Below are 461,373 nucleotides of genomic sequence, written 5' to 3'. Positions count from 1 at the left end.
CTGGTGCTGCTGAACTATTTCGGTGAAGGACGCCAAGAGGCCTGCGGCAACTGCGATATTTGTCTCGATCCGCCGAAGCGCTATGACGGGCTGGTAGACGCGCAAAAAGCGCTCTCCTGCGTATACCGCGTTGGGCAGCGCTTTGGTTTAGGGTATATCGTTGAGGTGCTGCGCGGGGCGAATAACCAGCGTATCCGCGACTTCGGCCATGACAAACTGCCGGTTTACGGTATTGGTAAAGAGAAATCGCAGGAACATTGGGTTAGCGTGCTGCGCCAATTGATTCATCTGGGCTTGCTGAACCAGAACATCACAATGCATTCTGCGGTACAGCTTACCGAATCTGCGCGTCCGGTACTGCGGGGAGAAATGCCGCTACAGCTGGCCGTGCCGCGTGTAATTAACCTGAAACCCCGCGCCAATCAAAAATCGTACGGTGGAAATTACGACCGCAAGCTGTTTGCCAAATTGCGCAAACTGCGTAAATCCATCGCGGATGAAGACAATATCCCGCCTTACGTGGTGTTCAGCGATGCCACGCTGCTGGAGATGGCCGAAATGATGCCGATCACCGCAGGTGAACTGCTGAATATCAACGGGGTTGGACACCGTAAACTCGAACGTTTCGGTGCGCCTTTCATGAACATGATTCGCGATCATGTCGATAATAATGATGACGAGTGATGCTCGTCTTGTCTGACTGCATTTAAAAAACAGGAAAACCAACATGCTGATGCTATTTATGACGGTGGCGCTGGTGCATTTCATTGCGCTGATGAGTCCAGGGCCGGATTTCTTTTTCGTTTCACAAACGGCGGCCAGCCGTTCCCGCCGTGAAGCGATGATGGGCGTGTTAGGTATTTCGCTGGGCGTTATGGTTTGGGCGGCTATCGCGTTGCTGGGGCTGCATCTGCTGTTGCAAAAAATGGCTTGGCTGCATACGGCAGTTACCGTCGGCGGCGGGCTGTACCTGTGCTGGATGGGCTGGCAGATGCTGCGCTCCGCACGAAATAAAGCACAGTTAGAAACCACGCAGGAAACGGCGGTGGTGCTGCCTCAGCGCGGTAAAACCTTCATGCGTGGATTATTGACGAATCTGGCTAATCCGAAGGCGCTGATCTATTTCGGCAGCGTGTTCTCGCTGTTTGTTGGCGACAGCATCGGCAGCGGCGCGCGTTGGGGCTTGTTCGCGCTGATCTCGGTTGAAACGCTGATCTGGTTCAGCCTAGTCGCGATGGTTTTTGCCCTACCGGCAATGCGTCGTGGCTATCAGCGTCTGGCTAAATGGGTGGATGGCGTGGCGGGCGTGTTGTTTACTGGGTTCGGCCTGCACCTGATTTTCTCTCGCTAACCTTTCCCTCTGAACGATAGGCGTGCGCCGCTAGCCGATACGGCGCACTGCCTTCATCAGGCCTTTCTCGCCGTGGCGAGTAACGCGCCGACCAGCACGAACAGCGATCCGAATATCCGGTTGAGTGTCTTCATCTGTCGTGGGCCTTTCAGCCACCCGGCGATACGCGTGGCTAGCGTGGCGTAGCCAATCATCACGATGATATCGACCACAACGGTGGTGACGCCCAATACCAGATACTGTGCGGCCTGCGGCTGGTGGGGGATAATGAATTGCGGGAACAGCGCCGCCAGAAACACGATGCTTTTCGGGTTGGTCAGATTCACCAGCACCGCACGTTTAAAGAGCCTGCGACGCGGCATAGCGCTGGCGATCGCCTGAAGGTCAAGTGCGCCTGCGGCGCGCCACTGCTGAATTCCCAGCCAAATCAGATACGCCGCGCCCAGCCATTTCAGTACATCGAAAGCCAGTACAGATTGGTTAAGCAACGCGCCTAGCCCAATGCCGACCAACACGATATGAATCGCTAGCCCGACCTGTAAACCACAGATCGAGGCCGCCGCACCGCGATAGCCGTGGCTAATTCCGGTGCTCATGGTGTTGATGGCACCAGAGCCGGGCGACAGGCTGAGAATAAGCGTTGTGAGTAAGTAGGTTAACCACCAGTCCAATGTCATGAAGCATGCCCCTGAATCACGTTCTGTATTACGAGAGTCTGTCTGTTTTTTATGTCACAATACGCTTGTGCTCCACTGCTTGTCATTTTCTTCCGCTAGCTTTTTTTCCCGCGTCACCGGAGGGTGTGATGATTCAACGCCACAATACGTTGTTTACGTCGGAACGGTTAACGCCCGAATGGTTAACCTCGAACCTGTTAACGCGAGAAGCGCAGTTTGCCGCTTTTGCGACCGGAGAATTACTGGATTTCTGGCGTCAGCGCGAAGAGGGCGAATTCTCTGGCGTAGACGATGTGCCGATCCGGTTCGTTCGCTTTACTGCGCCGCAGCACGACAAAATTGTCGTTGTCTTTTCAGGCCGTATCGAAAGCTATGTCAAATATAGCGAAGTGGCTTACGATCTCTTTCATAGCGGCTATGATGTGCTCATCATGGATCACCGTGGGCAAGGGCGGTCGGGGCGAGTATTGCAAGACGGCCACCGTGGACACGTGCTGCGCTTTAGTGACTATGTCGATGATGCCGAAATGCTGTGTCAGCAGCATATTGGCTCGAAACACTATACCCGCCGGTTTGCCTTGGCGCATTCAATGGGTGGGGCGATTCTGGCGCAGCTTTTGATCCGCCAACCTGAAACGTTTGATGCCGTGGCGCTGTGCGCGCCGATGTTTGGTATTCGTTTGCCGCTTCCTCACTGTGTTGCTGGCTGGATCGTCGATTGGGCGGAGCGTCGCCCAGCAATACGTGATTACTACGCTATCGGCACTGGGCAATGGCGTCCTTTGCCTTACCGGATGAATGTGCTGACGCACAGCCGTGAACGCTACCAGCGCGGTATTCGCTTTTATGCGGATTCACCGGATTTACGCATCGGCGGCCCCACCTATCATTGGGTGCGAGAGGCGATACTGGCGGGGAAACAGCTACTGGCTCAGGCCAGCGCCGTCACCACGCCGCTTCTGCTGTTACAGGCGGGAGAAGAGCGCGTGGTGGATAACCGCAGCCAGAATGCGTTTTGTCAGGCACTGGCACAAAGCGGTAACGCCAATTCAAACGGTGTTTTGCAGGTTATCCACGGTGCGCGGCATGAAATTCTCTTTGAAACGGATAACCTCCGCGCTCAGGCATTTGCGCTGATTCTGGCGCACTTTGCGCGTTATCATTAATTTTAGCCTGCTGGCAGGCCGTTCAACGGACGCTGCCAGCAACTTCGTTAATTTTTTTGCGGCGGGTGCCGCCGCAACACACCAGAAGTGAGATCTCATCGCTATGTACCATGTCGTTGCTTCCGATTTAGATGGCACACTGCTGTCACCTGACCACTCGCTGTCCCCCTATGCTAAAGAAACCCTCAGGCTGCTGACGGAAAAAGGGATTCACTTTGTGTTCGCTACCGGACGGCATCACATGGATGTCGCGCAGATCCGCGATAACCTCGGCATCAGCGCGTTTATGATTACCTCGAATGGTGCGCGTGTGCACAACTCGCAGGGCGAGCTGATTTTCAGCCACAATCTGGATCAGGACATTGCCCGCGACCTTTACAGCGTCGTACACAATAACCCCGATATGCTGACGCACGTTTACCGCGATGATGAGTGGTTTATGAACCGTCCGCGTGCGGAAGAAGAACGTTTCTTCAAAGAGTCGATCTTTAAATACAAGCTGTTCGAGCCTGCCCTGCTCGAAACCGATGGCGTCAGCAAAGTGTTCTTTACCTGCGATTCCCATGAACAGCTGTTGCCGCTGGAAGAAGCGATCAACGCGCGCTGGGGTGACCGCGTCAACGTAAGCTTTTCGACGCTGACCTGTCTGGAAGTGATGGCGGGCGGCGTGTCTAAAGGCCATGCGTTGGAGCAGGTGGCGAAGATTATCGGCTTCTCGCTCAAAGAGTGCGTGGCGTTTGGTGATGGTATGAACGACTACGAAATGCTGTCGATGGCCGGAAAAGGCTGCGTGATGCAGAACGCACATCAGCGCCTGAAAGATATGCTGCCAGATCGCGAAGTGATTGGCTCTAATGCGGACAGCGCCGTGCCGAATTACCTGCGTGAACTGTTTCTGAAATAATCGATGTGTTATCGAGCCAACGCATCATCGGGCACACCGTGCCCGATGGGAAAGCTGAGCCTCAGCGATTGTTTAAGGATCGAGATACCGAGGGCGACCACGGTGCGAGGCATCCCTGCGGGAGCCTCATCATCGTGTTTCCCTCTAAATCCATGCTTAAGCGACCAGTATTAGCGCTTCAGCGCGGTTTTTTCAGGAAATCGACCGCTTTGTCGGGAAAGTCGGTGAACAGGCCGTCAACATCCGCCTGATAGTAGAGGATGTCGTAGAGCCGCCCGATATCGTTGGCGTACGCCGGTAGCCTGTCGGCTCTTGCCGTAAACGGGTGTACCTGAAGTTTATGCCGGTGGGCTTCTTTCACCATGTCGGTAAAGGTGATGTGGTCAGGTGTCGAACCTTTCTGGACGAGCATGTGATAGTCCGGGCCGATACCGTCGGCATAGGTCGCAATTTGCTGCATAGCGCCGGGCTTTTGCATCCAGTCGTAGTGGTAATTCACCCACGTTCCATCGGCCTGCTTCTCGTAGGTTTCATGCCAGTCGGTATAGGCAATCAGTTGAATCAGGTTCAGATCCATCTTCATCTGCGGCTGCAATTCGGTTTTGATGCGCTTTAGCTCGGCAACATCAAACGATTGCAGGAAGACCTTATCGCTTTTTTTCGTATAGCCATACTGCTTCAACACGGCCAGCGTTTCGCGCGCGATGTCTTTCCCTTCCTGATGGTGAAACCACGGCGCTTTGATTTCGGGGTAGAGGCCGATGTTCTTGCCGGTTGAGTGGTTCAGCCCCTGAATAAATTCAATTTCTTCCTGAAAGGTATGAATACGGAAGTCGGATTTCCACATCGGAAAACGGTTTGGGTAGCTCTGTACCTGCTTGCCGTCTTTGATGTCGAACCCTTCGGTAAATTTCAGTGACTTGATTTCTTTCAGCGTGAAATCGATGGCGTAAAAGCGTCCATCTTTGCGGGCGCGCTGCGGAAAGCGTTCGGCCACGTCGGTCACGCGATCCAGATAGTGGTCGTGCAGGACAATGAGCGCGTTATCTTTGGTGAGCACCAGATCTTGCTCCAGATAATCGGCACCCTGAGCGTAAGCCATCGCTTTCGCCGGAAGCGTATGCTCGGGCAGATAGCCGCTGGCACCGCGGTGGGCAATAACGATTTTGTCGGTTGATGAAGCGGAAGCACTAAAGGAAACGGAGAGCGCGAGGGCGGAGAGTAGGGATGTTACGGTAACGTTCATGCGATCAAACCTCTTTCTGTTGAGAGAAAGGCGGCGTCATCAGGACGCCGCCAGAGGGATGCTGACAAGAGCGGGTTAGGCGCGATTGGCTAACTCTGCTTTATGCTTTTTCTCATTCAGCATAACAACAACCAGCAGAAGTACAGCCAGAATGCTGCCGCCGATCATGACTATGAAACCGCCGTCCCAACCGAAGAAGTCAACGGTGTAGCCGACGATGGCGCTGGCGGCAACGGAGCCACCGAGGTAGCCGAACAGGCCGGTGAAGCCCGCGGCTGTACCCGCTGCTTTTTTCGGTGCCAGTTCCAGTGCATGCAGACCAATCAGCATGACCGGGCCGTAAATCAGGAAGCCGATGACGATCATACAGGCCATGTCCACACCCGGGTTACCGGCTGGGTTCATCCAGTAAACGATAGTTGCTATTGTCACCAGCGTCATGAAGAACACGCCTGTTGCACCACGGTTACCTTTGAAGACCTTGTCGGACATCCAGCCGCACAGCAGCGTGCCCGGAATACCTGCATATTCGTAGAAGAAATAGGCCCAGGAAGACTTATCCAGTGCGAAGTGTTTAACTTCCTTCAGGTAGGTCGGTGACCAGTCGAGGATACCGTAACGCAGCAGGTAAACGAAGACGTTGGCGATCGCGATGTACCACAGCAGTTTGTTGGGGAAAACGTACTGCATGAAGATCTGCTTAGCCGTCAGTTCTTCTTCCGCTTTTTCATTGTAATCAACCGGATAATCGTTTTTGTACTCTTCAATCGGTGGCAGACCACAGGATTGCGGCGTGTCACGCATCAGTGCAAAAGCGATCATGGCAATCAGAATGGCGGCGAAGGCCGGCATATAGAGTGCTGCTTTCCAGTCGTTGAACCAGGCCATACCCAGCAGGAACAGCAGAGGAGGAATACCACCGCCGACGTTGTGAGCACAGTTCCATACGGACACGATGCCACCACGTTCTTTCTGCGACCACCAGTGAACCATCGTACGTCCGCACGGCGGCCAACCCATACCCTGGAACCATCCGCACAGGAACAGCAGGACGAACATAATCGCAATGCTGGACGTTGCCCACGGCACGAAACCCATGAACAGCATGACCGCACCTGACAGAATCAGACCCGCAGGCAGGAACACGCGTGGGTTAGAACGGTCGGATATGGACCCCATGATAAATTTGGAGAATCCGTAGGCAATAGAGATACCCGACAGCGCAAAACCAAGATCGCCGCGTGAGAAGCCCTGGTCAATCAGATAAGGCATGGCGAGTGCGAAGTTTTTACGCACCAGATAGTAGGCGGCGTAGCCAAAAAATATCCCCATGAAAATCTGCCAGCGCAGGCGGCGATAGAGCGGATCAACGTGTTCTTGCGACACGCGCGGCTGGTGGGCTGCGGGCCTAAAAATACTCAGCATAGATATCTCCAATGCGAAAAAAAACGATAGCTTTTTTGTTCTATTACGAACGTTATTGTAAGGGGGTAGCGTGCAAATGAGTGTGATTCATGGCGCTAATGTTACAATTTTATGAAACTGTGACGATTTTTGCGCTCATGTTAACAGAATAGGAAAATTCCACAGTGTGGTTTTGGTGACATAAATCACACTTATTGTTTTTAAATCCCGTTTTATTTTCGTTTAGTGTTCGATTTTGCTCTTTATCAAACATTAACCCTTCTTTCTGTGTCCCAATAGCAACATGTATACCCTCCGCCTGAAGTGAGAGCAGAATGAAAAACATGGTGAACTGGCGTGAAACTGACGTGGTTGTCATCGGCGGTGGTGTGACGGGAGCGGGTACAGTACGAGACTGTGCCCTGCGCGGACTGCGCTGCCTGCTGCTTGAACGTTATGACATTGCGACCGGGGCGACCGGGCGTAATCACGGTTTATTACACAGCGGCGCCCGTTATGCGGTAACCGATGGCGAGTCTGCCCGCGAATGTATTGAAGAAAACCAGATTCTCCGGCGGATTGCTCGCCACTGTATTGAGCCTACCGACGGTCTGTTTATCACCTTGCCAGAAGACGATCTCGGCTGGCAGGCGCAGTTTATTACCGCCTGCCAGCAGGCTGGGATTCACGCTCAGGCGTTGGATCCGCAGGAAGCGCTACGGCTGGAACCGGCGGCAAACCCGACCCTGATTGGCGCGGTGCGTGTGCCGGATGGCTCCGTCGATCCCTTTCGCCTGACGGCGGCCAACATGATTGATGCCTGCGAGCACGGCGCGGAAGTGCTGACTTATCATGAGGTTATCGGGCTGATTCGTCAGGGCGACCGTATTACCGGCGTGCGCGTTTTCGACCATAAAAAAGGTGTAGAAACAGAAATCTATGCACAGGTGGTGGTCAATGCGGGCGGTATTTGGGGGCAACACATTGCGGAATATGCCGATCTGCGCGTGCGTATGTTTCCGGCAAAAGGCGCGTTGTTGATTCTAGGACACCGCATCAACAACATGGTGATCAACCGCTGTCGTAAGCCGGCGGATGCCGACATTTTGGTGCCGGGCGATACCATTTCGCTGATTGGCACCACCTCAACCCACATCGATTACGATCAAATCGACAACATGCTCGTGACGCCTGCTGAGGTGGAAACGCTGATGCGGGAAGGTTCGATGCTGGCGCCGACATTGGCGAGTACGCGCATTCTACGCGCCTATGCGGGCGTCCGGCCGTTGGTTGCCAGCGATAGCGACCCCAGCGGACGTAGCGTGAGCCGCGGCATTGTGCTGCTCGACCATGCCATCCGCGACGGGCTGGAAGGATTTATTACCATCACCGGCGGCAAGCTGATGACCTACCGCCTGATGGCGGAATGGGTGACTGACGCCATCTGCAAAAAGCTGGGTCATGACGTGACCTGCTCGACGGCACAGACGCCGCTGCCCGGTTCTGAATCGCTGGAGGAAGTGAAATCTGCCCCTCACGCCCTGTCTGCTTATCCTGTGGCAAAACCGTTATCTGCGCCGCTGCGCGGTTCGGCGATTTATCGTCACGGTGAACGTGCCGGGCGAATGCTGTCCGGTGAGCGTCTGGATCGCAGTCTGGTGTGCGAATGTGAGGCCGTGACGGCGGGGGAAGTGCGCTACGCCGTGGAGTCATTGCAGGTAAATAACCTGATTGATTTACGTCGGCGCACCCGCGTGGGGATGGGCACCTGTCAGGGTGAGCTGTGCGCCTGCCGTGCGGCGGGTCTGCTGTGCCGTCTGGGCACTGCGACGCCGGAGCAGTCGCTCACGCAGCTCAGCCAGTTTTTGAACGAACGCTGGAAAGGCATTCGCCCGATTGCGTGGGGCAATGCGCTGCGCGAAAGCGAGTTTACGAGTTGGATTTATCAGGGATTGTGCGGCCTGACGGCCAGCGACAGTCAGGAGGATCGTCATGCGCTATGACGTTGTGATTATCGGTGGCGGACTGGCGGGATTGACCTGCGGCATTCGCTTAGCGGAGCAGGGAAAACGCTGTGCGATTGTCAGCGCGGGGCAGAATGCGCTGCATTTTTCTTCCGGTGCGCTGGATTTACTTTCCCATCTCCCTGACGGACAGCCCGTGAGCCAGCCGCTCAATGCGCTGGATGAGTTGGCGCGTCAGGCTCCTCATCATCCTTATTCCCGTATGGGCGCGACGGCAGTGGCGGCCCTGTTGCCACAAGTTGAGGCGCTGCTGGAACGCAGCAATATCACCCTGCAAGGCAATCATCACCAGAACCACTGGCGCATGACGCCGCTAGGTAAGTTTCGTTCATGCTGGCTGAGCCCGGTCGATGGCGTAACGCGTGGTCTGCCGGATGCCCGCTTTGGCGACAATCCGCTGATTGCGGGTATCGAAGGCTTTCTGGATTTTCAGTCCCGTATTGTGGCCGGCACGCTTCAGGCGCAGGGGATTGCGGCACGCAGTGATGAACTCAAGCTGCCCGTGCTGGATCGGCTACGCCAGAACCCCAGCGAATTCCGCGCGGTAAATATCGCCCGCGTGCTGGATCGGCCGGAAAACCGCTCGGCGCTGGTAGAAGAGCTGTCGCTTCTGGCTAACGGTAACGATGCCATCATCATGCCTGCGTGTCTGGGATTGGACAGCCCTGAAATCATCAATGAACTCGCTGATGCGTTAGGTAAACCGGTGCTGCTGTTACCGACATTACCGCCGTCAGTACTCGGCTTACGCCTGCATCAGGCGCTGTCGCAGCGTTTTCGCCAACTGGGTGGCATGGTGATGCCGGGCGATCGCGCGGTGCGTGCCTCGCTGTCGCCGCAGGAGATTGCGATCCATAGCCTCCATCACCGTGATATTCCGCTGCGGGCGAAGCATGCGGTGCTGGCGAGCGGTAGCTTCTTTAGCAACGGGCTGGTGACGCAGTTCGATCGAGTGACCGAACCGGTCTTTGGGCTGGACGTGCGGTTTGCCGATCAGCGCGAGGGCTGGAGCCAGCAGGATGTGTTTGCGCCGCAGCCTTATCTGCAATTTGGTGCGATTGTCGATGAACGTCTGCATCCGCGCATTGAGGGCGAAACGGTCAATAATCTGTACGCGATTGGTGCGGTGCTGGAAGGCTTCGACCCTATTGTGCAGGGATGTGGAGCGGGGGTGTCCTTGCTCAGCGCACTTCATGTTGCCGAACAAATTTTGAATGAGGGCAACCCATGAGCCTGCTTAGCGATAACAGTTTTGAAGATTGCATCAAGTGTACGGTCTGTACTACGTACTGTCCGGTGTCGCGTGTGAACCCACTTTATCCCGGCCCGAAACAGGCTGGGCCGGACGGCGAACGCCTGCGGCGTAAAGATCCGGCGCTGTATGATGATGCGCTGAAATACTGCACCAACTGCAAACGTTGTGAAGTCGCGTGCCCGTCGGATGTCAAAATTGGCGATATTATTCAGCGCGCAAAGGGGACGCACAGCACCCACAAGCCGACATTGCGCGATGCGATTCTGAGTCATACCGACTTCATGGGGTCAATTGCTACACCGTTTGCGCCGTTGGTGAATACGGCTACTAGCCTGAAACCGGTGCGCCAACTGCTGGATAAGGCGTTGAAAATCGACCATCGTCGCCAGTTGCCGACATACTCGTTCGGCACCTTCCGGCGCTGGTATCGCCAACAGGCGGCAAAACAGCAGGCCTATGATGAGCAGATCGCTTACTTCCACGGCTGCTATGTGAACTACAACCATCCACAGCTAGGTAAAGATCTGGTTCAGGTCTTTAACGCGATGGGTATTGGCGTCCAGTTGCTGAATAAAGAGAAATGCTGCGGCGTGCCGCTGATCGCCAATGGTTTTCACGACAAGGCCAGAAAGCAGGCGCACGCGAATATCAAATCGCTGGATGAGGCGATTAATCAGAAATCTCTGCCAGTGGTCGCGACGTCATCCAGTTGTACGTTCACGCTGCGGGACGAGTATCCACATCTGCTGGGCGTGGATAACGGTCACGTGCGCGATGGTGTCGAACTGGTGACACGTCAGCTCTACCGCTTGCTGGAAGAAGAAGGGCGAACGCTGCCGCTGGGTAAATTGCCGCTGCGGGTGGCGTATCACACGCCTTGCCATCTGGAACGAATGGGCTGGACGGCGTATACCCTGGCGCTGCTGCAACGCATCCCCGGTCTTGAGCTGGTGATGTTGGATTCCCAGTGCTGCGGCATTGCGGGTACCTACGGCTTCAAGAAAGAGAATTACGCCACGTCGCAAGGTATTGGCGCACCGCTGTTTCAGCAGATTGAAGAGAGCGGAGTCGATATCGTGGTGACGGACTGCGAAACCTGTAAATGGCAGATTGAGATGTCGACCAGCAAAAAGTGTGAACACCCGATCACCCTGCTGGCAAGGGCATTAGCGCAGCCAGAGTAGCAAACAGAAGGGGAGCAAAACGGGCTGTTCCGCAGTCCGTATTGAGAATAAGAATTTATCGCAAAAAGCACTTTACAATTGCGAATGATAATGATTATTATTGCTGTGCGTTCTGGGGAACGATGTCATGCGCCTGTGTTAGTTATTGATGGTGTTCACGACGATCCGGCTTCCCTGTGAAGGCACGACATTGCTCACATTGCTTCCAGTATTATTTAGCCAGCTCGGGTGCTGGCTTTTTTTTTTGCCTATCGAACGCTCCCAGATAACCCTACTTTGATCGCCTGAAATATTCCGTAGTGATAAATCATTCTCTGGTGTTTAACCGATACATCGTGCGGGCTATCTTCTTGTCGAACGATTATTGGCGCTACCGCTCTGGAAAAATGGCCCGGTATCGTTTCGCCATAGAAATCAATCGACGAAAAGGAAACCGTTTATGGATAGCTTCTTGAGTAAGAAAAAGAGTACATTTTTCTTAATAATGACGTTGCTGAGTCTGTTTTTGTGCGGGCTGAAAGTTAGCCATGCAGCAACCAATGATAAAGCGTTCCTGCACCCGGGTATGCTGTATACGCAGGCCGATCTGGAGCGAATGAAGGCGGGAGTTGATAACAAGCAGGAGCCTTGGTATACGGATTGGCAGCTATTGCAATCCCACTATTTGGCGAGCTCTACGTATTCGGTCACACCAAAAGCGGTGGTATACCGAAACGATCCTACGAATGGCAATGTGGGAAACGGCGAGTTACAGAACAGTGCATCTGCGGCATTGTCGCTGGCGATTGAATGGGCGATGACAAAGAACCCCATCTATTCTAATGCGGCGATAAAAATACTTAACGGCTGGTCCACGACATTAACGGAAATTAAAGGTCACGACGCACAACTTGCTGCCAGCCTTTATGGGTATAAATTGCTTAATGCAGCTGAAATTCTGCGTTACACCGGAAGTGGTTGGACGTCTGCTGATATTACGCAATTTAGTAAAATGATGATGGATGTATTTTACCCATTAACCCGTACCTATGGTCAGGTTAATGGCGGCTGGGCTAATGGCAATTGGGACGCCGCCGACACGGTATTTAATCTGAGTTTAGGCGTATGGCTGAACGATTCTGAAATATACAATAATGCCGTAAATTATTTTAAACAGGGCGAGGGAAATGGCTCTGTTATCCATTATGTACAAAATGAAAGTGGCCAATTGCAGGAGAGTGGTCGCGATCAGGCGCATGCACAGGGTGGATTAGGGTTATTAGTCATGGCTGCACAGATTGGCTATAACCAACGCCACTATCATGTAAGTGGTGCCGATATGGTGAGCTACCCGAATAATAGCTATCCACTTGTTAAGGCTGCTGAATATACCGCGAAATACAATCTGGGATATACGGTTCCCTATACGCCGATTCCTGGCAAAGGTTATACGCTTGCGGATATGGGAAAAGGACGCGCCTGGATATCGGGGTTAACGATTTCTCCGCGCTTTCGCGGAGAGTTCAGGCCAATATATCGGGGGATTTTCAGTTTATTTACCGCTGCTGGCGTGTCTGATACTAAGCTGTCTTACACGAAAGACGTCATCAGCCGCATGCCGATAGGCAAATTCTATTTTGATCATCCTTCGTATGAAGGGCTTATTAATGCCACGGAAGCTTCCGCCTCAAGCCCTATGTCTATCGTCCTGCAATCTGTCAGCAAATCGAGAAATCAGGATAATACCGGGACGCTGGCCACGGTTACCGGCGAATCAACGCCCATTATCGTCAATGGGGTCAATCCGTCTGTAACCAGCGGGATTCAGGCGATTCACCTGACGCAAAATAGATTCGCTTTTCGTTCGATACAGACCGGAAAATATATTTCTGTCTCCGCAGAAGGGCATTTATTGGCATCTGCCAGCAATGTGACCGACAGCGAATCCTTTATTTATACCGATTCTGGCAATGGTAATGGGACGCTGTTGGCTCTGTCTACTCGTCGCTATGTCGTTATGGATCCTGATACCTATCAAATTTCAGCGACCGGAACAGGCGTTAATAATGATAACGGTCGGTGGACCATGTTATATCCAAATCCGATAGAGTTAGGTGTTGTTAAGTAATCACTGAATACGGAGCCGGAGCTAACCTCCGGTTCCTTCATTTCTCAACGCGGCATCCTGTTCTGATTTTTCGAACAGAGCGATGAGTTTTTTGCGCTATCTTATTTACCACCGCCCGTTACACTTTCCTTATCAAAAACGCGGGAGGAAATAACATGATCTATTTACGTCAAGCGCAAGATCGCGGACATGCGAATCACGGCTGGCTCGACAGCTGGCACACATTCTCATTTGCCGATTATTACGATCCTGATTTCATGGGATTTTCGGCACTGCGCGTGATTAATGAAGACTATATCGAAGGCGGTCAGGGCTTTGGCACGCATCCGCATAAAGATATGGAAATTCTGACCTATGTGTTGTCCGGTGCGGTTGAACATCAGGACAGCATGGGAAATAAAGAGCAGGTGCCAGCGGGCGAATTCCAGATTATGAGCGCGGGAACGGGTATTCGTCATTCTGAATACAACGCCAGCAAGGACGAGCAACTGCACCTGTATCAAATCTGGATTATCCCAGAAAAAACCGGCCTGACGCCGCGCTACGAGCAGAAGCGCTTTGATGTGCTGCAAGGGCGTCAACTGGTGCTGTCTCCGGATGCGCGTGAAGGCTCGCTGAAGGTCTTTCAGGACATGACGCTGTGGCGCTGGGCGCTGAAAGCGCAGGAGCAATCGGTGTATCAGATTCAGGCTGACCGTCGCGTCTGGGTTCAGGTGGTGCGCGGTACGGTAGAGATTAACGGCCAGAAAGCGGAAACCAGCGATGCGTTTGCCGTGTGGGATGAAACGGCGATCTCCGTACACGCCAGCGAGGACAGCGAAATTCTGCTGTTTGATCTGCCGCCAGTATAATGACGAGTGAGAAAAGTGAAGAAGCTCGCGTAGGAAAAGACGCGGGCTTTTTATTTGTCACTGCCTGACGTCACCATTCAGATTCTGCCTCTTTGCCTTTACTTTCTTTATGCTTTTTTTGTTAGACTTAGCTTACTGTTTTTCAGGCATTTTAGTCGACGATGAAGAAAAAAAGACCCGTTCTCCAGGACGTTGCTGACCGCGTTGGGATTACCAAAATGACGGTAAGCCGTTATTTGCGTAATCCCGCTCAGGTGTCCGCCGCGTTGCAGGAAAAGATCGCTATTGCATTGGATGAGCTGGGCTATATCCCCAATCTCGCGCCGAATATGCTCGCCAGCTCCACCAGCCGGGCGATTGGTGTGCTGCTGCCGTCATTAACCAATCAGGTTTTCGCCGAAGTATTGCGCGGGATTGAACGCACGGCGGAAGCGCACGGCTACCAGACCATGCTGGCGCACTATGGCTATCATCCTGACAGAGAAGAACAGCGTCTGACTTCACTGCTGTCGTATCACATCGATGGGCTTATTCTCGCCGAACGTACCCACACGCCGCGCACGCGCCAGATGCTGGACGTTGCCGGCATCCCGGTAGTCGAGTTGATGGATTCTGTCTCCCCCTGTCTGGATATGGCTGTCGGGTTTGATAACGTAGAAGCCGCGCGGCAGATGACGCTACGTATGGTCGCGTTGGGGCATCGTCATATCGTCTATCTCGGCGCGCGGCAGGATGAGCGTACGATTATGCGCTGCCGAGGCTATGAGCAAGCGATGTGGGAAAGTGAGCTCAAGAGTTATTGCGTGATGAGCGAGCGGGCGTCTTCCTATTCGCTTGGTGGCGAACTGCTGCGGCAGACGCAGGCGGAATACCCGCAGGTCGATAGCGTATTTTGCACCAATGACGACTTAGCCGTCGGTGCGATGTTCGAATGCCAGCGGCAGGGGCTGCGCGTGCCGGATGACATTGGCGTAGCGGGTTTCCACGGGCACGACATTGGTCAGGCGATGGTGCCGAAGCTGGCTAGTGTACTGACGCCGCGTGAACACATGGGGCGCGTCGGCACCGAACAACTGCTGGCTCGTCTGCGGGGCGAGCCAGTCGCACAGGATAGGATCGATGTTGGCTTTACCGTGCTGGACGGTGAAAGCCTCTAAGCGGCGGCGTTAGCCTGCCGCACGCAGTGCTTCAACGCAGCGCTGTACGACGTCCTCTCGGGTGCCGTCAATATCGACTTTCAGGACATCCGGCTCATCGCTGCCCGGTTCTTCCAGCGCATCGAACTGGCTTTTCAGTAGATCTGTCGGCATGAAGTGGCCTGCTCTGGCTTTGTGACGCTCCAGAACCAGCTCAAAGCTGCCTTTCAAATAGATAAACACCATCTTTTCGTTCCCTTCGCGCAGGCGGTCGCGGTAACGCTTTTTCAGTGCGGAACAGACGATGATGCCCGTCTCGTTTTTGTGCGCCAGGCTGTAGGCAACGTCGCTGAGTCGCTCCAGCCACGGTGCGCGGTCGTCGTCATTCAACGGTGTACCACTGGCCATTTTCTGGATATTTGCGCGCGGATGCAGATCGTCGCCGTCAATAAATTTTGCCTGAATGGCGCGGCCAAGTTCAGCGCCAACTGAGGATTTTCCACTGCCTGATACGCCCATCAGAATAATGCTTCGACCTGACATAATTTGATCTCTATCTCAAAATGTAAATTAAATGGTGTTTGATAGTTCCTGATTTTAACATGTTACCCGTATCATGTTACCGGTATCAAATGATGATGTGATACACCTCACAAACAATTAGCCAACCCAGACCGAGTGCCCTAAAGAGATTATTAACGATGACAGAAATCACCTCCGCCTATAGCGCCAGTGTGTTGTTGACCATTGCCGCTGGTGCAGTCGCACTGTTACTGGTGCTGATTATGCGCTTTAAAATCCATGCGTTCCTCGCGCTGACGCTGGTCAGTTTGGTCACCGCGCTGGTAACGAAAACGCCGTACGAAAAGATAGTCCCGACACTGCTGAGCGGTTTCGGTAGCACGCTGGCATCTGTTGCGCTGCTGGTGGGGTTGGGAGCCATGATTGGCCGACTGCTGGAGGTGACCGGGGGGGCTAATGTCTTAGCAGATACCCTGATCAATAAATTTGGTGAACACCGTGCGCCTTTTGCGCTGGGTGTTGCTTCCCTGCTGTTCGGCTTCCCGATCTTTTTTGATGCCGGTCTGGTCGTGATGCTGCCGATTATTTTCAGCGTGGCGAAGCGTTTTGGCGGTTCGACATTAAAATATGCTTTCCCTGCTGCGGGTGCATTTGCGGCAATGCATGCGCTGGTTCCACCCCATCCCGGTCCGGTTGCTGCCAGTGAACTGTTAGGTGCCAACATCGGGTTACTGGTGATCATCGGTACGATCATTGCCCTACCAACCTGGTATTTCGGCGGCTATCTCTATGGCCTGTACGCGGGGAAAAAGTTCGATATCAAGCTGCCTTCCAGCTTCCTCTCTGCGGTTGAAACCGATTCTACGGTTGAACCGCCACGTTTTGCCGTGGTACTGAGCATTCTGCTGCTGCCACTGGTGTTGATCTTCCTTGATACGGGGCTGAATACGCTGACGGTCATGGGGATGGTGAGTGGCGATAATGGCGTAGTACAGTTCTTGCGTATGTTGGGGAAAACGCCGGTTGCGCTATTGATTACGGTGTTCTTTGCGCTGATGGTTTTTAGCGGTCGCAAGAGCGGCTCACATCTTGAAAAAATTTGTGACGGGGCGTTAGGTCCGATTTGTGCCATTATTTTGGTAACGGGTGCAGGTGGGATGTTCGGTGGCGTTCTGCGTTCCAGCGGCATTGGTAATGCGCTGTCAGGCGCACTGGCGGATACGGGAATGCCCGTCATTGTTGCCGCATTTGTGGTATCGATGGCACTTCGCGTAGCGCAGGGGTCTGCCACTGTAGCGCTGACAACCACGGCTGCCTTGATGGCACCAATGGTGGCGGCGACGCCTGGCCTCAGCCAGTTCGATCTGTGCTTTATCGTGGTGGCGATTGCGGGTGGTGCAACCGTGCTGTCGCATGTGAATGACTCGGGTTTCTGGTTGGTCAGTCGTTTCCTCGAAATGGATGAGAAAACGACCCTGAAAACCTGGACGGTGATGGAAACGCTGCTCGGCACCATCGCGTTCCTGATAGCGTTGGTGGGGAGTATTCTCCTCTAATGTTTTTAACCCCCCTTCCTTGTGGAGGGGGCTTTTAGTCACATTTTTTATGCCGACTAAGAGATGGTTTCGTGCGCGATAATGTCGTTATTTTCATGCTACTTCGTAGCACGCGCCCGACATGGGGCGGCTCAAACGCCGCTCGCCCCATGACCCCAGGCTTCTGGCTAAATTATGCCGCTACGCGGTGCCATCGGCGTTCATGACCACCTTTCGAGCCGACGGTGACGCGCTCCCAGCGCGGCACCGTCTTTCGCGGCGTCCCTGCCGCTCACTCGGTGGTCATGCCCACCGCTGCATAATTTTTACGCCGGATAACGTCAACCCCATAATAATTTGCGCATTTATGTATAAGATACAGGGGCCACGATGACGTTATAACTTCATATAAGCCCGCACGCCGTCGAGGAACATCTGCGTCGATAGCATCACCAGAATTAACCCCATCAATTTCTCCAACGCACTCACGCCTTTCTCACCCAGCAAACGCAAGAACACATCGGACATCAACAGGATGATGAAAGAGATCGTCCAGGCGATAAACAGTGCCAGCGTCAGGTGGGGTAACTGATTGGGATACTGGTGGGAAAGCAGCATTAGCGCCGCGAGAATCGACGGCCCCGCGACCAGCGGAATCGCCATTGGCACCAAAAACGGCTCTTCTCCGGCTGGCAGACCGCTGCTATTGCCTTCCTGCGAAGGGAAAATCATACGAATCGCGATGAGGAACAGTACGATACCGCCGGAAATCGACACGGTTTCGGTGCGCAGATTCAGGAACGCCAGAATGTGTTCACCGGCGAACAGAAAAATCAGCATCAGTCCGAGCGCGATCAGCATTTCACGGATCAGCACCACACGTCGGCGTTTAGGGTCGAGGTGTTTAAGTACGGACATGAAAATCGGCAGGTTGCCGAGTGGATCCATAATGAGCAACAGCAGCACTGTTGCGGAGATCATTTCTGTCATTTTGGTTTTTTACTCCCGAAACCTTGTTTCCTGACCTGGGCCATCTTTACGGGCTGACCAACATTGTTATCCTGTGCCAGGTTGATGATATTAGAATGACTGCTGAAAATTGCCGTACTATCGAATAAATTCACTTGCGACTTTATGTACATTTTGTAAGGTTGAATGACACGATTATTTACAGGTTTACGACACGACGCGCGCGACCTCTGCGGGAGATCACCGAGCCAGCAATCACTAAGCGCTATCGACGTTAGCCAGAATTCTTTTTGTTACCCCCAAAGCAGGACAGTTACCATGAAAAATGTTGGTTTTATTGGCTGGCGCGGTATGGTCGGCTCGGTTCTCATGCAGCGCATGGTGGAAGAACGCGACTTTGATGTGATTCACCCAGTATTCTTTTCGACTTCTCAGCACGGCGACGCGGCTCCGGCGCTGGGCGGTCATAAAGGTGTGTTGCAGGATGCTTATAATATCGAAGCCCTGCGCGCGCTGGACATCATCATTACCTGTCAGGGCGGCGATTATACCAATGAAGTTTACCCAAAGCTGCGTGAAAGTGGCTGGCAGGGTTACTGGATTGACGCGGCATCCTCACTGCGTATGAAAGACGACGCGATTATTATTCTGGATCCGGTGAACCACGGGGTGATTCAACAGGGTCTGGATAAAGGCATCAAAACCTTTGCCGGCGGTAACTGTACCGTCAGCCTGATGCTGATGTCATTGGGCGGCCTGTTTGCTAACAATCTGGTGGAGTGGGTTTCTGCTGCGACGTATCAAGCGGCTTCTGGCGGCGGTGCGCGTCACATGCGTGAACTGCTGGCACAGATGGGTGCGTTGCACGGTGAAGTGGCGAAAGAGCTACAGGATCCGGCTTCTGCGATTCTGGATATCGAACGCAAAGTGACAGCGCTGACCCGTAGCGGCTCACTGCCGACTGATAACTTCGGTGTGCCATTGGCGGGAAGCCTGATTCCGTGGATCGACAAGCAACTGGATAACGGCCAGAGCCGCGAAGAGTGGAAAGGTCAGGCGGAAACCAACAAGATTCTGAGCACCAGCAGCGTCATTCCTGTTGACGGTCTCTGCGTGCGCGTCGGCGCACTGCGCTGCCACAGCCAGGCGTTCACCATCAAACTGAAAAAAGACGTGGCGCTGCCAGAAATCGAACAACTGCTGGCAACCCACAACGACTGGGTGAAAGTGGTGCCGAACGATCGTGACATCACCATGCGTGAGCTGACCCCTGCTGCGGTAACGGGCACGCTTTCCACGCCAGTGGGTCGTCTGCGTAAGCTGAACATGGGGCCGGAATACCTGTCCGCCTTCACGGTTGGCGATCAGCTGCTGTGGGGAGCCGCTGAACCGCTGCGCCGTATGCTGCGCATCCTGCTGTAGTTATCTTGCTATAGTCCTCCTGCTTTTCTGGCGCAACATCGGTTGGTGTTGCGTCAGTTTCTACGTGTATTTCTTCACTCGTATGTCTTCGGGTATTTCAGAACGGCCAGCGTACAAGCGGATTGCCGTATGACGGGTATCACTCACTGTGACTTTCAGCAAAGAACCAGACCTCTTTGTTGCAGACACTGGTTTAGCTGATCCACTTTATCTTTAGCCGTCGTGGTGCAGATAAAACGTGGATTTTCATGCAAATAGATGTCGCCGTTCTGAAGTAATCCAACTTCAAGCAACTGCAATTCGGCTTGTTGTAGCTGTTGCTGTAACACCGGCAGGTAAAAACCGGATGCGTCGTAAAAGAATTCTTCAGGCGTGATGTCTCCGATTGGAAAACCTTGTTCGTCAAACAAACTGTCTATAGATAACGCGATCCCGGCTTGCTTAATAGGGATTAACGCCTCCAGAGCCCGAAGATCGAATTCTTTCCATTCGATATAACAAAGAAAATCTTCCCCCAATAAATCATCCAGCCAATAGATCTGTGCATATTCGCCATGCGACTCATCCAAGGCTGGCGTAATGATATCCTGTGCCGAAAATCCGGGCACTGCCTGTTCAAATGCGGCATAAAGTGCGGTGTTGGTCATAACCATTCCTTGTAGTAGTAATGCTTACTTTTCTCAGCGTCACGCTACACTATCCAGCTTTTCCAATACCTGACGGGGTGAGATTAGCGGGACGCGTACTTCTACCCGAGTGAATTTATCCGCTTCGCTGACTACCGTGATGCCATAGCGGTTGCCGTAGCGTGCTTTGATACGGCGGTCGACCAGATTCATGCCTAGCCCATCGCCACCGCTGCGGGGCTGGTAGGTGCCAGCGTTATCTTCCACTGACAGCTCCAGCGTGTTGGCGTGCAGGCGTCCGCTGATGTGGATGTGCCCGCTTTCAATCATCTGTGAAATACCGTGCTTAATCGCATTTTCGACAATCGGTTGCAGGGAAAACGCGGGTAATCGCGCCTCACGCAGCGTTTCCGGCAGCGAAATCTCTACCGTCAGGTGATCGGCAAAGCGCGCTTTTTCGATTTCGAGATAGGCATTAACGTGCTCCAGCTCGTCATTGAGTGACACTTCATCGTTGCTGCGTTTGAGGTTTTTACGGAAAAACGTCGACAGAGACAGCACCAGTTGGCGAGCGTGATCGGGGTTGCGGCGTATCACGGCGGACAGTGTATTGAGTGCGTTAAACAGGAAATGCGGATTGACCTGCGCGTGCAGCAGTTTGATTTCCGACTGAGCCAGCAGCTGTTTCTGCTGTTCAAAGCGACCCGTTAGAATCTGTGCGGAAAGCAGGTGGGCAATCCCTTCCCCTAGCGTACGGTTAATGCTGGAAAATAGCTTATTCTTGGGCTCATAAAGCTTGATCGTGCCGACAACGCGCTGATCTTCGCCACGCAGTGGGATCACCAGCGTGGAACCGAGTTTGCAGTGTGATGAAACCGAACAGGTATAAGACACCTCGTTGCCGTCGGCGTACACCACCTGATTGTTGTCTATCGCCCGGCGCGTGTGTGATGACGTGATAGGCGCGCCGACGTTGTGGTGGTCGTCGCCGAGCCCGATGAAGGCCAGTAGTTTGTCGCGATCGGTAATGGCTACGGCCCCCACGCCCAACTCTTCATACAAAATACGGGCAACGCGCATACTGTTTTGTGGGTTAAACCCCTGACGCAGTGCCCCTTCGGCGCGGGCGGCGATTTGCAATGCCTTGGCGGAAAACGCGGAGGTGTATTTTTCAAAAATAGCGCGTCTGTCGAGCAGGATGCGCATGAACATGGCGGCACCGATGGTGTTGGTGATCATCATCGGTAAGGCGATATCTCGAACCAGTTCAACGGCGTTATCAAACGGACGGGCGACCAGCAGGATAATCGCCATTTGCAGTATCTCCGCAACCAGCGCGGTCAGGCCGACAACGAGGGGCTGAAACAGCAAATCGATGCGGTTGCGGCGTGCCAGATAGCGGTGTAACAGCCCGCCGAGTAAGCCTTCGGCAATCGTCGACAGCATACAGGCCAGCGCGGTCATTCCGCCCATCGAATAACGGTGTAATCCGCCCGTTAATCCGACGAGAAAACCGACGGAAGGGCCGCCTAGCATGCCGCCGAGCACGGCACCCGTCGCGCGGGTATTGGCAATAGAATCGTCTATATGCAGGCCGAAATAGGTTCCCATAATGCAAAACACGGAAAAAACCAGATAGCAGACCAGCTTGTGCGGCAGGCGGATGGTAACCTGCATCAGCGGGATAAAAAGCGGTGTTTTACTGAGCAAATAGGCGATAACCAGATAAACACACATTTGCTGTAACAGGGAAAGAATCAGATCAATCTGGCTAACCATGGACGGGGTCTCATCATACACAATCCACCAAATTGTACTGCTTTTTGCTAGCGGACGAATCGATCTTTAAACAAAAGATGCTAATTATCCCGTGTCATAACTTATTCATATAAATATAAACGGAAAAACTTCATCAGTTCTCTGATATTTCTCCGTTCTTTGACTACGCTGAATTAGGGGGTGTAGTTCAAGAACTCTTTCATAGTATTCATTATTTTTACACGTCGTCGTTATTCATTAGCAAGCTAATAACCCGTTATTTTTATTGGTTTTTTGTTAGAAATAAGTAACGGGAGAATATAAACGCAACGTAATGCGATTTTTATATTGCTTATTTATGTAATTCAAATGGTTAATCAGAGGATGGATACCATGTCAGCGTTTTCTGAGGCGATTAATTCACTTATTTCTGGGCACTATGCCGACCCGTTTTCGCTGTTAGGTATGCATCATTCCTCCAAAGGTCTTGAAGTTCGGGCGCTGTTGCCGGATGCGCAGGCAGTCTGGGTTGTGGATGCCAGCAATGGACGAAGAATCGTCGAGCTGGATCGTGTAGACGAACGCGGTTTTTTTTGTGGCCTGGTGCCACGCCGGAAGCAGGTTTTTCACTATCAATTAGCCGTGACCTGGGGTGACGAAACCTGGGTAATTGAAGATCCTTACCGTTTTGGCCCGCTGTTGCAGGATATGGATATTTGGCTTTTGGCTGAAGGCACCCATCTGCGACCTTACGAGCGACTAGGCGCACATCTGGAAACGCTGGACGGTGTTGAAGGCACGCGCTTTGCCGTCTGGGCACCGAATGCGCAGCGCGTTTCAGTGGTGGGGCAGTTCAACTTCTGGGATGGCCGACGTCACCCGATGCGACTGCGGCAGGAAAACGGCATTTGGGAACTGTTTCTGCCCGATGTGAAAGCGGGGCAGCTCTACAAATATGAAATGATCGACAGCCACGGCAGCGTTCGACTGAAGGCCGATCCGTATGCGTTTGAAGCGCAGATGCGCCCGGATACCGCGTCGCTGATTACACCGCTGCCTGAGAAAGTCCCGACCAGCGACGCCCGGCGTGAGGCGAACAGTCTGCGTTCACCGATCTCCATTTATGAAGTTCACTTGGGTTCCTGGCGGCGGCATACGGATAACAATTTCTGGCTGAGCTATCAGGAACTGGCGAATCAACTGATTGATTATGTTCAGTACATGGGCTTCACGCACGTTGAGTTGATGCCGATTAACGAACATCCGTTCGATGGCAGCTGGGGTTATCAACCGTTGGGGCTGTATGCGCCAACCCGCCGTTTCGGCACGGCGTCGGAGTTCCGAGCCTTTGTTGATGCGCTCCATGACGCAGGTATTAACGTCCTGTTGGACTGGGTACCGGGGCATTTTCCCGGCGACGAATACGGTTTGGCACAGTTTGACGGCACCGCGTTGTATGAATACGCCGATCCGCGCGAAGGCTATCATCAGGACTGGAACACGCTGATTTATAACTATGGCCGCCATGAGGTGCGTAACTATCTGGCGGGCAATGCGCTGTTCTGGATGGAGCGCTATGGCATCGACGGGCTGCGGGTAGACGCCGTGGCTTCCATGATTTACCGCGACTACAGCCGCAGCGAAGGCGAATGGGTGCCGAACCATTATGGCGGTAAAGAGAATCTCGAAGCTATCGCGTTTCTGCGCTACACCACCCACATGCTGGGTCATGCCGCACCGGCGGCGATCACGCTTGCTGAAGAGTCCACCGATTATCCGGGCGTCACGCTGCCGCCGGACTGCAACGGTTTAGGATTTCACTACAAGTGGAATATGGGCTGGATGCACGACACGCTGACCTATATGCAGCTCGATCCGGTTCACCGCAAATACCATCACGATCTGCTGACATTCGGCATGTTGTACGCCTATAGCGAGAACTTCGTGCTGCCGCTGTCTCACGATGAAGTGGTGCACGGTAAGCACTCGCTGCTGGATCGCATGCCCGGCGATGTCTGGCAGAAGTTTGCCAATTTACGTGCTTATTACGGCTTTATGTGGGCGTATCCCGGTAAGAAGTTGCTGTTTATGGGCGGTGAATTTGCGCAAGGGCGTGAGTGGAACCACGATGCCAGTCTGGACTGGCATCTGTTGGATGAGCCGGAAGGTTGGCACCGTGGCGTGCAGACGCTGGTGCGCGATCTCAACCACTACTATCGCCAACAGCCGTCGCTGTATCAACTGGATTTTCAACCGCAGGGCTTTGAATGGCTGGTGGTGGACGACCGGGAAAACTCAGTCTTTGCCTTTGCCCGGCGTGATGAGCAAGGCAATGAAGTGCTGGTAGTCAGCAACTTTACGCCAGTTCCGCGCTATGGATACCGCATTGGCATCAACCAGCCTGGCGGCTGGCGAGAAGCGATCAACACCGATTCTGTCCACTACAACGGTAGCGATTTGGGCAATGTCGGGACGATTTACAGCGAGGAGCACGGCAGCCACCAGCGCCAGCATTCTCTGGTGCTGACCCTTCCGCCGCTTGCCACGCTGTACTTGGTGAAGGAGGCGTAAATGGCGGAATTGCAGACGGGCAAGCCGACGCCGCTGGGGGCCAGTTTTGACGGGCAGGGCGTGAATTTCGCCCTGTTTTCGACGGATGCCGAGCGGGTTGAGCTGTGCGTGTTTGATGAACGTCAGCAAGAACAACGCATTGAGCTGACGGCACGCAGCGGCGATATCTGGCATGGCTATCTCCCCGATGCACAGCCGGGGCTACGCTACGGTTTTCGGGTCGATGGGCCGTTCGAGCCTTCACAGGGTTTGCGCTTCAATCCGCATAAGCTGCTGTTGGATCCGTGCGCACGCCAGCTTGATGGCTGGGTGGTGGATGACGCTTGCCTGCAAGGTGGGATTGACCAACGGGATGAACGCGATAGTGCTGCCATCATGGCGAAGTGCGTGGTTACGGCTGAGGATTACAACTGGCAGGATGACCAACATCCGCAAACGCCCTGGAATCAGACGGTGATCTATGAGGCGCATGTACGCGGGCTGACGCAGTTACACCCCGATATTCCTGAAGACATTCGCGGTAGCTATGCGGCGTTAGGCCATCCGGTGATGATTGACTATCTGACGTCGCTGGGCGTGACGGCGCTGGAGTTGCTCCCGGTGCAGCAGCATGCCGATGAACCCCGACTTCAACAGTTGGGGCTGCGTAACTACTGGGGCTATAACGTGCTGCTGCCGTTTGCCGTCGATAACAGCCTGGCGGCGGGTGACGACGCGCTGAATGAATTTCGGGATGCGGTGAAAGCGCTGCATCACGCGGGTATCGAGGTCATTCTGGATGTGGTGTTCAACCACAGCGCCGAGCTGGACGTCGAAGGGCCTACGCTGTGCCAGCGCGGCATCGACAACCGCAGTTATTACTGGCTGGGTGACAACGGCGAATACCCTAACTGGACTGGCTGCGGCAATGTGCTGCGCCTGAATCATCCGGCGGTAATTGATTGGGTGATGGACTGCCTACGCTTTTGGCGCGAGGTCTGTCACGTTGACGGTTTTCGCTTCGATCTGGCAACGGTGCTGGGGCGTACCCCAGATTTTACCGCCGCCGCGCCGCTGCTGTCCGCCATGAAAAATGATAGCCGCTTACAGGGCTGCAAGCTGATCGCCGAACCGTGGGACATCGGGCATGGCGGTTATCAGCTCGGTCAGTTCCCGACGCCGTTTGCCGAGTGGAGTGACCGCTACCGTGACGACATGCGCCGCTTTTGGCTGCATGGTGATATTTCTCTCGGCGCATTTGCCCGTCGCTTTGCCGCCTCCAGCGACATCTTCCAGCAGCGCGACCGCCTACCTTACGCCTCCATCAATAAGCTGACTGCTCATGACGGCTTTACGCTGCGCGATCTGGTGAGTTTCAACCACAAGCACAATGACGCTAACGGCGAGGACAACCGCGACGGCACAGGCAGCAATTTCAGTAATAACCACGGCACGGAAGGGCTGGAAGCGGACGACGACATCCTTCAGCGCCGACTGGCCAGCCAGAAGGCGCTGCTGACGACACTGATTCTGTCGCAGGGAACGCCAATGCTGCTGGCTGGTGATGAACTGGGGCACAGCCAGCAGGGCAACAACAACGCTTACTGTCAGGATAACGAATTGACCTGGCTACATTGGGAAAACGCGAATAGCGCACTGCGCGAATTTGTCGCCGGATTGATCCAGTTACGCCGCACGATTCCGGCATTACAGCAGGAAACGTGGTGGCAAGAAGGAGATGGCGCGGTGCAGTGGCTGAACCGAGAAGGACAGCCTTTGACGCCGCAACAGTGGGAGCAGGGGGAGCATCAGCTACAGATTTTACTTTCCGGTCGTTGGCTCGTGTTGTTTAACGCCAGCTTGCATGCCGGTGCGTTCATTTTGCCAGAAGGCCACTGGCAGGTTTCACCGCCGTTTGATGAGACGAATCCGCCTGAGGGTGGAATGTGGCACGGACAAGCGCAGGCGGTAGGCGTCTTGATAAAACAAACTGCCTAAGCGCAAGCCATTAAAAGAATAATCAGGAGATAGCCATGGTGAATAACGACAAGCATGACCCTCTGATGTTGGCAAGGCAGCTCCCTTTGAAATCCGTGGCATTAATTTTGGCCGGAGGCCGTGGAACACGACTGAAAGGGCTGACGGCATTGCGTGCCAAGCCTGCCGTCCATTTTGGCGGCAAATTTCGCATCATTGATTTCGCGCTCTCTAACTGCCTGAATTCCGGTATCCGCCGTATTGGCGTGATTACGCAATATCAGTCGCATACGCTGGTGCAGCACATTCAGCGCGGCTGGTCATTTCTGAATGCGGAAATGAACGAATTTGTCGATTTGCTTCCTGCTCAGCAGCGCCATTCTACCGATCACTGGTATCGGGGAACGGCGGACGCGGTTTGTCAGAATCTCGACATTATTCGGCGCTACCGTGCGGAGTATGTGGTGATCCTCGCGGGCGATCACATCTACAAGATGGACTACTCACGTATGCTGATCGATCACGTGGAGAAGGGGGCAGAATGTACGGTCGCCTGCTTGCCCGTACCGCTGGAAGAAGCCAGCGCCTTTGGCGTTATGAGCGTGGATAAGCAGAGTCGCATCCTCGATTTTGCCGAAAAACCGGATAACCCGACGCCAATGCCGGATAACCCCGATATGGCGCTCGCGAGCATGGGGATCTATGTTTTTAATGCGGACTATCTTTATCAACTGCTGGAAGCGGACCGTAATGCGCCGGACTCTGCCCACGACTTTGGACAAGATTTGATCCCGAAAATTGTCTCGCAGCGCTTGGCCTGGGCGCATCCTTTCAACTTGTCATGCGTCACGTCGGGTGAGGATGAGCACCACTATTGGCGGGACGTCGGCACGCTGGAAGCCTACTGGCGTGCCAATCTCGATCTGGCGTCAGTAACGCCGGAACTCGATGTCTACGATCAGGACTGGCCGATTCGTTCCGCGATTGAATCGCTGCCGCCCGCCAAATTTGTGCAGGACCGTTCCGGCAGTCACGGCATGACGATGAACTCGCTGGTATCCGGGGGCTGCATCGTCTCCGGTTCTGTTGTCACGCATTCCGTGCTGTTCCCGCGCGTGCGGGTGAATTCGTTTTGCAGTATCGATTCGACGGTGATCCTGCCGGACGTCAACGTGGGGCGCTCCTGTCGTTTACGCCGTTGTGTGATCGATCGCGCCTGCCAACTGCCCGAAGGCACGGTGATTGGTGAAAACGCGGAAGAGGATAGCCGCCGTTTTTACCGTTCGGAAGAGGGGATCGTGCTGGTCACACGAGCGATGTTGGAAAAGCTGTAAATACCATCGGAACAAAACGGGAGTGATAATGCGGGTCTTACATGTTTGTTCAGAGCTATTTCCATTATTGAAAACCGGTGGACTGGCGGATGTGGCGGGGGCGTTACCCGGCGCGCAGATTGCGGCGGGGATGGATGTTCGCGTCATCCTGCCTGCCTTCCCCGACCTGAAAAAAGGCATCGCCAATCTACAGGTTGTGCGTGAGCTGGATACTTTCGCCGGGCACGTGACCTTGCTGTTCGGCCATTTTAACGGCGTCGGTATTTATTTGATTGATGTGCCCGATCTCTATGAACGTGCGGGCAGCCCTTATCACGACCCAGCGCTTTACGCTTATGCCGATAACTATCTGCGGTTTGCGCTGCTCGGGTGGGTGGGATGCGAAATGGCGTGCGGGCTGGATCACTATTGGCGGCCTGATATTGTGCATGCACATGACTGGCACGCGGGGCTGACCTGCGCCTATCTGGCGGCACGCCACCGTCCGGCAAAATCGGTCTTTACCGTTCACAACCTGGCCTATCAGGGGCTGTTTGATGCCCGACATATGGCGAATCTCCACTTGCCGAGCGACTTCTTTCAGGTCTACGGGTTGGAGTTTTACGGCCAAATTTCCTACCTCAAGGCGGGATTGTACTACGCTGACCATATTACGACCGTGAGCCCAACCTACGCGCACGAGATTACGCTGCCAGCTTATGGCTACGGCATGGAGGGCTTGCTGAAAACGCGCGAAGAAGAAGGACGGCTGTCCGGTATCCTCAATGGCGTAGACGAAACGATTTGGAATCCGGCGCACGACCCTTTACTCACTAATCATTACAGCCGTGATGCGCTGGCAAACAAAGCCGAAAACAAGCGACATCTGCAAACAGCGATGGGCCTGAAGGTCGACGAAAAGGCGCCGGTTTTCGCTATCGTCAGCCGCCTGACTAATCAGAAAGGGCTCGATATCGCGCTAAGCGCAGTGCCAGATTTACTGGAACAGGGTGGGCAACTGGTGGTGTTGGGCGCAGGGGATGCTGATTTGCAGGAAGGTTTTCTAGCCGCTGCGGCTGAATATCACGGTCAGGTTGGGGTACAGATTGGCTACCACGAGTCCTTCTCGCACCGCATTATTGGCGGTGCAGATGTCATCATGGTGCCGAGCCGATTTGAGCCTTGTGGGCTAACGCAGCTCTACGGCCTGAAATATGGCACGTTGCCGCTGGTGCGTCGAACCGGCGGGCTGGCAGATACGGTATCAGACTGTTCGCTGGAGAATCTGGCGGATGGTCTGGCAAGCGGATTTGTATTTAATGATTGCAGTGTGGGATCGCTATCCCGCGCGATTCGTCGTGTGTTTGTGTTGTGGTCTCGGCCTACGCTATGGCGCTATGTACAGCGTCAGGCAATGGCGATGGACTTTGGTTGGCAGGTTTCTGCTCAGGCTTATGGTGCGCTATATCAACGCTTGTATACCCACTAGGTTTCCTGCTGCGCGTCATCCTCGTGCAATCTGAAAACGACAGGGTAGGGTAACACTCACTTGGGAATGAATATTATGAACTCTCCGTTTATCTATACTTCGCCAACGATCAGTGTGGAAGCGCTGAAACACTCTATTGCTTACAAGCTCATGTTTACTGTAGGGAAAGATCCCTCGATTGCGAATAAACATGACTGGCTGAACGCCACGCTGCTGGCCGTGCGTGACCGGATGGTGGAACGCTGGCTACGTTCGAATCGGGCACAGCTTTCTCAAGATGTGCGGCAGGTGTATTACCTGTCGATGGAGTTTTTGCTGGGGCGGACGCTGTCGAATGCGCTGCTGGCGATGGGATTGTATGAAGATATTAAGGCCGCGCTGGATGGTATGGGGCTGGAACTGGACGATCTGCTACAGGAAGAAAATGACCCCGGCTTAGGGAACGGCGGCTTGGGACGTCTGGCCGCCTGTTTCCTGGATTCGCTGGCGACGATGGCGCTGCCGGGGCGTGGCTACGGTATTCGCTACGAATACGGTATGTTCAAACAGAATATTGTTAACGGCAGGCAGGCGGAATCGCCGGACTACTGGTTGGAATACGGTAATGCATGGGAATTCCCACGTCATAGTACGCGTTACAAAGTGCGCTTCGGCGGCCGAATCCAGCAGGAAGGCAGCAAAATGCGCTGGCTGGAAACGGAAGAAGTTATCGCGTGCGCCTATGACCAAATCATTCCCGGTTTTGATACGGACGCCACCAATACACTGCGTCTGTGGGGGGCGCAGGCCAGTAACGAAATCAATCTGGGTAAATTCAATCAGGGCGACTATTTTGCGGCAGTCGAAGATAAAAACCACTCGGAAAACGTGTCGCGCGTGCTGTATCCCGATGATTCCACCTACTCAGGCCGCGAGCTGCGCCTGCGTCAGGAATACTTTCTGGTTTCCGCGACGGTGCAGGACATTCTCAACCGCCACTGGATGATGCATAAGACCTACGCCAATTTGGCGGAAAAATTTGCCATCCACCTGAACGATACTCACCCGGTGCTGGCCATCCCAGAGCTGATGCGCTTGCTAATCGATGAGCATAAATTCAAGTGGATAGAGGCGTGGACGGTGGTGAGGAAGGTCTTCTCCTACACCAACCACACGCTGATGCAGGAAGCGCTGGAAACCTGGCCCGTCGATATGCTGGGTAAAATCCTACCGCGCCATCTGCAATTGATTTTTGAAATTAACGAACATTTTCTGGAGTACGTTCAGAAAGAAGTCCCCGATGATAACGAACTGCTGGCGCGAGTCTCTATCATTGATGAAAACAACGGGCGTAAAGTGCGGATGGCGTGGCTGGCTGTGGTCGCCAGCCATAAGGTCAACGGCGTATCGGAGCTGCATTCGGATCTGATGGTGCAGTCTCTGTTTGCCGATTTCGCCCGCCTCTTCCCTAATCGGTTTTGTAACAAGACCAACGGCGTGACGCCACGGCGTTGGCTGGCGCTGGCCAACCCGTCGCTCTCCAAGCTTCTGGATGACACCATTGGGCAGACCTGGCGTACCGATCTGAGCCAGTTGAGCGAACTGAAACAGCACATCGATTATCCGGCATTTGTGCAGAAAATCAGCAAGGTGAAGCTGAAGAACAAAGTGCGCTTAGCGAACTATATGGCGGAAAACCTGAATATTGTGGTTAACCCGGAATCGCTGTTTGATGTGCAGATTAAGCGTATTCACGAATACAAGCGCCAACTGCTGAACGTGTTGCACGTCATCACACTCTATAACCGCATTAAGGATGACCCCGAGGTCGAGCGTGTGCCGCGTGTCGTCATTTTTGCGGGCAAGGCTGCGTCAGCCTATTACATGGCGAAGCACATTATTAACTTGATCAACGACGTCGCGAAGGTGATCAACAACGATCCGACCCTGCACGATCGACTGAAAGTGGTCTTCATCCCGAACTATAGCGTGAGTCTGGCACAGCTGATCATTCCAGCGGCGGATCTCTCTGAACAGATCTCGCTGGCGGGGACGGAAGCATCCGGAACCAGTAATATGAAGTTTGCCCTGAACGGTGCACTGACGATTGGCACGCTGGATGGGGCGAATGTTGAAATGCTGGAACATATTGGTGAAGAGAATATGTTTATCTTCGGCAACACGGCCGATCAGGTCGAAGCGCTACGCCAGAACGGTTATAACCCACGGCAATATTACGATCAGGACGAAGAATTACACCGCGTGCTGACGCAAATCACCACGGGCGTTTTCAACCCTGATGATAGCCGACGCTACAGCGATCTGTTTGATTCACTGGTGAATTTTGGCGATTACTACCAGCTACTGGCGGACTATCGCAGCTATGTGGATACGCAAGATCGGGTTGATGAACTGTATGCGAAAAAGGACGAATGGGCGCGCTGTGCCGTCCAGAATATTGCCAACATGGGCTATTTCTCGTCTGACCGCACCATCGGCGAATATGCAGAAGATATCTGGAATATCAAACCGATACGGTTGTGATTGCGCATTGATGATATGAAAAAGCGCCGTAGGCAAAAACCTACGGCGCTTTTGTGTTTGCACTAAAAGGCGCTTGTGATAACCGCTGATTAACCCGCTTTTGCCATCTGCTGTTTGCGGTAGCTTGCCAGCCAGTCGCTGATGCGTTGTTTCTGGGCGTCATCGAAGCGCATACCCAGTTTGGTGCGACGCCAGATAACGTCGTCTAACGCGACGGCCCATTCTTTCTCGACCAGATAGCGCAGTTCCGCTTCGTACAGGTCATGACCGAAATCTTCACCCAGGTCGCTGAGGCCTTTCACGTTTGCCAGAATCAGTTCGCTGTTTGAACCGTAGGTGCGGCTGTAACGGCGTGTCAGTGATTCAGGCAGATTGAAGCGGCGACGTAGCGCGGCGGCGTAGTCATCACGCGTGCCAGCAATATCGCCACCCGGTAATACTGCACCTTTCGTCCAGGCTTTACCCGCTTGCGGGTAGTATTTGTGCAGCTTATCCAGCGCGTGTTCTGCCAACTTACGGTATGTCGTCAGCTTGCCGCCAAATACGGAAAGCAGTGGAGCCTGGCCGTTATCATCATCGACTGACAGCGTGTAGTCACGGGTAATCGCCTGCGGAGAATCGGACTCGTCATCACACAGTGGACGCACGCCAGAGTAAGTCCAGACGATGTCGTCACGCGTAAGTTGCTGTTTGAAATGGTCGTTATACACATCCAACAGGTAACCGACTTCGTTATCATCGATCTTCACATCGTGCGGATTGCCTTTGTACTCCACGTCGGTCGTGCCGATGATTGAGTAGTCATCCTGCCACGGGATCACGAACACAATACGGTGATCTTTGTTTTGCAGAATGTACGCCTGCGGCTGGTTATGGACTTTTGGCACCACGATGTGGCTGCCTTTGATCAAACGGATGCCGTAAGGCGATTTCAGCTGTAGGCCGTCATCAAAGAATTCTTTCACCCACGGACCCGTGGCATTCACCAGACCTTTGGCGCGCCAGGTGAAAGTTTCGCCGGTCAGCGAATCAACCGCATCCACAATCCACACGCCTTGCTCACGGCGAGCGCGGGTGACTTTGGTGCGGGTACGGACTTCACCTCCGCGTTTTGTCACTTCCTGCGCGTTTAACACCACCAGACGCGCATCGTCCACCCAGCAGTCAGAGTATTCAAAGCCCTGTTTCAGCTCAGGCTTAAGCACAGAGTCTGCGCCGAATTTCAGGCCTTTACTGGCAGGCAGGCTGACGCGTTTGCCAATGTTGTCGTACATGAATAGGCCGATACGAATCATCCAGGCCGGACGCAGGTGCGGCTGATGGGGCAAACGAAAGCGCATGGGGAAAATAATGTGCGGAGCCATTTTCAGCAGCGTTTCGCGCTCGGACAGTGCTTCGCTGACCAAACGAAACTCATAGTGCTCAAGGTAACGCAGGCCGCCGTGAATCAGCTTGGAACTGGCGGAGGACGTGGCACAGGCAAGATCCTGCGCTTCCAACAACAGGACTGATAACCCTCGCCCAGCTGCATCTGCGGCGATGCCTGCACCGTTAATTCCGCCGCCGATAACGATGAGATCTTTGGTTTCCACGTTTCTTCCTCCACCCTCGAATAAATCAAAATGTTCGTTTTCGAGCATTATGATAATCGAAAACAAACAAATCAGCCAATGGTTAACCAAATAAAAACATTTATGCGTGACGAACCTAACAATATGATGCTAATTGTCACATTAAAAGAAGGGATATTGGGCTGGAATGGTGCTGTTTTGTCGTCACTCTCCACATTAGCGAAGCACTGTTTTTATGAATAACCTTATAATCATATAGGTTTTATGCCGCTGAAGGCGGGTTACAATGACGCCTCGGGTTGCCATGACGTCAGTGGTTACTAACATCCTGTCCATTATTAACAAGGTTGTCACTTTCGATGGAACAATTTGAAGCTATCAGTATTGAGCAAGCCCATTCCCGCTGGCAGGAAGGGGGCGTTGTCGTTGATATTCGCGATCCACAGAGCTTTGCCACAGCCCATGTCCCTGACGCGACGCACCTGACAAACGAGACGCTGTCTGACTTTGTGCGCGGCGCTGACCTCGAAGCACCGGTCATGGTGATTTGCTACCACGGCATTAGCAGCCGCAATGCCGCACAGTACCTGATTAGCCTAGGGTTTGATTCGGTGTACAGTATCGATGGCGGCTTTGAAGCTTGGCAAAATCGCTACCCGCAGGATGTGCAGCCAGCCGTATGAGAGGTGAGGGCTTCGTAAACACGAAACCCTCACAGCAATAACTTAAGCACTATCCGAAAGATCGCAAAGATTCTCTGTTTATGGCTATGGCGTCAGCGCCTTAGTGATCTTTTCAAAGTCCTCAAATGAGCAGAATCCTTCCTCGTTGGCAGGACAAGCATTGAGCGCTAGCGTGACGCGCTGCGGCGGGGTGGCGCGGTTAAGCGGTGCCAGCGAAGCGAGCTGCTCGGTAGACTGGTACACATACTCGACTTTCAGCAGTTCCTTGTTATGAAGGCTGTCGCGCCAGCGCTGGAACACGACTTTGCCGCCTATCGGCGTGGTTTCTAATTGATGTGGCAGGTGATATGGCTTCACGCCCAACGCAGAGAACAGCGATGCGACGTTTGAGTCATGGCCGACTAAAAACGTGAATTTGGGTTGCTGTGTGCCAAACGATCCCGCGAGTGCGCCGACCAGATTGGCAGAGACAGCTTTGGCCACAACCGGTGCGCTAAACACTACGCTGTTGTAGTACTCCTTAATCGACACCAAATCGGCAAGCTGCTTCTCATCTTTAATGCGCCCCCAGCCGATCTTGTTAATCGGTGTCCCCTCGTAGTACTGCAAGATAAAAGCATCGGCAATGGCGGTACCCGTTCTCAGTGGGCCAACCACGCTAGGCTCTTTTCCTGCTTCAATCTGCACGTTTGTTTCCTGTGCCATCAGGTCGCACTGTTTATCCTGTTTGCAGTTAGCTGAATCTGTATAACGAATAATCTCTGCCATCTGCTGATACACAGGTTTCAATCGCTCATTGAGCCCTTTTACCCCGCCAGCGCCTGCTTTTTGGTTGATCGAATCGATGGCCTGCTGCTTAAACGTCGCGCTGTTGTCGCGGATGATCGGGTTAAAGGTGGCATCCATTGTGCCCAGTTTTTCTTTGTGTAACACCGGCACCAGACACCCGGGGAATGCTCCCGCTGAGAAATATTGTGCGGTAGCGATAGTGCGTTGCAGGCTGTTGGCATAGAACGAGACGTCTTTCTCTGTGGGGCAGGTGTCGGCAGCCAGCAGGTGGTTATCCACCAACCATTCGCTAAAATAGTGACCGAAGTAGGCCTCCAACACGCCGCCGCGAGTGGTCAGGTAACTGCTGGGCGTATCCCACTGCGGCCAGGCGTCAGGTGTGACCTTGCCGAGTGCGCTGCTTGGGCTGGCTAACGGCGCGCGCAACCCGTGGCGGCTAAACACGACAACCTGTTCGAGCGTATAACCCTCTTTGGCAACGGCCTGGAAAGAGAGGGTGGCTGGCAATAGTAAAGGGAGGCAAAACAGCGCTTTTCGTTGTAAAGACATGGTCATGCTCCTGGTCAGTGAATGGCACGTATAGTGAATGCGTAGAAGGACACGATTTCACATCATGCTTTTTTTTTGTGAACCGAAAAATATTTTGTGACGGAAATGTGACGATTGACTGACTTCACCGAAATAGCACTGCCTATTCAATAGTCCTGCCTATTCAGTAGAATCTTTATTATCATGTACCTAACTCAACCTACTCACTGGCGCTTCCCGCTATGATGACTCGCGTTATTGCTCTCTCCAACCCGCGTCTGGCTCAGGCATTTGTTGATTACATGCGTACACAGCAGGTCCATCTGGAAATGCGGCCTCAGGGGCATGAAGCTGAACTGTGGCTGGAGGATGAAACTCAACTGAGCAAGGTTCAGGAAGCGCTGGACGTTTTTCTGCTCGACCCGACAAACCCGCGCTATTTGGCGGCCAGTTGGCAAACGGGAACGGTGGATACCGGTATTCAATACCCGCGTTATTCTTACTTGCAAACGCTGAAACAGAAGGCAGGTCCACTGACGCTATCCCTGATGGTCGTGACAATTGCGGTGTTCATCCTGATGCAGATTTCGGGCTATGAGAGCGTGATGGTATGGCTGGCGTTCCCGGCTGAGGGGCAACAGGTCGAGGTGTGGCGCTGGTTCAGTCATGTTTTGCTGCACTTTTCCCTGCTGCACATTTTGTTCAATCTCATGTGGTGGTGGTATCTGGGCGGCCCGGTTGAAAAAGTGCTGGGGACCGGAAAATTGCTGGTCATCACGCTGGTTTCCGCGCTGGTTAGCGGCTGGGCGCAGTCCTGGTTTAGCGGCACCCATTTTGGTGGCCTGTCTGGCGTGGTTTATGCCCTGATGGGTTATGTCTGGCTGCGAGGGGAACGAGAGCCTGACGGTTATTTATCCATGCCACGCAGTCTGATGGCTTTCGCTTTACTGTGGCTGATCGCCGGATATTTCGATATTTTAGGCATGTCGATTGCGAATGCGGCGCATGTAGCTGGACTGGTTGTCGGGCTATTGATGGCCTTTTGGGACACGTATAATAAAACAAACCCCCGGTAAATCGGGGCGTCTTAGGGGATAAATGTGAAGCAGACACAACGGCATGACGCCATTATTGAACTGGTGCGCCAGCAGGGCTATGTCAGTACTGAAGAGCTCGTGGAGCATTTTGCGGTGAGCCCGCAGACCATTCGTCGCGATCTGAACGAGCTGGCCGAGCAGAATAAAATCCATCGCCATCACGGCGGTGCGGCGTTGCCGTCCAGCTCGGTTAACACGGCCTATCATGACCGTAAAATGATGTGGTCGGATGAAAAAGCGCGCATTGCCCGTCGGGTTGCGAGCCAGATTCCAGACGGTGCCACCTTGTTTATCGATATCGGTACCACGCCCGAAGCCGTGGCCTATGCGCTGATGCAGCATAAGGATCTGCGCGTCGTCACCAATAACCTGAACGTGGCAACGCTGCTGACGGCAAAAGAGGATTTCCGCCTGATTTTGGCTGGTGGCGAAGTGCGTACCCGTGATGGCGGTATCATGGGGGAGGCGACGCTGGATTTTATCTCTCAGTTCCGTCTGGATTTCGGTATTTTGGGCATCAGTGGTATTGACATGGATGGGTCATTACTGGAGTTTGATTACCATGAAGTGCGCACAAAACGGGCGATTATTGAAAACTCTCGCTGCGTCATGCTGGTGACGGACCATTCCAAGTTTGGTCGTAATGCGATGGTGAATTTGGGCAACATGGATTTGATCGACTATCTTTTTACCGATCAGTCACCACCGCCCAGCGTACTGAAAATCATTGAACAACATAAGGTACAGTTGGAGTTGTGTTGAACCCGATGTGCCTTTTCCATGATGGACAAAGGAGGAGGCACGATGTCAGATTCTTCAAGAAAGTCGGGTTCTGCAACGCGATCAGAATCGTCAAAAGTATCAGAATCGCCAAAACGTTCAGCGGCTGCAAAAAAACCAGATGCGTTAACGCAGCCCGTTTCCTCCGCCCATCCCGTCATCGCCTTTGATGCATCAGAATTTACCGCTGCGCTGCGCCGCCAACAGCGGCTCGGTGGCGTGGCCTCGCTTAACGCGATGACGCCAGTGCAGTGCTGGCGTGCTGTCAGCCTTGCGCTGTCTGAACAGTTGCTGATGCACTCCGCCTCTTCAACGTCTCCTACAGCCAATACCCATACGCCTCAGCGCCATGTGAACTACCTGTCGATGGAATTTCTGCCCGGTCGTTTGACGGGCAACAACCTGCTGAATCTGGGCTGGTATGACGCAGTAGCCGCCGTGCTGGCCGAGCAAGGGCTGAACCTGAGTGATATTCTGGAGCAGGAAACCGATCCGGGGTTAGGCAATGGTGGGTTAGGTCGGCTGGCGTCCTGCTTTCTGGATTCAATGGCGACGGTGGGGCAGCCCGCAACGGGTTACGGCCTCAACTACCAGTATGGCCTGTTTCGTCAGCATTTTGCGCAGGAAAAACAGCAGGAAACGGCCGATGACTGGCAGCGCGATACCTATCCGTGGTTTTTACCTCGAGCGGAACTGGCGGTGGATGTCGGGTTTGGTGGGCGTCTGCAACCCCAAACTGACGGAACCCTGCGCTGGTTACCGGATACCGTTTTCAGAGGTGAAGCCTGTGACCTGCCGGTGATTGGCTATCACAACGGCGCTGCGCAGCCGCTGCGTTTGTGGCGTGCGACGCATCGCGATCCGTTTGATTTGACGCTATTCAACGAAGGGCACTATCTGCGTGCGGCACAGGCGGGGATTTCCGCCTCCAGCCTGACCAGCGTGCTGTATCCGAATGACAATCACGCGGCGGGCAAACGCCTGCGCCTGATGCAACAGTATTTCCACTGCGCCTGCTCGGTGGCAGACATTTTGCGTCGTCATCTTAACGCGGGGCGCGCGCTGTCCACGCTGCCGGATTATGAAGTCATCCAGCTTAATGACACCCACCCGACGTTGGCGATCCCTGAACTGATGCGTCTGCTGCTGGATGAGCACCAGATACCGTGGGATGAAGCCTGGTCGATAACCGGACGCACCTTTGCCTATACCAACCACACGCTGATGCCGGAAGCGCTTGAGCGCTGGGACGAACGACTGTTTAGCCGCCTGCTTCCTCGTCATCTGTCCATCATTCGGCAAATTGATACGCAGTTTAAGGCGCAGGTTGAGCAGAAATGGCCAGGCGATCGGCAGGTATGGGCGAAGCTCGCGATTCGCCATCAGCGCCAGATTCGCATGGCAAACCTGTGCGTCGTCAGTTGCTTTGCGGTCAACGGCGTGGCGGCGCTGCACTCGGAACTGGTTGTGAAAGATCTGTTCCCGGAATACCACCAGCTGTGGCCGACCAAATTCCATAATGTCACCAACGGTATTACGCCACGCCGCTGGCTAAAACAGTGTAACCCGGCGCTGTCCGCGCTGATCGACGACACGCTGCCTATGCCGTGGGTGAATGATCTGCCTGCGCTGCAAGGGCTGGAACCCTATGCTAACGATGCTGGCTTTCGTGAGCGCTATCGACAAATCAAGGCCGATAATAAAACGCAGTTGGCGGCCTATCTTCGCCAGCAGTACGACATTGTCATTGATCCGCAGGCGCTGTTTGATGTGCAAATCAAGCGATTGCATGAGTACAAACGCCAGCATTTGAATCTGCTTCATATCCTCACGCTATATCGTCAATTGCGTGACAATCCGCATCTGGATATAGTGCCGCACGTCTTTTTGTTCGGTGCCAAAGCGGCACCGGGCTATGTATTAGCGAAAAACATCATTTATGCCATTAACCGGGTCGCTGCGGTCATTAATCAGGATCGTCGCGTTAACGATCGCCTGAGGGTGATCTTCCCGTCGGACTATCGCGTCTCGCTGGCTGAAAGGATGATTCCTGCTGCGGATGTCTCTGAGCAAATTTCGACGGCAGGTAAAGAAGCGTCCGGCACGGGCAATATGAAGCTGGCGCTGAACGGCGCGCTGACTGTCGGCACGCTGGACGGGGCGAATGTAGAAATGGCGCAGCAGGTCGGTGAAGACAATCTGTTCATTTTCGGTCACACCGTCGAACAGGTAAAGGCACTACAGATGCAGGGCTATGATCCGTCTGATTACCTCGTCGTGACGCCGCTGCTACGTGAAGTACTGAACGAGCTAGCGAGCGGTGCGTTCAGTCAGGGGGATAAACACGCGTTTGCTCCGCTGTTGGATAGCCTGCTGAAGCTGGGCGATCCCTATATGTTAATGGCCGATTTTGCACCGTATTGTGAGGTGCAGCAGCGTGTTGATGCGCTTTACCGTGAGCCGGATGAATGGACGCGCCGCTGTGTGCTGAATACTGCCAGAATGGGGATGTTCAGTTCAGACCGGGCGATTCATGATTACCAGACGCGTATTTGGCAGGCGCATCGTTAGGAAAAGGAGAGGGTGTTCAAGGTGGATAAACTGGCAAGCCAACAGACAGGCATCGCGGAAAGCTACACCGATGCGTATGGCAAAGAGCACATGGTTGCAGCCGCAATCAGAAACCAGATTCAGGCAATGATGGACGTTTCTGATAGCGGTAATGCACCCTTGCCGCCCGTTCGTGTCTTTTTGCAAGGCCGGGATGCGGTCATCGAGCTTGCTGGTCACGGTGAATTCCTCTGGACGCTGATGTATGAAAATGGCGGTCAAATTCAAGGACAGATCACAGGTGGTTCAACGCTGGCTCTGCCAGGTGTGCTGCCGTTGGGTTACCACTACCTGACGTTGACGCAAGCCGACCAGCGCTGGAGCTGCCGGATTATTGTCGCGCCGCCCCGCTGCTATGAACCCGAAGCCTTACTACAGGGTAAACGCTGGTGGGGCGTTACCGTCCAGCTTTACACCTTGCGCTCGCAGAATAACTGGGGCGTAGGGGATTTTGGCGATCTGCGCCAACTGGTGGAACAGATTGCCCGGCGCGGCGGTGCCTTTGTAGGGTTGAACCCGCTGCATTCTCTGTACCCCGCGCTGCCAGAGGCCGCGAGCCCTTACAGCCCTTCCTCCCGGCACTGGCTGAACATTATTTATATCGATGTGAATCGGATCGATGATTTCCAGCAAAGTAGTGAGGCGCAGGAATGGTGGCACCATGAGGATACGCAAAGCGCGGTTTCTGCGCTGCGGGCAGGGCGCTGGGTCGATTATGAACCGGTGACGTCGCTTAAGCTGACCGCTTTGCGGCTGGCTTTCCGCTACTTTATGACGCGCAGCGCGCTGGATCCGCGCATTAGCGCCTTTCGCCAGTTTGTCGTTAGCGGCGGGCAGAGCCTGCAACTTCAGGCGACGTTTGATGCGCTGCAGGCTTACCTGAAAAAACAGGGTGAGAATTACGCGGACTGGCACCAATGGCCTGCCAGTTATCATGATGTACACAGTGAAACCGTGAAATCATTCCGCCGTGAAAACAGCGAGGAAATTACGTTCTACAGTTGGCTGCAATGGGTGGCGCATGAGCAACTGGCGGAGTGCTACGCGCACAGTAAACAGCTTGGTCTGCCACTCGGTCTGTATCGCGATTTAGCCGTTGGCGTTGCACAGGGTGGTGCGGAAACTTGGGATGAACGGCAGCTCTATTGCCTTGATGCCTCTATCGGTGCACCGCCGGATCCGCTCGGGCCGCAGGGACAAGATTGGCAGCTTGCGCCGATGAACCCCACCATGCTGCAACTGCGTGGCTATCAACCGTTTATCGACGTACTGCGCAGCAACATGGCGCATTGTGGTGCGCTGCGTATCGATCATGTGATGGCGCTCTTGCGCCTGTGGTGGATACCCAAGGCGGAATCGGCGGGCAATGGGGCTTACGTGCATTATCCGGTCGACGATCTGCTGGCCGTGCTGGCGCTGGAAAGTCAGCGTCATCGCTGCCTGATTATCGGCGAGGATTTAGGCACGGTGCCGCCGGAAATTATCAGTAAGCTACATGACTACGGTATTTATTCTTACAAGGTGCTGTTCTTTGAAAAGGACGACGAGAACCACTTCCGCGCACCGGAGGATTACCCGCGTCAGGCAATGACAACCATTACCACTCACGATCTCCCGACGTTGCGCGGCTACTGGCAGACCGTGGATTTATCGCTGGGGCGAGAACTAGGGCTGTATCCAGAAGAGGTGTTGTTGCAGGAGCAGATGCATCAACGTGAGAAAGCAAAGCAGGGGCTGCTCAACGCGTTGCACGAGTTCGGGCTATTGCCGCAACGTGTTGGTCGCAACTCGGCGCTGACAACAATGGGGGCACCGCTAAGCCGTGGTGTTCATCGCTATGTCGCCGATAGCGCAAGCGCGCTGGTCGGGTTTCAATTGGAAGACTGGCTGGACATGGCTACACCAGTCAATGTACCGGGCACCAACCGTGAATATCCCAACTGGCGGCGCAAGCTCACGCGTCCGCTGGAGTCGATCTTCGCTGATCGCTGTCTGGAACGATTAGTTCGGGATGTGGATTTGCGTCGCGGTGCGCCGATGAAAGAACAGAAAGCGTAACAACCGCACGAATGCCAACCCTCCCGAAGTGGGGAGGATTGGCAGAATAAATCAGCAGGGGGAAATGAGACGCAGGAAACTTAATAGTACGAGTGAAACTTAATAATAAGAGTGCTCGCCGCGCTGGTGTTCGGTGAGATCTCTCACGCCTTTCAGCTCAGGGAAGGTTTGCAGCAGCTCTTTCTCAATCCCTTCTTTCAGCGTGACGTCAACCATAGAACAGCCGTTACAGCCGCCGCCAAATTGCAGAATCGCCAGACCATCGTCGGTAATTTCCATCAGCGTGACACGGCCGCCGTGGCCAGCCAGCTGTGGGTTGATCTGCGATTGCAGCACATACTCCACTCGCTCCATCAACGGGGCGCTGTCGTCCACTTTACGCATTTTGGCGTTCGGCGCTTTCAGCGTGAGCTGAGAACCTAGCTGGTCGGTTACGAAGTCGATTTCAGCGTCTTCCAAATAAGGCGCGCTGAGTTCGTCCACGTAAGCGGAAATCTTTTCAAACTTCAGTACGGTATCGCTGGCTTCTACGGCATCCGGCGGGCAATACGACACGCCACATTCGGCGTTTGGCGTACCTGGATTGATAACAAATACGCGAATCTGTGTGCCTTCTTCCTGTTTTGCCAACAGTTTCAGGAAATGCTCCTGAGCAGCATCGGTAATACGGATCATAATAGTAAGCTCGATAGTTGACTGCACTTATCGGTTATAATACGCCCATCCTCCCCCCGACTACAAGGTTCGGCATAAACACCAGACCTGAACGCCCGCTGCACCTTGAGCCAGCAGCAGCCTGCTGATTTCGGCTGCGGTGCTACCCGTCGTGACTACATCATCCAGTAAAACCACCTGTTGCCCAGACAGCGAGACATCACAGGAAAATGCACCCCGCAGGTTTCGCCGCCGCGCGCTGGCGCTGAGTGTTTGCTGTAGCGGCGTGCGCCGAGTGCGCTGCAATTCGTGTGGCTCGTAAGTACAGTTCAGCCAGCGAGCGAGAGGTCGAGCGAGCAGCTCGGTCTGGTTGAAGCCACGCCGCCACTGGCGGTTGCGGTGCAGGGGAACGGTAAACAGGCGATCGGGGCGGAACAGGGGAACGTGTCCGGTGAGCTTTCGTTCGCGGTAGGTCATCTGCCAGCGCAATAACAGCTGTCGGGCGAGTACCGCTGCCAGTTCGGTTTTACCGTGAAATTTGAAATGCTTCAGCAGCGTGTTGAACGGTGGCGCGTAGTCGCTGATAAAGGCCATCGATTGCCAGGGCGGCGGGTTCTGTAGACAGCGTCCGCACTGATGCGTTGTGTCGGCTGAGGGCAAACCACAGCGCGGGCAGCAGAGGGGCAAGCGGGGCAAATGGCGCTGACAGTACGAGCAAATACCCTGCTGACTGTGATGAAGCGGCAATAAGCATAGCCAGCAGCGTGCGGAGATGGTTAACATTGTTTTCCTTAAAGATCGTTTTCCCTAAATACGGTTTTCCCTGAAATATATTGACCCCATGCAAGCGTGAAGGGGGTCCCTGAGAAAGGAAGATAACTGATGGCAGCGTTGTATTGGCAGACCGAAGGCGCAGGAAATACGAATCTTGTGTTGCTGCACGGATGGGGACTGAATGCGCAGGTATGGCAAAGCATTATTGCGCGACTCGCTCCGCATTTTCGTCTGCATCGGGTCGATCTGCCGGGCTATGGCAGAAGTCAGGGATTTGGGCCGATGTCGCTGAGCGACATGGCGGACTGCGTGCTGATGCAGGCTCCGGAACGTGCCGTCTGGCTGGGGTGGTCGCTGGGCGGACTGGTTGCCAGCCAGATTGCGTTGAGCGCCCCTGCTCGGGTGGAAAAGCTGATTACCGTGGCGTCATCGCCCTGTTTCAGCGCACAGGACGGCTGGCCGGGAATCAAGCCAGACGTCTTGCAGGGGTTTCAACAGCAGCTCAGTGAAGATTTCCAGCGTACGGTCGAACGGTTTCTGGCGCTGCAAACACTGGGAACGGAAAGCGCACGGCAGGATGCCCGACTGTTAAAAAGTGTGGTGCTGGAACAACCGATGCCGTCAGTCGAGGTATTAAACGGCGGGCTGGCCATTTTGCGTGAAGCGGATTTACGCCAGCCGTTAGCCGACTTAGCCGTGCCATTCCTGCGGCTCTATGGTGCCTTGGATGGGCTAGTGCCGCGTAAGGTTGCCGGATTGCTGGATGATCAGTGGTTGGACTCAACCTCGGTCGTCATTCCAAAGGCCGCGCATGCACCGTTTATCTCGCATCCTGATGCTTTTACCGAGCAGGTGATCGCGTTTGCTCAGGCGTAGCCGACGATAATTTACATTTTCTCCTCAATTTCTCCACGATTTAGCTGACGTCGGCAGTTAAGGTAACTTGGCACCCTGTGCGCAGGGTTTTCTCTGGGTTGAATTCTGATCGATTATAAGTAGGCTGTTCGTGAAGCAGCCGCGTCAAAATAGGGCTGAGGAGTGTAGGAGAGATGGCGAACTTTTTTGTCGACCGTCCCATTTTTGCGTGGGTGCTGGCTATCCTTCTCAGCCTGTGCGGTATGTTGGCCATCAAGTCATTGCCGCTGGAACAGTATCCCGATCTGGCACCGCCCAGCGTGCGGATCACGGCGAGCTACCCCGGTGCATCGGCGCAGACGCTGGAAAATACCGTTACACAGGTTATCGAACAGAGCATGACCGGGCTGGATAACCTGATGTACATGTCCTCGGACAGCAGCAACACCGGCCAGTCCCGAATTATGCTGACCTTCGAGGCAGGCACCGATCCCGATGAAGCGCGCCAGCAGGTGCAAAACCAGCTTCAGTCGGCAACTCGCAAGCTGCCGCAGGAAGTCCAGCAGCAGGGCGTCACCGTCAGTAAAACCGGCGATACCAATATCCTGATGGTCGCGTTTGTCTCTACCGATGGCAGTATGGACAAACAGGACATCGCCGATTACGTCGCAACCAATATTCAGGAGCCGATCAGCCGCATTAGCGGAGTGGGCGAGGTCGATTCCTATGGATCGCAGTATGCGATGCGCATCTGGCTGGATCCGGCCAAACTGATGGATTATGCACTGACGACCAGCGACGTAGTGCGGGCTATCGAATCGCAGAACAGTCAGGTCTCGGTAGGGCAGGTTGGCGGCGTGCCGTCGGTGGATAATCAGGCGCTGAATGCCACGATCAACGCGCAATCGCTATTAGAGACACCGCAGCAGTTTCGCGATATCACGCTGCGTGTCAACCAAGACGGCTCTGCCGTGACGTTAGCCAATGTCGCGGAAGTCGAGCTTGGTGCAGAACGCTACGATTTTCTCAGCCGCTTCAACGGTCAGGCCGCCTCCGGTCTGGGGGTGAAGCTGGCGTCCGGTGCGAATGAGCTGGAAACCGATAAGCGCGTCAGAGAGCGTATCGAGGAGCTGTCGCAATACTTCCCACACGGACTGGAAGCCAAAATTGCCTTCGAAACCTCCCCCTTTGTAAAAGCTTCAATTACCGATGTGGTGAAAACCCTGTTTGAAGCGGTGCTGCTGGTCTTTCTGGTGATGTACCTGTTTTTGCAGAATTTCCGCGCCACCCTGATTCCCACGATTGCGGTGCCAGTGGTGTTGCTCGGCACGTTTGCCGTGCTGTATGCCTTCGGCTTTAGCCTGAACACCCTGACGATGTTCGCGATGGTGCTGGCGATTGGCCTGCTGGTTGACGATGCCATTGTGGTGGTGGAAAACGTAGAGCGAGTGATGAGCGAGGAAGGGCTCTCGCCACGGGACGCGACGCGAAAGTCGATGGGGCAGGTGCAAGGGGCGCTGGTCGGGATCGCGCTGGTGCTGTCTGCCGTGTTTGTGCCAATGGCCTTCTTTGGTGGCACCACGGGAGCGATCTACCGCCAGTTCTCCATCACGATTGTGACCTCAATGATCCTATCGGTGCTGGTGGCGATGACGCTGACGCCTGCGCTGTGTGCGACGCTGCTCAAACCGCTCGCCAAGGGCCAACACCATGGCCGTAAAGGATTCTTCGGCTGGTTTAACCAGAGCTTTACCCGCACGTCGCTGAAGTATGAACGTGGCGTCGGCAAGATATTAATCAGCAGCGGACGCTGGCTGCTGCTTTATATGGGCATCATCGGGATTATGGCCTTTCTGTTTTTCCGGCTGCCGACCTCGTTTTTGCCGCAGGAAGATCGGGGCGTGTTCACGACACAAGTACAGCTCCCACCGGGCTCGACGCAGCAGCAGACCTTACAGGTGGTCAACAAGGTCGAGCAGTACTATCTCACGCAGGAAAAAGACACCGTGACGTCTGTGTTTTCCACCATCGGCTCGGGGCCGGGTGGAAATGGGCAGAACGTCGCGCGGCTGTTTGTGCGCCTTAAAGACTGGAATGAACGCACGACGCCGGAGAGCAGCTCGTTTGCTGTGATCGAACGCGCGACCAAAGCCTTTCGCAAGATTCAGGAAGCGCGGGTGTTCGCCAGCAGCCCGCCATCGATTAACGGGCTGGGGAGTGCCGCGGGTTTCGGTATGCAGCTACAGGATCGCGGTGGGCTGGGGCACGACGCACTGATGGCGGCGCGGGATCGGTTGTTAAGTATGGCCGACAGTAATCCTGAGCTGACGCGTGTGCGTCACAATGGTCTGGACGACAGCTCGCAACTGCGGATTCATATCGATCAGCGCAAAGCGCAGGCGCTGGGCGTGTCGGTGGATGACATTAACAGCACGCTGAAAACGGGCTGGGGATCGACCTATGTGAATGACTTCCTTGACCGTGGTCGTGTGAAAAAAGTTTACGTTCAGGCGGCGGCGACGTTCCGTATGCTGCCGGACGACGTCAGTAAATGGTATGTGCGCAACAACAGCGGCGGAATGGTGCCGTTCAGCGCCTTTGCGCAAACCGTCTGGGAAACCGGATCGCCGCGCCTTGAGCGTTACAACGGTTATTCCTCGCTGGAGATTGTTGGCGAGGCGACGCCGGGCGTCAGTACCGGTACGGCGATGAATATTATGGAATCGCTGGTGGGGCAACTGCCGGAAGGCTTTGGATTGCAATGGACGGGCATGTCGTTGCAGGAGCGGTTGAGCGGGGCGCAGGCACCGGCGCTGTATGCCATTTCGCTGCTGGTGGTGTTCCTGTGTCTGGCCGCGCTGTATGAAAGCTGGACGGTGCCGTTCTCCGTCATGCTGGTGGTGCCGATGGGCGTGCTGGGGGCGCTGGTGGCAACCTGGGCACGCGGTCTGGAAAACGATGTCTATTTTCAGGTTGGGCTACTGACGGTGGTCGGGCTATCAGCGAAGAACGCCATCCTGATCGTGGAATTCGCCAACGAAATGAACCAGAAAGGGAAGGATCTGGTTGAGGCCACGCTGGAGGCCTCCCGCCAGCGACTGCGGCCGATATTGATGACGTCACTGGCGTTTATTTTCGGCGTCCTACCAATGGCGACCAGCAGCGGCGCGGGCTCAGCCAGTCAGCATGCGGTGGGGACGGGCGTGATCGGTGGCATGCTAGCCGCGACCTTCCTTGCCATCTTCTTCGTGCCGCTGTTCTTTGTCGTCGTGCGCCGCCGCTTTCCGCCGAAGGAGAAGGCATGATGGAGCTATAGTGGTTGCCTTCGTCATTAATAAAGACGAGTAATGCACTTGTCTGACTACTCTCTTAACGGTGCGTGGTCAGACAACAATTTTATCGTCTGTGTGTGATGCAATTAACCTGGAACTGGCGAGTACATTCATTACAGCGTGCTACCAAATAAATAGGTGTGAAATTATTTATTCAATATTTCATACTCATGATAATTAAATATGCGACTGCTAAGTAAAAGCAGTAATGATATTATCTTTGATCTTTAAAATATTTTATGATAGAAATTTATTTAGGATGTATTAACTTTCAATGGAATGAATAGGAGTAGTAAATGGCTAGTATTATCTATTTAAAAATTAACGGTGAGAGACAAGGCCTCATATCGGCAGGCGCATCCTCGGTAGATTCGATTGGTAATAAATATCAATCAGGGCATGAGGATGAAATTTTCATATATGAGTTAATGAATCAATTTACGCGACTGGAAAATGTATCTCTTCATCCTGTTGATATAAGAAAACCAATAGATAAATCCACACCGCTTTTAGCTCAGGCTTTGAATGATAAAGAAAAATTAAATTGCGAATTTTTATTGTATAGAACGTCATCCTTGGGTGGGCATGAAGTTTTTTTTAAAATATCTTTAAAAGATGCGATTGTTAACGATATTCGTTATTTTTATCCCCACTCATTGACGGATAATGATGGTCAACCTCAGGAAAATGTATCATTTAAATTTTCATCAATAACATTGGAGCATGTTATTGCTCGTACGAGTAGTTATATGCTATGGAGTGATTCAATTTATTGATTTTTAGAAATCCAAGGACGGATAAAGTAAATGAGTAAGCGATCAGAAATATTGGATGTCAATCAGGTAATATCAGCGAAGTATGGTATCATTTACACCGAAATATTAGGTTGGGTAGACTTGGGGCATGCATCAGGTGATGACATCAGGAGTGTTTTGTCTCAAATGGAATTAGGTGAAAGTAAGCTCGATAAGTTTTATCATATTCGTTATGAACAAAACATGTTTGTTAAACGAAAGCTGGCAGGTACTGCTAAGTACAGTCTTTGGAAAATACGCCGAGGACGCTTACTATCTGAACGCCATAGTATCGCTCTTGCTATGATGATGAGAACGGGCATAGCATTTGAAGGAATGCAAGATAGTTGGCCTTTTAGCTGGGCTACAGACAGTGGCTTTAGTGGAGAAGACCTCGTGTCTGATTTGCTTGGGTTTTATCGAGCAATCCATGGTAAAAATTATCTTTCTGACTTAAAACCTGTTAGCAAGAGTGAGTCAATTAAACGATGGGATTATTATGGCGCTGTTGGCAACTTTAAGAATAAAGGGTTTAGGCCTTTGTTGTTTCCTGATCCATCAAAATCACCAAACGCAAGGCCTTATATAGGTGAATTACCCAGTTTTATGAAATCAGTGAAGCCATATTCAAATTTCGATTCTGGTGATGTCGTAATTGTAAATGACAGTGATTTTGGAGTATATTTAAACAATAAGAGGGTCTATGGGGATTAATAAGGGTATTGTTTTTTTTTTGCTTTTATGGCGATGGCAATATGTGCATTAATTAAACTAATGACTATTGATAGTCTTTCTTATACAAAGGAAAATTGGTTTTATGACCATTTCTTCTCAATGGAAGTTATAAGGGAGGCTCCCCTTGTCTCTCAGAATTATTACATAACCTATTCAGCCCATGATGGCAACAAACCTGAGGCAAATATAATATTTTTTATGGGGACAGTTGACCAATTAAAATTGGAAAGCTATTTAATAGCTAAAGGATTTATTCCTGAAAATATTGATGCTAATACTATCCTCTGGCGTTCGCTGTCTTATAGTGAATATGACGTTTATCTTAGTGTCTACCCTGATAAAAAAGAAATTATTATGGCGGCAGTCGCTCTTGATTAGGGGAAATATAACGACAGTGCTAGTTTTTGCTTTTATCCCCGTCATACTTGAAGTTGTCGGTTCTCTGAGTTTTCCTGCTTACCCTATATTCTAAATAATTTAAGTTACGCGATGGCGACCAGCAGCGGTGCAGGCTCAGCCAGCCAGCATGCGGTGGGGACGGGCGTGATCGGTGGCATGCTAGCCGCGACCTTCCTTGCCATCTTCTTCGTGCCGCTGTTCTTTGTCGTCGTGCGCCGCCGCTTTCCGTTAAAGGAAAGAGCGGAGTAGGTTAGATATAAGTGAAATAATTTATGGTGAAATTCATCAAACTGTAAAAAAAGATAACTACGTTATGTCCTGCTAAATGACGCAACCAAGGACATAACAATGAAAGCTCGCTGGTTACTGCCTTTACTGGTTTCTGCTGCTTTACCGGGGATGGTGAAGGCTCAGGCTATTTATCCCATTGACCGCGCCACCATGCTAGCAGGCGGAAAATTCGATTTTAAAGTCGAGTTTGATGAAGTACTTAAGCCAGAAGATATCCGTATTCTGATCAACGGCAAGGATTACCAGCAGGTGCTGGGCAAAACGGCATCGTTTGTTGAGCGTGAAGACGGCGGCAACGCATCCACGATCTGGCTGCGCGACGTGAACTTGCCGGAAGCAGGCAAGTATGTGGTCGAGGCGGAAGCCAAAGGCAAAAAGACGCAGGTGAACTGGGACGTTTATTCGGCGTCCGGTACGCGTAAAGCCAAAAACGTCATTCTGTTCATCGGCGATGGCCTGTCCGTTGCGCACCGTACTGGCGCACGCATCCTGTCCAAAGGGGTGACGGAAGGGAAAGCCGACGGTCGTCTGGCAATTGATGACCTGCAATATATGGCGTTTGCCGGTACATCCAGTACCGACTCTATCGCGGCCGACAGCGCCAACACCATGAGCGCCTACATGACCGGTCACAAATCCGGTGTGAACGCACTGGGTGTGTACGTCAGCCGTAGCAAAAATTCACTGGAACACCCGAAGCAGGAAACGCTGGGTGAACTGCTGACCCGTTCTACCAAGATGTCTGTCGGCGTCGTCAGCGATGCTGAACTTCAGGACGCCACACCAGCGGCAGTTGTCTCTCATACTCGCCGTCGCGCGGATAAAGCCGAAATCGTCGAGATGTTCTACAACGTGCAGCCTACCGTCATGCTGGGCGGCGGTTCTGCTTACTTCCTGCCAAAAAGCACGCCGGGTTCTAAGCGTAAAGACGAAACCAACTACGTTGAGAAATTCCAGCAGGCGGGTTATTCACTGGTTACCGACGCAGATTCACTGAAGAAAAACGCGGCGCAGGCTACCAAGCTGCTGGGGCTGTTCCACACTGGCAACATGGATGGCGTAATCGATCGTCGTTTCCTGAAAAATGACGTCGCCAAGAAATTCCCGAACCAGCCTGACCTGACGGACATGACGCAGGCGGCGCTGGATGTGCTGTCCAAAAACCAAGACGGCTTCTTCCTGATGGTGGAATCTGCACTGATCGACAAAGCGTCTCACCCATTGGATTGGGAACGCGCCTTTACTAACACCATCATGCTGGATCAGTCTGTCGCGATCGCCAAGAAATTCGCCGAGAAAAACCCGGATACGATGATTATCGTGACGGGCGACCATACGCACGGCCTGTCCATCATCGGCACGGTAGATGACAACAAACCGGGCACTGAGATGCGTGAGAAGGTCGGCGTGTATGAAGATGCGGGCTACCCGAACTATAAGGATGCCAATAAAGACGGCTATCCGGATGACCTGAACGTTTCTAAACGTCTGGCCGTGTTCTTCAACAACTTCCCTGACTATTACGAGACGTTCCGTCCGAAGCTGGATGGCCAGTTCGTTCCTGCTATCAAGAACGAAAAAGATGAATACGTTGCCAACAAAGCCTACGAGAAAGTGCAGGGTGCGGTATTCCGCGAAGGGATTCTGCCACGTTCTTCCGATACGGGCGTTCATGCCGTTGACGATATGGTGATTCAGGCGAGTGGCCCCGGTGCAGAGCGTATCCGTGGTTACATGGAAAACACCGATCTGTTCCGGGTGATTGTTGATGCACTGGCGGTGAAACCGCAGGACAAAAAGTAACCCTACGACGCTATGAATAATGCGAAATGTAGCAAAGCGGGGGCAACCCCGCTTTTATTCTCTTGGTTGCGTGCGGTGCTGGTGCTCCTTCTTCTTAGTGGCATCACCCCGGTAAACGCCGCGCAGTCTGAACTCTCCTTCGATAAGCTGTACGCCTCTTACGGCGTGCTGGGTCTGGAGTTCTCCAATGACGTCAAAGCGCTCTCCGGTAAACGGGTCAAGATGCGTGGCTTTATGGCACCGCCGCTCAAGGCGGAGTCACAATTCTTTGTCTTAACCAAAATGCCGATGGCGCTGTGCCCCTTCTGTTCGTCTGATGCGGACTGGCCTGAAGATATCCTCGTCGTTTACCTCGCCAAACGTCAGACCTTCGTACAGAACAACACCATGATTGAGGTGGAAGGCGTGCTGGAACACGGATCGTGGACCGACCCTGAAACGGGTTTTGTCAGCCTGCTGCGACTGCGTGAAGCCACGTTCGATACCCTTTAGGAGCGCCGATGGCTGAGTTATTGATTCAACACCTGAGTGTGACCTTCCCCGATACGTCCGAGGCGGTGCTGGATATTCCCGCGCTGTCTATTCGTTCTGGCGAGCGGGTCGCGGTGATGGGGCCTTCCGGCTCCGGTAAGACCACGCTGGTGAATGCCATCACCGGGATGGATCACAGCGGAACGGGCTGTGTGCAGTGGGAAAAGCAGGATATCTGGCAGATGAACGAAGCGGAACGCGACCGCTGGCGGGCACAACACATCGGGCTGGTGATGCAGGACTTCCATCTTTTTCCCGGACTGAGTGCGATAGAGAACGTCTTACTGCCCGCGCAGTTTCACCACTGGCGGATCCCTGCGGCGCTCAGGCAGCGGGCGGCAGATCTGCTGGCGCAGGTCGGGCTGGATACCGCGAAACGTCCGATTGAAGTGCTATCACGCGGCGAGAAGCAGCGGGTTGCCGTCGCGAGAGCCTTGCTCAGCAAACCAGACATCATCGTCGCCGATGAACCCACGGCCAGTCTGGATGCGCAGAGCGGTGAGCAGATTGCCGATCTGCTGGTGACGCTGGCGCGCGATAGCCGGGCGACGCTTATCGCTATTACGCACGATGCGCGTCTGGCATCACAGATGTCGCGCCGTATTCAACTGGAAAAAGGACGCCTCGTGGCGGACACGCAGTATCGGGAGGATCGCGCATGATTCCTTGGCGTCTTATCTGGGTCGACTGGCGTCGGCTCTGGCCGGGTGTGCTGGTCGTGGTGTTGCTGATCGCGACGGCGACAGCGTTAAGTATTTCGGTGAGTTTGCAGGAAAGAGCGCTGCGTATGGGCAGCGCCAAAGCGGCTGACCGTTTCGATCTGGTGATCGGCGCGCCGGGGAGTGAAACCCAACTGGTACTGTCGTCCGTGTTCCTGCAACCGTCGGCGCTGACGCTGATTCCTGCGCAGGTGTTGACCGATCTGGAGAAGAACCCGCTGGTCGCCTGGGCCGCACCGGTTGCGTTTGGTGATTTCTATCAGGGGATGCCGATTGTCGGCACCACACCGCCACTGGTCACGGATAACGGTAAGCGACAACTTACCGCCGGACGTGTGTTCAACGACGGCTTTGAAGCCGTGGTGGGGGCGCAAACGGGGCTGACGGTTGGGAGTACATTTAGCCCTATTCATGGTCAGGTGGGTACGGAAGGGGCGCACGCGCACGATGACGTCACCTACACCGTAGTCGGTGTTTTGCCTGCTGACGGCAGCGCGTGGGATAAAGCGATTCTGGTACCAGTGAACGCGGTGTGGCGAGTACACGGTATCCATCCACCGCATGGTGCGGACGATGATCACGACCATAATGAGCATGCCGATCATGATCATGGCGCACATGAGCATGAGGGGGAACATGATCATGAGAGTGAACATGACGGCCATGCGCATGATGAAACTGAGCATGCCGATGAGCATCACAACGACGCTCATCCAGCGGAAGGCGCGGAAAGTGATGATCATCATGCTGCTGTCGCTCAGCCGGTAACGGCTCCACACGATGACGAGCACGGCGAAGCAGAAGCTCACGGGCACGCGCATCAGGCTGGTTTGCCCGCGATTGTCGTTAAACCAAAAACGATCGTTGGCGCTTATCAACTGCGTTCGCTGTACCGCAGCAACACGACGCTGGCGGTGTTCCCCGGAGAAGTGCTGGTGAAGCTTTACTCGATGCTGGGCGATATTCGTGAACTACTGACCTATATCTCGCTGGGTACGCAGGGGTTAGTCGGTGTTGCGGTGGCGATGGTGGCGGTTATCCATCTGCGGCAGCGGCAGAAACAGATTGGCGCACTCCGTGCCTTTGGCGCGCCGCGCTACGGCATTTTCACGCTGATTTGGAGCGGGTTGATGTCGCTGGTGAGCGTCGGCGTGCTGCTGGGCGTCGGGCTGGGTTATCTTGCTGCCCGTGCGATTGCGGTGGTCATGAGCGAGAAAAGCGGCTTCGTCCTGCCAGTGACGCTGGAATGGGAGGATATCCACTTCGTCCTGCTCCTGTTGCTGGTTGCCGCCGTGGTTCTCACCATCCCCGCGATGCTGTCTTACCGCCAATCTCCTGCTACGGCGCTGCGTGGCGAGTAAGTCTCTACGAGCCGTATTGGCATCGGGCGTGTGATTTCTGCGCCCGGTGCTGTCCTTCGGTATCTTACCAAGGCGACATAAAAAAACAGGGTGAACATCGTTCACCCTGCTGCATTTTACTCTCTTGGCGTGATGCCAGAGGGGATTAGCGTAAATCCAACATCGCGATATGGTCCATATCGTCAAACGTCAGGTTTTCGCCGATCATGCCCCAGATAAAGGCATAGTTTTTGGTGCCGACACCGGTGTGAATCGACCAGCTAGGGGAGATCACCGCCTGTTCGTTATGCATCACCAGATGGCGCGTTTCATGCGGTTCACCCATCATATGGAAAACAATGGTGTCTTCCGCCATATCAAAATAGAAGTACACTTCCATTCTGCGCTCATGGGTATGCGTCGGCATGGAATTCCAGTTGCTGCCTTCCGCCAGACGCGTTAATCCCATACTCAGTTGGCAGGTTTCCACCACTTCCGGCACCAGATATTTGCAAATCGTCCGCTTGTTACAGGTTTTGACATCGCCCAGCGGTGCTTTGATCGCATCGTCTTGCGTAATGATACGTGTCGGGAAAACGGCATGCGCTGGTGCGCTGTTATAATACAGTTTCGCTGGCTTGGCGCTGTCCAGACTGCTGAACGCTAAGGCTTTGGCTCCCTTTCCGACATAGAGCGCTTCCTCATTGCCAACCTCGTAGCTTGTACCGTCGATGACAATTTTTGCCGGGCCGCCGATATTGATAAGCCCCAGCTCGCGACGCTCAAGAAAATAGTTCACGCCAAATTGTTTGCCGATGCCATCATCAAACGTTATCTCGCCGTCCACCGGCATGATCCCGCCCACCACAATACGGTCGATGTGGCTGTAGGTCATGGTGTATTGGTTTGGCGTAAATATCTGCTCAATAAGAAATTTCTTTCTCAGCTCAGTGGTATCAAGCGTTTTCGCATGTTCACTGTGTACACTTTGTCGTACGTCCATTTTGCTACCTTCTTATGCGGTTTTAGGTGAAAAGCGTTTTGCCCATACTGCCGTAAGGATGGGCACCAGTACTGATGTCACGATCACACTGGTGGCGACTAACGCTGTTGCCTGTTGAGCGACCGGAGCGAATTCCGGAGCCATATTCGCGATCAACAGGGGAGTGGCGACGGCGGCACCGGCGCTGCTGGATGCGGCTACGCCTGCGGTGCCATTACCACCGCCGATAAATTTATCTGCCAGAATCAACGGGATGCCTGTAACAACAATCACCAACAGGCCGAGGAAGAGTCCTGCGAAGCCCGTCTGGAGGATCACTGATAAATTAATGGTGTTACCTAACGCAAAGGCGAAGAAAGGAATCAGCGTTTGTACTGAATTACCGAACAGCTTTCTCAAGTCCGGGTCCAGGTTGCCCAGTACAAAACCAATCAGGAAAGGCAGTACGGCACCGACAAATAACTGAGGTTCAAAGGTCGCGATACCGCTGGCACCCAGAATGACCATAGTCATCAACGGACCGGATTCCAGAGACATCAGTACGAAGGCACCGGCTTCTTCTTTCGAACCGTATTGGTTCATCAATGCAGCGTACAAACCGCCGTTAGTCATGTCCATTGCTGCGACCAGCGCCAGCACGGAGATCCCAGCCAGCATCCCGTTTTGGATGCCGTCACCCGGCAAGAATGTGCCAGCGATCAGCGCCACAACCCAGGCGGTGGCGATTTTGGTGACCACCAGAACGCCTGATTTTCTCAGCATCGTTCCCGTTGCTTTAAATTCAATGGATGCGCCCATGCAGAAAAACCATACCGCCAGAATAGGGATAGTGCCAGTAATCAGGCCGTTACTGAAGGAACCTAAGTATTTCCCAGCCCCTGGCGTAAAGGTATTACATAGCGCGCCCAAAAAGAGCGGCACTAGCATTAATCCCCCAGGGATTTTATCAATAGCTTGTTTTATTTTCATAAAAGACCTCATTAAAAGATAAAAGCATGTTCAGCCCGCTTTCAGTGAAAGCAGATAGAGTATTGGTATTTAGTAATAAATAGGGGGGAGTAAAACCCAAGGGGTTATTACCCGATTTCATTAACTAGTGAAGATGGTTGTCCCCATTATAAAATTGATAATTAATATTATTTGTTGTTTTGATATTTATGGCCATTCCCCTATTTTTAGTTATAGGTGGCCTTCCCGTAACACTTGATTAGCGTTTACAGGTATTTATGTCGTGAAATATTCGTCATGCTGATTTTTTCATGACTGTATTCACAAATTAAAATTTACTCTGGTTATTTTCGATAAATATATTATCTACTATCAATATTCCGACTGTTAATATGCGCGGTAATCGCTTTACTGGTTTTAATCAGGCTTGCCAGATGTTTTTCTTTTTTTCCATTAGCATATTGCGACTGCATACCGTTAACGCCGATAGCGGCGATGACTTCACCATTTTGGTTAAAGATCGGCGCAGCCATGCAGCAGATCTCTTCTATATCTTCGCCGTCGTCTATTGCCCAACCCTGTTCCTTGACGATTTTAAGATGTTGTAGGAAATCTTCTTTGTTGGTAATCGTCCGGGGCGTCAAATACTCAAAGGTGCAATCGGCAATCAATGATTCAATTCTTTCCTGGGGCAGCCAGGCGACGAGCACTTTCCCCAGAGACATACGGTTAAATACAATTTTCTTACCTTCCCAGGATGTTTTTACGATGGCCTTGGGAGATTCCACTTTACTCAGGAAGAAACCGTTATCGCCATCCATAATACCAAGATGGCAGGTCAACTCTGTCTCTTTGACTAATTCATGCATAAAGTTAATCGTGTCTTTACGCAGATCAATATTCTTTATTACCAAACCGCCAAGCTCAAACAGTCTTAACCCTAAAACATAACGACCGTCAGCGCGCTGACGTAACAATTGCGTCACCACCAGCACTTCCAGTAGATGATGTACGCTGCTTTTGGGGATAGACAAATCAGTGCAAATCTCAGTGAAGCTGGCTTCGTCATGTTTGGCGATATAGTCAATAATCATCACTAAACGGACGGCTGCCGGCGCTTTACTGTGTTCGAGCTGTTGGAATATATTCATGATGTTCTATATATAAAACTATGGTTTCCTATATAGAACAATAATAACGCAACGGTAATTTATTTACCTAGATGTAGATCACAAAACAATTGTGAAGTGGTTGAATATTTCAATATAAATAAAACGCAGTTTTATTAGGGAAACAGAATAGCGATATTTTGGCAGGAAAGATGCCTGACCTGATGAAAACGAGGTCAGGCATCTTTTAAATAATAGTGAGGGCTGCGTTAACGCTTTTTAAAGGCGGCGGCTAGGGCGTCGCCCATCGCGCTGTTGCCTGCGGCAGGGGCGCTAGCGGGACGAGGACGTGATTTACCGGCTGGCTGACGCGATGACGTATTGCTATCGCCACGCGCATTGCCACCGCCACGGCGTGATGCGGTGTCGCCTGGCTGCTCATCAAGGCGCATGGTCAGCGCGATACGCTTACGTTGCAGATCCACTTCCATCACTTTCACTTTGACGATATCGCCTGCTTTTACGACCTTGTGCGGATCGTCGACGAAATGGTCGGCCAGTGACGAAATGTGTACTAAGCCATCCTGATGGACGCCGATATCCACAAACGCGCCAAAGTTGGTGACGTTGGTGACTGCGCCTTCCAGAATCATGCCCGGCAGCAGATCGTTTAAGGTTTCCACCCCGTCGGCGAAGCTGGCGGTTTTGAACTCAGGGCGCGGATCGCGACCCGGTTTTTCCAGCTCTTTGATGATATCGGTCACTGTTGGTACGCCGAAACGCTCGTCGGTGAAATCTGAGGGTTTCAGGTTACGCAGCGCGTTGGGATTCCCCATCAATTCCTGCAACGCCTGTTCCGTCGCGGCCAGAATACGCTCCACAATCGGATAGGCTTCCGGGTGAACGGTAGAGGCATCTAGTGGGTTATTGCCGTGGTTGATGCGCAGGAAGCCTGCACACTGTTCAAAGGCTTTTGGCCCCAGACGGCTGACTTTCAGCAGCTGTTCGCGGTTATGGAAGCGGCCATTCTCATCACGCCAGGTCACAATATTCTGCGCCATCATGCGCGTCAGCCCGGCGACACGCGTTAACAGCGCCACGGATGCGGTGTTCAGATCAACGCCGACGGCGTTTACGCAGTCTTCGACCACCGCATCCAGCTTCTTCGCCAGCAGGCTTTGGCTTACGTCATGCTGATACTGACCCACGCCGATAGATTTCGGATCGATCTTCACCAGTTCCGCCAGCGGATCCTGCAAACGACGGGCGATAGACACCGCACCGCGCAGCGAGACATCCAGATCGGGGAATTCCAGCGCGGCCAGCTCGGACGCGGAGTACACCGACGCGCCCGCTTCGCTGACGATCACTTTCTGTGCTTTGATATCCGGGAACTGCTTCTGCGTGTCGAGGAAGAAACGCTCGGTTTCACGTGAGGCGGTGCCGTTGCCAATTGCCACCAGCTCAACCTGATATTTGAGGCACAGTGCGGCGATGATTGGTGCTGATTTGGCTGCCTGACCGGTATGCGGATAAATCGTGTCGGTCGCGACTAGCTTGCCGGTAGCATCCACTACCGCCACTTTTACGCCAGTACGCAGGCCGGGATCGAGACCCATCGTGGCGCGCATGCCCGCCGGAGCGGCCATCAGCAGGTCGTGCATGTTGCGGGCGAAAACGTTGATCGCTTCGTCTTCGGCCTTTTCACGCACGCTGCCCATCAGTTCGGTTTCAAGGTGCAGCAGCACTTTAATGCGCCACGTCCAGCTAATGACGGCGCGTCGCCAGCTGTCTGCTGCGGCATTCCCTAAACGCAGGTTCAGGTGGTCGATAATAATCTGTTCGCAGTAGCTCTCGCGCGGCGCTTCTTCGTGCTGCGGATCGGCGTTCAACGCCAGTTGCAGCACACCTTCGTTACGGCCACGAAACATCGCCAGCGCGCGGTGTGAAGGCACCTGAGCAATCGGCTCGTGATGATCAAAATAGTCACGGAACTTCGCGCCTTCTTCCTCTTTCCCTTCCACGACGCGGGAAACCAGATGGGCGTTCTTCCACAGATAGTTACGCACTTTTGCCAGCAGCGTGGCGTCTTCGGCAAAGCGTTCCATCAGAATGTAACGTGCGCCGTCCAGCGCGGCTTTCACGTCCGCGACGCCTTTCTCGACATCGACATAAGCCTGTGCCGTCAGCTCCGGCTCCTGGCTCGGGTCTTGCCATAGGCTATCGGCCAGTGGTTCCAAACCGGCTTCAATCGCGATTTGTCCACGCGTGCGGCGTTTAGGTTTGTACGGCAGGTAGAGGTCTTCCAGCTCGGTTTTGCTCAGCGTACCTTTTATGGCGGTAGCGAGCTGCGCGGTTAACTTTCCCTGATCGTCGATGGATTTCAGAATAGTCTGGCGTCGGTCTTCCAGTTCACGCAGGTAACCGAGGCGTGTTTCGAGCTGGCGCAGTTGGGTGTCATCCAGCCCGCCGGTCACTTCTTTACGGTAACGGGCGATAAAAGGGACGGTGTTTCCTTCGTCCAGCAGGCGGACTGCCGCGTCTACCTGCTCCGTACGCGCCTGCAATTCGCTGGCGATAATGTGGCTTAATGAATCATTCATGGGTCTGATATCAATCGTCATCAAGTGAATTAAATAAGTGGGGACAGTTATACGGATTGAGCGTGCAAAATGCCAGCCGCTGCCGTCTGGAAAACGCGGATGATCTCGCGTTGTTCAGTGCAACAAAATTTACCTACATCAATATTCCGTCAGATTCTTGCAACCCACTCACGATTTTAGCGTATGACATACGTTGGCTTTATGCCGTTGTAAATCGAGTATTACTTTACATGAGTGCCGCACGGGATGACCTATCCAGAAGCCCGTGAGAGCGGACGGGAACAACATCATTATTCGGGCAGGAGAACGGTTCATGACAGTCAGAACGTCCACGTTGACGGCAGAAGGGCAGGCGGATATCACGCTGGATATGCGCTCCGGCGTACTGGGGAAAACGGCGGTGGATATTCGTCCACTCGGTGAACACGGGCTGTGCAGTTATGACCCCGGTTTTGCCAATACGGCAGGATGCGAGTCGGCGATTACCTATATTGATGCGGTGAATAGCGTGCTGCTGCATCGGGGCTTCCCTGTCGAACAACTCGCTGAGCAGTGTGACTTTACTGAAGTCTGTTACATCCTGCTGCATGGCGAAGCGCCTTCGGCGGAAGCGTATGCGAAATTTGCCGACAACATCACTCGCCACACGCTGGTTCATGAGCAAATTACCCGGATGTTCAGCGGCTTTCGTCGCGATTCCCACCCGATGGCGCTGATGTGCGCGGTGGTGGGCGCGCTGGCCGCGTTCTATCACGATGTCTTGGATATCCATAACGCGGAACACCGTGAGCTAGCGGCGGTGCGACTGCTGTCGAAAATGCCGACGCTGGCGGCGATGTGCTACAAATATTCCATCGAACAACCGTCCGTGTACCCCCGTAATTCGCTTTCCTATACGGGCAACTTCCTGCACATGCTGTTTTCGATTCCGGCGGAGAAATATGAAGTGAATCCGGTGCTGGAACGGGCGATGAACCGCATCCTGATTTTGCATGCCGACCATGGTCAGTGTCCGTCTACGATGGCGGTAAGAGCATCGGGTTCTTCCGGTGCGAACCCGTTTGCCTGCATTGCGGCTGGGCTGGCATCGATGTGGGGGCCGTTACACGGTGGGGCGAACGAGGCCTGTATGCGCATGCTGGAAGAAATTAAAACGGTCGACCGCGTTCCTGAATTTGTACGACGGGCGAAAGACCGCTGCGATTCATTCCGCCTGATGGGATTCGGTAACTCAATCTACCAGCATTTCGATCCACGCGCGGCGATTCTGCGCAAAACCTGTTATGAAGTGCTCAATGAACTTGGCACGGAAGACAGCCTGTTGCAGGTAGCGATGGAGCTGGAACATATCGCCATGACCGATGCCTATTTTCTGGAGAATAAACTCTACCCGAGCGTCGATTTCTATACCTCGGTCATTCTCAAAGCGATGGGGCTGCCGTCGTCGATGTTTACGGTTATCTCTACTGTCGGCAGAACGATCGGCTGGATTGCGCATTGGGATGAGATGCATAAGCAGGAAGACATCAGCATCTACCGTCCACGCCAGATTTATACCGGGCAGCCGCGTCGGGACTATATTTCTCAAAAAGTGTAAGTTTCTAAAAAACCATTTGGTTTCCTAAAAATGAACTTTCTCAAGGGAAAAACTGACGTGATTGTCACCATGATGCCGATATCGGGCATCATGGTGAGTGTGGACAGGGAAAGGCGCTAGAATTTTTCCCAGTTATCCTGTGCGTTGCCGACCGGTGCGAGCGCTAAACGAGTCGGTTGGGCTTTTTTCGCCATCGGCGCTGGGCGGGTTGCAGGTGTGCCGCGCAGGTGGAAATGGTTCATGAGCGTCACCAGATGAGATGACTGTTCGCGCAGGCTGGTTGCCGCATTCGCGGACTCTTCTACCAGCGTGGCGTTCTGCTGGGTGACCTGATCGAGCTGGTTCACGGCATCATGAATTTGCGAAATACCGGACTCCTGTTCCTGCGTGGTCGTCCCGATCTCACTGATTAAATCTGCCACGCTGCGCGCCTGACGTACCAGCTCATCAATGGTGCTGCCGGTGTCTTCAACCAGACGATTCCCCGCTTCAACTTTTTCGACGCTGGTGTTGATCAATACCGCGATCTCTTTCGCGGCGGAGGCGGAACGCTGTGCCAGTGAACGCACTTCTCCAGCCACCACGGCGAAGCCGCGACCTTGCTCACCCGCGCGTGCCGCTTCGACCGCCGCATTCAGCGCCAGAATGTTAGTCTGGAAGGCGATGCCATCAATGACGCTGATGATATCGCGGATTTTGTGTGAGCTGTCGGAGATCTCTTTCATCGTAATGACCATGTCGCCGATCGCCTCACCGCCCTTGGTCGCCGTTTCGCTGGCTTGGCTGGCAAGTTGAGTGACGCTGCGCACGGTATGCGCATTCTGACGAATTGCCTGACTCATCTGTTCCATTGAGGCGGCCGTTTGTTGCAGGCTGGCAGCTTGCTCTTCCGTACGCTGGCTCAGGTTTTCACTGCCCGCGGCGATTTGGCTAGAACCGGACGCAATGGCTTCGCTGCTTTGCCGCACTTGTTCGACGATATCGCCCAGGTTATGACTCATGTGACGCATGGTCGCTAGCAGGCTGCTATGGTCGTTCGGCTTGATGTTGATATCGACAGCCAGATCGCCATCGGCCACTTGCCGGGCAATGTGGGTGGCGTAGAGCGGTTCTCCCCCCAGTTGGTTTTTCAGCGTGCGGGTAATCAACCAGGCCACGACCGCAGCCATGGCCGCGGCGGCAAGTGCGAGAATCAACATGATGACGCTGCCGGACTGCGCACCATGCTGCGCGTGGCTGACAATCTCGTTGGTATCCTGCTGCTGCGAGGCCATCATCGCATCCAGCACGTTGAACAGCGCGTTTTGCGCGGTCTGCATCTCATTGAGAATAATGGTATTACCCTGTAGGCGCTGCTGCGGATCGGTGGATTGCACCAGCTCCATGGCTTTTAGAAAGGCCGCAAGGTACGGCGGGCGCGTGTCCTGAAACTGCTTCAGCAGCGCGCGGGTGCCTTCGGTATCCAGCTGTTGCCCTAATTTTTTCAGGTTGGCGGTGTTGCGAGCGATTTGCTCGTCGACGAACTGCTTTTCCTGCTTGATTTGCGCAGGGTTGGTGCTGATCGCAATGTTGCGGATCAGACGAGCATTAGCGTCAAAACCGGCTTTAACTTCCTGAATCAATAACATATTCGCTAACGTGGTACCGGAAAGCCGGTTGATGTCGTTACCCAGCCCAACCAGTTGGAGCCGTCCGAAGAATGCCACCATCAGACTGATGATGATAACCAGAGAAAATCCCATACCCAGCATCTTGCCGAGTTTGATTCTGTTCAGCATATTCATAAACATCCTTAATTTTTTGACATGCTATGAAGGCATAACGGAGGGGGCTTGCTATCGTAATCGATGCAAGTAATGACAAGGCGTTATAGCTATTTTTCGCATTTTCGGGATACATCGTTAACTCCCGCGTTCAAAAACATATCGATAAGAATATCTTTAATATCGGCAGGAAAAGCGTTCAGTTGATCACGTAAATTACGGCAAGTGGGATTTCGTATGAAATGTGTGATCTGAGAGACAAAATGTGTGCGGGTATGGTGTTGATGAATAGAAGTGTGGTGCGTTAACCCCTTTAGAGGCTAACGCACCGATCGATCAAGAAACGCTATCGCTGGTAAAAGGGGCGATATAGCGCTGATAGCGTGATGCTTTCAACTGCTTCAGATCGACGAGCACCAGACCGTCGATGCAGTTGTTGAAATCGGGATCGATGCCAAAGTCGATAAACCGCACGCCTCCCGGCTCACACAGTTCCGAATACTGCTTGTAGAGCGTGGGGATCGCACACCCCATGTTGCTGAGCATGCTTTTCAACCGCGTGAGATCCTGCTGGTAGTCTGTTCCCTCAAACTGTTTCAGCACGTCAGGCAGCGAGGCCGGATAAGGGCGGCGCGACGTTGCCAGCGGCTGATCGGGCGTGAAATGCAGACGATAAAACGCAACCAGCAAGTCGCGCGCATGCGGCGGCAAGGTGCCGGACAGCGACACCGGGCCGAACAGGTAGCGGTGTTCCGGATAACGCGCCAGATAGGCACCAATACCCAACCAGAGATAATCCAGTCCGCGTTTACCCCAGTATTTGGGCTGAATAAAGCTGCGTCCCAGCTCAATGCCTGATGCCAGTATCGGATCCATTTCGTCGCCGTACTGGAACAGGCTGTGGCTGTAGAGGCCACTTTTCCCTTTCTCTGCGATCAGACTTGCCGTTGAGACAAAGCGATAGGCACCGACAATCTCCAGTTCACGGTCATCCCACAGGATCAGGTGCAGATAGTCATCGTCATAGCTGTCCAGATCGCGGCGTTGGCCGGACCCTTCGCCCACCGCGCGGAAGGCGATTTCGCGCAGGCGCCCGAGTTCACGCAGCAGCGGCACGTAATCTTCTTCACCGCGTCGATAGAGATAGACAATCTTGCCATCCGGTGTGGTACCCAGCGTTTCACACTCAGACAGCGCGCGCTTCAGCAGCACGCGGTCTTCGGCCAGCGCAATGGGTTTTTCACCGGCAAAACAGCCGGGTTTTCCTTGTCCTAACCGATAAACGTGACGCCGGAAACGGGCCGCCAGATCGTTGGCGTTCCACTCGCCCTGACTCCAGGACGTATAGGGAATTCTGGCACCGATGCGTAGTTTGAGGGTTTGGTCGCGCTGGCCGAACATTTCTCTCACCAGCAGGAGGGTGGACAGCGGGCGATAAACCATGGAGGAGAGATAGAACAGCGCGCTGTTGCGTCCGCCGATATGAATCGGGACGACGGGCGCGCGGGCTTTGCTCGCCATGCGGATAAAACCATTATGCCAGTGACCGTCGCGAATACCCTGCAGGCTGACGCGTGAAACCTCACCCGCTGGGAAGACGATGATCGCGCCGTCGCCTTCCAAATGTTGCTGGATGGCGTTGACCTGTTGGCGTTTGGTACGGTTATTGAAGTTATCGACGGAAAAAAACAGATTTTTGAGCGGGGCGACATAAGAGAGTAGCTGGCTGGCGACGATGCGGACATCGGGCCTGACGCTGGCGACGGTGCGGAGTAGCGCCAGACCGTCCAGTGAGCCAATGGGGTGGTTGGCAACCAACACCACCGGCCCCTGACTGGGGATATTTTCTAAATCCCCTTCGACCATTTCACAATTGAAGTTGAAGTAATCAAGAATCTGTTCGACCAGATCCAATCCTTTCAAATGCGGGTAACGCCGCGCAAATTGCTGCATTTCATTTTCAAATAGCAGAGAACGCAAAACCGTTTTCTGCCAGGGTGGCGTATGGCGATGCGGGACAAGATCTTGCAGAATGGCGTCTAAGCTAAACATAAATCGTTCTCCGTAGCTCTCCGTGGCTAAAAGTACGGGATAGAAATGACATATTTATGTCTGTCGATAGATTATTAGCCAAAACTGTAAATCTGTGTAATGAACGCGCGATTTTTTGCGTGTGTGGATAGTGAAGAACGTGGTACGCGCTAAGCGCCTAACGGGGTTAACGACTTGAAAACCAATCTGATTACCCGCGAGGGGTATGACAAACTGCGGGCAGAGCATGATCATCTCTGGAATGTAAAGCGCCCGGAAATTACCAAAATTGTCTCCTGGGCGGCCAGCTTGGGGGATCGCTCAGAAAATGCGGACTACACCTATAACAAGCGTTTATTGCGCCAGATCGACAGGCGTGTGCGCTACCTGAGAAAATGCCTGACGGAATTGAAAATCGTTGATTATTCGCCGCAGCAGGATGGCAGCGTATTTTTTGGTGCTTGGGTTGAGATCGAGAATGAACAAGGTGATGTGAAGCGCTTGCGGATTGTCGGCCCGGACGAGATCTACGGCGGCAATAAAGACTATATTTCGATCGATTCCCCTATGGCGCGCGCCATGCTGAAAAAAGCGGTTGATGAGGAATTCACCGTGAACACACCAGACGGCCCGCGTGAGTGGTTCGTCAATTCGATTGATTACGTTAAGCAATAAGCAGCCCGGTAGCGACGCGTAGGGGAAGCGCGACCGGGCAAACACATTTTTATTGAGGAAACACATCCCTCTTTTGCGAGCTATCGGCGCAATGGGTTTAGTCATCTACATTTTTTGCCCGCAATAGCTGCCTAGCCTGCTCAATGACGGGTAAATCCACCATCTCGCCGTTTATCTGGAAAGCGTAGCTGTGTTCGGCCGCTTTTAGAACCTGCTTTGCCCAATCTATTTTGCTGCGATCTGTCGCGAATGCCTGCTGAACGGCCTCGATCTGCGAGGGATGAATGCAAAGCTTGGCTGAGAAACCGAGCGAGCGTGCATGTAGTGCATCGGCTAACACCCGGTCGTGATGCGTGAAGTCAGGATTGACGCAATCTATTGGCGGCGGCAAGTCGGCCAGTCTGGAAGCTAATACAATGCGGCTTCTGGCATACAGCAAGGCATGCAGGGATTGATCGCAATGCATATCGAGCGAGAAATCTAATGAGCCAAATGCCACCCTTTCTACCCCTGCGGCACAAATCTCTTCCGCATGATGCAATCCCCGCGCGGTTTCAATAATCGCAATAATATTAACCTCTTCCACTCTATTGCGATTTATCATTTCTCGTGCTTCATGCAGCATTTTTGCGGATTCTATTTTAGGTAAAACAATTTCCCATATCGTTGTTTTATGTTTGGATGACGCGCTATTTATTAATTTATCCTTATTATTGATTTTATTCATAAACTCGATGTCTTTACTGAATTCCACCGAACCAAATTTATTTAAACGTATATATCTTTTGCAATTTATTTCAGAGACGGGAGTGTCATTTTCATACCACTGGATAATATTTTCTCTGGCCTGCTCTTTTTCATCAGGATGAACAGCATCTTCCAGATCAAATATCACGGCATCGGCTCCACAGCAGACGGCGTGTTGAAAGCGATGAGGCGCATTTCCAGGCACGAAGAGATAGGTCTTAGCGTGTTCCATGCTGTTCTCCTTTACTTATTACATTGATTAAAAATAACTTTATTAAAATGTAACTCATTAGTTGCGAATAAGAATGATACCTATTTACATTGGCGTTAGTAGTATGCTAGCTTTCAATTCATTATTTTTCAATCTCTCTATCACGACATTTTTATTAATTTTCGGGGCGTGTTAACCCGAGCTTTAATGACACCATTTTATACGTTACTGCAATCGGTTTTTACTTGTTTTATCGGTGTGAGGAGTGGTTATGAATATCAAGGCTGACGATGTTAAATGCAGGGATATACATCAGGATGTAGATGGTTTTCTTTCTGATTATTCAAATAAAAACGCGCTAAGGCGATTGATTCGCTGTTTTTTTGCGGAAGGAATTTTGAATAAAAATGACCTGATATTTATTAAGGGTAACTCCCGGGAAGCAACGCTGACGTTGCAGGGTGGCAAAGGTATATTGAAATTTGATGATATTTCCCCATCACCGGCAAACACGTATATTAATAATGGGAATATTTATCATATTAATGCAGAGGGCGCGTCTTTTCCCGTCACTAGCCACGAGCGATTGATTGATTTACTTCGCGATAGTTTTGATTTCCATCCTGAAGACAGCGGCATTAACGGCCTGAAACAAGATGTCGGTAACAGCATCCGTAATGATACCAACGCTCGGCGCTATCGGTGCCAGTGGCGTGCTGAGGTGGCTGATGCCATGCAGCAGGATGGGCAGAGCGCTTTCACGCCGTGGCTGCGTCGGCAGTTAAGCATTCGCGATGCTGCCATGTTCCTCGATCAGTGGGGATCGCTGGAAGGCCACCCTTACTACCCGACCTGGAAATCCCGCCCCGGCCTGAGTGATGAAGATGTCCAGCAACTGTCACCCGAATTCAACGCCCGCGTGCCTTTGCGTATTACCGCGCTGCGCCGCGATATGGCGTATGTGGAATGCATGCCGCACGTTGATGATTTTCACCCGTGGTTTGCTCAGGCATTTCCTGCGCTCTGGCTGGACTGGAAGCAGCGCCTGAATCAGCAAGGGCTGGATGAGACACAGTGGCTCCCGCTGCCCATCCATAGCTGGCATCTGGAAAACTGGGTGAAATCCCACTACGCGGATGAGATCGCCGAAGGGATTCTACTCACCGACGGCCCGGATCTCATCACGCTACCGGGGATGTCGTTCCGTACCGTTTTACCCGTTGAGCCTCCTTCTTCCCCCTTCATCAAGTTGCCTGTCGCTATCTGGATGACCAGCGAAATGCGGAGCCTACAGGCGAAATCGATCCAGATGGGGCCACGCATTAGCACCATCATCGACGCGATTCTGGCGCAGGAAGGTGGGTTCGAACAGCGGCTGGCATTTTTCCGCGAAGAAGCCGCGTTCCACTATAAGCACGCGGTTCATCAGGATGATGCGCCGGGTAAGCATCTCTCTGTCGTCTTCCGCGATGCCCGCGTTTATGAACGTACCAATGGCGCGCTGCCCGTGACCGTCGCGACGCTGTTTACGGCGCTGCCTCACCGCGACCAGCCGCTGTTCACCGAGCTGGTAACGCTGTCCGGGCTTGGCGCAGAGGCGTGGTTCCGTCAATACGTTCGCTCGGTTACCCGCCCTGTCATCGCTATCTATCTGCTGTACGGCATTGGGCTGGAAGCGCATCAGCAGAACAGCCAGATCCTCTTTTCGCCCGAAGGCGTCGCGCAGGGGCTATTAATCCGCGATTTCGGTGACGGGCGCACCTACGCGCCGCTGCTGCGTCAGCGCGGCCATCATCTGCAACCCTACGTCTGGCCCGGCATCCTGCCCACGGTCTTTGAAGATGACATCGAACCCGTGAGGATGTTTGTCATCGATGCCTGTTTTGTCAGCCACCTGCACGAACTGGCGCTGGCGCTGAGTGCGGCATACGGCTTTGCCGATGCGCGGCTGTGGCAGGTGATGAAAGAAGAAACGGCCGCAGCGTTTGATGCGGTGAAGTCGCGCGTTGATGGCGAGCTGTGGCAGACCGAACGCGACATGTTTCTGACCCAGCCCTGGTATACGCGTTCGCTGCTGCGGATGCACATTCAGGAATATCGCGACTACCGAATTCAGCACGGCCTGAGCAACCCCTTCCTTACGGAAGGGGAGGAAACTCGCGTCGAGCCGTGATGTATGGCGATGCTCCTGCCTTACAGGCTGAAAAACGGGAGCATCTTTTTCACTCCTCATTTTGAGATGGATAACTTTGTTGATGAACGCCAGGAAGAACTTCACTCCACCTACTGGGAAGACTCGTTTTCCTATTCCCTCCGTGTTGGCCGTCGTCGTAACGGCTGTGCTAGGCGGCATCGCGATACCCGCGCAGGCTGCAACGGGCGAGCGCGATGATTCCACGATCGTGGTGGAAGCCAAAGACGCGGAAGCCGTGCAGGGACTGGTCGCGGGCGGCATGTCGGCGCGGTCATCCAGCACCGGGCTGCTGGGCAAAAAGGACGTTATGGATACGCCGTTTAACGTCAGCAACATGACCTCATCGTTTATTGAAAATAAACAGGCCCAGACGCTAGGGCAGGTGGTCGCGCATGACGCCTCGGTGCGGGTGAGCAGTTCTCAGGGCGGTCTGCTGGATTCTTACTACATCCGTGGTTTTCCGCTCAATGAAGGAAACCTGAGTGACATCGCCATGAACGGCGTCTACGGTGTCGCGCCTAACTATCAACTGATGACCGACTACATCGAGCGGGTAGAAGTGCTGAAAGGACCATCGGCGCTGTTGTATGGGCTGTCGCCTAACAGCAGCGTGGGGGGGGTGATTAATGCCGTCACCAAACGTCCGACTACCGTAGGCAATCTGACCCGTCTCACCACCAGCTGGCAGTCTGATTCCCAACTCACACAGCATGCGGATATCTCCCGCGTCTATGCGCTGGACAATAATAATCTGCTCGGTGTGCGTTTTAACGGTAATTACGGCTACGGCGACACGGTGTGGGATGGCAGCGACAAACGTACACAGGTCGGCTCACTTGGGCTGGATTTCTCGTCAGAACGCTTCCGCGCCACGTTGGATCTCATCACTCAACATCTGAAAACGCGTGCGCCGTCGCGCCCTTATTCGTTTGCCGCTGGTGTGACCGTGCCCGACGCGCCGGATGGCAACACTAACATTTCCCAGCCGTGGGGATTCTGGCATTCCAAAGACCAGTCGGTGCTGCTGCATACCGAATACGATCTGGCGGATAACGTCACCTGGTTTACCGATCTGGGTGGTTCCAGCGCACACGTGAGCCGCTTGTCAGAGCAGGTGCCGCAGGTCACGAATAATAATGGCGATGTGAGTTCCGCTGTGGGCAATTATCGCTTTACCACCAGCCGCTACACGCTGGCGACCGGTATTCGCGCGGATGTGGAAACCGGCTCGGTGACGCACAAGCTGTCGGCACAGACCAGCTACTATCGCGATCGTCAGGCGACCGGTATCGGCAATGGAACCGCGATTAACTCGAATATTTACAATCCGGTTTCTTCACCTGCACAGAATGTCGCTGCTCCTGCAACCATTAGCAAACGCTCTTCCACCGCGCTATCGGGTATCGCGCTGGCGGATACGCTCGGCTTCTGGAACGATGTGCTGCAAGTGACGGGTGGGCTGCGTTATCAGCAGATCAAGTCGGATAACTTTGTTCCCGGCAATAGTGCGCCATCATCGTCCTACGACAAAAATGCGATAACGCCGATGGCGGGTGTCGTGGTTAAGCCCTGGCAGCACGTCTCACTCTATGCCAACTACATTGAGGGGCTGAGCAAAGGGGATATTGCGCCTGCGAATGCGAGCAATGCGGGGCAGGTATTGTCGCCGTATAAGAGCAAACAGTACGAGGCCGGCGTGAAAGTGGACGCGCTGGGGACGATCTCCACGCTGAGCGTGTTCCAGATCACCAAGCCGAGCGGCGCGCTGGTTAACGGCACGTTTGTTGATGCCAACGAGCAGCGCAATCGGGGTATCGAGCTGGATGTCGTCGGTTCACCGCTGGAGGATCTGCGTCTGACCGGTGGCGTGATGCTGCTGGATGCCGAGTTGACCAAAAGCGTGACGCCGGGGGCACAGGGCAAGCGCGCGCCGGGCACGTCGCGTTTTCAGGCTAACGCTGGCGTAGAATATGATCTGCCGTTCCTGCGCGATCTGACGCTCAACGCCAACGTCACCCATAACGGGAAGCAGAACGTCAATACCATCAATACCCAATCTATTCCTTCCTGGACCACCGTTGATTTCGGCGCGCGTTACAAGACACGAATCTCTAACGCACCCACCACGTTCCGTGCCGATGTGCTTAACGCTTTTGACCGCAACTACTGGTCTGGCGTGACGTCGTTCAGCACGGTATCGCAAGGAACGCCGCGGACGTTGATGCTGTCCGTCGCGGTTGATTTCTAAGGATAGGCATTTTTCAGGAACCGAACGTTAAGGAGATAGCGATGAGCAACCTGTTTAGCTTTGCCGCAGTGTCTTCCCTCCCTGTCGCGCAGGCCCACTGGCCTGAGAGACTGACGCCTTGTCTGGATAGTGAGATTGAGCGGTTTATTTTCAACTCGCCGCAAAGGCTGTCATGGCTGGTTGAGCAGTATGGGTCGCCGCTGAATATTGTCTGGCCGCACACCGTGGCCAACAATATTGCGGCATTGCGAACGGTGTTGCAGCGTCACGATGTGGACTGCCGCCTGTACTACGGCGCAAAGGTGAATAAATCACCGGGGCTGGTACAGGCGGCGGTTAACGCGGGCGTTGGTGTGGATGTTTCCAGCTTACAGGAGCTGAAAGATGCGCTGCGGGCAGGCTGCGACGGCGCGCGGCTGTGCGCCACCGGCCCGGCCAAAACGCGCGAGTTTCTAATGGAACTGGTTCATCACCGCGCGCTTATCGTGCTGGATTCGCCGGAAGAGTTCGATGAGGTGCTCGCGCTGGCAGATTTACTGCGCGTGACGGAGCCGGTGCGAATTCTACTGCGCTATCGCCCGTCTTTCGCACAAAACAGTCGGTTTGGCATGCTGGCCGATGAGGTCGCGCTCTGCCTGGAGGTGTTGAGTACCCGGCAGGATGCGTTCCATCTGGAAGGTTTCCATTTCCATCTGGGCGGCTATGAGCCCGATACTCGCGTAGCCGCATTGTCTGAGGTGTTGCCATTACTGGATCGGGCGCGGTCAAAGGGATTGCAGCCCGCTATTATTGATATCGGTGGGGGATTGCCGATTCAATATCTTTCGGCTTCACGCTATCAGGATTATTTAGCGAAGCAGAATGAGGCGGATTATCGCCACGGTCAGGTGCCAACCTCGTTTTATCCGTACGGCGGTGAGCGCTCGGCTGCTGACTATCTTGACGCCTTCCTATCAGCTTCAATCGGGCAGAGCCGTGTAGCGGACGTACTAAAACAGTACGGCCTGATGCTGGCGATTGAGCCGGGGCGCAGTCTGGCCGACCAAAGTGCGATTACCGTGTTTCGCGTCACGCGCACGCGCCGCCAGCCGGATGGCAACCATGTCGTGTTTGTCGAAGGCAGCAGCTTCAGCGCGTGTGAAACCTGGTTTAACTCTGAGTTTTTGATTGATCCTCTGCATGTTTTTTCCGTCAAAAAAGACACACGTCCGACGCCGGGTAAAGCCTGGATCGCCGGACACAGCTGTCTGGACGACGATGTCATTACGAACCGATTGATTCATTTTCGAACCGTGCCGCAGCCCGGCGATTTACTGATTTACGCGAATACGGCGGGATACCAGATGGACCTGCTGGAAAACGCGTTTCATCGGCATCCGCTGCCTGCGCGCCTGTGCGCGTTCAAAGGTAAGAAAGGTGAGCTGATTTTTTCCAGTGATAACTGAATGGAGCAGAACCATGATCCTGAATAAAGTAACTGATTTGATTGGTAATACACCGGTTATACAAATTCCTGTCCCTTATGGGGATACGCGTTTGTTTTTAAAAGTGGAGAAGAATAACCCCGGCGGCAGCATGAAGGATCGCATGGCGCGAAACATGATTGTCGCCGGACTGAAGTCAGGGAAAATCCGCCCCGGCGGCACGATTGTCGAGTCATCATCAGGGAATACCGGTATCGGGCTGGCGCTGGCGTCGATTGAATACGGCCTGCGCTTTATCGCCGTGGTCGATCATCATGCGGCGCAGGACAAAATTGCCATCATGCGCGCGCTCGGCGCGGAAATTCGCTACGTTTCCGGCGACTACGGCGAAGATGAGGTGGCGGTCGTGGAACGCCAGCGCATGGCAGCACAGCTGGCGCAGGAAATACCCGGAGCGGTGTTTATGAACCAATCGGATAACGCGGCGAATGCGGGCGGCTATGCCGATTTTGTCCGCGAGCTGTTTAGCCAGATTGGCAAGATCGACGCGTTTGTCGGCTGCGTGGGCACCGGCGGATCGATGACCGGCATTTCACATGGCCTGAAAGTCCATAATCCGGATATCACGACCATTGCGGTTGAACCGGTTGGTTCTATCGTCTTCGGTCACCCCGGTAAACCTTATTATCAGTCCGGCACCGGAACACCCGCGGGGGATACCGTGGGGCTGGTGCTGGATTACAGCTGCATCGACTGTGGTGAGCAGGTATCGGATACGCAGGCATTTGAAACGGCACGCTATATCGCACGGCACTACGGTCTGCTGGTCGGCGGTTCGACGGGCGGGGTGATCTATAAAGCGCTGGAGCTGATCTATCAGGATCGTATCGGCGGCAACGTGGTACTGGCGATTGCCGACGGCGGTGAGAAGTACCTGCACACGGTGTTTAACGAAGAGTGGCTAGCGGCGCGTAATCTGATAGATAGCAGCGTGTGGCACGATCTGGATCGCTGGTTGGGCAACGCGATTTCTCTGGAGCAGGCAAGCTAAGGAGTTAACGATGACCGAAACGCTAAGCGGGCAGCCGCTTAACGTGGTGATTTGCGGGGCCGGCAAGACCGGCCATCTCGCCACGGTACTGTTTAAACAACTACCGGACGTCAAGGTGACGTTACTGGGCAGTCATCCTCGTCTGCCGGAAGCCTATCAGCAGCACGGTAAACGGCTACACGCGCTGCTGCCGGATGGCGAGACGCTGACGGCCACGCCGGACTGTGTGACCTGCGACCCGGCGGAAGCTTGCCGCGATGCGGATGTCGTTATCATCACCGTTCCCGCCAATTTCCGCGCCGACCTCCTGGCGCGGATCGTTCCCCATTTACCCAGCGATAAACCAGTTTATGTCGGCGCGATCCCCGGTTTTTGCGGTTTTGACTGGCTGGCTGAACGTGAGCTGGTCGCTCGCCCAAACGCGGTGATTTGGGGAATGAAGGACGTCGCGCACATTGCGTTTGATTTGCTGCCGGGCCAGTCGATCAAAATGGGCGGCGAAAAGGCCACGCTGTATGTCGCCACGCATCGGCGCGAAACGGCTGCGAGCCAGCAGGCGCTGATGGTGCTGCTGCAACGGCTCTATTCCGCGCCAGTGATGCTATTGCCGGATTATCTGGAGATCACGCTGACGCCGGGTAACCCGATTATGCACAGTGCGGTGATTTATGGCCTGATTGGCCCCTACGGTCAATGGCATGCCAGACCGTTCTCGCAGCCGCTATGCTGGTGGAATGATTGCCCGGAACTCGGCGCCTATTATCTGGAGCGCATGGACGAAGAGAACCAGCAACTGTGTGCGGCGCTGGAGAAGCGGCTTGGCGTGCGGCTGGATTCCGTGCTGCCGCTCAAGCAGGAGATTATCGATGCCTATGGCGATCAGATTGCCGATGCGCACACGATGCTCTCCGTGCTGCGCACCAATCAGGCTTACCACGGTATCGGCCTGCCGCTGCGAAAATATGATGTTGGTGGGTATGTGTTTGATATGCAACACCGTGTGTTTCAGGAGGATATCGCCTACGGCTTGAGCCTGCTGGTGACGATTGCGGAGAATCTGGCCGTTAGCGTGCCATACATTGAGGAAGTCTACCGATGGTGCAGCGATTACATGGGCGTGTCTACGCAGGATCGCCCCGACTATTTCCCGCCGCACTGGCTGACTGATGAGATGGGTTGACGTGATGACCGTAGCGGGAATGAGGGCGGGTGACGCCGTGGAATCAGAAGGAGCTGACGCATGCGCTTGAGCGGTCAGGTGGCGTTCATCATCCACTTTATGTTTGTCGTACAGCTGGTCGCGATGGGGGCGATGGAGATGAGCGGGCCGTTTTGGCCGCTGCATCTGGAAAGTATGTCGTCCGGCGCGGAACTGAGCATCGCGGGAATCGCCGTGTATGTCGGGCCGATGCTGGGCATTATGCTGACCAGCGCCTTCTGGGGACGGATGGGCGACCGACTGGGCAACAAAGCCATGATGATCCGCGCGCTGTTTGGGCTGGCGTTAACCCAGCTCGGGCTGGCATGGGCAAACGATATCTGGACGATAGTCGCGCTGCGTTTTATTCAGGGGCCTGTGCGGGCTATATCGCGCCCGCGCAGGCTTACGGTGTTGTGGTAGTCAGTCCGTTACAGCGCACGCGGCTGTTCGCCTGGCTTCAGGTCTCCACCAACGTGGGATCGCTGCTGGGGGCGATTGTCGGCGGGCTGATTCTCGATTACCTGAATTTCTTCTGGATCAACCTGAGTGCGGCGATCCTGTGCGCGCTGTGTGGTCTCACCGTAGCGCTATTTTTGCCGCATGTTGCCCCCGAGGCTTCTGCTGCTCCGCCTGCGGACGCGCAGGCGAAAGACATTCCCCGCAGACGGCTTTGGGCGCTGTCGCCGATTCCCGGTTTGCTGCTGATTTCCGGCCTGTTGCTGACCAGCCGTATGATCCCGCAAACGCCGTTTTCCCTCTATATGGACGGCGTCTTTCAGGTGGATAAGTGGATTATCGGGCTGTGTTATGGCTTGCAGGCGACTGGCGTGATTGTCTCTGCGTCGCTGTGGGCGCGCTATTTTGAAAACCTTTCACTGTCGCAGACGCTGAGCCGTCTGTGTGTGGTGATGCTGGCCTGCACCATCGTGACATTGACGGTTGCCACGATCCTGAATATTGCGATTTTCATCCCGCTTTATTTCCTGTGGGGCGTGCTGCTGGGAGCAACGACACCGGTTCTGATGGCGCTGATTTCCCGCGCGGCTGGAGCCGGGCAGCAGGGCTACATACTCGGCGTGGCGCAAAGCGTCAGCCAGTTTGCCTCGATTCTGGGCATTTCTCTGGGCGGATTAGTTCTCTACTCCCCCGGACTACGTTCGCTGTTCTTCTGCGTTGGCGCAGCTTATCTGGTGACTTTCCTGGTCTCGTTGATGCTGTTACGACGTTTGCGGATACAGGCGGAAAAACATGACTCTCTCTCGACGAAGGGAAATATCGAAAATGTGTAATCGTTGGATGCGGCAACATTGCCGTCGGTTATTGCTGAGTGCGCTGTTGATGGTTGGCCTGTCGCCGCTGGCGGGGCAGGCCGAACAAATTGCGCAAACCTCAACCGTCATCAAGGATGTGTTGGGGCGCGAAGTGAGAGTCAACACGCCGGTGCAGCGCGTCATGCTGGGAGAGGGACGTCAGCTTTATCTGGTCGCGATGCTCGATCGCGAAGATCCGGCGAAAAGGATTGTCGCCTGGCGGCGCGATCTGATTCAGTCCGATCCGGCAACGTGGCACCAGTATCGCGATCGTTTTCCTCAACTGACGAAAATCCCGACGTTTGACGGTACGGAAAAGGGTACGTTTGACGTGGAGCAGGCGGTGTCGCTGAAGCCGGACGTCATTATTATGAACATTGAGACGCAGCGGGCGATTGTTGATGCAGGTTATGACCGGATACTGGACAGTGTCGGCATTCCGATTGTGTATGTCGATTTTCGCTATCACCCGCTGGAAAACACCGTGCCGACCATGCGCCTGTTCGGCAAGTTGTTTAATCAGGAAGCGCGTGCCGAAGCCTTTCTCGCATTCCGCGAGGCGCAGCTAAAACGCGTTTCCGACGTACTGGAAGCGAAAAAGCCGCGCTCACCGCGCGTGTTCATTGAGCGGCTGGGGGGGTATACCGATGAATGCTGCCTGACGTTCGGCCCAGATAACTTCGGTAAATTCGTGCAACTGGCCGGTGGCGATAACGTCGCGGCGAAAAATGCGCCGAGCACCTTTATGCAGATGCACCCTGAACAGGTGATCGTGGAAAACCCGGAAATTGTGGTGATCACCAGCGGCAACTTTGAGGCCTTCGTGCCCGGCGGACGCTGGATTGGTCTGGGGCCGGGGCAGGATATGACTGAAGGGCGCAAGCGTCTCGAATGGTTTCTGGGGCGTCCCGCCTACACCAACAGCATCGCCAAGCAGAAACGCGCATTTCATGCCATCTGGCATCAGTTTTACAACGGCCCGTATGATTTTATCGCCATTCAGCAACTGGCTGAGTGGTTCCACCCAGACTTATTCCGCGATCTCAACGCGGATGGCACCTTCCGCCAGCTTCATCAGCAGTTTTTGCCAGTTGATTACCAGCCGGGCTATTTCGTCAGTCTTGCGCAGTAAGTCACTCACAGTCGGCTCCGGTGCACTAGCCGGAGCTATATGAGATTGTTTACGTCAGGAGGTAGAGCGTGTTTGAAAGTATGACCTACCAGATTGCTCTTACGCCCGTGCAGTTCCTGCTTCCCTCTGAAAATGTCGACATGTCGAACGTAGAATGTCTGATGGAGAATATTTGCCGCTGTGGCTGCTGGACGACGCCAATACCGATAGAAAAAGAGACGGGGATTATTATGGACGGCAATCACCGGTTACGCGCGGCCACCGAACTGGGGTTAAAGTATATCCCTTGTGCGCTGCTCGACTATGACGATCCCCGCGTATCCGTTTATCATTGGAAGACCGGACAGCCTTTTTGCAAGAGTCTAATTATGAAGACGATTGTGGCGGAAAAGAGCCTGTTTCCCTACAAGACCACGCGCCATTTTTTCCAGCCCGCGCTGCCGTCAGTACGTGTTGTGCTGGATGAGCTTATGCGCTAATCACTCTGATGCGTTAGCCACTTCACGTTGTCGCTCTGAATTCAGGCGGCAACGTCCTCTCTCTTCGCTTTTCTCCTGCTTTTGCTGCTACCGCGTCTTTTTATTGGCGGCGGCGTTACTATAATCTTCATAAACGACAGTCTTCGCTAACCGCAATCGCCATTAATCGCTGATTATTTTATGCCTGACTGCACAGGAAATGATTGATTATACGAATTTTAATATGCTTTGTAACAATTTTGCCTAGAATGTATACCAGAAACGACTGTCAGTAATTCGTATGTTTCTGAACAATAGCAGCGTCGGCGCTATTACGCCTTTGGAGAAAGAGAATGCAAGAGAACTATAAAATTCTGGTTGTAGATGACGACATGCGTTTGCGGGCGTTGTTAGAGCGTTATCTGACCGAGCAGGGTTTTCAGGTACGTAGCGTAGCCAATGCTGAACAGATGGACCGTTTACTGACCCGTGAATCTTTTCACCTTATGGTGCTGGATTTGATGCTGCCGGGCGAGGATGGGCTGTCCATCTGCCGTCGCTTGCGTAGCCAGAGCAACCCAATGCCGATCATTATGGTGACGGCGAAAGGGGAAGAAGTGGATCGTATCGTCGGACTGGAAATCGGCGCGGACGACTATATTCCTAAACCTTTCAACCCGCGTGAACTGCTGGCTCGCATCCGTGCGGTGTTGCGTCGTCAGGCGAATGAACTGCCAGGTGCGCCGTCGCAGGAAGAAGCCATTATCGCGTTTGGCAAATTCAAGCTGAATCTGGGTACGCGCGAAATGTTCCGCGATGATGAACCGATGCCATTAACCAGCGGCGAGTTTGCCGTGCTTAAGGCGCTGGTGAGCCACCCGCGTGAACCGTTGTCTCGTGATAAGTTGATGAATCTGGCCCGTGGTCGTGAATACAGCGCGATGGAGCGTTCCATCGACGTACAAATTTCTCGTCTGCGCCGCATGGTGGAAGAGGATCCGGCGCATCCGCGCTATATCCAGACCGTGTGGGGCCTTGGCTACGTGTTTGTCCCGGACGGCAGTAAGGCATGATGCAATGGCGCTTTTCTCCGCGTAGCTCATTTGCACGGACGTTGCTACTGATTGTCACGTTGTTGTTTGTCAGTTTGGTCACCACCTATCTGGTGGTGCTCAACTTCGCTATTCTGCCGAGTTTGCAGCAGTTTAATAAGGTGCTGGCATACGAAGTAAGAATGCTGATGACGGACAGTCTGCAATTGGAAGATGGCACCACGCTTGAGGTGCCGCCAGCGTTCCGGCGTGAGATTTACCGCGAATTGGGTATATCGCTGTACACCAATGCAGCGGCGGAAGAAAGCGGCCTGCGTTGGGCCCAGCACTACAAGTTTTTGAGTGAGCAGATGGCGCAGCAACTGGGCGGCCCGACGGATGTACGGGTTGAGGTCAGCAAGAATACGCCGGTGGTGTGGCTGAAAACCTGGCTGTCACCGGATATCTGGGTGCGTGTTCCCCTCACTGAAATTCATCAGGGCGATTTCTCGCCGCTCTTCCGCTATACGCTGGCGATAATGCTGCTGGTGATTGGCGGCGCGTGGCTATTTATTCGGGTGCAGAACCGACCCTTGGTTGAGCTGGAGCATGCGGCTTTGCAGGTCGGGAAGGGCATTATTCCCCCGCCGCTGCGTGAATATGGTGCCTCCGAAGTGCGTTCCGTGACGCGCGCCTTTAACCAGATGGCTTCCGGCGTGAAGCTGCTGGCCGATGACCGCACGCTGTTAATGGCGGGTGTCAGCCACGACCTGCGTACGCCGCTGACGCGAATCCGTCTGGCGACCGAAATGATGGGTAAGGAAGATGACTATCTGGCGGAGTCGATCAATAAGGACATTGAAGAGTGTAATGCGATTATTGAGCAGTTCCTCGACTACCTGCGTACCGGTCAGGAAATGCAGACGGAAGTGGCCGACCTGAACGCCATTATGGGCGAAGTGGTAGCATCGGAAAGCGGTTATGAACGCCAGATCGACAGTGAATTTGCTACCGGCGAGCTGCTGGTGCGTATCAGTTCGCTTTCGATCAAACGTGCGGCGTTGAATCTGGTCGTGAATGCGGCGCGTTACGGGAACGGCTGGATAAAAGTCAGTACCGGACGTGAGCTACAGCGCGTCTGGTTTCAGGTAGAAGATGACGGAGAAGGCATCGCGCCCGATCAGTTGAAGCACTTGTTCCAACCTTTTGTTCGCGGCGACAGCGCGCGAACCACCAGCGGTACAGGGCTGGGGCTGGCGATTGTGCAGCGTATTATCGATGCGCACAATGGCGTGCTGGATGTCGGCAGCAGCGAACGCGGTGGGTTCTGCGTCCGCGCGTATCTGCCGCTGCTCTCGGACGTCGCAGTAGCGGATACGGGAGCTGCGAAAGAGTCATAAGTATGTTGGGTAGCACTGGTATTAAAGCTGTTCAGATATGAATAAAAGAAAGGCGCGTAATCCGCGCCTTTTTCGTTATGGACTCTTTTCAGTGTTTACCGCTTCGGCCCTGCTTTCACCAGCGCTGCGCCTGCCGGAGCATCGGTGTATTTATCGAAGTTGGTGATAAAGCGTTGTGCCAAGTCGTCCGCTTTTTCCTGCCATTGTTCGACGCTCGCGTAGGTATCGCGTGGGTCGAGAATGTCAGGATTGACGCCAGGCAGCGAGGTTGGGATTGCCAAGTCGAAGACAGGCAGCGTCTGCATTTCTGCATCATCAATACTGCCGTTCAGAATGGCGTCAATAATCCCGCGTGTATCCTTAATCGAGATACGTTTGCCGCTGCCGTTCCAGCCGGTGTTCACCAGATAGGCCTGTGCGCCAGCCGCCTTCATGCGTTTCACCAGCACTTCAGCGTACTGCGTCGGGTGCAGCATCAAGAATGCCGCGCCAAAGCAGGCGGAGAAGGTCGGCGTGGGTTCCGTCACGCCGCGCTCGGTTCCCGCTAGCTTGGCGGTAAAGCCGGACAGGAAGTGATACTGCGTCTGATCGGACGTCAGGCGGGAAACCGGTGGCAACACGCCGAACGCGTCCGCCGTCAGGAAGATCACTTTCGTGGCATGGCCCGCTTTAGAGACCGGTTTAACGATGTTATGAATGTGGTAGATCGGGTAAGAGACGCGGGTGTTCTCGGTTTTGGAACCGTCGTTGAAGTCCACTGTGCCGTCTGCCAGCACGGTAACGTTCTCCAGCAGCGCATCGCGTTTGATGGCGCCAAAGATATCCGGCTCTGCTTCCTTAGACAGCTTGATGGTTTTGGCATAGCAGCCGCCTTCAAAGTTGAAGACGCCGTCGTCGTCCCAGCCGTGCTCGTCATCACCAATCAGCTGGCGTTTCGGATCGGTGGACAGCGTGGTTTTACCCGTACCGGATAGGCCGAAGAAGACCGCCACATCGCCTTTTTCGCCGACGTTTGCCGAGCAGTGCATCGAGGCGATGCCTTTCAACGGCAGCAGGTAGTTCATGATGGAGAACATCCCTTTCTTCATTTCGCCGCCGTACCAGGTGCCGCCAATCAACTGGATGCGCTCTGTCAGGTTGAACGCAACAAAGTTCTCAGAGTTCAGCCCCTGTTCCTGCCAGTTCGGGTTGGTGCATTTTGCGCCGTTCATCACGATGAAATCCGGCTCAAAGCCTTCCAGTTCTTCATCGCTCGGGCGGATAAACATGTTTTTGACGAAATGCGCCTGCCAGGCCACTTCCGTCACGAAACGTACGCTGAGGCGGCTGTCTGGGTTGGCACCGCAGAAGGCATCGATGATGAACAACCGCTTGCCGGACAACTGTGTGGTGACGAGTTGCTTCAGGTGTGTCCAGGTTTCCTGACTCAACGGGTGGTTATCGTTCTTACCTTTGCCTTGATCGGACCACCATACGCTGTCACGGGTCACGCCATCGCGCACGATGTATTTGTCTTTCGGGGAACGGCCGGTAAAGATGCCGGTATCGACGGCTACCGCACCCAGTTGGGTTTCGATGCCGCGTTCATAGCCTTGTAGGGTAGGAGAGAGTTCTTCTTTAAAAAGCAGTTCATAGCTGGGATTGTAGACAATATCGCGGACATCATGGATTCCATAAGCAGCCAGGGCTTGCGGTGTAATACCGTTGATCTGCATGTTGCTACTCCTCAAGTTATCGTTGTACTACTAAACATTGTAGGGAGTGAGCTTATTTTAACCGCGATAACAATCATAAAATTAAATAAATTCATTAATAACTTTGCTTATTTAGGGGGAGGGGAAATCACCACTGCGGTTTAATGGCGTGAGAATAAGCAAAATAAAACGGGTACTTTCGTACCCGTTAGAAAAATTAATGCAACAGATTCCCTGATGAATCTTGCCGGATCGCGCGGATGTCCAGCGAATTAAACAGGTAGTGCGTACCGCAATAATCACAGTGCATATCGATTTCACCGTCCTGCTCGATCATTTCATTCACGTCCTGATCGGACAGCGTCATTAATGCATCTGCGCAACGATCGCGCGAACAGTGACAGCGGAACTCGACGTCCTGCGGCTCATATACGGTTACCTCTTCCTGATGGTAAAGGCGGTACAGCACCTCGGTGGCGGGCAGGGTAAACAGCTCGTCAGCTTTGACCGTCGTGGTGAGCTGGGCCAGATGATCAAAATCATTACGATCGGTATCCTGGGCGGGCAATACCTGTAGCAGCATGCCAGCGGCGGCCTGCTTGCCCTCGTGCTGTCCGGTACGGATAAACAACCGTGTTGGCAACTGCTCGGACTGCTGGAAATAGCTCTCCAGACATTCGGCAACGGTTTCACCTTCTAAACCGACGACGCCTTGATAACGCTCACCGTCAGTCGGCGTAATGGTAATGACCAGATAGCCATTGCCAACCATCTCTTTCAGCGAGCTCCCCGGTGCGATATCCCCTTGCAGACGGGCAACGCCGCGCATCTGCTGCTGGTGATTACCGTTAATCACCGCCAGTTTCAGTGGGCCATCGCCCTGAAGCTGAACGGTAATATCGCCGCTGAATTTCAGCGTGGCCGTCAACAGGCTGGTGGCAACCAGCATTTCGCCTAGCAGAGTTTGTACCGCCGCTGGGTAGTCGTGGTTGGTCAAAATACGTTGATACGTCTCGTTAACTGTCACCAACTCGCCACGAACGGCATAATTTTCAAACAGATAACGATGTAGTTGGTCGTGAGCCATAATGTTTTCTCGTCTTAGTACGGCGAATGAGTAATGCGGCGATCGCTGGGTCTTCTCTGAAGGGCGGAGTGCTATTCCTGATCGCTGTATTTAAATTTAATCAGATCGCGTCGCTCTTTTTTATCAGGGCGGCGATCGGGGTGTGGCATCGTCAGCGCATTCATTTTCCGCGCCTGCGCTAGCTTTTCTCGTTTCTCAATGCTTGCAGCCGTTTCCTGATACAGCGCCTGCGCCTCTGTCGCGCTTCTGCGCTGGCCGCTGACGGCTAAAATGACCACGGTGCGTTCATCATTGCCCTGACGCAGTTTGATCTCGGCATTCAGTTCGACCTGTTTGCTCGGCTTACCGCGTTGCCCGTTATAGTGCACTTTGCCGCCGTCGATCATCTCGCGAGCCATCGCCCGGGTTTTATAGAAACGGGCAGCCCAAAGCCATTTGTCCAGACGAACGGCGTCGTCGGCTTGCTCGGTAGCTTTCATCATCAATCCCCCTGATTACCCTGCATTAACGGAGTGACGCAGGGCTGGTAGCAGCGCAAGGTAGTCGTTCATTGACGGATGTTGCAGGAATGCCTTTTCCTGCTGGCCGGAATCGGGATTACGTACACCCAGACAGTAATGAATGCCGAATGTTTTCGCGGCATCCAGAATCGGTTCGCTGTCATCCACGAATAACGTTCTGGCGGGGTCGAAGCCGGTCTGCTGCTGTACGGCCTGCCACAAGCGCTGATTCTCTTTCGGATACCCATAAGTATGGGTGGAAAGTAATAAATCAAGGTGCTGATCCAGCCCCGTGTGTTCGATTTTTACCGCCAGACTGTGTGGATGGGCGTTGGTCAGCAGAATTGTCTCTTTACCGCATTCGCGCAGCGTTGCTAAAAACGGCGTAGTGTCATCGCGCAATCGGGCTCGCGTGCCAATATCCGTCGTCATTTGATAGATATCCAGATCGAGACGTTCTGACCAGTAATCGAAACAGTACCAGTTTAGCGTGTGCTGAACGGCCCGGTACTCCTGCTCGATAAGCTGGTGCGCCTGTTCAAGGCTGATGCGACGTTTTTCACTGAGCGACTGCGGCACCAGTTGAAGCCAGAAATAGCTGTCAAACGCCAGATCGAGCAGCGTGCCATCCATATCCAGTATCACGGTGTCGATGTCATGCCAGTTAACGTGGGGATTCATAGCGACTCCAAATGTCGCGCCGTGCTATAGGGATGAGGCAGCAGAAGACGCGCAATGCAATAGTGACAAGAGTGACGGGAAACTGATTCCGCTAGGTTAGCATAACCGAAGAGCAGGCACGATGCCGTTAGCGGGGGAGCATAGGGCGATTATCTGGGAACGAATTCGTCATCATATTGAACCGTGAGGCGTAATAGTGCTGAATATCGGTCACTCGCTTCTGGCTTTTACGCATTTTAATGCCGGTCAGAACCGCATTAACGATAAACGTCGCGGAAAAGAGCAGTAGTAGCAGACACGTGCCGAGATAGCGCCAGACGGTAATGACGTCGGGTTCGCTGTGCAGGCTGATGTGCTGGGTCCCGTTGGCATCGGTATTAAGCTGCGTGATGACGCCCGTGGCATTAAACGGCGTATGCAACAGCATCGCGGACAGCCGCTGGAGTTCCTGCCACTGATCCGATGGACGATATTCATTCAGCGGCATCGGCGGGAGCGGGTGGCTAACGAATTGTCGGCCTTCGTCGCTGCGAATCAGGAACCCACCCGGCGGCGGGCTGTTCAGTGAATCTGCCGCGTTATTGATTTCCTGATAGAAGAATTGATCGGTAGAACTGTTGACCAATGACTCCAGCGTGTCTGCGCTGACGGCGGGCAGCACCACATTCATGCCTTTCAGCGTGCCGGAAGTGGCGTCTTTTACCAGTGTATTCCAGTTCTTGACGTCGCTCAGGTTCATCAGCGCATTTTTCAGGCGGGAGCAATCGTTTTCCTGCCTGCACAAATCTTGTGTTCTCAGGACAACTTCAGCGAAATTTTTCATCAGAATCAACCCTGACTTCTGGATCGTAGACGCTAATTGAGAGTTAACCTGACCTTCTTTGTCCGCTTGCGGGTGGAGTTGGCTATTGACGGATTTCAGCAAGGCAGAGGCTTTTTCAATCGTCTCGGATTCCGGTAATGGCAGCGGCGCGGCTTTATTCCAGTAAATAGCGGAACAGTCGAAAGGGCTGAACGCATAGGGCGACGGTGCGGAGACGGGATGAATACCTGCGGGCACATAGCACATGCCGTTGCCACGGACAGCCAGTGTGTCGCCAATGCGGAGCTGAGCAGTTTCCAGATCGCTGACTTGCGTGACCTGAATTCGCTGTGCGCCCTGAAGCCAGGCCAGGCTGAGCTTGAGCGGCAGTTCAAGCGGCACGTTAGTGACGAGCAAAATCAGGCTGAGCAGTGAACCAGTGGCCAGCAGAAGATTCCTGCTCCAGCGTTGTAGCGGGAAATGTTTCACTTCATCATGCAGCGAAAGGTGCTCTCCCTGACGGATCACCTGTCGGTTGAGATAGATATCGACATCTGTTTTTCGCCCGAGATCCTGCGTGATGTAGGGCTGCCAGTGCGGTGGGTAAATCAGATCGATATTACCGAGCGAGATATTGCCGAGCGGCCCCTGATTGGATTCGCCAAACAGACCCAAGCCTTGCGGCGTGCCGTGAAGGCAGTGCACATCGCGCAGTTCCTGAGCGGACGGCGATCGGAAAAGCTGCCACAGGCTCCAGCCTGCTAATAGTGCTGCGGTACCGATCAGCCAAGGGAGCAGGGCGATAGGACTATTGAGGCTAATGAATAACAGTAGAAAAGACACGCAGAGCACGGCCGTTTCCTTCAAGCCCCCAGTGTGGTGCATGGCGTGTTCTTCACGCGTTTCCTTACGGATGGTGACCAGTTCGGCATGCTCACTGCCTTCCTGACGGATGGAGGCATTCGGGACCGGGACTTCGCTCGGCAGGGGGGCGAGTGGACGATCGTCGAGACACTCGGTTAGCGAGTGTCCATTCAAGGAAATGACCAGCGGGATCGAGCGCGTCTTAATCAGTTCGACGGTGTTATTTTCGGTAATGAACGGTTCCCAACTGGGCGGCAGATGGATTTCTTGTGTATCAATATAGTAGCGCCACTTATTCTGAGCATCAGTGCTCAGGCCGTAGCGCGTAATCGTATGGGTGATGGGGTAAACCCGATTACTTTGCAGGGAACGCGGTAGTTTGGGCTGCGCATTAGGGGTATCAAGTGGCGTGGTTTGCTGACTATTTTCCTGAGCCAGATAACGCTCAATGGCGATCCGTTCATCTTCAGTTAACCGTCGTGGAAGCGATTGCGAAACGGGTAACGGAGGAGCGGATAAGAAACGGTGGCGGATACGGTAGGCCACAAGACCTCCGACAACGATCAGACAGGCAAGCAATATCGCCAATAGGGTAAATATTGTGCTCATGTCATCTCCATTCCAAAACGCGATGCTCCTTGTTTTCGTCTGAGTTTAACAAAATTATACAATCGATGATAACCCGTATGGCATTGTTTTCTTAGATTAATAACGTAATTGTGAGCAGAGTTAATCGCATAAGGCGATGATAGTAACAAGCAAAAAACCTCTCTTAAATGAGGATATTCCTATTTTTTTTAAGTTATTGACTTTTTCTGGTGGTTTCTCATACAGAATGTATTCTTCATGTTGCCCACACGTAAATTCATCGTCACGATAGTTGCAGCGAAGGTGACTGTTAACGCACAATGTGAACAGAATCAAAAAGAATATTTACGATCTCTTCTTATTCAACAGCATGCTATGTTCAGGTTGCGATAAACGCAGTTTCTCATGCACGTTGGGCTAAGGTGCCGTTCTGGTCGTAACTCTCTGGGGGCATCAATGAGTCATAACCTGAAAAAACCTAAAATCCTCAAGGTGGAAACGATAGCGCGCTCGCGCTTGTTCAATGTGGAATCCGTCGATCTTGAATTTAGTAACGGGGTACGTCGGGTTTATGAACGGATGCGTTCAAGCGGCCGACAGGCTGTGATGGTTGTCCCGATCATTGATGATGAACTGCTGCTGATCCGTGAATACGCCGTCGGCATTGAGGAATATGAACTGGGCTTTCCCAAAGGGCTGATCGATCCCGGTGAAACGGTCTTTGAAGCCGCTAACCGCGAACTGATGGAAGAAGTCGGCTTTGGCGCAGAAAAGCTGGAATTACTGGCGACCTTAACGATGGCGCCCTCCTATTTTTCCAGCACGATGAATATCGTGGTGGCTCGTGGGCTGTATCCGCAGAGCCTGGAAGGCGATGAGCCGGAACCGATGCCACAAGTTCGCTGGCCGGTAGATAACATGATGTCGCTGCTGCAAGAGCCTGATTTCCGTGAAGCACGTAACGTCAGTGCGCTGTTTCTGGCCCACGACTGGCTGCGTCGTACACCCCGTTAATATTTAATAAACCAACCTGTTTTTAATAAACTAACATAGCAAGAAAGAAGGCGCAGTTTCCCGCGCCTTCTTTGCTTTGTCTGATGCTATCGAACGCTGGCTAGAATAATTCTTCGCTTTGTCCGTTATCCATCAGCGTGGTGCCGACTTCATGCACTTCGTATTCTTTCGGCTGCGTTCCATCAATGAAGTATTCGGAACGGCTGTTCCCGCCACCGTTAGACAGCTTGCCGCTGCTGCGGTCAATGACCACACTGACGATGCCTGGCGGCGGCGTCAACGGTTGTTCTGGTACGCCATCCAGCGCGGCTTTCATGAAATCATCCCACGCAGGTTGCGCTGATTTCGCACCGCCTTCATAGCCGGAGATCTGATCTTTGATGACGCCAGATGCGCTGCTGGCACCCAGATCGCGACGGTGATCGTCGAAGCCAATCCAGACCGACGTCACCAGATTCGGGCCATAGCCGGAGAACCAGGCGTCTTTGGAACTGTTCGTTGTACCGGTTTTACCGCCGATATCACGACGTTTCAACTCACGACCCGCGCGCCAACCCGTCCCCATCCAGCCCGGTTCGCCAAAGACGTTGCTGTTCAGCGCGTCTTTAATCAGGAACGCTAACGGCGTGTTGATCACGTGCGGTGCATAAGGTTGTGCGGCGTTTTGCTGTGCGGCCTCTGGTGTGACGGGCTCCAACTCGGGCTGCGGCAAGCCTAACGGTGGTGCTTCGTTTGATGTGGCAACGTCTTCAACGTTAGTGGTCGCTAACACTGGAGAACGCGGTGTTTCACCGTAGACCAGCGGTAGATTACAGGTATCGCAGACCACTTTCGGCGTAGCGGTAAATACCGTGCCGCCTGCCTCGCTCTCTATCTTACTGATCAGATAGGGATCGACCAGATAGCCGCCGTTTGCCATGACGGCATAGCCACGTACGACCTGTAGCGGCGTAAACGAGGCGGCACCCAGCGCCAGCGATTCAGTATGGACGATATTCTGCGCTGGGAAACCGAAGCGTTGCAGGTAATCCGCCGCATAGTCCACGCCCATCGCACGCATGGCACGTACCATTACCACGTTTTTGGATTGACCCAGCCCCTGACGCAAACGGATCGGACCATCATAGGTTGCCGGGGAGTTTTTCGGCCTCCAGTCAGATCCTGCACCAGCATCCCAACGGGTGATCGGGACGTCGTTCAGAATCGTTGCCAGCGTTAAACCTTTGTCCATCGCAGCGGTGTACAGGAAAGGTTTGATATTGGAACCAATCTGACGCAATGCCTGCGTTGCACGGTTGAATTTGCTTTGGTTGAAGTCAAAACCGCCAACCAGTGCTTCTATCGCACCGTTTTTCGGGTTAAGCGAGACAATCGCAGAGTTGACGTCCGGCACCTGTGCCAACCACCAATCATCGTTCACTTTACGTACCCAGACCTGCTGGCCTGCCTGTACCACGTCCGTGACGCGTTTCGGCGTAGGCCCTTGCTGCGTATCGGAACGGTATGCGCGTGCCCAGCGCATACCCGCCATCGGCAGGGCAATATTGCTGCCGTCAGAGAGGATCGCAATCGCGTTGTCCGCCGTGGTGCTGGTGACGATGGCCGGAGAGAGCGGGCCGTAGACCGGCAACGCTTTCAGGGCGGCAATCATCTTCGCCTGATCCCAGACCCCTTCGCCTACTTTCCATAGCACTTTGCTTGGGCCGCGGTAACCGTGGCGCATGTCATAGGCGAGGATGTTATTACGCAGCGCATCCTGTGCGGCGGTTTGCAATTTTTTGGTGACCGTCGTGTAGACCTTATAACCGTCGTTATAAGCATCTTCGCCGTAGCGTTTGATCATCTCCTGTCGTGCCATTTCTGCGACATACGGTGCAGAGAACGAAATATCCGGAGCGTGGTAATTCGCGACCAGCTTTTCGTTACGTGCCGCATTGTATTGCGACTGCGTGATGTAGTTTTCATCCTTCATACGCGCAAGGACGACGTTGCGACGGGCAACAGCACGGTCGTAGGAATAGAGCGGGTTAAACGTCGATGGCGCCTTCGGCAGACCGGCGATCATCGCCATTTCGCTCAGCGTCAGCTGGTCAACAGGTCGGCCAAAGTAAACCTGTGCCGACGCGCCAACGCCATAGGCGCGATAGCCGAGATAAATCTTGTTCAGATAGAGCTCAAGGATTTCATCTTTGGTTAGCAACTGCTCAATACGAATAGCCAGAAACACTTCCTTGATCTTACGAATCAGAGTGCGCTCTGGGCTCAGGAAGAAGTTCCTGGCGAGCTGTTGCGTAATGGTACTCGCCCCTTGAGAGGCATGACCCGATGTGAGCGCGATGGATGCGGCACGGATGATCCCGACGGGATCGACACCGTGGTGATCATAGAAGCGGCTATCTTCGGTCGCGATAAAAGCGTGTACCAATTCAGGGGGAATCTGGTCCAGCTTGAGCGGGATACGGCGCTTTTCACCAAACTGAGCGATCAGTTCGCCATCGGCACTGTAGACCTGCATAGGCGTTTGCAGCCGAACGTCTTTCAGCGTGGCGACATCGGGCAGTTGGGGTTCGATATAACGGTACAAACCATATATCGAGGCAGCTCCCAGCAGAATGCAAGAGACTGCAAGGATGAATAGATACTTTACGAACTTCACCTGGGATTTTCCATTCAGTAGCGTTTGGACAGTTTATAAACAATCGGGCGCTAGTATAAAGGTAAGCCAGCACTGTGGATATGTTTATTGGATAAGGAAATCGGGTTGAACATGGCTTATCACATCTGGCAGGTTGGAGTAGATATACAAAACGGCTTCATGCGCGCGCTGGCGGTTCAACGCCGCCGCGATGGCTGGCAGCTTCGTCATTGGTGGCAATATCCACTACCAGACGATACGTTGCGCTCGGGTAGTCTACACCATACTGAGGCGCTTTGTGAGGCCTTGCGAACATGGCGTCGTTTACTGCCCGGACACATTTCGCTACGGGTGGGGTTCCCTGCTCAGTTGATTTTACAGCAGCATTTACCGCTGCCTGACCGTCGTCTACAGGAGCCAGAGCGTAGCCTCTACATCGAAACCATGGCGGCGCGTAAGCTACCGATCAGCAGCGAATCGCTGGCGATAGACTATCGGGAAGACCCGCAGAGGCAGGGGGCGCTGCTGGTGACCGCCGCACGCCGACAGGAGATCGATAAATGGCTGGCATGCCTGAATAACGCAGGGTTGCGCCCTGATGTGCTTGAGATCTCAACCTGTGCGCTTCGAGTGATGGCGCAGCGAGCTGGGCTTGACGCTAACCGTCTGTTGCTGCATCGCCTGTTGGATGGCTGGCTGTGGGTCTCTCCGTTGAACCATGCCTTTCACTCAGGCGTGATACACCTTGATGAGCTGAATGACGAAACGGATATCTTATCGGTTGTAAGCACTCGCTATCAGCATGATGTCGATGAAATAGCCTATTACTCTAGCGTCTCGCCTGATTTACCCAGCCAGCAGACCGATGTATTACAGACGTGGTCGCCGTTAACGGTGTTTAATCACATGCAGCCGCCTCTGCCGAGTTTCCCTTCGGCTTATGCGATCGCGGGTGGGTTGGCATTGCGTCCTGAGGATGCCTGACTATGTTGCTGATTAATCTTTTACCCTGGCGCAAAACCCAGATGCGCCAGCGGGCACGTCGTTGGTTAGGGCTGCTGTGGCTACAGACGGGGTTGATGCTATGCCTTATCGCCGCGAGCTATCTGTTTTGGCAGCACAGACAGCAACGTGCGCAGGATGAACTCAATGTAGCGCTGACCCAGCAACAGCAACTGACGGTGCTGTATCAGCAAACGCATCAGGCGCGGGAAACACTACGCCGCTATCAGGCGCAAGAACGCGCTGAGGTGAGAGTCCAGCATGACAATCGTCGTAACCTCCACTTGCTCGATCAGCTTGCTGGCATGATGCCCGCGCGTCTGTGGCTGACGGAAATCGCCGACCGCGGCTCGCATCTGCTGCTTTCCGGCGTGAGTGAAAACTATCACGACATCGTTACGCTACAGCACGTGTTATTACGCCATGCTTCCGTCGAACGCGTACAACTGCTGCAGACGTCCCGAGAGCGCGGTGTGAATACTGGGCTGCGCTTTTCCTTTCAGGCCAATTGGCGCGATACAGACACTTCCTTGCAGGAGGAAGGTCATGATTAATCAAACGATTTTGACGGACGCCGTGCTGAATCGACCTGGGCTAGTGAATAAACCGCTCTGGCAGCAGTTGGCGTTTCAATTGGCGTTTGTCGCCGCTGCCGGGTTGCTATCTGGCTGGTTCCTCATCGGTGAAGTACGTAGGGCCGTGATTGGCATAGAAAAGCAAACCGTTCAGGCGCGTCTGGATAGACAGGACGTCCAGCAAAAGCTCGATGCGATGCCGTTACTGTCGGTGCTACGCGAGCAATTAGCGGAGAAAACCGCGCAAAACGATCCCTTTCAGCCTGACAGGCTGGCACAGCTTATCGTCGAGCCTCTGTCGCAGGCAGGGGCTTCGCTTCTATCCTGGCAGCCTGCTCCGCCTCACGCGGGGGCATCTCATCAGGAACGTTGGCAATTGGCATTTAGCGCGAATTACACGGGCGTGTTGCAGGTGCTTCGTGCGCTGGCGGGGTTACCTTATGTACTGCGAATAACGCAACTGACCGTAAAGCCTGATGCCGTTCCAACGGAGTCGTCGTCAGAAATACCACGGTTACAGGTTGAGCTGTCGCTAATCAGGCCAGAGGCGGTGCCATGAGCCATATCTCGATCCGTATCGCCTTGATGTTGCTCTTCGTGTCCCATAGCGTGCAGGCAGAAACGCTCGCAGAACGCATCGACCCTTTTCAGCCTCTGGCTACTGCGCGCTGTCTGCCCTCCGTGATATTGCCACCGTGGCAGCTAAAAGGCGTGATTGGCTCTGGCGATCGCTGGATTGGTTGGCTAGCGCAGCCGGAGGTCGGTTGGATCAAGCTGGCAAGTGGAGAAACGATTCCCCCGGGGTACTGGCTAGTCAGCCATTTGGATCAATCAGGGGCCAAACTTGTCCCGACAGCGCGTGAGGCAGGCTGTGATGGCCTGCCAGATAGCCTGCTGCTGGTTTCTCCGTTTATCACTAAGCCTGCGGAATAGGTGAGGTTTGTCTGGCTACACGTATTTTGAACGTAATTTTTGGACAACCGTTCGTTGAAAACAATGTTGATAACAGCGTAGTTGATAACAGCGTATCTCGATAACAAGGAAGGTTATGAATATGAAGATGTTATGTCGAGTGGCGGCGTGGAGCGGGTTGCTTCTTCTCGCCGCGCCGTTTCAGGCCAGTGCGGAAAGTTCGGTATCGATGGCGTTTGAAGACTCACCGATACCTCGGGTGTTACAGGCGTTAGCCGATCACCAGCAGCTCAATGTGGTGATCGCTCCGGGCGTGACGGGGAATCTTAGCCTGAGGCTGGCAGATATTCCCTGGCAGCAGGCACTGGATATTGTTTTACGCATGGGGAAGCTCAGCGTCGAGCGTAACGGCAACGTGCTGATGGTTTTCCCTGCCGACCACCTTGAGTCCTTGCAGAAGGAACGAGACGACCGTGTAGCTGAGCAGGCGCAGAAATTGCCGCTGCATAACCTTTCTGTGGCGTTACAGTATGCTGATGCAACGGAAGTAGCGGCCAGTGTTCTGGCTCAACGTGGGACGCTGCTGTCTACACGTGGCAGCGTAACTGTGGATAAACGGACGAATACTTTATTGATTCGCGATACGGAAGAGGCTCTGGCACAGCTCGAACCGTGGGTGAAGGCGCTCGATTTACCGCTAGCTCAGGTGCAACTGGCGGCACATATCGTCACTATCAGCAGCGAGCACCTGCAGGCGCTGGGCGTGAACTGGGGGCTGGGAGAAGGGGACGCGGCGAACAAGGCGCTCAGGCTGAATAATTTTAACGTTGGCCTGCCTGTGGATACGTCAGCGATCAATGCCGGGTTCCATTTGGCGCGGCTGAATGGCCGCTTGCTGGATCTGGAGTTAATGGCGCTGGAACAGGAAAGTCAGGTCGAGATTATCGCCAGCCCTCGCTTGTTTACTGCGCACCAGCAGACTGCCAGTATTAAACAAGGCACGGAAATTCCGTATCAGGTTTCCAGCGGTGCCAGCGGATCGACGTCTATCGAGTTCAAAGAAGCGGTATTAGGGATGGAGGTTACGCCGGACATTTTGCGTGCCGGGCGGATTACGCTGAACCTGAAAATTAGCCAAAACATGCCGGGGCAGACGATCAAACAGGGCGATAATGGTGAAGCACTAGCGATCGACAAGCAGGAAATCCAAACCCAGGTGACGGTCGCTGATGGAGAAACTATCGTTTTAGGCGGCATTTTCCAGCAGCAAAAAAAGAACAGCGACAGACAGGTGCCACTATTGGGCGAGGTTCCCGTATTTGGTCATCTGTTCAGAAACCATACTCAGCAGCATACACGACGAGAATTGGTCATTTTCATTACGCCGACGCTGATACCCGCGCCATCGTGAGTAAACCCAGGCGGGCTCTGATGTCATACGGTGTTTTTTTTTTCGGATTAGGCGCAATATTTTGTCACGTTCGTCGCTTATGAGTTTGACGCTGCGGCGGATTTAGCTTACAAGGGTTAGCGAATTGAGCACTGAAGTGTTGTTCCACCGAAAATGTCGATAAAACATACTACATTGACCACCTGTGGTCGGTGTGACATTTTATTCGGTTGCCAAACTACCCTGAGTCTTGAGATAATTTTTTGTCTGATTCTCGCACTATCGCTCATGAGGTTTCAGTTTAGGTCCCGCCGCTGGGTTGATTGGCGGGGCGGGTTATCATTAACGAATTGTCTTAGTAATACCAAAAAACATGGCAGAGAAACGCAATATCTTTCTGGTTGGGCCTATGGGTGCCGGCAAAAGCACTATTGGCCGGCAGTTAGCTCAACAACTCAATATGGAGTTTTTTGACTCCGATCAAGAAATTGAGCGACGCACTGGGGCTGATGTGGGCTGGGTATTCGATGTGGAAGGCGAAGAAGGCTTCCGCGATCGTGAAGAGAAAGTCATTAATGAATTGACGGAAAAGCAAGGCATCGTACTGGCGACAGGCGGTGGCTCAGTCAAATCACGTGAGACGCGCAATCGTCTTTCCGCGCGCGGCGTTGTCGTTTATTTGGAAACGACAATCGAGAAACAGCTTGCCCGCACGCAGCGTGACAAGAAGCGTCCGTTACTTCAGGTTGAAACCCCTCCACGTGAAGTATTGGAAGCGTTGGCGAAAGAGCGGAACCCGCTTTATGAAGAAATCGCTGACGTGACCATTCGGACTGACGAGCAAAGTGCCAAGGTCGTTGCTAACCAGATTATCAATATGCTGGAAAGTAACTAAGAGCATACCTTATCCGCATTGAGCGGATCCTGAACGGGTTGTTTAACGCGCATGGAAAGAATTACCGTAACACTAGGGGAACGTAGTTACCCCATTACGATAGCCGCTGGATTATTTGATGATTCGGCTTCTTTTATGCCGTTGAAAGCGGGGGAGCAGGCCATGCTGGTGACGAACCAGACGTTGGCTCCTCTGTACCTTGACCGCGTTCGTGGTGTGTTGGAAAACAGTGGCGTGCATGTCGATCAGGTTATCTTACCTGACGGCGAGCAGCACAAATCGCTGGCCGTATTGGATCAGGTTTTTACCGCGCTGTTGGCGAAACCGCATGGTCGTGATACGACGATTGTTGCCTTGGGTGGCGGTGTCATCGGCGATTTAGCCGGTTTTGCCGCGGCCAGTTATCAGCGTGGCGTCCGGTTTATCCAGGTGCCGACAACGCTGTTATCGCAGGTAGATTCTTCCGTCGGTGGTAAAACCGCTGTCAATCACCCATTGGGTAAAAACATGATCGGGGCGTTCTACCAGCCCGTATCGGTTGTGATCGATCTGGACTGCCTGAAATCTTTACCGGCACGGGAATTGTCATCTGGGCTGGCGGAAGTCATCAAGTACGGCATTATTCTGGATCGCGATTTCTTTCTTTGGCTCGAAGAAAACATTGAAGCCGTGCGTGCGCTACAGCATGACGCGCTGGCTTACTGCATTCGTCGCTGCTGCGAGATTAAAGCGGCGGTGGTTGCAGCAGACGAACGTGAAAGCGGTATGCGTGCGTTGCTCAACTTGGGCCATACTTACGGGCATGCCATTGAAGCAGAAATGGGCTACGGTAACTGGCTTCACGGCGAAGCGGTTGCGGCAGGCATGGTGATGGCTGCGCATACGGCACGTCGCCTTGGGCAGTTCTCCGTTGAGGATGTCGAGCGAGTCAAGTCTCTGCTGATTCGCGCTGGCTTACCAGTAAACGGCCCAGCGCAAATGACACCTGAATCCTATCTTCCTCATATGATGCGTGACAAGAAAGTGCTGGCGGGTGAGTTACGCTTGGTGCTGCCAACGGCGATTGGTCAATCAGAAGTTCGTGGCGGCGTCGCGCATGACATGGTGTTGGCTTCGATAGCTGATTGTCTTGCCTGATGCGTAATGCTATCGGGTTATGAGAGACAATCCGTTATGAAAGACGATCAGTTATGAAAGATAAGTATTAACGACAGACACGCCCTGATGGGTTATGGTTAATAAAATACAATGCGTTACGATTCAATGATTCGCCTTGGCGACCGCGTGGCGAATTCGAGCTTTTTAGTGGGGAGATGTTAAATGGATGAGTTCAAGCCGGAAGATGAGCTGAAGCCTGATACCAGTGACCGTCGACCTACTCGTCAACAGAAAAGCAGCAACTTCGCGGTACCTAAGATCGCGCTTTCCAGACAGCACCTGATGATTGGCATCGGGATTGTGGTGCTGGTGTTGCTGATCGTGGGTATTGGATCGGCTTTGCAGGCACCTTCTCAGCCACAAACGCCACAGGCGCAGAATCAAGCGAGTGGCGAGCGAAATATCGATCTCTCTTCCTCGTCCTCCATGACCCAGAGCACGCAGCCTTCCTCACCGAGTGAAAGCCCTGCGGCCGTTTCCGGCGAGGCCAGTCATGGCCAAATGCCAGGGCAGACGTCTTCTCAAACGCCGACGTCGCCTCAGACCTTGAGCGCTCCACCGATTTCCGGTACGCCGACGGATGCACAGATTCAACCGCCAGTGGCAGGCCAGCAGCGTATCGAGCTGCCGGGCAATATCACTGATGCGCTGTCGCAACAGCAAGGGCGCGTGAGCGAATTCTCTCAGGGTGCGGCAGGAAATTCGACGCTGCCAACGGCACCTGCGACGGTTGCTCCGGCGGGAAAAACGCCTGCGGCCTCATCTGCTAAAAATACGCACAACGCGACGCCTGCACACGCTAGCAACGCGAAGCCTGCTGCGAACAGCGCGCCAAAAGCGCCAGTAGCAAGCAAACCCGCCGCTAACGCAAAAGCGGCTCCTGCAGCGGCCGGGCAGAACGTCTCCGTACAGAATGCGCCTGCGAGCAGTTTTACGCTGCAACTGAGCAGCGCGTCACGCTCGGATACGCTGAAAGCCTATGCAAAACAACATAATCTCGCCCATTCGTGGGTGTATGAAACGAAACGAGACGGAAAATCCTGGTATGTGTTAGTGACCGGAGTCTATGCTTCTTCTGCGGAAGCGAAACAGGCAATTGCCACGTTGCCCGCAGAGGTACAAGCGAAAAAACCATGGGTTAAGCCGATCCGCCAGGTGAAGCAGGACTTGAATAAGTAACACCAATTTTAGCCCTGATGTGCTGTCTGACACAGAGTACAATCCGTGGCTCTGAAACGTATGAGTAACTAACGACGGCATGAAGAAGAACCGCGCTTTTTTAAAATGGGCTGGTGGTAAATATCCGCTGGTAGAAGAAATTCGTCGCTATTTACCCGCAGGAGACTGTCTTATTGAGCCCTTTGTTGGCGCGGGTTCCGTGTTTCTGAATACGGAATACGATCGCTACATACTGGCTGATATTAATAGCGACCTGATTAATCTCTACAATATTGTTAAATCGAATGCAGATGAGTTTGTTACCGACGCCCGTAAACTTTTTACGGATGAGGTCAACACGTCAGAGACATTTTATCTGCTGCGTGACGAATTTAACCTTTGCAGCGATGCCTATCGGCGCGCGCTGCTGTTCCTCTATTTGAATCGCCACTGCTATAACGGCCTGTGCCGTTACAACATGCGCGGTGAATTCAATGTTCCTTTCGGGCGCTACAAGAAGCCCTATTTTCCTGAAGAAGAAATTCGCTGGTTCGCCTTCAAAGCGCAAAATGCCATTTTCGTCTGTGAGCATTATCAGGACACGTTGGAAAAAGCAGAGAAGGGATCGGTCATTTATTGCGATCCGCCTTATGCGCCGCTGTCTGCGACCGCGAATTTTACGGCCTACCACACCAATAATTTCAGCCGTGCCGACCAGCAGAGTTTGGCGCAATTGGCACGTCGTTTGTCAGTAGAAAGCAAGATTCCGGTGCTGATTTCCAATCATGACACGGTGCTGACCCGTGAGTGGTATCAGGAAGCGGTGCTGTATGTTGTTAAAGCGCGCAGAACGATTAGCCGTAATATTTTAGGGCGTAGTAAAGTAAACGAGTTATTAGCCCTATATCGGTAATACCGTTTGGGGTAAACAGAGCGCGGTGAATCGGTTAATGCCGCCTGAGAGGCGTCATTAGCCGGGAAGAGGTTACCCGCAGGCATTCAGACTTTATCGTTTGGAGAAATGAATGAAACCGTTTTTAATCGCGCCGTCCATTTTGTCGGCTGATTTTGCCCGTCTTGGTGAAGATACCGCTAACGTATTGGCTGCCGGGGCTGATGTGGTCCATTTTGATGTCATGGATAACCACTATGTGCCAAATTTGACGATTGGCCCACTGGTTCTGAAATCCCTGCGCGATTACGGCATTACCGCGCCGATTGACGTTCACCTGATGGTGAAACCGGTTGATCGTATCATCCCGGATTTCGCCAATGCGGGTGCCAGTTTCATTACCTTTCATCCCGAAGCCACGGATCATCTCGATCGTTCATTGCAGTTGATCAAAGATCACGGCTGCAAAGCTGGGCTGGTGTTTAATCCGGCGACGCCACTAAGTTATCTCGATTACGTTATGGATAAGCTGGATATCATTCTGCTGATGTCAGTTAACCCTGGATTTGGCGGGCAGTCCTTTATTCCCAGCACGCTGGATAAGCTGCGTCAGGTTCGTCGCTTGATCGACGACAGCGGTTACGACATTCGACTGGAAGTCGATGGCGGCGTAAAAGTAGAAAATATCGGCGCGATTGCTGAAGCGGGCGCGGATATGTTTGTGGCGGGATCGGCTATTTTTGGTCATCCAGATTACCGTGCCGTCATTGATCAAATGCGTAATGAAATTTCAAGGACGAAACATGACTGAATTTACCGCGATTCGCGGGTTGGCTTTTGATTTGGATGGGACGCTGATTCACAGCGCACCGGGTCTGGCAGCGGCGATCGATCAGGCCTTAGTGGCGCAGTCGTTGCCTGCTGCGGGCGAAGCCCGTGTTGCCACCTGGATTGGTAACGGTGCGGATGTGATGGTGGAACGGGCGCTGCGCTGGGCTGGCGTTGAGCCAACTGCTGCACGCTTGCAGGAAACCCGCGAGCGGTTCGATAGCTATTATGCGCAGACGGTGGATAGCGGCAGCACGCTGTTCCCGCAGGTAAAAGAGACGCTGGCGCAGTTAGCGCAGCAGGGCGTTCCGATGGCGGTGGTGACTAATAAACCCACGCCGTTCGTTGCGCCGTTGCTGGCAGGATTAGGGATCGGCGACTATTTCTCGCTGATCATCGGTGGCGATGACGTTATTGTGAAAAAGCCGCATCCTGCGCCGCTCTATCTGGTACTCGGTAAGCTGGGGCTGCGTGCCAGCGAACTTCTGTTCGTCGGCGATTCCCGCAATGATATTCAGGCGGCACAGGCGGCGAGCTGTCGTAGTGTCGGCATGACGTATGGTTACAACTATGGTGAAGCGATCGAGCTGAGTCAGCCGGATGTCGTTCTGGATCGTTTTGCCGATATTTTGCCCCTGATCGGGCATTCTTCTTCACACAATCAGGAACCCTTAGTATGAGCAAGCCCATTGTATTTAGCGGTGCGCAGCCGTCTGGTGAATTGACCATTGGTAACTACATGGGGGCGTTACGTCAGTGGGTCAACATGCAGGACGATTATGACTGCATCTATTGCATTGTGGATTTGCATGCCATCACGGTACGTCAGGATCCGCAGGCGCTGAGAAAAGCGACGCTGGATACGCTGGCACTGTATCTGGCCTGTGGCATCGATCCGAAAAAGAGTACCATTTTTGTTCAGTCGCACGTGCCTGAGCACAGCCAACTGAGCTGGATACTGAACTGCTACGCGTATTTCGGCGAACTGAGCCGCATGACGCAGTTCAAGGATAAATCCGCGCGTTACGAAGAGAACATCAACGCCGGTCTGTTTAGTTATCCCGTGCTGATGGCGGCGGATATCCTGCTATACCAAACGAATCAGGTGCCGGTGGGTGAAGATCAGAAACAGCATTTGGAACTGAGCCGTGACGTCGGTCAGCGCTTCAACAGCCTGTATGGCGACATTTTCAAAGTGCCAGAGCCGTTCATTCCGAAATCGGGTGCCCGCGTGATGTCGCTGCTAGAACCGACCAAGAAGATGTCCAAGTCTGACGATAACCGCAATAACGTTATCGGGCTGCTGGAAGATCCGAAAGCGGTGGTGAAGAAGATCAAACGCGCGATGACGGATTCCGACGAGCCACCCGTCGTTCGTTATGACGTGGCGAATAAAGCGGGGGTATCCAACCTGTTGGATATTCTGTCTGGCGTCACGGGAAAAAGCATCCCAGAGCTGGAGCAGGAATTTAACGGCCAGATGTATGGTCACCTGAAAGGCGCGGTGGCGGATGCCGTATCCGGTATGCTGTCTGAGCTGCAAGAGCGTTATCATCGCTACCGTAACGATGAGGCGTTCCTGCAACAGATCATGCGTGAAGGGGCTGACAAAGCCAGCGCTCGCGCACAGGAAACGCTGAAGAAAGTCTACGATGCTATCGGTTTTGTTGGCCGTCCGTAAGTCTTAATTGCCGTCAGGAGGCTCTCTCCTGACGGTTTCCTGCTACTACTTATCTATCCCTTCGAATCCGCTATCTTATCCTTGTGGGATAGGCGGAAACACGTCGTCTGGAATCGGGTTCTCAAACGGTGTCTGCTGCAATCTTTCCTGATGGTCGGCTTTCGCCTGTGCAATCAGTTCGGGCGTGACCAGCAGATCGATAGCCAGTGAGGCCATCGCTTTCGCCGCGTACTCCGTGCCCTTGTGTGCGGCACCGGTTTTCCCCTGTGCGACCAGCTGCCACGAATGCGCCGGTGTGCCGATGGCATAGGTGGCGCTGCGAATCTGCACGGTCGGCACAACCCAACTGACCGTTCCCACGTCGGTAGAGCCGATGAAGGCGTCATTCGGGCTATACAGCGGATAAATTCCGTCATGCAGCGTTAAGCCCGGCTGTGGTTTAACGCCGAAACGTGCGTAGGATTCGGCAATGTCTTCGGCGCTCAGCGCGGTCTGGAACATCGCTGCCATTTTGCGGTCTTCGTCATCGAACGGTATCGGGCCGAGCGCCAGCAGATGTTCGTGCATACGCGCTTCCAGCGGCGGGTTTGCCAGCAGATTGGCATCGCCGCTAATCACTTCGCTGCTGACTTCGGTTTCTGTCATCAGCGCCGCGCCTTCGGCAATTTTCTTCACGCGTTTGACCAACTGGTGCAGTTCCGGCAACTGACGTGCCCGTACGAGGTAACGCACGGTGGCGTTGGCCTGAACGACGTTCGGCGCGTGGCCGCCGCTGTCGGTAATCGCATAGTGGATGCGGGCAGAGGACGGCATGTGCTCGCGCATGTAATTCACGCCAACGTTCATGAGTTCTACGGCATCCAGCGCGCTGCGTCCCAGATGTGGGCTGCTGGCGGCATGAGCCGCACGACCTTTGAAGTAAAAATTCAGTTCGTTACAGGCCAGCGATACTGGGCTGTTGACGCCAGTGAAGGTCGCTGGGTGCCAGCAGAGGGCGATATCGACATCGCTAAAAACGCCTTCCTTGACCATAAAGCCTTTGGACGATCCGCCTTCTTCCGCAGGGCAACCGTAAAAGCGTACGGTTCCAGCCAGTGCGTGCTTTTGCAGATAATCTTTCACTGCCGTCGCCGCCTGTAGCGCTGCGGTGCCGAGCAGATTATGTCCGCAACCGTGGCCGTTGCCACCGTTTTCCAGCGGCTTTGGCTCAGCGACATTCGCCTGCTGGCTCAGGCCCGGCAGCGCATCGTATTCACCCAGAATGGCGATAATCGGCAGACCTTCGCCGAATTCTCCCAGCAGCGCGGTCGGCATGTCGGCGATGCCTTTCGTCAGGCGGAAGCCTTCTGCTTTCAGGACGGCTTCGTGCTGTGCCGCCGAACGATGCTCTTCGTAGTTCAGCTCCGGCGTATCCCAGATGCCGTCGCTCAGCGTACAGAACTGCTGCCGCTTAGCGGCAATCAGATCGCAGATCTCTTCCACGTTCTGGCGATTAACGGCCGGCAGCGTTCCTTCAGTGTGTGTTGCATTCATGCGTGGTGTGCTCGTTTGATTTCTTTGATGGCATTGGCGAGGGGCGTGTCACAGCCAGTCAGCCATGACACGCGACTTAGCAATTGGGTAACGCTTAGAGCGGCGTGGTGTCCATGCCGAACCATTTTTCGCTCAGCTGTCTGATGGTACCGTCTTGTTTAGCTTGATCGATTGCCTTGTCGAACATAGCTTTCAGCTCAGGATCGCTTTTACGCAGGCCAACGGAAGAACCGCTGCCCAGAATGCCGCCGATGAACTGTGGCCCTGGCATCACGATGTTGTCATTGCCCGGTTTGTCCGTTGTGCTTTTCAGGTAAGGCGCGGAAGCGATGACCAGATCCACACGGCCTGCTTTCAGATCCAGATCGTGTTCCTGTGTGGTTTTATATTCGCGTACTTTCATCACGCCTTTCATATATTTATCCAAAAAGGCGCTGGCGATAGAGGCGGATTGTACGCCAATAGTTTTGCCTTCCAGCAGCGGTTTCAGCTTCTCAACCTCTGCCAGTGCTTTTGCTTCATCGGCGGGCTCAATGGAGAAACGTACGCCCGCATCTGGGAAATCTTTGGCGAGTGAGCTGGATTTTAGCACGGCGAAAGTCTGCCCTGACTGCGTGTACGGCTGGCTGAAATCAATCACTTCACGGCGTTTTGCCGTGGCGGACATACCTGCGATGATTGCATCATATTTACCCGCGTTTAGCGCAGGAATAGCGCTGGCGAAGGGTTGAACCATGATCTCACATTTCACCTGCATGTTGTTACACAGCACTTTGTACAGCTCGATCTCCATACCATCCAGCGTACCGTCTGGTTTGGTGAAGTTATACGGGTGGTAAGCGCCTTCGGTCGCGATGCGGACGGTCGTCCATTTTTTCTCTTCTGCTGAGGCAGTGAATGAGGCAGCCAGCGTTCCTGCCATACACAGCGAGCAGGCGAGCAGTGTGAGTTTTGATTTTATCATGGTGGTTTCTCCCGGCGTTTTATATCGTTATATTTTGTTTATTTCCCACCACTGTAACGAGAGTGGTGGGGTTGTGTTTACCAACTGGCAATAAATTGCCGGAAGCGAGCCGACTGGCTGGCAGTGAAAACGTGCTCCGGCGTTCCCTGTTCTTCAATTTCCCCCTGATGGAGGAAGACGATGCGGTTGGAGACTTCGCGGGCAAAATCCATTTCGTGAGTCACGACCAGCATGGTCATCCCTTCGTCCGCCAGCGTGCGCATGACGCGCAGTACTTCACCGACCAACTCTGGGTCGAGCGCGGAGGTCGGTTCATCAAACAGCATCACTTTCGGTTCCATCGCGAGCGCGCGGGCAATCGCGGCGCGCTGTTGCTGACCACCGGACAAATGTGCGGGATAGTAGTGACGCTTATCTGCCAGACCGACTTTCTCTAACAGCTGTTCGGCGTGTTCCACGCACTGCGCCTGTGGACGCTTTAAGACGTGCACGGGCGCTTCGATGATGTTTTCCAGCACGGTCTTGTGTGACCAGAGGTTAAAATTCTGGAACACCATGCCCAACTGAGTGCGAATTCTGTCGATCTGTTTGAGGTTCGACGGGCGGTTCTGCCCTTTGCGGTTCGGCTTCATTTCAATGGCTTCTCCGCCGACGATAATCTCGCCCTGATCGGGAAGCTCAAGCAGGTTGCTACAGCGCAGCAGCGTTGATTTACCTGAACCGGACGATCCCAGAATTGAGATGACTTCCCCCTGATTGGCCTCAATCGAAATCCCTTTCAGGACGTCCAGAGAGCCGAAGCTTTTATGAATGTTGCGCAGGCTAATGGCGGGTGTCGTCATTGCAGATCTCCCAATTTCTTAATTTTTTTCGCTGCCGGTTGCGCACCCGGCGCACGGAGATGAGGGGTAAGCGTAAATTCTATCCACATCAATAGACGTGTCAGAATAAGGTTAATAAACAGATAAATAGCACCGGCGACCAGGAAAACTTCGAGCGCTCGGTAGGTTTCCGCGATGAGGCGTGCGGCGATCCCAGTGATTTCCATCAGCGTGATGATGGAAGCCAGCGAGGTCGACTTGACCATCGAAATCAGTTCGTTGCCGTAAGCGGGAAGCGCCTGACGGATTGCCAGCGGAAAAACGATACGCTTGAAAATCATGAACGACGGCATGCCGCAGGCGCGTGCCGATTCGATCCGGCCAACCGGAACGGACTGCAATCCGCCACGAATAATTTCGCTGGCATAGGCACCGGTACACAGGCTGAGCGACAGCAGGGCGCACCAGTGTGGCTCCCGCAGGAATGGCCAAAGCATACTTTCCCGAACCCAAGGAAATTGCCCCAGCCCGTAGTAAATCAGGAACAGCTGAACCAGCAGCGGCGTACCGCGGAAAAACAGCACGTAGGTCCGTGCAATGGAGCGCAGGACGGCAAAGGATGACAACTGCATCAACGCCAAGCCCAGCGCTAGAAAGAAGCCCAGAAAGACGGAGCTGACCGCCAGTTGCAGGGTTAACGGAATACCGGGAATAATCTCCAGAAACGTTTCGTACAGAAAAGGAAAATCCATCAGCGTTTCACACCCCGGGAATAATGAGACTCAGCACGGCGCATAATCCAGCCGGAACAGATTGAGATAGCCAGATACAGCAGCGCGGCCGCCATGAAGAAATCAAACGGTTTGCCGGTAGAGCCTGCGCCAGTTTGCGCCTGCGTCAATAGTTCAGCGACGCCGGTAACGGAAACCAACGCGGAGGTTTTCAGCACCAACTGCCACACGTTGCCGAGTGGGGGGATCGCGTGGCGCAGCAGGAGCGGTATGATGATGCGGCGCAGGCGCAGTAGCGTTGGCATACCGCAGGCTTTGGCGGCCTCAATTTCCCCTTTGGACACGGCGTAGAAGGCACCACGGTAGACTTCCGTCTGCTGTGCGCCGGAGGAAATGCCGACGGCGATTACCCCTGCGAGGAAGCCGGGAAAGCCAAAGAACTCATTGCTGCCAAACAGTTTGGCGAGCAGGGTTAACGCAGAGCTGCCGCCGAAATACAGCAGGTAGATGATGAGTAGATCGGGGACGCCACGGATAAGCGTCGTGTAGCCATCAGCCAGATAGCGCACGGGGCGATTGCCGCAAATTTTGGACCAGGCACCGATCGTGCCGATCACCGCTCCCAGCAGGAAGCCGCCGATCGCCAGTGCGAGCGTCATTCCTGCCCCAATCAGTAATAATTTCCCCCAGCCATGTTCACCAAAACTGATGAGCTGCCAGAAAGTAACGTCTTCCACAAGTGACTCCAAACTGCTTGCTTATTGTTCTGCTAAACAGAACTGTTTTTGTGATGAGAGGACTACATACTCCGTTCAAGAACGGGAGTAGAAATACGTAATGACGCGATGTATCACCCTTCGATATGGACTTATTCGATGAGGCACTCATTTCGATAACCGCGATGGCTTGACGATGAAATCGGTTCGATAGGAACGATTCAGAGGTCGTGCCGCGAATCTATTAGAAAACTAAGCAATAGTCGGGCCACGTTTTACGTAAACGATTATTGATTATTTATTCATATAGTCTGCTTATTAATGGGTTTTGTTTTAGTCAAAATAAGGCAGATGTGGCCTGCGGTAAAGCATTAAAGTGACATTTTGTAAGGGAGTACGTTCAAAATAGTGCATTGTTATGCTATCTGGCGGGGCATTGCATTATGATGGTGCAATAACCGCTATCCGGCAGAGCGGATAGCGGGTGAGTAGAGCGATAGGGAGAGGATTATGCTGTCTGGTCAGAGAACCAGCTCAATTTTTCCCGCAGCCCGACAACGTTGCCGATGATGATCAAACTCGGGCTGCTGGCCTGCTGCGCTAATTCGCTCAGTTGGGAGAGCTGTCCACTCAGAACGCGCTGTTTGGTTGAGGTGCCGTTTTCGATAATCGCGACAGGCACGGTTTCCGGTAACTGCTGTTCGATGAGCTTACTTTGAATGTGCTCAGCCTGCTGAAGGCCCATGTAAAACACCAGCGTCTGTTTTTCCGCTGCGAGGCTGGACCAGTCCAGATCGGTGTCGTGTTTGACGTGTCCGGTGATCAGCCTGACGCCCTGCGAGTGATCGCGATGGGTGAGCGGGATTCCGCTGTAGGCTGAACAGCCTGATGCGGCGGTAATACCGGGTACGACGGAGAATGGTACGCCCGCCTGTTGCAGGTGTTCCAACTCTTCGGCACCACGGCCGAAGATAAAGGGATCGCCGCCTTTCAGCCTGACGACACGGTGGCCCGCTCGCGCTTTTTCTTCCAGCAACTGATTGATTTGATCCTGAGGAACACTGTGATAGCCAGAGGCTTTGCCGACGAAGATTCGCTCGGCGTCACGGCGTGACAGATTGAGAATCTCTTTCGATACCAGTCGATCGTAAACGACGATGTCGGCCTGCTGGAGATGCTGTAGCCCTTTCAACGTCAGTAATCCTGCGTCGCCTGGCCCAGCGCCGACCAGCGTCACCTCACCCCGGTCATCGAGCGGCGCGGAGAAAAGCAGTTCCGTCAGTTGTTTAACGCTCTGGCTATTGTCATTGGCCAGCGCCTGCGCCAGCCGATCGTGCACGAAAAGCTTTTCCCAGAAGCGACGGCGTGCGCTCATATTACGGAATCGGCTTTTAACCCTGCTGCGCAATGCGCCTGCGTATGTCGCCAACTTACCGAGATTTTGCGGCAGAATACTTTCCAGCTTTTCCCGCAGTAGCCGAGCCAATACCGGTGCGGCACCGCCAGAAGACACCGCGACCATCAGCGGTGAACGGTCAATGATCGACGGCATAATGAAGCTGGCGCGTTCTGGAGAATCAACCACGTTGCAGAAAATCCGGCGCTCGCTGGCGCTGGCATAGACATGGTTATTGACGTCCTGATCGTCGGTGGCGGCAATCACCAGCCATACCTCATCCAGTAACGTGGGATCGAAGGTGCCGTGTACCAGCGTTAGTTGAGCATCCTGCTCCCACGCCAGAAATTGATCGTTAAAATCGAGCGCATTGACGGTAATCACTGCGCCAGCATCCAGCAATAGCCGGGCTTTGCGCTCGGCTATTTCACCACCTCCTACCAACAGACAGGGTTTATCGTGCAACTGACAGAATATTGGTAGGTAATCCATGTAACGCCTCTTGAAAACTCAGATTGTGGTGTGTCCTGCGCTGTACGCAGGACACTGCCCATTAGGGCTAGGGTAATGGTTGGCTATTATCAACCGCTACGTCACTGTCTGCGATGGATATTTGCACATTACCGTTTGTTACCTGAGTATCATAAGCTGCAACAGAATAGGCTCCATCCTCCAGACAGAAGCCATCATAAAGGCGGAAATGCTGTTTTTTCAACGGGCTTGCCACCCAAAGATCGTCCTGATGCTCGCCGACTATCCCACGGCTTAACACGCTAGCCTGTGCGAAAGGGTCGATATTACTGATGGCGTAAACCTGCTCATCGTTACGTGGGCGGAAAACGGCGATCTGTTGCTGCTCGACGAGCGCACAAACGCCAGTGCCGGGCAGGATGTCGTCTAACTTACATACAGTAGTCCACTGGCTCATGCGCTTTCCCCTTCCCGTTCAATCTGTTTCACCGGAATGCGCTCGGCAGGGCGCGCCGGACGGTGTTGTTGACGTTCACTCACCATTTGCACATTCGGGTCACGGTCAGGGCTGTTAATGAAGTGGGCAAAGCGTTTCTGTGCTTCTGGATCTTCCAGCGTCGCCTGCCATTCGCAGATATAGCCTTCTCGCAGCCGTACGATATCGGCTTCAAGCTGATCGTTAATGCCCAGTTTGTCTTTCACTATCACATTGCGCAGATAGTCGATGCCGCCTTCGAGGTTATCCAGCCAGACGGACGTGCGCTGGAGCTTATCTGCCGTACGGATGTAGAACATCATGAAGCGATCCAGATAGCGGACTAAAGTCTCGCGGTCTAAGTCAGCTTCCAGCAGATCGGCGTGGCGTGGCTTCATCCCGCCGTTACCACATACATAGAGGTTCCAGCCTTTTTCGGTGGCGATAATCCCCACGTCTTTACCCTGTGCTTCTGCACATTCCCGCGTACAGCCGGAGACGCCAAACTTCATTTTGTGCGGCGTGCGGATACCTTTGTAGCGGTTTTCCAGTTCTACACCAAAGCCCACGCTGTCGCCGACGCCAAAGCGGCACCAGGTGCTGCCGACGCAGGTTTTTGCCATACGTAACGCCTTGGCGTAAGCGTGGCCGGTTTCAAATCCGGCTTCGATGAGCTGAGCCCACACGTCAGGCAGATCGTCTTTCTGTACGCCAAATAGCGCCATGCGCTGAGAGCCGGTCATTTTGGTGTACAGGTTGTATTGCTTCGCGATGCGACCAATGGCGATCAGGCCATCCGGCGTGATTTCCCCGCCTGCGGAACGTGGGATCACGGAGTAGGTGCCGTCTTTCTGGATATTGCCGAGGAAGTTATCGTTGGAATCTTGCAACGGCGTGTGCTGCGGTTTGAGCACGTACTCGTTCCAGCAGGAAGCCAGCAGGGAGGCTACGGTCGGTTTGCAGACCTCACAGCCGTAGCCTGAACCGTGTTTCTCCAGCAGTTGATCGAACGTTTTGATTTTTTCGATTTGGATGAGGTGATACAGCTCTTGACGCGAATAGGCGAAGTGTTCACACAGGTGATTATTGACTTCGATCCCCTGTTTGCTGAGTTCCGCGTTTAGCACCTGCGTAAGCAGCGGGATACAGCCGCCACAGCCCGTACCGGCTTTGGTGGTTTCCTTAAGCGCCGCGACGGTATGACAGCCGCCGTTAATCGCTTTAATGATGTCGCCTTTAGACACGTCGAAACAGGAGCAGATTTGCGCACTTTCTGGCAGCGCATCGACACCCAGCGTCGGTTTCGCACTGCCAGCGGATGCAGGAAGAATCAGTGCTTCAGGAGAATCCGGCAGCGGAATCTTGTTCAGCATGAATTGCAGCAGGTTGCCGTAATCCCGCGTGTCGCCGACCAATACGGCCCCGAGCAGCGTTTTATTGTCGGCGCTGACGATCAGACGTTTGTAGGTTTCTTTATTTTCATCCAGCCACATGTAGCTGCGAGAGCCCGGCGTATGGCCGTGTGCGTCGCCAATCCCGCCGACATCGACGCCCATCAGCTTGAGCTTGGCGCTCATGTCGGCACCCTGGAATCGGTTTTCATGCCCTAACAGGTGGTCGACGGCAACCTGCGCCATCTTGTAGCCGGGGGCGACCAGCCCAAATGGCCGGCCATGCCAGGCGGCACATTCGCCGATAGCGTAGACGTCCGGATCGGAGGTTTGGCACCAGTCGTTGATCGTGATACCGCCGCGTGGGCCGATTTCTAGTGCACACTGGCGCGCCAGTTTGTCCTGCGCGCGGATACCGGTAGAGAACACGATAAAGTCGACTTCCAGCGTGCTGCCATCGGCAAATATCATCGTCTTGCGGTTTTCCAGACCGGAGTGCTGAATGGCCTGCGTATTCTTGCTGGTGTGCACTCGCACACCCATGTTTTCAATCTTGCGTTGCAGCAGGGCGCCGCCCTGTGCATCCAGCTGTTCGGCCATGAGCACCGGGGCGAACTCGATGACGTGCGTTTCCACGCCAAGGTGTTTCAGCGCGCCAGCGGCTTCCAGACCTAGTAGACCCCCGCCGATCACCGCGCCGCGTTTGCTGCGGCGTGCGCAGTTTTCGATGGCGTTCAGGTCTTCAATCGTGCGGTACACGAAACAGTCTTGCCCGTTTGAGCCTTTAATGGCAGGGATCCACGGATAAGAGCCGGTGGCCATAATTAACTTGTCGTAATACACGGTACGGCCGGAATTGGAGTGAATGGCTTTTTCACTACGGTTGATGGTGATGGCGCGTTCACCGAGTAGGACGTTAACGCCATTTTTTTCGTAGTAGCCTTCGCGTACTAAAGAAAGCTCTTCTACCGTGTGGTGAGCGAAGTAAGAAGAGAGGTGGACACGATCGTAGGCGACGCGGGGTTCTTCACAAAAAACGGTAATATCGTAGGTGGACGTTGGGGCCTTATCCAGCAACTCTTCGATAAAACGGTGGCCAACCATCCCGTTACCGATAACAGCGAGTCTGACTTTGTTCATTTTTGCCTCAAAATTGCTTCTTCTGAGGTTACCTTATCGCTCCACCGTGGGCGCTTATTGATGTACATCAAATTGTCTTTTATATACTACTTTATGAGTATCTCGCTGATTTTACTTATTTTTTATTAAGCCTTGGTTTTTGTTGGGGTTTTAGCGACTGACCAAAATGAGATCTATAGCACGCTTTTGGTCAGAAGCCGATTGGTTAGCGGCCAATCTGCTATCAGAGTAATCGTCCCTCTCGTCAATCATTCACGTTCCTGAGCGTTTAAAAATAAAACTAAGGGATTATCCATCTTTTTAGTAAGGATATGAAATTTTCTGGTGATAATGCTCACAGGTTTGTGTGCAATTGCACAGTTATCGACGACATAATTTCGTCATATGGAAGAAATTGCCTAATGACTAACGGCGTCACAACCTTAATAATTGAAAATAAAACAGCATTTTTTTTTAATTAGTACGCTATTTCTTTTTTGTGACATTGATCGACTTATGAGGCCGTACCAGAAAAATAGCGGTGCTTTTTATCGACAGGACCAACACAGTTAGTGAAGTTATTCTTTAATTATTTATGTGGTTTACATTCATCATCGTGTACATGAGTTGTGTTAAACATCAAGGCAGGTAACAACGTGAAAATAGAATCAATTGATGTCACCGTCTTCACTTATCCCACACGCCGGGTTTCCGACAGTGCGGGTCATTCACACCCGGGAGCCGAGAATCAGGCCAAGATGGCGCTGTTAACCATCACGGCAGATGACGGTCAAAAAGGTTACGCTTTCGCTCCGCCGGAAGTGATTCGTCCTCATATCGTTAATGCTTTCTTCCGTAAAGTGCTGATCGGGCAGAACCCGTTCGATCGTGAGCGCCTGTGGCAGGATCTGGTGCACTGGCAACGCGGTAGCGCCAACCAACTGACCGACCGTGCGCTGTCGATTGTGGAATCCGCACTGTGGGATCTGCAAGGTCGCGTGCTGAATATGCCAGTGCATAAACTGCTCGGCGGCTATCGTGAAAAAGTCCCCGCTTACGGTAGTACCATGTGTGGTGATGAGCTAGAAGGTGGCTTATCTACGCCAGAGGAATACGGCCAGTTCGCAGAAAAGCTGGTGCAGCGCGGCTATAAAGCCATCAAGTTGCATACCTGGATGCCGCCAGTGTCATTCGCGCCTAGCCCGAAGATTGACGTACAAGCCTGTGCGGCAGTACGTGAAGCGGTCGGCCCAGATATCTGTCTGATGCTGGATGGTTACCACTGGTACAGCCGTAGCGATGCGCTGTACATCGGCCGTGAACTGCAAAAGCTCGATTTCACCTGGTTTGAAGAGCCGATGGAAGAACAGAGTATGGCGTCTTACAGCTGGTTGACCAAGAGTCTGGATATCGATGTCATCGGGCCGGAAAGTCTGTCAGGCAAATACTTCAGCCGTGCTGACTGGGTTAAAGAAGGCGCATGCGACATTTTACGCGCGGGCGTGCAAGGCGTGGGCGGTCTCTGGCCGTGTATGAAGGTCGCGAGCCTGGCAGAATCCTTCGGTATGGACTGCGAAGTTCACGGTAACGGTGCGCCAAACCTCAACGTCGTTGGGGCGATCAAAAACTGTCGCTGGTATGAGCGCGGGCTACTGCATCCTTTCCTCGATTATGACGAACCTGCTGCGTATCTGAATTCGATTGTCGATCCGATGGACAACGAGGGCTTTGTGCATCTGCCGCAACGTCCGGGGCTGGGAGAAGATATTAATTTTGACTGGATTGAGGAGCATACCCTAAGTAAAGAATAACGTTTTGTTCTATACGAATAGTTTTGTTCGATCTGAAAGATAGCCTTACCTAAAAAATAAAAAGTTGTCGTCTTCCATGCTCCCACACCTGGAGAATAATGATGAAAGCACGCGCAATACTCCGTACCCTGTTGTTAGGTTCACTCTGCATGGCCGCAACGCCGGCCATTCTATCGGCAAAAACCCCTGACGATCAGCTGATCGTAGGGATGAACATGAACAATATGCTCTCACTCGATCCGGCTGCCATGACCGGTAACGAAGTGGTGGGCATTATCGTCAACCTCTATGACTCGCTGGTGGTGCTGGATCCCGCCAATCTGAGTAACATCCTGCCTTCTCTGGCGAAAAGCTGGAGCGTCAATGATGCGGGCAACGTCATTACCTTCAATCTGGTGGATAACGCCAAGTTCCATTCCGGTAACCCCGTGACGGCGCAAGACTTTGCCTGGTCGATGAAGCGTCTGCTTAACCTCAACATGGCACAGGCCACGACGTGGAAATCCTACGGTTTCACTGCGGAAAACGTGGAGAAAATGATCCGCGCCAAAGACGCACACACCGTTGAAATCGAATTGCCAAAACCGAACGATCCAAAACTGGTGCTCTACTCGCTGGCGACGCTGGGTAGCGGCTCGGTGCTGGACAGCAAAACGGTTATACAGCATGAGAAAAACGGCGACTGGGGCAACGGCTGGCTGACTACGAACGAAGCGGGTTCCGGCCCGTTCAAGCTGGACGTGTGGCAGGCGAAAGACGTGCTGCGCATCAGCAAGGTTGAGAACAACTGGCAGGGCGACGCGAAAATGCGCCGCGTGATTTTCCGTCACATGACCGAGTCACAGGCGCTGCGCCTGATGATTGAAAAAGGCGACATTGATGTTGCCTCTGGGATGTCGGTGCCGGATATCAATGCATTGAAACAAGATAAAGACGTTGTGGTTGATGAGGTGAAAAAAGGCACGCTGTACTACGTTGCAATGAGCCTGAAAAATGAATACTTCGCTAAACCGAAAGTACGCGAAGCGGTTCGTTACCTGATTGATTACGATGGCGTCAATAAGACGGTAATGCCTGGCTATGGTTTCTATCATCAGCGCCCTATCCAGAAAGGGATGGATGCGACGTTGCCGGATCCTGGCTACAAGCTAGATGTGCCACGCGCCAAGGCGCTGCTGGCCGAAGCGGGCTACCCGAATGGGTTTGAAACCACGCTGCGTGTCCTGTCCGATCAGCCGTTCCTGAATTTAGCGACGTCGGTACAGTCCACGCTGGCACAGGCGGGCATCAAAGCCAAAATCATCTCCGGCACCGGTAATCAGGTTTACGGCGCGATGCGCGATCGTAACTTCGATATGCTGGTCGGCCGCGGCGGTGGCGGCGTCGATCCGCATCCTCACTCCAGCCTGCGTTCTGTTGTCTATAACCCAGATAACAGCGACGAAGCTAAACTGACCAACTTCCAAGGCTGGCGCACCTCTTTCTTCGACAAGCCTCTGAACGACATGATCGATCAGGCGCTGTTGGAGAAAGATCCTCAGAAACAGAAGCAGATGTATATCAACGTGCAGAATCGCTATGAAGAACTGTTCCCGGCCATCATTCCGGTGTCGCAGATGATCGATTCTGTGGTGTTGCGTAAGGACGTGAAAGGCTATGTGCCGCATCCGTCTTCTACGACGCATCTGCGTGAGGTGTATAAGCAGCGCTAGTGTCCACACGTTAAACCGGATGATTAGTCGATACGTTCCCGGCTAATCATCCCGATCAGATACGTTAAAAAGAGATGACCGCGTGAGTGGTGATTTGCTGTCGCCGCTCACCGGGATATCAGGAGAAAGAACATGGTTTTCTCTGATTGGATCAAGCCGGGTGGAGTACTGCGTCGTTTGGCAAAACGTCTGTTTCAGGTCGTCGTCACGCTGTTCGGATTATTAATCCTGACCTTCGTGATTGGCCGCGTGATGCCAATCGACCCCGTCCTGGCTATTGTCGGACAGGATGCCGACCAAAGTACCTATCAACAGGTTTACCAACAGCTGGGGTTGGATAAGCCGCTGTATGTGCAGTTCTTTATTTACTTCAATTCACTGATGCATGGGGATTTGGGCAATGCACTCCTGACCGGGCGACCTGTCATGGATGACATTATCCGTGTTTTCCCTGCCACCATCGAGCTTGCCACTATGGCGATTATCGTGGGTGCCGGTCTGGGCGTGCCACTCGGTGTGCTGGCTGCGGCGCGACGCGGTAAGTGGGCGGATTATGTGGTGCGTTTTATCAGTCTGGCCGGTTATTCCACGCCAATATTTTGGGTCGGGATGATGGGGCTGCTGGTGTTCTATGCCTGGCTGAACTGGGTTGGCGGTGCCGGACGGGTTGATATGGCCTACGACGGTCTGGTGGAGAACCGTACCGGTCTGCTGCTGGTAGATTCGCTACTGGCGGGCGAGTGGGATGTGTTCCGCAGCGCGCTGAACCATCTGGTGTTGCCTGCCACGATTCTTGGTTTCCACTCGCTGGCCTACATCAGCCGCATGACGCGCAGCTTCATGCTGGCGCAGCTTTCGCAGGAATACATTATTACCGCGCGAGTGAAAGGGCTGTCTGAGTTCCGTGTTGTCTGGGCGCACGCGTTTCGCAATATTCTGGTTCAGCTTCTGACGGTGGTGGCGCTGGCGTATGGCTCGCTGCTGGAAGGCGCGGTACTGATCGAAACGGTCTTCTCATGGCCGGGCTTTGGTTCCTATCTGACAGGCAGTCTGCTGCTGGGGGATATGAACGCGGTTATGGGATGTGTGCTGCTGGTCGGGTTGATCTTCGTGACGCTTAACCTGCTGTCGGACATGTTGTATCAAATCTTTGATCCGAGGACGAACGCATGAATATTTCCTCTGAGCCGCCTGTCAGCCGCGAATCGATAATGCGGACACCGCCGGAAAAACGTGTGAGCCGCCTGCGGCTACGCGGCGCGCGAATCGGCGGGTTTCTCTTGACGATGATGCGCAATCCGCTGACCGCGATTGGTTCTGCGATTGTGCTGATGTTGATGCTGGTCGCTATATTCGCCCCGTGGATCGCCACGCACGATCCGCTGGTACAGGACTTGGCTAATGCGTTACAGGCTCCGAGTGCGGCGCATTACTTTGGCACCGATGAGTTTGGACGCGATGTGTTTAGTCGTCTGGTCTATGGTTCACGCATCACGCTGTATATCGTGGCGCTGGTGTCGGTCACCGTTGGGCCTATCGGGCTGGCGCTGGGCGTGGTGGCTGGGTATTACGGCGGCATCGTCGATACCATCCTGATGCGTATCACCGATATCTTCATTTCGTTCCCTAGCCTGGTGTTGGCGCTGGCATTCGTTGCGGCGCTTGGCCCGGGTCTGGAGCATGTGGTGATTGCGATTACGCTGACGGCCTGGCCGCCGATTGCCCGTCTGGCAAGGGCGGAGACGCTGTCGCTGCGTCACGCGGACTTTGTGTCTGCCGTGAAGCTGCAAGGCGCATCCTCTATCCGCATCCTGCTGCACCACATTGTGCCGCTGTGTCTGCCGTCGGTGATTATTCGTATCACCATGAATATGGCGGGCATCATTCTGACAGCGGCGGGTTTGGGCTTTCTGGGGTTGGGGGCACAGCCGCCCGATCCTGAATGGGGCGCGATGATCTCTGCGGGTCGTCGTTACATGATGGAGTGCTGGTGGTTAGTAACTATTCCGGGGCTGGCGATTTTGATTAACAGCCTAGCGTTCAACTTCCTTGGAGACGGCCTACGTGACATCCTCGATCCCAGAACTGAATAAGTCTTCTCAACGTGTGCCGGGAAGCTCGCCCCTGATGGAAGTGGAAAATCTGCGGGTAAGCTTCGTGAACCGTGGCGCTGTGACGGATGCCGTGCGCGGCGTCTCCTTTACGCTGGGCTGTGAAAAGCTGGCCATTGTCGGCGAATCCGGCTCCGGTAAATCGACGGTTGGCCGAGCGCTGTTGCAACTGCATCCGCACAGCGCGCGGATTACGGCGGATAAACTGCGCTTCGGCGATACCGATCTGCTGAAAGCGGATGAGGCGCGGATGCGTCAGATTCGCGGCAAGCGCATCTCCATGATTATGCAGGATCCAAAATATTCGCTGAACCCAGTGGTGTGCGTTGGCGATCAGATTGCCGAAGCCTATCTGGCGCACCATCGGGTGTCGCACCGCGATGCGAAGGAAAAGGTCATGGCGATGCTAGACGTAGTGCGTATTCGCCAGCCAGAGCGCGTATACAATCTGTACCCTCATGAGATCTCGGGCGGACAGGGGCAGCGCATCATGATTGCGATGATGCTGATTACTGAACCCGAAATCGTGATTGCCGATGAACCGACCTCCGCACTGGATGTGTCCGTGCGACTGCAAGTGCTAGCGATGCTGGACGATCTGGTCAGCGAGCGCGGTCTGGGGCTGATTTTCATCAGCCACGATATCAATCTGGTACGTAGCTTCTGCGATCGGGTGTTGGTGATGTATGCCGGACGCGTCGTGGAATCCATTGCCGCCGCCGATCTGGACAACGCGCAGCATCCGTACACGCGTGGGCTGCTGAATTCGCTGCCGGATATCGACCATCGTCGTCCGCGTTTACCGGTGATGAATCGTGATCCAGCCTGGATCAATGGATAAAGGGGATAATCATGGCAACTGAAGCAATGAGTCAGCGTAAGCCGATGATCGAAGTGAATAACCTGAATCTCTCTTTTGGGCAAGGTAGCACGGCGAATCAGGTATTGTACGATGTGAACCTTACCGTCAACGACGGCGATATCTTTGGTCTGGTCGGGGAATCGGGCTCCGGTAAAACCACAGTGCTGAAATGTCTGGCCGGGCTTTTTAATCATTGGGAAGGCTCGCTGCATATTGACGGGAAGAAACTGGCACACCGAATCGATCAGGCGCGTTGTCGCCGGGTGCAGATGGTGTTTCAGGATCCGTACGGATCGCTGCATCCTCGTCATACGGTAGAGTCGATTCTGGAAGAGCCGCTGTCGATCCACCGCTTTGACGATCGTGACGATCGTATCGACACCTTGCTGGAGAAGGTGGGGCTGGGAACGCAATTCCGCCGCCGTTATCCGCATCAGCTTTCGGGTGGGCAGCGTCAGCGTGTGGCAATTGCCCGAGCGCTGATTCTGGAGCCGAGAGTTCTGCTGCTGGATGAGCCGACGTCGGCGCTGGATGTGTCGGTACAGGCGGAAATTCTCAATCTGCTAACGGAGTTGCAACAGCAGGAAAAGCTGACCTACCTGATGGTGACGCATGACTTGGGCGTGATTTCCCACCTGTGCCATAAAGTGGCGGTGATGCAATACGGTAAGATACTGGAAACGTTGGAGACCGATGACCTGACCAGCGATATGCCGAAGGATGCCTATACTTCCATGCTGGTGGACGCCAGCCGTCAGTACAGCCGCGATCTGGCGGTGCGTTCGGAGCGCATGGGCTAGGTACGTATGGACTTGTCGCGCTGCGAGATAATCATCATTATGAGGGCCGAGTAATCGGCCTTTTTTTATCTTGGGCACAGGTTTTTGCTCACAGTGGGTTACGAACAGACTTTTATACGTAAAAAAAGGTAAATGGGTAGCGTTGAAGAGTGCGGATACTTACAATCATTACGCTTTCTGTAGTCGGCCTCTTCAAAAAGGAATTCTCATGTTCAAACGTACTCTGGTTGCTGCGGCAGCCCTTATTTCACTGACGGCATTTTCTCCCGCTTTTGCGGCTTCCGACACCACCACGCGTGTGTTGCTGACGACGTCCGCGGGCAATATCGAACTGTCTTTAGATAATCAAAAGGCACCGGTTTCGGTAAAAAATTTCGTCGAGTACGTTAACAACGGTTTTTATAACGGGACGACATTTCACCGTGTGATCCCTGGTTTTATGGTGCAGGGTGGCGGCTTTTCTGGCGAAATGAGCCAAAAAGCGACGAACGCGCCGATCAAAAATGAAGCCGATAACGGTTTACGTAACCAGCGCGGCACGATCGCCATGGCGCGCACATCTGACAAAGACAGTGCGACCAGCCAGTTCTTTATCAACGTTGCCGATAATGCCTTCCTCGATCACGGCCAGCGTGATTTTGGTTACGCGGTGTTCGGTAAAGTGGTGAAGGGAATGGAAGTTGTAGATAAGATCTCCCAGGTGCCGACGAAAAATGTTGGGCCTTACCAGAATGTGCCGACCACGCCAGTCGTGATTCAGTCTGCGAAAGTGCTGCCCGGATTGACAAAATAGGTAAGCAAAGAACCGAGAATACGACAAAGGCCACTAATGTGGCCTTTTAGCATTTTACTCTGCTATTCCATTACCGCCGTTTTATTCCAGCGCGTTGGCCATCTGCTGTAGCCAGGCATCTACGCCAGTGCTCGGTACGTTCAACTGACGGTAGGTCGCTGTTGCAACGGGATAGCCGCCGACGTCTTCCTGGCTGTTCACGAAGCCACCTTTCCGCTGTTTGAAGTTCTCCACGATACGTTTATCGACGGCATCACGATCTTTAGGGCGTGCGCCTGCGCTTTGCAGTACCCGATTGGTGACGGTGCTGGCGGGTAATGCCGTTAAGCCTGCAGGCCAAATAGGGGACACTTTGAGTAAATTTATCCCGCTGCCTGACGTTTGCGGTGCGGCTTTGCCATTGGCATCGTACGCGAGATTATCTGACATCCAGACATCGCCGGAGCTATTGCTTCCTACCAGTCCTAAACCTGCTTTGGTATTCGCGCCGTAGTGCATCACGTTACCCGCAACGGAGACGCGTGGGCTGGCGGGCATGGTTTTCCCTTCCCACTCTCCTTTTACTCCGCCGACACGAACGCCCCAAATACCGGGGTTGTAGATCAGGTTATTGACCATGACGCCTGTAGAACCTGCTTTAAACCAGGCATTGCGCTCGTTGTTGTGCGCATACAGGCTGCCCACGATGGATACGTCGGTCACGTTATCGTGAACCAGCGTCCCCATCGAGTGAATACCTTTGGTGTGAGCCGAATCGTATAGGCCTTCAGCAACGATATTATTTGAAAGCGTGATACGGTGTGCGGTGCCCTGCGGTCCGTCATAGCGTGGGCCGGAAATAGACAGGTTTTCGTCCGTACCCCAGGCGAAACTAGAGTGGTCGATCACGACGTTGTAGGCATCTTTGCCGTTGATGGAAACATCGCGTTCAAAGCCGCTTTTTTTACCCGTACCGGCATCGCCGATGCGGAAACGAATATGCTGCATCAGCACATCATGTGTGCTGATCCCCATTCCGCCGCGAATGATGGTGATACCGGGAGAGGGAGCGGTCTGGCCGGCAATGGTGACAAACGGTTCTGATAACCGAAGGTCACTTTTATTCAGGTCGATAATGCCGCCAACCTCAAAAACGATAATGCGCGGACCTTTGGCAGCCAGCGCTTCCCTGAGTGAACCAGCTCCAGAAGAGGCTAGCGTGGTGACGCGAATAATGCGTCCACCGCTGCCTGCTACGGTATCCGCTCCGAATCCTTTCAACTCTGGTGCAGCCGGTGTGGCGGCGCTCGCCATCGGTATGCCAACACTAAACACGAAGCCGGTGCTGAACAGTGCGGCGAACAGAAGAGAACGTTTCATTTCATTTCCTTGAATATTAACGATAAAAATGAGCGAGCCCTTAGGGCTCGCTCAAGTGCGGCCCGAACGATAAACCGACGGGCGTTAAGCTCGCTTGCAGACTCCTGTTAGCACAGGACAATGAGGGTCGGAGCCTGAAGTCCGCTTATTTACCTTTCATGCTTTACACATCGCAACTAGTTGCAATTTGCTGCCGTCAGCACCGCAAGATTTTTGTTCACGCCAGCATAGTTCGCCAGTTTGTCCTTCACGCACTGTGCCGAAACCGGAGAGTAGCTGTAAGGAACAGAAGCGAATGTGCCAGTACTTTTCCAGTCTTCCGCATTCACGTAGGGCTTGGAATCTTTATCCCAGGTGATGTTGTATTTAGCGAAATCAGCCGGGCTCATGACGTTGTTATTACGCAGCTCCCAGGTACCGAAGTTGGAACCGTCGTAACGTGAGGTCACCGGGTTTTTCGCATTCTCGAACCAGTTACGTTCGATCAGCGCAATCCCTTTCTGACGCACGTTCAGGCCAGAACTGGTGATGCCAGTATACAGGTTGTTGTACGCGTGAACCTGGCCGCCACGTTGCAGCGGGAGGCGAGCGTTAACGTCGTCGTAAATATTGTGATGATAAGTCAGGTCACGGCCCGTATCGCTGCTGCTGAAGCCGCTCAGGCCGACCTTTTTGATGCCGTGAATGTAGTTGTACGAAATGGTCACGTTGGTTGACGCTTTTTTGATATCAATCGCGGATTCAAATGTCGTGTCACCGTCTTTTGTACCTGCGCATTCAAAATTTTTCGCGAAGATTTCGTTGTGGTCAATCCAGACGTTCGGCGTGTTATCGATACGAATGGCATCACCATCCTGCGCGCCGCCCGGCATGTAACCAAAACGCATGTTACGTATGACGATATCGGATGATTTTGTCAGCCAGATCCCGAAGTTGGCGGACGATCCATTGGTTCCGATGATGGTAATCCCTTTGGTGAATTCTTTGATTTCTACACCTCGGGCATCCTTACTCCACTGGCCGCAGATGTTGGCCTCAGCGGCTTTGATCAGCGCGTCTTCATTACCGTTATAGGTGATGACAAGCGGGTAAGCGCCACCTTTCACTTTCTTGCCATTGGAATCCAGCTTCGCGGCTTCGATGATATCAATAATATCTTGCATGGAGCGCGCTGTTTTTTTCACGGCACCGGCAACGTCACCACCGTCAGTGGTGGCATAACCCCCGTATTTGCCGCCATCGTTGGTTGGGCCGCAAGCAATAACAGCCCAGCGGCTGCAGAAGGCAGTAGGTATTTCATTAAGGTACTCTCCTTGGAATTGAATTTTTGTTTGGGTATTAATGTTCCACATAACCCAGATTATATTATTTTGGTGTTTCAATAAAAATGAAATCAAGGTTTATTGAAAACCAAGATAAGTCTTACCATAAAAGAAAAATAATTCAATATTTAGGTATTAAATATATCTCATGAATAATGATGGAAACATCAATGCTTAATAAGTATCTATTTTAAATGGTAATATTTTTTTCATTTTTTCTAAAATAAGGATATTGATGATTTTTATGAAAAATAAAATTACATTTCGTTTTATGCCACTGTCATAGGCGCGATTTGATAAAGGTAATAACTGTGAGCGACATCAATAAATAAGTAAAATTCCCTCATTGGGATGGTGGTGTCAGAAATATTTGATACCGATCAAATTATCAATTAATTATGTGTTGATGAATGACTATTATTTTAATTATTTAATCATTAATTAAATGATGGTTTTCTTTCTTAGTAAATACAGCTATTTATTTTTAATAATATAATTAGTGCGCTATTTAATTGGTGCTTATTTTAGAATACATATCCATGCTCGTGCCTGAGTTTCCATAAAAAATGAGCGAGCTCTAAGAGCCCGCTCTGGTATAACCCTGTCTCAGTATGAAGAGTCACGGCCGTGGGATATTCAGGCTTATCGTTTCCTGTCTTGATACGACGGAGAAAGCCTCACCACGTTTATTTGCAGTTAGCTGCTGTCAGTACTGCCAGATTTTTTCCTACACCAGCATAGTTTGCCAGTTTATCCTTCACACACTGTGCAGAAACCGGGGTGTACTTATAGGAGATGGAAGGGAACTTACCAGTACTCTTCCAGTTATCCGCATTGATGTGAGGAGAGGAAGGTTTGCCCCAGGTGATTTTGTATTTAGCAAAATCAGATGGGCTGGTAATGTTGTTGTTACGGAGTTCCCAAGTACCGAAGTTGGAACTGTCGTTACGTGCTGTCACTGGGTTGAGCGCATTTTCGAACCAGTTGCTTTCAATCAGCGCGATTCCTTTCTGACGCACGTTAAAGCCTGAACCGGTGATGCCGTCATACAGGTTGTTGTACGCGTGAACCAGACCACCACGCTGTAATGGCAGGCGTGAGTTAACATCACGGTAGATATTGTGATGATAAGTCAGGTTACGACCCGTATCCGTATTGCTTGCACCGCTCAGGCCAACTTTCTTGATGCCATGAATATAGTTGTAGGATACCGTGACGTTAGTTGACCCTTTTTTGATATCGACAGCCGATTCAAAGGTGGTGTCATTGTCTGGCGTACCTTTACACTCAAAGTTCTTGGCAAAGATCTCGTTGTGGTCGATCCAGACGTTCGGGGAGTTATCGATACGAATGGCATCGCCGTCTTGCGCGCCGCCTGGCATATAGCCAAAGCGCATATTACGTACCACAACGTTAGAAGAGTTCACAATCCAGACACCGAAGTTGGCGGATGAGCCATTGGTGCCCTGGATAGTAATGCCTTTGGTGAACTCTTTGATTTGTACGCCGCGAGCGTCCTTACTCCACTGGCCGCAAATATTCTTTTCAGCCGCTTTGATTAATGAGTCTTCATTACCGCTATAGGTGATGATGAGCGGGTAAGCACCGCCTTTGACTTTCTTGCCTTTTGAATCCACTTGCGCGGCTTCAATAATATCCACAATTTCTTTCATAGAACGTGCCGTTTTTTTCACGGCACCGGACACTTCTCCACCATCCGTAGTGGCATAGCCGCCCGTATTTGCGGCCATTGCGGGTTGAGCCGCGAGTAATAGCAATCCAGCGGCTGCCGTAGGCAATAGGTATTTCATTATCACTGTCTCCTTGGAATAGAATTTTCATGGGCATTTATCGATCCCTATGCCCGATGTAACAGGTAAAAATTTTTCAACAAAAATGAATTTCAATTTTGGTGAAAAACCAAGGGAAGTGTGGTCAAAAAATAAGATCAGTTCAAGGGTGAAATGTTAAATGTATTAGGGGTGAAACATTTTGTAATACTGATGATTGGATAACTCTGATTTTATAGGAAACAATTTTCTTTTAAAGTAACCGTAAATCATGATGTTATTTTTTTAGTGGATAATAAATGTAATCAAGTTTCTTTATTGATTAGTTTTTAAATCGTTATTTTTCTTGTGACGATCGCTATCGTCAACGTAAGAAACTACCTTAAGTAAAAATATACTATCACAGACATGTTCAATATTTTTCGAGTGATGAGTTAATTTTATCGTGAATTTTAGTTTGTTAAGAAATAATTATTATTAATCGCTATATGGTGTTTCTTTACGTGATAAAAGAAGAATAGACCTCATTGTTCGTAGCGGCTTATTGGCTAAATTATCATTAGCACGACGTCTATTTTCATGGCGGTCACGCTGACAATCTTGCTCGGGACTCTCAAAAATGAGCGAGGCCGAAGCACTCGCTCAGAAAGCACCCGGCGCAGAATGAATGCGTCGGGCTTAACGCGTTTATTTACAGTTAGCTGCTGTCAGTACCGCCAGGTTTTTACCTACGCCGGCATAGCTTGCCAGTTTATCCTTCACGCACTGTGCAGAAACTGGAGAGTAGCTATATGGGACGGCTGGGAATTTACCGGTGCTCTTCCAGTCATCCGCATTGATGTGCGGTGTGGATGGTTTACCCCACGTGATTTTGTATTTAGCAAAATCAGATGGGCTGGTAATGTTGTTGTTACGGAGTTCCCAAGTACCGAAGTTGGAATCGTCATTACGTGCGGTCACTGGGTTGAGTGCATTTTCGAACCAGTTACTTTCGATCAGTGCGATCCCTTTCTGACGTACGTTAAAGCCTGAACTTTTGATACCGTCATACAGGTTGTTATAAGCATGCACTTTACCACCACGTTGCAGTGGCAGACGTGAGTTAACATCGCTGTAAATATTGTGGTGGTAAGTCAGGTCGCGACCCGTATCCGTATTGCTTGAACCGCTCAATCCCACTTTTTTCACGCCATGGATATAGTTGTAGGATACCGTGACGTTGGTGGCGCCTTTTTTAATATCGACAGCCGATTCAAAAGTGGTGTCGTTGTCTGGTGTACCAGCACATTCGAAGTTCTTGGCGAAGATCTCGTTGTGATCGATCCAGACGTTTGGCGAGTTATCAATACGGATGGCATCGCCATCTTTTGCGCCGCCCGGCATATAGCCGAAGCGCATGTTACGCACGACAACGTTGGAAGAGTTAACCATCCAGATGCCGAAGTTAGCGGAAGAACCGTTGGTTCCGAGGATGGTGATCCCTTTGGTGAACTCTTTGATTTCCACACCGCGCGGATCTTTGCTCCACTGGCCGCAGATGTTAGCTTCGGCGGCTTTGATTAACGCATCTTCATTACCGTTGTAGGTAATAACGAGCGGGTAGGCCCCACCTTTGACCGCTTTACCGCTTGAGTCCTTTTTCGCAGCCTCAATGATATCGACGATCTCTTGCAGAGAACGCGCCGTTTTTTTCACAGCACCAGAAACGTCGCCGCCGTCAGTGGTGGCATAACCCCCCGTATTTGCCGCCATTGTCGGTTGGGCCGCGAGCAGCAACAGCCCAGCGGCTGCAGAAGGCAGTAGGTATTTCATTATGTACTCTCCTTGACATAGAATTTTTTGGGTATTGATCACTACACACCCTGTGTAATTTAAAAAGGCTGTTTCAACAAAAATGAAATTAAGGTTTGTCTATAAAGCCGTTCTAAGTGTTAACAGAAAAAATAAACAATACAAGATGGGGCGTTAAATATATTAATTAAATAACAGAGGACAGTTGAGAGGATTTGTGTTCATTACTTTTAAATAGAAACCAATTTCCATTTAAATCATTTAAATTCATTGTGTTATGTTTTTTAATCTTTGTCGTTTCAATCTGGATTCTTTATTTTTTATCCATTTTATATGCGTGGTTTATTCGCTTTCTGAGCGATTGTGATCGCTATCAAAAAATATCACTTTAGAGATAACCTCCTTAGTTTTTCTTCCTTTTAAAAAAACTGAATTAATTCATAGGAGGTTTTTGTTTATTATTTTTTTTGTTAAAAATAATTTCAATGTAATCGTTTACTCTGAATTGTGATAATAAATAAGGCCTATTAATAAAGATGTTTCCTGATGAAATAAATGATTTGTGATCGATAAAATTATTATCATGCTAATTTCTTAAACGAAGAGAGCGACCCCTTTGTCTTTGATGGTGACGAGGGCGGGTACCTGACGCGGATTTCATGTATGTTAGTACGGCTTTTCCGACTAACAGTGCAATGACTATGCTGCTAATTATCGATAACTACGACTCCTTTACCTACAACCTTTACCAATACTTTTGTGAGCTTGGCGCACAGGTCGTGGTGAAGCGTAATGATGAACTGACGCTACGAGAGATTGAGCAACTTGCGCCTGAGCGATTGGTCATTTCACCTGGCCCTTGTACGCCGGATGAGGCGGGCATTTCGCTAGCTGCTATCCGTCACTTTGCCGATAAACTGCCTATTCTGGGCGTGTGTCTTGGCCATCAGGCGATGGGGCAGGCGTTCGGCGCGCGTGTGGTGCGAGCACGGCAGGTCATGCACGGGAAAACCTCAACGATTGCGCATAGCGATACGGGGGTTTTCGCGGGGCTGGCTCACCCTTTGACGGTCACCCGCTATCATTCACTCATTATTGATGCCGCATCACTGCCTGATTGCTTTGAGATCACGGCTTGGAGCGAACATGAAGGCAAGCGTGATGAGATTATGGGGATTCGCCATCGCGCATTGCCGTTGGAAGGGGTGCAATTTCACCCAGAGAGCATTCTTAGCCAGCAAGGGCATCAGCTTTTGGATAATTTCCTTAAAATTTAGCCATATAGAAAGTTATTCTCTTCAGTAGCTGATTTAATATTGCCTGGAATTGATTTTTTATGCATATTTATTGACTATATTTTCATTTCGACATGATGGACAGCAGAGTGAGGCAGCAAATGGTAGCAGAGCAGAAAGCAGTGACACGGGATACTCACGATAAAGTGATTTTGCCGGTTTATGCACCCGCGAAGTTTGTACCTGTGAAAGGTAAAGGGAGCCGCGTCTGGGATCAGGAAGGCCGCGAGTATATCGATTTCTCCGGCGGTATTGCGGTCACGGCGTTGGGCCACTGCCATCCTGCATTGGTGAACGCGTTGCAGCAGCAGGGTGAAAAGCTGTGGCACACCAGCAATATTTTCACTAATGAGCCTGCGCTACGCCTCGCCAGCAAATTGATTGATGCCACTTTTGCCGACCGCGTGTTCTTTGTTAACTCCGGCGCTGAGGCTAACGAAGCCGCCTTTAAGCTGGCGCGTCACTATGCGGTTAAACGCCATAGTCCGTATAAAACCAAGATCATCGCCTTCTACAATGCGTTCCATGGCCGGACGCTGTTCACCGTCTCGGTTGGCGGACAGCCTAAATATGCTGATGGTTTCGGGCCTAAACCTGCGGACATTGTCCATGTTCCCTTCAACGATCTGGCTGCGGTGAAAGCAGTGATGGACGATCACACCTGTGCGGTCGTGCTGGAGCCGATTCAGGGCGAGGGTGGAATTACGCCTGCGACGCCTGAGTTTTTACAAGGCGTGCGCGATCTGTGCGATCAGCACAAGGCGCTGCTGGTATTTGATGAAGTGCAGAGCGGGATGGGGCGTACCGGTAAATTATTCAGCTACATGCATTACGGTATTACGCCGGATATTCTCACAACGGCTAAAGCATTGGGCGGCGGGTTCCCGATTAGTGCGATGCTGACGACGGAAGAGATCGCATCGGCCATGACGGTTGGGGTACACGGCACCACCTATGGCGGCAACCCGTTGGCCTGTGCGGTGGCGGAAGCCGCGCTGGATATCATTAACACGCCGGACGTGTTGTCAGGCGTGGCGGATCGTCACGATCGCTTTGTCAGTGAGCTTGAGAAAATCAATCAGCAGTACGGTGTATTCGAACAGGTTCGCGGTATGGGGCTGCTGCTGGGTGCAGAACTGAAACCGCAATGGCACGGTCGCGCGGGCGAGTTCCTGGCTGCCGCAACGGCCCAGGGGCTTATGGTACTGATGGCTGGGCCTAACGTGATCCGCTTTGTACCGTCTTTGATCATTGATGAAGACGATATTGCGCAGGGGATGGCGAAGTTCGCCAAAGCCGTCGCGCAGGTCGTTAACACAGCAAACTGATTACGCTCCCAAAAGCGCAGTGATAAAAAAACGTAGAGAACGTTTTTCAACGTCGCTTGCGACGGCCCGTAAGGGTGGCGGCAGGGATGGCACGGCATAAAAAAAGCGTGAGGCCGAGGCTTCACGCTTTTTTATTGGTAGGGTACCGCGACAGGGGTTTAGCGAGTGCCGTAAACGACAATCGTTTTACCGTGTGCAGAGATCAGGTTCTGGTCTTCTAACATTTTCAGAATGCGGCCCACGGTTTCACGCGAGCAGCCAACGATTTGCCCAATTTCCTGACGGGTAATTTTAATTTGCATGCCATCTGGATGCGTCATGGCATCAGGTTGTTTGGCCAGGTTGAGTAGGGTTTGGGCAATACGGCCGGTTACATCAAGGAAGGCGAGGTTGCCGACTTTCTCAGAGGTAACCTGAAGTCTGCTTGCCATTTGCGCAGACAGACGCATGAGAATATCTGGGTTAACCTGGATGAGCTGGCGGAATTTTTTATAGGAAATTTCAGCCACTTCACAGGCGGTTTTTGCCCGAACCCAGGCACTGCGTTCCTGACCTTCTTCAAACAGGCCGAGCTCGCCGATAAAATCGCCCTGATTGAGGTAGGAGAGGATCATTTCCTTGCCTTCTTCATCTTTGATTAGCACTGCGACAGAGCCTTTCACGATGTAGTAAAGTGTTTCTGCTTTTTCACCTTGGTGAATCAGTGTGCTCTTCGATGGATACTTGTGAATATGACAATGGGAAAGGAACCATTCGAGAGTTGGGTCTGTTTGCGGTTTGCCGAGAACCATTCGCTATCATCCTCTGTTGTAATTCACTGCGCAAATTACAGGGGTCAGAGTTCCCTGTACGGCGTGTTTAACTGCTAAAAAATAAAATTCAGTCTAGGCAGAATGACGTCAGGGAATATACTGGAACCACTGTACCCTTGATTTTCCGGTTGCTGCCTTGCCGCATCGTAAACGTGGCTGGGTATATCTGGCCACGTAATCATCTTCTTCGTTTCTGGGTTTGTCCAGAAAAGGTCTATTCTATTTTCGTTTTAACACAGCTTTAAGGATGTGTCTTGTGTTGTCTCGCTTCAGCATGACAAAGCTCTGATTAACGCTGATTTTTGTACAGTAACGATATAAATTTTCAAAAAAATTTTAGTGGAGAGGCATCATGCAGGCTCGGGTAAAATGGGTTGAAGGCTTAACGTTTTTGGGCGAATCCGCATCAGGGCATCAGATATTGATGGACGGCAATTCTGGCGATAAAGCGCCCAGTCCGATGGAAATGGTATTGATGTCCGTAGGAGGATGCAGCGCGATTGACGTGGTGTCGATTCTGCAAAAAGGTCGCAACGATGTGGCGGATTGTGAGGTGAAATTAACGTCAGAGCGTCGGTCTGACGCGCCGCGTTTATTTACCCACATCAATCTGCATTTTATCGTGACGGGAAAAGGATTGACTGACAAAGCTGTCGAGCGAGCTGTCGCCCTGTCGGCGGAAAAGTACTGTTCTGTGGCACTGATGCTGGGCAAAGCCGTTGAGGTGACGCATAGCCACGAAGTTAGGGTGCTGGCTTAATCTCTCTCTGGGCACGACACTACCGTGCCCGGTTTCGCTTATTCGATCGTTTTCCCTTCGATTAACCGCTGCACCAGTGGCGCCATAATCAATTCCATCGCCAAGCCCATCTTCCCGCCGGGAACGACTAGCGTGTTGATATGGGAGATAAACGACCCCTGCAACATGGCGAGCAGATAGGGATAATCAATATTATCCAATCCCTGAAAGTGAATCACGACGAAGCTTTCGTCCAGTGAGGGAATCGACTTGGCGGCGAACGGGTTGGAGGTGTCCACGGTAGGCACGCGCTGGAAGTTGATGTGTGTGCGAGAAAACTGTGGCGTGATATAGGTGATGTAGTCTTCCATCGAGCGAACGACGGAATCCATCACCGCTTCACGCGAGTGGCCGCGCTCATTAACGTCACGAATCAGCTTTTGAATCCATTCCAGATTGACGATTGGCACTACGCCGACGAGCAAATCGACATGCTGTGCCACGTCGTTTTGCTCGGTGACTATGCCACCGTGCAGCCCTTCATAGAACAGGATATCGGTGGGTTCCGGCATCGGCTCCCACGGCGTGAATGTCCCAGGAACCTGATTATAGGGAATTGCTTCATCGTAGGTATGCAGATATTTACGCGTCTGGCCGCGCCCGTGCAGGCCATAGTCGATAAACGACTGTTCCAGCAGGCTGAAATCATTCGCTTCTGGGCCGAAATAGCTGATGTGGCGTCCTGAATCACGCGCTTTACGAATCGCCATATCCATTTCCGGGCGGGTATAGCGGTGAAAGCTATCGCCTTCCAACTGGGCTGCACGCAGATCAAACTGCTGGAAAATCTTACGGAAGGCCAGACTGGTTGTTGTGGTTCCCGCTCCGCTGGAGCCGGTAACCGCAATAATCGGATGCTGATGTGACATAAGGCGCGTGACTCCGTGATCGCGAGGTTCGCATAGACTGGAGGCCTGCGCGTATCCTCAAAAAAGACGTAATTAGTTATCATTGTTAGCATGTTTGGCGCGTTCTTTCACGACTTTTGCCATGCTCAATAAGGGGCATGTCCTCCGGCATTGAGCTGGTTGCGGGGCATGATATTGAGGGTTTCATGTAACTCAGACCACACCAACACCACCTCGCCAGATTGGAGCTGGCTGCGGATATCTTCCACTTTCTGCGCCAGCGATCGCTCCTGTTCGCCGTAATCGGTGCCTTCCCGCAGGACGAAAGATTCGATGATGCTATCCAGTGTTTCTGGATCGAGCTGTTGCCAGGGAATAATCACGCTATTCCTCCTGAATGAAAAGTTCCTGAATAAGAGGTTCCTGAAGAAAAAGAATTAGTGGCATGGTCCAAAAATGGGCTAAGCCAATTGGGAATGCGCTGTTCCAGCCACATTTCCGGTTTCATCAACGTTCCTCCGACGAAGCCGACATGCCCACCATGTTCCGTCAGTTGATATTCAATATTAGACGGTAACTGCGACAGATCGGGAATCACCTCAGACGTCATGAAGGGATCGTCCTTTGCATGGATAATGAGCAGCGGTTTACGAATCTGAGGCAACAGCGGCAGGGCGCTACAGCGTCGATAGTAGTCGGCCGCATCGTGGAAGCCGTGGATACGTGAGGTAATGACGTCATCAAACTCTCGCAACTGGCGGATTCGCTTCAACTGCGGCAACTGAATCGGCAGTGTATCTGGATAAGCCGCCAGCTTGCGACCGGCGTTTTGCTTCAGCAGACGCAGCAGGTAGTGCTGATAGACGCGAGAGAAGCCTTGTTCCATCCTGCGGCTACAGGGTTCGAGCATCAAGGGGGCGGAAACAATGACGGCCGCGGACAGGGAGCAGGCTTCGCCTTGCTGAGCGAGCAGGTAGGCCAGCATGTTACCGCCGAGAGAAACGCCGATAGCGGCGGTAGGCGCATTGCCCAGTGTCTCCTGCATCCAGTGCAGAAAATAGCTGGCATCACCGGTTTCGCCGGAATGATAGATACGCTTCATCCGATTGGGCTTACCGCTGCATCCGCGAAAATGCATGATGACAGCCAGCCAGCCGCGCTGCTTACAGGCATGCAACAGGCCGTGAGCGTAAGGGCTGTGAAAGCTGCCTTCCAGCCCGTGAAACAGCACCACGCGCGGTTTGTGCCGCGCCTGTTCAGGCGCTTCGCTCCACGCCAGATCGACGAAATCGCCGTCCGGTAATTCGAGCGCTTGCCAGACTGGCAAGAACTTCGCGTGACGGCGAATCAGGCGCGGCAATAGCGTTTGCAGATGTGGGTTACGAGCGCCGCTTAGCGGACGGAAATGGTCATGCATAAAGGATATGAAAATCTTGTTGTCGGCTCTTGTACGATCAATATCACACTGTTAGCTTCAATGCTGCCAGTTGGTACGATATTTGGGTCAGGAGCGCCCACAAATAATGGAACTGAGTTTATTTCTCTCGATGTTGGGTTTTTTGTGGGTGGCGGCCATCACACCGGGGCCGAACAATATGCTGTTGACTACCTCGGGCGCGAATTTTGGCTTTATGCGTTCACTGTGGCTGATGGTCGGCATCATGCTGGGCATGCAGAGTATTTTACTGCTGGTGGCATTCGGTGTCGGTGGGTTGATTCTGATCTATCCTTCGCTGCATTTTATCCTGAAAGTCCTCGGTAGCGCCTATCTGCTCTGGCTGGCGTGGAAAATTGCCACGGCGGCTTATGAACGGCTGGAAACGTCCGCTGCGCCGTCCCAGCCGATCCGATTTTATCAAGGGTGGTTGCTGCAATTCCTGAACCCGAAAGCGTGGCTCATGGCGCTGGGCGCGGTTGCCAGCTTTAGTCTGGCGGGGGAAGGCTATAACCAGTCCGTGATCGCGATAAGCATCGGGATTGTGCTGGTCAATCTGGTGTCCGGCGTCATTTGGCTCGGATTTGGCACGATGATTGGACGACTGCTGCGCAGTAAGAAAGCGTGGATTATCTTTAATGTGTCAATGGGACTGCTGACCGCCGCTTGCGTGCTGTTGATTTGGCATTAAGGCTGATTTGGCTCAGATGAAGTAGCGAGCGGTTTTCCGCTCGCTACTTAGGAACCACACTATCAGCAGAATATCATCAGTAGTATTTACTTATAACCGTCTGTTTTTAAGAGGTTATTAACCAGATTAAGTTCAGTGTCGAAATCCAACGTATCGTTCTCCAGCAGCCGTGCATGTTGCTGTTGAAAGGCGGAACCCAGCGCTTTCAGCGCGGTAATATTCTTCAGCAGAAAATCGTCCGATTTGCCGTGTTTCTCTAATTGGGTGGAAAGCCTGACAAACTCACCCGCGACTTTTTCTACGGCAGGAAGGTAGCGATTAAGAAACGCCGTGCCGGGCTCCACATCCTTGGGATCTTCCTTCATACACGTGACAATAAGCTGTGCGTACTCGACGATAATTTTCAGTTCTTCGAGCAGTGCGTTGGGGAGCTGCTGTGGGGTTTGCAACTGGGCAATACGACTTTCAAACGTAACCACTTCCTGAACGGGCGGTGTGATGACGGAAGAGGAAGGCTGTGGCGATTTTGGTGTGAGTACAGCAACCTGTGCCTTTGGCTGGTTTTTCGTTGTTTTGAAAAGCGTTTTTCCCCGGTAATGGCATATGACGCCCCACATCACACAGACGACGAACGCCGCATTATAGAAGGGGTGTTCACCAAACCGATGTACACTGGTATAGCCCATAAGGATGACAAAAACTAAAAGACTTTGGCACAAGGTACCAACGCGAAGATGAGAAATCTCGGTGAGAAATTTAATGATCCACCATGCTGCGGCAACCCACCCCAAAACGAATAGGGCATCTTGCGTAATGAACCAAATGATACCTGTTAGAAGTGGCCAAATCATATCAACCTGGCGCTGGGTAATGGCGTACCACAGTAAAATTAAACTGAAAGTAGTCACCATTAAAACATTTCCTTGAACGTTTTCATCTGCCATGAGGTCTGGATAGAATTTATCTAGAAACCCTATACTGATGATCGCACCGACGATCAAAACAATGCAGCCGAAGGCGTAGATCTTAAATAGCGTCAGGCAAAGACGCCCTAATTTCTTTTGCCATCCCTCATTTTGAGGGGAAGATGCGTTTTGCATATTCAACGAAGACCACTTATCAAAACGAAATTATTTATGCAGAACGCTGCTGCATCGCGTGTTGTTGGTTCGCAGCAATCTCGGCCAGACGCGTTCTTAGCTCCGTTTCCATCGTGCCCAGTTCTTTCTCTACATCAGCCCGACGGGTTCTGGCGTCATTCGCAATCGTGACGGTTTCTTCGATGGTGTTCAGGAGGCGGCTTTGCACCTCGCGTAAGGTTTCGATGTCCACAATCGAGCGTTCGACTTCCCGTGCGGTTTCAACAGTGCCGAGCTGGAGCATTTCTGCATTTCTTCTCAGCATGGCATTGGTGGTATCAGAGACTTCTTTTTGCAGTTTTGCCGATTTGCGCTGTGAATGCAGCGTTATCGCCATCACGATTTGGCTCTTCCACAACGGAATTGTGGAGAGAATGCTGCTCTGAATTTTCTCGGCGAGCGACTGGCTATTACTTTGCATCAAACGAATTTGAGGCGCAGTTTGGATCGCGATGGTGCGGGACATCATCAGATCGTGCAGGCGTCTTTCAAAGCGCTGTATGTTGCTCACTAAATCACGCACGTACTGCATATCCATCGGGTCGTTGGTTCGCTGTGCTTTTTCCTGTGCGGCGGTTAGATCACCAGACTGAATCGCTGCCAATTTCTGTTTGCCGGCAATGATATGCAGCGTGATTTGTTGAAAATACTCGCGGTTGCGTATGAAGAGCTGTTCCAGCGTGGAGATATTGCGCAAGAGCTCCATCATGGCGCTTTCGAGTTTTTTAGAAACGGTATCAACCTGCTGTGCCAGCGTTTGATATTCCAGCAGCGTACGCTGGATGGTGCTGAACAGTTTTCCTATCAATGGGAATGAGGCGAGGAAGCTTTGCTTAGTGTCAAAAACGGTGAGATCGACCGACTTTACCTTCATCAGCAGGTCTGTCAGCTGTTCACCAATCACGCCCGCATCTTTTACTCTGACTTCCTGCATTAAGGATTCTGAAAAACGCGAAATATTGCCCATGGTGTTTGCTGCGTAAGAGATGGACAGCATAGGGTCGGTAATATCAATTTTATTGATCAGCACCGATACTTCGCTTTTCTCCTGCTCGCTAAGCTGCGACAGGTTGAGTTCAGATAACGCATCGCTTGCTGTCGTGGTGACGGCGTTGTTGCCAGAAGCGGTGAACGTAGCAGAAAGGGAATCCTTAGAAACAGACGGCGTATTTTCCATCATAAATGTTGTCCTTGGCTTATTGTTCGGCCGTTTTATGCCTGACGGCCTTCAATCTCAGTGAATAGGTAAGTGTGTAGAAATCAGTAGATTAATCACCAAATATTACCTTGGGGAAATATTGCACTCAATGCGCTTTATCATCACTTGTTGAGATAATGTCGTGAGAGGGAAAGAAAAAAGTGGGAAAGCGAGCGGGGAGACACCCGCTCGGGTGGGTAAATGCAATTTACTCGCTCTGCATCATCTGCTCTAGCTGTTCCTGCGCGTCCAGCCAGGACATTTCCGTTTCTTCCAGCTCGATTTTGACTTTGGTTTGTTGTTGCAGGCAGTCGGTGAGCTCGGCTTTGCGGCTGATGTCATAGATGGCGCTGTCCGCCAGTCGGGCTTCCAGCGCTGCCAGCGTTTCCCCCAGCTTTTCCATTTGCTGCTCAAGCTTGGTTATCTGTTTGCGCAGCGGCTGCGTTTGCGTTCTCAACTCGGCTTCGCGGCGTTTCTGATCTTTTCTGCCCTGCGCACTGTTGGCGATATTTTCTTTTGGTGTTTCATCGGCCGCATTTTCCTGACGTTGCAGGCCGACCAGCCACTGTTGGTAGTCTTCCAAATCGCCGTCGAACGGTTCTACTTTCTGGTCGTGTACCAGATAGAGATCGTCCGTAGTAGAACGGATCAGGTGTCGATCGTGCGAGACGACAACCAGTGCACCTTCAAAATCGATTAACGCTTCGGTCAACGCCTGACGCATATCCAGATCGAGGTGGTTGGTTGGTTCGTCGAGCAGCAGGAGGTTCGGGCGTTGCCAGACGATCAGCGCCAGCACCAGACGGGCCTTTTCGCCGCCGGAGAAGCGCTCGGTGATCTCCGTGACTTTGTCGCCCTGAAAACCGAAGCCGCCAAGGTAGTCACGCAGCTGCTGCTCTGTTTCCCGCTCTGCCAGACGTACCAGATGCTGCAAGGGCGATTCGTCCGCACGTAGAAACTCTAACTGATGCTGAGCGAAATAGCCGAGCCTCACGCCTTTCGCCAGCCCGATTTCCCCTTTCAGTGGGGCAAGTGTGCCAGCAAGCAGCTTGATCAGCGTAGATTTACCCGCGCCGTTATGGCCGAGGAGCCCAATGCGGGAACCCGGCACTAAATTAAGTTTGATCGATTCCAGAATTAGCTTGTCGTTATAGCCTGCGCTGACCTTTTCCATCTTCATCAGTGGATTGGGCAGCGACTCCGGGGCGCGAAAACTGAAGCGGAAAGGGTTATCAACATGCGCCGGTGCAATCATCTCCATGCGTTCCAGCATTTTTATCCGGCTTTGCGCCTGCTTGGCTTTGGTCGCCTGCGCGCGGAAGCGGTCAATGTAGTGTTGCAGGTGCGCGACACGCTCCTGCTGGTGCTCATAGAGCGATTGCTGCTGTGCGAGGCGAGTGGCGCGCTGGCGTTCAAACGAAGAATAGTTACCGGTGTACTCGTTGAGCGACTGCTGTTCGATGTGCAGAATCTTGGTCACGACCGGATCGAGGAAATCGCGGTCGTGCGAGATCAGGACCAGCGTGCCGGCGTAGTTTTTCAGCCACTTTTCCAGCCAGATAACCGCATCCAGATCGAGGTGGTTGGTCGGTTCATCCAGCAACAGCAGATCTGAACGACAGATCAGCGCCTGTGCCAGATTCAAACGCATCCGCCAGCCGCCGGAAAAGGCGCTGACGGGCTGTTGTAGCTGTGACTGAGAAAATCCTAGCCCATTGAGCAGGCTTGATGCTCTGGCCTGAATCGTCCAGGCTTGGATGGCATCCAGCTTGCCGTGCAGCGTGGCAATCGCATTACCGTCGTTCTCTTCGTTGGCGGTCTGCAACGCGGCTTCCAGTTGGCGAAACTCGCGGTCGCCGTCAATCACGTAGTCCAGCGCGGGTTTGTCCAACGCAGGCGTTTCCTGATTAACCCACGCCAGTGACCAGTTTTGCGGGAATGTTGCGCTGCCGCCGTCGGCACTGATTTCACCTTTCAGTAATGACAGCAGTGTAGATTTACCACAGCCGTTCTTGCCAACCAGACCCACTTTCTGGCCGGGATTAACCGTTGCTGTCGCGTTGTCGATCAGAACGCGTACACCACGTCGAATTTGCAGCGAAGAGAAAACAATCATAAAGCGCCGTATGTTCAGAGTATGTTAAATTGTGGACATATCAGGACACGCGGTGTCCTGTTTTTAGTCGTTGCGCTGCATGGTAACGGAAAACGATTATTATGACGACGCTTTGGAGGGGAATGATGTCGCAGCCACCGAAGATTTTGCTGCTGTATGCCCATCCGGAACCACAGGACTCGGTAGCAAACCGGATCTTATTGCAACCGGCTCAGCAGTTGGCGAATGTAACCGTGCACGATCTTTACGCACACTATCCTGATTTTTTTATCGATATTCATCACGAACAACAGCTGCTGCGTGAGCATCAGATCATTGTTTTCCAACATCCGTTTTATACCTACAGCTGTCCGGCTTTGTTGAAAGAGTGGCTAGATAGGGTGTTATCCCGCGGTTTTGCCAATGGGATCGGCGGTAATGCGCTGGCGGGGAAATACTGGCGTTCGGTGATTACGACCGGTGAGCCGGAAGATGCTTACCATCCCAACGGGAACAATCGCTACCCGATGGAAGATTTGCTACGCCCGTTTGAGCTGACGGCGGCAATGTGCCGTATGCATTGGATGCACCCCATGATTGTTTACTGGGCGCGTCGGTTACAGCCCGATGTGTTGTCGAGTCAAGCCAGAGCTTACGGTGAATGGCTATCCTCCCCTTTACCTGAAGAGGAACGCTAGTATGGAGAGTTCTGCGCTACTGACCGCCAGCGTCTTATTTTTGTTTGTGGCGGTAGTAGCCGTACCGATCGCTGCCCGATTAGGGATTGGTGCCGTATTGGGCTATTTGATCGCTGGGATTGCCATTGGCCCCTGGGGGCTCGGCTTTATTCGCGATGTGGAAGCCATCCTGCATTTCTCGGAGCTGGGCGTCGTTTTCCTGATGTTCATCATCGGGCTGGAGTTGAATCCCTCCAAGCTCTGGACGCTGCGTCGCTCGATCTTTGGCGTGGGGGCCGCGCAGGTCGGCCTGAGTGCGCTGATTTTAGGCGGAGCCTTGTATCTGACGGACTTCTCGTGGCAGTCCGCGCTGATCGGCGGCGTGGGGCTGGCGATGTCGTCAACGGCCATGGCGCTGCAACTGATGCGCGAAAAGGGCATGAACCGCAATGAATCGGGGCAATTAGGTTTCTCCGTTCTGCTGTTTCAGGATTTGGCGGTTATCCCTGCGTTAGCGCTGATTCCGATTCTGGCTGGTGTGCAGGGTGATTTCGGCGATTGGGAACGGATTGGTCTTAAGGTCGCCGCGTTTCTCGGCATGTTAATCGGCGGCCGCTATTTGGTGCGCCCGCTGTTCCGTTTTATTGCGGCATCCGGCGTGCGTGAAGTGTTCACCGCCGCCGCGCTTTTGCTGGTGCTCGGCTCTGCGCTGTTTATGGAAGCATTAGGGCTTTCCATGGCGTTAGGCACCTTTATCGCTGGTATTCTGCTGGCGGAAAGTGAGTATCGGCATGAACTGGAAATCGCTATTGAGCCGTTCAAAGGTTTGCTGCTTGGCCTGTTCTTTATCTCTGTAGGCATGGCGCTGAATCTCGGGATTCTCTACACCCACATCGTGAAGATTATGTTTGCGGTATTGGTGCTGGTGGCGGTGAAAGCGGCTGTTTTATACTTTCTGGCGCGGATTAACCGAATGCGCCGCTCCGAGCGCTTGCAGTTTGCCGGGGTGCTGAGTCAGGGCGGCGAGTTCGCTTTCGTCCTGTTTTCCGCTGCGGCTTCATTCAACGTATTGAAAGGTGAGCAATTGCCGCTGTTGTTGGTGACGGTGACGCTATCAATGATGACGACGCCGCTGCTGATGCAGTTAATCGACCGCATTCTGGTGCGTCGTTATAACGTGCAGGATGTACCGGATGAGAAGCCCTATGTCGAGGATGACGAACCGCAGGTGATCGTGGTGGGCTTCGGGCGTTTCGGGCAGGTGATTGGCCGCTTATTAATGGCGAACAAAATGCGGATTACCGTTCTGGAGCGTGATATCAGCGCCGTGAGCTTGATGCGCAGTTATGGTTATAAGGTTTATTATGGAGATGCCACGGAGCTGGAACTGCTGCGCTCGGCGGGTGCGGATAAAGCGCGCTCCATTGTGATCACCTGTAATGCGCCGGAAGATACGATGGAGATTGTGCATCTCTGTCAGCAACACTTTCCAAATCTGGAGATTCTGGCGCGGGCTCGCGGGCGTGTTGAAGCTCATGAACTGTTACAGACAGGCGTAAAACATTTCTCGCGCGAAACCTTTTCCAGCGCGCTGGAGCTAGGGCGGAAAACGCTGGTGACGGTGGGCATGCACCCACATCAGGCGATGCGTGCACAACAGCATTTCCGCCGTCTGGATATGCGCATGCTGCGTGAGCTGATGCCGCAATTGACGGGGGATGTCGCGCAAATCTCCCGTGTCAAAGAGGCACGCCGTGAGCTAGAGGATATTTTCCAACGGGAAATGCTGCGCGAGCGCCGTCGGCCTAGTGTGTGGGATGAAGACGACGAGTAAGAACCTATTCTCTAGGCTATTTTACTTGCCATTTTGAACCTGGGCAGTGCTCGAAATCCTCACGTACTACGTGTACGCTCCGGTTTCTGCGCGCTGTCCGAGTCCAAACTGTCTGCGCCAATAACGACTAGTAGAATAGGTTCTAGATTCCAGGTTCTAGGTTTTAGAACGGCGATAAATTGGAGTTATCATGCGTAAACGCTTTATTGCAGGGGCCGTGTGCCCGACGTGTCAGGCTCAGGATACGCTGGCGGTTGGACGAGAGGATGATGTCGAGGTTGTGGTGTGTGTGAAGTGCGGATATCGCCAGAGCCAGGCAGATGAGCCCACGACGGCACCCGCCCCACAGGCTAACGAGATTATTGGGATCTTTCGGCCAGAATGAAGGATGAGAGCCTAAGATGGCATTGTCATCAACCGTTGACGTTTTTTGATTCCGGACGGTACATAGGGACATTTTTCAGCTACAATTTGCGCCAGTTTGATTTCCAACGGTAGGAGATATCATGAAAGTAGCAAAAGATCTGGTGGTCAGCCTGGCCTATCAGGTACGTACAGAAGACGGTGTATTGGTTGATGAGTCTCCGGTGAGCGCGCCGTTGGACTATCTGCATGGTCACGGTTCCCTGATTTCTGGTTTGGAAAAAGCCTTGGAAGGCCGTGAAGCTGGCGCGAAGTTTGATGTGAACATTGGTTCCAGCGACGCTTACGGCAACTACGATGAAAATCTGGTTCAGCGCGTACCGAAAGATGTCTTTATGGGCGTTGACGAGCTGCAGGTTGGTATGCGTTTCCTGGCTGAGACCGATCAGGGTCCAGTACCCGTTGAAATCACCGAAGTTGAAGACGACCACGTTGTTGTCGACGGCAACCACATGCTGGCAGGTCAAAACCTGAGCTTCAACGTTGAAGTTGTTGCTATCCGCGAAGCGACGGAAGAAGAGCTGGCGCACGGTCACGTTCACGGCGAACACGATCATGAACACGGCGACGGCTGCTGTGGCGGTCATGGCCATGATCACGACCACGATCACGGTCACCAGCACGGTAAAGGCGGCTGCGGCGGCAACGGTGGATGCGGCTGCCACTAAGTAGCCGTAGCGCATAAAAAAAACCTCAGGTTGATGAACATCGCCTGAGGTTTTTTTATATTTGGCTTACGTTGATTTTCAGTGTAACGACGCGCCTCTCAGTAATGCGGTGGTGGCGTTTCTTCCGACTGGGGGGCGACAAGCGAGGTTTGCTGGCTGCGCAGCCTGTCGGTGAGTAGACGAACATGTTCACGCAGGCGGCTAATTTCCCGCTCGTGTTGAATAACCGTTTGGTTAAGCTCTTCTATGGTGACTTCCTGAAAAGCCTGTCGGCTTTCCAACTGTTCGAGCCGTTCTTCAAGTGCTGATGGTGACATCGTTATTCCCCCTTACTTCTTGTTACCCGCGAGTTTGTCAGAAAGCGGAAACTTCTGGTAGTAAAAACGGTCGCAGTAGGGCGCAATGCACTATCTGGAATGGGGCATATTGTTGCCAGAAGGCCTTAGGACGACACAAATGATGTCGGAAAAGCTTCCTGACGTTTTTTATCAAAGGATTGTCGAGTGCGTCGTTGTGTTGTCTTCGTCCGCACAGTTATAGTAGGCGCGAATTTATTTTAATGATGGCTGGAGCGCGTCGCTCCAGATGCTGGAGAAATGGATGAAATCACTGTTTAAAGTAACGCTGTTAGCAACAACGATGGCTCTGGCTCTGAACGCAGGCCAGGTTCTGGCGGCAGATAAAGCGCAGGCATCTGATACCACTGCGGCAGCCAAATTCAAGAACGATGAGCAGGCAGCGGCTTACGCGTTAGGTGCATCTTTAGGGCGTTATATGGATAACTCTCTGAAAGAGCAAGAAAAATTAGGTATCAAACTGGATAAGGAACAGCTGATTGCTGGCGTTCAGGATGCCTTTGCTGATAAGAGCAAGCTGACTGACGAAGAAATCGAAAAAACGCTGCAAGGCTTTGAAGGTAAGGTGAAAGCCGCGGCTGAAGCCAAAATGAAGCAAGATGCGAAAGATAACGCGGATAAAGGCGCCAAATATCTTGAATCTTTTGCCAAAGAAAAGGGCGTGAAGAAAACCGCATCTGGCCTTCTGTATCAGGTTGAGAAAGAAGGTAGTGGTAATGTACCGAAAGACAGCGATACTGTAGTGGTTAACTACAAAGGTACGCTGGTTGACGGTAGCGAGTTCGACAACTCCTACAAACGCGGTGAGCCGCTTTCTTTCCGTCTGGATGGCGTGATCCCTGGCTGGACTGAAGGTCTGAAGCACGTTAAGAAAGGCGGTAAAATCAAGCTGGCTATCCCACCAGCACTGGCCTATGGCGAAAATGGCGTGCCTGGCATTCCGGCTAACTCCACACTGGTGTTTGACGTTGAACTGCTGGACATTAAATCTGAAGCTGACCTGAAAGCAGCGGATGAGGCGAAAGCTGAGAAGCCAGCAGCCGAAGAAAAAGCCGCTAAGTAAGCATCTCGATAGTCGCAACATGACCGCAGGCACTGGCCTGCGGTTTTTTTTTGTTTCACCATCACTTCCCTGCAATTGAATCCCTTTCCCGTTAACCGTGACGGCACCTATCTGTCATCCACCACCCGCGACCCATCATCAGCACAGCGCGCGTAGCACCTTCGCCAACGTCTTGACCGCTGCTTCCAGTTCATGCGGGGCGTGTGCGGCAAATCCCATGAGAAAGCCTGCTTTATGGTGGCCCGACGCATACAGCGCTGTCAGCCCCAGCAGATCGATCCCTGCCCGGCGTGCAGATTCCACCGCGTCGTGCTCAGGGATGTCACGGATAAAGATACAGGGCATCTGCATGCCTCCGGTTGGCACACGTGGCTTTACGAAGTCAGTAAGGTGCAGGCGCACCAGTCGTGCCAGCGCATCGCGACGTTCCGCGTAAATGGTGCGCATCGTGCGTACATGGGCACCGAAGTGGCCACCTTCGATAAAACGTGCCAGCGTGAGCTGTGGAATAGGCGCACTGTGCCCATCCATCAGCGTGCGGCCCACGGTCATCGGAGCAACCAGTGGTGGCGGGAGTATTATGTAGCCGATGCGCAGGCCTGGAAACAGTGATTTGGTGAAGGTGCCGATGTAGATCGTACGATCGTGGGCGTCGAGCCCCTGCACGCAGGCAGTAGGTTTGCCCGCGTAGTGAAACTCGCTGTCGTAGTCGTCCTCAATAATCCAACTTTGGTGCTGTCGAGCCCATTCGATAACGGCTAGTCTTCGATCTAGCGCCAGCGTCGCACCGGTTGGAAACTGATGTGACGGCGTCAGAAATACAGCTTTGGCGGGCGTATGATAGCCGTTGCTTGCTTCAAGCAGGCGATCGATCTGCAAGCCATCGGCATCTAACGGTATCGGCACGCACGCGAGTCCGGCCGCCTCGAAAGCCTTGCGTGCGCCGTGGTACACGGGATCTTCAAGGAAGATTCGATCGCCAGCATCCATCAGCACATTCGCGCAGAGAGTTAATGCTTGCTGGGAACTGGTCAACACCAACACGCGATCGGCTGTGGCGCGGGCTCCTCGTTCGAGATTGACATAGTCTGCGATGGCGCGTCTCAGCGCTTCCATACCCTGCGGTGGGCTGTGCAGCAGTGCCTGAGTGCCATATTCTTTTAGCACCTGCCGTTCCAACCGTTCCCACGTCTGGAGGGGAAAATTACGTGTTTCCGGCACGCCGGGCGCGAACGCTCGCGGTACGATGAAATCACGTACACCGCCATTCTGGAACATGGCGCTGCCACGTTGGCTGAGGCGCAGTTCTGCTTTGCTATCTCCTGCTTTCCGAGCCTTGCCACGTCCTGACAGACGCTTTGCCCGCTCAGACACGAAACTGCCGCTGCCAACACGACGTTCGATAAATCCTTCTGCATGTAGCTGGCTGTAAGCCGATTCGACCGTATCACGTGAAACGCCGAGTGATGTCGCCAGCGCGCGTGAGGCAGGTAAGGATTTTCCCACGTCGAGAACGCCATCGAGGATTAACTGACGAATAGCTCGCTGGATACGGGCGTGCAGGGGTAAAGCACCGTGTGCGGGATCGCCAATCCAGGCTTTGACCGATTCAAGCTGGGCATGTTTGAACAATTGGTCTGCCTCTTATCAAAAAAATGGTGGGGAACATCCGGCTATTTTAAATCTATAAATACGTTTCACAATCCATTCATCCTCTTCATCAGGAGTTAAGCTGATGCCGATACCTTCCGATACACCCACTCGCCACGACAGCCACGGTCGCTATCCCGAAGCCGCCACGGTTGAGGATTTCCAACTTAATCTGGCGGCGGTAAAGGTGCGCATCGCGGCGGCCTGTCACCGCGTCGGCCGCGATCCTGCCACCGTACGACTGCTGCCTGTCAGCAAAACTAAACCGGAAAGTCGCCTGCGTATGGCCCATACGGCAGGTTGCCGGATATTGGGCGAGAACAAGGTGCAGGAGGCGTACCGCAAATGGGAAGCCATGCAGGACTTAGCCGACTTACAGTGGTCGGTCATTGGTCACCTGCAAACCAACAAGGCTAAGCAGGTGGCGCGCTTCGCTACCGAATTTCAGGCATTGGATAGCCTGCGACTGGCTGAAGCGTTGGATCGCCGCTTACACGTTGAAGGACGTTCGCTGGATGTATTCGTGCAGGTGAATACCTCCGGCGAGGCCAGTAAGTACGGCCTGTCTCCTGAAGACGTACCCGCTTTTATTCAGGCTCTTCCCGCATTCCCTACGCTACGTGTGCGTGGGCTCATGACGCTGGCGTTGTTCTCCTGCGAGGCTGAACGCGTGCGCCAGTGTTTCATCCAACTACGTAACCTACGCGATAGATTGCAGCAAAACGCCCCTGTCGGCATCGGGTTGGATGAATTATCCATGGGGATGTCCGGCGATTTTGAAATAGCCATTGAGGAAGGTGCCACCGTCGTACGCGTTGGTCAGGCCATCTTCGGGGCGCGTCCTCTGCCGGATAGCTACTACTGGCCCGATGAAACCAGCACAGAAGCAAGTCTTTAAAAAAACCATGATTAACGTATTAGGATGATGCCCATGTATGACACCTCTTTGACTCTCACGGATTTTGACCCCGAGTTGGCCGATGCCATCCTGCATGAAGAACACCGTCAGGAAACCCATATTGAACTTATCGCTTCAGAGAACTATGCCAGTCCGCTGGTGATGGCGATCCAGAATTCCGTGTTCACCAACAAATATGCAGAAGGTTACCCCGGCAAGCGCTACTACAGCGGCTGCGAGTATGTAGACGTAGCCGAACGTCTGGCTATTGAGCGAGCTAAAGTGTTGTTTGACTGCGATTATGCCAACGTCCAGCCCCATGCCGGTGCTCAGGCTAATGCTGCCGTGTTTCTGGCATTGACTAACCCGGGTGACACCGTGATGGGTATGAATCTGGCTCAGGGCGGGCATCTGACCCACGGTAACCCATCCAACTTTTCCGGTCGCCACTACAAGATCGTACCTTATGGGCTTGATCCTGAAACAGGGCTTATCGACTACGACGACATGGAACGTATTGCCTTGGAAACCCGGCCAAAAATGCTGATAGGCGGGTTCTCCGCCTATTCACGCCACAAGGACTGGGCGCGGATGCGCGCGATTGCTGACAAGGTGGGCGCGATCTTTTGGGTGGATATGGCGCATGTTGCAGGTTTGGTGGCTGCAGGCGAATACCCGAATCCGCTTCCTCACGCACATGTCGTAACGAGTACCACCCATAAAACCCTGCGTGGCCCGCGTGGTGGGATTATTTTAGCCAAAGGGCAGAGCGAGGATTTCTACAAAAAGCTCAATTCCGCCGTGTTCCCCGGTATTCAGGGCGGCCCGTTGATGCATGTTATCGCTGCTAAAGCGGTAGCCTTCAAGGAGGCATTACGTCCTGAATTCACGGTGTACCAGCGTCAGGTTGTGGCCAATGCCCGGGCAATGGCGCGTATCCTCCAGCAGCGTGGTTACAAGATCGTCTCCGGTGGCACTGACAACCACTTGCTGCTGATCGACCTGTCCGACAAGCCGTATACCGGTAAGGATGCCGATGCTGCGCTGAGCGACGCTTACATCACGGCAAATAAGAATTCGGTGCCTAACGACCCACGTTCGCCTTTTGTTACCTCGGGCCTGCGTATTGGTACGCCAGCTGTGACGACACGCGGTTTTGGTGTCGCGGAGTGTGAGCAACTGGCGGGGTGGCTCTGTGACGTGCTGGATGGGCTTGGCGCGGGTGATGGAGCGTTAACGGAGATACGCGATCGGGTACGCCAGCAAGTGGTGACGTTGTGCCGCCGCTATCCTGTGTACCAATAAGACAATAGGGTTTTAAGACATGGGAGTTTCGCGCACATGGATGTGCCGTATATCTGTGTTATGCGGCGTAGACTCGCTAGTTTTGTTCTTCAGACCTCATCAGGGGATTCGTCAGGGGCGGTGAGCACCACGCGAGCGAGTGCACCGGAACGTTGCGGCCGGTTGCAGAGGAAAAATTTTCCATCGTGCAACTGAGCAATGCGCGTCACGATACTTAGCCCGAGACCGATACCGCCATAGCGGCTATCCATGCGAACGAACGCCTTACTCAATTCACCGACTTTGCTTTCGTCGATCCCCGGCCCTTCATCCTCAACCTGTAGTTCAATATGTTGCAGCGTGCTCAGGCTCACGGTGATCTGGCTGGCTTCCGGGCTATAGCGATAGGCGTTTTCTACCAGATTGCGTAGCAGTAGCTGGAGCAACGTCGCATCGCCGTGCAGAGTGATATCTTCTAGCGGCAATATCCATTTCAGCGTCTGCTGACGTTTTTGCAGCATCTCTGTCAGTTCATCCTGCATAGGAAAAATGACGTCTTTCAGGAGTGCGACATTTTGCTGATGGCCCGCTGAAAACTCTTGCCCGACACGTGCAAGCAGCAAAAGTTGTTCCACTGTTTTCACCATCTTATCAATGCGTTTGATGAGCGAACTACAGTCAATCTGATGTTGTTGCTGGTGCAGTTCGAGGTGTAGTCGAATACCGGATAGTGGAGTTCGTAATTCATGAGCGACATCCGCAGTAAACTGCCTGTCGCGTTTCAACGTTTCGTCCAGGCGCTGAAAAAGCTGGTTGATGGTATGCGTGACCGCCGCAACCTCTTTTATGTCACTCTGTTGTGGCAGCGGTTCCAGGTTTTCGGCTGTGCGATCCTGTAATTCTTCCTGTAGGCGAGAAAGTGGACGCGTGATCCAACTGACTGCCTGAAAGCACATAAGCAATGTCAGAATGACCATGACCAGACTTGGAATACTGAGCGAGGCAATCGCCTCATTGATCTCTTGATCGATCTGCATATTCTGGGCGCTGGCGCTCAGGGACTTATCAACCAGTAGACTGATCTGTTCTTCGCTTTCGTGCCAAAGCCAGAATACGCTGATCATCTGACAGACAAGCAGGATGCCGCCCAGTGCCAGCACCAAACGACGGCGCATGCTGGTGACGGTGTCGGCATCGCTCTTCATGGTTGTTCACCTTTAGTCAGCAGATAGCCAAAGCCTCGCAGGGTTCGGATGCGGTCTTTCCCTATCTTGTGACGCAGATTGTGGATATGCACTTCCAGCGAGTTGGAAGAGGGGTCATCGTTCCAGGCATAAATATCCTGATGCAGAACCTCACGATGTACCTGAGAGCCGGCTTTCAGCACCAGGCGGGACAGTATCGCAAACTCTTTCGGCGTCAGCACCACTGGCTTGTCATCCAGCAACACCTGTTGATTGTTTAAATCCAGCGTAATGTTGTCGACCTGTATTTTGCTGTTGCTTGAACCCTGATTGCGGCGAATCAGCGCGCGTACGCGCGCCTGTAATTCCGTCAGAGCGAAAGGCTTGGCAAGGTAATCGTCTGCGCCGACATCCAGCCCGCTGACGCGGTCGTTTACCTTATCCCGTGCGGTTAAGATGAGTACGGGATGCTGGTAATGATTTTTACGCCAGCGTGACAGCAAGGTGAGTCCATCTTCATCTGGTAGGCCAAGATCGAGAATAACGAGACTGTAATGTGCGCTGCTGATGAGCGCGTCCGCTTCTTTGGCCGTGCCTGCGCAATCGCAGGCATAACCTTCATGACTCAACGCCAATAATAATCCTTCCTGCAACAGCTTATCGTCTTCAACAATCAATAATTTCATGTTGCCTTATCCCTGCACGGCTGAAGGATATCAAGCTGAGGCTGATATTCTTTCGTGGCGATAGTAAACATCCCCAGTATGGTATGGAAAAGATTATCTTGCGAGTAATCCAGCTGTTTCGCGTTCTGGCGCAGGCAGGTGTCCTGAATGGCGTGTTGTTGCTGATAACCCGTTGATAACCACATCAACATCGGCACATGCGTTTGCTGCTTCGGCGCAATAGAGTAGGGCATGCTATGCAGGTAGATGCCGTTTTCCCCTAACGATTCGCCGTGGTCAGACAGGTAAACCAGTGACGTATTAAATTTATCCTGATGCTGTTTTAGTAAATTGATCGTTTTATCCAGAACAAAATCGACATACAGGATCGTGTTGTCATACGTATTGGTCAGCGCTTCCTGCGTACAAGTTTGAATCTGATTGGTATCACACGTTGGGGTAAATTTCTTAAAGGCGTCAGGATAGCGCTGGTAATAGCTCGGGCCGTGGCTGCCTATCGTATGTAATACGATAATGCCGTCGTTATCGAGCTTATTAATATAGTCTTCGACGCCGTGGAATAACGCTTCATCGTGGCATTCGCCGTTGGTGCATAGTCCCGGCAGTTTCAGCGATGTCACATCAACCGTTGGCACACGTGTACAGGCATCTTTGCAGCCGCCATCATTTTCCTGCCAGAGCACGTTAACTTTTGCCCGCTGTAATATATCCAGCAACCCTTCCTGATGGCTGGCTAAGTCACCATTAAAGCTTTGGCGCGGCATGTTGGAAAACATGCAGGGAACGGAAACGCCTGTTGAGGTGCCGCACGATGAGGTGTTTTCAAAGTAGATAACGTTGTCTTTCGCCAGCAGCGGATTGGTCTCTTTCCCGTAGCCACCCAACGAAAAATTTTGCGCCCGCGAGGTTTCGCCTACGACCAGAATAACCAGGTTCTTTTTTGCCGTCGGGGACGATGACGGTACTTTATGGGCGTCCAGACCAATTTGCTCCAGAGGTAAATTAGCCAGAGCACTGTGTTTATGGTAGGACAAGCTGGCCGCTACAATATTGCTGGGCGTAACCGCTTTGACCAACTCTTTGTTATTACGCATGAACGAGGCGTAATCTTTATAAAAGAATGCCGCGACAGATAAAATGGCAAATAGCGAAATAATGACGCTGAGAAAGCGCATGCCAATATAGACAGTTGTCGGCTTGGCGGGCTTTATTTTTATCCATATGGCGAGCGCTGCGGGAATGACGCCAATAAAGAATACCCAAGCGATAAGCTGCGGCGTAAGCAGTGAAAAGGACTCGCTGGCTGTCGTCTCCAGGATATTCTGGATCATGGTCCGGTCAATGATGATGCCGTAGTTCAGCATAAAGTATTGCGCGGCGGCGCCGGACAGCAGGAAGAAAACAATGACGGCCTTACGCAGATAAGGTACTGCCAGCAGTGTGAAAATAATATTCAGCACCGCGAAAATCACAACGGGCATGCTGAGAAAGAAAGGAATACTGATCCAGTCTGTCATATCCAGCAGTTGCAGCGTCTGACGATAGTAGGCGATGTTTTGGACCAGAGTAATAAAGGCAGAAAATACCAGCACGAACGTAATGCTGTTCAGGTGTGGTCTGCCCATCGGTATTGGATTTTTCATACACGTCTCTCGTGATTTCCATTATGGAGAGGAAAGAAGACGCTGACTCTAGCGGGGTTAAATTAATACAACCTTAAGAGGTAGCCCGTTAAATTCAGGGACGCGAGTGTGGACATTTGCTAGACTATGCCCCTTGTCAATACAAAATAAATGGACCCGTCATACTTCAAGCTGCTTGTGCGTTGGCCGCCCTTACTCGCCCCAGTCACTTACTTGGTAAGCTCCTGGAGATTTGCGCGGTTGCCGCCTTCACGCAACTCGAATTATTTAGGGGATAATGACGTTGAGGGTGGTGTCTGCCATGTCTAATTCGCTTGTATCTGGCGAATCTTATGAGCTTGATTTGCTGGATGAACGTCCTTTCAGTCAAACGGACTATGAGATCCTGAAATCGTATGAAGCGGTGGTTGATGGCTTGGCCATGTTGATTGGCGAGCATTGTGAGATTGTGTTGCACTCGCTTGAGGATCTTAAATGTTCCGCCGTGCGTATTGCGAATGGGGAACATACTGGTAGGAAGATTGGCTCGCCGATTACAGATCTTGCATTGCGCATGCTGCATGACATGGCCGGTGAAGATAGCAGCGTGTCGAAAGCCTATTTTACCCGTGCAAAAAGCGGCGTGTTGATGAAGTCAGTGACGATTGCGATCCGTAATCGCGATCAGCGCGTGATCGGGCTGCTGTGTATCAACATGAATCTGGATGTGCCTTTCTCCCAGATCGTGCAGACCTTTATTCCACCTGAAACGCATGATGCCGCCTCTTCTGTTAACTTTGCGTCATCCGTTGATGACCTCGTGGCACAAACGCTGGAATTCTCTATTGAGGAGGTCAATGCGGATCGCAACGTCTCCAATAATGCGAAAAATCGCCAGATCGTCCTAAGCCTGTATGAGAAAGGCATCTTTGATATTAAAGACGCCATCAACCAGGTCGCCGAACGCCTCAATATCTCCAAACACACTGTCTATCTTTATATTCGTCAATTCAAAAGCGGCGACTTCAGCGGGCACGAACGTTAATGCTGAGTTACTGCTTGCTGGTGACCGGCCCGGCTTATGGCACACAGCAAGCGAGCAGCGCGTTGCAGTTTGCACAGGCGCTGTTGGCTGAAGGGCACAGACTGAAAAGTGTGTTCTTCTATCGTGAGGGCGTGTTGAATGCCAACCAGCTAACGTCCCCCGCTAATGATGAGTTTGATCTTGTTCGCGCCTGGCAGCAGTTGGGTGAAACGCATCAGGTAGCGCTGAATGTCTGCGTTGCCGCGGCGCTGCGACGGGGTGTGACCGACGCGCAGCAAGCCACTCAGCTCAACCTTGCTGGCGCGAATCTGCAACCCGGATTTGTTCTGAGCGGGTTGGGGGAGCTGGCACAATCGGTGCTGACCTGCGATCGGGTTATTCAGTTTTAAGGTAGCGTTATGAAGCGAGTTGCATTTGTTTTTACGCATGCTCCACATGGGAGTGCTTCTGGGCGGGAAGGGCTGGATGCGCTATTGGCGATGTCAGCACTGACGGAAGAAATTGGCGTATTTTTTGTTGGTGATGGCGTACTGCAACTGCTGCCACATCAACAGCCGGAAAAGATTTTGATGCGTAATTACATCGCAACGTTTGGTGTGCTGCCCTTGTACGATATCGAAGCTTGTTATCTGTGCGAGACTTCTGTGCGCCAGCGTGGATTGAGTATAGAAACAGACTGGGTTTTGGATGTAGAGCTATTAGCGCCGCAAGCATGGCGTAGTAAGTTGGCCGATTATCATTCCATCCTTTCATTCTAGCGACGGATTTCTCCTTTTATATGCTGCATACGCTCTCACGTTCTCCTTATCACGTTGACCTGGATGCACTTCTGCTCACTTTGGGTCAGGGTGATGCGTTGGTCTTATTGCAAGACGGTGTTATCGCTGCGCTAGCTGGTGGAGATATTATTCAGCGTCTCCTTGATTCAGCGGTTCTTCTCTACGCGCTCCGGCCTGATACGGCGGCAAGAGGAATGACTGAACAAATTTCAAACAATGTGACGCTCATTGACTATAATCAGTTTGTTCAACTGACAGTGGAACACCCGCAGCAACTCGCGTGGTAACGCCGAATTTTTGTATATTTCTTGACTCCTTCCACTGCCAGCCCTAAAATTCTGCGTCCTCATACTTTGCCTTGCGCAAACATGAGGCGATTTATTACGTGTTTACGAAGCAAAACCCAGGAGCTTTTTGAATGGCAACGATTAACCAGCTGGTACGCAAACCACGCTCCCTGAAGGCTGCTAAAAGCAACGTTCCGGCGCTGGAAGCATGCCCGCAGAAACGTGGCGTATGTACCCGTGTATATACTACCACCCCTAAAAAACCGAACTCCGCACTGCGTAAAGTATGTCGTGTTCGTTTAACTAACGGTTTTGAAGTTACCTCCTATATTGGTGGTGAAGGTCATAACCTGCAGGAGCACTCCGTGATCCTGATCCGTGGCGGTCGTGTTAAAGACCTGCCAGGTGTGCGTTACCACACCGTTCGTGGCGCGCTGGACTGCTCAGGTGTTAAAGACCGTAAGCAATCCCGTTCCAAATACGGCGTGAAGAAGCCAAAGGCTTAATGGTTCTCCGTTAAGTAAGGCCAAACGTTTTAACTTAAATGTCAAACTAAACTCGTAGAGTTTTGGACAATCCTGAATTAACAACGGAGTATTTCCATGCCACGTCGTCGCGTCATTGGTCAACGTAAAATTCTGCCGGATCCTAAGTTCGGATCAGAACTGCTGGCCAAATTTGTAAACATCCTGATGGTAGATGGTAAAAAATCTACTGCTGAAGCAATCGTCTATACCGCGCTGGAGACCCTGGCTCAGCGTTCTGGTAAAGATCATCTGGAAGCTTTTGAAGTAGCTCTGGACAACGTTCGCCCGACTGTCGAAGTTAAGTCGCGCCGCGTTGGTGGTTCTACTTATCAGGTACCAGTAGAAGTCCGTCCGGTTCGTCGTAATGCGTTGGCAATGCGTTGGATCGTAGAAGCTGCTCGTAAACGCGGTGATAAATCTATGGCTCTGCGCCTGGCGAACGAACTTTCTGATGCAGCAGAGAACAAAGGTACTGCTGTTAAGAAACGTGAAGACGTTCACCGTATGGCCGAAGCTAACAAGGCGTTCGCTCACTACCGTTGGTAATCCCTTCGTTGTAGTCATGCTAACCAAGCGGGCGCTAAAAATAGCCAACCCGCTTGGGTTAACTAAATTGAACGCCCTAGTAAATAGAGGATACAAATGGCTCGTACAACACCCATCGCACGCTACCGTAACATCGGTATCAGTGCGCACATCGACGCCGGTAAAACCACTACTACCGAACGTATTCTGTTCTACACTGGTGTAAACCATAAAATCGGTGAAGTTCATGACGGCGCAGCTACTATGGACTGGATGGAGCAGGAGCAGGAGCGTGGTATTACTATCACCTCCGCAGCGACTACTGCATTCTGGTCTGGTATGGCTAAGCAGTATGAACCGCATCGCGTAAACATCATCGACACCCCGGGACACGTTGACTTCACTATCGAAGTAGAACGTTCCATGCGTGTACTGGATGGTGCGGTAATGGTTTACTGCGCAGTTGGTGGTGTTCAGCCGCAGTCTGAAACCGTATGGCGTCAGGCAAACAAATATAAAGTTCCACGCATTGCGTTCGTTAACAAAATGGACCGCATGGGTGCGAATTTCCTGAAAGTTGTTGGTCAGATCAAATCCCGTCTGGGCGCGAACCCTGTTCCGCTGCAACTGGCAATTGGTGCTGAAGAGGATTTCACTGGTGTTGTTGACCTGGTGAAAATGAAAGCCATCAACTGGAACGATGCCGATCAGGGCGTGACCTTCGAATACGAAGAGATCCCAGCTGATTTGCAGGATCTGGCTGAAGAATGGCACCAAAACCTGATCGAATCCGCAGCAGAAGCTTCTGAAGAGCTGATGGAGAAATACCTGGGTGGTGAAGAACTGACTGAAGAAGAGATCAAAAAAGCTCTGCGTCAGCGCGTTCTGAACAACGAAATCATCTTGGTAACCTGTGGTTCTGCATTTAAGAACAAAGGTGTTCAGGCGATGCTGGATGCGGTAGTTGATTACCTGCCATCCCCAGTTGATGTACCTGCAATCAATGGTCTTTTGGATGACGGTAAAGACACGCCGGCTGAGCGTCACGCAAGTGATGACGAGCCGTTTGCTGCATTGGCATTCAAAATTGCTACCGACCCGTTTGTTGGTAACCTGACGTTCTTCCGCGTGTACTCTGGTGTGGTTAACTCCGGTGATACCGTACTGAACCCAGTTAAATCAGCACGTGAGCGTTTTGGTCGTATCGTTCAGATGCACGCTAACAAGCGTGAAGAGATCAAAGAAGTTCGTGCGGGCGATATCGCTGCTGCTATCGGTCTGAAAGATGTAACGACGGGTGACACTCTGTGTGATCCAGACAACGTCATCATTTTGGAACGTATGGAATTCCCAGAGCCGGTAATCTCCATCGCGGTAGAACCGAAAACCAAAGCTGACCAGGAAAAAATGGGTCTGGCATTGGGTCGTCTGGCTAAAGAAGACCCGTCTTTCCGCGTATGGACTGACGAAGAATCTAACCAGACTATCATCGCTGGTATGGGTGAATTGCACCTCGATATCATCGTTGACCGTATGAAGCGTGAATTCAACGTTGAAGCGAACGTGGGTAAACCACAGGTTGCTTATCGTGAAGCGATTCGTGCGAAAGTTACCGATATCGAAGGTAAACACGCCAAGCAGTCTGGTGGTCGTGGTCAGTATGGTCATGTTGTTATCGACATGTACCCACTGGAGCCGGGCTCAAATCCGAAAGGTTACGAGTTCATCAACGACATCAAAGGTGGTGTAATTCCTGGTGAATACATCCCTGCTGTTGATAAAGGCATCCAGGAACAGCTGAAAGCTGGTCCGCTGGCTGGTTACCCAGTGGTTGATCTCGGTGTGCGTCTGCACTTCGGTTCTTTCCATGACGTTGACTCCTCTGAATTGGCGTTTAAACTGGCTGCTTCTCTTGCCTTTAAAGATGGCTTTAAGAAAGCAAAACCTGTTCTGCTTGAGCCGATCATGAAGGTTGAAGTTGAAACGCCAGAAGAGAACACAGGTGACGTCATCGGTGACCTTAGCCGTCGTCGTGGTATGCTGCGTGGTCAGGAATCCAACGTTACTGGCGTTGTGATTCACGCTGAAGTTCCGTTGTCTGAAATGTTCGGATACGCCACTCAACTGCGTTCTCTGACCAAAGGTCGTGCTTCTTACTCCATGGAGTTCCTGAAGTACGATGATGCGCCTAACAACGTTGCTCAGGCCGTAATTGAAGCCCGTGGTAAATAAGCCTCAGGGTTAAAACAAAATCCCGTGCTCTCTCCATAGGGGAGAGCATTTGAGTAAGGAATATCGCCGTGTCTAAAGAAAAATTTGAACGTACAAAACCCCACGTTAACGTCGGTACTATCGGCCACGTTGACCATGGTAAAACTACTCTGACCGCTGCAATCACTACCGTTCTGGCTAAAACCTACGGTGGTAGCGCACGTGCATTCGACCAGATCGATAACGCACCAGAAGAAAAAGCACGTGGTATCACCATCAACACGTCCCACGTTGAATACGATACTCCGTCTCGCCACTACGCGCACGTTGACTGCCCGGGACACGCCGACTATGTGAAAAACATGATCACCGGTGCTGCCCAGATGGACGGCGCGATCCTGGTTGTTGCTGCGACTGACGGCCCAATGCCTCAGACCCGTGAGCACATCCTGCTGGGTCGTCAGGTTGGCGTTCCTTTCATCATCGTGTTCCTGAACAAATGTGACATGGTTGATGACGAAGAGCTGCTGGAACTGGTTGAGATGGAAGTGCGTGAGCTGCTGTCTCAGTACGACTTCCCAGGCGACGACACCCCAGTGGTTCGTGGTTCTGCTCTGAAAGCGCTGGAAGGCGAAGCTGAGTGGGAAGCAAAAATCATCGAACTGGCAGAGCACCTGGATTCTTATATCCCAGAGCCAGAGCGTGCCATTGACAAGCCGTTCCTGCTGCCAATCGAAGACGTATTCTCCATCTCCGGTCGTGGTACCGTTGTTACCGGTCGTGTAGAGCGCGGTATCGTTAAAGTTGGTGAAGAAGTTGAAATCGTTGGTATCAAAGATACCGCGAAATCTACCTGTACCGGCGTAGAAATGTTCCGCAAACTGCTGGACGAAGGTCGTGCAGGCGAGAACGTTGGTGTTCTGCTGCGTGGTATCAAGCGTGAAGAAATCGAGCGTGGTCAGGTACTGGCTAAGCCGGGTTCAATCAAGCCGCACACTCAGTTCGAATCCGAAGTGTATATCCTGAGCAAAGATGAAGGCGGCCGTCATACTCCGTTCTTCAAAGGCTACCGTCCTCAGTTCTACTTCCGTACGACTGACGTAACGGGCACCATCGAACTGCCAGAAGGCGTAGAGATGGTAATGCCGGGCGACAACATCAAAATGGTTGTTACCCTGATCCACCCAATCGCGATGGATGACGGTTTGCGTTTCGCAATCCGTGAAGGCGGCCGTACAGTAGGCGCGGGCGTTGTTGCTAAAGTTATCGCTTAATCGCTGATAAACTTAATGCATGAAAAAGGCACTTCGGTGCCTTTTTTTACGTCCGAATGATTAAATGGAAATTGAAATAAAAATAATTCTTATTTAGAATAACTCAGTTGGTTAAAAAATCGCTAGGAGCGGTTTCAAATGCTGGTTGTAGTGTCCTGAAAGGTAGTGCGAAAGACACTCGCAATAACAATGAGTCGTTCTGATATGTATGTTTGTTTGTGCAACGCGATTTCTGACAAAGTCATTCGTAATGCTGTTCGTCAGCACCAGCCTCAGTCTATGCAACAATTACGCAAACTCGTTCCTATCGGGACGGATTGCGGTAAGTGTATTCGTCAGGCGCGTGTCATTTTTGAGGAAGAGCAGGCTAAAATTCCTGATATGTATGAAGTAGCATAAAATGTAGGGTTGTTTTTTTGACTCTCTGCTTACCGGTTCTACACTTTAAGAACTGGAGCGGAGGAGCATGTCATGAAAGGCGATAAAAAAGTCATCACACACCTGAATAAGTTATTGGGCAACGAGCTGGTAGCCATTAACCAATATTTTCTTCATGCCCGAATGTTTAAAAACTGGGGCTTAACCCGTCTTAACGATCACGAATATCATGAGTCTATTGACGAAATGAAACATGCTGATCGCTACATCGAACGAATCCTGTTTCTCGAAGGCATCCCTAATCTACAGGATTTGGGTAAGTTAAACATTGGCGAGGATGTCGAGGAGATTTTACGTTCTGATCTTCAACTTGAATTGGATGGCGCAAAGAGTTTGCGTGAGGCAATTGCCTATGCTGATTCGGTGCATGACTACGTCAGCAGAGATTTAATGATAGAAATTCTTGCTGATGAAGAAGGGCACATCGACTGGTTGGAAACGGAATTAGATTTGATTTCGCGTCTTGGTATACAAAACTATCTTCAAGCTCAGCTAAAAGCTGAGTAACTGATTATCGTAGCCTGCTATGTAATTTATGCCCCAATCCGGCCGGACTCCACACATTGCTCCGGCCGCGTTAAAATCATTTCATCCTGCTTGTTGCTTCCCCAGCCAATTTGCGTATAATGCGCGAGCTTACCGAAACTAGGTAAGCCTGATTCAATCCGAATCAGGCGGCCAATATTCATTTATTGGCCAAAACAATACTCCCGATATGGGGGTTATGTGCTGACGATTACACTCCCCCATCAATCGAAATGGGTGTGAGGAGTAATCATTTACGTTTATAAATAATTGGAGCTCTGGTCTCATGCAGAACCAAAGAATCCGTATCCGCCTGAAAGCGTTTGATCATCGTCTGATTGATCAATCAACTGCGGAAATCGTCGAGACTGCTAAGCGCACTGGTGCGCAAGTACGTGGTCCGATCCCGCTGCCGACCCGCAAAGAGCGCTTTACCGTTCTGATTTCTCCGCACGTCAATAAAGATGCGCGCGATCAGTACGAGATTCGCACTCACAAGCGTCTGGTTGACATCGTTGAGCCAACCGAGAAAACCGTTGATGCTCTGATGCGTCTGGATCTGGCTGCTGGTGTAGACGTGCAGATCAGCCTGGGTTAATCAGGTCATTGAGCGATTGAGAGGTTGAAACAATGATTGGTTTAGTCGGTAAAAAAGTGGGCATGACCCGTATCTTCACTGAAGATGGCGTATCTATCCCCGTAACCGTTATCGAAATTGAAGCAAACCGCGTAACTCAGGTTAAAGACCTGGCTAACGACGGTTACCGCGCTGTGCAAGTAACTACTGGTGCTAAAAAAGCAAACCGTGTTACCAAGCCAGAAGCAGGTCACTTTGCTAAAGCTGGCGTAGAAGCTGGCCGTACTCTGCGTGAATTCCGTCTCTCTGAAGGCGAAGAGTTCACTGTAGGTCAGAGCATCAGTGTCGAAATTTTCGCAGACGTTAAAAAAGTAGACGTTACTGGTACATCTAAAGGTAAAGGTTTTGCTGGCACAGTTAAGCGCTGGAATTTCCGTACTCAGGATGCTACTCACGGTAACTCCTTGTCCCACCGCGTTCCGGGTTCTATCGGTCAGAACCAGACTCCGGGCAAAGTGTTCAAAGGCAAGAAAATGGCAGGCCAACTGGGTAACGAACGTGTAACCGTTCAGAGCCTGGACGTAGTGCGTGTTGACGCTGAGCGCAACCTGCTGCTGGTTAAAGGTGCTGTTCCGGGAGCTACCGGTAGCGACCTGATCGTTAAACCAGCTGTGAAGGCGTGAGGAGATAGCAATGGAATTAGTATTGAAAGACGCGCAAAGCGCGCTGACTGTTTCCGAAACTACCTTCGGTCGTGATTTCAACGAAGCGCTGGTACATCAGGTTGTTGTTGCTTATGCAGCAGGTGCCCGTCAAGGTACTCGCGCCCAGAAGACCCGTGCTGAAGTAACTGGTTCCGGTAAAAAACCTTGGCGTCAGAAAGGTACTGGCCGTGCGCGTTCTGGTTCTGTTAAGAGCCCGATCTGGCGTTCCGGTGGTGTGACCTTCGCTGCTAAGCCACAGGACCACAGTCAGAAAGTTAACAAAAAGATGTACCGCGGCGCGCTGAAAAGCATTCTGTCGGAACTGGTACGTCAAGATCGTCTGATCGTTGTCGAGACGTTCTCTGTAGAAGCACCTAAAACTAAGTTGCTGGCGCAGAAACTGAAAGAAATGGCACTGGAAGACGTGTTGATCATCACCGGTGAACTGGATGAGAATCTGTTCCTGGCTGCGCGTAACCTGTACAAGGTTGACGTGCGTGATGCAGCAGGTATCGACCCAGTTAGCTTGATCGCCTTCGACAAAGTCGTTATGACTGCTGATGCAGTTAAGCAAGTTGAGGAGATGCTGGCATGATCCGTGAAGAACGTCTGCTGAAAGTACTGCGCGCGCCGCACGTATCTGAAAAAGCATCTACCGCGATGGAAAAAACTAACACCATCGTTCTCAAAGTTGCTAAAGACGCGACTAAAGCAGAGATTGTTGCTGCTGTAGAGAAACTGTTCGAAGTAGAAGTTAAAGACGTAAACACCCTGGTAGTTAAGGGTAAAGTTAAGCGTCACGGACAGCGTATTGGTCGTCGCAGCGACTGGAAAAAAGCTTACGTCACCCTGAAAGAAGGCCAGAATCTGGACTTCATCGGCGGCGCTGAGTAAGTCGGAGGAGAAAGACAATGGCAGTTGTTAAATGTAAACCGACATCTCCGGGTCGTCGCCACGTTGTTAAAGTGGTTAACCCTGAGCTGCACAAGGGCAAACCTTATGCCCCGTTGCTGGAAAAGAACAGCAAATCCGGTGGCCGTAACAACAATGGCCGCATCACTACCCGTCACATCGGTGGTGGTCACAAACAGCAATACCGTCTGATTGACTTCAAACGCAATAAAGATGGTATTCCTGCGGTTGTTGAGCGTCTGGAGTATGATCCGAACCGTTCCGCGAATATCGCGCTGGTTCTGTACAAAGACGGCGAACGTCGTTACATCCTGGCGCCGAAAGGCCTGAAAGCCGGCGATCAGATTCAATCTGGCGTTGATGCTGCGATTAAAGCGGGTAACACCCTGCCGATGCGTAACATTCCAGTCGGTTCAACGGTTCATAACGTAGAAATGAAACCAGGTAAAGGCGGCCAATTGGCTCGTTCTGCTGGTGCTTACGTTCAGATCGTTGCTCGTGACGGTTCTTACGTTACCCTGCGTCTGCGTTCTGGCGAAATGCGTAAAGTCGAATCCGACTGCCGCGCTACGCTGGGCGAAGTCGGCAACGCTGAGCACATGCTTCGCGTTCTGGGTAAAGCTGGTGCTGCACGCTGGCGTGGTGTTCGTCCTACCGTTCGCGGTACGGCAATGAACCCAGTCGACCACCCACACGGTGGTGGTGAAGGTCGTAACTTTGGTAAGCACCCAGTTAGTCCGTGGGGCGTTCAGACCAAAGGTAAGAAGACCCGCAGCAACAAGCGTACTGATAAATTTATCGTACGTCGCCGTACTAAATAATCTTAGAGGATAAACCATGCCACGTTCTCTCAAGAAAGGTCCATTTATTGACCTGCACTTGCTGAAGAAGGTAGAGAAAGCGGTGGAAAGCGGAGACAAGAAGCCTTTGCGCACTTGGTCCCGTCGTTCAACGATCTTTCCAAATATGATCGGTTTGACCATCGCTGTCCATAATGGTCGTCAGCACGTTCCGGTGTTTGTTTCCGATGAAATGGTCGGTCACAAACTGGGTGAATTCGCGCCGACTCGTACTTATCGCGGCCATGCGGCCGACAAAAAGGCCAAGAAGCGCTAAGGTAGGAGGAAGAGATGGAAACTATCGCTAAACATTGCCACGCTCGTTCTTCTGCTCAAAAGGTTCGCCTGGTGGCAGACCTGATTCGCGGTAAGAAAGTGTCGCAAGCTCTGGAAGTTCTGACCTACACCAACAAGAAAGCTGCTGGTCTGGTTAAAAAAGTGCTGGAGTCTGCTATTGCTAACGCAGAACACAACGATGGCGCTGACATTGATGATCTGAAAGTCGCGAAAATCTTCGTTGACGAAGGCCCAAGCATGAAGCGCATTATGCCGCGTGCTAAAGGTCGTGCGGATCGCATCCTGAAGCGTACCAGCCACATTACTGTGGTTGTGTCCGATCGCTGAGACTCTGGAGACTAGCAATGGGTCAGAAAGTACATCCTAATGGTATTCGCCTGGGTATTGTCAAACCTTGGAACTCTACCTGGTATGCGAATACCAAAGAATTCGCTGACAACCTGGACAGCGATTTTAAAGTTCGTAAATACCTGACGAAGGAACTGGAGAAGGCTTCCGTTTCTCGTATCGTTATCGAACGTCCGGCAAAAAGCATTCGTGTGACTATTCACACTGCTCGCCCGGGTATCGTGATCGGTAAAAAAGGTGAAGATGTTGAGAAACTGCGTAAAGTCGTAGCGGATATCGCTGGCGTACCTGCACAGATCAATATCGCAGAAGTTCGTAAACCTGAACTGGACGCAAAACTGGTTGCTGACAGCATCACTTCTCAGCTGGAGCGTCGTGTGATGTTCCGTCGTGCTATGAAGCGTGCGGTACAGAACGCCATGCGTCTGGGCGCTAAAGGTATTAAAGTTGAAGTAAGTGGCCGTCTTGGCGGCGCTGAAATCGCGCGTACCGAATGGTACCGTGAAGGTCGTGTTCCATTGCACACACTACGTGCGGATATCGACTACAACACCTCCGAAGCGCACACCACTTATGGTGTTATCGGTGTGAAAGTGTGGATCTTCAAAGGTGAGATCCTGGGTGGTATGGCTGCCGTTGAACAACCGGAAAAACCGGCTGCTCAACCTAAAAAGCAGCAGCGTAAAGGCCGCAAGTAAGGAGAGTCGCTGATGTTACAACCAAAGCGTACAAAATTCCGTAAGGTGCACAAAGGCCGCAATCGTGGTCTGGCGCAGGGTACGGATGTTAGCTTCGGCACTTTCGGTCTGAAAGCTGTTGGCCGCGGTCGCCTGACTGCTCGTCAAATCGAAGCTGCACGTCGTGCCATGACTCGTGCTGTTAAGCGTCAAGGTAAGATCTGGATCCGTGTATTCCCGGACAAACCGATCACCGAGAAACCGCTTGAAGTTCGTATGGGTAAAGGTAAAGGTAACGTGGAATATTGGGTTGCCTTGATTCAGCCAGGTAAAGTCCTGTACGAAATGGACGGTGTGCCGGAAGAGTTAGCCCGTGAGGCATTCCAACTGGCAGCAGCGAAACTGCCTATCAAAACCACCTTTGTAACTAAGACGGTGATGTAATGAAAGCAAATGAGCTGCGTGAAAAAAGCGTCGAAGAGCTGAACACTGAACTGCTCGGCCTGCTGCGTGAGCAATTTAACCTGCGTATGCAGGCTGCCAGTGGTCAGTTGCAACAGACTCACCTGGTAAAACAAGTGCGTCATAATATTGCACGTGTTAAGACTTTACTGACTGAGAAGGCGGGTGCGTAATGACCGATAAAATCCGTACTCTGCAAGGTCGTGTTGTAAGCGACAAAATGGAGAAATCCATGGTTGTTGCTATCGAACGTTTTGTGAAACACCCGCTTTACGGTAAATTCATCAAGCGTACGACTAAGCTGCACGTACATGACGAGAACAATGAATGCGGTATCGGTGACGTGGTTGAAATCCGCGAATGCCGCCCGCTGTCCAAAAATAAGTCTTGGACACTTGTTCGCGTTGTAGAGAAAGCGATTCTGTAATAAAGTAGCGCTCTTCTCTTATGATAAACGGCTCTGCAAAGGGCCGTTTATTTTTTCTACCCATACTAAGGAAGCGGTGTTATAATGCTGCGCCCTCAATTATGGGGTATTTAATGGCCCGAAAGGGTCCTAGAGTAGTAGTTGACAAGCGGAGCACTAAAATGATCCAAGAACAGACTATGCTGAACGTGGCCGATAATTCCGGTGCACGTCGCGTAATGTGTATCAAGGTTCTAGGTGGCTCGCACCGTCGCTACGCAGGCGTCGGCGATATCATCAAAATTACCATCAAGGAAGCAATTCCTCGCGGTAAGGTGAAGAAAGGCGATGTTCTGAAGGCGGTAGTGGTGCGCACCAAGAAGGGTGTTCGTCGCCCGGACGGTTCTGTCATTCGCTTCGATGGCAATGCTTGCGTTATTTTAAACAATAACAGCGAACAGCCTATCGGTACGCGTATTTTTGGGCCGGTAACTCGTGAACTGCGTAATGAGAAGTTCATGAAAATTATCTCTCTGGCACCAGAAGTACTTTAAGGAGCGAATCATGGCAGCGAAAATCCGTCGTGATGACGAAGTTATTGTGCTAACCGGTAAAGATAAAGGTAAGCGCGGTAAAGTAAAAAATGTCCTGTCTGCTAGTAAGGTCATTGTTGAAGGTATTAACCTGGTTAAAAAACATCAGAAGCCGGTTCCGGCCCTGAACCAACCCGGTGGCATCGTTGAAAAAGAAGCTGCAATTCAAGTTTCTAACCTTGCAATCTTCAATGCGGCAACTGGTAAGGCTGACCGTGTAGGCTTTAGATTCGAAGACGGAAAAAAAGTCCGTTTCTTTAAATCTAATAGCGAAACTATCAAGTAATTTGGAGTAGTACGATGGCGAAACTGCATGATTACTACAAAGACGAAGTAGTTAAAAAACTCATGACTGAGTTTAACTACAATTCTGTCATGCAAGTCCCTCGGGTCGAGAAGATCACCCTGAACATGGGTGTTGGTGAAGCGATCGCTGACAAGAAACTGCTGGATAACGCAGCAGCTGATCTGGCAGCAATCTCCGGTCAAAAACCGTTGATCACCAAAGCACGCAAATCTGTTGCAGGCTTCAAAATCCGTCAGGGCTATCCGATCGGCTGTAAAGTAACTCTGCGTGGCGAACGCATGTGGGAGTTCCTTGAGCGTCTGATTTCCATTGCTGTACCGCGTATTCGTGACTTCCGTGGCTTGTCCGCCAAGTCATTCGATGGTCGTGGTAACTACAGCATGGGTGTGCGTGAGCAGATCATCTTCCCGGAAATCGACTACGATAAAGTCGATCGCGTTCGTGGTTTGGACATTACCATTACCACTACTGCGAAATCCGATGATGAAGGCCGTGCGCTGTTGGCCGCCTTTAACTTCCCATTCCGCAAGTAAGGTAGGGTTACTAATGGCTAAGCAATCCATGAAAGCACGCGAAGTTGTTCGTGTGAAACTGGCTGAAAAATACCGCGCTAAACGCGAGGAATTGAAAGCTATCATCTCTGGTGTGAACTCATCCGACGAAGATCGTTGGGATGCAGTTCTTAAGCTGCAGACTCTGCCGCGTGATTCCAGCCCGTCTCGTCAGCGTAATCGCTGCCGCCAAACTGGTCGTCCGCACGCTTTCCTGCGGAAGTTCGGGTTGAGCCGTATCAAGGTCCGTGAAGCCGCTATGCGCGGTGAAATTCCGGGTCTGAAAAAGGCTAGCTGGTAATTGTCACCAATTGAATCACGGGAGTAAAGACAGATGAGCATGCAAGATCCGATCGCGGATATGCTGACCCGTATCCGTAACGGTCAAGCCGCGAACAAAGTTGCGGTCACCATGCCTTCCTCCAAGCTGAAAGTGGCAATTGCCAACGTGCTGAAGGAAGAAGGTTACATTGAAGATTTCAAAATCGAAGGCGACACCAAGCCAGTTCTGGAATTAGAACTTAAATATTTCCAGGGCAAGGCAGTGGTAGAAAGCATTCAGCGAGTAAGCCGTCCAGGCCTGCGCATCTATAAAAGAAAAGATGAGCTGCCAAAAGTTATGGCCGGTTTGGGTATCGCAGTTGTTTCTACCTCTAAAGGTGTTATGACTGATCGTGCAGCTCGCCAGGCTGGTCTTGGTGGCGAGATTATCTGCTACGTAGCTTAATCGGGAGGAAAGAATGTCTCGTGTTGCAAAAGCACCCGTCGTCATTCCTGCCGGCGTAGAGGTAAAACTCAACGGTCAGGATGTTTCGATTAAGGGTAAAAACGGCGAGCTGAGTCGTAAGATCCACGATGCTGTTGAAGTGAAACAAGCTGACAACGCTCTGACTTTCGCTCCGCGCGAAGGTTTCGTTGACGGATGGGCCCAGGCGGGTACCACTCGTGCTCTGTTGAACGCAATGGTTATCGGTGTTACCGAAGGCTTCACTAAGAAGCTGCAACTGGTTGGTGTTGGTTACCGTGCTGCTGTTAAAGGCAACGTGGTTAACCTGTCTCTCGGGTTTTCTCACCCAGTAGAGCATGCACTGCCGGCAGGTATTACTGCAGAATGCCCAAGCCAAACTGAAATCGTACTGAAAGGTGCTGATAAGCAGGTTATTGGTCAGGTTGCTGCGGAATTACGCGCCTACCGTCGTCCTGAGCCTTATAAAGGTAAGGGTGTCCGTTACGCCGACGAAGTCGTGCGTACCAAAGAGGCTAAGAAGAAGTAAGGTAACACTATGGATAAGAAAGCAGCTCGTATCCGTCGTGCGACCCGCGCACGCCGCAAGCTCCAGGAACTGGGTGCGACGCGTCTGGTGGTACATCGTACTCCACGCCATATTTATGCGCAGGTCATTGCACCGAACGGTTCTGAAGTCCTGGTAGCCGCTTCTACTGTAGAAAAAGCTATCGCTGAACAACTGAAGTCTACCGGTAATAAAGACGCTGCAAGTGCAATAGGTAAAGCTATTGCAGAACGCGCGTTAGAAAAAGGCATCAAAGATGTCTCTTTCGATCGTTCCGGTTTCCAATATCATGGTCGAGTCCAAGCACTGGCAGATGCTGCCCGTGAAGCTGGCCTTCAGTTCTAAGGTAGAGGTGTAAGATGGCTCACATCGAGAAACAAGCTGGCGAACTGCAGGAAAAGCTGATCGCGGTAAATCGCGTATCTAAAACCGTTAAAGGTGGTCGTATTTTCAGCTTCACCGCACTGACTGTAGTGGGTGATGGCAACGGCCGCGTTGGTTTTGGTTACGGTAAAGCTCGCGAAGTTCCAGCAGCGATCCAGAAAGCGATGGAAAAAGCCCGTCGCAATATGATGAATGTCGCGCTGAACAACGGCACCCTGCAGCACCCAGTTAAAGGTGCTCACACGGGTTCTCGTGTGTTCATGCAGCCAGCTTCCGAAGGTACCGGTATTATTGCCGGTGGTGCAATGCGCGCCGTTTTGGAAGTTGCAGGGGTTCACAACGTATTGGCTAAAGCCTATGGTTCCACTAACCCGATTAACGTGGTTCGTGCAACGATTGATGGTTTGGCCAATATGAAGTCCCCGGAAATGGTCGCTGCCAAGCGTGGTAAATCCGTTGAAGAAATTCTGGGGTAATGACCGTGGCAAAGACTATTAAAATTACTCAAACCCGTAGTGCAATCGGTCGTCTGCCGAAACATAAGGCGACACTGCTTGGCCTGGGTCTGCGTCGTATTGGGCATACAGTTGAACGTGAGGATACTCCTGCGGTTCGCGGTATGGTCAACGCGGTTTCCTACATGGTTAAAGTAGAGGAGTAACAGATGCGTTTAAATACTCTGTCTCCGGCCGAAGGTGCTAAACACGCACCGAAGCGTTTAGGTCGTGGTATCGGTTCTGGCCTGGGCAAAACCAGTGGTCGTGGTCACAAAGGTCAGAACTCTCGTTCTGGCGGTGGCGTACGTCGTGGTTTTGAAGGTGGTCAGATGCCTTTATATCGTCGTCTGCCGAAATTCGGTTTTACTTCTCGCAAAGCGATGATCACGGCAGAAGTTCGTCTGTCTGATTTAGCTAAAGTAGAAGGCGACGTGGTTGACCTGAATACGCTGAAAGCCGCTAATGTTATTGGCATTCAGATTGAGTTCGCGAAAGTGATTCTGTCTGGTGAAGTTGCTCGTCCGGTAACGATTCGTGGTCTGCGTGTCACTAAAGGTGCTCGTGCTGCTATCGAAACTGCTGGCGGTAAAATTGAGGAATAAGTAGCAGATGGCTAAGCAACCAGGATTAGATTTTCAAAGTGCTAAAGGCGGAGTTGGTGAACTGAAGCGCAGACTTTTGTTTGTTATCGGTGCGCTAATTGTTTTCCGTATTGGCTCTTTTATCCCAATTCCTGGTATTGATGCCACTGTGCTTGCCAAATTGCTTGAACAGCAGCGAGGCACCATCATTGAAATGTTTAACATGTTCTCTGGTGGTGCTCTCAGCCGTGCTTCTATCTTTGCACTGGGTATTATGCCGTATATTTCGGCGTCGATTATTATCCAGTTGCTGACGGTGGTTCATCCTGCGTTGGCTGAAATAAAGAAAGAAGGGGAAGCTGGCCGTCGTAAGATTAGCCAGTATACCCGCTACGGTACCTTGGTATTGGCTATATTCCAGTCGATCGGTATTGCTACCGGTTTGCCGAATATGCCTGGAATGCAAGACTTGGTGATAAATCCAGGTTTTGCTTTCTATTTTACCGCTGTTGTGAGCCTGGTTACTGGGACAATGTTCCTAATGTGGCTGGGAGAACAGATTACGGAACGTGGTATCGGTAACGGTATCTCGATCATAATCTTCGCTGGTATTGTTGCGGGACTACCGCCGGCCATTGGCCATACCATCGAGCAAGCTCGGCAAGGCGACCTGCACTTCCTCCTGTTGCTGTTGGTTGCAGTTTTAGTGTTTGCAGTAACCTTCTTCGTTGTTTTCGTTGAGCGTGGTCAACGTCGTATTGTCGTTAACTATGCAAAACGTCAACAGGGGCGTCGTGTTTATGCAGCACAGAGTACGCATTTACCGCTGAAGGTGAACATGGCTGGGGTTATCCCTGCAATTTTTGCCTCCAGTATTATTCTGTTCCCAGCCACGATTGCATCTTGGTTTGGGGGCGGTACCGGTTGGAACTGGCTGACAACTATTTCGCTGTATTTGCAGCCCGGACAACCGCTTTATGTGTTACTCTATGCGTCTGCAATCATCTTCTTCTGTTTCTTCTACACTGCGTTGGTTTTCAACCCACGCGAAACAGCAGATAACCTGAAGAAGTCCGGTGCATTCGTGCCAGGAATTCGTCCGGGAGAGCAAACGGCGAAATATATCGATAAAGTGATGACTCGACTGACTCTGATTGGTGCGATGTATATTACTTTTATCTGCCTGATCCCGGAGTTTATGCGTGACGCAATGAAAGTACCTTTCTATTTTGGGGGTACATCTTTATTGATCGTTGTTGTTGTCATCATGGACTTTATGGCTCAAGTGCAAACTCTGATGATGTCGAGTCAATATGAGTCTGCATTGAAGAAAGCAAACCTGAAAGGCTATAACCGTTAATTAGGTGAGCTTGAGAAGTTACGGAGAGTAAAAATGAAAGTTCGTGCTTCCGTCAAGAAACTATGTCGTAACTGTAAGATTGTTAAGCGTAACGGTGTCGTTCGTGTGATCTGCAGTGCCGAGCCGAAGCATAAACAGCGTCAAGGCTGATTATCTCGCATATTTTTCTTGCAAAGTTGGATTGAGCTGGCTAGATTAGCCAGCCAATCTTTTGTATGTAGCTGCAACATTATTTGAGTATCCTGAAAACGGGCTTTTCAGAATGGTGTTGCTGTATAAAATTGTAGGAGTGCATAGTGGCCCGTATAGCAGGCATTAACATTCCTGATCATAAACATACCGTTATTGCGTTAACGTCGATTTTCGGTATCGGTAAAACTCGGTCGCAGGCTATTTGTGCTGCAACAGGGATTGCCGAAGATGTTAAGATCAGTGAGCTGTCTGAAGAGCAAATCGATAAGCTGCGTGACGAAGTTGCCAAGTTTGTTGTAGAAGGTGATCTGCGTCGTGAAGTTACCCTGAGCATCAAGCGTCTTATGGACCTTGGTACTTATCGTGGTTTGCGTCATCGTCGTGGTCTGCCGGTTCGCGGTCAGCGTACCAAGACTAACGCCCGTACCCGTAAGGGTCCGCGCAAACCGATCAAGAAATAATCGGGGTGATTGAATAATGGCAAAGGCACCTATTCGTGCACGTAAGCGTGTAAGAAAGCAAGTCTCTGACGGTGTGGCTCATATCCATGCTTCTTTCAACAACACCATCGTAACCATTACTGATCGTCAGGGTAATGCGCTGGGTTGGGCAACTGCCGGTGGTTCCGGCTTCCGTGGTTCTCGTAAATCTACGCCGTTCGCTGCTCAGGTAGCTGCAGAACGTTGCGCAGAGGCCGTGAAAGAGTACGGTATTAAGAACCTGGAAGTTATGGTTAAAGGACCTGGTCCGGGCCGTGAGTCTACTATCCGCGCATTGAACGCGGCTGGTTTCCGCATCACTAATATTACTGATGTGACTCCGATCCCTCATAACGGTTGTCGTCCGCCGAAAAAGCGCCGCGTATAACGCCGCTTTTAGGATTGTTGGAGAAAGAAAATGGCAAGATATTTGGGTCCTAAGCTCAAGCTGAGCCGTCGTGAAGGCACCGACCTGTTCCTGAAGTCTGGTGTTCGTGCGATCGATTCCAAGTGTAAAATTGAACAAGCTCCTGGCCAGCACGGTGCGCGTAAACCGCGTCTGTCTGACTATGGTGTACAGTTGCGTGAAAAGCAAAAAGTTCGCCGTATCTACGGTGTTCTGGAGCGTCAGTTCCGTAACTATTATAAAGAAGCTGCACGTCTGAAAGGCAACACAGGTGCAAACCTGCTGCAACTGCTGGAAGGTCGTCTGGATAACGTTGTTTATCGTATGGGTTTTGGTGCCACTCGTGCTGAAGCACGTCAGATGGTAAGCCACAAAGCTATCATGGTAAACGGTCGCGTTGTTAGCATCGCTTCTTATCAGGTATCCCCGAATGACGTAGTCAGCATCCGTGAGAAAGCGAAAAAGCAATCTCGCGTGAAAGCCGCTCTGGAGCTGGCTGAACAGCGTGAAAAGCCAACTTGGCTGGAAGTTGATGCTGCCAAGATGGAAGGTGTGTTCAAACGTATTCCTGAACGTACCGATCTGTCTGCGGACATTAATGAACACCTGATCGTCGAGCTTTACTCCAAGTAAAGCTTAGTACCAAAGAGAGGACACAATGCAGGGTTCTGTGACAGAGTTTCTAAAACCGCGCCTGGTTGATATCGAGCAAGTGAGTTCGACGCACGCCAAGGTGACCCTTGAGCCATTAGAGCGGGGCTTCGGCCATACTCTTGGCAACGCACTGCGCCGTATTCTGCTTTCATCCATGCCAGGTTGCGCGGTGACCGAGGTTGAGATTGATGGTGTACTGCATGAGTACAGCACCAAAGAAGGCGTACAGGAAGATATCCTGGAAATCCTGCTCAACCTGAAAGGGCTGGCGGTGAGAGTTCAAGGCAAAGATGAAGTTATTCTTACCCTGAATAAATCTGGCATTGGCCCTGTGACTGCAGCCGACATCATCCATGATGGTGATGTCGAAATCGTCAGGCCGCAGCACTTAATTTGCCATCTGACCGATGAAAACGCATCTATTAGCATGCGTATCAAAGTTCAACGTGGCCGTGGTTATGTGCCGGCATCTGCCCGTATTCATACGGAAGAAGATGAGCGCCCGATTGGTCGTCTGTTAGTTGATGCTTGCTACAGCCCTGTAGAGCGTATTGCCTACAATGTTGAAGCAGCTCGTGTAGAACAGCGTACTGACCTGGACAAGCTAGTCATCGAAATGGAAACCAATGGCACGATCGATCCTGAAGAGGCGATCCGCCGTGCGGCCACCATTCTGGCTGAACAACTTGAAGCTTTTGTTGACTTACGTGATGTTCGTCAGCCAGAAGTTAAAGAAGAGAAACCAGAATTCGATCCGATTCTGCTGCGCCCTGTTGACGATCTGGAATTGACTGTCCGCTCTGCTAACTGCCTTAAGGCAGAAGCTATCCACTACATCGGTGATCTGGTACAGCGTACCGAGGTTGAGCTGCTCAAAACGCCTAACCTTGGTAAAAAATCTCTTACTGAGATTAAAGACGTACTGGCTTCCCGTGGTCTGTCTCTGGGCATGCGCCTGGAAAATTGGCCACCGGCAAGCATTGCTGATGAGTAACCAGATCACAGGTTAAGGTTTTACTGAGAAGGATAAGGTCATGCGCCATCGTAAGAGTGGTCGTCAACTGAACCGTAACAGCAGCCATCGTCAGGCTATGTTCCGTAACATGGCTAGTTCTTTGGTTCGTCATGAAATAATCAAGACGACCCTGCCGAAAGCGAAAGAGCTGCGTCGCGTTGTTGAACCGCTGATTACTCTTGCCAAGACCGACAGCGTTGCTAATCGTCGTCTGGCATTCGCCCGTACTCGTGATAACGAGATCGTGGCAAAACTGTTTAATGAACTGGGCCCGCGTTTCGCGAGCCGTGCAGGTGGTTACACTCGTATTCTGAAGTGTGGCTTCCGTGCTGGTGACAATGCGCCGATGGCATACATCGAGCTCGTTGATCGCTCAGTTTCGCAGACAGAAGAAGTGGCTACTGCAGAGTAATCTGTAAGAGCGTAAAAAAACCGGGGAAACCCGGTTTTTTTATATCTGAAATAAATCATTCTTTCGCATGAGTACACATTTTGAGTAATTACCTGTGTCTAAGCGAGCTGAAAAATACATCCAGCCTGTTCCTATCTATCCATTTCGACTATATACTCTGCACGTTTTATCGATGTATATATCACCCCAGACTTTCTTAGGAGTAATGATGACCACATACCGTCATAAACGCGGGAAAATCCAGGACAACGCCATTGAGGCATTGCTACATGACCCGCTGTTTCGCCAACGAATTGAAGTGAATGAAAAAGGAAAAGGAAGTTATCGTAGAAAAGAGAAGCACATGAAGAAAGGTAACTGGGAGGCCAGTGGTAAGCAATCAAATGATTATTTACCTCTGGCCTTTCTACTTTCTGCGTAACGATACTGAGTCTAAGCAGAAACTCAATTCTTACTGTCTAGTTTGTTGTTCTTTAAGTAAATCGCGAATTTCAGCTAATAGCTTCTCTTCTGCGCTAGGTTTTGGCGGTGCGGCAGGCGTATCTTCCTGTTTTCGACGCATTTTATTCATAAGCTTGATCGCTATAAAAATCGCGAAAGCGACGATGATAAAGTCGAAAATATTCTGGATGAAAGCGCCATAGTTCATGACAACGCTAGGAATTTCACCTTGGGCATCACGAAGAATAAGGCTGAATTGTTTAAAATCGACACCACCAATCAAAAGTCCAAGTGGCGGCATAATAATATCTGATACCAGCGAAGAAACGATTTTGCCGAAAGCTGCACCAATAATGACACCCACCGCCAAATCGACAACGTTGCCACGCATGGCAAACTCTCTGAATTCTTTAATGATGCTCATATCCGTTCTCCTTGCCAAAAATTATAAATTAATTCTAACCAATAGTCGTATCTTTGCCAGATTATCGATCAGCAATAAATGTGTTCCTACATTACAAAAAGAAAGGGCTGGGTTGAAATAGGCGTTCAACATCAGGCACAAATTTCTTGTCAGCCAAGAACATGATGACATGGTCACCTTGCTCAATTTTACTATTTGCGTTGGCAATGATGACATCATCACCGCGAACAATTGCACCTATAGTGGTACCGGGTGGAAGCTTAATATCTTCGATCATTCTGCCGACAACTTTCGATGTGCCTTCATCACCGTGGGCGATGGCCTCGATTGCTTCGGCTACACCACGGCGTAAAGAGGATACGCTTACGATATCTGCCTTGCGGACGTGGCTTAGTAGCGCAGAAATTGTTGCTTGCTGTGGAGATATTGCGACATCGATGACGCTGCCCTGAACCAGATCGACATAAGCTCGACGCTGGATAAGCACCATTACTTTTTTCGCGCCCATGCGTTTAGCCAGCATAGCTGACATAATATTCGCTTCGTCATCATTGGTAATGGCGATGAATACATCGATCTGCTCGATATGCTCTTCGGCGAGGAGCTCTTGATCTGAAGCATCACCATGGAATACGACCGTATTTTGCAGAAGCTCAGCCAGTTCTACAGCTCGGTCTGCATTTCGTTCTATCAACTTAATGCTGTAATCTTTTTCTAACCGCTGCGCTAATCCTGCACCGACATTCCCGCCACCAACGATCATGATCCTTTTATAGGGTTTTTCAAGGCGTTGTAATTCGCTCATCACCGCACGAATATGCTGCGAAGCAGCGACAAAAAACACTTCATCTCCAGCTTCGATGATGGTGGAACCCTGCGGGCGAATAGGGCGATCGTGACGAAAAATAGCCGCAACGCGGGTATCTACGTGGGGAATATGTTCGCGGAGTGAGGTAAGGGCATTACCCACTAGTGGGCCGCCATAGTAGGCATTAACTGCGGCAAGACTCACTTTACCTTCAGCGAAGTTAACGACCTGAAGTGCTCCAGGATATTCGATCAGTTTGTAAATGTTATCGATCACCAACTGTTCTGGGGAGATCAAGTGATCGATGGGAACCGCTTCTGGTAAAAACAGTTGCTCTGATTCACGAATGTATTCTGCGGCACGAATGCGTGCAATCCGGTTTGGGGTTTTAAAAAGAGAATAAGCAATCTGGCAGGCTACCATATTCGTTTCATCTGAATTGGTAACGGCGACCAGCATATCGGCATCTTCTGCTCCCGCTTCACGCAGCACTCGTGGGTGAGAGGCGTAGCCCGTAACGACACGCAGGTCAAACTTATCCTGAAGCTGGCGTAACCGATTTGCATCAGTATCAACGACAGTAATGTCATTGTTTTCACCCGCTAGATTTTCCGCCAGTGTTCCGCCGACCTGGCCTGCGCCAAGAATGATAATTTTCATAATAAGCTATGCCGTTTATGGATTGCCATCTGTTGCAGACAATACTGGGTTCAATATCAGTTTTTTACCAGCTTCGCATAAAAGAAACCATCACCACCATCGGCATGAGGAAGTATCTGTATACCCGGCATTTCTCTTGTACCTGTATCAACCAGTGTTGCATCGGTATGGCGAGTTAGGAAATCCGTAACTTGTTGAGCATTTTCTTGCGGCAGAATGGAGCAGGTAGCATAGACCATTGTGCCGCCGGTTTTGAGATGTGGCCAAATGGCATCAAGGATCTCTTTTTGTAGCGCAACCAGCTCTTCAATGTCTCTGTCTCGGCGCAACCACTTAATGTCAGGATGACGACGAATCACACCCGTGGCTGAGCATGGGGCATCCAACAGAATGCGATCAAACACACGCCCTTCGCACCATGAATCGGGGTAACGTCCATCGCCTTGTTTTACTTCGGCATGCATTTGTAACCGCAGTAAATTTTCTTTTACCCGGCCTAAACGTGTTTCATCAACATCGACAGCGAGCACATGAGATTTTGGTGCTGCTTCTAAAATATGTGTCGTTTTTCCACCGGGTGCAGCGCAGAGATCGAGGATCTGTTCACCATCTTGTGGATCGAGCCAATAGACGCAGCCTTGAGCAGATGCATCTTGTACCGTTGCCCACCCTTGCGAAAATCCTGGCAATTGATCGACCGCACAGGGAGAGGCAAGCCGTATCGCATCGTTGTATTCAGCATGAGAAAATGCTTCGATTCCCTCTTGCTCTAACAAGTTTAAATACGCTTTACGTGTGTGGTGTAATCGATTCACACGTAACCACATTGGGGGGCGTTGATTATTCGCTTCAACGATGGTTTGCCAGTGATTTGGATAGGCACGCTCAATGCGCGCCAGCAGCCAGCTTGGATGCAGGTAGTGAGATGAGTGAGTTGCCTCACGTTGAATCAGTTCTTCCTGCTGACGCTGGAATTGGCGTAATACGCCATTAATCAGCCCCTTGAGTTGCGGTTTTTTTAACGCCACAGCACCTTCTACTGTTTCAGCCAGCGCTGCATGTGGCGGGATCCGCGTATATTGCAGTTGGTAGATGCCGACCATGATGAGGTAGTGCAGCGTGCGCTGTTTACCCGTCAGGGGCTTAGCCATCAGTTGTTGAATACACCATTCCAACTGCGGTAAAACGCGTAATACGCCAAAGCAAAGCTCTTGCAAAAGTGCGCGATCTTTATCGGAGACTTCACGCTGATGGACAGGTAATAAGGCACTGAGTGATTGTCCCTGATCCAGAACCTGTCCCACCACTTTTGCGGCAATACTGCGTAGATTGTATGAGCTTTTCATGTGTTAGCGATGACGTATACGTAAAAGAGAGAGGATATACCGGCATAGTGCCGGTATGAAAAATAGATTAGTCCAGTGTATTACCGGGAACGAACCACTCACGACGTGAGTTAAGCAGATCCTGCGCACCCATGACTTTTTTGCCTGCGGGCTGCAATTCCTGAATATTCAGGATGCCATCGGCTGTTGCTACCTGAATGCCCTGCTTGTCTGCCTGTATGATTGTACCGGGTTGTGAGGCATGTGCTTTGGCGATGACCTCAGCTTTCCAGACTTTCACTGGCTGTTCATCTACGATGAAATAGCTGACTGGCCAAGGATTAAAAGCACGAATACAGCGCTCAAGCTGCTCGGCAGATAACTGCCAGTTTAAACGTGCTTCTTCTTTGCTGAGCTTTTCTGCATAGGTGGCAAGGGCATCATTTTGTGCTTCAGAAACAGCGCTGCCATCAGCAAGCTGTTCCAGCGTTTCCAATAAGCCACGTGGGCCCAGCTCCGCAAGTTTATCGTACAACGTTGCGCTGGTATCCTGTGGCAGGATAGGGCACGAAATTTTGTGCAGCATTGCGCCAGTATCGAGTCCAACATCCATTTGCATGATCGTCACACCGGTTTCACTATCTCCAGCCCATAATGCACGCTGAATAGGGGCTGCACCACGCCAAAGAGGCAACAGAGAACCGTGGACATTAATGCAGCCGAGACGAGGCATGGATAACACGGGCTGTGGCAGAATTAAGCCGTAGGCGACAACGACCATAACATCGGCATTTAACGCCTGAACCATCGCCTGATTTTCTTCCGGCCGCAGAGATTTAGGCTGGAAAACGGGGATGCTGTGTTGCTCTGCCAGTACTTTTACTGGACTGGGGGTGAGCTTGTTGCCTCTGCCTGCTGGGCGATCGGGCTGGGTGAAAACGCCAACGACCTCATGGCCCGATGATAAAAGCGCGTCAAGGTGACGCGCGGCAAAGTCAGGGGTTCCGGCAAAGATTATGCGTAAAGAATCAGACACTGTGCTTCCTGTCAGGATGAAAATTATCGGGCTCGGCTATTCTGCTTAGCCAGTTTTTCCAGTTTTTGACGAATGCGCTGGCGTTTAAGTGGGGAAAGGTAATCGATAAACAGTTTCCCAACCAGATGGTCCATTTCATGCTGAATACAAATGGCGAGTAGTTCGCTTGCTTCAAGTTCGAACGCTTTACCTTCACGATCCAATGCGCGCACTTTCACATGCTCTGCACGAGGAACCAGCGCACGTGTTTCAGGGATCGACAGGCAACCCTCTTCGATGCCCGTATCGCCGCTCTTTTCAATCAACTCGGGGTTGATCAGCACCAGTCGTTGGTCTCGTTCTTCAGAGACGTCAATAACAATAATACGTTGATGAATATCGACTTGTGTCGCTGCCAGGCCAATACCTTCTTCTTCGTACATGGTATCGAACATATCATCCACGATACGTTGAATATCTGCATTGACTTCTTTTACGGGCTGCGCAGTGATGCGGAGCCGCTCGTCTGGAAAATGTAATACCTGCAAAACTGACATATATGTTTAGATCTGTATCTGAATAGTGAAAGAGTATTAACGCTCATTCTAGACATTTCCTGCCCCGATTGACAGCATCAGCACTGAATTGCAGCACTTATCTGAACAGAGTTGAGTAAGGGACGCCGATGCTATCAACGGAAATCTGGCTACGTATGACGGGCGTACGGCACCTCGGTGTCAGGCGTGCTCGGGCGATTGTCAGAAAGCTTATTGATTTAAACACGTTCGATAACGAGACCTTGAGAGCATTAGGCCTGTCTGATGCTCAAATAGCCCAATTCTGTACCTACGATCGTAAGATTCTGGAAGGAACGCTCAATTGGTTGTCTTACCCCAATCACCATATTGTGACGTGTGAAGATGCTTTGTATCCCTTTCTGCTGAGCAATATTCGTGATTTTCCGCTTCTGCTCTTTGTTTCTGGTTCTCCTGAGTTGCTGGCATCGCCACAAATATCGATTATTGGTAGCCGGGGGAGCAGTGCTTACGGTGAACGCTGGGGATGTTTTTTTGCTCAGGAGCTGGCCGCAAATGAACTCACGGTGACAAGCGGGCTAGCGATTGGCATTGATGGTATTGCTCATCGTGCCGCTTTGGATACGGGAGGGAGAACCATTGCCGTGCTTGGAAGCGGACTGGAGAATATTTATCCTAAGCGGCACGCTAAGCTTGCCGAACGTATTTGTGGCGATGGTGGCGCGCTGGTTTCCGAATTTCCCCTCGCTATGCCGCCTTTCCCAACCAACTTTCCCAGAAGAAATCGTATTATCAGCGGGCTAGGGCTGGGTGTCCTGGTCATTGAAGCGTCTATCCGCAGTGGGTCGTTGGTTACAGCGCGTTATGCTTTGGAACAAGGACGGGAAGTTTTTGCTCTGCCGGGGCCTATCGGTAACCCTATGACTGAGGGGACACACTGGCTGATCCAGCAAGGGGCGAGCTTGGTTACACATCCTAAGGATATTCTTGAACAGTTGGTGAGTGAATTGCAGTGGCTACCGATGCAAAGCGGACAAACTATTTCTAACGAAGAAGAGGATGGTGAATTGCCATTTGCCGACGTGTTGGCTAACGTAGGAGATGAGGTTACACCTGTTGACGTTGTCGCTGAACGTGCCGGCCAACCTGTGCCAGAGATAGTCACTAAGCTATTAGAGCTGGAGTTAGCAGGGTGGATCGCAGCAGTACCCGGCGGCTATGTCCGATTAAGGAGGGCAGGCCATGTTCGACGTACTCATGTACTTGTTTGAGAGTTACATCCACAATGAAACTGAAATGCGTGTCGATCAGGATACGTTAACTGATGACCTCACCCGCGCTGGATTCCATCGTAACGATATCTATAGCGCGTTGAGTTGGCTGGAAAAACTGGCCGATATTCAGGAAGGGCAGACTGCGCCGCTTTATTTAGCGAACGATCCTCTGGCTATGCGGATCTATACGCAGGATGAGGCGCTGCGTCTTGATGCGGAATGTCGTGGCTTTTTATTGTTCCTTGAGCAAATTCAGGTTCTGAACCTTGAAACGCGGGAAATGATTATTGAACGCGTCATGGCGTTAGAAACGCAGGAGTTTGATCTGGAAGATCTGAAGTGGGTCATTCTCATGGTACTTTTCAATGTACCTGGTTGTGAGAATGCTTATCAGCAAATGGAAGAATTACTCTTTGAGGTCAATGACGGTTATGTGCAATAGCCAGAGGAATAACAGTTCGAATGGCTAAGCCTGCACTGTTTGCTGAAAAAAAACAGGAAATATGTCCAGACTGTGGGTCAGTGCTGGTTATCCGTTCTGGTCGGCACGGCCCATTTCTTGGCTGTTCTGCGTATCCAGAATGTGAGTTCATTCGCCCGCTGAAAGCACAAGCTGACGGACATATTGTCAAAGTGTTAGATGGGCAGCAATGTCCGCTTTGTCAGTCGACCTTGGTCTTACGACAAGGTCGTTATGGGATGTTCATCGGCTGTGGCAATTACCCCGAATGTCATCATACCGAGACTATCGATCGCCCTGATGAAACGGCGATTCGATGTCCACAGTGTAATGAAGGCACGCTGTTGCAGCGTAAATCTCGCTACGGCAAGGTGTTTCACTCTTGCGATCGCTATCCCGATTGCCAGTTTACGTTAAACCATAAGCCGATAGCGGGTGAATGTCCTTCTTGCCATTACGCTTTATTGTTTGAAAAAAAAACGGCACAAGGAATTAAGCTATTTTGTGCCAGTAAATTATGTGGAAAACCGATAGCGGCAGAAGTTGATAAGAATGAGTGATGTATCTGATGAGCTAATGATTCCCGTTTTGCGGGAATTACACAACGAGCAGGTTATTGCGTACCCGACTGAAGCGGTATTTGGGTTGGGATGCGATCCTGATAGTGAAGTGGCGGTTAATCGCCTGCTGGCGTTAAAACAACGCCCCTGGCAAAAAGGGTTGATCCTGATTGCGGCAGATTTTAGCCAACTGGCTCCTTATATTGATGACAGTGCGTTATCCGATGAGCAAAAGGCAGTGATGTTTTCCACATGGCCAGGTCCGGTTACTTGGGTATTGCCAGCAAAACGCACGACCCCGCAGTGGCTAACAGGGCAATTTTCTTCGCTTGCGGTGCGTGTTAGTGACCATCCGCTAGTCAAGGAACTGTGCCAGCGTTACGGTAAACCGTTGGTGTCGACCAGTGCTAATTTAAGTGGTCAACCTCCCTGCCGTACTGCTCAGGAAGTCTCTCAGCAGTTTGGTGATGATTTTCCTGTGCTAGTTGGGGACGTAGGCGGAAGAATGAACCCATCAGAAATCAGGGATGTATTAACAGGCGAGCTTATTCGTCAGGGGTAACGACAAGTTGGAGAGGAACGTGTCTGAAGTAACGTCTTTTGCGGTTTTTGGCAATCCGATTGCACATAGTAAATCACCTCGCATACATGAGCTATTTGCTGCACAGACGGGGATAACGTTGACGTACCAGCGCGTGTTAGCGCCTCTGGATAATTTTGAGCAGATGCTGCGCCAGTATTTTCGTGATGGTGCTGGTGGGGCGAATGTGACAGCGCCCTTTAAAGAGCGGGCCTTTGCCGAAGCTGATGAGTGTAGCGAGTGTGCTGCCCTTGCGGGGGCAGTCAATACATTGAAGAGATTGAATGACGGTCGCCTGTTTGGTGATAATACCGATGGCATCGGTTTGCTCAGCGATCTACAACGATTAGCGCTGGTGAAGCCGTTGGATCGTGTTTTGCTGGTTGGTGCAGGTGGTGCGGCGAGGGGGGTTATCCAACCCCTGCTGGCCCATGGTTGTACAGTGGTGCTGGCGAATAGGACCTTTTCCAAGGCCGATACCTTAGCTAAGATCTTCCGTGATATTGGTGATATTCACGCTGTTGCTTTCGACTATTTACATGGTCAGTCTTTCGATCTGATCATCAACGCCACATCTTCTGGTATGGACAATAGCGTTCCTAACTTACCGCCAGAGCTTATTTCTCTGGAAACGAGCTGTTATGACATGTTCTATCTGCCACAACTGACCCCCTTTTTGTCATGGTGCGTACAGCATGGCGCTCTCCATTATGCAGATGGTTTGGGAATGCTGGTGGGGCAAGCGGCACATGCGTTTAAACTTTGGCATGGTGTTATGCCAGACGTGGAGCCAGTGATTGCTTTACTAAAGCAGGAGCTTGCTAAATGAATCAGGCGATCCAGTTCCCCGATCGTGAAAGTTGGGATGATAAGGTAATGGCGATCCGCTTTCCCGTTTTAGTGAATGGCTTTCAGCAGGAATGTTTAGTGAGCGCAGAGCTGCTCCAGCAACGTTATGGTGGTGATAGCCCTGAACGGTGTCTGGCACTGTTCAGGGAATATCGATGGGATCTTGAAGATGAACTGGAAAAAATGATCGTTGCTGAAGAATGGGATGATGAAGGTTGTTACTCGTTGTCCTGAGCAAGGTATTCATCCTTCCAACGAACATAGTTGTTTGCCGAGTAAATCAATCCCTCTATTTCTTCTTGTGTTAGTGGTCGAATTTTTTTGACTGGGCTGCCGAGGTATAGATGCCCCTTCTCCAGTCGTTTTCCAGGGGGGACCAAGCTACCAGCGCCAATCATGACATCATCTTCAACAACCGCTCCATCCAGAAGTATTGATCCCATTCCGACCAGAACCCGATTTCCTATTTGGCAACCGTGCAGCATCGCTTTATGGCCTACAGTGACGTCTTCACCAATAATAAGTGGATTACCTTCTGGTTTTTTCTCTGAGCAGTGGGTGATGTGAAGTACAGATCCGTCCTGAACATTACTCCTTGCACCAATAGTAATGTAGTTAACATCACCGCGTATGGCGACAAGAGGCCATATGCCGACATCATCGCCTAGTGTTACCTTACCAATCACCACGCTGGAATGATCGACCATGACTCTTTCGCCTAAAACGGGAGAAATGCCGTTATAACGACGGAATGTTTTTGTACTCATCGACAGCCTCGTAGTTATTTGCCACATACTGATTACTCGTTATTAGACAAAATATCGACAGATATGGGATGTCGGCAACTGAAAAGTGGCGTGGATCGAGTAAGATCTCATCGAAAGGGTCGAAAAACACGCGAACAGAAAAAAAGATCAAGAAAGTTGTTGTGTAACGAAAACGGATCCCTATAATGCGCCTCCATCGACACGGCGCTGTGAACACACAACTGAGTCGATAAAGAAAGAGAAAACACTTTAAAATAAGCGTTGACTCTGAAGGTGAAAAGCGTAATATACGCCACCTCGCGAAGTGGTTAAGGCCACAACGCACTGCTCTTTAACAATTTAATCAGACAATCTGTGTGGGCACTCACAAGACCGTATCTTAACGATATAAAAAGTCTTGAAGAGTGAACAACAGTAAAATTCATTACGAATGAACAGTTACTAATTCTTTGAGCATCGCTGACGAGTTCAGCAAATCAAACAAATCTTAAATTGAAGAGTTTGATCATGGCTCAGATTGAACGCTGGCGGCAGGCCTAACACATGCAAGTCGAGCGGTAGCACAGGAGAGCTTGCTCTCTGGGTGACGAGCGGCGGACGGGTGAGTAATGTCTGGGAAACTGCCTGATGGAGGGGGATAACTACTGGAAACGGTAGCTAATACCGCATAACCTCGCAAGAGCAAAGAGGGGGACCTTCGGGCCTCTCGCCATCAGATGTGCCCAGATGGGATTAGCTAGTAGGTGAGGTAATGGCTCACCTAGGCGACGATCCCTAGCTGGTCTGAGAGGATGACCAGCCACACTGGAACTGAGACACGGTCCAGACTCCTACGGGAGGCAGCAGTGGGGAATATTGCACAATGGGCGCAAGCCTGATGCAGCCATGCCGCGTGTGTGAAGAAGGCCTTCGGGTTGTAAAGCACTTTCAGCGAGGAGGAAGGCAGTCGTGTTAATAGCACGGCTGATTGACGTTACTCGCAGAAGAAGCACCGGCTAACTCCGTGCCAGCAGCCGCGGTAATACGGAGGGTGCAAGCGTTAATCGGAATGACTGGGCGTAAAGCGCACGCAGGCGGTCTGTTAAGTTGGATGTGAAATCCCCGGGCTTAACCTGGGAACTGCATTCAAAACTGACAGGCTAGAGTCTTGTAGAGGGGGGTAGAATTCCAGGTGTAGCGGTGAAATGCGTAGAGATCTGGAGGAATACCGGTGGCGAAGGCGGCCCCCTGGACAAAGACTGACGCTCAGGTGCGAAAGCGTGGGGAGCAAACAGGATTAGATACCCTGGTAGTCCACGCTGTAAACGATGTCGATTTGGAGGTTGTGCCCTTGAGGCGTGGCTTCCGGAGCTAACGCGTTAAATCGACCGCCTGGGGAGTACGGCCGCAAGGTTAAAACTCAAATGAATTGACGGGGGCCCGCACAAGCGGTGGAGCATGTGGTTTAATTCGATGCAACGCGAAGAACCTTACCTACTCTTGACATCCAGAGAATTAGCTAGAGATAGCTGAGTGCCTTCGGGAACTCTGAGACAGGTGCTGCATGGCTGTCGTCAGCTCGTGTTGTGAAATGTTGGGTTAAGTCCCGCAACGAGCGCAACCCTTATCCTTTGTTGCCAGCGATTCGGTCGGGAACTCAAAGGAGACTGCCGGTGATAAACCGGAGGAAGGTGGGGATGACGTCAAGTCATCATGGCCCTTACGAGTAGGGCTACACACGTGCTACAATGGCGTATACAAAGAGAAGCGACCTCGCGAGAGCAAGCGGACCTCATAAAGTACGTCGTAGTCCGGATTGGAGTCTGCAACTCGACTCCATGAAGTCGGAATCGCTAGTAATCGTAGATCAGAATGCTACGGTGAATACGTTCCCGGGCCTTGTACACACCGCCCGTCACACCATGGGAGTGGGTTGCAAAAGAAGTAGGTAGCTTAACCTTCGGGAGGGCGCTTACCACTTTGTGATTCATGACTGGGGTGAAGTCGTAACAAGGTAACCGTAGGGGAACCTGCGGTTGGATCACCTCCTTACCAAGAAGATGTGCGTTAAGTGAAGTGCTCACACAGATTGTCTGATGAAAATAACGAGCAGAAATACCTTAATAGGCTTGTAGCTCAGGTGGTTAGAGCGCACCCCTGATAAGGGTGAGGTCGGTGGTTCAAGTCCACTCAGGCCTACCAACTCTTCCATGAGTGGTATCTAAGGTATCTGTAAGCAACGATGGGGTTATAGCTCAGCTGGGAGAGCGCCTGCCTTGCACGCAGGAGGTCTGCGGTTCGATCCCGCATAGCTCCACCATCACTACTCGCTATATAGAAAACTTCAGAGTGTACCTGTTTGGGTGCACTGCGACGTTTTGCTCTTTAACAATCTGGAACAAGCTGAAAATTGAAACATGACAGCTGAACATACTGATATGACATTTATGTCATGTGAGTGATGCGTCAGTGTGTCAATGAGTCTCTCAAATAATCGCAGCACGACAGTGACTTTGATTAATCAAAGACACCTTCGGGTTGTGAGGTTAAGCGACTAAGCGTACACGGTGGATGCCTAGGCAGTCAGAGGCGATGAAGGGCGTGCTAATCTGCGATAAGCGTCGGTAAGCTGATATGAAGCGTTATACCCGACGATACCCGAATGGGGAAACCCAGTGTGTTTCGACACACTATCATGACATGAATACATAGTGTCATGAGGCGAACCGGGGGAACTGAAACATCTCAGTACCCCGAGGAAAAGAAATCAACCGAGATTCCCCCAGTAGCGGCGAGCGAACGGGGAGGAGCCCAGAACCTGAATCAGTTTGTGTATTAGTGGAAGCGTCTGGAAAGTCGCACAGTAAAGGGTGATAGTCCCGTACACAAAAATGCACAAGCTGTGAGTTCGATGAGTAGGGCGGGACACGTGACATCCTGTCTGAATATGGGGGGACCATCCTCCAAGGCTAAATACTCCTGACTGACCGATAGTGAACCAGTACCGTGAGGGAAAGGCGAAAAGAACCCCGGCGAGGGGAGTGAAATAGAACCTGAAACCGTGTACGTACAAGCAGTGGGAGCCTACTTGTTAGGTGACTGCGTACCTTTTGTATAATGGGTCAGCGACTTATATTCTGTAGCAAGGTTAACCGTATAGGGGAGCCGCAGGGAAACCGAGTCTTAACTGGGCGTTAAGTTGCAGGGTATAGACCCGAAACCCGGTGATCTAGCCATGGGCAGGTTGAAGGTTGGGTAACACTAACTGGAGGACCGAACCGACTAATGTTGAAAAATTAGCGGATGACTTGTGGCTGGGGGTGAAAGGCCAATCAAACCGGGAGATAGCTGGTTCTCCCCGAAAGCTATTTAGGTAGCGCCTCGTGAACTCATCTTCGGGGGTAGAGCACTGTTTCGGCTAGGGGGTCATCCCGACTTACCAACCCGATGCAAACTACGAATACCGAAGAATGTTATCACGGGAGACACACGGCGGGTGCTAACGTTCGTCGTGAAGAGGGAAACAACCCAGACCGCCAGCTAAGGTCCCAAAGTCATGGTTAAGTGGGAAACGATGTGGGAAGGCACAGACAGCCAGGATGTTGGCTTAGAAGCAGCCATCATTTAAAGAAAGCGTAATAGCTCACTGGTCGAGTCGGCCTGCGCGGAAGATGTAACGGGGCTAAACCATGCACCGAAGCTGCGGCAGCGACACTTAGGTGTTGTTGGGTAGGGGAGCGTTCTGTAAGCCGTCGAAGGTGGCCTGTGAGGGCTGCTGGAGGTATCAGAAGTGCGAATGCTGACATAAGTAACGATAATGCGGGTGAAAAACCCGCACGCCGGAAGACCAAGGGTTCCTGTCCAACGTTAATCGGGGCAGGGTGAGTCGACCCCTAAGGCGAGGCTGAAAAGCGTAGTCGATGGGAAACAGGTTAATATTCCTGTACTCGGTGTTACTGCGAAGGGGGGACGGAGAAAGCTAGGTTATCCGGGCGACGGTTGTCCCGGTTTAAGCGTGAAGGTGGATGACTTTGGTAAATCCGGGTCATTGTTAACACTGAGGCGTGATGACGAGTCACTACGGTGATGAAGTAACCAATGCTACGCTTCCAGGAAAAGCCTCTAAGCTCCAGGTAACATCAAATCGTACCCCAAACCGACACAGGTGGTCAGGTAGAGAATACTCAGGCGCTTGAGAGAACTCGGGTGAAGGAACTAGGCAAAATGGTGCCGTAACTTCGGGAGAAGGCACGCTGATGGTAGGTGAAGTGACTTGCTCATGGAGCTGAAATCAGTCGAAGATACCAGCTGGCTGCAACTGTTTAATAAAAACACAGCACTGTGCAAACACGAAAGTGGACGTATACGGTGTGACGCCTGCCCGGTGCCGGAAGGTTAATTGATGGGGTCAGCCGCAAGGCGAAGCTCTTGATCGAAGCCCCGGTAAACGGCGGCCGTAACTATAACGGTCCTAAGGTAGCGAAATTCCTTGTCGGGTAAGTTCCGACCTGCACGAATGGCGTAATGATGGCCAGGCTGTCTCCACCCGAGACTCAGTGAAATTGAACTCGCTGTGAAGATGCAGTGTACCCGCGGCAAGACGGAAAGACCCCGTGAACCTTTACTATAGCTTGACACTGAACCTTGAGCCTTGATGTGTAGGATAGGTGGGAGGCTTTGAAGCGTGGACGCCAGTCTGCGTGGAGCCAACCTTGAAATACCACCCTTTAATGTTTGATGTTCTAACGTAGACCCGTAATCCGGGTTGCGGACAGTGTCTGGTGGGTAGTTTGACTGGGGCGGTCTCCTCCCAAAGCGTAACGGAGGAGCACGAAGGTTAGCTAATCCTGGTCGGACATCAGGAGGTTAGTGCAAAGGCATAAGCTAGCTTGACTGCGAGAGTGACAGCTCGAGCAGGTGCGAAAGCAGGTCTTAGTGATCCGGTGGTTCTGAATGGAAGGGCCATCGCTCAACGGATAAAAGGTACTCCGGGGATAACAGGCTGATACCGCCCAAGAGTTCATATCGACGGCGGTGTTTGGCACCTCGATGTCGGCTCATCACATCCTGGGGCTGAAGTAGGTCCCAAGGGTATGGCTGTTCGCCATTTAAAGTGGTACGCGAGCTGGGTTTAGAACGTCGTGAGACAGTTCGGTCCCTATCTGCCGTGGGCGTTGGAAGATTGAGAGGGGTTGCTCCTAGTACGAGAGGACCGGAGTGAACGCACCACTGGTGTACGGGTTGTGATGCCAATTGCATTGCCCGGTAGCTAAGTGCGGAAGAGATAACCGCTGAAAGCATCTAAGCGGGAAACTTGCCTCGAGATGAGTCTTCCCTGGGCACCAGATGCCCCTGAAGGGCCGTTGAAGACGACGACGTAGATAGGCTGGGTGTGTAAGCGTAGCGATACGTTGAGCTAACCAGTACTAATGACCCGAGAGGCTTAACCTTACAACACCGAAGGTGTTTTGAGATGACTCAAAAGACAATACTCAGCTTGTTCAGAGATTGGTTCTGATGGTTGTACAGATAAGAAGCGAAAGCAACTTAAGTGCAACGGTTGGAATGAAACAGAATTTGCCTGGCGGCGATAGCGCGGTGGTCCCACCTGACCCCATGCCGAACTCAGAAGTGAAACGCCGTAGCGCCGATGGTAGTGTGGGGCTTCCCCATGTGAGAGTAGGGAACTGCCAGGCATCAAACAAGTGGAAAGCCCCTGTCGCAAGACAGGGGCTTTTTGCTATGAGAAACTTTTGGTGTTAGCTGCAAAGATTTGCTCATCGTTTGTACGTAGAAACCCATACGGAATAATAAATATAGGGAAATAAATGACGATCTTATATATCCAGATCCGTAAGAATAAAATGGTTGTTCGTAATCCTGAAACGTCTCAGGAGTTAAGTGATTCCAGTCAGGTTTTTAGTAATTCACGCATACTGGTTGCTGATTTTTTTCGTGCAGAGAAAGTTCTTCAAGATTTAGCCGACAAGTTTATAAAACGTAGCTGGTTTAAATTTGGTCAGGATATGCTGATTATTCATGCTCTTGAAATGAATGAGGGTGGATTGTCTCAGGTTGAGGAACGTATTCTTCAAGAAATAGCCGTAGCTGCTTCACCGAGGGCGCGATTGATTGTAATAGAAAGTTCTCAGACGTTAGTCGATGCGGAACTTATTGAACTGGCAAGGAAAAAAAGATAAAGCATGTGGCGCGTTCTCTGGACACAGTGAAACATTTTCACCTTATGCGTTGAGCGCTCGACATTAGTACGAAAACTCGCTATCTTCGGGCATCTGGATGTCTAAACGTTTAAACGTATGCTTTGAGGATATAAGGTTATGCCAATTCGGGTTCCTGATGAGTTACCAGCCGTTAATTTTCTGCGTAATGAGAACGTATTTGTAATGACGTCCTCGCGTGCTAAAACGCAGGAAATTCGTCCCCTCAAAGTGCTGGTTCTGAACCTGATGCCTAAAAAAATCGAGACTGAAAACCAGTTTCTACGCCTGCTATCCAATTCTCCCTTACAGATCGATATCCAACTGCTGCGTATCGATAGCCGTGAATCAAAGAATACGCCAATCGAGCATCTGAATAACTTCTACTGCAATTTCGACGATATTCAGGACGAAAATTTTGATGGCTTGATTGTGACCGGTGCACCGTTGGGATTGGTCGATTTTTGCGATGTTGTGTATTGGCCGCAGATCGCACGTGTTATCGAATGGGCAAAAGAGCATGTCACCTCCACGTTGTTTGTGTGTTGGGCTGTACAGGCTGCTCTCAATATCCTCTACGGCATTCCCAAGATGACCCGCAAGGAAAAGCTATCTGGTGTTTACTCGCATCACACGTTACAACCTCACGCTTTGCTGACCCGCGGCTTTGACGAAACATTCCTGGCTCCACATTCGCGCTATGCAGATTTTCCGGTTGATGTGATTCGGGAGCATACGGACTTGGATATTCTTGTCGAGTCGGAGCAGGCTGGTGCTTATCTGTTTGCCAGTAAAGATAAACGTCTGGCGTTCGTTACCGGGCATCCAGAGTATGATGTCTTGACGCTCGCAGGGGAGTTTTTCCGTGATTGTGATGCTGGACTGGATCCGACTGTTCCGGTTAACTATTTCCCAGATGACAATCCTGAACTGGAACCGAAAGCGAGCTGGCGTAGCCACGGTCATCTGCTTTTTGTTAACTGGCTGAATTACTATGTTTACCAGATTACGCCTTACGATTTACGCCGGATGAACCCTACGCTGGACTAGCTCACCCCAATTCTTTTCTCTGAGGCACCTTTAAAGGTGCCTTTCTTTTTTCTGCTGAACCATTCCATTCTCATTATTTGGTGAAAATCATTTCTCTTCTTTTTTTATTTTAATATTCATTTTTATCATGATCTTATTTTTGTTTTACAATAAAAATGGAAATTGTTTTTGATTTTGTTTTTTATTGTATTACGCTTAATTCTGTCGGCTAAGAAATGTACATACTGGTTTGCCGATCTGACGGTTGTTGATAAATGAAGCGGAATCTGAAAAGGAACCACGAATGATGCAGCAGACGATAAACAGAGAATTGGCGTTTAGTCAGCGTTTTGGCGAAGGTGAGAAGCAAATTCTTACGGAAGAAGCGATTGATTTCTTAACGGAGTTGGTCGCACATTTCACACCAGCACGTAATCAATTACTCACCGAACGGCAGGTACAACAGCGTAATATCGATCAGGGTAAGTTACCTGATTTTATTTCAGAAACAGCTTCCATTCGTGAAAAGGAATGGGCAATACGCGGCATTCCCGATGACCTTCAGGATCGTCGCGTTGAAATTACTGGCCCGGTCGAACGCAAGATGGTGATCAACGCATTGAATGCCAATGTGAAAGTATTCATGGCGGATTTTGAGGATTCGCTGTCGCCGGGATGGGAAAAGGTGATCGACGGGCAAATCAACTTACGTGATGCCGTACGCGGTACGATTTCCTACATCAATGAAACTGGAAAGATCTACCAGTTGAAACCCAATCCTGCCGTGTTGATTTGTCGTGTACGCGGTTTGCATTTGCCCGAGAAACACGTGTCCTGGCAAGGGGAAGCGATTCCCGGTAGCCTGTTCGACTTCGCGCTGTATTTTTTCCACAACTATCAGGAACTGCTGAAGAAAGGGAGCGGCCCTTATTTCTATTTGCCAAAGACGCAGTCATGGCAGGAAGCGGCTTGGTGGAACGATGTCTTCTGCTACACGGAAGATCGTTTTGATCTGCCGCGCGGGACGATCAAAGCCACTGTATTGATTGAAACGTTGCCCGCCGTTTTCCAGATGGACGAGATCCTCTACCATTTACGCGATCATATTGTTGGGCTGAACTGTGGCCGCTGGGATTATATCTTCAGCTATATCAAAACATTAAAGAACCATAGCAATCGCGTTCTGCCCGATCGCCAGTCGGTGACGATGGAAAAACCCTTCCTTAGTGCTTACTCACGTCTGTTGATTAAAACTTGTCACCGTCGCGGTGCGTTCGCCATGGGCGGGATGGCGGCGTTCATTCCGAGTAAGGATGCGGAACGCAATAATTGGGTGTTGGATAAGGTACGTAAAGACAAAGAGCTGGAAGCTCACAATGGTCACGATGGTACCTGGGTGGCTCATCCAGGGCTGGCCGATGCCGTGATGGATGTGTTCGATCGGGTGTTAGGTGAGCGCAAAAATCAGCTCGATATCAGCGGTGGACAAGATGCGCCCATTCGCGCCGAGGAGTTGCTAGAGCCTTGCCCAGGAGAGCGAACGGAAGTGGGGATGCGCGCGAATATCCGCGTTGCGGTGCAGTACATCGAAGCATGGATATCCGGTAATGGCTGCGTCCCGATTTATGGACTGATGGAAGATGCGGCGACGGCAGAAATTTCTCGCACGTCAATCTGGCAGTGGATTCACCACGGCAAGACGTTGAGCGATGGCCGTGTGATCACCAAAGCGCTGTTCCGCCAAATGCTGGCCGAAGAGATGTTCGTGATTCAAGAGGAACTCGGTGATGCCCGTTTCAACGGAGGGCGCTTTGATGAAGCTGCTCGGCTGATGGAAAAAATTACCACGCAAGATGAGTTGATCGACTTCCTGACGCTACCCGGCTACGCATTGCTTGATTAATCCTGACTGATAATAAAAAGGAACCTTTGCTATGACGACCTCACGTACCCAACAAGTCCAGCATATTGAAAAAGAGTGGAAAACCGCACGCTGGGAAGGCATTACGCGTCCCTACAGCGCAGAAGATGTGATTAATTTACGCGGATCGGTGAACCCAGAATGCACGCTCGCACAGCTCGGTGCGGCGAGGTTATGGAATCTGCTGCATGGTGATTCTCGCAAAGGCTATGTTAATTGTCTGGGCGCGCTGACGGGTGGGCAGGCTTTACAGCAGGCGAAAGCGGGTATCGAAGCGATTTATCTTTCCGGCTGGCAGGTGGCGGCGGATGCCAATCTGGCGTCCAGCATGTATCCCGATCAGTCGCTCTACCCTGCGAACTCCGTGCCTGCGGTGATCGAACGCATCAACAACACCTTCCGGCGCGCCGATCAGATTCAATGGGCGAACCATATTGAACTGGGCGATAAGCGTTATACCGACTACTTCCTGCCGATTGTTGCGGATGCAGAGGCCGGGTTCGGCGGCGTGCTTAATGCGTTTGAGCTGATGAAGTCGATGATTGAAGCGGGTGCGGCGGCGGTTCACTTTGAGGATCAACTGGCATCGGCGAAGAAATGTGGCCACATGGGCGGTAAAGTGCTAGTGCCGACTCAGGAAGCCGTTCAGAAGCTGGTGGCAGCGCGTCTGGCTGCGGATGTTTTGGGTGTGCCCACCTTGCTGGTCGCGCGAACCGATGCGGATGCGGCGGATTTGTTGACCTCCGACTGCGATGAGTATGACAGTGATTTCATCACTGGAGAACGTACGGTGGAAGGCTTCTATCGCACGCGAGCTGGGATCGAGCAGGCAATCAGCCGTGGTCTGGCGTATGCGCCTTATGCCGATTTGGTGTGGTGCGAAACTTCAACGCCGGATTTATCGCTGGCGCGTCGTTTTGCCGAGGCCATCCATGCGAAATTCCCCGGTAAGCTGCTGGCGTACAACTGCTCGCCTTCCTTTAACTGGAAGAAGAATCTCGATGACAGCACGATTGCACGCTTTCAGGATGAGCTGTCGGCGATGGGCTACAAATATCAATTTATTACGCTGGCTGGCATCCACAGCATGTGGTTCAACATGTTTGACCTGGCGCATGCCTATGCGCAGGGCGAGGGGATGAGGCACTACGTAGAAAAAGTACAACAGCCTGAATTTGAAGCGATTAAAGACGGTTATACCTTCTCATCGCATCAGCAGGAGGTCGGTACTGGCTACTTTGATAAAGTGACAAACATCATTCAGGGAGGCGAGTCTTCTGTGACGGCGCTGACGGGATCGACGGAAGAACAGCAGTTCTGATCCTACCCGGTCAGCGTTTGGCTGGCCGGGTCTCATCTGGAGATCATGATGACGCGTGACCTTGAAAAGCTGGTGGCGCAAACGATCCTGCAAGGGTTTGATGCGCAATATGGCCGTTTTCTCGAAGTGACGGCGGGGGCGCAGCAGCGCTTTGAACAGGCTGACTGGCCTGCCGTACAACAGGCAATGAAACAGCGTATTCACTTATACGATCACCACGTTGGTCTGGTGGTCGAACAACTGCACTGTATTACCGGTATTCGCTGCGATCATGCGGATTTTTTGGCACGTGTGAAGCATATCTATACCCGCTTACTGCCGGATTATCCGCGTTTTGAGATTGCTGAGAGTTTCTTCAATTCCGTCTACTGTCGGCTGTTTAACCATCGGGAACTGGCACCTGACAAACTGTTTGTTTTCAGTTCTCAGCCTGAACAGCGATTTCGTGAGATCCCCCGGCCTATCGCCAAGACGTTTGTGCCCACTGACGGCTGGCAGCGCATGCTGGAAAAGCTGCTGGGTGACGTGCCGCTGCGTTTACCGTGGGAAGATTTGCCGCGTGATATTGGCTATATCGCTGCGTATTTGCAGCGCACCTTCTCAACGGAGCAGCTTGCGTACGCGACGTTACAGGTGGCGAATGAGCTGTTTTATCGTAACAAAGCGGCCTGGCTGGTGGGCAAACTGTCGCTCCCTGACGGTGTTTTTCCGTTCCTGCTGCCGATTCACCACAACGAACGCGGTGCGTTATTTATTGATACCTGCTTAACCCGTCAGGCTGATGCCAGCATTGTGTTCGGTTTCGCCCGCTCTTACTTCATGGTATATGCCCCGCTGCCGTCGGCGCTGGTGGCTTGGCTGCGTGACATTTTACCGGGGAAGACGACAGCGGAGCTTTATCTGGCCATTGGCTGCCAGAAGCACAGTAAAACCGAGTATTACCGCGAATATCTGCACTATATTGCGGCATCAGAAGAGCAGTTTATTATCGCCCCCGGCGTGAAAGGTATGGTGATGCTGGTGCTTACGCTGCCTTCCTTCGATCGCGTATTTAAAGTCATCAAAGATCGTTTCGCGCCGCAGAAAGAAGTGAGCGCGGAACGGGTCATTGCATGCTATCAACTGGTGAAAGAGCACGATCGCGTCGGGCGCATGGCAGATACGCAGGAATATGAAAACTTCGTCATTGATAAGCATCGCATCAGCCCAGAATTGTTGGATGAGCTGTGGCGGGAGGTGCCGGAAAAACTGGAGGATCTGGGCGACCAACTGGTGATCCGACATTTGTATATGGAACGCCGGATGACGCCGCTGAACCTTTATTTGGAACAGGCAAACGCACAGCAGCTGCACGATGTGATTGAAGAGTATGGTAATGCTATCAAACAGCTAGCTGCGGCGAATATTTTCCCCGGCGATATGCTATTCAAGAATTTCGGTGTTACGCGTCATGGGCGAGTCGTCTTTTATGACTACGATGAAATTTGCTACATGACTGAGGTGAATTTCCGCAAAATACCGCCGCCACGTCACCCAGAGGACGAACTGGCCGCAGAGCCGTGGTACAGCGTTGCGCCGAATGATGTGTTTCCTGAAGAGTTTCCCCATTTCTTGTGCAGTGACCGCCACATTCGTTCGCTGTTTGAGGAAATGCACGGCGATCTGTTTTGTGCGGATTACTGGCGAGCACTACAGCAACGTATCAGGGAAGGGCACATTGAGGATGTTTACGCCTACCGACGGAGGAAGCGTTTTAGTCAACGTGTTGAGCCGGTACATACAACGGCTGAGAATGGTTCTGACTTTTGTCGTTATCCGGCGTAAAAAATTATGCAGCGGTGGGTTTGACCGCCGAGTGAGCGACAGGACGTCGCGAAAGCCAGTGCCGCGTCTGGAGCGCGTCACTGGCGGCTCGACTAGCGGTCAGGAACACCGATGGAACCGCGTCAGCGGCATAATTCACGCCGAAAGCCTGGGGTCACGGGGCGAGCGGCGTTTGAGCCGCCCCGTGTCGGGCGCGTGCTACGGCGTAGCATGAAAGTGATGGCATTATCGCGCACGAAATTTTTCCCCTAGTCTGCATAAATATGTGCCTCAAAGACCTGGCGAGGGTACATCTTGCTCATAACCCGCTGTATTCCTGCATGACCTGCTTAGCGGCTTTGATCACCAGCGCGCCGAGTTCTGTGACACGATCGTCCGTGATGCGCGACACGGGGCCAGAGATGGAAATGGCGGCGAAGGCTTCGTGATGTTCATCCAAAATACAGGCTGCGATACAGCGTAGCCCCAGCGCGTGCTCTTCGTCATCAAACGAATAGCCCTGCTTGCGAATCAGAGACAGGTTTTCTTTCAGGGCTTGTGGCGAGCTGAAGGTGTGTGGCGTGTAGCCGTGCAGCCCTTTCTTGTGCAGCAGTTGAGTGACCTGAGCATCAGGTAAATGCGCCAGAAATGCTTTCCCAGCCCCCGAAGCATGCATCGGCAATTTACCGCCGATGGGGGCTGACATACGCATCAGCGCCGTACATTGCACCTGATCGATGATGATCGCCTGACTATCGGTCTGATCGAGCACGGCCAGATTGACGGTTTCGCCAGAATCTTCCATTAGCTTGCGTAGTATCGGATGCACAATGGCCAGCAGATTGCGGCTTTGCAGAAAGCTGCTGCCGACGATAAACGCGTGTGAAGCAATCGTCCACAGCCCCAAGTCGCCAACCTGACGCACAAAGCCCTGTTGCTGCATGGTGGTGAGCAGGCGGTGGGTCGTGGAATTCGGTAAACCGGCCTGTTGAGCGAGATCGGTTAGCGCCACGCTGCCGTTTGCTTTGGCGATATATTCAAGCAGCGTCAGGCCACGGGTCAGCGACTGAACCTGCCCAGTTGGCTGCGCGGTGGTGCCCGTACTGGCTCTGGGTTTCTTCCCGCGTTTGGCTGGCTCTGGTGGCGTCATGGCATCGATTCCTTTTTAGGGTTATGGAATTGATTTTCGTTTTTTTACCACAGAATGCAACTCTTCTTTCTCTGCGCTTTTTATCGGCGAATGATCTGAAAAAGTCTCATGCTACACGGCGTTAGCGTGCTCATAACTTATGCTAGGATAGACGCAATATATATCGTATTTATTGGCCGGGAATGGGGTTCGCGTGAGTAATCGGGTAGACGAATTGCGGCGTCAGTTGGCGCAACGCATTATGGTGCTGGATGGTGGTATGGGAACCATGATCCAGGGTTATCGCCTGCAGGAAGCAGATTATCGCGGTGAGCGCTTTGCTGACTGGCCGAGCGATGTGAAGGGAAATAACGATCTGCTAGTGCTGACCAAGCCGCAGGTGATTAGTGAAATCCATGACGCCTATCTTGAAGCCGGTGCCGATATTCTCGAAACCAACACCTTCAACGCCACCACCATTGCGATGGCGGACTATGATATGGAAGCGCTGTCGGCGGAAATTAATACCGTTGCCGCACAGCTGGCGCGTGCCAGCGCGGATAAATGGACTGCCTTAACGCCGGATAAGCCACGCTATGTTGCCGGTGTGCTTGGCCCGACAAACCGCACCGCGTCGATCTCCCCCGATGTTAACGATCCCGCGTTTCGTAACGTGAGTTTTGATCAACTGGTGGAAGCGTATCGCGAATCGACACGCGCCTTGATCGCGGGCGGTGTCGATCTGATCATGATCGAAACCATTTTCGATACCTTGAATGCTAAAGCGGCGAGTTTCGCCGTCGAAAGTGAATTTGAAGCGTTAGGGATCGTGCTGCCCGTGATGATTTCCGGCACGATCACTGATGCGTCAGGGCGTACGCTATCCGGTCAAACCACGGAAGCCTTTTACAATTCTCTGCGTCATTCCCGTCCGCTTTCCTTCGGCCTGAACTGTGCATTGGGGCCGGATGAGCTGCGCCAGTATGTCGCCGAGCTGTCACGTATTTCAGAATGCTATGTGAGTGCGCATCCGAATGCAGGTCTGCCCAACGCCTTTGGGGAATACGATCTGGATCCGGCCGATATGGCGAAACATATCGGAGAATGGGCGCGATCCGGCTTCCTGAATATCGTCGGCGGTTGCTGTGGTTCGACGCCTGCGCACATTGCCGCGATGGCGAAAGTGGTGGAAGGCGTGCCGCCACGTAAGCTGCCAGAGATCCCAGTGGCTTGCCGTTTATCCGGCCTGGAACCGCTGAATATCGATGCCAACACGCTGTTTGTTAACGTCGGGGAGCGGACGAACGTCACCGGCTCCGCACGTTTTAAACGTCTGATCAAAGAAGAGAAATATAACGAAGCGCTGGATGTCGCCCGTCAGCAGGTGGAAAGTGGCGCGCAGATCATCGATATCAATATGGATGAAGGCATGCTCGATGCGGAAGCGGCGATGATCCGTTTCCTGAATCTGATTGCCGGTGAACCTGATATCGCCCGTGTGCCGATCATGATCGACTCCTCAAAATGGGATGTGGTTGAGAAAGGGCTTAAATGCATTCAGGGCAAAGGGATTGTTAACTCGATTTCCATGAAGGAAGGCGTTGAGGCCTTTATCCATCACGCTAAGCTGGTGCGGCGCTATGGCGCAGCTGTGGTAGTGATGGCCTTCGATGAAGTCGGGCAGGCAGATACCCGCGCGCGCAAAATTGAAATTTGTAGCCGAGCGTATCGCATCCTGACGGAAGAAGTCGGTTTCCCGCCGGAAGACATTATTTTCGACCCGAACATTTTCGCCGTGGCAACGGGGATCGATGAGCACAACAACTACGCCGTGGATTTCATCGAAGCCTGTGCGGACATCAAGGCGCAACTGCCGCATGCGATGATCTCCGGTGGCGTGTCCAACGTGTCGTTCTCATTCCGTGGTAACGATCTGGTCCGTGAGGCGATCCACGCCGTTTTCCTGTATTACGCGATCCGCAATGGGATGGATATGGGGATCGTGAACGCCAGCCAGTTGGCGATTTATGACGACTTGCCTGTTGAACTGCGCGATGCGGTTGAAGACGTGATCCTTAACCGTCGCAGCGATGCCACCGAGCGCATGCTCGATCTGGCAGAAAAATATCGCGGCAGCAAAACGGAAGATGAAGGCAGTAAAACGCAGGCGGAATGGCGCGGCTGGGACGTGAAGAAGCGTCTGGAGTATTCACTGGTTAAAGGTATTACTGAGTTTATCGAGCTGGATACCGAAGAAGCACGCCAGCAGGCGACGCGGCCGATCGAGGTGATCGAAGGCCCGCTGATGGACGGCATGAACGTGGTCGGCGATCTGTTTGGTGCAGGCAAAATGTTTTTGCCGCAGGTCGTGAAATCCGCTCGCGTCATGAAGCAGGCCGTGGCTTACCTCGAACCCTATATTGAAGCCAGTAAAGACAAAGGCTCGTCCGCTGGGAAAATCCTGCTGGCGACCGTAAAAGGTGATGTCCACGATATCGGCAAGAATATTGTCGGTGTGGTGCTGCAATGTAACAACTACGAAATTATCGATCTGGGCGTGATGGTGCCGACGGATAAAATCCTGAAGACCGCGCGTGAAGAGAATGTCGATATCATCGGGCTGTCCGGGCTGATTACGCCGTCGCTGGATGAAATGGTCAACGTGGCGAAAGAGATGGAGCGTCAGGGCTTCACGCTGCCGCTGCTGATTGGCGGCGCGACGACCTCTAAAGCGCATACCGCTGTGAAGATTGAGCAGAACTATAGCGGTCCGACGGTTTATGTGCAGAATGCCTCGCGCTCTGTTGGCGTGGTGTCGGCCCTGCTGTCCAGTACGCAGTATGACGACTTTGTTGCGCGTACTCGTAAAGAGTATGAAACCGTGCGTATTCAGCACGCGCGTAAAAAACCGAGAACGCCGCCCGTGACGCTGGAAGCGGCTCGTGCTAACGCCTCCGATTTAGATTGGGAAAACTACACGCCGCCGGTTGCGCATCGTCTGGGTGTTCAGGAAGTGACGGCTAGCATTGAAACACTGCGCAACTACATCGACTGGACGCCATTCTTCATGACCTGGTCGCTGGCCGGGAAATATCCTCGCATTCTGGAAGATGAGGTGGTGGGTGAAGAGGCCAAGCGCCTGTTTGCCGATGCCAACGTGATGCTGGACGACTTATCCGCACGTGGCGCACTGAATCCTCGCGGCGTGGTGGGGCTCTTCCCAGCGAACCGCGTGGGTGATGACGTGGTGATTTATACCGATGAACGGCGTGAAACGGTGCTGTCAGTGAGCCACCATCTGCGTCAACAGACGGAAAAAACCGACTTCCCGAACTACTGCCTGTCTGATTTTGTGGCACCGAAATCCAGCGGTAAACCGGATTATCTGGGAGCTTTTGCTGTGACTGGCGGGCTGGAAGAAGATACGTTGGCCGATCTGTGGGAAGCTCAACACGATGATTACAACAAGATCATGGTGAAAGCGATCTCTGACCGTCTGGCGGAAGCTTTTGCAGAATACCTGCATGAGCGCGTGCGCAAGGTGTACTGGGGCTATGCGCCGAATGAGAACCTCAGTAATGAGCTGCTGATCCGCGAGAACTATCAAGGCATCCGTCCTGCACCCGGCTATCCGGCTTGCCCTGACCATACGGAGAAAGTGCAAATCTGGCAGTTGCTGGATGTGGAAAAGCATACCGGCATGAAGCTCACCGAATCCTATGCCATGTGGCCGGGTGCGTCGGTATCCGGCTGGTATTTCAGCCACCCCGACAGTAAATACTTCGCCGTCGCGCAAATCCAACACGATCAGGTGGAAGATTACGCGGTACGTAAGGGTATGAGCGTGAGTGAAGTTGAGCGCTGGTTAGCGCCGAATCTGGGCTATGATGCCGATTAAGGTGCTAGTAAAAGAAATAATATCTGTGGGTTAACAAGTGTTGGTTTTCAACTGGCGTTAAAATTCTGCTGAGGTGGGCGTGGCCGCTGGGTGAGCCGCATGGACGCGGCGAAAGTCAGTGCCGCGTAGGGAACGCGTCACTGACGGCCCGAACAGCGACCACGAACGCCGAAGGCACCGCGTAGCGGCAGAATTTCCGCCAAAAAGCCTGGGTTCTCAGGGCGGCGGCGACTGAGCGCCCTGAGTCGGGCGTCGTGCTGATGGCACAGAGAAATACTCGGCTTATCACGCACGAAACATATGCTTTTTTGCATAGTTGTCGTGGTTTCGTGGTTGAACCCATGCAATATCTTCCCTGCTGATGATCCTGCGTTACGCGAACACCATTTCAATGAGAATAGTTATCAGTCTTATTGATGCGTTTTCATGGTAATGGTAAGGTGAGCGCCAATTAAGCAGAAAGCGCTGTTCTGTTTTCATTCCACGTATTTCCACTAACCGCAGGCCTGATTCTGGGCGTTAAACAGGATGAGGGTATCTTCCCGCTCATGCTAAAACGACTCTTTTCCATTGAGGATTTCTTCGACATCGGTGAACGTTACGGGATTGATTACCACTTCCCGCAGTTGTCGTCCTGCCGTGAGCGCGCGAAAGAAAAGCGTATCGTGGTGCAGGGCGATGTCGAAGAGATGACGCTGTCCTCTGGGATTTGCCTGACGAATTCCAACGTGCGCGTGTTGCAGCCTTACGAATCAACGTCTTTGCACTGCTGCCCGTTTTATACGTTGGTAGTGCTGGAAGGTCGCGTCGCGCTGCGTCTGAACGGCAAGGAATTTGTCGTGCGCTCAGGTATGGCATTCAGCACCCGACTGGGTGACCCATTAGTCATGAACGCCAGCCACCTTGCGGACTGTCACCTTCGTACCGTGTCGCTGGGTATCTTCCCCACCACCTTCGCTTTGGATCCGCTGTTGGGCTCGCTGCTGAATGAGTGGGAACAGGGCGGTAATCCGACGTTTTTATGGCAGGTTCCCGGCTATTTATTATCTGGGTTGCAGTATGCGCTGGAAAACACCACGCCGGGGCTATCACGCCAGCTGATGCTGGAAGGTGTGATGCTACAGCTGCTAGGACAAGGCCTGTCATTCGGGCAACGTGGGGGAGAACGGCGCGTATTGCCCCCGCCCGGCGAACAGGATCGACTGGAGAACGTTCGGCGGCTTCTGGCCCAGCAGCCTGAAAAAGAGTACACCCTCAATGAACTGGCGCAGATGGCGGCGATGAGCACCAGCAGCCTGCGTACCAAATTTCGTCAGGCGTATGGTCATTCGGTTTTTGACTATCTGCGCGATTGTCGGCTGGAATTGGCCCGGCGCTATCTGGTGCAGGGATACAGCGTTCAGCAGGCGGCCTGGATGTCGGGCTACCAGCACGCGACCAACTTTGCCACGGCTTTCCGGCGGCGTTACGGTATGGCACCGAGCGATGCACGCATGGTCAGCTAACGTTTCCTTCCTTATCAACATCAATCCATATCAACTCATTGACCCTTTACGCCTGACTTTTCCGCCGTGCCGCTCGTCTGGCGTTTTCTCGCTGAGTTCCCGTTTTGTCATTGCGCATACGTAAGCTGTCACTGCGCATAGCTATCGTCAGACCGAAAACGGTAATAATTCTTATTTACAACAATAAGGTCTGTGGAGATTCCCATGTTCAGAAAAACGCGGCTGGCGCTGGTGGTTAGCTGTTTCACCAGTGGATTGACGGTGTCGGCACTCGCGCAGGATACGCCCTCTTCTTCTCAGGGCGAGACGCTAGTCGTGACGTCTCAAACACAACGTGGTGCAACCAAGCTGGAAACGCCCGATATTGAGACTCCTCAGGCCGTTTCTATCATTACGCGCGACCAGATTCAGGAGCAGGGTGCGACCAGCGTTCGTCAGGCGGTCGGTTATACGCCGGGCGTGTATAACAACCAAATCGGCGCGTCCAACCGTTTTGACTACATGGTACTGCGCGGCTTTTCCGATGGCAGTCTCGATAACGTCTATCTCGATGGGCTGAAGATGATGGGGGATACCAACTCCCATAGCTCACTGGTTATCGATCCCTGGTTCCTCGACAGCATTGAAGTGGTCAGAGGCCCGGCGTCCGTACTCTACGGGCGTTCTTCTCCAGGCGGGATTGTGGCGCTGAATTCCCGTCAGCCGTCGTTTGATCGCAGCGGACAGATCAAACTGTTCGCAGGCAATAATGCGCAGCGTGGCGCGGCGTTTGACGTTACCGGTCCGTTGGATGATGACGAACGTTTTGCGTTCCGCCTAGGCGGGATGGTGCGTGAGGCGGATACCCAATTTGGGCCGCTGAAAGAAGAACGCTATGCGATTGCGCCTAGCCTGCTGTGGCGGATTTCCGACAAAACCCGTCTGGAATTGATGGCTTACCTGCAACGCGATCCTGAGGGCGGCAGCCATTCGGGTTTACCGTATGAAGGCACGGTGGTGGCGCATAACGGGCAGAAAATCTCGAACACCTTCTATGAAGGGGAAGAGAATTATGAGAAATACGACCGTAAGCAAAACATGGTGGGATACAACTTTGAGCATGGTTTTGATAGCGGCTGGGCGGTGCGCCAAAAAGTACGTTATCTGCGTACCAAAGTGCACTTGGATCAGGTGTACGCCTATGGTTGGACGCAGCCTAACGCCGACACGCTGACCCGTTACTACTCGGGTTCCCGCGAGTCACTGTCTGCGTTAACGTTAGATAACCAGCTTGATGGTAGCGTGGATACCGGCGCGGTTAACCACCGTCTGCTGGTGGGAATCGACTATCAGCAGCGTAATAACAATATGGACTGGCCTTCGGGTTCCTTCCCTGCAATCGATGCGTTTAACCCTGTCTACGGCTCTGGTCCAACGGCCATGTCCGGCACGCTGGAAAAGCACAAGCTGCAACAGACTGGCATCTATATGCAGGATCAAATGAGCTGGGAGCGCTGGCGCTTAACGCTGGGCGGTCGCCACGATCGAGTGAAAGTGACCCACGTTAACCACACCAACGGCACACACAGTGAGTTGGATAAAAACAACTTTAGCTCGCGCGCCGCCTTACTCTACCTATTTGATAATGGCTTTGCGCCGTATGTCAGCTATTCCACGGCCTTTACGCCAACCAGCTTCGCTGATGATAACGGCAACGTGCTGGAACCGATGAAAGGCAAGCAGTGGGAAGCTGGGATGAAATATCAGCCTGAAGGTTCTCAGGATCAATACAGCCTGTCGGTATTCCGTATTAATCAGAAGAATGTGGCGACGAAAGTTCAGCCTAACGATCCTTACCGCTCCGTGGGGGAAATCGAGTCTGAAGGGGTGGAACTGGAGGCTGTGAGCCATATTACCGACAATCTGCGTCTGCAAGCGGCCTATACCTATACGGATATTCGCTATAAGAAAAGCAGCGTAGCCGAGCAAGGAAAACGTGCGGTGTACGCGCCGCGCAATCAGGCCAGCGCCTGGGCCAGCTATGATGTTAAAAGCGGTCCGCTGGACGGCCTGACGCTTGGTTCTGGCGTGCGTTACGTGAACGGTGTGACTTCCGATCGCGCCAATACCCACACGCTGCCTTCTTATACGCTGGTGGATATGGCGGTGGGATACGATCTCTCGAAGGTCGGTCTGAAAGGGCTGAGTGCGCAGCTTAACGTCAACAACCTGACCGACAAACGCTACGTGGCGGCCTGTAACTCGCTGGAGTTCTGCTACTTCGGTGCCGAGCGCAGTGTCGTCGGCAGCGTCTCTTATTCGTTCTGATCGCGTGTTTTGCAGCAATAAAACGAAAGCCGGGTTTCCCCGGCTTTTTCACATCTTATGTTAGCTAACGATCAATACAGGCCAATCGCTTTCCACCACAATAGGCCAGCGCTCATGAAAATCGCCTGATTCACCAGACTGACGACGAAACCGGTACGCCACCAGACGGCGGTGGGCACGTAGCCTGCGCCGAACAGGATGGGGCCGCGCGCGTGTGTATATTGCGTCAGTGAACAGTACAGGCTGCTGGTAAACGCCAGCATGAACGCCATTGGCACCGCTGGAATATTCAGGTTGATCCCGACACCGAGGAATACGGCAAAAAGCGCGGCGATCTGCGCGTTGCCGCTGGCGAAGAAATAGTGAGTGTAGAAATAGGCGGCGTTCAGTAGCAACAGCACCAATACCCAACTGGTTCCCTGCATTAAATGACCGATATTGCTGCCGATGAGATCGCCAAACCAGTTGGTGAAGCCGAGCTTTTTCAACTGATTTGCCATCATCAATAGGGCGGCGAACCAAATCAGCGTATCCCAGGCTCCTTTTTCACTCTTCACGTCTTCCCAGCTTAGTACGCCAGTTAACAGCAGGAAAGACAGCCCGACGAACGAGGCCGTCGTGGCATCCACGCCTAGTTTATCGCCAAAAATCCACAGCACCAGCAGCAGGACAACGGTGAATGCCATCAGCCATTCACCGCGGCTCATGTGGCCCATCTTTGCCAGTTCAGCGACGGCCAGTTTTGGTGCATCCGGCGTATGACGAATTTCCGGCTTGGTCAGCCAGTAGACGAGCAGCGGGACAACCGCCAGAGAGATTAAACAGGGTACGAGCGCCGCCAGAAACCAGCTTCCCCAGGTAATGGTCACGCCCGCGTTGGCCGCGAGCTTCACCGCCAGCAGGTTGCCGGTGTAAGCGGTCATAAACAGCGCCGCCGTCACGTCGTTAACGTTACCGATACAGGTAATCAGGAAGGTACCAATCTTACTGCGCGAGGCATCTTCCGGTTTGGAGTCGAAGCTGCGCGACAGCGAATCGGCAATGGGATAAATAATCCCGCCGCAGCGTGCGGTGTTGCTCGGCATCGCGGGGGAAAGCACCAGATCGGCAAAGGCCAGCCCGTAAGCCAAACCCAGCGTGCGTTTTCCCAACATACGGATCATCTGCAAGGCGATGCGGCGGCCCAGCCCCGTTTTGATAAAGCCGCGCGCGATCATGAAGGCGACAACAATCAGCCAGATCAACGAGCTGTTCAGGTCGCTGAGCGCGGTTTGTATCGCACCGCTGGCCGTTTTATCTCCCGCGGCGTACGTCAGCGCAAAGAGCGTGATACTGATAATGCCGATGGCCCCAATCGGGAGAACATTCGCGACAATACATACGATCGTGGCCACGAAAATGACGGCGGAGTGCCAAGCGGCGGGGCTTAGGCCGGTTGGGGGTTCCATGTGCCAAAAAAAGGCGGCGATGGTGAGAATAATGATTAGCGGGAGCCAGTTCAGTCCATATGAGGTTTTCGTCTTCATCCATTTTCCTTACTCGAGGGCTGCAAGATTGTGCAGCGTTATAACCCATAAGAGTTATAGGGATAAAAAGAGCATAGCGCTAACCGGGAAAGGCGCGAGGCAAAATTATCGGCTTATTGATTTGGATTCTGTTTTTTAAATATTGTCAGTTAATTAATTTTTATCAGTCCTTGAACGCTGGACGATTTTGCTTTGGCGCGGGCTGCCTCGCAGTACGGTCTGCCAACATCTGGTAAGATGGTTGTTCATTACGTCATCAACACGTTTTATTTCATCAACACACGTTTAGCTGGAGGCGCGGACTTTTTGTTAACACTGCTGAATCTCCTTTCTGCGATTGCGTTACTGGTATGGGGCACTCACATTGTCCGTACCGGTATCATGCGGGTTTATGGCACCCAATTACGGCGGGTTCTCAGCGATAGCGTTGAGAAAAAACCGTTGGCTTTTATGGCTGGCATTGGCGTCACTGCGCTGGTGCAGAGCAGCAATGCGACCGCGTTGCTGACCACCTCTTTTGTCTCACAGGGGCTGGTGGCATTAACGCCTGCGCTGGTGATTATTCTCGGGGCGGATGTCGGTACGGCACTGATGGTGCGAATTCTGACGTTCGATCTGTCTTGGCTTTCTCCACTGCTGATTTTTCTGGGCGTGATATTTTTCCTCAGCCGTAAGCAGACGCGGGTGGGTCAGGTTGGCCGCGTGGCGATTGGGCTCGGGCTCATTTTGCTGGCGTTGGAAATGATTGTCGTGGCCGCAGCTCCGATCACGCAAACGTCGGGCGTGAAGGTGCTGTTTTCCTCGTTGACGGGCGACGTCATGCTGGACGCACTGGCTGGCGCGCTGTTCGCGGTGATTACCTATTCCAGTCTGGCAGCCGTGCTGCTGACGGCAACCTTGACGGCAAGCGGTGTGATCTCGTTGGAAGTGGCGATGTGTCTGGTCATCGGTGCCAATCTGGGCAGCGGCTTACTGACGATGATGAGCACCTCGACGCAGAATGCGGCAGGCCGACGCGTCGCGCTCGGCAGCATGCTGTTCAAGCTGATAGGCTGTTTGGTTGTGCTGCCGCTGGTTGAACCGCTTTCGCGCTGGCTGACACGTATTCCGTTAAGCGCCGAAGAGCTGGTGATCTACTTCCACCTGTTCTACAACCTGATTCGTTGCTTGCTGCTGATTCCGCTTACCGGCGTGGTGGCGCGGCTGTCCTGTGCGATGATTGCTGATTCGCCGCAGGTCGATCTCCAGATGAAACCGCGTCATCTGGACACCAGCTCGCTGGATACGCCAGCGCTAGCGCTGACCAATGCTGCACGGGAAACGCTGCGCATTGGCGATGTGCTGGAGCAAATGCTGCGTTTGTACCGTGAAGTCTTACAGGGCGACCATATGCAGCGGCGGGAGATTCGCCGACTCGATGATGATGTCGATATCCTTTACACCGCGATTAAGCTCTATCTGGCGCAGATTCAGAAAGACGGATTGGATGAGCGAGATTCCCGGCGCTGGGCTGAGGTGATCGAGGTGGCGCTGAATCTGGAACAGGCGGGGGACATTATCGAACGTATGGCCGATGACATTGCCAATCATTCATCTGGCGTACGCATGGCGTTTTCCGCGCAGGGGCTGGAAGAGTTGAACCACCTGCATGAACAACTGCTGGCGAATCTGCGTCTGGGGTTGTCGGTTTTCCTGTCGGAGGATATCACCAGTGCGAAACGCCTGCGCCGTGCCAAGCACCGCTTCCGCATTATGAACCGCCGTTATGCGCATGCGCATGTTGATCGCTTACATCAGCACAACGTACAGAGTCTGGAAACCAGTTCGCTTCATTTAAGCTTGCTTGGAGACATGAACCGACTGAATTCACTGTTCTGTGCGGTAGCGTATAACGTCTTGATTGTGCAACAGGATGGGGAAGAAGAACGCGAAGAGTCACCGCTGACGTTGTGATTCCCTTTGTGGAAATTTTTATTCAGATTAAGATGCGGTTTCGTGCGCGATAATGCCGCTATTTTCATGCTACGTCGTAGCACGCGCCCGACATGGGGCGGCTCAAACGCCGCTCGCCCCATGACCCTCAGGCTTTTGGCGCAAATTATGCCGCTGACGCGGTTCCATCGGTGTTCCTGACCGCTAGTCGAGCCGCCAGTGACGCGTTCCCTACGCGGCACTGGCTTTCGCGACGTCCTGTCGCTCACTCGGCGGTCAAGCCCACCGCTGCATAATTTTTTACGCCGGATAACGGCAAAACCCACGATGCCTCTGTATTTGTGACTAAGAGACTGCGCGCTGATGGAGAATTTACTCGAACAGGCTGCGGTGCAGTGTCTGTACCACTCGCTCGGCGTCATCACCCGGTACTAAGAAGCACAGGTTGTTGCTGCTGGCGCCGTAGCAGATCAGGCGAATACGGAACGGCTCCAGTACGCCAAATACTTCTTTCCCGACGCCACAGGCCTGAGACAGATTGTTTCCGATCAGCGCGACCAGCGACAGATTCTCTTCAACCTCAACCCGACACAGCGATGACAGCTCGGTCAGCAAGGCGCTGGATAGCAGGCTGTCGCCCGTTGAGGTGGAGCCCGTGGTGTCGAGCGTCAGCGCGACGTTGACTTCTGACGTCGTGATCAGGTCAACGGAGATGTTGTGACGCGCCAGAATGCTGAACACTTCTGCCAGAAAACCGCGAGCGTGTAGCATGTTCAGGCTATACAACTTAAGCAGCGTTTGTTTACGACGCAGCGCCAGCGCGCGGAACAGCGGCGGATTTTCAGTTTTATTGCACACCAGCGTACCGCCAGCGGCCGGATCTTTGCTTGAGCCGACAAACACCGGAATATCGCTACGCACCGCAGGCAGCAGCGTGGCCGGGTGCAGGACTTTCGCGCCAAATGTCGCCATTTCGGCGGCTTCTTCAAACATAATTTGGTCGATGCGTTTTGCGGTCGGCACCACGCGTGGATCGGTGGTGTAGATGCCGGGAACATCGGTCCAGATATCAATCCGGCTGACGTTGAGCGCTTCGCCCAGCAGCGCCGCCGTATAATCGCTACCGCCGCGACCCAGCGTGGTCGTGCGACCTTTCGCTTCGCTGCCGATAAAGCCCTGAGTGATCACCAGACCTTGCTCAAGACGCGGCTGTAACTGGCTGCGAGTCAGTTCACCTAAAACCTCGAAGTCTGGCTGTGCACGGCCAAAGTGATCGTCGGTACGCATGATTTTGCGTACATCAAACCACTCAGCCACAACATCACGCTGGCGCAGAATCTCGACAAACAGCAGGGTAGACATGAGTTCGCCGTGGCTAACCAGTTCATCGGTCAGGGCGTTAGACGTCGCGAGTGCCGCCGCTTCAGACAGCGTGGTGACGCTGTCCAGCATGCGATCAATCTCATCGCGAATCACGCTTTGGTTGGCCAGTTTGTCGATGATGGCGTATTGGATTTGGCGGATTTTCGCCAGATGCTCGGCACGCGTTTCGGGCGTTTGACCTTCCGCGAGCGCGACCAGTAAATTGGTGATACCTGCCGACGCCGACAGCACCACAACGCGCACATTCGGGTTGGATAACACCACATCGGCACTGCGATTCATGGCGTCAAAGTCCGCCACGCTGGTGCCGCCAAATTTGGCAATAACGGTAGAGTTCGCGTTTGCGGATACTTCAATTGCAGACATGTCAAAAAACCTCGTGTCAGGGGGTAGGCTGTTTTCAGTAAACAGCATTCCATTAATCAGCCTTGGCACAGGGGGGAGAGCAAAAGTAGGGGGCAGGCGTAGAAAATCACTACGATACACCCAGAAGCGCTCCACCTTGCTGGACGTCCATCAGGACTAATCCGGTGACAACCCAGAGGATTCAGCCTCTGTAGTCGATAGGGTGAAAGCCGTATTTCACCGCATCTCGGCGTCGCTCCCCCTCGGATATCATCAGCGGATTACGGTTCCTCCGATATCTTACCTGGGCGACGCGCCTCTTCTGGCTTGCACACCGAGTGTGCAAGTACGGTGTTAGAAATAACGGGTTATGCCGTTTCTGTCAATAAACAATCTGCCTGCAAACGACAAGCTGTCAGTAAACGACAGGGCATAAACCGCTTTTAGCAAGAAAAGGGATCTCAATCGGGATTTTAAGGGATACAATCGATTCAGTCACTTTGAACTCATGCTTAGAGAGAAAGTCGCATTATGAAAAATATTAATCCAAGCCAAACTGCCGCCTGGCAGGCATTACAAACCCATTTTGATACGATGAAAGAGGTGCAAATCAGCGAGCTGTTTGCACAAGATAGCAATCGTTTCGCGCATTTTTCCGCGACGTTCGACGATCAGATGTTGGTGGATTTCTCCAAAAACCGCATCACGGCAGAAACGATGGAAAAACTGCACGCGCTGGCACGGGAAACCGACCTGTCTGCGGCGATTCAGTCCATGTTTGCTGGCGAGAAAATCAACCGTACGGAAGACCGCGCTGTTCTGCACGTTGCCTTGCGTAACCGCAGCAACACGCCGATTCTGGTGGATGGCAAAGATGTGATGCCGGAAGTCAACGCGGTGCTGGCGAAGATGAAAGATTTCAGCGAACGCGTGATTGGCGGTGAGTGGAAAGGCTATACCGGCAAAACAATTACCGACGTGGTTAACATCGGTATCGGCGGCTCCGATCTGGGCCCGTTCATGGTAACGGAAGCGCTGAAGCCTTATAAAAATCATCTCAATATGCACTTTGTCTCCAACGTTGACGGCACGCATATCGCTGAAACGTTGAAGCCACTGAACCCAGAAACCACACTGTTCCTCGTCGCGTCGAAAACGTTCACCACGCAGGAAACCATGACCAACGCACACAGCGCTCGCGACTGGTTCCTGAAAACGGCGCAGGACGATAAACACGTTGCCAAGCACTTTGCCGCGCTGTCCACCAACGCGAAAGCTGTCGGCGAATTTGGTATCGATACCGACAACATGTTCGAATTCTGGGACTGGGTTGGCGGACGTTACTCCCTGTGGTCGGCGATTGGCCTGTCGATCATTCTCTCTCTGGGCTTTGATAACTTTGAAAAACTGCTCAGCGGTGCGCACGCGATGGACAAGCACTTTGCTTCCACGCCAGCGGAGAAAAACCTGCCTGTGCTGCTGGCGCTGATCGGCATTTGGTACAACAATTTCTTCGGTGCCGAAACTGAAGCGATTCTGCCGTATGATCAATACATGCACCGTTTTGCTGCCTATTTCCAACAGGGAAATATGGAATCCAACGGGAAATCTGCCGATCGCAACGGCAATCCAGTGGATTACCAGACTGGGCCGATTATCTGGGGTGAACCGGGTACGAACGGCCAGCATGCCTTCTACCAATTGATCCATCAGGGCACCAAGCTGGTTCCGTGTGATTTCATTGCGCCAGCGGTTAGCCATAACCCATTAAGCGACCATCACAGCAAGCTGCTGTCGAACTTCTTTGCACAGACGGAAGCGCTGGCGTTTGGTAAGAGCCGTGACGTGGTGGAAGCGGAATTTGCGGCGGCAGGTAAAAGTGCAAAAGACGTGGAACACGTCGCGCCGTTTAAAGTATTTGAAGGCAATCGTCCAACCAACTCTATCCTGCTGCGTGAAATCACCCCGTACAGCCTGGGTGCGCTGATTGCGCTGTATGAGCACAAGATCTTCACTCAGGGCGCGATCCTGAACATCTTCACATTCGATCAGTGGGGCGTGGAGTTAGGGAAACAACTGGCGAACCGTATTCTGCCAGAGCTGGAAAATGACAGTACGATCGACAGCCATGACAGTTCTACCAACGGACTGATCAACCGCTTCAAGGCGTGGCGTAACTAATCGGGCCTGTGCCCTTTGGTTTTTCAATCGCAAGGAGGAAGACATGCAGGTTCGTATTTTGTTGGGGCTATCAGCAGCCGTTTTGCTGGCGGGGTGCAGCAGCACCAGTCAACTCAGCGCAGCTGGGCAAGCCGTGGCGTTCACGGATACCAAGCCAGGAAGCGAATGTCAGCTGTTGGGGCAAGCCAGCGGTAGCCAGTCTAACTGGCTGGCGGGGAATCATAGCGACGGCAGTTCTATGCGCAGTGCGGCAAACGATCTGCGCAATAAAGCGGCGGCGATGGGAGGTAATACCATCTATGGCGCAACCAGCTCGAGTGAAACCTTCTGGTCAAGCTTTGCGCCGCTAGACAGCAAGATCAACGGCAGCGTTTACAAATGTCCTTAAGCTAAAGAAAAACTGGGTGAGAGTGGGGAAACCTACTCTCACCTGATTGTTTTCCCAATAGATTACTCACCGTAGTGGTTCGGCGTCGTCCTGATGCTGTTTCATCCCTAAATCCAACGGCGTTTTGCTGGCTTCCCCACCGATTTCCCGCGCCAGACGGGGCACCAGATAGCCGGATACCTGCTTAAGCAGCGCTTTAACTAAGACGCGCGCCTCGTTGTCATCTACCAGAAAATGCGCGGCACCCTGAACCTTATCCAGTACGTGCAGGTAATAAGGCAGAATTCCTGCGTCAAATAGCGCATTGCTGAGTCGGGCGAGCGTCTCTGCGTTGTCATTCACCCCGCGCAGCAGCACGCTTTGGTTGAGCAGCGTCACTCCTGCGCGGCGTAAACGCGCCATACTTTGTGTTAAATCAGGATCAATTTCCTGCGGATGATTAATATGTGTCACCAGCAGCACTTGAAGCGAACTGCGTGACAGGCGATCGCACAATGCGTCGGTAATGCGTGCAGGGATCACCACAGGTAAACGGCTGTGAATGCGCAGGCGTTTCAGATGTGGGATGTGTTCCAACTCGGTGATCAGCCAGTCCAACTCGTGGTCTTTGGCCATCAGCGGGTCGCCACCGGAAAAAATAATTTCATCCAGTTCTGGGTGCTGGCGGATATAATCCAGCGCCTGACGCCAGTTTGCCTTGTTGCCCTGATTATCCTGATAGGGGAAATGGCGGCGGAAGCAGTAGCGGCAGTTTACCGCACAGCCGCCTTTTACCAGCAGCAGGGCGCGGTTGTGATATTTGTGCAGTAACCCCGGAACGACGCTGTGTTGTTCATCAAGCGGGTCATGGGTGAAGCCTGGGGTGGCGATAAACTCCTCACGCGCGGTCAATACCTGTAGCAGCAACGGATCGTCAGGATTACCTTTTTGCATCCGTGCAGCGAATGCGCGCGGTACACGCAACGCAAAAAGCCTGCGAGCATCACTGCCTTGCCGGAGTTTAGCGTGATCGTTCAGAGCCAAAAGTTGCAGTAATTCATCAGGATCGGTAATTACGTCCGCAAGTTGCTGCAACCAATCTTCTCTGGAAGGTATATTTAGGGTTACAATGTGTGCCATTTTTTGGCTTCGTACCAGTATCAAATTGTAGAGGGCCTTTATGGCGACTTATTCTAGCAACGATTTCCGTTCCGGTCTTAAAATCATATTCGAAGGCGAGCCGTATGCCGTCGAATCCAGTGAGTTTGTTAAGCCGGGTAAAGGCCAGGCTTTTGCTCGCGTAAAAATGCGTCGCCTGTTGACGGGCTCTCGCGTTGAAAAAACCTTCAAGTCTACCGATTCTGCAGAAGGCGCAGATGTCGTTGATACCAACATGAACTACCTGTACAACGACGGTGAGTTCTACCACTTCATGCACCCTGAGACGTTTGAACAGCATCAGGTTGAAGAGAAGACCGTTGGTGATGCGGCAAAATGGCTGCAAGACAACGCCGAATGTATCGTTACTCTGTGGGATGGTCGTCCTATCGCTGTTCAGCCACCGAATTTCATCGAAGCTGAAATCACCGATACCGATCCAGGTCTGAAAGGCGACACTGCCGGTACTGGCGGTAAGCCAGCAACGCTGAGCACTGGCGCAGTCGTTAAAGTGCCATTGTTCGTGCAGATCGGCGAAGTTGTCAAAGTTGACACCCGTTCTGGCGAATACGTATCACGCGTTAAATAATTAATGCGAAAAAGGCCGCCTTCTGTGAGGGCGGCCTTTTGGTTTACTCCTCATTTCAGTCTCCCTTTTTTATTTGCCCGCCTTATAAAGTCTTCCACAACAATCAAAATTGGCTACGCTTAAAAAGCAGTCACTTTCGTACCGTTGAAATCCTACTCTCATAAAGAAGGAACCGAGTATGTTGAAGAAAGCGTTTGTTGCCATTTTCTCTCTGGTTATTCTCTCAGCAGTGGTTGGGTGCAATACCACCCGAGGTGTTGGACAAGATGTTGAAGCGGGCGGGAAGGCTATTCAGCGCAGCGCCCAATAGCCCAACGTGGGAAATAAATCGTAATAACTTTTCCGAGTGGAAGAAAATGCCGTGATGGTGTTTTCTTCCCCGCGGCGAGATAATGTGAAAGTGGATCACTCGGAGAAGTAATAATGTCGCCTCTTTTCATTACTGTCGGCATGCTGACGTTGAGTAATATATTTATGACGTTTGCCTGGTACGGGCATCTACGCTATTTCAGTGGTCGAACCTGGATAATTGCTGCATTGATCAGTTGGGGGATCGCATTATTTGAATACCTCTTGCAGGTGCCAGCAAATCGGATTGGTTATCAGGTTGCCTCTGCCGGTCAATTGAAAATATTACAGGAAGTGATCAGCCTTTCCGTATTTATCCCTTTTTCCATGTTCATTTTAAAAGAACCGTTCCGCACTGATTATATTTGGGCGGGGCTGTGCCTGCTGGGCGCGGTTTTCTTTATGTTCCGCGATAAGATTATGGGATAACCCATACCCGTCATACTTCAAGCTGCTTGTGCGTTGGCCGCCCTCACTCACCCCAGTCACTTACCTAAGTAAGCTCCTGGGGATTCGCTCGGTTGCCGCCTTCACGCAACTCGAATTATTTAGGGTATAGCCGTTTTACCCCATTGTTGCGGTCGATATGCTCTGATTACTGATTGACCCAGATAAGCGCCTCTGTCGGGAAGCCGTAGCGTTTGGCTGCAGCGACGAGTTTGTCGCGTGTTGCAGCATCCAACGTTGGCGTGCGTGAGAGTATCCACAGGTAGTCACGGTTCGGCCCGCAAATCAGAGCGTAGCGGTAGTCGTCGTCCAGTTCAATAATGTTGTAGCCGCCATAGAACGGCCCGAAGAACGACACTTTTAGTGCGCCCTGTTGAGGCGAACCCGTGAAATACGCTTTCCCGATGCTCTCTTTCCATTCCTGTTTTTCGACGTTAAAGCCACGATTGATCACCTTGATACCGCCATCATCCCGCGGGCTGTAGGTTGCCGTTACACGCTCCATGTTGCGTTCAAAGCGGTGGTCGAGGCGGGCGATCTCATACCATGTGCCGAGGTAGCGATTAACGTCAAAATTTTCCACGACGGTGACGTTATCGGGCGGCGTCACGCTACAGGCGACAGAAAAGAGTGCTATCAGCGCGGCAACGCACGCTTTCCCACGTCGTCTGATTTTGAAGAGCAGGCTTTTGAATAACGTGGTGTTAAAGCGAATAGCGTTAAAGGGCATCATATTGACATCTCATCGTTTTCATCTCTGTTCCAGTGTAGACGATGGATGTGGTCAGGCGGGGAAAATAAAACGGCCTGCAATATCGTGCAGGCCGTTAAGTACAGATTCACATCTACAGCGTTGTATCTACAGAGTGATAACACCGATGACGGTAACCACAGTCAGGATTGCCGCCAAGCCGTAAAACACCCATTTCCCGGCAGGAACGTGGATTTTCAGGTCATGCATCGCATGGTGGATACGGTGCAGGCCACACCAGAGCGGCAGCACAATCATCAGCAGTAAAAAGACGCGGCCGATGAAGCTCTGGCTGAACGTGGCGATGCGCTCATAGGTTAACGCGTCCGGGAACAAGCCCAGGGGCAGCATCACACCGACCAGCAGGATGATCACTGGAGCGAAGAACGCGCTCCACATCCCACCGGCGCCGAACAGGCCCCAGAAAGGCGGTTCGTCAGAACGTTTTGGCGTTGGGTTAATCACGTTATTTCTCCTGTTCAGAATAGTAAGGCGATCGCCAGAACGGCTACGGTTACCACCACGGTGACAGCCCACAGCCCTTTAATGATTGGCTCCGGCCCCATTTTCTCATCTTTAATCACGATGATGCTGGCCTTTGGTGCCAGTTCAAACCAGGTTTTGGTATGCAGTGCGGCGGCCAGCAGAGCAACGATATTAATCAGCAGCACCAGTGGGTTTTGCAGGAAACTGACGAAGTTTGCCCAGCCCTCTGGCCCATTTTTCAGCGCGAAAACGCCAAACATCAGTACGATGCTGAACCAGACGGCAGGGACGGCAGTCCCTTCACGCAACATATAAAAGCGGTAGAACCCCAGCTTTTTCCACCAGGTCGGCGACATACCGCGAACATACGCTTTACGTTTAGATGTCATCATTGTCCCTCCCTTATTGTGGTTTCAGCATCGCGATCATGAAGTCTTTCGCGCTTTCGACTTTGCCTTGCTGGATAGCCGCGGCAGGGTCGACGTGCTTCGGACACACTTCTGAGCAGTAGCCCACAAACGTACAGGTCCAGACGCCGTTATTCCCGTTCAACTGCGCCATACGCTCTTTCTTGCCGTGATCGCGGTTGTCCAGGTTATAACGGTGTGCCAGCGTAATTGCCGCCGGGCCGATGAACTCAGGGTTCAGGCCGAACTGCGGGCATGCCGCATAGCACAGACCACAGTTAATACAGCCGGAGAACTGGTGATACTTCGCCATTTGCGCCGGAGTCTGTTTGTTCGGGCCGTCAGCTGGTTTACGATCGTTGCCGATAATGTACGGCTTGATGGCTTCCAGACTCTCGATAAAGTGGGTCATATCGACCACTAAATCGCGCTCGATGGGGAAGTTGCCCAGCGCTTCGACCTTCAGACCGTTCGTGTATTCACGCAGAAAGGTTTTACAGGCCAGTTTAGGGACGTTATTCACCATCATGCCGCAGGAACCACAGATCGCCATACGGCAGGACCAGCGATAGGAGAGGTCCGGTGCCAGGTTATCTTTGATATAACCCAGCGCATCCAGCAGGGACGTCTGCGTGTTGTACGGAACATCGAACGCCTCAAAATACGGTTCGCTGTCCTGTTCAGGGTTATAGCGCATGACTTCCATTTTCAGGGTTTTGATCATCTCAGCCATTCGCCTGCTCCTTCTTGCTGCCTTCCTGCGCATCACCTTCTGCACCGTATACGCGTTTGGCCGGTGGAAGTTTGGTAATCTTCACATCGCTATACTCCAGATGTGGTGCGCCTTCTGGGTTATAGAACGCCAGCGTGTGCTTCAGGAAGTTAACGTCATCACGCTCAGTGCAACCTTCATCCAGACGCTGGTGTGCGCCGCGTGATTCTTTACGGTTGATCGCCGAGTGCGCCATACATTCCGCCACATCCAGGCTATGACCCAGCTCAACGGTGTACAGCAGATCGGTGTTGAACACGCTGGATCGGTCGGTGATTTTCACGCGTTTGAAGCGTTCTTTCAGTTCTGCCATCTTATCGACGGTTTTCTGCATCAGGTCGGTGGTGCGGTAAATACCACAGCCTTCTTCCATCGACATGCCCATTTCATCACGGATTTTCGCCCAGCTTTCGGTGCCTTCCTGATTCATCAGATCATGCAGACGCTGTTCGATATCGCGGGTTTGTGCGTCCAGTGCCGTGCCGTTGGCCGGCGCTGCCGCCTGTGCGCGCTGTACGGCGTGTTCACCTGCAACGCGACCGAAGACCACCAGTTCGGCCAGCGAGTTGGAACCGAGACGGTTCGCACCGTGCAGGCCAACCGAGGAACATTCGCCGACGGCAAACAGGCCTTTGATGCGGGTTTCGCAGTTTTGATCGGTTTCAATGCCGCCCATCGTATAGTGCGCGGTAGGACGGATAGGAATCGGTTCTTTCACCGGATCGACGCCGACATAGGCTTTTGCCAGTTCACAGATGAACGGTAAACGTTCCAGAAGCTTCTTCTCGCCGAGGTGGCGCAGATCGAGGTAAACCACGTCGCCCAACGGGGTTGAGACGGTGCGGCCTGCGCGCCATTCGTGCCAGAATGCCTGCGAGACTTTATCGCGCGGCCCCAGCTCCATGTATTTGTTTTTCGGTTCGCCGAGCGGCGTTTCCGGGCCCATGCCGTAGTCTTGCAGATAGCGGTAGCCATCTTTGTTGACCATGATGCCGCCTTCGCCACGGCAGCCTTCGGTCATCAGGATACCGGAGCCGGGCAAACCGGTCGGGTGATATTGAACGAATTCCATATCACGCAGCGGTACGCCGTGGCGGAACGCCATGCCCATGCCGTCACCCGTGACGATGCCGCCGTTGGTGTTGTAACGGTACACGCGACCTGCGCCGCCTGTCGCCAGCACCACGGCGTTAGCGCGGATCTGAATCAGCGAACCTTCCATCATATTGATGGCAACGAGACCGCGAGCCTGGCCGTCATCAACCAGAACGTCGAGGACAAAGTGCTCGTCGAAACGTTGAATTTGCGGATATTTAAGGGAGGTTTGGAACAGGGTATGCAGCATGTGGAAGCCGGTTTTATCGGCGGCAAACCAGGTGCGTTCGATCTTCATCCCGCCAAAACGGCGCACGTTGACAGAACCATCCGGTTTACGGCTCCAAGGGCAGCCCCACTGTTCCAGTTGAATCATCTCTTCCGGGCAGTGTTTGACGAAGTGCTCAACAACGTCTTGTTCACATAGCCAGTCGCCACCGGAAACGGTGTCGTTGAAGTGATAATCGAAGCTATCGTGTTCCTGAGTCACTGCTGCTGACCCACCTTCTGCGGCCACGGTATGGCTACGCATTGGGTAGACTTTTGAGATCAGCGCAATTTTCAGTTGAGGGTTGGCTTCTGCGGCAGCAATTGCCGCTCGTAGGCCAGCTCCTCCGGCCCCGATAATGGCCAAATCGGCATTAAAGGTTTGCAATGCATTCCTCCAGTTACTTAAGTTAATTAAGTTAAAATAAAAAAATAATATCTATTCGCTTCTGTCTTTATATTCGAGCTTAATATCAAACCCGCTGAAAATTATGTGATAGATGTATAAAGAATAGATAAACCTATAATTTTTGTGTGGGAATGATTATACCGAATTATGGGTAGATGAAATTTGATGTGATCCTGCATTTTGTGGTTTTTTCAGCAGGTCGCGTATTTATTGATAAAAACGTGATCGAAAGGCTTATTTAGGGGGAAATAATGCTTTTATTTCTTTAATAACCCTTTTGAGGTGGATATAAGAAAATGATCCACTGGATATAATTGACGGCTGCTATCCTGACCGCTTCTTCTTGGAGGGTAGAGCATGCATTGCGGAAAAGCGCGTCTGGCCTTTTTTCCGCTGGAAATTTGGGCTGATGCGGGTAGACTGCACCCCCTGTTTGACTTTGGAGTAAGAACCATGAGCGAGACGACAAGTTGGCAACCTAGTGCTTCTGTCGCTAATTTGTTGAAACGAGCGTCGATCATTGCAGCTATCCGACGTTTCTTCACCGATCGTGGTGTGCTGGAGGTCGAAACGCCAGCGATGAGCCAGGCTACGGTAACGGATGTTTTCTTATACCCGTTCCAGACCCGCTTCGTTGGCCCCGGTGCTGCGGATGGCATGACGCTGTATTTGATGACCAGCCCGGAATACCACATGAAGCGTCTGCTGGCTGCTGGCAGTGGGCCGATCTTTCAGCTGTGCCGCAGTTTCCGCAATGAAGAGTCAGGCCGGCACCACAACCCAGAATTCACTATGCTGGAATGGTATCGCCCTCACTATGATATGTACCGCCTAATGAATGAGGTCGATGACCTGTTGCAGCAGGTACTGGATTGTGAAAGCGCGGAAATGCTCTCCTATCAGCAGGCGTTTTTACGCCATCTGGAGATCGACCCTCTGTCTGTTGATAAAGCGCAACTGCGCGAAGCGGCAGAAAAACTCGGGCTGGGCGATATCGCCTGCCGTGAAGACGATCGCGATTCGCTGGTGCAGATGCTGTTTACCTTTGGCGTTGAGCCGCACATCGGGCGTGACAAACCCGCGTTTGTCTACCATTTCCCAGCAACGCAAGCCTCGCTGGCTGAGATCAGTTCGGAAGACCATCGCGTCGCTGAGCGTTTTGAAGTCTATTTCAAGGGGATAGAGCTGGCGAATGGCTTCCGCGAATTGACCGATGCCGGTGAGCAACGTCAGCGTTTTGAGCAGGATAATCGCAAGCGTGCCGCGCGGGATTTGCCACAGCAGCCGATTGATGAAAACCTGCTGGCGGCGCTGAAACACGGTCTGCCGGAGTGTGCCGGTGTGGCGTTAGGTGTGGATCGTTTGATCATGCTGGCGCTGAATGCCGAGAGGCTAAGTGATGTGATCGCGTTCCCCGTCGATCGCGCATAATCCGTTTTAAGTAGGGCGGTGCCACATCTGGCCACCGCCCGTTTTCCCTTTTTATAAGCTGCCCGGCGTCCGCTGCCGTGGCGTCAGCGTTTTTCCACTGCGCGACAGATTGTCCATTTTCACCTGGAACGGTGGGAAAGGAAGCTCCAGATTGTGTTTGCGGTAGTTTTCCAGAATTAGCTGATGCAGTTCGTGGCGCAGCGGCATACGGTGCCCCATTTCGGCGGCGAACACGCGCAGCTCGAAAATCTGGATGCCCTGTTGCAGGTCAACGAGGAAGGCTTCGGGCTCTGGCGTATCCAGAATCAGCGAACAGCGCTTCACTGCATCCATCAACAGTTCTGTGACTTCCTGGCTGTTCGCGTTCGCGGGAGCAGGCACCGTCATCACCACACGCGTGACCGAATCCGACAGCGACCAGTTGATAAACTGCTCGGTGATGAATGCCTTGTTCGGCACGATGATCTCTTTGCGATCCCAGTCGGAAATCGTGGTGGCACGGGTGTTAATCCGCATGACGCTACCCGTGAGGTCGCGGATCGTGACCGTATCGCCGATACGGATCGGTTTCTCGAACAGGATGATCAGGCCGGAGATAAAGTTGGCGAAGATCTCCTGTAAACCGAACCCGAGCCCTACACCCAGTGCGGCAACCAGCCATTGCAGCTTCGACCATTCGATCCCGATCAACGAGAACCCCATCAGACAGCCGATCAGCATCAGAATATATTTGCTGATGGTGGTAATGGCGTAGCCGCTGCCTGGCGACAGATCCAGATGTTGTAGGATAGCCAGCTCCAGCAGGGCGGGCAGATTACGTACCAGCTGCGCGGTAATAATGAAGATCAGAATCGCGATCAGCACCGATCCCAGCGTAATCGCCTGCACGCTTTCCACGCCCTTGACCGTGCTGGAGACATCCCACAGGCTGATATTTTCCATGAACGCGAAGGCGGAATGAATTTCCGACCACAGCGCGATAACGGAAACCAGTGCGATCAGCGTCAGGATGGAACGCACCAGTTGCAAGGATTTGGCGCTGATGGCGTCCAGATCGACAACGGGTTCTTCCACCGCTTCCGAACTGCTTTCATGGGATGACGCAGACGGCGTGTCTTCTTCACCTTTGGCACGCTGCGCCAGAATTTCCGAACGTCGCTGTTTGGCGCGGTCGAAGGCGATGCGGCGGCGCTGAATTAACATCCAACGGCGAATAATGTGGTAAACCACCAGCAGGAAGAACCAGATAGAGACGGAGGTTTCCAGACGGGCTAACAGCGCCTGTGCGGTCGCCAGATAGCCGATGCAGGAGGCCAGCGCGGCAACGAGCGGCATGGCGATCAGGATGTTCCACATCGCACGGTTAACGGAGTTTTCCCCCGAGCCTTCTTTATCCAGATACAGCGGGATACCCGCGCGTTTTAATCCGGTTGTGACCAAACTCAACGCCATACAGAGCAGGATGAAACAAAGCCGACCGAGTGTGCTAGAGAACTCGCGATCGTTGAGCTTATCGAAAGTAATCAGCGCCATAATCAGCGGCACGATAAAGGCGATGGAGAGACGATAGTAGCGCATCGCTCTGGCGACGCGCTCCGGCGACCAGCGGAAGTGGACAATGAACAGCCCCTGCGGATGCGAGAATGAGGCGCTGATCATCACCAGCCACATCAACGGCACGGTGGCGGTTACGCTATCGCCGATGGCGACGGCCATCGGGTAAGGCCAGGCGTTTTGCAGCCCGTATCCCAACGCGGCCCAGAGCACCGGCAGCGGCAGGGCGGTAAGGATGGACCAGAACACGGTGCGCAGCGTCAGCATAAAATGATCGAGTGTGACTTTACCGACGCGGCTGCTGGCGCGCTCCATAAACGCATGATAGTGACGACGTGAGCTGATACTGAAGCCAACCAGCAGCAGTGCGCCCAGCAGCGGCAGCACGGTTTCCTGACTGGTCACCATCATGACCAGCGCGCTACCCAGCTGCGTCAGCGTATCCAGTGACAGCAGACGCGTCAGATCCTGTACCAGTTTGAGCGGATAGGCGAACGTTACGGGATCGACATCCGCCACCCAGAACAGGTCGCGATGGGCTGCTTCCCGTGTTTCGGTTAGCGCATCCGCCAACTGGTTATTAGCGACTTTGAGTTTGGTCAGTTCGAGTATCTGTGAATCACAGCCAGAGATCAGTGACGTCAGCAGGTCGCGCTGGGTTCGCATCTGATCGGCCAGAATACGCTGCTGTGCGCTAGTCAGCGGATCGCCGTTATCCTGCTTGGCATTATCAAGATCTTGCGGTTTGTTGATCAGGTCTTCAAAGTGCAGCCGCTGTACGCGCAGCTGCGCCATGTCGCTATCCAGCAACTGAGGCTTGGGCATTTCCGGCAGGCGGGCGATCTGTGCCCGTAACGTTTCACCCAATATCGGTGAGACGCCGAGCCACTGTGCCTGTTCGCGAATGGTGCTCAGCGCCTGACGAACCTGAATGGTGTGCGTGGCCGCCTGACGCTGCTGAGAGGCGATAAGATCCATCCGCTGTGCTTGTTGGTTCAGCGCGACGGAGAGCTCGCGGTTAACCTGTAGCTGCTTGCTAATGACGCTGGGTAAATCGCCACTTTGTTCCGCGAGCAGCTCTGTGCGCTCTAATGCCTGTTCGGCTTCGCGCTGGCGCATATTGTTGAGTCTGCTGCGTAAATCCTGTTGCAGCAGATCCAGCCTGTCGTGACGCTTTTTATACAGTTCGACGCGTAGCCGGGACAGCTCCTGACGATTGCTGGCTGACAGCTGTGCCAGTTCCAGTTCGTCTACCCGGCTTTTGCGCAGGGCGGATTCGGCCTGAAGTGCTGTGAGCTGCGCTTGCCCCAGCGGGGTAGCGGGCGTACCGAGAGATTGAATACGGCGTTCCGCATCGCTTTGCATGCGGCTGGCTTCAGTTTGCTGCTGCGGAAGCTGGCTCAGTGAATCACTGATTTCACGCAGCCGATCCTGTTCCTGTTGGAGCTGGCGGGCCTGTTCCAACAGCTGGCTGCTGGTTTGCAGTAGCTGCTGTTCGAGATCGTTGCTGGAGAGACTTTCTGAAATAGACGACGGTTTGCCGTCTTCGGCATTGAGCTGACGACGCAGCTCTTGAACCAGCTTGGGAAAATCATCAATAACGCGCTGATACTGTGTGGCGCGCTCCAGTGACTCTTTGCGATCCTGTAGGGTGTTCAGTGCAGCCTGATATTCCTCAACGACTTTCGCCTGATCGGCTGCACCTTTGTTGGCTTCCGCCTGCTGTAGCTGCTGGCGTAACTGCGCTTCATTGGGCGCAGTGGCAGCCAACGTAGCCGTTGATAATAAACATCCCAAAAGAAAAGTCAGAATCAGACGCACGTTAGCTACCTTTATTACAAACAACACTCTTACAAGCGACGAAAGTCGGACGTTATTTACGGCGCGTCGGGTTTGTGACCCGTCTGGCCGGAGGCGTCAGCCGCAGTATTTTGTCCTTCAGTCTGAACTGGTTCAGACGGTGCGGCGACAGGCGATGGTACGGCGTCGTTTGCTGCCAGTTCGGTTCCTTCCGGGAAAACAACAGGCGCTTGCTCATCCTGACGGACTTCGGCAAACGGTTCGCCCATACGCGTCACGCTTAGGGTATTCAGGTGTGCGGCAAACTGGAGATTATTGCCTGCGGCAAACAGGTTAATCACGGTTGAGCCCAGCTTGAAGCGACCCATTTCCTCGCCTTTCGCCAGCACGACTGCACCTTCTTCACCCGCCTGTGGGTAAGTCCAACGCTTGATGATGCCTTCACGCGGTGGCGTCACCACGCCTGACCACACGGTTTCGATGCTGCCAACAATGGTCGCACCGACCAAAATCTGTGCCACTGGGCCGAATTCAGTATCAAACAGACAAATGATGCGTTCGTTACGTGCAAACAGATTCGGCACGTTATCGGCCGTCAGCAGATTGACGGAGAACAGGTCACCCGGCACATAAATCATCTCGCGCAGCACGCCGTCGCACGGCATGTGGAGGCGGTGATAATCACGCGGCGACAGATAAATGGTGGCAAACAGACCGTCACGAAACAGATCCGCCATCATATAGTTGCCAGCCAGCAGCGCTTCCAGCGTGTAGTCGTGATTCTTTGCCTGAATCAGCTTGCCGTCGGTAATGGGGCCAAACTGTGACAGCACGCCGTCAGCAGGCTGTACCAGACGGTGCGCATGAGGATCGACAGGGCGAATGCCTGGGCGTAGAGGGCGAACGAAAAATTCGTTAAACGTGCGGTAGGCGGCGGTATCCGGCTGCTGCGCCTCCTGCATGTTGACGTTGTATTGGCGAACAAACAGATCGATCACCAGCTTAGTGAGTTTTCCTGCTCGCTTATTTGCTCCCCAGCCCGCTAAACGGGTCAGCCAGATCTTGGGAAGCCAATACTGTAATTTGATTTTGATATTATCCAGCACGGTGAGCCTCTTGGATTAATAGTGCGCCATAAAACAAGCTTTCTGGGGAACACGCTTAGCTTAGCGCTGTCAGCGGTAGCCCAGAGAGAATAAGCCGATTCACTTATCCTCAAAGGGGGCGCATTGTAGCGACGGTTATGATAAATGTCAGTTATCTGTATCCGAAAAGCCTTTACGCGTTTTTACTTGCGCCATGCTCTCCAGAATTCGGTGATAGTTATCAAAGCGCTCTGTGGCAATCTCTCCGCGCGCAAGTGCGGCATTGATCGCGCAGCCTGGATCGTTTTCATGTTTACAGTCGCGGAACTTACACGAGCCGATGTGTTTACGTAACTCAATGAAACCACTCGTCACTTGTTCAGGCTCCAGATGCCACAGACCAAATTCCCGCACGCCCGGTGAGTCGATCACGTCGCCGCCGTGCGGGAAGTGATAAAGCCGAGAGGCGGTGGTGGTGTGTTGCCCCAATCCTGAGTTATCAGAAACCTCATTCACCAGAATGCGTTCTTCACCCAGTGCGAGCAGCGCATTAAGCAGGCTGGATTTCCCGACACCTGACTGTCCGGCGAAAATACTGATACGGTCAGTGAGTGCCTGCTCCAGTTCAGGGATACCCTGTTGAGTATGGCTGGAAACCATCAGCACGCGATAGTCGAGGGCGCGGTAGATATCCATTTGTTTATCAACAAACTGGCGGGATTTGTCATCCAGCAGGTCAATTTTGTTCAGCACGATCAGCGGGTCTATTTCCAGCGTTTCGCAGGCGACCAGATAGCGATCGATAATGTTCAGCGACAGCTCAGGCAAGATCGCTGAGACGATCACGATCTGATCGATATTGGCGGCGATCGGTTTAATGCCATCGTAATAGTCGGGGCGGGTCAGGACGGAATGGCGAGGGTGAACGGCTTCCACGATCCCGCTGATGCCAGCGAGTGATTCATGGCCGGGTCGCCAGACGACGCGGTCGCCCGTGACCAGCGATGAAATGGTCCGACGAATGTTGCAGCGGCGCACCACGCCATCGGTGGCTTCGACATCGGCGTGCATACCGAATCGGCTGATGATAATACCTTCCTGCGCATCGCCCAGTTGGCTATCTTCCCATTCGACTTTGCTTTCCGTTTTTTTCAGGCGACGCTGGTGGTTTGCGCTAACCCGACGCTGCTGACCTTTCGACAGTTTTTTTTTGCTCACTGAGCCTCACTTAAGACGATTTATCGTTCACGACAGCGGGTTATCGCTCGCCGCGTTTGAACAGACTATAATACACCCTATTTGATTTTAATTAACTGATACCACCTTATCGGTATCAGCATTGAGATTGATACTGGTATCCTTGCCTCGACGACAGGGCACAATGCAACAGGAATTCCCACGATGGTAGATGAAAATAACCTGATCTGGATCGATCTCGAAATGACCGGTCTGAACCCGGATCACGATCGCATCATTGAGATCGCAACGCTGGTGACGGATGCAAACTTGAATGTGTTGGCCGAAGGACCGGTAATGGCGGTGCACCAGTCAGATAGCCAGTTGGCACTGATGGATGACTGGAATGTGCGTACGCACGGTGCCAGCGGCCTGACGGATCGCGTCAAAGCCAGCACGACAGATGAACGCGCTGCTGAGCTGGAAACGTTGGCGTTTCTACAAAAATGGGTACCGGCGGGTAAATCGCCGATCTGTGGCAACAGCATCGGTCAGGATCGCCGCTTCCTGTTCCGCTATATGCCAGAGCTGGAAGCTTACTTCCACTATCGCTATCTGGATGTCAGCACGCTCAAAGAACTGGCGCGACGCTGGAAGCCAGAAATCCTGACGGGTTTTAAGAAGCAAGGTACGCATCAGGCGATGGACGATATTCGCGAATCACTGGCGGAACTGGCCTATTACCGTGAGAACTTTCTGCGACTGTAGTCGGCGACGCAAAACGGGTAGGGCGTGATGTCCAGCGATCTGCTGCTATTTACGCCATAACGCCTGTTTTGTCAGCGCATTGTTTTTTTTATCAGCAATCAGACAATTTTTCATTTTTGGGGGCTTGCGGTTAAACGGATTTCTCGTATAATGCGCACCCCATACCGATGAAGAATTTCAATTAAATAACGTCAACATCGTGTAAAGATTTCCCGGGCGGGAATAGCTCAGTTGGTAGAGCACGACCTTGCCAAGGTCGGGGTCGCGAGTTCGAGTCTCGTTTCCCGCTCCAAGTTTTATCACTGTTTGTCACCATACAGGCAGTGTGCAGTAATCAGACGTAACGCCTGTTAGTGTCTGTGTGATATGCGGGAATAGCTCAGTTGGTAGAGCACGACCTTGCCAAGGTCGGGGTCGCGAGTTCGAGTCTCGTTTCCCGCTCCAATCTTTCGTTACCTCTTCTAATTAATTTCTAATCAAAACGCTTAATTTTGTTGTGAATATCGTGTTCCTATTTCGAACCACATCATTTACATCCTAAACTTTTTCGCATGTTGGCTTGTAGCTGTTCTGCTACTTCAGGGCGTAAGTTCGAGTGCATTTTTTCTACGTTTCCACAACCCTCAGGTTGAGGCGTGGGGAGCGGCTCTGTTCTCGTCAGTACACCCCACAAAACATAAATTATGAACATAGTTAACACGGGAAGTGCACACCAAAGAAAGGCGCGGATCATCCAGACGCTAAGAAGGTCAGGCTCCGGAGAATAGGGTGATGTTTGGTGATTGACTCGGGTATCTCTGGTTGTCGGTTCTTCATCGTCAAGTGCGAGAGACAGGCTTTCATACGAAGTGAAGTGTGTTGAGGTTGATTCTGCACCGTACTGCTGCTCGGCGCGTTGCCACTTGCTTAAGGGCATGAGCAAGAAAGACAAGGTATCGCTCAACATGCTTTCCCTGTGTACACGCAGGGCATATCCGCCAAGAAGTAGCAGATGCTCAATCCGAGCAAATTCTGTACTGTACCCAGCACTGCCTATTGAATAATGACGAAACACATGCTGACCGCCAGAGAAGTCTATTGTTGCGGTTTCGATGTCACTGTCATAGTCGAGCTTAGCGGAGAAAACCCTTTCACCCAGTATCTGCGAGAGTTCCTCCAACAGGCTGAAAATACCTTCTTTCCAATCGATATGAATACCGTAGACGCTCATAAACGTTGACTGATAGTCATTGAGCTCGGACTCTACCTGCCAGTATTCCCCGTGCTGTTCCAAAAATGCTCTGCGTCTTGCACAGGCTGGCTCATCATCTTGAGCCGCAAAAAAATCAGAAAACTCATCCCAGTTTGGTAATTGCATCATTATTCCATTTTATGTGTAGCGTGCTTCGCTTACTTATCTCTTTTTATGCTGAACAACGTCATTGGCATATTATTTCAGAATGCGTTCTGCGGATACGTTGATGCCAGCCCGTGTCGAACATTATGTTACCTGTTGTATAAGGATGTGATGATATCATCGCTATTCAGGTGGCCAAATTCAGTGTGTTACTACGTTCAGGTGTGACTATAGGCCAGCGTTACAGGTAAATAATTATTTTGAGTGCAAATCGAATCCAAACCCCGTCTCTCCCCGTGTTAAAGCTGCTCGCGCTTGCGACAGCCGCGTTTCTGACCTTACTCACTGAGATCATGCCAGCAGGGCTCCTCAGTTCGATCGCGACGGGCCTTGATGTATCCGAAAGTCTGGCTGGCCAGTTCATCACGGCGTTTGCTCTGGGAGCGCTTTTATCTGCGATCCCCGCGACAGCGCTGACGCGAGGACTGCGACGCAAGCCCCTGTTGCTCGTCGCGATCAGCGGATTTGCCGTTGTTAATGCAGTGACCGCCGTTTCAGACAACTACGTTTTATCACTGGCTGCCCGCTTTGTCGCTGGTCTGTTCGGTGGTGTGGTCTGGTCGATGCTGGCCGGATACGCATCCCGCATGGTTCCCAGGTGGTTACTCGGGCGCGCAATCGCGATTGTCGGTGCGGGCTCTACGGCAGCGCTGGTCCTCGGCGTACCCATTGGCGGCCTTCTCGGCTCAGCGATTGGTTGGCAGGGCGCCTTTGGGCTCGTGTCGGCTATCGCGGTGCTCCTTGTCGTCTGGATCGCGCTCTTTGCTCCCGATTTCCCAGGTGAATCAGCCGATAAACGGTTATCGCTGCCTCAGGTCGCTGCCAAGCGTGGTGTCGGGGCGACGCTTGCGTTGATCCTCACCTACATCGTCACGCACAACATTCTGTATATTTACATCGAGCCTTTCCTTGTGGCTTCTGCCATGGGTGACTGGCTCAACGGCGTGCTGTTCATTTTCGGCGCGGGGGCGGTGTTTGGCCTCGTACTGTCAGGCATTATCGTTGATGGGAATCTCAAGCGTCTCGGCCCTGCTGAGGTGTTATTATTTGCCGCTGCGACGCTCCTTCTGGGCTTTTGGTCCGATGTACAGGTCATTCTGATTCTGGCAGTCTTTATGTGGGGCATCTCCTTTGGGGGATTCTCCGTCGTCACGCAAACGGCAATGACTCACCTTTCCTCTGATGCCGTGGACGTCGCACAATCGATGTCGACCACATCGTGGAACACCGCGGTGGCCTCAGGAGGTGTCATCGGAGGATTGCTCCTCAGCAGCGCAGGCCCGGGCGTATTTCCGTGGGTGATGATCGGGCTATTGACGCTATCATTCCTCGTCGTGCTTCTGGGGGTTAACCGCGCGCTGACAGCAGCTAAGCCAGCGCAGTCCGTCCCTGTCAGAAACGATTCCTTGATGCAGAGTAACCAACATTTATGAAATACCGCCACTTCCTGTTTGACCTTGACGACACGCTGTTGGACTTCAAAGCCTCCGAGCGTCTTTCGTTCGCGCGTACGCTGACGAACCTTGGTGTCGATATTGAAAATACGACCTTGTTCGCAGATTATCAGCGCGAGAACTCTCAGCTATGGAGCGAGTTTGAGAAAGGGGAAATCACCAAAGATCTACTGAAAGTAGAACGATTTCGTCGCACTTTCTCCCTTCATAGCATCGACATCGATCCCCACAAAGCGAGCAATCTCTATCTGGAATGCTTGCCTGAGACCGTGGTGTTGGTGGATGGGGCGGTTCAGATCTGTGAAGCGCTTGCCGAGATCGGCGAAGTTGGCATTATTACCAACGGTATTGAGTATGTGCAGTCGAAACGAGTGGCGAACTCGGGGCTGGCGGACTGGCTCTCGTTTGTCGCCACCTCTGAGGCTTGCGGCTTCGCCAAGCCGGATGCGCGTTTCTTTGAGTTCTCCGCCAGCAAATTCAGCTCGTTCAAAAAAGCCGAGGCGGTCATTGTGGGCGACAGGCTCGATGCCGATATTCTTGGGGCGAGCCTGTACGGCATAGACAGCTGCTGGTTCAATGCAGGCGGAGCCGCCAACGATTCGGACATCGCTCCAACCTATGAGGCTGCAACTCTACAAGAGGTCTTCACGCAGATCAGCGCCAGGTCTTAAGTCTGTACCACGCAACATCGACGACAATCACCACGGGTAGCACGCTGTGGGTTGTCGTCGTACTCTACTTAGCCGTTTCCTGAATAATAAAACCGCTTAAGATAAAAGGAACAGCTGATACTGGTTATTTAATTAGCTTCAGGTCAGCTTTTCTATGTCGCTTTTGGTCATCATAGAAATTTTCATGTGAACCGAGGCTCAATAAATATATTTCAAGTTTAGCGTCAACCCAGCTATAACTCAGGAGATATTGCTGGTTACTCATATAAAATTTATGTACCCAAAGATAATTCAGATCACCCTTTTTGCGCTCCCCAATCTCAGGTTCGTCAATGATAAGTTCAATCTGTTCATCGACGGTTTTCTGTTCTTGTTCTGTCAGAGAGGCAAATTTCTTCTCAAAACGGCGTGACTGATATATCTCAAGATTTTCCCCGGTCTCTTTTGCGCACATACTTTGTCATTCTTCCATTGTCGATTTCTGATTTCGCCAGCAGGATTTCGTTGATAAAGGAAAAAGGTAATTCAGGGTTATCCTCAGCAATACGGCCAATTTTAGCCCAGTACTCTATTTGCTTTGGCACGCTTCGGCTCATTGCTTCTGCATGTACTTTCACTTCTTCGACAAAATCATCATCTAGGCGGATGCTTGTTGCCATATTTCGGTACTCCATGATGTAGTCACCACAGCCTTTTAGTGGTGGTTTCAATGATACGTCACCTTTCGACGTACTACGGATCTCACATTGCGACAAATTGTCGCAATGTGCAATCTTTTTTCTTGCGGCAGCCCTCAAAATGGTTATGCCTTGCCTTTGCGATCGTTTTCACGAAATACACCCTCAGTAATCGCAGGCCATGAATACCCAGTTGAAGCGTTGGGCTGCGAGGTCGGTACGATGAATGATGAAATTCAGCGTGCGGTCATCCCACTGAAATTATCCATCCAGACAGACCTGAAACAGCACCAGCCAGTCCTGTGCTTCACCGCCTAACGTCTGTGCTGCCTGCAACTCTGGTAATTCATGCTGGCTGAAGCCACAACCGTTGACTCGGGCAATCCCCTGATACTCGGGCAATCGGGCATCAAGCGGAAAGTTCGATGGCAGTATGTCCTTTTCGATCATCCAGGCGAGTTGCTCTTTAGTCACTTTACTATCAGGCAACAGATTGAATGCGCCCAGTTGCCGTAACTGCCAGGCGTAATATTGTGCGAAGCCGAGATGGGATAACGCATCGTCGTATGCATCATCGTCCAGCGCCCCCTGGCCGATTTGCTCAACGGAAGTGAAACTCGGGGGGAAATCGATGGATAAAACATCCGTGTGTATGATTGGCATGGCGGTCCCTAACGTAGAAAAGAATATCGCCTCTGATGTGGTTTTTTATGATGCCACATTTGTCTGCTTCAGCAAGAAGACGATGTACTGACGGCTCGTCACTCTGCATCACTCGCAATGCATTTTTGTAACGTTTTGCTTTTTTTTGGTGCGCTAACGCTGCCGGAACAGCGTATTTGCTGGGGTTTTACGGCGCCGATAAACATGGCACGGCCTGTGCTTAGTCTTACATACCATCTTGTGTACAAGATGGGGCGACTCAGGCAATCGACCTGATCGGTTTTTTCAGGCTGGTGGTTATCGGCTGTTGTTAGCTCACCGTTGAAGGGGGAATACAATGAAAAATAACAATGACAAGATCGATCGTAAACGCAGGCAGTTAATGCAATGGTCAGCGATTAGCGCGAGTGCGTTGACGCTAAGCAGCTTGCTGCCGGGAATGGCTTTTGCTGCCGAAGGTGAAGAAATCCGCATTGGTTACTGGCCGATTGTGGGCGGTTTGCCTTTATATGTGGGCGTTGAGCGGGGCTTTTTCAAAGAGGCAGGGTTGAATGTGCGAGCGGTGAAATTCGCCAGCCCGCAACAGATTGTCGAGGGGATGATCACGGGCCGTATACACGGATGCGCCAACGGTACGGCCACTGGCGCATTGGGATTAGGGGCGATTACCTCACCCGGCCTGTTCAAGATCATTTGCTCGAATCCTTCTAATCATCAGATGGTATTAGATGAATTTCTGGTGCCGTTAAACAGCGACGTAAAAAGTATCGCGGAGCTGAAAGGCAAACGTATCGCCTGTGGGCCGGGTATTCAGAATGTGGTGATGACCAAAATCATTCTGGAGAAAAATGGCTTTACGGCGGACGAGCTGCGCGTGACGGAATTGCCAGTCGGGCAACACGTGGCTGCGCTGGCCGCTGGTCAGATTGACGGCGTTTATACGCTGGAACCGACGGGAACGGTGGGGCGGCTGAAAGGGCTGTCGCGGACCTTGGAAACGGGCGTGATCTCACGCTATGTGCTGGGTAACTCCGATGCGCCGTGGTTTGGTGGTGCAGCGGCGTTAAATAACGGTTTTATCGAAAGTCGTGCGGCGGATGCCAAACGCTTCACGCAGGCCTATGCCAAATCGGTGCAGTTTATTCAGCAGAACCCAGAGGCCGCTCGCGAGCACATCACGGGTTACACCAGCATTGAGGCCGAACTGAGTAAAGCGGTGCCTTTGCCGGGATTTGTCATGTACGACGAGCTAAAAGGCGACAACCTGGCGTGGTTCCAGAAGTTTTATGACGTGTTCACCGAAAGAAAAATCTTCCGGCAGCCGGTAGATGTCAGCAGCCTGATTTATCAGCCTTAAGGGAGGAGCTCGATTATGCGCCAGCATTGGACGTCTAAATTATTACCCGCTGTCGGCCCGATTTTGCTGTTTCTCTTTTGGCAATTGGCTGTCAGCGCGAAATGGCTGAATCCCATTTTATTACCCTCGCCGGTCGAAACGTTGAGCTATATGTTTCAGTCTTTCGCGGATGCCAGCATGCGGACGGATATCGGCGCGACGCTATACCGTACGCTCGCCGCATTTGGTCTTGCCGCACTGATTGGCGTGCCGCTCGGCGTTATTCTGGGCAGTAATGAAAAGATCTACCGTAGTCTGGAGTTTCTGATCGACTTCTTCCGCTCTACGCCGTCATCAGCCCTGATTCCGTTGTTTTTGCTGATTTTTGGCATAACCGACGCGAATAAGATTGCCATTTCGGCTTTTGCAGCTGTGCTAGTGATTCTGTTCAACAGCGCCTATGGCGTGATGAATGCAAAGAAAACCCGTCTGATGGCGGCGCAGGTCATGGGGATTTCCCGCTGGCATATTTTTAAAGACATCATGCTGCTGGAAAGTCTGGCGCAAACCTTTGTCGGCCTGCGCACCGGTGTGTCGATGGCGTTGGTGATCGTGATTGTCGCGGAGATGTTTATTGGTTCGGAAACGGGGTTGGGGCACCGCATCATTGATGCGCAGCAGGTGTTCAATATTCGGGATATGTATGCCTCTATCCTGATTACGGGTGCACTGGGGTATCTGCTTAACGTATTGTTTTTGTTGGTAGAAAAACGAATTGTTCACTGGAGTGGCAAAGCATGATGACACCTCGTACCGCACAAGTGGAAAAACCGGATACCGCGTTGCCGCCTTATCCGGCACCAAACACCCACGTTACCATTCGCGGCTTGAACAAGTCGTTTGCGGGTCAGCCGCTCTATACCGATCTGAATCTGGATTTACCGCGTGGCAAGATCGTGTCTATTTTCGGGCCGAATGGCTGTGGTAAATCGACGCTGATGAACATGATTGCCGGGCTGATTCCCGTCGATAGCGGCGATATCCTGTTTGATGGCAAAACGTTGTCAGAAACCAGAATTGGGTATGTGTTTCAAAACTATCGTGATGCGCTTTTTCCTTGGATGAGCGCCTGGAAGAATATTGCTTATCCGCTGGTGCGCAGTGGAATGCGCAAGCAAGACGTTCAGGCACGGATGGATGAACTGATCGCGATGTTTGATATTCGCTTCGATCTTCAGCGTTATCCGTATGAGCTTTCAGGTGGACAGCAGCAGACGGTCTGTATCATGCGGGCGCTGGCGACGGGGCCGGAGGTGATGTTTTTGGATGAGCCGTTCTCCGCGCTGGATTTTGAAATGACGCTGTTCATCCGCGACAAGCTGCAAGAGGTTCAGTTGGCGACTGGTGTGACGATGGTCATCGTGTCACATGATTTAGAAGATGCGGTGTTTCTGGCGGATGAAATCCTGCTGCTGACGCGTCGGCCAACGACGGTGTCGGAGATTGTTCCGTTTGATTTAGCGCGTCCACGTGGTGCGGAGGCGATGAGCGATCCTGAGTTTATTCGCGTCAAGGCGCACACGCTGGAGGTATTCAAACGCGAAATGGCTGCATAAGCAGCCCATCTGTCGTATCTATTTCAGGCTCACCAAGCCGTAGCTGGCTTGGTGAGCCTGATGACTACATTCACTCTTCACCCAGCGAACGCGATACGCTCTCTTTTCTTAATACGCCCTGCATACCGACAAACAGCACACCGGTTAGCAGCAAGGTGATGATGAGGCCGTCGTAACCGTAAAACGTGATGGCTGCACCAGAGAACAGCGGCCCGCTGATACTGCCCGCAGACCACACCAGCCCCAGAAGTGAATTCATCACAATTAGCCGCTGACCAGCAAATTTCTGACCCGCCCGCACCAGAGACAGCGTGTAAAGTCCGCCTGCCGCTGCGCCCAGAACGATACAGACGGGAACCAGAAGTGCAGGGGAGGAAAATGAGAAGGTGATCAATACCAGCATCACACAAAACAGGATGCCGCAGCTGATATGGATTTTGATGATGCCGCATTTGTCTGCCAGCCAGCCAATCGGCGTCTGAAATACGGCATCGCCCAGAAAAATGAGTGTGACCAGTAAGATCGCAGATTTTTCGTCTAAGCCCTGTTCCATGCCGTAAAGCGGAAAGAGTGAAAGGATACTGGCATCGAAGAAGGAGAAGCAGAGCACGCCAGAGGCGATTGCCGGGAGAAAAGGGATAAGATCCCGATAAGACGCTGAAGACGATTCATCTGCCTGAACCATACTGGCGCAGTTCCTCAGCATGAACGCACACGCGCCGGATATTGCGCAAATCAGCCATAGCGCATAGGTTTGCATCGACTCACCAGCGGCAATAAGCAGCGGCCCTATCAACTGACATCCTGTGAAAACGGCGGCATACAGCCCCGTCAGCGTCGCTTTGTGTTTGTCTGAAGCCCGACTGGTAACCCAGGTTTCTCCCAGCACCACCAAAACCCCGAGGCCAGCCCGGTTAACAGGCGTGGTAAAATGAGCGAGATAGGGTGTGACAGCAGGAATGAAGCCACGGTTGAGGTCGCCAGAATAATCAGGCTGCCGGATAACAGATAGCTAGCGTGCAGGCGGCGGCTGAGCCACGGCGTAACGAATGAGGATAGCATCATCCCCGCCGCCGGAAGGGCCGCCAGAATACCGAGCGTCGCCGTGCTGTGTCCGTGCTCTGCCAGTTTCAGGCTGATCAGCGGTAGCGTGTACCCTGTCACCAACCCCACGAGTGAGGCGGCGATAATCATGTTCAGTGTCGTGAAATTGGATTCACGGGCATGTGCTGTCATTGTACTTCCTGTGCGGGTTTAACAAGCATTTTCGACCTCGGAAAGGCCGGTGGACACTTCCTGCATTAGCCAGGTATGAAATCGTACATACTTTTCATTTTGCTCAAGGGGGATGGGCGATAACAGATAATACGCAGACCCATCCCGCGCAAATCCATACGGTGCATGCAGTTGCCCGTTTGCCATCTCGTCTTGCACCATCAGGAAAGACGCCATTGCGATGCCTAATCCCGAGACGGCGGCCTGAATACACAGATAAAAGTGCTCATAGTCCGCTCTGGTGCTGCCTTTGAGTGACACATGCATCTGCCGTTGCCAGGTTGCCCACGCTTTCGGTCGCGTTCCGGTATAGAGCAAATGCATCCCTTCCAGACTGTTTGTGCGCTCGGTTTTGTCACGGCTTACTGGCCCCATCCATTCGTCACACACCTTTACCGCATGCGTTTGCGGCTCCCAGTGAAAATCGTCACGCCGTAGCGCGAGGTCAACGCCGCTACGCACAAAATCAATCGGCCCACCCGCAGCCACCAGATGAAGTTTGATATCGGGATGCGCCTGATTAAACGCCGGTAGCCGTGGAATCAGCCATTTCATGGCAATCGTAGGCTCGCATGACAGCGTCAGCACGTCATCCTGTGCACTTTGCTGTAGCCGATAAACTGCGCCTTCAAGCTGTTCAAAAACGGACTGCGTGACCGTATGCAAAGAACGGCCCGCTGCGTTTAAAAAGATCGCTCGGTTGCGTCGTTCAAATAGCTCAACCCCCAGCGCCTCTTCCAGCAATCTGATCTGCCTGCTGACGGCACCATGCGTGACATGCAGGGACTCGGCGGCTTTAACAAAGCTACCGGTTTGTGCGGCCGCTTCAAAGAAGCGAAAAGAGGCTAACGAAGGAATTTTCATATACACGATGAAATTTGACGGATTTATACCAAGATAAATCGCTTTTTTGCCACATGCAAACGCTGAATAATCACACTTTCCTCAGGTGAGAAAAAGCCTAATAGCCTAAATAATGAGGAAATATCGTGGGGGACGCACCTTTGCTAGTCGTATTGCGTCAGTAATTTTTGCATTCCTCTTTTAGCCTGTCTGTTACCTATCTGTGCAAAATCATCGTGAAAGTGATGGCTTGCCGAACAAGGAAAACGTTAATGAATGAGTTAATTGCCGTCGCGACGATCACTATTTTGGCGGTGATCAGTCCGGGGCCTGATTTTGCTATGGTGACCCGCAACAGCTATGCCTTTGGTTCGCGTGCTGGTTTATTCAGCGCGTTTGGCATTGCCTGCGGCGTCCAGATCCATGTGATGTATACCGTTTTTGGCATCGCGGTATTTATTGTTAACTCTCCGATAATATTTATGGCGATGAAGGTTCTGGGAGCCTCATATCTGATTTATCTGGGGTGTAAGTCATTAACAAATAATACAAAAATAAAATTAGAAGAGGCGTCCGGCAATGCACTGTCATCGCTTGCTGCGTTTCGCATGGGTTTTCTCACCAATGCACTTAACCCAAAAACCATGCTGTTTGTCGTCGCCACCTATACTCAGATCGTACAGCCCGGTAGCCCAATGAGCCATAATTTTGGCTATGGGCTATTCATGTCGGTGGCGCACTGGGTCTGGTTCAGTATTGTTGCGCTGTTTTTTGCTGCTCCGGCCATGCGTCGCCGACTGATCGATCGTCAACATTTGGTCGATAAAGGTATCGGTGTTGCCCTGATTGCGTTAGGCGCGTCTCTGGCATTGACCAAAATTACCCTCTGATGAGGTGAGATTCATTGGAACAGGCAAGAAAACCATCGGAATGCTATACCTATCTGCTGAGGGGTTTAGGAAAATAGTCGATTTCTTAACATGATCGGTTTCTCAACAGAAAAGGAAATAGCCATGCTTGTACATGCGTATGGGGCCCATGCGGGCGACAAACCTCTTGAGCCGTTGCAGATAGTTCGTCGTGCGCCGGGGGCCCACGATGTCCAAATTGAGATTGCGTACTGTGGTATCTGCCACTCGGACCTGCATCAGGTGCGTGCTGAATGGGCAGGAACGCAGTTTCCCTGCGTGCCCGGCCATGAAATCGTCGGGCGGGTATCCGCGGTAGGAGCACATGTCTCCGCCTTTAAGCCAGGCGATCTGGTGGGCATCGGCTGCATTGTGGACAGTTGTCGACACTGTGAAGAGTGCGACGATGGTTTAGAGAACTACTGTGACGGTATGGTTCTCACCTATAACGGCCCGACGTCGGATGAGCCCGGCTGGACGCTTGGCGGCTACTCCCAGCAGATCGTCGTGCATGAGCGCTATGTGCTGCGCGTCCGTCATTCCGAGGCGGAACTGGCTGCGGTCGCACCGCTGCTGTGCGCGGGGATTACCACCTATTCACCGCTGCGCCACTGGAATGCTGGGCCGGGTAAGAAAGTCGGCGTTGTGGGTATCGGCGGGCTTGGCCACATGGGGATCAAACTGGCGCATGCCATGGGCGCTTATGTTGTGGCGTTCACCACGTCTGAATCCAAACGTGAAGATGCCAAGGCGCTGGGGGCAAACGACGTCGTGGTGTCTCGTAACGCAGAAGAAATGGCAGCGCACGCGGGCAGCTTCGATTTAATCCTGAATACCGTTGCTGCGCCGCACGATCTGGATGCATTTCTGGTTCTGCTGAAGCGCGATGGCGCGCTAACGCTGGTCGGTGCGCCTGCATCACCGCATCCTTCTCCCAACGTGTTTAACCTGATCATGAAACGCCGTACGGTGGCGGGATCGATGATTGGTGGCATTCCTGAAACGCAGGAAATGCTGGATTTCTGTGCCGAGCACGGAATTGTTTCCGATATTGAGCTTATCCGCGCCGATGAAATCAATAAGGCCTACGAGCGGATGCTCAAAGGCGATGTGAAATACCGCTTCGTCATTGATAACGCCACGCTGAACGCCTGATTGGCCTGTTCCCACAGCACTGGATTGCCCCGTGCTGTGGGGCTGTCATGACATGATTTATCACGCCTTCTCTACATCATGAGAAAAACCACACCGTCATCATTTCCTGTCACCCAATACGCGCGGATACGGTACTATTTGTTGATACACCAACATGTTGATTTTCCTTCTCTATCACCGCGAAAAAGGCAAAAAATAGCGTGATTCGTGCTACCTTTTGGCGGTTGGTCAACATCATCAATGCTGTTTTCTGGGGCAAAATTTCATCTGCGATAAACAAGGAAAAAGAGAAAAATGACGGGGAGGCACTCGAACGAGGTTGGGGGATCACTACCACATGAACGACCTATGCAGGATGAAGTGCTGGCGATAATCAGCGAATGGTTTGATACGCTGGAGAAAAGAGTCGATGTCGATAAGGTCGTATTGCGAACAACGCTGCAGGCGGGCATCCATAACGATGTGATACTGGATTATGCGCCCGGGCGGACGTCGATATCCGCTAAGTCGAAGCGTGATGCTGACGGACTATCGATCGGTAGCCGAAAAGGGGCATTGAGCGTCGCGCAGATACAGGAAAATCTCGTTCCTGTGCTGACTCAGGCTATCGCGCAGCGTGTTGAGAAACTGGCAGAGACTGCGGTGATTGACTATCGGTTTTGCTTTCGTGCCGTATTCCCAGCAACCGAAGGCCGGTTGCTGATTACGCTGTTTACGTTCACTAACGACGTGAAAAAACAGCGGCTACTTGAGTCTATTCACGACTATATCGAGCAGCATCTTACCCGTGGTAATGCGCCGACTGAGCCGCTGCAAACGTTCTTTCTGGCTCGTCATTTGCTTGATGTGCATCTCTTTCCCTCGCTGGATATCCGCTGGATCATGGCTCAGTTTGAACGAATTCAGCAGCGAAACGCAGGGCAAGAGACATTGTTGGAGCATCGGCGCACGATTATCCGTGCGTTAAGAACGTGGGTCGATCAGCAATTTTTGTTGCGCTACTGCGACATGTCCCAGCCTGAACACTTTTTCGAACCAGAAACCCATTCCCTCAAGCCCGGTATTGCATTGGATTTGCCGGATCCACAAACGCTGCACCCCGTTGAATTAGTTCTCTATGCGGCAGTTATGATCCTGCGTTATGAGCCTTCCTACAGTAAGTCTCAGGCGCTGGAATATCTGGATATCGCGAAGCAGTTGGGCTACCCGCGTGCGCTAAGCATCATGGAAGAGGGAAGTGGTGCGTTTGAGAAAACGCAGATTAACCTGAAGAATGAATGGGTAGAATGCGTGGCAAATGATGTGTTTTCGACCATCACAGTCCGTATTCGTAAGGAAAGCGCCGAAGCGTATGAGCATGCGCTGCTTTTCATCACGCATTTGCTGACGCTCGGCTTTCCAAAGAGCTACAAGATCGTCCTGAAATCGTCGGCGCGACAGTATCTTCCCATCAAGGGGCTGGCAAAATCGGATACCCACCGCTTTTTTGCTAACGCGTTGCAATATGCATCGAACTATCCGCTTCTTGAGGATTATGCGCGTACCGCGATTGAGGAATTTGAATGGTACGCGGATTCGGAAGGCGAAAAGTGCTGCATGCCGGGAAGCTATGCGGTATTCGGGCTGGGTCTGACCGATACGGGGTATTTTCCACTCGTAAAAGAATATATGGAAAGCGTGGATGATGAACATCAATCGGTACAAGATGCCTTCATTCGTGCGTTTTTCGATAAGCATGGTGTGGCTGCACAGAACGTGGCGACTTTGGTTGCTTGCCTGAGCCATGCGACGGAAAGGTTAAAGCTGAATATGTTGCCTGCGCTAGAGGATGACGCGCTGTTCGAACAACTGGTCGACGAAGTTCGGATGCGAGAACCTGCTGTGATAGAACATATTTTGTATCTCATCTGGGGCAATACCAAGAAACTCGCGGCGTTGGTGAAAAAATCGGAAGCGAAGCGCGGCGCGTTATTGACGTCGCTTATTCAGGCTTCTGTCTAATCCTAAACGCAATGACGACAATAATTAGGGTGAGGCCAAAGGTGCTTTACCCTATTAAGGAACGTGCTTATGACCGCTATTCTGCTGCTGGACTCGCGTGCCGATGAGATTGGCTCTGTCTTACATCATGCTGCGCCGGAGCTTGAGCTGGTGCTCTCAAACGGTACGGCAGAGCAGGCCGCGAGCTGTCCGATTTGGCTGGGTGAACCTGATACCGCCGCTGCATTGCTGGCTCAGGGAGCCAAACCACAGTGGCTACAGTCTACCTGGGCAGGGTTCAAACCGTTGTTGGCCGATGGGCTACCGCGAGATTACCGCTTAAGCCGCGCCGTTGGCGTGTTTGGTCAGCCGATAGCCGAATATGTGATTGCCTACATGCTCAGGCATGAGTTGCGTCTGGGGGAACGGCAAATCAGTCAGGAAGAGCGGCGCTGGGATCACCGTTTACCGGGATCGCTGGCGGATAAAAAGGTGCTGATTGTCGGGGCGGGAGAGATCGGCTGCGAAGTTGCTGGCTTTTTACGGCCTTTTGGCGTTGAGCTATACGGCATTGTCAGTACGCCAAGGCATCGGCCTGATTTTAAACGGATCATGAATTTAGCGGAACTGCCTGCCGCGGTGCCGGAGGCCGATTATGTGATCAACCTTCTGCCGGACACCTCGGCAACCACCGATATCTATGATGCCAGTCTGTTTGCCGCCATGAAGCCTTCGGCGCTGTTTATCAATGTCGGGCGCGGGAGTGCCGTGGTGGATGATGATTTACGGGCGGCGCTATGTGATGCGCAGATTGCGGGAGCCGTGCTGGATGTATTCAGGCAAGAGCCGTTGCCGTACAGCCATCCGTTCTGGAAAACGCCGAACCTGACGTTGACGGCACACATTGCTGGGCCGATGGTGCCGGGACTGATGGGACGATTATTCCTGGAGAATCTTGCTTGTTTCCAGGCTGATAATACGCTGCGTGGCGAGGTGGATTTTAGTCGCGAGTATTAAATAATTATTTAGTAAATAATTAATGAGTGAATTAATTGTATTTGATAATAATTTTAATTCGCTCATTTAAAATATTTCATTTTAAATATTTTTGTAAGATCTTATTGAGATTATACGTCGTGTCGGTGTAATACTACCTTCGCTTAACGTTCAGTATTTGTTAAATATTAAATAATAAGTCTGCATTCTATTTGAGAATACTCAAGGATAAGGAAATAGTGGGATGAAATACCATCGTTTAAATGTATATCTTGCGGCTGCCGGATTGGCATTCTGCATGGGTTCAGCGATCGCTGAAACCAGCGTTTCTGTCGAAGTGAAGGATATTGGGAAACTACAAAAGAAAGGCACGGTTTCTGTATTTGAGGCCCCTAATAGCATACAGGCGCATGCCGCAAGTAATTATAAATTTCACAAGGCTGAAAATGAGGGAGTTGTCGTTATTACTCCCAATGCTCCCACTGCGCAGGCTGATGCAAATAACGCACAAAAAAAACCGTTATCCAGCACTCAACCTCTTGCTAATAACGCTGCATTTACCCCTTTGTGCCCAACCCTTGCCGTAAACACCATTTATACGCTGGACGGACTGCAAAGTGGAGGTAGCGCCTGCTATCACTTTGAAATCACTCAGCGTTCTAAAACAACCGCTTTCGTCGTAGGCATGAGCCCTGAAACCGATATTGCTCTTAGTTTGATGCGGGACGATGGCCAGAATAATGTGACGGCAATTAATTATTCAAACCAAGCAGGGAATGCTGATGAAGCTACGTTGGATTTAACGCCACCGGGGCACTATTACTGGTTTATGGAGGCCAATACGGCAGATGGCTCCGGTTTTAATTTTGGCGCTATCGTTAATACGAATGTTGATGCCTATGAGTTAAATGATATTCCTTCTCTGGCATATCCTTTGTCCGATAATCTGAGGGACATTGAAGGCAACTCTGATAGTGATTCTGATGCGGATTATTACGTATTTACCGCAACTCGTGGTCAGCATGTTTTACTTCGCTTGAATGGCGTGACGAGTGGAACCAATAATAACTGGTTACTGGCGTCTTCCTCTGATGGCGGTACTACCTGGACAACCCGTAATACCGGACAGGAAATTACGATCATTCCATCTCAGCCGAATGAGAATATTTTGGTGAGAGTGCTGCCTAATCCATCAAAATTACCGACAGTGTCTCAGAAATATAAGTTAACGTTGGGCTCCAAAATTGTCCGATTTAGCCACTCTGTTACGGGGGAAAGTACCGTCTTGCGTATCCCAAATGCTGCACCGACAGCTTTTGGTTTTATGACCACGCAAGCCTATCGGGATGTTACCTGGGGAGTGACGATGGCGGATTCCACCGGCGCGGGTATTCCAAATATCGTGGCGATTCTTATACTCGACCAACGAGAAAACAACGGTGAGTTAGAGTTTAATGCTGCCAATGCCCACGGAATAATCACTGATGCGAACGGCAAGGCTTCTGGGTCTGTGAAATTGGATAACTGTTATGCTGATTACACGACACAGTTCCAGGACTACAGTCAGGGCTACATTAATACGTGGAGAACAACCTACGATGTGGGCGCATGGCGTATTGAAGTCCCAGATCAAAGTGGCATTGGTGTAGGAGGTAACAACTCTACTCACGTCACATTTGGGCACATCTGTAAGCAAACTTTGCTGAAAAGCGTAAAATCCTGATACGCATAAGCCAATGAAAGATCAGGCCGCCTTAACCTCGGGCGGCCTTGTTGTTGGTGGCCTCATGGCTCTGCTGCCACCGCGCATAGCTGGTTGAAGCTGGGGTAAGGTTTTTAGTGAAAAGGGCTTGCCACGTTAAGTTGATTGGTACATAATGCTGACCGTCGAATCACTTGGTCAGTAAATAGTGATTAAATTCATTGTGTTACATGTGATTTGGCAGGATTTAATGGGTTTTGGTTTCGGCACTTTTTGCTGAAAGTAAAAGATAATAAATCCGATTCTCTGCGGGAATAGCTCAGTTGGTAGAGCACGACCTTGCCAAGGTCGGGGTCGCGAGTTCGAGTCTCGTTTCCCGCTCCAAAATTCTTCATTTCTCACTCTCTTCTTTAATCTGATTTCTGGCCCTTATCGCCGTATAAAATCCTTACTCTGCATCAATTCTATTTTCAATTTGTGGTAAAACTGTCCATCGCAGCCCTGTCGTAATAGCAATTTTTTCCACTCATGGAATAACATAGTCGCCACGCTGCAATACGCCGCGATAGTTATTGCTGGCATATTGACTCCGCCGATCTGGATATACCCACGTTTATTCTCGACAAAAAGGATTTGCCATGCCAGCTAGTTCCCCATCGTTACGGTTTTATCTGACTACTGGCCTGCTTCAGGGGCTGTTACTTGTTGCCGCGCTTGAAATGGAAGAAGGCGTTCTTCAGGCAATGTTGATAACGATGGCGACGGTTGGCGGAATCAGCCTGCAACTGCTGGAACGCACTCTCTTTGTGAAAAAGACGTGGCTGTTGGCCAGCGCGCTGACGGTGCTGATGACGGCAATCAGTGGCTGGGTTCTCTCCGAAAGTGGATTGTTCCGGTTGCTGGATTCCTGGGGGCTATGTGGCATCCTCCTCGGTTATATCTGCTGTACGTTCATTTGCTGTTGGCCTGTTCGTGAAGGGCGATGGCCGTCCTATGACTCACTCTGTAAACACGCCTGGATCAATATTTTTACTGTGCTACTGGCCTTGCTATTAGTTTTGGTGGTCGTGTTACTGCTCGTGCTGTGCGGCATGCTGTTCAACATGTTGGGATTCCGGCAGGTGAGCAAAGTATTCAGTCATTACCGATTCTATATGCTGCTCTTGCCGGTGGTGTTTTCTATCGGCATGTATATCGGAATGACCAAAGAAGCGGTAGTCGGACTGCTGCGTGGAATTCTGCTGTCGGCCTGTCGTTTCCTGCTGCCGTTTAGCGCGCTGATCACGGTGGTGTTCACCTTGACGCTGCCTTTTAGCGGCCTGGAACCGATATGGAATACCGGTCGTTCCACCGTCATTCTGCTATGCCTGATGGGCGTGAATTTATTTTTGATTAACTGTGCGTCTCAGGATGATAACGAGGGACGCACTTATCCGACGGTGCTACGCGGGCTGGTTAGCGCCAGTGTGCTGTGCCTGCCGATTTTGGTCGCACTGGCGGGCTACTCCAGTTGGCTGCGCATCGAACAATATGGCCTGACGCCGTCCCGCTTTCAGTCGATCTTCGTGGTGGCAATCGCGATGCTTTACAGTCTGGCGATGGTATGGGCTGTCATTCGTCGTTCTGGCGTCTGGCTGGGACATTTGCGGACGAGCAATCCGCTGCTCGCTGCCGTCATCTGTGTTCTGGTGATATTGCTGCATACGCCGTTATTAAACCCAGAGGCATTTAGTGCGAGAAATCAGGTTCAGCGCCTGCTTAGCGGGAAAACGCCGGTCGATGAGTTCGACCTGTGGGCGCTGCGCGATGGCTTAGGCACAGCGGGTAGGAAGCAGTTTACCTGGCTGGCTGAAGAATTGAAGCAAGACCGAATACTGGACGCTACCGCGCGTCAGGTACTGCTCGATCGGTTGCAGGGACGCCCTGCAAAAGTACGTCCTGTTCAAGTTGAATGGGTTGGTCCGTTGGAGGACGGGATCGAAAGCATGTTGCAGGGCTATAATCTGGGCAATCAATGTAGAGAAGCCGCTTGTCTGCTCTTCGCGATTGATTTGACCGGTGATGGCCATAACGAAGTGCTCATCTTTCCCAGAGCGGGTTGGGGAGGAGGTGGCAAGATCCTCGCCCGTGATGAAAAAGGGCAGTGGCAGATTGCAGCTAGGTTATTTGGCTCGATGGGCACGGAACAACTGATTGAACTGATTAAAGACGGCAAGGTCGAGGCTGTTACGCCACGCTTCAAGACGGTCAGGATCGGTGAGGAGAACTTGGAGATAGCGTATCCCTGATTTTACACTACGTTAGGTATTACTTATTGATTCGATAAAGACAACGGATTGGTGATAACGATCACGTTTCTGTACTTTAGCCACATGCGAAAACACATGAGGATAAAGTGATGTCAGTAATTAATACCCAAGTTAAACCATTCAAAAACATGGCTTTCAAAGACGGTCAATTCATCGAAGTGACTGAAAAGAACATCGAAGGCAAATGGAGCGTGTTCTTCTTCTATCCGGCTGATTTTACGTTTGTCTGCCCGACCGAACTGGGTGATGTCGCTGACTATTACGACGAATTCCAAGAGCGTGGCGTGGAAATCTACTCTGTTTCCACCGATACCCACTTCACGCACAAAGCGTGGCACAGCAGCTCTGAAACCATTGGCAAAATCAAGTACACCATGATCGGTGACCCAACGGGCCAGCTGACGCGTAACTTTGAAAACATGCGCGAAGCAGAAGGTCTGGCCGATCGCGGTACCTTCATCGTTGATCCACAGGGCACCATTCAGGCGGTAGAAATCACGGCAGAAGGCATTGGCCGCGATGCATCTGATCTGCTGCGCAAAGTGAAAGCGGCCCAGTACGTTGCTTCTCACCCAGGCGAAGTGTGCCCAGCCAAGTGGAAAGAAGGCGAGGCTACGCTGGCTCCGTCTCTGGATCTGGTTGGCAAAATCTAAGCTAACACCTCGGAAAACATAACTGTAGAAAACATGCCCTTTTTTGTCGGGTGCGTTGCACCCGATTTTTCTGGCTCAGCTTTTGGGGCCAGCACCCTGCACGATTTTTCCTTTGTACCTACTTGCCTAATTAAGGACGACCGATGCTCGACAATACGATGAAAGTCCAGTTGAAAGCCTATCTGGAAAAATTAACCAAACCTGTTGAGTTGATTGCGACTCTGGATGACTCCGCTAAATCTGCTGAAGTCAGAACCCTGCTGGCTGAAATTGCTGAGCTGTCCGATCGGGTAAGTTTTATTGAAAAGAATGATCTGGCAGTACGTAAGCCTTCATTCCTGATTACCAATCCAGATTCCCAAAGCGGCCCGCGTTTTGCTGGTGCGCCAATGGGACACGAATTTACTTCTTTGATTCTGGCGTTATTGCAGGTGGGCGGCCATCCGTCAAAAGAAGCGAAAGAATTGCTCGATCAGATCCGTCACCTTGACGGTTCGTTCCACTTTGAAACCTATTACTCGCTGTCCTGCCACAACTGCCCAGATGTGGTGCAGGCGCTGAATTTAATGGCGGTGTTGAATCCGAATATCACCCATACCGCCATTGACGGCGGCGTGTTTCAGGATGAGATTCAAAGCCGTAATGTGATGGGCGTACCTACCGTTTTCCTGAACGGTGAACACTTCAGTCAAGGGCGGACGAGCCTGGCTGAGATTGTGACTAAAATCGATACCGGCGCGGGCGCGAAACAGGTTGAGAAGCTGAACCAGCGTGACGTCTATGATGTGTTAATCATCGGTAGCGGTCCGGCGGGGGCAGCGGCGGCGGTCTATTCGGCGCGTAAAGGCATCCGTACTGGGTTAGTCGGTGAGCGTTTTGGCGGTCAGGTACTGGATACTGTCGATATCGAAAACTACATTTCCGTGCCGAAAACGGAAGGCGCCAAACTGGCGACTGCGCTGAAGGGCCATGTTGATGACTACGATGTCGATGTGATTGACGCGCAGAGTGCAGAGGCACTCATTCCTGGTGGTGAACCGGGTAAACCGCATCAGGTGATCACCGTATCCGGCGCGACGCTGAAAGCACGCAGTGTGATCATTGCGACCGGCGCACGCTGGAGAAACATGAATGTACCCGGCGAAGATCAGTACCGTACGCGTGGTGTAACGTACTGCCCGCACTGTGATGGCCCGCTGTTTAAAGGCAAGCATGTCGCGGTGATTGGCGGCGGAAACTCCGGGGTAGAAGCGGCTATCGATCTGGCTGGCGTGGTGAAACATGTCACGTTGCTTGAGTTTGCTCCAGAACTGAAAGCGGATTCTGTATTACAGGAAAAAGTGCGTAGCCTGCCGAACGTTGACATCATCCTGAATGCGCAGACCACAGAAGTGAAAGGTGATGGGCAGAAGGTGACGGGGCTGAGCTATAAAGATCGTATTAGCGATACGGTGCATGATTTAGCGCTGGAAGGGATCTTCGTGCAGATTGGCCTGCTGCCTAACACCCACTGGCTGGAAGGTACGATAGCCAGAAACCGCATCGGTGAAATTGAGATCGATGCCAAGTGCGAAACCAGCGTAAAAGGGGTCTTTGCTGCCGGTGACTGTACGACGGTGCCGTACAAGCAGATCATCATTGCGACGGGTGAAGGTGCAAAAGCGTCCTTGAGCGCCTTCGATTACCTGATCAGAACCCGTGCATAACATTGGTCGGTTGAGGACGGAGGTGGATATATTTGCCATCCTCCTGTTTCTCTGACGACGATCTTAACGTTCCGCGCGGCGATGCCTCATCAAGAGGTGTCGCCGCGTTTTTGCTTTTGATCGTAGAATTTTTCTTTCGATCGTAAAAAGTAGATCTCAGCCCTTGCCAAAGGACAATAAGAAATTCATAATGCACGCCGCTTTGTGCTGTTGCCCGCTTTTTATTGTCTACGCAGCATCATATTTCGAGCACAAGCGTGACCCCGATCCACATCATTTTTTATCAGTTAATACAAAAAATCATATTCTTCTTAACAGACTTATCCACAGGCTGCTCGTTGGTTATTTATTAATCATGTTATGTTGTTGATAAAATAGTGTAGAGTATCTTATTGATATTTATTCATAAATTTTACTTATAAAATGTTATGACTATTGCTTGCACTTTTTGTAACAGTTGGTTGGCAACGGTTTTTTTATTTATTCACAGCGCGTGCGACAAACTGATGACAAGAGTTTGAGCGGTTCACGCATCACGCGGTAATCCTTTCTCTACTGCACGAATAAGTCGTTTTTTCTGTGTAGATTGGACGTCAATTCCCAGCGACGCGCGACGTTCCAACTGCTGATGAACTGCCCAGTGGATATGTTCATCCAACAGTTCGCTTTCACCCAGACGGGCTTGTAGCGCCAGCACGATACTATCCTGATAGGGGGCATTCCCCAGTGCGACGGCAATATTGCGTAGCCAGCGGAGATGGCCGATGCGGCGGATCGGTGATCCTTCTGTAATCCGCAAAAATTTCTCTTCATTCCAGCCGAATAGCACTAGCAGTTCCGGTGCATGCAGCGCGGCACGCGGGCTAAAATCCGCTTCGTCGGTAAGCTGTGAAAACCGATTCCACGGGCAAATCAGCTGACAGTCATCGCAGCCATAGATGCGATTGCCCATCAGCGGACGAAATTCTTCAGGAATCGGACCTTCCAATTCGATGGTCAGATAGGAAATGCAGCGGTGCGCATCAACGGTGTAAGGTGCAACAATCGCGCCGGTTGGGCAGGTGGTCATGCAGGCGACGCATCGGCCGCACTGTTCTTCCTGTGGCCGATCGACGGGCAGAGGTAAATCGATCAGCAGTTCACCAAGAAAGAACCAGGAGCCAGCTTCCCTGTTCAAAATTAGTGAGTGTTTACCAACCCAGCCAAGTCCGGCTTTCGCAGCTAAAGGGCGTTCCATAATGGGAGCGGAATCGACAAAGGGGCGAAAATTCAATTCACCACAGTATTCCTGAATCTGGTCGCCGAGCTTTTTCAGACGCTGGCGCAGCAGCTTGTGGTAATCGCGACCCAGCGCATAGCGGCTAACGTAGCCGAGCTCTGGGTTCTTTAAGGTGCTGGCGAACGCGGCTTTGGCGGGAAGATAATTCATACGTACGCTGATGACGCGCAGTGTCCCGGGCAGCAGCTCATGCGGACGCGCCCGCAGCATACCGTGGCGCGCCATCCAGTCCATTTCCCCGTGGTATTGCTTATCCAGCCAATCCTGAAGTCGAGGCTCTTCTGCGGACAAATCGGTGTCGCAGATGCCGACCTGCTGGAACCCCAGTGCCTGTCCCCATTGTTTGATGTGTTGCGCTAATTCGTTGAGATCGTAGGGGTATGACATGATGGGGCCACAGAAATAAACAAGACGTGCTGATGTTACCATATTCGTGCCGCAGAGCCGATGCCTGCTGAGATGCGCGGAATGCTGGCGGTCGTTTAGGTTGCTTGCTAATTTTAAGTCATTGTAATGAAAACGAAGAGCAGATGATGACGGGTCACGACCAAAAGCGAGAGGATGATTTGCCTGATTCGGTGTTTTACGCCGAGTGGGTACGCCGTGAAGAAGCCAGAGCGGCCAGCGAGTCGGGGCTTTCCCTGTGGGAACTCATGCAGCGTGCGGGAGACGCCGCATTTCAGGTGGCCCGCCAATGTTATCCCTCTGCTCGACGCTGGCGGGTGCTGGCCGGACACGGCAATAACGGCGGCGATGCATACGTGGTCGCCAGTTTGGCGCTGGCGGTGGGCATTGAGGTCGATGTTGTTGCTTGCACCAGTGATAAGCCACTGCCTGACGAGGCTCATCTTGCCCGGCAGCGCTGGCTGGAGCAGGGTGGCCGTGTTCAAGAAATTAGTGCACAGGATGGCGATACGTCGTGGCCGGACGGGATCGATCTCATTGTGGATGGTCTGTTGGGAACCGGACTTTCCGCTGCACCGCGCGTGCCTTATGCGGCGTTAATGACGCAGGCGAATGCCTATCCCGCCCCCATCGTTTCACTGGATATTCCCTCTGGTTTACATGCCGAAACCGGCATCTGTGCAGGCGTTGCGATTTGTGCGGCGCAGACGGTGGCGTTTATCGCGCTGAAACCGGGACTACTGACCGGTCGCGCCCGTGAGCACGTCGGGACATTACATTATCATTCGTTAGGGTTGCAGGCGTGGCTGGACGATCAAGCCGCGCCGATACGGCGGCTGACTGCGGCGCAACTGCCCGAATGGCTGTCGCCTCGTCCGGCTGGACAACATAAAGGGGGTAACGGCAGGTTACTGGTGGTAGGCGGTAACGCTGGCTTAGGTGGTGCGGTATTGATGGCTGCCGATGCGGCGTTACACAGCGGTGCAGGGTTAGTGCGAGTACTTACTCACAAACAGTATCAGTCGGCGTTTTTGACGGCTCGGCCTGAGCTGATGGTGCAAGAATTGACGACAGAGACGCTGCGGCAGGGGCTGGAATGGGCCGATGTCGTGGTGATTGGACCCGGTTTAGGGCAGGATGACTGGGGTAAAAGCGCACTGCGTCTGGCAGAAAATTGTAACAAACCCATGTTATGGGATGCGGATGCGCTTAACCTGCTGGCAATCAATCCGCATAAGCGGCAGAATCGCGTGCTGACACCTCACCCCGGCGAGGCGGCACGTTTACTGAATTGCCGCGTCTCTGATATTGAAAGTGATCGCTTACTTGCGGCCAAAAAGTTGGTAAAACGCTATGGTGGCGTTGTCGTATTGAAAGGTGCGGGAACGGTGATCGCCAGCGAGCGAGACGAGGTTGCCATTGCTGATGTGGGAAACCCCGGCATGGCGACAGGCGGTATGGGTGATGTGCTGTCGGGTATCGTTGGCGGTTTGCTGGCGCAAAAGCTCTCGCTGTATGATGCTGCCTGTGCCGGGTGTGTCGTACACGGCGCGGCGGCCGATTGGCTGGCAGCGCGACGCGGCACCCGAGGTATGCTGGCAACCGATTTACTGCCTGTGTTGTTTCGATATGTTAATCCCGAGCGGATGTTTCTAGAGCCGATGTTTTTAGAACCGATGTTTTTAGAACAATAGATAGAATGAAAAAAATAGTCTTACTTCTGCCGGATGAGGCAGCAACGATCTCTTTAGGCACGGCGCTGGCGAAAGCCTGTGACGGTGCTTGTGTTATCCACCTTTATGGTGATCTCGGTGCGGGGAAAACGACGTTTAGTCGCGGTTTTCTGCAAGCGCGCGGTCATCAGGGCAATGTCAAAAGCCCCACTTATACGCTGGTTGAGCCTTATGCGCTATCACCGCTGGCGGTCTACCACTTTGATCTCTATCGACTGGCCGACCCAGAGGAGTTGGAGTTTATGGGGATCCGCGATTATCTGACGCAGGATGCTATTTGCCTGATTGAATGGCCGCAGCAGGGTGCTGGCGTGCTGCCCGATGCGGATATCGAACTGCATTTGCGCTATCAGGATCAGGGCCGACAGGCTGAACTGTCCGCTGTCTCTGCGACGGGAGACGCGATGTTACAACGTTTTTCTCTTCAGCCAGGAACAACAGAATCATGATGAGTCGTATGGTTAAGCTGTTCATTGGCGTATGGCTGTTGCTGGCAGGAACGGCGTGGGCAGCTAATCTGTCGGATATCAAGGTGGACAATGCGTCAGGTCAGGCCACGGTGCGTCTGAGCTTTAGCGGTCAGCCTATTTATGCTTTTTTCCCGCTCAGTAACCCCGCCAGAGTAGTCATCGATATTCGTCAGACTGGCGTCATTCAGGGGCTGCCGTTGGATTTCAGCGGGCAAAATCTGATTAAGCGTGTGCGAACCAGCAACGCGCAGGACGCACAAAGCCTGCGCTTGGTGCTGGATTTAACCCAGGCGGCGAAAACGCGGGCGGTGACGCAAAAAGAAGGCTCGGGTTACGTTGTTGTTTTCACCATCACCGGTGATAAAGCGAAAACGGTACAAGCCTCAGCGCCTCCGGCTTCACGGCAGCAAAATAGTGCGCCGACAGAACCCGCCAAAAATCCGTTTACCAACAAGCCTACTGTTGTCGTGAATAGCAATGCGTCATCTACGCGAGTGCCGGCCCGACAGGGTAATGAACGGATTGTTGTGGCGATTGATGCCGGTCACGGTGGACAGGATCCAGGGGCGATTGGCACGAACGGGCTGCGGGAGAAAAATGTCACCATTTCTATCGCGCGTAAGTTACAAGCCTTACTGAATAGCGATCCGGCCTTTAAAGGCGTGCTGACGCGCGATGGCGACTACTTTATCTCCGTCATGGGGCGTTCGGACGTGGCGCGTAAGCAGGGCGCAAACCTGTTAGTGTCGATTCACGCGGATGCGGCACCGAACCGCAATGCTAAAGGTGCCTCTGTCTGGGTGCTGTCCAACCGCCGCGCAAACAGCGAAATGGCAAACTGGCTGGAACAGCATGAGAAACAGTCTGAACTGTTGGGCGGCGCGGGCGACCTGCTGGCGAACAGCAGCGCGGACCCTTACCTCAGCCAGGCGGTGCTGGATCTGCAATTTGGTCACTCCCAGCGCGTTGGGTATGACGTCGCGACCAAGGTTCTGCGTGAACTCCAGCGTGTTGGAGGGCTGCATAAACGACGTCCTGAGCACGCCAGTCTGGGGGTGTTGCGCTCGCCAGATATTCCTTCTCTGCTGGTGGAAACCGGGTTTATCACCAATGTCTCGGAAGAGCGGCTCTTGGGGAGTAACGACTATCAGGAAAAACTCGCCAATGCGATTTATCAGGGGCTGAGAAGTTATTTCCAAACACACCCGATGCAATCTGTGCCCAAAACTCCTCTCCCAAAGCAGGAAAGCCGGCCACTACAGTCGGCGGCAAGTGATACAGAAACGTCGGGTGGTAACGTAACGGCGGCAAAAGCGAGTGCGGGTAGCACGCGTCATACCGTTGCGCGTGGTGAAACGCTCTCTTCCATTGCCCGACGCTATGGCGTCAGTCTCGCCGCTATGCGTGACGTGAATAAGCTGAACAAGGACATCGTCTGGGTTGGGCAGCGCTTGAATATTCCGGCGACAGGAACGAAACAGACGGCATCAGCACCTGCGCCCAAAAAGGCAGCACCAGTGAAGCATAAGGTCGTAAAGGGTGATAGCCTGAGTGCGATTGCTGCCCGTTATGGTGTCAGCATGAAAGAGATCCAACAGGCGAATAATATGCGCTCTGGCACGGTACAACTGGGGCAAACGCTGGTTATTCCGTCAGCCTGATTCTTCATGCTGACGATGTCGATAGATTGAGGATAGTAAGAGGGATACGCCATGCCGATTCAGGTGTTGCCACCGCAACTGGCTAACCAGATCGCTGCCGGAGAAGTGGTTGAGCGTCCGGCTTCGGTCGTGAAGGAGCTGGTGGAAAACAGTCTGGATGCAGGCGCGACCCGGATTGATATCGACATAGAACGCGGCGGCGCGAAGCTGATCCGTATTCGTGACAATGGCTCGGGTATCGGAAAGGATGAATTAACGCTGGCGTTGGCGCGTCATGCGACCAGTAAAATTGCCACGCTCGACGATCTGGAAGCGATCGTCAGTATGGGGTTCCGCGGCGAAGCGTTGGCAAGTATCAGTTCCGTCTCCCGTTTAACGCTGACATCACGCACTGCCGAACAATCTGAGGCCTGGCAGGCCTACGCCGAAGGGCGCGACATGGCGGTGACAGTCAAGCCAGCCGCCCATCCTGTGGGCACCACGCTGGAAGTGTTGGATCTGTTTTATAACACGCCCGCCCGCCGTAAATTTATGCGCACGGAAAAAACCGAATTCACCCATATTGATGAGGTTGTGCGCCGCATCGCGCTGGCGCGTTTCGATGTTGCCATCACGCTGCATCATAACGGTAAGCTGATGCGGCAGTATCGTGCTGCACCGGATAAAAGCCAGTATGAGCGCCGGTTGGGTAGCATTTGCGGTGCGACATTCTTACAGCATGCGCTCGCGGTGTCATGGCAACACGGCGATCTCACCATTCATGGTTGGGTTGCCGATCCGGTTGGCGCCAAGCAACTGCCTGATATGCAGTACTGCTATGTGAACCAGCGCATGATGCGCGATCGGCTCATTAATCATGCTATTCGGCAGGCCTATCAGGATCAGCTTAGTGACGATCAGCAGCCCGCCTATGTGCTGTATCTGGAGATCGACCCGCATCAGGTTGATGTGAATGTGCATCCTGCCAAGCATGAGGTACGGTTCCATCAGGCTCGGCTGGTACATGACTTTATCTATCAGGCGGTGATGTCCGTTCTGCAACAGGCATCCTCACCAGCGCTTGGTATGACAGAGCCGGAGACCGGGAAACCCGTGCAATGGCAGCAGGAAAATCGCATTGCCGCAGGTGAAAACCACTTTGCCCAGCCGTCACGTACCGATAGTTCTCCGTCGTATGGTGGCAAAACGCTGCGCGCGGGTCATTCTGGTCAGGCGCGAGAATCTGCCTATTCCGGCTATCAGCCAGAGAATCCGTACCAGAAAAAGCAGGGTGAGCTGTATAAAACATTGCTGCAACCGACGGATAGCGCAGCAAGTGCACCGCCGTCGTCTGGCGAGCGTATTTTTATACCGTCGAATCACGTGACGTCGTCGGATAGGGTTGTTTCATCGACGGTATCGCATGACGCACCGCCAAATCGAACCACGACGGATAACATTGCAGCCAGCAATAACAAACAACGTGCGCCGGCCGAATCGCCGTTGGAAAGCCAATCAAACGGTTTTGGGCGGGTATTGACGGTTTATCCGCCGTGCTACGCGCTGTTGGAGTACCATAAGGGCCTGGCTATGCTGTCGCTTTCCGTTGCTGAACGTTATCTGAAAGCGGTGCAGTTGACGCCGTCGGAAGAAGGGTTGCGGGCGCAGCCGTTACTGATTCCTCAGCGCCTGACGTTGAGTAAATCTGAGCTGAGCGTTTTGTCTGCCCATCACGCTTTGCTGGCGCGTTTTGGTATTGAAATCGTGGTTGAGTCACAGCGTGCCACATTACGTGCCGTACCTTTACCATTGCGCCAACAAAATTTACAAAACTTGATCTCTGAACTGATAGGCTATCTGGCCGACTATCAGACGGTTGAGACACAGCAGGTGGAACCTGGTGAATTGGCATCGTGGATGGCAACGCGATTGCAGAGTGAGCAGGAAAGCTGGAGTCATTCTCAGGCCATACAATTACTGGCGGATGTCGAGCGGCTTTGTCCGCAGTTGGCGAAAACGCCGCCGTCTGAACTTTTATCGATGATGGACATCCAGGATGCCATCAAGGCTTTAAAGCATGAGTGATGTAGAACAAGCGTCGTTGCCGCCCGCTATTTTTATCATGGGGCCGACGGCGTCAGGAAAAACGGCATTGGCAATGGCGTTACGAGAATATTTGCCGGTAGAGTTGATTAGCGTAGATTCCGCCCTCATCTATAAAGATATGGATATTGGGACGGCGAAACCGAGTGCGGAAGAGCTGGCACTGGCCCCGCATCGGTTAATCGATATTCTCGATCCGACAGAATCCTATTCTGCGGCCGATTTTCGCCGCGATGCGTTACGTGAGATGGCGGACATTACCGCTGCCGGGCGCATTCCCCTGTTAGTCGGGGGACGATGCTGTATTTCAAGGCGCTGCTGGAGGGACTTTCTCCTCTGCCGTCAGCCGATGCCGCCGTGCGTCAACGCATTGAAGAGCAGGCAAAAGAAATCGGCTGGGAAGCGATGCATCGGCAGCTCAGTGAGATCGACCCAGTAGCTGCAATTCGGATTCATCCAAATGATCCGCAGAGACTCTCGCGAGCACTGGAAGTTTTTTTCGTTTCAGGTAACACTTTAACTGAACTGACAAAAACGTCTGGCGACGCGCTGCCCTATCAGGTTCATCAGTTTGCTATCGCCCCGGCGACGCGTGAATTGTTGCATGAGCGGATTGAACAGCGTTTTCATCAGATGTTGGCGGCAGGTTTTGAGACAGAAGCCCGGACATTGTTTTCCCGGCATGACCTTCATACGGATATGCCCTCTATTCGTTGTGTTGGTTATCGCCAGATGTGGTCATATTTATCCGGTGAAATTGATTACGATGAGATGGTTTATCGGGGAATTTGTGCGACGCGTCAGTTAGCGAAGCGTCAAATGACCTGGCTGCGCGGTTGGGATGACGTCTGCTGGCTGGATAGCGAAAAACCGACTGAAGCACTGGACAAGGTGATACAGGTTGTTAGTGCATAGGTTGAGTGATTGTGTACAATCGGTGAGTCTCAGCGTGCAAGTTTTTTTACACCGTTATTTTAGAGCCGTAGGGTTCTTTGTTACAAACAACATACAAATAAGGAAAATATAGAATGGCTAAGGGGCAATCTTTGCAAGATCCGTTCTTGAACGCTTTGCGTCGTGAACGTGTTCCGGTTTCGATTTATTTGGTGAACGGTATTAAGTTGCAAGGTCAGATCGAATCTTTCGATCAGTTCGTGATTTTGTTGAAAAACACGGTAAGTCAGATGGTTTATAAGCACGCCATCTCTACAGTTGTTCCCTCTCGCCCAGTCTCTCACCATAGCAACAATCCAGGCGGCAGCAACAACTATCACGGTAGTAACACGACTGCTCAGCAGCAGTCGCAGGAAGCTGATGACGCCGAATAAGGCGTATTGTCAATTCACCACGGCGCGGGAGAGCTGGACGCATCGCTCGGCTCCTTCGCTGTGGTGTTTTTTGCTCGTTTGAGAGGTTATTCGCTTGTTTGACCGTTATGAATCAGGTGAACGGGCTATATTAGTTCATATTTTCTTTTCGCAAGATAGAGATACGGAAGATCTACTGGAGTTTGAGTCTCTGGTTTCTTCTGCCGGTATTGAATCCTTGCAGGTTGTTACTGGCAGCCGTAAATCGCCTCATCCCAAGTATTTTGTCGGGGAAGGTAAAGCTGAAGAAATTGCTCAGGCAGTAAAAGAAACTGGCGCGTTTGTCGTGCTGTTTGATCATGCGCTGACGCCGGCTCAGGAACGTAACTTGGAGCGTTTGTGCGAGTGCCGAGTGATCGATCGTACCGGACTGATTTTAGATATTTTTGCTCAGCGTGCGCGTACGCACGAGGGGAAATTACAGGTAGAACTGGCACAGTTGCGCCACCTTGCGACCCGACTGGTTCGCGGCTGGACGCACCTTGAGCGTCAGAAAGGCGGTATCGGTTTGCGTGGCCCGGGTGAAACCCAGCTTGAAACCGACCGTCGTTTATTGCGTAACCGTATCACGCAGATATTATCGCGTCTTGAACGGGTAGAAAAACAGCGTGAACAGGGACGCCGATCGCGGGTTCGTGCTGATGTTCCTACCGTTTCGCTGGTGGGCTACACCAACGCGGGCAAATCCACGCTGTTTAACAAGATTACATCGGCGGGCGTCTATGCCGCCGATCAGTTATTTGCCACACTGGATCCAACATTGCGCCGCATTCAAGTGGATGATGTGGGTGATACAGTGCTGGCGGATACCGTAGGTTTTATCCGGCAGTTGCCCCACGATTTGGTGGCTGCGTTTAAGGCTACATTACAGGAAACACGTCAGGCCTCGCTGCTGCTGCACGTTGTTGATGCTGCCGATCCTCGTCTTGACGAGAACATCGACGCGGTTGATGACGTATTGGCGGAAATTGAGGCAGACGAAATACCTGCGCTGTTGGTAATGAACAAGATTGATATGCTGGATGATTTCGTTCCGCGTATCGATCGCAACGAAGAGAATCTACCGGTACGGGTCTGGCTTTCAGCACAGACCGGCGACGGTATTCCGTTGCTATTTCAGGCATTGACTGAGCGGCTTTCCGGGGAAATCGCAGAACATACCTTGCATCTTCCCCCGCAGGCAGGACGCTTGCGTAGTCGTTTTTACCAGCTTCAGGCAATAGAAAAAGAATGGATTGAAGAGGACGGGCAAATTGGTTTGGTTATTCGTATGCCGATTGCTGACTGGTGCCGCCTCTGCAAAAAAGAGCAGGAACTGATGGGCTATATTGTCTGATTTGACTGGCATAAACAGTCTGAACGGCGAAATAGTCTGACGGACTCTGAGATATTGAACCTGAAGAACACCTATCATAAAGAATGGAGCTAAAACATGGCGTGGAATCAGCCCGGTAATAACGGACAAGACCGCGACCCGTGGGGGAGCAGCAGCAATAATGGCGGCAACTCTGGCGGAAATAACAATAAAGGTGGCCGAGATCAGGGGCCGCCGGATCTGGACGACATCTTTCGTAAGCTGAGCAAAAAACTCGGCGATCTGGGTGGCGGCAAAGGTTCAGGCTCAAGCAACAGCGGAAATTCTGGCGGCCCAGCACTGGGTGGTCGGATCGTCGGTATCGCTGCCGTCGCTGCGGTTGTCATCTGGGCTGCTACGGGTTTCTACACCATTAAAGAAGCGGAACGCGGTGTCGTCACGCGCTTTGGTAAATTCAGCCACTTGGTCGGACCCGGTCTTAACTGGAAACCGACCTTCATCGACTCAGTTCGCGCGGTGAACGTTGAATCGGTGCGTGAACTGGCGACGTCGGGCGTGATGTTGACGTCAGATGAAAACGTCGTGCGCGTTGAAATGAACGTGCAGTATCGTGTCACACAGCCAGAACAATATCTGTTCAGTGTAACCAATGCGGATGACAGCTTACGTCAGGCAACTGACAGCGCGCTGCGCGGCGTTATTGGTAAGTACACGATGGACAAAATTTTGACGGAAGGCCGTACCATTGTGCGTACGGATACTCAGCGTGTACTGGAGGAAACTGTTCGTCCGTACAACATGGGGATCACGTTGCTGGACGTCAACTTCCAGACCGCACGTCCGCCGGAAGAAGTGAAGGCCGCGTTTGATGATGCGATTGCCGCGCGTGAAAACGAACAGCAGTATATTCGTGAAGCGGAAGCGTACGCGAACGAAGTGCAACCGCGTGCCAACGGTCAGGCTCAGCGTATTCTGGAAGAGTCCCGCGCTTATAAAACCCGTACTGTTCTGGAAGCTCAGGGTGAAGTTGCCCGTTTTGCCAGAGTCTTACCGGAATATAAAGCGGCACCTGAAATCACCCGCGAGCGTTTGTATATCGAAACCATGGAACGCGTGCTGAGCCATACCCGTAAAGTTCTGGTCAATGACAAGGGGGGCAACCTGATGGTGCTGCCGTTGGATCAGATGCTGCGTGGACAAGGCAGTGACAATACGCAAAGCAATAACAGCAGCAGCGCTAGCCCACTGCGTTTGCCTGGCAACAGCAGCGGTGCGACGAATAGCAACCAGACGCGCAGCAGTAACAATGGAAATATCATGGATCAGCGCAGAGCAAATGCGCAGCGTGATGACTTCACTCGAGTAGGGAGAGAATAATCGATGCGTAAGCCCTTACTATTTATCCTGATCCTGGTACTGATGGTGGTCTATGCGTCACTGTTTGTGGTGCAGGAAGGCCAGCGCGGCATCGTGATGCGTTTTGGCAAAGTATTGCGTGATGATGACAACAAACCGCTGATTTATGCGCCGGGATTGCAGTTCAAGATTCCGTTTATCGACTCAGTGAAAATGCTGGATGCGCGTATCCAGACGATGGAAAACCAGGCTGACCGCTTTATCACTAAAGAGCAGAAAGACCTGATTGTCGATTCTTACCTCAAATGGCGTATCAGCGATTTCAGCCGCTATTATCTGGCAACGGGTGGTGGTGACATCTCTCAGGCTGAAGTACTGCTGAAACGTAAATTCAGTGACCGTCTGCGTTCCGAGATTGGTCGTCTGGATGTAAAAGGCATCGTTACCGACTCACGTGGTCAACTGATGTCCGACGTGCGTGAAGCGCTGAATACGGGTACCGGTGAAACGACCGAGGCCGATAATGCGATTGCTTCTGCTGCTGCACGTGTCGAGAAAGAGACGTCGAGCAACGAGCCTCACATCAACCCTAACAGCATGGCTGCGCTGGGTATTGAGGTTATCGATGTGCGAATTAAGCAAATCAACCTGCCAACTGAAGTGTCTGACGCTATTTACCAACGTATGCGTGCAGAGCGTGAAGCGGTAGCGCGTCGCCACCGTTCACAAGGTCAGGAAGAAGCTGAAAAGCTGAAAGCGACGGCAGACTATGAAGTTACCCGTACGCTGGCTGAAGCTGAGCGCCAAGGGCGTATTACCCGTGGTGAAGGGGATGCCGAAGCGGCGAAACTGTTCGCTAACGCATTCAGTGAAGATCCTGACTTCTACTCTTTCGTTCGTAGCCTGCGTGCTTACGAAAGCAGCTTCAGTAATAATCAGGACGTCATGGTTCTTAGCCCGGATAGCGACTTCTTCCGCTACATGAAGTCACCGGACAGCAGCATGGCACCACGCCGCTGATAGTCATTAACTCGTCTCATCAAGCCCGGGTTCTTTCTCCGGGCTTTTTTTTGCCATTTTCTGGCAGAGATATGTCTAAGGGTTTGCTCCTGCTTGTATTCGAAGTGGGAAAAGGGGGGGTTATGAATTCAACGATTTGGCTGGCGCTTGGGTTGGTTTTGGTGCTTGAAGGGCTGGGGCCGCTGCTGTTTCCTCGACTCTGGAGACGTATGATTTTGGGAATAGCGCAGTTGCCGGATACTATTTTGCGCCGTTTTGGCGGCGGAATAGTTGTTGCAGGGTGCGTGATCTACTACATGTTGCGTAGCCGGATGGGTGGCTAAAATTAAGCGGAAAAATGTGCGCAATCGTGTGCTAAAAGTACTGAAAGCATCCAAATGAGATGGTAGAATCCTTTTTTAAGCAACCTGGTGATTCTTGAAATGGGTAAGAACGTCGTCGTACTGGGCACCCAATGGGGTGACGAAGGTAAAGGCAAGGTCGTTGACCTGCTGACTGAACGGGCTAAATATGTTGTGCGCTATCAGGGTGGACACAACGCTGGCCACACGCTGGTTATCAACGGTGAAAAAACCGTCCTTCATTTAATTCCTTCTGGCATTCTGCGTGAAAATGTTGTCAGCATCATCGGTAACGGTGTTGTGCTGGCGCCTGACGCATTGATGAAAGAAATGACGGAGCTTGAAGCGCGTGGCGTCCCGGTACGCGAACGTCTGCTGCTTTCTGAAGCCTGTCCGTTAATTCTGCCTTATCACGTCGCGTTGGATAACGCGCGTGAAAAAGCGCGTGGTGCAAAAGCAATTGGTACGACTGGCCGCGGTATCGGTCCTGCGTATGAAGATAAAGTTGCTCGCCGTGGCCTGCGCGTTGGCGATCTGTTTGATAAAGAAACCTTTGCTGTCAAACTGAAAGAGATCGTCGAATATCATAACTTCCAGTTGGTTAACTACTATAAAGCGGATGCCGTCGACTACCAGAAAGTGTTGGATGACGTGCTGGCGATTGCCGATATTCTGACCGCAATGGTCGTTGATGTTTCCGATCTGCTGTACAAAGCGCACTTGCGTGGCGATTTCGTCATGTTTGAAGGCGCTCAGGGTACGCTGCTGGATATCGACCACGGTACTTATCCATACGTGACCTCGTCAAACACCACTGCGGGCGGCGTTGCTACCGGTTCTGGTCTGGGTCCACGCTATGTAGATTACGTACTGGGTATCGTTAAAGCTTACTCTACCCGTGTGGGGGCAGGTCCATTCCCGACTGAGCTGTTTGAAGACGTGGGCGAGCATCTGTCTCAAAAAGGTAACGAGTTTGGCGCGACAACGGGTCGTCGTCGTCGTACCGGTTGGCTGGATGCGGTTGCCGTACGTCGTGCAGTACAGATCAACTCGCTATCTGGTTTCTGCCTGACTAAGCTGGATGTTCTGGACGGTCTGAAAGAAATTAAAATCTGCGTAGGCTACCGTTTGCCGAATGGCAGCGAAGTGGATACCACTCCGCTGGCTGCTGAAGGCTGGGAAGGTCTTGAACCGATTTACGAAACGATGCCGGGCTGGTCTGAAAGCACGTTTGGTGTGAAAGATCACAGCAAACTGCCGCAGGCTGCGCTGAACTACATCAAACGTATCGAAGAAATTACGGGTGTGCCGATTGATATTATTTCTACTGGCCCAGACCGTAGCGAAACGATGGTGTTGCGCGATCCGTTCGACGCTTGATTTTGCCACCCTTAATGGGTGATGCGAATACGAAAAAGGACGGGATTCCCGTCCTTTTTGCTATTTATTGTATAACCGCCGTGGTGTGAACAGCGACGGTTTGCCACACGTTACTCTTGAGCGTCTTTCGCCTTCTGCGCTTTCTTTTTCAGACCATTCAACAGCTTATTGTGGATGTTGCTGAACCCGCCGTTGCTCATCACCAGAATATGGTCGCCAGGCTGTGCGGTCTTGACGATATTTTCTACCAACGTGTCAATATCCGCGCTCCAGTGAGCGGGCTGTACGCAGGCTTCCGCGACTTCTACGACCTGCCACGGAATATGTGCGGGCTGGAATAGGAAAACTTCATCGGCGCGACCTAATGACGGCGCCAGTTCATTTTTGCACATCCCCAATTTCATGGTGTTCGAACGAGGTTCAAGTACAGCCAGAATACGAGCCGTACCGCCAACCTTGCTACGTAGTGCCGACAGCGTCGCCAGAATTGCAGTTGGGTGATGCGCAAAATCGTCATAAACCGTGACGCCATGCTCCGTACCGCGTAATTCAAGGCGACGGCGTGCGTTGATAAATCCGCCCAGCGCGCGGCAAGCATCCGCAGGTAGTACACCGACGTGGTGAGCGGCAGCAATCGCCATCAGCCCGTTGTGCATGTTGTGTTCACCTACCAGCTTCCAATGGACTTCACCGACGAGTACCTTATTTAGGTAAACCTGATATTGGCTGGCATCGGTCGACACTTTTTGTGCCCGCCAAGTGCCTTCTTCGCCGACCAGTTCCTGCTCACTCCAGCATCCCATTCCCATCACCTGTTTGAGGTTAAGGTCGTTAGTTGGCAGGATGATCTTCCCGCTGCCTGGCACTAGTCGCACAAGATGATGGAACTGTTTCTGAATGGCTTTCAGATCGTCAAAGATGTCGGCGTGATCGAACTCAAGATTGTTGAGCACCAGCGTTCTTGGGCTGTAGTGTACGAATTTGGAACGCTTGTCGAAGAATGCACAATCATATTCATCGGCTTCGAGCACCATGAACGGGCTGTCACCCAAGCGTGCGGAAACGGTGAAGTTGCCGGGAACGCCGCCAATGACAAAACCGGGCTGGTAGCCGCAATCTTCCAGAATCCAGGTGACCATCCCTGCCGTGGTGGTTTTGCCATGCGTTCCTGCAACGGCAATCACCCAGCGATCGCGCAGCACATAATCATGCAGCCACTGTGGACCGGAAACATAAGGTAATCCCTGTTCCAGTACGGCCTCGACGCACGGGTTTCCGCGCGTCATCGCATTACCGATGATGACCAAATCAGGCGCGGGGCTAAGCTGTGCCGGATCGTAGCCCTGAATCAGCGTGATTCCCTGCTCTTCAAGTAAGGTACTCATGGGGGGATAAACATTTGCATCTGAGCCTGTGACGTCATGCCCCAGCGAACGAGCAAGCAGGGCAAGGCCACCCATAAAGGTGCCGCAGATACCTAAAATATGAATACGCATACATTTTCCATCTTCACAGTGAGTCTGTGTCACATTCTAACGCTATGAATCCGCCATAAGAAATGGATTTGACTAGGTACTCACTTTCTCTTTGGGCTACACTGCATGCGCAAACGTTGGCGGTGCAGAAATGAAACCGCTTTTCATCCGTAGATTCTGGAATAGTGTTATGAAAACGTTAGGCGAATTTATCGTCGAAAAACAGCACGATTTCTCTCACGCCACAGGTGAGCTTACCGCGCTGCTGTCTGCTATTAAACTGGGTGCCAAGATTATTCACCGTGATATCAATAAAGCGGGTCTGGTTGATATCCTGGGAGCCAGCGGTATTTCTAATGTTCAGGGCGAAGTACAGATGAAGCTCGATCTGTATGCCAATGAGAAACTGAAAGCGGCATTAAAAGCGCGTGGTGAAGTGGCAGGTATTGCCTCCGAAGAAGAAGACGAAATTGTTATCTTTGAAGGTGATAAGGCGGAAAATGCCAAGTATGTGGTTCTGATGGATCCGCTGGACGGTTCGTCGAATATTGATGTGAACGTCTCCGTCGGTACGATTTTCTCTATTTATCGCCGTATTACGCCGCTGGGAACGTCAGTCACGGAAGCTGACTTCTTACAGCCGGGTAGTCAGCAGGTTGCTGCGGGCTACATCGTTTACGGTTCTTCTACCATGCTGGTGTATACCACGGGTCACGGCGTTCACGCCTTTACCTACGATCCGTCGCTCGGTGTATTCTGTCTCTCGCATGAAAAAGTTTGCTTCCCGGAAAAAGGGAATATGTATTCCATCAACGAAGGGAACTACATCAAGTTTCCTGCCGGCGTGAAGAAATACATCAAATACTGTCAGGAGCAGGATGAAGAGACGCAGCGTCCTTATACGTCGCGTTACATCGGCTCACTGGTAGCCGATTTCCACCGTAATCTGCTGAAAGGCGGGATTTACCTGTACCCGAGCACAGCGAGCTACCCGAAAGGCAAACTGCGTTTGCTATACGAATGTAACCCGATGGCGTTTCTGGCGGAGCAGGCAGGCGGCAAGGCCAGCGACGGTAAAAACCGTATTCTGGATATCATGCCAGAGAAACTGCATCAGCGCTCACCGTTCTTCGTAGGAACAGAATCCATGGTTGATGACGTCGAACGTTTCATCCGAGAATTCCCAGACGCCTAATTACATTAATTAGTCGTTAATGCTAATTAGTCATCAATATAGTCCCGTGTGGTCGGATCCTCGGCTACACGGGATTGTCTTTTAAAGCTGTGCTTCGAACCAGCTCTCCAGAATAATCACGGCAGAAGCCGCGTCTACGCTACCTTTATCCAGCGCTTTAAAGCCACCGCGTTCGAAGAGATCGGCTCGCGCTTCCACTGTGCTCAAGCGTTCATCGTGTAGCTCAATAGCGATGCCAAAACGGCCATGCAGTCGGTTAGCGAACTTCCGTGCCCGTGCTGTCAGCGGTTGCTCGGTGCCATCCATGTTGAGCGGCAGGCCGACGACGACCAGATCGGGCTGCCATTCTGACAACAGCTTCTCCACTTTTTGCCAGTCGGGTATCCCTTCCTGCGCCTTGAATGATGTCAGAGCACGTGCCGTACCGGTAATTTCCTGACCGATAGCGACACCGATACTTTTTGTCCCAAAATCAAAGGCAAGAATGGTTCTGCTACTCATCAGGCATGTCCTGCTTCGGTGGAGATATTATGAATATCGATGCCCAACTTCCTGGCCGCCGCTCGCCAGCGTTCGGCAATTGGCGTATGGAACAGAATGTCTTCATCGGCAGGCGTCGTCAGCCAGGCATTCTCCAGCAGTTCTTCTTCCAGTTGGCCGTTCTCCCAGGCGGAATAGCCTAAGGCGACCAGCGTATTTTTCGGCTGTTGGGGCGTGCCTAGCGTTTCCAGCACGTCTTTGGACGTGGTGATCATGGTGTCCTCAGAAATACTGATGCTGGAACCAAAGCCGGAGCAGGGCGTATGTAGGATAAAGCCACGGTCGTCCGCCAGTGGGCCACCCACAAAGACGGGTTTATCCAATCGGATGGCGGGATCGCGCGGCGTTGGGTCTATTTTTAGCTTTTTCAGCACATTTTCCACGGAAAACTGATCCATCGGTTTGTTGATGATCAGCCCCATGGCTCCGTCTTCATTATGTTCGCAGATATAGACCACCGAACGTTTAAATACAGAGTCCTGTAGTGCTGGCATAGCAATGAGGAAGTGATGCTGTAAATTCATTGTGTATTTTAATCGATATCCGTCAGCGTTGGAGAAACGGCCCGTATTGCGCGGGCCGGGTAGCGTGTCAGTGTCTCTGGTATTAGCGGGTACGTGCAGCCAGACGTTTTTCAATGGCGTCCATCAGCATACCGGTGATGGAAACATCCGGGTAGGCTGCTTCGATTTCACGCACGCAGGTCGGACTGGTGACGTTAATTTCTGTCAGGCGATCGCCGATAATATCCAGACCGACGAAAATCAGGCCTTTGGCTTTTAACGTTGGCGCGACATCTCGGGCGATTTTCCAGTCGCTTTCGGTCAGCGGACGCGCTTCACCGCGGCCACCGGCTGCCAGATTACCGCGTGTCTCACCGCTTTTCGGGATACGCGCCAGGCAGTAAGGCACGGGTTCGCCATCAACCACCAGTACGCGTTTGTCGCCATCTTTAATTGCAGGCAGATAGTTTTGCGCCATGCAGTAGCGGGTCGCGTGTTCGGTCAGCGTTTCGATGATGACCGAGACGTTGGCATCATCCTGCTTCAAACGGAAAATAGACGCGCCGCCCATGCCGTCGAGCGGTTTGAGAATGACGTCGCCGTGTTTTTCATGGAACTGACGCAGTTTGTCTGCACGACGCGTAACCAGCGTATCAGGGGTTAGATGTGGGAACCAGGCGGTGAACAGCTTCTCATTGCAATCACGCAGGCTCTGCGGCTTGTTGACGATGAGCGTGCCTTTCTCTTCCGCACGTTCCAGAATATAGGTGGCGTAGATGAACTCCGTATCGAACGGTGGATCTTTACGCATCAGCACCACATCCAACTCTTCCAGTGCGATATCCTGCTCGCCGGAGAAATCGTACCAGCCGTCGTAATCGTACTGGACGCTCAGGCGACGCGTTGTTGCACGCGCGACGCCCGCATGCATATAGAGATCGTTCATCTCCATATAATGCAGTTCCCAACCACGGCGCTGTGCTTCCAGCAGCATGGCAAAGCTGGTGTCTTTCTTGATATTGATGGTGTCAATCGGGTCCATCACGATACCGAGTTTGATCATTCTTTTCTCCTTTACCCCAAATCGCCGAAACGTACCTGTAAGGCGGTCATGGCGGTGAGTGCGGTGGTTTCTGTGCGCAAAACGCGTGGCCCCAACAGGATATCAGTGAATCCGTGTTCTGAGGTCATGGTAATTTCACCGGCGGTGAGTCCGCCTTCCGGGCCAATCAGTAGCCTGACCCGAGCGACCGGCAGTGGTAACGTATTGATACTCTGTGTGGCGCGTGGGTGCAGATTCAATTTCAACGCGTCGTCTTGTTCCGCACACCAGGCTTCCAGCGTCATCGCTGGCCGCACCAGCGGCACACAATTGCGGCCGGACTGTTCACAGGCGGCAACCGCAATTTTCTGCCACTGGCTAATTTTTTTCTCCATACGCTCGGCATCCAGTTTGACGCCACAGCGTTCAGAAAGCAGTGGGGTAATCACATTGACGCCCAGCTCGATGGATTTCTGAATGGTAAATTCCATCTTCTCGCCGCGCGACATCACCTGTCCCAGATGTAAATGTAGGGGCGATTCTTTATCTTCCAACTTACCTGCTGTGAAGCGAACGCGCACACTCTTTTTGCCAGTCGCAATGATTTCTGCACCAAAGACATGATTGCTGCCATCAAACAGCTGCAATGACTGACCCGTCGTCATGCGTAACACGCGCCCCACATGATTGGCGGCATCGTCACTCAGCTCGACTTCACCGCCGTTAAGGGAGAGCTTTTCGGGATGAAAAATGCGTGGTACTCGCATACTGGATTCAGACCTCTGAATGAAATTAACCGACACAAGAGCGCCAGAAATAGGCAAAGCCACCGTCATCTGACGGTGGCTGCGCTGGAAACTGATTTGCTATAGTAGGTAGACGAACTAGCGCTGGCAAGCTTGTTGAACGTAGGGATTCGGGTTTCCCTGTTTTGCGGCGATGCGCTGATTGCGGGTACATTCCCACTGAGTGACTGGGTATTGCTTATCCCAGGCTTCGAACAACTGGGTTTGCTGGCTGGAAAGGCGTAACTGATAGCGGTCACGCATGTAGAAATAGGTACGTGCGATCTGGCCGCGAGCGCGAGCGGGCGGTTCTGCCAGATTGTTTTTGAAATCGACCTTCATCTCGCATTGACCATACTGAGATGCGCCACCGTTCCATTGTCCATACATAGCATTGCCGCGATCGCCGTTGACCTCGCCGATAGCGGGCTGCAGGTTATGCAAATCGGTTTCCATCTCGCGGTAGACAGGGTCGCTGTTACAGTTCTTTCTGCCGCCGTCTTGCCAGCATTGGCGCTGGTGGCCGAACTGCCAGGCGGGCACAACATGCTCCCACTCGATGCGGCTGGCACGCTGTTCATTTTTCCTGACCTGATAACCGCAGGATTCAAGATCGGGCGTACCTTTCTTGCCCTGCCACGTAATCTTACAGCCACAGTAGAACGAACCCGGCGCATCGCGATTAATATCGACAGCGGCGGCTTTTGCCTGCGAAAAATTATTGATGTTTTGACCCAGCGCGGTAGCTGAAAACAGACCCGCGCCAACGGCGGCGATAGCGAGAATTTTGCGTAGCATATTCCAAATAATCCACAGGCTGTAAAGTTGGCAGACTACCGGATGTCTCGTCGGCAGGCAAATGCAAAAGCAGTTTTTAAAACTGAAAATTCCCTTTTAAATAGAACTTTTTACATCATGACGTAAGGTTTTCCCGCAACGACGACAGCGATATTCTGTTTCGCCGCGCAGCACCCGATTGTGCCGACGGATCGTCAGCTCATGCCGTTGGCAATCACACAGGTAGGTGAAGGTTTTCCCCTGTACGGATTGCACCGCAAACCGATGCGTGCGTTTTGCCGGGACGCACAGCACGTTTTCCATCATCCAGCGCCATTCCTTGCCATGCGGTGCGACACGGCCAAAACGCGCATAGACCAGCAGATGAGCCAGTTCATGAGGAACGACTTCATCAATAAAGGCCTGCTGGTTTTCCTGCAACAAGACAGGATTCAGCCGAATTTCCCAGTGTTGCAGCCAGGCCGTTCCTGCGGTTGAACCGCGCTGCTGGTAATTTACTGCTGGCTCGGTGTAGTTCGTTTGTAAAGTGAGGTTAGCCTGCTGCAATTTATCACGCAGGCAGCGCATCACAGCCTGATGGCTGGCAATAGGGATTCGGGGTGCGTTCATTGCTGTGAGCATAAATTGAGTGGCAGGGAGACGCAATAGGGAACCTGAAGCGAAATATTCAGGGAGCTAGAATGAAAAACGGCGAATTTTCATTCGCCGTTTGGTATTTATTGAGTCGCCAGATTACAGGCCCGCAGCTTCGCGCAGCTGTGCGGCTTTGTCCGTTTTTTCCCACGGGAAATGTTCGCGGCCAAAGTGACCGTAGGCGGCCGTTTCCTGATAAATCGGATGCAGCAAATCCAGCATCTGGATTAAGCCGTAAGGACGCAGATCGAAGAATTCACGTACCAGCAGCGTCAGTTGCTCGGTGGACACTTTCTCTGTGCCGAAGGTTTCGATCATGATAGAGGTGGGTTCTGCCACGCCGATAGCGTAGGACACTTGAATCTCGCAGCGATCGGCCAGGCCAGCCGCGACGATATTCTTGGCGACATAGCGTGCGGCATAGGCAGCAGAACGGTCTACTTTAGACGGATCCTTACCGGAGAACGCACCGCCACCGTGACGTGCCGCGCCGCCGTAGGTATCAACGATGATTTTACGACCCGTCAGGCCGCAGTCACCCATTGGGCCGCCGATAACAAAGCGTCCGGTTGGGTTGATGAAATATTTGGTATTGGCAGACAGCCATTCTGCAGGCAGAACCGGTTTGATGATCTCTTCCATCACCGCTTCATGCAGTTCTTTCTGGCTGATGTCTTCTGAATGCTGGGTAGACAGCACCACGGCATCAATGCCTGCAATCTTGCCATCGTCGTACAGGAACGTAACCTGGCTTTTCGCATCCGGGCGCAGCCACGGCAGAGAACCGCTCTTGCGGACTTCTGACTGACGCTGAACCAGACGGTGTGCATAAGTCACAGGAGCGGGCATCAGGACGTCGGTTTCGTTGGTCGCGTAACCGAACATCAGACCCTGATCGCCAGCGCCTTGTTCCAGCGGATCGCGGCGGTCAACGCCCTGATTGATGTCAGGAGACTGCTTGCCAATCGCACTCAGTACGGCGCAAGAGTTGGCATCAAAGCCCATTTCGGAATTGACATAACCGATATCACGCACGGTACGGCGGGTAATTTCTTCGATGTCGACCCAGGCGCTGGTGGTAATTTCACCACCGACTAACACCATGCCGGTCTTTACATAAGTCTCACAAGCGACACGCGCTTTTGGGTCTTGCTCCAGAATGGCGTCGAGAACCGCATCAGAAATCTGGTCAGCAATTTTATCAGGATGTCCTTCAGAGACTGACTCGGACGTAAAAAGGTGTTTAGCCATGAGTTTCTTTACCTTCAAATCAAAGCCGTTAAGCAGTGTATCAGTTAATCGGTATAGACGGATTAACATCTGGATGGCTATTCTAGGTCACCTTTTGGTCTCAGTGCCAGTAGTTTTTCGCATTAGCGTGCCATCGTCCTTTTATCATCGGCCGTTTTTTCTTTTACAAGAGATGACTGCGGTAATTTTCATTTTGCTTTTCCAGCAGCATGTAGGTATAAACGGCGAGCGGTGATGCAACCCGCGACATCTTGAATTTTTTATTGATAGCTGACCGCATAGCCTGCGGCGCACGTGGAGGTGGTAGGATTAATGATCCGTTGTTTACTGAGTGTATTGCGTTCGCAATATGTCCCTTTTGACGCTACCGCGTCCGCGACTCAACCCTTCTTTTCCGTTTCTCGACGTAGCCTGTCTTTAAATTCGACACAGGACTCCAGGGCTGGTTAACCTGCCTGTTATTCTTTCTGCCAGAAGCGTTTAACGCTTTTCTGGTCACGTTCGCCCGGTGATTTTCACAACGAGTTTTATCGACCCGTAACACGGAGCCTGACAACGTGTTTTACACTAATAAGAGTAATAAAGTGACGGCATACTTCACTACGCCGGTTTTTTCACTGTCGATGCCGCATGTTGCAGGTATGCTCATGTGGGCTGTTTATTCAGGTACTGATGTGATCCGCAGTCCAGAAAAAGAAGAGGTTCGTTATGTCTGACGACATGATTCATCACGGCTCGTCAGCGACGGGTAAACATGAAAATTTGCGCTCTATGCAGGAGGTTGCCATGAATGACCGTAATGCCAGCGAAATGCTTCGTACTTACAATATTGCCTGGTGGGGCAATAATTACTATGACGTCAATGAACTCGGCCACATTAGCGTGTGCCCGGATCCTGACGTACCAGAAGCTCGCGTCGATCTGGCCAGATTGGTCAAAGATATGCAGAAAGAGAACCATCAGCGCCTTCCTGCGCTGTTCTGCTTTCCGCAAATCCTTCAGCATCGCCTGCGTTCTATTAACGCTGCGTTTAAACAGGCTCGCGAATCGTTTGGCTATGAAGGCGGGTATTTTCTGGTTTATCCGATCAAGGTTAACCAGCATCGCCGCGTCATTGAGTCACTGGCTAATTCCGGTGAGCCGTTAGGTCTGGAAGCCGGTTCAAAAGCGGAGCTGATGGCAGTATTGGGCCATGCAGGCATGACCCGCACGGTGATTGTGTGTAACGGCTACAAAGACCGTGAATACATCCGTCTTGCACTCATCGGCGAAAAGCTGGGCCACAAAGTTTATCTGGTCATCGAGAAGATGTCCGAAATCCGTCTGGTGCTGGAAGAAGCTGAGCGCTTGAATGTAGTGCCACGCCTTGGTGTCCGTGCGCGTCTGGCTTCTCAGGGATCGGGCAAGTGGCAATCCAGCGGTGGTGAAAAATCCAAGTTTGGTCTGGCGGCGGTCCAGGTGCTGCAACTGGTTGAGATGCTGCGTGAAGCGGGGCGGTTGGATAGCCTGCAACTGCTGCATTTCCATCTGGGATCGCAACTGGCGAATATCCGTGATATCGCGACGGGCGTGCGTGAATCTGCGCGCTTCTATGTCGAACTGCATAAGTTGGGCGTAAATATCCAGTGCTTCGACGTCGGTGGTGGGTTGGGCGTGGATTATGAAGGCACGCGCTCTCAGTCCGATTGTTCAGTGAACTATGGCCTGAATGAATACGCCAACAACGTGATTTGGGGCATCGGTGATGCCTGTAACGAAAACGGATTGCCACATCCGACGGTCATCACCGAATCTGGCCGTGCGGTAACTGCGCACCATACCGTGTTGGTTTCCAATATTATCGGTGTTGAACGCAACGAATTCAGTGAACCCACTGAGCCAGAAGAAGACGCTCCGCGTGCGCTGGAGAGCCTGTGGTCAACCTGGAAAGAAATCAAACAGCCGGGAAAACGCCGTTCGCTGCGCGAATGGCTGCACGACAGCCAGATGGATTTGCACGATGTGCATACCCAATACACGCACGGCATGTTGGATCTGACGCAGCGCGCGAAAGCAGAGCAGCTTTATCTGAGCATCTGTCAGATGATTCAGGAACAGCTGGATCCGAGCAATCGTGCGCATCGGCCAGTGATTGATGAATTACAGGAGCGGATGGCTGACAAGCTGTATGTCAACTTCTCGCTGTTCCAATCCATGCCGGATGCATGGGGGATCGATCAACTGTTCCCAGTAATGCCGTTGGAAGGGCTAAACAAGCCGCCTGAGCGCCGTGCTGTTGTGCTCGATATCACCTGTGATTCTGATGGTACGATCGACCATTATGTCGATGGTGACGGGATCGCGACGACGATGCCAATGCCGCCTTACGATCCAGAAAATCCGCCGCTGCTGGGCTTCTTTATGGTCGGCGCCTATCAGGAAATCTTGGGGAATATGCATAACCTGTTTGGCGATACGTCGACCGTTGACGTGTTTGTCTTCCAGGATGGCACCGTTGAGATTGAAGAATCTGACGAAGGGAATACGGTTGCCGACATGCTGGAGTATGTGCAGCTTGACCCCAAAGTGCTGATGACCCGTTTCCGCGATCAGGTGAAAGAAACTGACCTGGATACCGAACTTCAGGCGCAGTTCCTGGAGGAGTTTGAAACAGGGCTGTACGGCTATACTTATTTGGAAGATGAAGAGTAAGCGTTGCTGATTGAGTAAAAAGGGATGCGAGTGAGCATCCCTTTTTTTCGTCTATCGCTTAGATAAGCGAATGACTCATATTGATATCGGCTGCTGGTTTTGGAAGGGAATCAAATTCTTCAATGACGCTGTCTTTGAAGATAATTTTAGCAATAAGCAGTAAAGAGTTTTTATCCTGAACACCATATTTATTCAGTAATCGTGATTTGCTGTTCAGTACTGACTTCTTATTTAATCCGATGATATCGGCAATCGCTTCCGCTGTGTAGCCCGCACACCAATGCTGGAATACGGCATATTCAGATTTTGAGAGTCTGACGGGACTGAATAAACGGCGGTCGTGAAGGTAGATGAAATCGAGTAATTTATAAAAAGAATCGATGGCTGCTGACTTTGAAATAAGAATCGTTTTTTCGTCAATGCACACGGGAGGGTGATTGGGGGAATTATTGATGATAACGAACGACGACGCCATATTATAAAAGTGGGTTCTTATCGACTCGTAGTATTCCTCAAAGCCCTCGCTACTACCGTCAATGATGAAAATACATTTCTTCTTTCCTTGCTGCAGCGTAAACCTGTTGACGGGTTTTATCGAGAGCATAGGGATACTAGATAGGATTTCCCGTAATCCTACCGTGGTAAAATTGCATTTACTGAAAATTCTCACATCCATGATTTTTAACACATATGAGTTTATTGTCTGAAAGTGGCCATAAACCAATAATCGCTGCTGATGTTATCCAGTTATTAAGAAATCGCGATCCTGAAATGCCTTTAAATCGCTAAAAGATGGAGCCTCTAGAGAAACCTGCGGGCACGACAACAGGTTTTATCATATATCTATATGATCAAACTGGAAAAAATTTTATTGGTTTAACATAGTATGCTTGATTTACTGGTTTATTTCTATCTTTAAATACAGGAGGTTACTCCATCATTCTTGTTTATTGCGACGGATGTCTCCGTGTTAATCGCGATAGCCTGTTTTTCCGTATGCCGCCGCATTCGCGGGGTGCTGCTTTCCAGCATCTGGAAATCTGCCGAAATTCGTTTCTTAAAAAGAGAACGAAAAGTAAATACGATTGAAAACAGCTATCTATTTATGTCTATTAATTCTTAAATCCTATCGCTGTGAAGATAGAAGCGATTAGGAATAGCTGTTATGTAACAGCTTACAGTGAATATGGTGGGGATGATAGTGGTCGGATGACTAGCGGGCAATTGAGATTTTTTCAATTGCCCCAGTGTGCATGCTTGGCGAGTAATCAGCGTGTGTGATTACTTCTCGGCAGCGATACGCTCACGAATGTGTTTGGCGCGTCCTTCCGATGAAGGATGGGAATCAAACATGCTGCTTTCATGGCCTGCATCAAGTTTGGCAAGTTTCTCAAAGCTACTTGCCAGACCTTCCAGCTTGATGCCGCGTTTCTTCAGCAAATCGAAGGAATAGTCATCGGCCTGCGTTTCCTGAGCTTGAGAGAACTGGGAATTAACCAATTTTTCTCCCAGGTCGGCTAACTGAGATTGTGACAGGGAGGCTGCTACGCCGCCCGCAGAGGCGATTGCGGTACGTGCGGCAGTCGCCGCATAGGCAACCTGCATGGCTTTACGGGTGTGCCCCAGCGCAACGTGGCCCATTTCATGGCCGAGAACGCCTTCTACTTCGTTGTCATTCATCATATCCATCAGGCCGCTGTATACGCGGATGCAGCCGTTAGCCATTGCCCAGGCGTTAACGTCTTTTGTCAGGTAAACCTTATAGTTGGCGGGTGTACCGCTGATGTCATGACCCAGTGCATCTGCAATTTTATTCAGGCGCTGTGTGTATTTGCTGTCGGCAGGGGCAATCTTTGCTTCTTTATCCATTTGCTCACAGGACTGATTGCTGAGCGATTTAACATCAGCATCGCTGAGTGTTGCCGCCTGGAAAGCCTGTGCGCCGGATTGCATTAAGGTACTGGTGTTTAAGTTCTGGCAGCCGGTCAGCAAGGTTGCGACACACAGCGCCAGTACAGAAGAACGAATAGCCATAAAAATCATCTCCCTACGATTGTGTTTGTTTTTTAATACGAAAGAAAAACGGCTATAACCTACCCGAAAACCGCGTAGAGAAATAGATCAGAAAATCTGATTTGTAGGTTTTCTCGTATCCCGCCGATGATGAATTTTGCTTTGGTGCGTTCCAAAAAGGCGAGGTTGATAAAGGCGAACCCACTAGAAAACCTGGCGTATAGCGTTGTAATCAACTGCATAATTGGCAAAAGAACCGCCATTGATTCGTCAGCCGACAAATCCCTGTTTTTTGCTCACGGTTCCATGTGCATTCCCTCTACTTTTCATGTACATTTGTAATTATATTTACTTTGTCATTCTTGTTTAACTTATTGATTTTAGTGGTTATACAAGAAGGGCAGTCGTTCAATCCGATCTGGAGTCAAGCATGTCCTCTCGTAAAGAACTTGCCAATGCTATCCGCGCGCTGAGCATGGATGGGGTGCAGAAAGCCAAATCCGGTCACCCGGGTGCACCGATGGGCATGGCCGATATCGCCGAAGTGCTGTGGCGCGATTATCTCAACCATAATCCGGCTAACCCTAACTGGGCCAACCGTGACCGCTTCGTGTTGTCCAACGGCCACGCTTCCATGCTGATTTACAGCCTGCTGCATCTCTCCGGCTACGACCTGCCGATTGAAGAACTGAAAAACTTCCGTCAACTGCATTCCAAAACGCCGGGTCACCCTGAATACGGCTACACCGCCGGCGTCGAAACCACCACCGGCCCGCTGGGTCAGGGTGTTGCCAACGCCGTGGGTATGGCGATTGCCGAGCGCACGCTGGCAGCACAATTCAACCGTCCGGGCCACGAGATTGTTAACCATCATACCTACACCTTCCTGGGTGACGGCTGCATGATGGAAGGGATTTCCCACGAAGTCTGCTCGCTGGCAGGCACCATGAAGCTCGGCAAACTGACCGCGTTTTATGATGACAACGGCATTTCCATCGACGGTCACGTTGAAGGCTGGTTTACCGATGACACTGCTGCCCGCTTTGAAGCCTATGGCTGGCACGTAGTGCGTGGCGTGGACGGTCACGATGCGGACGCTATCAAGCGCGCTATCGGTGAAGCCCAGCTTGTCACTGACAAGCCGTCGCTGCTGATGTGTAAAACCGTGATTGGTTTCGGTTCTCCGAACAAGGCCGGTACGCATGATTCCCACGGTGCACCGCTGGGTGATGCAGAAGTCGCGGCTTCCCGCGAACAGCTGGGCTGGACGCACGCGCCATTTGATATTCCAGCTGACATTTATGCTGCCTGGGATGCTAAACCGGCCGGTCAGCGTAAGGAAGCGGCCTGGGATGAGGCGTTTGCCGCCTACGCCAGCGCGTACCCGGAACTGGCTGCCGAATTCACACGCCGTACCAGCGGTGAACTGCCAACCAACTGGCAGGCAGACGCGCAGAAATTTATCGACGATTTGCAGGCCAATCCGGCGAAAATCGCCAGTCGCAAAGCCTCACAGAACGCGCTGGAAGCCTACGGCAAACTACTGCCGGAATTCCTGGGCGGCTCTGCCGACCTGGCACCGAGCAACCTGACCATCTGGTCCGGCTCGGTCTCGCTGGATAAAGACCACGCGGGAAACTACCTCCACTACGGCGTGCGTGAATTCGGCATGACGGCGATTGCCAACGGGATTGCGCTGCACGGGGGCTTTGTACCGTATACCGCAACCTTCCTGATGTTTGTGGAATACGCGCGTAACGCCGTACGCATGGCTGCGCTGATGAAAATCCGCAGCATCTACGTTTACACCCACGACTCCATCGGTCTGGGCGAAGACGGCCCGACACACCAGCCGGTTGAACAACTGGCCAGCCTGCGCGTGACGCCAAACATGAGCAACTGGCGTCCGGCAGACCAGGTGGAAACCGCAGTGGCGTGGAAATATGCCATCGAGCGTCAGGACGGCCCGACGTCGCTGATCCTGTCCCGTCAGAATCTGGCACAGCAGCCACGTACCGCTGAACAGCTGGCGAACGTGGCGAAAGGCGGTTACGTGCTGAAAGACAGCGACGGCCAGCCTGAGCTGATCCTGATTGCGACTGGTTCTGAAGTTGAACTGGCTGTCGGCGCGTATGACAAACTGACCGCCGCAGGCCGCAAGGTGCGCGTAGTGTCCATGCCGTCAACGGATGCGTTCGACAAGCAGGATGCAGCCTACCGTGAAGCGGTGCTGCCAAAAGCGGTAGCGGCACGCGTAGCGATTGAAGCGGGTATTGCGGACTACTGGTTCAAGTACGTCGGCCTGAACGGCGCGATCGTCGGCATGACAAGCTTCGGCGAATCGGCTCCGGCTGAGTTGCTGTTCGAAGAATTCGGCTTCACTGTCGATAACGTCGTTGAAAAAGCGCAGGCGCTGCTGAAGTAATTACGCCGCGTTAATCTCGATATGAGAAGCCGTCAGCTAACGCTGGCGGCTTTTTTTCATCTTTAACTTAACCTACCTCTTGATGCGCGTTGTTTGTCCCCCGATCGCGGCTTTTTCATTTTTATGACGCAGGTCACTCTTCTGGCGTGTGCCAAACGAGAATATTTCTTTTATGCGTTAATTCGTTTATTCTAGCTGAAGCGTTTCAGTTGTTGTGCTGACGGCGTTTCTCCAGGGGTTCTCTGGTGTCTAAGAAGGGTATATCCTATGCGCTGGGTAACTCTGCTATGACACAAGGAATCACAAGGAACGCCATGACGATTCGTATTGCGATAAACGGTTTTGGCCGCATAGGCCGCAGTGTTTTACGTGCGTTGTATGAATCAGGCCGCCGAGCCGAGATTACCGTTGTGGCTATTAACGAGCTGGCGAGCGCGGAAGGCATGGCGCATTTGCTCAAGTACGACTCCAGTCACGGCCGTTTTTCGTGGGATGTGCGTCAGGAGTGTGACCAGCTTTATGTCGGTGAGGACTGTATTCGTTTGTTGCATCAGGCAGTGATTCAGCCATTGCCCTGGCGAGAACTCGGTATCGATATCGTGCTGGATTGCAGCGGCGTCTACGGTAGCCGGGAAGATGGGGAAGCTCATCTGGCGGCAGGTGCGAAGAAGGTGCTGTTTTCTCATCCGGGAACGACGGATCTGGATGCCACGGTGGTGTTTGGCGTCAATCACCATCAGTTGGAAAGCGGGCATCGCATCGTTTCCAATGCGTCCTGCACGACCAACTGCATTATCCCGGTCATCAAACTGCTGGATGATGCCTTTGGTATCGAGAATGGTACGGTGACGACGATTCACTCGTCGATGAACGATCAACCGGTGATCGATGCTTATCATCACGATCTGCGGCGTACACGAGCCGCCAGCCAATCGATCATTCCGGTAGATACTAAACTGTCGGCGGGGATCACCCGTATTTTTCCGCAGTTTGTCGATCGTTTTGAAGCGATCTCGGTGCGAGTGCCGACGATTAACGTCACGGCAATTGACCTGAGCGTGAGCGTCAGGAAAGCCGTAAATGTGAATGAAATTAACGCACTATTGCAAAAATCAGCGCATGAGTCGTTTCGTGGTATAGTTGATTATACTGAATTGCCGTTAGTGTCGGCTGATTTTAACCACGATCCGCACAGTGCCATTGTCGACGGCACGCAGACACGGGTCAGTGGTCAGCATCTGATTAAAACATTGGTCTGGTGCGATAACGAATGGGGCTTTGCCAACCGGATGTTGGATACAACACGGGCGATGGCGGCCAGCGGTTTCTAGTACGACGGTGGCGATCTAGGGTCGCTATCTCGCTCAAGCAACTTTAAAAGAGAATCAACAAGAGGATTCACCATGTCTGTAATTAAGATGACCGATCTGGATCTGGCTGGTAAACGTGTTCTTATTCGTGCGGATCTGAACGTACCAGTAAAAGAAGGGAAAGTGACGTCTGATGCGCGCATCCGTGCCTCTCTGCCGACCATCGAAATCGCCCTGAAACAAGGCGCTCGCGTTATGGTCACTTCCCACCTGGGACGCCCGACCGAAGGCGAGTACAACGAAGAGTTTTCTCTGCTGCCTGTCGTTGACTACCTGAAAGAGAAACTGTCTTCTCCTGTACGTCTGGCGAAAGATTACCTGGATGGTGTTGATGTCGCCGAAGGCGAGCTGGTTGTACTGGAAAACGTCCGCTTTAACAAAGGCGAGAAAAAAGACGACGAAGTCCTGTCCAAAAAATACGCGGCGCTGTGTGATGTGTTCGTAATGGACGCATTCGGTACGGCACACCGTGCGCAGGCTTCAACTCACGGCGTGGGTAAATTTGCCACTATCGCCTGTGCGGGCCCGCTGCTGTCTGGTGAGCTGGAAGCGCTGGGTAAAGCCTTGAGCGAACCAGCCCGTCCGATGGTCGCTATCGTTGGTGGTTCTAAAGTTTCTACCAAGCTGACCGTACTGGATTCCCTGTCTAAAATCGCCGATCAACTGATCGTCGGTGGCGGTATCGCCAACACCTTCGTTGCCGCACAAGGCCACAACGTGGGTAAATCCCTGTACGAAGCTGACCTGATTCCTGAAGCGAAAAAGCTGCTGGAAACCTGTGATATTCCAGTACCGAGCGATGTGCGTGTTGCGTCAGAATTCTCTGAAACTGCAGCTGCAACGCTGAAGTCTGTTACAGCAATCAAAGACGAAGAACAGATTCTGGATCTGGGTGATGTATCCGCCGAGCGTCTGGCTGAAATTCTGAAGAATGCCAAGACCATCCTGTGGAATGGCCCGGTTGGCGTCTTTGAATTCCCTAATTTCCGTAAAGGAACCGAGACCATCGCTCGTGCTATCGCAGATAGCGACGCGTTCTCTATTGCAGGTGGCGGCGATACGCTGGCTGCGATCGATCTGTTTGGTATTGCAGATAAAATCTCCTACATTTCTACCGGTGGTGGCGCATTCCTCGAATTTGTCGAAGGGAAAAAACTGCCAGCAGTGGTTATGCTGGAAGAGCGTGCCAAGCAATAATTTAAGGTAAGGGGTGCTTTTCCTCTTTCCTGTGGTTGTCTCGATATGTGATGTTCGCAATCTCGTGTCGAGACAGCCTGTCGATTTAACATCGATTTCTCTAACCCCTCCACGGCCAACGAAACGGGACACGTAACATGTCTAAAATTTTTGATTTCGTAAAACCCGGTGTCATCACTGGTGATGACGTTCAGAAAGTTTTCGCAGTAGCAAAAGAAAACAAATTCGCTTTGCCAGCAGTGAACTGTGTCGGTAGCGACTCAATCAATGCTGTGCTGGAAGCCGCAGCCAAAGTGCGTGCGCCGGTCATCGTTCAGTTCTCTAACGGCGGTGCAGCATTTATCGCCGGTAAAGGCCTGAAAGCAGAAGGTCAGCAGGCGGCAATTTTGGGCGCGATTTCTGGCGCTCATCATGTGCACCAAATGGCTGAACATTATGGCGTGCCAGTGATTCTGCATACAGACCACTGCGCGAAGAAATTGCTGCCGTGGATCGACGGCCTGCTGGACGCGGGTGAAAAACATTTCGCGGCGACGGGCAAACCGCTGTTCTCTTCTCACATGATCGACCTGTCTGAAGAGTCTCTGGAAGAGAACATCGAGATCTGCTCTAAGTATTTGGCGCGTATGGCCAAAATCGATATGACCCTGGAAATCGAACTGGGTTGCACCGGTGGTGAAGAAGACGGTGTGGATAATAGCCACATGGATGCTTCTGCGCTGTACACCCAGCCAGAAGACGTTGACTACGCGTACACCAAGCTGAACGCGATCAGCCCACGTTTCACTATCGCTGCCTCTTTCGGTAACGTGCATGGCGTATACAAGCCGGGTAACGTGAAGCTGACCCCGACCATCCTGCGTGATTCTCAGGAATATGTTTCCAAGAAACATAACCTGCCGCACAACAGTCTGGACTTCGTGTTCCACGGTGGTTCTGGTTCCAGCGCTCAGGAAATCAAAGATTCCGTTAGCTACGGCGTAGTGAAAATGAACATCGATACCGATACCCAGTGGGCAACGTGGGAAGGTATCCTGAAATACTACAAAGAAAACGAAGCATATCTGCAAGGCCAATTGGGCAACCCGAAAGGCGACGATCAGCCGAACAAGAAATACTATGACCCGCGTGTGTGGCTGCGTGCCTCTCAGGCAAGCATGGTGACTCGTTTGGAACAAGCCTTCAAAGAGCTTAATGCTGTTGATGTGCTGTAAGTCAGACGACGTATACCCTAAATAATTCGAGTTGCAGGAAGGCGGCGACGCAGTGAGTCCCCTGGAGCTTACATCAGTAAGTGACTGGGGGGAGCGAGGAAAGCCAACGTACATGCAGCTTGAAGTATGACGGGTATAAACATGATTTGATGCTAAGGCTCCTACGGGAGCCTTAATTTTTGGGGCTTTGGGGACTCAATGTTGCGGTTTCAGTTATGGACGTTATGCTTTCCCAGTGATTAAAAAACAGGAGCGTTCAAATGGAAGAACTTAATACGGGGTTGGATCAGGCAGGAGATTGGTTGGTGACACACCAGAACTTGTTTTTGCAGTATGCCGTGAATATCGTCGCAGCATTAGTGATCCTCATCGTTGGTCTGGTGATCGCTCGGATCGTTTCCGGCACCCTCAATAAAGTGATGATCAACCGTTCTATCGATTCAACCGTGGCAGATTTTCTGTCTGCGCTGGTGCGCTATGGCATTATCGCGTTCACGCTGATTGCGGTATTGAGCCGGGTTGGCGTGCAGACGGCATCGGTGATTGCGGTATTGGGTGCTGCGGGCTTGGCTGTTGGTTTGGCATTACAGGGGTCGTTAGCCAACTTTGCCGCGGGCGTTTTACTGGTGATTTTCCGGCCTTTCCGTACCGGCGAATGGGTGGATTTGGGCGGCGTGTCTGGCTCTGTCACACAGGTACAAATCTTCTCGACGACGTTGCGCACGTCTGACGGCAAAATCATCGTAGTCCCGAATGGCAAAATCATTGCTGGCAACATCATCAACAGCTCGCGTGAACCGGATCGCCGCACCGAAATTATTGTCGGCGTTGCCTATGACGCCGACATCGACGTGGTGAAAAAGCTGCTGGGCGATATTGTCGCGGCGGATGAACGCATCCAGCACGACAAGGGCGTCACGATTCGCCTGAATGAAATGGCAGCGTCATCGCTGAATTTTGTGGTGTGGGTGTGGACAACCAATGGCAACGCGCAGGCGGTGTATTGGGATCTGCTGGAAAGCTTTAAACGCGTGCTGGATGAGCACCATATTGCCATTCCTTATCCGCAGATGGATGTGCACCTGCATAGCGACGATAACGTACGACCCGAAGCGAAACAGCCAGAGTAAACTCACTGGTATATTTTACCAGACATGCACCATGTCTTTATCGGCATGGTGCATGTCCAGAGATCGTCCTCTCATTTCAGTGCATTAGCGTAGCTAATGTAGCGTTAGAATATTCAATTTCACTTATCTAATCAGCTTCCATACACTCCCCCGCGACAACAATAAACGGGTAGGAGAGAAGTATGTGGGCGGTCTATTTACAAGGCGTTCTGTTAGGGGCGGCGATGATTCTGCCTCTTGGGCCACAGAATGCGTTTGTGATGAATCAGGGAATTCGCCGGCAGTATCACCTGATGGTGGCACTGCTATGTGCCTTGAGCGATATGGTGCTGATTGCCGCCGGTATTTTTGGCGGCAGTGCGTTGCTTAGTCAGTCCTCATTGCTACTGGGGGCCGTGACTTGGGGCGGTGTTGCGTTTCTGCTTTGGTTCGGCTGGGGAGCAATGAAAACGGCCTTCAGCAAGAATATTGCGCTGGCCAGTGCGGAAGTGATGAAACAAAGCCGCTGGCGCATTATTGCGACCATGCTGGCGGTGACCTGGCTGAATCCGCATGTCTATCTGGATACCTTTGTGGTGCTCGGGAGTCTGGGAAGCCAGTTTGCGGACGATGCCCGAAGCTGGTTCGCGCTGGGGACGATGACGGCTTCTTTCACCTGGTTCTTTGCGTTGGCGCTATTGGCCTCTTGGTTGGCGCCGTGGCTGAATACGCCGCGGGTACAGCGGGTCATCAACTTTTTTGTCGGCGTAGTGATGTGGGGCATTGCTTTGCAACTGGCGCGTCACGGTTGGCAATAATGGTTGGAAATAAATAACCTCCCCTTAGGCTATGTTTCAGAAATTCACCTATATTGTATGGAGTTGGTAATGCGTTATGTTGGTCGGTAAAGCAATCCGTCCTGTCTCTTTCATTCTGGAAGAGTCCGTGTTGGTGCAGACAATCTATTGGCACAGACAATCTGCCAGCGGCATGCGTGACGAAACATAAGTAAGGAGAGAGTGTGAAGCGAGGTATGATGAAGCTCAATGCACTGGCGCTGGCCGCTGCGATAGGATTTGGCGGTGTGTCGATAGCTGCGCAGGCTGCGGAATTGCCGGATGGCCCGCATATCGTGACGTCAGGGACATCCAGCGTAGACGCAACGCCGGATATCGCGCGTCTGGCGATTGAAGTGAGTGTGTCATCGAAGGATGCGGCGGAAGCGAAAAAGCAGGTCGATGCCCGCGTTGCACAATATTTTGATTTTCTGGGTAAAAACGGCATTGAGAAAAAAGATATTAATGCCGCCAATTTACGTACGCAGCCAGAATATGACTATCTGAAAACGGGTGGTTCGGTGCTGAAAGGCTATCGTGCCGTGCGTCAGGTGGAAGTGACGCTGCGCCAGCTAGATAAACTGAACGAGCTGCTGGATGGGGCGCTGAAATCGGGGTTGAATGAGATTCGCACGGTAGAATTAGGTGTTGCTAACCCAGAAACCTATCGTGATGATGCGCGTAAGAAAGCCATCGAGCAGGCGACGAGTCAGGCGGAAGCACTGGCGCAGGGCTTCAACGCCAAACTGGGGCCGATCTACAGCGTTCGCTATCACGTTGCCAACTATCAGCCGATGCCAATGGCACGGATGTTTAAAACGGCAGATGCAGCGGTGCAAAGCGAAGCGGCACAAACCTATGAACAGCAAACCATTCACTTTGACGATCAGGTGGATGTCGTGTTTGAGCTACTGCGTACGCAGTAATGTTCGCGCTAAAACAGGGTTGCGTAAACCATTGATGATACCAACAGGCCTGCTCAGACAGGCCTGTTCTTCTTTATACTTTCTCAGTACGTTATGACTGCCGCAGTACCTGATGACCGTGTGAGAGCAGGGCGTCCGTCACTTTCCTCATCATCCGACTTTCCGGCGCGAAGCGGTGCCAGTAGAGCATCCGGCGCTGAAACAGCCCCGGCGTGAGGTCGATTAACTCGTTATTAGCAAGTTCTCTTTCGATTTGCAGATGTGGGATCATGCAGCAGGTCGTGCCTTGTCGCGCCAGTTGTACAAACGCTTCCGACGAATTCACGATGTGGCAAGGAACGCTGCCCGGTGACAAATCAAAGTTCTGCTGTAAGAAAGCCTGATGCATGTCATCCAGATGGTCGAAGGCGACCGCAGGGGCACGCAGCAGCGCCGAACGCGTTACGCCATTCGGGAAATAGCGGGCGGCAAAAGTCGGCGACGCGACAAACAGATAGTCCAGTGCCCCCAGTTTATCTACCAGACAGCTTGGCAGCGGCTGAGATTGAATACTCACCGCACCGACCACTTCACCCCGGCGCAGCCTTTCCTGCGTGCGCGTTTCATCTTCTACCTGCAAATTAAGACGAATGGGTGAATCGACCAACACCGGCTGTAACGCAGGCAGCAGCCAGGTTGCCAGGCTGTCGGCGTTCACCGCCAGCGACAGCAGCAGCGGAATGTCGCTGCTGGTTTCATTGCCCAGCCACTCTTCTTCCAGCAGCTCGACCTGATGCAGCAGAGCCAAGAGCTTCTGCCCTTGTTCCGTCGGCCGGGGCGGGATGGTTCTGACCAACAGCGGCTGGCCGAACAGATTTTCCAGCTGTTTAATACGCTGCGAAACGGCAGATTGGGTAATACACAATTTTTGGGCAGCGCGTTCAAAACCACGCTCGCGGATGACGGCATCCAGAGCCTGAAGCGTTCGATAGTCCGGGCGTTTCATGAAAAGTCAAAATCCCCTGAATGAGTCTGTTTTTTTCACTATGCCACATTTTGCTGATTTGCCATGCAGAAATCTTATTTTGGCTGTTGTGTGCAATCACGATTCAGCACGGTATGTGTGAAATAATGCATCGGCGGTGAGGTGAATTTGCACGCTTTCCCCAATAAGCATGTTCTATAATACGCACACGTTTTCGTATATCGATTCTACAGGCCAGAAGCAGATTATGACGCAAGATGAACTGAAAAAAGCAGTGGGATGGGCAGCGCTCGACTACGTCCGCCCAGACACCATTGTGGGAGTAGGAACCGGATCGACGGCCGCACACTTTATTGATGCGCTGGGTTCGATAAAACATCAAATCAAAGGCGCGGTTTCCAGTTCGGATGCCTCAACGGAAAAGTTGAAAAGTCTGGGTATCCCCGTTTTTGACGCTAATGATGTGGATTCGCTGGATGTCTACGTGGATGGCGCGGATGAGATCAACGGGCACATGCAGATGATCAAAGGCGGTGGAGCCGCGCTGACCCGCGAGAAAATCATTTCAGCACTGTCGCGCCAGTTCATCTGCATTGTTGATGCATCCAAACAGGTTGACGTGCTGGGCAAATTCCCGCTGCCGGTCGAAGTCATCCCGATGGCGCGGTCTTACGTGGCGCGTGAACTGGCGAAGTTGGGCGGGCAGCCGGTCTATCGTCAGGGCGTAGTGACGGATAACGGCAATGTCATTCTGGATGTACACAACCTGAATATCATGGATGCGGTCGCGGTAGAAAACCACATTAATGGAATCCCAGGCGTCGTGACCGTTGGGCTGTTCGCCAACCGCGGTGCAGATGTTGCGTTAGTCGGTACGGCTGAGGGTGTAAAAACCGTCGTTAGATGAGTACATGATCGTTCTGACGTGGCGGACGCCCACGTCAGAAATTTTTTAGCTAAAAAAATCTATTTAGTTAATAGCTCATTTTTGGTACTTAATATCACATTTTCTTATTTTGTTTATCGCCGATATGGCGATGCACATCTTTGGCAATATTTTTTGCCATAAATCAGGCGCGCTCGTCTGTGGCGCGATTTGGGCGAAGCAATCGTTTGTATTGCTGACTGCGTAATTTTTGTTATGTTGGCAGAAGCTATTGAGCACTCTGTCACATTTGAAGTCTGAAAATAAGGTCGGGAAATGGCAAAGGTATCATTGGAAAAAGACAAGATTAAGTTTCTGTTAGTGGAAGGCGTGCATCAGAGCGCGCTGGATAACCTGCGTGCAGCGGGTTACACCAACATCGAGTTCCATAAAGGTGCACTGGATCCAGAGGCGCTGAAAGCCTCCATCCGTGATGCGCATTTTGTGGGTATCCGCTCGCGTACCCATCTGACAGAAGAGATTTTTGCTGCTGCGGAAAAACTGATCGCGGTAGGGTGTTTCTGTATCGGGACTAATCAGGTTGAGCTGTCGGCCGCGACCAAACGCGGTATCCCGGTATTTAACGCACCTTTTTCCAATACCCGATCCGTGGCAGAAATGGTGATCGGCGAAATGCTGCTGATGCTGCGCGGTATCCCAGCGGCCAACGCGAAAGCGCACCGTGGTATCTGGCACAAGCTGGCTGTGGGATCGTTTGAAGCACGCGGTAAAAAGCTGGGGATCATCGGCTACGGCCATATCGGCACCCAGTTAGGTATTCTGGCTGAAAGCCTGGGCATGCACGTTTACTTCTATGATATCGAAAGTAAATTGCCGCTGGGTAATGCTCAGCAGGTGCGCCACCTGTCCGACCTGCTGAATATGAGCGACGTGGTGAGCCTCCACGTGCCAGAAAATGACAGCACGCAGGATATGATGGGGGCGGAAGAGCTGGCGCTGATGAAGCCGGGCTCAATCCTGATTAACGCCGCTCGCGGTACGGTGGTTGATATTCCTGCACTGTGTGACGCGTTGAGAAGCAAGCATCTGTCCGGTGCGGCGATTGACGTATTCCCACAGGAACCGGCAACCAACAGCGATCCGTTCCTGTCACCGTTGTGTGAGTTTGATAACGTGCTGCTGACGCCACATATCGGTGGTTCCACGCAGGAAGCGCAGGAAAATATCGGTGATGAAGTCGCCGGTAAGCTGGCGAAATATTCAGACAACGGCTCTACGCTGTCTGCGGTGAATTTCCCAGAAGTGTCGCTGCCTGTTCATGGCGCACGCGCAAGTCGCCTGCTGCACATCCATGAAAACCGTCCTGGCATGATTACCAAAATTAACCAGATCTTTGCTGAGCAGGGCATTAACATCGCCGCGCAGTATCTGCAAACGACACCTGAAATTGGTTATGTGGTGATTGATGTTGAAACTGACGGTGCGCAAACGGCACTGCAACTGATGAAGGCAATTCCTGGCACCATTCGTGCCCGTCTGCTGTTCTGATGTGTGATTGATTCGTGCGTTATTAATCAGCCCCGAAAGGGGCTGATTGCGTTATTACAGCGCGATAACGATCTTGCCGCGCATATGCCCTTCCAGCACTTTACCGTGAGCCTGCTTCAGCGTGTCTACCGTTAACCCTTGCAGCGTTTCGCTGGCGGTTCCCTGAAGTTTTCCTGCATCAACCAACTGTGCGACTTCGTGCAAAATACTCCCTTGTGCCGCGATATCCGGCGTGGTGAACATGCTGCGGGTAAACATTAATTCCCAATGCAGCGCCGCGCTTTTGAGTTTCAGCGCCGTCTGATCGAGCGGGTTTTTGTTTTCCACGATGGTGCAGATGTGCCCCATCGGCGCGATCAGTTTGCTGATGGCATCCCAGTGGCCGTCTGTATCGTTCAGACAGAAAATGTAATCGACCTGTTTGATCCCTTCTTTTTCCAGAGACTCGACCAGATTACGGTAATCGACGACCTTATGGGCACCGCGCTGGCGGCACCACTCTGCCGAGTCCGGCTGTGACGCGGTGGCGATGATGTTCACCGAACTGCGCAATGCCGCCAGAGAAATCGCGAGAGAGCCTACACCACCTGCGCCACCGATAATCAACAGCGTTTTCTCGCTGTCAGCCTGCTGTATTTTCAGATGCTCGAACAAGCCTTCCCATGCGGTCAGCGCCGTGAGCGGCAGTGCGGCCGCCGCTGCCCAGTCCAAAGACACAGGTTTGCGTGCCACGATGCGTGAATCAATTAACTGATGGGTGGTGTTGCTGCCGGGACGGGTGATGTCGCCAGCGTACCAGACTTCATCGCCTACCTGAAGGTCGTTCACAGCGCTGCCAGTTTTCAGCACGACACCGCTGGCATCCCAGCCGAGAATTCGGGGCTGCTGTAATCCATTCTGACGCAATCCAGCATGAACCTTGGTATCCACCGGATTGACGGAAATGGCTTTTACGCCGATCAACAGATCGTATTCACCGGGTTCGGGGATGTCCTGGGTGATGGCAATGAAATGATCTGGCTGTTGTGGATCAACGGCTATCGCATGAGCGGTCATGGTCTGTTCCTCATTATTTTCAGAATACGGTCTTGTTAATAGAGCAAAGTGTAGAACACGGAGATAGGACTGATAAGATGGACAATAAATAATGCAGTGTTCGTCTGGACTGAACAATCATGTTTAAACAGTTACAGGATATGGCGCTGTTTGCGCTGGTGGCCGAGTGTGGCAGTTTTACACAGGCGGCGCGTAAAGCCGGGCTGGCAAAATCCAGTCTGAGTCTGCGTATTAGCCAGCTCGAACAGCAGATTGGCCTGCGGTTGCTGAACCGAACGACGCGCCAGCTCAATCTGACGTTTGCAGGCGAGCGCTACCTGATTCACTGTCAGGAGATGCTGCAAGCCAGTGAGCGTGCCGATCTTGCCGTGCAGCGCTTGCGTGATAACCCCAGCGGGCGGCTGCGTATCACCAGCCCGGCGGGATTAGGTTCCACGTTGCTGGCGCGTCTCACCGCCGAGTTTCAGCAACGCTTTCCGGCGGTATCGCTGGATGTACTGATTTCAGATGACGTGATCGATCTGGTGCAGGAAGGCTTTGATGTCGCTTTTCGTACCGGTAAGCCTCATGACTCTTCACTTATCGGGCGTTCACTTGGGCAGACCCCACGATATTTGCTGGCATCGCCTGACTATCTGGCGCGGCACGAGGCATTACTCCACCCGCAGCAGCTTCAGCAGCACCGCTGCATTGCGCATCATGCCTGGACGGAGTGGCTCCTTCATCGCGGTTCGGAACTCTATCGCTGGTTACTGCCCGATTCGCATATTACGGATAACCTGCTTTACGCCCGCGAGTGCGCCATCGCAGGGGCGGGGATTACGCTACTGCCGGATTTTCTCTGTCGGGATGAGGCGGTTTCTGGCAATCTGGTCAGGGTCTTGCCGGATTGGCAGGCGGAAGCCAACGAGCTTTATCTGGTCTACCCTAGCCGTAAACTGAATTCGCCCGCACTGGCGTGTTTTATCGACTTTGTTTTACAACATCGTGCGCTGGATGATTACTCAACGTTTTTGAAAAAGCAGCTCTGATGGTCGTGCCTATAATATTCTTGTTTCATTTTTTTAGTTGTTTTTTAATTTTTATTGAAACGTGATTTCTATCAACTTATTTTAGGTACGCTTTAGGCTGAAAATGCCGATAACAATATTGGTTCCTTTTTGCTTTTTTTTATAAAAGGTTTGTTCTGCGTGGCATTATTGTCACGGTGATATCTGGGCTCTGCCGCACCTGTGATGGCAGAGATAATGTAGACCAGTGATGGTGAAAATGAGAATGCAACCGATGTCTATTCAAAAAGAGAAGTTGAGTTACATCAACAATATACGTCTCGTCTCGTTATTTATTACTCTTTTTTCAATTATCCTGATTTTATTTGCGCTTTCTATTGGCACAGCGAGTTATTTTTTAAAGCAGAGTAATAATTCACTCGATAAGGCTAATGAGTTGTCTGATATTCGCGCCGGTATTAGCAGCAGCCTCGATCAGTTACGCGTTGCCAGACTACTGCTTATTCAGGCTGGTGCAGCAAACCGTATTAGCGATCACGAGGTCTTTAAATCCGCTTCAGATCAGGCTGCTGGTCGAGTCAGAGCCTCGCAGAAGCGTTTGGATGAATACCTCGCGCGTCCAGATAAACTGGAGAGTGAAAGCGTGCTGGATGGCGAAATTCTTAAGGCGTACGCCGACTATCGCGATAACGCGATTCTTGCTATGCAGAAAGCAACCAGTGACGGGGAATTTGAAGATACAGTTACGCTGGAAAGTACGCTAGCTCGTCAGCTAGATGAAGCGTTCAGTGTTCCCGTACGCAAGAAAGTGACTGAACTCACGAAAGCCGCGCAGGATATCAACCTGCGTGCGGCGGAGAATGCCAAGCTGGGTTACTGGATGATGGCGGGCTCATTTGTCCTGTCTATCATTATGGCGATCATGGCTTACATCATGGTGCGCAATGTGATCCTCGCGCCAATCAACAGACTGGTTGAGCGTATCCAGAAGATTGCCGCAGGCGATCTGACGCAGCCGGCGATGGTGATGGGGCGTAATGAAATCGGCATTCTGGGGACGAATATCCAGAACATGCAGGCGGAACTGACGGATACGGTGACGATCGTGCGCGAAGGCGCGGATTCGATCTATCAAGGGTCGTCAGAAATTACGGCGGGTAACGTCGATCTTTCTTCACGCACCGAACAGCAGGCGGCCGCGCTGGAGGAAACCGCCGCGAGCATGGAACAACTGACCGCAACAGTGAAACAGAACTCTGACAATGCCCATCACGCCAGCCAACTGGCAAAAAATGCCTCTGAAAAAGCGGAGAAGGGCGGGCAGATCGTGAAGAACGTGGTGGATACCATGCAGGACATTTCTACCAGTTCACGCCGTATTTCCGAAATCACTTCCGTCATTAATAGCATCGCTTTCCAGACCAACATTCTGGCGCTGAACGCGGCGGTAGAAGCCGCGCGAGCGGGTGAACAAGGGCGTGGTTTTGCCGTGGTGGCGGGTGAAGTTCGTAGTCTGGCTCAGCGTAGCGCACAGGCAGCGAAAGAAATTGAAGGGCTGATTGGCGAATCGAGCCGGCTGGTGGATACAGGCTCTGGGCTTGTGTCTCAGGCGGGCACAACCATGGGTGAGATTGTCCGCGCGGTTGTCAGCGTGACCGACATCATGGGAGAAATTGCTTCCGCTTCTGACGAACAGAGCCGCGGCATCGGTCAGGTGAGTCAGGCCGTGTCTGAAATGGATAGTGCGACGCAGCAGAATGCGGCGTTGGTGCAGGAAGCCTCGGCAGCAGCCGTTTCACTCGAAGAACAGGCTGCACGTCTGACGCAGGCTGTCGCGGTATTCAAACTGGCTGGCGTGGCTCAGAGACTGAAATCATCCTTGCCGAAAGCTGCACCGCAACCGCGCTTAGCGCCAGCGATGGCTCTCGCCGGAGCCAGTAGCAAAGGCAGCGATAGTCAAAACTGGGAAACGTTCTGATCGGGTAAGTGAAACTGTAATTAGAAAGAAAAATGGCCCGCAATGCGGGCCATTTGTTTATCACGTCTGGTGACAGCTTATTTAGCGATCTTCTTGTATTTGATGCGGTGTGGTTCCAGCGCATCGGCACCCAGCGTACGCTTCTTGTACTCTTCGTACTCGGTAAAGTTACCTTCGAAGAATTCCACTTTACCTTCATCCTGATAATCCAGAATGTGCGTTGCGATACGGTCGAGGAACCAACGGTCATGCGAGATCACCATGGCACAGCCAGGGAATTCCAACAGGGCGTTTTCCAGTGCGCGCAGGGTTTCGATATCCAGGTCGTTGGTGGGTTCATCGAGCAGCAGCACGTTGCCGCCTACCTGCAACAGCTTCGCCAGATGCAGACGGCCGCGTTCACCACCGGATAGCTCGCCGACGCGTTTGCCCTGATCAACCCCTTTGAAGTTGAAACGGCCAACGTAAGCTCGGCTTGGCATTTCGGTGTTGCCGATACGCATGATGTCCTGCCCGCCAGACACTTCTTCCCAGACGGTTTTGCTGTTGTCCATCGCATCACGGAACTGGTCAACTGACGCCAGTTTTACCGTTTCGCCCAGCTCAATCGAGCCGCCATCTGGCTGTTCCTGACCGGACATCATGCGGAACAGGGTCGATTTACCGGCACCGTTCGGGCCAATAATGCCGACAATCGCGCCTTTCGGTACGGAGAAAGACAGCCCGTCGATGAGCTGACGTTCGCCGTAAGACTTGCTGAGGTTGGTGACTTCCACCACTTTATCGCCGAGACGAGCACCAGGCGGAATAAACAGTTCGTTAGTTTCGTTACGTTTCTGGTATTCCGTGTTGTTTAGCTCTTCAAAGCGTGCCAGACGTGCCTTACCTTTGGACTGACGGCCTTTAGCGCCTTGACGCACCCACTCCAGCTCTTTCTCAATGGATTTACGGCGTGCCGCTTCCTGAGAGGCTTCCTGTGCCAGACGCTGATCCTTCTGCTCCAGCCAGGAAGAGTAGTTGCCTTCCCACGGAATACCTTCGCCACGGTCCAGCTCCAGAATCCAGCCTGCGACGTTATCGAGGAAGTAACGGTCGTGGGTAATCGCCACCACGGTGCCTTCGAAATCGTGCAGGAAGCGTTCCAGCCAGGCGACAGATTCGGCATCCAGGTGGTTGGTTGGTTCGTCGAGCAGCAGCATGTCCGGCTTTTCCAGCAGCAGACGGCACAGCGCCACGCGGCGACGTTCACCCCCAGACAGGGTAGCGATTTTTGCATCCCACTCCGGCAAGCGCAGCGCATCGGCGGCACGCTCTAGTTGGTTATCCAGATTATGACCGTCGTGCGCCTGAATGACTTCTTCCAGTCGGCCTTGTTCAGCGGCCAATTTATCGAAGTCTGCATCCGGGTCGGCATACAGCGCATAGACTTCATCAAGACGCTTCAGCGCGGTGACGACTTCAGATACCGCTTCTTCTACGGATTCACGTACGGTGTGCTCCGTGTTTAACTGCGGTTCCTGCGGCAAATAGCCGATTTTGATTCCAGGTTGTGGGCGCGCTTCGCCCTCGATGTCCGTATCAATGCCAGCCATAATACGCAACAGCGTTGATTTACCGGCTCCGTTCAGACCCAACACGCCGATCTTGGCACCGGGGAAAAAACTGAGGGAGATGTTTTTCAGAATGTGACGCTTCGGCGGTACGACCTTACCGACGCGATGCATGGTATAAACATATTGAGCCACGTTGCGACTTCGCCTCTCTCTTATCTCTATGATTTGTCACCATAAGCGGGTGACCATATGTAGCACTGTGTTACCTAATACTAAATCGCTGCTAAGGAAATACCCTGGCAGCGGATCGATTATTCTAGGCGTATTACTCTAAGTATGAAGTGTAGCGGTTTTCAGCCTGCGATCCCAGCTATCCGGCGATTTGCCGTGGCCGATCTGAGACCTAGGCCCGCCTGATGAATTTCAGAATCGGTTTGCGGATCGGCATATCGTTGTCTGGCATGATGTGCCACACTGGATCTGCCCGATATATCCGTCATACTTCAAGTTGCTTGTGCGTTGGCTGCCCTTACTCACCCCAGTCACTTACCTGAGTAAGCTCCTGGGGATGAAATGAGAGACATCCTGTCTCTCACCGAAGGCCAGCCTTTGGCTGGTCAAATTCGTTCCCGACGAATTTGTCATGCAGTTGCCGCCTTCATGCAACTCGAATTATTTTGGGTATAGGATAGGGGTATCGATACGATGAAGGATGCCGATAGCAAGTTCGATAACGGATGAGGTTAATGCAGGTGATAAAAGCGGGTCATTGGTGGTACGCCGTTTCGGCGATATGTCTGGCTGGGTTTTCCGGCCATGTGCTGGCGGATTCTCTAGACGAACAGCGTCAGCGCTATCAGCAGGTTAAGCAAGCATGGGACAGCAACCAGATGGACACGGTGGCGCAGCTGATGCCAACGCTGCGCAGTTACCCACTTTATCCTTATCTTGAATACCGTTCGCTCACGCAGGATCTGAGTCAGGTCAGTGCGACGCAGGTGAAGCAGTTTATGGCAACGCACCCGACGTTGCCGCCCGCCCGTAATCTCTCTACCAGCTTTGTGAATGAACTGGCGCGTCGTCAGGACTGGATCGGGCTGCTGGCATTTAGCCCCCAGCCGCCGAAGCCGGTCAGCGCCCGCTGTAACTTTTATTACGCCCAGTGGGCAACCGGTCAGCGTCAGGGCGTGTGGGAAGCCACGCGTGATATCTGGCTGACAGGACGCTCTCTCCCTACTGTGTGCGATAAACTCTTCTCCGTCTGGCAGCAGGCGGGCGAGCAGACACCGCTGACGACGTTGGAACGCGCGCGTCTGGCAATGGACGAAGGCAGCGGCAGTCTGGTGAGCTATCTCATCAAGCAGTTACCCGACGATTATAAAACGATGGGCGATGCGTTGCTGAAACTTCAGAACGATCCCAACTCGTTGGAGAGCTTCGCCCGTACCGTCGGACCGACGGATTTTACGCGTAAAGTCACGCAGTCAGCCTTTACACGTACGGCGCGTCAGGATGCCGATAATGCCCGTTCAATGCTGCCGGTTATTGTCCGTTTGCAGAAAATGAGTGCCGCAGAGCGTCAGGCAATGGAAGAAACCATCGCCTGGCGTTTGATGGGCAACGATGCCACGCCAGAGCAGGCGCAGTGGCGGGATGACGTAGTGAGAAAGAGTACGTCGACTACGTTGCTGGAGCGCCGCGTACGTATGGCGTTGGGGGCAGGCGATCGTCAGGGGCTAACAAGCTGGATGGCGCGTTTACCGGCGGAGGCGCTACAGAAAGACGAATGGCGCTACTGGCGTGCGGCGGTGTTGTTGGATCAGGGCAAACGTCAGGAAGGCGAGACGCTATTACGCAGCCTGATGCAGGAGCGCGGGTTCTATCCGATGGCGGCGGCGCAGAAACTGAACGAGCGCTATCCCATTACTATCATGACGGCGGTGAAGCCAGATCCTTCTTTGTCTCAGCTACCGGAAATCACTCGCGTGCGGGAGTTGATGTTCTGGCAGATGGATAATCTGGCGCGCAGCGAGTGGGTCGGGCTGGTGGCGAATCGCAGCAAGCCGCAGCAGGAAGCGCTGGCTCGCTATGCGTTTGAGCAGCGCTGGGCGGATTTGAGCGTGCAGGCGACGATTGTCGCGAAGCTGTGGGATCATCTGGAAGAGCGCTTCCCGCTGGCCTGGAATAATGAATTCCGCCGTGAAACGCAGGGGAAAGGCATTAGCCAGAGCTATGCGATGGCGATCGCTCGTCAGGAGAGCGCCTGGAACCCGAAAGCACGTTCCCCGGTTGGCGCATCGGGCCTGATGCAGTTGATGCCAGCGACGGCGCAGCATACCGCTAAAATGAGCAATATCACGTTCTATACGAACAGCAGCCAGCTGTTTGATCCTGAAACCAATATTCTGTTGGGAACGAGCTATCTGGAGTACGTGTACCAGACATTTGGCCGTAACCGCATTCTGTCTTCAGCGGCTTATAATGCTGGGCCGTCGCGTGTGAATACCTGGTTGAAGAACAGTGCCGGGCGCATCGATCCCGTTGCGTTTATCGAAAGTATTCCGTTTTCGGAAACACGGGGTTACGTGAAAAATGTGCTGGCGTATGACGTCTTCTATCGCTATTTCCTTAATCAGCCAGCCAGTGTGCTGACGGATGCGGAATGGCAGCGGCGTTATTGAGACGCGGCGTTGCGCTCGTTGCCTGGAATTGTGTTATGCTGCCGTACTAGTTAAATAGTATGGCAGCCCGTTATGACTCCGTTATCGCTTATCGACCCAGCACTTTCTGAACAAGACAATGAGCACTGGTTACGCTTTGTCGCGCTATTGCAGCAGTCTATTGCGGAGGATCTTCAATTGCCGCTGCTTCAACTCCTGCTGACGCCGGATGAGCGTACAGCGTTGGGAACGCGGGTGCGAATTGTGCAGGAGCTAATGCGGGGTGAAATGAGCCAGCGTGAGTTGAAAAGCGAGTTAGGTGCGGGAATTGCGACGATTACGCGCGGTTCAAACAGTCTGAAAGCCGCGCCCCCGCGTTAAAAAGCTGGCTGGAAGCGCAGTTGCTGTCGGCAGATAAGCCGTTGAGTGACGACGCGTAACGATTACTGTTTCGCTGTCTGAACGGGAATCTGATAGATCGGGTTATGAAACGGCACCAGTGCCAGCAGCAATGCCTGATGATACACGCTAGTGCGTGATAATTTGCCGTCGGTGAAGACGCCGATGGCACCACCTTTATGTTTAATATTCTGAACGCCCGTCAAACGCTCCATTTCATCGCCTAATTCCCGCCCTTCACGGATACCATGTAATATACTTTCTGGAAGAACCAGGCTTGCAGAACGTGATTCGCCACGCAGGTGAGCATTTTCGATCACCATCCAGGCGAAAGTCATGCTTTCTTCAATGCCTGCTTCGACACCGACCCAAAAATCGGCTTCTGGGCGCACCTGGCGTGCCATCATGACGCGGTTTCTGGCGCCTGTACGGGTTTCGAGAGAGCCAAGAGGCTGGCGCGGGACACCACTGTCGACGTCAACGCCTTCGATGCGGCAGTTTTCTGCACCAAAGACATCGGTGAATGCCAGAGTAATAGCCTTAATCTTTGCCGGGTTGGTAGTTGCAGCAACAACGTGATACATAACAGTTTCGTACCTTTAGTTAATTTGACGCAGTATAACGGAAAATAACCATGTTACAGGTATATCTTGTTCGCCACGGCGAAACAGAATGGAATGTGGCTCGACGTATTCAAGGTCAATCGGACAGTGCGCTGACGCCAAGAGGTGAGCAACAGGCACAGCAAGTTGCTGAACGAATCAGGACGTTAGGGATTACGCATATTTTTACCAGCGATCTCGGAAGAACGTGTCAGACGACAGAAATCATCGCTAAATCTTGTGGTGATTGCCAGATAATCCTGGAGCCTGGGTTACGTGAATTGAACATGGGCGTCTTAGAAGCCCGAGATTTGGATTCGCTGACCCCCGAGGAAGAAAAGTGGCGTAAAGGGCTGGTGGATGGCACGCCCGATGGTCGCATCCCAGAAGGCGAGTCGATGGTTGATGTGGCATTGCGCATGCACGGCGTTCTGGAGCGTTGTCTGGCGTTGCCCGCGGGAAGTCGTCCTTTGCTGGTTAGCCACGGGATGGCGCTGGGGTGTTTGCTGAGCACGGTTCTGGGGTTACCCGCATCGGCTGAACGGCGCCTGCGTCTGCGCAACTGTTCCCTGTCGCGCATTGATTATCAGCAAAGCCCGTGGCTAGCACCCGGATGGGTGGTGGAAACGGCCGGAGATATCTCGCATTTGGATATTCCGGCACTGGATGAGTTACAGCGCTGAAAGCGGCTCGGTATGCTGGATGGGGATCAAATACTCGCAGCGGATGATCGCGGGTATTTCCCCATCTGTATCGCGGCTAGGGTGAAAACGCTCGGCATCAAACCCTTTGCGGCGCGTAAGCTGGAAGGTCGGCAGACAGGTGTCATACAGGCTGATAATAAAATCCTGTAGCTCGTCATTTGGCCCTTCAAAAACAAACATCGCGTAGTCGCCGCCCGGTAGCGTGGTGGGCTCGCCAGTGTGGACGTCATCGGGCAGATACTGTGGCTCAAGCGCGGTGGTGTAGAGTACTTCGTGTTCGTCGTCTTTCTCTTTACTCGGCCGTGAATGATGCAACCCGTAAAGTACGGGAGGAACGGAGCAGGTCTCTCCTAAAAACTGACGCCAATAGTGGACGCGAATTTCCGTACGGAAGTTACAAATCTGCTCCAGACAGCAGTTATAGGTTTGTGTTAGGCCAATAAGCTGCGTTTCTGGCAGGGTGACAAACTGTGGCTGTGGCAGGGTAAATGCACCAAGCCGGATCGGCGGACGAATGCCGAAAGTATTCCAGTTATCGGAACGACGATAAGACGCTGGCGTTTGTGCAAACTGTTTTTTGAACGCGCGGGTAAACGTCTGTTGCGAATCGAAACGGTATTGCAGGGCAATATCAAGGATAGGGCGACTGGTCAGGCAGAGTGCCACCGCCGCTTTGGTTAATCTCCGCGCTCGGATATATGAACCAATGGCATGGCCCGTCACATCTTTGAACATTCTTTGTAGATGCCACTTGGAATAACCCGCTTTCGCCGCCACATTATCGAGTGATAGCGGCTGGTCGAGATGGCTTTCCAGCCAGTTAAGCAAGTCACGTATGATACCGGCTTGATCCATAATCTTCCTCATCAAACACATTGAGCGCGAGCGTATTGAGATCCCGCATCATAGCAATATTTTCACTTTGGTACTGCCGAAGATTTTTGAAAATGTTCCGCAGGTAATTTGGATAAAGAGGGGGATTATAGCGGTTTGTTTTGCTCATACCCTTTTTAATTGTGGTTATTAATTGTTTGTCATGAATTGTCACAGGGCCTGAAATATGAACATAAAGCGCATCATGGGAGCGGGTCTGCTATTGCTATCTACCGCTGGTGTTGTCAGTGCGGAAGAAGTTGGATCTGTCGATACGGTCTTTAAACTGCTGGGGCCAGATCATAAGATCGTAGTGGAAGCGTTTGACGATCCGGATGTATCCAATGTGACCTGCTACATTAGCCGAGCTAAAACAGGCGGAATCAAGGGCGGATTAGGGCTGGCGGAAGACACGTCGGATGCGGCCATTTCCTGCCAGCAGGTTGGGCCGATTACGCTGTCTGATAAAATCAAAAACGGCGGCGATCGTGGGTCCGTGGTGTTCCAGAAAAGAACATCGTTGGTTTTCAAGAAATTGCAGGTTGTTCGATTTTACGATCAAAAGCGCAATTCGCTGATCTACCTTGCTTATTCTGATCGCTTAGTCGATGGTTCGCCGAAAAATGCGTTAAGTGCGGTGCCGGTTATGCCGTGGGGAAAGAGTGAATAACGTGCGGTAAGAAGGGAAAACAGCCGGGGCAGATGCCTGCTCCGGCTGAGGGGAATTAATTTTCCAGATCGCCGCAGAAGCGGTAGCCTTCGCCGTGGATCGTCGCGATGATTTCTGGCGTATCGGCTGTTGATTCAAAGTGCTTGCGGATACGACGGATGGTGACGTCAACGGTACGGTCGTGTGGCTTAAGCTCACGGCCCGTCATTTTCTTCAGCAGTTCTGCACGAGACTGAATCTTGCCCGGGTTTTCGCAGAAGTGCAGCATGGCGCGGAATTCACTGCGCGGCAGCTTGTATTGCTCGCCAGCCGGGCTAATCAGAGAACGGCTATTGATGTCCAGTTCCCAGCCGTTGAAGCGATAGCTTTCCACCAGACGACGCTCTTCCGTGCCACTGCCCAGATTCATGGTGCGTGACAGCAGGTTACGTGCGCGGATCGTCAATTCACGTGGGTTGAACGGTTTGGTGATGTAGTCATCCGCACCGATTTCCAGACCGAGGATCTTATCGACTTCATTGTCGCGGCCGGTGAGGAACATCAAGGCAACGGTGGCTTGCTCGCGCAGTTCACGTGCCAGCAACAGGCCGTTCTTCCCTGGCAGGTTGATGTCCATGATCACCAGATTGATGTCATTCTCGGACAAAATGTGGTGCATTTCTGCGCCATCAGTGGCTTCGTGAACAACGTATCCTTCCGCCTCAAAAATGCTTTTGAGGGTATTACGAGTTACTAGCTCGTCTTCAACAATAAGAATGTGCGGCGTCTGCATGTTTGCTACCTAAAATTGCCAACTTAAATTATAGAAATCGGAAGTACAGAAGTCGCTGTCATACCCTGCTGGCCCGCTGGCTACAACGCCAGTTATTCCGGGTATTTCCCTGGAGCTTACCGAGGTAAACTACGCTCTCGCTCAACGTCAGACTCAAGTACGTAAATGCGTTACTGGTGTTCATTCTCTACCCGCTTAGAGGTACTGCTAGCGGGTAAGCGTGCGCTAATTTAACTGCGCTCAAAGTGGCGCACAGTTTAACCTTATTAACAGCAACATAACAGTAAGCACAGATTTTGCCTGCTGATAAATCTACGGTTCTGTTGACATATATCAAATTTCATTTTAGCACGTTAACTATTTTGTGATAAACACTTATAGGATTGCCAGTTTACGTCACAATTTAGCACTTTTTATGAACGATTTAGCATAGCAAATGCCAATAATCATAATTGGCGCTACACAGTCGGTAGTACTTTTATAACTTATTGAAATAAAATAATTTACCTTATTTTTACTGGGGTTTTATCTTCCCGCCCGCTTTTTGGACTCACCGATGTTTCCTGCCGAAGGCCGAATTGATGCCGGAAATTTTGTTGATTTATTGTTAATTTTTTACCGTGATGCCCAACAAATTGTCGTTATCAACAAATCGTAGTCATCAATAAATTGTTATCGATTACAGGGCTGTGTTGTTTAGCGAGCAGATGAACGCTTGCCAAAAATGCATGTAACCCATACTGAGGAGTCTATGCAGTTTCATATTATTTTGGTTGAGCCCGCTCGGGCTGAAAATGTAGGGGCGGCAGCTCGTGCGATGAAAACGATGGGATTCAGCAGCTTGCGTATTGTCGGTAGCACAGTACATCAAGAGCCAGCGGCCCGCTGGGTGGCACACGGTTCAGGGGATATTCTGGATAACGTACAGGTGTTTTCCACGTTGGCTGAAGCACTGGCAGATGTCGATTTTACGGTTGCGACCACTGCGCGCAGCCGGGCTAAGTATCACTATTACTGTACGCCAGCGGAACTGACCGACGTATTGCAGGAGAAGGTTCAATGGATGGTCTCTGTGGCGCTGGTGTTTGGTCGTGAAGATGTTGGCCTGACGAATGAGGAACTCGAACTGGCGGATGTGTTGACCGGCGTGCCGATGAAAGCGGATTATCCCTCGCTGAATCTTGGTCAGGCGGTGATGGTGTATTGTTACCAACTGGCTGAATTCATGCAGGTCAAACCGGAAGCGGCACAGCCAGCAGTGGCGGGGCAGTTGTCGGCACTACACGATCGTTTGGATCGGCTACTGGTTAACCTGGCGGTTGAGGACGATGAAAAACTGCGTGACTGGTTGCATCAGCGGCTAGGGCGTTTAGAGCAACGCGATACGGCGATGCTCCACCGGTTGCTACACGACATTGAAAAAAGATTGCCGAAATAAGATAGCAGAGATGGCTTTTTTGGTAGTCGAACATCTTGGACTGCGTATTTTGACAACGGTTTGTCCGGCTTATTCCTGTTTAGGCAGTGGGTTGCGCGGCAGGAATTTTTCGTTCGACGAGAAGAAAAAAAAGAAATCCGTTGACTTCAAAGGGCGATTGGCCTAACTAATAGGGCAGATAACTCTACTTCTAATGAGATTCGATTTTAGCATGCGCACTATCAGCCTAATCACCACGATTATTACCATCACCGATACGACCAGTAACGGTGCGGGCTGACGCATATAAAGATTCCAGAAAAAGCCCGCACCGAACAGTGCGGGCTTTTTTTTTATGGCAGGTTATCCAATAACGCCGTCTGTAAGCGGCATACAAAAAACGCTTCCGGCGTTTGGTTGGCAGAAATTCAGGAGAACAGATAAAAATGCGAGTGTTGAAATTTGGCGGGACTTCAGTAGCGAATGCGGAGCGTTTTGCACGCGTTGCCGACATTATCGAAAACAATGCGCGCCAGGGACAGGTGGCTACCGTATTGTCCGCGCCGGCGAAAATTACCAACCATTTGGTTGCCATGATTGAGAAAACCGTCGCCGGACAAGATATCCTGCCTCATTTGAACGACGCCGAAACGATCTTTTCTTCATTATTGCAAGGGCTTGCAGCATCTCAACCCGGTTTTGACCATGCCCGCCTGAAGGCATTCGTGGATCAGGAATTTGCACAGCTGAAACACGTTCTGCACGGCATCGCGTTGCTGGGCCAGTGCCCTGACAGTGTGAACGCTGCAATCATCTGCCGGGGAGAAAAACTGTCCATCGCCATCATGGAGGCGGTCTTTCAGGCGCGCGGCTATGGGGTCTCTGTTATCAATCCGGTCGAGAAACTGCTGGCGCAGGGACACTATCTTGAATCCACCGTGGATATCACTGAGTCAACTCGTCGAATTGCTGAAAGCGCCATCCCGAAAGATCATGTGATCCTGATGGCGGGCTTTACTGCCGGTAATGACAAAGGCGAACTGGTGGTGCTGGGCCGTAATGGTTCTGACTACTCCGCTGCGGTGTTGGCTGCGTGTTTGCGTGCCGATTGTTGTGAGATTTGGACCGACGTGGACGGCGTTTATACCTGCGATCCGCGTCAGGTGCCGGACGCTCGATTATTGAAATCGATGTCCTATCAGGAGGCGATGGAGCTGTCCTATTTCGGCGCCAAAGTCCTCCACCCTCGCACCATTGCTCCTATCGCTCAGTTCCAAATTCCCTGCCTCATCAAAAACACCGAAAACCCTCAGGCTCCCGGCACGCTCATCGGCATGGACAGCACGGATACTCAGTATCCGGTGAAAGGCATCACCAACCTGAACAACATGGCGATGGTTAACGTATCCGGCCCCGGCATGAAAGGCATGGTCGGCATGGCTGCGCGTGTGTTTGCTGCGATGTCGCGTGCGGGCATCTCTGTTGTTCTGATTACGCAGTCATCCTCCGAATACAGTATCAGCTTCTGCGTATCGCAAAACGAGCTGGCGCGCGCCAGAAAAACGCTGGAAGACGAATTCTATCTGGAACTGAAAGAAGGCGTGCTGGAGCCGCTGGATGTGATGGAGCGTCTGGCGATTATCTCTGTGGTGGGCGATGGCATGCGTACGCTGCGCGGCCTGTCTGCACGTCTGTTCTCGGCATTGGCGACGGCAAATATCAATATTGTGGCTATCGCGCAGGGTTCGTCTGAGCGTTCTATCTCCGTCGTGGTGAATAACGACGTCGCCACCACTGGCGTACGTGTTGCCCACCAGATGCTGTTTAACACCGATCAGGTGATCGACGTGTTTGTTATCGGCGTCGGTGGCGTGGGTGGTGCACTGCTGGAGCAGATCCACCGCCAGCAGCCGTGGCTGAAAGACAAACATATCGACCTGCGCGTGTGTGGTATCGCCAACTCCAAAGCGATGCTGACCAATATTAACGGCATTTCGATGGACAACTGGCATGACGAGCTGGGTAAAGCCCGCGAGCCGTTCAATCTGGGCCGTCTGATCCGTCTGGTTAAAGAATATCATCTACTTAACCCAGTGATCGTTGACTGTACGTCGAATCAGGCTGTAGCCGATCAGTATGTCGATTTCCTGGCCGATGGTTTCCATGTCGTAACGCCAAACAAGAAAGCCAACACGGGGTCGATGAACTATTATCACCAACTGCGCAGTGCCGCAGCGAAATCCCGTCGCCGTTTCCTGTATGACACCAACGTCGGTGCTGGTCTGCCGGTGATTGAGAACCTGCAAAATCTGCTGAATGCGGGTGATGAGCTGATTCGCTTTACCGGTATTCTCTCTGGCTCGCTCTCCTTTATTTTCGGTAAACTCGATGAAGGCATGTCGCTGTCGGAAGCGACCACGCAGGCGAAAGAAAAAGGCTATACCGAACCCGATCCGCGTGACGATCTGTCCGGTATGGATGTGGCACGTAAGTTGCTGATTCTAGCGCGTGAAGCGGGTTATCAGTTGGAGCTGGGCGATATTGAGGTGGAATCCGTTCTGCCTGCCAGCTTTGATGCGTCTGGCGATGTCGCCAGCTTTATGCAGCGCCTGCCGACGGCAGACGATGAGTTTGCCAGCCGTGTTGCACAAGCGCGCGATGAAGGTAAAGTGTTGCGCTATGTCGGCGTGATTGAAGAAGGCCGCTGTAAGGTCAAGATCAGTGCCGTTGGCGGCAACGATCCGCTGTTTAAAGTCAAAGATGGCGAGAATGCGCTGGCATTCTACAGCCGTTATTATCAGCCACTGCCGCTCGTGTTGCGCGGTTATGGCGCGGGTAACGATGTTACCGCTGCTGGTGTGTTCGCAGATCTGCTGCGCACCTTGTCATGGAAGTTGGGAGCATAATTATGGTTAAGGTGTATGCACCTGCATCAATCGGTAACGTCAGCGTCGGGTTTGATGTGCTGGGTGCGGCCGTCTCGCCGGTAGACGGTTCACTGCTGGGGGATTGCGTCTCTGTTGAAGCCGCCGATCTGTTCAGCCTGCGTAATGAAGGGCGTTTTGTTAGCAAGCTGCCGGACAACCCGAAAGAAAACATTGTCTATCAATGTTGGGAACTGTTCTGTCAGGAAATTGGCAAAACCGTGCCAGTGGCGATGACGCTCGAAAAGAATATGCCGATTGGTTCAGGGCTCGGTTCCAGCGCCTGTTCTGTCGTCGCTGGGCTGATGGCGATGAACGAATTTTGCGGTAAACCGCTGGATGATAACCGTCTGCTGACGCTGATGGGTGAGCTGGAAGGGCGCATTTCCGGCAGCGTTCACTACGATAACGTTGCCCCGTGTTTTCTCGGTGGTGTCCAACTGATGCTGGAAGAAAACGGCATCATCAGCCAGCCTGTACCGTCGTTTGATGACTGGCTGTGGGTCATGGCGTATCCGGGGATTAAAGTCTCCACTGCTGAAGCGCGCGCGATTCTGCCTGCGCAATATCGTCGTCAGGATTGCATCAGCCACGGTCGTTATCTGGCCGGTTTTATCCACGCTTGCCATACCGGACAGGCTGAGCTGGCGGCGAAACTGATGAAGGATGTCATCGCGGAACCTTATCGGACGAAACTGCTGCCCGGCTTTGCTGCCGCTCGCCAGGCTGCTGAAGATATCGGGGCGCTGGCCTGCGGTATTTCCGGCTCTGGCCCAACGTTATTTTCCGTCTGCAACGACATGGCGAGCGCACAGCGCCTGGCCGACTGGCTGCGGGATAACTATTTGCAGAACGATGAAGGTTTTGTTCATATTTGCCGTCTTGATACGACTGGCGCACGACAACTGGGATAACGCATGAAACTGTACAACCTTAAAGATCATAACGAGCAGGTGAGTTTTGCTCAGGCTATCAAGCAAGGGCTGGGCAGCCAGCAAGGGCTGTTCTTCCCGCTGGAACTGCCGGAATTTGAGCGCACCGAAATTGATGCCCTGCTGGATCTGGATTTTGTCACCCGCAGCAGCCGCATTCTGTCCGCCTATATCGGCGATGAAATTGCGACCGAAACGGTGTTTGAGCGTGTGAAAGCGGCCTTTGCATTCCCGGCTCCGGTTGCGCCAGTTGCGGAAGATATCGCTGCACTGGAGCTGTTCCACGGTCCAACGCTGGCCTTTAAAGACTTCGGCGGCCGCTTTATGGCGCAAATGCTGACGGAAGTCTCTGGCGACGAGAAAATTACCATTCTGACGGCGACCTCTGGCGACACCGGTGCCGCTGTGGCGCACGCCTTTTACGGTCTGGAAAATGTTCGTGTCGTGATTTTGTATCCGCAGGGCAAGATCAGCCCGTTGCAGGAAAAACTGTTCTGTACGCTGGGCGGCAACATTCACACCATCGCTATCGACAGCGATTTCGATGCCTGCCAGGCGTTGGTGAAAAAGGCGTTTGATGATGAAGAACTGAAAAAGGCGATTGGCCTGAACTCTGCAAACTCCATCAATATCAGCCGTCTACTGGCGCAAATTTGCTACTACTTTGAAGCCGTTGCACAGCTGCCGCAGGAAGCCCGTAACCAACTGGTGGTTTCTGTACCGAGCGGTAACTTTGGCGATCTGACCGCCGGCCTGCTGGCAAAATCGCTGGGTCTGCCGATTAAGCGCTTCATCGCGGCGACTAACGCCAATGACACGGTGCCACGCTTCCTGAGCAATGGTAACTGGGAACCGCATAAAACGGTGGCAACGTTATCCAACGCGATGGATGTTAGCCAGCCGAACAACTGGCCGCGTGTGGAAGAGCTGTTCCGCCGTAAGAACTGGCAGTTGAAAACGCTGGGCTTTGGCGCGGTGAGTGATGAGACTACGAAAGAAACTATGCATGAGCTGGATGCCTTAGGCTATCTCTCTGAGCCGCACGCTGCGATTGCTTACCGTCTGCTGCGCGATCAGCTGCAAGCCGGTGAATTCGGTCTGTTCCTGGGTACGGCGCACCCAGCGAAATTCAAGGAAAGCGTAGAAGACATTCTGGGCAAAGAACTGGATCTGCCTGAAGCGCTGGCTGAGCGTGCCGATCTGGATTTGCTGTCGCACAACTTCCCGGATGATTTCGCGAAGCTGCGTGAGTTCCTGATGTCACTGCCGGAATAAATCGATTGAAAGGGCGGAATACTCCGCCCTGTTTCCCTTCTCTTGTTTACTGTTCGTGACGCTTAAACACCAGCTCGTCACTCGAAGAGTCCGCTGCCTCGAAGAAGTAACCTTCCAGATTAAACGCTTTCAACTGCTCCGGCTGCGTCAGACGGTTTTGAATAATGAAACGACTCATCAGGCCGCGCGCTTTCTTGGCGTAGAAACTGATTACCTTGAACTTACCGTTTTTCTCATCCAAGAAGACGGGTTTGATCAGACGGGCATTAAGCTTTTTCGGTTTAACGGCTTTGAAATATTCATCCGATGCCAGATTAACCAGCACATCATCGCCTTGATCGCGCAGCGCCTGATTCAGCTTTTCAGTAATGGTGTCGCCCCAGAAACGGTAGAGGTCTTTACCGACTTTGTTTTCCAGCTTGGTGCCCATTTCCAGCCGATACGGCTGCATCAAATCCAGCGGGCGCAACACGCCATACAGGCCTGACAGCATACGCAGATGCTGCTGGGCGAAATCGAAGTCATCCTCGCTGAAATCTTCTGCGGCCAATCCGGTATAGACATCGCCCTTAAACGCCAGCAGCGCCTGACGCGCGTTTTCTGGTGTGAAATCCGGCTGCCAATCGCTAAAGCGGCCTGCGTTCAGGTCAGCCAGTTTATCGCTGATGCTCATCAAAGAACCGATCTGTGCTGGCGTCAGTTTTTTACACACATCAATCAACTGGCTGGAATAGTCCAGAAGTTCCGGCTGCGTATAACGCGTCGTTGCCAAAGGACTGGTGTAGTCGAGCGTTTTTGCGGGTGAAATAGTAATAAGCATGCGCCATGTCCTGTCGGTCTGATTTCTGATGGCTCTACTATAGCAAGAACGTCGGAAGAAAACGGCGATAGCTATAATACGTCTCGTCTTTCTCGTTCCAGCGCGTTCGGAAAGGGGAAAATATGGCCTCTTATCGGCGTGTAACAGCCGTTGCAGGGGCGAGTGGGAAAAGGCTGGCTTGCACGGGAAAGTGCGCGTGTTATTATCAGATTTCGGCGCAAAATAGACGGCCACCAGATTAGATAACAAGTCGATTCATATACGAGCTATTTTCATTCACGAGCACCACGTATAAACAACGAGACATGCCAACATGACGGATAAACTGACTTCCCTACGCCAACTGACCACGGTTGTAGCTGATACCGGCGATATTGCGGCAATGAAACTGTACCAACCGCAAGATGCGACCACCAATCCTTCACTGATTCTGAACGCTGCGCAAATTCCTGAATACCGCAAGCTGATCGACGAGGCAATTGCCTGGGCGCGTGAGCAGAGCAGCGATCGTAAACAGCAGGTCGTGGATGCCACGGATAAACTGGCGGTCAATATCGGTCTCGAAATTTTAAAATTGATCCCTGGCCGCATCTCCACAGAAGTGGATGCGCGTTTGTCTTATGACACCGAAGCCAGCGTGGCGAAGGCAAAACACCTGATCAAGCTGTACAACGACGCAGGCATCAGCAACGAGCGTATCCTGATTAAACTGGCTTCAACCTGGCAGGGCATCCGCGCGGCGGAGCAGCTGGAAAAAGAAGGCATCAACTGTAACCTGACACTGCTGTTCTCCTTTGCACAGGCGCGCGCTTGTGCTGAAGCGGGCGTGTTCCTGATTTCCCCGTTCGTTGGCCGTATTCTTGACTGGTACAAAGCCAATGGCGATAAGAAAGAATTCGCGCCGCATGAAGATCCGGGCGTGGTTTCTGTTAGCGAAATCTACGACTACTACAAAGAGCACGGCTATGAAACCGTCGTGATGGGCGCGAGCTTCCGTAACGTCGGTGAGATTCTGGAACTGGCCGGGTGTGATCGTCTGACGATTGCACCAGCCCTGCTGAAAGAGCTGTCAGAAAGCGAAGGTGAAGTGGTTCGCAAGCTGTCTTACGTCGGTGACGTGAAAGTTCGTCCGGCGAAAATGACGGAAGCTGAGTTCTACTGGCAGCACAACCAGGATCCAATGGCGGTTGATAAACTGGCCGACGGGATCCGTAAGTTTGCTATCGACCAGGAAAAACTGGAAAAGATGATCGCAGATTTACTCTAAGCATTCTGCTGATGAAAATAGCCGGGATTCCCGGCTATTTTTTTGTCTGCGATTTGGCATTGTGGCGGGAATAGGCCTATTTCGCCGTCGCGTTACGGGTTTTCTTCGCGATATAAAGATTATCATCGGCACGCTTCATGACCTCGCTAAGATCTTCCCCAGCGATATAGTATTCAACCAGCCCAATACTGACCGTCAGCCTGATTTTCCCCGCGGCGGTTTCACAAGGTGTTTCACTAACGCGCTCTCTTGCTTTGTCCACGATGGTGTACGCATCGTCTAATCCGGTATTCGGTAATACGATCGCGAATTCATCGCCGCCAATCCGGCCAAAAATATCTTCGCGGCGAAATGATTTCTTGAAGGTGTCAGCGACAAACTTTAATGCATCATCCCCGACACTATGCCCAAAGCTATCATTCACCTGCTTAAAGTAGTCAATGTCGATCAGAATGACGCTAACGGGACGCTTGGTCAGGTTGGCGATACTAAAGGCTTTATTGGCGGCCAGAAAGAACGCGTCTCGCCGTAAATAACCGGTGAGATCGTCATACCGCGCGATGATGGGTAATTCCACTAAATATTTTTTCGTCAGCACTGACAGCAGGCTACCTAAAATAGCGAAGAGCAGCACGCTGCCAGTAATAACCAGAAGTGAGGATAAGGAGAACAGCGTCTGGATAAATGATGGCGGTGGGTTTTCTGACGTCGTTCTTATCCAGATACCCAGTAACTCATCGGTTGGCGACAGAATAGGGAAAATAATTGTCAGCGTGTTTTTACCTGCATAGTCCCCGATCGAGGGCAGTTTATTTTGGCAGGTGCGAATGACGGCCATATCGTTGAAGTTGAGATCGGAAGAGGAAAGCTTGTTTATGCATTCGCTACGTGAATCCCGCGTGTTAAAGGCAAATGTTCTGGTACGTGACAATAAATAAGTACCGGAGTGCCGAATCATATCGCTTTCTGTTACTTCACCGCTGTTGGTGTAGGAACCGTAGGTTTTTATCGCGGTATCGAGGTTTATCCGTTCTGTTTTCCAGGTCGATTTGTTGGCTTCATGCATAATAATGATGGTGAAGATAAAGGAAATCGCTCCGAACAGAAGAAAGGCGTATGTCGGATGGGCAAAAAGTTTAAGTATCTTATACTTAAGATCGTTCATGGCGACTTCCTTGATAGGGCTTTTTTACTTATTGTGGTACTAAAGAAGTACTTTAATTTTATCATATTATTTGATTTAACGTGATGTTCTGTCGTGGTAGGTATCATCCTTTTTCTCTTTAATCTATTGGCTTATTTCATCTGCTCTTAATAGGTAAGCGATCTTTTTTATTCGCCAACTATTCTGCAATTTTAATTGCATAGCGTTATTATTAATTTCAGTAATTCGTTGGTTTTTTTGAGACGCTATTTAATAATTATTATCAAATGTCATGCCGCACTCGGCGTGAAATAACGAACAGCGTGCGAATTTCCTCATGAGAGCTAATTGTTTGCTAAAAACTGTTAATATCCTGATAAAATTGGTGTTTTGTTTAAACTGAGGTGCTTATGAACGTATTGCGTATTGGTTTGGTTTCCGTATCCGATCGCGCTTCCAGCGGAATTTATCAGGATAGAGGCATCCCAGAACTGGAATCCTGGCTCCGTAGTGCCCTGACGACGCCTTTTGAAGTGGAAACTCGGCTGGTGCCGGATGAACAGCCGATGATTGAACAAACGCTGTGTGAGTTGGTGGATGAACGCGGCTGTCATTTGGTGCTGACGACGGGAGGCACGGGGCCTGCACGTCGCGATGTTACGCCAGATGCCACGCTGGCCGTTGCAGATCGAGAAATGCCTGGGTTTGGTGAGCAAATGCGGCAAATTAGCCTGCGCTTTGTTCCTACCGCGATCCTCTCCCGTCAGGTGGGTGTGCTGCGTAAACAGGCGCTGATTCTTAATCTGCCGGGACAGCCCAAGTCGATTAAGGAAACGCTGGAAGGCTTAAAAGATGCCGACGGCAAGGTGGTTGTGGCCGGTATTTTTGCCAGCGTACCGTATTGTATCCAACTGCTGGAAGGCCCTTACATCGAAACGAATGCGGATGTAGTAGCAGCTTTTCGCCCTAAAAATGCCGTGCGCGAAATAAAAGACTGAAGTTAGCCGATTTGAAACATAAGATTCAGCTTTGCTGGTGTATAAAAATTTTGCCGCTATAGTAATTTATACTTTACACACTGCGGTGACGTTCTTCTTTTCTCACTCTGGCAATGCACGGTAACTTATGACTCAGGATCAACACGCCCATCCTCGCCGGTTGAACCGGCAGGACTACAAAACGCTGTCTCTGGCTGCGCTGGGTGGCGCGTTAGAGTTTTACGATTTTATTATTTTCGTCTTCTTTGCCGCCGTGATTGGCGATCTCTTCTTCCCGCCGGACATTCCTGAATGGCTACGGCAGGTTCAGACGTTCGGTATTTTTGCCGCAGGCTATCTGGCTCGTCCGCTTGGGGGCATCATCATGGCCCACTTTGGCGATAAGAGCGGACGCAAGAAAATGTTCAGCCTGAGCATATTGCTGATGGCGCTGCCGACGCTGGCAATGGGCCTGTTGCCGACCTATGAAGCCATTGGTATTGCGGCACCGCTTTTACTGCTATTGATGCGTGTGTTGCAAGGAGCCGCAATCGGTGGGGAAGTCCCTGGTGCGTGGGTCTTCGTTGCAGAACATGTGCCGCGCGCTCGTATTGGCTTTGCCTGCGGTACGCTGACTGCCGGCTTGACGATGGGGATTTTGCTAGGCTCGCTGATCGCAACGTTGCTGAACACGGTGCTGACGCCAGAACAGATGTCTGGCGGCGGCTGGCGTCTGCCGTTCTTCATTGGTGGGGTATTCGGCCTTATCGCCATGTATCTGCGCCGCTGGTTGCAGGAAACCCCCATTTTTATGGAAATGCGTGAGCAGAAAAAGCTGGCAGAAGAGCTGCCGCTGAAATCTGTCGTCTTAAATCATAAACGTGCGGTTGTGGTTTCAATGCTGCTGACCTGGCTGCTGTCTGCGTGCATCGTCGTCGTGATTCTGATGGCTCCGACCTACCTGCAAAAAGTCCACGGCATTTCTGCTGCGCTGGCATTGCAGGCGAACTGTCTGGCAACGATTGCGCTGATGGTGGGTTGCGTCGGTGCGGGGCTGTTGGTTGACCGCTTCGGTGCCAGCAAGCTGTTTATTGTGGGTAGCCTGTCGCTAGCTGCCTGTAGCTGGTTCTTTTATAGCTCGGCAGCAAGCAGTACGACGCTGCTCTTTGTCAGCTATGCGATTGTCGGGCTTAGCGTGGGTGTGGTGGGCGGCGTGCCTTATGTCATGGTGCGAGCGTTTCCGGCTGCGGTGCGGTTCTCCGGGATTTCTTTTTCCTACAACGTATCCTATGCCATTTTCGGTGGCCTGACGCCTGTCTTCGTGACGCTGATTATGAAGGCGACGCCGATGGCACCGGCATTCTATGTTCTGACGCTGGCCGCGGTGGGATTGCTGTTGGGTATTTATTTGCAGCGCGATCTGGATGCTGACTCGCAGGTTTCGGCCGATAGCGAGGCGCGCGATCGTTCGCCCGTCGAAGCTTAAGCACGCTTTTCTCAAAAAATAGCGCGTCATCAAAAACAAACGAGCCCTGTCAATCTAACAGGGCTCGTTTGCATGTAACGCAGGATTGTCGGTACGGGTATGGCGTCAGAACTTAGTGAGACGCGCCACATGAACCAATTGGCAGTACGGTACGGCCAAACTTCTCGTTCAGCACTTCAGCCATTGCCAGATAAATCGCGCTAGCGCCACAGATGATACCTTCGTAACCCGCGAAGGTCAGCAGGGCGTGGTTGCCGGTAAAGTTACCCACAGCCAGCAGAGCAAACAGCACGGTCAGGCTGCCGAAGACAAATTGCAGTGCGCGGTTGGTACCGAAGGTGCCGAAGAACATAAACAGTGTGAAGACGCCCCACAGGCCAAGGAATACGCCAAGGAACTGAGCGTCGCTGGCTTCCGCCAGACCCATTTTTGGCAGCATGAGAATGGCAACCAGCGTCAGCCAGAATGCGCCATAAGACGTAAACGCCGTCACGCCAAACGTATTCCCTTTTTTATATTCCAGCAGGCCAGCCAGAATTTGGGCAATACCGCCGTAGAAGATACCCATGCTGAGAATGATGGAAGAAAGTGGGAAAAAGCCTGCGTTGTGCAGGTTCAACAGAATAGTGGTCATCCCGAAGCCCATCAGTCCTAATGGACCAGGATTTGCCAACGTGTTCGTGCTCATAAATCCTCTGCAATAACAGATTATTAATAGTCCCTTCGCGTCGGGCGCGGCATTAAGGTTAGCGAATGCGCCAATCACGTTGGGATAGGTGTCGTTTAGGTGTTATTGCCCGCCATTGTGTAGGGAAATGTTCCCATTTCTGCGGCGGGCGCGGCATCATATCGGGCGTTTGGAACGGACACAACATAGGGAAGGCAGAATAGTTTGATCGTACGAGGGATAAAGGTCATTTTTTTTCATCTTCCCCCCTTGATGATAGAAATGTTGGCCCCATCTTATTTCCAACCGAAACAGTTTGACCTGCCGCAAAGGCGTGTGTCGGGCCGTTACATCGGTGGTTAGCATGAGAATGAAACGTGTGCTGCTGATGAAAAACGAGGGTGTGTTGTTAGAAAACGAGAAATCTTGTTGAAAAACGGCATTTCGCCCGCACAGTAGGTTTAACCACCATACCGAATATGACTTTTTAGTGGAGATGTTTAGATGGGTAAGATTATTGGTATCGACCTGGGTACAACCAACTCTTGTGTCGCGATTATTGACGGTACTCAGGTAAAAGTACTGGAAAATAGCGAAGGCGATCGCACCACGCCTTCAATCATTGCTTATACGCAAGATGGTGAAACTCTGGTTGGCCAACCGGCTAAACGTCAGGCAGTGACCAACCCGAAAAATACACTGTTTGCTATCAAGCGTCTGATTGGCCGCCGTTTCAAAGACGAAGAAGTTCAGCGCGATGCCAACATCATGCCGTACAAAATCATCGCGGCAGATAATGGCGATGCATGGCTGGAAGTGAAAGATCAGAAAATGGCTCCGCCGCAGATTTCAGCTGAAGTGCTGAAAAAAATGAAAAAAACGGCGGAAGACTATCTGGGTGAGACCATCACCGAAGCGGTTATCACCGTACCCGCTTACTTCAACGATGCACAGCGTCAGGCAACGAAAGATGCCGGCCGTATCGCGGGTCTGGAAGTCAAACGTATCATTAACGAACCAACAGCCGCTGCGCTGGCCTACGGTCTGGATAAAGAAGTTGGCAACCGCACCATCGCGGTTTACGACCTGGGCGGCGGGACGTTCGATATTTCCATTATCGAAATCGATGAAGTTGATGGCGAGAAAACCTTCGAAGTGCTGGCAACCAACGGTGACACTCACCTGGGTGGTGAAGACTTCGATAGCCGCATGATCAACTATCTGGTTGACGAATTTAAGAAAGAGCAAGGTTTCGACCTGCGCAATGATCCGCTGGCAATGCAGCGTCTGAAAGAAGCCGCAGAAAAAGCCAAGATCGAGCTGTCTTCTGCACAGCAGACTGACGTTAACCTGCCGTACATCACGGCGGATGCGACCGGTCCTAAGCACCTGAACATCAAAGTGACGCGTGCAAAACTGGAATCACTGGTAGAAGAGCTGGTGAACCGTTCTCTGGAGCCGCTGAAAGTGGCATTGCAGGATGCTGGCCTGTCCGTTTCTGAAATTCAGGACGTGATTCTGGTTGGTGGTCAGACGCGTATGCCTCTGGTGCAGAAGAAAGTCGCTGACTTCTTCGGTAAAGAGCCACGTAAAGACGTGAACCCAGACGAAGCGGTTGCCATCGGTGCTGCGGTTCAGGGCGGTGTCTTGTCTGGTGATGTGAAAGACGTTCTGCTGCTGGACGTAAGCCCGCTGTCTCTGGGTATCGAAACCATGGGCGGCGTGATGACGGCGCTGATCGCTAAAAACACCACGATCCCGACGAAACACAGCCAAGTGTTCTCAACGGCGGAAGACAACCAGTCTGCGGTAACGATCCATGTTCTGCAGGGTGAGCGTAAGCGTGCGCATGACAACAAATCTCTGGGTCAGTTTAACCTGGATGGTATTCAGGCTGCGCCGCGCGGTATGCCACAGATCGAAGTTACCTTCGACATCGACGCCGACGGTATCCTGCACGTTTCTGCAAAAGACAAAAACAGCGGTCGCGAGCAGAAAATCACCATCAAGGCATCTTCTGGTCTGAACGAAGAAGAAATTCAGAAAATGGTACGCGACGCAGAAGCGAACGCAGAATCTGACCGTAAGTTTGAAGAACTGGTTCAGGCTCGTAACCAAGGCGATCACCTGCTGCACAGCACGCGTAAGCAGCTGGAAGAAGTGGGCGACAAACTGGCCGCTGATGATAAAACTGCCATTGATGACGCACTGAAAGCGCTGGAAAGCGCGCTGAAAGGCGAAGACAAAGCAGAAATCGAAGCGAAGATTCAGGCGCTGGTTCAGGTTTCTGGCAAGCTGCTGGAAGCGTCTCAGCCACAGCCAGGTGCTGAAGGTGGCGCTGATGATGCCTCTGCTCGTCGCGACGACGATGTCGTTGATGCTGAATTTGAAGAAGTAAAAGATAAAAAGTAATCGCCCTTGAGCGGGCGCAGTAGCAGCCACAAGGCTATTGCTGGCAATCAGCACGGGCGTCGAGGAAACTCTGCGCCCGTGCACGCATGTTGAGGGGCAGGAAAAGAAATGGCGAAGCAAGATTATTACGAAAGCCTGGGCGTTGCTAAAAACGCGGATGAGCGCGAAATAAAGAAAGCGTACAAGCGTCTGGCGATGAAGTACCACCCGGATCGTAATCAGGGTGATAGCGCGGCAGAAGCCAAGTTTAAAGAGATCAAAGAAGCCTACGAGATCCTTACCGACTCGCAAAAACGCGCAGCCTACGATCAGTATGGCCATGCGGCGTTTGAGCAAGGTGGTATGGGCGGAGGCGGCGGTGGCTTTGGCGGCGGCGGTGCTGATTTTGGTGATATTTTTGGCGACGTGTTCGGAGACATCTTTGGCGGTGGTCGCCGTCAGCGCGCGAGCCGTGGATCCGATTTACGCTACAACATGGAGTTGACGCTGGAAGAAGCTGTACGTGGCGTCACCAAAGAGATCCGTATTCCCGCACTGGAAGAGTGTGATGTCTGCCATGGCAACGGTTCGAAGCCGGGTAGTTCCCCGACCACCTGTCCGACCTGTCATGGTAATGGTCAGGTGCAGATGCGTCAGGGCTTCTTTACCGTGCAGCAGGCATGTCCGCACTGTCATGGGCGCGGCAAGATCATTAAAGATCCGTGCGTCAAATGTCACGGTCATGGTCGCGTAGAGAAGAGCAAAACGCTGTCGGTGAAAATTCCGGCGGGTGTGGACACTGGCGACCGTATCCGTTTGTCTGGTGAAGGCGAAGCGGGCGAGCACGGTGCACCGTCAGGTGATTTGTACGTTCAGGTGCAGGTTAAAGCGCACCCGATCTTCCAGCGTGAAGAAAACAATCTGTACTGCGAAGTGCCGATCAACTTTGCGATGGCAGCATTAGGCGGCGAGATTGAAGTCCCGACGCTGGATGGCCGCGTGAAGCTGAAAGTGCCTGCGGAAACGCAAACCGGGAAACTGTTCCGTATGCGTGGCAAAGGCGTGAAATCGGTACGTGGCGGTGCGCAGGGCGATCTGTTGTGCCGTGTGGTTGTAGAAACGCCGGTTAATTTGAACGAACGTCAAAGACAACTGCTGCAAGAGCTTGATGAGAGCTTCGGTGGCCCGTCTGGTGAGAGAAATAGCCCACGCTCGAAAAACTTTTTTGATGGCGTGAAGAAATTTTTCGATGATTTGACCCGTTAATGGTTTGTCGTTAACACGTGATAAGAAACCGGTGGGGTAAACCTGCCGGTTTTTTTATGACGGACATCCTTGTCCGTCACCTTGCGGCGGTTGCTTCGCAACGTTGAAAAACGCTCCCGACGTTTTTTTATTCCTATACTCTAGTAGCCTCAATTCAATAGATCGTTTTTTACGATGATTAAGCCAGTTTTAATCTGCTTTTAACGAGTGGTTAGATCACGTAATCTTGCCAGCAAGAAAGCGAGCGCACGGTACTGGCGTTCGTGCCTGATGGGAGATTAAGTCAATGATAACAATGATTCGTCGCTTTATTCGATTGGATGCCGCCGCGGGTGTGATGCTAATGATGGCAACGGTTTTGGCGATCGCGTTTGCCAACTTGTCTGTGACTGCTGCTGGCTATCAACAATTCCTGATGATGCCGGTGGAAATGCGGTTTGGCGCACTGGAAATCAATAAGAATCTGCTGCTGTGGATTAACGATGGCCTGATGGCGATTTTCTTCCTGCTGATTGGTCTGGAAGTGAAACGCGAGCTCATCGAAGGCTCGTTAGCCAGCCGCCAACAGGCGATGCTGCCACTGGCGGCTGCGGTAGGCGGAATGATTTTTCCTGCTTTGCTCTTTCTGCTTTTCAACGCCAATGATGAGGTGACGCGCGCTGGCTGGGCGATTCCTGCGGCGACAGATATCGCGTTCGCCATTGGTGTGCTGACGCTATTGGGCAAACGTGTTCCTGCTGGGCTGAAAGTCTTCCTGCTGGCGCTGGCGATCATTGACGATCTGGGGGCGATCCTGATCATTGCCCTGTTTTATACGCAGCAGATCTTTTGGCCTGCGCTGGGCGGGGCGGTGCTGGCGATTGCGGCACTGGCCTATATGAACAGGCAGCAGGTTGGTAAAACTTCCGCCTATTTGCTGGTGGGGATCGTCTTGTGGGTCTGCATTCTGAAATGTGGCGTTCATGCGACGTTAGCTGGGGTGATTGTCGGATTCTTTATTCCTTTACGTACGTCCAACGGGGAATCTTCTCCGGCAATCACGTTGGAACATGGCTTACAAACGTGGGTCGCGTTTCTGATTATTCCACTGTTTGCCTTCGCGAACGCAGGCATTGTGCTACAGGGGATTGTGCTGGAAAAACTGTTTTCCCCTTTGAGCCTTGGCATTGCCGCTGGGTTGCTGATTGGTAAACCGCTGGGCATTACCTTGTTCAGTTGGCTAACCATCCGGCTGGGCTACGCTCGTCTGCCTGCTGGCGTCTGCTTTAGCCAGATCGTAGCGGTGTCAGTGCTATGTGGTATCGGTTTTACCATGTCGATATTCATTACGCTGCTGGCGTTCTCTGGCGGCGATGCGGAATTGATTACCTATGCCAAGCTGGGAATCTTACTGGCGTCAGGGCTAGCGGCGCTGCTTGGCTATCTGGCGCTCCGCGGGGTGTTGCCTACGCTGGACAAGGCGATTCAGCCGTGTAAGGGTTGATGGTATGCCGGAGGCGCGAAGAGGGGGCGGGTGTGTCTCATTTGAATTTTAATCATCTCTATTATTTCTGGCAGGTTTATAAGTCGGGATCGGTTGCTGGTGCGGCAGAGACGCTGTTCTTAACGCCGCAGACGATTACTGGGCAAATCAAATGCCTGGAAGAGCGTCTGCAAGGCAAGCTCTTCAAGCGCAAGGGACGGGGGCTGGAACCGACGGAGCTGGGGCAACTTGTTTTTCGCTATGCGGATAATATGTTCCAGCTCAGCCAGGAAATGTTGGATATTGTGAACTACCGCAAAGAATCGAACCTGTTATTCGATGTCGGTGTGGCAGATGCATTGTCCAAACGGCTGGTGAGCAGGGTGCTGGAAACGGTGGTAACGGAGCAGGAACATATCCATTTACGCTGTTTTGAATCGACACATGAAATATTGTTGGAACAGCTCAGCCAACATAAGCTGGATATGATTCTGTCGGATTGCCCGGTGGATTCCACGCAGCAGGAAGGGCTGTTTTCAATCAAGCTGGGCGAGTGTGGCGTGAGCTTTTATTGTAAACGTCCGCAGCCCGCGTATGATTTTCCAGCTTGCCTGGAAACGCGTAAGCTGTTGATTCCTGGGCGGCGAACCATGCTGGGACGAAAATTGCTGAACTGGTTTACTGCGCAGAATATTCAGGCGACTATTTTGGGCGAGTTTGATGATGCGGCGCTGATGACTGCGTTTGGTATTAATAATGACGCTATTTTTGTTGCGCCGTCGCTGTATGCCAATGAAATCTACCAGCAGGGCGATATCGTCGAGATCGGAAGGATCGAGAACATTCAGGACGAGTATTATGCGATTTTTGCGGCCAGAATGATCCAGCATCCGGCGGTGCAACGTGTCTGTAACGCGGATTTTTCAGCGCTCTTCTGTGACAGAGCTACGGGTTTGTAGTGAGGCGATGGATAAGCGCTTGTCGCGAAAAGCACAGACGCAAAAAAACCGGCCTAGGCCGGTTTTTTCTTAGCAACAACACGCAGATGCGTGATTATTGCATGGCGTTGATGCGCGCAACCAGATTGGATTTATGGCGTGCAGCTTTGTTCTTGTGGATCAGGCCTTTACCAGCCTGGCGATCCACGATCGGTTGCATGTCATTAAATGCTTTCTGTGCCGCTTCTTTATCGCCAACAGCGATCGCCGCGTATACTTTCTTGATGAAAGTACGCATCATTGAGCGACGGCTTGCGTTATGCTTACGGCGCTTCTCAGATTGTACGGCGCGTTTCTTAGCTGATTTGATATTAGCCAAGGTCCAACTCCCAAATATATTCAATCGAGGACAATTCAAAGGCCGTGGAATATGCTCGTTTAGCCTTCGTTTGTCAATGGATTTGTGCAAATAAGCGTCGTTTGTACGTCGACACTTGTTACGTTGTGATGGCGCAGGATTTTAGCAGCTTCACGCGGTGGAATACAGCCTTTCACAGCAGAAATTCATTCTGAATTTGATAAAACCCTGTCTACTCTCAGTAAAGTCGGATTATATGGCAGCGTCCGCTGCCCGGATATTCTACGTCTGGGCGTCACCCATCGATGATTCAGCTAAAAAACGTGCAAATATTGGCATGATTTACAAGGTGTCTGCAAAAGGCGCGAATCGCGGGTTAACCTTACTCGCTGTACAAGGTATAATCCGCCGATTTCCATAATTTTAACCCTTTGTTCTGGGCCAGCCATGCAGCTAATTCGCGGTATACACAATCTTCGGGCACACCATTACGGCTGTGTGCTCACTATTGGTAATTTTGACGGCGTGCACCTCGGACACCAAATGCTGCTTGAACGACTGAAGCAGGAAGGTCGCGCTCGTGGGCTGCCGGTAATGGTTATGATTTTTGAACCACAGCCGCTGGAGCTTTTTGCGGCGGAAAAAGCCCCCGCACGACTGACACGTCTGCGTGACAAGGTGAAATATCTGGCGCAGGCTGGTGTGGACTATCTGCTGTGCGTCAGATTCGACGCGCGTTTTGCTGCCAATGATGCCGAGACGTTTGTTTCTTCTCTGCTGGTGAAGAAGTTGGGCGCGAAGTTTCTGGTGGTGGGGGATGACTTCCGTTTCGGGGCTGGTCGTCAGGGAGATTTCCTGTTATTACAGAAGGCTGGGCGTGAGTCGGGATTTGATGTTATCAGCACCGATTCATTCTGTAATAGCGGCAAACGGGTGAGCAGCACTGCCGTACGTGAAGCGCTCAGCCGTGATGAACTCGAGCTGGCAGAAAGCCTGCTGGGCCATCCTTACAGCATTTCCGGGCGCGTGGAACATGGCAAAGAATTAGGGCGAACCATTGGGTTCCCTACCGCCAACCTGCCGCTGAAGCGTCAGGTTTCCCCTGTCAGCGGCGTATATGCCGTCAGCGTCTATGGACTGGGGCAAGAATCGCTACCGGGCGTTGCCAATATTGGCACGCGTCCAACCGTAAATGGTGACAAACGCCAGCAGCTTGAAGTGCATTTGCTGGACGTGACGATGAACCTTTATGGTCGTCATATTGAAGTTGTACTGCGTAAAAAAATCCGTAATGAACAGCGTTTTGCTTCGCTCGATGCGTTAAAACAGCAAATCGCCGATGATGTGGTGACAGCCCGGACGTTCTTCGGGTTAAAGACACCGGTTTAATTTTTCTAGCCGAAACGAAATCGAGAATCTAATGAGTGACTATAAGACTACCCTGAACTTGCCGGAAACAGGGTTCCCGATGCGTGGCGATCTTGCCAAGCGTGAACCTGACATGCTGAAACGTTGGTATGAGCAGGATCTGTACGGGATTATTCGCAATGCGAAGAAGGGAAAGAAGACCTTCATTCTGCACGATGGCCCTCCGTACGCGAACGGCAACATTCACATTGGTCACTCAGTTAACAAGATTCTGAAAGATATTATCGTTAAATCGAAAGGCTTGTCTGGGTACGATTCCCCTTATGTGCCGGGCTGGGACTGCCACGGTCTGCCGATTGAACTGAAAGTAGAACAGCTGATCGGTAAGCCGGGCGAGAAAGTCAGCGCCGCAGAATTCCGCACTGAGTGCCGTAAATATGCGGCAGAGCAGGTTGCGGGTCAGAAAGCCGATTTTATCCGTCTCGGCGTGCTGGGCGACTGGGATCGGCCTTACCTGACGATGGATTTCAAAACCGAAGCGAACATCATTCGTGCGCTGGGCCGCATCATTGAAAATGGTCACCTGCACAAGGGGGCTAAGCCCGTTCACTGGTGTGCTGACTGTGGTTCCGCGCTGGCGGAAGCGGAAGTTGAGTATTACGACAAAACGTCTCCATCTATTGATGTCGCGTTTAACGCCAGCGATGTGGCGGCGGTATTAGCCAAATTTGGCGTGAGTAGCGTAGATGGCCCGGTCTCGCTGGTGATCTGGACGACGACGCCGTGGACACTGCCGGCAAACCGTGCGATCTCGCTGAATGCGGAGTTCGATTATCAACTGGTGCAGATTGACGGTCAGGCGCTGATTCTGGCGACCGATCTGGTTGAAAGCGTGATGAAACGCGTCGGTGTGACCCAGTGGCAAGTGCTGGGCAACTGCAAAGGCGCGGAACTTGAGCTGCTGCGTTTCAAACATCCATTCTTGAGCTTCGACGTACCTGCCATTCTGGGCGACCACGTGACGCTGGATGCAGGTACGGGGGCGGTACATACCGCGGGTGGTCACGGTCCTGACGACTATGTGATCAGCCAGAAATACAATCTGGAAATCGCCAATCCGGTGGGGCCGAACGGCTGCTACCTGAGCGGTACCTATCCTGAACTGGATGGCAAATTCGTTTTTAAAGCCAACGATCTGATCGTTGAAATTCTGCGTGAAAAAGGCATGTTGCTGCACGTAGAGAAATTACAGCACAGCTATCCGTGCTGCTGGCGTCATAAATCGCCGATCATTTTCCGTGCCACACCGCAGTGGTTTGTCAGCATGGATCAGAAAGGCCTGCGTAAGCAGTCGCTGTCTGAAATCAAAGGCGTACAGTGGATCCCGGATTGGGGTCAGGCGCGTATCGAAGCGATGGTCGCCAACCGTCCTGACTGGTGTATCTCCCGCCAGCGTACTTGGGGCGTGCCGATGTCGCTGTTCGTCCATAAAGAGACGGAAGAGCTGCATCCACGTACTGCTGAGTTGATTGAAGCGGTAGCGAAACGTGTTGAAGTCGACGGCATTCAGGCATGGTGGGATCTCGATCTGGCCGACGTGCTGGGCGCTGACGCTGACAACTACGTCAAAGTGCCGGACACGCTGGACGTGTGGTTCGATTCTGGATCGACGCACGCATCTGTCGTGGGCGTTCGCCCTGAATTTGGCGGCCATGCAGCAGATATGTATCTGGAAGGTTCCGACCAGCATCGTGGCTGGTTCATGTCTTCTTTGATGATCTCCACTGCGATCAAAGGCAAAGCGCCTTACCGTCAGGTGCTGACTCACGGTTTCACTGTTGATGGTCAGGGTCGCAAGATGTCCAAGTCGATCGGGAATACCGTGAGTCCGCAGGATGTGATGAACAAACTGGGTGCTGACATTCTGCGCCTGTGGATCGGTTCAACGGATTACTCTGGCGAAATCGCCGTGTCCGATGAGATCCTGAAGCGTTCTGCTGATGCTTATCGCCGCATTCGTAACACCGCGCGTTTCTTGTTAGCGAACCTGAATGGGTTTGATCCACTGAAAGATAGTGTGAAACCAGAAGACATGGTTGTGCTGGATCGCTGGGCAGTTGGCTGTGCGAAAGCTGCGCAGGAAGAGATCCTTGAAGCGTATGAAAGCTATGATTTCCACCGTGTAGTACAGCGTCTGATGCAGTTCTGCTCGATCGAGATGGGTTCTTTCTATCTGGATATCATTAAAGATCGTCAGTACACGGCAAAAAGCGATAGCGTTGCACGTCGCAGCTGCCAGACTGCGCTATACCATATCTCAGAAGCGCTGGTGCGCTGGATGGCACCGATCATGTCCTTCACGGCGGATGAGATTTGGAGCTACCTGCCGGGAGAGCGTGCGCAATATGTGTTTACCGAAGAGTGGTATGACGGCCTGTTTGCGCTGGATGCTGCGGAAACCATGAACGATGCGTTCTGGGCGGATATCCTGAAAGTTCGCAGCGAAGTTAACAAAGTCATCGAGCAGGCGCGTAATGACAAACGCATTGGTGGATCGCTGGAAGCTTCCGTTACGCTGTACGCCGATGCCAATCTGGCGGGCAAGCTGAACCAGCTGCGTCAGGAACTGCACTTCGCGCTGTTGACCTCAAAAGCGCTGGTGGAACGTTATGAAAATGCACCGGATAGCGCGCAGGCAACGGAACTCACCGGACTGAAAATTGCCTTAAGTGAGGCAGAAGGGCACAAGTGTCCACGCTGCTGGCATTACGAGACGGATATCGGTAGCAATGTCGATCATCCTGAAGTTTGTGGTCGCTGTGCGACCAACGTGGGCGGGAACGGCGAAGAGCGTAAATTTGTCTGATGAATAAAATCTGTTCGAGTGGACTGCGCTGGCTCTGGCTGGCGATACTGGTTTTAATTGTCGATCTTGGCAGCAAGCAGTGGATCCTTGCCCACTTTGCGCTGGGGGATACGGTGCCAGTGATGCCTTCTCTGAATCTGCATTACGCCCGTAACTACGGGGCAGCATTCAGCTTTCTGGCGGATAAAGGCGGCTGGCAACGCTGGTTCTTTGCTGGCATCGCGATTGCTATTGTGGTTGCACTGATGGTGATGATGTACCGTGGCAGCGTCAAACAGCGGCTCAATAACATTGCGTATTCGCTGATTATCGGTGGTGCATTGGGCAATCTGTTCGACCGGACATGGCACGGATTTGTTGTCGATTTCATCGACTTCTATGTCGGTGACTGGCACTTTGCCACCTTTAACCTTGCCGATACCGCTATCTGTATTGGTGCGGCGCTCATCGTACTGGAAGGGTTTTTCAGTACGCATGATGATACTGATACCGTTAAGCAAAAGGGTCACTGATGTCCGAGAGTGTTCAGCATAACAGCGCGCTGCTGGTGCATTTTATCCTGACGCTGGAGGATGGCTCTGCGGCCGAATCCACGCGTGAGCGCGGCAAGCCAGCGCTGTTTCGCCTTGGCGACGGCAGCCTGTCTGACGCGTTGGAACAACATCTGTTGGGATTGCAGCGTGGCGATAAACGCAAGTTTACGCTGCCGCCGGAGTCGGCCTTTGGGCCGACCAATCCGAACCTGATCCAGTTCTTCCTGCGCCGCGATTTCGCCCAGACTGGCGTGCCGGATGTTGGCACCATCATGCTGTTCAGCGGCGTTGCCGGAAATGATATGCCGGGGATTATCCGCGATGTGACCGAAGAGTCGGTCACCGTGGATTTCAACCATCCTCTATCCGGTCAGGCGATTACCTTCGATCTTGAAGTGCTGGATATTGATCCCGTACAACAGGAGGTGACACATGCAGATCCTGCTGGCTAATCCGCGTGGCTTTTGTGCTGGTGTCGATCGGGCTATCAGCATTGTGGAACGTGCGCTGGAGCTTTTTGGTACGCCGATTTACGTCCGTCATGAAGTAGTACATAACCGCTATGTGGTTAACGGATTGCGCGAACGTGGCGCGATTTTTATTGAGCAGATTGAAGACGTGCCGGATGGTGCGATTCTGATTTTCTCTGCACATGGCGTTTCACAAGCGGTACGCAATGAAGCCAAAAACCGCGATCTGACGGTATTCGATGCGACCTGTCCGCTGGTGACCAAGGTGCATATGGAAGTGGCCAGAGCCAGTAAGAAAGGCGTAGAAGCGATTCTTATCGGGCATGCCGGACACCCTGAAGTTGAAGGGACGATGGGGCAGTACAGCAATGCGGATGGTGGTATGTATTTGGTGGAGTCCCCTGAGGATGTCTGGCAGCTACAGGTAAAAGACGAAAGCAATCTGTGCTTTATGACGCAAACCACGCTTTCTGTTGATGATACTTATGCAGTGATTGATGCGCTGCGTGAGCGTTTTCCGCAGATTGTGGGTCCGCGTAAAGATGATATCTGTTATGCCACGACCAATCGTCAGGAAGCCGTTCGCCATTTATCAGATAAGGCGGATGTCGTGTTTGTTGTGGGCTCTAAAAATTCTTCAAACTCCAACCGTCTTGCTGAATTGGCACAGAGAGCGGGGAAATCGGCTTATTTGATTGATTCAGCTGAAGATATCCAGGAATCATGGGTAGAGGGTGCTTCGCATGTTGGGGTAACCGCAGGCGCATCCGCACCGGATATTTTGGTACAACAGGTGATCCAGCGCCTGAAAGAATTGGGCGGCAAGGTTGCCGTTGAAATGCAGGGACGTGAAGAAAACATCGTCTTTGAAGTGCCGAAAGAGCTGCGTGTTGACGTCAAACAGGTAGATTAGCGCTGTTTCTGCGATAGGGCTTCGGCCCTATCGCTGTTATTCCCTTCCATTTTATACCCGTCATACTTCAAGTTGCATGTGCGTTGGCTACGCTCGTTACTCGGCTCATCCATGAGCCTCGCCCCGTTGGGGCCGCTGCAAGCAGCGTTCAAATCTGCTTCCGGCAGATTTGTCACCCGAATCAATTACTTGAGTAAGCTCATCGGGATGAAATGAGAGACATCCTGTCTCTCACCGGAGGCCAGCCTTTGGCTGGTCAAATTCGTTCCCGACGAGTTTGTCCTTCGCTTGCCGCGTTACGAGGGACATAAATGTCCCTCGCCCTACGGGCCAACGCCTTGCGTTGTTCAAAACGCTAACGTTTTGTCCTGCAACTCGAATTATTTAGGGTATATCTCCTCGCTGTTATTCATCGATGAAAATGTTAACGCATAAAAATGAATTTTTATGCGTTATGCCATGTGGTTTAATTCTGACCGCTTCTGCTTGTCTTCAAATACGTTGCGGTTTTTCATCGCTCTGATGTGCCATTTTGCTGTCTGTGGTTAGACAGTTTTGCTGATTTTCTGCGGTTTCAAACAGTATTTTCTAATTTGGCGGTAAATCCGCTGGCGATAGTGCGCAGCGCCCGTTAACCTGATGTTATTTTTATGTCGTCAGGATCAAAAAGAGAGAGACATTATGAAGGATTCATCCATCCGCATTGCGGTTGTAGGCGCGGGCGGCCGTATGGGACGCCAGCTGATTCAGGCTATCGAGCAAATGGACGGCGTGGTATTGGGCGCGGCGCTGGAGCGTTCTGGTTCGTCTCTGATAGGAAGTGATGCCGGTGAACTCGCAGGGCTGGGGAAAAGTGGAATTACCGTGAATGAAAGCCTGGATGCCGTGCAGAATGATTTCGATATTTTAATCGACTTCACCCGCCCAGAAGGCACATTAGCGCATCTGGCATTTTGTCGTCAGCACCGTAAAGGCATGATTATTGGGACTACCGGCTTTGATGACGCAGGAAAGGCGGCGATTAAGCAGGCTGCGCAGGATATCGGCATTGTGTTTGCGGCGAACTTCAGCGTTGGCGTCAATGTCATGTTGAAGCTGCTGGAAAAAGCGGCCAAAGTCATGGGCGACTATACTGATATCGAAATCATTGAAGCACACCACCGCCACAAAGTGGATGCGCCATCGGGTACCGCACTGGCGATGGGCGAAGCGATCGCTGATGCTCTGGGACGCGATCTGAAGTCCTGTGCCGTGTACGCGCGTGAAGGCTACACCGGTGAGCGCGATCCGAAAAGCATTGGTTTTGCGACCGTGCGAGCGGGCGACATCGTCGGTGAACATACGGCGATGTTTGCTGATGTGGGTGAGCGCGTTGAGATTACCCACAAGGCATCCAGCCGCATGACATTTGCTAATGGTGCAGTAAGAGCTGCAATCTGGATTAGTGCGAAAGAAAGTGGCCTTTTTGATATGAGAGATGTGCTTTATTTGGATGATTTGTAGTATTTTATTTTTTTATAAATAGTTTATCTAACTGAAAAAGGTGGGTGTTTTTACGTTCACCTTTATTTTTATCTTTTTGGCTTCTTTTTTCTATCATCATTGGTATTTGTTTGTGTTTTATTCTGTTTTTTAGTGATGATTTTCCCTCCTTACTCCCAAAATGTCCTTTGCTGGTGATTTGTTACTCTTATTTTAGCAATGTTGTCTCGCAACCGTTTACTTATCTCAGTTGATAGGGTTTTTTACGTCAGTGGGCGACTATTTATTTCGGAAAGCATAAAAATAAGAGAAAAAAAGCGGTTTGGGTAGACAATCAGGAAGACCATCATTAAAATGCGCCCAATTTGCCAAAAATTGGCCTTACAGGTAGTTTTTGCATTGATTTAGTGGCTCGAATCTGAATTAATATGCAAATAACGTGATTGTTTATTCCTTGGAGGGTGTTTTGATTAAGTCAGCGCTATTGGTTCTGGAAGACGGAACCCAATTCCACGGTCGGGCCATTGGGGCAGAAGGGTCGGCAGTGGGGGAAGTGGTCTTCAATACGTCGATGACCGGTTATCAAGAAATCCTTACTGATCCTTCCTATTCCCGCCAGATTGTCACTCTCACTTATCCCCATATCGGTAATGTCGGCGCCAATGCCAACGATGAAGAATCCCCCTCTGTACAGGCTCAAGGTCTGGTTATTCGCGATTTACCTCTGATTGCCAGCAACTACCGTAGTGAAGAAAGCCTGTCTGAATACCTCAAACGCAACAACATCGTCGCCATTGCTGATATCGATACCCGTAAACTGACCCGTCTGCTGCGTGAGAAAGGCGCACAGAATGGCTGCATCATCGCGGGCGATGCGCCGGATGCTGCCGTCGCACTGGAGAAAGCGAAAGCCTTCCCAGGGCTGAAGGGCATGGATCTGGCAAAAGAAGTCACGACGGCAGAAAGCTACAGCTGGTTACAGGGAAGCTGGACGCTGGAAGGCGAATTGCCGGCGGCGAAAAACGAAAGCGAGCTGCCTTACCACGTTGTTGCTTATGACTACGGTGTGAAACGCAACATTCTGCGTATGCTGGTGGATCGCGGCTGCCGCCTGACGGTTGTACCTGCGCAGACGCCTGCTGAGGACGTACTGAAGCTGAACCCAGACGGTATTTTCCTCTCTAACGGCCCGGGCGACCCGGAACCGTGCGACTACGCGATTCGTGCGATCAAAACCTTCCTAGAAACGGATATTCCGGTATTCGGTATCTGTCTGGGTCACCAACTGCTGGCACTGGCGAGCGGTGCCAAGACCATCAAAATGAAGCTGGGTCACCACGGTGGCAACCATCCGGTCAAAGATCTGGATAACAACTGTGTGATGATTACCGCGCAGAACCACGGCTTTGCAGTTGATGAAAATAATCTGCCTGCCACGCTGCGCGTCACGCACAAATCCCTGTTTGACCATACGGTTCAGGGGATTCACCGCACGGATAAGCCAGCGTTCAGCTTCCAGGGACACCCAGAAGCAAGCCCCGGCCCGCATGATGCCGCGCCGCTGTTCGACCACTTTATTGACTTGATTCAGACTTACCGTTCTTCAGCTAAATAATCAGGAGCGAGAAAATGCCAAAACGTACAGATATTAAAAGCATCCTGATTCTGGGCGCCGGCCCGATTGTTATCGGCCAGGCGTGTGAGTTTGACTACTCGGGTGCACAGGCGTGTAAAGCACTGCGTGAAGAGGGTTACCGCGTTATTCTGGTGAACTCCAACCCGGCAACCATCATGACCGACCCGGAAATGGCCGATGCGACCTATATCGAGCCGATTCACTGGGAAGTGGTACGCAAAATCATTGAAAAAGAGCGTCCAGATGCAGTGCTGCCAACGATGGGCGGCCAGACTGCGCTGAACTGTGCGTTGGAACTGGAACGTCAGGGCGTGCTGGCTGAATTCGGCGTCACCATGATTGGTGCAACGGCGGATGCGATTGATAAAGCAGAAGACCGCCGCCGCTTCGACGTGGCGATGAAGAAGATCGGTCTGGATACTGCGCGTTCCGGTATTGCACACAATATGGAAGAAGCACTGGCCGTTGCGGCTGACGTCGGCTTCCCGTGCATTATCCGTCCTTCCTTTACGATGGGCGGCACCGGTGGCGGTATCGCTTACAACCGTGAAGAGTTTGAAGAGATCTGTGAGCGCGGGCTGGATCTTTCTCCAACCAAAGAGCTGTTGATCGATGAATCGCTGATTGGTTGGAAAGAGTATGAGATGGAAGTGGTGCGTGATAAGAACGACAACTGCATCATCGTCTGCTCAATCGAAAACTTCGATGCGATGGGGATCCACACTGGAGACTCCATCACCGTCGCCCCTGCACAAACGCTGACCGATAAAGAATATCAAATCATGCGTAACGCCTCGATGGCGGTACTGCGTGAAATCGGCGTAGAAACGGGCGGTTCTAACGTTCAGTTCTCGGTAAACCCGAAAACTGGCCGTCTGATTGTTATCGAAATGAACCCGCGTGTATCACGTTCTTCCGCGCTGGCGTCTAAAGCGACAGGCTTCCCGATTGCGAAAATCGCGGCTAAGTTGGCTGTAGGTTACACGCTCGATGAGCTGATGAACGACATCACCGGTGGTCGTACGCCGGCGTCCTTCGAACCTGCTATCGACTACGTTGTCACTAAGATTCCGCGTTTCAACTTCGAGAAATTCGCTGGTGCCAACGACCGTCTGACCACGCAGATGAAATCTGTGGGCGAAGTGATGGCAATTGGCCGTACGCAGCAGGAATCCTTACAGAAAGCGCTGCGCGGTCTGGAAGTGGGCGCAACTGGCTTCGATCCTAAAGTGGATCTGGACGACCCAGAAGCGCTGACTAAAATCCGCCGCGAGCTGAAAGATGCCGGTGCCGAGCGTATCTGGTACATCGCCGATGCCTTCCGTGCAGGGATGTCCGTCGATGGCGTATTTAACCTGACCAACGTCGATCGCTGGTTCCTGGTGCAGATTGAAGAACTGGTGCGTCTGGAAGAGCAGGTCGCTGAAAAAGGTGCCACCGCGCTGGATGCCGATTTCCTGCGTACGCTGAAGCGTAAAGGCTTTGCCGATGCGCGTCTGGCGAAACTGGCTGGCGTGGCGGAAAGCGAAATTCGCAAACTGCGCGATAAGTTCGACCTGCATCCGGTCTATAAGCGTGTCGATACCTGTGCGGCAGAATTCGCGACCGATACGGCTTACATGTACTCGACGTATGAAGAAGAGTGTGAAGCTAATCCGACTCAGGATCGTGACAAAATCATGGTACTGGGCGGCGGGCCGAACCGTATTGGTCAAGGGATCGAATTTGACTACTGCTGTGTCCACGCTTCACTGGCGCTGCGTGAAGACGGCTATGAAACCATCATGGTCAACTGCAACCCAGAAACTGTTTCAACAGACTACGATACGTCAGATCGCTTGTACTTTGAGCCGGTAACGTTTGAAGATGTACTGGAAATCGTCCGCATCGAGAAGCCAAAAGGCGTGATCGTGCAGTACGGTGGCCAAACGCCTCTGAAGCTGGCGCGTGCGCTGGAAGCGGCGGGTGTGCCGGTTATCGGTACCAGCCCGGACGCCATTGACCGTGCAGAAGACCGTGAGCGCTTCCAACAGGCTGTGAATCGTCTGGGTCTGAAACAGCCTGCAAACGCCACAGTAGCAACGATTGAGCAAGCGGTAGAAAAAGCACGTGGCATCGGTTACCCGCTGGTTGTCCGCCCTTCTTATGTTCTGGGCGGTCGCGCGATGGAAATCGTGTACGACGAAATCGACCTGCGTCGCTACTTCCAAAATGCGGTTAGCGTATCTAACGATGCGCCGGTGCTGTTAGACCGCTTCCTTGACGATGCCATCGAAGTCGACGTCGATGCGATTTGTGACGGTGAGCGCGTACTGATTGGTGGCATTATGGAGCACATCGAGCAGGCGGGTGTTCACTCCGGCGACTCGGCTTGTTCACTGCCAGCTTATACGCTGAGCAAAGAGATTCAGGACGTGATGCGTCAGCAGGTTGAAAAATTGGCGTTTGAACTCTGTGTTCGCGGCCTGATGAACGTGCAGTTTGCGGTGAAAGATAACGAAGTTTATCTGATTGAAGTTAACCCGCGTGCGGCGCGTACCGTACCGTTTGTCTCTAAAGCGACGGGTGTTCCGTTGGCGAAAGTCGCGGCACGCGTGATGGCAGGCAAAACGCTGGCTGAGCAGGGCGTCACGAAAGAAATTATCCCGCCGTACTACTCCGTAAAAGAAGTGGTGCTGCCGTTCAACAAATTCCCTGGCGTTGACCCGATTCTGGGGCCGGAAATGCGTTCGACCGGTGAAGTCATGGGCGTTGGCCGCACGTTTGCTGAAGCGTTTGCTAAAGCGATGCTGGGCAGCAGTTCGCACATGAAGAAAACTGGACGCGCGCTGCTGTCGGTACGTGAAGGCGATAAAGCTCGCGTGGTCGATCTGGCGGCCAAGCTGTTGAAGCACGGTTTTGAGCTGGATGCGACGCACGGCACGGCGATTGAACTGGGTGAAGCGGGTATTAATCCGCGTCTGGTGAACAAGGTGCATGAAGGTCGTCCGCACATTCAGGACCGCATCAAGAACGGTGAGTACACCTACATCGTCAACACCACCGCAGGACGTCAGGCGATTGAAGACTCCAAGCTGATTCGCCGCAGCGCGTTGCAATACAAGGTGCACTACGACACCACGCTGAACGGCGGTTTCGCCACGGCCATGTCGTTGACGGCAGATCCGACGGAGAAAGTGACTTCCGTGCAGGAAATGCATGCGATGATTAAAGGCTGATTGACCGACTTCGGTAGGCAGTAAGCGGGTAATGAAAGCCAGCGTTGGTAACAGCGCTGGCTTTTTTGTATTTTCGTCTGAAATTCTCTTTTCGGCCACTCGTCTTTCAGACTGATATTGAAGGGACTTTCCACGCCTCAAGCCAAGGTAAGATTATGTCCAGAACGCAGCGTTTACTCGATCTTTTACAGATACTACGCCACCACCGTTTTCCCGTCACGGGAGCGTACCTTGCGGAAAAATTAGGCGTAAGCCAACGAACCCTCTACCGGGATATTGCCACGTTACAATCGCAGGGCGCGCATATTGAGGGGGAGGCAGGGTTAGGATATATCTTGCGCCCAGGGTTCATGCTACCCCCGCTGATGTTTTCAGAAGAGGAAATTGAAGCATTGGTGTTGGGCTCGCGCTGGGTAGTCCGAAGAACAGATGCGCGTTTGGCGGGCGCGGCCCGTAATGCATTGATGAAGATTGCTGCGGTATTACCGCCAGAGTTGCGCCACGAGCTTGATTCTTCTGGGTTATTAGTGGGGAAGGCAGAATGTACCCCCGCAGTGGTTATCGATTTATCCGCTTTGCGTCACGCTATCAGGGCGGAGCGCCGTACGGAGATTGCTTATTGCGACCTTCAGGGCGATGAGTCTCTCCGCATTATCTGGCCGTTCGCATTAGGATTTTTCGATCAAACGCACGTGATTGCCGCTTGGTGCGAGCTTCGTCAGCAGTTTCGTCATTTCAGGGCTGAACGTATCCGTAGCATGACGGTTTTGGAGCAGCGTTATCCCCGTCGTCGCCAGCAGTTATTAAAAGAGTGGCATGAAAAAGAAGACATTCCTCGGCAGTAATGGCTACTGACAAAAATTGACAGCAGTGCGTACTACGATGCATTCAGGCAAGCAGAAGCCTTCTGCTTATTACTCACCTGATTACCGAGAATCTCTGATGAACGCACCAAATCTTATTATTTTATATGTGGAAGATGCCGTTGCCAGCGAGCGTTTCTATCGTGAACGGTTTGATTTGCAACCTGTTGAGAAGTCGGAAAATTTTGCCATGTTTGCCTTTGACTCTGGGTTGTTATTGGGGGTGTGGTCTAAACATGAGGTTAAACCGGTGGCCCAACTGGCGGGCGGTGGTAGCGAAGTAGCCATTCGTGTCGAGAGTGAGGCTGCACTAAACGCCATGTATGAAAGCTGGAAGGAACAGGGGATTACCCTGATTCAGGACATCACCCAGATGGATTTCGGTTTGACGTTTGTGGCGCTCGATCCCGATCAACATCGGATACGGGTTTATTATGCCAGCTACTAAGCACGCTTCGGAATAAGTGCAAACACACCTTCCCGGTGGAAATTGGGAAGGTGTTCATCATGCACCAATCGCTTTAGGCTAACAAACACTCTGCAGGCCTAACCTAGCGCCACTTTGATACCCAACGCGATCAACACCGTGCCCAGCAGTTTATCCACCAGTTTCTGTGCTTTAGCCAGCCCACGTCGTACCGGCTCGCTTTGGAAAAGCAGCACCAGCAGCGGCCACCAGACGACAGAGAGCAGCCAGATGATCATGGCATACCACAACTTTTCGCCGATGCCGGAGTGAATGTTCAGCACCTGTGTAAACATCGCCAGAAAGAACAGTGTCGCTTTCGGATTCAGCAGATTACAGAGGTAACCTTGCAGGAACGCTTTTTTCAGGCTGACGTTTTGCTGCCCCTGATGTGAAACGTTCATCTTGCTGCCGCCACGCGATAATAATGCCTGAATACCGATCCAGATCAGATAGGCGGCGCCCGCATATTTCAGTACATTAAACAGCCATGGCGTGGTGGTGATGACGACGGCTAGCCCGGCGACGCAGTATGCCATGTGAGTTGCCACGCCGCAGATTACGCCAAACGCCGTCATCAGTGCGGCAACGCGTGGGTAACGTGTCGCGTTCTTGATGACGAGGAAAAAGTCAGGACCGGGAGAGAGCATCCCCAGCGTGGCGATAGTGGCGACAAACAGCGATGTTTCTAACATGGTCATCCCAGAGAGTGAAAAGAGTAAGAACGGTTAAAATGATAGCGCCAGAATAATGAATTCGCATCACACTTATTGGTTATTCGGCGGCGATATGTTAACAATTATCCTTTGGTTTTTTGTGGTTAATTTCAGGGTCGGGTTGGGATAACAACATGGTCAGTGAACGTGAGAACCGTGAACTATTAAGTAGTGCAAAACTACTAAGTGGCGAAAGACGGATGGATGAAGCGCCACAGCAGCGGGAAATAACCCGACTGTGCATTCAATGTGCGCTGCTGCTGTTACAGCATGGTGCGGAGAGTATGGTGGTTGAACAGCTGTCGTCACGGCTGGGTATGGCGCTCGGTGCTGATAGCGTTGAGAGCTCCATCTCAGCCAATTCGATTGTACTGACCACCATCATGCAGGGGCATTGCCTGACGTCGACGCGGAAGAATGTGGACCGCGGTATTAATATGCACGTCGTCATTGAAGTTCAGCATGCGGTCATCATGGCCGAGCATAAACTGCTGGATGTAGCGGGCGTAGAAAAGCGTCTGGGAAATATCAAACCGCTGCGCTATCCGCGCTGGCTGATGGTTTCCGTTGTGGCACTCTCCTGCGGCTGCTTCAGCCGTTTGAACGGCGGCGGGTGGGATGCATTTATCGTCACGCTGATTGCCAGCGGACTGGCGATGTATGTCCGACAGGTGTTTACGGCGCGACATCTGAATCCGTTGATCAACTTCTGTATTACGGCGTTTGTTGCCACGTCGGCATCTGGGCTGCTGATGCGGTTGCCTGTTTTTTCTCAGACGTCGACGGTGGCGATGGCGGCAAGCGTGCTGCTGCTGGTTCCCGGTTTCCCACTGATTAACGCCGTGGCGGATATGTTTAAAGGGCACGTAAATACCGGTCTGGCACGCTGGACGGTCGCGAGTTTACTGACGCTGGCAACCTGTATTGGGGTCGTGATGGCGATGTCGCTGTGGGGGTTACGCGGATGGGCTTAAGTTTACTGTGGGCACTGTTGCAGGATATGGTGCTGGCGGCGGTCCCTGCGTTGGGGTTTGCGATGGTCTTTAACGTACCGCTGAAAGTGCTGCCTTACTGCGCGCTGCTGGGCGGCGTCGGGCATGGCGTACGGTTTCTGGCGATACATTTCGGCATGAATATCGAGTGGGCATCGTTTCTGGCGGCGATCCTGATCGGCATCATCGGTATTCGCTGGTCACGCTGGCTGCTGGCGCACCCGAAAGTCTTTACCGTAGCGGCCGTGATCCCGATGTTTCCCGGTATTTCTGCCTATACGGCGATGATTTCGGTGGTAGAAATTTCGCATCTTGGCTATAGCGAAGCATTGATGAGCGTCATGATGACCAATTTCCTGAAGGCCAGTTTTATCGTCGGTGCACTCTCTATCGGCCTGTCTTTACCGGGGATCTGGCTCTACCGTAAACGGCCGGGAGTATAAAACTCTTATATTACGTTTCGGTCTTGCATCTATGTCGACGAGCGAAAGGGCTTTCCGTATAGTGTCAGCAATTTTCTGACCTACAGGGTTTTTTCACCATGGTTATTAGTTTGATTGCTGCACTGGCAGTGGATCGCGTGATTGGTATGGAAAACGCGATGCCGTGGCATTTGCCAGCCGATCTGGCATGGTTTAAGCGTAATACGCTTAATAAGCCGATTATTATGGGGCGTAATACTTTCCGTTCTATCGGTCAGCCGCTGCCCGGCCGACTGAACATTGTCGTCAGCAATCATCCCGGTGATGACGATCGTGTGACCTGGGTCTCCTCGCTGGACGCTGCGCTGGCGGCGGCGGGCGACGTCGAGGAAGTGATGGTGATTGGCGGCGGCAGTATCTATCAGCAAATGCTGGCGCAGGCTAATCGCCTTTATCTGACGCACATTGATGCCGAAGTGGAAGGCGACACGCATTTCCCTGACTATGAGCCGGATGAATGGCAGTCTGTTTTCAGCGAGTTCCATGATGCTGACGAGCGTAACTCACACAGTTACTGCTTCGAAATTCTGGAACGCCGTTAAGCGCCTTTCCTGCGATAATATTCTGTCGATGAATAGCTAACCCGCCTTGTTGCGGGTTTTTTCGTTTCTGGCTTGATGTTTTACTTCCCCGCCTGACAGCTTTCCCAAATGGCGTGTCTCAGCCAGCGATGTGCAGGATCGCTCTCGCGTCGCGTATGCCACACCTGCTGGAAGGCAAAGTCGGGTATCACGAATGGAGGCGGAAAAATGTGCAAATCTGGCGTAGTAATGCGGGCCATGCTGCGCCGTGCAGCGGTTAAAATCAGATCAGTACCGGCAATGAGATTGATGGCGGCATGCCAGTGGGGCAGGGTCAGCACGACATTGCGCGCTAGGCCGCTTGCAGCCAGCGCGCTGTCAATTTCATTGGCAGAATCGGGATGCATCGTGACCAGAACATGTGGCCGTTCCAGCCATGTCTCAAACGACAGCGTACCGTTTTCCGGCAGCGTGGTGCGGTCGGCCAGACAGGCGAACTGTTCTTCAAAGAGAAGCTCGGCGTGTACCTCGGATGGGCGCTCAGGAAACACGCCGAGGCCTAAGTCGATTTCTCCATCGATCAACTGTGCCAGCATCATTTCACGGCCGGCATGGCTGACGGCCAGAGAAATACCGGGAGCCTGCATACGTAGATGCCGCATGAGCGTTGGCAAGACGGCATTCGTACCGTAATCAGAGAGCGCCAAACGGAAATGTCGCGTGCTATGGCACGGATCGAACTGCGGTGCCTGAATAAGCTCGTTCAACTGATCAAGCGCCTGTTCCAGCGGGCCGAGTAGCGCCTGAGCGCGGGTCGTGAGCGTCAGGCCAGCCTCACGCCGAACTAACAGCGGATCGTTAAAAATCTGGCGTAGCTGTGATAATGAATGGCTGACGGCAGGCTGGCTGCGGTGCAGGCGCAGCGCTGCTCGCGTGACGTGTTTTTCTGTCAACAGCGCGTGAAGCGTGAGCAGCAGATTCATATCAATACGACGTAAATCATCCACTATATGAATACCCTCCGTATGAATTATGAATTTCCATCAGTTTAATGGATGATTGAATATTGGAACATCCCAATTATGTTGTGAATTTTATAGTGTGAACTCGGGGGCTCCATGTCGTTATTCTCTTCTTTTTCTCTCTCATTGCTGTTGCCGCTGGGTATTGCAGTACTTGCTGGGAGCATTGTGCCTTTTCAGGCTGCCAGTAATGCGGCACTGGGGCGATCGTTAGGCCATCCGCTTTGGGCAACGCTGGTATCACTGCTGGTAAGCATCTGCGTGCTGCTGCCGATTCTGTTTGCTGCTCGGGTGCCCACACCTGCGCTTGGTAATGCTTTACAGGGGCCGTGGTGGATCTGGCTGGGCGGGGTGGCGGGTGTGGCTTATATCACCGCCGCGTTATTGCTGACGCCAAAGCTCGGTGCCTCAGGTTTTATTGTCTGCGTGATTGCTGGTCAGGTGGTGGCATCGCTGATGATCGATCATTTTGGTTTGATGGGGCTGGCGGTGAAGCCTGCGACGCTGGGGCGAATAGCGGGTGTCGCGTTAATCGTGATGGGGATGCTGGTGGTGCAATATTCTGCGGTTTCTCAACCGCTGACAAAACCCGCCGTTGAAACTAATAATCAACCACAGTAAGGAGGCTACCTCTCCATTTCGTCGCGCGAATGGGTCACATTTCCGTCATCTATCATCGCTAGTATGAAAATGAGTAGCGGCTTCCGTCGTTCAATTGAGATGTCGTTAAGCCGCTGTGTTTGATAGATAGGAGACTGTACGCATGACGAATAGAAACCGTAATCTGAATACTGACCGTTTGAGCGATCCACGCCGCCGTGAATTACCGTCAGGCGGCGTAGAAGCCGTTGGTCTGGCTGGGTTTCTTGGCGGTGGAATCTGGTCGATTCCCACCGAGGAGTTGGCTGTGCCATCATCTAAAAAGATGCCGTCTGGGACGGCCTTCCCACTTCTATGACACGGGAGCGGCTGGCGATAGAGTGAATACTTTCGAGCCTTTACTCACCCGTGCCAGAAAGCTCAGTGTTTGATGAGAGTGACGGTTGCGTGAAATAGCGCTTATCGTCCCAACGCAGCATAGTCAGTACCCCCCCCCAACAGCACCCGGTATCCAGCGCGTAAATGTTTTCCGGCGTGCCTTTCCCTTCCAGCGATGCCCAGTGGCCGAATGCAATAGCGTATTCTCCGGCAATCTGGCTTGGCAGCTCAAACCATGGTTTTAGCAAAGAAGGTGCCTGACTCGGCGGCTCTTTGCAGAGCATATCCAACTGCCCGCCAGAGAAGCAGTAGCGCATACGGGTAAAGACGTTGGTGCTAAAGCGTAGACGGGCCAGACCGCTAAGCTCTGGGCTCCAGTGGTTTGGCATATCACCATACATGGCATCGAGGAAAAGCGGGTAGCTGTCGCTGCTCAGGATCGATTCGACTTCGCGTGCGCACATGAGTGCCGTCGGCAGATCCCACTGCGGCGTGATGCCCGCATGCGCCATCACCAGCTTTAGATCTTCATCAACCTGCAAGATCGGCTGGCGGCGTAGCCAGTTGATGAGCTCGTCTGCATCGGGAGCAGTGAAGAGTTCATTGAGTCGATCTTTTGGCTTATTGCGGCTGATACCCGCATAAACGGCCAGCAGGTGCAGATCGTGATTGCCAAGCACCATGCGGACAGAGGAACCGAGGGAACGAACGAAGCGCAGAACCTGAAGCGAATCTGGCCCCCGTGCGACTAAATCGCCCGTTAACCAAAGCGTATCTTGTTCTGGATTAAAGGAAACTTGCGCCAATAGCGCATTAAGTTCCACGAAACAGCCGTGAACATCGCCAACTAAATAGGTAGACATAATTAATGTATCAGTGAAGGAATAGCCAGACGGAAAACGGGGATGGAAACCTGAAACGCTTTACCCTGATGGTCAACCATATGGTAGTGGCCTTCCATCGTGCCGAGAGGTGTTTCTATGACGGCACCGCTGGTATATTGGAATTCGCCACCGGGCTGGATAATCGGCTGTTCGCCGACCACGCCTTCACCCTGAACTTCAGTCTGGCGACCATTACCGTTGGTGATCAGCCAATAACGTCCCAAAAGCTGGACTTCATGACGCCCCAGATTGCGAACCGTAATCGTGTAAGCAAACACGAAACGTTCTTCATCAGGCTCCGATTGTGATTCCACGTAGAAGCTCTGAACCTGTACACAAACACGGGGCGCATTAATCATGATGAACTCCAGTTATTCCTGTTTTGCAGGATGCTCGCTTAGCCAGTTCGCCAGTCGGCAATATTGCTCAACCGTCACATTTTCTGCGCGGCTGCTGATATCGATCCCCAACTCAGTGAGAACGTCTGGGGTGAACAGGTTGCCTAGGCTGTTACGCAATGTCTTACGGCGCTGGTTAAACGCTTCCGTCGTGATGCGGCTCAGCACGCGAATGTCGCTGACCGGATAGGGGATCTCGGCATGAGGAACGAGTCGCACTACGGCGGAGTCAACTTTAGGCGCGGGCTTGAATGCCTCTGGTGGTACTTCAAGCACTGGGATTATCTGACAATAATACTGTGCCATGACGCTCAGGCGTCCAAAAGCTTTACTGTTCGGTCCTGCCACCAAGCGGTTAACCACCTCTTTCTGCAACATAAAGTGCATGTCGCGGATAGATTGAGTATAGGTGAACAAGTGGAACATCAGCGGTGTGGAAATATTATACGGCAGGTTGCCGAAAACACGCAGCGGTTGCCCAGCCTGTTCCGCGAGCGCGGCGAAATCGATCGTCATGGCATCTTGCTGAATAATTGTCAGCTTGTCTTTCAGCGTCGGATGCGTTTCCAACCGCGCGGCCAGATCCCTATCCAGCTCAATAACGGTAAAACGATCCATCCGTTCGCCAACGGGCGCGGTCAAAGCGCCGAGGCCCGGACCGATCTCGACGATCGCTTGACCTGGCTGAGGATGAATCGCCGAAACGATGCTATCGATCACGAAGTGATCGTTTAAAAAGTTTTGCCCAAAACGTTTACGGGCGAAGTGACCTTGGTGTACGCGATTATTCATTACTGTGTTTTATCATTTTAATGGCAAGATTTAATGCCGTGATGAAGCTGCCGGGGTCGGCGCTGCCGGTTGCGGCCAGCTCAAGCGCTGTACCGTGATCGACCGACGTACGAATAAAAGGTAACCCCAGCGTGATATTAACGGCGCGCCCGAAGCCCTGATATTTCAGAACCGGGAGTCCTTGATCGTGGTACATCGCCAAAACGGCGTCGGCGTGTTGCAGATACTTGGGTTGAAAAAGCGTGTCGGCAGGCAACGGCCCAACCAGCGTGATGCCCTGCTGCCGGAGTTCGTCCAGCGCTGGGGTAATCACATCCAGCTCTTCACGGCCCATATGGCCGCCTTCACCGGCATGGGGATTCAGCCCACAGACATAAATCTGCGGTTGAGCGATGCCGAATTTTGTCTGCAAATCATGGTGCAAAATCGTGATGACTTCATGCAGGCTCTGACGGGTAATCGCCCCAGAAACGGCTGCGAGCGGAAGATGCGTGGTCGCTAAGGCGACACGCAATTCTTCCGTTGCCAGCATCATGACGACACGGTCACAGCGGCTGCGATCGGCGAAAAACTCAGTGTGCCCGCTGAAGGGGACACCAGCATCGTTGATAATGCCTTTATGCACCGGGCCAGTAATCAGCGCGGCGAATTCGCCGTTCAGACAGCCATCACACGCCCGCGCCAGTGTCTCAACGACATAAGCGCTGTTAGCGACATTTAAGTCACCTGGAATGATGGTTGCCGGTGCGGCGATCGGCAGAATGGTCAGGCTACCTGCCTGTTGTGGCTGTGCGGGCTGACTGGGTTGATAGTCACGCAGCGTCAGCGGCATCGATAATTGCAATGCGCGACTGAATAACAGGTCAGGATCCGCACAGATCACGAGCTCTACAGGCCAGGCCTGCTGAGCCAGAGCAATCACCAGATCGGGGCCAATCCCGGCGGGTTCGCCGGGGGTGATCACAACGCGTGGTGTATTGCTCTCAGTCTGCATGAGTTTCAATCTGCATTAGTTGCTGGCACCATTAATCACTTTGACATAGGCCGCTGCACGCTGTTCCTGCATCCAGGTTTGCGCTTCTTCAGCGAATTTACGATTAAAGATCATACGGTACGCTTGCTCTTTTTGCGCTGCGTCGGTTTTATCAACCTGACGGGTATCCAGCAACTGAATCAGGTGCCAGCCAAAAGAGGAATGAACAGGCTGACTGATTTCGCCTTTCTTCAGTTTCAACAACGCATCGCGGAAGGCCGGATCGTACATATCTGGAGAAGCCCAGCCAAGGTCGCCGCCCTGATTTGCTGAACCTGGATCCTGAGAGAGCAGTTTGGCTTGCGAGGCGAAATCGGTGCTGCCGTTTTTGATCTGCTGTGCCACTTCGGCCAGCTTGGCTTGCGCCTGGCTGTCCGTCATGACGACAGACGGTTTGATCAGAATATGGCGAGCATGCGTTTCAGTTACCGATACGCTTTTGTTACCGCCGCGAATATCGTTCACTTTCAGAATGTGGAAACCCACACCAGAACGGATCGGGCCAACGACCTGACCTTTCTGCGCCTGTGTTAAGCGTTCAGCAAACAACGTTGGGATCTCTTGCAACTTACCCCAGCCCATTTGGCCGCCTTTTAGCGCCTGAGAATCCGCGGAATAGGTGATGGCCAGTTTACCAAAATCCGCGCCTTCACTGATTTGCTTCACCAGCGACGTTGCCAGATTTTCCGCCTCATCAACCTGTTGCTGCGTCGGGTTTTCCGGTAATGGGATCAGAATGTGGCTCAGGTTCAGCTCATCGTTTTCACCGGTCTGGGTGGCGATTTGCTTAGCCAGCGTATCGACTTCCTGAGGCAGCACGGTAATGCGACGACGGACTTCGTTGTTACGCACTTCCGAAATCAGCATCTCTTTACGAATCTGGTTACGGTAGGTGTTGTAGTTCAGGCCTTCATAAGCCAATTGGCTTTTTAGCTGGTCCAAAGACATCCGGTTCTGAGCGGCAATATTGGTAATCGCCTGCTCCAACTGCTCATCCGTCACCTGGATACCCATCTTCTGCGCCATTTGCAGGATGATGTTATCCATGATCAGGCGGTCAGTAATCTGATGACGCAGCGTGGCGTCATCCGGCAACTGCTGCCCGGCCTGCTGGGCGTTCAGTTTTACCGACTGCAAAAGACTGTTTACATCACTTTCCAACACGACGCTGTTGTCGACCACTGCTGCGACTTTATCAACCACCTGTGGTGCTGCGAACGCGGTAGAGGCACTCAGTGCCAATCCGAGAATAAGCGTTCTCCAGTTCTTCATACCTTTCCCATTATTTCATCCGCAAGGCGGGTTAAAAGTTCCAACATTTCAGTGAGACAGTCTGTTTGCCCTTATCGGCTAAGCACTCTGGATAACATCAGAATGCGCGCTGGTAAGGCAAAATACCTGAACGCAGCATTTTTTCGGAACCCAGACTGTAATTGCTGCTTAAACCACGTAATTCGATATTAAACGACACTTTGTTGTCGTATTCGCTGCTGCGGCTGGCGCTGTTCCAGTCGGTAATTTTACGTTCATAACCGACGCTCACGGCCCAACAACAGGTATTGTACTGTAAACCAATCAGATGGTTTGCCGGCTGATTAGCCTTGGTGTCGTAATAATAAGCCCCAACCACTGCCCAACGTTCGACGATCGGCCAGCTCGCGGTGATACCGACCTGCGATATACCCTGTTGGAAGCCAGGGTTCGTTACATTAGGGATCATATCCTTAATATACTCTGGGCTCGCGTAACGATAGTTCAACTGCACCAGACGTTCCGCATCGCGACGGTATTCTAACACGGCATCGCCCAGCGCAACTTCGTTCAGACGGTTGTCATATTGCAGACCCCCGCGAACTCCCCACCTGTCATCAATTTTCAGGAATGAATCGCCGGCCCACACTTGGCTGCCGTTGTTATCATTTTTATCGAGTGACGTATTACGGTCGCCGGTACGTGGACGATCGAAGTAATAGATTTGACCAATAGAAGCGTTAAAACGTTCAACCAATGCATCATCATAAATACGTGTGGTGATACCGGTCACAAGCTGATTCGCGGACGCGATGCGATCCAGGCCGCTATAACTGCGATCGCGGAACAGACCGGAATAGTCGGTCTGCATCAGCGTAGAGTCATAGGTATGGATGCTGCTCTGGTCGCGATAAGGCACATACAGGTACTGCGCACGAGGTTCCAGCGTTTGGGTATAGGCCTGCGACCAGTCCATTTCGCGTTCAAAGACCATTTTGCCATCGACTTTATATTGCGGCATGACTCGGTTAACCGAGTCTTTCAGTGCATCTTTTGTACCTTGGTCAATGTTTGGAGTTGAGGAAGCACGGTAACGATCCAGATTATCCTGTTGGTAATGCGTCGCTAATAGCTTGGCTTCGGTATTCAGGCTGGCCCAGCGATTAGCTAGTGGGAGATTCAGCGTTGGTTCAACGTGCAGACGAGTGGCTTCCGGCCGATTGTCGTTGACGTTGGTAAATTTTACCGCCTGACCATAAAGGTGCATATCAACCGGGCCGATATCATTCTGGTAATAATTGATATCGAGCTGTGGTTCTGCACGGTAGACATCACGGCTAGTCGCATTGGAAAAGACCTGGAACCGTCTGCTGGACAGCGTGGTGTCCCAGTTTTGGTTCGCATAGCCTGCACTGAGCTTTTGGGTGACGTAGCCATCGGTGGTCGAACCGTAATGCGAATCCAGATCGGTAAAGTAGCGGTCGTCGCTGACTTTTGTGTAGTCCGCGTTAAAACGCCACACCTGATCCATCACGCCGCTGTGACCCCAGTGGAACAGCCAGCGGGTGTCGTTACTATCTTGCGGGGAGATTTTGGCGTATTCATTGTCGCTGGGCAGCCAGTCGAACTGAATGACACCAAGGCCCGGTGTGGTCAGGTAGCGGAATTCGTTCTGCCACTGCATACCACGTTTAGTTTGCAGATGCGGGGTGATCGTGGCGTCAAAATTAGGGGCGATATTCCAGTAATAGGGCGTCAGCAGTTCGAAGCCATTGCTGCTACCATATTTCGCATTGGGGATCAGAAAGCCAGAGCGTCGTTTATCGCCGATAGGAAGCTGTAAATACGGGCTATAGAACACAGGTACGCCAGCAATCTTGAAACGCGCGTTCCAGATTTCAGCAACCTGCTCTTCTCTGTCTTGAATCACTTCCGAACCGACGACACTCCAGCTATTATCTCCCGGCAGACAGGAAGTGAAGGAGCCGTTTTCCAGAATGGTGTAGCGATTGCTGTCACGCATTTTCATTTTGTCGGCGGAACCACGCCCTTGACGGCCCACCATCTGATAGTCGCCTTCATAGACGTCGGTATCTTTGGTGTTCAGGTTGGCCCAGGCTTTAGGGCCTTTCAGGATAACCTGATTGTCGTCGTAGTGGACATTTCCCGTCGCAGTAATGGTACGCGTTGGCGTGCTACCCTGCGTTGCCGGATCCAACTGGTTCAGTTCCACCTGCTCGGCGGTCATGACGCTGTTGCCCTGCTGGATGTTAACATTGCCAATGAATTTGGCGTTGTCGGGATAGTTGGCTTCGGTTTTGTCGGCCTGAATATTGACCGGCAACTGATTAGGATCGCCTGTTACCAGTGGTCTGTTGTACGTAGGTACACCCAGCATGCACTGTTCAGCGAGATCGGCCAGCGCGTGCTGACTGTAAAGCGCCGACCAAACCAGAGTGGCCAGCAGAGTTGGGAAACTTTTTTTCATACGTGGTATCAGGTGTTCCGTCATCAGGGGCATCATGCTGGCAAACGGTCAGAGACTATATCACTCGTTAGCGTTGCGCCAGTGTTAAATCCCCACCGCCTATACGCACCGCCGTTAGGTGCAAAGATAAATGACAGGTATGATAAAGCAATTTTTGGCTGACGGCATGAGGATTTGAGGAGTATATGCGGTATTGGGGAAAGTTGCTGGGGTTGGCGCTGGGAATCGTCTCAAGCGCTGGCATCTGGGGAATGATCATGGGCTTACTGATGGGGCATTGGATTGACAAAGCCCGGGCATCGCGTCGCCGTGATTATTTCTCCGCTCAGTCTACCCGTCAGTCATTGTTCTTTCTCACGACCTTTCAGGCCATGGGACACCTGACCAAATCCAAAGGCCGGGTGACGGAAGCCGATATCAAGATCGCGACCAAAATGATGGATCGCCTTGAGCTGTTTGGTGAGGCCAGAACGGCCGCTCAACGGGCTTTCCGTGAAGGAAAAACCACCCATTTCCCTCTGCGAATAAAATTACGCAAACTGCGCGATGCCTGTCTGGGACGTTTTGATTTAATTAAGATGTTTCTGGAAATTCAGCTTCAGGTCGCGTTTGTTGATGGCGTTCTGCATCCGAACGAACGGCGCGTGTTGTATGTAATTGCCGATGAGCTGGGCGTGACGCGCGAGCAGTTTGAATTTTTTCTGCGCAATATGGAAAGTACCACGGGGCAGCAGTCACGCCAGAACGGTAAATCGCATCAGCGACGCAGTAACGGCCATTCTAGCGGGGGCTACTCTAACGGGCACTCTTATGGTGGTCAACGTCCGACCTCACCGCCGCGAGGGCCTACGGTCGAAAGTGCCTGTCGTACGCTGGGCGTGCGCAGCAGCGATGACGCCGTGACGATTAAGCGCGCCTACCGCAAACTCATGAGCGAGCATCATCCCGATAAGCTGGTCGCCAAGAAGCTTTCGCCGAGGATGATGGAGATGGCCAAGCGCAAAGCGCAGGATATTCAGGCCGCCTATGAACTGTTGAAAAGCGCGAATCAGACAAAATAATCCGCATCTTTCCTCTTCTTATTACTTCCCCGTTTTACTGCTCCACCAAACCCGATTTGAAAATACCGTCAGCGCGTTTGCGTCAGAAATCCGCTTCGCAACGAAAGTGCATCGGGGTATTGAAAGCCGGGTGCGTGATAGCCAGTTCTTGTGCGTGCAGTAACAGGCGGGGTGCGAGTGCTTTGGCATTGGGATGCGCATAAAAGCCATCGCCGAGAATGGGGTGACCTAGCGCGAGCAGGTGAACACGCAGTTGATGGGAACGACCAGTAATCGGCATCAGTTTGACGCGCGTTGTACCGTCAGCATCACGCGAAAGTACCTGATACTCTGTCTGTGCTGCTTTTCCTGTTTCAAAACAGACTTTCTGTTTCGGGCGATTAGGCCAGTCACAGATCAGTGGCAGATCGATGACGCCCTCATCCTGCGCCATATGTCCCCAGACGCGGGCAAGGTAGGATTTCTTGGGCTCGCGCTCGCGAAACTGACGCTTTAATTCGCGTTCGGCGGCTTTCGTGAGTGCAACGGCAATCACACCGCTGGTCGCCATATCCAGACGATGGACAGATTCGGCTGTCGGGTAGTCAGCCTGAACGCGGCTCATGACACTATCTTTGTGTTCTGGCGCACGGCCGGGAACCGACAGCAGACCGCTGGGTTTATTTACCACCATGATGTGCTGATCCTGATACAGAACGTGTAGCCAGGGATCGGTTGGCGGATTATAGGGTTCCATCGGAGCACCTTTCAGGCAACGTATAATGTGTGATATTAGGGAGAACACGGGGATGAGGTTCCCGCAGGGAGACCTCGCCCCGTGGTAGGCCCGTGTATCTCGATTTTGCAAACAACATATCATCATGGCTGCGGTATAGCGCGATGCTTATACCGCAGTCAGCAATGCTTACTGGTGTGTCACCACAACCAGACGAATAGCATCCAGACGCCAGTTGGCTTCGTGCAGGTTGCTGAGTACCTGTTCGCGCTGGTTTTCCAGTGCGGTCAGTTCATCTTCACGAATGTTGGGGTTGACGGCTTTTAGCGCTTCCAGACGTTCCAGTTCGCGGCGCAATTGCAGGTCAGCTTGCTCCTGAGCCTCGGTGATGAGCTGGCGTGCCTGCGTTTCGACTAGCGCTTCCGCCTGTTGCAGCATGGCGTGAACATCGGGCTGTACCGCATTCACCAGCTTGCTGGACGTATGACGGTTTACCGCGTTGAGCTGACGGTTGAAGCTCTCAAACTCAACCTGTGCCGCCAGATTGGTACCTTTACGGTCCATCAGCAGGCGAACTGGCGTAGGTGGCAGGAAGCGGGTCAGTTGCAGGTGCTTCGGTGCTTGCGCTTCCACAACGTAAACCAGCTCAGCCAGCAATGTGCCGACCGGCAGCGCTTTATTTTTCAGCAGCGACACGGCACAGCTTCCAGTATCGCCGGACAGCACCAGATCGAGTCCGTTACGGATGAGCGGGTGTTCCCAACTGATAAACTGTGCGTCTTCGCGGGAGAGCGCTTGATCGCGATCGAAGGTGATCGTACAGCCGTCTTGCGGCAAGCCCGGGAAGTCTGGCACCAGCATATGATCGGATGGCGTCAGGATGATCAGGTTGTCGCTGCGATCTTCCTGATTGATGCCAACAATATCAAACAGGTTCAGGGCGAACGTCACCAGATTGACGTCATTATCCTGTTCGGCAATGGCCTGCGCCAACTGTTGAGCCTGTTCACCACCGTTAGAATGCATTTCCAGCAGGCGATCGCGGCCTTGCTCAAGCTGTTGCTTCAGGTTGTCGTGCTGTTGACGGCACGTATGGATAAATTCATCCAGCCCCTGCTGTTCGCCGACCGTCGTCAGCCGCTCGATTAGCTGCGCGTGGTGCGCATCATAGATGGTGCGACCTGTCGGACAGGTGTGCTCAAACGCATCCAATCCTTCGTGATACCAGCGTACCAGCAACGCCTGCGCGGTGCTTTCCAGATACGGCACCAGAATCTGAATTTCTTTTGCCTGCCCGATACGGTCCAGACGACCAATACGCTGTTCCAGCAGATCGGGGTTGAACGGCAGATCGAACATCACTAAATGGCTGGCAAACTGGAAGTTACGGCCTTCGGAACCGATCTCTGAACAGATCAGCACCTGTGCGCCTTCTTCTTCGGAAGCAAAATAGGCGGCGGCGCGGTCACGTTCAAGAATCGACAGCCCTTCATGGAAGACGGCGGCGCGGATCGCTTCACGCGTGCGCAGCACTTGCTCCAGCTGTAGCGCGGTGGCTGCCTGTGCACAGATCACCAGCACTTTTTCATCACGGTGTGCGGTCAGGTAGTTAAGTAACCATTCCACGCGCGGATCGAAGTTCCACCAGGTGGCATCGTCCCCTTCGAGCTGTTGATAAATTTGTTCCGGATACAGCATGTCGCGGGCGCGGACTTCCAGTGTCTTATTCGCGTTCATAATGCCGGACACTTTAATCGCCGTTTGGTACTGTGCTGGCAGCGGCAGGCGGATTTGATGCAGGACACGCTGCGGGAAGCCTTTAACACCCTGACGCGTGTTACGGAACAGCACACGGCTGGTGCCATGGCGATCCATCAGCATGGTGATCAGTTCCTGACGCGCTTTCTGATTGTCGTCACTGTCGCTGTTGATGGCTTTCAGCAGCGGCTCGATATCCTGTTCACCCAGCAGGTCGCTCAGCGCATTCAGTTCAGCCGTTTGGGCTTTTTCGCCGGCTAACAGCAGCGTGACAGCATCGGCGACCGGGCGGTACTGTTGCTGTTCGGCAACGAATTCCTGATAGTCGTGGAAACGGTTGGGATCGAGCAGGCGTAAGCGCGCAAAGTGGCTCTGCTGGCCAAGCTGTTCCGGTGTCGCGGTTAACAGCAGAACGGCTGGCGTGGCGCGTGCCAGCGTTTCAATGGCTTGATATTCCGGGCTCGGACTTTCTTCGCTCCAGACCAGATGGTGGGCTTCATCCACCACCAGCAGATCCCAGTCGGCGTTGACGAGCTGCGAAAAGCGCTGGGCGCTGCGTTGAACAAATCCCAGTGAGCAGATCACCAGTTGTTCGGTTTCAAATGGATTGCTGCTATCCAGCTTGGCTTCGGCATAGCGCTCGTCGTCAAACAGGGAAAACAGCAGGTTAAAGCGGCGCAGCATTTCGACCAGCCACTGGTGTTGCAGGGTTTCCGGCACGACAATGAGCACGCGGCTGGCACGACCCGACAGCAACTGCTGGTGGATGATCATCCCTGCTTCAATGGTTTTTCCCAGACCGACTTCGTCCGCTAGCAAAACGCGTGGCGCGTGGCGTTGGCCGACTTCGTGAGCGATATGAAGCTGATGGGGAATAAGGCTGGCGCGCATGCCGCGCAATCCGCCCCATTGTTGTAGCGCCTGCTCGTTCTGATGCTTGCGGGCACGATAGCGCAGGGCAAAGCGATCCATACGATCGATCTGCCCGGCGAACAGGCGATCTTGCGGTTTGTTGAACGTCAGTTTGCTGTCCAGAAAGACTTCACGCAGTTCCGCCGACGTTTCATCGTCCAGGCGTTGGCCGCAATACACCAGCAACCCTTTTTCTTCTCGCACGTCATCAACTTTGAGCTGCCAGCCTTCATGGCTGGTGACGGTGTCGCCGGGATTGAACATCACGCGGGTGATGGGGGCGTCGCTGCGGGAATAAAGTCGGTTTTCACCGCTGGCAGGAAAAAGCAGCGTAATCATACGCGTATCGACGGCAACAACCGTTCCCAGTCCAAGTTCGCTTTCCGTATCGCTGATCCAGCGCTGACCAAGTGTAAAAGGCATAAATTTTTAGCTCGATGTTCGTCTGTGTCGGAGGAATGTCTGATTACATTATCGGGTGCTGATAATGCAGCTGATGCAAATTCAGAAAGGGCGTTATGGTAATGGATGACGGTGCATTCGTCACCTCTCAAACTTGCTGTATCGCGAATTAACCCCTTTCATTTAAAACAGGCCCATCTGACCTGTTACCAGCGTAGTAAAATCATCGTGCAGGAAAGGCAGAATAGCATCCGCGACGGGCTGAAGCTGGCGTTCTACATAATGCTGGTAATCCAGCGGTGAATGGCGGGTTTCCAGCGGTTCAGGGCCGTTGACGGTCATCACATAGCTGATCCAGCCGCCGTTTTGGTATTGCAGTGGCCGTCCTTGCTGGCGGTTATAATCATCGGCGATTTTAGCGGCTCTGGCGTGGGGCGGCACGTTGCGTTGGTAATCATCGAGCCGACGGCGTAGCCGTTTACGGTAGATCAGCAGATCGTCAAAATCACCGTTCAGGGTACGATCGACATAATCCCGCAGCCAGTCCTGATAGGGCTGTTGCTGAAAAATCAGCAGATAGAGCTGCTGTTGAAACTGCTGCGCCAGTGGTGTCCAGTCGGTACGCACGGTTTCCAGCCCTTTGAACACCATTTTTTCGCCTTGTGGCGTGTCGATCAGGCCGGCGTAGCGTTTTTTACTGCCTTGTTCCGCGCCGCGAATCGTTGGCATCAGGAAGCGGCGAAAATGCGTTTCAAATTCCAGTTCCAACGCACTGGTCAACTGCTGGGTGTCTTGCAGGTGCTGTGTCCACCATTGGTTAACGTGTTGCACCAGCGTTTTGCCAATCTTTGCTGCTTCTTCTTCGCTATGCGCGTGCTTCAACCAGACAAAGGTGGAGTCGGTATCGCCATAAATCACCTGATAGCCCTGTTCTTCGATCAGTTCGCGCGTTTTGCGCATGATTTCATGGCCGCGTAGGGTGATGGAGGAGGCGAGACGTGGATCGAAGAAGCGGCAGCCTGTCGCACCCAGCACGCCATAAAAGGCATTCATGATGATCTTGAGCGCCTGCGACAGTGGTTTATTGTTGGTGCGCTTCGCCGCCTCACGCCCTTGCCAAATTTGCTCGACAATCGCTGGCAGGCAGTGCTGTTCGCGGGAGAACCACGCCTCACGAAAGCCGGGGACGGCGTGCTGAGCGTCAGGGTTCTGCGTTCCCACCGCCAGCCCTACCGGGTCGATCAGGAACGTGCGGATGATAGAAGGGTAGAGGCTCTTGTAGTCCAGCACGAGTACCGAATCATACAGTCCGGGACGTGAATCCATCACAAATCCGCCGGGGCTGGCCTCAAGCGCGACGTCACCGAGATTCGGGGCAACGTAGCCCATACGATGCATGCGCGGTAAATAGAGGTGGTAAAATGCTGCGACGGAACCCCCGTTGCGATCGGCCGCCAGTCCGGTGACGCTAGCGCGCTCTAGCAAAAAAGGCAGCAGCTCGGTTTTGTCGAAAATACGCGTGACCAGTTCGCAGTCTTGCAGGTTATAGCGAGCGAGTGCGGGCTTATCTTCGGCAAAGCGGCGGTCGATTTCATCCATTCGCTGATAGGGCGTGTCGATAGCTTTGCCTTCCCCTAGCAGCGACTGTGCGACAAATTCCAGACTAAACGAGGCAAAATTCCACGTTGCGGATTTGAGCGCTTCAATGCCGTCAATAATCAAACGGCCGGTGGCGCTGGCAAAAAAATGCCCCTGTTTAAAACCGTGCTCCCGCCATTCTAACGCCTGTCCATTACGCCCCAGCTTGAGCGGAATGTTGTAGCGCTCGGCATGTTTCTGCAAGACGCGCAGGTCAAACTGCACCAGATTCCAGCCGATGATGGCATCGGGATCGTGCTGCTGCATCCAGGTATTCAGCTTTTCCAACAGCAGCGGACGGCTGGCGACGTACTCAAGATTAAAATCTTCGTGCTCGGCAGGCGTGCCGTTCGGCGGGCCGAGCATGTAAACCTGACGCTGTCCGCAGCCTTCAAGTCCGATGCAGTAAAGCTCGCCGTGGCGGGTGGTCTCGATATCCAGCGACACCAGTTTGAGCGTCGGACGGTAATCGGGATTCGGTTTCATGCGGGCTTCCGTCAGCAGGCTACCTGACGTTGGGTTACCGCTAAACCACACGGGCGCGGTGATAAAGCGCTCCATCAGAAAGCGTTCTGTCGGGCGAATATCCGCTTCGTAGACCTGAACGCCTCCCTCACGCAGCAATTTCTCCAGCCGCAGCAGCTGTCGGTATTGCGGGCAATACAGCCCCAGCAGCGGCTGATGATGGAAATCCTGCATGGCGAGCGGTTTTAACTGCCAGCGTTTTTCCTGCTGTAAAAGCGTTCTTGCGCGGGCTTCCTGCTGTGCAGGAATAAAGGCAACGGCCTCCTGTACCGGCAGGCGTGCGAGCAGCGGGCCCTCATCGGTGGCCAGCCAGAATTCAACCTGCGTGCCGGCTGGTGTGTCGTTCCAGTGGCGGGTCAGTAGAAACCCCTGACGAACCTGAGTCACTAAGCGGCCTTTTATAGCAAGTGGGATAAGGAAGGATGGTAGGGATAAGTATGGTTATTTATACAGGTAATGTCCAGCAACATCACCCGTATACCCGTCATCCTTCAAGCTGCTTGCGCGTTGGCTGCCCTTGCTCACCCCAGTCACTTACTTGAGTAAGCTCCTGGGGATTAATGAGCCTCATAAATGAGGCCCACCCTGCGGGCCAGCGCTAGCGCTGTTCAAATCGGTCTGGAACCGATTTGTCGCGCAGTTGCCGCCTTCACGCAACTCGAATTATTTAGGGTATATAAAGAAGGGGGATTGGATTACTGCTCTCCGCTGGAGGCCGAGACCACGCGGTTGCGGCCTTCCTGTTTGGCTTGGTACAGAGCCTCATCGGCCAGCTTGAAGGTACGCTCGATTGGCATATCGCTGACGTCCGGTTCCCACAGGGCAACGCCTAATGAGATGGTGATATTGCCCACGACAGGAATGGTCGATTCCTGCATGCGCTGCCGTAGCCGCTCGGCAATGTTGAGTGCGACGTCGAGGCTGGTTTCCGGCAGTAGGATCAAAAATTCTTCACCGCCGCTGCGGCACAGTATGTCAGCATCGCGTGAGCTGGTGCGAATAAGCTGTGAGAGATAGCGAATGACATTGTCGCCGACATCGTGACCGTAGGTGTCATTGATGCGCTTGAAGCGATCGATATCCAGCGCGATGACCGCAAAGCTTTTCTGCCCCATCTGCCAGTAGCGTAGCACGCTATCCAATCCACGGCGATTGAGCAGTTCGGTCATCGGGTCTGAGTGTGCCTCAGAACGCAACTTACCAATTTTGCGCTGGAGTAAATCGATACCCAACAGCATGGCCTGTTTGAGCTGCGAGGCTTCGAAATACCAGGAGTGGATATTTCTGATGTCATCGGAGACGTCCGTCGCATCCATCTTATTGGCACTGCGTGCCAATAGCCATAGCGGCTGGGCGATGAGCCGGGCAAGCAGCCAGACGCAGAAGATCGTCAACAGTGCGAGCGGAAGCGTGTGACGTAGAACGTTCAGCATCAGACTATCGAGAGGCTTCAGCGTGATGTCCATCGGGCGGAGCGCCACAATCTGCCACTGTGAGGTGGCTTCGATGGCGTAGCCTGCCAGCATGGCTTCACCCAGATAGTTCACCATGTGCTGGCTACCATTATCTTCGTGCTGTGCGCCGATCTTCAGATTATTGGTCTCTGTTTTGCCAATACGTTCCATGTCACGGTGATACAACATTTTTTTGTTCTTATCGGTGACGTAAATATAAGAACCGTCGCGGTAATAGTGTTTGTCTAAGAGCGTATTAAGAACGCTGGGCTGCTTAAGATAGATGGATCCACCGATAAACCCTTTGTAGCGGCCATCCCGTGTGAAGATCGGCGAAGATATCAGCACGATGAAGTTATTGGCGGCAGAGACATAGGGCTGGCTGATAAGAGGCTGCTTTTCTTTCAGGGCTTCGAGAGCGCCTTCTGTTGTCAGGCTTCTCCCGATTAATTGGAACGTATCCGGTGACGTGGCTCGGACAGTACCTTTTTCATCTGCAATGACGACAGAGTTGAAATTGCTGGTCTGTAGCCGCAGGCGGTCGGCTTCTTTAAACAGACTGGCCTTATCATCCATCTGGGTAGAGACGATATTGGCGCTATAGGCTAACTGCTGCTGGGATTCTTTAAAGAAAGAATGGGTCATCGCCGCAAGCTTGGTGGCGTAAACACGGTTGGCTTCAAGGGTGTTATCAATCAGAAGCTCTCGCTGAACGCGATAGCTGGCATAAAAACTGTTTGCCAGTGTTACCAAGGCGCTCGCCACTGCCAAGAGTAGGATAAGACGTCGTAATCCGAAATGGTTGAGTAGTTTAAAAAACATAGTGGCAGTGTGGCACGGTGGCAAAAAATGACCGCTATCATAAGTGTAGATGCCCGTCGGTGCAAAAGAATTGACCAGAAAACTGCATTACTGAAGTGGTACTAAAGACTTGAATTAGAAAATGATATTGCGAGTGTCCTTATAATAAGAATAGTTGATATTTATCAAAACGCACAAGCTTTCACCGTCTGAAGGCTAAGCACGCCTCAACGTTAGATAGATAAATCATGCTACATATTTTCAGTAGGATATTGCTGGGTTTCGTGCTGTCCGCCGAGGGGGCTGTCGCCTGAGAGACGACATCGCGCGTTAATCCGGTGTGTTGGGGTTTTACCGTAGCCACAGCCGAATGATGGGGTGAAATCAGGAGTTGACGGCTTCTGCTATGATCCAGACAATCCTTGTTTTTATAACGTACGGGTAGGTTTTATGGAAGCGTGGCTGGATCATCTGGTTACTCAATCACTCGCGTATTCACTGATCGCCGTCATGCTGGTTGCCTTTCTGGAATCTCTGGCTTTGGTGGGGTTGCTACTGCCGGGAACGGTGATGATGGCAACGCTGGGGGCACTGATCGGCAGTGGACAAATGGGGCTTTACCCGGCGTGGGGGGCAGGGATTATCGGTTGCCTGCTAGGGGACTGGATTTCCTATTTTATTGGCATGCGTTTTAAGGCACCGCTGCATAACTGGTCTTTCCTGAAAAAGCATCAGGCGTTGCTGAGTAAAACCGAATATGCCCTGTATCAGCATCCGATGCCGACGATACTGATCGGGCGTTTCGTCGGCCCGACCCGTCCGCTCATCCCGATGGTGGCGGGGATGCTGGGGTTACCGCCTTATAAATTTGCCGTGCCGAATATCATCGGCTGCCTGCTGTGGCCGCCGGCCTATTTCTTACCCGGTATTCTGGCTGGCGTTGCGATTGATATTCCCGCGGGGACGAACAGCGCAGGGTTTAAGTGGCTGCTGCTGATTACTGCCATCATGGTGTGGGGCGCAGGCTGGCTAAACTGGCGCTGGTGGCGCAGTGATAAGCGTAAACATCATGACTGGTTTAGCAGAAAGATGCCGCTCAGACGCTTGCGCTGGGTCGCGCCCGTGATGTCTGTGGCGGCGGTTGCCTTGTCGGTCGTACTGATTCAGCACCCGCTGATGCCAGTTTACCGCCATCTGCTATGGCAGGTGTTAAACGGGTAAGGTTGGGCAGGCCGGGAAAGACCCGGCCAAGCCATTTAGCAGTAGAACTCGGCGACCTGCTCGAAAATACGCATTTCTTCACCGTGACGGCGTACCTGAAGGACGTCCTCCAGTTTTTCCACCTGACTGATCATTTGCTGTAGCCGCTGGTCATCTTTGACCAGTAGCCAGATCCGGCTTTCCTCGCCATTTGCCAGCGGCATACACAGAATGCCTTCCACGTTAAATGCGCGACGGGCAAACAGGCCACAAACGTGTGACATGACGCCGGGGTGGTTGCGCACCGAGAGTTCCAGCGTGACCTGACTTGACGTTGATTGCGTTGGCGAAGTTAGTTGAATTGACATAGTCATTAATCTCCGATCATATCGATGTTCGCGGCGCCCGGTGGCACGATGGGTAACACTTTTTCATTGGCGTCAATAAGTACGTGGATCAGCGCAGGACCTGGTTGGTTGAGCATCTCTTGCAGCGCGGCCTGTGGATCGGCGGCAGCGTTCAGATCGCAAGTTGCAAAGCCGAAGCCTGCGGCAATCGCGAGGAAATTCGCGCTGTAGCGGTAATCGGCCGCGAAGATGCGCTTCTGGAAAAACATATCCTGTTGCTGGTGAACCAGACCGAGTGACTGGTTGTTCATCAGGACGATTTTTACGTTAAGTCCTTCTTCTGCCGTGGTCGCCATTTCCTGAATATTCATCATCAGGCTGCCATCACCAGAAAAACACACCACGGTGCGATCGGGTTCAGCCAGCGCCGCGCCAATCGCCGCAGGCAGGCCAAAGCCCATCGTCCCAAACCCGCCGGATGTCAGCCATTGGCGTGGACGACGCAGCGGATATGACTGCGCGACCCACATCTGATGCTGACCGACATCGGTCGTGATGATGGCATCATCCGTCAGCGCCTGTGCCGTGGCCTGCACCAAACCATAATGGCTTAATGGATCGTCAGCGCCGGGCATACTGAACGGAAATTCCTGTTGCAGCCCGCGGACGGTGGCACGCCATACGTCACGCTGCTGCGGCGCAATATGTGGCAGCAACTGATCCAGTGCTTGCGCGACATCTGCATTGATCGCCACGTGTGGCTGGCGGATCTTACCCAGTTCGGCCGGATCGATATCGATGTGAATGATGCTGGCATTCGGGCAAAACTGTTCTGCCTTACCAATCGCGCGATCGTCAAAACGCGCCCCCAGCACAATTAACAAATCTGCCTGCTGTAAGAGCAGATTGGTTGATCGTGCGGCGTGCATACCCAGCATCCCGAGCGACAGAGGGTGATCGACAGGCATCGTACCCAGCGCCATCAACGTCATGGTGGTTGGCAGGTTGGAACGTTCCGCCAGCTGAACTGCCTGTTCGTGCGCGACGCCGCTAATAATCCCGCCGCCGAGATAGAGCACCGGACGCTGAGCCGCATTAATCATGGCCGCAGCACGCTCGATTTCCTGCTGAGGGATAGCGGGCGGCGTATCGAGAGGAAAGACGTCTGGCAGTTCGCTCAGCTCAATGGTCGCATTCTGGATATCTTTTGGAATATCGATCCACACCGGACCGGGACGACCCGACTGCGCGATGCGAAAGGCTTCTGGAATCACGCGCGGCAGTTCGTTGATGTCGCGAACCAGATAGTTATGTTTGGTGACGGGAATAGAAATGCCGTAGGTGTCGACTTCCTGAAACGCATCGGTACCGATCATGCTGGAAGGCACCTGGCCGGTGATACATACCAACGGGATCGAATCCAGTTTGGCATCAGCGATGGCGGTGAGCAGGTTGGTCGCCCCTGGACCGCTGGAAGCCATACAAACTGCGGCGCGTCCGCTAGCACGTGCCATACCTTGTGCCATAAATCCCGCGCCTTGCTCATGGCGAGCCAGAACGTGGCGGATCGTTTTACTTTGACCCAGAGCATCATATAACGGCAGGGCCGCGCCGCCGGGGATACCCGCTACGGTGGTGATGCCCTGCTGTTCAAGCAGCCGAACAATTAACTGAGCGCCTGTATAACGCATGTTTACATCCTTCATCAGGGCCGGTGCGGTGTCGGAGCGGGGAGGGTATAAATAAGAAACCCCGCTCGGCTTGCGCCGGCGGGGTTTGAGAATCTTCGATTCGGAACCCGTTACGGCGCGCTGCCGACCACGACCACGACGACCACGCGCACGACGACGACCGCGTCAACATGCGCGGTGCTTAGTAGTGCTGAAGTGGAAGAAGAATAGTGCGTCACGGGAATCCTATTGATGTTCGAGTTATTTATGGTCGAGTGTTGTGTTCGAATGAGTAATCAATCGTCAATCCATATAAGCACAGCAGTACAAAAAGACACAATACCCACAAGGGATAAAAACTGAATATGTCGAATTGGTCACAGTATACCCGTCATACTTCGAGTTGCATGTGCGTTGGCTGCGCTCAGTCACCCGAATCACTTACTTGAGTAAGCTCATCGGGATTCCCTCACTTGCCGCCTTCCTGAAACTCGAATTATTTAGGGTATATATTGGTATTTCACCGCACGATCACCGCCTGATTTTTCGCCATATAACCGAGAGAAGCGTGACTGTTTTCACAATTGGAACGGGGTTTCAATGTTATAAATTATAAAATAATCATTGGGATAGTGGGTGGTGACAAATGGGCGTGTCCCGAGTGCTAGGAAAAGGCGTATTGAGCGGTATCTTACTGATGGCAATGGGTATTGGCCAGGCGATAGCCTGTCAGGCTGGCCCTGCTAACGAATGGATGCGGGGTATTGAACAGCAGCGTCAGGCGGATTTGGGCAATGGCTGTTATCTCAATCCGATTATTGCGGGCGATCATCCTGACCCCACGATTATCAAGGATAGGGATGACTATTACATGACGTTCTCGTCATTTGACGACATCCCCGGACTGCTGATTTGGCACTCGCGTGATTTAGTGAATTGGGAACCGCTTGGCCCTGCGATCACGACGCCCGTTGATGCCATCTGGGCGCCGGATTTGGTGAAGCACAACGAGAAATACTATATCTACTTCACCACGAACCGGATCATCGACGCCAAAGGGACGAAAAAGAAAACGCTGTATGTGATTACCGCTGATGACATTCATGGCCCGTGGACGCCACCGAAAGATACCGGCTTGAAAAATCCGGCCAGCGATCCCGGCCATGTGGTAGGGGAGGACGGTAAGCGTTACATCTTTATGTCTGGCGGCAACCGCGTGCAATTAACGGACGACGGGCTGTCGACGGTCGGTGAAATGGCGGTGGTCTATCAGGGATGGCAGTACCCGGAAGAGTGGGATGTGGAAAGCTTCTCGCAGGAAGGGCCGAAGATGCTGCGCCACGGTGATTACTTCTACATGGTGCTGGCGGAAGGTGGAACGGCTGGGCCTCCGACCGGACACATGGTGATTGCAGCACGCTCCAAATCGATCAACGGACCGTGGGAAAACTCGCCGCATAACCCGATTATCCGCACGCAGGATCGTTCAGAGAAATGGTGGTCGCGCGGCCATGCGACGCTGATCGAAGGGCCGGATAAAAACTGGTACATGGTGTATCACGGTTATGAAAACGGCTTTATGACATTGGGGCGGCAGGCGATGCTGGAGCCGATCGTCTGGGGTGATGATGGCTGGTTTACATCCGCTGGATTCGATACCGGCAAACCGATTCGCAAACCGGAAGGCGGCGAGGCAGTGCCTCATGGCATCGGTTGGTCTGATAGCTTTACCGACGAGAAATTTCCGGCTCGCTGGCATTTTTACCGTGCCAATGCGGAGGAACTGAAGCGGGTCACGCTTAGCGATGGCAAGCTGCACCTGAAGGCAAAAGGCACGTCGCCGAAGAACAGCGCGCCGCTGACGATGATCCCTGGCGATCAGGCTTACCAAATTGAAGTCACGGCGAATTTTGCCCCCGGCGCACAGGCAGGGTTGCTGCTGTTCTATAACGCGAAGCTATACGTCGGGCTGTCGTTTAATCAGGACGGCACCGTAATGCACCGCTACGGGCTGGAAAGGGCGGAGAAGAAACTGCCGCATATTACGGGCAATGAGGTGCAGATTCTGATGAAAAACGATCGCCACATTGTGACGTTCTACACCCGCACCTCGGATCAGGAACCGTGGAAGAAATATCCGGTGCAGATGGAAGTGTCCGGCTACCATCACAACGTCGCGTATGATTTCCTCAGTTTGCGGCCTGCCCTGTATGCTTCAGGCGAGGGCGACGTCACGTTCAGTAACTTGCGCTATCAGGCTTTGCCTTAATTTCTCAATTCGAAGACGGACGTGAAATTCCCAGGATGGCGGCCGCTTCGGCGCTGCCATCTTGTAGCGCCTGAGTCGGCCCATCATAATAAATCTGCCCGTCCACGATCAGCACCGTACGTTTTGCGATCCGCATGGCATCATCCAGATTGTGGGACACCATCAACAGCGTGAATTGGCGCTCCTGACACACGCTTTCAACCAGATCGAGCATCTCCTGACGCAGCGCGGGATCGAGTGCCGAGAACGGTTCATCCAATAGCAGAATCGGCTGGTGGCGCACCAGACAGCGTGCCAATGCCGCGCGCTGGCGCTGTCCGCCAGAAACCTGCGAGGGCAGACGATCCAGAAGATCCACCAGACCGACCCGATCGGCGATCTGCCGTAGCGTCTCGCGCTGTTCTGCATTAAGCCGCAGGCCGGGGTGTAGCCCCAGCGCGATGTTTTGCCCGATTGTCAGATGAGGAAACAGGTTATTTTCCTGAAACAGAATCGAAACCGGTCGTTTAGCGGGAGGCGTCTCGCGGTGAGATTCGCCGTTAAGTCGTAATTCCCCGCTGTCTGCCATCAGGAAGCCCGCAACCAGATTCAGCAGCGTACTTTTCCCTGCGCCGCTGGGGCCGAGGATAGCGATGCGCTCTCCCAGCTTGACGTGAAAATCAAAGCGCATGGGCAAGTGTTGATAGAAGTAGGTCAATTTCTCAAGCGCGATCATGACGGCCTGCCAGTTTTTCAATCAGGGTAAATAACATAAAGCACAGCAGCATTAAGAGCAGCGCCGTGACTGCGCCGTCGGCGCTGCGATAGGAACCAATTTGCTGGTACAGATAGAATGGCAGCGTGCGGAATTGCTCATTACCGAACAGTGCAATGACACCAAAATCACCAATCGACAGCACGCAGGCAAAAGCCAACGCCTGCGCCAGCGGTTGTTTCAGCGCGGCGAGTTCGATCAGTCTCAGTCGCTGCCAGCCGCGAATATCCAGCGACGTGCAGAGTCGGTTGTAGCGTTCGGCAACGTCCAGCATTGGGTTTTCCAGTACTTTGATCGCGTACGGAATTGCCATCAGCGCGTTGGTGAACACCACCAGTGCGTAAGGGGATTGCGGTAGCCCGATGCTGTTATTCAGCAGCAGGAAAAAGCCGGTTGCCAGCACAATGCCCGGCATGGCGAGGATGAGCATACCGCTCAGGTTCATCAACTGCCCGTACAGTGGTTTCTGACGTAATTTTAGCTCGCGGCTGCTCCAGAGCAGCATCATGGTTAGCACCAGACACAGGAGTCCCGCGCCTAAGGCAATGCGCAGCGAGGTAAACAGCGTTTGCCAGAGCACAGGCTGTTGCAGCACGGTAACCAGCGATCGGTTTACGCCATCCACCACCACGGCCAGTAAAGGGGGGACGACCAGCAGCAACAGCGCACCAATCAGCAGGCCGTCGGTGACGCGGCTTAAGGCGCTATCCTGCGGATTGCGCCAGGCAAGCTGTTGTGTGCTGCCGACGGGTAGAATCCGTCCCAGCCGCTGGCTCAGCAGCACCAAGCCGAGACAGCAAACCATCTGAATTAACGCCAGCAGTGCCGCGCGCCCCGGATCGTAATCAAAGCTTAATGCCTGATAGATAGCCAGTTCAATTGTGGTCGCCTGCGGGCCACCGCCCAGCGACAGCACCGTAGCAAAGCTGGCGAAGCAGAGCATAAAAATCAGTGCGCCAGTGGGTAAAATCTGTCGGCGCAGGGCGGGCCATTCCAGCAGGCGGAAATGCTGCCAGCTGTTCATACCCAGATTCGCCGCCAACTGACGTTGCTCGGTGGCGATGCCTTCTAACGACTGCAACAGCAATCGGGTTGCCAGCGGCAGATTGAAGAAGACGTGCGCCAGCAGGATGCCCTGCAACCCATAGGGCGAAAACGTGTATTTCAGGTCAAACCAGCCCAGCACAGAGGCCAGCCAGCCTTGCCGACCATAAACGCTGAGCAGGCCAAAAACAGCGACCAGCACCGGCAGCACCAGCGTCATTGCGCACAATCGTAGCAGCCAGCGATGGCCGGGAAAGCGCCGTCGATACAGCGCTCTGGCAAGGAAGATCGCCGGAACGGTAGAAAACAGCGCAGAGAGAAAGGCCTGCCAGAAGGTAAACCGAATGACATGCCAGAGATAGCTGTCATGCCATAGCGTGCGCCACTGGCTTTCGGGCGCCTGTAGCCATAGCGCGCCGAAAGCCAGAGTGGCAACGGAAATTAACAGCGTTGTGGCCAGTAGCCCCGGCCACAGACGTCCGCCGATCAGTGGCTGACGGCGCGTTGCCATGCCTGAATCCACTGCGTCCTTTGGTCGGCAACGTCCTGTGCGCTGAACTGCATGGCTTTCTCAGGAACCGCGAGCGCCGCGAAGCCCGCAGGCAGGTCGGTTTTAACCGCTGGATACATCCAGTTTGTGGTAGGGATAGCCTGCTGGAAGGTTGGGCTCAGGATGAACTGCATAAAGCGTTTTGCCAGTTCGGGATTTTTGCTGGAAGCCAACTGCCCGGCGATTTCAATTTGCAGATAGTGCCCTTCGCTAAAGGTGGCCGCCGCGTAGTTGTCTTTCTTTTCTTCAATGATGTGATAGGCCGGTGACGTGGTGTAGCTCAGCACCAGATCCGCTTCCCCTTTCAGGAACAGACCGTAGGCTTCACTCCAGCCTTTGGTTACGGTAACGGTTTTCTTCGCCAGCTTCTGCCAGGCTTGTGGCGCATCGTTGCCGTACACTTTCTGCATCCACAGCAGTAAGCCCAGTCCCGGTGTGCTGGTGCGCGGATCCTGATAGATCACTTTCCACGGTGCATTGCTGTCCACCAGCTCATGCAGGCTTTTCGGCGGGTTTTTCAGCGTGTCTTTGTTATACACAAACGCAAAGTAGCCGTAGTCGTAAGGAACGAACGTCTTATTGCTCCAGCCGCCCGGCACCGTGACGGCACGGGTGTCCTGACCGTGTGGCGCAAACAGGCCGGTTTGTTCTGCGGCCTGCAACAGGTTGTTGTCCAGTCCCAGAATGATGTCCGCTTTGCTGTTTTTGCCTTCCATACGCAGACGGTTCAGCAGCGAGGCACCGTCTTCCAGTGCGACGAAATTCAGTTCGCACTCGCACTCTTTTTCAAATGCGGTCTTGATGACAGGGCCCGGACCCCATTCGGAAGCGAATGAATCGTAGGTATAAACGGTAAGCGTAGGCTTGGCGAAGGCCGAAGCCGAGAGCAGTAACAGGCAAGGCAGGCTGATTTTCAGCGCGGTGGCTGAACGGTGTAGTAATTGATTTAACACTTTGCACTCCTGAGAATCATAGGGTGGCAAAGGACTTTGAGGCAGCAATAAGCCACACTCTCAAATCCCTTCGCCGGTATTAACCGGATCAGGTTCGACGGGTATCTTCTCAGCGAAAAATTTTCCGCACCCCGTTGAGAACGGCACATTGTAAAGGGTTAAGTCGGGCAGCGAAAGGCTCTCAGCGTTCCGGCGGTGCAAACCAGGCGGATTTAAAATCAAACCAGCCCAACATATTCATCCTGACGCCGCGCATACTGCGCTGCCCTTGAAGTTGCAGCCAGTGGTGCAACAGCGGATACAGTTGGCCGCTATCGATCAGTTTTTCACACCATTCCGCCATCGGCAGCGAGTGACTGCGCCACTGCTGCGCGTCCGCATGCAGATCGTCATCCAGACAGTGCTGCACCAGTGGGAGTTCGTAGAGCATCGCGAACAGGGAGAATTCGAGCGGTAAATAACAATTCACGCTGCTAAACCAGATATCGCTCTCGGCATTGCCTTGATACCAGTCTTCGTAGCTGACCGTCTGGATATGCAACGTGACGCCGTGCTGCGCCAGTAGCGTGCGCATAATCTCGCTTAATATCCGGTATTCAGGGTGTGCCTGATAGAACGTGAGTGTGACCTCCGTCAGCCCTTTCGGAAGGGATTGCGGCACATCGGGATGGTGATGGTGCCAGCGCGGCAGCAGGCTGTAGGCCGGTGACCAGTCACGCTGATTGCTGGTATTGGCGTGGTTGAGTAGCGAAATCGGGTTAAATACCTGTCTGAGCCACTGCTGAGCTTCCGGTCGTGATGCTAACGGCGAACGCTTGTCGAACAGCAGGAAATAGCCGCCTTCTTCCATCCGGCTTTCTAACTGTTCGTGACGAGAATTGTCAGACTGGAGTTGGATCGATACCGGCATTTCCTCCGGTTCGTCCGGCAGGACCCAGATATTGACCTCATCAATCAACGCCCGATAGCCAAAATAATCATCGAAGGCGCGGATCTTCAGTTGATTGCTGTTATTACGCACCACGGCGTAAGGGCCGGTGCCAATCGGGTGTTGGGCAAAATCCGGTAGCGTTTTCCACTCTTGCGGCAAAATCATGGCGTGCACGCTGCCTAATAGCCACGGTAGCCAGTTATCCGGGCTGTTTAGCTGGATATCGATCACGAATGGCATCGGCGACGTTACGGCTTCAAGATGAGAAAAGAGTGGAAGCGGAATAAGGCGAGAGAGTGATGTGGTGATGTCATCCATTGTGAGCTCGCGCCCATGATGAAAGCGGATAGCCGGGCGCAGATAAAAGCGCCAATGCAGGGGAGAGATCATCTGCCAATGGTGAGCCAAATCGGGTTCAATTTCCCCATTTTCCTCATTTATATTGGTGAGTCCGCTGAAGATTTGCCGGGCAATGTGCATCTCTGAACGCCGTAGCGCCGAGCCGGGCAGTAAATTGCGTAAAGGACGGTAATAGAGGATGCGCAGAATGTGCTTCCCCTGCCGGAAGCTCCGCCCAAGGTGGGCAAGTAGCATCTGGCGCACCGCCTCCTTGTCACCCACCAACTGCACCAGTTGTTCAATGCGATCCTGTTCCAGCAAATCTTCGGCACGCTGTTGCTGTAGCGCCAATCCGGTATAAACAAAGGAGAGCTGCGAGCGCTTTCCTCTTCCAGCTTCGGCTTGCCAGATGAGCCAGCCTTCCTGCTGCATCGCGTTCAGCAGCGAACGGATATGGCGGCGTGAGCAATTCAACACACCGGTCAGCTCTTGCAGTGTGGTGTCGGTGGTTTGTCCCTGAAAATGTTGCCACAGGCGGATGAACTGTTGCTGCAATCGAGGAGAAGACATAAAAGAGGAACTCCCTGCACTAAAGTCATCAATTTATCTTTCCCTATATTACGTCGATACTTTCTAACAAGGAAAGAGAGGAGGTGGCTCATGGCAATTTCCCGTTTGTCCCAGTTCTATCGAGCCTACTTATCGACCTGTAAAGCGAAGTGGTTGCGGTGGATGTCTACCCAACAGCGCATTGCATTATTGCAGCAGGCGACGCAGTGGCACCTGAAAGACATGTCCGACGATGAGTACCGCCATTGGCTTTAGGTGGTGCAAGGAAACGTATTCTGAGTAATGGTGACGTTTCACCAGCCAGCGAGTTTTTTCGCTGGCTTTTTTTATGGCGTTTACCTGCTGCTCGCTTTGGCTGCTGCGGGTGGTTTGCATGGTAGGTAGGTCTCAGCGGCGTTGTTTACGTGATGATTTGTTCACGTAATGGCATACCTTCGCTGAGCAATGCACAATAACGTGCTAATTCGTCCTGCTGACGGGCATTACGTATCTGCAAGGCCAGATTAATCGTGGCAAGCTCCTGAGCATTGTCGGCTAATTCTTGTGGTATTTTTTTTTGTTTGGCTAGCCAATCGGCAACATCGCTCCATTCCCACAGCGGTGATGTACCGCGTAAGCGCTGGACCGGAGAGGGGAAATCACCTGCACCACGTTTTCCGTCTTTGAGAAGAGCAATCGCCTGACGCGACAGCGCGGATAGTGCTGCGATGTCACTGATCCCAACCCAGGCTGCATCGACGGAGTGGACTCTGGCCTGGATGCCTGCGGATTCGATATCATGAATAGCGCTGATGACCGCGGTAGAAAAACGCGGGCTTTCGCGATCAAATTCGAGATAGACGGCGCTGCCATAAAAGCAGATCAGAGCGTCGTCGCAGCCGCTGGCAAAAAGTGCATCTTCCAGCCCTGCGGTGTCTGCGGAAACGCCCACTAGCGTGAGAGAAAAGTGATACGTTGTCATAAATTCCTCGGTAAGCCGTATGTGTCTTCTATTGTTTCAGTATTGCCTGACAGCTATCGACGTTGCGGCGGATTTGCTTTGCGTGATTTTCCGAGACTGATGGCGTGGACCAAATACTCATCATATGGGTACTGTGGTCCGGCGCGCCGCAGATAAGCCTGCCAAATGCATGCCCGTTGCTGGGATAAAAACGCCAGCCCTGCGCTAATGCGTATTCAATGGCTGCCTGAATATGCTTGTTTGGGTGTTTTTTCATCGCGATATAGGGTCATGGTAAATTCATGTGTTGACGGCTGTCAACATGAACGCTAGTCGAGAATGAAATATACCTGCTTATTTCGCTGGCGATTAAATGGCGTGAGTGGCTTGCGCGCGGCTTCGCAAAAGCAAATCGAAGAAGACTGGAGAGGAGGCATGCTCGCAGAGAAAGACGTCGGGCATGCTTACGGCGGGTTACTCCATCGGTTTTAGACGGGCGACAACGTGCCGAAGCACGAGGGCATAGGTGAACGTTAACCTGAGCGTGTCGTAGCGTGATGTTTTTATATTCAGAATGGCGAAATAATAAATCAATCAGTAATGTTGAATGTTAAAGCCTGTTTATTTTCAATAAAAAAGAATGACTCCGTTAATCTATTTTTCTCTTATAATTAATATTAATGTAAGAATGATGACTAAAATAATTCACTAATTTAGTGTAATGGTTTTCATTCTAAATTGTTTTTTAGGGAAACTATTTTCGTTGAAATTATAGGCGATTTTTTTGTGATGGCGGTCCTATGAATAAAATTATTTTTTATAGCCCACTGTTTTTTATCTTGTGTTTAACGCACATTGTCACAACCTTTAAATGTTATGTAACATGTGGCGGTATTTTATTTTTTCTTGCTTACCTGCAATTTACTTCACAGCAATTTCTTGAATAACTCGACGGATGTAAAAATGAGCGATGTTCCTTATCAGTCAATAGCGATTTACGAAAAACCAGAACCTTGGCACGCTGCACCCGGCGTGCATAACATCAAACTGACACCCCTTTTTATCGTTGTTTTTTCTGGTGTTTTACTACTTTTTGCCTTGGCAGTTTCCACATCGTCCTATTTTCTTAAGCAGGCTGAACAGTCGTTAAATAGTTCGACGCTGGAATTGAATGTTCGAATGGAGCTCGTTGATAGTGCTAATCATATGCGTGCGGCGCGTATGAATTTGCTACATGCTGTGAATCACTTACGTAATGGCCTTACAGATAACTACAATGCGAGTATGAAAGCGGCAGAAGAACGTCTGTCGATGTCTCAGCAAATGTTTAATGCGTATCAGAATAGGTCGGTTCGCTCTGATGTTGAACTCGCCCGCGATAATGAATTAAAAGCGCGCTATAGCGATTATGTCGAACGCGGTATCAAACCCATGTTTGACATAGCGAAGAAGGGCAATGTTGAAGAACTCAATGCGTTTGAGTCGACGGCCCTGTCTAAATTGGACGATGAGTATGATGTGCCGTTGAAGGCGTCTTATCTTTATCGGGTTGAGATGGCGAAAAATATTAATGTGACGGCTGAAAGGAATTCCACTCTGGGTTATACGCTCATGACGGGTGCCTTTATTCTGGCCATCGTGTTAACTGGCATGACGTTTTTATTAATTCGTCGGGTCATTATTAACCCAGTGCAGTATTGGGTGTCGCGCATACAGGCAATCGCGCATGGAGATTTAACGCGCGCGAGTGTAGATGTCGGGCGGAATGAAATCGGTATTTTGGGGAATAACATCCAGCAAATGCAGGATTCGCTCTCCGAAACGGTTGGCTCGGTACGCGACAGTGCGGAGTCGATTCACAGCAGTTCGACGAAAATTGCCGTCGGTAATACGGATTTGTCTGCACGAACCGAACAGCAGGCTGCGGCATTGGCGGAAACAGCGGCCAGCATGGAGCAGCTCACGGCTGCGGTGAAGCAGAATACCGATAATGCGCACCATGCTAGCGAGGCGGCGACGGAGACCTCAGCCAAAGCGGTAAACGGTGGCAGCATTGTTGAACAGGTGGTGGGGTCTATGGCGGATATCGCCAAGAGTTCAGACAAAATTGCTGAAATTATCGCGCTCATTAACGGGATTGCATTCCAGACTAATATTCTGGCACTGAATGCGGCGGTTGAAGCAGCGAGAGCGGGCGAGCAGGGCAAAGGCTTTGCGGTAGTCGCAGGAGAAGTACGTAATTTGGCACAGCGTTCGGCTAACGCCGCAACGGAAATTGCCGCACTGATTAAAGAATCCGAAGCCAGAGTGACAGAGGGAACGACGCTGGCATCCGAAGCGGGTAAAGCGATGGCCGAGATTGTTGCTGAAATTAATAACGTTACCCGCATTATGAATGAAATCGCGCTGGCTTCCGATGAACAGAGCAGCGGTATCAATCAGGTGTCGTTAGCGATATCAGAAATGGATCGGGTTACGCAACAAAATGCGACGCTGGTGCTAGAGGCTTCGTCGTCTGCCGCCTCGCTCGAGCAGCAGGCTGAACGGTTGAATCTTGGCGTGTCCCGGTTTCATCTGATGTAAACCGGTTGGTAAAAAGCCAAGAGCCGTAAAAAGACAAGAATGTATCATCAATGGCCAGCGGCTCCGTCGCTGGCTTTTTTTCGCAGTTTTTTCCAGCATGGGGATGTGAATTCGCTTCTGATAGAATCAGTGAAACAGGTACGCTGTTGCTGGCTATAAAGAAGTACGCAGATGTCGTTTCCGCCAGAGCAATTTTGTACAAATGATAAGAGGGTTAATGCGTGCAAAAAAAGCCGGTAGTGCAAGAGCAGACACATTTCAGGCATCTGGAAGCATTAGGGGGTCTGGATATGTTGCAGGCGCAGTACTATCAGCAGCGCTTTCCTCGCCATGTGCATGATACGTATTGCATCAGCGTGATTGAGCAGGGGGCTCAGCGTTTTTATCGTTCCGGTGCAGAGCATGTTGCCCCCAAAGGCGACATTATTCTGGTGAATGCGGACGATGTGCACACGGGGAGTTCCGAGGTAGAAACGGGTTGGGCCTATCGCGCCATTTATCCGCATCCCGATCTTTTTCGCTCGATTAATCAGGATCTTCAACGCTCAAAGGATTCCATTCCGTGGTTTCCCGACGCCGTTGTTCACGATCCAGGACTGGCGGATCAGTTGCTCATGACGTTCACTATGCTGTCTCAGCCGGGCAATATGCTATTGAAAGAAACGCTGCTGTTGTCGTCATTAACCTGGCTGACGATGCGCTATAGCAAGACGCGCCTGACACCACAGATGCTACCCGTTGCGACCCAAAATATACTGAATGTTAAAGCGTTTATGGACAGCTATCCCGAGAGAGAACTGGCTCTCGTTGAATTGGCCGCGCTGGCTGAACTCAGTGTGTGGCACTTCTTGCGACAGTTTAAAGCGGTGGTGGGGATTACGCCTCACGCCTACTTGATTCAGGCTCGCCTGCGCAAGGCTAAGGAATTATTGCGCAAAGGCGATGCTATCCTTGATGTTTCCGTGTCGTGTGGTTTTACCGACCAGAGCCATTTCCATCGTCATTTCAAAAACTCGTTGGGATTGACGCCGGGCGAGTTTGCTAAAGGCAACGCATAACCCGTCATACTTCAAGTTGCATGTGCGTTGGTTGCGTTACTCGGCCCCTATTCTGCGGTGCAGCAAATTCATCCAATACTCTTAAAAGACGGTTTGTTAGTTTTCCGCTATCGATTTATTTATGGTAGTGCAATGTTATATGGAAAACACCGTAGCCCGTTCATCGTCTGAATCAAAAGACACCGTGAGTCCGTGGAAGCACTTTATGACCGGCGTGGTTGAAATGCTGCCGCTCTGTTTATCTGTGGTGCCCTGGGGCATTCTGGCCGGTTCTATGGCTATCCAATCGGGATTATCCGTTGGACAAAGTATCGGGATGTCCGCGATTATTTTCGCGGGAGCGGCGCAACTCGTGTCGCTTGGTTTGCTCATGTCTGGGGCGAATGTCGCGACGCTATTAATCTCCGTTTTTTTTATCACCGCGCAGCATCTGATATATGGCCTGACGCTGCGTGAATACGTTTCAACGTTGAAATTAAGAAAGCGGCTTCCTATCGGGTTTTTATTATCGGATGAGCTTTTTGCACTTAGTGAAAAGAAAGACAGGAAGAACAACGTTAGCACCAGCTATTTAATCGGTGCGGGTTTCACCTTTTATATTTTCTGGAATATCTTCAGTATTCTTGGCGTAGTTATGGCGTCATCTGTGCCCGATTTGGATAAATATCATCTTGATTATTCTATCGTTGCCACGTTTATCACCATCGTTGTACCGATGATGAAGAAGATCAGTACCTTCTTTGGCGTCCTGTTTTCTCTGCTGTTGTCGATGCTATTAAGCTATTTCAAGGTAGAAGGTGCCATTGCTATTGCCGGTGTCGGCGGCATGTTTTTCTCTGTACTCATCGCATCTGTACTTAAGGAAGAAAAATGAGCTGGTTATTGATATTTGTTCTGGCAGGGATCGTGTTTTTTAATCGCTATATCTTTCTTGAACCCGCGGTGCCGGTAAAAATCCCGGTTTTACTCCATCGGGCGTTAAAGTATTCAGCACCCTGTTTACTCACCGCGATTTGCGGACCGATTATTTTAATGGACCACGGCGTTATTCGCGCATTTCCTGATAATCCGTATTTTCTCGGTGCGATAGTGAGTGTCGTGATTTCATTCTTTATCAGAAATATAGTGGTCGCGGTCCTCTTGAGTATGTTGGCGTTCTATATGATTGCAGCCTTATTGTAATACCCGTTATTCTTCAAAAAGAAAAAGCCCACAAGGAAGCGCGGGCTTTGGGCTATCTGTAATCTTTAATCAGTTCAAAAAGGCTGGCTGATTCTTTTCATACTCGGTGATAGACGCTTCGTGTTGTAGCGTCAGGCCGATGCTGTCTAACCCGTTGATCATGCAGTGACGGCGGAAGCTGTCGATTTCGAACGGATAGCTTTTGCTGCCCGCCTGAACGACCTGATTTTCCAGATCGACCGTGAAGGCAATGCCTTCCTGCCCGTCAACCAGCTTGAACAGCTCATCCACTTCTTCATCGCTCAACTTCACCGGCAGCAGCTGGTTGTTAAACGAGTTGCCGTAGAAAATATCGGCGAAGCTTGGAGCGATAACGACGTTGAAGCCGTAATCGGTCAGCGCCCACGGTGCGTGCTCACGGGAAGAACCGCAGCCGAAGTTTTCCCGCGCCAGCAGGATGCTCGCCCCTTTGTAATGCGGCTGGTTCAGCACAAACTCAGGGTTAGGCTGTTGGCCTGCATCATCCAGAAAGCGCCAGTCGTGGAACAGATGTTGGCCGAAACCGGTACGCGTTACCTTTTGCAGAAACTGCTTGGGGATGATGGCGTCGGTATCGACGTTAGCGGCATCCAGAGGAACCACCAGACCTGTGTGTTGGGTAAATTTAGCCATGTCGGTTTCTCTCTTAATTCAACTCGCGGACGTCGGCAAAGCGACCCGTTACTGCCGCAGCCGCAGCCATTGCCGGGCTGACCAGATGGGTGCGGCCAGCGCGACCCTGACGGCCTTCAAAGTTACGGTTGCTGGTTGATGCACAACGTTCGCCGGGGTTCAGGCGGTCATTATTCATCGCCAGACACATAGAACAGCCCGGTAAGCGCCACTCAAAGCCCGCTTCGATGAACACTTTATCCAGCCCTTCCAGCTCTGCCATCGTTTTTACCGGGCCGGAGCCAGGTACGACGATAGCCTGAACACCAGCGGCAACTTTGCGCCCTTTGGCGATTTCTGCTGCTGCGCGCAAATCTTCAATGCGCGAGTTGGTGCAGGAACCAATGAAGACTTTATCGATCTTCACATCGGTCAGTTTAATGCCGGGTTGCAGATCCATATAGGCCAGCGCTTTGGCAGCGGAGGCGCGTTCTACCGGATCGCTGAAAGAGTCAGGGCTAGGGATTTCCTGATTGACGGCGATAACCTGACCGGGGTTAGTACCCCAGGTAACCTGCGGTGCGATCTGCGCGGCGTCCAGCGTGACGATCGTATCGAACTGCGCGTCATCATCAGATTTCAGCGTGCTCCAGTACGCAACGGCGGCATCCCAGTTTGCATCTTTCGGTGCAAATTGGCGGCCTTTCAGGTAGTTGAAGGTGGTGTCGTCCGGTGCAACCAGACCTGCCTTCGCGCCCATTTCAATCGCCATATTACACAGCGTCATACGGCCTTCCATGCTCAGCGCACGAATGGCTTTACCACAGAATTCAACGACGTGGCCGGTGCCGCCTGCGCTACCGGTTTTACCGATGATGGCCAGCACGATGTCTTTCGCGGTGATGCCATGAGCGGCATCGCCTGTGACTTCAATCTTCATGGTTTTGGCGCGACCCTGCTTCAGGGTTTGTGTCGCCAGCACATGTTCCACTTCCGACGTACCGATACCGAAAGCCAGTGAGCCAAACGCGCCGTGTGTTGCTGTGTGGGAGTCACCGCAGACGATGGTCATACCCGGCAGCGTCATCCCTTGTTCAGGGCCGATAACGTGAACGATGCCCTGATACGGGTGGTTCAGGTCATACAGTTGAACGCCGAATTCTGCACAGTTCTTGATTAACTCCTGCATCTGAATGCGGGCCATCTCGCCACTGGCGTTGATGTCTTTGGTCTGCGTGGACACGTTATGGTCCATAGTCGCGAAGGTTTTCCCCGGTTGACGAACCTTACGGCCCATCGCACGGAGGCCGTCGAAGGCCTGTGGGGAAGTCACTTCGTGTACCAGATGTCTGTCGATATACAGCAGCGGCGTTTCGTTCGGCGCTTCATGAACCACGTGCGCTTCGAACAATTTTTGATATAACGTCTTACCCATGGTTATGCCCCTTGCGCCACGAAACGCGCAATCACGTCGCCCATTTCATTGGTACCTATCGCGTTGCTGGCGCTTGCCAGATCGGCGGTGCGGTAGCCTTCAGCCAGTGCAGTATTGACCGCTTTTTCGATCGCGTCTGCGGCATCGTCTGCACCCAGGCTGTAGCGCAGCAGCAGCGCCAGCGACAGAATCTGTGCAATCGGGTTGGCAATATCTTTACCGGCGATATCTGGTGCGGAACCGCCAGCCGGTTCGTACAGGCCAAAGCCTTGCTCGTTCAGGCTGGCAGAAGGCAGCATGCCCATTGAACCGGTAATCATGGCGCACTCGTCGGACAGAATGTCACCGAACAGGTTAGAACACAGCATCACGTCAAACTGAGACGGATCCTTAATTAACTGCATCGTTGCGTTATCGATATACAGGTGAGACAGTTTCACATCGGGATAGTGCTGTGCGACTTCGTTGACGATCTCACGCCACAGAATCGAGCTTTGCAGCACGTTGGCTTTATCGATGGATGTCACGATGCTGCGACGTTTACGGGCGGATTCAAACGCGATATGCGCGATGCGCTCAATCTCGAAACGGTGATAGACCTCGGTATCGAAAGCACGCTCATACTGACCGCTACCTTCACGCCCTTTTGGCTGACCGAAGTAGATCCCACCCGTCAGTTCGCGAACGCACAGGATATCAAAGCCTTTGGCGGCAATGTCGCTACGCAGCGGACAAAACGCTTCCAATCCCTGATACAGACGAGCAGGACGCAGGTTGCTGAACAGTTTGAAGTGTTTACGCAGAGGCAATAACGCACCGCGCTCCGGCTGTTCTGCCGGTGGCAGGTGTTCCCACTTCGGGCCGCCAACGGAACCGAACAGAATCGCATCGGCCTGCTCACAACCCGCGACGGTCACCTGCGGCAGCGGCGTGCCCTGACGGTCAATGGCGATGCCGCCAACGTCATATTCGCTGGTGGTAATGCGGATGCCAAAACGCTGACGTACCGCATCCAGTACTTTATGGGCCTGCGCCATTACTTCTGGGCCAATGCCGTCTCCGGGTAAAACGGCGATATGGTAGCTCTTTGTCATCACACTGTTTCCTGACTGTTTTGTTGTTTGCTATCGTTTTGTTGTTGGTTACTGTGCTGCTGCAGACGTTGAATTTCTTTTTCTACCTGCTGAGCACGTTTGATGTTGTTTAATACATTTACCATTGCCTGCGCGGAAGATTCAACGATATCCGTTGCCAGACCGACGCCGTGGAAACGACGCCCTTGATAATCCGTGACAATATCAACCTGACCCAGCGCATCACGGCCTTGACCTTTGGCGGTCAGTTGGTATTTAACCAGTGAAACCTGATAACCCGTAATGCGGTTGATTGCCTGATAAACGGCATCCACCGGGCCATTGCCTGTCGCGGCTTCTGATTGGGTTTCTTCGCCGCAGATCAGTTTGACAGAGGCGGTTGCCATCACGCTGGAGCCGGACTGAACGCTGAAATAATCCAGATGGTAGAACTCAGGCTCTTCCTGCTGACGGCTGATAAAGGCCAACGCTTCCAGATCGTAATCAAAGACCTGACCTTTCTTATCCGCCAGTTTCAGGAAGGCAGAGTACAAATCGTCCAGATTGTAGTCGCTGTCCTGATAGCCCATTTCTTCCATGCGGTGTTTCACCGCCGCGCGACCAGAACGGGAAGTCAGGTTCAACTGTACTTCTTTCAGGCCGATGGATTCCGGCGTCATGATCTCGTAGTTTTCACGGTTCTTCAGCACGCCATCCTGGTGAATACCAGAGGAGTGAGCGAAGGCGTTGGCACCCACAACCGCTTTGTTAGCAGGGATGGGCATATTGCAAATCTGGCTGACCAGCTGGCTGGTACGGTAGATTTCCTGATGATTGATGTTGGTGTGTACATTCAGGATGTTATGGCGGGTTTTGATCGCCATGATGACTTCTTCCAACGAACAGTTACCCGCACGCTCGCCGATACCGTTCAATGTGCCTTCTACCTGACGAGCACCTGCATGCACCGCTGCCATGGCGTTGCCGACGGCCAAGCCCAGATCGTCGTGAGTGTGAACAGAAATGATAGCTTTATCGATGTTGGGAACGTGTTGGTACAGAGAGGCGATGATATTGCCGAACTCATGCGGCATGGTGTAGCCGACGGTGTCTGGGATATTGATGGTACGAGCACCGGCGTTGATGGCGGCTTCAACCACGCGACACAGGTCTGGGATTGGCGTACGGCCCGCATCTTCGCAGGAAAATTCAACGTCGTCTGTGTAGTTACGCGCGCGTTTGATCATGTAAATGGCGCGTTCGATCACTTCATCCAGCGTGCTGCGCAGTTTGGTGGCGATGTGCATCGGTGAGGTCGCGATAAAGGTGTGAATACGGAACGCTTCTGCGACACGCAGCGCTTCTGCAGCGACATCGATGTCTTTCTCAACACAGCGGGTCAGGCCACACACACGACTATTTTTGATGTTGCGGGCAATCGTCTGAACGGATTCAAAGTCGCCGGGAGAGGACACGGGAAAGCCAACTTCCATGACATCAACGCCCATACGCTCCAGGGCAAAGGCAATTTGCAGCTTTTCTTTTACACTCAGGCTCGCCTGTAAAGCCTGTTCACCATCGCGTAATGTGGTATCAAAAATAATGACTTGCTCGCTCATCGGTTTAGTTCCTTGTCGTGTCTACTTGTACTTAGCGCTCGGCGAGTAAAAAAAAACCCGCGCATCGGCGCGGGTTTTTGTATCGTGTGGCGAGAAACTTAGTTCTGAACTCTGCCCACAAACCTACCGCGCAAGAAGGATGCGTTTAGTAGTAGGCCTAGTAGGACAGTAAAGTTGAACATGGTGTCTCATCATCTGAAATTCGGTGTTCCTTTATTGGTACGCGATTATCAGGGTTATGTCAACTTTTGATTGGTGTGACATGCGTCAAGTAAACCAGCGATAACCTGCGTCGAATGAACGAAAGATCGTTGCGGTTTTGAACAATGACGGTAGACTGCACGCCAAATAATGTACAGCTGTACGCTGAAATGCTGTCAAATTCTTCCCCCTTAGAAATTCTTTTACAGATGAATAATCATTTACAGCCATACCATGTGGTGCACCGGGTCCAAGATCAAATCAATCACTGCGCAGGCCGCATTACGTTGCGCGAGTGGACGCCTGCGGGCGAACAGCAGCTCACCTGGACACAGGCCGGGCAGCGTATTCAGCGCATTGCCAGCGCACTCTTAGCGCTGGGGCTGGATGTTCAGGAACGGGTTGCGATTTTCTCTCATAATTCAATGAATTGGTCGCTGGCCGATCTGGCGCTGCTGCACCTGCGTGCGATTAGCGTGCCAATCTATGCCACGAATACGGCGGCGCAGGCGGCATTCATTATCAATGATGCGGACATCCGTACGATATTCGTTGGCGATCAGGAACAGTTGGATGCGCTGCTGGCGCTGCGCGATACCTGCCCACAGCTGCGAAACATCATCGTGATGGATGAAGGTGTTAACCTGCGCGGTAGTGAGATTGTGCAATCCCTGCATGAATTTGAAGCGCAGGCGGTAGACGATTTCTGGCGTGAGGAATGGCAAATGCGCATCGACAGCCGCGATCTCAACGATCTGTTTACGCTGATTTATACCTCTGGCACCACCGGCGAACCGAAAGGTGTCATGCTGGATTACACCAACATGGCGATGCAGCTAAAGCTGCACGACGATCGTCTGGATATGTCAGAAAACGACGTATCGCTCTGTTTCTTGCCGCTTTCTCACGTATTTGAGCGCGCATGGAGCTTTGTCATTATGCACCGTGGCGCGCAGAACGTGTACCTCAGCGATACGAATCTGGTGCGTGCCGCGATGCAGGCGGTGAAGCCTACCGTGATGTGTGCCGTACCGCGTTTTTATGAGAAAGTTTACAGCGCAATCCATGAAAAAGTGGCGCAGGCACCGTGGTATCGCCAGCGTCTCTTTAACTGGGCTATCGCACAGGGGCAACACGCTTTTCAGGCGAGCCAAGCCGCGAAGAAAGGCGGTCTTTTCCGCCGCGTGATGCATCGCTATGCAGACCGACTGGTGTTAGGGAAACTGCGCCAACTGCTGGGGGGCGAGATTCGCTTTATGCCAGCCGCAGGTGCGCGACTGGATGACAACATCATTCTGTTTTTCCGGTCGATTGGGATTCGCATCATTTATGGCTACGGCATGACTGAAACCTGTGCGACGGTTTCCTGCTGGGAAGAGGGCCGCTTCCGCTTAGGCTCTATTGGTACGCCGCTGCCGGGCATTGAGGTCCGCATTGGTGAAGAAAAAGAGATTCAGGTACGCGGCGCAACCATCATGCGAGGCTATTTCCACCGTCCGCAGGAAACCGCAGACACCTTTACCGAAGATGGCTGGTTGAAAACTGGCGATGCGGGGGAACTGGATGCCAACGGTAACCTGTTTATTACCGAACGATTGAAAGATCTGATGAAAACCTCGGGCGGTAAATATATCGCACCGCAGCATCTGGAAGGCACGCTGGGACAGGATCGCTTCATTGAACAGGTTGCGATTATTGCGGACACGCGTAAGTACGTGTCTGCGCTGATTGTTCCCTGTTTCGAGGCGCTGGAAGAATACGCGCACTCCATCAATCTGAAGTATCACGATCGTTTGGAGCTGCTGCGTCACAGCCATATTATTGAGCTGTTCGAGCAGCGTCTGCGGGAGATGCAGAAAGAGCTTTCCCGCGTTGAGCAGGTGAAGAAATTCACGCTGTTGCCTGTGCCGTTTTCAATGGCGGAAGGGGAATTGACGCCAACGCTCAAGCTGCGCAGAAAGATCATCAACCAGCGTTACCAACTGGAAATTGATGCGATGTACGCAGAGTCTTGATGCTGTCGTAGGCCGAGAAGCGCGTTTCCTGAAAAGAAATGTGGTTTTCGGCCTCAATATTTCACTCTGTAATTTATGGCCTTTATGGACGATCTCTCAGGTCTGAAGGTTCCCAGTTAGTATTTTATCTCAGTTCCTTTTTCCCTCACGTTCGATTACCCCTAGGCCTGATTAAGGGCGGTGGTTTTTTGCCGTTTGTCTGCGTCATAATCTGACGTTATGTTAATGGGTTATCAGTAATCCCTATAAAATTTCGTATTCTTGTACTAAAAGTTAACAGTATTAATACAATGTGAGCGCGGGGATTTCCCCGGTCAATACAGAAGCGGATTCCGCTTTCTGAACAAAAGAGGCAGACCCATGGAGATGTTGTCAGGCGCCGAAATGGTGGTCCGATCGTTGATCGATCAGGGCGTAAAACATGTGTTCGGTTATCCGGGCGGTGCGGTGCTGGATATTTACGACGCCCTGCATACGGTTGGCGGTATCGAGCATATTTTGGTGCGGCATGAGCAAGGTGCGGTACATATGGCGGATGGCTATGCGCGTGCGACGGGTGAGGTCGGTGTTGTGCTGGTCACGTCCGGTCCCGGTGCGACCAACGCGATTACCGGTATCGCGACTGCCTATATGGACTCCATTCCTATGGTGGTGTTGTCCGGTCAGGTTGCGACTTCGCTGATTGGCTACGATTCCTTTCAGGAATGCGACACGGTGGGGATTTCCCGGCCTATCGTTAAGCACAGTTTTCTGGTCAAGAAAGCGGAAGATGTCCCGACGATCCTGAAAAAAGCGTTTTATCTGGCATCAACCGGACGTCCTGGCCCAGTGGTGGTCGATTTGCCGAAAGACGTCATGAACCCGGCGAATAAACTGCCGTACGTTTATCCCGAAAGCGTCAGCATGCGCTCCTATAACCCGACGGTTCAGGGGCACAAAGGCCAGATTCGTCGCGCGCTACAAACCCTGTTGGCGGCAGAAAAGCCGATTATCTACAGCGGTGGCGGTGTGATTAACGCGGAGTGCCACGAAGAACTGCTGACGCTGGCGGAAAAACTTAACCTGCCAGTGACAACCTCTCTGATGGGGCTGGGCGGTTTTCCCGGAACGCACCGCCAATGCCTCGGCATGTTGGGGATGCACGGGACGTATGAAGCCAATATGGCCATGCATAACGCCGATGTGATTTTCGCCGTAGGGGTTCGTTTCGACGACCGTACGACGAACAATCTGGCGAAGTACTGCCCGAACGCGACGGTATTGCATATTGATATCGATCCCGCGTCGATTTCCAAAACGGTCAATGCCGATATCCCTATCGTTGGCGATGCTAAACAGGTGCTAAGCCTGATGCTGGAGCTACTGGAACACGATGGCGCACCGCAGCAGTTTGATGCGCTGCGCGACTGGTGGCAGGGTATTGAGCAATGGCGTGGGCGTCACTGTCTGAAATACAGCACTGACAGCGATAAGATTAAACCGCAGGCGGTGATTGAAACGCTGCACCGACTGACGGAAGGTAAAGCTTATGTGGCATCGGACGTCGGTCAGCACCAGATGTTCGCCGCGCTGTATTATCCGTTTGATTTACCGCGCCGCTGGGTGAACTCCGGTGGGTTGGGTACGATGGGCTTTGGCCTGCCTGCGGCATTGGGTATCAAGCTTGCGCTGCCGGAAGAAACAGTCATTTGCGTAACGGGCGATGGCAGTATTCAGATGAATATTCAGGAGCTTTCTACGGCGCTGCAATATGACTTGCCTGTTGTGGTGATCAACCTGAACAACCGTTTCCTCGGCATGGTGAAGCAGTGGCAGGACATGATCTACTCTGGCCGCCATTCCAGTTCTTATATGGAATCGCTACCAGATTTCGTCAAGCTGGCTGAAGCGTACGGTCACGTCGGGATTTCTATCGACACGCCGGACGAACTGGAAAGTAAGCTGTTGCAAGCGCTGGCACAGAAAGATCGTCTGGTGTTTGTTGATATCAACATCGACAGCAGCGAGCATGTTTACCCCATGCAGATTCGCGGCGGGGCGATGGACGAAATGTGGTTGAGCAAAACGGAGAGGACCTGATCATGCGGCGGATTTTATCAGTATTACTTGAGAATGAATCAGGCGCCTTGTCACGTGTCGTCGGCCTGTTTTCACAGCGCGGCTACAACATCGAAAGCCTGACAGTGGCACCAACCGAAGACCCAACGCTATCTCGTATGACTATCCAGACGGTAGGTGATGAGAAAGTGCTGGAGCAGATCGAAAAACAACTGCACAAGCTGGTGGATGTCCTGCGCGTCAGCGAACTGGGGCAGGGCGCGCACGTTGAGCGTGAGATCATGCTGGTGAAGCTACAGGCTACGGGCTATGGTCGTGAAGAGGTGAAACGCTGCGCCGATATTTTCCGCGGTCAGATCGTGGATGTCACCGCTTCGCTTTATACCGTACAGCTTGCTGGCACCAGCGATAAACTGGATGCATTCCTCAGCGCCGTGCGTGAAGTGTCCGAAATTGTTGAAGTGGCGCGCTCTGGTATCGTCGGCGTATCGCGCGGCGATAAAATCATGCGTTAATCGACTTTTCGCTGCTTTTTCTTTTAAGAGGCCCGATAATCGTATCGGGCCTTTTTATTTCCCTTATCTTATATAGACACAATACATTCAGCTTAAAAGACATCCATTATTGATATGGCAGCTTGAAATATGTGGGTAACGTGATAAAAGCAGTTGCCGTACAAAAGCTTCTGCTGTTAGATCTACGTCATATCCATGATGATTTTATGGTCATCACACTATTTATTGAGCCGGCCTACTTATTTTCCGGCCTACTAAGGGGTTACCGTGAAACTGGATGAAATCGCGCGTCTTGCGGGTGTTTCACGCACGACAGCCAGCTATGTCATTAACGGGAAAGCAAAACAATATCGCGTCAGCGATAAGACCGTTGAGAAAGTCATGGCTGTCGTCAGGGAGCACAATTATCATCCCAACGCCGTCGCGGCTGGATTACGTGCTGGGCGTACGCGTTCAATTGGTTTGGTTATTCCCGATTTGGAAAATACCAGCTATACACGCATCGCTAATTATTTGGAGCGTCAGGCCAGACAGCGCGGATATCAGCTATTAATCGCGTGTTCAGAAGATCAGCCGGACAACGAGATGCGGTGTATTGAGCATCTGTTACAGCGCCAAGTTGACGCGATTATCGTTTCTACCGCATTACCGCCGGAGCACCCGTTTTATCAACGTTGGATAAACGGCAGCCTGCCGATTATTGCGTTAGACAGGGCGTTAGATCGTGAGCACTTCACCAGCGTGGTGGGGGCCGATCTTGAAGATGCTGAAATGCTGGCGCAGGAATTAAGGAAAGTGCCTGCGAAATCGGTACTTTATCTTGGTGCCTTGCCTGAGCTTTCCGTCAGTTTCCTGCGTGAGCAGGGTTTCCGTCAGGCGTGGGCGGGCGATCCGCGTGAAGTGAATTACCTTTATTCCAATAGCTATGAACGTGTGGCTTCCGCTGCCGCGTTTATGGATTATTTGAAAGATAATCCTATGCCCGAAGCGTTATTCACCACCTCATTCCCGTTATTGCAGGGAGTGATGGACGTCAACCTGAAGATTAACGGGCGTTTGCCGAATAATCTGGCTATCGCGACTTTTGGGGACAATGAACTGTTGGATTATCTGGAGTGCCCAGTATTGTCTGTCGCTCAGCGCCATCGTGAAGTCGCGGAGCGCGTACTGGAATTGGTGCTGGCCAGTCTGGATGAGCCGAAAAGGCCGAAACCTGGTTTGAATCGTATCCGGCGCAATCTGTATCGTCGTGGTTCACTGAGCCGCGCGTAATCTCTGTCTGCATTTCTGCGCCATAGTGACTATGGCGCTTCTTCTTTACTCAATTTCAATTCATCACCTAATCTCAATTCGCTTTTATGGCAATGCGACCCGGAATAGCCGACGGCAATATTCCAGAAAGTAGCCATATATCACGCCCGTCACCATCGACACCACCAAATTACTGGTGACGGCGGTCAGGATTTGCGCGGGGTTCGCCCCGATAGACCAGAGAATGATGGCGTAAACGGGGGATTGGAAACTGACATAGGCAAACAGATCGGCAACGCTGCGCACCAGAAAATGATCGCCACCGTGACGTCTGGCCATATTCAACACGCGATCGCGATAAAGTCCGTACGGCCAGGCAATGGCAATATTAACGGGGATAGATAACAAACGTGAAGACAGTGATTGCTCGACGCTCATGCCGGAAAGCATGATTTCAATTGCCATGCCTGTGATGAAACAATAGACAACGAGCGCAAAGGTATCGGCGGTGGCACTTCGCAATCGTGACGTCGGGGAAAACATTCCTGGTTGCTCCATTTTTAGGGCGGATAAACTGATGTGATGGCTTTTTATGGTTTTTTGTCATGCTTTATTTTGTTTTAGTAGTTTACATCACTAAGTGATTGGCTTTGTACTAGGTAAAAATATTTATTTTTTAGCGTTTTTTATACTTTCCCGCTACTTTATGTCTGTCCGGTAACTTTCTCGTTTTTTTATCGCGACAAGGGATTTAAAATTATTTAAAAACAATTCGTTATAATTTTTGGGGGAGGGGCCTTTTTGCAAGGGAGGGAATTGCGTTAAAGCATTAAAGGAAGTGAGTAGATGACCGATAAAACAGGGTTGCTTGTGGTACCCCATTTTTAATACGTCTTTGGGGATGGCGTGCGCTCAATTTATTCGGTCCGTTTCCTGAGCCTGCTTTTCTTTTCAGGAAACCGCATTCGTCGGCTGAGGGGCATCAATTAACGTAAATCGGCTGATTAATGAAGAATCGGCGATATTGATGCTAAAAATGTGACATTGAGCAATGGTTAACCGCTGCGGTATGACTTGCGGGCTCGTGCAGGCCTTGGTATTCAAGGTGTTCGGCCTGATAAGACTATTCTGAAAACTGCTATCTTTGGTATCAGCGTGTGACAATAAAAATAATCGATATGCCGAAGTTGGTGGCTATATGTTTGCAATGTTCCCGTTCCGATATGAATTTTTCTCAAATTATCATGATGTTAATCTTTGTTAATTCTGACTCCTTATTCCTTTTACCTCTATGACGGCCCCAATTCGTTCAGGAATAATCCCAAAGCGCGCCAGCTCTGGCTTGACAAGGTTTTCATACCCTCCGTACACTCTTAAAGGTGGGATTTTGTGGGGTAAAGTGGTGAAAAAGGTTATGGAGGGGTAACTCAGGTATGTTTCGTGGGGCTACGCTGGTTAACCTCGACAGTAAAGGGCGCCTTGCTGTGCCTACCCGATATCGGGAAATGCTGAACGGGGAATCGCAAGGTCAAATGGTTTGCACCATTGACTTGCATCAGCCATGCCTGCTGCTTTATCCCTTACCTGAATGGGAAATTATTGAACAAAAGCTATCGCGCTTGTCGAGCATGAACCCTGCTGAACGTCGTGTTCAGCGTTTATTATTGGGGCATGCCAGCGAGTGCCAAATGGATAGTGCAGGGCGTTTGTTGATTGCGAATACGTTAAGGCAGCATGCGGACCTCAAAAAAGAAGTGATGCTAGTCGGGCAGTTCAACAAGTTTGAACTGTGGGATGAACAGACTTGGTATCAACAGGTCAGGGATGATATTGACGCTGAACAATCGACTCAGGAACCTTTGTCTGAGCGGTTGCAGGACCTATCGCTATAGCCATGCTGGAAAATTATAAACATACCACCGTCCTGTTGGATGAGGCAGTAAATGGCCTGAACATTCGCAGCGGCGGCATATACATCGACGGTACATTTGGCCGTGGTGGTCACTCTCGTCTGATTCTTTCCCAACTGGGGTCAGAAGGACGCCTGTTAGCTATCGATCGCGATCCTCAGGCCATTGAAGCCGCCAAGGCGATTGACGATCCTCGTTTCTCTATTATTCACGGGCCGTTTTCCGCTATGGCGGAGTATGTTGCGGAACTCGGACTGACCGGGCAGATCGATGGCGTTCTGCTCGATCTTGGCGTTTCTTCTCCTCAGCTTGATGACCCTGAACGTGGGTTCTCATTTATGCGCGATGGCCCACTGGATATGCGTATGGATCCGACGCGTGGCTTGTCCGCCGCTGAATGGCTGATGAAAGCGGAAGCTGACGACATTGTCTGGGTCTTGAAAACGTTCGGCGAAGAGCGTTTTGCCAAGCGTATTGCCCGCGCCATTGTGGAACGTAATCGTCTCGAACCGATGACGCGGACAAAAGAACTCGCCGAATTGATCGCTGCCGCCAGCCCGTTTCGGGAAAAACATAAACATCCGGCAACGCGCAGTTTTCAGGCGATCCGCATTTATATCAATAGCGAACTGGAAGAGATCGAACGTGCACTAGAAGGTGCATTGAGCGTACTGGCTCCGCAGGGGCGTCTGTCGGTGATCAGCTTCCACTCGTTAGAAGATCGGATTGTGAAACGGTTTATTCGCCATCAGAGCCGTGGGCCACAGGTGCCGGCTGGCTTACCGTTAACGGAAGAGCAACTGCGCAGCCAGGGTGGACAGACGTTAAAAGCTGTCGGCAAGAAACTGATGCCTTCGGAAGCAGAAGTTGCAGAAAACCCTCGCGCGCGCAGTTCGGTTCTGCGCTTCGCTGAGAGACTGCCAGCGTGATCGGTAACGAGCGGCATACTCTGGTCGGTGTCATCGGTGAGGATTTGCTGCGTCATGCAAAACTCCCTGTGTTGTTGATGGTTGCCGTGCTGGTTTCTGCGGTCTTTGTGGTCACCACGGCGCATAAGACACGTCTGCTGACAGCAGAACGCGAGCAGCTTTTGCTGGAGCGTGATGCGCTGGATATCGAATGGAGAAACCTGATCCTAGAAGAGAACTCACTAGGGGATCATAGCCGCGTGGAGCGGATCGCGACGGAGAAACTGCAAATGGAGCATGTTGATCCGTCACAGGAAAACATTGTGGTTAAGCAATGAACTAAATAGGCAACCAGCTAAGCATGAAAGCAGCCCGTACAGGAAAGTTAAAGCGCCAGGAAGATCAAGCCAGCTTTGTTAGCTGGCGTTTTGCGTTGCTTTGCGGCTGTATCCTGCTTGCGATGGTTGGCTTGATGGCGCGTGCGGCTTATCTTCAGGTTATCAACCCAGACAAACTGGTGCGCGAGGGGGATATGCGTTCCCTACGCGTGCAGGAAGTGCCAACGGCGCGCGGCATGATAAGCGATCGGGCTGGTCGTCCTTTGGCTGTCAGCGTGCCGGTTAATGCCGTCTGGGCCGATCCGAAAGAAGTCAACGAACGTGGCGGTATTACGCTGGATACGCGCTGGAAAGCACTTTCCGATGCGCTCGATATCCCGTTGGACCAGTTGGCAACGAAGATTAATGCTAACCCTAAAGGGCGCTTCGTTTATCTGGCGCGTCAGGTGAATCCGGCTATTGGCGAATACATCCATAAGCTGAAGCTGCCGGGCATTAATCTGCGGCAGGAATCTCGCCGGTATTATCCTTCTGGACAAGTGACTTCCCACCTCATTGGCTTCACCAATATCGATGGACAGGGTATTGAAGGCGTTGAGAAAAGTTTTGACCGCTGGCTGACTGGGCAACCCGGTGAACGAACCGTGCGTAAAGATCGGTTTGGCCGCGTGATTGAAGATATCTCCTCCGTTGACAGTCAGGCTGCGCATAATCTGGCACTTAGTATTGATGAGCGTTTACAGGCGCTGGTTTACCGTGAACTCAATAACGCGGTTGCCTTTAACAAAGCGGAGTCAGGCACTGCCGTACTGGTTGATGTGAATACGGGCGAAGTACTGGCAATGGCGAATAGCCCGTCTTATAACCCGAACAATCTGGCGGATACGCCGCAAGACATTATGCGTAACCGCGCGATTACCGACATTTTCGAACCTGGCTCGACCGTTAAACCGATGGTGGTGATGACGGCGTTGCAGCGCGGGGTGGTGAAAGAGAACAGTGTGTTAAGCACCCTGCCGTATTACGTCAATGGCCATGAAATCAAAGATGTGGCGCGTTACAGCGAATTGACGTTGACTGGGGTTCTTCAGAAATCGAGTAACGTTGGAGTTTCTAAGCTGGCGTTAGCGATGCCCTCCTCTGCGCTAGTCGATACTTACGCGCGCTTTGGATTGGGAAAAGCGACCAATTTGGGGTTGGTCGGAGAAAGCAGTGGCTTATACCCTCAAAAACAACGGTGGTCTGACATAGAGAGGGCCACCTTTTCTTTCGGCTACGGCCTGATGGTAACACCGTTACAGTTAGCGCGAGTCTACGCCACGATCGGCAGTTTCGGTATTTACCGCCCGCTGTCGATTACCCGAGTTGATCCACCCGTTCCTGGTGAGCGTGTCTTCCCTGAAGCACTAGTGCGTTCCGTTGTGCACATGATGGAAAGCGTTGCGCTGCCCGGCGGCGGCGGGACTAAAGCGGCCATCAAAGGTTACCGTATCGCGATTAAAACCGGTACGGCCAAGAAAGTCGGGCCGGATGGCAAGTACATCAACAAATATATTGCCTACACGGCGGGTGTGGCGCCAGCCAGTAACCCACGTTTTGCTCTGGTTGTCGTGATTAACGATCCGCAGGCAGGGAAGTACTACGGCGGCGCGGTTTCTGCGCCAATCTTTGGCGCCATCATGGGCGGCGTTCTGCGTACGATGAATATCGAACCGGATGCGTTGCCGACGGGCGACAAAAACGAGTTTGTAATTAATAGAGAAGAGGGATCAGGTGGCAGATCGTAATTTGCGCGATTTACTTGCGCCGTGGGTGCAAGACACTCCGGTGCGCGCGCTGCGGGAAATGACATTAGACAGCCGCGTTGCGGCTGCCGGGGATCTGTTTGTCGCGATTGTCGGGCACAAAGCAGATGGACGGCGCTATATTCCGCAGGCAATTGCGCAAGGCGTAGCAGCGATTGTTGCCGAAGCTGAAGGTGAGGCCGCTGATGGCACCGTTCGCGAAATGCACGGAGTGCCAGTGGTGTATCTCAGCAATCTGAACCAGCGACTGTCCGCGTTGGCAGGCCGTTTTTATCAGCAGCCTGCGGAAAAGTTACAGCTGATTGGCGTAACGGGAACCAACGGAAAAACGACGACGACTCAGCTTCTGGCACAGTGGAGTCAGGCATTAGGCGAAACGAGTGCGGTGATGGGCACGGTAGGCAATGGCCTATTAGGTCGGGCGATTCCGACAGAAAATACGACGGGTTCCGCTGTCGATGTTCAGCAGGTGTTAAGCCAACTGGTAGAGCAAGGCGCGACGTTCGCCGCAATGGAAGTGTCCTCCCACGGTCTGGTGCAGCATCGTGTGGCAGCGTTGCCGTTCGCGGCAGCGGTGTTCACTAACCTGAGCCGCGATCATCTTGATTACCATGGCGATATGGAAAGCTACGAAGCGGCCAAATGGGCGTTGTTCGGTGAGCATCGCGTTGGCCAGATGATTATCAATGCTGATGATGAGGTTGGTCTGCGCTGGTTGGCGAAACTGCCGGACGCGGTTGCTGTAACCATGGAAAACAATTTGGTCCCCGGCTGCCGTGGGCGCTGGCTGAAAGCGACACAGATTGATTATCACGACAACGGTGCCACGATTGCGTTTGATTCAAGCTGGGGACACGGCGAAATTGAAAGTCGCCTGATGGGCGCGTTTAACGTCAGCAATATGCTGCTGGCGCTGGCAACGTTGCTGTCTCTTGGCTATCCGCTCGACAAATTGGTTATCGCGGGATCTCAGTTGCAACCTGTATGTGGCCGCATGGAAGTTTTCCATGCAGAAGGAAAACCAACGGTCGTTGTGGATTACGCTCACACGCCAGACGCGCTGGAAAAAGCGCTTGAAGCGGCACGTTTGCACTGTCAGGGGAAACTCTGGTGCGTGTTTGGCTGTGGCGGCGATCGCGATAAAGGTAAGCGCCCACTTATGGGCGGCATCGCAGAACAGCTGGCCGACCGCGTTGTGGTGACTGATGATAACCCGCGCAGTGAAGAGCCTCAGGCGATCGTTGCCGATATCCTCTCCGGGCTGCTGGACGCCGGACGGGTTCAGGTGATTCACGGACGTGCTGAAGCAGTTACCAGTGCGATCATGCAGGCGCAGGAAAATGACGTGGTGCTGGTTGCGGGTAAAGGGCACGAAGACTACCAACTGGTTGGCAATCAGCGTCTTGATTATTCCGATCGCATCACCGTTGCCCGCCTGCTGGGGGTGATTGCATGATTCGCGTTTCCTTGCAGCAGCTTGCCACGGTGCTGAATGCGCAGTTGATTGGCGAAAACATTGATATTGAAGATGTTTCAACCGATACGCGTAAACTGTCTTCTGGCTGCTTATTTGTTGCGCTGAAAGGCGAAAAATTTGATGCGCACGATTACGCCGCTGATGCGGTGAAAGGCGGTGCGGCGGCTCTTTTAGTCAGTAAGCGCTTACTCGTTGACGAACCACAGCTGTTGGTGAGCGATACGCGTGTGGCGTTGGGCCAATTAGCTGCCTGGGTGCGTCAGCAGTCAACGGCACGCGTCGTGGCACTGACCGGATCCTCTGGCAAAACTTCGGTTAAAGAGATGACGGCGGCGATTCTGCGCCAATGTGGCTCAGTGCTGTATACCGCTGGTAACTTTAACAACGATATCGGTGTGCCGTTAACGCTGCTGCGCCTGACGGCAGAACACCAGTTTGCGGTGATTGAACTCGGGGCGAATCACATTGGTGAGATTGCCTATACCACCGATTTGGTGCGGCCGGAAAGCGCACTGGTCAATAATCTGGCCGCTGCGCATCTGGAAGGGTTTGGTTCACTGGCCGGTGTGGCGCAGGCGAAAGGTGAGATTTTTGCGGGTTTGCCAGTAGACGGTGTCGCTATCGTGAATGCGGACAGCAACGATTTCCCGCACTGGCAGGTCATGTTTAATCGTAAAACCGTGTGGCGTTTCTCGCCGCAGGCGGCTTGCGACATCGATTTTTTTGCCAGCGACGTAGACGTTTTGGCGCAAGGTACGCGTTTCACTTTGCACACGCCATTTGGCAAAACGCAGGTTCTGCTGCCTTTACCTGGTCGACATAATGTATCTAACGCACTGGCAGCGGCCGCGCTGGCAATGTCCGTCGGAGCGACGCTGGAAGCCGTTAAATCTGGTTTATCCCAGCTTCAGGCGGTGCCGGGGCGGTTGTTTCCGATTGCTTTGTCTGAAGGCAAGTTGCTGCTGGATGACAGCTACAACGCGAATGTGGGCTCGATGACGGCGGCGGCACAGGTATTGGCTGACATGCCGGGTTACCGCGTGATGGTCGTTGGTGATATGGGCGAGCTAGGGGATGAAGCCCCTGAGTGCCATCGCCAAGTGGGCGAAGCGGCGCGTGCTGCGGGCATCGATCGCGTATTGAGTGTGGGAACATTGAGTGAATTGATCGGCACTGCCAGTGGCAATGGTGAGCATTTTCAGGATAAAGCCGCGCTGGTTTCACGTTTGAAGGTGTTGATGTCAGAACATAACGTCATCAGCGTATTGGTCAAAGGCTCACGCAGTGCTGCGATGGAGCAGGTTGTACATGCATTACAGGAGAATGCTCAATGTTAGTATGGCTGGCCGAACATTTGGCCAAACTTTATACCGGTTTTAACGTCTTTTCTTATTTGACGTTCCGCGCCATTGTCAGCCTGCTGACCGCATTGGTTATTTCCCTATGGATGGGACCACATATGATTGCCTGGTTGCAGCGTTTGCAGATTGGGCAGGTTGTGCGTAACGAAGGGCCAGAATCACATTTCAGTAAGCGCGGCACCCCGACGATGGGGGGCGTGATGATCCTGGTCGCGATCATTGTTTCCGTTCTGATGTGGGCAAATCTGTCGAATCCGTATGTCTGGTGCGTACTGCTGGTGTTAGCAGGCTATGGCGCGGTCGGGTTTGTTGATGACTACCGCAAAGTGGTTCGTAAGGATACCAAGGGGCTGATTGCCCGCTGGAAATATTTCTGGCAGTCAGTGATTGCACTCGTGGTGGCTTTCACTATGTATTCCATCGGCAAAGATACGCCAGCCACGCAGCTGGTTGTGCCGTTTTTCAAAGACGTGATGCCACAATTGGGCCTGCTCTATGTTGCGCTGGCCTACTTTGTGATTGTTGGCACCAGTAATGCCGTAAACCTGACTGATGGTCTGGATGGCTTGGCAATCATGCCGACTGTGTTTGTTGCCGCAGGCTTTGCGCTGGTGGCATGGGCAACGGGGAACATGAATTTTGCTGGTTATCTGCATATTCCGTATATCCGTCATGCCAGTGAGCTGGTGATCGTCTGCACCGCGATTGTGGGCGCGGGGCTTGGGTTCCTGTGGTTTAACACCTATCCGGCGCAGGTCTTCATGGGAGACGTAGGTTCTTTGGCGCTGGGCGGCGCGTTGGGGACGATCGCGGTCCTGCTGCGTCAGGAGTTTTTGTTAGTGATTATGGGCGGTGTCTTCGTGGTCGAAACGCTGTCGGTGATTTTGCAAGTCGGGTCCTTTAAGTTGCGCGGGCAGCGGATCTTCCGCATGGCGCCAATTCATCATCATTATGAACTTAAGGGCTGGCCGGAACCGCGCGTGATTGTGCGCTTCTGGATTATTTCGTTGATGCTAGTGCTGATTGGCCTGGCAACGCTGAAGGTACGGTAAGACATGGTGGACTATCAGGGTAAAAAAGTCGTCATTATCGGGTTGGGTCTGACCGGGCTCTCCTGTGTTGATTTCTTTCTCGCGCGTGGTGTTATACCGCGCGTGGTGGATACCCGTATCAGTCCGCCGGGTCTGGATAAGCTGCCGGAGCAGGTGGAACGACATCTCGGTAGCCTGAATGAAGACTGGCTGATGAGTGCGGATTTGATCGTCGCCAGCCCCGGTGTTGCGTTGGCAACGCCGATTCTGTGTGACGCCGCTGATGCTGGCATTGAAATCGTTGGCGATATCGAACTGTTCTGCCGTGAAGCGCAGGCACCGATTGTGGCGATTACCGGTTCTAACGGTAAAAGCACGGTGACGACGCTGGTCGGCGAAATGGCACGAGCGGCGGGTTGGCGGGTGGGGGTCGGCGGCAACATTGGTCTACCTGCGCTGCAACTACTTGAGCAGCCTGCTCAGCTTTATGTGTTGGAACTGTCGAGCTTCCAGTTGGAAACGACGAGTAGCCTGCACGCCGCGGCGGCAACCATTCTGAACGTGACGGAAGATCACACCAACCGTTACCCGTTTGGTCTACAGCAGTATCGGGCGGCGAAATTGCGTATTTATGAACACGCAAATTTGTGTGTTGTGAATGCTGACGATGCGCTGACCATGCCAGTTCGCGGTGCGGATGCACGCTGTCGCAGTTTTGGAGTTGATGTCGGCGATTATCATCTTAACCGCCAGCAGGGAGAAACCTGGCTGCGGGTGGATGGTGAGCGTGTACTCAATACCCGTGAAATCAAGCTGGTTGGACAGCACAATTATACGAACGCATTGGCCGCGCTGGCGCTGGCTGATGCCGTGAAGATTCCGCGCTCGTCTGCGCTGACGGCGTTGACGTCATTTACCGGGTTGCCTCATCGCTTTCAAATGGCCTTTGAGCGCAACGGCGTGCGGTGGATCAATGATTCTAAAGCCACCAATGTGGGCAGCACCGAGGCCGCATTGAGCGGTTTGGCGGTAGAGGGCACGTTACATCTGCTGCTAGGCGGTGACGGTAAATCTGCCGATTTCTCGCCGCTGGTGCCGTATTTGCAGGGCGAACACATTCATTTGTACTGCTTCGGTCAGGATGGGCAACAGTTGGCTGCGCTGCGTCCAGAAATTGCCGAGCAGACAGAAACGATGGAACAGGCGATGCGTATCATCGCCGAACGCGTTAAGCCGGGCGATCTGGTGTTGCTGTCGCCAGCCTGCGCAAGCTTGGATCAGTTCCGCAGCTTTGAACAGCGAGGCGATGAATTTGCTCGTCTGGCGGAGGAGTTGGGCTGATGCGGTTCTTCGGGCTGGCGTTTATCGAACGCATCAAGAGCTGGGTTATGGGAACGCGTGAAAGCGATACGCTCAGCATTGTTCTGTACGACAGAACGTTGGTGTGGTTGACGCTTGGGCTGGCCGTGATTGGTTTTGTGATGGTGACGTCGGCTTCTATGCCTGTCGGGCAGCGTCTTGCCAGCGACCCGTTCCTGTTCGCGAAACGTGATGCGATTTATCTGGGGTTGGCATTTGGCCTGTCGTTAATCACGCTGCGTGTCCCGATGGAGATATGGCAACGTTACAGCCCGGTGCTGCTATTGCTCTCCATGGTTATGTTGTTGGTTGTACTCGCGGTGGGAAGCTCGGTCAATGGTGCATCACGCTGGATTTCTCTGGGGCCATTGCGTATTCAGCCTGCGGAATTATCTAAGCTGGCGCTGTTTTGCTACCTGTCCAGTTACATGGTGCGCAAAGTTGAAGAAGTGCGAAATAACTTCTGGGGCTTTTGCAAACCAATGGGTGTGATGGTGGTGTTGGCGGTACTGCTGCTGGCGCAGCCTGACCTCGGTACCGTGGTTGTACTGTTTATTACGACGCTGGCGATGTTGTTTCTGGCTGGCGCCAAGATGTGGCAGTTTCTGGCAATCATCGGTTGTGGCGTGTTTGCCGTTGGCCTGCTGATTGTCGCTGAGCCTTACCGTATGCGCCGTGTGACGTCTTTCTGGAATCCGTGGGACGATCCGTTTGGCAGCGGCTACCAGTTAACGCAATCCCTGATGGCGTTTGGGCGCGGTGAATTCTGGGGGCAAGGGCTGGGGAATTCAGTACAGAAACTGGAATATTTGCCGGAAGCACATACCGATTTCATTTTCTCTATTTTAGGTGAGGAACTCGGCTATATCGGTGTGGTTTTGGCGTTGTTAATGATATTCTTCGTCGCTTTTCGCGCGATGTCTATCGGGAAGCGAGCGCTTGAGATCGATCAGCGTTTTTCGGGCTTTCTGGCGTGTTCTATCGGTGTCTGGTTCAGCTTTCAGACGCTGGTGAACGTAGGCGCGGCGGCGGGGATGCTACCGACGAAAGGGCTGACGTTGCCGCTGATCAGTTACGGTGGTTCTAGCCTGCTGATTATGTCGACGGCGATTGTGTTGCTGTTACGCATTGATTTTGAAACGCGCCTGACGAAAGCGCAGGCGTTTACGAGAGGTGCCCGATGAGTGGCGAAGGCAAGCGTTTGATGGTGATGGCTGGCGGTACGGGCGGGCATGTTTTCCCCGGACTGGCGGTTGCGCACCACCTGATGGCGCAGGGCTGGCAGGTTCGCTGGTTAGGGACGGCGGATCGTATGGAAGCCGATTTGGTGCCTAAGCATGGTATCGACATTGATTTTATCCGGATCTCTGGCTTGCGTGGTAAAGGCATTTGGGCGCAGTTAAGCGCGCCGATTCGTATTTTTCAGGCAGTGCGTCAGGCGCGGGCGATTATGCGCCGCTACCAGCCTGATGTGGTGCTGGGCATGGGCGGTTACGTTTCCGGCCCCGGCGGCTTGGCTGCCTGGCTGTGTGGTATTCCGGTCGTACTGCATGAGCAGAACGGGATTGCAGGGCTAACCAACCGCTGGTTATCCCATATCGCAAAAAAGGTATTGCAGGCATTTCCGGGCGCATTTCCCAACGCGGATGTTGTGGGGAATCCGGTCAGAACCGATGTGCTGGCGTTACCTGCGCCTGAAACACGATTAGCCGATCGTTCAGGCCCTGTGAGGGTGCTGGTTGTTGGCGGTAGCCAGGGCGCAAGAGTACTGAACCAAACGCTGCCCGGCGTGGCGGCACAACTGGGCGATCGCGTAACGATTTGGCATCAGGTCGGCAAAGGCGCGTTATCAACCGTTCAGCAGGCCTATCAGGATGTTGGGCAGACGCAGCACAAGATTACCGAGTTTATTGATGACATGGCAGCAGCTTACGCGTGGGCGGATGTTGTGGTGTGCCGTTCCGGCGCATTAACCGTCAGTGAAATTGCGGCGGCTGGGCTACCGGCACTGTTTGTCCCGTTCCAGCATAAAGATCGGCAACAGTACTGGAATGCGCTGCCGTTGGAAAAGGCAGGTGCGGCAAAAATTATTGAGCAGCCACAGTTCAGCGTGGCGGCGGTGAGCGAGGTGCTGTCCGGTTGGGATCGCGCCACCTTGCTGACAATGGCGCAAAAAGCCCGCGCAGTGGCGATTCCAGATGCAACCGAACGGGTTGCGGCGGAAGTCAGTGCAGCGGCAGGCAGTCGGGCCACACGTGTGGCTCATGGTTAATTAATACAACGTTGTCGGACATACGGCTGTGCGACGACGCTACAAGGTAGCGATAGAATAAAGTGAATACTCAACAACTGGCGAAACTACGTTCAATCGTGCCCGAGATGCATCGCGTCCGGCACATACACTTTGTCGGCATCGGCGGTGCTGGCATGGGTGGTATCGCCGAAGTGTTGGCCAACGAAGGTTATGAGATTAGCGGGTCCGATCTGGCACCGAATGCGGTGACGCAGCAGTTGACCGAACTTGGCGCGCAGATTTATTTCCACCACCGTGCGGAGAACGTTCTGAACGCCAGCGTGGTGGTGGTATCGAGTGCGATTACTGCGGATAACCCTGAGATTGTCGCCGCGCATGACGCACGTATTCCGGTGATCCGTCGTGCCGAGATGTTGGCGGAATTGATGCGTTTTCGTCACGGTATTGCGATTGCGGGTACGCACGGTAAGACGACCACAACGGCGATGGTCAGCAGTATTTACGCGGAAGCGGGATTAGACCCGACGTTTGTGAATGGCGGATTAGTGAAGGCGGCAGGAACGCATGCGCGTTTGGGCTCAAGCCGCTACCTGATTGCGGAAGCAGATGAAAGCGATGCGTCTTTCCTGCATTTGCAGCCGATGGTGGCGATTGTGACCAACATTGAAGCCGACCATATGGACACCTATCAGGGCGATTTTGAGAACCTGAAGCAGACGTTCATCAATTTCCTGCACAACCTGCCGTTTTACGGGCAAGCGGTGATGTGTATTGATGATGCGGTAATCCGTGAACTGCTGCCGCGCGTGGGTCGTCATATCACCACGTATGGCTTTAGCGACGATGCCGATGTGCGTATTTCAGGGTATCACCAAACTGGTGCGCAAGGGCATTTTACGCTGGAGCGGAAAGATAAACCGCTGCTCACTGTCACGCTGAATGCGCCGGGGCGTCACAATGCGCTCAACGCAGCGGCGGCGGTTGCGGTGGCGACCGATGAGGGCATTGATGACGAAGCGATTCTGCGCGCGCTTGAGCGTTTTCAGGGTACCGGACGTCGCTTTGATTTCCTCGGTGAGTACCCGCTTGAACTGGTGAATGGGCAAAGCGGTACGGCGATGTTGGTGGATGATTACGGCCACCATCCGACGGAAGTTGATGCCACGATTAAAGCCGCCCGTGCTGGTTGGCCGAATAAGCGGTTGGTCATGATTTTTCAGCCGCATCGCTATACGCGAACCCGCGATTTGTATGATGATTTCGCGCACGTGTTATCACAGGTTGACGTGCTGCTGATGTTGGATGTGTATTCCGCCGGAGAGTCGCCGATTCCGGGCGCGGACAGCCGTTCGCTGTGCCGTACGATTCGCGGAAGAGGTAAGATTGATCCGATTCTGGTGACGGATGTGGATACTTTACCGGAACTGTTGTCACAGGCGCTGCGAGGTGAAGACCTGATTTTGGTTCAGGGCGCCGGCAACATCGGTAAACTGGCGCGTAAACTGGCTGATTCCAGATTACAGCCACAGATGAGTGAATGAGGAACATCATGACTGAGAAAGTTGCTGTATTGCTTGGTGGAACCTCTGCCGAACGTGAAGTGTCGTTACTTTCCGGTCAGGCGGTTTTGGCTGGTCTGAAAGACGCGGGCATCAATGCGCATGCGGTTGATACCCGTGACGTCTCTGTGACGACGTTAAAAGAAGAAGGTTTCACCAAAATATTCATCGCCTTACATGGTCGTGGTGGCGAAGACGGTACATTGCAGGGCGTTCTGGAATTCCTAGGGTTGCCTTATACCGGTAGCGGCGTCATGGCATCCGCACTGACGATGGATAAACTCCGCACCAAACAGGTGTGGCAAGCCGTGGGATTACCGGTATCGCCGTACGTAGCGCTGGATCGTCGCCAATATTCGGAAACGGCGGCAAACGCCTTGTTGGCGAAGTTTACCCATCTCGGATTGCCGCTGATCGTTAAGCCAAGCCGTGAAGGTTCCAGCGTGGGTATGAGCAAAGTGAATACGCTTAGCGAACTGCCTGCGGCATTGGAAGAAGCATTCCGTCACGATGACGATATTTTGGTCGAGAAATGGCTGAGTGGCCCAGAGTATACGGTGGCTATCCTGGGTGATGAAGTGTTGCCTTCTATTCGTATTCAGCCTGCGGGTACGTTTTACGATTATGAAGCGAAGTATTTATCGGATGATACGCAGTATTTCTGTCCGAGCGGTTTGCCAGATGAGCAAGAGCAAGCATTAGCTGGACTGGCGATGGCGGCTTATCGTGCTGTGGGGTGCAGCGGGTGGGGACGTGTCGATTTTATGCTGGATAGCGACGGCGCCTTCTATCTGCTTGAAGTGAATACGTCTCCAGGGATGACGAGCCACAGCCTGGTTCCTATGGCCGCGCGCCAACGTGGGCTGACTTTCTCGCAACTGGTCGTGAAAATTTTAGGGCTTGCTGGCTGATATGTCGCAGGCAGCGCTGAATACACGCGGACGAGAGCCTGAAACGAAAGGAACACGTCGCAGTAATGGAGACCAATTGGCAGGGATGATTTTCCTGCTGATGGTGATAGGAACGATCGTCTGGGGAAGCTGGATGGTAGTGGGGTGGATGAAAGATGCCAGCCGCTTACCGCTCTCCCGCATGGCAGTGACAGGGGAAAGGCAGTACACCACCAACGACGATATCCGTCAGGCCATTTTGTCGTTGGGGGCGCCGGGAACGTTCATGACGCAGGATGTGAACGTGATCCAGCAGCAGATCGAGCGTCTGTCGTGGATAAAACAGGCCAGCGTGCGCAAGCAGTGGCCGGACGAATTAAAGATTCATCTGGTTGAATATGTTCCGGTAGCGCGTTGGAATGACCAGCTAATGGTTGATGCGGAAGGAAATTCGTTCAGTGTACCCGCCGAACGTATTGGTAATCGCAAGATGCCGTTGCTGTATGGCCCGGAAGGCAGTGAGGCTGAAGTGTTGGAAGGCTACCGCACAATGAATCAGACGCTGGCCGCCGGGAAGTTTACGTTAAAAGTGGTTGCGATGAGTGCACGGCATTCGTGGCAACTAGGATTAGATGATGATACTCGCCTTGAGTTGGGGCGGGACGATAGGGCCAAACGTCTGCAACGCTTTATCGAGCTGTATCCGTTGTTGCAGCGGCAGGCTCAGAGCGAAAACAAACGTATCAGCCATGTGGACTTGCGGTACGACAGCGGGGCCGCGATAGGCTGGGCTCCAGCCTTGCTTGATCAACAAAATGGTGATCGGCAACGAGTTGGTCAGCAATAAGACATTGATCAGCAACAGAACAGTAACCAGAAACAAGCACAGGCTAAACAACAATGATCAAGTCGACGGACAGAAAACTGGTAGTTGGGCTAGAAATCGGTACAGCAAAAGTGGCTGCGCTGGTAGGGGAAGTTCTGCCCGATGGCATGGTCAATATTATTGGCGTAGGAAGTTGCCCGTCACGCGGTATGGATAAAGGCGGCGTAAACGATCTGGAATCGGTCGTTAAATGTGTTCAGCGCGCTATTGATCAGGCTGAGTTGATGGCAGACTGCCAGATCTCTTCCGTGTACCTGGCGCTCTCGGGAAAACACATCAGCTGCCAGAATGAAATAGGGATGGTGCCTATTTCAGAAGAAGAGGTCACGCAGGACGACGTGGAAAGCGTGGTGCATACCGCTAAATCTGTGCGCGTGCGTGATGAACACCGTGTTCTCCATGTGATTCCACAGGAGTACGCGATTGATTATCAGGAAGGGATTAAAAACCCGGTTGGTTTATCCGGCGTGCGTATGCAGGCGAAAGTCCACCTGATAACCTGCCATAACGACATGGCGAAGAACATTGTTAAAGCCGTTGAGCGCTGCGGCTTAAAAGTCGACCAGCTTATTTTTGCAGGGCTGGCTTCCAGTTATGCGGTTCTGACTGAAGATGAACGTGAGCTGGGCGTCTGTGTCGTTGATATCGGCGGCGGTACAATGGACATCGCGGTCTATACCGGCGGCGCATTGCGACACACTAAAGTGATTCCGTATGCGGGCAATGTGGTTACCAGCGATATTGCCTACGCATTTGGTACGCCGCCGACGGATGCCGAAGCGATCAAGGTGCGCCACGGTTGTGCATTAGGCGCAATTGTTGGCAAAGATGAGAATGTGGAAGTCCCGAGCGTTGGAGGACGTCCACCCCGCAGTCTGCAAAGACAGACATTGGCGGAAGTGATTGAACCACGTTACACCGAGCTGTTGAACTTGGTGAACGATGAACTTTTACAGTTGCAGGAGCAGTTGCGTCAACAAGGCGTGAAACACCATCTGGCGGCAGGGATTGTACTGACAGGCGGTGCCGCGCAAATAGACGGTCTGGCGGCCTGTGCGCAGCGTGTGTTCCATACACAGGTGCGTATTGGACAACCAATGAATATAACAGGGCTGACGGATTATGCCCAAGAGCCTTATTACTCAACGGCGGTTGGGTTGCTGCATTACGGAAAAGAATCTCATCTGGGCGGTGAGCATGAAGTCGAAAAACGTGCCTCAGTGAGCAACTGGTTCAAGCGAATCAACAGCTGGTTGAGGAAAGAATTTTAATTTTATCAAAGAGATCACCTGGCACAGTTTTATGATCTCGCAGTTACAGGCACAAACGGAGAGAAATTATGTTTGAACCAATGGAATTAACCAACGACGCGGTGATTAAAGTCATCGGCGTCGGTGGCGGCGGTGGTAACGCCGTCGAACACATGGTGCGTGAGCGCATCGAAGGCGTCGAGTTTTTTGCGGTCAACACGGATGCGCAGGCATTACGTAAAACAGCTGTTGGCCAGACTATTCAGATCGGTAGCGGTATCACAAAAGGTCTGGGTGCAGGCGCTAACCCTGAAGTCGGCCGTAATTCGGCTGAAGAAGATCGTGAAGCACTGCGTTCAGCACTGGAAGGTGCGGACATGGTGTTTATCGCCGCTGGTATGGGCGGTGGTACGGGAACAGGTGCTGCACCAGTTGTTGCCGAAGTCGCAAAAGACCTGGGCATTCTGACCGTCGCTGTCGTGACCAAGCCTTTCAACTTTGAAGGCAAAAAGCGCATGGCATTTGCGGAGCAGGGTATCGCCGAGCTGTCTAAGCACGTCGACTCGCTGATCACCATTCCAAACGACAAACTGTTAAAAGTGCTGGGTCGCGGTATCTCCCTGCTGGATGCATTTGGCGCGGCAAACGATGTACTGAAAGGCGCGGTGCAGGGTATTGCCGAGCTGATCACACGTCCGGGCCTGATGAACGTCGACTTTGCAGACGTGCGTACCGTGATGTCCGAAATGGGTTATGCCATGATGGGTTCCGGTGTTGCGCGTGGTGAAGACCGTGCAGAAGAAGCGGCTGAAATGGCGATCTCGAGCCCACTGTTGGAAGACATCGATCTGTCCGGCGCACGTGGCGTGTTGGTCAACATCACGGCGGGCTTTGACCTGCGTCTGGATGAGTTCGAGACGGTAGGTAACACCATCCGTGCATTCGCGTCCGATAATGCGACCGTCGTAATCGGTACGTCGCTTGACCCGGAAATGAATGATGAACTGCGTGTCACGGTTGTTGCGACGGGTATCGGCATGGACAAGCGTCCTGAGATTACTCTGGTAACGAACAAGCAGGCCAGCCAGCCTGTGATGGATCATCGTTATCAGCAACACGGTATGACGCCGCTGGCGCAGGAAAAACCGGCTGCCAAAGTGGTTAACGACCAGAATCCGCAGACGAATAAAGAGCCAGACTATCTGGATATCCCGGCGTTTCTGCGTAAGCAGGCAGACTAATTTGCTGCCAGATAACGTTGGAATCTCCGCTCTTTGTGCTAAACTGTGCCACCGAATCTGGTTTATACTGGGTTCGTAGGTTCAGTAACATGCGAGATAAAATGATGATCAAACAACGTACATTAAAACGTATTGTTCAGGCGACTGGTGTCGGGTTACATACCGGCAAGAAGGTCACGTTGACCATGCGTCCTGCACCGGCAAATACCGGGGTCATCTATCGCCGCACAGACTTGAATCCCCCGGTTGATTTTCCGGCTGATGCAAAATCCGTGCGTGATACCATGCTCTGTACTTGCCTGGTTAATGAGCATGACGTCCGTATTTCTACGGTGGAGCATCTTAACGCTGCGCTTGCAGGGTTGGGCATTGACAATATTGTCATTGATGTTGACGCGCCAGAAATTCCAATTATGGATGGCAGCGCCAGTCCGTTCGTTTACCTGCTGTTAGATGCGGGTATCGAAGAGCTGAATTGCGCGAAGAAATTCGTACGTATCAAACAGCCAGTTCGCGTTGAAGATGGTGACAAGTGGGCCGAAATGAAACCGTTTAACGGCTTCAGCCTGGATTTCACTATCGACTTCAACCACCCGGCGATTGATGCGGGTAACCAACGCTATCGTTTGGATTTCTCTGCTGATGCGTTTGTTCGCCAGATCAGCCGTGCGCGTACGTTCGGCTTCATGCGTGATATCGAATACTTGCAGTCTCGTGGGTTGTGCCTGGGCGGCAGTATGGATTGTGCCATCGTCGTTGACGATTACCGCGTACTGAACGAAGACGGTCTGCGTTTTGAAGATGAGTTTGTCCGCCATAAAATGCTGGATGCCATCGGTGACCTGTTTATGTGTGGCTACAACATCATCGGTGCGTTTTCTGCGTTTAAATCTGGACACGCACTGAACAACAAACTGTTGCAGGCTGTGCTGGCAAATCAGGAAGCGTGGGAATACGTGGCCTTTGAAGACGAAGCTGAAATGCCGTTGGCGTTTAAAGCACCGTCTATCGTGCTGGCGTAACGCTTTAAATTGAAGTAATCATTTCTTATTACGACTGGTTTTACTGGTACTCTCTCCGGCCAATGAAGCCAGTCGTTCTAATATCTTTCTGAGTTTTTCTGGGCTGTTGCCTGCTAACGTCCTCAATGTCTCCGCACTTTGTTCACTCAACTGACGCAACGGTTTGTCGTCGGTATTTTCCGTCGCTGTAATGTCACTATTTTTCACGATTTCATGCCCTTTTGCGGCAAGCGTTGGATTAATCCTGATGTCGATTGAAGCCAATGATGGTAGTATTTGTGCGCGTAATGCAGAGAGCAACGCAGGTTGTTCGTAACGTAACCGCATCAGCCAACTGGCGTTGGCGGTTTCCAGTATTAGTAAACCTTGCCGGTAATTAGCGACGCGGCACCATGGGTGCAACGGTGCAGGCAGTAATCCGCGTACGGCGCGGTTGAGTTTTAATAAGGCGATAGCGCGCTGTTGCACATCTTGTAGCGGGCCTTTACCCGACATAGATGCGCTATCAAACAGAAATTCCAGTGATTGTGGGCGGCTATCACGCATAGGCTTGGCTCCGGTGGATGTTACTCGTGATTGGTATTCTAAATCGTTGGCGACAATTTGGCAGACGTTATTTCTGGCCGCATCTCTTATTAGGGATGGTCGCGGCGAGTCTTGGCCTGCCGACAAGCCTGAACGACTCACAGGATATCGCCTCACTCCCGAATTCAAGCTCCAGTGTTAGTCGCCAGAATAACGTATCGCTGAACCTTACCGATTTGGTCGCGCTGAAAGAAGCGCATCGGCGCTCGTCCTACAGCGTTGACTACTGGCATCAGCATGCGATTCGTACGGTAATTCGCCACCTTTCTTTTGCGTTGACGACGCCACAGACGGCCAGTGCCCAGCAGGTTGACGATCTTCAACCCCATTCTCTGGTTTTGCTGGATACGCTAAATGCGTTGCTGACGCAGGATTCCCAGTATCCCTTTGTGATTTCCCCCCATGCTGGGCGTGTCACTTTTTATCCTCAGGCACACCATCAAATAGGCATCTGGCTTGCCCAAATCCGCGGCATTCGTGCAGGACCTTACCTTCTCAGCTGAAAGTGTAGTGGATAATTAGCTGAAGAACTTTCTCTCGTTTTTTGCTGAGTTTCTCAGTTTTTCGATGTTGTGTTGCCACTGGATACGTGGCATTTGTGAGATTAAAACTATTATGGTCATGAATATCCTAACCAAAATTTTTGGTAGCCGTAACGATCGTACGCTGCGTCGTATGCGTAAAAATGTTGATGTCATCAGCCGTTTAGAGCCAGAAATGGAAAAACTTTCAGATGAGGAACTGCAAGCGAAAACGCTGGAGTTCCGTGTTCGTCTGGAAAAAGGCGCGACGCTTGAAAGCCTGCTGCCAGAAGCCTTCGCTGTGGTGCGTGAATCCAGTAAGCGTGTATTTGGTATGCGCCACTTCGACGTGCAGCTTCTCGGCGGTATGGTACTGAACGAACGCTGCATCGCGGAGATGCGTACCGGTGAAGGTAAAACGCTGACGGCAACGCTGCCTGCGTACCTGAATGCGCTGACGGGTCGTGGCGTACACGTGGTTACCGTGAACGACTATCTGGCACAGCGTGATGCCGAAAATAACCGTCCGTTGTTTGAATTTCTTGGCCTGAGCGTAGGTATTAACCTGCCGGGAATGCCTGCTCCGGCGAAGCGTGAAGCGTATGCCGCAGACATCACCTACGGTACCAATAACGAATACGGTTTTGACTACCTGCGTGACAACATGGCGTTCAGCCCAGAAGAACGTGTACAGCGTAAATTGTACTACGCTCTGGTGGATGAGGTTGACTCCATCCTGATCGATGAAGCGCGTACGCCGCTGATCATTTCAGGCCCGGCTGAAGACAGCTCTGAGCTTTATATCAGCGTCAATAAAATCATCCCTCACCTGATCCGTCAGGAGAAAGAAGATTCGGATACTTTCCATGGCGAAGGCCACTTCTCAGTTGATGAGAAAGCGCGTCAGGTTAACCTCACCGAGCGTGGTCTGGTTCTGGTAGAAGAACTGCTGGTGCGGGAAGGTATTATGGAGGAGGGGGAATCACTGTACTCTCCGACGAACATCATGCTGATGCACCATGTTACCGCCGCGCTGCGTGCGCACGTGCTGTTTACCCGCGATGTGGACTACATTGTGAAAGACGGTGAAGTGATCATCGTTGACGAACACACTGGCCGTACCATGCAGGGGCGTCGTTGGTCTGATGGTCTGCATCAGGCTGTGGAAGCGAAAGAGAAGGTGACCATTCAGAATGAAAACCAGACGCTGGCTTCCATTACCTTCCAGAACTACTTCCGCCTGTATGAAAAACTGGCCGGTATGACCGGTACGGCAGATACCGAAGCGTTCGAGTTCAGCTCCATCTATAAGCTGGATACGATTGTGGTGCCGACCAACCGTCCGATGATTCGTAAAGACTTGCCTGACCTGGTCTACATGACTGAGCAGGAAAAAATCGATGCCATCATTGAAGATATCAAAGACCGCTCTGTAAAAGGCCAGCCTATTCTGGTCGGTACGATCTCCATTGAGAAATCAGAAGTGGTTTCTCAAGCGCTGGAAAAAGCGGGCATCAAACACAATGTGTTGAATGCGAAATTCCACGCCATGGAAGCGGACATCGTTGCACAGGCAGGTCAGTCTGGTGCGGTCACCATCGCGACCAACATGGCCGGTCGTGGTACGGACATCGTATTGGGTGGTAGCTGGCAGGCAGAAGTCGCACATCTGGAAAACCCAGATGACGCACAAATTGCAGAAATCAAAGCAGCCTGGAAAGTGCGCCATGATGCGGTGTTGGCTGCGGGTGGTTTGCACATTATTGGTACAGAGCGCCATGAATCTCGCCGTATCGATAACCAGCTGCGTGGTCGTTCCGGTCGCCAAGGGGATGCGGGTTCATCACGTTTCTATCTGTCGATGGAAGATGCGCTGATGCGTATTTTTGCCTCCGATCGCGTTTCCAACATGATGCGCAAGCTGGGTATGAAACCGGGCGAAGCGATTGAGCACCCGTGGGTCACCAAGGCGATTGCTAACGCACAGCGTAAAGTGGAAAGCCGTAACTTTGATATTCGTAAACAGCTGCTGGAATACGATGATGTGGCGAACGACCAACGTCGTGCGATCTACACACAGCGTAACGAACTGCTGGATGTATCCGATATCAGTGAAACCATCACCAGTATTCGTGAGGATGTGTTTAAAGCGACTATCGACAGCTATATTCCACCGGAATCTCTGGAAGAAATGTGGGATACGGAAGGCCTGGAACAACGCCTGAAGAACGACTTCGATCTGGATATGCCTATCAAGGCGTGGCTGGATAAAGAGCCTGAGCTGCACGAAGAAACGCTACGTGAACGTATTTTCCAGCACGCACTTGAGGTTTATCATCGCAAAGAAGAAGTGGTTGGCACGGAAGTCATGCGCAACTTCGAGAAAGGCGTGATGCTGCAGACGCTGGATTCCTTGTGGAAAGAGCATCTGGCGGCAATGGATTACCTGCGTCAGGGCATCCATCTGCGTGGTTATGCACAGAAAGATCCGAAACAAGAATATAAGCGTGAGTCGTTCTCTATGTTTGCCGCGATGCTGGAATCACTGAAATATGAAGTGATCAGCACGCTGAGCAAAGTCCAGGTGAGAATGCCGGAAGAAATCGAAGCGCTGGAGCAGCAACGCCGTGAAGAAGCTGAGCGTTTGGCGCAGCAGCAACAGTTTAGCCATCAGGAAGAAGATAGCCTGAATACGGGTTCACCGGCGCAGGCAGACCGTAAAATTGGACGTAACGACCCTTGCCCATGTGGTTCAGGTAAGAAATATAAGCAGTGCCACGGTCGCTTACAGAAATAATTGACTGCTGAATCCCGTGATTAAAATGTGATAAGTACAAGGGCGGTCATTGACCGCCTTTTACTTGATAAGAACCTGATAGGAAGTGTCATGACGCAAAAACAGTTATCCGTCGCGGTCGGCATCATCCGCAATGCGGAGCAGCAATATTTCATTGCTCGCCGCCCTGATGGCGTTCATATGGCAGGGATGTGGGAATTTCCCGGTGGTAAAGTTGAAGAGGGCGAAACACCAGAGCAGGCGTTGATTCGTGAACTGCATGAAGAAACGGGTATCGAAGCCAGCGCACCACAGGCGCTAAACGACAAAACGTTTTCTACGCCGGAGAGAATCATCACACTTCATTTCTTTCTGGTTGAAACGTGGCAGGGGCAACCCTATGGTCGGGAAGGTCAGGAATCTCGCTGGGTTAGCGTAGAAGAATTACGTGAGGAGGAATTTCCGCCAGCGAATGCGGAGATGATCCGCTGGCTGAAATCGCTTTAATCTAGCTTTACTTTTTCCTGTCTGAAAGCCCCTGCCTGAAAACTATAGTAGCGAAACGCGGTCGTTAGCGCGTTTCGCTCCATTCTTCACTATCAGAAACCATATCATCACTTGGAATGCGCTTTTCTTCATCAGCCCATTCACCCAAATCGATGAGCTGACAACGTTTGCTGCAAAATGGGCGATAGATGCTGGCTGCTTCCCAGATGACCGCCTGCTTGCAGGTTGGGCATTTCACCGTCGTAATTTCTGTTGTCATAAGATTCTTTTTCACTCTATTTGTGACTTAACGCATTCTGGTTTGTCAGGGCTGGGTCTAGCAGCAGGCCAGTTCAAATGTTAAACGCGGAGGAATGTGGCCGTTTTCACTATCTAATGGTAGAAAACGGATGGCATAGCGTGTCTTATGGCCGGAGATCTGCGGATAGAGCTGATGTACCTGTTCAAGGCGCAAACGTAGCAGGTCAGCATCGGAGGCATTGTCCTGGAAGAAACCGTTCAGGCTGGTCTGCGGGCGGAACGTGCCGGAGTGGCGGATCAGCTTCAGGATCATATCCAGCGCTTGTTTGAGCGGCGACAAGGAGTTAAGCCAGCCGGAAACCAATTTCTCGCGCAGTTCCTGAGGCTGGTGCAGCCAGCTATGCAGAGTGGGCAGATCGAAACTACAGCATCCGCCGGGGATACCGAGCCGCTGGCGTACCATGCCAATCAGGCGATCTTCCCGCAAGAACTGCCCCATTCGTGGTGCGGCCATCAGCGTACTGGCCAGATCTTTCAACTGGCGTCTCAGCGTATGGATGCGCTCCATGTCAACGCCCGGTACATCACTCCATTGCAGCAGTTTTTGCTGTTGCCGCTCCAGTTCTTTCAGTAGCTCGGTACGGACATCTCCACGTTCCAGCACATCGAGCAGTTCGGCGATAGCACGAAAAAATGTCAGAGCGCCTCCCATATCGGTCAGTGTGTGGTTTTGATGCAACTGCTGCAATAATGACTCGATACGCAACCAGGTACGTGTTTTTTCGTTCAGCGGGTATTCGAATAAAATCGTTGAGGGGGCGTCACTCATTCTTAGTCATCCTGTCGGCTGCGGAGGCGGCGAGCTCTAGGTACTGGCAGTGTAATTCCGAAACCTGTGGAGCCAGCTCGTTTGGGCAGCGACTGTTATCAATAATATCATCGGCATAAGCCAGGCGCTGTTCTCGGGTAGCCTGTGCCGACAGTATGTTTTCTGCTTGTTGCCGACTGATGCCATCGCGGGCCAGTGTACGTGCAAGCTGTGTGTCTTTATCTACATCAACGACTAGAATACGCTGGGCTCGCTGCTGTAAACCGTTCTCCACCAGTAAAGGGACGACCCACAGAATGTACGGTGCGGATGCAGCCTGAAACTGGGCCTGTGTTTCCTGATGGATCAACGGGTGGAGTAAATTATTCAGCCACTGTTTCTCCTCAGGTGAGGAAAAAATCCGTTGGCGTAGTGCGGCACGATCCAATGAACCATCGGTATTGAGCATAGCGTCGCCAAACCGGAGCCTGATGGCATCCAGTGCGGGTTTCCCAGGCTCGACTACCTGACGCGCGATGATATCCGCATCAACGATAGTGGCCCCTAATTTGGCAAATTCATCGGCTACGGTGCTTTTTCCGCTGCCGATACCGCCCGTTAAGGCTACGATGTATGTCATTGCACCCGTGTTGAAAAGTTAACATTTCTACTATTTTCAAAGGTGAGGGATACCTTCCCGCCCCTTTGAAGTCAATCAGGCATCAACCGAAGTGTGCTTCACGTTATCACTTTGCTGGGTGATAGGTAAATTTCTCTGATTTTATCCCAAATAAAGTGAAAATCGCAGTCTTGCCGCAGGATTATTCCTGCGTATGATAACGTCACTGGTAAAGGGCTATTATTTTTTCAGAAATGATTATGCTTAGTAACAATACTGAGCATTCCGCCGTCACTAACCAGGAACTCGAACCTCATGCGTATTGAAGAAGATTTAAAGTTAGGCTTTAAAGACGTTCTCATCCGGCCAAAGCGTTCGACGCTGAAAAGCCGCTCCGATGTTGAACTGGAGCGTCAATTCACCTTCCTCCATGCTGGCGGCAACTGGTCCGGCGTACCGATTATCGCGGCCAACATGGATACCGTCGGTACGTTTAGCATGGCGGAAGTCCTCGCCTCTTTTGATGTTCTGACGGCTGTCCATAAACATTATTCTGTCGAGCAATGGTCTCAGTTTGTGCAACGCACACCAGCATCGATATTGCGCCATGTGATGGTCTCGACCGGGACATCTGAGGCTGATTTCATCAAGTTAAAGCAAATCTTAGCGCTGTCGACTGAGCTGAAATTCATCTGCATCGACGTAGCCAATGGTTATTCTGAGCACTTTGTCACGTTCCTGCAAAAAGCGCGTGAGGCTTGCCCAGACAACGTGATCTGCGCTGGAAATGTCGTGACCGGCGAAATGGTGGAAGAGCTTATCCTCTCCGGCGCGGATATCGTGAAAGTTGGCATTGGCCCAGGTTCTGTCTGCACGACCCGCGTTAAAACGGGGGTAGGTTATCCTCAGCTTTCTGCCGTGATCGAATGCGCCGATGCAGCACATGGTCTCGGTGGACAAATCGTGAGCGACGGCGGATGCGCCATGCCAGGCGATGTAGCCAAAGCATTTGGTGGCGGAGCCGATTTCGTTATGCTGGGCGGTATGTTGGCAGGACATGATGAATGTGAAGGCACCATCGTTGAAGAAAACGGTGAGAAAATGATGCTGTTCTACGGCATGAGTTCCGCATCTGCGATGGAACGTCACGTCGGTGGAGTAGCGGAGTACCGTGCCGCAGAAGGAAAAACCGTGAAATTGCCTCTGCGTGGTCCGGTAGACAATACTGTACGCGATATTCTTGGCGGCCTGCGGTCGGCCTGCACCTATGTTGGTGCATCCCGTTTGAAAGAGCTGACGAAGCGTACAACGTTTATCCGCGTGGCAGAGCAGGAAAACCGCATTTTCAACGGATAGCTGCCGCTGTTACGCGCCGTCTATTTTGCTGTTAGCGAGGGCGTGCGGCCTAACGTGTAAGCGTTGTCGTGCTGTATTGGTCGGTTCAGGCTCCGGCCAATACATTCCCCAACTGGAAGATAGGCAAATACATACCAATCACCAGTGCCCCGACCATTCCCCCGACGACCATCATCAGCAACGGTTCCAGCGTTTGTGTCAGCATGTCTGCCTGCTGCTGTACTCGACCCTCATGCCATTCTGCCAGTTGTGTAAAAATCGCGTCCAACGCACCGGTTTCTTCCCCCACGCGAATCAACTGCGGACAGGGTGCAGGGAACAGCATGGCGTGATGCTGTGTGGCATGGTATAGCGATGTACCCTGATGCAGCTGCACTTGTATCTGTTGAATTGCGGCCTGATAAAGCGGATGACGGATCGTCGCGGCGGCATCAAGTCCTTCCGGGAGCGTCAAGCCAGCATGTTGCGTCATGGCGAGAATATGGAATATCTGATTCAGCGATTTACCGCGTAGCAGGCTGGATACGATAGGAAGCTTCAGCAGCCATTCTTGCTCTCGGGTTTTCCATAATGGCCGTTTCTGTCTCAAACGGGCATACCCCACTATCAGGCCACTGAGTACCAGCAACCCAATGAGTCCGTAGTCAGTGATTATCCCTGCCAGATGAAGCAACTGCTGGGTAAACCACGGCAACGGCGTATCGAACGAGGAATAAAGCGTCGCAAACTCGGGCAGAACCAGCGTCAACATCATCATGCTGACCACTATGGCAATTGCCAAAACAAAGCAGGGGTAGCGTAGTGCTTTGATGACTTTCTGTTGCAGTCGGGACTGTTTTTCTTGCTGCTGAGCGAGCTGTAGGCAGCATACATCCAGTTTCCCGGTCAATTCGCCGACGGCAATGAGGGATTGATACAGAACGGGAAAGACATGAGGATATTCGTGCAATGCCTCAGACAGCGAGCTTCCCTGAGCAACATGGGTACGAACATCTCGTAATACGCAGCGCCAGCCGGGGCGCTCGTGCTGTTCCGATACCAGTTTTAATGCTTCCAGCAGCGGTAATCCTGCTTGTAGCAGGGCAGCAAGCTGTTTGATTAACTCGCCTAGCTGTTCACGTTTCCAGTCGCGTAGCGACAGATAATGGCCAGCTTTTACGAGAAGCGGCTGGTAGCCCTGTGCAATCAGGCTGGCATAGGCGTGCTGGCGATGTGTGCTAATGAGTTCTCCATCGATAAATTCGCCCTCAGACGTGATGGCCTGCCAGTGATATAAGCGCTGTAGCCTCATTGCGTATCCTGATTTATTGCGTGCTCATCGCCCACTACACGGTAGACTTCAGCAAGTGAGGTCAGGCCGTCGTTGACCAACTCAAGTCCTGCGGCCAGCAAGGTTGGAAAACCTGAGTTGTGAGACAGTGCAGATAACTCCCCTGTGCTGGCGTTGCCCGCTAGCGCTGCCTGAAAATCTGGCGTGATAGGCAATAACTCATAGAGCGCGGCGCGGCCATAGTAGCCAGAAAAACAGTGGCTACAGCCGCAGGCTTGCCAATGTTGCAGTGGCCCTTGCCATACGTCGTGTGGCAGTGAAAGTAGTGGTTCTCCTGGGGTTTTACAGTGCGGGCATAGCCGGCGTACAAGGCGTTGGGCAATGATGAGTTTTAGCGCCGCAGCTAACAGGTAACCGGGGATGCCGAGATGGCTGAGTCGAGTTAACGTGTCTACGGCGGAATTGGTGTGCAGCGTGGACATGACCAGATGGCCGGTTTGTGCGGCTTTTACCGCAATTTCTGCGGTTTCAGCATCGCGGATTTCACCGATCATAATGACGTCTGGATCCTGTCGCAGCAGCGCACGTAAAACTCGGCCAAAGCCCAGTTCAGCTTTAGGGTTGATTGCCGTTTGGTTGATTCCCTCCAAGGGAATTTCAACTGGATCTTCTACGCTACAGATATTGCGACTGCACTCGTTTAGCCAGCGTATCGCGCTGTAAAGCGTAACGGTTTTTCCACTGCCCGTTGGACCTGTGACTAACAGCATTCCCTGTGAGGCGCTCAGCACGCTAATCACCTGCTGTAATGCCTTTGCGGTGAGCCCAAGTTTATCCAGTGCCAGCTCCTGCTGATGCGTTTGCAAGATACGCAGTACGACTTTTTCTCCCTGTTGCACGGGGAGGGTTGCAATGCGTAACGAATAGGCTTGTTGATCCAGCGTCAGGCTGAATTGGCCGTCCTGCGGCAACCGCCGTTCAGCGATGTTCAGCTTGCCCATGATTTTCAGCCGCGCGGTAATACGGTTTGTCAGTTCGGGCGGCGGTGCGGATATGGCCTGTAGCACGCCGTCGATGCGTAGACGTACGCGATAGCTGTCCAGTAATGGCTCAAAGTGGATATCAGAGGCGCGCCGCTGAATGGCGAGACGCAGCGTTTGATGGATAAATTGTGCAACGGGGGAGTCATCGTCATGCTCTTGTTGCCCGGTGCTGTTGTGATAAGTGCTGTTATAAGTGTTGGCATGGTAGGTTTCTGTGGGCTCGGCAACAGCGTTCACTGGGTTAAGCTGTTGTTCCATTCTGGCCTGTGGCCATTGTTCCACCATAATTCGGCGATTGCTGGCGAAACGCAGCGCGGCAATCATTTCCGCAGAAGGGGAAGCCGTGACGGCGACCGACAGCGTTTGTTCATCGAGACTGAGCAACAGGGCCTGATAACGTCGGCACAGCGTCTGTAACTCGCTGAGCGTATGCTCAGAGGAGAAGGAGGAATCTGTCATGATTAGCCTGCCGTATTATCGAAACGGAAAACGTCCTGACAGGCGGATTGCAGGCTCTCTGCGTTGTCATCCGTGGCACAGTTTTTCGTCCAGCGTGAAGTGCCGATTTCGGTATCCCACGCTGGTGTCAGAATAACGCGCAGCCCTTGCAGAGTGGATTGTCCGGTCAGTGTAATCACCCCTTGAGCGACGCTAACGGCGCTGACATAGCGTGAAGATTTGCTGCCCGGTATTCCCTGATTACCTGCATTGCAGGTCGTGAAAGCGGCATTTTCCAGACCACAGAGATCGACTGGCGTTTTATAAGACACCATCGTTTGTAGCATGTCCGTCAGCGCTGCTTTTTGCAGATAGCCTTGATAAGCCGGTACGCCAATAGCGCTGAGGATGGCGACGATCGCAATGACGATCATCAGCTCAATCAGCGTAAATCCTTGTTGTTTTGTCATGTTGATTTCCCTGTTGTTGCATATAAATTTTGTGGCGCATAAATGTTGCGTTACAGAAATCCATACGGATGGCTGGCAGCATAGAAAAGCGCGTGAAGGCTGACGAGCAGGGAAATGTGAAACAGGAAAGCGCCACGACATGTTTTTATATATTTGCAAAGGATTGAAAATTTTTTGCGAGCAGAGACGCAATTTTCACGCTGTCGGGGCAGGTCGTTCGTGTGGGATTGTCAGTCTATGGCGTTACGATGGTGTGCAAGAGGATGAGAGGCAGAGAGGTGAGCGAGGTGCGAAATCGCACCTCGCCGGGAGAAATAGAGGAACGGTTAGACGAAGCGCATGGATAAATCCAGTGCCTGTACGTGCTTGGTTAACGCCCCTACTGAGATATAGTCCACGCCAGTTTCCGCATAGCCACGCAGCGTGTCGAGGGTGACATTGCCGGATATTTCCAGCAGCGCATGGCCTTGTGCTATAGCAACGGCTTCTCGGATGTTAGCGAGACTGAAATTATCCAGCATGATGATATCTGCGCCCGCTTCCAGCGCCTGCTGTAACTCATCCAGCGATTCGACTTCAACTTCTACCGGAACATCGCTGCGTAAAGACTGCGCTTTTTCTACCGCATTTTTGATTGAGCCAGCGGCGATGATGTGGTTCTCCTTAATCAGGAAGGCGTCGGATAAACCGAGTCGGTGGTTGTCTCCGCCACCGCATGATACGGCGTATTTCAGCGCGGTTCTTAGCCCCGGCAGCGTTTTGCGCGTATCCAGCAGCCGAGTGCGTGTTCCCTGCAATACAGCAACATAGTGGCTGACTTCGGTTGCGACGCCTGACAGCGTTTGCAGAAAATTCAGCGCCGTGCGTTCGCCTGTCAGGAGCTGTTTGGCTGGGCCTGTGATGTCACACAGCGTTTGGTTAGGAGTGATAGCGTCGCCATCGGCAACGTGCCAGACGATCGTTGTCGTGTTGCCTAATTGAGAAAAGACTTCCTCAAGCCAGCGCGTGCCGCAGAATATACCCGCTTCACGCGTGATAATGCGTGCGCTGACGGTCTCATTGTCGGGTAACAGAAGGGCGGTAATATCTTGATTAGCATCGACGATGCCACCTAAATCTTCACGCAAGGCCAGTTGCACGCTGGCGGGGATATCTTGTGCAATACGAGCGAGCAAGGCTTGTTGGCGTTGTTCCTGACTGTAGCGACGCGTTGACATGACAAAACTCCGAAGGGGGATTCGGAGGTCTATGCTACCTTGTTTATATCAGGACATCCAGAATGAATAATTATTACAATTCAATCTGTTACTGTTATTAGCTTTCCGGCGAGCGATCTGCGATCGCCGGAAAGGGATGCAATTTTAGAAGTTGTAACCAACGACCAGGTAGTAGCCCCAACCGGTAGATTTCACTTCAAACGGACCTTTGCCGAAATTGAGTTCTGCGCCATCAGCCCATTGGCCGCCGTTGTGGAAATAACGTGCGACGAAAGAGTAGTGCCAATGGTCGTAGCCCAGCGCCAGAATATGGCTGGAGGCAATGGAGTTGTTGGTGCGGCTTGCATTCGATTTATCACGCAGTTCTGAGCCAAAATCGAAATTGGTGAAGCTGATATACGAGACGTTTCCGCCCAGCATTGAGCCCAGTGGGTAAGAGTATTTCACTTTTACACGGTAGCCATCCCACTCGTTTTCGTTCGCTGCGCCGTAGTTCTGCCATTGATATTTGGCATAGCCGTTCAGTGAGAGAGACAAATCGGTACCGGTATCAATATCTGTACCTAAGCCCATGTACCACGTGCTTTGGCGTGAACCGCTGTTGCGACCCTGATCGTAAATAATGTTATTGGCGATGTACCATTCTTTAAACGGACCAAAGCTGAGATCAGCGCCCGTCAGCTTATCAATAGAGAAGCGTGGTTCGATCTCGACAAACAGCGGAGAGCCTTTGTCCCAAATGCCACGGCTATCGGGATCGCCACCAAAAAATTTAGGCGCATCGGCGTAGCCGTAGAAATCGAACCAGTCTTTACGTGCAAACGCTTCGTATTCCAGGTAGGTCGTGCTGTTCAGTTGCGGTCCGAAACGGGTGTGGGCGCTGCCGACGACGTTAATGCTCTGATGCCACCAGTCGGACAGGTATTCGGCTTTATTGCTGTCGGCAAGAACAGGCATTGAGCATGACAGTGCGAGCAGGGCGCCTGCAGCGAAAGTTTTTTTCATGTTAAGTACCATAGTGTTAGACGTCATGTACGTCGTACGTAAGACCGCAAAATAAGTTTTGGTAATATCTAAAAAAATCAGAAGATAATTTTGTCATGTATTTTAAGTAAAAATAGACGCAATGCACGAAAACGATTGCCTATTATTACGTTATTACATTTGTAATGTGATTTTAATCACATAATGGTGTTGGGGATTTCACCTTACTAAAAAAGATATCGGGATTGCTTTCAGGCAGAAAAATCGGCGGGGATATCACAAAATAAACGGTAAAACCTATTGATACCCAGTTGAATAGATAGCATGGCGTGAAACATGGTATCTTGGATACAAGGACTTTTAGCTACGTGGCTTTACGCCTGAAATTGATTTTTCGCCTGATTCAGCCGACAAACGATACGATGCGAGGTTATCGCCGATGCTTTTGGAAAATGGCTGGTTATCCGACATTACACACACGCTTTCACCACATTATGATGGTCGCCCGAATAATGAGGTGCCTTCCCTACTGGTGATCCACAATATTAGTCTGCCGCCCGGTGAGTTTGGCGGCCCGTATATTGATCAACTGTTTACGGCCACTTTGGATCCCTCGGCGCATCCCTATTTCGCCGATATTTCCCATTTACGCGTCGCCGCACACTGCCTGATTCGTCGTGATGGGCAAATCATACAGTATGTGCCTTTCGAGCAGCGCGCCTGGCATGCTGGCGTTTCGGTGTTTGAAGGCCGGGAACGCTGCAATGATTTCTCTATCGGCATTGAACTGGAAGGGACGGATACGCTGCCTTTTACCGCGGAGCAGTATCACTCTCTGGTTGCGATTACACACCTGTTAATGCGGGCCTATCCCATTACGCCGTCGCGCATTACCGGACACTGCGACATCGCTCCGGGCCGCAAAACCGACCCCGGCCCGGCATTTGACTGGGACGGCTACCATCGTCTGCTACAAGAAAACTGGACAGAGAACAAAGGGAGCCTGGATTAATGACGCTGTTTACACTGTTGCTTACACTGGCATGGGAGCGCTTGTTCAAACAGGGCGAGCACTGGCAGATCGATCATCGGCTTGAGGTCGTGTTCCGGCACGTGCCGTCTCCGTCTTTATTTCAAACGCTGTTCCTGACGCTGTGCAGCATGGGTATCGTGGGGTGCCTGCTGTGGCTCACGAGCGGTATTCTGTTCGGCCTGATTTCTCTTTTGCTGTGGATTGTCATCAGCCTGATGTGCATTGGTGCGGGTGAAATTCGTCAGCACTATCGGCGCTATTTGCAGGCCGCACAGCGCGGTGAGGCGGATGCCAGCCGGGAAATGGCGGCGGAGCTGGCGCTGATTCACGGTCTGCCCGTTGGCACGGGCGAAAGCGAGCAATTGAAAGAGTTGCAAAACGCGCTGCTGTGGATAAATTTCCGGTTTTATTTAGCGCCGTTGTTCTGGTTTATCGTTGCTGGACCCTACGGGCCGATTGCGTTGATGGGGTACGCGTTTTTACGCGCCAGACAGACCTGGCTTGCCCGCCACCACACCCCGCTGGAGCGCGCGCAGTCTGGCGTCGATAGTTTGTTGCATTGGCTTGACTGGATTCCTGCCCGCTTGGTCGGTGCTGCTTATGCACTGCTGGGGCACGGCGAGAAAGCGCTGCCTGCCTGGTTCGCCTCGCTGGGAGATTCTCGCAGTTCACAGTATTGGGTGTTAACTCAACTGGCTCAATTTTCTCTGGCGCGTGAATCCCACGTTGAGCCTGTAGAGACACCGAAAGCCGCCGTGACGCTAGCGAAAAAAGTGACGTTAGCACTGGTGGTGGTGGTGGCACTCCTGACGATATACGGTGCGCTGGTTTGATTTCCAACCGTTTGCCAGATATGAAAATGGCCGACAGAGTCGGCCATGGAAAAGCAGGATGGGTGAACGCTGGAGCTGTTTAGTTCGCCTGATTTTTCTTTTTGATAAAGTAGCCCACGCCCAGAATAACCAGCCAGACCGGAATCAGCATGACGGAAATCTGAATCCCCGGCGTCAGGAACATGATGACCAGTATACCCGCAAGGAACAGCAGACAGAGGTAGTTACCCAGCGGATAAAGCAGCGCTTTAAACTTGGTCACCGTACCTTCTTTGTCCTTTTGCGCACGGAACTTCAGGTGCGCCAGACTGATCATCGCCCAGTTAATCACAAGAGCAGACACGACCAGCGCCATCAATAGTTCGAACGCTTTGCCGGGGATAAGGTAGTTGATCAGCACGCACAGCGCCGTTGCCAGCGCGGAGATACCGATAGCAACAACCGGAACGCCACGGGCATCGACGGTTTTCAGTACTTTCGGCCCGTTACCCTGTTTCGCCAGACCGAACAGCATGCGGCTGTTGCAATATACGCAGCTGTTATAAACGGACAGCGCAGCGGTCAATACCACGATGTTCAGCACCGTTGCTACGACGTTACTGTTCAGTTCATGGAAGATCATGACGAACGGGCTACCGCCTTCCACAACCTTGCCCCACGGGTACAGTGACAGCAGGATAGCGAGTGAACCGATGTAGAAAATCAGGATGCGGTAGATAACCTGATTGGTCGCGCGTGGAATGCTTTTCTCTGGGTCATCCGCTTCTGCTGCGGTAATCCCCACCAGTTCCAGCCCGCCAAATGAGAACATGATCACGGCCATCGCCATCACCAGACCGAGCACGCCGTTCGGGAAGAACCCGCCCTGCGCCCACAGGTTGGTTACGGTTGCTTCCGGCCCGCCCGTACCGCTGAGTAGCAGCCAGCCACCGAAGACGATCATGCCAATAATCGCGACGACTTTGATGATGGCAAACCAGAATTCCATTTCACCGTAGACTTTGACGTTCGCCAGATTGATGGCGTTAATCAGCAGGAAGAAGACGGCGGCGGATACCCAGGTTGGAATGTCTGGCCACCAGTACTGGACGTAAATCCCCACGGCGCTGAGCTCGGCCATGGCGACCAGCACATACAGCACCCAATAGTTCCATCCCGATGCAAAGCCCGCGAAATCACCCCAGTATTTATAAGCAAAGTGGCTGAACGATCCGGCTACCGGCTCTTCAACCACCATCTCGCCCAGTTGGCGCATAATGAGAAACGCGATCAGGCCGCCAATTGCATAGCCTAACAGGACCGATGGCCCGGCCATTTTGATTGTCTGTGCAATACCAAGAAAGAGGCCAGTACCTACTGCGCCACCCAAGGCAATCAACTGAATATGACGGTTTTTCAAACCACGCTTTAGCGTGCCGTCCGTTTGTTGATTATCCATCAAATTTAACCCTCTGCCAGTGCAAGTAAAAAACACGGTGTGAACGAACACGCGTATTAGTGACTATACGTTTGTGTAATTTTATTTTTACGGGGTGGTGTTTCTTAAAATAAGAAAACCGCTACCGTTTGGCAGAGAATAGTGGTAAGTACGCAAGATTGCACTGATTTCTTATAGTCTGATAATTAAAAACTATCGCCACCTCAAAAATTTTACCTTTCCCTGATTAAGAACCCGATGACGAGAAAATCGAGAGATGATTTTTTAGGGGGGAAGGGGCTTTCTACCCCTTTAGATTTACTCCCTTTTATTATCTCTTTATCCCTGCTGTAAAATGGTGTTTACCCCGATAGGGATCTGCGGGTAATTACACTTTCCTTCTGAGAATAAAAAACCTTATTTTTTGCATTTAAATTCACTATTTTCGTATTTAAACGGTTCAGCAACGCCTGCTTTACGTTTCAAAAAAGTTAAAATATAGACAGAGGGGATTAATGGTAATACCACAGGCGGGCTATCACTTTGCCGCATGTTTCTCGTGCATTTGTTAAAATCTGGTGGGATTGGTGATTTAGCTCAAGGTCCTTATGGACAGAAGGTGAATACTTTGTTACTTTAGCGTCACGTTTTTGAAATTGGTATTACCAATTGACTCCGCGCCATTCGCAGAGAAGAATTCACTATGGCATACAGCAAGATCCGTCAGCCCAAACTGTCAGATGTGATTGAACAGCAGCTGGAGTTTCTGATTCTTGAGGGAACCTTGCGCCCCGGCGAGAAGCTCCCACCGGAGCGCGAACTAGCAAAACAGTTCGATGTTTCCCGCCCTTCTCTGAGAGAAGCCATTCAACGCCTGGAAGCCAAAGGTCTCCTTTTGCGCCGTCAGGGTGGTGGTACCTTCGTTCAAGCCAATCTATGGCAAAGTGTCAGCGATCCGCTGGCAGAATTACTGAGCACACATCCCGAATCACAGTTCGATCTTCTGGAAACGCGTCATGCGCTGGAAGGCATTGCTGCCTACTATGCTGCGTTGCGTGGCACAGAGTCGGATCTGCAACGTATCCGGGATTGTCATGCCGTGATTGAGAAGGCGAGGGAAGCGGGCGATCTGGACGCCGAATCAGAAGCCGTTATGCAGTATCAGGTTGCTGTAACAGAAGCCACGCATAATGTGGTGTTGCTGCATTTGGTGCGCTGTATGGGGCCGATGCTCGAACAGAACGTGAGGCAGAATTTTGAATTGCTTTATTTGAGCCGTGAAGTGTTGGCTCAGGTTAGCATTCATCGCGCCAGCATTTTTGAGGCGATTGTTGCCCGTGAGCCAGAAAAGGCGCGCGAAGCATCACACCGTCATCTGGCGTTTATTGAGGAAGTATTGCTGGATCTTAACCGGGAACATAGTCGGCGCGAGAGATCGCTGCGTCGGCTCCAGCAACGCAGGGATTGAGCATCCGTACTTTGGGGCTCTGAATGCGGTAATGACGACGATGAGCCTGTCTTCATGCGTTTTGCTTAGGACGAAACCCAAGTCAGAATGCAGGAAGACAGGCTCCATAAACTAACTGATTAGAGAAGATAAGGAATAACCATGTCAGATCGTTTAAATAATGACGTGGATCCGATCGAAACCCGCGACTGGCTGCAGGCGATCGAATCGGTCATCCGTGAAGAGGGTGTTGAACGCGCCCAGTTCCTGATTGATCAGGTTCTGAGTGAAGCACGTAAAGGCGGTGTCAGCGTTGCTGCTGGTACAGCTGCACGTCAATACATCAACACCATCGCAGTGGAAGACGAGCCGGAATACCCTGGTAATCTGGATCTGGAACGTCGTATTCGCTCAGCAATCCGCTGGAACGCGATCATGACAGTGCTGCGTGCTTCTAAAAAAGATCTGGATCTGGGCGGCCACATGGCTTCTTTCCAGTCTTCCGCCACTTTCTATGAAGTGTGCTTTAACCACTTCTTCCGTGCTCGCACTGCGCAGGACGGCGGCGACCTGGTCTACTTCCAGGGCCACATCTCTCCGGGCGTTTACGCTCGTGCCTTCCTTGAAGGCCGCCTGACTGAAGATCAGATGAACAACTTCCGTCAGGAAGTTCACGGTAACGGTCTGTCCTCTTATCCGCACCCTAAACTGATGCCGGACTTCTGGCAGTTCCCGACTGTATCTATGGGGCTGGGCCCGATTGGCGCCATCTACCAGGCTAAATTCCTGAAGTATCTGGAAAACCGTGGTCTGAAAGATACCTCTAAACAAACCGTTTATGCCTTCCTGGGCGACGGTGAAATGGACGAACCAGAATCCAAAGGTGCGATCACTATCGCGACCCGTGAAAAACTGGACAACCTGGTATTCGTCATCAACTGTAACCTGCAACGTCTGGATGGTCCGGTTACCGGTAATGGCAAGATCATCAACGAGCTGGAAGGTATCTTCAGCGGCGCTGGCTGGGATGTGATCAAAGTCATGTGGGGCGACCGTTGGGACGAACTGCTGCGTAAAGACACCAGCGGTAAACTGATCCAACTGATGGAAGAAACCGTCGACGGTGACTACCAGACCTTCAAATCCAAAAACGGTGCCTATGTGCGTGAGCACTTCTTCGGTAAATACCCGGAGACGGCAGAACTGGTTAAAGACTGGACCGACGATCAAATTTGGTCACTGAACCGTGGTGGTCACGATCCGAAGAAAGTCTACGCTGCACTGAAAAAAGCGCAGGACACCAAAGGCAAGCCAACCGTTATTCTGGCGCATACCATTAAAGGTTATGGTATGGGCGACGCGGCTGAAGGTAAGAACATCGCGCACCAGGTTAAGAAAGTTAACATGGATGGCGTGCGTTACTTCCGCGATCGCTTCAACGTGCCAGTGTCTGATGCCGACATCGAAAAACTGCCGTACATCACTTTCGATAAAGAGTCTGAAGAGTACAAATACCTGCACGAGCGTCGTCAGGCGCTGGGTGGCTACCTGCCGTCTCGTCAGCCTAACTTCAGCGAAAAATTGGAACTGCCAACGCTGGAAGATTTCAGCACTCTGCTGGAAGAGCAGAACAAAGAAATCTCTACCACTATCGCGTTTGTACGTGCCCTGAACGTGATGCTGAAGAACCAATCTATCAAAGATCGTCTGGTTCCGATCATCGCTGACGAAGCGCGCACCTTCGGTATGGAAGGTCTGTTCCGCCAGATCGGTATTTATAGCCCGAAAGGCCAGCAGTACACTCCGCAGGACCGTGAGCAGGTTGCTTACTACAAAGAAGACCAGAAAGGTCAGATTCTGCAGGAAGGTATCAACGAGCTGGGCGCAGGTTCTTCCTGGCTGGCGGCGGCAACGTCTTACAGCACCAACAACCTGCCGATGATCCCGTTCTACATCTACTACTCCATGTTCGGTTTCCAACGTATCGGCGATCTGTGCTGGGCCGCGGGTGACCAACAGGCGCGTGGCTTCCTGATCGGTGGTACTTCAGGTCGTACGACGCTGAACGGTGAAGGTCTGCAGCACGAAGATGGTCACAGCCACATTCAGTCTCTGACTATCCCGAACTGTATTTCCTACGATCCGGCATTTGCCTACGAAGTTGCTGTCATCATGCATGACGGTCTGCACCGCATGTACGGCGAAGCGCAGGAAAACATTTACTACTACATCACCACGCTGAACGAAAACTACCACATGCCTGCAATGCCGCAGGGTGCGGAAGAAGGTATCCGTAAGGGTATCTACAAGCTGGAAACGGTTGAAGGTAGCAAAGGTAAAGTGCAACTGCTGGGTTCAGGTTCTATCCTGCGTCACGTACGTGAAGCGGCTCAGATTCTGGCGACAGACTACGGCATCGGTTCTGATGTATTCAGCGTAACCTCCTTCACTGAACTGGCACGTGAAGGCCAGGATTGTGAGCGTTGGAACATGCTGCATCCAACCGAAACGCCGCGCGTACCTTACGTAGCTCAGGTTCTGAACGATGCGCCAGCGGTTGCATCTACTGACTACATGAAGCTGTTTGCTGAGCAAATCCGTAGCTTCGTCCCGGCTAGCGATTATCGCGTACTGGGTACTGACGGTTTCGGTCGTTCTGACAGCCGTGAGAACCTGCGTCACCACTTTGAAGTGGATGCGTCTTACGTCGTGGTTGCGGCTCTGGGTGAACTGGCTAAACGCGGTGAAATCGATAAGAAAGTGGTTGCAGATGCCATCACTAAATTCAATATCGATGCAGATAAAGTTAACCCGCGTCTGGCATAAGAGGTAAAGATTACATGGCTATCGAAATCAACGTACCGGACATCGGTGCAGATGAAGTTGAAGTCACCGAAGTGCTGGTGAAGGTTGGCGACAAAGTTGAAGCTGAACAGTCGCTGATCACGGTTGAAGGTGATAAGGCTTCTATGGAAGTCCCTTCTCCGCAGGCTGGTGTCGTGAAAGAGATTAAAGTCTCTGTCGGTGACAAAGTTGAAACTGGCAAACTGATCATGATTTTCGATTCCGCCGACGGTGCAGCTGATGCTGCACCTGCCAAGGCAGAAGAGAAGAAAGAAGCGGCTCCGGCTCCGGCTGCTGCGCCAGCGGCATCGGCAGCGAAAGACGTCAACGTACCGGATATCGGCGGTGACGAAGTCGAAGTGACTGAAGTGCTGGTTAAAGTGGGCGACACCGTTGCTGCTGAACAGTCTCTGATCACTGTAGAAGGCGACAAAGCGTCTATGGAAGTCCCGGCACCTTTCGCAGGTACGGTTAAAGAGATCAAAATCAGCACTGGCGATAAAGTTTCTACCGGTTCTCTGATCATGGTATTCGAAGTGGCGGGTGCTGCACCTGCTGCCGCTCCGGCACAAGCCGCTGATCCAGCAGCAACTGCGCCAGCGGCCTCTGCGGCGAAAGAAGTCAACGTACCGGATATCGGCGGCGACGAAGTTGAAGTGACTGAAGTGATGGTTAAAGTTGGCGATAAAATCGCGGCTGAGCAATCACTGATCACCGTTGAAGGCGACAAGGCTTCAATGGAAGTCCCTGCGCCGTTCGCGGGTACGGTTAAAGAAATCAAAATCAGCACTGGTGATAAAGTTTCTACTGGCTCACTGATCATGGTCTTCGAAGTGGAAGGCGCTGCACCTGCGGCGGCTCCGGCTGCCAAGCAAGAAGCAGCAACTGCACCCGCTCCAGCGGCCAAACCTGCTGCTGCACCAGCAGCGAAAGCTGAAGGCAAGAGCGACTTCGCTGAGAACGATGCTTACGTTCACGCCACGCCGGTTATCCGTCGTCTGGCACGTGAATTCGGCGTGAATCTGGCGAAAGTGAAGGGCTCTGGTCGTAAAGGCCGTATCCTGCGCGAAGACGTTCAGACTTACGTGAAAGATGCCGTGAAACGCGCTGAGTCTGCGCCTGCTGCCGGCGCTGCTACCGGTGGTTCTCTGCCGGGGCTGCTGCCGTGGCCGAAAGTCGATTTCAGCAAGTTTGGTGAAGTTGAAGAAGTGGAATTGGGTCGCATCCAGAAAATCTCTGGTGCTAACCTGAGCCGTAACTGGGTGGTGATCCCGCACGTTACGCACTTTGATAAAACGGATATCACCGATCTGGAAGCGTTCCGTAAACAGCAGAACGCCGAAGCTGAGAAGCGCAGACTGGATGTGAAATTCACCCCAGTTGTCTTCATCATGAAAGCCGTTGCCGCTGCGCTTGAGCAGATGCCACGCTTCAACAGTTCACTGTCTGAAGACGCTCAACGTCTGACGCTGAAGAAATACATCAACATCGGTGTCGCGGTTGATACCCCGAATGGTCTGGTGGTTCCAGTGTTCAAAGACGTGAACAAGAAGAGCATCACTGAGCTGTCTCGCGAACTGATGGCGATCTCCAAGAAAGCCCGTGACGGTAAGCTGACCGCTGGCGAAATGCAGGGCGGATGCTTCACTATTTCCAGCCTGGGCGGCATCGGGACTACGCACTTTGCGCCGATCGTCAACGCGCCGGAAGTGGCTATTCTTGGTGTGTCTAAGTCCGCGATGGAACCGGTCTGGAATGGTAAAGAGTTCACTCCGCGTCTGATGATGCCGATGTCTCTGTCCTTCGACCACCGGGTCATTGACGGTGCTGATGGTGCGCGCTTCATTACCATCATTAACAACACGTTGTCTGACATCCGCCGTCTGGTGATGTAATCGAAAAGCCGGCCTGACGGCCGGCTTTTTTCTGATAAGCTGTTATTTGTTACAGCTGTCAGTGATCAAGGACAAATCGTTAGTCGCTTGTTGTTTCAAAATTGTTAACGATTTTGTAAACTACAGCGGCAAAGACACGTCCCGGTGGAAGAGGGCGTTATTAAAAATGCACCCTAAATCTGAAAGACGATGGGTGTGACGTCACAGACCCGCCGGAAAACAATTAAGAGGTCATGATGAGTACTGAAATTAAAGCTCAGGTAGTGGTACTTGGTGGCGGCCCTGCAGGCTACTCTGCTGCATTCCGCGCGGCGGATTTGGGTCTGGAAACCGTACTGGTAGAGCGCTACGCCACGTTAGGTGGGGTGTGTCTGAATGTCGGCTGTATCCCGTCTAAAGCATTGTTGCACGTTGCTAAAGTGATTGAAGAAGCCAAGGCACTGGCAGAACACGGTATCGTGTTCGGTGAACCTAAAACCGACATTGATAAAATCCGCCTGTGGAAAGAAAAGGTCATTAATCAAATGACCGGTGGTCTGGCTGGTATGGCAAAGGGCCGTAAAGTTAAGGTTGTTAACGGCCTGGGCAAATTTGCTGGTGCTAACACGCTGGTTGTTGACGGTGAAAACGGCAAAACGACGATTACCTTCGATAACGCGATCATCGCGGCGGGTTCACGTCCAATCCAACTGCCATTTATTCCTCATGATGACGCGCGCGTATGGGATTCAACTGATGCGCTGGAGCTGAAAAGCGTTCCTGAGCGTCTGTTGGTCATGGGCGGTGGTATCATCGGTCTGGAAATGGGTACGGTTTACCATGCTCTGGGTTCACAGATCGACGTGGTTGAAATGTTCGATCAGGTTATCCCGGCTGCTGACAAAGATGTCGTTAAGGTCTTCACCAAGCGTATCAGCAAGCAGTTCAACCTGATGCTGGAAACTAAAGTGACGGCAGTAGAAGCCAAAGAAGACGGCATCTATGTGACGATGGAAGGCAAAAAAGCCCCAGCGGAACCACAGCGTTATGATGCGGTGCTGGTAGCCATTGGTCGTGTACCGAACGGCAAACTGCTGGATGTTGGTCAGGCTGGTGTGGAAGTTGACGAGCGCGGCTTCATCCACGTTGATAAGCAAATGCGCACCAACGTGCCGCACATCTACGCGATCGGCGACATCGTCGGTCAACCGATGCTGGCGCACAAAGGCGTGCATGAAGGCCACGTCGCTGCCGAAGTCATCTCCGGTAAGAAACACTACTTCGATCCGAAAGTGATTCCTTCTATTGCCTATACTGAGCCGGAAGTAGCATGGGTCGGTCTGACCGAGAAAGAAGCGAAGGAAAAAGGCATCAGCTACGAAACCGCGACCTTCCCGTGGGCGGCGTCTGGTCGTGCTGTTGCTTCTGACTGCTCTGAAGGTATGACTAAACTGATTTTCGACAAAGAAACTCACCGTATTATCGGTGGTGCAATTGTCGGGACTAACGGTGGTGAACTGTTAGGCGAAATCGGTCTGGCGATCGAGATGGGCTGTGATGCAGAAGATATCGCACTGACCATCCATGCGCACCCAACGCTGCATGAGTCTGTTGGTCTGGCCGCTGAAATCTTTGAAGGCAGCATCACTGACCTGCCGAACCCGAAAGCGAAGAAGAAGTAAGTTCTCTCGCGTTCGAATAGCGTGAATTCAATCCGGCACCTTTTATAGGTGCCGGATTTTTTTTGCCTGCTACTTCGCAGAATGCACCTTCCGTCCGTTTATTTTTAGCCGCGTCAATTACAATCAAACCTCAAAAAAGAAACGACGTTTTGTTTTTGAGGTTATGATGAATTTTAATACCTTACGCACCTCTGTCTGGCTGTTGACGGCTTTGCTGGCTAGCCCTTCACTGATGGCGAACGATATGAACCCTACAATTCAACCCGCGACGGATCAGGCGGTGACAGATGAAGGGCTTCCTTCATTCTATCCGCAGCTTAAGCAGCAGATGACCTACTCGGACTCCTGGCTATCTGGGAATTTTACGGATTTTCGCCAGTGGCAAGCCCAGTCGAGAAAAACGCTGCGTTCGCTGCTCCTGACGCCGGACTCCACCAAAGACTTTGCCCCACAGGCGATTGAAAAACAGGATCGCGGCAGCTACACGGCAGAGAAAGTTGCCTTTAATCTGACCGATGAAAGCCGAGTAGACGCGCTGCTCCTGACGCCAAAAAGCGCGGGGCCGCATCCTGCGGTAATCCTGCTACACGATCACGGCGCGAAGTTTGATATCGGCAAAGAGAAGATGATCAAGCCGTGGGGGAATGACGAACAGCTTGATTCCGCACAGGCGTGGGCTGATAAGTTTTTTACTGGCCGTTTTGTCGGGGATGAATTGGCGAAGCGGGGCTATGTAGTGCTGGCGGTGGATGCGCTAGGTTGGGGATCGCGTGGGCCGATCAAATATGAGCAGCAGCAGGCGCTGGCGAGCAATTTCTTTAATCTGGGGCGCTCGCTCGCGGGGCTGATGGCCTACGAAGACATGCGGGCAACGGATTTTCTGGCATCGCTCGAACAGGTTGATAAGCAACGTATTGGTGTCGTTGGTTTCTCGATGGGCGCCTACCGTGCCTGGCAGCTCGCCGCGCTGTCCGACAAGGTGGCGGCAACGGCGGCGGTGTCCTGGATTGGCACGTACGATGGCCTGATGACGCCGGGCAATAATGTGCTGAGAGGGCAGTCGGCATTCTATATGTTGCACCCGGGGCTACCAACACGCTTTGATTTCCCTGATGTGGCGAGCATCGCCGCGCCAAAACCGATACTGTTATTTAACGGCGGCAAAGACAAGCTGTTCCCGACGCAATCCGTTGAAGACGCTTACGCCAAAATGCACAAGGTGTGGCAATCCCAGCGGGCGGATAGCAAGCTGCAAACCAAGATCTGGCCTGAGCTGGGACACGTTTTCTATCAGGAGCAGCAGGAAGAAGTCTTTCGCTTTCTGGACCAGTGGCTAAAGCCCTAACTGGCAGTGCCTGAATTATAATAAGTTTTTTGATAACATCAGATGACTGATGCATTGCTAGCCTCTGCGTGCCGCGGCATTCAGGGGCTTTTTAATTTTACAGGGATGAAGTGATGAGGAAATATCTGGGCGTTTTAATCATGACGTTATGGCTGTCGGGCTGTAATGGAGAAGAAACGCTTCGCGAGGGGAAATATCTGATTGAGGATATTCGCGTGGTGTTTGATAACAGTAAACATCCTGAAGCCAATGAAAACAGAGATAACCTTCAGGAACATATAAAGCAAAACCTCAAGGGTATTAAAAACGACCTCTATTTTAATCTGACGCCGACGCAGGTGAGCTATTACAGTGCGGAGAGTGAATATACCGAAGAGATGAAAGATAACCGTATACAGGTAAACGGTATGTGGCACACGCTAAAAATCACCGGGAAAAACACGGTTCAGTTTGTATCGGATAAAAGTGCTGCCTGTGCGTTTTATTATTGTGAAATCACCATGGTCTTGAAAAAGACGGAAGAACAGTCACCCGGTTTACTCAAAATCCAGCAGCGTTTTGAAGAACATAAAAAAGCCTATCAGGCGTGGCTTCTTGAAGAGAAAGCGGTATTTAATCGCGCGCCGATGGACGATTTCCCCGGCATCCCCTTTTATCCCAAAGATGACTTTACGATTAAGCTGCCGTTTGCCATGTTTGACAAGCTGAGCCTACGGGAACACGGGACTTATGTGCGCAAGATGGGGCGTCTACTCATCGACCGGGAAAATAAAGACACGCAGATCTACACCTATCGTGATAAGCAGAATAACACCGACGTTGACCTGCTTACCGTTAGCGCGGCAAAAGAGGATTTTAATCTGGCATCGTGGCTGGAAGGGCAGAAGGGCGTGTTGTTCCAATCGGAAAACGGTGCGGCATACGATAATCAACAGGGAAAATTGGAAGCAGTCTATTTTCAATATGATGAGGCTAAGCAACGCTACTTTATCGGGTTAGCGAATGCTGAGGACACCGCCGCGTTAGCCAACGCGTTTGCCGTACTGCGTACGATGGATGAGCGTTACCGTGGCGAGCAGGCATTGTCGATGTACGATCTGGCATTATCTCAGCCGGAATTGGAAGCGAAGTATGGCGTAAAGATCGCTGACGAGTTTGCGATTGCAGATATGCATAAGGCGATCTGGAAAGCACTCGAACAGCGCATGGAAAAGCCTGAGCGCTTTATTAAACGGAGCATGTCAAAAACGCGCATTGAAATACGGTTCCCGTCGGAAGTGTTTAAGTACGATGTTTATTTTAAGGTTGCTCCCGAATCCATTCCTGAGCTCATGGCTGAAACCAAAGAGATCGTTCCTGAAGGTAAAGAAGTTGATAACGTTTTTATTTATGGTGACAGCGCATTTGTCGGCTATGAATACGATGTGAATGTGGGAAGCGGGCTCACATTACAATTTTTAGTCCCGAAAGATGCAGGGACGCCGCTGGAACGCCTGATGTTTCTGCATGTATTACGTCAGCTTGATGTGACGCGTTTTCCAGCTATTTCTGCACAAGAGAAAAAGAACCTGTTTACGTATGGCGAAGCGACATCTTTTAAAAACAACCTTGATAATCGCTACTTCAAGGTAGAGGAAGGTCTCATCGACAGCACGGGCAAGCTGATTATCAAGAATCCTGATGAGGGCTATTTCGATTTTAAATATCGTGCTCCCCATATACTGGCAACCCACTATAAACCACTGGGGGAAGGTAGCTATTCCAGTGAGCCGGGCGTGACGGTCTTTGATGAAAAAGGGAAATGGCTTTCCCATCAGGCAGATTGAGTGGATATCGCGACGTGCTGATACTGGCGCTGACGATAGTAAATTTATCGACAGCGCCTGCAGCAGAGAACCGTTATTGCGGTTTTAGTCGTGGAAAATTAAAACAACAGCCCCAGCAAATAGCGCAGATCGCCTTCCTGCCGTAATGCGCAGCGATCGGCGATCTGGTTGCTGTCGAGGTGCGCCAGCGAGCCGATGGTTTGCTGCAATTTAGCACGCAGATCGGTGGGGCGTGCCGAGGTTTCTTGACGTGTGGTGCGCTGGATTAGCGTGCTGCCGTTACGCAGATGCAGCGTAACCTCATGAAAGCGCGCCTCTGGGTCAAGTTCATCGGGTGGTGCGGTTTCATCGGCACGGCGTATGACGCGATTCGCCAGCGCAGCGATGTTTTTTTCAACCGGAGCTTCCGAGAAATGCGCCAGCTTCAGTTCCCCTTCAATCAGCGCCGCTGCAATCACATATTCCAGACTGAACCGGGCTTCTACGCCGTTTGTGGCATTACGGATAAAGGGAGCAACATCGCCACCCGGCGGGAAGGTCACCGTGATATGTTCGATAGCGTCGGCCAGATCGGCATCCGCACCCTTCTGCTGATGCCACTGTTCCCGCAGCGCAAACGCGGCTTCGGCGGCGCTGTGGGTGCCGCCACAGGTTGGGTAGCGTTTGAATTCCAGACCGGGAGAAAGCATACGCCACGGCGCTCCCCAGTTTTCAACCAGCAACTCCGGCTGTTGTTTTTGATCGCCATGCGCGGCAAGAAAGGCGTCAATCACCTGCTGTTCGTTGCCCTCAAAGCCCGCTAAGCACAGTTTGACGGCGGTTAGTCCTGCTCTGGCGGAAAGCCCGGCGTGTAGCGGTTTGACCGCTGAACCAAACTGCGCCCGCAGCCCGGCGGCTTGTGTAGCAGCCAGACCAAGAATAGTTTGTGTCTGCACCACCGACGCACCAGCCAGACGTGCAGCGGCAGCGGCGGCGGCGATAGCGCCGAGCGTAGCCGTGTTGTGGTAACCGAGGCTGTAATGACGCGGGCCGCATGCCAGCCCGATTCTGCCTGCGGCTTCCACGCCGATCACATATGCCGTCAAAAATGCCTCTTCCGTGACGGAGGGATCTTCTGCGGCAAGGGCAAACAGGGCGGGCAGAATGACGGTGCTGGGGTGGCCGCGAAACGCCGGATGATAATCGTCAAAGTCCAGTACGTGACCGGCATAACCCAGGATCAGACTACGCGTCAGGCTGTCTGTGTCGCTGAATACCTGCTTTAACGGCGCGAGCCCGCTATCGGCAATCGCACCCTGTACGATGGGGAGCGCGGTGGAGATGAAATCAGTCACCCCGTCACGGGCGGCATCAATCGCTTCTCGATTGGGTTCGCTATGGATGATGTGGTGGGCAAGCGTTGCAGTGATATCAGTCTGATTGGTCATGAGTCGTCATGTGTCGCTGGCAGAAAAATACTAATTTACTGTGCATCGCTGAATAGCGATTAATAACCAAACGGAATAATAAATTCCATTTGGTTATTAGTGGTTCAGAATCAGAAGCGGTCTTTTAACTGCCCCGGCGTAATACCGAATGCACGGCGCAGAGCGGTGGCAAAGTTGGCGGGGCTGTTGTAACCCGCGATGCTGGCCGCCTGCGCAATGCCGATGCCGTCTTTCTGCAAGGCCAGCATGGCGCGCTGCAAACGGCAATTACGCAGGTATTCAAACACGCTCATATTAAACGTCTGTCGGAAATGACGTTGCAATGTACTTTCGCTCATGTTGACGCTTTTAGCGATTTCACTCATCGACAGATGGTCGGCGCTGCCGCTTTCCAGCATATCTCTGATCTGTTGAATGCGATGGTAGCTGCGCAGGGTAACACCGCTGCTTTTCTCCTGCGCCACGCTGGCGGTCAATGAAGTAAACGCCTCGATAATCAGGCTCATACACTGCATTTCCAGATAAAGGCGCTGGAGCGGCGTTTGGCAAGGTTCAGCGTCCAGCGTTTGTAAGGCAATCGCTAATGCCTGTCGGGACGGTGTCCACAAGTGTGTCGCCAGGTGAGTCTGTGTGAAATCGTGGATGGCCTGCCAGTCGCCAACGGTATCCAGCATATTGCCGTACAGCCATTCTCTGTCGAACGTCAGCGTAATCGTTCGCTCATACTCATCACGCTTGCCGATGCGGGTAAACATTGTCGGCTCTGTCAGCGCAATCAGCGAGGCCGGCTGGTTCTCTCCCAGATGCAGTTCCTGATGACCAAATGAGATATGCGCATTGCCACTCACCACGATGGCCAGCTTGATCGCGCCATCCAGCAGATTTTGGGTTTTCATGTTGTGGCGATTAATCACATCCGCGGTATGCAAGATCAGATGCGGGTTGAGCTGCACGACAGTGAACGACCCGAATAGCACTGGCGTGTTATCGATCAGCCGAGGGCCGATAAAACGGTAATTGTTCGCGACCAGACTCGATTGCTGAACGATGTGATCTTTATAGATTGGCTTTGATGACTGAGTGAAGCTGCGCACGTGATTACCTACCTGATTAAACCCTTCGACCTGCGCCTTCCATTTTGATGCTTTGGCAAAACATTTTGCTGCTAGAGCAAACCCCGTCCTGAATGACAAATGTAACAATGACCGCGTCAAAATGGTAATGCAAATACTTCTCAATAGCATTTTTCGTTGAGGACGTCACATTGCACGATAAAGGCATTTTCCATTTCCGGCAATGCGGAGAAAAGGGCTGATTGATTACACACAGCATTTCATAACAACACGACGTGATGCTATTGGCATGACGCTTCTCCCCGATAACCGCCACGTTTGCGCGTTTTATCTCCGCCGTTATTCAGCGTTTTGCTGATTGTCGTTAGGTGTCGCTGTACCGGCTGCGATGTTGATCCTTTTTCAGGCTACTTATTCATTTCTTACAGGGCAGGATAATTTTGATGAAACTACCACAATCGCGTCGTTATCTGGCGACGCTTATTGGCGTTAGCTGCGGGATGACATCGTTTCTGAGCGCTGCGCAGACCGCGCCTTCAACAGAACCTGCCCCACAGGTGCAGAGTCAGGCCGAAAGTAAAGCATCGGGCGATACGATGGTGGTGACGGCCGCTGAGCAAACCCGTCAGGCTCCGGGTGTGTCGGTGATTACGGCTGAAGATATCAGCAAGCGTCCGCCTGCTAACGATCTGTCCGATCTGATTCGCACCATGCCGGGCGTCAATCTGTCCGGTAACTCAACCAGCGGCCAGCGCGGTAACAATCGCCAGATCGATATCCGCGGCATGGGACCAGAAAACACGCTGATTCTGGTGGATGGCAAGCCCGTGTCGAGCCGTACGGCGGTGCGTTACGGCTGGCGCGGCGAGCGCGATACCCGTGGTGACACCAACTGGGTGCCTGCCGATATGGTCGAGCGTATTGAAGTGCTGCGCGGCCCAGCGGCGGCGCGCTATGGTAACGGTGCAGCGGGCGGTGTGGTCAACATCATCACCAAGCAGCCGAGTCAGGAATGGCACGGCACCTGGAACACCTTCTTGAACGCGCCGGAGCATAGTTCGGAAGGCGCAACCAAGCGTACTGATTTTAGCCTGATGGGCGGCCTGACCGACAGCCTGAGCTTCCGCCTGTACGGCAACCTGAATAAAACTGAGGCTGATGCACGCGATATTAACCAAGGGCATCAGTCCGCACGCGCGGGCAATCAGTCAGCTTCACTGCCTTCCGGACGCGAAGGGGTGCGTAATAAAGATATCAATGGCCTGTTGCGCTGGGATATGACCGAGCAGCAGTCACTGGAATTCGAAGCGGGTTCCAGCCGTCAGGGCAATATCTATGCGGGCGATTCGCAAAATACCAACACCAACCCGCTGGTCGTGAGTAATTATGGCAAGGAAACCAACCGCATGTACCGCCAGAACTTTGCGGTTACGCATCGCGGCTACTGGGACAGCGGCGTCAGCTCTACGTCGTACCTGCAATATGAACGTACGCACAATACCCGTATCCTTGAGGGACTGTCTGGTGGTTTAGAAGGGATTTTTGATACGACGAGTCCGAACCAATATGGCACGATAAAGCTGGATAACTTCACTGCACATAATGAAGTGAATATTCCGCTGAATGTCTGGGTCGATCAGGTGCTTACGTTCGGGGTTGAGTGGAACGAGCAGAAGATGAAAGATCCGGTCTCGAACTTGCAGACGACAACTGAAGCGGGCAGTGTGGGTTCGCTTAGCAGCAGTGGCCGTAGTGAAAAATCCGCTGCTCGTCTGGCTTCTGCCTTCGTGGAAGATAACGTCCAACTGACGGACAGTACCATGTTGACACCGGCACTGCGTGTCGATCATCACAGTACGGCAGGCACCAACTGGAGCCCGTCGCTCAACCTGTCGCAGGAACTGGGTGACGACTACACGCTGAAGTTAGGTATCGCCCGTGCTTACAAAGCGCCGAACTTGTACCAGACTAACGAGAATTATCTCCTTTATAGCCGTGGACAGGGCTGTGCTGGCGGCACCTCTTGCTACCTGATCGGCAATGAAGACCTGAAGGCGGAAACCAGTCTGAATAAAGAGATCGGTCTGGAGTTTCACCGTGATGGGCTGATCGCTGGTATCACCTATTTCCATAACGATTACCGCAACAAGATTGAAGCAGGCAACAATGTCATCGGCAAAGCGGTGGGTGGAACCAATGCCCAATATGCTAATGCCAATATCTTCCAGTGGGGCAATGTACCGAAAGCCGTTATTCAAGGGTTGGAAGGTAACCTGACCGTTCCCGTCACGGAAACCATCAACTGGCGTAACAACCTGACCTGGATGCTGGAATCGAAAAATAAAACCACGGGCGATTATCTGTCGATTACGCCGGAGTTTACCCTGAACTCATCGGTGGACTGGCAGGCGACGGAGAGCCTTTCCTTCCTGGCTGATGTAACCTGGTATGGTCGCCAGAAGCCGAAGAAATATAACTACAAAGGTGAGCGCGTAACGGGTAGCGCAACCAATGAGTTAAGCCCTTATGCGCTGTTCGGGTTAAGCAGTACCTATAAGTTTAACAAGAACCTGAGCGTGACCGGCGGTGTCGATAACCTGTTTGATAAACGCCTGTTCCGCGCGGGTAATGCGCAGGATGTGGTGAACAATAACGTGGTTACCATCGCGGGTGCGGGTGCGGCAACCTATAACGAACCGGGACGGACTTTCTTTGTGAACGTGAAGACGTCGTTCTAAGTTCTCTACCCGTCATACTTAATCGCGAACGCCACGGGAAATCCTGTGGCGTTTTTATTGCGGGATTCCGTCTATGCCGTTTCGTGTCGCGGCTATCAGGGACAGAAAATGCCTTTTAAGGTGGCGACGATTTTCTCCACGTCCTGATTTTCGATGCGGTAGTACAGCGTTTGTGACTCGCGCCGATAGCTAATCAACCCTTCTTCACGCATTTTTGCCAGATGTTGCGAGAGAGCAGACTGGCTTAGCGGGATGTGTTCAAGCAGCGCGCCAACCGACATTTCACCCTTCTCGATAAGTAAGCAAAGCACCAGTAGCCTGTTCTCGTTGCCAATCGCGCGCAGCATAGCCGCTGCTTTTGCTGCACCGTCCTGCATGAATTCCCGATCCGAATTGCTCAACGCCATGTTCCTACCATCCTGCGTGACTGACTAATTTAGTGATACCTAATGTATTGAGTTTATCATACCCCGGCCTTGAGCGAGGATATGACTGACATCGATAAAACAGCTTATTATGGAGCCAGCGCGATGCGGCCTGCGGTTTACAAGAGGGGCGTTCCCCCCTAGAATAGCCCGACATCCTTTCCTGAATCTGCTGCTGCAGGAAAAACAACCTTCTCTCCGAAACGGGAGGAGCGATTTTTTGTTTTTCTAGGTAGCACCATGTCTACATTTACTCGCTTACAAAAACGTTTATCCCGTTTGGGGATAGACACCGATTACCAACATTCTATTTATCATCTCCGCAGGCAGAATGCAGAAGCGCAGGTTCTGTTGCCGGACACGTTGCCGCTGGAAGAAAAAGCGGTTCAGCAACTGCTGGATTTCGCCTCGGTACACCTGCCGGGCAGCGATGCGCGCGTTTGTGCTGCACGCGCGACGCCGGATTTCCATCCCGGTACGCTTGCACCCGTCGGCAGCATTGTCGCTACAACGGAGAACTTCGTTATCCCTGCGGCAATTGGGACGGATATCAATTGCGGCATGCGGTTGCTGACGACGGGCGTGCATCATACGGATGCGGACGAGCACAAATCTGCACTGATTCAGGCGCTCAAAAACACATTACTTCTGGATCGGCGTGATGTTCCCGTTACGCCAGACTCGTTTTCCGCGCTCTTTGACGAGGGGTTGTCCGCGTGGCTGGCGGCACTGCCTCAGCAGGGGCTTTGGCAGGATGTGGACTTCCGACGGCTGGCGGCGGAACTTGCTTCCATCGCCGGAATCGATGCGGTTCGTGCCGATAGTCGGCATGCGCCTGAGCCGTTTTTTGCGCCTCGCGAGATACTTCGACCTTCCAGTCTGGGCACGGTAGGGTCGGGTAATCATTTCGTTGAGCTGCAAATTGTCGATGCCGTGTTGGACAGGCATGCGGCGTATCAGGCTGGCGTGCAGGAAGGCGAAGTCGTGGTGATGATTCACACCGGTTCACGGGACGTGGGCTTTTATGTCGGTCAGCGTGGGATCGATAAAGCGCGAGCCTGTTGGCCTGCGGGAGAGAAATATCCGGCATCAGGCCTGTTTGGTCTGGTTGATGAGCAGGCGACGGATTATATGGAAGCCATGGGCGTCGCCGCCCGCTATGCGTGGATCAACCGGATCGTGCTGACTGAACTGATTCGTTCCTCTTGGAAGCAGGTGTTTACGCGCGATGCCAGCAAGCTGGTGGTCGATCTGTCGCATAACATTATCCTGCCGGAACACGGAATGAACCTGCATCGTAAAGGCGCGACGCCCGCCAAAGCCGGGGAGTTTGCGCTGATTCCCGGTTCAATGGGGGACTACTCTTATCTCGTTACGGGGAAAGGCAATCCCGATTGGCTGTGGTCGTGTTCACACGGCGCGGGGCGTGCCGAGCGTCGGCAAAGTATGCGTAACAAGGTCGATACGGCGAAGCAGGCAGATACGTTGCCCTGGCAGTGTATTACGCTGAAGGATGAGCGCCTGCGGGAAGAAGCGCCAGCGGCCTATAAGCCGGTTACGCCCGTGATTGATATTCAGGAACAGTCGGGGTTGATTCAACCCGTAGCACGACTGCGCCCGTGGCTGACGTTTAAGGCCTGACGTGACCCACTCCTGCGGGAATTGATTCGATATTCTTTGTACTAAAAGTGACGGCCCAATCGGCGAGTTGTCGATTGTGCCGTGTGTTTTTCGTTGCCAAAACCCGTTTATAGGGCATCTGTCAGAGGAATAAACGCAGCAAATTAGGGCTTTTGTTTGATGACGTTATTGGCACCGCTAGAAGAGAATTTCGGTTCTGTACCTCCCCATAAGAGGCGGTTGCTGATGCCATTGAAGGAGACAACGGCGGGGCCTTTAAAATCGAGGTCGAGATGATGTTCCGTACCCGTCACGTTCACCTTTGCTGGCTTATCCTCAGCAAGGATGTGAGTGTGGAGCGTGTTTTTATGCGCGGCGACGGTTAGATTGCCCGTCGATTGACCCGTGACGGCAATCTCTGAGCCAGTCACGGCCAGCGAGGTAGCGGAATCGAATGTGATTTTGTGCTCGGAGCCCGTGACGGAAATATTGGCACACTTGCCCGTTAGTACGATGTTATTGCTGTTGCCTGAAATATTGACATCATTGCCATGACAAGGAATATCGCGTGTTAAACCGATACCCTCCAGCTCGATAGGGGCGGCATAGACGGATGCGGTGAACGTGAAAGCAGTGGCGAAAACCATTGGCAGATACCGTGTTATCTTCATGGTGCTTTTTCCTGTTATCAAAGAGGTCATCCGGCATCGTTGCCGTGAAGGCTCCTATCATCGGTTAACACTTTTCCTGACTCTATTGCGAACATTCTGATTATTGCTACGCCATCTAGCGATGATTAATCACGCTATATTGTTAAAAACCTACCTATTATGTGGTTAACTCAGCATAGTTAGTGTGCGCCGTCAGGGACATGCTATTCTGCTGATGTCGGCATTTTTCAGTGATAGTGAAATTGGGCACATAGCGTAGTTGAATAAAAATTAATGTTGCTATTATGTGAACGAATTAACAATCAATTCAAATCCTGATATGCTGACGAGGCTGGACCGGACACTCTACTACCTTACATCCACACGCTGACACCCAGGCATGGACACCACAAGCGGGAACAAGAGCGCCGGGCATAATGAAGACAATGAGAGCGAGGAGAACGTCGTGCTAGAAGAATATCGTAAGCACGTAGCCGACCGGGCTGCGCAGGGGATTGTTCCTAAACCGTTAGATGCCACGCAGATGGCCGCGCTGGTTGAGTCACTCAAGAATCCCCCGGCGGGCGAAGAAGAAGTATTGCTTGATCTGCTGATTAACCGTGTCCCTCCCGGCGTTGATGAAGCCGCCTACGTGAAAGCCGGTTTTCTGGCTGCCGTCGCCAAAGGTGAAGCCACTTCCCCATTGGTCACCCAGGAAAAAGCGGTTGAGCTGCTGGGCACCATGCAAGGTGGTTATAACATCCATCCGCTGATTGATGCGTTAGACAACGACAAGCTGGCACCGATTGCCGCAGAAGCGCTGTCTCACACGCTGCTGATGTTTGATAACTTCTATGATGTCGAAGAAAAATCGAAAGCAGGCAATGCGCACGCTAAGAAAGTGATTCAATCTTGGGCTGATGCCGAGTGGTTCCTGTCCCGCCCGAAACTGGCGGAAAAAATTACCGTTACCGTCTTTAAAGTCACCGGTGAAACCAACACGGATGACCTGTCCCCGGCACCTGATGCTTGGTCACGCCCTGATATCCCGCTGCACGCGCTGGCGATGCTGAAAAACGCCCGTGAAGGCATCGATCCCGATCAGCCTGGCGCGGTAGGCCCGATCAAACAGATCGAAGAACTGAACAAAAAAGGCTTCCCGCTGGCTTACGTCGGTGATGTTGTCGGTACAGGATCGTCGCGTAAATCGGCAACCAACTCCGTGCTGTGGTTCATGGGTGAAGACATCCCTCACGTTCCTAATAAACGCGGTGGTGGTGTGGTGCTGGGCGGTAAGATCGCCCCGATCTTCTTCAACACGATGGAAGATGCTGGTGCGCTGCCGATCGAGGTGGATGTGAACGATCTGAATATGGGTGATGTGATTGATATCTACCCGTATGAAGGTGAAGTGCGTCGTCATGACACCAATGACGTGCTGGCGACGTTTGCGCTGAAGACCGACGTATTGCTGGATGAAGTCCGCGCCGGTGGCCGTATTCCACTGATTATCGGCCGTGGACTGACGTCCAAGGCGCGCGAGTCACTGGGCTTGCCGCACAGCGATGTGTTCCGTATTTCCAAAGCGGTTGAAGCCAGCAAAAAAGGCTTCTCGCTGGCGCAGAAAATGGTGGGACGTGCCTGCGGCGTTGAGGGCATTCGCCCTGACGAATACTGCGAACCGAAGATGACCTCTGTAGGTTCACAGGATACCACTGGGCCGATGACCCGTGATGAGCTGAAAGATTTGGCTTGTCTGGGCTTCTCCGCCGATCTGGTGATGCAGTCGTTCTGCCACACTGCGGCCTATCCGAAGCCGGTTGACGTGACCACGCACCACACGCTGCCAGATTTCATCATGAACCGTGGCGGCGTATCGCTGCGTCCGGGCGATGGGGTTATCCACTCCTGGCTGAACCGCATGCTGCTGCCGGATACCGTTGGTACGGGCGGTGATTCCCATACTCGTTTCCCTATCGGGATCTCTTTCCCTGCGGGTTCTGGGCTGGTGGCGTTTGCTGCCGCGACGGGCGTGATGCCGCTGGATATGCCGGAATCCGTTCTGGTGCGTTTCAAAGGCAAAATGCAGCCGGGCATTACTCTGCGCGATCTGGTTCACGCCATTCCGCTGTATGCCATTAAGCAAGGCCTGCTGACCGTTGAGAAGAAAGGTAAGAAGAACATCTTCTCTGGTCGTATTCTGGAAATCGAAGGTCTGCCGGATCTGAAAGTTGAGCAGGCGTTTGAACTGACCGATGCCTCGGCGGAACGTTCTGCGGCTGGCTGTACGATCAAGCTGGATAAAGCGCCGATTATCGAGTATCTGAACTCCAACATCGTGTTGTTGAAGTGGATGATCTCCGAAGGCTACGGCGATCGCCGTACGCTGGAGCGCCGTATTCAGGGCATGGAAAAATGGCTGGCCGATCCGCAACTGCTGGAAGCCGATGCCGATGCTGAGTACGCGGCGGTGATCGACATCGATCTGGCCGATATCAAAGAGCCGATCCTGTGTGCGCCGAACGATCCAGACGATGCACGCTGGTTGTCTGACGTGCAGGGCGAGAAGATTGATGAAGTCTTCATCGGCTCCTGTATGACCAACATCGGTCACTTCCGTGCGGCAGGTAAACTGCTGGATAGCCACAAAGGCCAACTGCCGACCCGCCTGTGGGTTGCGCCGCCGACCAAGATGGATGCGGCACAGCTGACGGAAGAAGGCTACTACAGCGTGTTTGGTAAGAGCGGCGCGCGTATCGAGATCCCAGGCTGCTCACTGTGCATGGGTAATCAGGCGCGCGTAGCGGACGGTGCGACGGTTGTTTCCACTTCGACCCGTAACTTCCCGAACCGTTTGGGAACCGGTGCCAATGTCTATCTGGCGTCTGCCGAACTGGCTGCGGTGGCTTCGCTGCTGGGTCGCTTGCCGACCTCGGAAGAGTACCAGACCTACATGTCGCAGGTGGATAAAACCGCGCAGGACACCTATCGCTATCTGAATTTTGACCAGTTAGGTCAATATACCGAGAAAGCCGATGGCGTGATCTTCCAGACAACGGTCTAACTCGCTATAGTTCGCATCCCAACATTGAAGGAGGCCTTGTGCCTCCTTTTTTTATGCGCCATCTCTGCTGGAATTGGCATACGGGATTGTGTGCATCTGCAACATGAAAGGTGAAGGTGCATCACGACGGTAGAGTGTAGAGGCGACTAGACTGAACAAAGGAAACATAACAGTGAGGATGGCATCATGGACTATGAATTTTTGCGGGATGTGACGGGCCAAGTCATCGTTCGTATGTCGATGGGACATGAAGCGATCGGGCACTGGTTCAATGAAGAAGTGAAAGGCCAACTGACGATATTGACCGACGTTGAAGACGCCGCGCGTTCCGTCGCAGGCAGCGAGCGGCAGTGGCGGCGCGTGGGCCATGAATACACGCTGTCGCTGGATGAAGAAGAAGTGATGGTGCAGGCAAATCAGCTGTCTTTCACTACGGATGAGCTGGAGGAAGGCATGAGTTATTACGACGAAGAGAGCCTGTCTTTATGCGGTCTGGATGATTTTCTGACGCTGGTGGAAAAGTATCGCGATTTCGTCCTGCATTGATCGTGTTGGTAACACGATCGTTTTTTGGTCACCGCGTTATTTTGGTAACACCACCCGACGGGCGGGTGGTGTTTGCTATCAATCAGCCAAGATCGGCATGACCAAAGCGTGCCTGCCAGTCATGATCGAACCGGTTAAGCGCATCTTCAACCGCAGGATCTTGCAGGAACAGTTCAGCAACAGCAGGGTCGACGGTAATCGCCCGACACCCCGCCAGCAGGCAGTCCAGCACCTGACGCGGTGTGCGAAAGCTGGCTGCCAGCACCTGAGTTTGTGGGCAGTGCAGGTTAATCAGGGTTTGCAGTTCTTTCACCAGCGCAATCCCATCGCCACCTTGCGCATCAATGCGGTTGACGTAAGGCGCAATGTAGCTCGCTCCCGCCAGCGCGGCATAAAACCCTTGCCCCGCACCGTATACGGCGGTGCCGAGGGTGGGAATATCCAGTGCTGTCAGCTGTCTGATGGCACTCAAACCCGCATGCGTTACCGGTACTTTGACGACCAGAGAAGGAATCACCTCCCTGAGCTTCAACGCCTCTTCCACCATCACGTCAGGATCGCGCGACATTACCTGAGCAAACAGCTGTCCTTCTGTGCCGATAACAGCCTGCATGTCCCGTAGCACGCTATAAATATCGGATTTTCCGCGTGCGACAATACTCGGATTGGTGGTCACGCCTTTAATCGGCAACACGCCAGCGAGTCGTTCTACTGCGGCTACATCCGCCGTATCTAAATAGAATTCCATCATTTCCCCCGTTAACTAAAATCGGTCTGTCGGATGACATTCATCATGCGGGCTTAGCGCACGATAATACCCAGTAGAATTCCCACCGCGCCGAAATCGGAATCGCTGAACGTGGTGTTCGCCAGTCCGATACTGCCCAGCACTGGCAGCAGGAAAACAGGCAGGAAGGTAATCAGCAGTCCGTTGGCAAAAGAACCTAAAATCGCACCGCGACGTCCGCCGGTGGCGTTACCGAAAACGCCTGCCGCCGCGCCGACGAAGAAGTGTGGCACCACGCCGGGAATGATCACCGTCATGCCCAGCAGGTAGAGTAGAACCATTCCGATTACCCCAGCCGCAAAGCTGCTCAGGAAGCCGACCAGAACGGCATTCGGAGCATAAGGGAAGACGACAGGACAATCTAATGCGGGTTTAGCATTGGGGACGAGTTTGTCAGAAATGCCTTTAAACGCAGGCACGATTTCCGCAATAACCATCCGCACCCCTTGCAGCACGATGTACACGCCAGCCGCAAAGGTAATGGATTGGATCAGCGAAAACATGAACCAGTTTTTCCCACCGGCATTCATCGTTTTCACCGCTTCGGGGCCGGCAAACAGACAGGTGAAAATGAAGATGAAAAACATGGTAAAGGCAATGGCGACCGGCGTATCACGCAGGAACAGCAGGCTCTTCGGTACTTCCATGTCCTCCGTTGATTTCTCTTTATTACCAAACTTGCTGCCGATAAAGGCCGACAACAGCTGTGATATTGCAGAGAAGTGACCAAAGGCGACGTCATCCGAACCTGTTACTTTCTTCATATACGGGTGAATAATGGCAGGGAACAGCACCATCGATACCCCAACCACCAGCGATCCAACGGTAATCAGCAGCACGCCTTTCATACCCGCCGTTGCCAGAATCACGGCAACCATCATCGACATAAACAGCGTGTGGTGGCCCGTCAGGAAAATGTATTTCCACGGCGTAAAGCGGGCGATTGCGATATTAATGACCATCGCGAAGAACATGATCATTGCCATCTCGGTGCCGAAGTTTTTCTGGGCAACGGCAACAATGGCTTCATTGTTAGGCACCACACCAGCGATACCAAACGCATGGTGGAAAATCTGGGCGAAATCTCCCAGCGAGGACACGATCAGGCTTGCGCCTGCCCCGAGGATCAGGAAACCCATTACGGTTTTCACGGTTCCCTTGATGCATTCCGTGGCGGGTTTTTTCTGGGCAATCAGGCCAATAAGCGCAATCAAACCGACCAATATTGACGGTTCAGACAGCACATCGCTCATTAAAAAACGGAAGAATTCCATTTTGGATCTCCTGCTTATAAGGCACCAAGTTCTGTCAGGGCGACCGACAGGCGCTCTTTCATCGCCACTTTGTCGATCATGTTATTCAGGGAAACAATTTTTCCCCCTACCGCCTGTGCGACGAGCTGATCGGCAATATCTTTTGTGCCGACAAAAATGTCGCTAGCCGTGCCTTTTGCCGAACCTAAGTCCACGTGATCCACGTCAGCAACCACGCCGAGTTCTTTAACAATATTTTTAATGCTCATTTCCATCATCAGGCTAGTACCAAGGCCGTTACCGCATACGACTGTAATTTTCATAATGTGTGTCCTCTGGTGGCAATTAATAACGAGAAATAACGGAAAGCACCTGTTCTATTTCCGCCGCGTTAATTAACGCGGCGACGTCATCAGGTGTGTCGAACAACTGCGCGAGCTGTGAAATAATATCGATATGGCTATTACTGTCCGTGGCGGCCAGAACAATCAGTAAATGCACAGGGTCGTTGCCTTCAGAATGGAAGACCACGCCGTCGCGAATCAGCGTCAGGCTGACAGCGAGCTGGTTCACGCCGTCTTCTGGGCGAGCATGCGGCATGGCAATCCCAGGGCCGACGACATAGTAAGGACCGATGGCCTCATGAGAGCGGTAGATTGCCTCAACATAGGTGGATTCAATCGAACCGTTATCCAGTAAAGGCTTACAGGACAACGCGATAGCGTGACGCCAGTCATCACAGGCAGGTAAAATCTGAACAACGTCTGGTGTTAGTAAAGTGTTAAGCATTAGAGTCACCTCTGTATCATTCTGAACGCAGGATAGTGTGCCAGCATCGAAAATAATGTGATTAACATCTAAAAAGATAGCGCTAACTGATATAGCTATCATTAACTGTGACCGGCTTAGCACAAGCGGGGCCATTATTTGTTCCCCCGTGTTGTCACAGGCACACTATGAACGGCGATGACACGGCGTGAATGGCGCAGTAGAAATCAGGGTGTTCGCACGTTGCTTACCCCTTCACGCTAGCCTGAAGGCAATGACGTAACAGGCTGTTATCGCGACCGTGCGATGAGAAAAATGACGAATGGAGAGGAAGTGAGCATGCGTAAGCGTCGCAGTACCGGTAAGGTTACGCTACAGGATGTCGCCGACTACGCGGGCGTAGGGACGATGACGGTATCACGCGTGATGCGCAAACCCGATCTGGTCTCTGAAAAGTTACGCAGCAAAGTGGAACTGGCCGCCAGAGCATTAGGCTATGAACCCAATCAAGAAGCCAGCCAGCTTACCGAGAGCACCCATCGCGTAACGCTACAGGACATCGCGAACCATGCCGGTGTCGGCGCCATGACGGTGTCCCGCGCGTTGCGGGAGCCCGGACTGGTTTCTGATGCCACGCAGAAGAAAATCAATGACGCGATAAGAACGCTGGGCTATGTACCGAATCAGGCAGCAGGCGCACTGGCATCAGCCTATCAGCCCGCTATCGCGGTGCTTTATCCTTTTCAGCAAGATCGCGCCAGCGTTCGTTTTGTGCAGGCGCTGCAACAGGCGGTGGGCAAATACAACATTCCGTTAATCATGGGCTGCCATGAATATCGCCAGCATACCGAAGCGGGGATGGTCGAAAAACTCTTGCAGCAACGTCCAGCGGCGTTGGTGCTGTTCAGTGCGCAACTCTCACAGCGAACTCAGGACATCATCCAGGCCAGTCATGTCATTACGGTGAATGTTTCCGGCGCTGATGTGCTGAGTGCAAATATCAATATTGATATCGCCCTTGCCGACGCGGCGGAGCAACTGACGATGTCGCTGCTGGAAAAGGGATATCGTCACGTGGCTTATATTGGCGCTCATACAGATAACCGTTTGCAAAAGCAGCAGTTGAATGGCTGGAATAAAGCCATGCTGGCGCACTATCACAATGCGGATCTGAAAATTACGATCCCGGAAGCACCCAGCCTACAATTTGGCCGCTATGCGATGACTGAATTGCTGCAAAACCAGCCGGAGCTGGATGCGATTATCTGTAGCCATGAGGAAATTGCGCTGGGCGCGCTCTTTGAATGCCAGCGCCGCCTGATGAAAGTCCCTTACGATCTGGCGATTGCCTGTCTTGATGGTTCCGAACAATGTGAGCACACGTTCCCGGCGCTGACCGCGATGCGGCTTGACTATGAAAAGTTGGGGGCTGAGGTCGGGCGTCTGGTGCTTGCCATGATGGATAACGACGATCACCCGCCCGTACTGGAAAAGGTGAAATTTATCTTTGAGCCCCGCGCCAGCAGCTAGCAGGGATCTGAGCAAGCCTGCATCTTTCTCATGCAGGCTTGCCACACGCGACGTGATTAGCTGCCTGCGTCGACGTGCTTATCGTCGAAGAAGTAGTCTTTGACGGATTCCGGCTTGTTTTTAATCGCCCCAACGCGATGCAGGAATTGACCCAACTGCAAGGTTTTGTGCGGCGTCACACTGAACGACACTTCCGGACTTTTCAGAATGCCCAGCAGCAGTTCGCGATCGATACGCGATTTAGTCACGCGAATAAAGGCGTCGGCGGCCTCTTCGGGATGCGCACTGGCGAAATCTGCCGCTTCCGCGATAGCGTTAACGAAGGCGCGGTAGGTCAGTGGATTGTCTTTGCGGAATTTTTCAGTGGCGTAGAGCACGACCGGCGAGTTCGGTCCGTCAGTGACCTGATAGGAATTCAGGATGATATGTGCCTTAGGGTTACCTGCCAGCGCTTGTTCCTGAAACGGAGAGTTGGAAAAGTGTGTGGTGATTTCCGTGCCGCCGCTGATAATCGCGGCGGTGGCCTCTGGGTGTGGAATGGCAACCTGAAGTTTATCCAGACGATTGTAGGCTTTATCACCCCACAGTTCGGCAGAAGCCTGTTGCAGGAAACGTGACTGGACAGAAACGCCTACAGCAGGAATGGCGATGCGATCTTTGTCCGTTAGATCCGCAATGGTTTTGACGTTGGGATTATTACTGATCAGGTAATAAGGGAAGTTACCGGTCGCTACCACCGCACGTACGTTCTGACGGCCCTTGGTGCGATCCCACAGCGTGAACAATGGCCCAGTGCCTGCCCCAGCGATATCTACCGAACCGGAGAGCAAGGCATCGTTCACCGCTGCACCACCGGAAAGTTGTAGATACTCGACCTTGATATCCAGCCCTTCTTCCTTGCCATGTTTCTCAATCAGCTTTTGATCCTGCGCGACATTCAGCAGCAGGTAAACGATCCCGAATTGCTGCGCGATGCGCAGCTGTCCTTCCGCCTGTGCCAGCGTTGGCAGACTGAGTCCCGACAGTAAAACCGCGCTGGCTACTGTCAGACCAAGCCATTTACGACGTAAAGCGTTCCCAGAATGAAGAGGGCGAGTGGTATTGCTTTTATTATTCATAATGACCTGTCCATCAATAGGTTAGGGCTGTGTGCAGCCTGATAAAAGATAAGGATGAAAATATCGACTTTCTGAGAGTAGGGAAGCGCACGGTGCTTGATAAAGAGTTTTTTGACATAAGCTAGACGGGGAATGTAGGGGGAAAAAATTTATTTTCTTTAATTAACTTGGTTTCTTCTGAACATTGTCTCGCCAGAGAAGACGCAACTATGATTGGAGTGCTTATCTTTTTGTTTTTTATCTATAAATAATGATTTTTTCCGTGTTGTTGTGCGATGGCACGCTATTCACACTTTATTCGAGATTAAGAAAGATAAAAACGTCGGATAACAATATGCCGCTTTCCTCATTTACTTAGCGATAATTTATCTAGATCGCCACATTGCCGGGGGAATGTAAAATCCCCGGCAGTAAGAGAAAATATGCCTGGGCGATGTTACATATTTGAATACAGGTTCATGATCATTCCCCCGCTGATAATTAATACCATAGAAAAGAGGGCTGGGAGATCCGGTTTCTGTTTGTAGAGCAACATCGAAATAAATGTCACACCAATGATGCCAAAACCACACCATAGGGAATAGGCAATGCCTACGGGCAAATAGCCCATCGCACGCGTTAACGAAAAATAGCAAAGGCAGTAAGCGAAAATCACGATAACGGAAGGGGAGAGCTTTTTAAATCCATCGGTTTTTTTGATCATTGACGTGCCGGTGATTTCCGAACTAATGGAGAGTGCCAGCCAGAGGAATCCGTTTAGCATGATGGGTATCCTTATTTCTCATGAATAATTTTTGTGTTTAATGGCGGATTTTGGGTGCTGCTCGTTAGCATCTCGGATTGTTCATCCTCGCCCATTTTAGAGAAGAGATTCATGATGGCTATGCCCGTGGCAATCACGGCCATCCCAATGATGGCGGGGATATCGGGACGTTGGCCGTAGAAAACAATACTGAGTGTTGAAACCAATAAAATGCCTGTACCCGACCAGGTTGCATAGGCTAACCCCACAGGAAGATGTTTTACGGCTTTTGATAGTGAATAATAACAAACACAGTACAGCAGAATAATAACAGCCAATAACGCTATTTTTGTCATTCCCTGACTATTATCAAACATTTTTAACGTAGAGGTGGCCGATGTTTCTGACAAAATGACTAATAACATCCAAAGCCATGAGCGCTTTCTGAGTGACATAATATGACTCCTGATTTATTGGGTATTAAAAATGTGTTCTCTTGTTGTACGGCGAGGGTTATTTTCTACTGCTATAGGCTTCTCTTTAATGACGAACCAGCCGAATATCGATATCAAACTCGGAAAAGAACATCTCCAGACGATGCAGTTCTTCCTGGCTATAGCTGGGATCGTTTTTGATGGGGTAAATCATGCCCAGCTTTTCGTATTTTTTGCGGCCTAGTTGATGGTAGGGCAATACGTCGATGCGCTTTATATTGCCGTGCTCTGCCAGCGTTTGAACATAATGAATGGCGCTGGTCACCGCATCGTACGAATCGTTATAGCCGCGAACGAGCGGCATACGAATGACGATATCGGCTCCCAGCCTGACCAGATGTTCCAGATTGCGCCGTATATTCTCATTCCCTATGCCGAACAGCGCTTTGTGCTGCTGGGTATCAATGTGTTTGATATCAAAAAGGAATAAATCCGTTACGGCGGCGAGCCTACTGTAGTGGGACTTCAGGGTCGTGCCCTGTGTCTCTACTGCGGTATTAATCATCATGCGCTTGCAGGCGGTGAGCAGTTCGACGGCGAAATCCGTTTGTAGGCTCATTTCCCCACCGCTGAGAGTGACGCCGCCGCCGGAGGACACATAGAAAGGATAATCCTGCATGATGATTTCCATCAGCTCGGTAACCGTCATCTCTTGCCCTATGACATCCAGCGCGCCGGACAGGCACACTGTTTCACACTTCCGGCAGCCAATGCAGTTTGCCGTGCGATCGAGATGATGGCGCTGCTGGCCGCTGCTGTCTGCCCGCATGCGGTGAACGCCCGTAGGGCAAACGTCCACACATTTGCCGCAGTTTACGCATTTATCCTGAGAGATCATGAGTTGATAGGCGTTGCTGATCCCCTCTGGGTTAGCGCACCAGGGGCAACGGATATTGCAGCCCTTCATAAAAATCAGCGTGCGGACGCCATCCCCGTCGTAGATTGAATATTTTTGGATGTTGAATATTCGCCCTGTGGTTGTCTGTGCGGATTCCATGCTTGTATCTTCCTCCGTCATTGTAAGCCTCCCTGCTCGACGATATCCTGCTAATGCCTTTAGGCTGTGGAGCGATCAAAACTTGTCGATCAAAACTTATCGATCATAGTGCGACTGATGATCTCGTTCTGAACTTCCTTACATAACTCAACGAAATAGGCGCTGTAGCCTGCGACACGCACGATCAAATCACGATATTGCTCTGGTGTTTGTTGGGCTTTTCTCAACACCTCATCGTCAACGTAGCTGAACTGCATCTGCCCATTGCCCAAAATCGACGACGTTCTCAATAGGGCGATCAGTCCGTTGCGACCTTCTGGCGTATCCAGCATGCCTTTAAGGAATTTGAAGTTATGCACCATACCGATATTCATGCTTTCGGCGTTCAGCCTGCTGACGGATTTAATGGCGGCAGTGGGGCCTTTGGTATCCGCGCCTTGTGTCGGGCTAATACCATCGGAAAGCGGCATCCACGCCAGTCGGCCGTTAGCACTGGCCGCCGTCAGTTCACCAATTGGCGTGTTGTTTGAGATCGATAACGTGCCGTGGCTAAACGTGGAATAGAGCATTTTGTACTGGCGGCACTCTTTTTCTGTCCATTCGGTGATATCCCGCGCGAGCTGATCGACCACGTGATTATCATTGCCGTATTTCGGCGCATTCAGGCAGTCTCTTCTGAGTTCGTCATTACCTTCAAAATTCGCCAGCAGGCCGTCACGCAGCTGTTCCAACGTGTATTGTCTATCTTCATAAACGAGCTTGCGGATTGCCGCCATGGAGTCTACGTAAGTCGCCAGCCCGGAGAAAATGAGTCCCGGCCCGTGATTGATGACGGCGCCGCCAGCGGCCACATCCTGCCCCTTTTCCATGCAGCCTTCGACAAGCAGCGACATCAGCGGTTTGGGGGCGACATCACGATGTACGCGCTGGCTGATTACGGTGCCAATCGCCGACAGGCGGATAATGTGTGCGATCTGTGTTTTCACCGCACGATCAAACGCTTCGAACGTGTCCAGCGTACTTAACTCACCGGTGTCCAGCCCCTGAACGCGATCGAACAGGATCATTCGGCCACGGTTTAAGACAAACTCAATGGCGATCGGCCACTGGGTATAGCCCGTGGAGGTCCACTGATAAATACGGCCTGATTTTTGCGGTTCGACACAGCCCATCAGGCAGTAGTCGCGGGCATCTTCAAAATCGAAGCCTTTACGCAGCATCATCTTGATGTGGGAATCATCGAAGTGACAGGCCGGAAAGCCCATCCCTGATTTGACGACGTCGACAATTCTCTCCAGATACGCCTGCGGGGATTGATTATGAATACGGCAGGCCAGCGACGGTTGATACACTTTGACGAAACGTACTGCATCCATGATCAGGTAGGTCAGATCGTTACAGGCATCGCCTCCGCTGCGCTTCTGCCCACCGACCGTCAGATTGATAAATGGCTGGTAGCCAGCGAAATATTTCGCGCCGCTTTCACTGGACATCCACATCAGCTCGGCACATTTCAGAATGAACATCTGCATCATTTCCAGCGCCTGCTCACGCGTCAGGCGACCGGATTGAATGTCGGCCTCATACATTGGGTAGCAGTATTGGTCGACGCGCCCCAGTGAAATCCCCGTCTGGTTCTCTTCCACTTCGAACAGTGACTCTAGCGTCCAGATACTTTGCAGCGCTTCCTGCAACGTTTTGGGCGGATGGGCAGGCACGTTCTCGTTGGTTTCAGCAATAGCCAGAAGCTCGGCGCGCCGTGAGGCATCCTCTTCCCGCTCTGCCAGTTCACGTGCGTGCGCCGCGATGCGGCGGGCATAGGCGATGACGCCGTCGCAGGTTTCAATCGCGGCCTTATAAAAATAGATACGGTCGATATTATCCGGCTCGTCCATATCAAGCTGAGCCAGATTCGTCTGCGCGTCGGCCTTGATGCCCTCCATGCCTTTGGTGAACAGCAGCACATCGTAACCGGGGCAGGTGTCGCCGCCGCCATTGATCTGGTGGTAAGAAAGATCGCTGACGAAGGTTTCGCCGCTGAAGGCCCAGACGCCCGCTTCACGGTATTGCGTCTCGCAAATCTCATCCAGCGAGCGGCCTTGCCAAAACGGTATTATCTCGTCACGGATCGTTTTTTTATCTTCTTCTGAAATCTGGAAAGGATCCTGAGGACGGGTACTCATGGTGTCCAGTTCGTCACGCACCCAGCGCCAGGCAATATCGGGAGAGAATGCTCCCGCCCGCGGTCTACCGCAGGGATGCCCTACAATGAGTTCCTCATCCTGAATCAGAATTGGTGCCGTTTCGCAGGCTCTACGGAATGATTTAGCCCGTAACAGAATAGGCGGCAGACCGGGGTTGTGTTTTGCCACCTCGGTGAAGGCCAGTGCGCGATAAATAGAGATACTAGGGCGTGCTTCTAAATAACGATCGCGGAGGCGCTGCATACGTGGCGTAAGCGTTTCTTGCTCTGCTACGTTAGATGATTTTTTAAGACTGTCCCGCGTGGCTATTTTTTCAGTATTCAATATGCTGTTATCAAACGGGAAGTGATTTGTTTTTGGTGCTAACGTGTCATTATCCATACAAAAGTCTCCTGCTGTTATTTTTTCTGATGCAATCAGATCCGATAAGGGAAATACCATGTGCTATGTCTGGGTGACGGAATAGGCAGAAAGCACTTGCCTGAATGTCACTGTATATGAAGGTTTTTTATTTATTTATTAATGATTTAATTTTGTTTGTTTTTTCGTGAAGCTATTTTGTGGTTTTATTACGATAACCGTTTGTTTTTAACAAAACCTCATCATATAGAGAGAGGGTAGGTTGATTGGTTTGTTAATTAATACTTGTTTTTTTAATAATTTCTTATTTCTTTAATGAGTCTTTTTCATACATTTAAAATAGTGTAGCTACTATTTTAAATGCTGATAAAAATAACAGCATTAATAAATTGACTAAGATCAATTCATTCTGTTTTATTATGTAATTGCTTTTGTATTATTTCCTCATTAATTATTTTAAATGTATTCATAATAAATAAAATGGGGCGTGGAATTTATATAGTGCGGGTTGCAAGAGGAAGGAAAATAGGGCTGATAATTCAGGCCAATCTATGCTTAAGAAAATTGGCCTGTAATCGAGGGAGAAAAGAGAGCGTTACAGCGAGGCGCCGCCGCACATCACCAACTGCTGGCCAGTCATGGCTGCGGCAGACGGGGAGAGCAGATAGCCCACCAGATCGGCCACTTCCTGTGGCTGGATGAAGCGCCCAATTGGCGGCAGCTTCGGTGGAGAGCTTTGGCGACCCGGCATGGTCAGCATCGGGGTTTCCGTTGCACCCGGCGCGACGATGTTTACCGTTATGCCGCGTGGAGCCAGTTCTGCCGCCCAGCTTCTTGCCATGCCGATCATCGCGGATTTTGTTGTGACGTACTGGCTGCGTCCTGCTGAACCGCTGGACGTGCGGCTGCCCAGCAGCACAATTCTTCCACCTTGCGGTAGCTTATCGACCAGTCGATCGGCCAGTACCTGCGCGGCGTTAATATGCAAGCGCCACAGCGTTTCGCCGTCTTCCAGCGAAAGTTGACCGAGCGGGGCAGCCTTCATAATGCCCGCGGCATGGATGACGGCATCAACCTGCGTAATCTCGTCCAGCATGGCCGTCAGCGCGGGCGTATCCATGATATCCACCGCGCGGTGGGTAAAATTTGGGTGTGAATAGTCACCCGGCTTGCGTGACAGGCCGGTTACCCGCCAGCCTTCCGCCAGTAATTTTTGTGTGATGGCGGCACCGATCCCTGAGCTGCTACCGGTAATCAGGGCGTGTTTAGGGGCTGTCGCTGACATGAAATACGTCTCCTTAATATTCAACCGTTCTGATACAACCGTTCTTATTGCAACAACGTGACGGGGATTTTAAACACTGCTTTTTTGACCGGTGCGGGGCTGTCGTTAATCGCACACAGCGCCTGATGAGCCTCTCCCGGATAGAAGGTGACGAAGTCGCCTGCCCGCAGGTGGATCTGATGCGGTACCTGAGGATTATCCAGAATATAGAGATCCGGCTTACGTTCAGTTGCGGGCTGACCATGCACATCATTCAGACCGTAACCGATAATCTCCTCGCCTTCCAGAATCAGTTGAATATCGAGATAGTTGCTGTGAAATTCGGTGTGTCGCGTGGCGCGTGGTGCGGTGTTCACGGTGCCTATGTTGTAGAACCATTCGGCGCCTTCCGGTTGATAACGGCCTTCGGGCAGCGCATTCAGTTCAGCCAGTGACATGCCCGGCGCGGACAGAATGGTCCACAGCGCGTCTGGCAGCGTGGCGAGTTTGAGGGCGTTGAGGTTTCCTGCAATCATAATCGAGTCCTGAAACTAGCGGGGGAGAGCCCCCGCTGATAAAGAGAAAAAAGCCGCGTGGTTTAGTTCGCTTTGACCCACTCCTCACTCACCACGACGTGCTTGATCGCCTGTCGGAAGTAGGTGAATGCGACGTGCAGCTTACCGTCCTGCGCTTGCTTGACGCTGGGGTAAGAGAACTCGCGATTCAGCTTCTCCGTGGAGTTATTGGTCATGCAGTAACCGTCGCCCACTTCGATATTACGCTGCCACGGCCAGCTTTTACCGCCGTCTTCCGAAATGGCGAGCGTCATCGGCGCGCGCGGGGCACCCCAGAAGGCGCTACGGCCACCGGCTTGTACTTCCGGCATTTTGGCACCGCTGGCTTTGTCTTCTTCATCCTCGATTTCATCGTACAGCGACAGACGGCGCTCGGTGGCATCGGCGGCGCTCATGTGGTTGAACACCAGCGCCAGATGGCCATTCTCCAGCGTCGTCACCTGAATGGACGAGTTGTTGTTCGGCAAATCGGTCGGCACAGGATCTGACCAGGTTTTACCGCCGTCCGTTGAACGGCTTTGGTAGATGAAATCCGCCCAGCGACTGCGGTACAGCGCTAGCAGCGTGCCGTCCTTCAGCGGGGTGATGTTCATATGCACGCAGCCCGTGCTGTTTGGCACCGGGTATTCCTGCCAGGTTTTCCCCTGATCGCTGGAAATTTTCACGGCGCTGTCGTCATCGTTGCCGACCCATTTCTCACCCAGTTGAACGCGGCAGTAGAACACTGGCAGCAGCCAGTCGCCGTTTTCCAGCACGGTGATAGGCTGGCGGATGAACGTGCCCGGCTGATCGAGCAGCGTGCCGATCTCGCCCCAGGTGGCACCCAAATCGGTGGACTGGCGGTAGCGCACAATCGCGGTGTCCTGATTACCGGATTTCTGCGCGGTGTACAGCAGCCACAGCACGTTGTCCGGCGCGAGGAACAGAACCGGGTTTTGCTCGGAGCGCGTAGCATCTTCAGACAACTTAACGGCGTTACTCCAGCTATCGCTGCCTTTCACCAGACGGGACATATAGATAGAGATATCCGCAATCCCTTCTTGTGTGCCGCCAAACCAGACGCACAGTACATCGCCGTTCGGCAGATGGAGCAGGTTGGCCGCATGATTCTGCGGGCATTCCGATGGAATGTAGGCATCCAGACGCGCGGCATCGCCTTCTGCGTGATGAACTTTTCCGCTACGTTCCACAGTAATGGTTTCGCTACTCATGACTCAGGCTCCTGATTTATTTTCAGTTGGAGAGGTTTTGATTTTGTTCGCTTTGTTCGGAATCATGCGATCGAGCAACATGACAATAGCTGGGGTAACCAACGCGACGTACATGTTATCGATGCCGTATGGGTTGCCGAGAATATACCAAACGGAGGTGACCACGCAGGCGGAGATCAGGCTGGCGTTTGCACCGCGTGCGCTGTTGAAAAATGGCAGGTAGAACGCAATCACCGCGACCACAGAAATCGACAGACGAATGGCGCGAGTAAAGAACGACAGCTTCAGAATTTCAGGAACGAACAGAACGAAGACGAGCGGCGCGAACCCTACGACAAGCGACAGAATTCGGGTCATTTTCATCTCTTTTTCTGGTGTCGGTTTCCAGTAAGGAACGTAGAAGTCCTTAATCAGCAGGGAAACGATAGCCAGTGCCACCATACTCACGCTGATGAAGATAGAAGCAACCAGTGACGTCGTGACCAGACCGGCGAGCCATGGGTTCATGTCTTGCAGGAAGACTGGCATCGCGTACAGGCTGTTGATTTCAGGGTGGGAAAACTTCGCCGCCACACCGATGACCGCGATAGCAAGCGCAATCGGCATGCAGAAGAAGAAGGCAACCCAGGTGGCACGTTTTGCGCTGGTGGCGTCTTTTGTTGATGAAATGGCCTGAATCACGAACTGGGTACAGAAGATAGAACCGATAGTCCCGATCAGCCAGGCGAAGATGGTGCTGGCACCGAGTTTACCGTCCCACGTCCAGTAGTAATCCGGCATTTGTTCAATCATTGGCTTGAAGCCGCCGGTCATTTTCAATGCTACGAACAGAATGATCATCACGCCAGCGTATTTCACGGCGCTGTGGATCAGCGTGATGTAGGCCGTCCCTTTCAAGCCACCGAAATAGTAGTAGAAGGTACTGACGACAGCGGTGATCAACGCGGCGACAGGCAGGGAGACTTTCAACACCGTGGCGATGGCTGCCGCGCCGCTGACGTAGTTGCCCACGTTCACCAGCAACAGCGCATAGATCATGATGATCGAGATAATATTTTTGGTGCTGGTGCCGTATTTCTCAGCAATCGCGCCAGAAATGGTGATCTTCCCAGTGTTATAGATTTTTTTCACCAGAATGATACCAAACAGCGGGAAACCGATGGCGGCGCCAATCACTGACCAGGAGGCGGCAAAGCCGTTCTCAAAGGCAGACTGTGCCGTACCGATGGTGGATTTGGCACCGATGAATTCGGTCATCAGCAGGATACCGACGATAAACGCCGGTAGCGCACGTGACCCTTCCATGAACTCGGTGTTCGATTTACTGCGGAGCTTGTAGGTTAACCATGAGGTGAATGCGATATAAAACACAATCATCCCAACGATTATGAGGGTGTCAGTAAAGTTAAAATGGTTCATATCTTCTCGGCCTATAAGTGGAAATTGATATTTCTCTGTTACTGCGAGAATTGACTAAGTATGTTGCGGATGTTGTCTTCATCCTGTGCGGAAAACTGGATCGGATAGCGGCTGACGCCGACATCTTCACCCATAATCGCCAGCGCTTTTTTCACCACAGCCGGTGAAAATGCGATGGCGTACAGTGTCTTACGCAATTCGGCAACCTGTTCTTGTGCCTGACGGGAGCCTTCGATGTCACCCGCGTTGAAGCGGTGCCAAATTTGGCTGATCGGTTCCGGTGCCACGTTAGCTAGCCCGGAAATACAGGCGGAGCAGCCGTCAACAAAGCCCTGGTGAATGAGCGAGTCTGGGCCATTCAATACGTTAAAACCCTGTACACCTTTCACCGCTTGCACGTAGCCACTCAGGCTTTCATAGCTGCCTGCGCTGTCTTTAATGCCGATGATGTTCGGGTGATCCGCCAGCGTGCGGACGGTTTCCGGTGCCAGCGTATTCCCCGTGCGTGCAGGAATATTGTAGAGAAACACCGGCACAGTCAGCGCATCGGCGACGGTGGTGTAGTGGGCGATCAGTTCTTCCTGTTTGAGTGGGATGAAATACGGGGTGATGACCGAAACGGCATCAACACCCAGCGCGGCGATGCGCTTGCCGAGCTTGATGGTTTCCCGCGTGGAGATTTCACCGATGTGGCCGACAACCGGCACTTTTCCGGCAGCTTCATCAACGCAGGTTTCCGTGACGGCGACTTTCTCATCGGTGTGCAGAACGAAAAACTCACCGTTGGTGCCGTTACAGAAAATACCGTTGCCGTAGCGCATCTGGCGCTGAACCTGAAGACGCATGGCAGCGGGGTTAAATTCGCCCTGGTTATCAAACGGCGTGACGATGGCAGTTAGTACGCCGGTAATATTTTTACTCATTGTTCTTCCTCGTGACACGTAATCAAAAAGATGAAAATTTAAAACCGTTCTACCTAAACCCGTGCGTTTTAAAACAGGGTCAGATAAACCTCACGGACATCGTCGGCGCTGACCTGTGTCGGCACATTTTTCATCAGGCGCTGAACCTGTAACGCGGCATCAACCAGGTACGGCAGGTGGTCTTTTTCCACACCGAGCTGCTGTAAGGTGTTAGGCAGATTGAGTCGTTTAACCAATTCGCTGAAGTAGGTCACCAGCGCCTGCGCTTTTTCCGCTGTACTGAGCGTCAGATCGGCATCCGGCAGCAGGTCATACGCCTGTGCGAATTTGTCCTGTGCGGCGTCCTGCACGAAACGCATGCAAGGGGCGAGCAGGATGGCGTTCGCCACGCCGTGCGGGATGTGGTACTTGCCGCCCAGCGGGTAAGACATGGCGTGAACCAGATGCGTACCGGAGTGGGCGATGGCAGCACCGCCGTAATAGGACGCCCACAGCATGTTCAGCTTGGCTTCCATATTGCTCGGCTCGCGCACGGAGATTTCGAGGTTGGCAAACAGCTTTTTCAGGCCAATCAGCGCGTAGTTGTCGCTCACCGGGTTGGCGATCGTCGAGGTGAAGCACTCGATCAGGTGGCAGAGTGCATCGATACCGGTTGAAGCGGCGATATGCGACGGCATGCTGATCGTCAGCTCCGGCACCAGCGCAACGTAATCCGGCAGCATCACCGGTGTAATAATGCCGACTTTGGTCTCTTTTTCCGGGATCGCCAGAATGGCATTTGGCGTGGCTTCTGAGCCGGTTCCTGCTGTGGTTGGGATAAGCAGGGATGTCGTGCGGCGAGTCGGTTTCTCTCCTGCCAACAGGCTATCCAGCGTGACGGTGTCATCGCCCGCGCACAGCACGGAAAGCAGTTTGGCGACATCCAGTACGCTGCCGCCGCCTACGCCGATGACCAGATCGGTTTGGATTTGATTGAGCTGGCTCAGTATCTGGGCAACGTCGTGCTGGCTCGGCTCGGCAGGAACATGATCAACCAACAGAACCTGCGGAACGGCTTGCTTCACTTGTGCGATCAGCGCCTGAACGTCAGGCAGCCCGACGATGTTTTTGTCGGTGACAAATAAAACGTGCTGTTTCCCTGCCAACAGGTGACTGATGTCCTGAAGTACCCGGTAACCGCTGAGGATAGTGCTATTGATGTTCATGCTTATTACCTTGCCTTTTCTCTTTCGCCATAGCGTTATCGCTATGATGATACTGGTTGTGGTGATGATTAGTTTCAGTCAAATGGCGTAGTTCTCATCACGTGTAAACACCATTTGCCACATTTCGGTGATAATTTATAGGTGAAATTCCTTTTAAATAATTTGATATTGCTCACATATAATCAAATGTGATTCAATATAATCATTGTCAGGTAATCATGAACCGGGGATGAGGTATGTCAAACGTGCCGCAATCAGCAGAACAGGTATTAGTGGTCGCTGATGATTTTACGGGTGCCAATGATGCGGGCGTCGGTCTGGCGCAGCACGGTGCGCGGGTTAGCGTCGTATTTGACGTTAATAAACTGCATGCGGATTTACTGGGCGATGCGGTGGTGATCAACACCGATAGCCGTGCGGCGAGCGAAGAGACCGCATTCCAGCGTACCACCGCAGTGGTTGAAGCATGGTTGGCTGTTGGAGGACAGGGTTGGATCGTTAAGAAAATCGACTCAACGCTGCGTGGGAATCTGGGTGCGGAAGTTACCGCAGCTCTCTTTGCTACGGGGACACCTGTGGCGCTGATTGCCGCCGCGTCACCAACATTGGGGCGCGTGACCCGCAAAGGTGAAGTCTGGGTGAATGGGCGCCTGCTTACCGATACAGAATTTGCCAGCGACCCAAAAACACCGGTGGCTTCGGCGTCTATCGCTACCCGTCTGGCAGAGCAAACCGCTTTATCCGTAGCGGAAATACACCTTGATGAGGTTCGTCAGGCTAATTTAGCCGACCGTTTGCAGCAGTTGGCGGACGAGGGTGTACGTCTGATTATTCTTGATACCGACGAGCAGGACGATCTGACGCATATCGTTCACGCCGCCAGAACGTTGCCATTTCGCCCCTTGCTGGTCGGCTCGGCGGGCCTGAGCGAAGCGCTGGCAAATACGCATAATTTTACGCGTAAGACCGAAAGGCCGCTGCTGGCTGTCGTCGGGTCGATGAGCGATATTGCTCAAAAACAGATTGCGGCCGTCAGACTGCGCAGCGATGTCACGCTGGTTGAGATTGATATCAACGCACTTTTTTCACCCGATTCATCCACCGTCATGGCATCTCAGTGTGAGGACGCGGTGAAGGCGCTGATGAACGGTAATCACTGCATTATTCGTACCTGTCATGACGAAAATCAGCGCTTCGAGCTTGACGCGCGGTGCCAGCAGCTTGGGCTTAGTCGACAGCAGCTTGGCGAAACGATCAGCCACTATCTGGGGGAACTTACGCGCAATAGTGTTCAGGCGCTAGACAGCCTGACGGCGGACAGTGCTAACCGGCGCTTGCTGGGTGGGCTGTATTTATCCGGTGGTGACATTGCAATTGCCGTGTCAACCGCACTGGGCGCGACCGGTTTTCAGATTAAGGGGCAAATTGCTTCCTGTGTGCCCTGGGGATACCTGCTGAACAGCGTTGTCGGCATGACCCCTGTGATGACTAAAGCGGGGGGTTTTGGCAACGAAACTACTTTGCTCGACGTTTTACGTTTTATTGAGGAGAAGGTCAGTGAGTAAAATTATTGCGGTAACGATGGGGGATCCGGCAGGGATTGGACCGGAAATTATTATCAAATCGCTGGCCGAAGGCGAGCTTTCCGGCGCATCCGCCGTGGTGGTGGGCTGCGTACAGACGATGCGACGTATTCTGGCGCTGAATATCGTGCCAGCCGTAGAGTTGAAAATTATTGATAAACCGGCTGACGCGGTCTTCGCGCCGGGCGTCATCAACATGATTGATGAGCCGCTGGAAGATCCTCAGGCGTTGAAGCCTGGCGTTGTTCAGTCGCAGGCGGGCGATTTGGCTTACCGCTGCATCAAGAAAGCGACCGAGCTGGCGATGGCGGGTGAAGTCCATGCGATTGCCACCGCGCCGCTGAATAAAGAAGCGCTGCACTCGGCAGACCACCTCTATCCGGGCCACACCGAACTGCTGGCGAAGCTGACCAACAGCCGTGACTATGCGATGGTGCTGTATACCGATAAGTTGAAGGTGATCCATGTTTCAACGCACATCGCACTGCGTAAGTTTCTGGATACGCTGAACCGCGATCGCGTGGAAACGGTGATCGAGATGGCGGATGTCTTCCTCAAGCGCGTTGGTTTTACTCACCCGCGTATCGCCGTTGCTGGGGTTAACCCGCATGCGGGCGAGAATGGCCTGTTTGGTGATGAAGAGATCACCATCGTGTCGCCATCGGTTGAAGCCATGAAAGCTAAAGGCATTGATGTCTATGGTCCGTGCCCGCCAGATACCGTCTATTTGCAGGCGTATGAAGGCCAGTACGACATGGTGGTGGCGATGTATCACGATCAAGGCCACATTCCGCTTAAGCTGCTGGGCTTCTATGATGGGGTGAATATCACCGCCGGATTGCCGTTCATCCGCACGTCTGCTGACCACGGTACGGCGTTTGATATTGCCTGGACAGGGAAAGCGAAGTCAGAAAGTATGGCGATTTCTATCCAGCTCGCCATGCAACTGGCCTGATTGGCAGTAACCCATCACGGTTGATAGCACGGTTTTTTAAGCTACAGTGCACATTGCAGGATATCTTCCTTCCCGTGTTCGGGAGGGTTTCTGGTATCCTGCAACCAACAATGTAAAATAACGTTATACCCCAAATAATTCGAGTCGCGCAGCCAACGCACAAGCCGCTTGAAGTATTACGGGTATATGACAGTAAGATGGATATCGCCGTGGATCCTACATTAACTGATGCTTTCCGCATGAGCGGGGATAAAGTAAAAGGGCAGAGCCGTCTTGATCAGATTATGGATTACCTGAAAAGCCATAATCTGGTGACGGTAGATGAACTGGTGTCCGTGATCGACGCTTCCCCAGCGACGATTCGTCGTGATTTGATCAAACTGGATGAGCAGGGCGTGATTAGCCGCAGTCATGGCGGCGTGACGCTCAATCGTTTTATCCCTTCCCAGCCGACCACGAATGAGAAATTACATCGTAGTCTTCAAGAAAAGCAGGCGATAGCCCGCTATGCCGCGACGCTGGTTAAACCGGGCAGTGCGGTCGTGCTGGATGCGGGAACGACCATGTTGGAGCTGGCGCGAAACCTGACACATTTGCCGCTGCGCGTGATTACCGCCGATTTGCAAATTGCGCTGTTTCTGTCTGAGTTCAAGCAGATCGAAGTGACGATTATCGGTGGACGTATTGATGACAGCAGTCAGTCCTGCATCGGCGAACATGGCCGCCGTCTGTTACGCAGCATTTACCCCGATATCGCGTTTATCAGCTGCAACTCGTGGAGTCTGGATAAAGGCGTTACCACGCCGACGGAAGAGAAAGCGGGCATAAAACAAGATCTCGGTACGAATGCCAGCCGCCGGATATTGCTGGCCGACAGCAGTAAATACGGTGCGTATTCGTTGTTCTGCGTCACGCCCCTGTCGGAACTCACCGATATCATCACCGACAGCGCGTTAGCACCCGAGGCGCAAACGGAGCTGAAAGGCAAAACGTTCAATCTGACGCTGGTGTAAGTGAAGCGAGGTGCCATCCGTGGCGCTTTCTTTCCTGATCTTCTGTGTGCCGGCTAAATATGCGTATCTACTTCATGCTGGCGGCGAGGGTATCGACGTTGTGCTTAAACGCCGCCGTGTAGGTTGACGCGGGGCCGGATGCATCGGTCAGCGCTTCTGGGTACAGCTCACCGCCGGGCTGCGCACCGCTGGCATTCGCGATTTGTTTCACCAGCCGTCCATCAGTCTGGTTTTCAATGAAGTAGCTTTTGACCTTCTCTTGTTTGATTTGCTTAATCAGCGAGGCCACTTTCTTACTGCTGGCTTCGGATTCGGTAGAGTAGCCCACAGGCGACAGGAATTTCACGCCATAGGCCTGGCTGAAGTAGCCGAACGCGTCATGGCTGGTCAGCACCTTGCGTTTTTCCGGTGGAATAGCGGCAAAGGTTTTCTTCGCGTAGCTATCCAGCTCCTGTAGCTCCTTGATGTAGGCTTCACCTTGTTGACGATAGTAATCGGCATTGGTCGGATCGGCTTTTGCCAGCGCGTTGACGATGTTGTGCGCGTAAACCACACCGTTGCTCATGCTGTTCCAGGCATGGGGATCGGTTTCCGTTTTGCCGTCTTCCACCATCGAGCGTGTTTCAATTCCGTTTGATGCCGTGATGACCTCACCACGGTAGCCGGAGGCGGTGACCAGCCGATCGATCCACCCTTCCAGCCCCAGCCCGTTAACGAAAACCAGATCGGCGTTAGCCAGCGTTTTGCTGTCTTTCGGCGAAGGCTCAAACTCATGAGGATCGCCATTCGGCTTCACCAGATCGGTCACGGTCACGCGATCGCCGCCGATGTGGCTGACCATATCACCAAGTACGGAAAAGCTGGCGACAACATCAAGATTCTTTGCCATCGCCAGTGGGCTAAGCAGTAGGCCGGATAACGCAATAGCTAACAGTGAACGTTTCATTTTTCCCTCACAGACAGTTGCAGATAACGAGATTCATCGATCAACGACGCTGGCGTAACAGCCCACCGTGATGACCAACACAGACCGAGAAACAGAAAAACAGCGTAATCGTCAGAATGATGGCAGGCCCGGCGGGCAACTCGACATAGTAGGACCACAGCAGCCCAATCAGGCTGGCGAGCATCCCTTGCAGCACCGCAATACCGAGCATGGCGGGCAGGCGCTGCGTCCAGAAGCGTGCGCTGGCGGCAGGCAGCATCATCATGCCGACCGTCATCAGCGTGCCTAGCAGTTGGAATCCTGCGACCAAGTTCAACACCACCAGCGACAGAAACAGACCGTGGATTAACGCCCGATAGCGCCCTGAACTGATGCGCAGGAAGGTCACGTCAAACGATTCAATCACCAGCGCCCGATAGAGAGCGGCCAGCACCAACAAAGAAGTCGATCCGATCAGCGCAATGTCGATCAGCGCGGCGCGATCCACCGCCAGAATCGATCCGAACAGTACATGCAGCAGATCGACGCTGGAGCCGCGTAGTGACACTAGCGTGACGCCGAGCGCGAGCGAACCGAGATAAAAACCGGCGAAGCTGGCATCCTCTTTTAATTCCGTGTGGCGAGTGACGAAACCGGAAAGCATGGCGACAGATAGCCCGGCGATAAAACCGCCGATTCCCATTGCTAGCAGCGACATCCCCGAGATGAGGTAGCCGATTGCCACGCCGGGTAAGACCGCGTGCGACAGCGCATCACCAATCAGGCTCATACGCCGCAACAGCAGGAAACAGCCCAGCGGCGCGGCGCTCAGCGTTAACACCAGACAGCCGACCAGCGCACGACGCATAAAGCCGAATTCGGCAAAAGGGGAAGTAATAAGATCAAGTAGCATCATGACGTGACGATCCTGAGCGTTGACGTATCGCTGTCGGCCTTGCGCAGGCTGTGTAATATGGGTTGAGCATCTCCCCAGCGGTGGCCGTCTGGGGTGAGGTGTAAGATAGTCGGGAAGTGCTGCCCGACTACTTCCAGATCGTGCAATACGGCTAGAATGGTGCTGCCTTCGGCGTGAAGCTGTTCGATAATCTGCAAGAGCGTTTGCATGGTCTGGCTATCGATGCCAGTAAAAGGCTCATCCAGCAGAATAATGGGCGCCTGTGTCAGTAGCAGCCGCGCAAAAAGCACACGCTGCAACTGCCCACCGGACAGGACGCCAATATGCCGATCGGCAAAATCCCCCATTGAGACGGCGTCGAGTGCATCAATAGCTTTGCGGTGCCAGTTGGCGTTAATACTCCGCAGCAAGCCGCGATGGGGCAGCGATCCCATGAGCACCAGATCGCGTACGTTAATAGGAAACTGGCGATCGAATTCGGAGAGCTGGGGTAAATAGCCAATAGCATTATTGTTGCTGCCGTTACCGAGGCTGAAGGTGCCGGAAAGTGGTGGCAGCAGACCTGCCAGCGTTTTCAACAGGGTTGATTTTCCTGTGCCGTTCGCGCCGATAATTGCCGTCAGCGATCCCTGATGAAAGCATCCGCTGAGCGTCGCGAGTGGTGGCTGATGACGATAGCCAAAGGCCAGTTCTTGTAGAGCAATCATGGCAACATCACCGCCCACCCAACTAATAGCCACAACAGTACCAACAGCAGGGAAACCAGTAACACGCGCTTGAACGCGGAGAGAGAGTAAAAACTTGTCATTATCATCGGCAAAAGGTTGGATTGTTATATTATAACATATCACTTTTTGGCGATGACGACAGAGGGAATAGGTAAAAAATTATGTAAGCTGATTGGGTTTGGTTGTAAGCGGTTGCTGGGGCGGGAGTGCAATATTTCGTGCGCTTCAAGCACTGTTATCTTCATGCTACGTCGTAGCACGCGCCCGACATAGGGGGCTCAAACGCCAGCCCCCTATGAACCCCGGCTTTTGGCGGAAATTATGCCGCTAACGCGGTGCCTTCGGTGTTCATGACCGCTAATCGAGCCGCCAGTGACGCGTTCCTGACGCGGCACTGGCTTTCGCGGCGTCCATGCCGCTCACTCGGCGTTCATGTTCACCTCAGCATAATTTTTTACGCCGTGAAGAGAAGACCCGTGAGCAATATGAGTTGGCTCAGTTTTATCTTCAGCGTGGCGCACGAAGCCTCCCCCGAAAGAGAAAATCTTATACCGTTAAAAAATTCCCCTTCATATCAACCACAAAGCGGGTGGCTGGCTCGTCATTAATATAACCGGCGAGGATTTTCAGCATCAGGCCGAAGCGGTATTGCAGGCTGTCCGGCGGCAGTGTGGTCGTTGGCGTGTAGGCTGCTAGTAGCGCGCGGTACTGCTTCACCCGTGCAGTTGGAATATCCTGCCAGGCGAGATCGCTGCCGTTGCGCAGGCAATACCAGTCGGTGACCAGCGTGAGCAGGGAAATATCCTGTAACCCTTCGGTGCCTGCAACCGCAGTCGGTTTGCGCTCGGCGGCGTCGGGCAGCGTTTTGGCGCTGAGCGGTTCCTGTTGTTGTGCGATCCACAGTAGATCGGCGCAGTTCAGCGTAGTGATGAGAGGGGATAAATCTTCCGGCCAGTCTTTCACCAGAAAACGCTGGCGTACCAGCAGCGCCAGATGATGGTGTAGGAAGTCGTAATAATCGCGGCTTTTCAGGATGTCGCCCAGCGGTTCACCGGTGCGATCCAACTCTTTCTGATAAAACGGGAACAGATGGTTGAATTGCGGCACGTTGCGCAGCACCAGCGTATCAATGTCCACCCGGTCGTTATGTAGCGTCGCCAGTTTCATAGCGGGCGGATAGGCAGCCAGCGACGGTACCGCCACATTCACCAGCGTCCCCTGTGAACCGCGATACACGCCGGTGTCGTTAACGTGCAGGTGGCCGCTGAAATGCAGGCGAATACCTGCCGCCAGCGCCTGTTCGGCGACCTCTGGCCGCGGCGTGCGTTTAATGAAGCTGTTGCTGCCAAAGAGCTGTTTTTCATCTTCTACCGTGCCGTCGAGAAAATCGACCAGCGGATAGTGCGAGAACACCAGCAGCTTCTTGTTCTGCGCTTTCGCCCGTTGCACTACCGATTTCACCCACGGCAGTATGAACGGCTTTTCCGTCAACAAGGCATTCCAGCCCGTGTCGCTGCTGGTGGAGTAGCCTTTGATCTCCTCACGTTTTTCCGGGCCGTTTTTAACCTGATACACGTTGGCGTCAATGGAAAGCAGCCACAGTCCGGCTTCCGGCTCCACCAGATAGGAGGCGTCCACGATGTTCCACTGTTTGCTGCCGTCAGGCGAACGGGCGAGATACTGGCGCTGGCTAAGTTCATCACTGTCACCAAACGGCGTTTCCCAGTGCAGAAAATCGTCGCGTTTAAAGAAACCAAACGGTTTCATCAGCGGCAGGCCGCGCTCATAGCCGAGCGCCTGCATCTTGGCCGTGACGATCAACGATTTTGCATCACCGAGTTTGACGTCGGATTTACTGCTCAGCATGGTGTTGCTGCCGTCGGCATTGAGCATTCTCTCCGAGGAGTCATCCCCCTGCGGGCGATTAACGTCGTGGTTGCCCGGCGTGGCGAAGAAGCGCATGCCGTGACGCTGCTCATACTGCGTCAGGATGGTGGCAATACCTTCAACGGTAGGCTGTTGCCCATCATCAGAATAATCGCCGGACAGCACGACGTATTTCACCTGCTGTTTTGCCAGTTCGTCGAGCGCGGCCAGCAGCGCAAAGTAGGGTTCGTTGAAGATACGGGTCGAATTCACCGAATCTTTCAGGGTGCGAATGGTCAGCTTCTTTCCCGTCTGCGCATCGGGCAGGCCGTCAAAATCGTAGTGGCCGTAAATATTGTGGACGTGGACATCCGAAATAATGGCAATGCGCAGCGGTTCGGCGGGGGCTGCTGATTCGCCGTTGGCGTGAAAAAAGCCGCCAGCTAACGTAATGGCGCTGCCTGCACCGAGCTTGACGAAGGTTCTGCGAGTAAATGATGTCATTGATGTCTCCGGCATTATGTATTTTTTTATAACGGATGGCTGTATAAC

402 protein-coding genes, 5 tRNA genes, 3 rRNA genes, 6 pseudogenes, 2 riboswitches and 1 other annotated feature (2 of these 419 running past the window's edge) are annotated in these 461,373 nt (G+C 52.4%); of the genes and pseudogenes, 261 read left to right on the top strand and 155 right to left on the bottom strand.

Annotated features, from left to right (window positions below):
• Both recQ and rhtC read left to right on the top strand, forming a co-directional pair.
• A protein-coding gene (gene recQ / locus EO763_RS20530) for an ATP-dependent DNA helicase RecQ (RefSeq protein WP_161530046.1) crosses the window boundary here: on the top strand, positions 1 to 684 show its end. Its footprint begins 1,146 nt before the window's first position; the window shows 684 of its 1,830 coding nt (coding positions 1,147-1,830); its start codon lies beyond the left edge, outside the window; the stop codon is at positions 682 to 684.
• A gap of 43 nt (positions 685 to 727) precedes the next feature.
• Complete coding sequence (gene rhtC / locus EO763_RS20525) at positions 728 to 1,351, top strand: threonine export protein RhtC (RefSeq protein WP_161530045.1); 624 nt, start codon at positions 728 to 730, stop codon at positions 1,349 to 1,351.
• 56 nt (positions 1,352 to 1,407) lie between these two features.
• Here the strand turns inward: rhtC and rhtB are convergent, their stop codons facing one another.
• Complete coding sequence (gene rhtB, locus EO763_RS20520) at positions 1,408 to 2,028, bottom strand: homoserine/homoserine lactone efflux protein (RefSeq protein ID WP_039474171.1); 621 nt, start codon at positions 2,026 to 2,028, stop codon at positions 1,408 to 1,410.
• 128 nt (positions 2,029 to 2,156) lie between these two features.
• Between rhtB and pldB the strand changes: the two genes are divergently transcribed.
• A complete protein-coding gene (gene pldB / locus EO763_RS20515; RefSeq protein WP_161530044.1) occupies positions 2,157 to 3,194 on the top strand; it encodes a lysophospholipase L2 in 1,038 nt (345 codons plus the stop codon).
• Positions 3,195 to 3,297: 103 nt separating this feature from the next.
• Complete coding sequence (gene yigL / locus EO763_RS20510) at positions 3,298 to 4,098, top strand: sugar/pyridoxal phosphate phosphatase YigL (protein WP_010294521.1); 801 nt, start codon at positions 3,298 to 3,300, stop codon at positions 4,096 to 4,098.
• Positions 4,099 to 4,276: 178 nt separating this feature from the next.
• On the opposite strand, the gene glpQ is transcribed toward yigL, so the two are convergent.
• Both glpQ and glpT read right to left on the bottom strand, forming a co-directional pair.
• Positions 4,277 to 5,344, bottom strand: a complete 1,068-nt coding sequence (gene glpQ, locus EO763_RS20505; protein ID WP_161530043.1) for a glycerophosphodiester phosphodiesterase — start codon at positions 5,342 to 5,344, stop codon at positions 4,277 to 4,279.
• Between the two features lie 75 nt (positions 5,345 to 5,419).
• Entirely contained in the window at positions 5,420 to 6,769 is a 1,350-nt protein-coding gene (glpT, locus tag EO763_RS20500) for a glycerol-3-phosphate transporter (protein WP_039492973.1), read from the bottom strand.
• A gap of 314 nt (positions 6,770 to 7,083) precedes the next feature.
• Here glpT and glpA point away from each other — a divergent pair, with 314 nt between their 5' ends.
• From glpA to gntR, 6 genes are all read left to right on the top strand, one after another.
• Positions 7,084 to 8,751 carry an anaerobic glycerol-3-phosphate dehydrogenase subunit A gene (gene glpA / locus EO763_RS20495; RefSeq protein ID WP_161530042.1) on the top strand — a complete coding sequence of 556 codons (1,668 nt, stop codon included), beginning with the start codon at positions 7,084 to 7,086 and terminating at the stop codon, positions 8,749 to 8,751.
• Positions 8,741 to 10,003 (top strand): glycerol-3-phosphate dehydrogenase subunit GlpB, encoded by a 1,263-nt coding sequence (gene glpB, locus EO763_RS20490; protein ID WP_161530041.1) that lies wholly within the window; start codon positions 8,741 to 8,743, stop codon positions 10,001 to 10,003. The genes glpA and glpB overlap by 11 nt, the downstream gene beginning before the upstream one ends.
• Positions 10,000 to 11,211: an anaerobic glycerol-3-phosphate dehydrogenase subunit GlpC gene (gene glpC / locus EO763_RS20485; RefSeq protein WP_103158214.1), complete on the top strand. Its 1,212-nt coding sequence runs from the start codon at positions 10,000 to 10,002 to the stop codon at positions 11,209 to 11,211. Before glpB ends, glpC begins: the two co-directional genes overlap by 4 nt.
• 439 nt (positions 11,212 to 11,650) lie before the next feature.
• Positions 11,651 to 13,318 carry an alginate lyase family protein gene (locus EO763_RS20480; protein WP_161530040.1) on the top strand — a complete coding sequence of 556 codons (1,668 nt, stop codon included), beginning with the start codon at positions 11,651 to 11,653 and terminating at the stop codon, positions 13,316 to 13,318.
• Positions 13,319 to 13,473: 155 nt separating this feature from the next.
• Entirely contained in the window at positions 13,474 to 14,169 is a 696-nt protein-coding gene (locus EO763_RS20475) for a pirin family protein (protein WP_010294510.1), read from the top strand.
• Positions 14,170 to 14,330: 161 nt separating this feature from the next.
• On the top strand, positions 14,331 to 15,326 hold the full coding sequence (gntR, locus tag EO763_RS20470) for a gluconate operon transcriptional repressor GntR (RefSeq protein WP_010294506.1): 996 nt from the start codon (positions 14,331 to 14,333) through the stop codon (positions 15,324 to 15,326).
• Between the two features lie 9 nt (positions 15,327 to 15,335).
• Here the strand turns inward: gntR and EO763_RS20465 are convergent, their stop codons facing one another.
• Positions 15,336 to 15,848, bottom strand: coding sequence for a gluconokinase (locus tag EO763_RS20465; RefSeq protein ID WP_039474158.1), 513 nt, complete (start codon positions 15,846 to 15,848; stop codon positions 15,336 to 15,338).
• Between the two features lie 158 nt (positions 15,849 to 16,006).
• On the opposite strand from EO763_RS20465, the gene EO763_RS20460 reads away from it, so the two are divergent.
• Positions 16,007 to 17,383, top strand: a complete 1,377-nt coding sequence (locus EO763_RS20460) for a GntP family permease (protein WP_161530039.1) — start codon at positions 16,007 to 16,009, stop codon at positions 17,381 to 17,383.
• A 375-nt stretch (positions 17,384 to 17,758) separates the two neighbouring features.
• Here the strand turns inward: EO763_RS20460 and EO763_RS20455 are convergent, their stop codons facing one another.
• The gene (locus EO763_RS20455) at positions 17,759 to 18,352 is read right to left on the bottom strand and encodes a YhgN family NAAT transporter (RefSeq protein ID WP_010277887.1); all 594 of its coding nucleotides are present in this window, start codon (positions 18,350 to 18,352) and stop codon (positions 17,759 to 17,761) included.
• Positions 18,353 to 18,649: 297 nt separating this feature from the next.
• Here EO763_RS20455 and asd (EO763_RS20450) point away from each other — a divergent pair, with 297 nt between their 5' ends.
• Positions 18,650 to 19,753 carry an aspartate-semialdehyde dehydrogenase gene (gene asd, locus EO763_RS20450; protein ID WP_039492990.1) on the top strand — a complete coding sequence of 368 codons (1,104 nt, stop codon included), beginning with the start codon at positions 18,650 to 18,652 and terminating at the stop codon, positions 19,751 to 19,753.
• Positions 19,754 to 19,908: 155 nt separating this feature from the next.
• Here the strand turns inward: asd (EO763_RS20450) and EO763_RS20445 are convergent, their stop codons facing one another.
• Together EO763_RS20445 and EO763_RS20440 are read right to left on the bottom strand one after the other, a co-directional pair.
• A complete protein-coding gene (locus tag EO763_RS20445) occupies positions 19,909 to 20,400 on the bottom strand; it encodes a hypothetical protein (RefSeq protein ID WP_161530038.1) in 492 nt (163 codons plus the stop codon).
• A 39-nt stretch (positions 20,401 to 20,439) separates the two neighbouring features.
• Entirely contained in the window at positions 20,440 to 22,158 is a 1,719-nt protein-coding gene (locus tag EO763_RS20440) for a sensor histidine kinase (protein WP_039535024.1), read from the bottom strand.
• A 372-nt stretch (positions 22,159 to 22,530) separates the two neighbouring features.
• Here EO763_RS20440 and glgB point away from each other — a divergent pair, with 372 nt between their 5' ends.
• The 5 genes from glgB (at position 22,531) to glgP (ending at position 31,989) form a co-directional block, all read left to right on the top strand.
• Entirely contained in the window at positions 22,531 to 24,708 is a 2,178-nt protein-coding gene (gene glgB / locus EO763_RS20435; RefSeq protein WP_161530037.1) for a 1,4-alpha-glucan branching enzyme, read from the top strand.
• Complete coding sequence (gene glgX, locus EO763_RS20430; RefSeq protein ID WP_161530036.1) at positions 24,709 to 26,685, top strand: glycogen debranching protein GlgX; 1,977 nt, start codon at positions 24,709 to 24,711, stop codon at positions 26,683 to 26,685. It abuts the gene before it with no gap.
• 35 nt (positions 26,686 to 26,720) lie between these two features.
• Positions 26,721 to 27,998 (top strand): glucose-1-phosphate adenylyltransferase, encoded by a 1,278-nt coding sequence (gene glgC, locus EO763_RS20425; protein WP_044207266.1) that lies wholly within the window; start codon positions 26,721 to 26,723, stop codon positions 27,996 to 27,998.
• 28 nt (positions 27,999 to 28,026) lie between these two features.
• The gene (glgA, locus tag EO763_RS20420; RefSeq protein ID WP_161530035.1) at positions 28,027 to 29,466 is read left to right on the top strand and encodes a glycogen synthase GlgA; all 1,440 of its coding nucleotides are present in this window, start codon (positions 28,027 to 28,029) and stop codon (positions 29,464 to 29,466) included.
• Positions 29,467 to 29,541: 75 nt separating this feature from the next.
• Entirely contained in the window at positions 29,542 to 31,989 is a 2,448-nt protein-coding gene (gene glgP / locus EO763_RS20415; protein ID WP_039492999.1) for a glycogen phosphorylase, read from the top strand.
• Positions 31,990 to 32,078: 89 nt separating this feature from the next.
• Here glgP and glpD read toward each other — a convergent pair whose 3' ends face one another.
• A complete protein-coding gene (gene glpD, locus EO763_RS20410) occupies positions 32,079 to 33,581 on the bottom strand; it encodes a glycerol-3-phosphate dehydrogenase (RefSeq protein WP_161530034.1) in 1,503 nt (500 codons plus the stop codon).
• A 338-nt stretch (positions 33,582 to 33,919) separates the two neighbouring features.
• Here glpD and glpE point away from each other — a divergent pair, with 338 nt between their 5' ends.
• Complete coding sequence (gene glpE / locus EO763_RS20405) at positions 33,920 to 34,243, top strand: thiosulfate sulfurtransferase GlpE (protein ID WP_161530033.1); 324 nt, start codon at positions 33,920 to 33,922, stop codon at positions 34,241 to 34,243.
• A gap of 84 nt (positions 34,244 to 34,327) precedes the next feature.
• Here glpE and agp read toward each other — a convergent pair whose 3' ends face one another.
• Entirely contained in the window at positions 34,328 to 35,581 is a 1,254-nt protein-coding gene (agp, locus tag EO763_RS20400; RefSeq protein WP_161530032.1) for a bifunctional glucose-1-phosphatase/inositol phosphatase, read from the bottom strand.
• 221 nt (positions 35,582 to 35,802) lie between these two features.
• Between agp and glpG the strand changes: the two genes are divergently transcribed.
• The 4 genes from glpG to malQ are packed head-to-tail and all read left to right on the top strand — an operon-like array spanning position 35,803 to position 42,105.
• Positions 35,803 to 36,636: a rhomboid family intramembrane serine protease GlpG gene (gene glpG / locus EO763_RS20395; protein ID WP_161530031.1), complete on the top strand. Its 834-nt coding sequence runs from the start codon at positions 35,803 to 35,805 to the stop codon at positions 36,634 to 36,636.
• A gap of 24 nt (positions 36,637 to 36,660) precedes the next feature.
• Complete coding sequence (locus tag EO763_RS20390) at positions 36,661 to 37,419, top strand: DeoR/GlpR family transcriptional regulator (protein WP_010299419.1); 759 nt, start codon at positions 36,661 to 36,663, stop codon at positions 37,417 to 37,419.
• Positions 37,420 to 37,461: 42 nt separating this feature from the next.
• On the top strand, positions 37,462 to 40,008 hold the full coding sequence (malP, locus tag EO763_RS20385) for a maltodextrin phosphorylase (RefSeq protein ID WP_161530030.1): 2,547 nt from the start codon (positions 37,462 to 37,464) through the stop codon (positions 40,006 to 40,008).
• Positions 40,009 to 40,020: 12 nt separating this feature from the next.
• Entirely contained in the window at positions 40,021 to 42,105 is a 2,085-nt protein-coding gene (gene malQ / locus EO763_RS20380) for a 4-alpha-glucanotransferase (protein ID WP_161530029.1), read from the top strand.
• A gap of 99 nt (positions 42,106 to 42,204) precedes the next feature.
• On the opposite strand, the gene nfuA is transcribed toward malQ, so the two are convergent.
• Together nfuA and gntX are read right to left on the bottom strand one after the other, a co-directional pair.
• Positions 42,205 to 42,780: a Fe-S biogenesis protein NfuA gene (nfuA, locus tag EO763_RS20375; protein ID WP_039304954.1), complete on the bottom strand. Its 576-nt coding sequence runs from the start codon at positions 42,778 to 42,780 to the stop codon at positions 42,205 to 42,207.
• Positions 42,781 to 42,840: 60 nt separating this feature from the next.
• On the bottom strand, positions 42,841 to 43,542 hold the full coding sequence (gntX, locus tag EO763_RS20370; protein WP_044205413.1) for a DNA utilization protein GntX: 702 nt from the start codon (positions 43,540 to 43,542) through the stop codon (positions 42,841 to 42,843).
• A gap of 99 nt (positions 43,543 to 43,641) precedes the next feature.
• On the opposite strand from gntX, the gene bioH reads away from it, so the two are divergent.
• From bioH to EO763_RS20320, 10 genes and pseudogenes are all read left to right on the top strand, one after another.
• Positions 43,642 to 44,409 (top strand): pimeloyl-ACP methyl ester esterase BioH, encoded by a 768-nt coding sequence (gene bioH, locus EO763_RS20365; protein ID WP_161530028.1) that lies wholly within the window; start codon positions 43,642 to 43,644, stop codon positions 44,407 to 44,409.
• A gap of 173 nt (positions 44,410 to 44,582) precedes the next feature.
• Positions 44,583 to 47,693 carry a multidrug efflux RND transporter permease AcrD gene (gene acrD, locus EO763_RS20360; RefSeq protein WP_161530027.1) on the top strand — a complete coding sequence of 1,037 codons (3,111 nt, stop codon included), beginning with the start codon at positions 44,583 to 44,585 and terminating at the stop codon, positions 47,691 to 47,693.
• 323 nt (positions 47,694 to 48,016) lie between these two features.
• Positions 48,017 to 48,496 (top strand): Hcp family type VI secretion system effector, encoded by a 480-nt coding sequence (locus EO763_RS20355; RefSeq protein WP_102116891.1) that lies wholly within the window; start codon positions 48,017 to 48,019, stop codon positions 48,494 to 48,496.
• A gap of 30 nt (positions 48,497 to 48,526) precedes the next feature.
• The gene (locus tag EO763_RS20350; RefSeq protein ID WP_161530026.1) at positions 48,527 to 49,228 is read left to right on the top strand and encodes a hypothetical protein; all 702 of its coding nucleotides are present in this window, start codon (positions 48,527 to 48,529) and stop codon (positions 49,226 to 49,228) included.
• Positions 49,229 to 49,288: 60 nt separating this feature from the next.
• Positions 49,289 to 49,627: a hypothetical protein gene (locus EO763_RS20345; protein WP_244322025.1), complete on the top strand. Its 339-nt coding sequence runs from the start codon at positions 49,289 to 49,291 to the stop codon at positions 49,625 to 49,627.
• Positions 49,628 to 49,735: 108 nt separating this feature from the next.
• Positions 49,736 to 49,897, top strand: a pseudogene (locus tag EO763_RS23990) (efflux RND transporter permease subunit); the annotation flags it as partial.
• Positions 49,898 to 49,996: 99 nt separating this feature from the next.
• Positions 49,997 to 51,742, top strand: coding sequence for an alkaline phosphatase (locus tag EO763_RS20335; protein WP_161530025.1), 1,746 nt, complete (start codon positions 49,997 to 49,999; stop codon positions 51,740 to 51,742).
• Positions 51,743 to 51,754: 12 nt separating this feature from the next.
• Positions 51,755 to 52,234, top strand: a complete 480-nt coding sequence (locus EO763_RS20330) for a hypothetical protein (protein WP_161530024.1) — start codon at positions 51,755 to 51,757, stop codon at positions 52,232 to 52,234.
• An 8-nt stretch (positions 52,235 to 52,242) separates the two neighbouring features.
• Complete coding sequence (locus tag EO763_RS20325; protein ID WP_161530023.1) at positions 52,243 to 52,935, top strand: ABC transporter ATP-binding protein; 693 nt, start codon at positions 52,243 to 52,245, stop codon at positions 52,933 to 52,935.
• A complete protein-coding gene (locus EO763_RS20320) occupies positions 52,932 to 54,353 on the top strand; it encodes an FtsX-like permease family protein (protein WP_161530022.1) in 1,422 nt (473 codons plus the stop codon). Before EO763_RS20325 ends, EO763_RS20320 begins: the two co-directional genes overlap by 4 nt.
• Positions 54,354 to 54,498: 145 nt before the next feature.
• Here EO763_RS20320 and kduI read toward each other — a convergent pair whose 3' ends face one another.
• The 4 genes from kduI to EO763_RS20300 all read right to left on the bottom strand — a co-directional run bounded on the left by kduI (position 54,499) and on the right by EO763_RS20300 (position 59,995).
• Complete coding sequence (gene kduI, locus EO763_RS20315; RefSeq protein ID WP_039541681.1) at positions 54,499 to 55,335, bottom strand: 5-dehydro-4-deoxy-D-glucuronate isomerase; 837 nt, start codon at positions 55,333 to 55,335, stop codon at positions 54,499 to 54,501.
• Between the two features lie 12 nt (positions 55,336 to 55,347).
• The gene (gene kdgT, locus EO763_RS20310; protein ID WP_161530021.1) at positions 55,348 to 56,304 is read right to left on the bottom strand and encodes a 2-keto-3-deoxygluconate transporter; all 957 of its coding nucleotides are present in this window, start codon (positions 56,302 to 56,304) and stop codon (positions 55,348 to 55,350) included.
• 341 nt (positions 56,305 to 56,645) lie between these two features.
• Entirely contained in the window at positions 56,646 to 57,434 is a 789-nt protein-coding gene (locus EO763_RS20305) for an IclR family transcriptional regulator (RefSeq protein ID WP_010308986.1), read from the bottom strand.
• Between the two features lie 227 nt (positions 57,435 to 57,661).
• Positions 57,662 to 59,995, bottom strand: a complete 2,334-nt coding sequence (locus EO763_RS20300; RefSeq protein ID WP_161530020.1) for a Tex family protein — start codon at positions 59,993 to 59,995, stop codon at positions 57,662 to 57,664.
• A gap of 313 nt (positions 59,996 to 60,308) precedes the next feature.
• Between EO763_RS20300 and EO763_RS20295 the strand changes: the two genes are divergently transcribed.
• Positions 60,309 to 61,592 (top strand): citrate synthase, encoded by a 1,284-nt coding sequence (locus tag EO763_RS20295; RefSeq protein ID WP_161530019.1) that lies wholly within the window; start codon positions 60,309 to 60,311, stop codon positions 61,590 to 61,592.
• A gap of 116 nt (positions 61,593 to 61,708) precedes the next feature.
• Here EO763_RS20295 and EO763_RS20290 read toward each other — a convergent pair whose 3' ends face one another.
• Together EO763_RS20290 and olsF are read right to left on the bottom strand one after the other, a co-directional pair.
• Complete coding sequence (locus EO763_RS20290; protein ID WP_161530018.1) at positions 61,709 to 63,376, bottom strand: methyl-accepting chemotaxis protein; 1,668 nt, start codon at positions 63,374 to 63,376, stop codon at positions 61,709 to 61,711.
• A gap of 315 nt (positions 63,377 to 63,691) precedes the next feature.
• A complete protein-coding gene (gene olsF, locus EO763_RS20285; protein ID WP_161530017.1) occupies positions 63,692 to 65,407 on the bottom strand; it encodes a bifunctional ornithine lipid synthase OlsF in 1,716 nt (571 codons plus the stop codon).
• A 174-nt stretch (positions 65,408 to 65,581) separates the two neighbouring features.
• Here olsF and greB point away from each other — a divergent pair, with 174 nt between their 5' ends.
• Positions 65,582 to 66,061 (top strand): transcription elongation factor GreB, encoded by a 480-nt coding sequence (gene greB / locus EO763_RS20280; protein WP_161530016.1) that lies wholly within the window; start codon positions 65,582 to 65,584, stop codon positions 66,059 to 66,061.
• A 97-nt stretch (positions 66,062 to 66,158) separates the two neighbouring features.
• On the opposite strand, the gene EO763_RS20275 is transcribed toward greB, so the two are convergent.
• Positions 66,159 to 67,040, bottom strand: a complete 882-nt coding sequence (locus EO763_RS20275) for an HpcH/HpaI aldolase/citrate lyase family protein (RefSeq protein ID WP_161530015.1) — start codon at positions 67,038 to 67,040, stop codon at positions 66,159 to 66,161.
• Between the two features lie 250 nt (positions 67,041 to 67,290).
• On the opposite strand from EO763_RS20275, the gene EO763_RS20270 reads away from it, so the two are divergent.
• The 10 genes and pseudogenes from EO763_RS20270 (at position 67,291) to envZ (ending at position 80,468) form a co-directional block, all read left to right on the top strand.
• Entirely contained in the window at positions 67,291 to 69,192 is a 1,902-nt protein-coding gene (locus EO763_RS20270) for an IucA/IucC family protein (protein ID WP_161530014.1), read from the top strand.
• An 82-nt stretch (positions 69,193 to 69,274) separates the two neighbouring features.
• Positions 69,275 to 71,461 carry a TonB-dependent receptor gene (locus EO763_RS20265; protein ID WP_161530013.1) on the top strand — a complete coding sequence of 729 codons (2,187 nt, stop codon included), beginning with the start codon at positions 69,275 to 69,277 and terminating at the stop codon, positions 71,459 to 71,461.
• 41 nt (positions 71,462 to 71,502) lie between these two features.
• The gene (locus EO763_RS20260) at positions 71,503 to 72,906 is read left to right on the top strand and encodes a Y4yA family PLP-dependent enzyme (RefSeq protein ID WP_161530012.1); all 1,404 of its coding nucleotides are present in this window, start codon (positions 71,503 to 71,505) and stop codon (positions 72,904 to 72,906) included.
• A gap of 13 nt (positions 72,907 to 72,919) precedes the next feature.
• Positions 72,920 to 73,936, top strand: a complete 1,017-nt coding sequence (locus EO763_RS20255) for a PLP-dependent cysteine synthase family protein (RefSeq protein ID WP_039492080.1) — start codon at positions 72,920 to 72,922, stop codon at positions 73,934 to 73,936.
• Between the two features lie 10 nt (positions 73,937 to 73,946).
• Positions 73,947 to 75,116, top strand: a complete 1,170-nt coding sequence (locus EO763_RS20250) for an NAD/NADP-dependent octopine/nopaline dehydrogenase family protein (RefSeq protein WP_161530011.1) — start codon at positions 73,947 to 73,949, stop codon at positions 75,114 to 75,116.
• Between the two features lie 60 nt (positions 75,117 to 75,176).
• A pseudogene (locus tag EO763_RS20245) lies at positions 75,177 to 76,426 on the top strand (MFS transporter).
• Positions 76,419 to 77,579: an ABC transporter substrate-binding protein gene (locus tag EO763_RS20240; RefSeq protein ID WP_161530010.1), complete on the top strand. Its 1,161-nt coding sequence runs from the start codon at positions 76,419 to 76,421 to the stop codon at positions 77,577 to 77,579. The pseudogene EO763_RS20245 and the gene EO763_RS20240 overlap by 8 nt, the downstream one beginning before the upstream one ends.
• Before the next feature lie 68 nt (positions 77,580 to 77,647).
• Complete coding sequence (locus EO763_RS20235; RefSeq protein WP_161530009.1) at positions 77,648 to 78,058, top strand: ParB N-terminal domain-containing protein; 411 nt, start codon at positions 77,648 to 77,650, stop codon at positions 78,056 to 78,058.
• A 332-nt stretch (positions 78,059 to 78,390) separates the two neighbouring features.
• Positions 78,391 to 79,110 carry an osmolarity response regulator transcription factor OmpR gene (gene ompR, locus EO763_RS20230; protein WP_005969424.1) on the top strand — a complete coding sequence of 240 codons (720 nt, stop codon included), beginning with the start codon at positions 78,391 to 78,393 and terminating at the stop codon, positions 79,108 to 79,110.
• On the top strand, positions 79,107 to 80,468 hold the full coding sequence (gene envZ, locus EO763_RS20225) for a two-component system sensor histidine kinase EnvZ (protein ID WP_161530008.1): 1,362 nt from the start codon (positions 79,107 to 79,109) through the stop codon (positions 80,466 to 80,468). The genes ompR and envZ overlap by 4 nt, the downstream gene beginning before the upstream one ends.
• A 95-nt stretch (positions 80,469 to 80,563) precedes the next feature.
• On the opposite strand, the gene pckA is transcribed toward envZ, so the two are convergent.
• The 5 genes from pckA to EO763_RS20200 form a co-directional block, all read right to left on the bottom strand.
• Complete coding sequence (pckA, locus tag EO763_RS20220) at positions 80,564 to 82,183, bottom strand: phosphoenolpyruvate carboxykinase (ATP) (RefSeq protein WP_161530007.1); 1,620 nt, start codon at positions 82,181 to 82,183, stop codon at positions 80,564 to 80,566.
• A gap of 196 nt (positions 82,184 to 82,379) precedes the next feature.
• Positions 82,380 to 83,249: an Hsp33 family molecular chaperone HslO gene (hslO, locus tag EO763_RS20215; RefSeq protein ID WP_161530006.1), complete on the bottom strand. Its 870-nt coding sequence runs from the start codon at positions 83,247 to 83,249 to the stop codon at positions 82,380 to 82,382.
• Positions 83,250 to 83,320: 71 nt separating this feature from the next.
• A complete protein-coding gene (gene hslR / locus EO763_RS20210; RefSeq protein ID WP_161530005.1) occupies positions 83,321 to 83,731 on the bottom strand; it encodes a ribosome-associated heat shock protein Hsp15 in 411 nt (136 codons plus the stop codon).
• A gap of 12 nt (positions 83,732 to 83,743) precedes the next feature.
• Positions 83,744 to 84,430: a GMP/IMP nucleotidase gene (gene yrfG, locus EO763_RS20205; RefSeq protein ID WP_161530004.1), complete on the bottom strand. Its 687-nt coding sequence runs from the start codon at positions 84,428 to 84,430 to the stop codon at positions 83,744 to 83,746.
• 127 nt (positions 84,431 to 84,557) lie between these two features.
• Positions 84,558 to 86,705, bottom strand: coding sequence for an intracellular growth attenuator family protein (locus EO763_RS20200; RefSeq protein ID WP_161530003.1), 2,148 nt, complete (start codon positions 86,703 to 86,705; stop codon positions 84,558 to 84,560).
• 435 nt (positions 86,706 to 87,140) lie between these two features.
• Between EO763_RS20200 and nudE the strand changes: the two genes are divergently transcribed.
• Positions 87,141 to 87,698: an ADP compounds hydrolase NudE gene (nudE, locus tag EO763_RS20195; RefSeq protein WP_039474040.1), complete on the top strand. Its 558-nt coding sequence runs from the start codon at positions 87,141 to 87,143 to the stop codon at positions 87,696 to 87,698.
• 100 nt (positions 87,699 to 87,798) lie between these two features.
• On the opposite strand, the gene mrcA is transcribed toward nudE, so the two are convergent.
• Positions 87,799 to 90,354: a peptidoglycan glycosyltransferase/peptidoglycan DD-transpeptidase MrcA gene (gene mrcA, locus EO763_RS20190; protein WP_161530002.1), complete on the bottom strand. Its 2,556-nt coding sequence runs from the start codon at positions 90,352 to 90,354 to the stop codon at positions 87,799 to 87,801.
• A 111-nt stretch (positions 90,355 to 90,465) separates the two neighbouring features.
• On the opposite strand from mrcA, the gene pilM reads away from it, so the two are divergent.
• The 12 genes from pilM (at position 90,466) to trpS (ending at position 100,824) form a co-directional block, all read left to right on the top strand.
• On the top strand, positions 90,466 to 91,317 hold the full coding sequence (gene pilM / locus EO763_RS20185; protein WP_161530001.1) for a type IV pilus biogenesis protein PilM: 852 nt from the start codon (positions 90,466 to 90,468) through the stop codon (positions 91,315 to 91,317).
• A 2-nt stretch (positions 91,318 to 91,319) separates the two neighbouring features.
• Entirely contained in the window at positions 91,320 to 91,889 is a 570-nt protein-coding gene (locus EO763_RS20180; RefSeq protein WP_161530000.1) for a PilN domain-containing protein, read from the top strand.
• Positions 91,882 to 92,469 carry a hypothetical protein gene (locus tag EO763_RS20175; protein WP_161529999.1) on the top strand — a complete coding sequence of 196 codons (588 nt, stop codon included), beginning with the start codon at positions 91,882 to 91,884 and terminating at the stop codon, positions 92,467 to 92,469. The genes EO763_RS20180 and EO763_RS20175 overlap by 8 nt, the downstream gene beginning before the upstream one ends.
• Entirely contained in the window at positions 92,466 to 92,843 is a 378-nt protein-coding gene (locus EO763_RS20170; RefSeq protein WP_161529998.1) for a DNA utilization family protein, read from the top strand. The genes EO763_RS20175 and EO763_RS20170 overlap by 4 nt, the downstream gene beginning before the upstream one ends.
• 115 nt (positions 92,844 to 92,958) lie before the next feature.
• Positions 92,959 to 94,233 carry a DNA uptake porin HofQ gene (gene hofQ, locus EO763_RS20165; protein WP_161529997.1) on the top strand — a complete coding sequence of 425 codons (1,275 nt, stop codon included), beginning with the start codon at positions 92,959 to 92,961 and terminating at the stop codon, positions 94,231 to 94,233.
• A 352-nt stretch (positions 94,234 to 94,585) separates the two neighbouring features.
• Complete coding sequence (aroK, locus tag EO763_RS20160; RefSeq protein ID WP_005969451.1) at positions 94,586 to 95,107, top strand: shikimate kinase AroK; 522 nt, start codon at positions 94,586 to 94,588, stop codon at positions 95,105 to 95,107.
• A gap of 51 nt (positions 95,108 to 95,158) precedes the next feature.
• Positions 95,159 to 96,244: a 3-dehydroquinate synthase gene (gene aroB, locus EO763_RS20155; protein ID WP_161529996.1), complete on the top strand. Its 1,086-nt coding sequence runs from the start codon at positions 95,159 to 95,161 to the stop codon at positions 96,242 to 96,244.
• Between the two features lie 183 nt (positions 96,245 to 96,427).
• Positions 96,428 to 97,444, top strand: coding sequence for an SPOR domain-containing protein (locus EO763_RS20150; RefSeq protein WP_161529995.1), 1,017 nt, complete (start codon positions 96,428 to 96,430; stop codon positions 97,442 to 97,444).
• Between the two features lie 79 nt (positions 97,445 to 97,523).
• Entirely contained in the window at positions 97,524 to 98,336 is an 813-nt protein-coding gene (gene dam, locus EO763_RS20145) for an adenine-specific DNA-methyltransferase (protein ID WP_161529994.1), read from the top strand.
• A gap of 112 nt (positions 98,337 to 98,448) precedes the next feature.
• Complete coding sequence (rpe, locus tag EO763_RS20140) at positions 98,449 to 99,126, top strand: ribulose-phosphate 3-epimerase (protein WP_039492116.1); 678 nt, start codon at positions 98,449 to 98,451, stop codon at positions 99,124 to 99,126.
• Positions 99,119 to 99,823, top strand: coding sequence for a phosphoglycolate phosphatase (locus EO763_RS20135; protein WP_103165221.1), 705 nt, complete (start codon positions 99,119 to 99,121; stop codon positions 99,821 to 99,823). Before rpe ends, EO763_RS20135 begins: the two co-directional genes overlap by 8 nt.
• Positions 99,820 to 100,824 carry a tryptophan--tRNA ligase gene (trpS, locus tag EO763_RS20130; RefSeq protein ID WP_161529993.1) on the top strand — a complete coding sequence of 335 codons (1,005 nt, stop codon included), beginning with the start codon at positions 99,820 to 99,822 and terminating at the stop codon, positions 100,822 to 100,824. Before EO763_RS20135 ends, trpS begins: the two co-directional genes overlap by 4 nt.
• Positions 100,825 to 100,899: 75 nt before the next feature.
• On the opposite strand, the gene EO763_RS20125 is transcribed toward trpS, so the two are convergent.
• From EO763_RS20125 to nirB, 8 genes are all read right to left on the bottom strand, one after another.
• Positions 100,900 to 102,357 carry a M20 family metallopeptidase gene (locus EO763_RS20125; RefSeq protein WP_161529992.1) on the bottom strand — a complete coding sequence of 486 codons (1,458 nt, stop codon included), beginning with the start codon at positions 102,355 to 102,357 and terminating at the stop codon, positions 100,900 to 100,902.
• Positions 102,358 to 102,451: 94 nt separating this feature from the next.
• Positions 102,452 to 103,321, bottom strand: a complete 870-nt coding sequence (locus tag EO763_RS20120; protein WP_161529991.1) for a transporter substrate-binding domain-containing protein — start codon at positions 103,319 to 103,321, stop codon at positions 102,452 to 102,454.
• A gap of 77 nt (positions 103,322 to 103,398) precedes the next feature.
• Positions 103,399 to 104,163: an ABC transporter ATP-binding protein gene (locus tag EO763_RS20115; RefSeq protein WP_161529990.1), complete on the bottom strand. Its 765-nt coding sequence runs from the start codon at positions 104,161 to 104,163 to the stop codon at positions 103,399 to 103,401.
• Positions 104,160 to 104,894, bottom strand: a complete 735-nt coding sequence (locus tag EO763_RS20110) for an ABC transporter permease (RefSeq protein ID WP_161529989.1) — start codon at positions 104,892 to 104,894, stop codon at positions 104,160 to 104,162. Before EO763_RS20110 ends, EO763_RS20115 begins: the two co-directional genes overlap by 4 nt.
• On the bottom strand, positions 104,894 to 105,610 hold the full coding sequence (locus tag EO763_RS20105; protein WP_010277628.1) for an ABC transporter permease: 717 nt from the start codon (positions 105,608 to 105,610) through the stop codon (positions 104,894 to 104,896). The genes EO763_RS20110 and EO763_RS20105 overlap by 1 nt, the downstream gene beginning before the upstream one ends.
• 487 nt (positions 105,611 to 106,097) lie before the next feature.
• The gene (cysG, locus tag EO763_RS20100) at positions 106,098 to 107,477 is read right to left on the bottom strand and encodes a siroheme synthase CysG (RefSeq protein WP_161529988.1); all 1,380 of its coding nucleotides are present in this window, start codon (positions 107,475 to 107,477) and stop codon (positions 106,098 to 106,100) included.
• A 67-nt stretch (positions 107,478 to 107,544) separates the two neighbouring features.
• Positions 107,545 to 107,913 (bottom strand): nitrite reductase small subunit NirD, encoded by a 369-nt coding sequence (nirD, locus tag EO763_RS20095; protein ID WP_103199167.1) that lies wholly within the window; start codon positions 107,911 to 107,913, stop codon positions 107,545 to 107,547.
• The gene (nirB, locus tag EO763_RS20090) at positions 107,910 to 110,462 is read right to left on the bottom strand and encodes a nitrite reductase large subunit NirB (RefSeq protein ID WP_161529987.1); all 2,553 of its coding nucleotides are present in this window, start codon (positions 110,460 to 110,462) and stop codon (positions 107,910 to 107,912) included. The genes nirD and nirB overlap by 4 nt, the downstream gene beginning before the upstream one ends.
• 635 nt (positions 110,463 to 111,097) lie before the next feature.
• Here nirB and EO763_RS20085 point away from each other — a divergent pair.
• From EO763_RS20085 to ppiA, 7 genes are all read left to right on the top strand, one after another.
• A complete protein-coding gene (locus tag EO763_RS20085) occupies positions 111,098 to 112,252 on the top strand; it encodes a mandelate racemase family protein (protein WP_103199182.1) in 1,155 nt (384 codons plus the stop codon).
• Between the two features lie 101 nt (positions 112,253 to 112,353).
• Positions 112,354 to 113,964: an ABC transporter substrate-binding protein gene (locus EO763_RS20080; RefSeq protein ID WP_161530452.1), complete on the top strand. Its 1,611-nt coding sequence runs from the start codon at positions 112,354 to 112,356 to the stop codon at positions 113,962 to 113,964.
• Between the two features lie 132 nt (positions 113,965 to 114,096).
• Positions 114,097 to 115,137 carry an ABC transporter permease gene (locus EO763_RS20075; protein ID WP_039492138.1) on the top strand — a complete coding sequence of 347 codons (1,041 nt, stop codon included), beginning with the start codon at positions 114,097 to 114,099 and terminating at the stop codon, positions 115,135 to 115,137.
• A gap of 38 nt (positions 115,138 to 115,175) precedes the next feature.
• Complete coding sequence (locus EO763_RS20070; protein ID WP_103158211.1) at positions 115,176 to 116,057, top strand: ABC transporter permease; 882 nt, start codon at positions 115,176 to 115,178, stop codon at positions 116,055 to 116,057.
• Entirely contained in the window at positions 116,029 to 116,916 is an 888-nt protein-coding gene (locus EO763_RS20065) for an ABC transporter ATP-binding protein (RefSeq protein WP_080762738.1), read from the top strand. Before EO763_RS20070 ends, EO763_RS20065 begins: the two co-directional genes overlap by 29 nt.
• A gap of 44 nt (positions 116,917 to 116,960) precedes the next feature.
• Positions 116,961 to 117,737: an ABC transporter ATP-binding protein gene (locus EO763_RS20060; protein ID WP_208852019.1), complete on the top strand. Its 777-nt coding sequence runs from the start codon at positions 116,961 to 116,963 to the stop codon at positions 117,735 to 117,737.
• Between the two features lie 208 nt (positions 117,738 to 117,945).
• Positions 117,946 to 118,530 (top strand): peptidylprolyl isomerase A, encoded by a 585-nt coding sequence (ppiA, locus tag EO763_RS20055; protein ID WP_161529985.1) that lies wholly within the window; start codon positions 117,946 to 117,948, stop codon positions 118,528 to 118,530.
• An 81-nt stretch (positions 118,531 to 118,611) separates the two neighbouring features.
• On the opposite strand, the gene pelZ is transcribed toward ppiA, so the two are convergent.
• The 4 genes and pseudogenes from pelZ to pelA all read right to left on the bottom strand — a co-directional run bounded on the left by pelZ (position 118,612) and on the right by pelA (position 124,813).
• The gene (pelZ, locus tag EO763_RS20050) at positions 118,612 to 119,889 is read right to left on the bottom strand and encodes a pectate lyase PelZ (RefSeq protein WP_161529984.1); all 1,278 of its coding nucleotides are present in this window, start codon (positions 119,887 to 119,889) and stop codon (positions 118,612 to 118,614) included.
• A gap of 176 nt (positions 119,890 to 120,065) precedes the next feature.
• Positions 120,066 to 121,189 (bottom strand): annotated as a pseudogene (gene pelC, locus EO763_RS20045) (pectate lyase PelC).
• A gap of 708 nt (positions 121,190 to 121,897) precedes the next feature.
• On the bottom strand, positions 121,898 to 123,022 hold the full coding sequence (pelB, locus tag EO763_RS20040) for a pectate lyase PelB (RefSeq protein ID WP_039492150.1): 1,125 nt from the start codon (positions 123,020 to 123,022) through the stop codon (positions 121,898 to 121,900).
• A 666-nt stretch (positions 123,023 to 123,688) separates the two neighbouring features.
• Positions 123,689 to 124,813: a pectate lyase PelA gene (gene pelA / locus EO763_RS20035; protein WP_039492152.1), complete on the bottom strand. Its 1,125-nt coding sequence runs from the start codon at positions 124,811 to 124,813 to the stop codon at positions 123,689 to 123,691.
• A 680-nt stretch (positions 124,814 to 125,493) separates the two neighbouring features.
• Between pelA and EO763_RS20030 the strand changes: the two genes are divergently transcribed.
• Positions 125,494 to 126,069: an aminodeoxychorismate synthase component II gene (locus EO763_RS20030; RefSeq protein ID WP_161529983.1), complete on the top strand. Its 576-nt coding sequence runs from the start codon at positions 125,494 to 125,496 to the stop codon at positions 126,067 to 126,069.
• A gap of 119 nt (positions 126,070 to 126,188) precedes the next feature.
• Positions 126,189 to 127,415: a bifunctional acetylornithine/succinyldiaminopimelate transaminase gene (gene argD / locus EO763_RS20025; RefSeq protein ID WP_161530451.1), complete on the top strand. Its 1,227-nt coding sequence runs from the start codon at positions 126,189 to 126,191 to the stop codon at positions 127,413 to 127,415.
• A 158-nt stretch (positions 127,416 to 127,573) separates the two neighbouring features.
• On the opposite strand, the gene crp is transcribed toward argD, so the two are convergent.
• A complete protein-coding gene (crp, locus tag EO763_RS20020; protein WP_004090925.1) occupies positions 127,574 to 128,206 on the bottom strand; it encodes a cAMP-activated global transcriptional regulator CRP in 633 nt (210 codons plus the stop codon).
• Between the two features lie 373 nt (positions 128,207 to 128,579).
• On the opposite strand from crp, the gene EO763_RS20015 reads away from it, so the two are divergent.
• On the top strand, positions 128,580 to 128,987 hold the full coding sequence (locus tag EO763_RS20015) for an OsmC family protein (protein WP_010297044.1): 408 nt from the start codon (positions 128,580 to 128,582) through the stop codon (positions 128,985 to 128,987).
• A 38-nt stretch (positions 128,988 to 129,025) separates the two neighbouring features.
• Here the strand turns inward: EO763_RS20015 and EO763_RS20010 are convergent, their stop codons facing one another.
• From EO763_RS20010 to EO763_RS20000, 3 genes are all read right to left on the bottom strand, one after another.
• Positions 129,026 to 129,895 carry a phosphoribulokinase gene (locus EO763_RS20010; RefSeq protein WP_161529982.1) on the bottom strand — a complete coding sequence of 290 codons (870 nt, stop codon included), beginning with the start codon at positions 129,893 to 129,895 and terminating at the stop codon, positions 129,026 to 129,028.
• A gap of 125 nt (positions 129,896 to 130,020) precedes the next feature.
• Positions 130,021 to 130,257, bottom strand: coding sequence for a YheU family protein (locus EO763_RS20005; protein ID WP_102116844.1), 237 nt, complete (start codon positions 130,255 to 130,257; stop codon positions 130,021 to 130,023).
• A complete protein-coding gene (locus EO763_RS20000; RefSeq protein ID WP_161529981.1) occupies positions 130,254 to 131,291 on the bottom strand; it encodes a hydrolase in 1,038 nt (345 codons plus the stop codon). Before EO763_RS20000 ends, EO763_RS20005 begins: the two co-directional genes overlap by 4 nt.
• Positions 131,292 to 131,397: 106 nt before the next feature.
• Here EO763_RS20000 and EO763_RS19995 point away from each other — a divergent pair, with 106 nt between their 5' ends.
• Positions 131,398 to 132,000: a LysE family translocator gene (locus EO763_RS19995; RefSeq protein ID WP_161529980.1), complete on the top strand. Its 603-nt coding sequence runs from the start codon at positions 131,398 to 131,400 to the stop codon at positions 131,998 to 132,000.
• Positions 132,001 to 132,086: 86 nt separating this feature from the next.
• On the opposite strand, the gene EO763_RS19990 is transcribed toward EO763_RS19995, so the two are convergent.
• From EO763_RS19990 to EO763_RS19980, 3 genes are all read right to left on the bottom strand, one after another.
• Entirely contained in the window at positions 132,087 to 133,100 is a 1,014-nt protein-coding gene (locus tag EO763_RS19990) for a 5-bromo-4-chloroindolyl phosphate hydrolysis family protein (RefSeq protein ID WP_161529979.1), read from the bottom strand.
• A gap of 34 nt (positions 133,101 to 133,134) precedes the next feature.
• On the bottom strand, positions 133,135 to 134,319 hold the full coding sequence (locus EO763_RS19985) for a toxic anion resistance protein (RefSeq protein WP_161529978.1): 1,185 nt from the start codon (positions 134,317 to 134,319) through the stop codon (positions 133,135 to 133,137).
• 226 nt (positions 134,320 to 134,545) lie between these two features.
• A complete protein-coding gene (locus EO763_RS19980; protein ID WP_161529977.1) occupies positions 134,546 to 136,453 on the bottom strand; it encodes an ABC transporter ATP-binding protein in 1,908 nt (635 codons plus the stop codon).
• 125 nt (positions 136,454 to 136,578) lie between these two features.
• Between EO763_RS19980 and kefG the strand changes: the two genes are divergently transcribed.
• The 4 genes from kefG (at position 136,579) to slyD (ending at position 140,034) form a co-directional block, all read left to right on the top strand.
• Positions 136,579 to 137,130, top strand: coding sequence for a glutathione-regulated potassium-efflux system ancillary protein KefG (gene kefG, locus EO763_RS19975; RefSeq protein ID WP_161530450.1), 552 nt, complete (start codon positions 136,579 to 136,581; stop codon positions 137,128 to 137,130).
• Between the two features lies 1 nt (position 137,131).
• Positions 137,132 to 138,943 (top strand): glutathione-regulated potassium-efflux system protein KefB, encoded by a 1,812-nt coding sequence (gene kefB, locus EO763_RS19970; protein WP_161529976.1) that lies wholly within the window; start codon positions 137,132 to 137,134, stop codon positions 138,941 to 138,943.
• 190 nt (positions 138,944 to 139,133) lie between these two features.
• Entirely contained in the window at positions 139,134 to 139,328 is a 195-nt protein-coding gene (locus EO763_RS19965; RefSeq protein WP_039362780.1) for a YheV family putative zinc ribbon protein, read from the top strand.
• 121 nt (positions 139,329 to 139,449) lie between these two features.
• Positions 139,450 to 140,034 (top strand): peptidylprolyl isomerase, encoded by a 585-nt coding sequence (slyD, locus tag EO763_RS19960; protein ID WP_010277503.1) that lies wholly within the window; start codon positions 139,450 to 139,452, stop codon positions 140,032 to 140,034.
• A gap of 98 nt (positions 140,035 to 140,132) precedes the next feature.
• On the opposite strand, the gene EO763_RS19955 is transcribed toward slyD, so the two are convergent.
• Positions 140,133 to 140,351, bottom strand: a complete 219-nt coding sequence (locus EO763_RS19955) for a protein SlyX (RefSeq protein WP_039492176.1) — start codon at positions 140,349 to 140,351, stop codon at positions 140,133 to 140,135.
• 283 nt (positions 140,352 to 140,634) lie between these two features.
• On the opposite strand from EO763_RS19955, the gene fkpA reads away from it, so the two are divergent.
• Complete coding sequence (gene fkpA / locus EO763_RS19950; protein ID WP_161529975.1) at positions 140,635 to 141,453, top strand: FKBP-type peptidyl-prolyl cis-trans isomerase; 819 nt, start codon at positions 140,635 to 140,637, stop codon at positions 141,451 to 141,453.
• 138 nt (positions 141,454 to 141,591) lie between these two features.
• On the opposite strand, the gene pdxR is transcribed toward fkpA, so the two are convergent.
• Entirely contained in the window at positions 141,592 to 143,085 is a 1,494-nt protein-coding gene (pdxR, locus tag EO763_RS19945; protein WP_161529974.1) for a MocR-like pyridoxine biosynthesis transcription factor PdxR, read from the bottom strand.
• A 103-nt stretch (positions 143,086 to 143,188) separates the two neighbouring features.
• Here pdxR and EO763_RS19940 point away from each other — a divergent pair, with 103 nt between their 5' ends.
• Positions 143,189 to 144,001: a YggS family pyridoxal phosphate-dependent enzyme gene (locus tag EO763_RS19940; protein ID WP_161529973.1), complete on the top strand. Its 813-nt coding sequence runs from the start codon at positions 143,189 to 143,191 to the stop codon at positions 143,999 to 144,001.
• Positions 144,002 to 144,034: 33 nt separating this feature from the next.
• Positions 144,035 to 145,306, top strand: coding sequence for a serine hydroxymethyltransferase (gene glyA, locus EO763_RS19935; protein ID WP_161529972.1), 1,272 nt, complete (start codon positions 144,035 to 144,037; stop codon positions 145,304 to 145,306).
• 89 nt (positions 145,307 to 145,395) lie between these two features.
• Here glyA and pmrB read toward each other — a convergent pair whose 3' ends face one another.
• From pmrB to eptA, 3 genes are read right to left on the bottom strand one after another with little or no spacing between them, the layout of a single operon-like run.
• A complete protein-coding gene (gene pmrB / locus EO763_RS19930; RefSeq protein ID WP_161529971.1) occupies positions 145,396 to 146,490 on the bottom strand; it encodes a two-component system sensor histidine kinase PmrB in 1,095 nt (364 codons plus the stop codon).
• Positions 146,487 to 147,155, bottom strand: coding sequence for a two-component system response regulator PmrA (gene pmrA, locus EO763_RS19925; RefSeq protein ID WP_010296993.1), 669 nt, complete (start codon positions 147,153 to 147,155; stop codon positions 146,487 to 146,489). Before pmrA ends, pmrB begins: the two co-directional genes overlap by 4 nt.
• Entirely contained in the window at positions 147,152 to 148,798 is a 1,647-nt protein-coding gene (gene eptA, locus EO763_RS19920; RefSeq protein WP_161529970.1) for a phosphoethanolamine transferase EptA, read from the bottom strand. The genes pmrA and eptA overlap by 4 nt, the downstream gene beginning before the upstream one ends.
• A gap of 301 nt (positions 148,799 to 149,099) precedes the next feature.
• On the opposite strand from eptA, the gene EO763_RS19915 reads away from it, so the two are divergent.
• The 39 genes from EO763_RS19915 (at position 149,100) to EO763_RS19725 (ending at position 170,754) form a co-directional block, all read left to right on the top strand.
• Positions 149,100 to 149,822 carry a helix-turn-helix transcriptional regulator gene (locus EO763_RS19915; protein ID WP_010296984.1) on the top strand — a complete coding sequence of 241 codons (723 nt, stop codon included), beginning with the start codon at positions 149,100 to 149,102 and terminating at the stop codon, positions 149,820 to 149,822.
• Positions 149,822 to 150,211 carry a sulfurtransferase complex subunit TusD gene (gene tusD, locus EO763_RS19910; protein WP_010277471.1) on the top strand — a complete coding sequence of 130 codons (390 nt, stop codon included), beginning with the start codon at positions 149,822 to 149,824 and terminating at the stop codon, positions 150,209 to 150,211. The genes EO763_RS19915 and tusD overlap by 1 nt, the downstream gene beginning before the upstream one ends.
• A 9-nt stretch (positions 150,212 to 150,220) precedes the next feature.
• A complete protein-coding gene (gene tusC / locus EO763_RS19905; protein WP_039492193.1) occupies positions 150,221 to 150,580 on the top strand; it encodes a sulfurtransferase complex subunit TusC in 360 nt (119 codons plus the stop codon).
• Between the two features lie 20 nt (positions 150,581 to 150,600).
• On the top strand, positions 150,601 to 150,888 hold the full coding sequence (gene tusB, locus EO763_RS19900; RefSeq protein ID WP_039492196.1) for a sulfurtransferase complex subunit TusB: 288 nt from the start codon (positions 150,601 to 150,603) through the stop codon (positions 150,886 to 150,888).
• Positions 150,889 to 151,019: 131 nt separating this feature from the next.
• Positions 151,020 to 151,394, top strand: a complete 375-nt coding sequence (rpsL, locus tag EO763_RS19895) for a 30S ribosomal protein S12 (protein ID WP_005969567.1) — start codon at positions 151,020 to 151,022, stop codon at positions 151,392 to 151,394.
• A gap of 96 nt (positions 151,395 to 151,490) precedes the next feature.
• Positions 151,491 to 151,961 (top strand): 30S ribosomal protein S7, encoded by a 471-nt coding sequence (rpsG, locus tag EO763_RS19890; protein WP_009111198.1) that lies wholly within the window; start codon positions 151,491 to 151,493, stop codon positions 151,959 to 151,961.
• Positions 151,962 to 152,057: 96 nt separating this feature from the next.
• Positions 152,058 to 154,172, top strand: a complete 2,115-nt coding sequence (fusA, locus tag EO763_RS19885) for an elongation factor G (RefSeq protein ID WP_039492198.1) — start codon at positions 152,058 to 152,060, stop codon at positions 154,170 to 154,172.
• A 68-nt stretch (positions 154,173 to 154,240) separates the two neighbouring features.
• Positions 154,241 to 155,425, top strand: coding sequence for an elongation factor Tu (gene tuf, locus EO763_RS19880; protein ID WP_010277443.1), 1,185 nt, complete (start codon positions 154,241 to 154,243; stop codon positions 155,423 to 155,425).
• A gap of 204 nt (positions 155,426 to 155,629) precedes the next feature.
• Positions 155,630 to 155,824, top strand: coding sequence for a bacterioferritin-associated ferredoxin (gene bfd, locus EO763_RS19875; RefSeq protein WP_005970281.1), 195 nt, complete (start codon positions 155,630 to 155,632; stop codon positions 155,822 to 155,824).
• Positions 155,825 to 155,896: 72 nt separating this feature from the next.
• Positions 155,897 to 156,370: a bacterioferritin gene (bfr, locus tag EO763_RS19870; protein WP_010304949.1), complete on the top strand. Its 474-nt coding sequence runs from the start codon at positions 155,897 to 155,899 to the stop codon at positions 156,368 to 156,370.
• 304 nt (positions 156,371 to 156,674) lie between these two features.
• Positions 156,675 to 156,986 (top strand): 30S ribosomal protein S10, encoded by a 312-nt coding sequence (gene rpsJ / locus EO763_RS19865; protein WP_001181005.1) that lies wholly within the window; start codon positions 156,675 to 156,677, stop codon positions 156,984 to 156,986.
• Between the two features lie 32 nt (positions 156,987 to 157,018).
• A complete protein-coding gene (rplC, locus tag EO763_RS19860; protein WP_010304941.1) occupies positions 157,019 to 157,648 on the top strand; it encodes a 50S ribosomal protein L3 in 630 nt (209 codons plus the stop codon).
• Positions 157,649 to 157,658: 10 nt separating this feature from the next.
• Complete coding sequence (gene rplD, locus EO763_RS19855) at positions 157,659 to 158,264, top strand: 50S ribosomal protein L4 (RefSeq protein WP_039362752.1); 606 nt, start codon at positions 157,659 to 157,661, stop codon at positions 158,262 to 158,264.
• Positions 158,261 to 158,563, top strand: coding sequence for a 50S ribosomal protein L23 (rplW, locus tag EO763_RS19850; protein ID WP_005970277.1), 303 nt, complete (start codon positions 158,261 to 158,263; stop codon positions 158,561 to 158,563). The genes rplD and rplW overlap by 4 nt, the downstream gene beginning before the upstream one ends.
• 17 nt (positions 158,564 to 158,580) lie before the next feature.
• Positions 158,581 to 159,402 carry a 50S ribosomal protein L2 gene (gene rplB, locus EO763_RS19845; protein ID WP_010286179.1) on the top strand — a complete coding sequence of 274 codons (822 nt, stop codon included), beginning with the start codon at positions 158,581 to 158,583 and terminating at the stop codon, positions 159,400 to 159,402.
• A gap of 16 nt (positions 159,403 to 159,418) precedes the next feature.
• On the top strand, positions 159,419 to 159,697 hold the full coding sequence (gene rpsS, locus EO763_RS19840) for a 30S ribosomal protein S19 (RefSeq protein WP_004929772.1): 279 nt from the start codon (positions 159,419 to 159,421) through the stop codon (positions 159,695 to 159,697).
• 14 nt (positions 159,698 to 159,711) lie between these two features.
• A complete protein-coding gene (gene rplV / locus EO763_RS19835) occupies positions 159,712 to 160,044 on the top strand; it encodes a 50S ribosomal protein L22 (protein ID WP_005970275.1) in 333 nt (110 codons plus the stop codon).
• Positions 160,045 to 160,061: 17 nt separating this feature from the next.
• Complete coding sequence (gene rpsC / locus EO763_RS19830; RefSeq protein ID WP_005970274.1) at positions 160,062 to 160,763, top strand: 30S ribosomal protein S3; 702 nt, start codon at positions 160,062 to 160,064, stop codon at positions 160,761 to 160,763.
• Between the two features lie 12 nt (positions 160,764 to 160,775).
• A complete protein-coding gene (rplP, locus tag EO763_RS19825; RefSeq protein WP_005970273.1) occupies positions 160,776 to 161,186 on the top strand; it encodes a 50S ribosomal protein L16 in 411 nt (136 codons plus the stop codon).
• Entirely contained in the window at positions 161,186 to 161,377 is a 192-nt protein-coding gene (gene rpmC, locus EO763_RS19820; protein WP_005970272.1) for a 50S ribosomal protein L29, read from the top strand. The genes rplP and rpmC overlap by 1 nt, the downstream gene beginning before the upstream one ends.
• The gene (gene rpsQ, locus EO763_RS19815) at positions 161,377 to 161,631 is read left to right on the top strand and encodes a 30S ribosomal protein S17 (RefSeq protein WP_010286161.1); all 255 of its coding nucleotides are present in this window, start codon (positions 161,377 to 161,379) and stop codon (positions 161,629 to 161,631) included. The genes rpmC and rpsQ overlap by 1 nt, the downstream gene beginning before the upstream one ends.
• Before the next feature lie 161 nt (positions 161,632 to 161,792).
• A complete protein-coding gene (gene rplN, locus EO763_RS19810; protein ID WP_000613954.1) occupies positions 161,793 to 162,164 on the top strand; it encodes a 50S ribosomal protein L14 in 372 nt (123 codons plus the stop codon).
• A 10-nt stretch (positions 162,165 to 162,174) separates the two neighbouring features.
• Positions 162,175 to 162,489: a 50S ribosomal protein L24 gene (gene rplX, locus EO763_RS19805; protein ID WP_005970267.1), complete on the top strand. Its 315-nt coding sequence runs from the start codon at positions 162,175 to 162,177 to the stop codon at positions 162,487 to 162,489.
• A gap of 14 nt (positions 162,490 to 162,503) precedes the next feature.
• Complete coding sequence (rplE, locus tag EO763_RS19800) at positions 162,504 to 163,043, top strand: 50S ribosomal protein L5 (protein ID WP_005970265.1); 540 nt, start codon at positions 162,504 to 162,506, stop codon at positions 163,041 to 163,043.
• A 13-nt stretch (positions 163,044 to 163,056) separates the two neighbouring features.
• On the top strand, positions 163,057 to 163,362 hold the full coding sequence (gene rpsN / locus EO763_RS19795; protein WP_010286114.1) for a 30S ribosomal protein S14: 306 nt from the start codon (positions 163,057 to 163,059) through the stop codon (positions 163,360 to 163,362).
• Between the two features lie 33 nt (positions 163,363 to 163,395).
• Positions 163,396 to 163,788: a 30S ribosomal protein S8 gene (gene rpsH, locus EO763_RS19790; protein WP_005970261.1), complete on the top strand. Its 393-nt coding sequence runs from the start codon at positions 163,396 to 163,398 to the stop codon at positions 163,786 to 163,788.
• A 13-nt stretch (positions 163,789 to 163,801) separates the two neighbouring features.
• Positions 163,802 to 164,335 carry a 50S ribosomal protein L6 gene (gene rplF, locus EO763_RS19785; RefSeq protein WP_005970259.1) on the top strand — a complete coding sequence of 178 codons (534 nt, stop codon included), beginning with the start codon at positions 163,802 to 163,804 and terminating at the stop codon, positions 164,333 to 164,335.
• 9 nt (positions 164,336 to 164,344) lie between these two features.
• Positions 164,345 to 164,698: a 50S ribosomal protein L18 gene (gene rplR / locus EO763_RS19780; RefSeq protein WP_010286111.1), complete on the top strand. Its 354-nt coding sequence runs from the start codon at positions 164,345 to 164,347 to the stop codon at positions 164,696 to 164,698.
• Positions 164,699 to 164,712: 14 nt separating this feature from the next.
• On the top strand, positions 164,713 to 165,213 hold the full coding sequence (gene rpsE, locus EO763_RS19775) for a 30S ribosomal protein S5 (protein ID WP_005970257.1): 501 nt from the start codon (positions 164,713 to 164,715) through the stop codon (positions 165,211 to 165,213).
• Between the two features lie 5 nt (positions 165,214 to 165,218).
• Positions 165,219 to 165,398 carry a 50S ribosomal protein L30 gene (gene rpmD, locus EO763_RS19770; RefSeq protein WP_004846568.1) on the top strand — a complete coding sequence of 60 codons (180 nt, stop codon included), beginning with the start codon at positions 165,219 to 165,221 and terminating at the stop codon, positions 165,396 to 165,398.
• Between the two features lie 3 nt (positions 165,399 to 165,401).
• Positions 165,402 to 165,836 carry a 50S ribosomal protein L15 gene (rplO, locus tag EO763_RS19765; RefSeq protein WP_010286086.1) on the top strand — a complete coding sequence of 145 codons (435 nt, stop codon included), beginning with the start codon at positions 165,402 to 165,404 and terminating at the stop codon, positions 165,834 to 165,836.
• A 7-nt stretch (positions 165,837 to 165,843) separates the two neighbouring features.
• Positions 165,844 to 167,175: a preprotein translocase subunit SecY gene (gene secY, locus EO763_RS19760; RefSeq protein WP_010286083.1), complete on the top strand. Its 1,332-nt coding sequence runs from the start codon at positions 165,844 to 165,846 to the stop codon at positions 167,173 to 167,175.
• 33 nt (positions 167,176 to 167,208) lie between these two features.
• Positions 167,209 to 167,325 (top strand): 50S ribosomal protein L36, encoded by a 117-nt coding sequence (gene rpmJ / locus EO763_RS19755; protein WP_002227352.1) that lies wholly within the window; start codon positions 167,209 to 167,211, stop codon positions 167,323 to 167,325.
• 146 nt (positions 167,326 to 167,471) lie between these two features.
• On the top strand, positions 167,472 to 167,828 hold the full coding sequence (gene rpsM / locus EO763_RS19750) for a 30S ribosomal protein S13 (RefSeq protein ID WP_010286058.1): 357 nt from the start codon (positions 167,472 to 167,474) through the stop codon (positions 167,826 to 167,828).
• A 16-nt stretch (positions 167,829 to 167,844) separates the two neighbouring features.
• A complete protein-coding gene (gene rpsK / locus EO763_RS19745; RefSeq protein ID WP_002919257.1) occupies positions 167,845 to 168,234 on the top strand; it encodes a 30S ribosomal protein S11 in 390 nt (129 codons plus the stop codon).
• A gap of 30 nt (positions 168,235 to 168,264) precedes the next feature.
• Positions 168,265 to 168,885, top strand: a complete 621-nt coding sequence (gene rpsD / locus EO763_RS19740; protein ID WP_010286047.1) for a 30S ribosomal protein S4 — start codon at positions 168,265 to 168,267, stop codon at positions 168,883 to 168,885.
• Positions 168,886 to 168,910: 25 nt separating this feature from the next.
• Positions 168,911 to 169,900, top strand: coding sequence for a DNA-directed RNA polymerase subunit alpha (locus EO763_RS19735; RefSeq protein WP_039495044.1), 990 nt, complete (start codon positions 168,911 to 168,913; stop codon positions 169,898 to 169,900).
• Positions 169,901 to 169,940: 40 nt separating this feature from the next.
• On the top strand, positions 169,941 to 170,333 hold the full coding sequence (gene rplQ, locus EO763_RS19730; RefSeq protein WP_005970246.1) for a 50S ribosomal protein L17: 393 nt from the start codon (positions 169,941 to 169,943) through the stop codon (positions 170,331 to 170,333).
• 208 nt (positions 170,334 to 170,541) lie between these two features.
• Positions 170,542 to 170,754, top strand: coding sequence for an alternative ribosome-rescue factor A (locus tag EO763_RS19725; RefSeq protein WP_010286032.1), 213 nt, complete (start codon positions 170,542 to 170,544; stop codon positions 170,752 to 170,754).
• A 30-nt stretch (positions 170,755 to 170,784) separates the two neighbouring features.
• On the opposite strand, the gene mscL is transcribed toward EO763_RS19725, so the two are convergent.
• From mscL to def, 5 genes are all read right to left on the bottom strand, one after another.
• Positions 170,785 to 171,198 carry a large-conductance mechanosensitive channel protein MscL gene (gene mscL, locus EO763_RS19720; RefSeq protein ID WP_161529969.1) on the bottom strand — a complete coding sequence of 138 codons (414 nt, stop codon included), beginning with the start codon at positions 171,196 to 171,198 and terminating at the stop codon, positions 170,785 to 170,787.
• A 91-nt stretch (positions 171,199 to 171,289) separates the two neighbouring features.
• Positions 171,290 to 172,666 (bottom strand): Trk system potassium transporter TrkA, encoded by a 1,377-nt coding sequence (trkA, locus tag EO763_RS19715; protein WP_010304922.1) that lies wholly within the window; start codon positions 172,664 to 172,666, stop codon positions 171,290 to 171,292.
• Between the two features lie 56 nt (positions 172,667 to 172,722).
• Positions 172,723 to 174,012 carry a 16S rRNA (cytosine(967)-C(5))-methyltransferase RsmB gene (gene rsmB / locus EO763_RS19710; protein ID WP_161529968.1) on the bottom strand — a complete coding sequence of 430 codons (1,290 nt, stop codon included), beginning with the start codon at positions 174,010 to 174,012 and terminating at the stop codon, positions 172,723 to 172,725.
• A 67-nt stretch (positions 174,013 to 174,079) separates the two neighbouring features.
• On the bottom strand, positions 174,080 to 175,027 hold the full coding sequence (fmt, locus tag EO763_RS19705) for a methionyl-tRNA formyltransferase (protein ID WP_161529967.1): 948 nt from the start codon (positions 175,025 to 175,027) through the stop codon (positions 174,080 to 174,082).
• Between the two features lie 23 nt (positions 175,028 to 175,050).
• The gene (def, locus tag EO763_RS19700; RefSeq protein WP_010304912.1) at positions 175,051 to 175,563 is read right to left on the bottom strand and encodes a peptide deformylase; all 513 of its coding nucleotides are present in this window, start codon (positions 175,561 to 175,563) and stop codon (positions 175,051 to 175,053) included.
• Between the two features lie 128 nt (positions 175,564 to 175,691).
• Between def and dprA the strand changes: the two genes are divergently transcribed.
• Genes dprA through EO763_RS19670 form a run of 6 tightly spaced genes read left to right on the top strand, consistent with a single transcriptional unit; the run spans position 175,692 to position 179,499 of the window.
• Positions 175,692 to 176,813: a DNA-protecting protein DprA gene (gene dprA / locus EO763_RS19695; RefSeq protein WP_161529966.1), complete on the top strand. Its 1,122-nt coding sequence runs from the start codon at positions 175,692 to 175,694 to the stop codon at positions 176,811 to 176,813.
• Entirely contained in the window at positions 176,785 to 177,258 is a 474-nt protein-coding gene (locus EO763_RS19690) for a DUF494 family protein (RefSeq protein ID WP_010309861.1), read from the top strand. The genes dprA and EO763_RS19690 overlap by 29 nt, the downstream gene beginning before the upstream one ends.
• Before the next feature lie 20 nt (positions 177,259 to 177,278).
• Positions 177,279 to 177,836, top strand: coding sequence for a DNA topoisomerase family protein (locus tag EO763_RS19685; RefSeq protein ID WP_010309857.1), 558 nt, complete (start codon positions 177,279 to 177,281; stop codon positions 177,834 to 177,836).
• The gene (gene tsaC, locus EO763_RS19680) at positions 177,829 to 178,398 is read left to right on the top strand and encodes an L-threonylcarbamoyladenylate synthase type 1 TsaC (protein WP_161529965.1); all 570 of its coding nucleotides are present in this window, start codon (positions 177,829 to 177,831) and stop codon (positions 178,396 to 178,398) included. The genes EO763_RS19685 and tsaC overlap by 8 nt, the downstream gene beginning before the upstream one ends.
• Positions 178,399 to 178,417: 19 nt before the next feature.
• The gene (gene aroE, locus EO763_RS19675; protein WP_161529964.1) at positions 178,418 to 179,245 is read left to right on the top strand and encodes a shikimate dehydrogenase; all 828 of its coding nucleotides are present in this window, start codon (positions 178,418 to 178,420) and stop codon (positions 179,243 to 179,245) included.
• Positions 179,242 to 179,499 (top strand): DUF1488 family protein, encoded by a 258-nt coding sequence (locus EO763_RS19670; protein WP_161529963.1) that lies wholly within the window; start codon positions 179,242 to 179,244, stop codon positions 179,497 to 179,499. The genes aroE and EO763_RS19670 overlap by 4 nt, the downstream gene beginning before the upstream one ends.
• On the opposite strand, the gene EO763_RS19665 is transcribed toward EO763_RS19670, so the two are convergent.
• Complete coding sequence (locus EO763_RS19665) at positions 179,484 to 180,032, bottom strand: gamma carbonic anhydrase family protein (protein ID WP_039487936.1); 549 nt, start codon at positions 180,030 to 180,032, stop codon at positions 179,484 to 179,486. The two genes, EO763_RS19670 and EO763_RS19665, sit on opposite strands and share 16 nt — an antisense overlap.
• 489 nt (positions 180,033 to 180,521) lie before the next feature.
• Here EO763_RS19665 and EO763_RS19660 point away from each other — a divergent pair.
• From EO763_RS19660 to aceK, 10 genes are all read left to right on the top strand, one after another.
• A 16S ribosomal RNA gene (locus tag EO763_RS19660) occupies positions 180,522 to 182,063 on the top strand.
• A 73-nt stretch (positions 182,064 to 182,136) separates the two neighbouring features.
• Positions 182,137 to 182,213, top strand: a tRNA-Ile gene (locus tag EO763_RS19655).
• A 42-nt stretch (positions 182,214 to 182,255) separates the two neighbouring features.
• Positions 182,256 to 182,331 (top strand) — tRNA-Ala (locus EO763_RS19650).
• Between the two features lie 224 nt (positions 182,332 to 182,555).
• Positions 182,556 to 185,462, top strand: a 23S ribosomal RNA gene (locus tag EO763_RS19645).
• Positions 185,463 to 185,591: 129 nt separating this feature from the next.
• Positions 185,592 to 185,707 (top strand): 5S ribosomal RNA (gene rrf, locus EO763_RS19640).
• The 16S, 23S and 5S rRNA genes sit together here with 2 tRNA genes alongside, the layout of an rRNA operon.
• A gap of 132 nt (positions 185,708 to 185,839) precedes the next feature.
• Positions 185,840 to 186,211 (top strand): YjaA family stress response protein, encoded by a 372-nt coding sequence (locus tag EO763_RS19635; protein ID WP_161529962.1) that lies wholly within the window; start codon positions 185,840 to 185,842, stop codon positions 186,209 to 186,211.
• A gap of 138 nt (positions 186,212 to 186,349) precedes the next feature.
• Positions 186,350 to 187,279: a homoserine O-acetyltransferase MetA gene (gene metA, locus EO763_RS19630; protein ID WP_161529961.1), complete on the top strand. Its 930-nt coding sequence runs from the start codon at positions 186,350 to 186,352 to the stop codon at positions 187,277 to 187,279.
• Between the two features lie 283 nt (positions 187,280 to 187,562).
• Positions 187,563 to 189,161: a malate synthase A gene (gene aceB, locus EO763_RS19625; RefSeq protein ID WP_161529960.1), complete on the top strand. Its 1,599-nt coding sequence runs from the start codon at positions 187,563 to 187,565 to the stop codon at positions 189,159 to 189,161.
• A 31-nt stretch (positions 189,162 to 189,192) separates the two neighbouring features.
• A complete protein-coding gene (aceA, locus tag EO763_RS19620) occupies positions 189,193 to 190,500 on the top strand; it encodes an isocitrate lyase (RefSeq protein WP_161529959.1) in 1,308 nt (435 codons plus the stop codon).
• A gap of 48 nt (positions 190,501 to 190,548) precedes the next feature.
• A complete protein-coding gene (gene aceK, locus EO763_RS19615) occupies positions 190,549 to 192,324 on the top strand; it encodes a bifunctional isocitrate dehydrogenase kinase/phosphatase (protein WP_161530449.1) in 1,776 nt (591 codons plus the stop codon).
• Positions 192,325 to 192,622: 298 nt separating this feature from the next.
• On the opposite strand, the gene iclR is transcribed toward aceK, so the two are convergent.
• Complete coding sequence (gene iclR / locus EO763_RS19610; RefSeq protein WP_010310516.1) at positions 192,623 to 193,453, bottom strand: glyoxylate bypass operon transcriptional repressor IclR; 831 nt, start codon at positions 193,451 to 193,453, stop codon at positions 192,623 to 192,625.
• Between the two features lie 241 nt (positions 193,454 to 193,694).
• Between iclR and metH the strand changes: the two genes are divergently transcribed.
• The gene (gene metH, locus EO763_RS19605) at positions 193,695 to 197,330 is read left to right on the top strand and encodes a methionine synthase (protein WP_233962310.1); all 3,636 of its coding nucleotides are present in this window, start codon (positions 193,695 to 193,697) and stop codon (positions 197,328 to 197,330) included.
• Positions 197,331 to 197,467: 137 nt separating this feature from the next.
• On the opposite strand, the gene EO763_RS19600 is transcribed toward metH, so the two are convergent.
• Complete coding sequence (locus EO763_RS19600) at positions 197,468 to 197,644, bottom strand: hypothetical protein (protein ID WP_161529958.1); 177 nt, start codon at positions 197,642 to 197,644, stop codon at positions 197,468 to 197,470.
• A gap of 234 nt (positions 197,645 to 197,878) precedes the next feature.
• Between EO763_RS19600 and EO763_RS19595 the strand changes: the two genes are divergently transcribed.
• Both EO763_RS19595 and foxA read left to right on the top strand, forming a co-directional pair.
• Entirely contained in the window at positions 197,879 to 198,835 is a 957-nt protein-coding gene (locus EO763_RS19595) for a helix-turn-helix transcriptional regulator (RefSeq protein WP_161529957.1), read from the top strand.
• Between the two features lie 204 nt (positions 198,836 to 199,039).
• Entirely contained in the window at positions 199,040 to 201,142 is a 2,103-nt protein-coding gene (foxA, locus tag EO763_RS19590) for a ferrioxamine B receptor FoxA (RefSeq protein ID WP_161529956.1), read from the top strand.
• Positions 201,143 to 201,213: 71 nt separating this feature from the next.
• Here the strand turns inward: foxA and EO763_RS19585 are convergent, their stop codons facing one another.
• On the bottom strand, positions 201,214 to 202,668 hold the full coding sequence (locus EO763_RS19585) for a DASS family sodium-coupled anion symporter (protein ID WP_161529955.1): 1,455 nt from the start codon (positions 202,666 to 202,668) through the stop codon (positions 201,214 to 201,216).
• A 306-nt stretch (positions 202,669 to 202,974) separates the two neighbouring features.
• On the opposite strand from EO763_RS19585, the gene EO763_RS19580 reads away from it, so the two are divergent.
• Positions 202,975 to 204,621, top strand: coding sequence for a Na/Pi cotransporter family protein (locus EO763_RS19580; protein ID WP_105879826.1), 1,647 nt, complete (start codon positions 202,975 to 202,977; stop codon positions 204,619 to 204,621).
• 351 nt (positions 204,622 to 204,972) lie between these two features.
• Here EO763_RS19580 and lysC read toward each other — a convergent pair whose 3' ends face one another.
• The gene (gene lysC / locus EO763_RS19575) at positions 204,973 to 206,349 is read right to left on the bottom strand and encodes a lysine-sensitive aspartokinase 3 (RefSeq protein WP_161529954.1); all 1,377 of its coding nucleotides are present in this window, start codon (positions 206,347 to 206,349) and stop codon (positions 204,973 to 204,975) included.
• Between the two features lie 116 nt (positions 206,350 to 206,465).
• Positions 206,466 to 206,658: riboswitch (Lysine riboswitch) on the bottom strand.
• Positions 206,659 to 206,859: 201 nt separating this feature from the next.
• Here lysC and pgi point away from each other — a divergent pair.
• Together pgi and EO763_RS19565 are read left to right on the top strand one after the other, a co-directional pair.
• Entirely contained in the window at positions 206,860 to 208,509 is a 1,650-nt protein-coding gene (gene pgi / locus EO763_RS19570; RefSeq protein ID WP_161529953.1) for a glucose-6-phosphate isomerase, read from the top strand.
• Between the two features lie 43 nt (positions 208,510 to 208,552).
• Entirely contained in the window at positions 208,553 to 208,897 is a 345-nt protein-coding gene (locus EO763_RS19565) for a DUF4156 domain-containing protein (RefSeq protein WP_161529952.1), read from the top strand.
• A 66-nt stretch (positions 208,898 to 208,963) separates the two neighbouring features.
• Here EO763_RS19565 and epmB read toward each other — a convergent pair whose 3' ends face one another.
• On the bottom strand, positions 208,964 to 210,016 hold the full coding sequence (epmB, locus tag EO763_RS19560) for an EF-P beta-lysylation protein EpmB (protein ID WP_161529951.1): 1,053 nt from the start codon (positions 210,014 to 210,016) through the stop codon (positions 208,964 to 208,966).
• A 40-nt stretch (positions 210,017 to 210,056) separates the two neighbouring features.
• On the opposite strand from epmB, the gene efp reads away from it, so the two are divergent.
• The 3 genes from efp (at position 210,057) to EO763_RS19545 (ending at position 211,400) form a co-directional block, all read left to right on the top strand.
• The gene (efp, locus tag EO763_RS19555; protein WP_010295533.1) at positions 210,057 to 210,623 is read left to right on the top strand and encodes an elongation factor P; all 567 of its coding nucleotides are present in this window, start codon (positions 210,057 to 210,059) and stop codon (positions 210,621 to 210,623) included.
• 178 nt (positions 210,624 to 210,801) lie between these two features.
• The gene (locus tag EO763_RS19550; protein ID WP_005972977.1) at positions 210,802 to 210,933 is read left to right on the top strand and encodes an entericidin A/B family lipoprotein; all 132 of its coding nucleotides are present in this window, start codon (positions 210,802 to 210,804) and stop codon (positions 210,931 to 210,933) included.
• Positions 210,934 to 211,046: 113 nt separating this feature from the next.
• On the top strand, positions 211,047 to 211,400 hold the full coding sequence (locus EO763_RS19545; RefSeq protein ID WP_005972979.1) for a DMT family protein: 354 nt from the start codon (positions 211,047 to 211,049) through the stop codon (positions 211,398 to 211,400).
• Between the two features lie 166 nt (positions 211,401 to 211,566).
• Here EO763_RS19545 and EO763_RS19540 read toward each other — a convergent pair whose 3' ends face one another.
• The 5 genes from EO763_RS19540 to frdA form a co-directional block, all read right to left on the bottom strand.
• A complete protein-coding gene (locus EO763_RS19540; protein ID WP_161529950.1) occupies positions 211,567 to 212,151 on the bottom strand; it encodes a lipocalin family protein in 585 nt (194 codons plus the stop codon).
• A 126-nt stretch (positions 212,152 to 212,277) separates the two neighbouring features.
• Positions 212,278 to 212,634 (bottom strand): fumarate reductase subunit FrdD, encoded by a 357-nt coding sequence (gene frdD, locus EO763_RS19535; RefSeq protein ID WP_161529949.1) that lies wholly within the window; start codon positions 212,632 to 212,634, stop codon positions 212,278 to 212,280.
• A 14-nt stretch (positions 212,635 to 212,648) separates the two neighbouring features.
• Entirely contained in the window at positions 212,649 to 213,044 is a 396-nt protein-coding gene (gene frdC, locus EO763_RS19530; RefSeq protein ID WP_010295522.1) for a fumarate reductase subunit FrdC, read from the bottom strand.
• A gap of 13 nt (positions 213,045 to 213,057) precedes the next feature.
• Positions 213,058 to 213,795 carry a succinate dehydrogenase/fumarate reductase iron-sulfur subunit gene (locus tag EO763_RS19525; RefSeq protein WP_039490639.1) on the bottom strand — a complete coding sequence of 246 codons (738 nt, stop codon included), beginning with the start codon at positions 213,793 to 213,795 and terminating at the stop codon, positions 213,058 to 213,060.
• Positions 213,788 to 215,584, bottom strand: coding sequence for a fumarate reductase (quinol) flavoprotein subunit (gene frdA / locus EO763_RS19520; RefSeq protein ID WP_039490640.1), 1,797 nt, complete (start codon positions 215,582 to 215,584; stop codon positions 213,788 to 213,790). Before frdA ends, EO763_RS19525 begins: the two co-directional genes overlap by 8 nt.
• A gap of 474 nt (positions 215,585 to 216,058) precedes the next feature.
• Between frdA and epmA the strand changes: the two genes are divergently transcribed.
• Positions 216,059 to 217,036, top strand: coding sequence for an elongation factor P--(R)-beta-lysine ligase (epmA, locus tag EO763_RS19515; RefSeq protein ID WP_161529948.1), 978 nt, complete (start codon positions 216,059 to 216,061; stop codon positions 217,034 to 217,036).
• 51 nt (positions 217,037 to 217,087) lie between these two features.
• On the opposite strand, the gene mscM is transcribed toward epmA, so the two are convergent.
• The 3 genes from mscM to rsgA all read right to left on the bottom strand — a co-directional run bounded on the left by mscM (position 217,088) and on the right by rsgA (position 222,693).
• Positions 217,088 to 220,411 (bottom strand): miniconductance mechanosensitive channel MscM, encoded by a 3,324-nt coding sequence (gene mscM / locus EO763_RS19510; RefSeq protein ID WP_161529947.1) that lies wholly within the window; start codon positions 220,409 to 220,411, stop codon positions 217,088 to 217,090.
• Positions 220,412 to 220,467: 56 nt separating this feature from the next.
• Positions 220,468 to 221,496, bottom strand: a complete 1,029-nt coding sequence (gene asd, locus EO763_RS19505; protein ID WP_161529946.1) for an archaetidylserine decarboxylase — start codon at positions 221,494 to 221,496, stop codon at positions 220,468 to 220,470.
• Between the two features lie 147 nt (positions 221,497 to 221,643).
• Entirely contained in the window at positions 221,644 to 222,693 is a 1,050-nt protein-coding gene (gene rsgA, locus EO763_RS19500; protein ID WP_039490643.1) for a small ribosomal subunit biogenesis GTPase RsgA, read from the bottom strand.
• 183 nt (positions 222,694 to 222,876) lie between these two features.
• Between rsgA and orn the strand changes: the two genes are divergently transcribed.
• From orn to EO763_RS19485, 3 genes are all read left to right on the top strand, one after another.
• Positions 222,877 to 223,419 carry an oligoribonuclease gene (gene orn, locus EO763_RS19495; RefSeq protein ID WP_010283124.1) on the top strand — a complete coding sequence of 181 codons (543 nt, stop codon included), beginning with the start codon at positions 222,877 to 222,879 and terminating at the stop codon, positions 223,417 to 223,419.
• 216 nt (positions 223,420 to 223,635) lie between these two features.
• Positions 223,636 to 223,711: transfer RNA gene (locus EO763_RS19490), tRNA-Gly, on the top strand.
• Positions 223,712 to 223,787: 76 nt separating this feature from the next.
• Positions 223,788 to 223,863: transfer RNA gene (locus EO763_RS19485), tRNA-Gly, on the top strand.
• A gap of 82 nt (positions 223,864 to 223,945) precedes the next feature.
• On the opposite strand, the gene EO763_RS19480 is transcribed toward EO763_RS19485, so the two are convergent.
• The gene (locus EO763_RS19480; RefSeq protein WP_341874909.1) at positions 223,946 to 224,779 is read right to left on the bottom strand and encodes a hypothetical protein; all 834 of its coding nucleotides are present in this window, start codon (positions 224,777 to 224,779) and stop codon (positions 223,946 to 223,948) included.
• A gap of 236 nt (positions 224,780 to 225,015) precedes the next feature.
• On the opposite strand from EO763_RS19480, the gene EO763_RS19475 reads away from it, so the two are divergent.
• Positions 225,016 to 226,248, top strand: a complete 1,233-nt coding sequence (locus EO763_RS19475) for an MFS transporter (RefSeq protein ID WP_161529945.1) — start codon at positions 225,016 to 225,018, stop codon at positions 226,246 to 226,248.
• A complete protein-coding gene (locus EO763_RS19470; RefSeq protein ID WP_161529944.1) occupies positions 226,245 to 226,940 on the top strand; it encodes a YjjG family noncanonical pyrimidine nucleotidase in 696 nt (231 codons plus the stop codon). The genes EO763_RS19475 and EO763_RS19470 overlap by 4 nt, the downstream gene beginning before the upstream one ends.
• 124 nt (positions 226,941 to 227,064) lie before the next feature.
• Here the strand turns inward: EO763_RS19470 and EO763_RS19465 are convergent, their stop codons facing one another.
• The 3 genes from EO763_RS19465 to EO763_RS19455 all read right to left on the bottom strand — a co-directional run bounded on the left by EO763_RS19465 (position 227,065) and on the right by EO763_RS19455 (position 228,280).
• Positions 227,065 to 227,394: a type II toxin-antitoxin system RelE/ParE family toxin gene (locus EO763_RS19465; RefSeq protein ID WP_161529943.1), complete on the bottom strand. Its 330-nt coding sequence runs from the start codon at positions 227,392 to 227,394 to the stop codon at positions 227,065 to 227,067.
• Positions 227,363 to 227,599: a ParD-like family protein gene (locus tag EO763_RS19460; RefSeq protein ID WP_161529942.1), complete on the bottom strand. Its 237-nt coding sequence runs from the start codon at positions 227,597 to 227,599 to the stop codon at positions 227,363 to 227,365. Before EO763_RS19460 ends, EO763_RS19465 begins: the two co-directional genes overlap by 32 nt.
• Positions 227,600 to 227,878: 279 nt before the next feature.
• On the bottom strand, positions 227,879 to 228,280 hold the full coding sequence (locus tag EO763_RS19455) for a hypothetical protein (RefSeq protein ID WP_244322024.1): 402 nt from the start codon (positions 228,278 to 228,280) through the stop codon (positions 227,879 to 227,881).
• Between the two features lie 337 nt (positions 228,281 to 228,617).
• Here EO763_RS19455 and EO763_RS19450 point away from each other — a divergent pair, with 337 nt between their 5' ends.
• From EO763_RS19450 to EO763_RS19440, 3 genes are read left to right on the top strand one after another with little or no spacing between them, the layout of a single operon-like run.
• A complete protein-coding gene (locus EO763_RS19450; RefSeq protein WP_161529941.1) occupies positions 228,618 to 229,637 on the top strand; it encodes an ABC transporter substrate-binding protein in 1,020 nt (339 codons plus the stop codon).
• 15 nt (positions 229,638 to 229,652) lie between these two features.
• Positions 229,653 to 230,417, top strand: a complete 765-nt coding sequence (locus EO763_RS19445; protein WP_161529940.1) for an ABC transporter permease — start codon at positions 229,653 to 229,655, stop codon at positions 230,415 to 230,417.
• Positions 230,414 to 231,232, top strand: coding sequence for an ABC transporter ATP-binding protein (locus tag EO763_RS19440; protein ID WP_161529939.1), 819 nt, complete (start codon positions 230,414 to 230,416; stop codon positions 231,230 to 231,232). Before EO763_RS19445 ends, EO763_RS19440 begins: the two co-directional genes overlap by 4 nt.
• A 70-nt stretch (positions 231,233 to 231,302) precedes the next feature.
• On the opposite strand, the gene EO763_RS19435 is transcribed toward EO763_RS19440, so the two are convergent.
• The 3 genes from EO763_RS19435 to EO763_RS19430 are packed head-to-tail and all read right to left on the bottom strand — an operon-like array spanning position 231,303 to position 233,371.
• Complete coding sequence (locus EO763_RS19435; protein WP_244322023.1) at positions 231,303 to 232,121, bottom strand: MFS transporter; 819 nt, start codon at positions 232,119 to 232,121, stop codon at positions 231,303 to 231,305.
• Positions 232,064 to 232,468 (bottom strand): MFS transporter, encoded by a 405-nt coding sequence (locus tag EO763_RS23690; protein WP_244322022.1) that lies wholly within the window; start codon positions 232,466 to 232,468, stop codon positions 232,064 to 232,066. Before EO763_RS23690 ends, EO763_RS19435 begins: the two co-directional genes overlap by 58 nt.
• An 18-nt stretch (positions 232,469 to 232,486) precedes the next feature.
• Entirely contained in the window at positions 232,487 to 233,371 is an 885-nt protein-coding gene (locus EO763_RS19430; protein ID WP_161529938.1) for a LysR substrate-binding domain-containing protein, read from the bottom strand.
• A gap of 251 nt (positions 233,372 to 233,622) precedes the next feature.
• On the opposite strand from EO763_RS19430, the gene EO763_RS19425 reads away from it, so the two are divergent.
• The 9 genes from EO763_RS19425 (at position 233,623) to ahpF (ending at position 244,759) form a co-directional block, all read left to right on the top strand.
• Positions 233,623 to 234,240, top strand: a complete 618-nt coding sequence (locus tag EO763_RS19425) for a LysE family translocator (RefSeq protein ID WP_161529937.1) — start codon at positions 233,623 to 233,625, stop codon at positions 234,238 to 234,240.
• Positions 234,241 to 234,363: 123 nt separating this feature from the next.
• Positions 234,364 to 235,413: an NAD(P)-dependent alcohol dehydrogenase gene (locus tag EO763_RS19420; RefSeq protein ID WP_161529936.1), complete on the top strand. Its 1,050-nt coding sequence runs from the start codon at positions 234,364 to 234,366 to the stop codon at positions 235,411 to 235,413.
• A 294-nt stretch (positions 235,414 to 235,707) separates the two neighbouring features.
• On the top strand, positions 235,708 to 237,414 hold the full coding sequence (locus EO763_RS19415) for a DUF6138 family protein (RefSeq protein ID WP_161529935.1): 1,707 nt from the start codon (positions 235,708 to 235,710) through the stop codon (positions 237,412 to 237,414).
• A gap of 69 nt (positions 237,415 to 237,483) precedes the next feature.
• Complete coding sequence (locus tag EO763_RS19410; protein ID WP_161529934.1) at positions 237,484 to 238,410, top strand: D-2-hydroxyacid dehydrogenase; 927 nt, start codon at positions 237,484 to 237,486, stop codon at positions 238,408 to 238,410.
• Positions 238,411 to 238,633: 223 nt separating this feature from the next.
• Positions 238,634 to 240,112: a hypothetical protein gene (locus EO763_RS19405; RefSeq protein WP_161529933.1), complete on the top strand. Its 1,479-nt coding sequence runs from the start codon at positions 238,634 to 238,636 to the stop codon at positions 240,110 to 240,112.
• A gap of 287 nt (positions 240,113 to 240,399) precedes the next feature.
• Positions 240,400 to 240,475 (top strand) — tRNA-Gly (locus tag EO763_RS19400).
• A gap of 254 nt (positions 240,476 to 240,729) precedes the next feature.
• Positions 240,730 to 242,379, top strand: a complete 1,650-nt coding sequence (locus EO763_RS19395) for a DUF4153 domain-containing protein (RefSeq protein WP_161529932.1) — start codon at positions 240,730 to 240,732, stop codon at positions 242,377 to 242,379.
• A 110-nt stretch (positions 242,380 to 242,489) separates the two neighbouring features.
• Positions 242,490 to 243,053 carry an alkyl hydroperoxide reductase subunit C gene (ahpC, locus tag EO763_RS19390; RefSeq protein ID WP_039490660.1) on the top strand — a complete coding sequence of 188 codons (564 nt, stop codon included), beginning with the start codon at positions 242,490 to 242,492 and terminating at the stop codon, positions 243,051 to 243,053.
• A 143-nt stretch (positions 243,054 to 243,196) separates the two neighbouring features.
• On the top strand, positions 243,197 to 244,759 hold the full coding sequence (gene ahpF, locus EO763_RS19385; protein ID WP_161529931.1) for an alkyl hydroperoxide reductase subunit F: 1,563 nt from the start codon (positions 243,197 to 243,199) through the stop codon (positions 244,757 to 244,759).
• 526 nt (positions 244,760 to 245,285) lie between these two features.
• Here ahpF and queG read toward each other — a convergent pair.
• Positions 245,286 to 246,425: a tRNA epoxyqueuosine(34) reductase QueG gene (gene queG / locus EO763_RS19380; protein ID WP_161529930.1), complete on the bottom strand. Its 1,140-nt coding sequence runs from the start codon at positions 246,423 to 246,425 to the stop codon at positions 245,286 to 245,288.
• A gap of 143 nt (positions 246,426 to 246,568) precedes the next feature.
• Between queG and nnr the strand changes: the two genes are divergently transcribed.
• The 11 genes and pseudogenes from nnr to EO763_RS19325 all read left to right on the top strand — a co-directional run bounded on the left by nnr (position 246,569) and on the right by EO763_RS19325 (position 259,168).
• Positions 246,569 to 248,137 carry a bifunctional ADP-dependent NAD(P)H-hydrate dehydratase/NAD(P)H-hydrate epimerase gene (gene nnr, locus EO763_RS19375; protein ID WP_161529929.1) on the top strand — a complete coding sequence of 523 codons (1,569 nt, stop codon included), beginning with the start codon at positions 246,569 to 246,571 and terminating at the stop codon, positions 248,135 to 248,137.
• A gap of 5 nt (positions 248,138 to 248,142) precedes the next feature.
• The gene (gene tsaE / locus EO763_RS19370; protein WP_010295450.1) at positions 248,143 to 248,625 is read left to right on the top strand and encodes a tRNA (adenosine(37)-N6)-threonylcarbamoyltransferase complex ATPase subunit type 1 TsaE; all 483 of its coding nucleotides are present in this window, start codon (positions 248,143 to 248,145) and stop codon (positions 248,623 to 248,625) included.
• A complete protein-coding gene (gene amiB / locus EO763_RS19365) occupies positions 248,622 to 250,307 on the top strand; it encodes an N-acetylmuramoyl-L-alanine amidase AmiB (protein WP_161529928.1) in 1,686 nt (561 codons plus the stop codon). The genes tsaE and amiB overlap by 4 nt, the downstream gene beginning before the upstream one ends.
• 51 nt (positions 250,308 to 250,358) lie before the next feature.
• Positions 250,359 to 252,371 (top strand): DNA mismatch repair endonuclease MutL, encoded by a 2,013-nt coding sequence (gene mutL, locus EO763_RS19360; protein WP_161529927.1) that lies wholly within the window; start codon positions 250,359 to 250,361, stop codon positions 252,369 to 252,371.
• Positions 252,364 to 253,304: pseudogene (gene miaA / locus EO763_RS19355) on the top strand (tRNA (adenosine(37)-N6)-dimethylallyltransferase MiaA). The gene mutL and the pseudogene miaA overlap by 8 nt, the downstream one beginning before the upstream one ends.
• 113 nt (positions 253,305 to 253,417) lie before the next feature.
• Complete coding sequence (hfq, locus tag EO763_RS19350) at positions 253,418 to 253,717, top strand: RNA chaperone Hfq (protein WP_010285823.1); 300 nt, start codon at positions 253,418 to 253,420, stop codon at positions 253,715 to 253,717.
• 94 nt (positions 253,718 to 253,811) lie between these two features.
• Entirely contained in the window at positions 253,812 to 255,092 is a 1,281-nt protein-coding gene (gene hflX / locus EO763_RS19345) for a ribosome rescue GTPase HflX (protein WP_161529926.1), read from the top strand.
• 96 nt (positions 255,093 to 255,188) lie between these two features.
• Complete coding sequence (hflK, locus tag EO763_RS19340) at positions 255,189 to 256,448, top strand: FtsH protease activity modulator HflK (RefSeq protein ID WP_039490669.1); 1,260 nt, start codon at positions 255,189 to 255,191, stop codon at positions 256,446 to 256,448.
• 3 nt (positions 256,449 to 256,451) lie between these two features.
• Positions 256,452 to 257,447: a protease modulator HflC gene (gene hflC, locus EO763_RS19335; RefSeq protein ID WP_161529925.1), complete on the top strand. Its 996-nt coding sequence runs from the start codon at positions 256,452 to 256,454 to the stop codon at positions 257,445 to 257,447.
• A gap of 122 nt (positions 257,448 to 257,569) precedes the next feature.
• Positions 257,570 to 257,770: a DUF2065 domain-containing protein gene (locus EO763_RS19330; protein ID WP_010285804.1), complete on the top strand. Its 201-nt coding sequence runs from the start codon at positions 257,570 to 257,572 to the stop codon at positions 257,768 to 257,770.
• 99 nt (positions 257,771 to 257,869) lie between these two features.
• Positions 257,870 to 259,168, top strand: coding sequence for an adenylosuccinate synthase (locus tag EO763_RS19325; RefSeq protein ID WP_010295433.1), 1,299 nt, complete (start codon positions 257,870 to 257,872; stop codon positions 259,166 to 259,168).
• A gap of 110 nt (positions 259,169 to 259,278) precedes the next feature.
• Here EO763_RS19325 and mpl read toward each other — a convergent pair whose 3' ends face one another.
• Positions 259,279 to 260,664, bottom strand: coding sequence for a UDP-N-acetylmuramate:L-alanyl-gamma-D-glutamyl-meso-diaminopimelate ligase (gene mpl / locus EO763_RS19320; RefSeq protein WP_161529924.1), 1,386 nt, complete (start codon positions 260,662 to 260,664; stop codon positions 259,279 to 259,281).
• 169 nt (positions 260,665 to 260,833) lie between these two features.
• Between mpl and fbp the strand changes: the two genes are divergently transcribed.
• The gene (fbp, locus tag EO763_RS19315; RefSeq protein ID WP_039490672.1) at positions 260,834 to 261,838 is read left to right on the top strand and encodes a class 1 fructose-bisphosphatase; all 1,005 of its coding nucleotides are present in this window, start codon (positions 260,834 to 260,836) and stop codon (positions 261,836 to 261,838) included.
• Positions 261,839 to 261,919: 81 nt separating this feature from the next.
• Here fbp and ruvX read toward each other — a convergent pair whose 3' ends face one another.
• From ruvX to metK, 7 genes are all read right to left on the bottom strand, one after another.
• Entirely contained in the window at positions 261,920 to 262,339 is a 420-nt protein-coding gene (gene ruvX / locus EO763_RS19310) for a Holliday junction resolvase RuvX (protein WP_039487371.1), read from the bottom strand.
• Positions 262,339 to 262,902: a YqgE/AlgH family protein gene (locus EO763_RS19305; RefSeq protein ID WP_161529923.1), complete on the bottom strand. Its 564-nt coding sequence runs from the start codon at positions 262,900 to 262,902 to the stop codon at positions 262,339 to 262,341. Before EO763_RS19305 ends, ruvX begins: the two co-directional genes overlap by 1 nt.
• Positions 262,903 to 262,984: 82 nt before the next feature.
• Positions 262,985 to 263,944, bottom strand: a complete 960-nt coding sequence (gene gshB / locus EO763_RS19300; RefSeq protein WP_010285797.1) for a glutathione synthase — start codon at positions 263,942 to 263,944, stop codon at positions 262,985 to 262,987.
• A gap of 11 nt (positions 263,945 to 263,955) precedes the next feature.
• Positions 263,956 to 264,690, bottom strand: coding sequence for a 16S rRNA (uracil(1498)-N(3))-methyltransferase (rsmE, locus tag EO763_RS19295; protein WP_161529922.1), 735 nt, complete (start codon positions 264,688 to 264,690; stop codon positions 263,956 to 263,958).
• 117 nt (positions 264,691 to 264,807) lie between these two features.
• A complete protein-coding gene (gene endA / locus EO763_RS19290; RefSeq protein WP_010285795.1) occupies positions 264,808 to 265,506 on the bottom strand; it encodes a deoxyribonuclease I in 699 nt (232 codons plus the stop codon).
• A 96-nt stretch (positions 265,507 to 265,602) separates the two neighbouring features.
• The gene (locus EO763_RS19285; RefSeq protein ID WP_161529921.1) at positions 265,603 to 266,115 is read right to left on the bottom strand and encodes a SprT family zinc-dependent metalloprotease; all 513 of its coding nucleotides are present in this window, start codon (positions 266,113 to 266,115) and stop codon (positions 265,603 to 265,605) included.
• 123 nt (positions 266,116 to 266,238) lie between these two features.
• Complete coding sequence (metK, locus tag EO763_RS19280; protein ID WP_039490676.1) at positions 266,239 to 267,390, bottom strand: methionine adenosyltransferase; 1,152 nt, start codon at positions 267,388 to 267,390, stop codon at positions 266,239 to 266,241.
• A gap of 557 nt (positions 267,391 to 267,947) precedes the next feature.
• Here metK and EO763_RS23325 point away from each other — a divergent pair.
• Positions 267,948 to 268,106 (top strand): hypothetical protein, encoded by a 159-nt coding sequence (locus EO763_RS23325; protein WP_165572335.1) that lies wholly within the window; start codon positions 267,948 to 267,950, stop codon positions 268,104 to 268,106.
• Positions 268,099 to 270,081 (top strand): biosynthetic arginine decarboxylase, encoded by a 1,983-nt coding sequence (gene speA / locus EO763_RS19275; RefSeq protein WP_161529920.1) that lies wholly within the window; start codon positions 268,099 to 268,101, stop codon positions 270,079 to 270,081. The genes EO763_RS23325 and speA overlap by 8 nt, the downstream gene beginning before the upstream one ends.
• A gap of 58 nt (positions 270,082 to 270,139) precedes the next feature.
• Here the strand turns inward: speA and EO763_RS19270 are convergent, their stop codons facing one another.
• Together EO763_RS19270 and loiP are read right to left on the bottom strand one after the other, a co-directional pair.
• On the bottom strand, positions 270,140 to 270,685 hold the full coding sequence (locus EO763_RS19270) for a helix-turn-helix transcriptional regulator (RefSeq protein ID WP_161530447.1): 546 nt from the start codon (positions 270,683 to 270,685) through the stop codon (positions 270,140 to 270,142).
• A gap of 677 nt (positions 270,686 to 271,362) precedes the next feature.
• Positions 271,363 to 272,115, bottom strand: coding sequence for a metalloprotease LoiP (gene loiP, locus EO763_RS19265; protein WP_161529919.1), 753 nt, complete (start codon positions 272,113 to 272,115; stop codon positions 271,363 to 271,365).
• Positions 272,116 to 272,524: 409 nt separating this feature from the next.
• Between loiP and tkt the strand changes: the two genes are divergently transcribed.
• The 7 genes from tkt to EO763_RS19230 all read left to right on the top strand — a co-directional run bounded on the left by tkt (position 272,525) and on the right by EO763_RS19230 (position 281,171).
• Complete coding sequence (gene tkt, locus EO763_RS19260) at positions 272,525 to 274,519, top strand: transketolase (RefSeq protein ID WP_161529918.1); 1,995 nt, start codon at positions 272,525 to 272,527, stop codon at positions 274,517 to 274,519.
• A 314-nt stretch (positions 274,520 to 274,833) separates the two neighbouring features.
• Positions 274,834 to 275,850: an erythrose-4-phosphate dehydrogenase gene (gene epd, locus EO763_RS19255; RefSeq protein WP_161529917.1), complete on the top strand. Its 1,017-nt coding sequence runs from the start codon at positions 274,834 to 274,836 to the stop codon at positions 275,848 to 275,850.
• A 72-nt stretch (positions 275,851 to 275,922) separates the two neighbouring features.
• Entirely contained in the window at positions 275,923 to 277,086 is a 1,164-nt protein-coding gene (pgk, locus tag EO763_RS19250; RefSeq protein WP_010300564.1) for a phosphoglycerate kinase, read from the top strand.
• A 137-nt stretch (positions 277,087 to 277,223) separates the two neighbouring features.
• Positions 277,224 to 278,300 carry a class II fructose-bisphosphate aldolase gene (fbaA, locus tag EO763_RS19245; RefSeq protein ID WP_039487408.1) on the top strand — a complete coding sequence of 359 codons (1,077 nt, stop codon included), beginning with the start codon at positions 277,224 to 277,226 and terminating at the stop codon, positions 278,298 to 278,300.
• Between the two features lie 260 nt (positions 278,301 to 278,560).
• Positions 278,561 to 279,430: a small-conductance mechanosensitive channel MscS gene (gene mscS, locus EO763_RS19240; RefSeq protein ID WP_161529916.1), complete on the top strand. Its 870-nt coding sequence runs from the start codon at positions 278,561 to 278,563 to the stop codon at positions 279,428 to 279,430.
• Positions 279,431 to 279,612: 182 nt separating this feature from the next.
• Entirely contained in the window at positions 279,613 to 280,227 is a 615-nt protein-coding gene (gene argO / locus EO763_RS19235) for an arginine exporter ArgO (RefSeq protein ID WP_014916729.1), read from the top strand.
• Between the two features lie 218 nt (positions 280,228 to 280,445).
• A complete protein-coding gene (locus EO763_RS19230; RefSeq protein ID WP_103861989.1) occupies positions 280,446 to 281,171 on the top strand; it encodes an oxidative stress defense protein in 726 nt (241 codons plus the stop codon).
• A 91-nt stretch (positions 281,172 to 281,262) separates the two neighbouring features.
• Here EO763_RS19230 and EO763_RS19225 read toward each other — a convergent pair whose 3' ends face one another.
• Entirely contained in the window at positions 281,263 to 282,156 is an 894-nt protein-coding gene (locus EO763_RS19225; protein WP_161529915.1) for a LysR family transcriptional regulator ArgP, read from the bottom strand.
• A gap of 226 nt (positions 282,157 to 282,382) precedes the next feature.
• Between EO763_RS19225 and rpiA the strand changes: the two genes are divergently transcribed.
• Together rpiA and serA are read left to right on the top strand one after the other, a co-directional pair.
• Positions 282,383 to 283,042: a ribose-5-phosphate isomerase RpiA gene (gene rpiA, locus EO763_RS19220; protein ID WP_010300543.1), complete on the top strand. Its 660-nt coding sequence runs from the start codon at positions 282,383 to 282,385 to the stop codon at positions 283,040 to 283,042.
• 294 nt (positions 283,043 to 283,336) lie between these two features.
• The gene (serA, locus tag EO763_RS19215) at positions 283,337 to 284,569 is read left to right on the top strand and encodes a phosphoglycerate dehydrogenase (protein WP_161529914.1); all 1,233 of its coding nucleotides are present in this window, start codon (positions 283,337 to 283,339) and stop codon (positions 284,567 to 284,569) included.
• 54 nt (positions 284,570 to 284,623) lie between these two features.
• Here serA and EO763_RS19210 read toward each other — a convergent pair whose 3' ends face one another.
• Complete coding sequence (locus tag EO763_RS19210; RefSeq protein WP_161529913.1) at positions 284,624 to 285,625, bottom strand: zinc-binding alcohol dehydrogenase family protein; 1,002 nt, start codon at positions 285,623 to 285,625, stop codon at positions 284,624 to 284,626.
• A 119-nt stretch (positions 285,626 to 285,744) separates the two neighbouring features.
• Between EO763_RS19210 and EO763_RS19205 the strand changes: the two genes are divergently transcribed.
• Both EO763_RS19205 and EO763_RS19200 read left to right on the top strand, forming a co-directional pair.
• Positions 285,745 to 286,656 (top strand): LysR family transcriptional regulator, encoded by a 912-nt coding sequence (locus EO763_RS19205; protein ID WP_161529912.1) that lies wholly within the window; start codon positions 285,745 to 285,747, stop codon positions 286,654 to 286,656.
• Positions 286,657 to 286,909: 253 nt separating this feature from the next.
• Positions 286,910 to 288,613, top strand: a complete 1,704-nt coding sequence (locus EO763_RS19200) for a methyl-accepting chemotaxis protein (RefSeq protein ID WP_161529911.1) — start codon at positions 286,910 to 286,912, stop codon at positions 288,611 to 288,613.
• A 77-nt stretch (positions 288,614 to 288,690) separates the two neighbouring features.
• On the opposite strand, the gene ettA is transcribed toward EO763_RS19200, so the two are convergent.
• Positions 288,691 to 290,358 carry an energy-dependent translational throttle protein EttA gene (ettA, locus tag EO763_RS19195; RefSeq protein WP_010300532.1) on the bottom strand — a complete coding sequence of 556 codons (1,668 nt, stop codon included), beginning with the start codon at positions 290,356 to 290,358 and terminating at the stop codon, positions 288,691 to 288,693.
• A 554-nt stretch (positions 290,359 to 290,912) separates the two neighbouring features.
• Between ettA and sltY the strand changes: the two genes are divergently transcribed.
• Together sltY and trpR are read left to right on the top strand one after the other, a co-directional pair.
• Positions 290,913 to 292,847, top strand: coding sequence for a murein transglycosylase (gene sltY, locus EO763_RS19190; protein WP_161529910.1), 1,935 nt, complete (start codon positions 290,913 to 290,915; stop codon positions 292,845 to 292,847).
• Between the two features lie 72 nt (positions 292,848 to 292,919).
• Positions 292,920 to 293,266: pseudogene (gene trpR, locus EO763_RS19185) on the top strand (trp operon repressor).
• Between the two features lie 3 nt (positions 293,267 to 293,269).
• On the opposite strand, the gene yjjX reads toward trpR, so the two are convergent.
• Positions 293,270 to 293,809 (bottom strand): inosine/xanthosine triphosphatase, encoded by a 540-nt coding sequence (yjjX, locus tag EO763_RS19180; RefSeq protein ID WP_005973177.1) that lies wholly within the window; start codon positions 293,807 to 293,809, stop codon positions 293,270 to 293,272.
• 50 nt (positions 293,810 to 293,859) lie between these two features.
• Here yjjX and gpmB point away from each other — a divergent pair, with 50 nt between their 5' ends.
• Positions 293,860 to 294,510, top strand: a complete 651-nt coding sequence (gpmB, locus tag EO763_RS19175) for a 2,3-diphosphoglycerate-dependent phosphoglycerate mutase GpmB (protein WP_161529909.1) — start codon at positions 293,860 to 293,862, stop codon at positions 294,508 to 294,510.
• On the opposite strand, the gene robA is transcribed toward gpmB, so the two are convergent.
• The gene (gene robA, locus EO763_RS19170; RefSeq protein ID WP_161529908.1) at positions 294,499 to 295,386 is read right to left on the bottom strand and encodes an MDR efflux pump AcrAB transcriptional activator RobA; all 888 of its coding nucleotides are present in this window, start codon (positions 295,384 to 295,386) and stop codon (positions 294,499 to 294,501) included. The genes gpmB and robA overlap by 12 nt on opposite strands.
• Before the next feature lie 223 nt (positions 295,387 to 295,609).
• On the opposite strand from robA, the gene creA reads away from it, so the two are divergent.
• Entirely contained in the window at positions 295,610 to 296,074 is a 465-nt protein-coding gene (creA, locus tag EO763_RS19165) for a protein CreA (protein ID WP_425281367.1), read from the top strand.
• Between the two features lie 55 nt (positions 296,075 to 296,129).
• Here the strand turns inward: creA and arcA are convergent, their stop codons facing one another.
• The gene (arcA, locus tag EO763_RS19160; protein ID WP_010300511.1) at positions 296,130 to 296,846 is read right to left on the bottom strand and encodes a two-component system response regulator ArcA; all 717 of its coding nucleotides are present in this window, start codon (positions 296,844 to 296,846) and stop codon (positions 296,130 to 296,132) included.
• Positions 296,847 to 297,597: 751 nt separating this feature from the next.
• On the opposite strand from arcA, the gene EO763_RS19155 reads away from it, so the two are divergent.
• The 5 genes from EO763_RS19155 to thrC all read left to right on the top strand — a co-directional run bounded on the left by EO763_RS19155 (position 297,598) and on the right by thrC (position 303,394).
• A complete protein-coding gene (locus EO763_RS19155) occupies positions 297,598 to 298,284 on the top strand; it encodes a tRNA/rRNA methyltransferase (protein ID WP_161529907.1) in 687 nt (228 codons plus the stop codon).
• Between the two features lie 193 nt (positions 298,285 to 298,477).
• The gene (gene thrL / locus EO763_RS23985) at positions 298,478 to 298,564 is read left to right on the top strand and encodes a thr operon leader peptide (RefSeq protein WP_071531141.1); all 87 of its coding nucleotides are present in this window, start codon (positions 298,478 to 298,480) and stop codon (positions 298,562 to 298,564) included.
• Positions 298,503 to 298,618, top strand: a sequence feature (Thr leader region). (Overlaps the previous gene by 62 nt.)
• Positions 298,619 to 298,709: 91 nt before the next feature.
• Positions 298,710 to 301,169 carry a bifunctional aspartate kinase/homoserine dehydrogenase I gene (gene thrA, locus EO763_RS19145; protein ID WP_161529906.1) on the top strand — a complete coding sequence of 820 codons (2,460 nt, stop codon included), beginning with the start codon at positions 298,710 to 298,712 and terminating at the stop codon, positions 301,167 to 301,169.
• Positions 301,170 to 301,171: 2 nt separating this feature from the next.
• Positions 301,172 to 302,101, top strand: coding sequence for a homoserine kinase (gene thrB, locus EO763_RS19140; RefSeq protein ID WP_137740103.1), 930 nt, complete (start codon positions 301,172 to 301,174; stop codon positions 302,099 to 302,101).
• 3 nt (positions 302,102 to 302,104) lie between these two features.
• A complete protein-coding gene (thrC, locus tag EO763_RS19135) occupies positions 302,105 to 303,394 on the top strand; it encodes a threonine synthase (protein WP_010300498.1) in 1,290 nt (429 codons plus the stop codon).
• A gap of 46 nt (positions 303,395 to 303,440) precedes the next feature.
• On the opposite strand, the gene yaaA is transcribed toward thrC, so the two are convergent.
• Positions 303,441 to 304,214, bottom strand: coding sequence for a peroxide stress protein YaaA (gene yaaA / locus EO763_RS19130; protein WP_161529905.1), 774 nt, complete (start codon positions 304,212 to 304,214; stop codon positions 303,441 to 303,443).
• Positions 304,215 to 304,527: 313 nt separating this feature from the next.
• On the opposite strand from yaaA, the gene tal reads away from it, so the two are divergent.
• Positions 304,528 to 305,481 (top strand): transaldolase, encoded by a 954-nt coding sequence (gene tal, locus EO763_RS19125; protein ID WP_161529904.1) that lies wholly within the window; start codon positions 304,528 to 304,530, stop codon positions 305,479 to 305,481.
• Between the two features lie 76 nt (positions 305,482 to 305,557).
• Here the strand turns inward: tal and EO763_RS19120 are convergent, their stop codons facing one another.
• Positions 305,558 to 306,646 carry a GGDEF domain-containing protein gene (locus EO763_RS19120; protein WP_161529903.1) on the bottom strand — a complete coding sequence of 363 codons (1,089 nt, stop codon included), beginning with the start codon at positions 306,644 to 306,646 and terminating at the stop codon, positions 305,558 to 305,560.
• Positions 306,647 to 307,035: 389 nt separating this feature from the next.
• Here EO763_RS19120 and mog point away from each other — a divergent pair, with 389 nt between their 5' ends.
• The gene (gene mog, locus EO763_RS19115) at positions 307,036 to 307,623 is read left to right on the top strand and encodes a molybdopterin adenylyltransferase (protein ID WP_039490700.1); all 588 of its coding nucleotides are present in this window, start codon (positions 307,036 to 307,038) and stop codon (positions 307,621 to 307,623) included.
• Between the two features lie 127 nt (positions 307,624 to 307,750).
• The gene (locus EO763_RS19110; protein WP_039490701.1) at positions 307,751 to 309,088 is read left to right on the top strand and encodes an MFS transporter; all 1,338 of its coding nucleotides are present in this window, start codon (positions 307,751 to 307,753) and stop codon (positions 309,086 to 309,088) included.
• Positions 309,089 to 309,200: 112 nt separating this feature from the next.
• On the opposite strand, the gene satP is transcribed toward EO763_RS19110, so the two are convergent.
• A complete protein-coding gene (gene satP, locus EO763_RS19105; protein ID WP_010300482.1) occupies positions 309,201 to 309,776 on the bottom strand; it encodes an acetate uptake transporter in 576 nt (191 codons plus the stop codon).
• Positions 309,777 to 310,259: 483 nt separating this feature from the next.
• On the opposite strand from satP, the gene dnaK reads away from it, so the two are divergent.
• The 4 genes from dnaK (at position 310,260) to nhaR (ending at position 315,833) form a co-directional block, all read left to right on the top strand.
• Complete coding sequence (gene dnaK, locus EO763_RS19100; RefSeq protein WP_107333481.1) at positions 310,260 to 312,167, top strand: molecular chaperone DnaK; 1,908 nt, start codon at positions 310,260 to 310,262, stop codon at positions 312,165 to 312,167.
• Positions 312,168 to 312,275: 108 nt separating this feature from the next.
• A complete protein-coding gene (dnaJ, locus tag EO763_RS19095; protein WP_161529902.1) occupies positions 312,276 to 313,412 on the top strand; it encodes a molecular chaperone DnaJ in 1,137 nt (378 codons plus the stop codon).
• A 286-nt stretch (positions 313,413 to 313,698) separates the two neighbouring features.
• Positions 313,699 to 314,895 (top strand): Na+/H+ antiporter NhaA, encoded by a 1,197-nt coding sequence (gene nhaA / locus EO763_RS19090; protein ID WP_161529901.1) that lies wholly within the window; start codon positions 313,699 to 313,701, stop codon positions 314,893 to 314,895.
• A 32-nt stretch (positions 314,896 to 314,927) separates the two neighbouring features.
• Complete coding sequence (gene nhaR, locus EO763_RS19085; protein WP_161529900.1) at positions 314,928 to 315,833, top strand: transcriptional activator NhaR; 906 nt, start codon at positions 314,928 to 314,930, stop codon at positions 315,831 to 315,833.
• 94 nt (positions 315,834 to 315,927) lie between these two features.
• Here nhaR and rpsT read toward each other — a convergent pair whose 3' ends face one another.
• Positions 315,928 to 316,191 (bottom strand): 30S ribosomal protein S20, encoded by a 264-nt coding sequence (rpsT, locus tag EO763_RS19080; RefSeq protein ID WP_010306720.1) that lies wholly within the window; start codon positions 316,189 to 316,191, stop codon positions 315,928 to 315,930.
• A 426-nt stretch (positions 316,192 to 316,617) separates the two neighbouring features.
• Between rpsT and ribF the strand changes: the two genes are divergently transcribed.
• From ribF to EO763_RS19030, 10 genes are all read left to right on the top strand, one after another.
• Positions 316,618 to 317,559, top strand: a complete 942-nt coding sequence (gene ribF, locus EO763_RS19075) for a bifunctional riboflavin kinase/FAD synthetase (RefSeq protein ID WP_161529899.1) — start codon at positions 316,618 to 316,620, stop codon at positions 317,557 to 317,559.
• A gap of 31 nt (positions 317,560 to 317,590) precedes the next feature.
• A complete protein-coding gene (gene ileS, locus EO763_RS19070; RefSeq protein ID WP_161529898.1) occupies positions 317,591 to 320,404 on the top strand; it encodes an isoleucine--tRNA ligase in 2,814 nt (937 codons plus the stop codon).
• A complete protein-coding gene (gene lspA, locus EO763_RS19065) occupies positions 320,401 to 320,916 on the top strand; it encodes a signal peptidase II (RefSeq protein ID WP_103160840.1) in 516 nt (171 codons plus the stop codon). The genes ileS and lspA overlap by 4 nt, the downstream gene beginning before the upstream one ends.
• Positions 320,916 to 321,389 carry an FKBP-type peptidyl-prolyl cis-trans isomerase gene (fkpB, locus tag EO763_RS19060; RefSeq protein ID WP_039531078.1) on the top strand — a complete coding sequence of 158 codons (474 nt, stop codon included), beginning with the start codon at positions 320,916 to 320,918 and terminating at the stop codon, positions 321,387 to 321,389. Before lspA ends, fkpB begins: the two co-directional genes overlap by 1 nt.
• Positions 321,370 to 322,320, top strand: coding sequence for a 4-hydroxy-3-methylbut-2-enyl diphosphate reductase (ispH, locus tag EO763_RS19055; protein ID WP_039490710.1), 951 nt, complete (start codon positions 321,370 to 321,372; stop codon positions 322,318 to 322,320). Before fkpB ends, ispH begins: the two co-directional genes overlap by 20 nt.
• A 681-nt stretch (positions 322,321 to 323,001) precedes the next feature.
• Positions 323,002 to 323,823, top strand: coding sequence for a 4-hydroxy-tetrahydrodipicolinate reductase (gene dapB, locus EO763_RS19050; protein ID WP_161529897.1), 822 nt, complete (start codon positions 323,002 to 323,004; stop codon positions 323,821 to 323,823).
• A 445-nt stretch (positions 323,824 to 324,268) separates the two neighbouring features.
• Positions 324,269 to 325,417 carry a glutamine-hydrolyzing carbamoyl-phosphate synthase small subunit gene (carA, locus tag EO763_RS19045; RefSeq protein ID WP_010306691.1) on the top strand — a complete coding sequence of 383 codons (1,149 nt, stop codon included), beginning with the start codon at positions 324,269 to 324,271 and terminating at the stop codon, positions 325,415 to 325,417.
• Positions 325,418 to 325,431: 14 nt separating this feature from the next.
• The gene (gene carB / locus EO763_RS19040) at positions 325,432 to 328,656 is read left to right on the top strand and encodes a carbamoyl-phosphate synthase large subunit (RefSeq protein WP_039490713.1); all 3,225 of its coding nucleotides are present in this window, start codon (positions 325,432 to 325,434) and stop codon (positions 328,654 to 328,656) included.
• Between the two features lie 155 nt (positions 328,657 to 328,811).
• Entirely contained in the window at positions 328,812 to 329,501 is a 690-nt protein-coding gene (locus tag EO763_RS19035) for a helix-turn-helix transcriptional regulator (RefSeq protein ID WP_161529896.1), read from the top strand.
• A 97-nt stretch (positions 329,502 to 329,598) separates the two neighbouring features.
• Positions 329,599 to 329,967 (top strand): VOC family protein, encoded by a 369-nt coding sequence (locus tag EO763_RS19030; protein WP_161529895.1) that lies wholly within the window; start codon positions 329,599 to 329,601, stop codon positions 329,965 to 329,967.
• A gap of 98 nt (positions 329,968 to 330,065) precedes the next feature.
• On the opposite strand, the gene EO763_RS19025 is transcribed toward EO763_RS19030, so the two are convergent.
• Positions 330,066 to 330,680: a LysE family translocator gene (locus EO763_RS19025; RefSeq protein WP_161529894.1), complete on the bottom strand. Its 615-nt coding sequence runs from the start codon at positions 330,678 to 330,680 to the stop codon at positions 330,066 to 330,068.
• Positions 330,681 to 330,901: 221 nt separating this feature from the next.
• Here EO763_RS19025 and EO763_RS19020 point away from each other — a divergent pair, with 221 nt between their 5' ends.
• The 3 genes from EO763_RS19020 to folA all read left to right on the top strand — a co-directional run bounded on the left by EO763_RS19020 (position 330,902) and on the right by folA (position 332,717).
• Positions 330,902 to 331,675: a threonine/serine exporter family protein gene (locus EO763_RS19020; protein ID WP_161530446.1), complete on the top strand. Its 774-nt coding sequence runs from the start codon at positions 330,902 to 330,904 to the stop codon at positions 331,673 to 331,675.
• Positions 331,666 to 332,136: a threonine/serine exporter gene (locus EO763_RS19015; protein WP_011095363.1), complete on the top strand. Its 471-nt coding sequence runs from the start codon at positions 331,666 to 331,668 to the stop codon at positions 332,134 to 332,136. Before EO763_RS19020 ends, EO763_RS19015 begins: the two co-directional genes overlap by 10 nt.
• Before the next feature lie 98 nt (positions 332,137 to 332,234).
• Positions 332,235 to 332,717, top strand: coding sequence for a type 3 dihydrofolate reductase (gene folA, locus EO763_RS19010; protein WP_010299774.1), 483 nt, complete (start codon positions 332,235 to 332,237; stop codon positions 332,715 to 332,717).
• Positions 332,718 to 332,797: 80 nt separating this feature from the next.
• Here the strand turns inward: folA and EO763_RS19005 are convergent, their stop codons facing one another.
• Entirely contained in the window at positions 332,798 to 333,703 is a 906-nt protein-coding gene (locus EO763_RS19005; RefSeq protein WP_161529893.1) for a LysR family transcriptional regulator, read from the bottom strand.
• A gap of 111 nt (positions 333,704 to 333,814) precedes the next feature.
• On the opposite strand from EO763_RS19005, the gene EO763_RS19000 reads away from it, so the two are divergent.
• Both EO763_RS19000 and EO763_RS18995 read left to right on the top strand, forming a co-directional pair.
• Positions 333,815 to 334,339 carry a DMT family transporter gene (locus EO763_RS19000; RefSeq protein ID WP_161529892.1) on the top strand — a complete coding sequence of 175 codons (525 nt, stop codon included), beginning with the start codon at positions 333,815 to 333,817 and terminating at the stop codon, positions 334,337 to 334,339.
• Between the two features lie 142 nt (positions 334,340 to 334,481).
• Positions 334,482 to 334,676, top strand: a complete 195-nt coding sequence (locus tag EO763_RS18995) for a hypothetical protein (RefSeq protein WP_161529891.1) — start codon at positions 334,482 to 334,484, stop codon at positions 334,674 to 334,676.
• A 40-nt stretch (positions 334,677 to 334,716) separates the two neighbouring features.
• On the opposite strand, the gene apaH is transcribed toward EO763_RS18995, so the two are convergent.
• The 6 genes from apaH to lptD form a co-directional block, all read right to left on the bottom strand.
• Complete coding sequence (apaH, locus tag EO763_RS18990; RefSeq protein ID WP_161529890.1) at positions 334,717 to 335,559, bottom strand: bis(5'-nucleosyl)-tetraphosphatase (symmetrical) ApaH; 843 nt, start codon at positions 335,557 to 335,559, stop codon at positions 334,717 to 334,719.
• Positions 335,560 to 335,561: 2 nt separating this feature from the next.
• Complete coding sequence (gene apaG / locus EO763_RS18985; RefSeq protein WP_010681750.1) at positions 335,562 to 335,939, bottom strand: Co2+/Mg2+ efflux protein ApaG; 378 nt, start codon at positions 335,937 to 335,939, stop codon at positions 335,562 to 335,564.
• Between the two features lie 12 nt (positions 335,940 to 335,951).
• Positions 335,952 to 336,770: a 16S rRNA (adenine(1518)-N(6)/adenine(1519)-N(6))-dimethyltransferase RsmA gene (gene rsmA, locus EO763_RS18980; RefSeq protein WP_161529889.1), complete on the bottom strand. Its 819-nt coding sequence runs from the start codon at positions 336,768 to 336,770 to the stop codon at positions 335,952 to 335,954.
• Positions 336,763 to 337,764, bottom strand: coding sequence for a 4-hydroxythreonine-4-phosphate dehydrogenase PdxA (pdxA, locus tag EO763_RS18975; RefSeq protein ID WP_103157638.1), 1,002 nt, complete (start codon positions 337,762 to 337,764; stop codon positions 336,763 to 336,765). Before pdxA ends, rsmA begins: the two co-directional genes overlap by 8 nt.
• Positions 337,765 to 337,779: 15 nt before the next feature.
• Positions 337,780 to 339,075: a peptidylprolyl isomerase SurA gene (surA, locus tag EO763_RS18970; protein ID WP_161529888.1), complete on the bottom strand. Its 1,296-nt coding sequence runs from the start codon at positions 339,073 to 339,075 to the stop codon at positions 337,780 to 337,782.
• 97 nt (positions 339,076 to 339,172) lie between these two features.
• Positions 339,173 to 341,542, bottom strand: coding sequence for an LPS assembly protein LptD (lptD, locus tag EO763_RS18965; RefSeq protein WP_161529887.1), 2,370 nt, complete (start codon positions 341,540 to 341,542; stop codon positions 339,173 to 339,175).
• A gap of 185 nt (positions 341,543 to 341,727) precedes the next feature.
• On the opposite strand from lptD, the gene djlA reads away from it, so the two are divergent.
• Positions 341,728 to 342,603, top strand: a complete 876-nt coding sequence (gene djlA / locus EO763_RS18960; RefSeq protein WP_161529886.1) for a co-chaperone DjlA — start codon at positions 341,728 to 341,730, stop codon at positions 342,601 to 342,603.
• An 82-nt stretch (positions 342,604 to 342,685) separates the two neighbouring features.
• On the opposite strand, the gene rluA is transcribed toward djlA, so the two are convergent.
• The 4 genes from rluA to EO763_RS18940 form a co-directional block, all read right to left on the bottom strand.
• Positions 342,686 to 343,339, bottom strand: a complete 654-nt coding sequence (gene rluA, locus EO763_RS18955) for a bifunctional tRNA pseudouridine(32) synthase/23S rRNA pseudouridine(746) synthase RluA (protein ID WP_161529885.1) — start codon at positions 343,337 to 343,339, stop codon at positions 342,686 to 342,688.
• Between the two features lie 168 nt (positions 343,340 to 343,507).
• Positions 343,508 to 346,411 carry an RNA polymerase-associated protein RapA gene (rapA, locus tag EO763_RS18950; protein ID WP_039490727.1) on the bottom strand — a complete coding sequence of 968 codons (2,904 nt, stop codon included), beginning with the start codon at positions 346,409 to 346,411 and terminating at the stop codon, positions 343,508 to 343,510.
• Positions 346,412 to 346,573: 162 nt separating this feature from the next.
• Positions 346,574 to 348,940: a DNA polymerase II gene (locus EO763_RS18945; RefSeq protein WP_161529884.1), complete on the bottom strand. Its 2,367-nt coding sequence runs from the start codon at positions 348,938 to 348,940 to the stop codon at positions 346,574 to 346,576.
• Positions 348,941 to 349,248: 308 nt separating this feature from the next.
• Positions 349,249 to 350,829: a sensor domain-containing diguanylate cyclase gene (locus EO763_RS18940; protein ID WP_161529883.1), complete on the bottom strand. Its 1,581-nt coding sequence runs from the start codon at positions 350,827 to 350,829 to the stop codon at positions 349,249 to 349,251.
• Positions 350,830 to 351,258: 429 nt separating this feature from the next.
• Here EO763_RS18940 and EO763_RS18935 point away from each other — a divergent pair, with 429 nt between their 5' ends.
• Positions 351,259 to 352,029: a DedA family protein gene (locus EO763_RS18935; RefSeq protein ID WP_161529882.1), complete on the top strand. Its 771-nt coding sequence runs from the start codon at positions 351,259 to 351,261 to the stop codon at positions 352,027 to 352,029.
• A 35-nt stretch (positions 352,030 to 352,064) separates the two neighbouring features.
• On the opposite strand, the gene ilvN (EO763_RS18930) is transcribed toward EO763_RS18935, so the two are convergent.
• The 3 genes from ilvN (EO763_RS18930) to EO763_RS23980 all read right to left on the bottom strand — a co-directional run bounded on the left by ilvN (EO763_RS18930) (position 352,065) and on the right by EO763_RS23980 (position 354,264).
• Positions 352,065 to 352,376, bottom strand: coding sequence for an acetolactate synthase small subunit (gene ilvN, locus EO763_RS18930; RefSeq protein WP_161529881.1), 312 nt, complete (start codon positions 352,374 to 352,376; stop codon positions 352,065 to 352,067).
• A gap of 5 nt (positions 352,377 to 352,381) precedes the next feature.
• The gene (gene ilvB, locus EO763_RS18925; protein WP_161529880.1) at positions 352,382 to 354,046 is read right to left on the bottom strand and encodes an acetolactate synthase large subunit; all 1,665 of its coding nucleotides are present in this window, start codon (positions 354,044 to 354,046) and stop codon (positions 352,382 to 352,384) included.
• Between the two features lie 110 nt (positions 354,047 to 354,156).
• A complete protein-coding gene (locus EO763_RS23980) occupies positions 354,157 to 354,264 on the bottom strand; it encodes an ilvB operon leader peptide IvbL (protein ID WP_015731251.1) in 108 nt (35 codons plus the stop codon).
• 407 nt (positions 354,265 to 354,671) lie between these two features.
• On the opposite strand from EO763_RS23980, the gene EO763_RS18920 reads away from it, so the two are divergent.
• Positions 354,672 to 356,294 carry a family 43 glycosylhydrolase gene (locus EO763_RS18920; RefSeq protein WP_161529879.1) on the top strand — a complete coding sequence of 541 codons (1,623 nt, stop codon included), beginning with the start codon at positions 354,672 to 354,674 and terminating at the stop codon, positions 356,292 to 356,294.
• A 4-nt stretch (positions 356,295 to 356,298) separates the two neighbouring features.
• Here the strand turns inward: EO763_RS18920 and thiQ are convergent, their stop codons facing one another.
• The 4 genes from thiQ to sgrR form a co-directional block, all read right to left on the bottom strand.
• The gene (thiQ, locus tag EO763_RS18915) at positions 356,299 to 357,009 is read right to left on the bottom strand and encodes a thiamine ABC transporter ATP-binding protein ThiQ (RefSeq protein WP_039490733.1); all 711 of its coding nucleotides are present in this window, start codon (positions 357,007 to 357,009) and stop codon (positions 356,299 to 356,301) included.
• Positions 356,996 to 358,603, bottom strand: coding sequence for a thiamine/thiamine pyrophosphate ABC transporter permease ThiP (gene thiP, locus EO763_RS18910; RefSeq protein ID WP_161529878.1), 1,608 nt, complete (start codon positions 358,601 to 358,603; stop codon positions 356,996 to 356,998). Before thiP ends, thiQ begins: the two co-directional genes overlap by 14 nt.
• Positions 358,579 to 359,559, bottom strand: a complete 981-nt coding sequence (thiB, locus tag EO763_RS18905) for a thiamine ABC transporter substrate binding subunit (protein ID WP_161530445.1) — start codon at positions 359,557 to 359,559, stop codon at positions 358,579 to 358,581. The genes thiP and thiB overlap by 25 nt, the downstream gene beginning before the upstream one ends.
• A gap of 83 nt (positions 359,560 to 359,642) precedes the next feature.
• A riboswitch (TPP riboswitch) is annotated at positions 359,643 to 359,739 on the bottom strand.
• Between the two features lie 37 nt (positions 359,740 to 359,776).
• Entirely contained in the window at positions 359,777 to 361,435 is a 1,659-nt protein-coding gene (gene sgrR, locus EO763_RS18900; RefSeq protein WP_161529877.1) for an HTH-type transcriptional regulator SgrR, read from the bottom strand.
• A 90-nt stretch (positions 361,436 to 361,525) separates the two neighbouring features.
• On the opposite strand from sgrR, the gene sgrT reads away from it, so the two are divergent.
• The gene (gene sgrT, locus EO763_RS18895; RefSeq protein WP_039483441.1) at positions 361,526 to 361,690 is read left to right on the top strand and encodes a glucose uptake inhibitor SgrT; all 165 of its coding nucleotides are present in this window, start codon (positions 361,526 to 361,528) and stop codon (positions 361,688 to 361,690) included.
• A gap of 145 nt (positions 361,691 to 361,835) precedes the next feature.
• Here sgrT and EO763_RS18890 read toward each other — a convergent pair whose 3' ends face one another.
• Both EO763_RS18890 and EO763_RS18885 read right to left on the bottom strand, forming a co-directional pair.
• A complete protein-coding gene (locus tag EO763_RS18890) occupies positions 361,836 to 362,396 on the bottom strand; it encodes a helix-turn-helix transcriptional regulator (RefSeq protein WP_103162246.1) in 561 nt (186 codons plus the stop codon).
• A gap of 28 nt (positions 362,397 to 362,424) precedes the next feature.
• Positions 362,425 to 362,652, bottom strand: coding sequence for a hypothetical protein (locus EO763_RS18885; protein WP_161529876.1), 228 nt, complete (start codon positions 362,650 to 362,652; stop codon positions 362,425 to 362,427).
• 686 nt (positions 362,653 to 363,338) lie between these two features.
• On the opposite strand from EO763_RS18885, the gene EO763_RS18880 reads away from it, so the two are divergent.
• The 4 genes from EO763_RS18880 to EO763_RS18865 all read left to right on the top strand — a co-directional run bounded on the left by EO763_RS18880 (position 363,339) and on the right by EO763_RS18865 (position 367,198).
• Positions 363,339 to 364,958: a methyl-accepting chemotaxis protein gene (locus EO763_RS18880; RefSeq protein ID WP_161529875.1), complete on the top strand. Its 1,620-nt coding sequence runs from the start codon at positions 363,339 to 363,341 to the stop codon at positions 364,956 to 364,958.
• A 221-nt stretch (positions 364,959 to 365,179) separates the two neighbouring features.
• A complete protein-coding gene (locus EO763_RS18875; RefSeq protein ID WP_161529874.1) occupies positions 365,180 to 366,016 on the top strand; it encodes an AraC family transcriptional regulator in 837 nt (278 codons plus the stop codon).
• A gap of 139 nt (positions 366,017 to 366,155) precedes the next feature.
• On the top strand, positions 366,156 to 366,890 hold the full coding sequence (locus tag EO763_RS18870; protein WP_161529873.1) for an AzlC family ABC transporter permease: 735 nt from the start codon (positions 366,156 to 366,158) through the stop codon (positions 366,888 to 366,890).
• A complete protein-coding gene (locus tag EO763_RS18865) occupies positions 366,887 to 367,198 on the top strand; it encodes an AzlD domain-containing protein (RefSeq protein ID WP_010298072.1) in 312 nt (103 codons plus the stop codon). Before EO763_RS18870 ends, EO763_RS18865 begins: the two co-directional genes overlap by 4 nt.
• A gap of 69 nt (positions 367,199 to 367,267) precedes the next feature.
• Here the strand turns inward: EO763_RS18865 and leuD are convergent, their stop codons facing one another.
• The 4 genes from leuD to leuA are packed head-to-tail and all read right to left on the bottom strand — an operon-like array spanning position 367,268 to position 371,976.
• Positions 367,268 to 367,870 carry a 3-isopropylmalate dehydratase small subunit gene (gene leuD, locus EO763_RS18860; protein ID WP_161529872.1) on the bottom strand — a complete coding sequence of 201 codons (603 nt, stop codon included), beginning with the start codon at positions 367,868 to 367,870 and terminating at the stop codon, positions 367,268 to 367,270.
• A 13-nt stretch (positions 367,871 to 367,883) separates the two neighbouring features.
• The gene (gene leuC, locus EO763_RS18855) at positions 367,884 to 369,284 is read right to left on the bottom strand and encodes a 3-isopropylmalate dehydratase large subunit (protein ID WP_161529871.1); all 1,401 of its coding nucleotides are present in this window, start codon (positions 369,282 to 369,284) and stop codon (positions 367,884 to 367,886) included.
• Between the two features lie 2 nt (positions 369,285 to 369,286).
• Complete coding sequence (gene leuB / locus EO763_RS18850; RefSeq protein WP_161529870.1) at positions 369,287 to 370,378, bottom strand: 3-isopropylmalate dehydrogenase; 1,092 nt, start codon at positions 370,376 to 370,378, stop codon at positions 369,287 to 369,289.
• Complete coding sequence (leuA, locus tag EO763_RS18845; protein ID WP_161529869.1) at positions 370,378 to 371,976, bottom strand: 2-isopropylmalate synthase; 1,599 nt, start codon at positions 371,974 to 371,976, stop codon at positions 370,378 to 370,380. Before leuA ends, leuB begins: the two co-directional genes overlap by 1 nt.
• 410 nt (positions 371,977 to 372,386) lie before the next feature.
• On the opposite strand from leuA, the gene EO763_RS18840 reads away from it, so the two are divergent.
• From EO763_RS18840 to cra, 4 genes are all read left to right on the top strand, one after another.
• Entirely contained in the window at positions 372,387 to 374,192 is a 1,806-nt protein-coding gene (locus EO763_RS18840) for an AMP-dependent synthetase/ligase (protein ID WP_161529868.1), read from the top strand.
• 360 nt (positions 374,193 to 374,552) lie between these two features.
• Entirely contained in the window at positions 374,553 to 376,271 is a 1,719-nt protein-coding gene (gene ilvI, locus EO763_RS18835) for an acetolactate synthase 3 large subunit (RefSeq protein ID WP_161529867.1), read from the top strand.
• A 2-nt stretch (positions 376,272 to 376,273) separates the two neighbouring features.
• A complete protein-coding gene (gene ilvN / locus EO763_RS18830) occupies positions 376,274 to 376,765 on the top strand; it encodes an acetolactate synthase small subunit (RefSeq protein WP_010681718.1) in 492 nt (163 codons plus the stop codon).
• Positions 376,766 to 377,032: 267 nt separating this feature from the next.
• Complete coding sequence (gene cra / locus EO763_RS18825) at positions 377,033 to 378,037, top strand: catabolite repressor/activator (RefSeq protein ID WP_010298048.1); 1,005 nt, start codon at positions 377,033 to 377,035, stop codon at positions 378,035 to 378,037.
• 84 nt (positions 378,038 to 378,121) lie between these two features.
• Here the strand turns inward: cra and EO763_RS18820 are convergent, their stop codons facing one another.
• Entirely contained in the window at positions 378,122 to 378,559 is a 438-nt protein-coding gene (locus EO763_RS18820; protein WP_010298045.1) for an L-alanine exporter AlaE, read from the bottom strand.
• Positions 378,560 to 379,449: 890 nt separating this feature from the next.
• Here EO763_RS18820 and mraZ point away from each other — a divergent pair.
• The 16 genes from mraZ to lpxC all read left to right on the top strand — a co-directional run bounded on the left by mraZ (position 379,450) and on the right by lpxC (position 397,307).
• Positions 379,450 to 379,908, top strand: a complete 459-nt coding sequence (gene mraZ, locus EO763_RS18815; RefSeq protein WP_010298042.1) for a division/cell wall cluster transcriptional repressor MraZ — start codon at positions 379,450 to 379,452, stop codon at positions 379,906 to 379,908.
• A 2-nt stretch (positions 379,909 to 379,910) separates the two neighbouring features.
• On the top strand, positions 379,911 to 380,855 hold the full coding sequence (gene rsmH, locus EO763_RS18810) for a 16S rRNA (cytosine(1402)-N(4))-methyltransferase RsmH (RefSeq protein WP_161529866.1): 945 nt from the start codon (positions 379,911 to 379,913) through the stop codon (positions 380,853 to 380,855).
• A complete protein-coding gene (gene ftsL / locus EO763_RS18805) occupies positions 380,852 to 381,172 on the top strand; it encodes a cell division protein FtsL (protein WP_161529865.1) in 321 nt (106 codons plus the stop codon). The genes rsmH and ftsL overlap by 4 nt, the downstream gene beginning before the upstream one ends.
• 23 nt (positions 381,173 to 381,195) lie before the next feature.
• On the top strand, positions 381,196 to 382,959 hold the full coding sequence (locus EO763_RS18800) for a peptidoglycan glycosyltransferase FtsI (RefSeq protein ID WP_161529864.1): 1,764 nt from the start codon (positions 381,196 to 381,198) through the stop codon (positions 382,957 to 382,959).
• Positions 382,946 to 384,433, top strand: coding sequence for a UDP-N-acetylmuramoyl-L-alanyl-D-glutamate--2,6-diaminopimelate ligase (murE, locus tag EO763_RS18795; protein WP_161529863.1), 1,488 nt, complete (start codon positions 382,946 to 382,948; stop codon positions 384,431 to 384,433). The genes EO763_RS18800 and murE overlap by 14 nt, the downstream gene beginning before the upstream one ends.
• Positions 384,430 to 385,791: a UDP-N-acetylmuramoyl-tripeptide--D-alanyl-D-alanine ligase gene (murF, locus tag EO763_RS18790; RefSeq protein WP_161529862.1), complete on the top strand. Its 1,362-nt coding sequence runs from the start codon at positions 384,430 to 384,432 to the stop codon at positions 385,789 to 385,791. The genes murE and murF overlap by 4 nt, the downstream gene beginning before the upstream one ends.
• Positions 385,785 to 386,867 (top strand): phospho-N-acetylmuramoyl-pentapeptide-transferase, encoded by a 1,083-nt coding sequence (mraY, locus tag EO763_RS18785; RefSeq protein WP_010298023.1) that lies wholly within the window; start codon positions 385,785 to 385,787, stop codon positions 386,865 to 386,867. The genes murF and mraY overlap by 7 nt, the downstream gene beginning before the upstream one ends.
• A gap of 3 nt (positions 386,868 to 386,870) precedes the next feature.
• Positions 386,871 to 388,187: a UDP-N-acetylmuramoyl-L-alanine--D-glutamate ligase gene (gene murD, locus EO763_RS18780; protein WP_161529861.1), complete on the top strand. Its 1,317-nt coding sequence runs from the start codon at positions 386,871 to 386,873 to the stop codon at positions 388,185 to 388,187.
• Complete coding sequence (ftsW, locus tag EO763_RS18775; protein ID WP_044202982.1) at positions 388,187 to 389,389, top strand: cell division protein FtsW; 1,203 nt, start codon at positions 388,187 to 388,189, stop codon at positions 389,387 to 389,389. The genes murD and ftsW overlap by 1 nt, the downstream gene beginning before the upstream one ends.
• Entirely contained in the window at positions 389,386 to 390,477 is a 1,092-nt protein-coding gene (gene murG, locus EO763_RS18770; protein ID WP_161529860.1) for an undecaprenyldiphospho-muramoylpentapeptide beta-N-acetylglucosaminyltransferase, read from the top strand. Before ftsW ends, murG begins: the two co-directional genes overlap by 4 nt.
• A 62-nt stretch (positions 390,478 to 390,539) precedes the next feature.
• Entirely contained in the window at positions 390,540 to 392,000 is a 1,461-nt protein-coding gene (gene murC, locus EO763_RS18765; protein WP_039470049.1) for a UDP-N-acetylmuramate--L-alanine ligase, read from the top strand.
• 8 nt (positions 392,001 to 392,008) lie between these two features.
• Positions 392,009 to 392,929, top strand: a complete 921-nt coding sequence (locus EO763_RS18760; RefSeq protein ID WP_161529859.1) for a D-alanine--D-alanine ligase — start codon at positions 392,009 to 392,011, stop codon at positions 392,927 to 392,929.
• Position 392,930: 1 nt separating this feature from the next.
• On the top strand, positions 392,931 to 393,755 hold the full coding sequence (ftsQ, locus tag EO763_RS18755) for a cell division protein FtsQ (RefSeq protein WP_161529858.1): 825 nt from the start codon (positions 392,931 to 392,933) through the stop codon (positions 393,753 to 393,755).
• Positions 393,756 to 393,808: 53 nt separating this feature from the next.
• The gene (ftsA, locus tag EO763_RS18750) at positions 393,809 to 395,065 is read left to right on the top strand and encodes a cell division protein FtsA (RefSeq protein ID WP_010298002.1); all 1,257 of its coding nucleotides are present in this window, start codon (positions 393,809 to 393,811) and stop codon (positions 395,063 to 395,065) included.
• A gap of 68 nt (positions 395,066 to 395,133) precedes the next feature.
• Positions 395,134 to 396,285, top strand: coding sequence for a cell division protein FtsZ (ftsZ, locus tag EO763_RS18745; RefSeq protein WP_005975217.1), 1,152 nt, complete (start codon positions 395,134 to 395,136; stop codon positions 396,283 to 396,285).
• 104 nt (positions 396,286 to 396,389) lie between these two features.
• Positions 396,390 to 397,307, top strand: coding sequence for a UDP-3-O-acyl-N-acetylglucosamine deacetylase (gene lpxC, locus EO763_RS18740; RefSeq protein ID WP_161530444.1), 918 nt, complete (start codon positions 396,390 to 396,392; stop codon positions 397,305 to 397,307).
• Between the two features lie 18 nt (positions 397,308 to 397,325).
• Here lpxC and EO763_RS18735 read toward each other — a convergent pair whose 3' ends face one another.
• Positions 397,326 to 397,853, bottom strand: coding sequence for a DUF721 domain-containing protein (locus EO763_RS18735; protein WP_044202987.1), 528 nt, complete (start codon positions 397,851 to 397,853; stop codon positions 397,326 to 397,328).
• Between the two features lie 26 nt (positions 397,854 to 397,879).
• Here EO763_RS18735 and secM point away from each other — a divergent pair, with 26 nt between their 5' ends.
• The 3 genes from secM (at position 397,880) to mutT (ending at position 401,696) form a co-directional block, all read left to right on the top strand.
• Complete coding sequence (gene secM / locus EO763_RS18730; protein WP_208851963.1) at positions 397,880 to 398,395, top strand: secA translation cis-regulator SecM; 516 nt, start codon at positions 397,880 to 397,882, stop codon at positions 398,393 to 398,395.
• 112 nt (positions 398,396 to 398,507) lie between these two features.
• Positions 398,508 to 401,210 (top strand): preprotein translocase subunit SecA, encoded by a 2,703-nt coding sequence (gene secA, locus EO763_RS18725; RefSeq protein WP_161529856.1) that lies wholly within the window; start codon positions 398,508 to 398,510, stop codon positions 401,208 to 401,210.
• A 90-nt stretch (positions 401,211 to 401,300) separates the two neighbouring features.
• Entirely contained in the window at positions 401,301 to 401,696 is a 396-nt protein-coding gene (gene mutT, locus EO763_RS18720; protein WP_039490760.1) for an 8-oxo-dGTP diphosphatase MutT, read from the top strand.
• A 64-nt stretch (positions 401,697 to 401,760) separates the two neighbouring features.
• On the opposite strand, the gene yacG is transcribed toward mutT, so the two are convergent.
• From yacG to coaE, 3 genes are read right to left on the bottom strand one after another with little or no spacing between them, the layout of a single operon-like run.
• Positions 401,761 to 401,955, bottom strand: coding sequence for a DNA gyrase inhibitor YacG (gene yacG, locus EO763_RS18715; RefSeq protein ID WP_039490761.1), 195 nt, complete (start codon positions 401,953 to 401,955; stop codon positions 401,761 to 401,763).
• A 57-nt stretch (positions 401,956 to 402,012) separates the two neighbouring features.
• Complete coding sequence (gene zapD / locus EO763_RS18710; RefSeq protein WP_161529855.1) at positions 402,013 to 402,765, bottom strand: cell division protein ZapD; 753 nt, start codon at positions 402,763 to 402,765, stop codon at positions 402,013 to 402,015.
• On the bottom strand, positions 402,758 to 403,384 hold the full coding sequence (gene coaE, locus EO763_RS18705; RefSeq protein ID WP_039490763.1) for a dephospho-CoA kinase: 627 nt from the start codon (positions 403,382 to 403,384) through the stop codon (positions 402,758 to 402,760). The genes zapD and coaE overlap by 8 nt, the downstream gene beginning before the upstream one ends.
• Before the next feature lie 294 nt (positions 403,385 to 403,678).
• Here coaE and EO763_RS18700 point away from each other — a divergent pair, with 294 nt between their 5' ends.
• Positions 403,679 to 404,719: a GMP reductase gene (locus EO763_RS18700; RefSeq protein ID WP_116586494.1), complete on the top strand. Its 1,041-nt coding sequence runs from the start codon at positions 403,679 to 403,681 to the stop codon at positions 404,717 to 404,719.
• An 85-nt stretch (positions 404,720 to 404,804) separates the two neighbouring features.
• On the opposite strand, the gene hofC is transcribed toward EO763_RS18700, so the two are convergent.
• The 5 genes from hofC to EO763_RS18675 all read right to left on the bottom strand — a co-directional run bounded on the left by hofC (position 404,805) and on the right by EO763_RS18675 (position 410,162).
• The gene (gene hofC, locus EO763_RS18695; protein ID WP_161529854.1) at positions 404,805 to 406,010 is read right to left on the bottom strand and encodes a protein transport protein HofC; all 1,206 of its coding nucleotides are present in this window, start codon (positions 406,008 to 406,010) and stop codon (positions 404,805 to 404,807) included.
• A complete protein-coding gene (gspE, locus tag EO763_RS18690) occupies positions 406,007 to 407,491 on the bottom strand; it encodes a type II secretion system protein GspE (RefSeq protein WP_161529853.1) in 1,485 nt (494 codons plus the stop codon). The genes hofC and gspE overlap by 4 nt, the downstream gene beginning before the upstream one ends.
• Before the next feature lie 2 nt (positions 407,492 to 407,493).
• Entirely contained in the window at positions 407,494 to 407,940 is a 447-nt protein-coding gene (gene ppdD, locus EO763_RS18685) for a prepilin peptidase-dependent pilin (protein ID WP_161529852.1), read from the bottom strand.
• A 326-nt stretch (positions 407,941 to 408,266) separates the two neighbouring features.
• Entirely contained in the window at positions 408,267 to 409,157 is an 891-nt protein-coding gene (gene nadC / locus EO763_RS18680; RefSeq protein WP_161529851.1) for a carboxylating nicotinate-nucleotide diphosphorylase, read from the bottom strand.
• A gap of 144 nt (positions 409,158 to 409,301) precedes the next feature.
• Complete coding sequence (locus tag EO763_RS18675) at positions 409,302 to 410,162, bottom strand: nucleoside-specific channel-forming protein Tsx (protein ID WP_161529850.1); 861 nt, start codon at positions 410,160 to 410,162, stop codon at positions 409,302 to 409,304.
• Between the two features lie 418 nt (positions 410,163 to 410,580).
• Here EO763_RS18675 and ampD point away from each other — a divergent pair, with 418 nt between their 5' ends.
• Together ampD and ampE are read left to right on the top strand one after the other, a co-directional pair.
• Positions 410,581 to 411,153: a 1,6-anhydro-N-acetylmuramyl-L-alanine amidase AmpD gene (gene ampD, locus EO763_RS18670; protein WP_039490770.1), complete on the top strand. Its 573-nt coding sequence runs from the start codon at positions 410,581 to 410,583 to the stop codon at positions 411,151 to 411,153.
• Positions 411,153 to 412,007 carry a beta-lactamase regulator AmpE gene (ampE, locus tag EO763_RS18665; RefSeq protein ID WP_161529849.1) on the top strand — a complete coding sequence of 285 codons (855 nt, stop codon included), beginning with the start codon at positions 411,153 to 411,155 and terminating at the stop codon, positions 412,005 to 412,007. Before ampD ends, ampE begins: the two co-directional genes overlap by 1 nt.
• 79 nt (positions 412,008 to 412,086) lie before the next feature.
• On the opposite strand, the gene EO763_RS18660 is transcribed toward ampE, so the two are convergent.
• Positions 412,087 to 413,445: an amino acid permease gene (locus tag EO763_RS18660; protein ID WP_039530971.1), complete on the bottom strand. Its 1,359-nt coding sequence runs from the start codon at positions 413,443 to 413,445 to the stop codon at positions 412,087 to 412,089.
• Between the two features lie 682 nt (positions 413,446 to 414,127).
• Here EO763_RS18660 and pdhR point away from each other — a divergent pair.
• The 6 genes from pdhR to EO763_RS18630 all read left to right on the top strand — a co-directional run bounded on the left by pdhR (position 414,128) and on the right by EO763_RS18630 (position 424,442).
• Positions 414,128 to 414,892 carry a pyruvate dehydrogenase complex transcriptional repressor PdhR gene (pdhR, locus tag EO763_RS18655; RefSeq protein ID WP_010306328.1) on the top strand — a complete coding sequence of 255 codons (765 nt, stop codon included), beginning with the start codon at positions 414,128 to 414,130 and terminating at the stop codon, positions 414,890 to 414,892.
• Positions 414,893 to 415,033: 141 nt separating this feature from the next.
• Positions 415,034 to 417,697 (top strand): pyruvate dehydrogenase (acetyl-transferring), homodimeric type, encoded by a 2,664-nt coding sequence (aceE, locus tag EO763_RS18650; RefSeq protein ID WP_161529848.1) that lies wholly within the window; start codon positions 415,034 to 415,036, stop codon positions 417,695 to 417,697.
• A 14-nt stretch (positions 417,698 to 417,711) separates the two neighbouring features.
• The gene (gene aceF, locus EO763_RS18645; RefSeq protein WP_161529847.1) at positions 417,712 to 419,610 is read left to right on the top strand and encodes a pyruvate dehydrogenase complex dihydrolipoyllysine-residue acetyltransferase; all 1,899 of its coding nucleotides are present in this window, start codon (positions 417,712 to 417,714) and stop codon (positions 419,608 to 419,610) included.
• A gap of 236 nt (positions 419,611 to 419,846) precedes the next feature.
• Positions 419,847 to 421,271: a dihydrolipoyl dehydrogenase gene (gene lpdA, locus EO763_RS18640; protein ID WP_161530443.1), complete on the top strand. Its 1,425-nt coding sequence runs from the start codon at positions 419,847 to 419,849 to the stop codon at positions 421,269 to 421,271.
• A gap of 166 nt (positions 421,272 to 421,437) precedes the next feature.
• The gene (locus EO763_RS18635) at positions 421,438 to 422,616 is read left to right on the top strand and encodes a dienelactone hydrolase family protein (RefSeq protein WP_161530442.1); all 1,179 of its coding nucleotides are present in this window, start codon (positions 421,438 to 421,440) and stop codon (positions 422,614 to 422,616) included.
• Between the two features lie 113 nt (positions 422,617 to 422,729).
• Positions 422,730 to 424,442: a hypothetical protein gene (locus EO763_RS18630; protein ID WP_161529846.1), complete on the top strand. Its 1,713-nt coding sequence runs from the start codon at positions 422,730 to 422,732 to the stop codon at positions 424,440 to 424,442.
• Positions 424,443 to 424,540: 98 nt separating this feature from the next.
• Here the strand turns inward: EO763_RS18630 and EO763_RS18625 are convergent, their stop codons facing one another.
• Both EO763_RS18625 and EO763_RS18620 read right to left on the bottom strand, forming a co-directional pair.
• Positions 424,541 to 425,869: an MmgE/PrpD family protein gene (locus tag EO763_RS18625; protein WP_161529845.1), complete on the bottom strand. Its 1,329-nt coding sequence runs from the start codon at positions 425,867 to 425,869 to the stop codon at positions 424,541 to 424,543.
• A 110-nt stretch (positions 425,870 to 425,979) separates the two neighbouring features.
• Positions 425,980 to 426,963, bottom strand: a complete 984-nt coding sequence (locus tag EO763_RS18620; protein ID WP_161529844.1) for a helix-turn-helix transcriptional regulator — start codon at positions 426,961 to 426,963, stop codon at positions 425,980 to 425,982.
• 422 nt (positions 426,964 to 427,385) lie between these two features.
• Between EO763_RS18620 and EO763_RS18615 the strand changes: the two genes are divergently transcribed.
• Positions 427,386 to 429,680: a TonB-dependent siderophore receptor gene (locus EO763_RS18615; RefSeq protein ID WP_161529843.1), complete on the top strand. Its 2,295-nt coding sequence runs from the start codon at positions 427,386 to 427,388 to the stop codon at positions 429,678 to 429,680.
• 95 nt (positions 429,681 to 429,775) lie between these two features.
• Here the strand turns inward: EO763_RS18615 and EO763_RS18610 are convergent, their stop codons facing one another.
• Positions 429,776 to 430,087, bottom strand: coding sequence for an ArsR/SmtB family transcription factor (locus EO763_RS18610; protein ID WP_010300450.1), 312 nt, complete (start codon positions 430,085 to 430,087; stop codon positions 429,776 to 429,778).
• A 258-nt stretch (positions 430,088 to 430,345) separates the two neighbouring features.
• On the opposite strand from EO763_RS18610, the gene EO763_RS18605 reads away from it, so the two are divergent.
• Positions 430,346 to 431,746, top strand: coding sequence for an RtcB family protein (locus tag EO763_RS18605; protein ID WP_161529842.1), 1,401 nt, complete (start codon positions 430,346 to 430,348; stop codon positions 431,744 to 431,746).
• 143 nt (positions 431,747 to 431,889) lie between these two features.
• Here EO763_RS18605 and EO763_RS18600 read toward each other — a convergent pair whose 3' ends face one another.
• The gene (locus tag EO763_RS18600; protein ID WP_161529841.1) at positions 431,890 to 432,396 is read right to left on the bottom strand and encodes a DUF3060 domain-containing protein; all 507 of its coding nucleotides are present in this window, start codon (positions 432,394 to 432,396) and stop codon (positions 431,890 to 431,892) included.
• Positions 432,397 to 432,841: 445 nt separating this feature from the next.
• Here EO763_RS18600 and acnB point away from each other — a divergent pair, with 445 nt between their 5' ends.
• Positions 432,842 to 435,439, top strand: a complete 2,598-nt coding sequence (gene acnB / locus EO763_RS18595; RefSeq protein ID WP_161529840.1) for a bifunctional aconitate hydratase 2/2-methylisocitrate dehydratase — start codon at positions 432,842 to 432,844, stop codon at positions 435,437 to 435,439.
• A 186-nt stretch (positions 435,440 to 435,625) separates the two neighbouring features.
• Positions 435,626 to 435,985 carry a protein YacL gene (gene yacL, locus EO763_RS18590; protein ID WP_039470104.1) on the top strand — a complete coding sequence of 120 codons (360 nt, stop codon included), beginning with the start codon at positions 435,626 to 435,628 and terminating at the stop codon, positions 435,983 to 435,985.
• 82 nt (positions 435,986 to 436,067) lie between these two features.
• Here yacL and fsa read toward each other — a convergent pair whose 3' ends face one another.
• The 4 genes from fsa to EO763_RS18570 are packed head-to-tail and all read right to left on the bottom strand — an operon-like array spanning position 436,068 to position 438,814.
• Positions 436,068 to 436,733 carry a fructose-6-phosphate aldolase gene (gene fsa / locus EO763_RS18585; protein WP_161530441.1) on the bottom strand — a complete coding sequence of 222 codons (666 nt, stop codon included), beginning with the start codon at positions 436,731 to 436,733 and terminating at the stop codon, positions 436,068 to 436,070.
• 53 nt (positions 436,734 to 436,786) lie between these two features.
• Positions 436,787 to 438,046, bottom strand: coding sequence for a PTS ascorbate transporter subunit IIC (locus EO763_RS18580; RefSeq protein WP_010300423.1), 1,260 nt, complete (start codon positions 438,044 to 438,046; stop codon positions 436,787 to 436,789).
• Between the two features lie 14 nt (positions 438,047 to 438,060).
• Positions 438,061 to 438,348, bottom strand: a complete 288-nt coding sequence (locus EO763_RS18575) for a PTS sugar transporter subunit IIB (RefSeq protein WP_039490785.1) — start codon at positions 438,346 to 438,348, stop codon at positions 438,061 to 438,063.
• 22 nt (positions 438,349 to 438,370) lie between these two features.
• Positions 438,371 to 438,814: a PTS sugar transporter subunit IIA gene (locus EO763_RS18570; RefSeq protein WP_161529839.1), complete on the bottom strand. Its 444-nt coding sequence runs from the start codon at positions 438,812 to 438,814 to the stop codon at positions 438,371 to 438,373.
• A 318-nt stretch (positions 438,815 to 439,132) separates the two neighbouring features.
• Here EO763_RS18570 and EO763_RS18565 point away from each other — a divergent pair, with 318 nt between their 5' ends.
• The gene (locus EO763_RS18565; RefSeq protein ID WP_161529838.1) at positions 439,133 to 440,323 is read left to right on the top strand and encodes a LacI family DNA-binding transcriptional regulator; all 1,191 of its coding nucleotides are present in this window, start codon (positions 439,133 to 439,135) and stop codon (positions 440,321 to 440,323) included.
• Between the two features lie 56 nt (positions 440,324 to 440,379).
• Here EO763_RS18565 and EO763_RS18560 read toward each other — a convergent pair whose 3' ends face one another.
• The 11 genes and pseudogenes from EO763_RS18560 to EO763_RS18510 all read right to left on the bottom strand — a co-directional run bounded on the left by EO763_RS18560 (position 440,380) and on the right by EO763_RS18510 (position 452,835).
• Entirely contained in the window at positions 440,380 to 441,441 is a 1,062-nt protein-coding gene (locus EO763_RS18560; RefSeq protein ID WP_161529837.1) for an ABC transporter substrate-binding protein, read from the bottom strand.
• A gap of 436 nt (positions 441,442 to 441,877) precedes the next feature.
• Entirely contained in the window at positions 441,878 to 442,204 is a 327-nt protein-coding gene (locus EO763_RS18555; RefSeq protein ID WP_039490789.1) for a DMT family transporter, read from the bottom strand.
• Positions 442,205 to 442,215: 11 nt separating this feature from the next.
• Entirely contained in the window at positions 442,216 to 442,638 is a 423-nt protein-coding gene (locus EO763_RS18550; RefSeq protein ID WP_039490790.1) for a DMT family transporter, read from the bottom strand.
• Positions 442,639 to 442,723: 85 nt separating this feature from the next.
• Positions 442,724 to 443,674, bottom strand: a complete 951-nt coding sequence (gene cutD, locus EO763_RS18545) for a choline TMA-lyase-activating enzyme (RefSeq protein ID WP_039490975.1) — start codon at positions 443,672 to 443,674, stop codon at positions 442,724 to 442,726.
• 89 nt (positions 443,675 to 443,763) lie between these two features.
• A pseudogene (gene cutC / locus EO763_RS18540) lies at positions 443,764 to 446,139 on the bottom strand (choline trimethylamine-lyase); the annotation flags it as partial.
• A gap of 694 nt (positions 446,140 to 446,833) precedes the next feature.
• The gene (locus tag EO763_RS18535; RefSeq protein ID WP_161529835.1) at positions 446,834 to 447,523 is read right to left on the bottom strand and encodes an SDR family NAD(P)-dependent oxidoreductase; all 690 of its coding nucleotides are present in this window, start codon (positions 447,521 to 447,523) and stop codon (positions 446,834 to 446,836) included.
• 44 nt (positions 447,524 to 447,567) lie between these two features.
• Positions 447,568 to 448,038, bottom strand: a complete 471-nt coding sequence (locus EO763_RS18530) for a NanQ anomerase/TabA/YiaL family protein (RefSeq protein WP_138254624.1) — start codon at positions 448,036 to 448,038, stop codon at positions 447,568 to 447,570.
• Positions 448,039 to 448,100: 62 nt separating this feature from the next.
• On the bottom strand, positions 448,101 to 449,288 hold the full coding sequence (locus EO763_RS18525) for a sialidase family protein (protein ID WP_161529834.1): 1,188 nt from the start codon (positions 449,286 to 449,288) through the stop codon (positions 448,101 to 448,103).
• A gap of 3 nt (positions 449,289 to 449,291) precedes the next feature.
• Complete coding sequence (locus EO763_RS18520) at positions 449,292 to 450,707, bottom strand: sodium:solute symporter family protein (protein WP_161529833.1); 1,416 nt, start codon at positions 450,705 to 450,707, stop codon at positions 449,292 to 449,294.
• Between the two features lie 38 nt (positions 450,708 to 450,745).
• Positions 450,746 to 451,630 (bottom strand): dihydrodipicolinate synthase family protein, encoded by an 885-nt coding sequence (locus EO763_RS18515; RefSeq protein WP_161529832.1) that lies wholly within the window; start codon positions 451,628 to 451,630, stop codon positions 450,746 to 450,748.
• Positions 451,631 to 451,698: 68 nt separating this feature from the next.
• Complete coding sequence (locus EO763_RS18510) at positions 451,699 to 452,835, bottom strand: iron-containing alcohol dehydrogenase (RefSeq protein ID WP_161529831.1); 1,137 nt, start codon at positions 452,833 to 452,835, stop codon at positions 451,699 to 451,701.
• Between the two features lie 236 nt (positions 452,836 to 453,071).
• On the opposite strand from EO763_RS18510, the gene dtnK reads away from it, so the two are divergent.
• The 3 genes from dtnK to EO763_RS18495 all read left to right on the top strand — a co-directional run bounded on the left by dtnK (position 453,072) and on the right by EO763_RS18495 (position 456,386).
• Positions 453,072 to 454,400 carry a D-threonate kinase gene (gene dtnK / locus EO763_RS18505; protein WP_161529830.1) on the top strand — a complete coding sequence of 443 codons (1,329 nt, stop codon included), beginning with the start codon at positions 453,072 to 453,074 and terminating at the stop codon, positions 454,398 to 454,400.
• Positions 454,393 to 455,373, top strand: coding sequence for a D-threonate 4-phosphate dehydrogenase (locus EO763_RS18500; RefSeq protein WP_161529829.1), 981 nt, complete (start codon positions 454,393 to 454,395; stop codon positions 455,371 to 455,373). The genes dtnK and EO763_RS18500 overlap by 8 nt, the downstream gene beginning before the upstream one ends.
• Positions 455,374 to 455,570: 197 nt before the next feature.
• Entirely contained in the window at positions 455,571 to 456,386 is an 816-nt protein-coding gene (locus tag EO763_RS18495; protein ID WP_039490800.1) for a DeoR/GlpR family DNA-binding transcription regulator, read from the top strand.
• Positions 456,387 to 456,453: 67 nt separating this feature from the next.
• Here the strand turns inward: EO763_RS18495 and EO763_RS18490 are convergent, their stop codons facing one another.
• From EO763_RS18490 to EO763_RS18470, 5 genes are all read right to left on the bottom strand, one after another.
• Positions 456,454 to 457,332, bottom strand: a complete 879-nt coding sequence (locus EO763_RS18490) for a metal ABC transporter substrate-binding protein (RefSeq protein ID WP_161529828.1) — start codon at positions 457,330 to 457,332, stop codon at positions 456,454 to 456,456.
• Positions 457,333 to 457,372: 40 nt separating this feature from the next.
• Positions 457,373 to 458,227, bottom strand: coding sequence for a metal ABC transporter permease (locus EO763_RS18485; protein WP_161529827.1), 855 nt, complete (start codon positions 458,225 to 458,227; stop codon positions 457,373 to 457,375).
• Positions 458,224 to 458,934, bottom strand: a complete 711-nt coding sequence (locus EO763_RS18480; protein WP_161530440.1) for a metal ABC transporter ATP-binding protein — start codon at positions 458,932 to 458,934, stop codon at positions 458,224 to 458,226. The genes EO763_RS18485 and EO763_RS18480 overlap by 4 nt, the downstream gene beginning before the upstream one ends.
• A gap of 567 nt (positions 458,935 to 459,501) precedes the next feature.
• The gene (locus EO763_RS18475; protein WP_161529826.1) at positions 459,502 to 461,325 is read right to left on the bottom strand and encodes a metallophosphoesterase; all 1,824 of its coding nucleotides are present in this window, start codon (positions 461,323 to 461,325) and stop codon (positions 459,502 to 459,504) included.
• 26 nt (positions 461,326 to 461,351) lie between these two features.
• Positions 461,352 to 461,373 carry the end of a glucosamine kinase nucleotide-binding domain-containing protein gene (locus tag EO763_RS18470; RefSeq protein WP_161529825.1) on the bottom strand. It continues 893 nt past the right edge of the window, so the window shows 22 of its 915 coding nt (coding positions 894-915); its start codon lies beyond the right edge, outside the window; its stop codon occupies positions 461,352 to 461,354.

Source organism: Pectobacterium odoriferum (assembly GCF_009931295.1).
GTDB lineage: Bacteria > Pseudomonadota > Gammaproteobacteria > Enterobacterales > Enterobacteriaceae > Pectobacterium > Pectobacterium odoriferum.
Note: the sequence above shows the minus strand (reverse complement) of the source record. Positions and strands in the feature narration are given on the sequence as shown.

What these genes read in the sequence shown, in the direction of transcription:
- rpsJ (WP_001181005.1), top strand. Translation starts at nt 156,675, where the DNA reads ATGCAGAACCAAAGAATCCGTATCCGCCTGAAAGCGTTTGATCATCGT.
- aceF (WP_161529847.1), top strand. Translation starts at nt 417,712, where the DNA reads ATGGCTATCGAAATCAACGTACCGGACATCGGTGCAGATGAAGTTGAA.
- satP (WP_010300482.1), bottom strand. Translation starts at nt 309,776, where the DNA reads ATGAGCACGAACACGTTGGCAAATCCTGGTCCATTAGGACTGATGGGC.
- rplQ (WP_005970246.1), top strand. Translation starts at nt 169,941, where the DNA reads ATGCGCCATCGTAAGAGTGGTCGTCAACTGAACCGTAACAGCAGCCAT.
- EO763_RS20200 (WP_161530003.1), bottom strand. Translation starts at nt 86,705, where the DNA reads ATGAGCACAATATTTACCCTATTGGCGATATTGCTTGCCTGTCTGATC.
- rplF (WP_005970259.1), top strand. Translation starts at nt 163,802, where the DNA reads ATGTCTCGTGTTGCAAAAGCACCCGTCGTCATTCCTGCCGGCGTAGAG.
- serA (WP_161529914.1), top strand. Translation starts at nt 283,337, where the DNA reads ATGGCAAAGGTATCATTGGAAAAAGACAAGATTAAGTTTCTGTTAGTG.
- surA (WP_161529888.1), bottom strand. Translation starts at nt 339,075, where the DNA reads ATGAAGAACTGGAGAACGCTTATTCTCGGATTGGCACTGAGTGCCTCT.
- EO763_RS18940 (WP_161529883.1), bottom strand. Translation starts at nt 350,829, where the DNA reads ATGTTTTTTAAACTACTCAACCATTTCGGATTACGACGTCTTATCCTA.
- apaH (WP_161529890.1), bottom strand. Translation starts at nt 335,559, where the DNA reads ATGTCTACCTATTTAGTTGGCGATGTTCACGGCTGTTTCGTGGAACTT.
- mscS (WP_161529916.1), top strand. Translation starts at nt 278,561, where the DNA reads ATGGAAGAACTTAATACGGGGTTGGATCAGGCAGGAGATTGGTTGGTG.
- fsa (WP_161530441.1), bottom strand. Translation starts at nt 436,733, where the DNA reads ATGGAATTCTATTTAGATACGGCGGATGTAGCCGCAGTAGAACGACTC.
- rpiA (WP_010300543.1), top strand. Translation starts at nt 282,383, where the DNA reads ATGACGCAAGATGAACTGAAAAAAGCAGTGGGATGGGCAGCGCTCGAC.
- yjjX (WP_005973177.1), bottom strand. Translation starts at nt 293,809, where the DNA reads ATGTATCACGTTGTTGCTGCAACTACCAACCCGGCAAAGATTAAGGCT.
- orn (WP_010283124.1), top strand. Translation starts at nt 222,877, where the DNA reads ATGGTAGATGAAAATAACCTGATCTGGATCGATCTCGAAATGACCGGT.
- EO763_RS20290 (WP_161530018.1), bottom strand. Translation starts at nt 63,376, where the DNA reads ATGAATATGCTGAACAGAATCAAACTCGGCAAGATGCTGGGTATGGGA.
- EO763_RS18550 (WP_039490790.1), bottom strand. Translation starts at nt 442,638, where the DNA reads ATGTCACTCAGAAAGCGCTCATGGCTTTGGATGTTATTAGTCATTTTG.
- rpmJ (WP_002227352.1), top strand. Translation starts at nt 167,209, where the DNA reads ATGAAAGTTCGTGCTTCCGTCAAGAAACTATGTCGTAACTGTAAGATT.
- thrA (WP_161529906.1), top strand. Translation starts at nt 298,710, where the DNA reads ATGCGAGTGTTGAAATTTGGCGGGACTTCAGTAGCGAATGCGGAGCGT.
- rhtC (WP_161530045.1), top strand. Translation starts at nt 728, where the DNA reads ATGCTGATGCTATTTATGACGGTGGCGCTGGTGCATTTCATTGCGCTG.
- EO763_RS18530 (WP_138254624.1), bottom strand. Translation starts at nt 448,038, where the DNA reads ATGATTGCAGGAAACCTCAACGCCCTCAAACTCGCCACGCTGCCAGAC.
- eptA (WP_161529970.1), bottom strand. Translation starts at nt 148,798, where the DNA reads ATGAAAAATCCAATACCGATGGGCAGACCACACCTGAACAGCATTACG.
- lptD (WP_161529887.1), bottom strand. Translation starts at nt 341,542, where the DNA reads ATGAAAAAAAGTTTCCCAACTCTGCTGGCCACTCTGGTTTGGTCGGCG.
- EO763_RS19425 (WP_161529937.1), top strand. Translation starts at nt 233,623, where the DNA reads ATGAATGAGTTAATTGCCGTCGCGACGATCACTATTTTGGCGGTGATC.
- murD (WP_161529861.1), top strand. Translation starts at nt 386,871, where the DNA reads ATGGTGGACTATCAGGGTAAAAAAGTCGTCATTATCGGGTTGGGTCTG.
- EO763_RS20015 (WP_010297044.1), top strand. Translation starts at nt 128,580, where the DNA reads ATGCAGGCTCGGGTAAAATGGGTTGAAGGCTTAACGTTTTTGGGCGAA.
- metK (WP_039490676.1), bottom strand. Translation starts at nt 267,390, where the DNA reads ATGGCTAAACACCTTTTTACGTCCGAGTCAGTCTCTGAAGGACATCCT.
- ilvI (WP_161529867.1), top strand. Translation starts at nt 374,553, where the DNA reads ATGGAGATGTTGTCAGGCGCCGAAATGGTGGTCCGATCGTTGATCGAT.
- fusA (WP_039492198.1), top strand. Translation starts at nt 152,058, where the DNA reads ATGGCTCGTACAACACCCATCGCACGCTACCGTAACATCGGTATCAGT.
- EO763_RS18565 (WP_161529838.1), top strand. Translation starts at nt 439,133, where the DNA reads ATGCGTAAGCGTCGCAGTACCGGTAAGGTTACGCTACAGGATGTCGCC.
- pmrB (WP_161529971.1), bottom strand. Translation starts at nt 146,490, where the DNA reads ATGAAGAGCGATGCCGACACCGTCACCAGCATGCGCCGTCGTTTGGTG.
- EO763_RS20175 (WP_161529999.1), top strand. Translation starts at nt 91,882, where the DNA reads ATGATTAATCAAACGATTTTGACGGACGCCGTGCTGAATCGACCTGGG.
- sltY (WP_161529910.1), top strand. Translation starts at nt 290,913, where the DNA reads ATGCAGGTGATAAAAGCGGGTCATTGGTGGTACGCCGTTTCGGCGATA.
- hflC (WP_161529925.1), top strand. Translation starts at nt 256,452, where the DNA reads ATGCGTAAGCCCTTACTATTTATCCTGATCCTGGTACTGATGGTGGTC.
- EO763_RS20330 (WP_161530024.1), top strand. Translation starts at nt 51,755, where the DNA reads ATGAATAATGCGAAATGTAGCAAAGCGGGGGCAACCCCGCTTTTATTC.
- aceA (WP_161529959.1), top strand. Translation starts at nt 189,193, where the DNA reads ATGACGACCTCACGTACCCAACAAGTCCAGCATATTGAAAAAGAGTGG.
- rplV (WP_005970275.1), top strand. Translation starts at nt 159,712, where the DNA reads ATGGAAACTATCGCTAAACATTGCCACGCTCGTTCTTCTGCTCAAAAG.
- tal (WP_161529904.1), top strand. Translation starts at nt 304,528, where the DNA reads ATGACGGATAAACTGACTTCCCTACGCCAACTGACCACGGTTGTAGCT.
- EO763_RS19635 (WP_161529962.1), top strand. Translation starts at nt 185,840, where the DNA reads ATGACGATCTTATATATCCAGATCCGTAAGAATAAAATGGTTGTTCGT.
- nirD (WP_103199167.1), bottom strand. Translation starts at nt 107,913, where the DNA reads ATGAGCCAGTGGACTACTGTATGTAAGTTAGACGACATCCTGCCCGGC.
- EO763_RS20150 (WP_161529995.1), top strand. Translation starts at nt 96,428, where the DNA reads ATGGATGAGTTCAAGCCGGAAGATGAGCTGAAGCCTGATACCAGTGAC.
- rpsN (WP_010286114.1), top strand. Translation starts at nt 163,057, where the DNA reads ATGGCTAAGCAATCCATGAAAGCACGCGAAGTTGTTCGTGTGAAACTG.
- leuA (WP_161529869.1), bottom strand. Translation starts at nt 371,976, where the DNA reads ATGAGCGAGCAAGTCATTATTTTTGATACCACATTACGCGATGGTGAA.
- ftsW (WP_044202982.1), top strand. Translation starts at nt 388,187, where the DNA reads ATGCGGTTCTTCGGGCTGGCGTTTATCGAACGCATCAAGAGCTGGGTT.
- robA (WP_161529908.1), bottom strand. Translation starts at nt 295,386, where the DNA reads ATGGATCAAGCCGGTATCATACGTGACTTGCTTAACTGGCTGGAAAGC.
- rsmH (WP_161529866.1), top strand. Translation starts at nt 379,911, where the DNA reads ATGCTGGAAAATTATAAACATACCACCGTCCTGTTGGATGAGGCAGTA.
- lysC (WP_161529954.1), bottom strand. Translation starts at nt 206,349, where the DNA reads ATGTCTGCAATTGAAGTATCCGCAAACGCGAACTCTACCGTTATTGCC.
- EO763_RS19200 (WP_161529911.1), top strand. Translation starts at nt 286,910, where the DNA reads ATGTCTATTCAAAAAGAGAAGTTGAGTTACATCAACAATATACGTCTC.
- EO763_RS20335 (WP_161530025.1), top strand. Translation starts at nt 49,997, where the DNA reads ATGAAAGCTCGCTGGTTACTGCCTTTACTGGTTTCTGCTGCTTTACCG.
- metA (WP_161529961.1), top strand. Translation starts at nt 186,350, where the DNA reads ATGCCAATTCGGGTTCCTGATGAGTTACCAGCCGTTAATTTTCTGCGT.
- EO763_RS18675 (WP_161529850.1), bottom strand. Translation starts at nt 410,162, where the DNA reads ATGAAAAAAACTTTCGCTGCAGGCGCCCTGCTCGCACTGTCATGCTCA.
- mutL (WP_161529927.1), top strand. Translation starts at nt 250,359, where the DNA reads ATGCCGATTCAGGTGTTGCCACCGCAACTGGCTAACCAGATCGCTGCC.
- EO763_RS19035 (WP_161529896.1), top strand. Translation starts at nt 328,812, where the DNA reads ATGTCCAGAACGCAGCGTTTACTCGATCTTTTACAGATACTACGCCAC.
- EO763_RS20115 (WP_161529990.1), bottom strand. Translation starts at nt 104,163, where the DNA reads ATGACGACACCCGCCATTAGCCTGCGCAACATTCATAAAAGCTTCGGC.
- EO763_RS20265 (WP_161530013.1), top strand. Translation starts at nt 69,275, where the DNA reads ATGAACGCCAGGAAGAACTTCACTCCACCTACTGGGAAGACTCGTTTT.
- argO (WP_014916729.1), top strand. Translation starts at nt 279,613, where the DNA reads ATGTGGGCGGTCTATTTACAAGGCGTTCTGTTAGGGGCGGCGATGATT.
- zapD (WP_161529855.1), bottom strand. Translation starts at nt 402,765, where the DNA reads ATGAGTGACGCCCCCTCAACGATTTTATTCGAATACCCGCTGAACGAA.
- EO763_RS19120 (WP_161529903.1), bottom strand. Translation starts at nt 306,646, where the DNA reads ATGAACGATCTTAAGTATAAGATACTTAAACTTTTTGCCCATCCGACA.
- EO763_RS19325 (WP_010295433.1), top strand. Translation starts at nt 257,870, where the DNA reads ATGGGTAAGAACGTCGTCGTACTGGGCACCCAATGGGGTGACGAAGGT.
- EO763_RS18525 (WP_161529834.1), bottom strand. Translation starts at nt 449,288, where the DNA reads ATGAGTAGCGAAACCATTACTGTGGAACGTAGCGGAAAAGTTCATCAC.
- EO763_RS20080 (WP_161530452.1), top strand. Translation starts at nt 112,354, where the DNA reads ATGAAAGCACGCGCAATACTCCGTACCCTGTTGTTAGGTTCACTCTGC.
- thrC (WP_010300498.1), top strand. Translation starts at nt 302,105, where the DNA reads ATGAAACTGTACAACCTTAAAGATCATAACGAGCAGGTGAGTTTTGCT.
- ilvB (WP_161529880.1), bottom strand. Translation starts at nt 354,046, where the DNA reads ATGCGTTATACAGGCGCTCAGTTAATTGTTCGGCTGCTTGAACAGCAG.
- EO763_RS20270 (WP_161530014.1), top strand. Translation starts at nt 67,291, where the DNA reads ATGAATATCAAGGCTGACGATGTTAAATGCAGGGATATACATCAGGAT.
- glpC (WP_103158214.1), top strand. Translation starts at nt 10,000, where the DNA reads ATGAGCCTGCTTAGCGATAACAGTTTTGAAGATTGCATCAAGTGTACG.
- EO763_RS18920 (WP_161529879.1), top strand. Translation starts at nt 354,672, where the DNA reads ATGGGCGTGTCCCGAGTGCTAGGAAAAGGCGTATTGAGCGGTATCTTA.
- EO763_RS20465 (WP_039474158.1), bottom strand. Translation starts at nt 15,848, where the DNA reads ATGTCAGGTCGAAGCATTATTCTGATGGGCGTATCAGGCAGTGGAAAA.
- lpdA (WP_161530443.1), top strand. Translation starts at nt 419,847, where the DNA reads ATGAGTACTGAAATTAAAGCTCAGGTAGTGGTACTTGGTGGCGGCCCT.
- trkA (WP_010304922.1), bottom strand. Translation starts at nt 172,666, where the DNA reads ATGAAAATTATCATTCTTGGCGCAGGCCAGGTCGGCGGAACACTGGCG.
- glpQ (WP_161530043.1), bottom strand. Translation starts at nt 5,344, where the DNA reads ATGAACGTTACCGTAACATCCCTACTCTCCGCCCTCGCGCTCTCCGTT.
- yigL (WP_010294521.1), top strand. Translation starts at nt 3,298, where the DNA reads ATGTACCATGTCGTTGCTTCCGATTTAGATGGCACACTGCTGTCACCT.
- EO763_RS18760 (WP_161529859.1), top strand. Translation starts at nt 392,009, where the DNA reads ATGACTGAGAAAGTTGCTGTATTGCTTGGTGGAACCTCTGCCGAACGT.
- EO763_RS19670 (WP_161529963.1), top strand. Translation starts at nt 179,242, where the DNA reads ATGAATCAGGCGATCCAGTTCCCCGATCGTGAAAGTTGGGATGATAAG.
- mraZ (WP_010298042.1), top strand. Translation starts at nt 379,450, where the DNA reads ATGTTTCGTGGGGCTACGCTGGTTAACCTCGACAGTAAAGGGCGCCTT.
- ribF (WP_161529899.1), top strand. Translation starts at nt 316,618, where the DNA reads ATGCAGCTAATTCGCGGTATACACAATCTTCGGGCACACCATTACGGC.
- EO763_RS18635 (WP_161530442.1), top strand. Translation starts at nt 421,438, where the DNA reads ATGAATTTTAATACCTTACGCACCTCTGTCTGGCTGTTGACGGCTTTG.
- rplN (WP_000613954.1), top strand. Translation starts at nt 161,793, where the DNA reads ATGATCCAAGAACAGACTATGCTGAACGTGGCCGATAATTCCGGTGCA.
- olsF (WP_161530017.1), bottom strand. Translation starts at nt 65,407, where the DNA reads ATGTTTAGCTTAGACGCCATTCTGCAAGATCTTGTCCCGCATCGCCAT.
- metH (WP_233962310.1), top strand. Translation starts at nt 193,695, where the DNA reads ATGGTGCTGGATGGTGGTATGGGAACCATGATCCAGGGTTATCGCCTG.
- rsmA (WP_161529889.1), bottom strand. Translation starts at nt 336,770, where the DNA reads ATGAATAATCGCGTACACCAAGGTCACTTCGCCCGTAAACGTTTTGGG.
- rpmC (WP_005970272.1), top strand. Translation starts at nt 161,186, where the DNA reads ATGAAAGCAAATGAGCTGCGTGAAAAAAGCGTCGAAGAGCTGAACACT.
- EO763_RS18570 (WP_161529839.1), bottom strand. Translation starts at nt 438,814, where the DNA reads ATGCTTAACACTTTACTAACACCAGACGTTGTTCAGATTTTACCTGCC.
- EO763_RS18605 (WP_161529842.1), top strand. Translation starts at nt 430,346, where the DNA reads ATGTCTACATTTACTCGCTTACAAAAACGTTTATCCCGTTTGGGGATA.
- gshB (WP_010285797.1), bottom strand. Translation starts at nt 263,944, where the DNA reads ATGATCAAACTCGGTATCGTGATGGACCCGATTGACACCATCAATATC.
- EO763_RS20480 (WP_161530040.1), top strand. Translation starts at nt 11,651, where the DNA reads ATGGATAGCTTCTTGAGTAAGAAAAAGAGTACATTTTTCTTAATAATG.
- mog (WP_039490700.1), top strand. Translation starts at nt 307,036, where the DNA reads ATGAACGTATTGCGTATTGGTTTGGTTTCCGTATCCGATCGCGCTTCC.
- fbaA (WP_039487408.1), top strand. Translation starts at nt 277,224, where the DNA reads ATGTCTAAAATTTTTGATTTCGTAAAACCCGGTGTCATCACTGGTGAT.
- aceE (WP_161529848.1), top strand. Translation starts at nt 415,034, where the DNA reads ATGTCAGATCGTTTAAATAATGACGTGGATCCGATCGAAACCCGCGAC.
- EO763_RS19725 (WP_010286032.1), top strand. Translation starts at nt 170,542, where the DNA reads ATGACCACATACCGTCATAAACGCGGGAAAATCCAGGACAACGCCATT.
- hofQ (WP_161529997.1), top strand. Translation starts at nt 92,959, where the DNA reads ATGAATATGAAGATGTTATGTCGAGTGGCGGCGTGGAGCGGGTTGCTT.
- pgk (WP_010300564.1), top strand. Translation starts at nt 275,923, where the DNA reads ATGTCTGTAATTAAGATGACCGATCTGGATCTGGCTGGTAAACGTGTT.
- EO763_RS20345 (WP_244322025.1), top strand. Translation starts at nt 49,289, where the DNA reads ATGACTATTGATAGTCTTTCTTATACAAAGGAAAATTGGTTTTATGAC.
- EO763_RS18475 (WP_161529826.1), bottom strand. Translation starts at nt 461,325, where the DNA reads ATGACATCATTTACTCGCAGAACCTTCGTCAAGCTCGGTGCAGGCAGC.
- EO763_RS18600 (WP_161529841.1), bottom strand. Translation starts at nt 432,396, where the DNA reads ATGAAGATAACACGGTATCTGCCAATGGTTTTCGCCACTGCTTTCACG.
- rplC (WP_010304941.1), top strand. Translation starts at nt 157,019, where the DNA reads ATGATTGGTTTAGTCGGTAAAAAAGTGGGCATGACCCGTATCTTCACT.
- EO763_RS19225 (WP_161529915.1), bottom strand. Translation starts at nt 282,156, where the DNA reads ATGAAACGCCCGGACTATCGAACGCTTCAGGCTCTGGATGCCGTCATC.
- rpsG (WP_009111198.1), top strand. Translation starts at nt 151,491, where the DNA reads ATGCCACGTCGTCGCGTCATTGGTCAACGTAAAATTCTGCCGGATCCT.
- agp (WP_161530032.1), bottom strand. Translation starts at nt 35,581, where the DNA reads ATGTCTTTACAACGAAAAGCGCTGTTTTGCCTCCCTTTACTATTGCCA.
- efp (WP_010295533.1), top strand. Translation starts at nt 210,057, where the DNA reads ATGGCGACTTATTCTAGCAACGATTTCCGTTCCGGTCTTAAAATCATA.
- EO763_RS19470 (WP_161529944.1), top strand. Translation starts at nt 226,245, where the DNA reads ATGAAATACCGCCACTTCCTGTTTGACCTTGACGACACGCTGTTGGAC.
- tsaE (WP_010295450.1), top strand. Translation starts at nt 248,143, where the DNA reads ATGAAAAAAATAGTCTTACTTCTGCCGGATGAGGCAGCAACGATCTCT.
- epmA (WP_161529948.1), top strand. Translation starts at nt 216,059, where the DNA reads ATGAGCGAGACGACAAGTTGGCAACCTAGTGCTTCTGTCGCTAATTTG.
- EO763_RS20440 (WP_039535024.1), bottom strand. Translation starts at nt 22,158, where the DNA reads ATGGTTAGCCAGATTGATCTGATTCTTTCCCTGTTACAGCAAATGTGT.
- ahpF (WP_161529931.1), top strand. Translation starts at nt 243,197, where the DNA reads ATGCTCGACAATACGATGAAAGTCCAGTTGAAAGCCTATCTGGAAAAA.
- rsmB (WP_161529968.1), bottom strand. Translation starts at nt 174,012, where the DNA reads ATGAAAAGCTCATACAATCTACGCAGTATTGCCGCAAAAGTGGTGGGA.
- kdgT (WP_161530021.1), bottom strand. Translation starts at nt 56,304, where the DNA reads ATGAAAATAAAACAAGCTATTGATAAAATCCCTGGGGGATTAATGCTA.
- pgi (WP_161529953.1), top strand. Translation starts at nt 206,860, where the DNA reads ATGAAAAATATTAATCCAAGCCAAACTGCCGCCTGGCAGGCATTACAA.
- EO763_RS19465 (WP_161529943.1), bottom strand. Translation starts at nt 227,394, where the DNA reads ATGTGCGCAAAAGAGACCGGGGAAAATCTTGAGATATATCAGTCACGC.
- tsaC (WP_161529965.1), top strand. Translation starts at nt 177,829, where the DNA reads ATGAGTGATGTATCTGATGAGCTAATGATTCCCGTTTTGCGGGAATTA.
- amiB (WP_161529928.1), top strand. Translation starts at nt 248,622, where the DNA reads ATGATGAGTCGTATGGTTAAGCTGTTCATTGGCGTATGGCTGTTGCTG.
- EO763_RS20170 (WP_161529998.1), top strand. Translation starts at nt 92,466, where the DNA reads ATGAGCCATATCTCGATCCGTATCGCCTTGATGTTGCTCTTCGTGTCC.
- ilvN (WP_161529881.1), bottom strand. Translation starts at nt 352,376, where the DNA reads ATGTCAATTCAACTAACTTCGCCAACGCAATCAACGTCAAGTCAGGTC.
- EO763_RS19155 (WP_161529907.1), top strand. Translation starts at nt 297,598, where the DNA reads ATGCAGTTTCATATTATTTTGGTTGAGCCCGCTCGGGCTGAAAATGTA.
- EO763_RS18865 (WP_010298072.1), top strand. Translation starts at nt 366,887, where the DNA reads ATGAGCTGGTTATTGATATTTGTTCTGGCAGGGATCGTGTTTTTTAAT.
- EO763_RS18820 (WP_010298045.1), bottom strand. Translation starts at nt 378,559, where the DNA reads ATGTTTTCCCCGACGTCACGATTGCGAAGTGCCACCGCCGATACCTTT.
- EO763_RS19965 (WP_039362780.1), top strand. Translation starts at nt 139,134, where the DNA reads ATGCGTAAACGCTTTATTGCAGGGGCCGTGTGCCCGACGTGTCAGGCT.
- dtnK (WP_161529830.1), top strand. Translation starts at nt 453,072, where the DNA reads ATGTCAAACGTGCCGCAATCAGCAGAACAGGTATTAGTGGTCGCTGAT.
- EO763_RS19550 (WP_005972977.1), top strand. Translation starts at nt 210,802, where the DNA reads ATGTTGAAGAAAGCGTTTGTTGCCATTTTCTCTCTGGTTATTCTCTCA.
- EO763_RS19000 (WP_161529892.1), top strand. Translation starts at nt 333,815, where the DNA reads ATGTCGTTATTCTCTTCTTTTTCTCTCTCATTGCTGTTGCCGCTGGGT.
- EO763_RS19915 (WP_010296984.1), top strand. Translation starts at nt 149,100, where the DNA reads ATGTCTAATTCGCTTGTATCTGGCGAATCTTATGAGCTTGATTTGCTG.
- EO763_RS23690 (WP_244322022.1), bottom strand. Translation starts at nt 232,468, where the DNA reads ATGACAGCACATGCCCGTGAATCCAATTTCACGACACTGAACATGATT.
- rpsS (WP_004929772.1), top strand. Translation starts at nt 159,419, where the DNA reads ATGCCACGTTCTCTCAAGAAAGGTCCATTTATTGACCTGCACTTGCTG.
- glgA (WP_161530035.1), top strand. Translation starts at nt 28,027, where the DNA reads ATGCGGGTCTTACATGTTTGTTCAGAGCTATTTCCATTATTGAAAACC.
- EO763_RS20355 (WP_102116891.1), top strand. Translation starts at nt 48,017, where the DNA reads ATGGCTAGTATTATCTATTTAAAAATTAACGGTGAGAGACAAGGCCTC.
- EO763_RS18610 (WP_010300450.1), bottom strand. Translation starts at nt 430,087, where the DNA reads ATGGCGTTGAGCAATTCGGATCGGGAATTCATGCAGGACGGTGCAGCA.
- EO763_RS20240 (WP_161530010.1), top strand. Translation starts at nt 76,419, where the DNA reads ATGTGTAATCGTTGGATGCGGCAACATTGCCGTCGGTTATTGCTGAGT.
- EO763_RS19020 (WP_161530446.1), top strand. Translation starts at nt 330,902, where the DNA reads ATGGATGAAGCGCCACAGCAGCGGGAAATAACCCGACTGTGCATTCAA.
- EO763_RS19025 (WP_161529894.1), bottom strand. Translation starts at nt 330,680, where the DNA reads ATGTTAGAAACATCGCTGTTTGTCGCCACTATCGCCACGCTGGGGATG.
- coaE (WP_039490763.1), bottom strand. Translation starts at nt 403,384, where the DNA reads ATGACATACATCGTAGCCTTAACGGGCGGTATCGGCAGCGGAAAAAGC.
- glpG (WP_161530031.1), top strand. Translation starts at nt 35,803, where the DNA reads ATGATGACTCGCGTTATTGCTCTCTCCAACCCGCGTCTGGCTCAGGCA.
- pmrA (WP_010296993.1), bottom strand. Translation starts at nt 147,155, where the DNA reads ATGAAATTATTGATTGTTGAAGACGATAAGCTGTTGCAGGAAGGATTA.
- kefG (WP_161530450.1), top strand. Translation starts at nt 136,579, where the DNA reads ATGTCGCAGCCACCGAAGATTTTGCTGCTGTATGCCCATCCGGAACCA.
- hflK (WP_039490669.1), top strand. Translation starts at nt 255,189, where the DNA reads ATGGCGTGGAATCAGCCCGGTAATAACGGACAAGACCGCGACCCGTGG.
- EO763_RS18580 (WP_010300423.1), bottom strand. Translation starts at nt 438,046, where the DNA reads ATGGAATTCTTCCGTTTTTTAATGAGCGATGTGCTGTCTGAACCGTCA.
- EO763_RS18515 (WP_161529832.1), bottom strand. Translation starts at nt 451,630, where the DNA reads ATGAGTAAAAATATTACCGGCGTACTAACTGCCATCGTCACGCCGTTT.
- EO763_RS19285 (WP_161529921.1), bottom strand. Translation starts at nt 266,115, where the DNA reads ATGAACGCACCCCGAATCCCTATTGCCAGCCATCAGGCTGTGATGCGC.
- EO763_RS19415 (WP_161529935.1), top strand. Translation starts at nt 235,708, where the DNA reads ATGACGGGGAGGCACTCGAACGAGGTTGGGGGATCACTACCACATGAA.
- pelB (WP_039492150.1), bottom strand. Translation starts at nt 123,022, where the DNA reads ATGAAATACCTATTGCCTACGGCAGCCGCTGGATTGCTATTACTCGCG.
- EO763_RS20475 (WP_010294510.1), top strand. Translation starts at nt 13,474, where the DNA reads ATGATCTATTTACGTCAAGCGCAAGATCGCGGACATGCGAATCACGGC.
- tkt (WP_161529918.1), top strand. Translation starts at nt 272,525, where the DNA reads ATGTCCTCTCGTAAAGAACTTGCCAATGCTATCCGCGCGCTGAGCATG.
- foxA (WP_161529956.1), top strand. Translation starts at nt 199,040, where the DNA reads ATGTTCAGAAAAACGCGGCTGGCGCTGGTGGTTAGCTGTTTCACCAGT.
- EO763_RS20320 (WP_161530022.1), top strand. Translation starts at nt 52,932, where the DNA reads ATGATTCCTTGGCGTCTTATCTGGGTCGACTGGCGTCGGCTCTGGCCG.
- ampE (WP_161529849.1), top strand. Translation starts at nt 411,153, where the DNA reads ATGACGCTGTTTACACTGTTGCTTACACTGGCATGGGAGCGCTTGTTC.
- tusD (WP_010277471.1), top strand. Translation starts at nt 149,822, where the DNA reads ATGCTGAGTTACTGCTTGCTGGTGACCGGCCCGGCTTATGGCACACAG.
- nnr (WP_161529929.1), top strand. Translation starts at nt 246,569, where the DNA reads ATGATGACGGGTCACGACCAAAAGCGAGAGGATGATTTGCCTGATTCG.
- bfr (WP_010304949.1), top strand. Translation starts at nt 155,897, where the DNA reads ATGAAAGGCGATAAAAAAGTCATCACACACCTGAATAAGTTATTGGGC.
- rpsH (WP_005970261.1), top strand. Translation starts at nt 163,396, where the DNA reads ATGAGCATGCAAGATCCGATCGCGGATATGCTGACCCGTATCCGTAAC.
- EO763_RS19595 (WP_161529957.1), top strand. Translation starts at nt 197,879, where the DNA reads ATGCTAAAACGACTCTTTTCCATTGAGGATTTCTTCGACATCGGTGAA.
- gntX (WP_044205413.1), bottom strand. Translation starts at nt 43,542, where the DNA reads ATGTTAACCATCTCCGCACGCTGCTGGCTATGCTTATTGCCGCTTCAT.
- malP (WP_161530030.1), top strand. Translation starts at nt 37,462, where the DNA reads ATGTCAGATTCTTCAAGAAAGTCGGGTTCTGCAACGCGATCAGAATCG.
- glpE (WP_161530033.1), top strand. Translation starts at nt 33,920, where the DNA reads ATGGAACAATTTGAAGCTATCAGTATTGAGCAAGCCCATTCCCGCTGG.
- EO763_RS20000 (WP_161529981.1), bottom strand. Translation starts at nt 131,291, where the DNA reads ATGCATGACCATTTCCGTCCGCTAAGCGGCGCTCGTAACCCACATCTG.
- EO763_RS19585 (WP_161529955.1), bottom strand. Translation starts at nt 202,668, where the DNA reads ATGAAGACGAAAACCTCATATGGACTGAACTGGCTCCCGCTAATCATT.
- sgrT (WP_039483441.1), top strand. Translation starts at nt 361,526, where the DNA reads ATGGCAATTTCCCGTTTGTCCCAGTTCTATCGAGCCTACTTATCGACC.
- aroB (WP_161529996.1), top strand. Translation starts at nt 95,159, where the DNA reads ATGGAAAGAATTACCGTAACACTAGGGGAACGTAGTTACCCCATTACG.
- murF (WP_161529862.1), top strand. Translation starts at nt 384,430, where the DNA reads ATGATTCGCGTTTCCTTGCAGCAGCTTGCCACGGTGCTGAATGCGCAG.
- rapA (WP_039490727.1), bottom strand. Translation starts at nt 346,411, where the DNA reads ATGCCTTTTACACTTGGTCAGCGCTGGATCAGCGATACGGAAAGCGAA.
- EO763_RS19270 (WP_161530447.1), bottom strand. Translation starts at nt 270,685, where the DNA reads ATGCTCTCGATAAAACCCGTCAACAGGTTTACGCTGCAGCAAGGAAAG.
- EO763_RS18870 (WP_161529873.1), top strand. Translation starts at nt 366,156, where the DNA reads ATGGAAAACACCGTAGCCCGTTCATCGTCTGAATCAAAAGACACCGTG.
- EO763_RS20135 (WP_103165221.1), top strand. Translation starts at nt 99,119, where the DNA reads ATGACTGAATTTACCGCGATTCGCGGGTTGGCTTTTGATTTGGATGGG.
- EO763_RS20295 (WP_161530019.1), top strand. Translation starts at nt 60,309, where the DNA reads ATGACAGTCAGAACGTCCACGTTGACGGCAGAAGGGCAGGCGGATATC.
- EO763_RS20120 (WP_161529991.1), bottom strand. Translation starts at nt 103,321, where the DNA reads ATGATAAAATCAAAACTCACACTGCTCGCCTGCTCGCTGTGTATGGCA.
- gpmB (WP_161529909.1), top strand. Translation starts at nt 293,860, where the DNA reads ATGTTACAGGTATATCTTGTTCGCCACGGCGAAACAGAATGGAATGTG.
- EO763_RS19480 (WP_341874909.1), bottom strand. Translation starts at nt 224,779, where the DNA reads ATGATGCAATTACCAAACTGGGATGAGTTTTCTGATTTTTTTGCGGCT.
- EO763_RS20350 (WP_161530026.1), top strand. Translation starts at nt 48,527, where the DNA reads ATGAGTAAGCGATCAGAAATATTGGATGTCAATCAGGTAATATCAGCG.
- ruvX (WP_039487371.1), bottom strand. Translation starts at nt 262,339, where the DNA reads ATGAGTAGCAGAACCATTCTTGCCTTTGATTTTGGGACAAAAAGTATC.
- EO763_RS18480 (WP_161530440.1), bottom strand. Translation starts at nt 458,934, where the DNA reads ATGATTGCTCTACAAGAACTGGCCTTTGGCTATCGTCATCAGCCACCA.
- ppiA (WP_161529985.1), top strand. Translation starts at nt 117,946, where the DNA reads ATGTTCAAACGTACTCTGGTTGCTGCGGCAGCCCTTATTTCACTGACG.
- dam (WP_161529994.1), top strand. Translation starts at nt 97,524, where the DNA reads ATGAAGAAGAACCGCGCTTTTTTAAAATGGGCTGGTGGTAAATATCCG.
- rplX (WP_005970267.1), top strand. Translation starts at nt 162,175, where the DNA reads ATGGCAGCGAAAATCCGTCGTGATGACGAAGTTATTGTGCTAACCGGT.
- EO763_RS18880 (WP_161529875.1), top strand. Translation starts at nt 363,339, where the DNA reads ATGAGCGATGTTCCTTATCAGTCAATAGCGATTTACGAAAAACCAGAA.
- EO763_RS19210 (WP_161529913.1), bottom strand. Translation starts at nt 285,625, where the DNA reads ATGACCGCTCATGCGATAGCCGTTGATCCACAACAGCCAGATCATTTC.
- EO763_RS19540 (WP_161529950.1), bottom strand. Translation starts at nt 212,151, where the DNA reads ATGATGCCCTTTAACGCTATTCGCTTTAACACCACGTTATTCAAAAGC.
- ompR (WP_005969424.1), top strand. Translation starts at nt 78,391, where the DNA reads ATGCAAGAGAACTATAAAATTCTGGTTGTAGATGACGACATGCGTTTG.
- EO763_RS18840 (WP_161529868.1), top strand. Translation starts at nt 372,387, where the DNA reads ATGAATAATCATTTACAGCCATACCATGTGGTGCACCGGGTCCAAGAT.
- cysG (WP_161529988.1), bottom strand. Translation starts at nt 107,477, where the DNA reads ATGGATTACCTACCAATATTCTGTCAGTTGCACGATAAACCCTGTCTG.
- EO763_RS20075 (WP_039492138.1), top strand. Translation starts at nt 114,097, where the DNA reads ATGGTTTTCTCTGATTGGATCAAGCCGGGTGGAGTACTGCGTCGTTTG.
- EO763_RS19980 (WP_161529977.1), bottom strand. Translation starts at nt 136,453, where the DNA reads ATGATTGTTTTCTCTTCGCTGCAAATTCGACGTGGTGTACGCGTTCTG.
- EO763_RS19685 (WP_010309857.1), top strand. Translation starts at nt 177,279, where the DNA reads ATGGCTAAGCCTGCACTGTTTGCTGAAAAAAAACAGGAAATATGTCCA.
- rpsQ (WP_010286161.1), top strand. Translation starts at nt 161,377, where the DNA reads ATGACCGATAAAATCCGTACTCTGCAAGGTCGTGTTGTAAGCGACAAA.
- ilvN (WP_010681718.1), top strand. Translation starts at nt 376,274, where the DNA reads ATGCGGCGGATTTTATCAGTATTACTTGAGAATGAATCAGGCGCCTTG.
- ileS (WP_161529898.1), top strand. Translation starts at nt 317,591, where the DNA reads ATGAGTGACTATAAGACTACCCTGAACTTGCCGGAAACAGGGTTCCCG.
- epmB (WP_161529951.1), bottom strand. Translation starts at nt 210,016, where the DNA reads ATGGCACACATTGTAACCCTAAATATACCTTCCAGAGAAGATTGGTTG.
- dprA (WP_161529966.1), top strand. Translation starts at nt 175,692, where the DNA reads ATGCTATCAACGGAAATCTGGCTACGTATGACGGGCGTACGGCACCTC.
- loiP (WP_161529919.1), bottom strand. Translation starts at nt 272,115, where the DNA reads ATGGCTATTCGTTCTTCTGTACTGGCGCTGTGTGTCGCAACCTTGCTG.
- apaG (WP_010681750.1), bottom strand. Translation starts at nt 335,939, where the DNA reads ATGATTAATGCGCCCCGTGTTTGTGTACAGGTTCAGAGCTTCTACGTG.
- EO763_RS20110 (WP_161529989.1), bottom strand. Translation starts at nt 104,894, where the DNA reads ATGGATTTTCCTTTTCTGTACGAAACGTTTCTGGAGATTATTCCCGGT.
- EO763_RS18885 (WP_161529876.1), bottom strand. Translation starts at nt 362,652, where the DNA reads ATGAAAAAACACCCAAACAAGCATATTCAGGCAGCCATTGAATACGCA.
- rluA (WP_161529885.1), bottom strand. Translation starts at nt 343,339, where the DNA reads ATGGAACCCTATAATCCGCCAACCGATCCCTGGCTACACGTTCTGTAT.
- EO763_RS19565 (WP_161529952.1), top strand. Translation starts at nt 208,553, where the DNA reads ATGCAGGTTCGTATTTTGTTGGGGCTATCAGCAGCCGTTTTGCTGGCG.
- envZ (WP_161530008.1), top strand. Translation starts at nt 79,107, where the DNA reads ATGATGCAATGGCGCTTTTCTCCGCGTAGCTCATTTGCACGGACGTTG.
- pilM (WP_161530001.1), top strand. Translation starts at nt 90,466, where the DNA reads ATGGCTTATCACATCTGGCAGGTTGGAGTAGATATACAAAACGGCTTC.
- EO763_RS19665 (WP_039487936.1), bottom strand. Translation starts at nt 180,032, where the DNA reads ATGAGTACAAAAACATTCCGTCGTTATAACGGCATTTCTCCCGTTTTA.
- leuB (WP_161529870.1), bottom strand. Translation starts at nt 370,378, where the DNA reads ATGACAAAGAGCTACCATATCGCCGTTTTACCCGGAGACGGCATTGGC.
- EO763_RS19460 (WP_161529942.1), bottom strand. Translation starts at nt 227,599, where the DNA reads ATGGCAACAAGCATCCGCCTAGATGATGATTTTGTCGAAGAAGTGAAA.
- EO763_RS18660 (WP_039530971.1), bottom strand. Translation starts at nt 413,445, where the DNA reads ATGGATAATCAACAAACGGACGGCACGCTAAAGCGTGGTTTGAAAAAC.
- epd (WP_161529917.1), top strand. Translation starts at nt 274,834, where the DNA reads ATGACGATTCGTATTGCGATAAACGGTTTTGGCCGCATAGGCCGCAGT.
- rpsL (WP_005969567.1), top strand. Translation starts at nt 151,020, where the DNA reads ATGGCAACGATTAACCAGCTGGTACGCAAACCACGCTCCCTGAAGGCT.
- EO763_RS19395 (WP_161529932.1), top strand. Translation starts at nt 240,730, where the DNA reads ATGCCAGCTAGTTCCCCATCGTTACGGTTTTATCTGACTACTGGCCTG.
- dnaJ (WP_161529902.1), top strand. Translation starts at nt 312,276, where the DNA reads ATGGCGAAGCAAGATTATTACGAAAGCCTGGGCGTTGCTAAAAACGCG.
- fkpA (WP_161529975.1), top strand. Translation starts at nt 140,635, where the DNA reads ATGAAATCACTGTTTAAAGTAACGCTGTTAGCAACAACGATGGCTCTG.
- pelA (WP_039492152.1), bottom strand. Translation starts at nt 124,813, where the DNA reads ATGAAATACCTACTGCCTTCTGCAGCCGCTGGGCTGTTGCTGCTCGCG.
- rplW (WP_005970277.1), top strand. Translation starts at nt 158,261, where the DNA reads ATGATCCGTGAAGAACGTCTGCTGAAAGTACTGCGCGCGCCGCACGTA.
- EO763_RS19690 (WP_010309861.1), top strand. Translation starts at nt 176,785, where the DNA reads ATGTTCGACGTACTCATGTACTTGTTTGAGAGTTACATCCACAATGAA.
- EO763_RS19450 (WP_161529941.1), top strand. Translation starts at nt 228,618, where the DNA reads ATGAAAAATAACAATGACAAGATCGATCGTAAACGCAGGCAGTTAATG.
- gspE (WP_161529853.1), bottom strand. Translation starts at nt 407,491, where the DNA reads ATGACAGATTCCTCCTTCTCCTCTGAGCATACGCTCAGCGAGTTACAG.
- EO763_RS19015 (WP_011095363.1), top strand. Translation starts at nt 331,666, where the DNA reads ATGGGCTTAAGTTTACTGTGGGCACTGTTGCAGGATATGGTGCTGGCG.
- EO763_RS19405 (WP_161529933.1), top strand. Translation starts at nt 238,634, where the DNA reads ATGAAATACCATCGTTTAAATGTATATCTTGCGGCTGCCGGATTGGCA.
- EO763_RS19410 (WP_161529934.1), top strand. Translation starts at nt 237,484, where the DNA reads ATGACCGCTATTCTGCTGCTGGACTCGCGTGCCGATGAGATTGGCTCT.
- EO763_RS19445 (WP_161529940.1), top strand. Translation starts at nt 229,653, where the DNA reads ATGCGCCAGCATTGGACGTCTAAATTATTACCCGCTGTCGGCCCGATT.
- slyD (WP_010277503.1), top strand. Translation starts at nt 139,450, where the DNA reads ATGAAAGTAGCAAAAGATCTGGTGGTCAGCCTGGCCTATCAGGTACGT.
- glgP (WP_039492999.1), top strand. Translation starts at nt 29,542, where the DNA reads ATGAACTCTCCGTTTATCTATACTTCGCCAACGATCAGTGTGGAAGCG.
- EO763_RS19545 (WP_005972979.1), top strand. Translation starts at nt 211,047, where the DNA reads ATGTCGCCTCTTTTCATTACTGTCGGCATGCTGACGTTGAGTAATATA.
- rplR (WP_010286111.1), top strand. Translation starts at nt 164,345, where the DNA reads ATGGATAAGAAAGCAGCTCGTATCCGTCGTGCGACCCGCGCACGCCGC.
- nfuA (WP_039304954.1), bottom strand. Translation starts at nt 42,780, where the DNA reads ATGATCCGTATTACCGATGCTGCTCAGGAGCATTTCCTGAAACTGTTG.
- ftsA (WP_010298002.1), top strand. Translation starts at nt 393,809, where the DNA reads ATGATCAAGTCGACGGACAGAAAACTGGTAGTTGGGCTAGAAATCGGT.
- EO763_RS19985 (WP_161529978.1), bottom strand. Translation starts at nt 134,319, where the DNA reads ATGATGGAAAATACGCCGTCTGTTTCTAAGGATTCCCTTTCTGCTACG.
- hslO (WP_161530006.1), bottom strand. Translation starts at nt 83,249, where the DNA reads ATGGCTCACGACCAACTACATCGTTATCTGTTTGAAAATTATGCCGTT.
- EO763_RS18625 (WP_161529845.1), bottom strand. Translation starts at nt 425,869, where the DNA reads ATGACCAATCAGACTGATATCACTGCAACGCTTGCCCACCACATCATC.
- acrD (WP_161530027.1), top strand. Translation starts at nt 44,583, where the DNA reads ATGGCGAACTTTTTTGTCGACCGTCCCATTTTTGCGTGGGTGCTGGCT.
- EO763_RS18935 (WP_161529882.1), top strand. Translation starts at nt 351,259, where the DNA reads ATGGAAGCGTGGCTGGATCATCTGGTTACTCAATCACTCGCGTATTCA.
- EO763_RS19110 (WP_039490701.1), top strand. Translation starts at nt 307,751, where the DNA reads ATGACTCAGGATCAACACGCCCATCCTCGCCGGTTGAACCGGCAGGAC.
- EO763_RS19030 (WP_161529895.1), top strand. Translation starts at nt 329,599, where the DNA reads ATGAACGCACCAAATCTTATTATTTTATATGTGGAAGATGCCGTTGCC.
- EO763_RS20250 (WP_161530011.1), top strand. Translation starts at nt 73,947, where the DNA reads ATGACCGAAACGCTAAGCGGGCAGCCGCTTAACGTGGTGATTTGCGGG.
- EO763_RS18800 (WP_161529864.1), top strand. Translation starts at nt 381,196, where the DNA reads ATGAAAGCAGCCCGTACAGGAAAGTTAAAGCGCCAGGAAGATCAAGCC.
- thiQ (WP_039490733.1), bottom strand. Translation starts at nt 357,009, where the DNA reads ATGATCGCGCTTGAGAAATTGACCTACTTCTATCAACACTTGCCCATG.
- djlA (WP_161529886.1), top strand. Translation starts at nt 341,728, where the DNA reads ATGCGGTATTGGGGAAAGTTGCTGGGGTTGGCGCTGGGAATCGTCTCA.
- kefB (WP_161529976.1), top strand. Translation starts at nt 137,132, where the DNA reads ATGGAGAGTTCTGCGCTACTGACCGCCAGCGTCTTATTTTTGTTTGTG.
- secA (WP_161529856.1), top strand. Translation starts at nt 398,508, where the DNA reads ATGGTCATGAATATCCTAACCAAAATTTTTGGTAGCCGTAACGATCGT.
- EO763_RS19230 (WP_103861989.1), top strand. Translation starts at nt 280,446, where the DNA reads ATGAAGCTCAATGCACTGGCGCTGGCCGCTGCGATAGGATTTGGCGGT.
- yacL (WP_039470104.1), top strand. Translation starts at nt 435,626, where the DNA reads ATGGACTATGAATTTTTGCGGGATGTGACGGGCCAAGTCATCGTTCGT.
- EO763_RS18535 (WP_161529835.1), bottom strand. Translation starts at nt 447,523, where the DNA reads ATGTCAGCGACAGCCCCTAAACACGCCCTGATTACCGGTAGCAGCTCA.
- rpsE (WP_005970257.1), top strand. Translation starts at nt 164,713, where the DNA reads ATGGCTCACATCGAGAAACAAGCTGGCGAACTGCAGGAAAAGCTGATC.
- EO763_RS19995 (WP_161529980.1), top strand. Translation starts at nt 131,398, where the DNA reads ATGGAACTGAGTTTATTTCTCTCGATGTTGGGTTTTTTGTGGGTGGCG.
- EO763_RS18560 (WP_161529837.1), bottom strand. Translation starts at nt 441,441, where the DNA reads ATGAATAATAAAAGCAATACCACTCGCCCTCTTCATTCTGGGAACGCT.
- rpsK (WP_002919257.1), top strand. Translation starts at nt 167,845, where the DNA reads ATGGCAAAGGCACCTATTCGTGCACGTAAGCGTGTAAGAAAGCAAGTC.
- EO763_RS20455 (WP_010277887.1), bottom strand. Translation starts at nt 18,352, where the DNA reads ATGACAGAAATGATCTCCGCAACAGTGCTGCTGTTGCTCATTATGGAT.
- ahpC (WP_039490660.1), top strand. Translation starts at nt 242,490, where the DNA reads ATGTCAGTAATTAATACCCAAGTTAAACCATTCAAAAACATGGCTTTC.
- EO763_RS19600 (WP_161529958.1), bottom strand. Translation starts at nt 197,644, where the DNA reads ATGCAAAAAAGCATATGTTTCGTGCGTGATAAGCCGAGTATTTCTCTG.
- glpA (WP_161530042.1), top strand. Translation starts at nt 7,084, where the DNA reads ATGAAAAACATGGTGAACTGGCGTGAAACTGACGTGGTTGTCATCGGC.
- thrB (WP_137740103.1), top strand. Translation starts at nt 301,172, where the DNA reads ATGGTTAAGGTGTATGCACCTGCATCAATCGGTAACGTCAGCGTCGGG.
- EO763_RS18510 (WP_161529831.1), bottom strand. Translation starts at nt 452,835, where the DNA reads ATGAACATCAATAGCACTATCCTCAGCGGTTACCGGGTACTTCAGGAC.
- aceB (WP_161529960.1), top strand. Translation starts at nt 187,563, where the DNA reads ATGATGCAGCAGACGATAAACAGAGAATTGGCGTTTAGTCAGCGTTTT.
- leuD (WP_161529872.1), bottom strand. Translation starts at nt 367,870, where the DNA reads ATGGCTAAATTTACCCAACACACAGGTCTGGTGGTTCCTCTGGATGCC.
- tusC (WP_039492193.1), top strand. Translation starts at nt 150,221, where the DNA reads ATGAAGCGAGTTGCATTTGTTTTTACGCATGCTCCACATGGGAGTGCT.
- EO763_RS18700 (WP_116586494.1), top strand. Translation starts at nt 403,679, where the DNA reads ATGCGTATTGAAGAAGATTTAAAGTTAGGCTTTAAAGACGTTCTCATC.
- dnaK (WP_107333481.1), top strand. Translation starts at nt 310,260, where the DNA reads ATGGGTAAGATTATTGGTATCGACCTGGGTACAACCAACTCTTGTGTC.
- arcA (WP_010300511.1), bottom strand. Translation starts at nt 296,846, where the DNA reads ATGCAGACGCCGCACATTCTTATTGTTGAAGACGAGCTAGTAACTCGT.
- rhtB (WP_039474171.1), bottom strand. Translation starts at nt 2,028, where the DNA reads ATGACATTGGACTGGTGGTTAACCTACTTACTCACAACGCTTATTCTC.
- rpsD (WP_010286047.1), top strand. Translation starts at nt 168,265, where the DNA reads ATGGCAAGATATTTGGGTCCTAAGCTCAAGCTGAGCCGTCGTGAAGGC.
- kduI (WP_039541681.1), bottom strand. Translation starts at nt 55,335, where the DNA reads ATGGACGTACGACAAAGTGTACACAGTGAACATGCGAAAACGCTTGAT.
- mpl (WP_161529924.1), bottom strand. Translation starts at nt 260,664, where the DNA reads ATGCGTATTCATATTTTAGGTATCTGCGGCACCTTTATGGGTGGCCTT.
- EO763_RS18575 (WP_039490785.1), bottom strand. Translation starts at nt 438,348, where the DNA reads ATGAAAATTACAGTCGTATGCGGTAACGGCCTTGGTACTAGCCTGATG.
- def (WP_010304912.1), bottom strand. Translation starts at nt 175,563, where the DNA reads ATGTCAGTTTTGCAGGTATTACATTTTCCAGACGAGCGGCTCCGCATC.
- EO763_RS20255 (WP_039492080.1), top strand. Translation starts at nt 72,920, where the DNA reads ATGATCCTGAATAAAGTAACTGATTTGATTGGTAATACACCGGTTATA.
- EO763_RS18890 (WP_103162246.1), bottom strand. Translation starts at nt 362,396, where the DNA reads ATGACAACGTATCACTTTTCTCTCACGCTAGTGGGCGTTTCCGCAGAC.
- EO763_RS19955 (WP_039492176.1), bottom strand. Translation starts at nt 140,351, where the DNA reads ATGTCACCATCAGCACTTGAAGAACGGCTCGAACAGTTGGAAAGCCGA.
- EO763_RS18495 (WP_039490800.1), top strand. Translation starts at nt 455,571, where the DNA reads ATGGATATCGCCGTGGATCCTACATTAACTGATGCTTTCCGCATGAGC.
- rplO (WP_010286086.1), top strand. Translation starts at nt 165,402, where the DNA reads ATGCGTTTAAATACTCTGTCTCCGGCCGAAGGTGCTAAACACGCACCG.
- pdhR (WP_010306328.1), top strand. Translation starts at nt 414,128, where the DNA reads ATGGCATACAGCAAGATCCGTCAGCCCAAACTGTCAGATGTGATTGAA.
- dapB (WP_161529897.1), top strand. Translation starts at nt 323,002, where the DNA reads ATGAAGGATTCATCCATCCGCATTGCGGTTGTAGGCGCGGGCGGCCGT.
- glpB (WP_161530041.1), top strand. Translation starts at nt 8,741, where the DNA reads ATGCGCTATGACGTTGTGATTATCGGTGGCGGACTGGCGGGATTGACC.
- EO763_RS19525 (WP_039490639.1), bottom strand. Translation starts at nt 213,795, where the DNA reads ATGGCTGAGATGATCAAAACCCTGAAAATGGAAGTCATGCGCTATAAC.
- ppdD (WP_161529852.1), bottom strand. Translation starts at nt 407,940, where the DNA reads ATGACAAAACAACAAGGATTTACGCTGATTGAGCTGATGATCGTCATT.
- EO763_RS19420 (WP_161529936.1), top strand. Translation starts at nt 234,364, where the DNA reads ATGCTTGTACATGCGTATGGGGCCCATGCGGGCGACAAACCTCTTGAG.
- aceK (WP_161530449.1), top strand. Translation starts at nt 190,549, where the DNA reads ATGACGCGTGACCTTGAAAAGCTGGTGGCGCAAACGATCCTGCAAGGG.
- pdxA (WP_103157638.1), bottom strand. Translation starts at nt 337,764, where the DNA reads ATGCAGACTGAGAGCAATACACCACGCGTTGTGATCACCCCCGGCGAA.
- hslR (WP_161530005.1), bottom strand. Translation starts at nt 83,731, where the DNA reads ATGATGAAAGCTACCGAGCAAGCCGACGACGCCGTTCGTCTGGACAAA.
- carB (WP_039490713.1), top strand. Translation starts at nt 325,432, where the DNA reads ATGCCAAAACGTACAGATATTAAAAGCATCCTGATTCTGGGCGCCGGC.
- crp (WP_004090925.1), bottom strand. Translation starts at nt 128,206, where the DNA reads ATGGTTCTCGGCAAACCGCAAACAGACCCAACTCTCGAATGGTTCCTT.
- EO763_RS19990 (WP_161529979.1), bottom strand. Translation starts at nt 133,100, where the DNA reads ATGCAAAACGCATCTTCCCCTCAAAATGAGGGATGGCAAAAGAAATTA.
- thrL (WP_071531141.1), top strand. Translation starts at nt 298,478, where the DNA reads ATGAGATTCGATTTTAGCATGCGCACTATCAGCCTAATCACCACGATT.
- EO763_RS18995 (WP_161529891.1), top strand. Translation starts at nt 334,482, where the DNA reads ATGACGAATAGAAACCGTAATCTGAATACTGACCGTTTGAGCGATCCA.
- leuC (WP_161529871.1), bottom strand. Translation starts at nt 369,284, where the DNA reads ATGGGTAAGACGTTATATCAAAAATTGTTCGAAGCGCACGTGGTTCAT.
- ftsZ (WP_005975217.1), top strand. Translation starts at nt 395,134, where the DNA reads ATGTTTGAACCAATGGAATTAACCAACGACGCGGTGATTAAAGTCATC.
- EO763_RS20460 (WP_161530039.1), top strand. Translation starts at nt 16,007, where the DNA reads ATGACAGAAATCACCTCCGCCTATAGCGCCAGTGTGTTGTTGACCATT.
- EO763_RS19205 (WP_161529912.1), top strand. Translation starts at nt 285,745, where the DNA reads ATGTTTAAACAGTTACAGGATATGGCGCTGTTTGCGCTGGTGGCCGAG.
- hfq (WP_010285823.1), top strand. Translation starts at nt 253,418, where the DNA reads ATGGCTAAGGGGCAATCTTTGCAAGATCCGTTCTTGAACGCTTTGCGT.
- glgC (WP_044207266.1), top strand. Translation starts at nt 26,721, where the DNA reads ATGGTGAATAACGACAAGCATGACCCTCTGATGTTGGCAAGGCAGCTC.
- sgrR (WP_161529877.1), bottom strand. Translation starts at nt 361,435, where the DNA reads ATGTCTTCTCCTCGATTGCAGCAACAGTTCATCCGCCTGTGGCAACAT.
- yacG (WP_039490761.1), bottom strand. Translation starts at nt 401,955, where the DNA reads ATGACAACAGAAATTACGACGGTGAAATGCCCAACCTGCAAGCAGGCG.
- rplB (WP_010286179.1), top strand. Translation starts at nt 158,581, where the DNA reads ATGGCAGTTGTTAAATGTAAACCGACATCTCCGGGTCGTCGCCACGTT.
- EO763_RS19455 (WP_244322024.1), bottom strand. Translation starts at nt 228,280, where the DNA reads ATGCCAATCATACACACGGATGTTTTATCCATCGATTTCCCCCCGAGT.
- secY (WP_010286083.1), top strand. Translation starts at nt 165,844, where the DNA reads ATGGCTAAGCAACCAGGATTAGATTTTCAAAGTGCTAAAGGCGGAGTT.
- EO763_RS20275 (WP_161530015.1), bottom strand. Translation starts at nt 67,040, where the DNA reads ATGGAACACGCTAAGACCTATCTCTTCGTGCCTGGAAATGCGCCTCAT.
- EO763_RS18490 (WP_161529828.1), bottom strand. Translation starts at nt 457,332, where the DNA reads ATGAAACGTTCACTGTTAGCTATTGCGTTATCCGGCCTACTGCTTAGC.
- EO763_RS18630 (WP_161529846.1), top strand. Translation starts at nt 422,730, where the DNA reads ATGAGGAAATATCTGGGCGTTTTAATCATGACGTTATGGCTGTCGGGC.
- gntR (WP_010294506.1), top strand. Translation starts at nt 14,331, where the DNA reads ATGAAGAAAAAAAGACCCGTTCTCCAGGACGTTGCTGACCGCGTTGGG.
- EO763_RS19440 (WP_161529939.1), top strand. Translation starts at nt 230,414, where the DNA reads ATGATGACACCTCGTACCGCACAAGTGGAAAAACCGGATACCGCGTTG.
- yaaA (WP_161529905.1), bottom strand. Translation starts at nt 304,214, where the DNA reads ATGCTTATTACTATTTCACCCGCAAAAACGCTCGACTACACCAGTCCT.
- nhaA (WP_161529901.1), top strand. Translation starts at nt 313,699, where the DNA reads ATGATAACAATGATTCGTCGCTTTATTCGATTGGATGCCGCCGCGGGT.
- murG (WP_161529860.1), top strand. Translation starts at nt 389,386, where the DNA reads ATGAGTGGCGAAGGCAAGCGTTTGATGGTGATGGCTGGCGGTACGGGC.
- EO763_RS20180 (WP_161530000.1), top strand. Translation starts at nt 91,320, where the DNA reads ATGTTGCTGATTAATCTTTTACCCTGGCGCAAAACCCAGATGCGCCAG.
- rpsC (WP_005970274.1), top strand. Translation starts at nt 160,062, where the DNA reads ATGGGTCAGAAAGTACATCCTAATGGTATTCGCCTGGGTATTGTCAAA.
- EO763_RS18520 (WP_161529833.1), bottom strand. Translation starts at nt 450,707, where the DNA reads ATGAACCATTTTAACTTTACTGACACCCTCATAATCGTTGGGATGATT.
- fbp (WP_039490672.1), top strand. Translation starts at nt 260,834, where the DNA reads ATGAAAACGTTAGGCGAATTTATCGTCGAAAAACAGCACGATTTCTCT.
- EO763_RS18615 (WP_161529843.1), top strand. Translation starts at nt 427,386, where the DNA reads ATGAAACTACCACAATCGCGTCGTTATCTGGCGACGCTTATTGGCGTT.
- rplE (WP_005970265.1), top strand. Translation starts at nt 162,504, where the DNA reads ATGGCGAAACTGCATGATTACTACAAAGACGAAGTAGTTAAAAAACTC.
- rplP (WP_005970273.1), top strand. Translation starts at nt 160,776, where the DNA reads ATGTTACAACCAAAGCGTACAAAATTCCGTAAGGTGCACAAAGGCCGC.
- nudE (WP_039474040.1), top strand. Translation starts at nt 87,141, where the DNA reads ATGAGTCATAACCTGAAAAAACCTAAAATCCTCAAGGTGGAAACGATA.
- thiP (WP_161529878.1), bottom strand. Translation starts at nt 358,603, where the DNA reads ATGGCAACGCGCCGTCAGCCACTGATCGGCGGACGTCTGTGGCCGGGG.
- EO763_RS18485 (WP_161529827.1), bottom strand. Translation starts at nt 458,227, where the DNA reads ATGATGCTACTTGATCTTATTACTTCCCCTTTTGCCGAATTCGGCTTT.
- hofC (WP_161529854.1), bottom strand. Translation starts at nt 406,010, where the DNA reads ATGAGGCTACAGCGCTTATATCACTGGCAGGCCATCACGTCTGAGGGC.
- fkpB (WP_039531078.1), top strand. Translation starts at nt 320,916, where the DNA reads ATGTCCGAGAGTGTTCAGCATAACAGCGCGCTGCTGGTGCATTTTATC.
- EO763_RS20305 (WP_010308986.1), bottom strand. Translation starts at nt 57,434, where the DNA reads ATGAATATATTCCAACAGCTCGAACACAGTAAAGCGCCGGCAGCCGTC.
- bioH (WP_161530028.1), top strand. Translation starts at nt 43,642, where the DNA reads ATGGCAGCGTTGTATTGGCAGACCGAAGGCGCAGGAAATACGAATCTT.
- mraY (WP_010298023.1), top strand. Translation starts at nt 385,785, where the DNA reads ATGTTAGTATGGCTGGCCGAACATTTGGCCAAACTTTATACCGGTTTT.
- queG (WP_161529930.1), bottom strand. Translation starts at nt 246,425, where the DNA reads ATGTCATACCCCTACGATCTCAACGAATTAGCGCAACACATCAAACAA.
- folA (WP_010299774.1), top strand. Translation starts at nt 332,235, where the DNA reads ATGGTTATTAGTTTGATTGCTGCACTGGCAGTGGATCGCGTGATTGGT.
- mscL (WP_161529969.1), bottom strand. Translation starts at nt 171,198, where the DNA reads ATGAGCATCATTAAAGAATTCAGAGAGTTTGCCATGCGTGGCAACGTT.
- EO763_RS18555 (WP_039490789.1), bottom strand. Translation starts at nt 442,204, where the DNA reads ATGCTAAACGGATTCCTCTGGCTGGCACTCTCCATTAGTTCGGAAATC.
- EO763_RS20445 (WP_161530038.1), bottom strand. Translation starts at nt 20,400, where the DNA reads ATGACCAACACCGCACTTTATGCCGCATTTGAACAGGCAGTGCCCGGA.
- nadC (WP_161529851.1), bottom strand. Translation starts at nt 409,157, where the DNA reads ATGTCAACGCGTCGCTACAGTCAGGAACAACGCCAACAAGCCTTGCTC.
- argD (WP_161530451.1), top strand. Translation starts at nt 126,189, where the DNA reads ATGGTAGCAGAGCAGAAAGCAGTGACACGGGATACTCACGATAAAGTG.
- ampD (WP_039490770.1), top strand. Translation starts at nt 410,581, where the DNA reads ATGCTTTTGGAAAATGGCTGGTTATCCGACATTACACACACGCTTTCA.
- EO763_RS19735 (WP_039495044.1), top strand. Translation starts at nt 168,911, where the DNA reads ATGCAGGGTTCTGTGACAGAGTTTCTAAAACCGCGCCTGGTTGATATC.
- EO763_RS20125 (WP_161529992.1), bottom strand. Translation starts at nt 102,357, where the DNA reads ATGAATGCAACACACACTGAAGGAACGCTGCCGGCCGTTAATCGCCAG.
- frdC (WP_010295522.1), bottom strand. Translation starts at nt 213,044, where the DNA reads ATGACATCTAAACGTAAAGCGTATGTTCGCGGTATGTCGCCGACCTGG.
- yrfG (WP_161530004.1), bottom strand. Translation starts at nt 84,430, where the DNA reads ATGAATCCCCACGTTAACTGGCATGACATCGACACCGTGATACTGGAT.
- EO763_RS20325 (WP_161530023.1), top strand. Translation starts at nt 52,243, where the DNA reads ATGGCTGAGTTATTGATTCAACACCTGAGTGTGACCTTCCCCGATACG.
- pldB (WP_161530044.1), top strand. Translation starts at nt 2,157, where the DNA reads ATGATTCAACGCCACAATACGTTGTTTACGTCGGAACGGTTAACGCCC.
- bfd (WP_005970281.1), top strand. Translation starts at nt 155,630, where the DNA reads ATGTATGTTTGTTTGTGCAACGCGATTTCTGACAAAGTCATTCGTAAT.
- glyA (WP_161529972.1), top strand. Translation starts at nt 144,035, where the DNA reads ATGTATGACACCTCTTTGACTCTCACGGATTTTGACCCCGAGTTGGCC.
- asd (WP_039492990.1), top strand. Translation starts at nt 18,650, where the DNA reads ATGAAAAATGTTGGTTTTATTGGCTGGCGCGGTATGGTCGGCTCGGTT.
- rpe (WP_039492116.1), top strand. Translation starts at nt 98,449, where the DNA reads ATGAAACCGTTTTTAATCGCGCCGTCCATTTTGTCGGCTGATTTTGCC.
- EO763_RS20030 (WP_161529983.1), top strand. Translation starts at nt 125,494, where the DNA reads ATGCTGCTAATTATCGATAACTACGACTCCTTTACCTACAACCTTTAC.
- EO763_RS19940 (WP_161529973.1), top strand. Translation starts at nt 143,189, where the DNA reads ATGCCGATACCTTCCGATACACCCACTCGCCACGACAGCCACGGTCGC.
- lpxC (WP_161530444.1), top strand. Translation starts at nt 396,390, where the DNA reads ATGATCAAACAACGTACATTAAAACGTATTGTTCAGGCGACTGGTGTC.
- nirB (WP_161529987.1), bottom strand. Translation starts at nt 110,462, where the DNA reads ATGAACAAAGTCAGACTCGCTGTTATCGGTAACGGGATGGTTGGCCAC.
- creA (WP_425281367.1), top strand. Translation starts at nt 295,610, where the DNA reads ATGGGAGCGGGTCTGCTATTGCTATCTACCGCTGGTGTTGTCAGTGCG.
- glpT (WP_039492973.1), bottom strand. Translation starts at nt 6,769, where the DNA reads ATGCTGAGTATTTTTAGGCCCGCAGCCCACCAGCCGCGCGTGTCGCAA.
- ispH (WP_039490710.1), top strand. Translation starts at nt 321,370, where the DNA reads ATGCAGATCCTGCTGGCTAATCCGCGTGGCTTTTGTGCTGGTGTCGAT.
- EO763_RS20010 (WP_161529982.1), bottom strand. Translation starts at nt 129,895, where the DNA reads ATGTCACATCAGCATCCGATTATTGCGGTTACCGGCTCCAGCGGAGCG.
- pckA (WP_161530007.1), bottom strand. Translation starts at nt 82,183, where the DNA reads ATGCAGATCAACGGTATTACACCGCAAGCCCTGGCTGCTTATGGAATC.
- EO763_RS19305 (WP_161529923.1), bottom strand. Translation starts at nt 262,902, where the DNA reads ATGAATTTACAGCATCACTTCCTCATTGCTATGCCAGCACTACAGGAC.
- trpS (WP_161529993.1), top strand. Translation starts at nt 99,820, where the DNA reads ATGAGCAAGCCCATTGTATTTAGCGGTGCGCAGCCGTCTGGTGAATTG.
- glgB (WP_161530037.1), top strand. Translation starts at nt 22,531, where the DNA reads ATGTCAGCGTTTTCTGAGGCGATTAATTCACTTATTTCTGGGCACTAT.
- aroK (WP_005969451.1), top strand. Translation starts at nt 94,586, where the DNA reads ATGGCAGAGAAACGCAATATCTTTCTGGTTGGGCCTATGGGTGCCGGC.
- mutT (WP_039490760.1), top strand. Translation starts at nt 401,301, where the DNA reads ATGACGCAAAAACAGTTATCCGTCGCGGTCGGCATCATCCGCAATGCG.
- EO763_RS19330 (WP_010285804.1), top strand. Translation starts at nt 257,570, where the DNA reads ATGAATTCAACGATTTGGCTGGCGCTTGGGTTGGTTTTGGTGCTTGAA.
- endA (WP_010285795.1), bottom strand. Translation starts at nt 265,506, where the DNA reads ATGCTACGCAAAATTCTCGCTATCGCCGCCGTTGGCGCGGGTCTGTTT.
- cutD (WP_039490975.1), bottom strand. Translation starts at nt 443,674, where the DNA reads ATGGAATCCGCACAGACAACCACAGGGCGAATATTCAACATCCAAAAA.
- rsmE (WP_161529922.1), bottom strand. Translation starts at nt 264,690, where the DNA reads ATGCGAGTACCACGCATTTTTCATCCCGAAAAGCTCTCCCTTAACGGC.
- rplD (WP_039362752.1), top strand. Translation starts at nt 157,659, where the DNA reads ATGGAATTAGTATTGAAAGACGCGCAAAGCGCGCTGACTGTTTCCGAA.
- speA (WP_161529920.1), top strand. Translation starts at nt 268,099, where the DNA reads ATGTCTGACGACATGATTCATCACGGCTCGTCAGCGACGGGTAAACAT.
- pelZ (WP_161529984.1), bottom strand. Translation starts at nt 119,889, where the DNA reads ATGAAACGTTCTCTTCTGTTCGCCGCACTGTTCAGCACCGGCTTCGTG.
- EO763_RS19430 (WP_161529938.1), bottom strand. Translation starts at nt 233,371, where the DNA reads ATGAAAATTCCTTCGTTAGCCTCTTTTCGCTTCTTTGAAGCGGCCGCA.
- iclR (WP_010310516.1), bottom strand. Translation starts at nt 193,453, where the DNA reads ATGACGCCACCAGAGCCAGCCAAACGCGGGAAGAAACCCAGAGCCAGT.
- EO763_RS20070 (WP_103158211.1), top strand. Translation starts at nt 115,176, where the DNA reads ATGCGGACACCGCCGGAAAAACGTGTGAGCCGCCTGCGGCTACGCGGC.
- EO763_RS20060 (WP_208852019.1), top strand. Translation starts at nt 116,961, where the DNA reads ATGATCGAAGTGAATAACCTGAATCTCTCTTTTGGGCAAGGTAGCACG.
- EO763_RS18735 (WP_044202987.1), bottom strand. Translation starts at nt 397,853, where the DNA reads ATGCGTGATAGCCGCCCACAATCACTGGAATTTCTGTTTGATAGCGCA.
- EO763_RS20260 (WP_161530012.1), top strand. Translation starts at nt 71,503, where the DNA reads ATGAGCAACCTGTTTAGCTTTGCCGCAGTGTCTTCCCTCCCTGTCGCG.
- glgX (WP_161530036.1), top strand. Translation starts at nt 24,709, where the DNA reads ATGGCGGAATTGCAGACGGGCAAGCCGACGCCGCTGGGGGCCAGTTTT.
- EO763_RS20300 (WP_161530020.1), bottom strand. Translation starts at nt 59,995, where the DNA reads ATGAATGATTCATTAAGCCACATTATCGCCAGCGAATTGCAGGCGCGT.
- ftsQ (WP_161529858.1), top strand. Translation starts at nt 392,931, where the DNA reads ATGTCGCAGGCAGCGCTGAATACACGCGGACGAGAGCCTGAAACGAAA.
- tusB (WP_039492196.1), top strand. Translation starts at nt 150,601, where the DNA reads ATGCTGCATACGCTCTCACGTTCTCCTTATCACGTTGACCTGGATGCA.